The organism is Candidatus Latescibacter sp. IFSED24, assembly GCF_058273205.1.
Genome location: NZ_CM177850.1, coordinates 4,375,166 through 4,831,043, shown reverse-complemented (window position 1 = coordinate 4,831,043; position 455,878 = coordinate 4,375,166). Strand labels below are relative to the sequence as shown.

The 455,878-nt window shown below is 68.8% G+C and carries 392 protein-coding genes and 2 pseudogenes (2 of these 394 cut by a window edge); 158 read left to right on the top strand and 236 right to left on the bottom strand.

Annotated features, from left to right (window positions below):
- Positions 1 to 552, top strand: the 3' portion of a protein-coding gene (locus IFSED24_RS19410) for a beta/alpha barrel domain-containing protein (protein ID WP_491333147.1). Its footprint begins 216 nt before the window's first position; the window shows 552 of its 768 coding nt (coding positions 217-768); its start codon lies beyond the left edge, outside the window; it ends in the stop codon at positions 550 to 552.
- A gap of 10 nt (positions 553 to 562) precedes the next feature.
- Here the strand turns inward: IFSED24_RS19410 and IFSED24_RS19405 are convergent, their stop codons facing one another.
- Positions 563 to 1,636 (bottom strand): hypothetical protein, encoded by a 1,074-nt coding sequence (locus IFSED24_RS19405; RefSeq protein ID WP_491333146.1) that lies wholly within the window; start codon positions 1,634 to 1,636, stop codon positions 563 to 565.
- Positions 1,637 to 1,832: 196 nt separating this feature from the next.
- Here IFSED24_RS19405 and IFSED24_RS19400 point away from each other — a divergent pair, with 196 nt between their 5' ends.
- From IFSED24_RS19400 to IFSED24_RS19390, 3 genes are all read left to right on the top strand, one after another.
- Positions 1,833 to 3,092, top strand: coding sequence for a serine hydrolase domain-containing protein (locus tag IFSED24_RS19400; protein WP_491333145.1), 1,260 nt, complete (start codon positions 1,833 to 1,835; stop codon positions 3,090 to 3,092).
- 80 nt (positions 3,093 to 3,172) lie between these two features.
- Positions 3,173 to 3,652: a VirK family protein gene (locus tag IFSED24_RS19395; protein ID WP_491333144.1), complete on the top strand. Its 480-nt coding sequence runs from the start codon at positions 3,173 to 3,175 to the stop codon at positions 3,650 to 3,652.
- A gap of 98 nt (positions 3,653 to 3,750) precedes the next feature.
- Positions 3,751 to 4,092, top strand: coding sequence for an STAS domain-containing protein (locus tag IFSED24_RS19390; protein ID WP_491333143.1), 342 nt, complete (start codon positions 3,751 to 3,753; stop codon positions 4,090 to 4,092).
- Positions 4,093 to 4,232: 140 nt separating this feature from the next.
- On the opposite strand, the gene IFSED24_RS19385 is transcribed toward IFSED24_RS19390, so the two are convergent.
- A complete protein-coding gene (locus tag IFSED24_RS19385; protein WP_491333142.1) occupies positions 4,233 to 5,558 on the bottom strand; it encodes a peptide-N-glycosidase F-related protein in 1,326 nt (441 codons plus the stop codon).
- Between the two features lie 244 nt (positions 5,559 to 5,802).
- Here IFSED24_RS19385 and hcp point away from each other — a divergent pair, with 244 nt between their 5' ends.
- Positions 5,803 to 7,374 (top strand): hydroxylamine reductase, encoded by a 1,572-nt coding sequence (gene hcp, locus IFSED24_RS19380; RefSeq protein ID WP_491333141.1) that lies wholly within the window; start codon positions 5,803 to 5,805, stop codon positions 7,372 to 7,374.
- A 73-nt stretch (positions 7,375 to 7,447) separates the two neighbouring features.
- Here the strand turns inward: hcp and IFSED24_RS19375 are convergent, their stop codons facing one another.
- Together IFSED24_RS19375 and lepB are read right to left on the bottom strand one after the other, a co-directional pair.
- Complete coding sequence (locus tag IFSED24_RS19375; RefSeq protein ID WP_491333140.1) at positions 7,448 to 9,688, bottom strand: patatin-like phospholipase family protein; 2,241 nt, start codon at positions 9,686 to 9,688, stop codon at positions 7,448 to 7,450.
- Positions 9,689 to 9,802: 114 nt separating this feature from the next.
- Entirely contained in the window at positions 9,803 to 10,486 is a 684-nt protein-coding gene (gene lepB / locus IFSED24_RS19370; RefSeq protein ID WP_491333139.1) for a signal peptidase I, read from the bottom strand.
- A 182-nt stretch (positions 10,487 to 10,668) separates the two neighbouring features.
- Between lepB and IFSED24_RS19365 the strand changes: the two genes are divergently transcribed.
- Positions 10,669 to 11,976, top strand: a complete 1,308-nt coding sequence (locus tag IFSED24_RS19365; protein ID WP_491333138.1) for a radical SAM protein — start codon at positions 10,669 to 10,671, stop codon at positions 11,974 to 11,976.
- The gene (locus IFSED24_RS19360) at positions 11,973 to 12,785 is read left to right on the top strand and encodes a nitroreductase family protein (RefSeq protein WP_491333137.1); all 813 of its coding nucleotides are present in this window, start codon (positions 11,973 to 11,975) and stop codon (positions 12,783 to 12,785) included. Before IFSED24_RS19365 ends, IFSED24_RS19360 begins: the two co-directional genes overlap by 4 nt.
- Here IFSED24_RS19360 and IFSED24_RS19355 read toward each other — a convergent pair.
- A complete protein-coding gene (locus tag IFSED24_RS19355) occupies positions 12,776 to 13,084 on the bottom strand; it encodes a hypothetical protein (RefSeq protein WP_491333136.1) in 309 nt (102 codons plus the stop codon). The two genes, IFSED24_RS19360 and IFSED24_RS19355, sit on opposite strands and share 10 nt — an antisense overlap.
- 193 nt (positions 13,085 to 13,277) lie before the next feature.
- On the opposite strand from IFSED24_RS19355, the gene IFSED24_RS19350 reads away from it, so the two are divergent.
- From IFSED24_RS19350 to IFSED24_RS19325, 6 genes are all read left to right on the top strand, one after another.
- Complete coding sequence (locus IFSED24_RS19350; protein WP_491333135.1) at positions 13,278 to 13,994, top strand: TetR/AcrR family transcriptional regulator; 717 nt, start codon at positions 13,278 to 13,280, stop codon at positions 13,992 to 13,994.
- The gene (locus IFSED24_RS19345; protein ID WP_491333134.1) at positions 13,991 to 15,484 is read left to right on the top strand and encodes an efflux transporter outer membrane subunit; all 1,494 of its coding nucleotides are present in this window, start codon (positions 13,991 to 13,993) and stop codon (positions 15,482 to 15,484) included. The genes IFSED24_RS19350 and IFSED24_RS19345 overlap by 4 nt, the downstream gene beginning before the upstream one ends.
- A complete protein-coding gene (locus IFSED24_RS19340; RefSeq protein WP_491333133.1) occupies positions 15,481 to 16,698 on the top strand; it encodes an efflux RND transporter periplasmic adaptor subunit in 1,218 nt (405 codons plus the stop codon). The genes IFSED24_RS19345 and IFSED24_RS19340 overlap by 4 nt, the downstream gene beginning before the upstream one ends.
- Positions 16,695 to 19,943 carry an efflux RND transporter permease subunit gene (locus IFSED24_RS19335; protein ID WP_491333132.1) on the top strand — a complete coding sequence of 1,083 codons (3,249 nt, stop codon included), beginning with the start codon at positions 16,695 to 16,697 and terminating at the stop codon, positions 19,941 to 19,943. The genes IFSED24_RS19340 and IFSED24_RS19335 overlap by 4 nt, the downstream gene beginning before the upstream one ends.
- Positions 19,944 to 20,290: 347 nt before the next feature.
- The gene (locus IFSED24_RS19330) at positions 20,291 to 20,506 is read left to right on the top strand and encodes a hypothetical protein (RefSeq protein ID WP_491333131.1); all 216 of its coding nucleotides are present in this window, start codon (positions 20,291 to 20,293) and stop codon (positions 20,504 to 20,506) included.
- Between the two features lie 154 nt (positions 20,507 to 20,660).
- On the top strand, positions 20,661 to 22,022 hold the full coding sequence (locus IFSED24_RS19325) for a hypothetical protein (protein WP_491333130.1): 1,362 nt from the start codon (positions 20,661 to 20,663) through the stop codon (positions 22,020 to 22,022).
- Here the strand turns inward: IFSED24_RS19325 and IFSED24_RS19320 are convergent.
- From IFSED24_RS19320 to IFSED24_RS19305, 4 genes are all read right to left on the bottom strand, one after another.
- Positions 22,016 to 22,291 carry a hypothetical protein gene (locus IFSED24_RS19320; RefSeq protein ID WP_491333129.1) on the bottom strand — a complete coding sequence of 92 codons (276 nt, stop codon included), beginning with the start codon at positions 22,289 to 22,291 and terminating at the stop codon, positions 22,016 to 22,018. The genes IFSED24_RS19325 and IFSED24_RS19320 overlap by 7 nt on opposite strands.
- Before the next feature lie 19 nt (positions 22,292 to 22,310).
- Complete coding sequence (locus IFSED24_RS19315; protein ID WP_491333128.1) at positions 22,311 to 23,978, bottom strand: alanine/glycine:cation symporter family protein; 1,668 nt, start codon at positions 23,976 to 23,978, stop codon at positions 22,311 to 22,313.
- Between the two features lie 111 nt (positions 23,979 to 24,089).
- Entirely contained in the window at positions 24,090 to 25,613 is a 1,524-nt protein-coding gene (locus tag IFSED24_RS19310; RefSeq protein ID WP_491333127.1) for a flippase, read from the bottom strand.
- Between the two features lie 69 nt (positions 25,614 to 25,682).
- Positions 25,683 to 27,377 (bottom strand): hypothetical protein, encoded by a 1,695-nt coding sequence (locus IFSED24_RS19305; RefSeq protein WP_491333126.1) that lies wholly within the window; start codon positions 27,375 to 27,377, stop codon positions 25,683 to 25,685.
- A gap of 255 nt (positions 27,378 to 27,632) precedes the next feature.
- On the opposite strand from IFSED24_RS19305, the gene IFSED24_RS19300 reads away from it, so the two are divergent.
- The 7 genes from IFSED24_RS19300 to IFSED24_RS19270 all read left to right on the top strand — a co-directional run bounded on the left by IFSED24_RS19300 (position 27,633) and on the right by IFSED24_RS19270 (position 33,947).
- Entirely contained in the window at positions 27,633 to 28,031 is a 399-nt protein-coding gene (locus IFSED24_RS19300; protein WP_491333125.1) for an Hsp20/alpha crystallin family protein, read from the top strand.
- Positions 28,032 to 28,141: 110 nt separating this feature from the next.
- The gene (locus tag IFSED24_RS19295; protein ID WP_491333124.1) at positions 28,142 to 29,032 is read left to right on the top strand and encodes a fumarylacetoacetate hydrolase family protein; all 891 of its coding nucleotides are present in this window, start codon (positions 28,142 to 28,144) and stop codon (positions 29,030 to 29,032) included.
- A gap of 265 nt (positions 29,033 to 29,297) precedes the next feature.
- Positions 29,298 to 29,822: a hypothetical protein gene (locus IFSED24_RS19290; protein WP_491333123.1), complete on the top strand. Its 525-nt coding sequence runs from the start codon at positions 29,298 to 29,300 to the stop codon at positions 29,820 to 29,822.
- A 3-nt stretch (positions 29,823 to 29,825) separates the two neighbouring features.
- Complete coding sequence (locus IFSED24_RS19285) at positions 29,826 to 30,527, top strand: hypothetical protein (protein ID WP_491333122.1); 702 nt, start codon at positions 29,826 to 29,828, stop codon at positions 30,525 to 30,527.
- A gap of 94 nt (positions 30,528 to 30,621) precedes the next feature.
- A complete protein-coding gene (locus IFSED24_RS19280) occupies positions 30,622 to 31,875 on the top strand; it encodes a BamA/TamA family outer membrane protein (protein WP_491333121.1) in 1,254 nt (417 codons plus the stop codon).
- Positions 31,875 to 32,651, top strand: a complete 777-nt coding sequence (locus IFSED24_RS19275; protein ID WP_491333120.1) for a purine nucleoside phosphorylase YfiH/LACC1 family protein — start codon at positions 31,875 to 31,877, stop codon at positions 32,649 to 32,651. The genes IFSED24_RS19280 and IFSED24_RS19275 overlap by 1 nt, the downstream gene beginning before the upstream one ends.
- Before the next feature lie 45 nt (positions 32,652 to 32,696).
- Positions 32,697 to 33,947, top strand: coding sequence for a dicarboxylate/amino acid:cation symporter (locus IFSED24_RS19270; protein ID WP_491333119.1), 1,251 nt, complete (start codon positions 32,697 to 32,699; stop codon positions 33,945 to 33,947).
- A gap of 24 nt (positions 33,948 to 33,971) precedes the next feature.
- Here the strand turns inward: IFSED24_RS19270 and IFSED24_RS19265 are convergent, their stop codons facing one another.
- Together IFSED24_RS19265 and IFSED24_RS19260 are read right to left on the bottom strand one after the other, a co-directional pair.
- Positions 33,972 to 37,085 carry a phospholipase D-like domain-containing protein gene (locus IFSED24_RS19265; protein ID WP_491333118.1) on the bottom strand — a complete coding sequence of 1,038 codons (3,114 nt, stop codon included), beginning with the start codon at positions 37,083 to 37,085 and terminating at the stop codon, positions 33,972 to 33,974.
- A 50-nt stretch (positions 37,086 to 37,135) separates the two neighbouring features.
- Positions 37,136 to 38,044 (bottom strand): transporter, encoded by a 909-nt coding sequence (locus IFSED24_RS19260; RefSeq protein WP_491333117.1) that lies wholly within the window; start codon positions 38,042 to 38,044, stop codon positions 37,136 to 37,138.
- A 263-nt stretch (positions 38,045 to 38,307) separates the two neighbouring features.
- Between IFSED24_RS19260 and IFSED24_RS19255 the strand changes: the two genes are divergently transcribed.
- From IFSED24_RS19255 to IFSED24_RS19245, 3 genes are all read left to right on the top strand, one after another.
- Positions 38,308 to 40,029, top strand: coding sequence for a glutamine--tRNA ligase/YqeY domain fusion protein (locus IFSED24_RS19255; protein ID WP_491333116.1), 1,722 nt, complete (start codon positions 38,308 to 38,310; stop codon positions 40,027 to 40,029).
- Positions 40,030 to 40,128: 99 nt separating this feature from the next.
- Positions 40,129 to 40,557, top strand: coding sequence for an arsenate reductase ArsC (locus tag IFSED24_RS19250; protein ID WP_491333115.1), 429 nt, complete (start codon positions 40,129 to 40,131; stop codon positions 40,555 to 40,557).
- 24 nt (positions 40,558 to 40,581) lie between these two features.
- Entirely contained in the window at positions 40,582 to 40,833 is a 252-nt protein-coding gene (locus tag IFSED24_RS19245; protein WP_491333114.1) for a CBU_0592 family membrane protein, read from the top strand.
- On the opposite strand, the gene IFSED24_RS19240 is transcribed toward IFSED24_RS19245, so the two are convergent.
- From IFSED24_RS19240 to IFSED24_RS19210, 7 genes are all read right to left on the bottom strand, one after another.
- Positions 40,799 to 41,491, bottom strand: coding sequence for a copper homeostasis protein CutC (locus tag IFSED24_RS19240; RefSeq protein ID WP_491333113.1), 693 nt, complete (start codon positions 41,489 to 41,491; stop codon positions 40,799 to 40,801). The two genes, IFSED24_RS19245 and IFSED24_RS19240, sit on opposite strands and share 35 nt — an antisense overlap.
- Positions 41,488 to 42,171 (bottom strand): aromatic aminobenezylarsenical efflux permease ArsG family transporter, encoded by a 684-nt coding sequence (locus tag IFSED24_RS19235; RefSeq protein WP_491333112.1) that lies wholly within the window; start codon positions 42,169 to 42,171, stop codon positions 41,488 to 41,490. Before IFSED24_RS19235 ends, IFSED24_RS19240 begins: the two co-directional genes overlap by 4 nt.
- Positions 42,171 to 42,725 (bottom strand): nitrophenyl compound nitroreductase subunit ArsF family protein, encoded by a 555-nt coding sequence (locus tag IFSED24_RS19230; protein ID WP_491333111.1) that lies wholly within the window; start codon positions 42,723 to 42,725, stop codon positions 42,171 to 42,173. The genes IFSED24_RS19235 and IFSED24_RS19230 overlap by 1 nt, the downstream gene beginning before the upstream one ends.
- Before the next feature lie 31 nt (positions 42,726 to 42,756).
- On the bottom strand, positions 42,757 to 42,987 hold the full coding sequence (locus IFSED24_RS19225; protein ID WP_491333110.1) for a thioredoxin family protein: 231 nt from the start codon (positions 42,985 to 42,987) through the stop codon (positions 42,757 to 42,759).
- 12 nt (positions 42,988 to 42,999) lie between these two features.
- Positions 43,000 to 44,292 (bottom strand): permease, encoded by a 1,293-nt coding sequence (locus IFSED24_RS19220; protein ID WP_491333109.1) that lies wholly within the window; start codon positions 44,290 to 44,292, stop codon positions 43,000 to 43,002.
- Positions 44,289 to 44,624, bottom strand: coding sequence for an ArsR/SmtB family transcription factor (locus tag IFSED24_RS19215; protein ID WP_491333108.1), 336 nt, complete (start codon positions 44,622 to 44,624; stop codon positions 44,289 to 44,291). The genes IFSED24_RS19220 and IFSED24_RS19215 overlap by 4 nt, the downstream gene beginning before the upstream one ends.
- Before the next feature lie 88 nt (positions 44,625 to 44,712).
- The gene (locus tag IFSED24_RS19210; RefSeq protein WP_491333107.1) at positions 44,713 to 45,171 is read right to left on the bottom strand and encodes a DUF5658 family protein; all 459 of its coding nucleotides are present in this window, start codon (positions 45,169 to 45,171) and stop codon (positions 44,713 to 44,715) included.
- Positions 45,172 to 45,411: 240 nt separating this feature from the next.
- Here IFSED24_RS19210 and selD point away from each other — a divergent pair.
- The 4 genes and pseudogenes from selD to IFSED24_RS19190 form a co-directional block, all read left to right on the top strand.
- Positions 45,412 to 46,410, top strand: a pseudogene (selD, locus tag IFSED24_RS19205) (selenide, water dikinase SelD); the annotation flags it as partial.
- An 83-nt stretch (positions 46,411 to 46,493) separates the two neighbouring features.
- Positions 46,494 to 47,381 carry an HDOD domain-containing protein gene (locus IFSED24_RS19200; RefSeq protein WP_491333106.1) on the top strand — a complete coding sequence of 296 codons (888 nt, stop codon included), beginning with the start codon at positions 46,494 to 46,496 and terminating at the stop codon, positions 47,379 to 47,381.
- A gap of 186 nt (positions 47,382 to 47,567) precedes the next feature.
- Entirely contained in the window at positions 47,568 to 48,839 is a 1,272-nt protein-coding gene (locus tag IFSED24_RS19195; protein WP_491333105.1) for a metallophosphoesterase family protein, read from the top strand.
- Complete coding sequence (locus IFSED24_RS19190) at positions 48,826 to 52,248, top strand: hypothetical protein (protein WP_491333104.1); 3,423 nt, start codon at positions 48,826 to 48,828, stop codon at positions 52,246 to 52,248. The genes IFSED24_RS19195 and IFSED24_RS19190 overlap by 14 nt, the downstream gene beginning before the upstream one ends.
- 1 nt (position 52,249) lies before the next feature.
- Here the strand turns inward: IFSED24_RS19190 and IFSED24_RS19185 are convergent, their stop codons facing one another.
- Entirely contained in the window at positions 52,250 to 52,573 is a 324-nt protein-coding gene (locus tag IFSED24_RS19185) for an ArsR/SmtB family transcription factor (RefSeq protein ID WP_491333103.1), read from the bottom strand.
- Between the two features lie 115 nt (positions 52,574 to 52,688).
- Positions 52,689 to 53,636, bottom strand: a complete 948-nt coding sequence (gene ispH, locus IFSED24_RS19180) for a 4-hydroxy-3-methylbut-2-enyl diphosphate reductase (protein ID WP_491333102.1) — start codon at positions 53,634 to 53,636, stop codon at positions 52,689 to 52,691.
- 172 nt (positions 53,637 to 53,808) lie between these two features.
- On the opposite strand from ispH, the gene IFSED24_RS19175 reads away from it, so the two are divergent.
- The 4 genes from IFSED24_RS19175 to IFSED24_RS19160 are packed head-to-tail and all read left to right on the top strand — an operon-like array spanning position 53,809 to position 59,818.
- A complete protein-coding gene (locus tag IFSED24_RS19175; protein WP_491333101.1) occupies positions 53,809 to 54,021 on the top strand; it encodes a YgaP family membrane protein in 213 nt (70 codons plus the stop codon).
- A gap of 10 nt (positions 54,022 to 54,031) precedes the next feature.
- Positions 54,032 to 55,438, top strand: a complete 1,407-nt coding sequence (locus tag IFSED24_RS19170; RefSeq protein WP_491333100.1) for a TolC family protein — start codon at positions 54,032 to 54,034, stop codon at positions 55,436 to 55,438.
- Entirely contained in the window at positions 55,435 to 56,526 is a 1,092-nt protein-coding gene (locus IFSED24_RS19165; protein WP_491333099.1) for an efflux RND transporter periplasmic adaptor subunit, read from the top strand. The genes IFSED24_RS19170 and IFSED24_RS19165 overlap by 4 nt, the downstream gene beginning before the upstream one ends.
- Before the next feature lies 1 nt (position 56,527).
- The gene (locus IFSED24_RS19160) at positions 56,528 to 59,818 is read left to right on the top strand and encodes an efflux RND transporter permease subunit (protein WP_491333098.1); all 3,291 of its coding nucleotides are present in this window, start codon (positions 56,528 to 56,530) and stop codon (positions 59,816 to 59,818) included.
- Positions 59,819 to 60,147: 329 nt separating this feature from the next.
- Here the strand turns inward: IFSED24_RS19160 and IFSED24_RS19155 are convergent, their stop codons facing one another.
- Positions 60,148 to 61,206 (bottom strand): thioredoxin fold domain-containing protein, encoded by a 1,059-nt coding sequence (locus IFSED24_RS19155; RefSeq protein ID WP_491333097.1) that lies wholly within the window; start codon positions 61,204 to 61,206, stop codon positions 60,148 to 60,150.
- Positions 61,203 to 61,997, bottom strand: coding sequence for a hypothetical protein (locus IFSED24_RS19150; RefSeq protein ID WP_491333096.1), 795 nt, complete (start codon positions 61,995 to 61,997; stop codon positions 61,203 to 61,205). The genes IFSED24_RS19155 and IFSED24_RS19150 overlap by 4 nt, the downstream gene beginning before the upstream one ends.
- 131 nt (positions 61,998 to 62,128) lie before the next feature.
- On the opposite strand from IFSED24_RS19150, the gene IFSED24_RS19145 reads away from it, so the two are divergent.
- Genes IFSED24_RS19145 through IFSED24_RS19135 form a run of 3 tightly spaced genes read left to right on the top strand, consistent with a single transcriptional unit; the run spans position 62,129 to position 65,964 of the window.
- Positions 62,129 to 63,649, top strand: coding sequence for a glycosyltransferase family 39 protein (locus tag IFSED24_RS19145; RefSeq protein WP_491333095.1), 1,521 nt, complete (start codon positions 62,129 to 62,131; stop codon positions 63,647 to 63,649).
- Positions 63,646 to 65,016 carry an MATE family efflux transporter gene (locus IFSED24_RS19140; protein WP_491333094.1) on the top strand — a complete coding sequence of 457 codons (1,371 nt, stop codon included), beginning with the start codon at positions 63,646 to 63,648 and terminating at the stop codon, positions 65,014 to 65,016. Before IFSED24_RS19145 ends, IFSED24_RS19140 begins: the two co-directional genes overlap by 4 nt.
- Positions 65,017 to 65,076: 60 nt before the next feature.
- Positions 65,077 to 65,964: a Ca2+-dependent phosphoinositide-specific phospholipase C gene (locus tag IFSED24_RS19135; RefSeq protein WP_491333093.1), complete on the top strand. Its 888-nt coding sequence runs from the start codon at positions 65,077 to 65,079 to the stop codon at positions 65,962 to 65,964.
- Positions 65,965 to 65,972: 8 nt separating this feature from the next.
- On the opposite strand, the gene IFSED24_RS19130 is transcribed toward IFSED24_RS19135, so the two are convergent.
- The 9 genes from IFSED24_RS19130 to IFSED24_RS19090 all read right to left on the bottom strand — a co-directional run bounded on the left by IFSED24_RS19130 (position 65,973) and on the right by IFSED24_RS19090 (position 73,337).
- Entirely contained in the window at positions 65,973 to 66,464 is a 492-nt protein-coding gene (locus IFSED24_RS19130; RefSeq protein WP_491333092.1) for a type III secretion system chaperone family protein, read from the bottom strand.
- Positions 66,461 to 67,072 carry an inorganic pyrophosphatase gene (locus IFSED24_RS19125; protein WP_491333091.1) on the bottom strand — a complete coding sequence of 204 codons (612 nt, stop codon included), beginning with the start codon at positions 67,070 to 67,072 and terminating at the stop codon, positions 66,461 to 66,463. Before IFSED24_RS19125 ends, IFSED24_RS19130 begins: the two co-directional genes overlap by 4 nt.
- A gap of 78 nt (positions 67,073 to 67,150) precedes the next feature.
- Complete coding sequence (locus IFSED24_RS19120) at positions 67,151 to 68,533, bottom strand: proton-conducting transporter transmembrane domain-containing protein (RefSeq protein ID WP_491333090.1); 1,383 nt, start codon at positions 68,531 to 68,533, stop codon at positions 67,151 to 67,153.
- 33 nt (positions 68,534 to 68,566) lie between these two features.
- Positions 68,567 to 70,069 carry a complex I subunit 4 family protein gene (locus IFSED24_RS19115; RefSeq protein WP_491333089.1) on the bottom strand — a complete coding sequence of 501 codons (1,503 nt, stop codon included), beginning with the start codon at positions 70,067 to 70,069 and terminating at the stop codon, positions 68,567 to 68,569.
- Between the two features lie 33 nt (positions 70,070 to 70,102).
- Positions 70,103 to 71,359, bottom strand: a complete 1,257-nt coding sequence (locus IFSED24_RS19110) for a proton-conducting transporter transmembrane domain-containing protein (RefSeq protein WP_491333088.1) — start codon at positions 71,357 to 71,359, stop codon at positions 70,103 to 70,105.
- Entirely contained in the window at positions 71,356 to 71,625 is a 270-nt protein-coding gene (locus tag IFSED24_RS19105) for a hypothetical protein (RefSeq protein WP_491333087.1), read from the bottom strand. The genes IFSED24_RS19110 and IFSED24_RS19105 overlap by 4 nt, the downstream gene beginning before the upstream one ends.
- The gene (locus tag IFSED24_RS19100) at positions 71,622 to 72,089 is read right to left on the bottom strand and encodes a hypothetical protein (RefSeq protein ID WP_491333086.1); all 468 of its coding nucleotides are present in this window, start codon (positions 72,087 to 72,089) and stop codon (positions 71,622 to 71,624) included. Before IFSED24_RS19100 ends, IFSED24_RS19105 begins: the two co-directional genes overlap by 4 nt.
- A gap of 25 nt (positions 72,090 to 72,114) precedes the next feature.
- Positions 72,115 to 72,999, bottom strand: a complete 885-nt coding sequence (locus tag IFSED24_RS19095) for a hypothetical protein (protein WP_491333085.1) — start codon at positions 72,997 to 72,999, stop codon at positions 72,115 to 72,117.
- Entirely contained in the window at positions 72,951 to 73,337 is a 387-nt protein-coding gene (locus tag IFSED24_RS19090) for a hypothetical protein (RefSeq protein ID WP_491333084.1), read from the bottom strand. Before IFSED24_RS19090 ends, IFSED24_RS19095 begins: the two co-directional genes overlap by 49 nt.
- Before the next feature lie 142 nt (positions 73,338 to 73,479).
- Here IFSED24_RS19090 and IFSED24_RS19085 point away from each other — a divergent pair, with 142 nt between their 5' ends.
- From IFSED24_RS19085 to IFSED24_RS19075, 3 genes are all read left to right on the top strand, one after another.
- Entirely contained in the window at positions 73,480 to 73,914 is a 435-nt protein-coding gene (locus IFSED24_RS19085) for a 23S rRNA (pseudouridine(1915)-N(3))-methyltransferase RlmH (RefSeq protein WP_491333083.1), read from the top strand.
- Between the two features lie 111 nt (positions 73,915 to 74,025).
- Positions 74,026 to 74,766 (top strand): PEGA domain-containing protein, encoded by a 741-nt coding sequence (locus IFSED24_RS19080; protein ID WP_491333082.1) that lies wholly within the window; start codon positions 74,026 to 74,028, stop codon positions 74,764 to 74,766.
- Positions 74,767 to 74,789: 23 nt separating this feature from the next.
- The gene (locus tag IFSED24_RS19075; RefSeq protein ID WP_491333081.1) at positions 74,790 to 76,670 is read left to right on the top strand and encodes a hypothetical protein; all 1,881 of its coding nucleotides are present in this window, start codon (positions 74,790 to 74,792) and stop codon (positions 76,668 to 76,670) included.
- A 37-nt stretch (positions 76,671 to 76,707) separates the two neighbouring features.
- Here the strand turns inward: IFSED24_RS19075 and IFSED24_RS19070 are convergent, their stop codons facing one another.
- From IFSED24_RS19070 to IFSED24_RS19055, 4 genes are all read right to left on the bottom strand, one after another.
- Positions 76,708 to 77,556: a hypothetical protein gene (locus tag IFSED24_RS19070; RefSeq protein ID WP_491333080.1), complete on the bottom strand. Its 849-nt coding sequence runs from the start codon at positions 77,554 to 77,556 to the stop codon at positions 76,708 to 76,710.
- A gap of 93 nt (positions 77,557 to 77,649) precedes the next feature.
- A complete protein-coding gene (locus tag IFSED24_RS19065) occupies positions 77,650 to 80,709 on the bottom strand; it encodes a S8 family serine peptidase (RefSeq protein ID WP_491333079.1) in 3,060 nt (1,019 codons plus the stop codon).
- Positions 80,710 to 80,879: 170 nt separating this feature from the next.
- The gene (locus IFSED24_RS19060; protein ID WP_491333078.1) at positions 80,880 to 81,302 is read right to left on the bottom strand and encodes an OsmC family protein; all 423 of its coding nucleotides are present in this window, start codon (positions 81,300 to 81,302) and stop codon (positions 80,880 to 80,882) included.
- Positions 81,303 to 81,318: 16 nt separating this feature from the next.
- Positions 81,319 to 82,191 (bottom strand): YihY/virulence factor BrkB family protein, encoded by an 873-nt coding sequence (locus IFSED24_RS19055; protein WP_491333077.1) that lies wholly within the window; start codon positions 82,189 to 82,191, stop codon positions 81,319 to 81,321.
- 118 nt (positions 82,192 to 82,309) lie between these two features.
- On the opposite strand from IFSED24_RS19055, the gene IFSED24_RS19050 reads away from it, so the two are divergent.
- On the top strand, positions 82,310 to 84,904 hold the full coding sequence (locus IFSED24_RS19050; protein WP_491333076.1) for a prolyl oligopeptidase family serine peptidase: 2,595 nt from the start codon (positions 82,310 to 82,312) through the stop codon (positions 84,902 to 84,904).
- A 78-nt stretch (positions 84,905 to 84,982) separates the two neighbouring features.
- Here IFSED24_RS19050 and IFSED24_RS19045 read toward each other — a convergent pair whose 3' ends face one another.
- Positions 84,983 to 85,207 carry a hypothetical protein gene (locus tag IFSED24_RS19045; RefSeq protein ID WP_491333075.1) on the bottom strand — a complete coding sequence of 75 codons (225 nt, stop codon included), beginning with the start codon at positions 85,205 to 85,207 and terminating at the stop codon, positions 84,983 to 84,985.
- 203 nt (positions 85,208 to 85,410) lie between these two features.
- Here IFSED24_RS19045 and IFSED24_RS19040 point away from each other — a divergent pair, with 203 nt between their 5' ends.
- Both IFSED24_RS19040 and IFSED24_RS19035 read left to right on the top strand, forming a co-directional pair.
- Positions 85,411 to 86,757, top strand: a complete 1,347-nt coding sequence (locus IFSED24_RS19040) for a BamA/TamA family outer membrane protein (protein ID WP_491333074.1) — start codon at positions 85,411 to 85,413, stop codon at positions 86,755 to 86,757.
- Between the two features lie 87 nt (positions 86,758 to 86,844).
- Positions 86,845 to 88,014 (top strand): adenylate kinase, encoded by a 1,170-nt coding sequence (locus IFSED24_RS19035; RefSeq protein WP_491333073.1) that lies wholly within the window; start codon positions 86,845 to 86,847, stop codon positions 88,012 to 88,014.
- 322 nt (positions 88,015 to 88,336) lie between these two features.
- Here the strand turns inward: IFSED24_RS19035 and IFSED24_RS19030 are convergent, their stop codons facing one another.
- The 13 genes from IFSED24_RS19030 to IFSED24_RS18970 all read right to left on the bottom strand — a co-directional run bounded on the left by IFSED24_RS19030 (position 88,337) and on the right by IFSED24_RS18970 (position 102,484).
- Entirely contained in the window at positions 88,337 to 90,511 is a 2,175-nt protein-coding gene (locus IFSED24_RS19030; protein WP_491333072.1) for a FlgD immunoglobulin-like domain containing protein, read from the bottom strand.
- A gap of 206 nt (positions 90,512 to 90,717) precedes the next feature.
- Positions 90,718 to 91,626, bottom strand: coding sequence for a CoB--CoM heterodisulfide reductase iron-sulfur subunit B family protein (locus tag IFSED24_RS19025; protein WP_491333071.1), 909 nt, complete (start codon positions 91,624 to 91,626; stop codon positions 90,718 to 90,720).
- Positions 91,623 to 92,138, bottom strand: coding sequence for a 4Fe-4S dicluster domain-containing protein (locus IFSED24_RS19020; RefSeq protein ID WP_491333070.1), 516 nt, complete (start codon positions 92,136 to 92,138; stop codon positions 91,623 to 91,625). The genes IFSED24_RS19025 and IFSED24_RS19020 overlap by 4 nt, the downstream gene beginning before the upstream one ends.
- An 11-nt stretch (positions 92,139 to 92,149) precedes the next feature.
- Positions 92,150 to 92,290, bottom strand: a complete 141-nt coding sequence (locus tag IFSED24_RS19015; protein ID WP_491333069.1) for a hypothetical protein — start codon at positions 92,288 to 92,290, stop codon at positions 92,150 to 92,152.
- A 1-nt stretch (position 92,291) separates the two neighbouring features.
- A complete protein-coding gene (gene hdrA2, locus IFSED24_RS19010; protein ID WP_491333068.1) occupies positions 92,292 to 94,760 on the bottom strand; it encodes a CoB-CoM heterodisulfide reductase HdrA2 in 2,469 nt (822 codons plus the stop codon).
- A gap of 5 nt (positions 94,761 to 94,765) precedes the next feature.
- Positions 94,766 to 95,926 (bottom strand): (Fe-S)-binding protein, encoded by a 1,161-nt coding sequence (locus IFSED24_RS19005; protein WP_491333067.1) that lies wholly within the window; start codon positions 95,924 to 95,926, stop codon positions 94,766 to 94,768.
- Entirely contained in the window at positions 95,926 to 96,390 is a 465-nt protein-coding gene (locus tag IFSED24_RS19000; RefSeq protein ID WP_491333066.1) for a hydrogenase iron-sulfur subunit, read from the bottom strand. The genes IFSED24_RS19005 and IFSED24_RS19000 overlap by 1 nt, the downstream gene beginning before the upstream one ends.
- Positions 96,387 to 99,278: an FAD-dependent oxidoreductase gene (locus IFSED24_RS18995; RefSeq protein ID WP_491335081.1), complete on the bottom strand. Its 2,892-nt coding sequence runs from the start codon at positions 99,276 to 99,278 to the stop codon at positions 96,387 to 96,389. Before IFSED24_RS18995 ends, IFSED24_RS19000 begins: the two co-directional genes overlap by 4 nt.
- A gap of 15 nt (positions 99,279 to 99,293) precedes the next feature.
- Positions 99,294 to 99,476: an FAD-dependent oxidoreductase gene (locus IFSED24_RS18990; RefSeq protein WP_491333065.1), complete on the bottom strand. Its 183-nt coding sequence runs from the start codon at positions 99,474 to 99,476 to the stop codon at positions 99,294 to 99,296.
- Positions 99,454 to 99,993 (bottom strand): 2-oxoacid:acceptor oxidoreductase family protein, encoded by a 540-nt coding sequence (locus tag IFSED24_RS18985; RefSeq protein WP_491333064.1) that lies wholly within the window; start codon positions 99,991 to 99,993, stop codon positions 99,454 to 99,456. Before IFSED24_RS18985 ends, IFSED24_RS18990 begins: the two co-directional genes overlap by 23 nt.
- Entirely contained in the window at positions 99,980 to 100,933 is a 954-nt protein-coding gene (locus tag IFSED24_RS18980; RefSeq protein WP_491333063.1) for a thiamine pyrophosphate-dependent enzyme, read from the bottom strand. Before IFSED24_RS18980 ends, IFSED24_RS18985 begins: the two co-directional genes overlap by 14 nt.
- Positions 100,930 to 102,090: a 2-oxoacid:acceptor oxidoreductase subunit alpha gene (locus tag IFSED24_RS18975; RefSeq protein ID WP_491333062.1), complete on the bottom strand. Its 1,161-nt coding sequence runs from the start codon at positions 102,088 to 102,090 to the stop codon at positions 100,930 to 100,932. The genes IFSED24_RS18980 and IFSED24_RS18975 overlap by 4 nt, the downstream gene beginning before the upstream one ends.
- A complete protein-coding gene (locus tag IFSED24_RS18970) occupies positions 102,077 to 102,484 on the bottom strand; it encodes a 4Fe-4S dicluster domain-containing protein (RefSeq protein WP_491333061.1) in 408 nt (135 codons plus the stop codon). The genes IFSED24_RS18975 and IFSED24_RS18970 overlap by 14 nt, the downstream gene beginning before the upstream one ends.
- A gap of 454 nt (positions 102,485 to 102,938) precedes the next feature.
- On the opposite strand from IFSED24_RS18970, the gene IFSED24_RS18965 reads away from it, so the two are divergent.
- Positions 102,939 to 103,820, top strand: coding sequence for an NmrA family NAD(P)-binding protein (locus IFSED24_RS18965; protein WP_491333060.1), 882 nt, complete (start codon positions 102,939 to 102,941; stop codon positions 103,818 to 103,820).
- 1 nt (position 103,821) lies between these two features.
- Here IFSED24_RS18965 and IFSED24_RS18960 read toward each other — a convergent pair whose 3' ends face one another.
- Together IFSED24_RS18960 and IFSED24_RS18955 are read right to left on the bottom strand one after the other, a co-directional pair.
- A complete protein-coding gene (locus IFSED24_RS18960) occupies positions 103,822 to 104,130 on the bottom strand; it encodes an HNH endonuclease (protein WP_491333059.1) in 309 nt (102 codons plus the stop codon).
- A gap of 185 nt (positions 104,131 to 104,315) precedes the next feature.
- Entirely contained in the window at positions 104,316 to 104,714 is a 399-nt protein-coding gene (locus tag IFSED24_RS18955; RefSeq protein ID WP_491333058.1) for a hypothetical protein, read from the bottom strand.
- A gap of 256 nt (positions 104,715 to 104,970) precedes the next feature.
- On the opposite strand from IFSED24_RS18955, the gene IFSED24_RS18950 reads away from it, so the two are divergent.
- From IFSED24_RS18950 to IFSED24_RS18935, 4 genes are all read left to right on the top strand, one after another.
- Entirely contained in the window at positions 104,971 to 105,165 is a 195-nt protein-coding gene (locus tag IFSED24_RS18950; RefSeq protein WP_491333057.1) for a hypothetical protein, read from the top strand.
- 100 nt (positions 105,166 to 105,265) lie between these two features.
- The gene (locus tag IFSED24_RS18945; protein WP_491333056.1) at positions 105,266 to 105,859 is read left to right on the top strand and encodes a hypothetical protein; all 594 of its coding nucleotides are present in this window, start codon (positions 105,266 to 105,268) and stop codon (positions 105,857 to 105,859) included.
- A gap of 40 nt (positions 105,860 to 105,899) precedes the next feature.
- Positions 105,900 to 107,321 (top strand): flotillin family protein, encoded by a 1,422-nt coding sequence (locus IFSED24_RS18940; protein WP_491333055.1) that lies wholly within the window; start codon positions 105,900 to 105,902, stop codon positions 107,319 to 107,321.
- Positions 107,322 to 107,491: 170 nt separating this feature from the next.
- Positions 107,492 to 108,580: an agmatine deiminase family protein gene (locus IFSED24_RS18935; protein WP_491333054.1), complete on the top strand. Its 1,089-nt coding sequence runs from the start codon at positions 107,492 to 107,494 to the stop codon at positions 108,578 to 108,580.
- A 9-nt stretch (positions 108,581 to 108,589) separates the two neighbouring features.
- Here IFSED24_RS18935 and IFSED24_RS18930 read toward each other — a convergent pair whose 3' ends face one another.
- Positions 108,590 to 110,698: a S9 family peptidase gene (locus IFSED24_RS18930; protein WP_491333053.1), complete on the bottom strand. Its 2,109-nt coding sequence runs from the start codon at positions 110,696 to 110,698 to the stop codon at positions 108,590 to 108,592.
- Between the two features lie 237 nt (positions 110,699 to 110,935).
- Between IFSED24_RS18930 and IFSED24_RS18925 the strand changes: the two genes are divergently transcribed.
- From IFSED24_RS18925 to IFSED24_RS18915, 3 genes are read left to right on the top strand one after another with little or no spacing between them, the layout of a single operon-like run.
- Positions 110,936 to 111,922 carry a TAXI family TRAP transporter solute-binding subunit gene (locus IFSED24_RS18925; protein WP_491333052.1) on the top strand — a complete coding sequence of 329 codons (987 nt, stop codon included), beginning with the start codon at positions 110,936 to 110,938 and terminating at the stop codon, positions 111,920 to 111,922.
- A 59-nt stretch (positions 111,923 to 111,981) separates the two neighbouring features.
- On the top strand, positions 111,982 to 114,402 hold the full coding sequence (locus IFSED24_RS18920; protein WP_491333051.1) for a TRAP transporter fused permease subunit: 2,421 nt from the start codon (positions 111,982 to 111,984) through the stop codon (positions 114,400 to 114,402).
- 10 nt (positions 114,403 to 114,412) lie between these two features.
- Positions 114,413 to 114,925, top strand: coding sequence for a universal stress protein (locus IFSED24_RS18915; RefSeq protein ID WP_491333050.1), 513 nt, complete (start codon positions 114,413 to 114,415; stop codon positions 114,923 to 114,925).
- Here IFSED24_RS18915 and IFSED24_RS18910 read toward each other — a convergent pair.
- The gene (locus tag IFSED24_RS18910) at positions 114,922 to 115,449 is read right to left on the bottom strand and encodes an LA_2272 family surface repeat-containing protein (RefSeq protein WP_491333049.1); all 528 of its coding nucleotides are present in this window, start codon (positions 115,447 to 115,449) and stop codon (positions 114,922 to 114,924) included. The genes IFSED24_RS18915 and IFSED24_RS18910 overlap by 4 nt on opposite strands.
- A 123-nt stretch (positions 115,450 to 115,572) precedes the next feature.
- Here IFSED24_RS18910 and IFSED24_RS18905 point away from each other — a divergent pair, with 123 nt between their 5' ends.
- From IFSED24_RS18905 to arsM, 4 genes are all read left to right on the top strand, one after another.
- On the top strand, positions 115,573 to 116,598 hold the full coding sequence (locus tag IFSED24_RS18905) for a hypothetical protein (RefSeq protein WP_491333048.1): 1,026 nt from the start codon (positions 115,573 to 115,575) through the stop codon (positions 116,596 to 116,598).
- A gap of 53 nt (positions 116,599 to 116,651) precedes the next feature.
- Positions 116,652 to 117,260 carry a glutathione-regulated potassium-efflux system oxidoreductase KefF gene (gene kefF, locus IFSED24_RS18900; RefSeq protein ID WP_491335080.1) on the top strand — a complete coding sequence of 203 codons (609 nt, stop codon included), beginning with the start codon at positions 116,652 to 116,654 and terminating at the stop codon, positions 117,258 to 117,260.
- A gap of 3 nt (positions 117,261 to 117,263) precedes the next feature.
- Positions 117,264 to 119,141 carry a monovalent cation:proton antiporter-2 (CPA2) family protein gene (locus IFSED24_RS18895; protein ID WP_491333047.1) on the top strand — a complete coding sequence of 626 codons (1,878 nt, stop codon included), beginning with the start codon at positions 117,264 to 117,266 and terminating at the stop codon, positions 119,139 to 119,141.
- A gap of 67 nt (positions 119,142 to 119,208) precedes the next feature.
- The gene (arsM, locus tag IFSED24_RS18890; protein ID WP_491333046.1) at positions 119,209 to 120,003 is read left to right on the top strand and encodes an arsenite methyltransferase; all 795 of its coding nucleotides are present in this window, start codon (positions 119,209 to 119,211) and stop codon (positions 120,001 to 120,003) included.
- Positions 120,004 to 120,026: 23 nt separating this feature from the next.
- Here arsM and IFSED24_RS18885 read toward each other — a convergent pair whose 3' ends face one another.
- From IFSED24_RS18885 to IFSED24_RS18815, 15 genes are all read right to left on the bottom strand, one after another.
- Positions 120,027 to 120,431 carry a co-chaperone GroES gene (locus IFSED24_RS18885; RefSeq protein WP_491333045.1) on the bottom strand — a complete coding sequence of 135 codons (405 nt, stop codon included), beginning with the start codon at positions 120,429 to 120,431 and terminating at the stop codon, positions 120,027 to 120,029.
- 42 nt (positions 120,432 to 120,473) lie between these two features.
- Entirely contained in the window at positions 120,474 to 120,992 is a 519-nt protein-coding gene (folK, locus tag IFSED24_RS18880; RefSeq protein WP_491333044.1) for a 2-amino-4-hydroxy-6-hydroxymethyldihydropteridine diphosphokinase, read from the bottom strand.
- Positions 120,993 to 120,996: 4 nt separating this feature from the next.
- Positions 120,997 to 121,365 carry a dihydroneopterin aldolase gene (locus IFSED24_RS18875; protein ID WP_491333043.1) on the bottom strand — a complete coding sequence of 123 codons (369 nt, stop codon included), beginning with the start codon at positions 121,363 to 121,365 and terminating at the stop codon, positions 120,997 to 120,999.
- Between the two features lie 14 nt (positions 121,366 to 121,379).
- Entirely contained in the window at positions 121,380 to 122,129 is a 750-nt protein-coding gene (locus tag IFSED24_RS18870; protein WP_491333042.1) for an SDR family oxidoreductase, read from the bottom strand.
- 14 nt (positions 122,130 to 122,143) lie between these two features.
- Positions 122,144 to 122,491, bottom strand: a complete 348-nt coding sequence (locus IFSED24_RS18865; RefSeq protein ID WP_491333041.1) for a Smr/MutS family protein — start codon at positions 122,489 to 122,491, stop codon at positions 122,144 to 122,146.
- 1 nt (position 122,492) lies between these two features.
- The gene (locus IFSED24_RS18860; RefSeq protein WP_491333040.1) at positions 122,493 to 122,777 is read right to left on the bottom strand and encodes a Smr/MutS family protein; all 285 of its coding nucleotides are present in this window, start codon (positions 122,775 to 122,777) and stop codon (positions 122,493 to 122,495) included.
- A 152-nt stretch (positions 122,778 to 122,929) separates the two neighbouring features.
- Positions 122,930 to 123,928: a hypothetical protein gene (locus IFSED24_RS18855; RefSeq protein ID WP_491333039.1), complete on the bottom strand. Its 999-nt coding sequence runs from the start codon at positions 123,926 to 123,928 to the stop codon at positions 122,930 to 122,932.
- On the bottom strand, positions 123,915 to 125,027 hold the full coding sequence (locus IFSED24_RS18850; protein WP_491333038.1) for a lysophospholipid acyltransferase family protein: 1,113 nt from the start codon (positions 125,025 to 125,027) through the stop codon (positions 123,915 to 123,917). Before IFSED24_RS18850 ends, IFSED24_RS18855 begins: the two co-directional genes overlap by 14 nt.
- Before the next feature lie 84 nt (positions 125,028 to 125,111).
- Entirely contained in the window at positions 125,112 to 125,306 is a 195-nt protein-coding gene (locus IFSED24_RS18845) for a hypothetical protein (protein WP_491333037.1), read from the bottom strand.
- A 199-nt stretch (positions 125,307 to 125,505) separates the two neighbouring features.
- Entirely contained in the window at positions 125,506 to 126,966 is a 1,461-nt protein-coding gene (locus IFSED24_RS18840; RefSeq protein ID WP_491333036.1) for a lipopolysaccharide biosynthesis protein, read from the bottom strand.
- Positions 126,967 to 126,975: 9 nt separating this feature from the next.
- Positions 126,976 to 127,983, bottom strand: coding sequence for an alanine racemase (locus tag IFSED24_RS18835; RefSeq protein ID WP_491333035.1), 1,008 nt, complete (start codon positions 127,981 to 127,983; stop codon positions 126,976 to 126,978).
- Positions 127,980 to 129,869, bottom strand: coding sequence for an asparagine synthase (glutamine-hydrolyzing) (locus IFSED24_RS18830; protein WP_491333034.1), 1,890 nt, complete (start codon positions 129,867 to 129,869; stop codon positions 127,980 to 127,982). The genes IFSED24_RS18835 and IFSED24_RS18830 overlap by 4 nt, the downstream gene beginning before the upstream one ends.
- Positions 129,870 to 129,978: 109 nt before the next feature.
- Positions 129,979 to 130,821 (bottom strand): DUF2797 domain-containing protein, encoded by an 843-nt coding sequence (locus IFSED24_RS18825; protein WP_491333033.1) that lies wholly within the window; start codon positions 130,819 to 130,821, stop codon positions 129,979 to 129,981.
- A gap of 87 nt (positions 130,822 to 130,908) precedes the next feature.
- The gene (locus tag IFSED24_RS18820) at positions 130,909 to 131,577 is read right to left on the bottom strand and encodes a head GIN domain-containing protein (protein ID WP_491333032.1); all 669 of its coding nucleotides are present in this window, start codon (positions 131,575 to 131,577) and stop codon (positions 130,909 to 130,911) included.
- A gap of 99 nt (positions 131,578 to 131,676) precedes the next feature.
- On the bottom strand, positions 131,677 to 133,047 hold the full coding sequence (locus tag IFSED24_RS18815; protein WP_491333031.1) for an arylsulfotransferase family protein: 1,371 nt from the start codon (positions 133,045 to 133,047) through the stop codon (positions 131,677 to 131,679).
- Positions 133,048 to 133,202: 155 nt separating this feature from the next.
- Between IFSED24_RS18815 and IFSED24_RS18810 the strand changes: the two genes are divergently transcribed.
- The 4 genes from IFSED24_RS18810 (at position 133,203) to IFSED24_RS18795 (ending at position 140,434) form a co-directional block, all read left to right on the top strand.
- A complete protein-coding gene (locus IFSED24_RS18810) occupies positions 133,203 to 134,432 on the top strand; it encodes a nucleoside recognition domain-containing protein (protein WP_491333030.1) in 1,230 nt (409 codons plus the stop codon).
- A gap of 183 nt (positions 134,433 to 134,615) precedes the next feature.
- Entirely contained in the window at positions 134,616 to 135,968 is a 1,353-nt protein-coding gene (locus IFSED24_RS18805) for an efflux RND transporter periplasmic adaptor subunit (protein ID WP_491333029.1), read from the top strand.
- On the top strand, positions 135,860 to 139,033 hold the full coding sequence (locus tag IFSED24_RS18800) for an efflux RND transporter permease subunit (RefSeq protein ID WP_491333028.1): 3,174 nt from the start codon (positions 135,860 to 135,862) through the stop codon (positions 139,031 to 139,033). Before IFSED24_RS18805 ends, IFSED24_RS18800 begins: the two co-directional genes overlap by 109 nt.
- 261 nt (positions 139,034 to 139,294) lie before the next feature.
- Positions 139,295 to 140,434: a glycosyltransferase family 2 protein gene (locus IFSED24_RS18795; RefSeq protein WP_491333027.1), complete on the top strand. Its 1,140-nt coding sequence runs from the start codon at positions 139,295 to 139,297 to the stop codon at positions 140,432 to 140,434.
- A 5-nt stretch (positions 140,435 to 140,439) separates the two neighbouring features.
- On the opposite strand, the gene IFSED24_RS18790 is transcribed toward IFSED24_RS18795, so the two are convergent.
- The 4 genes from IFSED24_RS18790 to IFSED24_RS18775 form a co-directional block, all read right to left on the bottom strand.
- A complete protein-coding gene (locus IFSED24_RS18790) occupies positions 140,440 to 142,080 on the bottom strand; it encodes a response regulator (RefSeq protein WP_491333026.1) in 1,641 nt (546 codons plus the stop codon).
- 186 nt (positions 142,081 to 142,266) lie between these two features.
- The gene (locus tag IFSED24_RS18785; RefSeq protein ID WP_491333025.1) at positions 142,267 to 143,172 is read right to left on the bottom strand and encodes a proline dehydrogenase family protein; all 906 of its coding nucleotides are present in this window, start codon (positions 143,170 to 143,172) and stop codon (positions 142,267 to 142,269) included.
- 188 nt (positions 143,173 to 143,360) lie between these two features.
- Positions 143,361 to 144,299, bottom strand: coding sequence for a radical SAM/SPASM domain-containing protein (locus IFSED24_RS18780; protein WP_491333024.1), 939 nt, complete (start codon positions 144,297 to 144,299; stop codon positions 143,361 to 143,363).
- Between the two features lie 16 nt (positions 144,300 to 144,315).
- Positions 144,316 to 145,467, bottom strand: a complete 1,152-nt coding sequence (locus tag IFSED24_RS18775; protein WP_491333023.1) for a N(5)-(carboxyethyl)ornithine synthase — start codon at positions 145,465 to 145,467, stop codon at positions 144,316 to 144,318.
- 166 nt (positions 145,468 to 145,633) lie between these two features.
- Between IFSED24_RS18775 and galK the strand changes: the two genes are divergently transcribed.
- Both galK and IFSED24_RS18765 read left to right on the top strand, forming a co-directional pair.
- Positions 145,634 to 146,797, top strand: coding sequence for a galactokinase (gene galK, locus IFSED24_RS18770; RefSeq protein ID WP_491333022.1), 1,164 nt, complete (start codon positions 145,634 to 145,636; stop codon positions 146,795 to 146,797).
- On the top strand, positions 146,794 to 147,693 hold the full coding sequence (locus IFSED24_RS18765; RefSeq protein ID WP_491333021.1) for a nucleotidyltransferase family protein: 900 nt from the start codon (positions 146,794 to 146,796) through the stop codon (positions 147,691 to 147,693). The genes galK and IFSED24_RS18765 overlap by 4 nt, the downstream gene beginning before the upstream one ends.
- 55 nt (positions 147,694 to 147,748) lie before the next feature.
- On the opposite strand, the gene sat is transcribed toward IFSED24_RS18765, so the two are convergent.
- The 12 genes from sat to rsxC form a co-directional block, all read right to left on the bottom strand.
- Positions 147,749 to 148,981, bottom strand: coding sequence for a sulfate adenylyltransferase (sat, locus tag IFSED24_RS18760; RefSeq protein ID WP_491333020.1), 1,233 nt, complete (start codon positions 148,979 to 148,981; stop codon positions 147,749 to 147,751).
- Between the two features lie 98 nt (positions 148,982 to 149,079).
- Positions 149,080 to 149,682: a hypothetical protein gene (locus IFSED24_RS18755; protein ID WP_491333019.1), complete on the bottom strand. Its 603-nt coding sequence runs from the start codon at positions 149,680 to 149,682 to the stop codon at positions 149,080 to 149,082.
- Positions 149,682 to 150,341 (bottom strand): DUF4136 domain-containing protein, encoded by a 660-nt coding sequence (locus tag IFSED24_RS18750; protein ID WP_491333018.1) that lies wholly within the window; start codon positions 150,339 to 150,341, stop codon positions 149,682 to 149,684. The genes IFSED24_RS18755 and IFSED24_RS18750 overlap by 1 nt, the downstream gene beginning before the upstream one ends.
- 302 nt (positions 150,342 to 150,643) lie before the next feature.
- Positions 150,644 to 151,144, bottom strand: a complete 501-nt coding sequence (locus IFSED24_RS18745; RefSeq protein WP_491333017.1) for a SoxR reducing system RseC family protein — start codon at positions 151,142 to 151,144, stop codon at positions 150,644 to 150,646.
- Between the two features lie 75 nt (positions 151,145 to 151,219).
- Positions 151,220 to 152,065 carry an RnfABCDGE type electron transport complex subunit B gene (locus tag IFSED24_RS18740; RefSeq protein WP_491333016.1) on the bottom strand — a complete coding sequence of 282 codons (846 nt, stop codon included), beginning with the start codon at positions 152,063 to 152,065 and terminating at the stop codon, positions 151,220 to 151,222.
- 26 nt (positions 152,066 to 152,091) lie between these two features.
- Positions 152,092 to 153,108, bottom strand: coding sequence for an FAD:protein FMN transferase (locus tag IFSED24_RS18735; protein ID WP_491333015.1), 1,017 nt, complete (start codon positions 153,106 to 153,108; stop codon positions 152,092 to 152,094).
- Positions 153,109 to 153,111: 3 nt separating this feature from the next.
- The gene (locus IFSED24_RS18730) at positions 153,112 to 153,843 is read right to left on the bottom strand and encodes a NusG domain II-containing protein (protein ID WP_491333014.1); all 732 of its coding nucleotides are present in this window, start codon (positions 153,841 to 153,843) and stop codon (positions 153,112 to 153,114) included.
- Between the two features lie 43 nt (positions 153,844 to 153,886).
- Entirely contained in the window at positions 153,887 to 154,462 is a 576-nt protein-coding gene (locus IFSED24_RS18725) for an electron transport complex protein RnfA (protein ID WP_491333013.1), read from the bottom strand.
- A gap of 1 nt (position 154,463) precedes the next feature.
- A complete protein-coding gene (rsxE, locus tag IFSED24_RS18720; protein WP_491333012.1) occupies positions 154,464 to 155,117 on the bottom strand; it encodes an electron transport complex subunit RsxE in 654 nt (217 codons plus the stop codon).
- Positions 155,114 to 155,773 carry an RnfABCDGE type electron transport complex subunit G gene (locus IFSED24_RS18715; RefSeq protein ID WP_491333011.1) on the bottom strand — a complete coding sequence of 220 codons (660 nt, stop codon included), beginning with the start codon at positions 155,771 to 155,773 and terminating at the stop codon, positions 155,114 to 155,116. Before IFSED24_RS18715 ends, rsxE begins: the two co-directional genes overlap by 4 nt.
- On the bottom strand, positions 155,770 to 156,765 hold the full coding sequence (locus tag IFSED24_RS18710) for an RnfABCDGE type electron transport complex subunit D (RefSeq protein WP_491333010.1): 996 nt from the start codon (positions 156,763 to 156,765) through the stop codon (positions 155,770 to 155,772). The genes IFSED24_RS18715 and IFSED24_RS18710 overlap by 4 nt, the downstream gene beginning before the upstream one ends.
- Positions 156,766 to 156,768: 3 nt before the next feature.
- The gene (gene rsxC, locus IFSED24_RS18705; protein WP_491333009.1) at positions 156,769 to 158,133 is read right to left on the bottom strand and encodes an electron transport complex subunit RsxC; all 1,365 of its coding nucleotides are present in this window, start codon (positions 158,131 to 158,133) and stop codon (positions 156,769 to 156,771) included.
- A gap of 348 nt (positions 158,134 to 158,481) precedes the next feature.
- Between rsxC and IFSED24_RS18700 the strand changes: the two genes are divergently transcribed.
- The 3 genes from IFSED24_RS18700 (at position 158,482) to IFSED24_RS18690 (ending at position 160,641) form a co-directional block, all read left to right on the top strand.
- Positions 158,482 to 159,276, top strand: coding sequence for a DUF3108 domain-containing protein (locus IFSED24_RS18700; protein ID WP_491333008.1), 795 nt, complete (start codon positions 158,482 to 158,484; stop codon positions 159,274 to 159,276).
- An 86-nt stretch (positions 159,277 to 159,362) separates the two neighbouring features.
- Positions 159,363 to 159,962 (top strand): hypothetical protein, encoded by a 600-nt coding sequence (locus IFSED24_RS18695; protein WP_491333007.1) that lies wholly within the window; start codon positions 159,363 to 159,365, stop codon positions 159,960 to 159,962.
- Between the two features lie 121 nt (positions 159,963 to 160,083).
- A complete protein-coding gene (locus IFSED24_RS18690) occupies positions 160,084 to 160,641 on the top strand; it encodes a hypothetical protein (protein WP_491333006.1) in 558 nt (185 codons plus the stop codon).
- Between the two features lie 8 nt (positions 160,642 to 160,649).
- Here IFSED24_RS18690 and IFSED24_RS18685 read toward each other — a convergent pair whose 3' ends face one another.
- The 6 genes from IFSED24_RS18685 to IFSED24_RS18660 all read right to left on the bottom strand — a co-directional run bounded on the left by IFSED24_RS18685 (position 160,650) and on the right by IFSED24_RS18660 (position 169,334).
- Positions 160,650 to 162,209, bottom strand: coding sequence for an SLC5 family protein (locus tag IFSED24_RS18685; protein ID WP_491333005.1), 1,560 nt, complete (start codon positions 162,207 to 162,209; stop codon positions 160,650 to 160,652).
- Between the two features lie 9 nt (positions 162,210 to 162,218).
- Positions 162,219 to 163,115, bottom strand: a complete 897-nt coding sequence (locus IFSED24_RS18680) for a hypothetical protein (protein WP_491333004.1) — start codon at positions 163,113 to 163,115, stop codon at positions 162,219 to 162,221.
- Positions 163,116 to 163,257: 142 nt separating this feature from the next.
- Positions 163,258 to 165,042 (bottom strand): NADH-dependent [FeFe] hydrogenase, group A6, encoded by a 1,785-nt coding sequence (locus IFSED24_RS18675; RefSeq protein WP_491333003.1) that lies wholly within the window; start codon positions 165,040 to 165,042, stop codon positions 163,258 to 163,260.
- A 12-nt stretch (positions 165,043 to 165,054) separates the two neighbouring features.
- Positions 165,055 to 168,210 (bottom strand): NADH-ubiquinone oxidoreductase-F iron-sulfur binding region domain-containing protein, encoded by a 3,156-nt coding sequence (locus tag IFSED24_RS18670; protein WP_491333002.1) that lies wholly within the window; start codon positions 168,208 to 168,210, stop codon positions 165,055 to 165,057.
- Positions 168,210 to 168,758, bottom strand: coding sequence for an NADH-quinone oxidoreductase subunit NuoE (gene nuoE, locus IFSED24_RS18665; protein ID WP_491333001.1), 549 nt, complete (start codon positions 168,756 to 168,758; stop codon positions 168,210 to 168,212). Before nuoE ends, IFSED24_RS18670 begins: the two co-directional genes overlap by 1 nt.
- Before the next feature lie 411 nt (positions 168,759 to 169,169).
- Complete coding sequence (locus IFSED24_RS18660; RefSeq protein ID WP_491333000.1) at positions 169,170 to 169,334, bottom strand: hypothetical protein; 165 nt, start codon at positions 169,332 to 169,334, stop codon at positions 169,170 to 169,172.
- Between the two features lie 152 nt (positions 169,335 to 169,486).
- On the opposite strand from IFSED24_RS18660, the gene ppk1 reads away from it, so the two are divergent.
- Positions 169,487 to 171,658 carry a polyphosphate kinase 1 gene (gene ppk1 / locus IFSED24_RS18655; RefSeq protein WP_491332999.1) on the top strand — a complete coding sequence of 724 codons (2,172 nt, stop codon included), beginning with the start codon at positions 169,487 to 169,489 and terminating at the stop codon, positions 171,656 to 171,658.
- Positions 171,658 to 172,191 carry a SixA phosphatase family protein gene (locus IFSED24_RS18650; protein WP_491332998.1) on the top strand — a complete coding sequence of 178 codons (534 nt, stop codon included), beginning with the start codon at positions 171,658 to 171,660 and terminating at the stop codon, positions 172,189 to 172,191. Before ppk1 ends, IFSED24_RS18650 begins: the two co-directional genes overlap by 1 nt.
- On the opposite strand, the gene IFSED24_RS18645 is transcribed toward IFSED24_RS18650, so the two are convergent.
- From IFSED24_RS18645 to IFSED24_RS18635, 3 genes are read right to left on the bottom strand one after another with little or no spacing between them, the layout of a single operon-like run.
- Positions 172,142 to 172,897: a metallophosphoesterase family protein gene (locus IFSED24_RS18645; protein ID WP_491332997.1), complete on the bottom strand. Its 756-nt coding sequence runs from the start codon at positions 172,895 to 172,897 to the stop codon at positions 172,142 to 172,144. The two genes, IFSED24_RS18650 and IFSED24_RS18645, sit on opposite strands and share 50 nt — an antisense overlap.
- Before the next feature lie 42 nt (positions 172,898 to 172,939).
- Positions 172,940 to 173,767, bottom strand: a complete 828-nt coding sequence (locus IFSED24_RS18640; protein WP_491332996.1) for a class I SAM-dependent methyltransferase — start codon at positions 173,765 to 173,767, stop codon at positions 172,940 to 172,942.
- A gap of 21 nt (positions 173,768 to 173,788) precedes the next feature.
- Entirely contained in the window at positions 173,789 to 174,967 is a 1,179-nt protein-coding gene (locus tag IFSED24_RS18635) for a 6-phosphofructokinase (protein ID WP_491332995.1), read from the bottom strand.
- A gap of 196 nt (positions 174,968 to 175,163) precedes the next feature.
- Between IFSED24_RS18635 and IFSED24_RS18630 the strand changes: the two genes are divergently transcribed.
- Positions 175,164 to 176,684 (top strand): CHAD domain-containing protein, encoded by a 1,521-nt coding sequence (locus IFSED24_RS18630; protein ID WP_491332994.1) that lies wholly within the window; start codon positions 175,164 to 175,166, stop codon positions 176,682 to 176,684.
- A 50-nt stretch (positions 176,685 to 176,734) separates the two neighbouring features.
- Here IFSED24_RS18630 and IFSED24_RS18625 read toward each other — a convergent pair whose 3' ends face one another.
- Positions 176,735 to 177,769: a DUF3078 domain-containing protein gene (locus IFSED24_RS18625; RefSeq protein ID WP_491332993.1), complete on the bottom strand. Its 1,035-nt coding sequence runs from the start codon at positions 177,767 to 177,769 to the stop codon at positions 176,735 to 176,737.
- A gap of 69 nt (positions 177,770 to 177,838) precedes the next feature.
- Positions 177,839 to 178,708, bottom strand: coding sequence for a mechanosensitive ion channel family protein (locus IFSED24_RS18620; RefSeq protein ID WP_491332992.1), 870 nt, complete (start codon positions 178,706 to 178,708; stop codon positions 177,839 to 177,841).
- Positions 178,709 to 179,240: 532 nt separating this feature from the next.
- On the opposite strand from IFSED24_RS18620, the gene IFSED24_RS18615 reads away from it, so the two are divergent.
- Positions 179,241 to 180,677 (top strand): OmpA family protein, encoded by a 1,437-nt coding sequence (locus IFSED24_RS18615; protein ID WP_491332991.1) that lies wholly within the window; start codon positions 179,241 to 179,243, stop codon positions 180,675 to 180,677.
- 24 nt (positions 180,678 to 180,701) lie between these two features.
- Positions 180,702 to 182,105, top strand: coding sequence for a hypothetical protein (locus tag IFSED24_RS18610; protein WP_491332990.1), 1,404 nt, complete (start codon positions 180,702 to 180,704; stop codon positions 182,103 to 182,105).
- A gap of 38 nt (positions 182,106 to 182,143) precedes the next feature.
- Here the strand turns inward: IFSED24_RS18610 and IFSED24_RS18605 are convergent, their stop codons facing one another.
- The 3 genes from IFSED24_RS18605 to IFSED24_RS18595 form a co-directional block, all read right to left on the bottom strand.
- A complete protein-coding gene (locus IFSED24_RS18605; RefSeq protein WP_491332989.1) occupies positions 182,144 to 183,448 on the bottom strand; it encodes a PilZ domain-containing protein in 1,305 nt (434 codons plus the stop codon).
- A 116-nt stretch (positions 183,449 to 183,564) separates the two neighbouring features.
- Complete coding sequence (locus IFSED24_RS18600) at positions 183,565 to 184,341, bottom strand: uroporphyrinogen-III synthase (RefSeq protein WP_491332988.1); 777 nt, start codon at positions 184,339 to 184,341, stop codon at positions 183,565 to 183,567.
- Complete coding sequence (locus tag IFSED24_RS18595; RefSeq protein ID WP_491332987.1) at positions 184,338 to 186,416, bottom strand: S9 family peptidase; 2,079 nt, start codon at positions 186,414 to 186,416, stop codon at positions 184,338 to 184,340. The genes IFSED24_RS18600 and IFSED24_RS18595 overlap by 4 nt, the downstream gene beginning before the upstream one ends.
- A gap of 162 nt (positions 186,417 to 186,578) precedes the next feature.
- Between IFSED24_RS18595 and IFSED24_RS18590 the strand changes: the two genes are divergently transcribed.
- The 3 genes from IFSED24_RS18590 to IFSED24_RS18580 all read left to right on the top strand — a co-directional run bounded on the left by IFSED24_RS18590 (position 186,579) and on the right by IFSED24_RS18580 (position 189,119).
- Positions 186,579 to 187,337, top strand: a complete 759-nt coding sequence (locus IFSED24_RS18590) for a DUF4412 domain-containing protein (RefSeq protein ID WP_491332986.1) — start codon at positions 186,579 to 186,581, stop codon at positions 187,335 to 187,337.
- A 117-nt stretch (positions 187,338 to 187,454) separates the two neighbouring features.
- Complete coding sequence (locus tag IFSED24_RS18585) at positions 187,455 to 187,817, top strand: hypothetical protein (protein WP_491332985.1); 363 nt, start codon at positions 187,455 to 187,457, stop codon at positions 187,815 to 187,817.
- Between the two features lie 33 nt (positions 187,818 to 187,850).
- Positions 187,851 to 189,119 carry an outer membrane protein assembly factor BamB family protein gene (locus IFSED24_RS18580; RefSeq protein ID WP_491332984.1) on the top strand — a complete coding sequence of 423 codons (1,269 nt, stop codon included), beginning with the start codon at positions 187,851 to 187,853 and terminating at the stop codon, positions 189,117 to 189,119.
- A gap of 72 nt (positions 189,120 to 189,191) precedes the next feature.
- Here IFSED24_RS18580 and IFSED24_RS18575 read toward each other — a convergent pair whose 3' ends face one another.
- Both IFSED24_RS18575 and IFSED24_RS18570 read right to left on the bottom strand, forming a co-directional pair.
- Positions 189,192 to 189,752 carry a hypothetical protein gene (locus IFSED24_RS18575; RefSeq protein WP_491332983.1) on the bottom strand — a complete coding sequence of 187 codons (561 nt, stop codon included), beginning with the start codon at positions 189,750 to 189,752 and terminating at the stop codon, positions 189,192 to 189,194.
- 159 nt (positions 189,753 to 189,911) lie between these two features.
- Positions 189,912 to 191,012 (bottom strand): right-handed parallel beta-helix repeat-containing protein, encoded by a 1,101-nt coding sequence (locus IFSED24_RS18570; protein WP_491332982.1) that lies wholly within the window; start codon positions 191,010 to 191,012, stop codon positions 189,912 to 189,914.
- Positions 191,013 to 191,225: 213 nt separating this feature from the next.
- On the opposite strand from IFSED24_RS18570, the gene ettA reads away from it, so the two are divergent.
- From ettA to IFSED24_RS18555, 3 genes are read left to right on the top strand one after another with little or no spacing between them, the layout of a single operon-like run.
- Positions 191,226 to 192,905, top strand: a complete 1,680-nt coding sequence (ettA, locus tag IFSED24_RS18565) for an energy-dependent translational throttle protein EttA (protein WP_491332981.1) — start codon at positions 191,226 to 191,228, stop codon at positions 192,903 to 192,905.
- Positions 192,906 to 192,931: 26 nt separating this feature from the next.
- Positions 192,932 to 194,512: a Na+/H+ antiporter NhaC family protein gene (locus IFSED24_RS18560; RefSeq protein ID WP_491332980.1), complete on the top strand. Its 1,581-nt coding sequence runs from the start codon at positions 192,932 to 192,934 to the stop codon at positions 194,510 to 194,512.
- Positions 194,513 to 194,555: 43 nt separating this feature from the next.
- Positions 194,556 to 195,524, top strand: coding sequence for a hypothetical protein (locus IFSED24_RS18555; protein ID WP_491332979.1), 969 nt, complete (start codon positions 194,556 to 194,558; stop codon positions 195,522 to 195,524).
- A gap of 83 nt (positions 195,525 to 195,607) precedes the next feature.
- Here IFSED24_RS18555 and pstB read toward each other — a convergent pair whose 3' ends face one another.
- The 5 genes from pstB to IFSED24_RS18530 all read right to left on the bottom strand — a co-directional run bounded on the left by pstB (position 195,608) and on the right by IFSED24_RS18530 (position 203,951).
- Positions 195,608 to 196,525: a phosphate ABC transporter ATP-binding protein PstB gene (gene pstB, locus IFSED24_RS18550; protein WP_491332978.1), complete on the bottom strand. Its 918-nt coding sequence runs from the start codon at positions 196,523 to 196,525 to the stop codon at positions 195,608 to 195,610.
- A 22-nt stretch (positions 196,526 to 196,547) separates the two neighbouring features.
- Complete coding sequence (gene pstA / locus IFSED24_RS18545) at positions 196,548 to 198,326, bottom strand: phosphate ABC transporter permease PstA (RefSeq protein ID WP_491332977.1); 1,779 nt, start codon at positions 198,324 to 198,326, stop codon at positions 196,548 to 196,550.
- Positions 198,323 to 200,941 carry an ABC transporter permease subunit gene (locus tag IFSED24_RS18540; protein ID WP_491332976.1) on the bottom strand — a complete coding sequence of 873 codons (2,619 nt, stop codon included), beginning with the start codon at positions 200,939 to 200,941 and terminating at the stop codon, positions 198,323 to 198,325. The genes pstA and IFSED24_RS18540 overlap by 4 nt, the downstream gene beginning before the upstream one ends.
- Before the next feature lie 96 nt (positions 200,942 to 201,037).
- Positions 201,038 to 202,039 (bottom strand): PstS family phosphate ABC transporter substrate-binding protein, encoded by a 1,002-nt coding sequence (locus IFSED24_RS18535; RefSeq protein WP_491332975.1) that lies wholly within the window; start codon positions 202,037 to 202,039, stop codon positions 201,038 to 201,040.
- A 160-nt stretch (positions 202,040 to 202,199) separates the two neighbouring features.
- Entirely contained in the window at positions 202,200 to 203,951 is a 1,752-nt protein-coding gene (locus IFSED24_RS18530) for a M14 family metallopeptidase (RefSeq protein WP_491332974.1), read from the bottom strand.
- 178 nt (positions 203,952 to 204,129) lie between these two features.
- Here IFSED24_RS18530 and IFSED24_RS18525 point away from each other — a divergent pair, with 178 nt between their 5' ends.
- The 7 genes from IFSED24_RS18525 (at position 204,130) to IFSED24_RS18495 (ending at position 210,156) form a co-directional block, all read left to right on the top strand.
- Positions 204,130 to 204,816, top strand: coding sequence for a response regulator (locus IFSED24_RS18525; protein ID WP_491332973.1), 687 nt, complete (start codon positions 204,130 to 204,132; stop codon positions 204,814 to 204,816).
- Position 204,817: 1 nt separating this feature from the next.
- Positions 204,818 to 206,614 (top strand): ATP-binding protein, encoded by a 1,797-nt coding sequence (locus IFSED24_RS18520; RefSeq protein WP_491332972.1) that lies wholly within the window; start codon positions 204,818 to 204,820, stop codon positions 206,612 to 206,614.
- 105 nt (positions 206,615 to 206,719) lie between these two features.
- Positions 206,720 to 207,394 (top strand): phosphate signaling complex protein PhoU, encoded by a 675-nt coding sequence (phoU, locus tag IFSED24_RS18515; RefSeq protein WP_491332971.1) that lies wholly within the window; start codon positions 206,720 to 206,722, stop codon positions 207,392 to 207,394.
- A gap of 104 nt (positions 207,395 to 207,498) precedes the next feature.
- Positions 207,499 to 208,629: a porin gene (locus IFSED24_RS18510; RefSeq protein ID WP_491332970.1), complete on the top strand. Its 1,131-nt coding sequence runs from the start codon at positions 207,499 to 207,501 to the stop codon at positions 208,627 to 208,629.
- Positions 208,630 to 208,773: 144 nt separating this feature from the next.
- A complete protein-coding gene (locus IFSED24_RS18505; RefSeq protein WP_491332969.1) occupies positions 208,774 to 209,166 on the top strand; it encodes a Fur family transcriptional regulator in 393 nt (130 codons plus the stop codon).
- Between the two features lie 112 nt (positions 209,167 to 209,278).
- Entirely contained in the window at positions 209,279 to 209,869 is a 591-nt protein-coding gene (locus IFSED24_RS18500; protein ID WP_491332968.1) for a peroxiredoxin, read from the top strand.
- 125 nt (positions 209,870 to 209,994) lie between these two features.
- Positions 209,995 to 210,156 (top strand): hypothetical protein, encoded by a 162-nt coding sequence (locus IFSED24_RS18495; protein WP_491332967.1) that lies wholly within the window; start codon positions 209,995 to 209,997, stop codon positions 210,154 to 210,156.
- A gap of 82 nt (positions 210,157 to 210,238) precedes the next feature.
- Here IFSED24_RS18495 and IFSED24_RS18490 read toward each other — a convergent pair whose 3' ends face one another.
- On the bottom strand, positions 210,239 to 212,845 hold the full coding sequence (locus IFSED24_RS18490; RefSeq protein ID WP_491332966.1) for a S49 family peptidase: 2,607 nt from the start codon (positions 212,843 to 212,845) through the stop codon (positions 210,239 to 210,241).
- A gap of 113 nt (positions 212,846 to 212,958) precedes the next feature.
- Here IFSED24_RS18490 and IFSED24_RS18485 point away from each other — a divergent pair, with 113 nt between their 5' ends.
- Positions 212,959 to 213,744, top strand: a complete 786-nt coding sequence (locus tag IFSED24_RS18485) for an alpha/beta fold hydrolase (protein WP_491332965.1) — start codon at positions 212,959 to 212,961, stop codon at positions 213,742 to 213,744.
- Positions 213,745 to 213,832: 88 nt separating this feature from the next.
- On the opposite strand, the gene IFSED24_RS18480 is transcribed toward IFSED24_RS18485, so the two are convergent.
- Positions 213,833 to 215,458 (bottom strand): hypothetical protein, encoded by a 1,626-nt coding sequence (locus IFSED24_RS18480; protein WP_491332964.1) that lies wholly within the window; start codon positions 215,456 to 215,458, stop codon positions 213,833 to 213,835.
- A gap of 250 nt (positions 215,459 to 215,708) precedes the next feature.
- On the opposite strand from IFSED24_RS18480, the gene IFSED24_RS18475 reads away from it, so the two are divergent.
- Together IFSED24_RS18475 and IFSED24_RS18470 are read left to right on the top strand one after the other, a co-directional pair.
- Positions 215,709 to 217,874, top strand: coding sequence for a FlgD immunoglobulin-like domain containing protein (locus IFSED24_RS18475; protein ID WP_491332963.1), 2,166 nt, complete (start codon positions 215,709 to 215,711; stop codon positions 217,872 to 217,874).
- A 41-nt stretch (positions 217,875 to 217,915) separates the two neighbouring features.
- The gene (locus IFSED24_RS18470) at positions 217,916 to 218,266 is read left to right on the top strand and encodes a hypothetical protein (protein ID WP_491332962.1); all 351 of its coding nucleotides are present in this window, start codon (positions 217,916 to 217,918) and stop codon (positions 218,264 to 218,266) included.
- A gap of 49 nt (positions 218,267 to 218,315) precedes the next feature.
- Here the strand turns inward: IFSED24_RS18470 and IFSED24_RS18465 are convergent, their stop codons facing one another.
- From IFSED24_RS18465 to IFSED24_RS18450, 4 genes are all read right to left on the bottom strand, one after another.
- Positions 218,316 to 219,131 carry an MBL fold metallo-hydrolase gene (locus IFSED24_RS18465; protein ID WP_491332961.1) on the bottom strand — a complete coding sequence of 272 codons (816 nt, stop codon included), beginning with the start codon at positions 219,129 to 219,131 and terminating at the stop codon, positions 218,316 to 218,318.
- Positions 219,132 to 219,254: 123 nt separating this feature from the next.
- Entirely contained in the window at positions 219,255 to 219,602 is a 348-nt protein-coding gene (locus IFSED24_RS18460) for a Spx/MgsR family RNA polymerase-binding regulatory protein (protein WP_491332960.1), read from the bottom strand.
- 44 nt (positions 219,603 to 219,646) lie between these two features.
- On the bottom strand, positions 219,647 to 220,501 hold the full coding sequence (locus IFSED24_RS18455) for an NAD(P)-dependent oxidoreductase (protein WP_491332959.1): 855 nt from the start codon (positions 220,499 to 220,501) through the stop codon (positions 219,647 to 219,649).
- Positions 220,502 to 220,660: 159 nt separating this feature from the next.
- On the bottom strand, positions 220,661 to 222,127 hold the full coding sequence (locus tag IFSED24_RS18450) for an OmpA family protein (RefSeq protein WP_491332958.1): 1,467 nt from the start codon (positions 222,125 to 222,127) through the stop codon (positions 220,661 to 220,663).
- A gap of 275 nt (positions 222,128 to 222,402) precedes the next feature.
- Between IFSED24_RS18450 and IFSED24_RS18445 the strand changes: the two genes are divergently transcribed.
- Positions 222,403 to 223,989 (top strand): hypothetical protein, encoded by a 1,587-nt coding sequence (locus tag IFSED24_RS18445; protein WP_491332957.1) that lies wholly within the window; start codon positions 222,403 to 222,405, stop codon positions 223,987 to 223,989.
- Between the two features lie 9 nt (positions 223,990 to 223,998).
- Here the strand turns inward: IFSED24_RS18445 and IFSED24_RS18440 are convergent, their stop codons facing one another.
- The 9 genes from IFSED24_RS18440 to IFSED24_RS18400 form a co-directional block, all read right to left on the bottom strand.
- Entirely contained in the window at positions 223,999 to 225,237 is a 1,239-nt protein-coding gene (locus tag IFSED24_RS18440; protein ID WP_491332956.1) for a BamA/TamA family outer membrane protein, read from the bottom strand.
- Between the two features lie 16 nt (positions 225,238 to 225,253).
- Positions 225,254 to 226,834, bottom strand: coding sequence for an FG-GAP repeat domain-containing protein (locus IFSED24_RS18435; protein WP_491335079.1), 1,581 nt, complete (start codon positions 226,832 to 226,834; stop codon positions 225,254 to 225,256).
- 5 nt (positions 226,835 to 226,839) lie between these two features.
- The gene (locus IFSED24_RS18430) at positions 226,840 to 227,661 is read right to left on the bottom strand and encodes an ABC transporter permease subunit (RefSeq protein WP_491332955.1); all 822 of its coding nucleotides are present in this window, start codon (positions 227,659 to 227,661) and stop codon (positions 226,840 to 226,842) included.
- Entirely contained in the window at positions 227,652 to 228,362 is a 711-nt protein-coding gene (locus IFSED24_RS18425) for an ABC transporter ATP-binding protein (protein ID WP_491332954.1), read from the bottom strand. Before IFSED24_RS18425 ends, IFSED24_RS18430 begins: the two co-directional genes overlap by 10 nt.
- 234 nt (positions 228,363 to 228,596) lie before the next feature.
- Complete coding sequence (locus IFSED24_RS18420) at positions 228,597 to 229,226, bottom strand: hypothetical protein (RefSeq protein WP_491332953.1); 630 nt, start codon at positions 229,224 to 229,226, stop codon at positions 228,597 to 228,599.
- Positions 229,223 to 230,611: a sigma-54-dependent transcriptional regulator gene (locus IFSED24_RS18415; protein ID WP_491332952.1), complete on the bottom strand. Its 1,389-nt coding sequence runs from the start codon at positions 230,609 to 230,611 to the stop codon at positions 229,223 to 229,225. Before IFSED24_RS18415 ends, IFSED24_RS18420 begins: the two co-directional genes overlap by 4 nt.
- The gene (locus IFSED24_RS18410) at positions 230,601 to 232,097 is read right to left on the bottom strand and encodes a sensor histidine kinase (RefSeq protein ID WP_491332951.1); all 1,497 of its coding nucleotides are present in this window, start codon (positions 232,095 to 232,097) and stop codon (positions 230,601 to 230,603) included. Before IFSED24_RS18410 ends, IFSED24_RS18415 begins: the two co-directional genes overlap by 11 nt.
- Complete coding sequence (locus IFSED24_RS18405; protein ID WP_491332950.1) at positions 232,094 to 232,735, bottom strand: hypothetical protein; 642 nt, start codon at positions 232,733 to 232,735, stop codon at positions 232,094 to 232,096. The genes IFSED24_RS18410 and IFSED24_RS18405 overlap by 4 nt, the downstream gene beginning before the upstream one ends.
- 2 nt (positions 232,736 to 232,737) lie before the next feature.
- The gene (locus tag IFSED24_RS18400) at positions 232,738 to 234,108 is read right to left on the bottom strand and encodes a BamA/TamA family outer membrane protein (RefSeq protein WP_491332949.1); all 1,371 of its coding nucleotides are present in this window, start codon (positions 234,106 to 234,108) and stop codon (positions 232,738 to 232,740) included.
- Positions 234,109 to 234,338: 230 nt separating this feature from the next.
- On the opposite strand from IFSED24_RS18400, the gene thiI reads away from it, so the two are divergent.
- The 4 genes from thiI to IFSED24_RS18380 all read left to right on the top strand — a co-directional run bounded on the left by thiI (position 234,339) and on the right by IFSED24_RS18380 (position 237,670).
- Positions 234,339 to 235,580: a tRNA uracil 4-sulfurtransferase ThiI gene (gene thiI / locus IFSED24_RS18395; RefSeq protein WP_491332948.1), complete on the top strand. Its 1,242-nt coding sequence runs from the start codon at positions 234,339 to 234,341 to the stop codon at positions 235,578 to 235,580.
- Positions 235,581 to 235,761: 181 nt separating this feature from the next.
- Entirely contained in the window at positions 235,762 to 236,124 is a 363-nt protein-coding gene (locus IFSED24_RS18390) for a response regulator (protein WP_491332947.1), read from the top strand.
- Positions 236,121 to 237,185, top strand: coding sequence for a chemotaxis protein CheX (locus IFSED24_RS18385; protein WP_491332946.1), 1,065 nt, complete (start codon positions 236,121 to 236,123; stop codon positions 237,183 to 237,185). The genes IFSED24_RS18390 and IFSED24_RS18385 overlap by 4 nt, the downstream gene beginning before the upstream one ends.
- Positions 237,186 to 237,187: 2 nt before the next feature.
- Positions 237,188 to 237,670, top strand: a complete 483-nt coding sequence (locus tag IFSED24_RS18380) for a hypothetical protein (RefSeq protein WP_491332945.1) — start codon at positions 237,188 to 237,190, stop codon at positions 237,668 to 237,670.
- Between the two features lie 87 nt (positions 237,671 to 237,757).
- Here the strand turns inward: IFSED24_RS18380 and IFSED24_RS18375 are convergent, their stop codons facing one another.
- The 10 genes from IFSED24_RS18375 to IFSED24_RS18330 form a co-directional block, all read right to left on the bottom strand.
- Positions 237,758 to 238,807 carry a protein-glutamate methylesterase/protein-glutamine glutaminase gene (locus tag IFSED24_RS18375; protein WP_491332944.1) on the bottom strand — a complete coding sequence of 350 codons (1,050 nt, stop codon included), beginning with the start codon at positions 238,805 to 238,807 and terminating at the stop codon, positions 237,758 to 237,760.
- An 8-nt stretch (positions 238,808 to 238,815) separates the two neighbouring features.
- On the bottom strand, positions 238,816 to 239,274 hold the full coding sequence (locus IFSED24_RS18370; RefSeq protein ID WP_491332943.1) for a chemotaxis protein CheX: 459 nt from the start codon (positions 239,272 to 239,274) through the stop codon (positions 238,816 to 238,818).
- Positions 239,267 to 239,656, bottom strand: a complete 390-nt coding sequence (locus tag IFSED24_RS18365; RefSeq protein ID WP_491332942.1) for a response regulator — start codon at positions 239,654 to 239,656, stop codon at positions 239,267 to 239,269. Before IFSED24_RS18365 ends, IFSED24_RS18370 begins: the two co-directional genes overlap by 8 nt.
- Positions 239,631 to 240,521 carry an HDOD domain-containing protein gene (locus IFSED24_RS18360; protein WP_491332941.1) on the bottom strand — a complete coding sequence of 297 codons (891 nt, stop codon included), beginning with the start codon at positions 240,519 to 240,521 and terminating at the stop codon, positions 239,631 to 239,633. The genes IFSED24_RS18365 and IFSED24_RS18360 overlap by 26 nt, the downstream gene beginning before the upstream one ends.
- Positions 240,518 to 241,039, bottom strand: coding sequence for a chemotaxis protein CheD (locus IFSED24_RS18355; protein WP_491332940.1), 522 nt, complete (start codon positions 241,037 to 241,039; stop codon positions 240,518 to 240,520). Before IFSED24_RS18355 ends, IFSED24_RS18360 begins: the two co-directional genes overlap by 4 nt.
- A gap of 52 nt (positions 241,040 to 241,091) precedes the next feature.
- Entirely contained in the window at positions 241,092 to 241,592 is a 501-nt protein-coding gene (locus IFSED24_RS18350) for a chemotaxis protein CheW (protein WP_491332939.1), read from the bottom strand.
- A 63-nt stretch (positions 241,593 to 241,655) separates the two neighbouring features.
- Positions 241,656 to 244,508 (bottom strand): chemotaxis protein CheA, encoded by a 2,853-nt coding sequence (locus tag IFSED24_RS18345; protein ID WP_491332938.1) that lies wholly within the window; start codon positions 244,506 to 244,508, stop codon positions 241,656 to 241,658.
- Positions 244,509 to 244,771: 263 nt separating this feature from the next.
- Positions 244,772 to 246,460 (bottom strand): hypothetical protein, encoded by a 1,689-nt coding sequence (locus IFSED24_RS18340; protein WP_491332937.1) that lies wholly within the window; start codon positions 246,458 to 246,460, stop codon positions 244,772 to 244,774.
- Positions 246,426 to 247,826, bottom strand: coding sequence for a hypothetical protein (locus IFSED24_RS18335; protein WP_491332936.1), 1,401 nt, complete (start codon positions 247,824 to 247,826; stop codon positions 246,426 to 246,428). Before IFSED24_RS18335 ends, IFSED24_RS18340 begins: the two co-directional genes overlap by 35 nt.
- Before the next feature lie 72 nt (positions 247,827 to 247,898).
- Positions 247,899 to 248,501 carry a C40 family peptidase gene (locus IFSED24_RS18330; protein WP_491332935.1) on the bottom strand — a complete coding sequence of 201 codons (603 nt, stop codon included), beginning with the start codon at positions 248,499 to 248,501 and terminating at the stop codon, positions 247,899 to 247,901.
- A 78-nt stretch (positions 248,502 to 248,579) separates the two neighbouring features.
- On the opposite strand from IFSED24_RS18330, the gene IFSED24_RS18325 reads away from it, so the two are divergent.
- The 4 genes from IFSED24_RS18325 (at position 248,580) to IFSED24_RS18310 (ending at position 253,464) form a co-directional block, all read left to right on the top strand.
- Positions 248,580 to 249,881 carry a class I SAM-dependent RNA methyltransferase gene (locus IFSED24_RS18325; protein WP_491332934.1) on the top strand — a complete coding sequence of 434 codons (1,302 nt, stop codon included), beginning with the start codon at positions 248,580 to 248,582 and terminating at the stop codon, positions 249,879 to 249,881.
- Between the two features lie 80 nt (positions 249,882 to 249,961).
- Positions 249,962 to 251,632 (top strand): hypothetical protein, encoded by a 1,671-nt coding sequence (locus IFSED24_RS18320; protein WP_491332933.1) that lies wholly within the window; start codon positions 249,962 to 249,964, stop codon positions 251,630 to 251,632.
- Positions 251,633 to 251,769: 137 nt separating this feature from the next.
- The gene (locus IFSED24_RS18315) at positions 251,770 to 252,654 is read left to right on the top strand and encodes an RNA methyltransferase (protein ID WP_491332932.1); all 885 of its coding nucleotides are present in this window, start codon (positions 251,770 to 251,772) and stop codon (positions 252,652 to 252,654) included.
- A gap of 33 nt (positions 252,655 to 252,687) precedes the next feature.
- Entirely contained in the window at positions 252,688 to 253,464 is a 777-nt protein-coding gene (locus IFSED24_RS18310) for a peptidylprolyl isomerase (RefSeq protein ID WP_491332931.1), read from the top strand.
- A gap of 159 nt (positions 253,465 to 253,623) precedes the next feature.
- Here the strand turns inward: IFSED24_RS18310 and IFSED24_RS18305 are convergent, their stop codons facing one another.
- The 6 genes from IFSED24_RS18305 to IFSED24_RS18280 form a co-directional block, all read right to left on the bottom strand.
- Positions 253,624 to 254,400 (bottom strand): ubiquinone/menaquinone biosynthesis methyltransferase, encoded by a 777-nt coding sequence (locus tag IFSED24_RS18305; RefSeq protein WP_491332930.1) that lies wholly within the window; start codon positions 254,398 to 254,400, stop codon positions 253,624 to 253,626.
- A gap of 66 nt (positions 254,401 to 254,466) precedes the next feature.
- Positions 254,467 to 255,354 (bottom strand): hypothetical protein, encoded by an 888-nt coding sequence (locus IFSED24_RS18300; protein WP_491332929.1) that lies wholly within the window; start codon positions 255,352 to 255,354, stop codon positions 254,467 to 254,469.
- 3 nt (positions 255,355 to 255,357) lie between these two features.
- On the bottom strand, positions 255,358 to 255,924 hold the full coding sequence (locus IFSED24_RS18295; protein WP_491332928.1) for a hypothetical protein: 567 nt from the start codon (positions 255,922 to 255,924) through the stop codon (positions 255,358 to 255,360).
- Complete coding sequence (locus tag IFSED24_RS18290) at positions 255,921 to 256,481, bottom strand: RNA polymerase sigma factor (RefSeq protein ID WP_491332927.1); 561 nt, start codon at positions 256,479 to 256,481, stop codon at positions 255,921 to 255,923. The genes IFSED24_RS18295 and IFSED24_RS18290 overlap by 4 nt, the downstream gene beginning before the upstream one ends.
- Before the next feature lie 87 nt (positions 256,482 to 256,568).
- Entirely contained in the window at positions 256,569 to 257,048 is a 480-nt protein-coding gene (locus IFSED24_RS18285) for a hypothetical protein (RefSeq protein ID WP_491332926.1), read from the bottom strand.
- Positions 257,049 to 257,338: 290 nt separating this feature from the next.
- Positions 257,339 to 258,490, bottom strand: coding sequence for an endonuclease (locus tag IFSED24_RS18280; protein WP_491332925.1), 1,152 nt, complete (start codon positions 258,488 to 258,490; stop codon positions 257,339 to 257,341).
- A gap of 290 nt (positions 258,491 to 258,780) precedes the next feature.
- Between IFSED24_RS18280 and IFSED24_RS18275 the strand changes: the two genes are divergently transcribed.
- The 3 genes from IFSED24_RS18275 (at position 258,781) to IFSED24_RS18265 (ending at position 261,898) form a co-directional block, all read left to right on the top strand.
- Positions 258,781 to 260,034, top strand: a complete 1,254-nt coding sequence (locus tag IFSED24_RS18275; protein WP_491332924.1) for a hypothetical protein — start codon at positions 258,781 to 258,783, stop codon at positions 260,032 to 260,034.
- A 75-nt stretch (positions 260,035 to 260,109) separates the two neighbouring features.
- A complete protein-coding gene (locus IFSED24_RS18270) occupies positions 260,110 to 261,399 on the top strand; it encodes a 3-isopropylmalate dehydratase large subunit (RefSeq protein ID WP_491332923.1) in 1,290 nt (429 codons plus the stop codon).
- Between the two features lies 1 nt (position 261,400).
- On the top strand, positions 261,401 to 261,898 hold the full coding sequence (locus tag IFSED24_RS18265) for a LeuD/DmdB family oxidoreductase small subunit (protein ID WP_491332922.1): 498 nt from the start codon (positions 261,401 to 261,403) through the stop codon (positions 261,896 to 261,898).
- A gap of 74 nt (positions 261,899 to 261,972) precedes the next feature.
- On the opposite strand, the gene IFSED24_RS18260 is transcribed toward IFSED24_RS18265, so the two are convergent.
- The 7 genes from IFSED24_RS18260 to IFSED24_RS18230 form a co-directional block, all read right to left on the bottom strand.
- Positions 261,973 to 262,650, bottom strand: coding sequence for a Crp/Fnr family transcriptional regulator (locus IFSED24_RS18260; protein ID WP_491332921.1), 678 nt, complete (start codon positions 262,648 to 262,650; stop codon positions 261,973 to 261,975).
- Positions 262,651 to 262,844: 194 nt separating this feature from the next.
- Positions 262,845 to 263,708 carry a choice-of-anchor V domain-containing protein gene (locus tag IFSED24_RS18255; RefSeq protein WP_491332920.1) on the bottom strand — a complete coding sequence of 288 codons (864 nt, stop codon included), beginning with the start codon at positions 263,706 to 263,708 and terminating at the stop codon, positions 262,845 to 262,847.
- Positions 263,709 to 263,752: 44 nt separating this feature from the next.
- On the bottom strand, positions 263,753 to 264,178 hold the full coding sequence (locus IFSED24_RS18250) for a hypothetical protein (protein WP_491332919.1): 426 nt from the start codon (positions 264,176 to 264,178) through the stop codon (positions 263,753 to 263,755).
- Positions 264,175 to 264,756, bottom strand: a complete 582-nt coding sequence (locus IFSED24_RS18245) for a YceI family protein (RefSeq protein WP_491332918.1) — start codon at positions 264,754 to 264,756, stop codon at positions 264,175 to 264,177. The genes IFSED24_RS18250 and IFSED24_RS18245 overlap by 4 nt, the downstream gene beginning before the upstream one ends.
- An 11-nt stretch (positions 264,757 to 264,767) precedes the next feature.
- On the bottom strand, positions 264,768 to 265,850 hold the full coding sequence (locus IFSED24_RS18240; protein ID WP_491332917.1) for a hypothetical protein: 1,083 nt from the start codon (positions 265,848 to 265,850) through the stop codon (positions 264,768 to 264,770).
- A 140-nt stretch (positions 265,851 to 265,990) separates the two neighbouring features.
- Positions 265,991 to 267,199, bottom strand: a complete 1,209-nt coding sequence (locus IFSED24_RS18235; protein WP_491332916.1) for a glycosyltransferase — start codon at positions 267,197 to 267,199, stop codon at positions 265,991 to 265,993.
- Positions 267,196 to 268,344 (bottom strand): glycosyltransferase family 4 protein, encoded by a 1,149-nt coding sequence (locus IFSED24_RS18230; RefSeq protein WP_491332915.1) that lies wholly within the window; start codon positions 268,342 to 268,344, stop codon positions 267,196 to 267,198. Before IFSED24_RS18230 ends, IFSED24_RS18235 begins: the two co-directional genes overlap by 4 nt.
- Positions 268,345 to 268,506: 162 nt before the next feature.
- Between IFSED24_RS18230 and IFSED24_RS18225 the strand changes: the two genes are divergently transcribed.
- The gene (locus IFSED24_RS18225) at positions 268,507 to 269,109 is read left to right on the top strand and encodes a hypothetical protein (protein ID WP_491332914.1); all 603 of its coding nucleotides are present in this window, start codon (positions 268,507 to 268,509) and stop codon (positions 269,107 to 269,109) included.
- 60 nt (positions 269,110 to 269,169) lie between these two features.
- Here the strand turns inward: IFSED24_RS18225 and IFSED24_RS18220 are convergent, their stop codons facing one another.
- A complete protein-coding gene (locus IFSED24_RS18220; protein WP_491332913.1) occupies positions 269,170 to 269,673 on the bottom strand; it encodes a hypothetical protein in 504 nt (167 codons plus the stop codon).
- Between the two features lie 376 nt (positions 269,674 to 270,049).
- On the opposite strand from IFSED24_RS18220, the gene IFSED24_RS18215 reads away from it, so the two are divergent.
- Together IFSED24_RS18215 and IFSED24_RS18210 are read left to right on the top strand one after the other, a co-directional pair.
- The gene (locus IFSED24_RS18215) at positions 270,050 to 271,171 is read left to right on the top strand and encodes an isocitrate/isopropylmalate dehydrogenase family protein (protein WP_491332912.1); all 1,122 of its coding nucleotides are present in this window, start codon (positions 270,050 to 270,052) and stop codon (positions 271,169 to 271,171) included.
- A gap of 309 nt (positions 271,172 to 271,480) precedes the next feature.
- Positions 271,481 to 273,535, top strand: coding sequence for a hybrid sensor histidine kinase/response regulator (locus IFSED24_RS18210; RefSeq protein ID WP_491332911.1), 2,055 nt, complete (start codon positions 271,481 to 271,483; stop codon positions 273,533 to 273,535).
- Positions 273,536 to 273,840: 305 nt separating this feature from the next.
- Here the strand turns inward: IFSED24_RS18210 and IFSED24_RS18205 are convergent, their stop codons facing one another.
- A complete protein-coding gene (locus IFSED24_RS18205) occupies positions 273,841 to 274,536 on the bottom strand; it encodes a TetR/AcrR family transcriptional regulator (protein WP_491332910.1) in 696 nt (231 codons plus the stop codon).
- Positions 274,537 to 274,688: 152 nt separating this feature from the next.
- Here IFSED24_RS18205 and IFSED24_RS18200 point away from each other — a divergent pair, with 152 nt between their 5' ends.
- Complete coding sequence (locus IFSED24_RS18200) at positions 274,689 to 275,300, top strand: class I SAM-dependent methyltransferase (protein WP_491332909.1); 612 nt, start codon at positions 274,689 to 274,691, stop codon at positions 275,298 to 275,300.
- 93 nt (positions 275,301 to 275,393) lie between these two features.
- The gene (locus IFSED24_RS18195) at positions 275,394 to 276,236 is read left to right on the top strand and encodes a class I SAM-dependent methyltransferase (protein WP_491332908.1); all 843 of its coding nucleotides are present in this window, start codon (positions 275,394 to 275,396) and stop codon (positions 276,234 to 276,236) included.
- Here IFSED24_RS18195 and IFSED24_RS18190 read toward each other — a convergent pair.
- On the bottom strand, positions 276,233 to 277,273 hold the full coding sequence (locus IFSED24_RS18190; RefSeq protein ID WP_491332907.1) for an NAD(P)-binding domain-containing protein: 1,041 nt from the start codon (positions 277,271 to 277,273) through the stop codon (positions 276,233 to 276,235). The two genes, IFSED24_RS18195 and IFSED24_RS18190, sit on opposite strands and share 4 nt — an antisense overlap.
- 120 nt (positions 277,274 to 277,393) lie before the next feature.
- Between IFSED24_RS18190 and IFSED24_RS18185 the strand changes: the two genes are divergently transcribed.
- Together IFSED24_RS18185 and IFSED24_RS18180 are read left to right on the top strand one after the other, a co-directional pair.
- Positions 277,394 to 278,353 carry a bifunctional helix-turn-helix transcriptional regulator/GNAT family N-acetyltransferase gene (locus IFSED24_RS18185; RefSeq protein WP_491332906.1) on the top strand — a complete coding sequence of 320 codons (960 nt, stop codon included), beginning with the start codon at positions 277,394 to 277,396 and terminating at the stop codon, positions 278,351 to 278,353.
- A gap of 14 nt (positions 278,354 to 278,367) precedes the next feature.
- Positions 278,368 to 279,690: a S41 family peptidase gene (locus IFSED24_RS18180; RefSeq protein ID WP_491332905.1), complete on the top strand. Its 1,323-nt coding sequence runs from the start codon at positions 278,368 to 278,370 to the stop codon at positions 279,688 to 279,690.
- 78 nt (positions 279,691 to 279,768) lie between these two features.
- Here the strand turns inward: IFSED24_RS18180 and IFSED24_RS18175 are convergent, their stop codons facing one another.
- The gene (locus IFSED24_RS18175) at positions 279,769 to 280,266 is read right to left on the bottom strand and encodes a bacterioferritin (RefSeq protein WP_491332904.1); all 498 of its coding nucleotides are present in this window, start codon (positions 280,264 to 280,266) and stop codon (positions 279,769 to 279,771) included.
- A 159-nt stretch (positions 280,267 to 280,425) separates the two neighbouring features.
- Between IFSED24_RS18175 and IFSED24_RS18170 the strand changes: the two genes are divergently transcribed.
- Positions 280,426 to 281,217, top strand: a complete 792-nt coding sequence (locus IFSED24_RS18170) for a HEAT repeat domain-containing protein (RefSeq protein WP_491332903.1) — start codon at positions 280,426 to 280,428, stop codon at positions 281,215 to 281,217.
- A gap of 15 nt (positions 281,218 to 281,232) precedes the next feature.
- On the opposite strand, the gene IFSED24_RS18165 is transcribed toward IFSED24_RS18170, so the two are convergent.
- From IFSED24_RS18165 to IFSED24_RS18150, 4 genes are all read right to left on the bottom strand, one after another.
- Complete coding sequence (locus IFSED24_RS18165; protein ID WP_491332902.1) at positions 281,233 to 282,033, bottom strand: M48 family metallopeptidase; 801 nt, start codon at positions 282,031 to 282,033, stop codon at positions 281,233 to 281,235.
- A gap of 90 nt (positions 282,034 to 282,123) precedes the next feature.
- Entirely contained in the window at positions 282,124 to 282,423 is a 300-nt protein-coding gene (locus tag IFSED24_RS18160; protein WP_491332901.1) for a hypothetical protein, read from the bottom strand.
- Between the two features lie 17 nt (positions 282,424 to 282,440).
- A complete protein-coding gene (locus tag IFSED24_RS18155) occupies positions 282,441 to 283,073 on the bottom strand; it encodes a LysE family translocator (RefSeq protein WP_491332900.1) in 633 nt (210 codons plus the stop codon).
- Positions 283,063 to 283,605, bottom strand: a complete 543-nt coding sequence (locus tag IFSED24_RS18150) for an HD domain-containing protein (protein ID WP_491332899.1) — start codon at positions 283,603 to 283,605, stop codon at positions 283,063 to 283,065. Before IFSED24_RS18150 ends, IFSED24_RS18155 begins: the two co-directional genes overlap by 11 nt.
- Before the next feature lie 660 nt (positions 283,606 to 284,265).
- Between IFSED24_RS18150 and trpB the strand changes: the two genes are divergently transcribed.
- From trpB to IFSED24_RS18135, 3 genes are all read left to right on the top strand, one after another.
- Entirely contained in the window at positions 284,266 to 285,468 is a 1,203-nt protein-coding gene (trpB, locus tag IFSED24_RS18145) for a tryptophan synthase subunit beta (RefSeq protein ID WP_491332898.1), read from the top strand.
- A 111-nt stretch (positions 285,469 to 285,579) separates the two neighbouring features.
- Positions 285,580 to 286,194, top strand: coding sequence for a trimeric intracellular cation channel family protein (locus IFSED24_RS18140; protein WP_491332897.1), 615 nt, complete (start codon positions 285,580 to 285,582; stop codon positions 286,192 to 286,194).
- A 213-nt stretch (positions 286,195 to 286,407) separates the two neighbouring features.
- Positions 286,408 to 286,587, top strand: a complete 180-nt coding sequence (locus IFSED24_RS18135; RefSeq protein WP_491332896.1) for a hypothetical protein — start codon at positions 286,408 to 286,410, stop codon at positions 286,585 to 286,587.
- 81 nt (positions 286,588 to 286,668) lie between these two features.
- Here the strand turns inward: IFSED24_RS18135 and IFSED24_RS18130 are convergent, their stop codons facing one another.
- The 3 genes from IFSED24_RS18130 to IFSED24_RS18120 all read right to left on the bottom strand — a co-directional run bounded on the left by IFSED24_RS18130 (position 286,669) and on the right by IFSED24_RS18120 (position 289,347).
- A complete protein-coding gene (locus IFSED24_RS18130; protein WP_491332895.1) occupies positions 286,669 to 287,124 on the bottom strand; it encodes a YbjN domain-containing protein in 456 nt (151 codons plus the stop codon).
- 111 nt (positions 287,125 to 287,235) lie between these two features.
- On the bottom strand, positions 287,236 to 288,852 hold the full coding sequence (locus IFSED24_RS18125) for a hypothetical protein (RefSeq protein WP_491332894.1): 1,617 nt from the start codon (positions 288,850 to 288,852) through the stop codon (positions 287,236 to 287,238).
- A 102-nt stretch (positions 288,853 to 288,954) separates the two neighbouring features.
- Positions 288,955 to 289,347, bottom strand: a complete 393-nt coding sequence (locus IFSED24_RS18120; protein WP_491332893.1) for a DUF2237 family protein — start codon at positions 289,345 to 289,347, stop codon at positions 288,955 to 288,957.
- Between the two features lie 158 nt (positions 289,348 to 289,505).
- On the opposite strand from IFSED24_RS18120, the gene IFSED24_RS18115 reads away from it, so the two are divergent.
- Positions 289,506 to 291,329, top strand: a complete 1,824-nt coding sequence (locus tag IFSED24_RS18115; protein WP_491332892.1) for an SLC13 family permease — start codon at positions 289,506 to 289,508, stop codon at positions 291,327 to 291,329.
- 268 nt (positions 291,330 to 291,597) lie between these two features.
- On the opposite strand, the gene IFSED24_RS18110 is transcribed toward IFSED24_RS18115, so the two are convergent.
- On the bottom strand, positions 291,598 to 292,839 hold the full coding sequence (locus IFSED24_RS18110; protein WP_491332891.1) for a hypothetical protein: 1,242 nt from the start codon (positions 292,837 to 292,839) through the stop codon (positions 291,598 to 291,600).
- A gap of 97 nt (positions 292,840 to 292,936) precedes the next feature.
- On the opposite strand from IFSED24_RS18110, the gene IFSED24_RS18105 reads away from it, so the two are divergent.
- Positions 292,937 to 295,834 (top strand): M16 family metallopeptidase, encoded by a 2,898-nt coding sequence (locus IFSED24_RS18105; RefSeq protein ID WP_491332890.1) that lies wholly within the window; start codon positions 292,937 to 292,939, stop codon positions 295,832 to 295,834.
- A gap of 315 nt (positions 295,835 to 296,149) precedes the next feature.
- A complete protein-coding gene (locus tag IFSED24_RS18100) occupies positions 296,150 to 296,794 on the top strand; it encodes a FlgD immunoglobulin-like domain containing protein (RefSeq protein ID WP_491332889.1) in 645 nt (214 codons plus the stop codon).
- 10 nt (positions 296,795 to 296,804) lie between these two features.
- On the opposite strand, the gene IFSED24_RS18095 is transcribed toward IFSED24_RS18100, so the two are convergent.
- Both IFSED24_RS18095 and IFSED24_RS18090 read right to left on the bottom strand, forming a co-directional pair.
- The gene (locus tag IFSED24_RS18095) at positions 296,805 to 298,403 is read right to left on the bottom strand and encodes a B12-binding domain-containing radical SAM protein (protein WP_491332888.1); all 1,599 of its coding nucleotides are present in this window, start codon (positions 298,401 to 298,403) and stop codon (positions 296,805 to 296,807) included.
- A 138-nt stretch (positions 298,404 to 298,541) separates the two neighbouring features.
- Positions 298,542 to 299,861, bottom strand: coding sequence for a GTPase (locus IFSED24_RS18090; RefSeq protein ID WP_491332887.1), 1,320 nt, complete (start codon positions 299,859 to 299,861; stop codon positions 298,542 to 298,544).
- 178 nt (positions 299,862 to 300,039) lie between these two features.
- Here IFSED24_RS18090 and IFSED24_RS18085 point away from each other — a divergent pair, with 178 nt between their 5' ends.
- The 3 genes from IFSED24_RS18085 (at position 300,040) to IFSED24_RS18075 (ending at position 303,251) form a co-directional block, all read left to right on the top strand.
- Positions 300,040 to 300,804, top strand: coding sequence for a hypothetical protein (locus IFSED24_RS18085; protein ID WP_491332886.1), 765 nt, complete (start codon positions 300,040 to 300,042; stop codon positions 300,802 to 300,804).
- Between the two features lie 81 nt (positions 300,805 to 300,885).
- Positions 300,886 to 302,523 (top strand): SpoIIE family protein phosphatase, encoded by a 1,638-nt coding sequence (locus IFSED24_RS18080; RefSeq protein ID WP_491332885.1) that lies wholly within the window; start codon positions 300,886 to 300,888, stop codon positions 302,521 to 302,523.
- The gene (locus IFSED24_RS18075) at positions 302,520 to 303,251 is read left to right on the top strand and encodes a metallophosphoesterase family protein (protein WP_491332884.1); all 732 of its coding nucleotides are present in this window, start codon (positions 302,520 to 302,522) and stop codon (positions 303,249 to 303,251) included. The genes IFSED24_RS18080 and IFSED24_RS18075 overlap by 4 nt, the downstream gene beginning before the upstream one ends.
- On the opposite strand, the gene IFSED24_RS18070 is transcribed toward IFSED24_RS18075, so the two are convergent.
- Complete coding sequence (locus tag IFSED24_RS18070; RefSeq protein ID WP_491332883.1) at positions 303,248 to 303,970, bottom strand: uracil-DNA glycosylase family protein; 723 nt, start codon at positions 303,968 to 303,970, stop codon at positions 303,248 to 303,250. The genes IFSED24_RS18075 and IFSED24_RS18070 overlap by 4 nt on opposite strands.
- Positions 303,971 to 304,107: 137 nt before the next feature.
- Between IFSED24_RS18070 and IFSED24_RS18065 the strand changes: the two genes are divergently transcribed.
- The 3 genes from IFSED24_RS18065 to IFSED24_RS18055 all read left to right on the top strand — a co-directional run bounded on the left by IFSED24_RS18065 (position 304,108) and on the right by IFSED24_RS18055 (position 307,346).
- Complete coding sequence (locus IFSED24_RS18065) at positions 304,108 to 305,004, top strand: DUF1684 domain-containing protein (protein ID WP_491332882.1); 897 nt, start codon at positions 304,108 to 304,110, stop codon at positions 305,002 to 305,004.
- Positions 305,005 to 305,168: 164 nt separating this feature from the next.
- Complete coding sequence (locus tag IFSED24_RS18060; RefSeq protein WP_491332881.1) at positions 305,169 to 306,404, top strand: glycosyltransferase family 4 protein; 1,236 nt, start codon at positions 305,169 to 305,171, stop codon at positions 306,402 to 306,404.
- A 45-nt stretch (positions 306,405 to 306,449) separates the two neighbouring features.
- Positions 306,450 to 307,346 (top strand): prenyltransferase, encoded by an 897-nt coding sequence (locus IFSED24_RS18055; RefSeq protein WP_491332880.1) that lies wholly within the window; start codon positions 306,450 to 306,452, stop codon positions 307,344 to 307,346.
- Here IFSED24_RS18055 and IFSED24_RS18050 read toward each other — a convergent pair.
- The 3 genes from IFSED24_RS18050 to IFSED24_RS18040 form a co-directional block, all read right to left on the bottom strand.
- Positions 307,332 to 307,736: a SpoIIAA family protein gene (locus tag IFSED24_RS18050; RefSeq protein ID WP_491332879.1), complete on the bottom strand. Its 405-nt coding sequence runs from the start codon at positions 307,734 to 307,736 to the stop codon at positions 307,332 to 307,334. The genes IFSED24_RS18055 and IFSED24_RS18050 overlap by 15 nt on opposite strands.
- A gap of 122 nt (positions 307,737 to 307,858) precedes the next feature.
- The gene (locus IFSED24_RS18045; RefSeq protein ID WP_491332878.1) at positions 307,859 to 308,119 is read right to left on the bottom strand and encodes a hypothetical protein; all 261 of its coding nucleotides are present in this window, start codon (positions 308,117 to 308,119) and stop codon (positions 307,859 to 307,861) included.
- A gap of 2 nt (positions 308,120 to 308,121) precedes the next feature.
- A complete protein-coding gene (locus IFSED24_RS18040) occupies positions 308,122 to 308,721 on the bottom strand; it encodes a sigma-70 family RNA polymerase sigma factor (RefSeq protein WP_491332877.1) in 600 nt (199 codons plus the stop codon).
- A gap of 653 nt (positions 308,722 to 309,374) precedes the next feature.
- On the opposite strand from IFSED24_RS18040, the gene IFSED24_RS18035 reads away from it, so the two are divergent.
- Genes IFSED24_RS18035 through hypF form a run of 4 tightly spaced genes read left to right on the top strand, consistent with a single transcriptional unit; the run spans position 309,375 to position 313,518 of the window.
- Entirely contained in the window at positions 309,375 to 310,088 is a 714-nt protein-coding gene (locus IFSED24_RS18035) for a sulfite exporter TauE/SafE family protein (protein ID WP_491332876.1), read from the top strand.
- A gap of 2 nt (positions 310,089 to 310,090) precedes the next feature.
- Positions 310,091 to 310,429: a hydrogenase maturation nickel metallochaperone HypA/HybF gene (locus IFSED24_RS18030; protein WP_491332875.1), complete on the top strand. Its 339-nt coding sequence runs from the start codon at positions 310,091 to 310,093 to the stop codon at positions 310,427 to 310,429.
- A 39-nt stretch (positions 310,430 to 310,468) separates the two neighbouring features.
- Positions 310,469 to 311,176: a hydrogenase nickel incorporation protein HypB gene (gene hypB / locus IFSED24_RS18025; protein ID WP_491332874.1), complete on the top strand. Its 708-nt coding sequence runs from the start codon at positions 310,469 to 310,471 to the stop codon at positions 311,174 to 311,176.
- Positions 311,173 to 313,518, top strand: a complete 2,346-nt coding sequence (gene hypF / locus IFSED24_RS18020) for a carbamoyltransferase HypF (protein WP_491332873.1) — start codon at positions 311,173 to 311,175, stop codon at positions 313,516 to 313,518. Before hypB ends, hypF begins: the two co-directional genes overlap by 4 nt.
- Here the strand turns inward: hypF and IFSED24_RS18015 are convergent.
- Positions 313,515 to 314,084: a GNAT family N-acetyltransferase gene (locus IFSED24_RS18015; protein WP_491332872.1), complete on the bottom strand. Its 570-nt coding sequence runs from the start codon at positions 314,082 to 314,084 to the stop codon at positions 313,515 to 313,517. The two genes, hypF and IFSED24_RS18015, sit on opposite strands and share 4 nt — an antisense overlap.
- 63 nt (positions 314,085 to 314,147) lie before the next feature.
- Here IFSED24_RS18015 and IFSED24_RS18010 point away from each other — a divergent pair, with 63 nt between their 5' ends.
- Positions 314,148 to 314,312 carry a hypothetical protein gene (locus IFSED24_RS18010; RefSeq protein ID WP_491332871.1) on the top strand — a complete coding sequence of 55 codons (165 nt, stop codon included), beginning with the start codon at positions 314,148 to 314,150 and terminating at the stop codon, positions 314,310 to 314,312.
- Here IFSED24_RS18010 and IFSED24_RS18005 read toward each other — a convergent pair.
- The 7 genes from IFSED24_RS18005 to IFSED24_RS17975 are packed head-to-tail and all read right to left on the bottom strand — an operon-like array spanning position 314,269 to position 322,469.
- Entirely contained in the window at positions 314,269 to 314,802 is a 534-nt protein-coding gene (locus IFSED24_RS18005) for a hydrogenase maturation protease (RefSeq protein WP_491332870.1), read from the bottom strand. The two genes, IFSED24_RS18010 and IFSED24_RS18005, sit on opposite strands and share 44 nt — an antisense overlap.
- A 28-nt stretch (positions 314,803 to 314,830) precedes the next feature.
- Positions 314,831 to 316,300, bottom strand: coding sequence for a Ni/Fe hydrogenase subunit alpha (locus IFSED24_RS18000; protein ID WP_491332869.1), 1,470 nt, complete (start codon positions 316,298 to 316,300; stop codon positions 314,831 to 314,833).
- 1 nt (position 316,301) lies between these two features.
- A complete protein-coding gene (locus IFSED24_RS17995) occupies positions 316,302 to 317,270 on the bottom strand; it encodes an NADH-quinone oxidoreductase subunit B family protein (protein ID WP_491332868.1) in 969 nt (322 codons plus the stop codon).
- Positions 317,263 to 317,760 (bottom strand): hydrogenase iron-sulfur subunit, encoded by a 498-nt coding sequence (locus IFSED24_RS17990; protein ID WP_491332867.1) that lies wholly within the window; start codon positions 317,758 to 317,760, stop codon positions 317,263 to 317,265. The genes IFSED24_RS17995 and IFSED24_RS17990 overlap by 8 nt, the downstream gene beginning before the upstream one ends.
- Entirely contained in the window at positions 317,736 to 319,472 is a 1,737-nt protein-coding gene (locus IFSED24_RS17985; protein ID WP_491332866.1) for a CoB--CoM heterodisulfide reductase iron-sulfur subunit A family protein, read from the bottom strand. The genes IFSED24_RS17990 and IFSED24_RS17985 overlap by 25 nt, the downstream gene beginning before the upstream one ends.
- Positions 319,473 to 319,482: 10 nt before the next feature.
- On the bottom strand, positions 319,483 to 320,631 hold the full coding sequence (locus tag IFSED24_RS17980) for a 4Fe-4S dicluster domain-containing protein (RefSeq protein ID WP_491332865.1): 1,149 nt from the start codon (positions 320,629 to 320,631) through the stop codon (positions 319,483 to 319,485).
- Between the two features lie 8 nt (positions 320,632 to 320,639).
- A complete protein-coding gene (locus IFSED24_RS17975) occupies positions 320,640 to 322,469 on the bottom strand; it encodes a 4Fe-4S binding protein (protein ID WP_491332864.1) in 1,830 nt (609 codons plus the stop codon).
- A 471-nt stretch (positions 322,470 to 322,940) separates the two neighbouring features.
- Here IFSED24_RS17975 and IFSED24_RS17970 point away from each other — a divergent pair, with 471 nt between their 5' ends.
- Genes IFSED24_RS17970 through hypE form a run of 3 tightly spaced genes read left to right on the top strand, consistent with a single transcriptional unit; the run spans position 322,941 to position 325,353 of the window.
- Entirely contained in the window at positions 322,941 to 323,195 is a 255-nt protein-coding gene (locus tag IFSED24_RS17970; RefSeq protein ID WP_491332863.1) for a HypC/HybG/HupF family hydrogenase formation chaperone, read from the top strand.
- Positions 323,192 to 324,298 (top strand): hydrogenase formation protein HypD, encoded by a 1,107-nt coding sequence (hypD, locus tag IFSED24_RS17965; RefSeq protein ID WP_491332862.1) that lies wholly within the window; start codon positions 323,192 to 323,194, stop codon positions 324,296 to 324,298. The genes IFSED24_RS17970 and hypD overlap by 4 nt, the downstream gene beginning before the upstream one ends.
- Positions 324,295 to 325,353 (top strand): hydrogenase expression/formation protein HypE, encoded by a 1,059-nt coding sequence (gene hypE / locus IFSED24_RS17960; RefSeq protein ID WP_491332861.1) that lies wholly within the window; start codon positions 324,295 to 324,297, stop codon positions 325,351 to 325,353. Before hypD ends, hypE begins: the two co-directional genes overlap by 4 nt.
- Positions 325,354 to 325,449: 96 nt before the next feature.
- Here hypE and IFSED24_RS17955 read toward each other — a convergent pair whose 3' ends face one another.
- The 21 genes from IFSED24_RS17955 to IFSED24_RS17855 all read right to left on the bottom strand — a co-directional run bounded on the left by IFSED24_RS17955 (position 325,450) and on the right by IFSED24_RS17855 (position 351,932).
- Positions 325,450 to 326,556 (bottom strand): vWA domain-containing protein, encoded by a 1,107-nt coding sequence (locus IFSED24_RS17955; RefSeq protein ID WP_491332860.1) that lies wholly within the window; start codon positions 326,554 to 326,556, stop codon positions 325,450 to 325,452.
- 199 nt (positions 326,557 to 326,755) lie between these two features.
- The gene (locus IFSED24_RS17950; protein ID WP_491332859.1) at positions 326,756 to 327,250 is read right to left on the bottom strand and encodes a hypothetical protein; all 495 of its coding nucleotides are present in this window, start codon (positions 327,248 to 327,250) and stop codon (positions 326,756 to 326,758) included.
- 18 nt (positions 327,251 to 327,268) lie between these two features.
- Positions 327,269 to 330,457 carry a DUF6519 domain-containing protein gene (locus tag IFSED24_RS17945; RefSeq protein ID WP_491332858.1) on the bottom strand — a complete coding sequence of 1,063 codons (3,189 nt, stop codon included), beginning with the start codon at positions 330,455 to 330,457 and terminating at the stop codon, positions 327,269 to 327,271.
- A gap of 13 nt (positions 330,458 to 330,470) precedes the next feature.
- A complete protein-coding gene (locus IFSED24_RS17940) occupies positions 330,471 to 332,549 on the bottom strand; it encodes a hypothetical protein (protein WP_491332857.1) in 2,079 nt (692 codons plus the stop codon).
- Entirely contained in the window at positions 332,546 to 335,332 is a 2,787-nt protein-coding gene (locus IFSED24_RS17935; RefSeq protein ID WP_491332856.1) for a putative baseplate assembly protein, read from the bottom strand. Before IFSED24_RS17935 ends, IFSED24_RS17940 begins: the two co-directional genes overlap by 4 nt.
- Positions 335,332 to 337,923 (bottom strand): putative baseplate assembly protein, encoded by a 2,592-nt coding sequence (locus tag IFSED24_RS17930; protein ID WP_491332855.1) that lies wholly within the window; start codon positions 337,921 to 337,923, stop codon positions 335,332 to 335,334. Before IFSED24_RS17930 ends, IFSED24_RS17935 begins: the two co-directional genes overlap by 1 nt.
- Positions 337,920 to 338,282, bottom strand: coding sequence for a GPW/gp25 family protein (locus tag IFSED24_RS17925; RefSeq protein WP_491332854.1), 363 nt, complete (start codon positions 338,280 to 338,282; stop codon positions 337,920 to 337,922). Before IFSED24_RS17925 ends, IFSED24_RS17930 begins: the two co-directional genes overlap by 4 nt.
- 2 nt (positions 338,283 to 338,284) lie before the next feature.
- Positions 338,285 to 338,605 (bottom strand): hypothetical protein, encoded by a 321-nt coding sequence (locus tag IFSED24_RS17920; RefSeq protein ID WP_491332853.1) that lies wholly within the window; start codon positions 338,603 to 338,605, stop codon positions 338,285 to 338,287.
- A 1-nt stretch (position 338,606) separates the two neighbouring features.
- A complete protein-coding gene (locus IFSED24_RS17915; RefSeq protein WP_491332852.1) occupies positions 338,607 to 339,122 on the bottom strand; it encodes a phage baseplate assembly protein V in 516 nt (171 codons plus the stop codon).
- Entirely contained in the window at positions 339,119 to 340,258 is a 1,140-nt protein-coding gene (locus IFSED24_RS17910; RefSeq protein ID WP_491332851.1) for a hypothetical protein, read from the bottom strand. Before IFSED24_RS17910 ends, IFSED24_RS17915 begins: the two co-directional genes overlap by 4 nt.
- Positions 340,251 to 340,613 carry a LysM domain-containing protein gene (locus IFSED24_RS17905; RefSeq protein ID WP_491332850.1) on the bottom strand — a complete coding sequence of 121 codons (363 nt, stop codon included), beginning with the start codon at positions 340,611 to 340,613 and terminating at the stop codon, positions 340,251 to 340,253. Before IFSED24_RS17905 ends, IFSED24_RS17910 begins: the two co-directional genes overlap by 8 nt.
- Positions 340,610 to 341,266 (bottom strand): hypothetical protein, encoded by a 657-nt coding sequence (locus IFSED24_RS17900; protein ID WP_491332849.1) that lies wholly within the window; start codon positions 341,264 to 341,266, stop codon positions 340,610 to 340,612. Before IFSED24_RS17900 ends, IFSED24_RS17905 begins: the two co-directional genes overlap by 4 nt.
- Positions 341,266 to 343,401 (bottom strand): eCIS core domain-containing protein, encoded by a 2,136-nt coding sequence (locus tag IFSED24_RS17895; protein WP_491332848.1) that lies wholly within the window; start codon positions 343,399 to 343,401, stop codon positions 341,266 to 341,268. Before IFSED24_RS17895 ends, IFSED24_RS17900 begins: the two co-directional genes overlap by 1 nt.
- Positions 343,398 to 343,652 carry a hypothetical protein gene (locus IFSED24_RS17890; RefSeq protein ID WP_491332847.1) on the bottom strand — a complete coding sequence of 85 codons (255 nt, stop codon included), beginning with the start codon at positions 343,650 to 343,652 and terminating at the stop codon, positions 343,398 to 343,400. The genes IFSED24_RS17895 and IFSED24_RS17890 overlap by 4 nt, the downstream gene beginning before the upstream one ends.
- A complete protein-coding gene (locus IFSED24_RS17885; protein ID WP_491332846.1) occupies positions 343,649 to 345,562 on the bottom strand; it encodes an AAA family ATPase in 1,914 nt (637 codons plus the stop codon). Before IFSED24_RS17885 ends, IFSED24_RS17890 begins: the two co-directional genes overlap by 4 nt.
- Positions 345,559 to 346,869, bottom strand: coding sequence for a Pvc16 family protein (locus tag IFSED24_RS17880; protein WP_491332845.1), 1,311 nt, complete (start codon positions 346,867 to 346,869; stop codon positions 345,559 to 345,561). The genes IFSED24_RS17885 and IFSED24_RS17880 overlap by 4 nt, the downstream gene beginning before the upstream one ends.
- Positions 346,866 to 347,633, bottom strand: a complete 768-nt coding sequence (locus IFSED24_RS17875) for a hypothetical protein (RefSeq protein ID WP_491332844.1) — start codon at positions 347,631 to 347,633, stop codon at positions 346,866 to 346,868. Before IFSED24_RS17875 ends, IFSED24_RS17880 begins: the two co-directional genes overlap by 4 nt.
- A complete protein-coding gene (locus IFSED24_RS17870) occupies positions 347,630 to 348,328 on the bottom strand; it encodes a hypothetical protein (protein WP_491332843.1) in 699 nt (232 codons plus the stop codon). Before IFSED24_RS17870 ends, IFSED24_RS17875 begins: the two co-directional genes overlap by 4 nt.
- A 5-nt stretch (positions 348,329 to 348,333) precedes the next feature.
- A complete protein-coding gene (locus tag IFSED24_RS17865) occupies positions 348,334 to 348,858 on the bottom strand; it encodes a phage tail protein (RefSeq protein ID WP_491332842.1) in 525 nt (174 codons plus the stop codon).
- Positions 348,859 to 348,869: 11 nt separating this feature from the next.
- Positions 348,870 to 350,435: a phage tail sheath family protein gene (locus IFSED24_RS17860; RefSeq protein ID WP_491332841.1), complete on the bottom strand. Its 1,566-nt coding sequence runs from the start codon at positions 350,433 to 350,435 to the stop codon at positions 348,870 to 348,872.
- Between the two features lie 234 nt (positions 350,436 to 350,669).
- Entirely contained in the window at positions 350,670 to 351,932 is a 1,263-nt protein-coding gene (locus IFSED24_RS17855; protein ID WP_491332840.1) for a FlgD immunoglobulin-like domain containing protein, read from the bottom strand.
- Positions 351,933 to 352,112: 180 nt separating this feature from the next.
- Here IFSED24_RS17855 and IFSED24_RS17850 point away from each other — a divergent pair, with 180 nt between their 5' ends.
- The 4 genes from IFSED24_RS17850 (at position 352,113) to IFSED24_RS17835 (ending at position 356,000) form a co-directional block, all read left to right on the top strand.
- Positions 352,113 to 353,096: a metalloregulator ArsR/SmtB family transcription factor gene (locus IFSED24_RS17850; protein WP_491332839.1), complete on the top strand. Its 984-nt coding sequence runs from the start codon at positions 352,113 to 352,115 to the stop codon at positions 353,094 to 353,096.
- A 284-nt stretch (positions 353,097 to 353,380) separates the two neighbouring features.
- On the top strand, positions 353,381 to 354,442 hold the full coding sequence (locus IFSED24_RS17845; protein ID WP_491332838.1) for a hydroxymethylglutaryl-CoA synthase: 1,062 nt from the start codon (positions 353,381 to 353,383) through the stop codon (positions 354,440 to 354,442).
- Positions 354,443 to 354,453: 11 nt separating this feature from the next.
- Positions 354,454 to 355,608 carry a thiolase family protein gene (locus IFSED24_RS17840; RefSeq protein WP_491332837.1) on the top strand — a complete coding sequence of 385 codons (1,155 nt, stop codon included), beginning with the start codon at positions 354,454 to 354,456 and terminating at the stop codon, positions 355,606 to 355,608.
- Positions 355,608 to 356,000 (top strand): Zn-ribbon domain-containing OB-fold protein, encoded by a 393-nt coding sequence (locus tag IFSED24_RS17835; RefSeq protein ID WP_491332836.1) that lies wholly within the window; start codon positions 355,608 to 355,610, stop codon positions 355,998 to 356,000. Before IFSED24_RS17840 ends, IFSED24_RS17835 begins: the two co-directional genes overlap by 1 nt.
- A 60-nt stretch (positions 356,001 to 356,060) precedes the next feature.
- Here IFSED24_RS17835 and IFSED24_RS17830 read toward each other — a convergent pair whose 3' ends face one another.
- Together IFSED24_RS17830 and IFSED24_RS17825 are read right to left on the bottom strand one after the other, a co-directional pair.
- Complete coding sequence (locus IFSED24_RS17830; protein WP_491332835.1) at positions 356,061 to 358,499, bottom strand: protein kinase domain-containing protein; 2,439 nt, start codon at positions 358,497 to 358,499, stop codon at positions 356,061 to 356,063.
- Entirely contained in the window at positions 358,486 to 358,992 is a 507-nt protein-coding gene (locus IFSED24_RS17825; RefSeq protein WP_491332834.1) for an RNA polymerase sigma factor, read from the bottom strand. Before IFSED24_RS17825 ends, IFSED24_RS17830 begins: the two co-directional genes overlap by 14 nt.
- Before the next feature lie 368 nt (positions 358,993 to 359,360).
- Here IFSED24_RS17825 and IFSED24_RS17820 point away from each other — a divergent pair, with 368 nt between their 5' ends.
- Positions 359,361 to 360,326, top strand: a complete 966-nt coding sequence (locus tag IFSED24_RS17820) for a hypothetical protein (protein WP_491332833.1) — start codon at positions 359,361 to 359,363, stop codon at positions 360,324 to 360,326.
- A gap of 96 nt (positions 360,327 to 360,422) precedes the next feature.
- Here the strand turns inward: IFSED24_RS17820 and IFSED24_RS17815 are convergent, their stop codons facing one another.
- The 3 genes from IFSED24_RS17815 to IFSED24_RS17805 are packed head-to-tail and all read right to left on the bottom strand — an operon-like array spanning position 360,423 to position 362,916.
- Positions 360,423 to 361,475, bottom strand: a complete 1,053-nt coding sequence (locus IFSED24_RS17815; protein ID WP_491332832.1) for a type III polyketide synthase — start codon at positions 361,473 to 361,475, stop codon at positions 360,423 to 360,425.
- Positions 361,476 to 361,522: 47 nt separating this feature from the next.
- The gene (locus IFSED24_RS17810) at positions 361,523 to 362,137 is read right to left on the bottom strand and encodes a class I SAM-dependent methyltransferase (RefSeq protein WP_491332831.1); all 615 of its coding nucleotides are present in this window, start codon (positions 362,135 to 362,137) and stop codon (positions 361,523 to 361,525) included.
- Between the two features lie 56 nt (positions 362,138 to 362,193).
- Positions 362,194 to 362,916 (bottom strand): hypothetical protein, encoded by a 723-nt coding sequence (locus IFSED24_RS17805; RefSeq protein ID WP_491332830.1) that lies wholly within the window; start codon positions 362,914 to 362,916, stop codon positions 362,194 to 362,196.
- Positions 362,917 to 362,967: 51 nt separating this feature from the next.
- On the opposite strand from IFSED24_RS17805, the gene IFSED24_RS17800 reads away from it, so the two are divergent.
- A complete protein-coding gene (locus IFSED24_RS17800; protein WP_491332829.1) occupies positions 362,968 to 364,743 on the top strand; it encodes a sodium:proton antiporter in 1,776 nt (591 codons plus the stop codon).
- Positions 364,744 to 364,770: 27 nt separating this feature from the next.
- Here IFSED24_RS17800 and IFSED24_RS17795 read toward each other — a convergent pair whose 3' ends face one another.
- The 4 genes from IFSED24_RS17795 to IFSED24_RS17780 all read right to left on the bottom strand — a co-directional run bounded on the left by IFSED24_RS17795 (position 364,771) and on the right by IFSED24_RS17780 (position 370,973).
- Positions 364,771 to 366,957 carry a hypothetical protein gene (locus IFSED24_RS17795; protein WP_491332828.1) on the bottom strand — a complete coding sequence of 729 codons (2,187 nt, stop codon included), beginning with the start codon at positions 366,955 to 366,957 and terminating at the stop codon, positions 364,771 to 364,773.
- 117 nt (positions 366,958 to 367,074) lie between these two features.
- On the bottom strand, positions 367,075 to 368,868 hold the full coding sequence (locus IFSED24_RS17790) for an acyclic terpene utilization AtuA family protein (protein ID WP_491332827.1): 1,794 nt from the start codon (positions 368,866 to 368,868) through the stop codon (positions 367,075 to 367,077).
- A 31-nt stretch (positions 368,869 to 368,899) separates the two neighbouring features.
- Positions 368,900 to 369,571, bottom strand: a complete 672-nt coding sequence (locus IFSED24_RS17785; RefSeq protein WP_491332826.1) for an outer membrane protein — start codon at positions 369,569 to 369,571, stop codon at positions 368,900 to 368,902.
- A 124-nt stretch (positions 369,572 to 369,695) separates the two neighbouring features.
- A complete protein-coding gene (locus IFSED24_RS17780) occupies positions 369,696 to 370,973 on the bottom strand; it encodes a T9SS type A sorting domain-containing protein (protein WP_491332825.1) in 1,278 nt (425 codons plus the stop codon).
- Between the two features lie 132 nt (positions 370,974 to 371,105).
- On the opposite strand from IFSED24_RS17780, the gene IFSED24_RS17775 reads away from it, so the two are divergent.
- Positions 371,106 to 372,722, top strand: a complete 1,617-nt coding sequence (locus IFSED24_RS17775; RefSeq protein ID WP_491332824.1) for a S8/S53 family peptidase — start codon at positions 371,106 to 371,108, stop codon at positions 372,720 to 372,722.
- A 13-nt stretch (positions 372,723 to 372,735) separates the two neighbouring features.
- Here the strand turns inward: IFSED24_RS17775 and IFSED24_RS17770 are convergent, their stop codons facing one another.
- Together IFSED24_RS17770 and IFSED24_RS17765 are read right to left on the bottom strand one after the other, a co-directional pair.
- Positions 372,736 to 373,782 carry a hypothetical protein gene (locus tag IFSED24_RS17770; RefSeq protein WP_491332823.1) on the bottom strand — a complete coding sequence of 349 codons (1,047 nt, stop codon included), beginning with the start codon at positions 373,780 to 373,782 and terminating at the stop codon, positions 372,736 to 372,738.
- A gap of 16 nt (positions 373,783 to 373,798) precedes the next feature.
- On the bottom strand, positions 373,799 to 374,845 hold the full coding sequence (locus IFSED24_RS17765; RefSeq protein WP_491332822.1) for a hypothetical protein: 1,047 nt from the start codon (positions 374,843 to 374,845) through the stop codon (positions 373,799 to 373,801).
- Positions 374,846 to 375,018: 173 nt separating this feature from the next.
- On the opposite strand from IFSED24_RS17765, the gene IFSED24_RS17760 reads away from it, so the two are divergent.
- The 6 genes from IFSED24_RS17760 (at position 375,019) to arsB (ending at position 381,845) form a co-directional block, all read left to right on the top strand.
- The gene (locus tag IFSED24_RS17760; protein ID WP_491332821.1) at positions 375,019 to 377,172 is read left to right on the top strand and encodes a serine/threonine protein kinase; all 2,154 of its coding nucleotides are present in this window, start codon (positions 375,019 to 375,021) and stop codon (positions 377,170 to 377,172) included.
- 86 nt (positions 377,173 to 377,258) lie between these two features.
- Positions 377,259 to 378,905 carry an ABC-F family ATP-binding cassette domain-containing protein gene (locus IFSED24_RS17755; RefSeq protein ID WP_491332820.1) on the top strand — a complete coding sequence of 549 codons (1,647 nt, stop codon included), beginning with the start codon at positions 377,259 to 377,261 and terminating at the stop codon, positions 378,903 to 378,905.
- 32 nt (positions 378,906 to 378,937) lie between these two features.
- Positions 378,938 to 379,192, top strand: coding sequence for a putative signal transducing protein (locus IFSED24_RS17750; RefSeq protein WP_491332819.1), 255 nt, complete (start codon positions 378,938 to 378,940; stop codon positions 379,190 to 379,192).
- A gap of 193 nt (positions 379,193 to 379,385) precedes the next feature.
- Positions 379,386 to 380,153: a ParA family protein gene (locus IFSED24_RS17745; RefSeq protein ID WP_491332818.1), complete on the top strand. Its 768-nt coding sequence runs from the start codon at positions 379,386 to 379,388 to the stop codon at positions 380,151 to 380,153.
- A 133-nt stretch (positions 380,154 to 380,286) separates the two neighbouring features.
- Entirely contained in the window at positions 380,287 to 380,676 is a 390-nt protein-coding gene (locus tag IFSED24_RS17740) for an ArsR/SmtB family transcription factor (RefSeq protein ID WP_491332817.1), read from the top strand.
- On the top strand, positions 380,673 to 381,845 hold the full coding sequence (gene arsB, locus IFSED24_RS17735; RefSeq protein ID WP_491332816.1) for an ACR3 family arsenite efflux transporter: 1,173 nt from the start codon (positions 380,673 to 380,675) through the stop codon (positions 381,843 to 381,845). The genes IFSED24_RS17740 and arsB overlap by 4 nt, the downstream gene beginning before the upstream one ends.
- A gap of 96 nt (positions 381,846 to 381,941) precedes the next feature.
- Here the strand turns inward: arsB and IFSED24_RS17730 are convergent, their stop codons facing one another.
- Both IFSED24_RS17730 and IFSED24_RS17725 read right to left on the bottom strand, forming a co-directional pair.
- Positions 381,942 to 383,369 carry a DUF4397 domain-containing protein gene (locus IFSED24_RS17730; RefSeq protein WP_491332815.1) on the bottom strand — a complete coding sequence of 476 codons (1,428 nt, stop codon included), beginning with the start codon at positions 383,367 to 383,369 and terminating at the stop codon, positions 381,942 to 381,944.
- A gap of 212 nt (positions 383,370 to 383,581) precedes the next feature.
- A complete protein-coding gene (locus tag IFSED24_RS17725; protein WP_491335078.1) occupies positions 383,582 to 384,001 on the bottom strand; it encodes a fasciclin domain-containing protein in 420 nt (139 codons plus the stop codon).
- Positions 384,002 to 384,480: 479 nt separating this feature from the next.
- Between IFSED24_RS17725 and IFSED24_RS17720 the strand changes: the two genes are divergently transcribed.
- Positions 384,481 to 384,723, top strand: coding sequence for a DUF378 domain-containing protein (locus IFSED24_RS17720; protein WP_491332814.1), 243 nt, complete (start codon positions 384,481 to 384,483; stop codon positions 384,721 to 384,723).
- Positions 384,724 to 384,804: 81 nt separating this feature from the next.
- On the opposite strand, the gene IFSED24_RS17715 is transcribed toward IFSED24_RS17720, so the two are convergent.
- Positions 384,805 to 385,038, bottom strand: coding sequence for a hypothetical protein (locus IFSED24_RS17715; protein ID WP_491332813.1), 234 nt, complete (start codon positions 385,036 to 385,038; stop codon positions 384,805 to 384,807).
- 27 nt (positions 385,039 to 385,065) lie between these two features.
- Positions 385,066 to 386,307 carry a DEAD/DEAH box helicase gene (locus tag IFSED24_RS17710; protein WP_491332812.1) on the bottom strand — a complete coding sequence of 414 codons (1,242 nt, stop codon included), beginning with the start codon at positions 386,305 to 386,307 and terminating at the stop codon, positions 385,066 to 385,068.
- 321 nt (positions 386,308 to 386,628) lie between these two features.
- Between IFSED24_RS17710 and IFSED24_RS17705 the strand changes: the two genes are divergently transcribed.
- The 5 genes from IFSED24_RS17705 (at position 386,629) to IFSED24_RS17685 (ending at position 390,042) form a co-directional block, all read left to right on the top strand.
- A complete protein-coding gene (locus tag IFSED24_RS17705) occupies positions 386,629 to 387,060 on the top strand; it encodes a YbaN family protein (protein ID WP_491332811.1) in 432 nt (143 codons plus the stop codon).
- A 109-nt stretch (positions 387,061 to 387,169) separates the two neighbouring features.
- A complete protein-coding gene (locus tag IFSED24_RS17700; protein ID WP_491332810.1) occupies positions 387,170 to 387,685 on the top strand; it encodes a TlpA disulfide reductase family protein in 516 nt (171 codons plus the stop codon).
- The gene (locus tag IFSED24_RS17695) at positions 387,675 to 387,908 is read left to right on the top strand and encodes a DUF4266 domain-containing protein (RefSeq protein WP_491332809.1); all 234 of its coding nucleotides are present in this window, start codon (positions 387,675 to 387,677) and stop codon (positions 387,906 to 387,908) included. Before IFSED24_RS17700 ends, IFSED24_RS17695 begins: the two co-directional genes overlap by 11 nt.
- Positions 387,895 to 389,154, top strand: coding sequence for a DUF3570 domain-containing protein (locus tag IFSED24_RS17690; RefSeq protein ID WP_491332808.1), 1,260 nt, complete (start codon positions 387,895 to 387,897; stop codon positions 389,152 to 389,154). Before IFSED24_RS17695 ends, IFSED24_RS17690 begins: the two co-directional genes overlap by 14 nt.
- A 3-nt stretch (positions 389,155 to 389,157) precedes the next feature.
- Entirely contained in the window at positions 389,158 to 390,042 is an 885-nt protein-coding gene (locus IFSED24_RS17685) for an FAD:protein FMN transferase (RefSeq protein ID WP_491332807.1), read from the top strand.
- Positions 390,043 to 390,049: 7 nt separating this feature from the next.
- Here the strand turns inward: IFSED24_RS17685 and IFSED24_RS17680 are convergent, their stop codons facing one another.
- Entirely contained in the window at positions 390,050 to 391,396 is a 1,347-nt protein-coding gene (locus IFSED24_RS17680; RefSeq protein WP_491332806.1) for an NAD(P)/FAD-dependent oxidoreductase, read from the bottom strand.
- A gap of 111 nt (positions 391,397 to 391,507) precedes the next feature.
- Between IFSED24_RS17680 and IFSED24_RS17675 the strand changes: the two genes are divergently transcribed.
- On the top strand, positions 391,508 to 392,338 hold the full coding sequence (locus IFSED24_RS17675; RefSeq protein ID WP_491332805.1) for an ion transporter: 831 nt from the start codon (positions 391,508 to 391,510) through the stop codon (positions 392,336 to 392,338).
- Positions 392,339 to 392,461: 123 nt separating this feature from the next.
- Entirely contained in the window at positions 392,462 to 394,690 is a 2,229-nt protein-coding gene (locus IFSED24_RS17670) for an NADP-dependent isocitrate dehydrogenase (protein ID WP_491332804.1), read from the top strand.
- A gap of 128 nt (positions 394,691 to 394,818) precedes the next feature.
- Here the strand turns inward: IFSED24_RS17670 and IFSED24_RS17665 are convergent, their stop codons facing one another.
- Entirely contained in the window at positions 394,819 to 396,117 is a 1,299-nt protein-coding gene (locus IFSED24_RS17665) for an NCS2 family permease (RefSeq protein ID WP_491332803.1), read from the bottom strand.
- 178 nt (positions 396,118 to 396,295) lie between these two features.
- On the opposite strand from IFSED24_RS17665, the gene IFSED24_RS17660 reads away from it, so the two are divergent.
- Positions 396,296 to 396,808: a DUF4833 domain-containing protein gene (locus IFSED24_RS17660; RefSeq protein ID WP_491335077.1), complete on the top strand. Its 513-nt coding sequence runs from the start codon at positions 396,296 to 396,298 to the stop codon at positions 396,806 to 396,808.
- A 55-nt stretch (positions 396,809 to 396,863) separates the two neighbouring features.
- Entirely contained in the window at positions 396,864 to 398,549 is a 1,686-nt protein-coding gene (locus IFSED24_RS17655) for an agmatine deiminase family protein (RefSeq protein WP_491332802.1), read from the top strand.
- Between the two features lie 106 nt (positions 398,550 to 398,655).
- Here the strand turns inward: IFSED24_RS17655 and IFSED24_RS17650 are convergent, their stop codons facing one another.
- Together IFSED24_RS17650 and IFSED24_RS17645 are read right to left on the bottom strand one after the other, a co-directional pair.
- Positions 398,656 to 399,858 carry an NHL repeat-containing protein gene (locus IFSED24_RS17650; protein WP_491332801.1) on the bottom strand — a complete coding sequence of 401 codons (1,203 nt, stop codon included), beginning with the start codon at positions 399,856 to 399,858 and terminating at the stop codon, positions 398,656 to 398,658.
- A 68-nt stretch (positions 399,859 to 399,926) separates the two neighbouring features.
- Positions 399,927 to 402,320, bottom strand: coding sequence for a FlgD immunoglobulin-like domain containing protein (locus IFSED24_RS17645; RefSeq protein WP_491332800.1), 2,394 nt, complete (start codon positions 402,318 to 402,320; stop codon positions 399,927 to 399,929).
- A 199-nt stretch (positions 402,321 to 402,519) separates the two neighbouring features.
- Here IFSED24_RS17645 and IFSED24_RS17640 point away from each other — a divergent pair.
- The 7 genes and pseudogenes from IFSED24_RS17640 to IFSED24_RS17610 form a co-directional block, all read left to right on the top strand.
- Positions 402,520 to 402,816 (top strand): annotated as a pseudogene (locus IFSED24_RS17640) (PAAR domain-containing protein); the annotation flags it as partial.
- An 857-nt stretch (positions 402,817 to 403,673) separates the two neighbouring features.
- The gene (locus IFSED24_RS17635; protein ID WP_491332799.1) at positions 403,674 to 407,144 is read left to right on the top strand and encodes an OmpA family protein; all 3,471 of its coding nucleotides are present in this window, start codon (positions 403,674 to 403,676) and stop codon (positions 407,142 to 407,144) included.
- Positions 407,145 to 407,152: 8 nt separating this feature from the next.
- Positions 407,153 to 408,361, top strand: a complete 1,209-nt coding sequence (locus IFSED24_RS17630) for a hypothetical protein (protein ID WP_491332798.1) — start codon at positions 407,153 to 407,155, stop codon at positions 408,359 to 408,361.
- 22 nt (positions 408,362 to 408,383) lie between these two features.
- Positions 408,384 to 408,806 carry a DcrB-related protein gene (locus IFSED24_RS17625; RefSeq protein WP_491332797.1) on the top strand — a complete coding sequence of 141 codons (423 nt, stop codon included), beginning with the start codon at positions 408,384 to 408,386 and terminating at the stop codon, positions 408,804 to 408,806.
- 5 nt (positions 408,807 to 408,811) lie between these two features.
- Positions 408,812 to 409,690 carry a hypothetical protein gene (locus IFSED24_RS17620; protein WP_491332796.1) on the top strand — a complete coding sequence of 293 codons (879 nt, stop codon included), beginning with the start codon at positions 408,812 to 408,814 and terminating at the stop codon, positions 409,688 to 409,690.
- A gap of 17 nt (positions 409,691 to 409,707) precedes the next feature.
- Entirely contained in the window at positions 409,708 to 411,255 is a 1,548-nt protein-coding gene (locus tag IFSED24_RS17615; protein WP_491332795.1) for a hypothetical protein, read from the top strand.
- Positions 411,256 to 411,369: 114 nt separating this feature from the next.
- Positions 411,370 to 415,110 (top strand): right-handed parallel beta-helix repeat-containing protein, encoded by a 3,741-nt coding sequence (locus IFSED24_RS17610; RefSeq protein WP_491332794.1) that lies wholly within the window; start codon positions 411,370 to 411,372, stop codon positions 415,108 to 415,110.
- A gap of 133 nt (positions 415,111 to 415,243) precedes the next feature.
- On the opposite strand, the gene IFSED24_RS17605 is transcribed toward IFSED24_RS17610, so the two are convergent.
- The 7 genes from IFSED24_RS17605 to tssK form a co-directional block, all read right to left on the bottom strand.
- Positions 415,244 to 416,467: a hypothetical protein gene (locus IFSED24_RS17605; protein WP_491332793.1), complete on the bottom strand. Its 1,224-nt coding sequence runs from the start codon at positions 416,465 to 416,467 to the stop codon at positions 415,244 to 415,246.
- 32 nt (positions 416,468 to 416,499) lie between these two features.
- Positions 416,500 to 418,158 carry a hypothetical protein gene (locus IFSED24_RS17600; protein ID WP_491332792.1) on the bottom strand — a complete coding sequence of 553 codons (1,659 nt, stop codon included), beginning with the start codon at positions 418,156 to 418,158 and terminating at the stop codon, positions 416,500 to 416,502.
- Entirely contained in the window at positions 418,155 to 418,703 is a 549-nt protein-coding gene (locus tag IFSED24_RS17595; protein WP_491332791.1) for a hypothetical protein, read from the bottom strand. Before IFSED24_RS17595 ends, IFSED24_RS17600 begins: the two co-directional genes overlap by 4 nt.
- 58 nt (positions 418,704 to 418,761) lie before the next feature.
- A complete protein-coding gene (locus IFSED24_RS17590) occupies positions 418,762 to 421,827 on the bottom strand; it encodes a GAP1-N2 domain-containing protein (protein WP_491332790.1) in 3,066 nt (1,021 codons plus the stop codon).
- Positions 421,828 to 421,861: 34 nt separating this feature from the next.
- On the bottom strand, positions 421,862 to 424,354 hold the full coding sequence (locus IFSED24_RS17585; RefSeq protein WP_491332789.1) for a hypothetical protein: 2,493 nt from the start codon (positions 424,352 to 424,354) through the stop codon (positions 421,862 to 421,864).
- Between the two features lie 3 nt (positions 424,355 to 424,357).
- Entirely contained in the window at positions 424,358 to 425,389 is a 1,032-nt protein-coding gene (locus IFSED24_RS17580; protein WP_491332788.1) for a hypothetical protein, read from the bottom strand.
- A 96-nt stretch (positions 425,390 to 425,485) separates the two neighbouring features.
- Complete coding sequence (gene tssK, locus IFSED24_RS17575; RefSeq protein ID WP_491332787.1) at positions 425,486 to 426,973, bottom strand: type VI secretion system baseplate subunit TssK; 1,488 nt, start codon at positions 426,971 to 426,973, stop codon at positions 425,486 to 425,488.
- A gap of 366 nt (positions 426,974 to 427,339) precedes the next feature.
- On the opposite strand from tssK, the gene IFSED24_RS17570 reads away from it, so the two are divergent.
- Genes IFSED24_RS17570 through IFSED24_RS17555 form a run of 4 tightly spaced genes read left to right on the top strand, consistent with a single transcriptional unit; the run spans position 427,340 to position 431,681 of the window.
- Positions 427,340 to 428,596 (top strand): tetratricopeptide repeat protein, encoded by a 1,257-nt coding sequence (locus IFSED24_RS17570; RefSeq protein WP_491332786.1) that lies wholly within the window; start codon positions 427,340 to 427,342, stop codon positions 428,594 to 428,596.
- Positions 428,593 to 429,741, top strand: a complete 1,149-nt coding sequence (locus IFSED24_RS17565; protein ID WP_491332785.1) for a hypothetical protein — start codon at positions 428,593 to 428,595, stop codon at positions 429,739 to 429,741. The genes IFSED24_RS17570 and IFSED24_RS17565 overlap by 4 nt, the downstream gene beginning before the upstream one ends.
- 21 nt (positions 429,742 to 429,762) lie before the next feature.
- Positions 429,763 to 430,704, top strand: coding sequence for a hypothetical protein (locus tag IFSED24_RS17560; RefSeq protein ID WP_491332784.1), 942 nt, complete (start codon positions 429,763 to 429,765; stop codon positions 430,702 to 430,704).
- A gap of 23 nt (positions 430,705 to 430,727) precedes the next feature.
- Complete coding sequence (locus tag IFSED24_RS17555) at positions 430,728 to 431,681, top strand: hypothetical protein (protein WP_491332783.1); 954 nt, start codon at positions 430,728 to 430,730, stop codon at positions 431,679 to 431,681.
- Here the strand turns inward: IFSED24_RS17555 and IFSED24_RS17550 are convergent.
- From IFSED24_RS17550 to IFSED24_RS17515, 8 genes are all read right to left on the bottom strand, one after another.
- Positions 431,678 to 432,628, bottom strand: a complete 951-nt coding sequence (locus tag IFSED24_RS17550) for a type VI secretion system baseplate subunit TssG (protein ID WP_491332782.1) — start codon at positions 432,626 to 432,628, stop codon at positions 431,678 to 431,680. The genes IFSED24_RS17555 and IFSED24_RS17550 overlap by 4 nt on opposite strands.
- Positions 432,629 to 432,641: 13 nt before the next feature.
- The gene (locus IFSED24_RS17545; protein WP_491332781.1) at positions 432,642 to 434,351 is read right to left on the bottom strand and encodes a hypothetical protein; all 1,710 of its coding nucleotides are present in this window, start codon (positions 434,349 to 434,351) and stop codon (positions 432,642 to 432,644) included.
- Positions 434,338 to 434,727, bottom strand: a complete 390-nt coding sequence (locus IFSED24_RS17540) for a GPW/gp25 family protein (RefSeq protein ID WP_491332780.1) — start codon at positions 434,725 to 434,727, stop codon at positions 434,338 to 434,340. Before IFSED24_RS17540 ends, IFSED24_RS17545 begins: the two co-directional genes overlap by 14 nt.
- Positions 434,728 to 434,772: 45 nt before the next feature.
- Complete coding sequence (locus IFSED24_RS17535; RefSeq protein ID WP_491332779.1) at positions 434,773 to 436,596, bottom strand: type VI secretion system Vgr family protein; 1,824 nt, start codon at positions 436,594 to 436,596, stop codon at positions 434,773 to 434,775.
- Between the two features lie 105 nt (positions 436,597 to 436,701).
- Positions 436,702 to 437,118, bottom strand: coding sequence for a type VI secretion system tube protein TssD (gene tssD, locus IFSED24_RS17530; RefSeq protein ID WP_491332778.1), 417 nt, complete (start codon positions 437,116 to 437,118; stop codon positions 436,702 to 436,704).
- A 64-nt stretch (positions 437,119 to 437,182) separates the two neighbouring features.
- On the bottom strand, positions 437,183 to 437,578 hold the full coding sequence (gene tssD / locus IFSED24_RS17525; protein WP_491332777.1) for a type VI secretion system tube protein TssD: 396 nt from the start codon (positions 437,576 to 437,578) through the stop codon (positions 437,183 to 437,185).
- Positions 437,579 to 437,616: 38 nt separating this feature from the next.
- Positions 437,617 to 439,047 carry a hypothetical protein gene (locus IFSED24_RS17520; RefSeq protein ID WP_491332776.1) on the bottom strand — a complete coding sequence of 477 codons (1,431 nt, stop codon included), beginning with the start codon at positions 439,045 to 439,047 and terminating at the stop codon, positions 437,617 to 437,619.
- A 14-nt stretch (positions 439,048 to 439,061) separates the two neighbouring features.
- Positions 439,062 to 439,514 carry a type VI secretion system contractile sheath small subunit gene (locus IFSED24_RS17515; RefSeq protein WP_491332775.1) on the bottom strand — a complete coding sequence of 151 codons (453 nt, stop codon included), beginning with the start codon at positions 439,512 to 439,514 and terminating at the stop codon, positions 439,062 to 439,064.
- A 253-nt stretch (positions 439,515 to 439,767) separates the two neighbouring features.
- Here IFSED24_RS17515 and IFSED24_RS17510 point away from each other — a divergent pair, with 253 nt between their 5' ends.
- Complete coding sequence (locus tag IFSED24_RS17510; protein WP_491332774.1) at positions 439,768 to 442,200, top strand: ATP-dependent Clp protease ATP-binding subunit; 2,433 nt, start codon at positions 439,768 to 439,770, stop codon at positions 442,198 to 442,200.
- Between the two features lie 14 nt (positions 442,201 to 442,214).
- On the opposite strand, the gene IFSED24_RS17505 is transcribed toward IFSED24_RS17510, so the two are convergent.
- From IFSED24_RS17505 to trhA, 10 genes are all read right to left on the bottom strand, one after another.
- Positions 442,215 to 442,835, bottom strand: a complete 621-nt coding sequence (locus IFSED24_RS17505) for a hypothetical protein (protein WP_491332773.1) — start codon at positions 442,833 to 442,835, stop codon at positions 442,215 to 442,217.
- Positions 442,836 to 442,942: 107 nt separating this feature from the next.
- A complete protein-coding gene (locus IFSED24_RS17500) occupies positions 442,943 to 444,160 on the bottom strand; it encodes a poly(ethylene terephthalate) hydrolase family protein (protein ID WP_491332772.1) in 1,218 nt (405 codons plus the stop codon).
- A gap of 125 nt (positions 444,161 to 444,285) precedes the next feature.
- Positions 444,286 to 444,798: a GNAT family N-acetyltransferase gene (locus tag IFSED24_RS17495; RefSeq protein WP_491332771.1), complete on the bottom strand. Its 513-nt coding sequence runs from the start codon at positions 444,796 to 444,798 to the stop codon at positions 444,286 to 444,288.
- Positions 444,795 to 446,534, bottom strand: a complete 1,740-nt coding sequence (locus IFSED24_RS17490) for an acetylpolyamine amidohydrolase (RefSeq protein ID WP_491332770.1) — start codon at positions 446,532 to 446,534, stop codon at positions 444,795 to 444,797. The genes IFSED24_RS17495 and IFSED24_RS17490 overlap by 4 nt, the downstream gene beginning before the upstream one ends.
- 4 nt (positions 446,535 to 446,538) lie before the next feature.
- Positions 446,539 to 447,552 carry a D-alanine--D-alanine ligase family protein gene (locus tag IFSED24_RS17485; protein WP_491332769.1) on the bottom strand — a complete coding sequence of 338 codons (1,014 nt, stop codon included), beginning with the start codon at positions 447,550 to 447,552 and terminating at the stop codon, positions 446,539 to 446,541.
- Complete coding sequence (locus IFSED24_RS17480) at positions 447,503 to 448,543, bottom strand: D-alanine--D-alanine ligase family protein (protein WP_491332768.1); 1,041 nt, start codon at positions 448,541 to 448,543, stop codon at positions 447,503 to 447,505. Before IFSED24_RS17480 ends, IFSED24_RS17485 begins: the two co-directional genes overlap by 50 nt.
- Positions 448,540 to 449,748 (bottom strand): KamA family radical SAM protein, encoded by a 1,209-nt coding sequence (locus IFSED24_RS17475; RefSeq protein WP_491332767.1) that lies wholly within the window; start codon positions 449,746 to 449,748, stop codon positions 448,540 to 448,542. Before IFSED24_RS17475 ends, IFSED24_RS17480 begins: the two co-directional genes overlap by 4 nt.
- Positions 449,749 to 450,247: 499 nt before the next feature.
- Entirely contained in the window at positions 450,248 to 451,528 is a 1,281-nt protein-coding gene (locus IFSED24_RS17470) for a rhodanese-like domain-containing protein (protein ID WP_491332766.1), read from the bottom strand.
- Positions 451,529 to 451,586: 58 nt separating this feature from the next.
- Positions 451,587 to 451,790 (bottom strand): hypothetical protein, encoded by a 204-nt coding sequence (locus IFSED24_RS17465; protein ID WP_491332765.1) that lies wholly within the window; start codon positions 451,788 to 451,790, stop codon positions 451,587 to 451,589.
- 80 nt (positions 451,791 to 451,870) lie between these two features.
- The gene (gene trhA / locus IFSED24_RS17460) at positions 451,871 to 452,527 is read right to left on the bottom strand and encodes a PAQR family membrane homeostasis protein TrhA (protein WP_491332764.1); all 657 of its coding nucleotides are present in this window, start codon (positions 452,525 to 452,527) and stop codon (positions 451,871 to 451,873) included.
- 217 nt (positions 452,528 to 452,744) lie between these two features.
- On the opposite strand from trhA, the gene IFSED24_RS17455 reads away from it, so the two are divergent.
- A complete protein-coding gene (locus tag IFSED24_RS17455; RefSeq protein ID WP_491332763.1) occupies positions 452,745 to 453,113 on the top strand; it encodes a DUF2784 domain-containing protein in 369 nt (122 codons plus the stop codon).
- Between the two features lie 87 nt (positions 453,114 to 453,200).
- Here IFSED24_RS17455 and IFSED24_RS17450 read toward each other — a convergent pair whose 3' ends face one another.
- Complete coding sequence (locus tag IFSED24_RS17450; protein WP_491332762.1) at positions 453,201 to 453,812, bottom strand: hypothetical protein; 612 nt, start codon at positions 453,810 to 453,812, stop codon at positions 453,201 to 453,203.
- Between the two features lie 183 nt (positions 453,813 to 453,995).
- Positions 453,996 to 455,878, bottom strand: the 3' portion of a protein-coding gene (locus tag IFSED24_RS17445; protein WP_491332761.1) for a WD40/YVTN/BNR-like repeat-containing protein. It continues 1,420 nt past the right edge of the window; the window shows 1,883 of its 3,303 coding nt (coding positions 1,421-3,303); its start codon lies beyond the right edge, outside the window — the gene reads right to left on this strand; it ends in the stop codon at positions 453,996 to 453,998.

Here is a 455,878-nt window from a genome sequence, read left to right as displayed (position 1 = left end):
CTCGAGGGCAGCCTCGCCGCCGGCGCCACGGAGATCCTGCTGCCGGCCAGCGGCAGCGAGGCCGACGCCCACCGCCGCTGGGGGCGATCGGTGGAGGACCAGCTCCGCAGCCTCGAGCCCCTGGCGCGGCTGGCCGCCGAACATGCCGTCCGCCTGCGCGGTCGACTGACCGGAACCGACTCGGCGAGCGCGTCCGCGGAGACCTGCGGCGAGTTGCGCAACCTCGGCTGCTTCGAGGTGAGCCTCACGGCCACGGCCAACCACGGGGCCCATGTCCCGCGCCTCTGGCAGGCCTGTGCCGACCGCATCGGCCCCGATCGGCTGGCGCTGCGCCTCCAGGGAAACGGGGAGGCATCGCTGGCGACGATCCGGTCGCTGCTGCCGCTGGGATTGCAGACCATCGACACGGCGCTCGGCGGCCTCGATGGCATGACGGTGCCCACCGAGGATGTGGTCCAGCTCCTGGCCGCTCAGGAGATCGTCACCTGGGTGGATCCGGACCGGCTCGTGGAGACCACCTGGTGGCTGAGCGCCCACCTGGCCCGATCCTAGCTACCGTCCTCTACCAGGGCAGTGCCCAGGCATGCATGTATTCCACCACGCCTTCGGCGGTGAACGTCTGGGGCCAGAGCATCTGGATCGCGAGCAGACCGGCTAGGATCCGGCGGAACCTCTGGCCGCCGTGGTCAAGGCCGTCCTCCAGGGCTGGCAGCAGGCAGGGGAATGCCAGTGCGGCCATGCGCGACCAGTCGTAGGCCAGGACCATGGCCGCCATGGCAGCCAGGATGGGCAACCCGACCAGCGTGCCCACCTGCGACCAGCGACGCCGGCGCAGCTGGCCGATGGTCCACGCCAGCGGCAGTATCCAGAGCCACTGCAGCGCGGTGTAGAATCCCACCACTGGACGCAGGTAGCCGTAGAGTTCGAAGTACCGGAGCGGGTGGCTGAGCAGCGGGATCAGGTAGCTGGCGGTGTCGTGCACCGCCGGGCGGCGGGACTCCAGGAGCAGGTGGACCGCGAACCAGATCAGCGCGGCGGTGGGCGGACCTAGCCAGGCCCAGCGACGGCGGCCGGGTTCGGGACCGACGTTGCCTGCGAGCAGGGCCACGACCCAGGGCAGCAGCAACAGCGCGCGTTCGTGGTCGAGCAGGGTGAGCAGCCAGATCAGCACGGCCAGCCGGGTCCGCCGGCGCAGCGCCCAGATCCCGAACAGGCCGAGGTAGGTCACCACGTCTGGGTAGGCGCCGCAGTGCACCGAAGTGCGCACCAGGAGAGTCAAGCCCAGGGTTCCGGCGGCGAGGAGGGCGCCGGTCCGCCCGTAGCCACGCGCCAGGGCCCAGCGGGCGACCAGCGTGGGCAGGAGGAGACAGAAGGCCAGGACGGTCCAGACCACGAGATCGCCGCGCAGGCCCAGCAGCCAGCTAACCAGAGGTGTGAGCAGACGCGCCGGGATGGGATTGGGCGAGGTGCCGAAGGGGTCGGCGGCGAGGGCGGCGAAGGCCTGGCCGAGGCCACCCAGTGGCGTGATGGAGGGGGTGGTCGCCAGCGAGGCGGCCCCGAGGACCACGCTCCCGATGCCCAGGGAGTAGGCCCAGGGTGCGAGGCGGGCGAGGCGAGGCGGGCAGGCATCGTTCATGGTCGACCGATGATACCGTCGATGGGGGCGATCGCCAAGACGAAGCCAGGCCACGGAATCGTGACAAGGATCACTGAAAAAGAATCATGATTTCTTGGAACATTGGCGGTGGATCTCCGTAATTTCAGTTCAGCCGGTCCGCCTGTGCGAGTTGCCACCCCCCAGCCATGGCGCCCGCAACCCGGAAGATGCCATCGTGCTTCAGTCCATGTCCCGTGGTCGCCTGCTGGTCGGCCTCGTCATCGTCCTGGCGGCGACCACCACACGACCCCCCGTGCCGCACGCCGCGACCCTGACGGACGCCGTCCCGCGCCTGATGGAGCTGGGTGACATCCCAGGCCTGTCGATGGCCGTGATCCACGGTGATTCTCTCTCCTGGAGCGGCGCTTTCGGGATCCGGGATGCCCGGACTGGCGGGCCGGTCGATCAAGAGACCGTGTTCGAGGCCGCCTCGCTGAGCAAGACCCTCTTCGCCTACCTGACCCTGCGGCTCGCCGACCGCGGCGTCATCGACCTCGACACGCCCCTGGTCCAGTACGCGTCCTATCCGCGGCTGGCCGCCGATCCCCGCCACCGCCTGGTCACCGCGCGCATGTGCCTGACCCACACCAGCGGCCTGCCCAACTGGGGCATCCGCTTCGCCGCCGAGCCGGGCACGCGCTTCATCTACTCTGGCGAGGGCATCCGTTTCCTGCGCAAGACGCTCGAGGCCATCACCGGACTGACCCTCGAGGAGATGGCACAACGCGAGGTCTTCGCACCGCTGGGCATGTCCCACAGCAGCTATCTGTGGCGGGCGGACTTCGCCGGCAACCGCGCCCAGGGCCACGATGCCCAGGGCCACCCACAGCCGCGTCGCGAGTGCCCCGACGGCAGCGCCGCCGCCAGCCTGCACACCACCGCCCGGGACTACGCCCGTTTCCTGCAGGCCTGTCTGCGCGGAGAAGGCCTTTCGCCCGCTCTGCACGCCGAGATGATCCAGACCCAGACCGCATGCAGCCTGGCCGGATCGCCGGCGGGCAGCCCGCACGTGGGGTGGGGCCTGGGCTGGGGCACCATGGACGGCCAGGACGGTGAGGTCATCTGGCAGTGGGGCGACAACGGCGACACGGTGGCCCTGGTGGCCGGCTGCCCCGCCACGGGCGATGGGCTGGTCTACCTGGCCAACAGCGCCACGGGCCTCTCGGTGGCCTACGACCTGCTGGCCGCCGTCCTGCCCGGCCATCCCTGGTGTCTCGACGCCCTGGGCTATCAGCGCTACGACGATCCCCAGCGCATCCGCTGGTTCGAGACCCAGGCGCGCGACGCCCTGCAGCACGGACAATGGGCACGGGCCGGCCTGAGCCTGCAGACCCTCCTCGAACTGCGGCCCGACCACCCCTGGGCCGCCGTCCAGTTGCGGGAGGTCCAGCTGCGGCAGGCCGGCCATCGTCAGCGAGGCGCCGACCGCAGCTGACCCGCGACCAGGGTTTACAGTCCCCGTACGGTGCAGTATATCTTGGCAGCTCGTCCTGCCTTCAACCGGGAGACTGCACCTTGATCCGCTATCGCTTGTGGCCGCTACTGGCCTGTCTGCTCGTGTGCCTGAGCACCTCGGCCCTCGCCGTTTCCCAGCCGCTGACCGACTTCGACCATCTCCTGTCCACCCTGCGCCAGGGTACCCCGGTGCGTGTGGTGGTGGAATACGGTCGCTGCGAACTCATCGCCGACAACGAGCCCAGCGAGGCCCCCGAGGCCATCGGGGGCATGGTCGTCGACACGTGGGAGTACTTCGCGGCCGGGTCGGTACGCAACGATCAGGCATTCCTGGTCTTCAGCCACGCCAGCCTCATCGAGCATCCCCGGCGCGGCATGACCACCAATCACGTCAAGTTCAAGGTCTTCGCCGACGGCGAGGTGGTGATCAGCGCGCGGTACCTCGATCCGCAGACCGGCCAGGAGACCATGTTCGAGAAATTCTTCACCCGGATCGCCAGCGGCGACCAGGGCGCCGCCGCTTTCTACGGGCTCGACTGAGAACTGCTGCTTGCGCCGCGCCCGTTCGGCCCGAAATTATAGGTTCACATGTACAATGCTCCGCGGGGCTGCCCCCCGCGATTCAGGAAGGGGTTCCGGTGAAGATCAACCGCAACGCGCAGGAAACGGCCATGGTCCTGCAGCTGTCCGGCGATATCATGGGCGGCAAGGACTACGAGCTCTTCACCAACGAGATCAAGAAGCTGGTGGACGACGGGCACGTGGACATCGTCCTGGATCTCGGCAAGGTGCGCTACATCAACTCCACCGGCCTGGGGATCCTCGTCAGCGGCTTGACCAGCCTCAAGAAGAACATGGGGCAGATGAAGATCTGCAACCTGAGCGAACGCATCGACCGTCTGTTCTCGGTGACGAGCCTGACGACCATCTTCCCGACCTTCGAGTCGGTGGATGAAGCGCTCGCCTCGTTCAAAGAGTAGCGAACAGGCCGGTCGGCATCTCGCGAGCCGTCCACGCGGCCATCCGGCACGCTCCGCTAGCGTCCAGGGACAGCTAAGCAGCCCGGTCGTCCCATCCTGATGGATGCGTCGACCGGGCTGCTGGTCCGTCCGATGGCGTTCTACTTCAACAGGAGCATCTTCCCGCCGACCCGCTCGTTCCCGTGGCGCACCTCGTATAGGTACATCCCCGACGGCGCCGTCCGGCCAGCATCATCGCGTCCCTGCCAGGTCCAGTTCTGCATGCCGCCCGCAGCGTGGTCGCGCTGCACGCTCCGGATCAGCGTGCCCTCGGCATCGTAGATGTTCACGACGACCCGTCCCGGCGTGGCCAGATGGTACTGGATGGTGGTCTGCGGGTTGAAGGGATTGGGGTGGTTGCCCACCAGGTGCAGCACGGCGTCCTGGGGCCGGCCGTCGCCCACCTCGGTGGTGGCCTGCCGGTAGAACACCACCTGGCCCATGATGTGGTAGCTGGCGTGGCCGGCGCATTCGCAGCTGGCCGTGTTGACGCAGTCCGGGTTGTTGGGGCGGCACCAGTTCTCGTAGGGCTGCAGTTCGAGGACCATGTCGTGGGTCCCGCCGGCGGTGATCCAGTCGCTGAGGTCGACGGTCCACGGCTCGGCCTTGTCGCCGGGGCACCAGCCGGCGCGGTCGTACTGCCAGGTGCCCTGCTGGGGGGAGCATTCGTTGTACTCGCAGTCGGGGCGCCAGAGGTAGTGCTGCTGGGTGTTGCCATCGAGGCGCAGGCGCTGCCACTTGTAGCTGAACTCGGCGGCGTTGTCGGTGTTGAGGAAGCCGTGACCGGTGGCGTAGATCTTGGCGGCAGCCCAGGTGGCCTCGGCCGGGACGGTCACCGGGACCACGGGCAGGTTGTCGGCCACCGGCATTTCAGGATCGCCGTAACGCACGTTGCGCCCCGAATAGAGCTGCGCGATGGCGAAGGGCTCACGCTCGGGGACGCCCTGGACCATCTCGAACGACACGTTCAGGAGCCAGCCGTTGTCGTTGCCCATCCAGGTCTCGATATAGGCCTTCAGCGTCACCGCGCCGTGGAGCAGGAACTGGTAGTCGGTGACGTCGATGTCCCAGGCGCAGGTCTGCGGGCCGCTCGGGTAGGTGATGTCGTAGGGCGTGATGAAGCGGACCAGCTCGTAATCCTCGAAGACCCCGGGTTCCACCTCGTGCTTCAGGCGCAACCAGCCGAGTCGGTCCCAGGGGTCGCAGTCGGCGGGCGAGCCCGGGCAGCTGATCACCATGTGGCAGATCACCTGGGAATAGAGCTGCTGCTCGGGGAAGGCGAAGGTCTGCTCGTGGACGTTGGCCCAGTTGAAGAACTCGCGATTGAAGGTGGTGACGTTGATCGTATCGGCACCGGCGGGCACGGCCAGGGCGATCAGCAGGGTCGCCAGGGCGAGGCCGGGCAGGAGGCGGGGGTTGCGACGCATGGCAAGGCTCCTGGGGTCGGGTGGTCCAGTCCAAGGAATCCTGCGAATCCTAGCACATCGATGAGGTTGGAGGGAAGTGTCTGCGGGACAGGGGCCGTGGCCGGGAGCCGTACGGCCCCGATGGGCTGTTGTTCTCCATCCTTGATCCCGGTCAAGACATGAGCGCTCCGGTTGGACGATCTTATCGCCATCGACGCGAGGAGCCCCGGCGCCGCGGCGCCATACCCTGACGGAGGACGAGTCAATGGAGACCTTCCCCATGTTCTGCAACCAGTGCCAGGAAGCGGCCCACGGGACCGGTTGCGACGAGAGCGGAGTCTGCGGCAAGACGCCAGAGTGCGCCGCCGAACTCGACGGGCTCATCGCCCGCCTGGTCCGCCTGGCGCGCGGCGCGGTGGCGCGCGACGCGGTCGAGGCCGGTACGGCGCGGCTGATCGCCGACGGCCTGTTCGTCACGGTGACCAACGTGAACTTCGATCCCGAGGACATCCGCAGCTGGGAAGAGCGCGTCGACCGTGCCGCCGACCTCATCGAGGCTCCCGCCCTCGCGGTCGGCCGCAGCGGCCTGCCCGCCTGCGACCACGAGGACGTGCAATCGCTCCGCGAGCTGATCCTGTTCGGTCTGAAGGGCATGGCCGCCTACGACCACCACGCCGCCGCCCTGGGCCAGACCAATCCCGAGACCGACCAGTTCCTGGTGCGGACCCTGGCGGCCATCGCCACCGAGAGCGACCCGGGCGTGCTCACCGCGCTGGCCCTGAAGACCGGCGAGGTCTCGGTGGAGGTCATGGCCCGCCTCGACGGCGCCCACACCGGCCGCTACGGCAAGCAAGAGGCCACCGAGGTCACCCTCGAGGTGCGCGACAAGCCCGCCATCCTGGTCTCCGGCCACGACCTCCGCGACCTCGAGGACCTGCTCGAGCAGACCCGCGGCACCGGCGTCGACGTCTACACCCACGGCGAGATGCTCCCCGCCCACGCCTACCCCTTCTTCAAGCAGTACGACAATCTGGTGGGCAACTACGGCGGGGCCTGGTTCGAGCAGCGCACCGAATTCGCCTCGTTCAACGGCCCCATCCTCATGACCACCAACTGCATCAAGAAGCCCACGGCAGCCTACGCCGACCGCATCTGGACCACCGGCGTGGTAGCTTTCCCGGGCCTGCCGCACGTGGGCGACCGCCCCGAGGGTGGCCACAAGGATTTCTCGGCGCTCATCGAGCAGGCCAAGCGCTGTCCGGCGCCCACGGAGATCGAGAGCGGCAGCGTGATGTGCGGCTTCGGCCACGACCAGGTCCTGGCCGTGGCCGACAAGGTCGTCGACGCGGTCAAGAGCGGTGCCATCAAGCGCTTCGTGGTCATGGCCGGCTGCGACGGGCACCACAAGGAGCGGCAGTACTTCACCGACGTGGCCGAGGCGCTCCCCCGGGACGCCGTGATCCTGACCGCCGGCTGCGCCAAGTTCCGCTACAACAAGCTGGACCTGGGTGACATCGGCGGCATCCCCCGCGTGCTCGACGCCGGCCAGTGCAACGACTGCTACTCGCTGGCCGTGATCGCGCTCAAGCTCACCGAGGTCTTCGGCGCCGAGAGCGTCAACGACCTGCCGCTGAGCTTCGACATCGGCTGGTACGAGCAGAAAGCGGTCACCGTGCTGCTGGCGCTCCTGCACCTGGGTGTCAAGGGCATCCGCCTCGGGCCCACGCTGCCGGCGTTCCTGTCGCCTGGCGTGGCGAAGGTGCTGGTCGAGAACTTCGACATCAAGGGCATCGGCGGCGTGCAGGAGGACGTGCAGGCGATCATGGCCGGGGCGTGACCCCGACAACCGTCACGAACCAGGAGGGCCGACCCCACGGGGTCGGCCCTCTGTCCATCGCCGGCGTGTTCGCTCAGTTGAGCGGCGACCCGAGGTGGATCCCGAAATCCAAGTGCACCGCGTCGTTGCCCACGGTGCTGCGCCCATAGCCGATGTGCAGCGGTCCCAGCGCGGTCTCGAGCAGGAGCGAGATGGCGCCGTTGTAGAGGAGGTCGTCGAACGACGCGTCGCGCGAATCCAACCAGATGTTCCCGGCATCGGCCCACACGCCCAGGTAGTACTTGCTGGCGAAGGGCATGTCGCTGCCGCCGATCCGGTGCAGCCAGCCGATGCTCGCCACGCCGAAGGCCGATCCGCGCAGGTGCATGACCTTGTAGCCCGACAGGGTGCGCAGCCCGCCCAGGTGGAAATCCTCGTAGTAGGGCATGCCGCTGCCCATGCTGGTGCCGCCCTGGAAATCCACCAGGATGCTGTTGTCAACGGTGCCGGCGGCGACGCTGAAATGGCCCCAGAGCCGGTCGTACTCGAGACCGGTGTCGAGCCAGCCCTGGGGCGAGTGGAAGGTCACGCCGGCATTGAGGCCGCGGTGGGGAACACGGTGGTCGTCGAGGGTGTCGATCATGAACTGGGCGCTCAGCCCGACCACGCCGTCGATCGCCTTGGGAACCGGCAGCAGGCCGCTCGACCAGTCGGTGCGCAGGTTGCCGCCGAACACGCCGACACGCACCTCGAAGGTCCGCCCGATGGCGCGTCCGAGGTCGCAACCGGCCAGCAGCCTGGTGTACTGGTAGTCGAGGAGTTGCTTGCCGTCCAGGAAGAACGCGTCGGTCTGCGTGCTCACCACGCCGTGCGGCACCACGAACCAGCGCCGTTCGAAGTCGAGCGGCTGGTAGAACTCGGTGGCCAGGCCGAACTGCGCGCCGATGCTGGCGTCGGTCCGCCACTCGGCGCCGCGGCGGTTGACCTCCAGCTTGTTGATGCGCATGTGCAGGACGAAGCGGCTGAGCCCCGAGTAGTTCAGGCGGTAGGCGCCGCCGAAGTTGACCAGGTAGGGCGCGTAGGGTTTCTCGTGGACGTAGACGCGCAGCACGTTCTCGTCGTGCCGGCGGACGAGGTCGAAATCGCTCGACTCGACCAGGCCCAGCTCGTAGACCTCCTCGAGGCTGGCCTGCAGGCGATCGGTGTCGAGGGGCTCGCCCAGAGGCACGTCGAGACGCGAAAGGATGACCGCGTCGTCGATGCGGGTCTCGTTGGTCAGCTCGATGCGGTCGATGACGGGAATGAGGCCCGGATGGGACCCGACCTCGCGGCGCCAGGCCGCGTACTCGTCGTCCGGCACGCCCAGCGCGGCGAGATCCGCCAGATGCCGGCGCGCCGCGACCTCGCCCGGCCCGATGATGCGGGCGAGCTGGTCGTACTCGGTGCCGCTCCATGCCTCGAGCTCGGGGCGGATCACGATGTCGGCCCGTGACAGCTCGTCCTGCAGCGCGAGCTGCGACTGGATCCGCATGGCCTGGGTCTCGATCCCGCCCAGCGTGTTCAGGTCCTCGCGGGTGAGTCCGTCGAGGCGCCGGCCGACCTCGACCGCGATGATGATATCGGCACCCATCTCGAGCGCGGCATCCACGGGCACGTTGCTGACCAGGAAGCCGTCGACCAGGATCCGGTCGTTCATCTCCACCGGGGGGAAGACGCCGGGAATGGACATGGAGGAGCGCACGGCACGAATGAGGTTGCCGCGGTTCAGGACCACCTTCTCACCGGTCTCCAGATCGGTGGCCACGGCGCGGAAGGGAATGGGCAGATCGTCGAAGCTGGCGTGGCCCTGGGTGTACAGCCCCGGGTTGGCGAAGGCGAAGGCGAACTTCTGGCCGGCGATGAGTCCCCGGGGCGTGGCCAGCTTGCCCCGGCGCAGCCCCAGCTCGATGGGGAAGAAGGTCTTCTCGTCGTCTTCCTTGCGGCGCATGGTCCGCGAGCGCCTGGGTTGGCGGTCGTCGAAGAGCTCGCCCCAGTTCACGGTCAGGAGCTCCTGCTCGATCTCGTCGGCGGTCAGCCCCAGCGCGTAGAGCGCACCCACGATGGAGCCCATGCTGGTGCCGGTGATGTAGTCGACGCGGACGTTCTGTTCCTCGAGGACCTTCAGCACGCCCACGTGCGCCGCGCCGCGGGCGCCGCCACCGCCGAGGACCAGGCCGATGCGCGGGCGCTCGTCCAGCGACGGTTCGGCGGTCAACGCCGGCGTCGAGAGCAGTAGCAGGGCCAGGCACAGAGCCTCTGACGCTCGCAGGGGGGAAAGGAGCCGAGTCGGTTTCATGCCGCCAGATTGCCTGACCGTCCTGACCAGAGCAAGACCAAAACTGGCCAACGGCAGGCATGCTCACCACCGGACCGAGCGCGCGGCACTGTCGACGGGATCGCGCGGAAAGATCTAGAGTCCGGTCCCGAAGCGGCTCCACCGCGGCCGCCACCAGCGGTCGCGGTCGAGGCTGAAGGCCACTCCTTCCACACGGCCTTCGAGCGTGGTCATGGGAACGAAGCCGAACACCCGCCCATCGGCGCTGTTGTCGCGATTGTCGCCGAGGACGAGCACGTGGCCCGCGGGAACCCGGATCGGCCCCCAGTCACGCAGACGAGGCTGGCGATCGGTGGTCATGACGGGATGGTCACAGCCAGCCAGCTCCTCGGTGAAATAGGCGTGGTCGTATGGATCGTCGGGGCGCAGCGGCCAGTCCGGATGCGCGGCGGGTCGGTAATCGAGTGTCTGCCCGTCGATCATCAACCGACCACCACGCATGGCCACCACGTCACCGGCCACCGCCACCACCCGCTTGACCAGGCGCTGGCCGTCCACCGGCGAGGGGAAGGTGACCACGTCGCCGCGCTCGGGATCGGCCCAGCTGGTCACCCGGAGGCGCGTGAAGGGCACCTTCAGGCCGTAGGCCAGCTTGTTGACCACCACGCGTTCGCCCACCAGGATGGTGGGCTGCATCGAACCGCTGGGCACGTCGTACCAGTCGGCCAGCGACGAACGGAAGGTGAAGAGCAGTCCGACCATGAGCAGGGTGGCGGACCATTCGCGGGCGCGGTGCTTGAGACGGGTCGACATGGCCATGGTCTACTCCTGGTTCGGGCTCACCTGCTGCATACGCCGGCAACCTTCCCGGGGTTCCCGCTTGTCACCGGCAGTGGTCTCGCCATACACTCTGCGGACCATCCATTGTCAAGACTCCGCGCTGGCCCAGACCGCTGATCCCGATCGCCCCCGCCTCATCAGGCGGCGGGTCGGAGGTTGCCATGCCCGCATCCACTCTCGACACCACCGACCTCTACCGCCTGCCCTGGACCCTCGCCGACAACGGGATCTCCTGGCTCGAGCCCACCGTGCTCTGCAACCTGCGCTGCGACGGCTGCTACCGGCGCCAGGAAGAGGACCCGCACAAGCCATGGGACGAAGTGTTGCAGGAGCTGGACACGTTCCAGAGCCTCCGCCGCAGCGATTGCATCTCCATCGCCGGCGGCGACCCGCTGCTCTATCCCCGCATCGTGGATCTGGTGGCGGAGATCAAGCGCCGCGGTCTCAAGCCCATCGTCAACACCAACGGCGTCGCGCTCAGCCCCGAGATGCTCGTGGCACTCAAGCGTGCCGGTATCTACGGCTTCACCTTCCACGTGGACAGCCGCCAGGGCCGCCCGGGCCGCTGGGCCGGCAAGAACGACTTGGAGCTGAACGAGTTGCGGCGCGAGTACGCCGAGCTGGTGGCCCGCGCCGGCGACATCGCCTGCAGCTTCAACGCCACGGTCTACGCCGAGAACCTCCATCTGGTGCCCGCCATGCTGGACTGGGCCCACCGGCACATCGACATCGTCCAGACCATGGTCTTCATCTGCTTCCGACACGTGGTCCCCGACATGCCGTTCGACTGGTACGCCGGCGCCCGGAAGGTGGACTGGGATCAGATCTGGTACAGCAGCGACGAACAGCGCGAGGTCGAGATCGACGCGCGCACCCTGGTGGACCAGGCCCGCCGCCAAGATCCGCGTTTCCAGCCCGCCGCCTTTCTCAACGGCACCCACGACCCCCAGGCCTGCAAGTGGCTGCTGACCCAGCGCGCCGGCGACCACCGCACCATCCACGGCTACCTCGGCCCCCGCTTCGTGGAAGCCGCCATGGGCACGTACCACCTGCGCAAGGGGCGCTACCTGAGCTACGTCTCCCCCGCCGAGACTCGCCGCGGCAAGCTGGCCATGTTCCTCGCCAGCTTCCTCGACCACGATGCCCGGGCCGCCTGGCGCACCTACCTCGGCGCCGCCCTGCGCGATCCGCGCAAGCTCTTCCGCCCGGTGCATCTGCAATCGCTGATGTTCATCCAGCCGGTGGACTTCATGGCCGACGGCGAGCAGAGCATGTGTGACGGCTGCCCCGACATCACCGTCCACGAGGGCAAGCTGGTGTGGTCCTGCCGCCTGGACGAGCTGAAGCAGTACGGTACGTTCCTGCGCACGGTGCCGCGCGGGGCGGCCGCCTGCGACGGCGGCGCCTGCCACCGCCAGCACTGCGACGAGCACCAGGCGGGGCCGCCGGCCGCCGGGGCGGAGGCATGAGCGGACAGACCTTCGGCAGCTTCGTGCGGAACCTGGTGCGGCTGCTCGCCGGCCGGCCGCGCCTCCCGCAGGGGCTCGCGGACAACGCCATGCTCCGCACCATCCTCGAGCGGCGCAGCATCCGCAGATTCCACCAGCGCGATCTGCCCGCAGACCACTGGGCGGCCATCCTCGAGGCCGGCCGGCTGGCCCCCTCCACGGTGAATCTGCAGACCTGGTCGTTCGCCTGCTTCACCGCGGACCAGTGGCGGGCGACCTTCGGCCGGACGCTCCCCTACGGCGCGCCGCGCGCGGTGATCGTCCTGGCCGACACCCACCGCGCCCGCCGCGTGGTCGAGGGATTCCCCGCGGTGCCGCTCTGCGACCACACGGTGGGCGTGATGAACGCCTCGCTGGCGGCCATGGCCATGACCCTGGCCGCAGAGGCCCTGGGCGTCGGCTCGGTGATGCTCTCGGAGACCGGCAAGACCGGCTTCTACGACGCCCGCGAACTGAGCGGGATCCTGGCCCTGCCGCCGGGCGTGGTGCCGCTGACCACCATCGTCTTCGGCTGGCCGGCCCAGGCGCCGGTGATGCCGCCCAAGCTGCCGCTGGAAGCCGTGGCCTTCACCGGTCCGTATCGCGAGGCGCCGCAGCCGATCCTGGAGGATTGGTACGCCCAGATGCAGGCCGGCTACCGCGCCAGCACCGGCCAGGCCTTCGCGCGGCAGATCGACCACTACAACCGGCGCCTCGCCGAGGCCGAGGCCGATCTGCGTGACCTGGTCCTGCGCGACGCTCACCGCCAGAACGACCCGGCTCAAGACTGAATCCGCTCGACCTCGCTGGTGAGTTCGAAGCCCAGCCGGTGGATCCCCTCGTCCAGGATGCGGTGGTGCCGCAGCGTCAGCCCCGTTCGGATGACCTCGTTCTCCTGGAACCAGAAGCGTTCCTTCTGCCGAGGTGGTTCGCCCACCACCACGAGGCAGAGGCCGCCGTGGCATTGATCGACCACCAGGGCCGGCAGGATCCGTTCGTCGGATCCGGACTGACGCACGAGGCGGATCAGCAGCTGGCCGGGATCACGGTAGCGGATGTGGCGGCGGTCCGGATGCTTGGTCCTGGTCATGATTCCCCCTGTCGAGTCCCCCCCTGTTCCCGGTCGATCATGCCTGCCAGACGCTGTTTTTGCAACCCCGTGTTCATCCATGCCCCGCGAACCGGTCGCGGACAACGATTGAATCCTTGCTTTGTTTGAAACAGACGTTTAAACTAGTCGCTTGAATCACTTGATTGAATCAATCGCTTCAAACGAGGCCATCATGACCGTGGAACCAAGGGACACGCGCGAACGGTTGCTCGAGGCTGCCGAGAACCTCTTCGCCGACCGGGGCTTCGCCGCCGTCTCGGTGCGGGACATCGCCGCCGAGGCCGATGTGAACGTGGCCGCGGTCAACTACCACTTCCAGGGCAAGGACAACCTCTACCACGAGGTCCTGCGACGCGTCATGCTGCGCAAACAGGAGCGCTACCTGGCCGCGGTGCAGAAACAACTGGATCGCGGCCCCATGGCCCTCGACGACATCGTCCGCATCTTCTTCCAGACCCATTTCCAGGACACGCTCAAGCACCGCAGCGGCAGCAACTTCCTCAAACTGCTGGTCCGCGAGATCCACCACGGCACGAGCGAGAGCGCCCCCCACCTCCAGCAGATCCTGCAGCCCATGTGGGACCAGATCGCCACGGCGTTGCAGGCGGCCGAACCACGCATCCACGAGGAGCAGATCGGCTGGATCATGGGCAGCCTGCACGGACAGCTGGTCCATTTCACCATGCGCTGGCACCAGTCCCACGCGCCGTGCGTGGGAGAGGGCGCCGCCCGGGCGATCCAGGCCATGTTCCCGCCGCTGGCCGACGATGTCGATGCGTACATCGCACTGGCCGTGGACCACATCACCCGCTTCTCCATCGCCGGGATCCAGGCGGTCGTGAGCACCCGACCGGACACCGGCCAGACGTCCCAGGAGGCCAAGCAGTGAGCACAAGGAATCGCAAGCGCTCGGCCGCGGCCGCCGTGTCGGCGGTCCTGCTGCTGGCACTAGCGGGCTGCGCGGTGGGTCCCGACTACGTCCGGCCCGATCTGGCCACGGACGTGCCCGGGGCCTTCGTCGCCAGCACCGCCACCGACAGCATCCCTCCCGACCTCGACCACTGGTGGGCCGCCTTCGGCGACACCACCCTGAACCGGTTGGTGGATCAGGCCCTGCGCGACAACCAGGACCTGAAGCTGGCCTCGGCGCGCGTGCTCGAGGCCCGCGCCGCGCTGGGCGGGGCGCAGAGCGACCGCTGGCCGAGCATCGAGGTGGGCGGTACCGCCAGCCGCTCCAAGTCGAGTCTGGCGGCCTTCGGCGGCCAGGGATCGGCCTACCGCAACTACTTCGACGCCAACCTCGCCGCGAGCTACGAGCTGGACCTCTGGGGTCGGCTGAGCCGCGCCGAGGAGTCGGCCCGCGCCACGCTGCTGCAGAGCGAGATGAATCGGCGCACCGTGACCCAGACCCTGGTGGCCGACGTGGTCCGCACCTGGCTGCAAGTGCGCGAGCTGCAGTGCCAGCTCGGCCTCACGCTGCGGACCATCGACAGCTTCCGCAGCACGCTGACCACCGTGGAGGACCGCTACGCCCGCGGCGTGGTGCCGGCCCTGGACGTGCGCCTGGCCAGGCAGAACCTGCTGGTCGCCCTGGCCGCCGAGCCCGAGTTCCGTCGCCAGCTCGGCGAGAGCATGCGACGGCTCGAGATCCTGCTCGGCCGCTACCCCGCCGGCGTGGCCGCCACCCTGGCCGACGATGTGCTGGCACAGGCGGTCATGCCCGACCCGCTGCCCGCGGTTCCCGCTGGCCTGCCCAGCAGCCTGCTCGAGCGGCGACCCGATCTGATGGCCGCCGAGGCCGGCCTGCACGCCAGCGTGGCCAACGTGGGGTCGGCCAAGGCGCGGCTCTACCCCACCATCGCGCTCACCGCCGGTGCCGGCTACACTAGCGGCGATCTCGACACCTGGTTCGACAGCATGTCCGATGTGTGGTCGCTGGGCGCCAACCTGTTCATGCCGCTCGTCAACCGCGGCGCGACCACCGCCCAGATCAAGGCCGCCGAGGCGCGTGCCGACCAGGCCGTGGCCCAGTACCAGTCGGCGATCCTCGCCGCGTTCGGCGAGGTGGAGAACGCCCTCGATTCCGAACGCTATCAGGGCGAACGCGAACGCCTGCTCGAGGCCACCGTGCGCGAGGCCGAGCGCTCGCTGCAGCTGGCGCGGCAGCGTTACTCCGCCGGCCTGGACAACCTCCTGTCGACCCTCGAGACCCAGCGGCGCTACTTCAACGCCGAGAGCGACCTGCTGTCGACCCAGCGCGCCTATCGCACCGCGCGCGTCAACCTGATCCTCGCCCTCGGAGGTCCCTGGGACGCCGAGCTCACCGAGCCCCTGCTGGCTGCCGAGCGCAGCGGCAACCAGGAAGGAGACCAGGAATGAGCAACCAGATCCTCGTCCGACGGACCGTCGCCGGGCTCGTCGTCCTGCTCGCGGTGATCATCGCCGTGGTCCTGATCGCGCTGCGGCCACGGCCCCAGCGCCAAAAACCCCAGGCCCCCGTCCCCATGGTGAGCGTGCACACGGTGACCGCCGAACAACCGCCGGTGATGACCACCGGCTGGGGCACGGTCGAACCCAAGCGGTCGATCAGCCTGGTGCCGCAGGTGAGCGGCCTCGTGACCCGGGTTTCGGAGAACCTGCTCGCCGGGGCGTTCTTCACCGAGGGCGAGGTCCTGGTGGAGATCGAGGACACCGACTATCGCCTCGCGCTGGAGCAGGCCCGCAGCCAGGTGGCCCAGGCCGAGTACAACCAGGCCACGGCCCAGGAGGAGGCGCGGGTGGCCCGTGAGGAATGGGAACGCATCCAGAGCGATGCGCTCGAGGGCAGCGGTCTGGGCGACGCCACCCCGAACCCGCTGGTCTACCGCGAGCCGCAACTGCGCCAGGCCGCGGCCGGACTCGAGGCCGCCCGGGCGGCGCTGGCCCAGGCCGAACTGAACCTCGCCCGCTGCCGGCTGACCGCGCCGTTCACCGGACGGGTCCTCGAGGAGTCGGTGGACCGGGGACAGTACATCCGCGCCGGCGAGGTCGTGGGACGGATCTACGACACCGGCGTGGCCGAGATCATCGTCAACGTGGCCGACCGCGACCTGGCCTGGATCCGGGTGCCCCAGACACAGGGCGATCAGGTGACCGGCTCCGTCGCCTCCATCCGCGGCGAATTCGCCGGCGGCACACACGTCTGGACCGGACGCGCGGTGCGGATCGGCGGCGCCATGGACCAGGCCAGCCGGACCGTGCCCGTGGTGGTGGAGGTGAACGACCCCTACCGGCGCGAGGGTGAGCGGCCCCCGCTCTTGAGCGGCATGTTCGTGGCCGTGACCTTCGCCAGCGAACCGCCGGCCGGATCGGTGACCATCCCGCGCCGCGGCCTACGTCCCGGCGACCAGGTGTGGTTGCTCGACGACGACAGCACCCTGCGCATCCGGCCGGTGACCGTGGCCCAGGTCGGGGTGGAGGAAGCGGTGGTCACCGACGGGCTTGTTCCGGGCGACCGACTGATCACCAGCAACCTGCAGCTCGTGGTGGAGGGCATGCCGCTGCGGGCGAACAACGGCGGCGGCGCCGTGGCCGCAGGGGGGGAGCGGCCATGAAGTCCACGCTGACCTGGTTCGCCGAGAACCACGTGGCCGCCAACCTGCTGATGTTCGTGATCCTGGTGGCCGGGACGATCTCCATCGCCACCATCGTCCAGGAGGTGTTCCCCGAGACCGAGCTCGACATCATCACCGCATCGGTGGTCTTCCTGGGTGGCACGCCCGGCGAGGTCGAGGAGAGCATCTGCATCAAGATCGAGGAACAGATCCAGGGCGTCGACGGCATCAAGAAGGTCACCAGCGCGGCCAGCGAGGGCATCGGCACCGTGACCATCGAGCTCGAGACCGGCACCGACCGCCAGAAGGCTTACGACGACATCAAGAGCGAGATCGACCGCATCATCACCTTCCCCGAGGAGACCGAGAAGCCCGTGGTCACCCTGGTCGACGCGAAGCGGCCGGTCCTGGACGTGATCATCTTCGGCGACACCGACGAGCGCTCGCTCAAGGTGCTGGCCGACAACGTGCGCGACGACCTGATGGCCATGCCGAGCATCACCTACGCCGAGGTCAAGGGCACCCGCCCGTACGAGATCTCCATCGAGGTGAGCGAGGAGGCGCTGCGCGCCCACGGCCTGAGCCTGGGCCAGGTCGCGGCGGCCGTGCGGCAGAACAGCCTCGATCTGCCCGGCGGCAGCGTCAAGACCGACGGCGGCGAGATCCTCATCCGCACCAAGGGCCAGCGCTACACCGGCCGCGAGTTCGCCGCCATCGTGGCGATCAGCAAGCCCGACGGCTCGCAGGTGCGGCTCGACGAGATCGCCACGGTCCGCGACGGCTTCGAGGACCTCGACCTGCGCACCCGCATGGAGGGCAAGCCGGCGGCGCTGGTCTCGGTCTACCGCTCGGGTGACGAGAACGTGCTCGAGGTGGCCAGCGCGGTGAAGGAGTACATCGCCGCGCAGAAGGAGCTGCTGCACGAGGGCATCGGCCTGGAGGTCTGGCGGGATCGTTCGATCATCTATCGCCAGCGCATGAACCTGCTGCTGAGGAACGGCCTGATGGGCCTGGTGCTGGTGTTCGGCGTGCTCGCCATGACCATGCAGTTCCGGCTCGCGTTCTGGGTCGCCCTGGGCATCGGCATCAGCTTCCTCGGCGCGTTCTGGGTGCTGCCCTGGTTCGGCGTCACCCTGAACATGATCTCGCTCTTCGCGTTCATCCTCTCGCTGGGCATCGTGGTGGACGACGCCATCGTGGTCGGCGAGAACGTCTTCGCCCGCCGCGAGCGCGGCGAGGACCCGCAGACCGCCGCCACGCGCGGCGTGCTCGAGGTGGGCGGCCCGGTGATCTTCGCCGTGCTGACCACGGTCACCGCCTTCACCCCGCTGATCGGGGTCGAGGGCATGATGGGCAAGTTCATGTACCCCATGGCCATCGTGGTGATCGCGGTCCTGACGTTCTCGCTGGTGGAGTCGCTGCTGATCCTGCCGGCGCACCTGTCGACGATCAAGGAGGTCCGCGCCCACGGCTCCGAGGTGCCCGACGAGCTACGCAACGCCGCCGGCATCAAGGGCTTCTACCACCGCAGCAAGCACGTGGTGAGCGAGCGCCTCGAGTGGTTCGTGGCGAACGTCTACCGGAAGCACCTGACCTGGTCGCTCAGCAACCGGGCGCTGGTCATGGCCCTCGCCTCCGCGGTGATGCTGATCACCATCGGCTTCGCCGCCGGCGGACACATCCGCTTCACCTTCATGCCGCGCATAGAGTCGGACACCGTGACCTGCGCCCTGACCCTGCCCCAGGGCACCACCATGACCGAGTCCCTCGCCGCGGTGCACCAGCTCGAGGACGCGCTGGAGACCGTGCGCCGCGACGTGCTGGCCGACCTGCCCGACGGCACGCCCGACCAGGTCAAGCTGGTCCAGACCACCGTGGGCAGCCAGCCGCGCGCCTCGGGCGGCGCCGGACCGTTCGGCGGCTCGAGCACCGGCAGCGGCGCCCACCTGCTGGAGATCTCGGTGGAGCTGCTCTCTGCCGACGAGCGCCTGGTCACCGCCAACGACATGGCCCGCCGCTGGCGCGAGGCGGCCGGGGCCATCCCCGATGCGGTGGAGCTGTCCTTCAGCGCCAACCTCTTCTCGGCGGGCAAACCGATCCAGGTCCAGCTCTCCAGCCCCATCACCGCCGACCTCACCCACGCGGCGCAGGAACTGAAGGACGAGCTGGCCACTTACCCCGGCGTCATCGACATCTCCGACAGCTTCCGCGAGGGCAAGCTCGAGCTGAAGCTGAACCTCAAGCCCGAGGCCCGCACCCTGGGCCTCACGCTCGACGACCTCGCCCGCCAGGTCCGCAGCGGCTTCTACGGCAACGAGGTCATGCGCATCCAGCGCGGCCGCGACGAGGTCAAGGTCATGGTGCGCTATCCCGAGAACGAACGCACCAGCCTCGGCTACATCGAGGACATGCGCGTGCGCACCCCCGCCGGCGCCGAGGTGCCGTTCTCGCGGGTGGCCCAGGTGGAGATCGGCCGCGGCTATTCCACCATCGAGCGCAGCGACCGCCAGCGCATCGTCAACGTCTACGGCGACATCGACCAGGACTCCGCCAACGCCGGCGAGATCCTCAAGGAGCTGGAGGCCGGCTACCTGCCCGACCTCCTCGCCCGCTACCCCGGCCTGCGCTACGACCTCGAGGGCGAGGAACAGGAACGGGCCGAATCCATGCAGAGCCTGGCGCGTGGGTTCGTGCTGGCGATCTTCATCATCTTCTCGCTGCTGGCGGTCCAGTTCCGCAGCTACCTGCAGCCGCTGATCGTCATGAGCGCCATTCCCTACGGCATCGTCGGCGCCATCTGGGGCCACGTGCTCATGGGCTGGGACCTGACGCTGCTCTCCATGTTCGGCGTGGTGGCGCTGGCGGGCGTGGTGGTCAACGACTCGCTGCTGATGATCGACTTCATCAACCGCGCCCGCCGCAGCGGCCTGCCCGTGGAACGGGCGATCCTCGAGAGCGGCCAGCGCCGCTTCCGGCCGATCCTGCTGACCTCGGTGACCACGTTCCTGGGCCTGACCCCCCTGCTGCTGGAAACCAGCCTGCAGGCCCAGTTCCTCATCCCCATGGCCATCAGCCTGGGCTTCGGCGTGCTCTTCGCCACGGCGATCACCCTGATCCTGGTGCCGGTGAGCTACAGTCTGCTGCACTCGTTCAAGATGTTCTTCGGCCTGAAGGACGAGGTTTGGGTGTCCGAGGGCGAGGCGGAGCTGGGACTCGGCGGAGGGGAGTTCGGCGAGCAGAGCTGAGATCGTCGATCTGGCGAACGACCGGCCGTCCGACCTGGCTTGGTATAATGATTATTCTTAGCGCCTGTCTTCGTGCGGCTAGGCCCGGCCTGCGACAATTCAACCTCAACAATAGTTGCGATACCTCGAAACAAGTACGATCTTGACCCCTTGACAGGACCCTACCGCCCCGGATTACAATGGCGGCGACACACCAACTGGAGAGCATGACCGTGAGCGATTCCCAGCTGATCCAGGTGACCGAATCTGCGGACACCGCCCTGGGCGCCTTCGATTTCTCGGCCCATCAGGGCAAGGGCGTCCGCGTGTTCATCCAGGGCTTCGGCTGAAGCGGCCCCGCCCTGGGCATGGCTCTGGACGAGCCCAACGACAAGGACGAAGTGATCAGCCAGGGTGACTATGCCATCCTGGTGGACCCCCAGACGAAAGACATCGTAGACCAGAGCGGCGGGCTGACCATCGACTATGTCGACGAGGCCCACCAGAAGGGATACCTGCTGCGGCTGAACAAGGCTAGCGGCGGCTGCGGCAGCGACGGCGGCGGCTGCTCCGGGTGCGGTTAGAGGACGAGCCGGCCACGGACCAGCACCCCGACGCCAGGGGGATCGAGGCCGGGACCCACGAGGTCCCGGCCTTCACTCTATCCACACCTGGACACCTCCGACGGCAGCTGCCAGTATCCGACCGTGCCTGGAACCGGACCACCTGGAGCCCGCCATGACCCTGACCCAGCGCCGCCTCCTGCATCTCGGCCTCGCCCTCGCGCTGGCTGCCGCCACGCTGACGGTCTTCCACCGCCTCTTCGGTCACACCTTCTTCCACGACGACTGGACGCTCCTGGCCCGGGCCGCCGACATCCTGCCGGCCCTCTCTCCTCCGGTGCGCATCCTCTCCTTCGACCTCTACTGGCGCCTGCTCGCCGTCGTGACCGATCTCGACCCCGACATCTACCTGGCCAGCCGATTGCTGCTGCATCTGGCCAGCGGCGCCATGCTCGGCCTGATCGTCCGGCAGCTCGGCGGTCGCACCGCGGGCATGGGGCTCGCCGCCGCGCTCTATCTCCTGAGTCCCCTGGTCTTCGAGGCGCTCTTCTGGGCTGCGGGCGTCACCGAGCTGCTGGCCAACCTGGGCCTGCTGCTGGCGGTGCTGGGCGCCCTGCGCGGCGGGCGGTCGGGTGTGACGCTGCTGATCGTGGGCGGTCTGGTCTGCCTGACGAGCAAGGAGACCGGCTGGTGGCTCGCATTGCTCGCCGTGGCGGCCGGGCGCCGGCATGGGCAGCGCGCCTATCTCGGAGCGGGAGTCGTCCTGCTGGTCGTGGCCGCGATCAGCCTCATGAGCACGGCCCGGGGCCTTGCCCACGACTACACCTGGACGCCGGTCGCCGTGCCCTGGAACCTGCTGCGCTCCGGATCCTGGCTCCTCCCCCGGGCCTGGGACCTGACCCGGGTCTGGGAAGCCGGCACACCGACCCTGGTGACAGGCGGCATGGCGTGGCTGGCGTGGCTGGCCTGGGCAGGATGGCGCCTCAAGCGGCACGACCCCGTACCAGCGGTGGCGCTGGGCTGCGGCTTGCTGGCGCTGGCCCCGGTGGTGGGGCTGGAAGGCCACATGGTGCCGCGGTATCTCTTGCCGGCCCAGGCGAGCCTCGCGGCGTCTCTGGCCCTGGCGCTGCCGGAGCGGACCCGCTGGCCCAACCTGCTCGTCCCGGCGGCGGCCGTGGCGCTGGCTCTGTACACGAGCTGGTGCGTGGATCAGTTCCTCGACCGCACCTTCGCCAAGGGTCGCCCCTGCCATCGGCTGGTGGCCAAGGAGATGATGGTGCGCATCGCCTGGCGCAAGCTGGCCACGAGCGGGGTGGATGCGGGAACCGGAATCGCCTTCCTGGAGCGACCCGAAGACGATGTCAAGGGACGCGAATACATCCTCGATGTCATCGGCCGCGAATGGGGGCCCCGGCTGTTGCTGGGGCCGGAGACGCCGGTCATGATCACCGATCGTCCCGCCGACATCCCGCCGCAGACCCTGACGTTCGGCTTCGGGTCCTGGTCCCTCGAGTACCTGGGCGTCCGGCGTCAGTAGTCCTCGTCGTCGTCATCGGCGAGGAGGTCGTCGTCGAGATCGTCGTCCAGGTCATCGTCGAGATCGTCGTCATCCAGATCGACATCATCCAGGAATTCATCGTCCTCGAGATCGTCGCCCTCGAGGTCCACGAGGTCCGGCACACCCTTGTCGAGGAATTCGTCCTCCCAGGTCTCGCAGCACTCGTCGCTGCAGAAGATCTGGCGGCGGAACTTGATCCCCTGGTCCGTGATCTCGGCGCCGCAATAGGTGCAGACTTTCGGTTCCATGGCGTCACCCTTCGACGAATCAGCGGTAAGGCACATGCTCCCGCGAGAAGTACTCGCTGGTCAGGGCCCGAACCTTCCTGTTGAGCAGGACAAGGGCGATGAGGTTTGGCAGCGACATGAGACCCAGGGCGCTGTCGCCGAAGTTCCAGACGATCTCCAGCGAGAAGATGGCCCCCAGGAAGTTCATGACGCAGAACAGGATCTTGTAGGGCAGCACCCACTGTGGCCCGAACAAGTAGACCACGGCGCGGTCGCCGTAGTAGCTCCAGCTGATGGCGGTGGAGATGCCGAAGAGCACCACGCCGATGGTCACGATGAGGTAGCCCCACCGGCCGAGGATGGGCGCCAGCCCGCGCTGGAAGCCCCAGGCGGTCAGTGGCGATCCGTTGAGCGTCAGGTCGCCCTCGAGCGTGAGGGCGGGGATGGCGGCGAAATCCATGACCCCATCGTTCACCGGGATCATCCCGCGCCACGGCCGGCCGGCGTCCAGGAAGACCGGTCGCCCGATGGTCGAGTGATTGTAGACGAGCTGTCTGGCCACGGGCTCGCCGTGCTCGACCTGCAGGTCGCCGGTGAAGCGGTCGGTGGCTGCCACCCGACCGTTGGTGCCCACGCTCGCGGCGTCGATCATCACCGTGATGTCCGACTGGGCGTTGACCGGGATCTCGCCGCGGTTCTTCTCGGTCCAGACACCGGTGGAGAGGATGACCAGGCCGGTGATGGTGCAGATGATCAAGGTGTCGATCAAGGGCCCCATCATGGCGACCACGCCCTCGCGCACCGGCTCGTCGGTCTTGGCCGCCGCGTGGGCGATGGGCGCCGAGCCCTGGCCGGACTCGTTACTGAACAGTCCGCGCTTGACACCCCAGGTCAGCATGAAGATGAACGTGCCCCCGGCGAAGCCGCCGAGTTGTGCCGCGGGCTGGAAGGCGCTCTTGAAGATGAGGACCAGCATGCCGGGAATCACCTGGAAGTTCAGCAGCAGCACGAGCAGGCCGCCCGTCACGTAGATCACCGCCATGTAGGGCACCAGTTTGCTCGTCACCGCACCGATGCGCTTGATGCCGCCGAGGATCACCGCCGCGATGAGCGAGGCCGACACGAGGCCGGTGATCCAGGTGGGCACGCCAATGTCGGCGCGCATCTGGTCGGCCACGGTGAACGCCTGGATGCTGTTGCCCGAGCCGAAGCTCGAGATCACCGTGCACACGGCGAAGGCCACTGCCAGCGGTTTCCAGCTCTTGCCGAGCCCGTGCTCGATGTAGTACATGGGTCCGCCGGCGGCCGAACCGTCGGGCAGGATCTGGCGATACTTCATGCTCAGCGTGCACTCGGCGTACTTGAGCGCCATGCCGAAGACCGCGGTCACCCACATCCAGAACAGCGCGCCGGGACCGCCGTAGTGCAGCGCGGTGGCCACGCCGGCGATGTTGCCGATGCCGACGGTGGCCGACAGCGCCGTGGTCAGGGCCTGGAAATGCGAGAGGTCGCCATCGTGGGACGGGTCGTCGTACTTGCCGCGGATGACATCGAGGCTGTGCTTGAGCTTGCGCAGCTGCAGGAAGCGCAGGCTGACCGTGGTGAACAGTCCGGTCAGGAGCAGGGCGGCCACCATGACGGGGAACGCTTCGGGCCAGCCCCAGACGGTTCCCGAGAGGTCGGCGGCGAACTGGCGGATGACTTCCATGCGGCGTCCTTCGGTTGGTTCGATGGCCGACCCCGGGGCAGGCCCTTTCCTTGCGTTTAACGGATTAAGCCGCGCGGCTCAAGTGGGAAATCACGACCGGTAGTCCGGTTTTCAATTCCGCCGGCGCACGAGCTGGGGCAGGAGGCGCAGATCCTCCCGGTCGAGAACGCGCAGGCCCAGGACCACGACCGCGTAGATCAGCACCCAGAGCAACACTCCGCCCAGGAAAGGCACCCAGCCGGCGGTGGTGGTCAGGCCGAACCACCCGGCGCACCAGTCGGGCGCCGCCAGGTGCAGGATGCCGGACGCCGCCGCCCAGCTCGACACCAGGGCCAGCCAGGTTCCGGGCAGCGCCCGCAAGATCGAGAAGCGGTACGCGGTGCGCCGCAGGTAGTAGAGGTGCAGGACCATGCTCTGGAACAGCGTGAAGACCGTGGCGGCCCCCGCGCCGTAGTAGCCGTAGCGCGGGATCAGCAACGAGTTGAGCGTCACGTTCACCACCAGCGCGGCGCTGCCGATGAGTACGAAGACGCTCTCGCGTCCGGCGGCGATGAGCGTGCGGTTCAGCACATGGTTGGCCGACTGGAACGGCAGTCCCCAGATCACGATCTGCAGCACCAGGATCGACGGCGTGAACTGGCTGGGATCGGCGCCGCTATTGCCGCGGGCGAACCACTCGATCAGAGGCCGGGCGCTCAGGCTGACCAGCCAGGCCAGCGGCAGCATGAACACCAGCATGAAGCGGAGCGACCGCTCGGAGAAGCGGGTGGTGTCCTCGTTCGACTGCTGCGAGTAGCGGGCCAGCGCGGGGAACATGGCGGTGGCGAAGATGTTGGGTGCGATCAGGAGGATGTCCAGCGCGCGATGTCCCAGGCCGTAGATGCCGGTGGCCGCCTTGCCCACCATCTCGTTGAGCATGACGGTGTCGACCTTGAAGCTGATGATGCCGAAGGTGGTGGCGGCGAACATGGGCAGTCCCAGACGCAGCATCCAGCGCAGGTCGGGCACGTCCTCGCCGGGCAGGGCGCGCCGCCAGGGACCAGCCTTCCAGAACATGAGCGGGGCCATGACCAGGAGGCGCACCGCACGGCTGGCGAAGTTGGCCCAGATCACGCCCATGAGGCCCCAGCCCAGATCGAGCCACCAGTAGGCGAGCACGAAGTAGGCCACCGCCGACACCACCTGCCCCACGCTCTGGTACTGGACCTTCTCCCGGGCCTGGAGGACCGAATCGCAGGCCATGGCCGTGGTCTCGAGGAACAGGCCGGCCGCGGTGACCAGGACCGCGGCGGTGGCCAGCTCCGATTCGCCCGTCACGTGCAAGTAGACCACCAGCGCCAGGTAGCAGAGCGCGCCCAGGCCCCAGCGCAGCCGCAGCGCACCCCACATGAGCGGCCACGAGAGGCCGGGCTGCTTGGTGACCTCGCGGGTCAGCAGCACCCCCAGGCCGAAGTTGGCCAGGGTCAGCAGGATGACCGTGAGGTCGTTGGCCAGGAACCAGATGCCCATGCCCTCGGGACCGAGCAGCGGGGTCATCTTCTTGGTGATCAGCAGCGCGAGCAGGCGCCCGAGCATGAGCCCCGTGGTCAACAGGAAGGTGTTCTTGGCGACGCTGCGCGTGGCGGTGGGGGGCACGGGGGCTCCTTGACGAGGCGAGGGACGTGGGTGGAACGATCTTGGCATCGGAGTCACCGGCGCTGCAAGCTAGAAGTAGCCGCGGGAGACGGTGGTGATGACGATCCCCTGGGTCCCGGTCAGGTCGTAGGTCAGATCGACGCGCGCCAGATCGCTGGTCCCCGAACGCGTGCCGCCCAGACGCAGGCCGACGCCGATCTCGTGGCGGGCGTCCTCGAGCCGGCGGGTCTCGTCGGGGAAACGGGCGATACCGCCGGTGTAGAAGAGGCCCCAGCCGGTCTGGACGATATCCAGCGGAACCCAGGTGAGCACACGCCCCAGTTCGCAGCTCCAGCGCAGGAGGCGTTCGCCGGCCATGCCGTCGACATCGAGGGTGCGCAGGCCGCGGTCGAGCCCCAGCACCGCCACCTCGTCGCCGCGCTGACCGTCGGCATGGTACGCCTCGACGAAGGTCTTGACGGTGTAGGGCCGCTCGGGCGGGCCGAAGCGCGCGTACGACCCCAGCACCACGTCCACGGAGTGGTTGCGGTTCTCCGGGTGACCGAGATCGGCATCTGCGGAGATGGACTGGAACCAGAAGTGGCGGCCGGTGCGATCGTAGTTGGAAGCCCCCAGATATACGCTCCAGCGTTCCCCATAACCGGTGTCTGAACCGACCGCATGGCCGGAGGGACCCGCGCGCAGTTCCAGGATCGCGTCGAGGGGGATGTCCTCGCGGTTGCCGTAGCGCCGGAGGTAGCGGGTCTCGGCCCAGCGCCGGCCGTGGGTCCGCAGCCAGAGGTAGGGATACACCCGCGTGCCGATGTCGCGCGCCAGGGGCTGGCCGGGTTCGGCGAGGAAGGAGAGGTCGGCGGTGCGGCCGTCGGAGAGCGTGAAGACAGGTTGATCGAGGTCGTACGACCGTTTGGTGATCTGCGCGCCAGGGCCCACACGCCAGACCCGACCGCGCCCCTCGGGGCTCAGCCGCAGCGCCGACTCGACCCGTAGCCCTTCGTACTGCCGAGGCAGCCTGGCATAGAGGCTCTGCTCGCGCGTGGGATCCGCTCCCGCCGGGCCTGCGTTGCTGAGGTACCAGCGGGTCTCGTAGCTCTGGCTCCAGCCCTCCAGGCTCAGGGCCCAGCGCTGGTCGTCGGCACGGAAGGGCACCGCGATGGCGAACCAGCGGTCGTAGCCGTCGGTACGCTGGTCGAGGTTGAGCTCGAGGGTGACCGGACTGCGCAGGAACCGGTTCTGGCGGAAGTAGAGACGGCCGTAGCCCGCATTCAGGTCGTGTCCCACCGAGCCGCGCACCAGCAGGCCCGTACCCAGGAAGTTCTTCTCGGTGAGCGCCAGGTTCCAGCGGATCTTGCCGCTGGAGGCCAGGGCGAAGTTCAGGCCCAGACCCAGGGTCCAGGTCTCGCGGGTGCGGACACGCACCCCGACCCGGCCGTCCGCGGTGGTGTCGACGGCCGCCACGCGGACCCGGTTGAGGATCCCGAGCGAGCGCAGGTTCCGGGTCGATTCCTCGAGCAGTTCGGCCCGGAAGGGATCCCCCTCCTCGAAGAGCAGCTCCTGGCGCACCACCCAGGGTCGCGTGTCGAAATGCAGGCCGTTCATCACCTTGCGCAGGGTGTGGTTGAGCCCCCGCGCCGAATCCACCTCGGCGTCGGTGAAGATCCGGTCCATCTGCAGCTCGATGGCGCCCACGCGCAAGGTGGTATCCGCCGGCGCCGGGACCTCGGCCTCGGCCAGCCCTGCCGAGGTCAGCAGACAGAGTGTCACCACCAGGCTGACAGCACGACCGCATACTCTGTCACGATGACAGTATCGACCTGACAAGAAGGGACTGGAATCGGTCAAGGGCACGGAGAGCTCCCATGGCGGCACAGCATTATCTCTTTGATGTCATTAGTCTTACAAAAACGACCGATTCTTGGCAAGTGCTGGCACGGCAGTTGTATTAGAGAGGGCAAATGGTCAACACGGGAGGCCCACCTCCCTGGAACTGTAGACAGAGGACACGAAACAGGAGGAAGCAACATGTATCCCATCGCTCAGCTGATCAACGCCGCTCTCGAGAACAACCCCAGCACCTGCAGCCCGCGCTACGCCGCGGCGCACACGCCCCGGGCCAACATCCTCGAGGGCGAACAGGATTACCGCATCGTGATGGATCTGGCCGGTGTTCGCAACGAGGATCTGGACATCAGCCTCGAGGACGACAGCCTGACCATCAAGGCCGAGCGGAGCCTGGAGGTTCCCGAGGGCTATACCAGCCGCCGCAGCGAGATGGTCGGCAAGGCCAGCATCCAGCGCAGCTTCAACCTGGGTCACCAGGTGGACGCCGAGAAGATCAGCGCCAAGCTCGACCACGGCGTGCTGACGTTGACCCTGCCCAAGAGCGCCAAGGCGGTGGCGCGGCGCATCCAGGTCAAGTGACCCGAGATATCCCCGGACAGTGACACGACCGGTAGGCCCGCCCCGCAGTTCCGCGGGGCGGGCCATCTGCGTCGGTGACAAGACCCGCAGGCTGGTCCATAATCCCGCCCATGAGACTCATCACCTACACGCAGGGGGCGGATCCGCGCTGCGGGCTGGCCCTGAGCGACACGGTCGGGCTGGACCTGCTGGCCGCCGACCCCACGCTGCCGGGCACCTGGCATGCTTTGTTCAGCGAGATGCGCCGCCTGCGGCGCCTCCACGACGATCATCTGCCCCGACTGGACGGTGTGGGCGAGGAGGGCGAGCTGCCGGCGCCGTTCTTCCGCCTCGCCGAGGCCCAGCTGCTGGCGCCGGTCCTGCTGCCGTCGAAGATCATCGGCGTGGGGTTGAATTATCGCGACCATGCCGCCGAGCAGAACAAACCGCTACCCGAGTTGCCCATGCTCTTCGGCAAGGCTCCCAGCTGCCTGCAGAGCCACGACGGCCCCATCGGTTTGACCGAGGATCTCACCCAGGTGGACGCCGAGGCCGAGCTGGCGGTGGTCATCGGCCGGCCGGCGCGGTCGGTCACGCGCGAGGAGGCCGGCCAATACATCGCGGGCTACACCTGCTTCAACGACGTGAGCAACCGCGAGGCGCAGCGCCGCGATCGCCAGTTCTTCCGGGGCAAGAGTATCGACACCGGCGGCCCCTGCGGCCCCTGGATCATGACCCCCGACGAGCTGCCGCCCGAGGGCCTGGGCCTACGCATCCGCTGCCTCTGGAACGACACCGTGATGCAGGACAGCAACACCGAGCAGCTGGCCTTCACGCCGCACGCGCTGGTGGAGCACGCCAGCCGCCACATGACCCTTTTCCCCGGCGACATCATCGCCACCGGCACCCCCGGCGGCGTGGGCGAGTTCCGGGACCCGCCGGTCTTCCTCGCACCCGGAGACGTGATCACGGTGGAGATCGAGGGCCTGGGCCGCCTCGTCAACCCGGTGGTGCGCTGGTAATTGCGACCTAGCACCACTTTTTTGCAAATCGCGCCCCGGGGTGCCCGGAAGTTGCAAAGCGCACCTTCCCGCGCCCCGGGGCGTTTCCATGGTCCTCGCGCCATCACGCCGTAACCCGCCGTTTCAGGCGCGTTCCCACCCCACCCCACGATCCTTCCCCCCTCCGGAACGCTCCTTGATGTTCCCTGCCGTGGATGCTGCAACACCGGGCAGTCCGCAAGCAGGATCGCCCTCGCTCGGCCAACCCACATCCCTGGAGCGCACCATGCCGGCCGCAAGCGTGAGTCACAACGAGATGACCACCCTCATGGAGCACCTGCCGCGCTACGACGGTTACCACTCGGGCCGTCGCGCGGTGGCCGAGGAGCGCGAATTCCGCCGCTCGCTGGGCCAGCTGCTCAAGGACTGCGGCGATCACCTGCTCGGGGTGGCCGAACGCCGCAGCCAGCTGCTCAGCGGGGAGCAGGAAGAGATCATCGACCTGCTGGTCGACCACATCAGCTCGATCTTCCGCAGGCTCGACCGCGAGGGCAAGGTGGTGATCGCCGGCGATCCCGGCGAGGTCGTGCCCGAGCTCGAGGAGCTGGACAACCGGCTGCTGCAGCTCGCCGAGGAATCGCTCAGGCTCACCCGCGACCTCGACGGGGAAACCCCATCGGAGACCTGGTTCCGCAATCAGGCCATCCAGCTCAGCCAGGATCTGGCGGATCTGAGCCGCACCACCGAGGAGCGCAACTTCCTCCTCGGCCTGGGCTGGGAGTCGGAATTCGCCCGCATGCGCCGGAGGTAGGTCATGAACCGCGAACAGCAGCCCTGGCAGGAGCACGAACCCTCCAGCGTGGTCGAGTGGCAGCCCGCGGCGCCGCCGCTGGCGGTGGAGGGACCGCTCGAACTGGCCTGCTTCGCCGACCAGACCCTGGTCCTGGACCTGGCCGACGACCAGGTCGCCTTCTGCGAGCTGGCGGGGCAGCTGAAACGCGTCTTCCTCGGCGGCCTGCATCGCGTGAGGGTGGGTCATGGCAGCGGCCAGACCTCGCCCGAGGGACGCCTGCTCTTCGTCCGTACCGCTGCTCCGCTGTCCTGGCGCTGGCAAGATCAAGCGTCGCTGTGCATGAACACGTCCGGGTGCGAGGTCCAGCGTCTCGCCCTGCGTGGCGTCTGCGGCGTGGTCGTGGAGGATCCCGTGGTCTTTCACACGACCGTGCTGCAGGGGCTGGAGAGCATCTCGCTGCCGGTCATCCAGGGCGTGCTCGACACCATGGTGCGCGCGCTGATCGAATCGCGGCTCCGGAGCCTCGAAGAGCCCCACCGCCTGGATCCCCTGCGGGCCCAGGTCCTGCTGGGCGACCTCAAGGCCGAGGATCTGGCCGAGGACCTGGCCGAGCTGGGGCTCGGTTGTTGCCAGCTGGCGGCCTACACGCCCCTGCCCCGCGAGGAGTCCCTCCCGGAAGTGGTCGAAAGCCAGCCGGTCTTCTCCTACGACGACGTCCTCTAGTCGCGCCGCTGGACAATTCCCCGAAGACGTCGATAATAGCCGGGTAGGGGTCGTCACGCCGGCGATCCACACCGTTGCCTTTCAGGGGGGACCCATGCGCCGCCTGCTCCTGCTCACCTGCCTCGCCCTTATCGCCGCCATCAGTGCCTGGCCGGCCGCCGCGCAGGAACCGGTCCTCGCCGAGGTGGTCGTCGCGGGCAACACCAAGACCGACCGCGCCGTGGTCGACCGCGTCATCGGCCTCGCGCCTGGCGACCCATTCCCGCTCGAGGCCTTCGACTCGGTCTGGGACCGCCTGGAAGATTGCGGCTACTTCGCCTTCGTCGACCTCGACAGCGAGGAGGACGACCAGGGTCGCGTGACCCTTTACGTCACCGTGGAAGAGGAGCGGACCGCGCGCTTCACTCCCTACGTCCGCTACAGCCGCCGGCACAAGTACCTGCTCGGCGCGGCCATGCGCGACGTGAACGTGGGCGGTCGGGGCGAGATCCTCGAGCTGCAGGCCATCGTCTACCGCATCCAGCGCGCCCAGGCCAGCTTCACCAAGCCCTGGTTCCTCGGCCGCGACGGCCTGAGCCTCCTGGCCGACGCCGGCTGGGAGCAGGGCGGCTTCGTCTGGCGTCCCTTCGATTACGACCAGTGGCAGGCACACCTCGGCTTGCGCCAGACCATCGCGGGGCCGTTCTACGTCGAGGGTGGCGGCGGCTACGAGAGTTTCCAGCAGAAGGACGACTACTCCTGGACGATCCAGGACGCCTCGGTGTTCTTTCCCGCCGAGCGGCGCAGCACCTGGCAGGTGCAGGGCCTCCTGGGCGTCGACACCCGCGACAGCCGCTTCTACCCCACCCGGGGCATGTTCCACACCTACGCGCTGTCGTATCGCTTCGGCGGCGACGTCGCCGACCAGACGACCAACGAGCTGGACCTGCGCGGCTTCGTTCCCTTGCCCGGCAAGACCATCCTCGCCCTGCACGCCTACGGCCGCAACGTGAACCAGGCGCTCAGCGACGAGTACGTCATGCGCTGGGGCGGTCCGGAGACGGTGCGCGGCGCCCCGTATGCCAGCCGCGAGGGCTCGCGAGCCTACCTCGCCACGGCCGAGTTGCGCTACCCGCTGTTCCTGATGCCGGTGGCGGTCACGGGCGAGACCGTGGGCCTGGGACTGCACGCCTTCACCGACGTGGGCGATGCGTTCTTCCCGGTCGACGGTCAGAGCGATCCGCGCGCCATGGTGAGCTTCGGCGGCGGCCTGCACGTCAGCCTGCTCAGCTGGCAGCTCCGCTTCGAGGCCGCCAAGGAGCGCGACCACGACTGGACCTTCGAGTTCATGGACGTCTTCAACTTCTGATGACCACGTTCGCCATCCACGAGAGCGGCCGGTTTCCACTCGGCACGTTCGCGGGGCTGGCCGCCCTCGCACGCGTGCGCCACGGCGTGACCACCCGCGACGGACCGGCCTTCGGCACCGAGGCGGTGGCGCCGATTTGCGCCGAGGCCGCCGCCACCGCCGCCGACCAGCTCGGCCTGGCCGGGGTGGCCTTCGTCCGTCAGGTCCACGGCGGCACCGTGCTACGCGTGCGCACCCCGGGACTGGTGGGCGAGGCCGACGGCCTGATCACCGACGTGCCCGGCCTCGCGGTCCTGGGCCGCAGCGCCGACTGCCCCCTGATCCTGGTGGCCGGCCGGCGCCCCGACGACTCCCCCGCGGTGGGCTTCGCCCACGCCTCGTGGCGCGCCACCGTCCGCGGCATCACCGCCACCCTGATCGCCAGGCTCACGGGCGAATTGCAGGTTGTCCCGGCCACCATCCACGCCGCCATCGCCCCCTCGGCCGGCCCCTGCTGCTACGAGGTGGGCCCGGAGGTCCGCCAGCAGGCGCTCGCCGCGCTGGGCGAGGACGCCGCCGCCTTCTTCATCCCCGCCGCGGACCGCTGGCACCTCGACCTCTGGGCCGCGAACCGCGCGCAGCTCACCGCCGGCGGCGTCCCTGCCGATCAGATCGAGCAGAGCCGGATCTGCACCATCTGCCAGGGCGATCGCTTCTGGAGCTGGCGCGCCCAGGGCGAACGGGCCGGTCGGTTCGCGGGCCTGATCGGGGTGGTCTCGCGGCGTGATCCAGGCTAGAGTCAGCGCGAATACCGCCATGCTCCGAGCCAAGGGAAGGGCGACATGACCTGGCGCAAGATCAACCTCACCGGCTGGATCCTCATCGGCCTGGCGGCGGGCATCGTCTGCGGCCTGCTCCAGTACTGGTTGCTGCCCGACGCGGTCAACCAGGCCACCGTGCGCTGGTTCCACGATCCCATCGGCCGCGTCTTCCTCAACGGCATCCGGCTGCTGGTGGTGCCGCTGGTGCTGGTCTCGCTCACCCTGGGCACCGCCGCCATCGGCGACCTGGGCAAGCTGGGCCGCATCGGCGGCAAGACCATGGGGATCTACCTCGCGACCACCGCCGTCGCCATCTCCATCGGGTTCCTGCTGGCCAGCGTGGTGCACCCCGGCAGCGGCCTCTCCATTCCCCTCGACGCCTCGTTCGAGGGCGCCCAGGCGCCACCCATCACCGACATCCTGGTGGACATCGTGCCCACCAACCCGTTCGCCGCCATGGTGTCGGGCAAGATGCTGCAGGTGATCTTCGTGGCGCTGCTGGCGGGCCTGGCCCTGGCCGCCGTGCGCGAGCGCGCCGAGCCGCTGGTGCGCGTGCTCGAGAGCGCCGACCACGTGATCCAGCGCATGGTCGTGATGATCATGTGGTTCGCGCCCGTCGGCGTGTTCGCGCTGATCGCCAAGGTGATCGTGGGCGAGGGCCTGGCGGTGTTCGTACCGCTCTTGAAGTACATGGGCTGCGTGATCGGGGCGCTGGCCATCCACGCGCTGGTGGTCTACCCGCTGTTCCTGACCCTGCTGGGTCGGCTCAATCCCTGGCAGTTCTACCGCAACATCTACCCCGCCATGATCGTGGCCTTCTCCACCTCGTCGTCCAACGCCACCCTGCCGGTCACCATGGAGGTGGCCGAGACGCGGCTCGGCACCCACGAATCGATCCACGCCTTCACGCTGCCGCTGGGCGCCACCATCAACATGGACGGCACGGCGATCATGCAGGGCGTGGCCACGGTCTTCATCGCCGGGGTCTACGGCATCGACCTGACCGTGGGCGACTTCCTGCGCGTGGTGATGATGGCGACGCTGGCGTCCATCGGCACGGCGGGCGTCCCCGGCGTGGGTCTGATCATGCTGTCCATGGTGCTGGTGGAGATCGGCCTGCCCGTGGAGGGGATCGGCATCATCCTGGGCGTGGACCGGCTGCTGGACATGTCGCGAACCGCGGTCAACGTGGCCGGCGACATGATGTGCACCACCGTGGTGGCGCGCAGCGAGGGCGAATTCGAGCCTGCGGTGTACGGGGCGGAGAACTGACGCGTCCCCCGCCCTGGCCGCGATCTAGAGCGAGAGCTTCATCAGGCCGGCCAGGCTGCGCGTCACGCCGCCCGGCGGTGGCAGCAGGGCATCGAGCTCCTCGGTGGTGTCCAGCCACTCGCAGAGGCCCGGCAACAGGATGAAGTCGAGGAAGCCGAAGAGGCTCTGCCAGCCGCCGAGCAACACCATGACCTCGCCGTCCATGACCATGCTGCGGTAGTCCATGTTGGTGCTGCCGACGGTGAAGTAGTAGATCAAGTCCTCGCGCTGCGCGGGCGTCAGATCGCGCAACAGGTTCTCGATCAGGTCATACCACGCCGCGGCGAGACGCTCGGGGATGTCCCGTACGTCGGGCTGGTCGCCACCCTCGCCGCCCTCGCCCGCTTGACGGGCCAGGTAGGCGATGTACTCGCGCACGACCCCGGCCAGCTCGGGTCGTGCGTGCAACTTGTTCCAGGCCGTGGCCGAGGTGAAGTAGTTGGCCTTGAGATGGATCTTGGGCCGTTTGGCCGATTCCTCGGCCGATTCCTCGGTCGATTCCTCGGTCGATTCCTCGGTCGATTCCTCGGTCGACAGGTATTTCACCTGGTAGCCCAGCGAATCGAGGATCGCCGGAGCGCTGGCGACCACGGCGTCCAGCTCCGGGTTCCGCGGAAAGGTCCCCCGAGCCCATTCCAGCTCGGCTTCCTCGGCCTGACGGAAGCGGTCCGCGATATCGCCGACTCCCTGCTGCGGCGCGTAGAGGCCCACCTTCAACAGCCCGTCCTGGGCGGCGATCTCGTCCTCGAGATCGTTGGCGAAGACGATGAGCCGACCCATGAGCCCGTGGGCCCGGGCCAGGGTGGGTGCCGCATTGCTGGGTGCGGTGTCCTTGGTCGGCGCGATCACCAGCACACGGCAACCGCGCAGCGCGCTGCCCGAGAGCAGCGAGGCATAGAGGTAGCTCTGCCATAGCGAGTCCGGAACATTGAGCACCGAGCCCTGTGGCATGAGCGAGTAGAGTACGCCCTTCGCCACGTTGATGGGCTTGTCGTGGAAACCCGTCTCGTTGTGCAACTGGAGCACCTTGCCCCGATCATCGAGCCAGTCCGGGGTCCTCGTCGCGTGCTCCTCCGCGAGCCGCTGCTCGTAGGCCGCGGGCCGGTCCTGGGCACGCAGCGGATAGGGGATCTCCTCCGGTTCGTAGCCCTGGGCCTCGAGCAGGCCACGGGCGGCGATCTTCACCGCCAGGGCGCCGGGGCCCTGGACCATGATGGCCCGATCCTCCCAGCCGGCGCCCACATAGTGCTCTCCGATCCCCATACCGGTGAACATGGCGATCCCGCGGTAAGGGTCGGCCTCGGTGATGTCGTAGAAGGCGATCTTGCGGTGGTCGCGCATCATGTTGTCGGGGATGGGAATGATCCCGGCGATGTGCCAGGACCAGAACGAGGGGTCGGCGGGGTTGGTGATGTTGACGTGGACCTTGAGAAGATTCTTGAGCCACTTGTCGCCGTACTGGCTGGCGCCGACCCGCAGGAGGAAGGACTGGGCCACGGCCTCGCGCAGGCGATCCTGGGTCTCGCGGATCCGCTGTTCCCAGTCGGCGTGCTCCCCGGGAAGGTCCAGCTCGTAATCGAGGGGTTCGCGCAGCAGGCGCAGCCAGAGGCGGGCCTTGTTGATCTCGAAGTAGTGCTGGTCCAGGAGCAGGAAGTACTGTGGCAGCTTGCCGGTCTCGTCGTAGGCCTGGACACGTTCGATCATGGCCTCGAGGTAGTTGAGCGTGTGCGCGTAGGCGATGGCGTCGGGTTCGCCCTGGCCGTTCTTGCCGCGGAAGTCGTGGATCCAGAGCACGTGGTAGTCCTCAGCCTCGCGCACCGAACGGGCCATCTCCCACTGGAACTCCTCGTTGATCACGTACCAGACCCGGTTCTCGCATGTGAACTCCTGGCGTGTCGCCCTGGCGATGATGGCGTCGAGTTCGCGCTGGCTGTCGTGCTGATCCGGCCGGAGCGCGTACTGCAGCGGCAGCCACACGAAGCGGGAATCCTCCCAGCGCTCGCGCAACGCCCGGCGATTTTCCTCCATGATGTCGCAGAGCGTCTGGAAGACGTACAAGACCCGGCGCGAGCGGTCCCTGGACAGCTCCAGTTCCGTGAGCACCCAGCTGGAAAACTCGGTCTGGCCGATGGCGATCATGCCGACGAGCGAGTCGTCGGTCTTGCGCTGGCCGATCAGGTGGTTATAGGGCAGGAGGACCTCGTCGAGCAGGTTCGTGCAGGCCTGGTCGCGGATAAGGCACCCCTCGGCGGCGCTGACGCCGGCGGCCAGGGTGAAGGCGTGGCCGAGCGCCTGGTGGTAGCCGTCGACCTCCGCTGGCAGGGTGTGTCCTTGCGGAAAACGAGCGTCGCTCAGGGCCAGGTGCTCCCGCAGCTCGGACAGGACCGGCGCCATGGCCTGATGCGGATCGGCGCCGGAGTGCTCGGCGAAGGGCTGGCTGAGGCGCATGATCCAGTGGGCCCGCAGACGCAGGTCGTCGAGGGTGCGCTCCAGCTCCTCGCCGGCCAGGTCCAGCTCCAACCGTTCCGGGTCGTGCTTGACCAGCCGCACATGGTCGCGCTTGGGACGGGTCGCCCCGATGTTGCGGCCCCAGAGCGGAACGTTGACCCCCAGGCTGAACGATTGTTCGCGCGAAGGCAGCCAGCGCAGCGCCAGGGTGGTGCCGCGGCCGAAGATCCCGCCGCGGTGGATCGGCAGATCGAGCGCGTAGAGGACATCGACGACCTCGTCGGAACCGTTGTAGTCCACGCCGACTCCGACATGGAAGCTGGGCACCTCGAACAGCGCCCGGCCGCCGCCGTCGAATTCCTGACTCGTCACGCCGAGGTAGCCCTCCAGTCGGAGCGCGGCGATGCCGACCACGGGGCTGCCCAGGCTCTTGCTCACGCCGAGGTTGTAGAAGCCCGAGAGTTCGCTGAGGCCGCTGGGACGGTACCAGCCGAGCTCGAATCCGGAGCGGCCCTTGTAGACCGGCGGCATGCCGAGCGCGTAGGTCAGGCCACCCTTTTCGGGGGGAAGGTCGCGCTGGGCCGGAGCGAGGTCAGCCGCGAGGATCGCCACCAGTCCCAGAACGACACCGACGGCTGTTCGTGCCGGCATCTTGCCTTCTATGCGCGCATCTCGGTTGCCCACGGGTTCCTCCTCGGTGCTCAGATCCCTCCGCCCCAGCGGACTTGCCAGGCGAGGCTCCATCTGTCGAAGTCGGCGCCGACCACGGTGCTGAGGCTGTTGAAATAGATGAGCTTCAAGCTCTGCCTGGCGTCCAGCGGATAGACGAGCGTGGCGCCGAAGCGTTTGTTGATCTGCCGGGTGTCCTTCGCGACCCCGCTGACGGTGGTCTGCCCGCCCTCGCCGTAGCCGACCCCGGCACCGATCCAGAAGCCGCGCCGGAACTGGCGGATGGCATTGAACTGGACCGCCAGGAGGGGGTCCTGGCTGATGCTCACACCGCCGAAAGCCTCGGGGTTGCGGGTGAAGGCCCATAGCTCGCCCATAAGTTCCAGGCTCCATGGCCCCAGCCGGTGCGACGCGCCGATCCTGCCGCGAATGGCCCAGCGGTTGGAACCGAGGTTGATGAGCTTCGACGCGTCGTACTGCCCGAGCGGCACGCTGGCCAGCAGAGAGGCGCCGACAATGGTCCCCTCGCGGTAGGCCGCCAGTTCCTGCAAGGTCCTCGCTGGCGCCCCCACGAAGTTCACAGCGAAGCTCAACAGAGGATCGGCGAAGCCTCTTCGCGAGGCACTGGCCGGCTGGTCGAGCCAGAGTCCCTTGTAGTCGCCCCAGGCGAAGGGGACCGCCGCGCCCAGCTTGGCGGTGGCGCCGAAGAAGTCCAGCGTGCGCAGGTAACCCATGGTCGCACTGTGCAGCGTGCCGGTGGCGTCCTCCACCGGCAACGACTGGTCGAAGAAGACGTTGCCCTCGCCATAGCCATAACCCAGGAGCCCGAAGTTCATGCTCACCGGTGCCGGGGAGAAGGCACGCGGCTCCAGATCCTGCGCGCTGGACGCCGGAACCAGGGCCAGCATGGACAGGATGACGATCAACAGCAGGAGGCGCATGGTCAGGTCTCTTTCGTGTCGAGGCACGGCACCGGCTCGGGCCCACCCGGCCCATCATACCCATCACCGGCGGATCTCCACAGCGGAATCGAGACCGCCAGCGCCACCAGATCCGCTCGCGGTCAGCTTGGCTCGGGATGTCGCCACCGGGACGGAGGGGGCATCATCGGACACCGCGAAGCCGCCCACCCTTTGACTCCAGCCTCTCTTGCCATTAGCCTTTCCCCATTCCCGATCCCCGACCCCTACCAGCGAGGCGCCCCATGACCGGTCCCGAGAACACCACGCCCCCGGGCGAGCACGTAGCCGACGGCGACAGCGCCGAACCCCGCAACTTCCTGCGCGAGATCGTCCACCAGGACGTCCGGAGCGGCAAGCACGGCGGCCGCGTCCATACCCGCTTCCCGCCCGAGCCCAACGGCTATCTGCACATCGGGCACGCCAAGGCCATCCTCATCGCCTGGGGCCTGGCGCAGGAATTCGGCGGCAAGTTCAACCTGCGCTTCGACGACACGAACCCGGAGAAGGAGGAGACCGAGTTCGTCGACTCGATCCAGCAGGACGTGCGCTGGCTCGGCGCCGACTGGGAGGACCGCCTCTTCCACGCCAGCGACTACTTCGACACGCTCTACGAATGGGCCCAGCACCTGATCCGCGAGGGCAAGGCCTACGTCTGCTCGCTCACCGAGGACGAGGTCCGCGAGTACCGCGGCACCGTCACCACCGCCGGGCGCCCCAGTCCCGACCGTGACCGGCCCGCCGCGGAGTCCCTCGACCTGCTCGAGCGCATGAAGAACGGCGAGTTCGAGGAGGGCAAGTACACCCTGCGCGCCAGGATCGACATGGGCCACGCCAACATGAAGATGCGCGACCCCTTGCTCTACCGCATCAAGCACAAGGCGCATCATCGCACCGGCAACAGGTGGCACATCTACCCGATGTACGACTACACCCACGGCCAGAGCGACGCCATCGAGGGCATCACCCATTCCACCTGCTCGCTGGAATTCCAGGTCAACCGGCCGCTCTACGACTGGTTCATCCAGAACCTGCCCGTGCCCCACGAACCCCATCAGTACGAGTTCGCACGCCTGAACCTGACCTACACCGTGATGAGCAAGCGCAAGCTGCGGCTGCTGGTGGAGGACGGCCACGTCACCGGCTGGGACGACCCCCGCATGCCCACCCTGACCGCCATGCGCCGCCGCGGCTACACTCCCGAGGCGATCCGTGAGTTCTGCGACCGCATCGGCGTGGCCAAGGCCGACAGCACGGTCGATTTCTCGCTCCTGGAGTGGGCGGTGCGCGAGCACCTGAACCGCGTGGCGCCGCGGGTGATGGCGGTGCTGCGGCCTTTGAAGGTCGTGATCACCAACTATCCCGAGCACCAGGTCGAGCAGATCGAGTGCGTGAACAACCCCGAGGACCCCGCCGCGGGCACGCGTCAGGTGCCGTTCAGCCGCGAGCTGTGGATCGAGCGCGAGGACTTCCGCGAGGAGGCGCCGCGCAAGTTCTTCCGGCTCAAACCCGGCAGCGAAGTGCGGCTCAAGCACGCCTACTACATCACCTGCGACGAGGTGATCAAGGACGACAAGGGCGAGATCACCGAGCTGCACTGCTCCTACGACCCCGAGTCGCGCGGCGGCGATACTCCCGACGGGCGCAAGGTCAAGGGCACCCTGCACTGGGTGAGCTGCCAGCACGCCGTGGACGCCGAGGTCCGGCTCTACGACCACCTCTTCGCCCAGCCGTTTCCCGAGGAAGGCTCCGGGTTCCTGGACAACCTCAATCCCGGGTCACTGGAGGTGCTCGCCGGCTGCAAGCTCGAGCCCGCGCTGGCCGTCGCCCAGCCCGGCGACCGGATGCAGTTCATGCGCAACGGCTACTTCTGCGTCGACATCAAGGACTCCCGGCCCGCGCACCTGGTGTTCAACCGGACAGCGACGCTGAAGGACAGCTGGGCCAAGCTCGAGGCGAAGAAGTAATCGCTCCCTGTCTTGATCGAGAGGGCGGCCCTTGGCAGGACCGCCCTCTTTGTGTATCCGTGGTCTCAATCGTCGATCACCGCGGCAGAAAGGACACCCATGCCCGCGAAGCTCCGCATCCTCTTCCTCTGCACCGGCAACAGCTGCCGTAGCCAGATGGCCGAGGGCTGGGCCAACCACCTCAAGGGCGATCTCCTCGAGGCCTGCTCCGCCGGCATCGAGGTCCACGGCCTCAACGAGCGCGCCGTGCAGGTCATGGCCGAGGCGGGCGTCGACATCAGCGACCACCGTTCGCAGCACGTCGACGAGTTCCTGGACCAGCACTTCGACGTCGTGGTGACCGTCTGCGGCCACGCCCACGAGAGCTGCCCCGTCTTCCCCGGCGACACCAGGATCGTCCACCACGGCTTCGGCGACCCGCCGCGGCTGTCGGCCGGGCTCGAGGACGAGGAGCGTATCCTCGACGTCTACCGGCTGATCCGCGACCGGATCCGCGACTGGGTGGCCGAACTGCCCGACAATCTCTGACCGCGAACGTGAAGGTGGCTGGACATGGCGGCGCACGACATCGTCGGCAGTGTGGGTGTGGCGCTGATCCTCGGCGCCTACGTGCTACTGCAGACCGACCGGCTCACGGTCCGCGACGTGCGGTACTCGGCGCTCAACGCGCTGGGCGCCGGACTGGTGCTCTTCTCGCTGTGCTTCGAGTTCAACGTATCGGCCTTCGTGGTCGAGGCGTTCTGGCTGGTGATCTCGGTGGTGGGGATGATCACGTCGTGGCGGCGAGCGCGGTCGCGAGCTTAGCTCGATCGAGCCTCAGGTGACGGCCGTAGGGACCGTCGTCCTCCACCCAGGTCGTGAACGAGCCATGCACCTCGTGGCTGCCCGTGAGGCGGCGCAGCTCGGTCAGGCTGGCCGGCGTCACGCCACCACCCGGCAGGATGGCGACATCGCAGCTGCGGTCGATCAGAGCCCTGATCGTCGCGGCTCCCGCCAGCGCCGAGGGTGCCCCACCCGCCGTCAGCACCCGGCTGACGCCCAGTTCGCCGAGCTGGTCGAGGCTGGCCAGGAGATCCGGCGTCTCGTCGAAGGCGCGGTGGAAGACGACCTGGCGGCCGGCAGCCAGCGCCACCAGTTCACGAACCCGCTGGCGGTCGATGGTGCGGTCGTGGCAGAGGCAGCCGCAAGCCACTCCCTGCGCCCCTGCCGCCAGCGCAGCCGCCGCGTCCGCGAGGACGGTCCGCCACTCGTCCGCGGTGTAGACGAAGCCGCCGGGCCGCGGTCGGATCATCACCACCACGGGCACGGCCACCGCCGCGAGCGTGCGCTGCAAGCTGGCCGGCGACGGTGTCAGCCCACCCACTTCCAGCCCCGTGTTCAGCTCGAGGCGCTGGGCGCCGAGAGCCGCGGCGGCCACGGCATCCTCGACCCCACCCGCGCAGACCTCGATCAGGATGCTCATAGAAGCCGCAGCGAGTAGCGGACCGTGAACACCAGCCCCACTCCCAGGAACACCGCGCCGGTGGCCCAGCGCGCCCACTTCTCCACGACGGAGACGCGGTCGAAGATCTGCCCCACGCGTCCGGCGGCGAACGCCAGCACCAGCCCGAACGCCAGCACCGGCAGCGCGGTCCCGATCCCGTAGACCAGCGGCAGCCAGAATCCCGACCCGGTCTCCAGGCAGACCGGCAGGAGGCTCCCGAAGAACATCGCCGCCGACACCGGGCAGAACGCCAGCGCGAACATCACGCCAAGAAACAGGGCCGCGCCCAGACCCATGGCCGACGCCCGACGCTGCACCCAACCGGTGAAGCGCCCCCCTCCTCCGCGCGGCAACGCCAGCCACTCCACCAGCACCAGGCCGGTCACCAGTAGGACCGGTCCCAGAAGGCGGATCATGTTCTCCTGCAACCAGGCCGACACCGCGGGCACTGCGAGTAGGCCGCCCACCAGCACCATGCCGAGACCGACGTAAGCGAGGGCGCGACCGGCCGTGTAGAGCAGGCCGGTCCAGAGCGCCCCGCGCGCGCTGTCGGTCCGGCGGCCGATGAATCCCATGGCCGCCACGTTGGTGGCCAGCGGGCAGGGGCTCAGACTGGTGAGGATACCGAGCCAGAGCGCGGTGCCGACCGCCGCGAACATCAGGCGCCGCCCAGGCCGATGTCCTGCAGGCAGGCCGCGAGATTCTCGGCGATGTAGGCCTTGTAATCGTCCTCGTCGCCCACCTTCTCCCATACCAGGTCGAGCCGGCGCCAGCCATGGTCCTGGCCATCCTTACGCTCCACCATCACCACCACCTTGGTGGCCAGCTCGAAGTCGTCGATGAAGTGGCGGGTGGCATCGGTCTCCACGTTCACCACCTTGAACACCACCAAGCCGTCGCGCTGTTGCGCGGCGAAGCGTTCGTCGATCACCAGCGAGGCCAGGGCCTCCATGCGGTTGCACGTATAGCACCGCTTGGTGCCGTGGAAGTAGTAAACCACCACGCCATCGGCCGGCAGTGCATCGGCTCCAGGCACGGCAGCCGTCGCACCGGGATCACCCGTGCATCCGGGGGGGCAGGCTCCCGTCGTATCGCACGACTGGGCGGACTGACTCGAGTCAACGCCGATGCCGTCCCCGCCGGCGACGACATAGATCACGCCGCCCACGGCCAGGAGTAACAACAGTCCCGTCACGATGGTCTTGATGTTCATGGTCCCTCTGTCCTTGTTCCAGGGTCCTCGTTCAGCCGAGCAATGCCTTGACCTCGTCGAGGCCCGGCACCTTGCCCACCACCTTGACCTCGCCGTCGATCGCCAGCGCCGGGGTCATCATGACGCCGAAAGCCATGATCTCCTGGATGCCCGAGACCTTCTCCAGCTCGGCATCGAGGCCGAGCTCGGCGATGGCCTGCTCGGCGGTCTCGTACAGCTTGGTACACTTGGCACAACCCGTGCCCAGGATCGACACCTTCATGGGGCATTCCTTTCAGGCGAGGGCTCCGTAGAGGAGCCCGGTCAGGGTGGCCATCGCCACCACCAGGGCCACGAACACCGCCGTCTTCCGTCCCCCGATGACGCTGCGGATCACCAGCATGTTGGGCAGGCTCAGCGCCGGCCCGGCCAGCAGCAGCGCCAGCGCCGGACCCTGGCCCATGCCGCTGCCCAGCAGGCCCTGCAGGATGGGCACCTCGGTCAGGGTGGCGAAGTACATGAATGCGCCCACCAGCGACGCGAAGAGGTTGGCGCCCAAGCCGTTGCCCCCCACGGCGTCCGAGACCCAGCGCGCCGGGATCATCCCCTCCTCGCCGGGTCGACCCAGCAGGAATCCCGCCACCAGCACGCCCCCCAGGAGTAGCGGCATGATCTGCTTCGTGAACTGCCACGATTGGTCGAACCAATCACCCAGTTCGCCGTCACGACCCGCGGTCACGAAGCCCAGGCCGAGCACCCCGGCGAGGAACGGCGCCTCGGGACGACGCAGAACCAACGCCAATCCCGCCACCACGAGGCCGGTGGCGACGAGTCGCCGGCGCGCGGCACCCAGCCAGGCCCCCAGCTCCACCGCCAGGGCCAGGGCCAGCCCTGCCGCCAGCCACCACTTCACGCCGAAGACGGCGGCCTGCATCCCGGTGCCGTCGCCGGGACCCCAGGTGGCGGAAATCAGGATCAGGATCAGCGTGGCCAGGAAGACCACGTTCTGCCAGAGCGGGCGTACCGGCTCCTCGCACGGCATCTGCAGCGCCGCGGCCTGCCGCAGGCCTTCGCTGCGCCGGAAGATCCCGGCCATGGCGAGCCCGATCACCACCGCGAAGATCACCGCGCCCAGGGCTCGCGCCAGACCGAGGTGAGGGCCCAGCACGGTGGCCGTCAGGATGACCGCCAGCACGTTGATGGCCGGTCCGCTGTAAAGGAAGGCGCTCGCCGGGCCGAGCCCCGCGCCCATGGCGTAGATCCCGGCGAACAGCGGCAGCACCGTGCACGAGCACACCGCAAGCACGGTTCCCGACACGGCCGCCACGCCGTAGGCCACGGGCTTGGGCGCCGTGGGACCGAGATAGCGCATGACCGATTGCTGGCTGAGGAAGGTCCCGATGGCGCCGGCGATCCAGAACGCCGGCAAGAGGCAGAAGATGACGTGCTCGCGGGCATACCAGCGCACCAGGTGCAGCGCCTCGCCCAGGGCATGGTCGAAACGGAATTCGCCCACCGGCAACCACCAGCAGGCGGCGAAGGCGGCGGCGAGTCCGACGAAGGACTTCCACTGGCCACGCAGGCTCATGCCCCGGCCTCCCGGGCCGGCGCCGCTTGAATGGTCTGCGGACGGTTGCCGGCCAGGCTCTCCACGCAGCTCATGAACTCGAGGACACAGGGTGCGGCGAGGCTGTAGAAGATCTGGTTGCCCCGGCGCTCGTCGCGCACGAGGCCGGCCTCGCGCAGCACCGCGAGATGCTTGCTGACGGTGGAGATGTCGGCGCCCACCAGGACCTGCAGGTCGCAGACGCAGCGCTCGCCGCGGCCCAGCTCCTGGACCAGGAAGAGTCGCGTGGCGTGGCCGAGGGCCTTGAAGACCCGGGCATGGTGGCGGCAGCGGTCGAGTTCGGTCTGAGGCATGGTGGAACCTCCACTGGCAAAGTTTGGCTATTTTGCCAAATAGTCAAATAGAATTCGCCACCGGAGTCGACGCCGGGCCCTTGCCGGGTCAGTGGATCTTCAGCAACAGGGTGAAGTGATAGAACGCCAGGCCCCCGTAGACCACCACGAGGATCAGCAGTGCGGTCCGCACCCAGCTGAAGTAGCGGTGGATCGACAGCAGCAGGAACGCGATGGGCAACGGCCCCAGCTTGATCATCAGGAACCAGCCCACCCCGCGATTCAGGGCGTTGACCATGATGGGATTCACCTCGGTGCCGCCGTTGTCGAGGATGTAGAGCGTGGAGGCGGCATCCAGGGTGATGAAGATCATCAGGAGGAGGATCAACACCAGGTGGCGACCGGTGGAGCGGTCGACATAGCGGCCGCGCAGCAGGTCCGTGTCGCGGCGGATGCGGGTGCGCCGGCCGCGCAGGGTGAAGCCGGAGAACATGGGCGTCGGGCGCAGGCGACGATCGCCGCCATGACGGCGGTTGCTGCTCTGGGACTGCTCGGGTCGTGGGGCCAAGGAAACCTCCGGCGGGGCCAATCCATCGATCTGCAGAAGGTGCCGTCAACCGGGCTCATTGGCAAGTCCCGGTGTTCCGGTATCGGCCGTCCGAGCCGGATGTTGACACCGGTGTCCGGCGCCCTGACATTGACCGGAGTCCGCGCCCGACCGGGGCGCCGCGTCGCCGCCACGAGGAGATCTCGCATGTCCGCAGCCGAGCAATTCCAGCTCACCAAGTTCGCCAAGAGCGCCGGCTGAGCAGCCAAGCTGAGTCCAGGGGACCTGGACGGCCTGCTCGCCAAGCTCGCGGGAACCGCCTCGCCCGACCTCCTGGTCGGCTTCGACACCGCCGACGACGCCGGGGTCTATCGTCTCGACGCCGAGCGAGCGCTGGTGGTGACGGCGGACTTCATCACACCCGTGGTGGACGACGCGTTCACCTTCGGCCGCGTGGCGGCGGCCAACTCGCTCAGCGACGTCTACGCCATGGGTGGGCGCCCCCTGATCGCCATCAACCTCACCGGCTACCCTCAGAACGAGGTGCCGGGCACGGTGCTGGGCGAGATCCTGGCCGGCGCCGCCGCAGTCTGCGCCGAGGCCGGGTGCGTGGTCGCCGGCGGACACACCGTCCGTGACAGCGAGGTCAAGTTCGGCCTGTCGGTCACCGGCCTGGTCCACCCCGACCGCATCCTGCGCAACAGCACCGCCCGCCCCGGCGACCGCCTGGTGCTGACCAAGCCCCTGGGCACGGGTGCCCTGGTCGCGGCCAACCGCGCCGCGGCCCTCAGGGCCGAGGAGTACGACGCCCTGGTCGCCTGCATGACCACCCTGAACCGCCAGGGCCTCTTCCTGGCCGACCTGGGCGCGAGCGCCTGCACCGACGTCACCGGCTTCGGCCTCACCGGCCACGGACTCGAGATGGCCCGCGGCGCGGGCGTCCAGCTCGCGCTGGAAACCGCCGCCATCCCCCAGCTGCCCCGGGCCGCCGAGCTCTGCGCCAGCGGCTTCACCTGTGGAGGGACGAAGGCCAACGCGTCGTTCACCGAGGCACTGATCCGCTTCTCCCCCGAGCTCGACGCGGGCCAGATCGGCCTCCTCCACGATCCCCAGACCAGCGGCGGCCTGCTGGTGGCCGTGCCCGCCCAGCGCTGCGACGAGCTCTGCGCCGCGCTGAGCGCGGACGGCGCGCTGTGCAGCGTGGTCGTGGGCGAGGTCCGCGAGCGGTCGGGTCAGGACCCGTATCTGGTGTTCTCCTAGGCCGTTTTACCGCTCAAGCCCCCGGAACGCGGGTCGATGAGGATCCTAAGGAATCCTTATCGACCCGTTTCGGGAGGACCCCCTTGTCCGCGCCCACCCAGCACCAGTCCCTGATGGACATTCACCCGCGCGAACTGCGCGAGTTCGTGAAGGATCTGCCCACGCTCCCGGTGGTGTTCCAGGAGCTCTTCTCGCGCATGCAGGATCCCGACACCCAGGTCAGCGAGCTGGCCGAGGTGATCACCCGCGATCCGGCGCTCACCGCCAAGATCCTCAAGCTGGTCAACAGCGCGTTCTACGGCCGGCCGTCGCAGATCACCACCATCAGCCGCGCCGTGATCATCATGGGGTTCCAGGCGGTGCGGTCGGCGGCGCTGGCGGTGTCGGTCTTCGAGCGGTTCAAGGGCCTCACCTCGTCGGCGGCCTCGTTCTCCATGGAGGGCTTCTGGCGCCATGCGGTCGGCGTGTCGTGCCTGGCCAAGCAGCTCAGCATGGTGCTGCATGTGGGCGAGCCCGAGGACGCGTTCGTGGCCGGACTGCTCCACGACGTGGGCAAGCTTGTCATGCTCCAGCACTTCCCCGAGGACGTGGAAGACCTCACCCGCGCGGCCGCCGAGCAGCAGCTCACCTGGCGTGCGTGCGAGGAGGTGCTCTTCCCCATCCACCACGCCGCCATCGGTCGCGCGCTGTTCCGCGCCTGGGACTTCCCCGCCCCGGTGATCGAGGCCGTGGCTTGCCACCACGCGCCCGAGACCGCCAGCCGCCACGCCGAACTGGCCTGTCTCGTGCATCTGGCCGACTACTTCAGCTACCACATGGAGAGCGGCTGCCCGGGCGCCGCCACGCCCCGCCAGCACTCGCACGACGCCGCCAAGCTCGTGAACCTGACACCCGATCTGGCCAGCCAGGTCCTGGAGCGCGCGCGCGAGGAGTTCGACGAATCGCTGGAGATCCTCAAGCTTCTGGACTGACCCGCGCCACTTCGGGCAGTCATGGGGCGGCGGTCCTGGAAGGGGCCGCCGTCCTTCTGGTGGCGCCCGGGCCATGGTCGACCATGCCGGACAGCGGTTTCCCTGGCCATCGTCGATCCTCCAGGCACAACTCTTTACGTCGTTCCCGGCGAGTTGCATACTGCGAGGATCGGAAGGAATCCTCTCGTGCCCACCCGCCTGCTCGCCATCGGCGACATCCACCTCGGCCGCGCCAGCGGTCGCCTGCCCGGTTCGCTGGATCCGTCCCGCCTGGGTCCGGCGGCTGCGCTGCGCCTGGCGGTGCAGACGGCGCTGAACCTGGAGGTGTCGGCAGTCCTGCTGGCCGGCGACGTGGCCGACGACACCCGCGACCTCTACCACGCGCTGGGCGTGCTCACCGACGTATGCCGGCCGCTGGCCGAGCACCGGATCCCCATCCTGGCGGTGGCCGGGAACCACGACCACGACGTGCTGCCCCGCCTGGCCGCCCTGCTGCCCAACGTCCATCTGCTCGGGGCAGGCGGCGTCTGGGAGACCCGCGAGGTGACCGGTCCCGGCGGGCCGGTCCGGGTGCTCGGCTGGTCGTTCCCCGGGGCGCATCACACCACCAGTCCGGCGCGCACGCTCCCCTCGCTGACGCCTGGCCCGCCCACCATCGGCCTCCTGCACGCCGACCTCGACGCCGCCGTGAGCCGCTACGCGCCGGTGTCCCGTCGCGAGCTGTCGGCCGCCCGCGAGGTCCGCTGGCTGCTGGGCCACCTGCATCAGCCCACGCTCGCGGCCGAGACCACCGACCCCGGCTACCTCGGCTCGCTCCTGGGGCTCGACCCCACCGAGACCGGTCCCCACGGGCCCTGGCTCCTCACCGTGGCAGGTCCGCGGCTGACGCTGGAACACCTGCCCCAGGCGCCCTTGCGCTGGGAACGGCTCGACGTGGCGGTGGACGACCTGGCCGACCCAGCCCGCGAACTCTCCACCCGGGTCGCCGCCGCGTTGCAGGAGTTCGCCGCCGCCGAAGAGGTCGACCTCTCCCACGCCAGAGTCCTCGGCGTGCGCGTGCGGCTGGTGGGTCGCACCGCCGAGTTCGCCGCGCTCGAGACGGCCTGCCAGCGGCTGGCCGACAAGGAGCTCGCTCTGCGCCAGGGCGAGCAGCTCGTCTTCCTCGACGCCGTGACCAGCGTGGTCGCCCCGCTGCACGACCTCGCCGTCCTCGCCGAACAGGACGATCCACCGGGACTCCTCGCCCGCGAGCTGCTGGCGTTGCAGGCCGGCGAGGGCGACGACCTGCTGCGCGAGGCGCGGGACGCAGTCCAGGCTGTCGACCATCAGGCCAATTTCCAGCCGCTGGCCGACCTCCCCCTAGCGGAAGACGACCTGCGCGCGCGGCTCCTTCACGAGGGCTACCAGGTGCTCGACGCGCTCCTGGCCGCGAGGGAGGCGCCGCATGGATCTGCGTGAACTGCGCATCGGGCGCCTGCCCGGCCTGCCACGACCGTTCACCGTGGTCGCCGAGCCAGGCTTCAACCTGATCCTCGGGCCCAACGGTTCGGGTAAGAGTTCGCTCTGCCGGGCCGCCCTGGGCCTGCTCTGGCCGCAGACCGCGCCGGCCGGCGAGCTGAGCGCCACCTGGCACGAAGGCGACACCGTCTGGCACGCGTCCCGCGCCGGCGGGACCGTGGTCGGCTGGCAACGCGATGGCCAGCCGAGCGAGCCCCCCATGGTCCCCGCACTCGCCCAGGCCAGCGCCTTCCGCCTCGGCCTGCTCGACCTGCTCAAGCTCGAGGCCGACGCCACCGACCAGGACCTGGCCCGCGCCATCCGCAACCAGATGGCCGGCGGCTACGACCTCAGCGCCATGCTGGACCAGGAGGCGGTCAGCGGCCTGGAGGGCAAGAAGGCCGCCGCCGACCTCGCCGCCGCCGAGCAGCACGTGGCCGCTCTGCGCCAGCTCCGCGCCGAGCTGGCAGACCAGGAAGCCAGCTTGCAACGGCTGCACGACGAGCTGGATGGCGCGCGCAGCGCCGCCGGCCGTCAGGAAGCACTGCGCGTCGCTCTGGCCGTGGTGCAGGCCAGGGCCGAGGCGGAGGACGCCGCGCAGCAGCTGGCCCAGCGCTATCCCGCCGTCATGGCGAACCTGGCCGAGAACGCCGCCGAGCGCCTCCAGACCCTGCGCGACCGTCACCAGAACGCCACCACCGAGGCGGAGCATGCGCACCGGGACCAGGCCGTCGCCGCGGCCATGATCGCCGAGGCCGGACTGCCCGATGGAGGACCTGACCCGGTCACGCTGGCCACCGCGCGCCGTCGCCTGGACGAGGCACGCCACCTGGCCGCCCAGCGCGCCACCGCTGCCGAGGACCTGGCCGCCGCGGTCGCCGCCGAGCGGACCGCCCGCGAGCAGCTGGCCCCGTGGGGCGAGCCCGCGCCCGACAGCGAGGTTGACGATGCCAGGCTGCGCGAGGTCGCCGCCGGCCTCCACGAACAGCTCAGGCTCGGCGCCGAGCGCCAGGGCCTCGAGCAGCTGCTCGGCGACGACGGTCTGCAGCCGCCCGATCCCCCGTTGCTCGCGATCGAATCGCTGGCCGCCGCGCGAGCGAGCCTCGTCGCCTGGCTCCTGGCCGCCCCCGAGCGCACCCTGCAGTGGCTCCCGCTGGCGGTGGGCCTGTCGCTGGTGGCGGTGGGCGTGTGGCGGCGTCCCGACCCCGTCTGGCTCGTCCCGGGCCTGGGTCTCGCGGTGCTGGTCGCCGCGCTGGTGCCGTTCATCTGGCGGCCGCGGAGCCGGCGGGCCCGCCGGGCGTTCGCCGCCAGCGAACTGCCGGCGCTGGTGTCCTGGACCCGCGCCGCGGTGGACGCGCGGCTCGCCACCCTGGACAGCGATCTGGTCGCCGCCCATCACCAGGTCCTCCTGCAGGCCCTCCGCCAGCAGCTCCGCCAGCGTCGCGACCGCGTCACCGGCGACCTGACCGCGCTCGCTGCCGCGCACGAGGAGCCTGCCGCGGCCCTGAGCGCGGTCGAATGGCTCCACCGGTCGGCCGCATATCACCGGGCTCGCCGCGAACAAGCTGCCGCCGAGGCTCGCGTGGCCCAACTCGCCGCGGAGCTGGTAGAGTGCCTCGAGGCCGCGGCCGCCGACCTTGCGCCCTGGCTCCAGTCTCCGATCGATGACCTAGTCGCCCTCGCCGCTGGCGTCGAGGATCTGGAGCAACGGAGCCAGCGACACCAGCACGCCACGCGCGACCACGCCGAGGCCGAACGCCGACAGGCCGACAAGGCCGAGGTGGCCACCGTGGCCGCGGACGAGATCGCCGAGCTGCTCGCCGCCCAGGAGCTGGGTCCCGACGACGACGCCGTGCTCCGCGCCCGTGTCGCCCAGCTCGCCACCTTCCGGCAGCGGCAGGCCAGCGCCGCGAGCAAGGCCACCGAGCTGGAGCTGCGCCAGCGGGCCCTCGACGCGCTGCCCGCCGACCTGCGGGAGATCGCCGGGACCGCCGTCGGTCGCCCTGCCGGCGAGCTGGCGATGGACCTGGCCGCCGCCGAGGCCAAGGCCGCCAGCGCCGAAACGCTCCAGCAGAGCATCACCGCCATCGAGACCCGCCTCGATCAGGCGCGCCACGACAGCGCGCTCGACGCCGCCATGACCCGGCGCGACACCATGGCGGCCGACCTGGCCCAGGAGCGCGATCGCGTCCGCCGCACTCACCTCCGCCGCCTGCTCCTCGAGCGCCTGCAACGTCAGCACCGCCGGCTCAGCGAACCGCCGGTCCTGGCCCGCGCTCGCGACCTCTTCCTCGACTTCACCACTGGCCAGTTCGAGCTCACCATCCCCGACCAGGACGCCGAGAGCTTCCGCGCCCGCGACACGCGCACCGGCGAGGGCCTGGCCCTCGGCCAGCTCAGCGACGGCACTCGGGCCCAGCTGCTGCTCGCCGCCCGCCTCGCCTTCGTGCGCGAGGCCGAGCGCGGGGTGCGGATCCCCTTGTTCCTCGACGAGTCGCTCACCGCCAGCGACCCCGCCCGCTTCACCGCCGTGGGCCGCGCCGTGCTGCGCCTGGTGGCCGAGGAGGGGCGACAGGTCTTCTACCTCACCTGCGACCCCGCCGACATCCGCGCCTGGCAGGACCTCCTGGCCGAGGCCGGGATGCCACCCGCACCCGTGGTCGACCTCGCCGCCCTGCGCCATCGGGATGCCGCCGCGCCCGCCGCCCGCCTGGAGCCCCGGCCGCGACCCGAGGTCCCCGGACCCCGGCCCGACGAGGACCCCACCACCTATGCCCAGCGCCTCCAGGTACCCGCGCTGGACGGCCACGCGCCGGCCACGGCCGCCCATCTCTTCCATCTCCTGCGCGACGACCTGCCGCTGCTCCACGGCCTGCTCGCGCACGGCGTGGTGGCGCTGGGGCAGGTCGAACCGCTGGCGGCGGTGCTGGCCGCCGAGGAGGTCCTGCCGGCGTCGGCCTGGGCCCGCCTGCAAGCCCGCGGCCAGGCCCTGTCCCGGTTCCTCGACCGCTTCGTCGTGGGCCGCGGCCGCCCGGTTCCGGCCGGTGCCATCGCCCAGCAGAGCGGCATCAGCAGCACCAAGCTGGACGAGGTGGAGGGCGTCCTGGCCAGGGAAGGCCACGACGCCGCACGCCTGCTGGCGGCTCTCGCCGCGCGCGAGGTGGCGCGTTTCAATCAGGAAAAGCAGGGAGAACTGGCGGCGTGGTTGCGGGCTCAGGGATATCTCGACGAGCGCGATCCGTTGCCCCTGGCGGAGATCCGGTCCCAGGTCCTCGGCGCCGCCCAGCCGGACCTGGCAGCGGGCCTGGTGACGCTGGCAGAGCTCGAGGGCCTGCTGGCGGCCTGGTGGACCGCCGCCGGCGGTACCTGAGCTACTGTCCCTTCATCATGGCCATCTGGTCCTCGAGCCGCTCGACGAGGATCTGCCGGGTCAGGGCGCAGGCCTCGCTGATGCGGTCGGAACGCAGGCTGTAGAACACGTTGATCCCGTCGCGCCGCGTGTTGACCACGCCCGCCTGGCGCAGTACCGCCAGGTGCTGGCTCGTGTTGGCCTTGGGGATCTCCAGATGCTCGGCCAGGCTGTTGACCGTGATCTCGCCCTCCTGCTTGAGGATGTCGAGGATCTCCAGCCGCTTGGGGTTGGAGAGGGTCTTGCAGAGCTGGGCCTGCATCTCGTAGAGCTTGCGATCCATCATCCCGTCCTTCCGGTTTCCAGGCACGGTGGGCCCGACGCCCACGCCACCAAGATACCACGATGATGCATAATGTCAAAGCTCTACAATTGCAAATATGAGAAACTGGTAGGGCATCTCATTCGAATCCAGCGAGTTCCCGGGGCATCTTGAAGGTCACGTTCTCCTCGGCCCCGGTCACCTCGCGCGGTTGCCAGCCGGCGGCGCGCAGCTTCTCCGCCACGGCCTGCACCAGCCGTTCGGGCGCCGACGCCCCCGCGGTCAGCCCCAGCACCGAGTGCCCGGACAGTGCGGCGGGATCCACCTCGGCGGGTCCGTCGATGAGGGTCGCCCCCGCACCACCCTGACGCGCCACCTCGCAGAGCCGCACGCTGTTGCTGCTGTTGGCCGAGCCCACCACCAGCACATGTTCGGCGCCGCGCGTCACCAGGTCCTTCACGGCGGCCTGCCGGTTGGTGGTCGCGTAGCAGATGTCGTCCTTGTCCGGTCGCACCGCGTGGGGGAAGCGGTCCTGCAGGGCGGCCACGATGCCGGCGGTCTCGTCGACGCTGAGGGTGGTCTGGGTGACGTAGGCGACCTCGGCGTCCTCGGCGAGGTCGAGCCGCGCCACGTCCGCCACCGTCTCCACCAGGTGCACCTGGCCCGGCGCCTCGCCCATGGTGCCGACCACCTCGTCGTGGCCCGCGTGGCCGATCAGGACGATGGGCCGCCCCTTCTCGGCGTGCCGGAGCACGCTGCGATGCACCCGGGTGACCAGCGGGCAGGTGGCGTCCACGGTGCGCAGACCGCGGCGCGCCGCCTCCTCGCGCACCGCCGGCGCGATCCCGTGGGCGCTGAACACCACCACCGCCCCGTCGGGGGCCTCCGCTAATTCCTCTATGAAAATGACACCGCGATTGCGAAAATCCTCGACCACGGCTTGGTTGTGCACGATCTCCTTGCGCACATAGAGAGGGGTGCCATGGATCTCCAGCAGGCGTTCGACCACGCCCACGGCTCGCTGGACCCCGGCGCAGAATCCACGCGGACTGGCAATCAACAGTTGCCGCTGCTTAGCGTTGCTCACGTTTGCTCCTTGCTGCTGGGCGGCGTCGCTCGCTCCCGCCAAGAAAACCCCGATGGACCGGTCTCACAAGTCCCGCCCGGCGGGGCTTTTTTTCTTGCGCCCTCACGAAATAAGTGTAGAATAGCAATAGTTTAGAAACTTCGAAACTAACACTCTTCGAAAGGATGCCATCATGACCGTCGACCGCTGGCTCCGCGCCATCGCAGGCGCTCTGCTCATGATCAGCGTGGCCCTGGCCGTATTCGTCAGCCCGAAATGGCTCTATTTCACCGCCTTCATCGGCCTGAACCTCTTCCAGAGCGCCTTCACCTGCTGGTGCCCCATGATGACCATCCTGCGCAAGCTCGGTGTCCCGGACCAGGCCCCCTCCGGCCAGAGCTCCTGAGGTGAACCCCATGATGCGATCCATGCCCCTGTCGCTGTTGACCGTGGTCGTCGTGTCCGCCCTGGGGACCGGCGTCCTGGCCACAGAGAACAGCGACCCCGGCCCGGCCGACCCCTCGCGCCTGGGCACGATCCGCGGCGACACCCTCTTCATCGACCAGCAACGCCTGGTGGCCACCGCCCTCGAGCGCAACGAGATGCTGCTGGCCAGCGGTGCGCTGGTCGAGGCCGCGGGCGCCGAGGCCGCCGGCGCCTGGTCCGGCTTCCTGCCCCGGGTCTCGGTGAGCGAGTTCTTCCTCCGCTCCGACGACGCCCTGATGGCCTTCGGCTACAAGCTCCAGAATCGGGGCGTGGCCGCCGCCGACTTCGACCCCACCCGCCTCAACGACCCGGGCGAGACCAACAACTGGGTCACCCGCCTGCAACTCATGCAGCCGATCTTCAACGGCGGCATGGGCTGGAACGGCAAGGCCGCCGCCGATGCCGCGGCCCAGGCCGCCCATTTCGACCACGTGCGTGCCCGCGACACCGTGGTGCTGCAGGCCGTGGAGGTGTACGAGGCGCTCAACCTGGCCAGCGCCTTCGAGGAGGTGGTCGAGGCGGCCATCGTCTCGGCCGAGGCGCACGCGCGCCAGGCGCGATCGCTGCTCGACGCGGAGATGGCCACCGAGGCCGACATGCTGCAGGCCGAGGTCTTCCTCAGCCGGCTCCGCCAGCAGCTGATCACCGTCCAGAACCAGCGCGCCATGGCCGGCGAGATGGTGCGACTGCTCACCGCCATCGAGACGCCCCTGGAGATCGCCACCGGCCAGACCGACCACAGCATGTTCGCCACCGACGCCCCCGACACGGCGGCCACCCGCCAGCGCGCCGACATCCTGGCCCGCGAGCAAGAGGCCATCGCCGCCGGCAAGATGGTGGGCGTGGCCACCGGCGCCATGCTGCCGCACATCAACCTGAGCCTGCAGCGCGATTACTACAGCCACGACGACATCTTCGGCAGCGACGCCAAGAGCTGGGGCCTCGGCGTCTACGCCACCTGGGACCTCTTCAAGGGGCTCGAGAACGTCTCGAGCCTCCGCCAGGCCAAGGCCGAGCGCCGGGCCGCCGACCATCGTTACCAGTTCGAGCTGCGCCGCGCGCGCCACGAGGCCCAGCAGGCGTGGCGCGACGCCGAGGCCGCCCGGGCCCGGGTCACGGTGGCCGAGAGCGCGGTCGACGCCGCACGCGCCTCGCTGCGCATCGTCTCCAACCAGTACCGCGAGGGTCTGGCCAGCATGATCGATCTGCTCGACGTGCAGGCCGCCGCCACCCGGGCCGAGGGCGATCTCGTCCAGGCCCGTCACGACTACCGGGTCGACCTGGCCCGGCTGGCCCACGCCGCGGGCAGCGGCGGCGCCCAAGGAGGGAACCAGTGACCTACCCGACCAATCACCACGGTGTCCGCCTCACGGCCGGCAGCCTGCTGCTGGCCCTGGTGGTGGCGGTCGCCGGCTGCGGCGGCGGCGACGAGCCCGCCTCCTACGAGCCCAAGACCGTCCGCGCCGATCTGGTCGAGGCCGTGCGCACCACCATTCCGCGCACGGTCATGGCCACCGGCACGCTCGAGGCCCAGAACTCAGTGGAGGTCTCCACCCGGATAATGGGGCACGTGCGCGAGGTCCTGGTGCGTGAGGGCGAGACCGTGACCACGGGCCAGTGCCTCGTAAGGATCGACGAGACCGACATGCTCGCGCGCAAGCGCCAGGCCGAGGCCGCCATCGCCGAGGCCCAGGCCGTGCTCGACAACGCCGAGACCAACCTGGCGCGCTTCGAACGCCTCTTCGCCGAGAAGTCGGTCTCGCGTGCCCAGCTCGACGACGTGCGCACCGGCCGGGCCCGCGCCCTGGCCGGATTGCAAGGAGCCCAGGCCGCGCTTTCCGAGGTCGAGGTCCAGCTCGACTACCTGCGCATCAAGGCGCCCAGCCCCGGCACCGTCACCCACCGCCTGGTCGACCCCGGCGACATGGCCAGCCCCGGCCAGCCGCTGGTGATGCTCGAACAGACCGGGGTGATGAAGGTCGTGGCCGGACTCGGCGAACGCGACGTCGACCTTGTGGACGTGGGCGCCGAGGTGCGCGTCAAGGTGACCTCGCTCGACCAGGCCGTCTTCACGGTGCCCGTGGCGCGCATCCTGCCCGCCGCCAATCCCATGAGCCGCACCTACGACCTCGAGGCCTACCTGCCCAACCAGGGCGGTCGGCTCAAGAGCGGCATGTTCGCCCGGGTCGAGGTCGCCGTGGGCTCGCGCGACGCGGTGCTGGTGCCGACTGCGGCGCTGCACACCCGCGGCCAGCTCACCGGGGTCTGGATCGTGGACGACGAGCGGACTGCGCACCTGCGCTGGATCCGCACCGGCCGCGAGATCGGCGACGAGGTCGAGGTCCTGTCCGGCCTGCAGGGCGGCGAGACCCTGGTGCTGCGCGCCGATCTGCCTCTGGTCGAGGGCGACAAGGTGGTGAACTGACATGAGCGACTTCATCGACAAGGAGACGCAGTTCCTGCACGAAGGCCCCGATCCCGACCTGCCTCCCGACGCCGGGCCCATGACCCGGCTCGCTCACACCTTCATCAACAGCAAGCTCACGCCGCTCCTGGCGCTGAGCATGCTGCTCATCGGCCTGTTCGCCATCTCGCTCACGCCGCGCGAGGAGGAGCCCCAGATCGTCGTGCCCATGATCGACGTCATGGTGATGCTGCCAGGCGCGACGCCGGCCGAGATCGAGAACATCATCACCAAGCCGCTCGAGCAGAAGGTCTGGGAGGTGGAGGATGTGGAGTACGTCTACAGCTCCTCCTATCCCGGCTTCTCGCTGGTCACCGCGCGCTACGTGGTGGGCACCGACATGGAGAAGGCCATCACCCGGCTCTGGAACAAGATCCAGGGCAACATGGACCTGGCGCCCATGGGCATCATGCAGCCCATCGTCAAGGTCCGCTCCATCGACGACGTGCCCATCATGTCGCTGACCCTGTGGAGCGAGACGTACGACCTCTACGACCTGCGCCAGATCGCCGGCGAGCTGCGCGCCGAGATCGCCGCCATCGACAACGTGTCGGTGGTGGACATCCACGGCGGCCGGCGGCGCACGGTGCGCGTCGAGCTTGACCCGCAGCGCATGGCCGCCCTCGGTGTGACCACGCTCTCGGTGCTGCCGGCGCTGCAGATGCAGAACCAGAGCCTGCCCGCGGGATCGTTCAGCATGGCGGGCGAGGAATTCTCGGTGGAGACCGGCGCCTTCCTGCGCGACGCCGACGACGTGGGCAACCTGGTGGTCGGCGTGCATCAGGAACGGCCGGTGCGGCTGCTCGACATCGCCTCCATCACCGACGGCCCCGCCGAGATCGACAGCTATGCGTTCTACGGCGTGGGCCCCCGCGCCGCCGACGTCGGCGTGGACCCGGCCACCCTGCCCGTGGGCAGCGAGTACCCCGCGGTCACCCTCTCGGTGGCCAAGCGCAAGGGCAGCGACGCCACCCGGGTCTCGCACGCTGTGCGCGAGAAGATCGAGAAGCTCGAGGGCCGCCTCATCCCCGGCGACGTCCAGCTCTCGGTGACCCGCGACTACGGCGAGACCGCCAACGAGAAGGCCAAGCACCTGATCGAGAGCCTGGGCCACGCCATCCTGCTCGCCATGCTCGTGGTGTTCCTGGCCATGGGCTGGCGCGGTTCGCTGATCATCTTCGTCTCCATCCCCACCACCTTCGCGCTCACCCTGTTCGTGTACTACATGTTCGGGTACACGCTGAACCGGGTCACGCTCTTCGCGCTGATCCTGGTGACGGGACTGGTGGTGGACGACACGATCATCGTGGTCGAGAACATCCACCGCCACTTCCAGGAGAAGGGCAAGCGTTCGGTCAAGATCGCGCTGAAGGCCATCGAGGAGATCGGCAACCCCACGATCCTCGCGACCCTGACGGTGATCGCCTCGCTCTTCCCCATGGCCTTCGTGCGCGGGCTCATGGGCCCCTACATGCGACCCATGCCCATCGGCGCCTCGCTGGCCATGGTGTTCTCGCTGTTCGTGGCGTTCGTCATCGCCCCCTGGCTGGCCATGCGCCTGATCAAGCCGCACACCGGCAAGGACGGCCAGGCCAGCGAGGGTCGTCCCCTCGAGGACACCAGGATCTACAAGCTCTACGCCCGGACCATGCGGCCGCTGATCTCCAAGCCGGCCCGCGGCGTGCTGGCGCTGGTCGTGGTGGCCGTCCTGACCGTGGCCAGCACCGTGCTCTTCTTCACCCGCACCGTGCAGGTGAAGATGCTGCCCTTCGACAACAAGAGCGAGTTCCAGGTCGTGGTCGACATGCCCGAGGGCACGACACTCGAGGAGACCACCACCGTGGCGCGGGAGATCGGCGACTACCTGGCCACCGTGCCCGAGGTCACCGACTACCAGCTCTACTCGGGAACCGCGGCGCCCATCAACTTCAACGGACTGGTGCGTCACTACATGATGCGGCGCGGCCCCAACGTGGCCGACCTGCAGGTCAACCTGGTGGACAAGAGCAAGCGCAGCGACCAGAGCCACGCCATCGCCGTGCGCGTCCGCGGCCCGATCCAGGAGATCGCCACCCGGTACGGCGCCGCGGTGAAGGTGGTGGAGGTGCCGCCCGGTCCGCCGGTGCTGTCGACGCTGGTGGCCGAGATCTACGGCCCCGACCACGCCGGCCGGATCGAGGTGGCGCGTCAGGTGAAGGAGATCTTCGAGACCACACCGGGCGTGGTCGACGTGGACTGGTACGTGGAGGCGGACCAGACGCGCTACCGTTTCATGGTGGACAAGGAGCGCGCCGCGGTGCGCGGGGTCAGCTCGCAGCAGGTCGCCCAGACCCTGGCCGTGGCCCTGGCCGGCCTGGACGGCGGCCTGGTCCACGTGGAGGACGCCGCCGAGCCGGTGCCGGTGAACGTGCGCCTGCCGCTGGTCGACCGCAGCAGTCCCGAGGCCCTGGGCCAGCTCTACGTGGGCAGCCGCGACGGGGGGCTCGTGCCGCTGTCCGACGTGGTCCGCGTCGAGGCCACCTCCATTCCCAAGAGCCGTCACCGCCGCAACCTCAAGCCCACGGTCTACGTGACCGGCGACGTGGCGGGCGCGCTGGAGTCGCCGATCTACGCCATCCTCGACATGAAGCCGCGCATCGCGGCGATCCCCATCCCCAGCGGCGTGGAACTGGCCCAGCACTTCAAGGCCCAGCCCGAACTCACCGAGAAGTACAGCCTGAAGTGGGACGGCGAATGGCACATCACCTACGAGGTCTTCCGCGACCTGGGCGTGGCCTTCGCCGTGGTGATGGTGATCATCTACCTGCTCATCGTGGGCATGTTCCAGAACTTCACGATTCCGCTGCTGATGATGATCCCGGTCCCGCTGACCCTGATCGGCATCATCCCGGGCCACCTCATGTTCGACGCCTTCTTCACCGCCACCAGCATGATCGGCCTCATCGCACTGGCGGGGATCATGGTCCGCAACAGCGTGCTCTTGATTGACTTCATCCTGGCCCGCCAGAAGCACGGACTCGCGCTGGAGGAGGCGGTGATCGAGGCGGGCGCCGTGCGCTTCCTGCCCATCGCCCTGACCGCGGGGACCGTGGTCGCCGGCAGCTTCGTCATGGTCTTCGACCCCATCTTCCAGGGGCTGGCCATCTCGCTGATGATGGGCGCCGCCATGTCCACGATCCTCACCATCGTGGTGATTCCGCTGGCATACTACCTCTACGCGCGTAACCGCGGGGGGTCATCTCGAGATGACTAGCTTTCCAGGAGGGTTCTGAACACGGTATTCCGGCCCGCCCGATCCCGGGTGGGCCGGGGTGCCGGCTAGAGAAGAGAATGGCCAGAGAGCCCGGATTCCGAGCAAAAACAATGTTTTTATGAAAGGAATCAGACAGGGAGGAATCCTGTCGTGACAAGGGTGCCACCGTGATGCGAAAAAGGCGTTGATCGACACGATCGGTTTGGGTATATTGACGGCAGCTACGGGTGATCATTAAAGAAGCACGGCCTGTCGGTTTCTCCCTCCAATCCCCCACCGGCAAGCCGTCCCGGCCGAGACTCTGTCTCGGCCGGTCTTTTTTCATGTGCTCAATCTCCCCTGATGGCGGCGGCCAGGATGACCTCGCGCTCCCGCTGGAACCGCATGTCGTCCGGCGCCGCCGCCATGGCCCGCTTGATCCAGACCATGGCCTCGGGATACTCCTGGCGCCGGCGCAACACATCGGCCAGAGCGGCCAGGGATTCGGGATCCTGCCGTTCGGTGAGCTCGACGGCCCGGCGGGCGGCTGTCTCGGCATCGTCCAGACGCCAGCCGGCCGCCGCGGCCGCCCGGGCGAAGGCGGCCAGGGGCTCGGCGCGGATCGGCTCGATCCTGGCGGCCTCCTGCATGGCGGCCGCCGCGCCCTGCAGATCTCCCGACTCGCGTCGGCACCGGGCCAGGAGCTGCCAGCTGACTCGTGGATAGGCATGGTCGGGCCGTTGCACGAGCAAGCGCTCGAGCACCAGTGCACCGGCCTGCGGGTCGCCCTGACGCAGTTGCAACTCGGCCAGGGCGCGACCGCCGTCGGCGGCCAGGGTGTCGGGCAGGAGCGCCGGGTTGCGGATACCGGCGGTGAGCAGCTCGTCGGCGCGCAGGAGGTCGAGGTGTTCGTAGTAGCGCAGGCCCAGCGCGACCTGCAGCGACGCGTCGCCGGGGTGCGCGATCAATTCGGTCCGCAGCGCCTGGAGGGTGCCTTCGCCGGCACGAAACCGTGCGAGGTCGCGCAGGAGGATCCGGCGCGTGCGGTAACCCCGGATGCGCTCGATCTCCACGCCGTCGGGAGCGAGCATGACGAAGGTCGGAACGGTGCCCACGCGGAGGCTGTCGGCTAGCAAGCGCCCTTCGGGATGGTCCAGGTCGAGGCGGACGAGTTCATAATTCGCCAGCTCGGCCTGGCCCAGGTCGTTCGCGAAGACCTCGCGTTCGAGCAGGCGGCAGGGACCGCACCACGGTGCCGTGAAGTAGAGCAGCACCGGGTCGGCCGAGCCCGTGGCCAGGACCTCGTCCAGACGCGGGTTGTCTCGCCAGCGGAGTTCGCTGGCCGCGGGGGTGGCCACGGCCAGGAGCAGCAGGAGGGCCAGGAGGCCGCGCGCGCGTGGGGTGTTCATGGTCCGGGCAGGCGGCCCACGAGCTCGCCGAGGGCGGTTTCCAGCAGCTGGACCAGATCGGGAAGCTTGAGCGCCCCGCCCTCGCGCTCGATGAAGCGGACCTCGCCGGCGGCCGCCAGGCGTTCCTGCAGATCGGCTGCCCCGGTGGTGGGAGCCTCGTACTCGTAGCGCATGCGGCCGCGCGAGCGGGCCTCGGCGCGCCAGACCGAAACTCCACGGGCGAGGTCGAAGATCTCCAGGGAGACGGTCACCGCGCGCTCGGTGGTGACCGTGGTCTCCCAGACGGTCTCGTGCTCGGCCCGGCCCTCGATGCGAGCCTCGGGATCCTGCGGGTCGGTCTTCAGGCTGGTGGACTTGATCTCGTCCTCGAGCAGGCGGGCCAGCGCGAGGTAGCGGCTGCCCTCGAGATCGGCGGCCAGGGGCTCCAGCTGGTCGGCGCGCAGGCGGCCGAAGCGGCCATACTGGTCCTGCAGGACGAGGAGGTCCTCCCCGGCGGCGAGGTCGGCCACGGTGGGCACCGACCACGTCTGCAGGTCGGGTCGGCCACCGAGGAAGGCGCGATAGAGGGCCTCGTCGGCGTCGGCGGCGTCGGCTGGCGCCAGGACGGCATCCACCGGCGGCGCCACCGTGACGCCGGCCAGAGCCACGGTCCCGGTGGCGGCGAACTCCGCTGCGAATTGGGGGTCGAGGTCCTTGTCCGCCATTTTCACCCTGGTGGCGCAACCACCGAGGATCAGGGCCAGCAAGGGCAGGGTCACCAACCGGATCCAGCTCCATCGAGTACCTGTCATGTCCGCTCCCGATCCGGGCGGCGGTTGCCAAAGCCCGGAGCTTGCAGGAATATTGAATGCTGACTTCGGACCAAGGCTAACATAGGTCCTGGCGCTGCCGCTGTCACCGACCACTGTCCAACGGAGAGTCCATGCCCCGCCGCCGCCTGTTCCTGCTGCTGTTCCTGGGCGTGGCCCTGCACCTGGCGGTGGCGGGCTGGTTCGCCTGGCAACGGCCCATCGACGGCGACGAGGGCTACTACGGCCTCGCGGCGCGGCTCGTTGCCACGGGCCAGGCACCGTACGCCGACTTCTTCTATCCCCAGGCTCCGTTGCTGCCCTACCTGTACGCTCCCGCCGCCAAGCTCGCGGGCGCCCCCCAGCTGCCCGGCCTGCGCCTGATGTCCGTGGTGCTGAGCGGACTCGCCCTGGCGCTGGCCGCCGGCTGGCTCGGCCGGGTCCACGCGGGACGGCCCACGGCCGCGCTGGTGGCGATCCTGCTCCTGGCCCTGTCGCCGGAGCTGCTCACCTGGAACACCACGGTCAAGACCTTCGCCGCCGCCAACCTCGGCGTCCTGGCCGGCCTGCTGGCGCTGGACCGGGCCGGCACAGGCAGCCGTCGCCATCGCTGGCTCCTGGTTGGCGGCCTCGTCCTGGGCCTGACCACGGCCACGCGCCTGCTCTACGCGCCGGTGGCACTGGTCCCGGCAGCGTGGCTGGCCTGGCGGCGCCGCGACCTGGCCGGCGGGGCCAGCTGGCTGGGCGGGCTGGCGGTGGGTCTGATCCCGATCTGGATCGCTCTTCTGGCGGATCCGGCGACGTTCTGGTTCAACAACGTGGGCTACCACCAGCTGCGCTTCAGCCCGCTCGAGCAAGCGCCGCTCTTGGTGCGGGTCCAGGCCGCCGGCGAGGTGCTGGCCACGTCGCTGCTGGCCAATCCCGGGCTGCTGGTCGCCCTGATGCTGGCGCTCTGGGGCGCCGCGACCTGGCGCCAGGCCGGACCCGAACGGCGCTCCCCGCTCGAGCCGGTCTCGCTGGCCGCCGCGGGCACGCTCCTGGTGACCGGTCTGCTGCCCGATCCGGTCCACATGCAGTACTTCACCGGCGGCCTAACCGTGCTCCTGCTGCCCGCCCTGGCCGGCGGACTGGCGCGCCTGCCGGCTCCCCATGGCGGGCGCTGGCGTCTGGCCGTTGCCCTGGCCGCCCCGCTGCTCTGCTGGTTGGGCCTGGGCGTGATCCGCCACGACCTGTCCAGCCAGCCCGAATGGCGGTTGGATCACTACCACCGGGTGAGCCATCGGCTCGCCGAACTCACCGGTCCGGATCAGCTCGTCTTCTGCTACTGGTCGGGCTACGCCGCGGGCGCCGGTCGCCAGCCATACCCCGGCACCGAGAACCACTTCGCCGTGGGCGTGAGCGAGCGTCTCCCGTTCGAGGACCGCCGGCGCTTCAAGGTGATCGGGCGGCATGAGATGGCCACGGCGTTCCGCTACGAGGTGCCGGCCACGGCGGTCATCGGCGCCTGGATGTACGATGTCGACACGGCCCTCGACGACGACCAGATGCTCGACCTGCTGGCCGAGTTCAACCAGCATTACCGTCTCGTCGCCGAATTCGAAGGGGTCGGCATCTGCCAGCGTCTCCGCGACCTCCCCGACGCAGGAATGCCATGACCGGGCGCCAGGACGCCGTGCTGACCCACGGCCGCATCGGTCGCGCCATCTGGACCATGACCCTGGGCATGCTGGTGGGCCAGGTGGCCATGACCATCTTCAACCTCACCGACACGCTCTTCGTGGCGCGGCTGGGCACCGTGCCCCTGGCCGCCATCAGCTACACGTTCCCCGTGGTCCTGATCACCAACGGCGTGATGTTCGGCCTCGGCGTGGGCGTGAGCGCGGTGGTGGCCCGAGCCATCGGTCAGGGCGACCGCGACCAGGTATGCCGCCTGACCACCCACGCGCTCTACCTGACGGTGACCGTGGGCCTGGTCATCGCCGGTTTCAGCCTGGCGCTGTACCGGCCGCTCTTCGCCGCGCTGGGCGCCTCGGGCGAGACCCTCGAGCTGACGCTCTCGTACATGCGGATCTGGTACCTGGGCTTCCCCATCGGCGGCATTCCCATGGTGATGAACAACGCCATCCGCGCCACCGGCGACGCCCGCACACCCGGAGTGATCATGGCCACGGTGGCCATGGTGAACCTGGCCCTCGACCCGGTCTTCATCTTCGGCCTCGGCCCCGTCCCCGCGCTGGGCCTGGAAGGTGCCGCACTGGCCACCGTGATCGGCCGGGTGATCAGCACGGCCTGGGCCCTGCACTACATCCACCGCAACCTGCACCTGCTCTACTGGCGTTGGCCACGGTTCGCCCTGCTCCGCGATTCGTGGCGCCGATTCCTGGCCGTGGGCCTGCCCGCCACCGGCACCATGATCGTGCTGCCGCTGTCAGGGGCGCTCTTGACGCGGATCCTCGCCGGCTTCGGCGACCCTGCGGTGGCGGCCTGGGGCTCGGGCGGCCGCATCGACATGTTCGCCTTCATGATCCTCATGGCCATGGGCTCGGTGCTGTTGCCCTTCGTGAGCCAGAACGAGGGCGCCGGCCGGCACGACCGCTCGCGCCGCGGCGTGAACTGGGCGCTGCGCTTCGGCCTGATCTACGCCGCCCTGATCGGCGCCACGGTGGTGGTCGCCGCCCCCCACCTCGCCCGCATCTTCTCCGAGGATCCCGCGGTGCTGCGCCCCCTCACCAGCTACCTGCGCATCATCGGCGCCTGCTACCCCGGGGTGGCCGTGGCCATCATGTGCTACAACGGCCTGATGGGGTTGAACCGGCCCCTGGTCGCCATGTGGCTCACCGTGTTGCGGAACCTGGGCATCTACGTGCCCCTGGCATGGTTCGGCAGCCTCTGGCTCGGCGTCCCCGGAGTGATCTGGGGCGTGTTCGCCGGAGCCTGGCTCTCCGCGCTCATGGCCTGGCTGATCTACCGCCATTTCGAGCATCGCGCCCGGCCCAGTGCCGGAAAGCCTTCGCCAGCATAACGGATCTTTACTATCTTGCTTTGCAGCCGGCAGGGGGCCGCCAGCGAAACGGGGATCACCATGCCCGGATGCGACCATCTGCCCTACAACGAGGTCTGCTTCAAGGCCACCCACAACTCCTACGACCGCGACGGCCTCGACCTCGGCACCCAGTTGGCCCACGACGCCGCCACCCCGCATCGCTGTGGCTGCCGCGGCCTCGAGCTGGACCTCTACCAGGACGGCGAGATCACCGAATTCTGGGTGAGCCACGAGTCGCCGCTCTTCTCCTCGCACTGGACTCCGCTGCGCCATTTCCTAGGGCAGCTCACGACGTGGTCGGACCGGCAGGATCGCGGCCACGAGCCCGTGACCGTGACGGTGGACCTGAAGAAGATGCGCGGCGAGGACGACCGCTGGGTCGACCTCTTCGACGGCTACCTGCGCGACCACTTCCCCACCGACCGCCTGTTCAGCCCCGGCGCCTTCCTCGCCGACGACACCAGCCTGGTCCGGGCGGTGCACCAGCAGGGCTGGCCCACCATCGGCGACCTGCGCGGCAAGTTCCTCTTCGTGCTCTCGGGCACCGAGAAGCGCAAGCAGGTCTACGCCCGCGACCCGGCCCGCAGGCTCTGCTTCGCCGACCGCCTGCTGAAGCCCTTCGACCCCGAGCCCGCCACCACGCAGGGCAACCGCATCTTCTTGAACTTTGCCATGAGCGATCTCGACGAGGTCGAGGACCTCTCCCTCGACCCCGAGTTCGACGCGCAGAAGTACAACCGCGTGTTCGCACGGATCGTCAACGAGACCAGGTACGTCACCAGGGGCTTCGGGCTGAACAACCGGGAGCGATGGCGGCGCAGCGGCCTGCTGGGCGTGAACATCCGGGCGACCAACGAGGCAGCCGGCGCAGCCTGGGCCAGGGTGGCCGCCACGCCCCTCGCCCCCCGATCGTTCGCGGGGATCTGAGCAGCCTTCTACTCGTCGTAAGGCTCGGTGGGTGGACCGGTACCCGGCCAGACCTCGGCCACGAACACCGGCGCCATGGCCAGCACCAGTTCGACCCAGGCCGTCACCGCCGCCGGCCCGACGCCGGCGCCGAGGAGCAGGTCGCTGGCCAGCGTTGGTCCGCCGTCGTCGTCGAGATAGGCCCGACCATACCGCCGGGAGGCGTTCCAGCGGGCCACCGCCGCGGTCGAGCCGCGTCGCGACCCACCGGTGTAGGGGAAGATCGCCTGGAGCGAGGTGCCGCCGTCCTCCTGGAAGACCAGTACCTGGCGCACGCCGTCCTTGACGAGCACCGTGTGGCCATCGAACGGCACGGCGTTCAGGCCGGCGCTCGCCAGGATGGAGGCCAGCGTACCCGAGTCCAGCGCCAGCACCGGATCGGTGACCGGCGGCGGTGTCTGGTCGGCACAGCCCAGGAAGCCCAGCCACGCCACGAGGACCGGCACGGCCAGCCGCTTCATCCGCCGAACTCCTCGTCGTAGTCCTCGGCGGCGGCGCGGATCACCTTGAAGGCCTCCTCATGGCCATAGGTGTCCTCGACGAGGAGCGCGGACGGCTCGCCGGGCACCATCTTGTAGGTGGCGAAATAGTGCCGCAGCCGCTCGACCAGCGCCGGCGGCAGCTCGGTGATGTCGTTGACCTCGCCCCATACGTTATCGTTCTCGAGCACCGCCACGATCTTGTCGTCGGCCTCGTCCTGGTCGATGCAGCGCAGGCCGCCCACCACACGCGCGCGCAGCACCACCTCGGACTTGTCGATGGGTCGCTCGCTGATCACGCAGATGTCGAGCGGGTCGCCGTCGCCGCGGGTGGCGGCCGGGGTCAGCGCACCCACCCGCGGACCGCAGAAGGTCCGCGGGATGAAGCCGTAGAGCGCCGGCGGCTGGCTGCTGGTGCGCTGGGGACGATCCACCACCAGGTAGCCGGTCTTCTTGTCCACCTCGTACTTCACGCGGTCGTAGGGGGTGATCTCGATGTAGGCGGTCACGGTGCGGGGCGGGTCGTCGCCCACTTCGAGTCCGTGCCAGGGATGGGGTCGCCAGCGGTAGAAGGACTGGGGGAAGGCCATGATCACTCCTTGCAGGTCGGTCGTGGTGCACGTCGCGCACGACAGGATAGGGCAAAACTGGCGCCTGGCCGCGACGAATCAACCCGCCGGAGCCAGAAGGTCGATCATCCCCAGGCCCCAGGCCACCGTCAGGGCCAGGAGCGCCGCCGACACCAGGAGGGCGACCGCCGCGGGCGGGTGATCCCGATCACCATCGCTGTCGGTCTCGGCCGACGGCTGGCGCCAGATCCGGACCAGCGGCAGCAGGTAGACCACCAGGCCGAGGATCGTGCCAAGCGCCACCACCGTCCCCAGCAGGTAGCGGTCGTCGGCCAGCAGGGCGGTGAAGAGGCCGAGGCGGGGTCGCCAGCCCGCCAGCGGCGGTACGGCGGCCAGCGAGAGCAGCAGGCCGGTGAGCAGGAGCGCCGCCAGGTCGCCACGGCGGCCGCGGCGGCCACCGGAGACCAGCTCCCCGGCCAGCAGGACGGCACCGATCTGGGCGACGGCGAAGGCCAGCAACTGGCCCATGGCGGCCTCGGCCCCGCTGGGCCGGGTCAGGAATCCGAAGCCGAGCAGGGCCAGGCCCACCTGGCCGGCCGCGGCCCAGGCCAGGCGGCGTACCAGCTCGCGCTGCACGGCGGCGGCGGCGAAACCGCCGAGGACGAGCAAGGCGGCGGCGGCGGTGAGAGTCGCGCCGAGCGGGGCGAAGGCGGGCAGCTCGCCCCGGGCCAGCAGAAGACGGGGCAGCAGGACCACCAGCCCCAGCGGCGGCGCCGCGGTTAGCCAGGCCGTGAGCGCGGGCGGCACGGTCGCCGCGAGCTCGTCGCGAGCGAAGCGCCCGGGCTCGAGGAGCAAGGCCAGCGCCAGGCCGCTCAGCAGGAGGGACAGGACCGCGGGCACCGCCAGCGGCGGCAACGAGGGGCGGGCGACCAGGCCGGCCAGCGCACGGTCGAACTCCAGCGATCCGGTCAGGCCGCTCCAGAAGGTCAGGCCCACGAAGACGAGGGCGAAGCCCAGCGACGCCGTGAGGTGCCAGCGGCGGACGACCGGCAAACCGGGCCCTGGGGCGGCCGCGTGCGCCGCCAGGCTGCCACCCAGCACGGTGGTGGCCACCGCGAGCAGGAGGGCGCCCGCCGTGGCCGCTTCGGCGATCAGGATCACCCCCAGGGCGGACAGGACCAGGAAGGGCGACGCTGTCCGGACGGGCACCGGCATCGCCAGGAGGGTCAGCAGGGCCGCGGCACAGAGAGCGAGGCGCACCAGCTGCGCCGCCTCGTCGACGACCAGGTGAGCCCCCAGTGGGAGAACGGCCTCGGCCCCCAGAGTGGTGGCGGTCAGGCCTGTGGCCAGTGCCAGGCCAGCCAGCGCGATCAGGTGGCCCGGCAGACGCGGGACCAGCCGGGCCAGCAGGCCGCACAGTACCGTGGCCACGAGGGCGAGCTCGGGACGCCAGATCGCCAGGTCGAGAATCGGAACGGACAAGTCACCTCTCCTGAAGGTTCGGCCAGGGCGATCCTAGCCGCCGCCGACCACGCGGACCAGCGATTCCAGCGCCGCGCTGGTGCGGTCGGCCAGCAGCCTGGGATAGATGCCCAGCGCCAGCAGCAGCAGGGCCAGTGGCAGCAGCACGCCCAGTTCGCGGCCACGCACGGCCGGCACGTCGCCCAGATCGGGCGAAGGGTCGCCGAGGCAGATGCGCAGGATGACCCGGCTGGTCCAGGCGGCCGCCAGCAGCAAGCCGGCCGCCGCCGCCACCGCCGCCGCGGGGTGGTCGGCCAGGGCGCCCGCCAGGACCAGCGCCGCGCCGGGATAGATGGCCAGGCCAGGCAGGCCCCAAGCGGCCAGGAGCGCCAGACTCAGGAGCATGCCGAGCATGGGTGCGCGGACGTAGAGTCCGCCCCAGCGTTCGATGTCCAGATGACCCTTGCGGTCGCGCAGACCGCCGGCGGCCGAGAAGAGCATGGCGTACACCAGCCCGTGGGTCACCAGGAGCTGGCCGGAGCCCTGCAGCCCGGCCAGGGTGAAGGAGCCCAGACCGACCAGCGCCAGTCCGAGCAGGCTGAAGCTGCCGTAACCGAGGATCACCGCGAGGTCGCGACGGCCGAGAGCGGCCAGGCCGCCGTGCACCGCGGCGATGGCACCCAGGGTCATCAGCACCGGTCGGGCCCAGGCCGCGGCGTCGGGCAGCACGGGCCAGGCGATCCGCAGGAGCCCATAGAAGCCCAGCTTGGCCACCACGGCCGCCGCCAACAGCGGCACCGCCATGGGAGCCGACCGGTGCAGGCGCGGTTGCCAGACGTGGAGCGGGAACACCGGGATCAGCACCCCGCAGCCCAGGGCCAGGCCGCCGAAGATCCAGTGGCGGACACCGGTGTTGCTGAGCCAGAGATCGTGGTTGGCCTGGTCCATCTGCAGGAGGAGGTTGAAGGTCGGCCCGCCGCTGACGGGGTCCACCGTGTGCTGGCGCAGCGCCAGGATCGCCAGCAGCAGCGCCAGGGCCCCGGTCTGCCCGAGGATCAGGAACTGGCGGCCGGCGCGGCGCCCCTCCCGGCCTCCCCAGAGCGAGACCAGGAAGAACATGGCCGCCAGAACCATCTCCCAGAAGACCCAGAGCAGGCCGGTATCCAGGGCGCACAGCACACCGAGCAGGCCGCACTCCAGGACGAGGGTGAGGGCGAAGAAGCCCTTCACACGCTCCTCCACGCTCCAGGCGGTGAGCAGCGCCAGGAAGCAGACCAGGGTGGTGAGGGCGAGCAGGGGCAGCGACAGGCCATCGAGGCCCACGAAGTACTCGAGGCCGTACACCGGCACCCAGGTGTAATGCTCGATGAACTGGAACGCGGTCTCGGCGGTGTCGAACCGTAGCAGGAGCACCAGCGCCTGGGCCACCGGCAGCGCCGCCGTGCACAGCGCCACGGTCTTGATGGCCTCGCGCCGCTCGGGGGGCAGCCAGAAGATGGCCAGGGCGCCGCCCAGGGGCAGGAAGATGATCCAGGAGAGGCTGTGTGCAGCCGCCACGTCAGGGCTCCTTGTCGTCGGCCAGGCTGTCGGTCATGCGCGAACCAGCAGCGCCAGTAGCAGGATGGCCACCATGGCCAGGGTCACCAGATGCGCCGGCTCGCCGCCGGCGGCGCGAGCACAGCCACGACCCACGCGCGCGGTCACGGCGCCGGCGCCGTGGCCCAGGGCGTCGAGGCCCCGGCGGTCGAGCCACGCCACGAGCCAGCCCGCGCCCAGGCTCAGCCAGCCCAGACCCTCGACCACACCGTCGAGCACCACGCGGTCGATGGCGGCGGCGAGGCGGGCCAGGGTCGCGGTGGTGCGTTCGAGCAGCTGGATGACGGGTCCCGGTTCGCGGCCGAGACGGGTCGACCAGCCCAGCAGCGGGGATCCGGATCCGGGGGTGCTCGGGCCGATCACCGGCCCCCGTTCCCGATCGAGCTGCGGGACCCAGCGCCCCAGCAGGCCCATGGCCAGCAGCCCCGAGCCACCCAGCAACGCCAGCAGCGGCGAGGCTGGCGGTCGACCCACCAGGCTCGAGAGTCCGGGCCCGAGCACCAGCACGCCGCCGAGCGAGAGCAGGGTGCGCCGCCACGCCAGCGGCCAGCGCGGGGTGGCTGCCACCAGGTGGACCAGGCCGGCGCCGGTGGCCAGCAGCCAGGGGTCGGCAGCCGCGAGATGTCCGTGGCTGGCCGCAGCCAGCAGGGCCGCCCAGCGACTGGAGACGAGGAAGGCGGCTCGTCGGGCGCCATGGCGCTCTCCGATCGCGGCCAGGATGAGCAGGAGCGCCCCACCGGCGCCGCACCAGAGCGCGGCGGTCCGGTGCCAGGGCAGCAGCCAGTCGCCCAGACGCTGCCACAACAGGATGGCGGTGATCGGGTGCAGGCCCGCCTGCAGGAACACGCGCACCACGGCCGGCGCCGCCGTCACCCACGGCGTCCACCAGGGCAGGGGCGCCAGTCCCAGCCGGGCCAGCACCGCCAGGAGCACGCCGAGGCCGGCCCAGGGCAGCGCCTCGCGGCCGAGGTCGAGGATGACGAGGCGCAACGGCAGCAGTTCGAGGTCCGCCGTGCCGGCCGAAAGCACCAGCAGCAGGCCGCCCAGGCCCAGGGCCCAGGCGCCGAAGATCTCCACCAGGAACGCGTGGCGGGCGGCGTTGGCCGCCCGGCGTCCCCTGCCCGCCGCGGCGAGGCCCGCCTGCAGGACCGCGCCCAGGGTCCAGCAACCGAGCAGTAGCCGGAAGCTGTCGGCCAGGACGAGCCCGGCGGCAGCCATGCCGGCCAGCAGCAGGCCGATGACGAGGATCACGGCCCCTCCTCCCGCTGCTTCAGGGCGACGGCCACGAGCACCAGCAGCAGACCCAGGACCAGCCCCACGAGCAGGGTCGACAGACCCGCCATGGGGAGCACCGCGTGGCGCACCAGCGCCGCCAGCGATATGGTTGCGGCTCCGAGCGTCAGCACGACGGCGGTCAGGGCGCCGCGGGCATCGCGACGCAGCACCGCGGCCAGCAGTCCCCAGACCAGGAACGCGGCACCCAGTGCCAACCAGGCGGGCAAGGCGAGCAGGTTCATGGCCGTTCCTCCGGTCGCGCCGCGGCGGTCAGCGCCACCGTCAGCAGCAGGGCGGCACCCAGCCAGAGCACCAGATCGGACGTCTGGAGCAGGCCACCCACCTCGGCCGTCTGGGCCCGGAACGGACCCGCGGGCAGGCCGACCCAGTCCACGCGCAGGATCACCTGGTAGAAGAGCGCGAACAGCGCCACGGCCAGGGTGCCGGCCAGGGCGTAGCGGCCAGCGCGGTGTGACGAGGGCGGCTCATCGTCGGAACCATCGCGCAGGATCAGCGCGGCGGCTCCGGCCGTGATCAGCCAGGAAGCAGCCACGAGGTCCGCGCCGAGCAGCACGAGCAGACCGCCCAGTGCGAGCGTGGCCAGGGCCAGGCCAGCGGCACGGCGCCCGGGCACGGCCGACAGCGCGGCCAGGCCGGCGCCGAGCATGGCCCCCGTGACCAGCAGCGTCCAGATCAGGACCGCCATGTTCTGCTCCCTTGCGTGGTGCGGCTCACCAGGCCGCCCCCGAGAAACCGAGCCAGGCGGCGGCTCCGACGGCGCCGACAAGGGCGGCCAGCGGCAGACGCCAGGCCAGATTCTCCGGATCGACCAGCGCCGGGCGGCGGCGTAGGCCCGCCTGGGTCGCCAGGACGACCAGGGTCTTGAGCGCGGTGTTCAGCCAGGGCGCTCCGTCGAGGAAGGTGGCGAACGCCCACCAGCCGCCGAGGTAGACCACCACGAAAAGATGCGCCAAGGCCAGCGGCAGTCCGGCGGCCACCGCCAGCGTCAGCAGGCCCTGGGGCCCGGCCGGGTGCCGGGGCACGGGCGGCCACAGCGCCGCCGCCGTCAGCAGGTGGATCGCGCCGCAGACCAGCAGCAGCGGGTCACGCACCACGAACCAGTTGCCCGCACCGCCCTGCTGGGCGACGGCGATGTCGCTGAGGTTCAGGGTGGCCGTGCGCAGGATCACCGGGACCATGCTCAGCGTCAGCGCCACCAGCGCGCCCGCAACGCGGCCTGGCACCACCTCGGTTCCCAGCACCAGGGCCGACAGCGCCAGCGCCGCCAGCCAGAGTAGGCCGCCATCGAGATCGGCTCCGACCCAGCGGTCACTGACAGGCAGGATGGCCAGGGCGGCCAGGAGTGCGAGCCAGGCAGCCGAGGTGACGACCGTGGGCTGACCGTCGCGACGGCACGCTGCGCCGAGGCTGGACCATGGTGCAGCGGGCATGTCCGCCAGCCGATCCGGCCACCATTTCCGGGCCAGGCTCAACAGCCAGGGCCAGGCCAGGAGCAGGGCCCCGGCCCAGCAGGCGGCCAGGACGGCCACCAGTGGCGCGCCCCCGGTCAACGGTCCGTCCTTGCGCGCGAGGTCCGCCAGGCCAGCAGCAGCCACGCCGCGCCGGGCACGAGGCACACCGCGAGCCAGGTCCAGAGCAGCCGTCCGCCGAGGGCGGGATGCGGCCAGAGCTGGCGAACGACCACGGCCGTGGGCACGACCAGGACCAGCAGCAGGGCGGCGCCCAGGAACGGGACACCGCCACGGTCGTGGTCGACCTGGATGCGGGCGGGCTGTGGGCCGGCCGGTTCGGCTGCTCCCTGCCGCCGGCGCCAGAGCACGAGACCGCCCACCAGGACGGCCAGCAGCAGCAACCCGGTGCCCAGGGCCAGGCCCAGTGCCAGCAGCTGGACGGCAGCGCCGGGGGCGATGACGGGGGCGGGATCCTGGGGCATGCTTCCTCGCTACCGGTGGGGGCCGGGTCGGATGGCGTCTTCCTACCATTACAGCGACTCGACCCGGGTTCGGCAAGGTTCTTCTGCGACCAGGCTTTACCGCACACGCGGCAGCGCTTACCCTCGACGAAGGAGGATCAGCATGATTCGCGTCATCGCCGTGGGCAAGCTCAAGGACCGCCGCCTGGCCGACCTCGCCGCCGACTACCAGCGCCGCATCCGTCCGCTGGCGTCGCTCGCGGTGCTGGAGCTGAAGGACCAGTCACCGGACAAGGAAGCCCGCCAGTTCACCGACAGCCTCGGTTCGCCCGACGGCAGCGAGCTGGTGATCGCCCTGGACGAACGGGGCGAGAGCCTGGATTCGCGCGAGCTGGCCGACCTCCTCGGCCGACACGGCAGCCTGGCCTTCCTCATCGGTGGCGCCGACGGCCTCACCGACGCGGTGCGCGCCCGGGCCGACCGCGTGGTGCGCCTGTCGCGGCTCACGTTCACCCACGAGATGGCGCGCATGATCCTGCTGGAACAAATCTACCGCGGGCTGAGTATCCTGCGGGGCATGCCGTACCATCGGGGCTGAGCGGCCCGCTTCGGCGCTTTCCCGACCGCTGGGATTGGCCTATACTTCCCGGGTCCTGCCGGCCCGCGCGGCCGGAGCGCCGCGTCCCTCGACCGACAGGTGCCACACGCGATGACCCCATCTTCACCGCCTCGCACGAACCGGGTCCTGCTCCTCTTGCTCGGCCTGCTCCTCGTGGCCGCGGTCGCCCCCGCGGCCACGCTCCAGCTCTCCGGCCCTCCGGGCGCCACGGTCCAGCTGAACGACCGCGCCCTGGGCCTGCTGCCGCTGGCCCGACCGCTGCAGCTCGCGCCCGGCGTGTACCGTCTCGAGTGCAAGGCGCGCGGCTACAAGGACCTCACCCAGGTGGTGATCCTCAGCGAGCCCGACACCTGGCTGCACGTGCGCCTGCGCCCGGTGCGGCTGAAGCGCAGCCACGCGGTCACCGGCAGCCTGGTCTACGCCGGCATGGGCCAGTGGTATAGCGGCGCCGACGTCCGCGGCTGGATCTACTTCCTGGGCGAAACCGGCGGGCTGCTCACCGCTCTGGGCGCCGAGCTGCAGCGTTCGAACGAGCGGGACAACTACCTCGACTACAAGGCGCGCTACGACCAGGCGGTCGACCCCGAGGACCTCGCCGGCTGGCGCGCCAAGTCTGAGAAGTCGTACCAGGACATGGAGGACTGGGAAGACCTGCGCAACACCGGGCTCTACGTGGCCCTGGGTTCGTACGCGCTCAGCCTGCTCGACGCCTGGCTGCTGTTCCCCAGCGTCGACGTGGGCCCCGGCACCGTGCCCCCGCACACCACGCTGGGCGAAGCCCCCGCGTTCCCGTCCGCCGGCATGCACGCCGCCATCACCCTGGGCTTCTGACCATGACCGGGAGAGAGACCGCCATGACGCCGAACCGACTCCTCCGCTGGCTGCCCCTGCTGGTGATGCTGGCGCTGCTCGCCGCCGCCCTGCTGCCCGGCTGCGCCTCCAAGCCCGACGAGCCCCAGTTCGACAACCCGTTCGACCCGGAGAATCCGGACAGTGCCGATCCGCTGGGCCTGCAGGCCAACTATATCCACGGTACGGGCGAGGTCTTCCTCAACTGGGATAACCGCGTCGACCTCGGGATCACAAGTTATCAGCTCTTCCACAGCACCGATGCCGACCTCATCCACACCGTGCCGGCCTTCGCCGACACCAACGCCAAGACCGATGGCTCGGGCATGGCCTATGCCTTCAAGACCCCGGTGCCCAGCGCCACCAATTATTTCATGGTGAAGGCCCTCCGCGTGCTCGACGACGGCACCGTCGAGGAGCCCGCCACCTCGCAGATCGTGCCCGCCGCGGCCGCCGTGCCCGCCATCATGGCCAACGCCACGGGCAACTACAACGTCCCCACCCGATTCCAGCAGATGACCCTGGCCGCCTCGTGGGGCGACTCGGCGGAGATCCAGCTCGTCTACGATCCCACCATCAGCTGGCTGGCGCCGCTGGACGGCGACGGGGTGGCGCAGTTCGACCTCATCGACCTGCAGCCCGCCGCCGACAACACCAAGCTCAAGGTCTTCGGCCGGGCGTTCCTGAACACGGGCAGCAGCCGGTTCTACACCGACGGTGACACCGTCGCCTACACGGTCGATTTCGGACCCATCATCAAGCTTCCCGGCAATGCTTCCACCACCGGCACACGCATCGTCGACGTGCAGGTGACCCAGCACTGGCAAGGCATCGATTCCATGCGCATCGCCAACAGCCGGGCCGGGCTGGCCACGGCCGCATGGGTGCCCGGCGACACCATGTTCTTCGACCACGAACTGCCCGACCAGATCTCCCTCATGACCATGTTCGCCGAGTTCGCCGGCGATTTCGGCTTCGCCACGGTCGACACGCAGAACATCAGCCCCGACACCCTCGAGAACGCCGATTTCACCCTGCCCGACGGCTACAGCACCAACGACCCCCTCGTGTTGATCCGCCACTCCGCCAAGGCCACCCACATGAAGGTCGCGCTGAGCGACGACTTCGCCGACGCCGAGTGGATTCCCTACGAACGCGAGATGTACCTGGAGATCGAGGGCGAGCCTGGGATCTACCTGATCCAGGCGCAGTACCGCAACGACTGGACCGAATCGCCGCTCCGCGCGCACCTGCTGGTCTACGGCGGCGGCGACATCCAGATCAACTTCACCAATCCCAGCAACGACGGCGTGGTCGAGGGCGGGAGCGTCTTCGACGTGTCCGGCTTCACGAGCCAGGGCCTCCCCGACGAACCGGTGACCGAGGTCTACTTCGAGGCGTTCGGCGAATGGACGCTGGTGGAGGGCACCGAGTTCTGGGAATACCCCTGGGACGTGCCCCGGGTGACCGAAGACACCAGCCTGTTCGTGCGGGCCCGCGCCTTTGCCGAGCGGACGCAGGGCAACAACACCGTGGTGGTCGACAGCGCCACCGCCATCATCAACGTGACCATCAGCAACCTGGCCGTGGAGATCACCAAGCCCGCCCTGGGCGACACGCTCTTCCTGGGCAGCCGGGTCTCGGTCAGGGGAACCGCCCAGCCCTATCTCCTCGGCGCGCCGCTGGATTCGCTGAAGATCCTCACCGGCACCGGCGAGGTGCTCCACCCCGCCTTGCCCGCCGACCGCGCCTGGACCATCACCTGGAACACCCCCAGCGAGTACGCGAACACCTCCCCCACCATGACCGCCTGGGTCTATGCCGGTGGCGACAGCACCTCGCACCAGGTCCTGTACCGGTTGCTGGTGAATCCAGAAGAGGAATGAGCGGCGCACGGGCCGGCGTGGGCCGGTCCGTCTCCCGTCAGCGGTTCTGCGGAAATCGTGTGACCACCACACCTGCATAGCGCTCGACCCGCGTGAGGTACTCAAGCAGCGGCACCCGGACGATGCCGGCCTCGGCGTACCAGGGCGCAAGCGGTCGGCTGGCGGCATGAACCAGCCAGGGCTGACCATCATCCATGATCACCACCCCCACGTGGCCGATCACCAGACCATGGTCCCGGCGCAGGGCGGATGCTCGCGGCTCCACGGCATCGAGGACCAGCCAGACCAGGTCCCCCTCCTGCAGCTGGCCGCTTGCCAGCGCCGCCTCGGGAACGTAACGAAAGCTGCGTGGCTCGAGCCGGGCGCTGCCCAGGGTGTCGAACACCGCACCGCTGAAGGTGCCGGTGATGTCTTGACCCCAGTGTCCGCTGCGGATCATGTCCAGCGAGTAGTCCAGATGCTCGGGCCGCTCGTAATCGACCGTGCCATCGGCGGCGACCACGCTCTCGGGCGGCGCCCCGGCGAAGCGCACGGCCACTGCCAGCGCCACGGCGTGCCGAGCATCGCGGGCACGGGCCAGTTCGGTGGTGCGGTAGAGCAAGCTGATGCAGTCCTGCCGGGGCCCGGGCACCAGCAGACCGCGCGTCACGTAGCCGCCTTCGGCCAGGCCGAAGCAATACTCCGCCTGGCCCCAGGCCAGGTACCGCCGCGCCCACAGTCCGACCCGCTGGGCGGTGGGCCGCGCCTGTTCGTCGGCGAGCAGGCTGTCGAGCGCCGCCTCGCTGGCCACGCTGGGCACGGTGAGGTTGAGCGCCACCGCCCGCTCGATTGCGTCGGAGGGGGCGCCGGCGGCGAGCAACGAGGCCAGCAGCAACGATCCGACCATGCCTCCTCCTGGTGCCTCGATGCGAAAGGGCCCCGGCCAGAGACGGCCGGGGCCAAGGTGTCGGGTTGCCTCTACGCGACTAGCCGCTCCATATCACTTCACCAGCATCATCTTCCTCGTCAAGGTCCGGGTCTCGGTGACCAGCTTGTAGAGGTAGATGCCGCTGGCGGCCTGGTTGCCCGCATCGTCGCGCCCGTCCCAGAGCACGGTGTGCTGGCCGGCGGCGAGCGCCTCGCTCACCAGCGTGCGCACCCGGCGGCCGGCCACGTCGAAGACCGCCAGCTCCACCGGCCCACCCGCGGGCAGCGCGAAGGCGATGGCGGTGCTCGGGTTGAACGGGTTGGGGTGGTTCTGGCCGAGCATCAAGGTGGGCGCAGGCAGCTCGTCCGCGGGATGCTCCACGACCGAGACCGGCCCGCCGCCGCCACCGGCGGCCACCACGTTGGCCAGGAAATCCTCGACGTCTTCGCCGTAGGTCATGATGAAGGTCGCCCTCGCCACCTCGCCCGGCTCGAGCGAGAAGGGGCCCGCGGCGCAGAGCGCCGACAGGTCGGTGGGCTCGGTGGCCTCGGCCTGGTTGATCTGACCGCTCAGCAGCCGGAACTTGTCGCTGTCGGTGACGTGGCTGAGCGGATACACGTAGGCGAGGTTGTCCACCAGCGTGATGTTGGCGGCCGGCGTGTCGCCCGCCACCGCCATGCCGAAGACCGGACCGTCGGGCATGCCGATCCAGACCGAACGCGTGCCCATGTCCACCGCCCCGACGTTGCTCATCAGGTCGACCACGTCCCAGTCGACGAAGAGCCCGGCGTAGTAGTGCGCGTGGGGCTGGTTGCCACGGTTGCGGATCACGTACTCCAGGACCACCGCGTCCTCGCGGTCGGTGGTGGCGTAGGCGTGGCTGACCAGGGTGACCTCGATGTCGTGGGGACTGGCATGGCCGCTGTCGGTGAACGCCATGGCGAAGATCTGCTCGGGACCGCCGTCCTGGAGGATCGCGACGTTGCCCACGGGATCGCGGCGCGGCTCCCATTCGGCGGGGTCGGCGCCGCTGGCCGTGAGGTCGTTGTTGCAGACGTAGGTCGCGCTGTCACCGCCCCAGAGCGAACTGACGAAGAGCGAGCTGGGGCCGCCGATGAGCCCCATGCCGTCACCGTTGAGCTGGGCGTCGGTGAGGTAGCCGAGGCTGCCGCGCGCGGTCACGGTCAGGAAGACCTGGCCCGCATCGTGGGTGCGGAACTCGGGCAGTCCGACGTAGCCCTTGAGGTCGAAGGTCCGCTCGAAGCCCTCTTCGGTGCTGAGGGTGAGGTTCATGACGAAGGTGAAGCCCTGGGGCGCCACCGGCGAAATGGCCAGGCGGAACGGGTCGGTGTCGTTGCCGCGGGTCTCGCCCGGCGCCAGGTCCGGGAACTGGGCGTTCTCGACCAGCACGCTCACGTGGGGGTTGTTCTCCACGACGAGCCGGCCCGTGACGCCCTCGGCCAGCACGATGCCCACGTTGGTCACGTCGAAGGCCAGCGGCATGAGCTCGCCCGGATCGACCACGCCGTTGCCCGCGGGATCGGGACGATAGACCACCTTGTCCAGGTTCGGCAGGTAGTCCGTGGGCACCGACGTCACCGCGGCGTAGGCATCGACCAGCCCCGCCCCGAAGACCACGTCCTTGCCGGCGTTGCCGAGGTCGCGGGCCGAGAGCTGGATGAGGCTGTCGATCCCCACCGGCGAGAGCGTGGGGTTCTTCTGGAGCATGAGCGCCGCCACGCCCGCCAGGTGCGGGCAGGCCATGGAGGTGCCCGACCAGGTCTCGCCGCTGTAGAGGCTCGGCGGCAGGGTCGAACGGATGCCAACGGCCGGCGCCACGACATCGGGCTTGAGCAGGCCGGGGCCGGGCACGTACGGCCAGTCGAACCAGGGATCGATCTGGCCCCAGGTCACCGGACCGCGGCTGCCCTCGGCGTAGGGATCGTCGTTCTGGTAGCCGGTGCCGCCCACGGTGACCACGCCGCCGGTGCTGCTGTGGGGAACGGTGAGCGCATTCCAGGGCGAAGGGATCCGCGCGGTCATGCCGGGTTCGATGGGCGGGTCGTACTCGTTGGCGTAGTTGCCCGCCGAGTTGAAGAGGATCGTGCCCGTGGCACGGATGGCCTCGGCGTTGAAGCGGTCGTTGCGCAGGAAGGCCGAGGGGATCTCGCCCTTGATGCCCAGCGACATGGTGATGACGCGGGCGCCGTTCTCCACGCAGTACTGCTGCGCCGCCCAGATCCGGCCCAGCGTGCTGGTGCCGGCGCTGGTGAAGACCTTGGCCGGCAGCAGGCGCGCGCCGGGGGCCACGCCGGTCTGGATGCCGCCCGAACCGTCGCCCACGGCGGTGCCGGCGGTGTGCGTGCCGTGTCCGGAGTTGGCGCCGTCATCGGCAGGATCGTTGTCGTCGTCGCCGAAGTCCCAGCCGTAGACGTCGTCGATGAACCCGTTCTCGTCGTCATCCACGCCGTTGCCGGCGACCTCGCCAGGGTTGACCCAGATGCGGTTGCGCAGGTCGGGATGCTCGGAGGCGACCCCGGTGTCGAGATGACCGATGAGGATGCCCTCGCCGGTGAAGCCCAGCTCGTTCCAGACCCGATCGGCCTGGATGTACTGCACGTTCCAGACCGTGTCGCTGCGGGCGGACTTCATGCCCTCGGCGGCGCCGCGCGCGGCCAGGCCCGTGAGCATCTCGTAATCCTTGTCGTGGAACAGGATCGCCTGATCGGCGGACTTGTCCTCCTGGCCGGCCACCGCGAGGATGAGTTCGGTATCGCCGCCGAAGGCGATGGCGTTGCCGAAGTAGAGCATGTCGGCGTAGACCAGCGTGCCCGGATGGTCGGGATCGTCCAGGATCTCCCAGGCCTCGGACTGCGCCTTGCGGATCTGTCGCTTGATCGCGGCGATCGCCGATTTCCGCCGCTTCTTCGGGGTGGCGCGTTCGAGAATCATCTCGAGGTCGTCGATGTCGGGCTGGTCGGGGAAGACCATCAACACGGGGATGACTTCGTAGCGACTCTTCTCGTCGAGCAGCCGCTTGAGTTCGGGATCGATCTGGGCCGCCGAGGCCGACAGTGCCCAGCTTGCCAGTATCAGGCAAAGAGCGGCGGCGATCCTGGAACGACGACCCATGAAAACTCCTTACAGCCAAACCACGCCCGGACGGCGACAGCGACGGCGCCATCGTTCCCGGGTCGCAGCGCGGTCCCGAAAAGGACAATCGTTCCTTAATGATACCAAAACGGGAGGACTGATACAAGGAATGCTGGATTATTGTCGGATCCTGATGATTTGCCGTTTCGTTAGACCTGCTCGTCGAGGACTTCCCCGGAATAGGTGAGCTGGGCCGTGCTCCGGAGCATGGCCGCCACCGAGCAGAAGTCCTCCACGCTCAGCTTCAGGGCGCGTTCCAGCTTCCTGGGCGCGATCTCGCCCCGCGCGACCACGTGCAGATGGATGGCGGTATAGACCTTGGGATGGCTGTCGGCGCGCTCGCCGGTGACGGTGATCTCCAGGGCCGTGAACGGCTGTCGCATCTTGTTCAGGATCAGCGCCAGATCCACCCCCGTACAGCCCGCCAACGCGTGCAGCACGAGTTCCATGGGCGTGGGCGCCGAGTTCTGGCCGCCCACGGTCTCGGGCGCATCGGTGACCAGGGCATGCCCGGTCTCGGATGTATGGAGATAGCGGACCCCGTCGGTCCAGACGGCCTTGCAGGTGGGCATGTCGACACTCCCGGTCTCAGCGCAGGGGTCGGAAGAGCGGGTGTCCGTCCTCGCCCTCCATGCGCTTCATGAGCGCGTTGATCTCGGCGCCGAGCAGGAAGATGAAACCGGTCAGCCAGAAGTAGACCAGCAGGATCACCACCGCTGCCAGCGAGCCGTAGGTCGCGTTGTAGTTGCCGAAGTTGCGGACGAAGAGCCGGAACGCCGAGGCGGCCACCAGCCAGAGCACCGAGGCGGCCACGGTCCCGGGCAGGATGTGCACGAAGCGCTGGCGGGCTTCCGGAGCGTAGAAATAGAGGACCGCCAGCGCGATGAAGGCGAGCATGCCCGCCAGGGGCAGGCGGATGGAGGTCCAGAAGGTGTTGCTCTCGTCGGCAAGATGCAGGAACTCGAAGACCCGCTGCGTGACCTGGGGGCCGAAGAGCAGGATCAGCATGGCCATCAGCAGGATCGCCGAGAGCACCAGCACCAGGGTGAGCGCCAGGAGCTTCTGGATGACCATGTTGCGGCGCGGGCGCAAATTGTAGGCGCGGTTGATGGTGGTGATCAGCGCGCCCACGGCCATGCTCGAGCCCCACAGCGCCACGAAGAACGACACGAACGTGGTCTCGCTGCTGCGCGAGGGCAGTCCCCGCAGGACGATGTCGGTGATGAAGTTGGCCGCGTCGATGGGCATCTGCTCGCGGAGCGTGTCCAGCAGCACCGGCTCGAGCGACGCGCCGATCTCGAACTGGCCCATGACCGACAGCACGAAGATCAGGAACGGGATCAACGACAGCATCATGTAGTAGGCGATCTGGGCCGCCATGCCCATGCAGTCGTCATAGGCGATCTCTCGCCGCAGCCGTTCCAGGAAGATCAGCGCGCGTTTCCAGGTTCGTTTCGACATGACGCCATAGAATGCTCTGCGGCGACGGCAAAGGCAACCCCGCTTTGAACCGCGGCGTATGGCGTGCCATTATGGAGGGCGACCTCGCCTCCATGCGCACCTCAGCCCGGGAGCCGTCATGAGCCACCGCCTGCCCGCCCTGCTCCTCGCCGTCCTGCTGCTGGCCGCCGCCGCGCCGGCCCAGGACGACGCCGCCTCCACCGAGACCGTGACCGTCGCCGTGGACCAAGCCCTGCGCCTGGGCCCGGTGCCGCTGCCGCTGCCCGCATTCCATGATGCCGCCCGCCGAGGAGTCGACCTGGACGGGCTTTTGAAGAGCCCGAGCCTCGACCTCGCCGGACAGCGTCCCCGCTCCGGCCGGACGGTCCCGCTGCCCGGCGGCAGCGAATTGACCTGGCGGGAGATGGCGGCCCCGTTCGCCGGCGACACCCAGGCGGACGTGACCAGCGAGGTCTGGTTCGCCTTCTACCTGCGCAGCGACCGCTGGCAGGAGGCGTCGCTCCTGGTCGACGTCCCCGAAGAGGTCCGGCTGCAGGCCTGGCTCGATGGAGGGACGGTGGAACTCGCCGAGGTCTTCGCCGATGGCGGCGCCAAGGAGCGCAAGGGGACCCTGGCACTGGAGATCGGCACCCGGCTGGTGGCGCTCCACGCTGTGGTGGCCGCCGAAGTCGCGGACGGCTGGACCCTGACGCCGCGCCTCGAGCTGGCCGACGGGGTGCCCGCCGAGTCCTTGACGGTCACCACCGACAGCCGCCGCGCCGCCGACATCCACCTGATCCTCGACGCGCCCCGGGTCGGCAGCGCGCGCATCTCCCCCGACGGCGAGCTGGTGGCGCTCACTCTCTCCGCCTACGCCCCGGACGGGCAGCGCCAGAGCTGGCTCGAGATCCGCCGCGTGAAGGACGGCTCGCTGGTGACCACCTGGCGCGGCAGCGACGCCGGCAACCTGGCCTGGGCCCCCGACGGTCGGCGGCTGAGCTTCACCTTGCGCCACGAGAAGAAGACCGACCTCTTCCTCTTCGATGTCTCGACCGGCGCCGTCGAGCCGCTCCTGCGCGGCGTGGCGGACATGGGCCGCTACCGCTGGGCGCCCGACGGCACGTTCGTGGTCTACGCGGTGAACGTGGAGGCCGAGCCGGACGAGCGCAAGGTCAAGCGGGTCGCGAACCCGGCCGACCGCCAGGGCTGGTGGCGCGACCGCAGCTACCTGATGCTCGCCGCGGTCCCCGGCGGACTGACCCGGCGCCTCACCGCCGGCCCCCTCAGCCCCGGTAGCTGGTCCATCAGCCCCGACAGCCGGAAGCTCCTCTTCTTCCTCGAGGACCAGGACCTGGCCGCCGGCCGCCCCTTCTTCTCCAGCGAACTGTGGGAGCTGGACCTGGCCACGCTGCAGGCCGAGAAGATCCTCGCCGACCGCTGGATCGGCGGCGCCGAGTACGGCTCCGACACCGGCACGCTCCTGCTCCAGGGCTCGCCCTCGGCGTTCGACGGCCTGGGCCGGAACCTCCCCGCCGGCGTCCAGGCCAACGACTACGGCGGCCAGCTCTACCTCTACGACCGCCAGCACGGCGTCGCCAAGCCCCTGACCAGGGACCTGGTCCCCGACGTGGGCGGTTTCTGGTGGTCGCGCGACGACGAGCGCATCTATGCGCTCTGCACCGACACCCAGTTCCGCACCGTCTGGCACTGCGACCCCGGGAAACTCGACTGGCAGCGGCTCGACACGGGGATCGAGTACACCGATCAGTTCGACCTCGCCCGCGAGGGCCGCGTGGCCGTGAGCCGCGGCAGCGGCGCCGCCACGCCGAACCAGGTCCACGCCGTGGACCTGAAGAAGGGCCGGCCGCGGCTGCTGCTCGACCCCGGCCGCGACGACTACGCCGACGTGGCCTTCGGCGCGGTCGAGTTCTGGCAGGCGCCGCTGCCCGACGGCGAGCTGCTCGACGGCCGGATCTACTGGCCTGTCGATTACGACCCCGACCAGCAGTACCCGGTGATCGTCTACTACTACGGCGGCACCTCGCCGGTGACGGTGGACTTCGGCGGCCGCTACCCCAAGAACGTGTGGTCGGGCCAGGGCTACATCGTGTACGTACCCCAGCCCAGCGGCGCCACCGGCTACGGCCAGGAATTCGCCGCCCGCCACGTCAACGACTGGGGCAAGCGCACCGCCTGGGAGGTGATCGAATCCACCAAGGCGTTCCTGGCCGCACACCCGTCGGGCGACCCCGCGCGCGTGGGCTGCATCGGCGCCTCGTACGGCGGCTTCCTCACGGAGTACGTCATCACGCAGACCGACCTCTTCGCCGCCGCCGTGAGCCACGCGGGCATCTCGTCGATCGCGAGCTACTGGGGCGAGGGTCTCTGGGGCTACGTCTACGGCGCGCGGGCGCTGGCCAACGCCTTCCCCTGGCAGGACCGCGACCTCTACATCGAGCAGAGCGCGCTCTTCCACGCCGACAAGATCACCACCCCGCTTCTGCTGGTCCACGGCGACAGCGACACCAACGTGCCCGTGGGCGAGAGCGACCAGCTGTTCACCGCGCTCAAGGTCCTCGGCCGCGAGGTGGAGTACGTGCAGATCCAGGGGCAGGACCATCACATCCTGGACCACGACCAGCGGATCGTCTGGAACGACACGATCCTGGCGTTCTTCGCCAAGTTCTTGAAGGACCGGCCAGGCTGGTGGGAAGCGCTCTATCCGGAAGAGTAGCCGCAGGCGACCGGACACTGACGGCCCGCCCCTCGCTGGAGCGGGCCGTTCTGCTGCCGCTCGGCTCCGCGGGCACCGTCAGATGGGCGGGTTGCCGCCACCGCCGCCGCCGGACTGGTTGGGCACGTTGCCCTCGCCGCCACAGACCGCGCAGGCGGGTTCCAGGTGTGCGTAAGACCCATCCAGGTTGCACGCGGGACAGAGATAGGCCACCCCGTCGCCGCCGCAGGTCGGGCAGGCGGGGTCGGGTTCGGCGCCCGGCCCCTGCAGGCAGGCCGGGCAGGGGATCGACAGATCGGCCATCGCCACTCCCTCCGGTTGGCGCCGCCGGCCGGCGCCGGTGATGGGCACTCCGGACAGTGAGACAGCCGCCGTGGCACGAAAATCACAGGCGCACCTGCACGGCCAGCGAGTACCGGCGGCCGATGCCCGCTAGCCAACCGGTTCGGATCTGGCGTAGACTGTCCCCATCGACATGGTCCCGGTGCCCACACGAGGGAGCCCCGATGTCCGGATCGCTGCTGCGCCTCTGCGTCCTGGTTTCCATCCTGCACGGCGTCCTTGGCAGTGTCAGTGGAGCCTCGCTCATCCAGGTCGAGGAGATCGAACGCGTCTTCGCCGACGAGAGCGCCTACGGCCAGGTCGTGCGCACGATCCGCCTCGAGGGCAACGGCTACACCCGCAACAGCATCATCTACCGCGCCCTGGCCACTAAGGTCGGCGCCACCTACACGCAGACTCTGGCCCAGAAGGACCTGCTCTCACTGCTGCGCCTCGGCAGCTTCACCAGCGTCCACTTCGATGCCGAACCGCTGGACGACGGCATCCTGCTCGTGGTAACCGTCGCCGAGGCGACCCCCTACATCCCCAGCCTCAGCTTCGCGCTGACCCAGGAGAACGGGATCGAGATCGGGCCCGCGGTCTCCTCGAGCAATCTGTTCGGCTACGCCGCCCGGGCCTCGGTCTACGCGCGCTTCGGCGGCGCCACCAACATCGGCCTGCGCTACGCCGATCCCCAGCTACGCGGCCAGTACTGGGACCTGGGCTGGCGCTTCGAGTACTTCCACCGCGAACGCAGCAACGAGATCCTCGACTTCAAGGAAGGCACCGACGAGGTCTTCGTCGAGTTCAAGCGCAACATGACCGACGACTTCCGGCTCGGCCCCCGCTTCCGCTACATGACCCTGCGCAGCGATCAGGACGGGATCACGCTCGCCACCGACAACCGCGACAATGTGCCCTCGCTGGGCGTGTTCATCGAGTACGACACGCGCAACGGCGTCTACCCCACCAGCGGCTGGTACCTGGACTGCGAGGGGGCCAGGTACGGGATGTTCGGCACCGACACCGATTTCTGGCGCTGGGACGTCGACATCCGTCGCTACGTCCCGCTCTCGTTCCTGGGCGACCAGCACTCGCTGGCGCTCTATTCCTACCTGACCATCGCCGACGGGACGGTCGGCGAGACCCTGCCGGTGCACCAGCTCTTCTACATCGGCGGCACCAACTCGGTCCGCGGCTGGTCGCTGAACTCGCGCAGCGGCCAGCGACAGTGGCTCGGCACCGCCGAGTACTGGTTCCGGCTCATGGAACAGCGGCGCTGGAAGATCTGGTTCCTCAAGCTGCGGCTGGGCTTCTCGCTCGGAGCCTTCGCCGACCTGGGGTCGGCCTGGAACGGTTCGGAGGATTTTTCCAGCAACATGATCGGCGGCGGCGGCGTGGGCTTCCGGATCACCATGCCGGTGATCACGGTGATCCGCTTCGACGTGGCCGCGGGCGAGGACGGGCTGGGCGTACGGATGTTCATCGGCGGCAACGAGAAGGCCGTGGCCCAGAAGTACCGCGTGCGTTGAGCTCCGCTCCGGACGGTAATGACTGGCAAGGTTCGACGCCGGAACGTATTCTACCCGGATGCAACCCCATCCCCACGAGGTCTGTCGATGCTGAACATCGCGCTGTTCGGAGCCCCCGGAGCCGGCAAGGGCACCCAGTCCAAGCTCCTGATGGAGAAGCACAACCTGGTCTACATCGCCACCGGCGACATCCTCCGCAAGGAGATCGACGAGGGCACCGAGCTGGGCCGCGAGGCCCAGGCGATCATCGACAAGGGCGGGCTCGTCTCCGACGAGATGATCGTCCAGATCATCGAGAAGACCATCGACAGCCACCCTGACGCCGCCGGCTTCCTCTTCGACGGCTTCCCGCGCACCCTGGTCCAGGCCTACATCCTCGAGGGTCTGCTCCTGAAGATGCACACCTCGCTGACCTGTCTGCTCAGCCTCGAGGTGTCCCACGAGGAGGTCACCAAGCGCCTGCTCGAACGCGCCAAGACCTCGGGCCGCGCCGACGACACCGAGGACGTGATCAAGTTCCGGCTCCAGGAATACGAGAACAAGACCGCGCCGGTGGCCGAGTTCTACAAGGAGAAGGGCATCTACGTGCCGATCCAGGGCCACGGCCCCATCGAGAAGATCAATCAGAAGCTGGAAGAGGCCATCGCGGTGGAGCTGCGCAAGGTGCTCTTCAACGTGGTTTTGCTGGGCTATCCCGGCGCCGGCTGCGGCACCCAGGCCCGGCTGCTGGCCAAGAAGTACAACCTGGTCTACGTGTCGACCCGCGAGCTGATCCGCACCGAGATCGAGAAGAACACGCTGACCGGCCAGGCCGTCAAACCGATCTTCGACCGCGGCGGCCTGGTGCCCGACGAGATCGTCATCCAGCTCATCGAGCGGAAGATGGCCAAGCACCCCGAGGCCAACGGCTTCATCTTCAAGGGCTTCCCCCGCACCATCGTGCAGGGCTACATCCTCGACGGCATGCTGCGGAAGATCGAATCCTCGGTCTCCTGCATCGTGGACATCCAGCTCTCCACCCTGGACCTGATCAAGCGCCTCGACGCCCGCGGCAAGACCGACCGGCGCATGAGCTACGACCTGGAGACCGCCACCATCGTCAAGCGCCTCGAGGAGCACGAACAGAAGTGCCTGCCGCTGGTGGGCTACTATCAGCGCACCGCCGAGGTCACCGCCATCGACGGCACGGGCTCGCCCGAACAGGTGTTCGCGCGGATCGAGGGGCCGGTGGAGCGGGCGTGGCGCAAGGCGCGGTGAGTCGGCCGGCGGCGAACCGACCATTGCGACCGGCAGGCCCAGGTTTGCGACCGGGGCGTTAGCGCGCCTCGGTCCGTCCGGGCTATCATTCCTGCGGCCACCGACGACCGCCGGCCGGCACCGATTCGTCTGGGACGGTCGCGACGAGCAGGGCAGCGGGGTCGGCAGCGGGGTCTATCTGGCGCACAGCGTGGATGGACAGGGACGCGCGCAGAGCCGGCTGATGGTTCTCATCAAGTAATCCATATCCTGGCAGAGCATTGCCCGGTCGTCCAGCCTATGCGGGCGCGACGACCGGGCTTCTGAACGCTGGAGTGACGGCCTACCTCAGGAGCATCACCTTCCTGGACTCGACAGCCCGTCCCGTCTGCAGGCGAACGATGTAGGTCCCAGAGGGCAGTTCGCGCCCGGCGGCATCCGTCCCCTGCCAGGCGACGGCGTGATCACCCTCGCCGTATGGACCGCTCGCGAGAACATCGACCCGATGTCCCTTCAGGTCATAGACGGCCAATGTGACCTCCTGCGGCTGCTGCACCGAGAACGTGACCGTCACCCGCGGGTTGAACGGATTGGGCCACACACTCAGCGCCCGCACTGATTCGGGTACGGGGTGACCGAGGTCCTCGACCGCTACGGTCTCGCCGCACTGCACCAAGCTGACCTGAAGGCCATCGCTGCCGGTGGCCACGCAGACCAGTTCTCCATCGATCGCCAGTCCCTTGGCGTTATTGGTCGTCGCGATGGCGCCGACCAGGACGGGGGCCGCGGGGTCCAGGACGTCGATGACGTGGACGGTCTGGGCGCCATCGGCGACATAGATCCAGTGATCGGCGAAGGCGACGCCCACGGCGCTCGTCGGGGTGACCAGCGATCCGACGAGGGCTGGCGATGACGGGTCGGTGATGTCGATCACCTCCAGGCCGCCGGCGCCAGCCGCCACGTAGGCAAGATCCCCGGCGATGGCGATGCCGCTGGCGGGACCCGAGGTGAGGAGGCTGCCCACGACGGTCGGGACCGTGGGATCAGCCAGGTCGACGATCTGGAGGCCACCATCGCCATCGGCGACGTAGGCGTGATCACCGGCGGCCGCGACACCCTTCGCCGTACCCGGAGTTTCGACCGCGCCCACGATGGCCGGTGCCGAGGGATCGGTGACGTCGACGACCTGGAGACCGCCGGCCTGGTCCGCGACACAGGCGAGAGCCCCCACCAGATCCACACCGACCGCGGCACCGGGCGTATCGGCCGCACCCACGATGACCGGACTGTCGGGCATGGTCACGTCCACGATCTGCAAGCCACTGGCGCCGTCGGCCACGTAGGCGAAATCACCTGCCACGGCGACCCCCAGGGCGAAGTTCGGGGTGTCCGCGGTGCCGACAACCTCCGGAAGCGCCGGATCCGAGAGGTCGACGACCTGGAGGCCGGCCGTGAAGCCGGCGACGTAGGCATAGCCCTCCGCGGCCGCCACGCCGGAGGCGTTGCCGGCCGTATCCACCGAACCGACGAAGGCCGGTAGCCCTTCAGTCCCCAAGGCCAGGATCACGAAGCTCGCGCCGGTGATGTAAGCAATGGATTCGTTAACCACCATCCCGTAGCTCTGAGTAACAGGCAGCGTGCCATTGATGAAGGGATTGACCGGATCGGAGATGTCGACGACCGTGAAGGCACCTCCTTCCTGCGTGAGATAGGCGAGTTCTCCGGAGACATGGATATGCCACGACTCCCCGGTGGCGAGTTCACTCACCAGAGCGGGCGCCGTGGGGTCGGCGATATCGACCACCGCGAATCCCCCGCTCCCACTGGCCACGTACGCCAGATCTCCGACGACATCGAAATATCCCGTGCCCAAAGGCATGGCAAGCGAGCCGATGATATGAGCGGACAAGGGGTCGGAGATGTCCACGATCTGGAGACTGGTGTAATCACCCAGCAACAGGAGGTCGCCGAAGATGTTGAGCCCGGCGGCCAGGTTCGGGGTGGGCACCGTGAGCATGCGGACCGGGTCGGCGGGGTCGGAGATGTCGACGACCTGCAGGCCGGCCAGCCGGTCGGCAAGATAGGCGTAGTTGCCTGCGACCTTGACGTCGAGAGTATAGTCTAGCGGCGCCAGCGAGCCGATCACCATCGGCGCCGTTGGATCAGAGATATCGTAGATCTGCAGCCCGCCATCATGAGCCGCCACGAAGGCGTGGTCCCCAACGACCCCAATACTCCAGGGAAAGCTGCCGGCGATGGCGGTGCTGGCAATCTGGACAGGCGCAGATGGATCGGCGATATCCAGGACACGGAGAGACATATCATCATGAATGACAAAGGCGTAGCTACCCTCGATGTCGACATCCACGGTGAATCCCTCGGTGTTCAGTCCACCGATCAGGTGTGCATACTGTTCATAGTAGAGACAGTCCTGGCCGACGCAGACGGACGCGGCCACCGCGAACACCGTGAGAACGAGAATGGTGGATGGAAATCTGGGCATCATAGCGCATTTCATGTCCTTCCCCTTCGCTCTTGTTAATTCCTACATATCGGGAAACCGGGCATCCTGACGGCGGTATCGATCCTCCTTATAGTCCCCCGGGTTGATAACAAGACATTCTGCGTGCCTGTTTGCACCTCCTCCGGATTGGTCACCTGGGAGGGACGAGATCACACTGATCCATGGTCGCCGAGCTGGTTGGCGGCCGGCAGACTATCCTTCTAGCCTTGCGGCTCAGACACGCCTTCGTTCTCGAGAACGCCGCCGCTCGTCATCAGCAACCTCTCCGCCTTCAACTTGTGCCTGTCCAGTCCCACCTCCGCCGCCGCCAGCCCCTGCGCCAGCGCCAGCAGCTGGAAGTAGTAGACCGGCGGCACCACGAACTCGAGCCCGTACCGCCTGGCCACCTTGATCTGCCCCACGTCGAAGCTGTCGAAGCAGCTCGGACAGATCACCCCCATCACCTCCGCCCCGCTGGCATGCACCGACTCCAGCACCGTCCGCGTCATCTCCGCCGGCAGGTCGCACTCGAGGCAACTCTTGCCGCAGCAGATGATCCGCTCGTCGTGGGTCACGGGTTCGGCACCGATGGCGGCCAGCAGGTCCTCGAAGATGGTGGGATGGTCGGGGTCGTCCACCTGCATGACCGCCCGCGGCTTGAGCAGGTGGCAGCCGTAGTGCACGGCCACCTTCAGGCCGGTGAGCGGTCGCGTGACCGAAGCCGAGACCGCGGCCATGCCCACTTCGTCGCGCAGCACGGTCAACAGGTGCCGGGCCCGGACGCCGCCGTCGTAGCGCAGGCCGATCCGGTCGAGCCTCTCGTTGACCTGGGCCCGCAACGCGGCGTCCTCGTTCAGCAGGTGTGCCGCCTCGCACAGCGTCTCGGTGCAGCCGCTGCAGATGGTGACGTAATCGAGGCCCGCCTGCTCGGCGATGGCCAGGTTGCGCGCGGCGAGGGACAGCCAGTCGAGCTTGCGCGCCGCCTTGAAGAACACCGGATCGGGGCAGCAGCCCAGGCCGTCGAGGTCCACGAGCTCGATGCCCAGCGCCGGCACCGTCTTGCGCACGGCGGCCTCCATCTGCGGATACCGCACCTGGATCATGCAGCCGGGGAAGAACGCGTACCTCATGACGACGCCTCCTCGTCAGCGTCGGCGCCGGACACCAGCGCGCGCAGTATCGTCGAGTCCAGGTCGCCCAGCTGCGGCAGGCCCAGCTCCTCGCGCCGCCGGGTGGTGAATGAGGTCACCACCGCGCTGCGTCCGGTCTCGAGGATCCGCTCGGCTGCTTCCACCACGCCGTCGGGAGCCAGTCCGCGCTGTGTCATGAGGTTCTTGAGCGCGATGATCACCTCGATGGGTTTGACGTCCTGGGGACAGCGATCGAAGCAGGTGAAACAGTTGGAGCACTGCCAGATCACCGAGTCCGGGCCGATCAGCTCCTCCTCCATGCCATAGAGCACCTGCATCATGATGGTGCGGGGATTGAAGTCCTCGCTGAAGCGCGCCGAGGGGCAATCGCCCACGCAGGCGCCGCACTGGTAGCAGTAGTTCACGCCGTCGCCCTCGAGCACCTCGCCGAGGCGTTCGCGGAACGACGGGTCCAGCGCAACGGGCTGGCCGTCCTTCTTGCGGGCCATCATGCTGCCCCTTCCTACTTCGCGGCCTCCAGCGGCCGCACGCTGTTGCTGCGGCACTCGGGGCACGAGCGTTCGCGGAGCGGCGCCTTGGGGTCGTACTCCTCCTGGTAGTCGTGCCCGCAACGCAGGCATTTCCACTGCCACGTATCGGCCACGTCACACCTCCGCCGGGGTCTGGGCCTGGACGCGGCGCCGGGCGGCCTTGGCCTGCCGCGCGCGCCGTTTCTCCTCCTCCTCGGTGAGCACCTTCACCGTGTGCGCGATCTCCTCCGCGGTCACGGTCCGGCGCAGCTCCTCCATCTGGTTCATGGTCTTCTGGAACTTGGGCCCCTCCGCCGCGCTGATCCATTCGAGTTGCAGCCGCTCGGGACGGATGCCCTGCTTCTCGAGGAACTTCCAGAGGCGGTACATGCGCTTGACGGTCTGGCGGTTGGCGTCGATGTAGTGGCAGTCGGCGAAGTGGCAGCCCGACACCAGCACCACCGGCGCGCCCTTGCGCAGCGCGCGCAGCACGAAGTCCTCGTCGACGCGGCCGCTGCACATGGTGCGGATCAGCCGGCACGAGGCTGCGTACTGCATGCGGCTGATGCCCGCCGTATCGCCGCCCGCGTAGCTGCACCAGTTGCAGGCGAAGACGATGACCTTCTCCTCGCCCCTCTCCACCAGCAGCGAATCGACCTGGGCCAGGATCTGGGCGTCGGTGAAATGCCGCATGGTGATGGCGCCCTGGGGACAGGCCGCGCCGCAGGTGCCGCAGCCGGCGCACGCCGCCGCCACCACCGCCGCCTTCTTGCCCGCCGCCTTGTCGGCGCTGAGCGCCCCGTACGGGCACACGCCGACGCAGAGACCGCAGGCGTTGCAGAGGTCGGTGTCGATGGCGCAGGTGATGGCCTCGACGGTGACCTTGCCGGCGTTCAGGAGCGCCCCCGCCCGCGCCGCCGCCGCGCCCGCCTGAGTCACCGAATCCTTCACGTCCTTGGGCGACTCCACGCAGCCGGCGAAGTACACCCCACGCGTGGGTGCGTCCACCGGCTTGAGCTTGGGGTGCGATTCCATGAGCCAGCCCTCGGACGTGGTCGACAGCGTGAGCAGCCGGCGTAGCGATTCGCCGTCCGCGCGCGGCCGCACGCCCACCGAGAGTACGACCAGGTCGAACTCGTGCTCCTCCACCTGCTGGGCCGTGGTGTTCTCCACCAGGAGGCGCAGATGGCCCTCGGCGGTCTCGGTGATCTCGCCGGGGATGCCGCGCACGTACTTCACCCCCGCCTCGCGGCTCTTGTCGTAGAGGTCCTCGAAGCCCTTGCCGAACGCGCGGATGTCGAGGTAGAAGACCGTGCACTCGGAGTCGGGGTAATGGTCGCGGATCAGGAGCGTGTCCTTGACCGTGTTCATGCAGCAGATGTTGCTGCAATAACCCGCGCCGTCGCGCAGCGAGCGCGAACCGACGCACTGGATGAAGCCGATCCGCCGCGGCGTCCGCCGGTCGCCCGGGCGCACCAGGTGGCCCACGGTGGGGCCGCCGGCGCAGATCAGGCGCTCGAACTCCATGCTGGTGATCACGTTCTGGTAGCGGGTGTAGCCGTACTCGTCGAGGGCGGTGGGATCGTAGACGTCCATGCCCGTGGCGACCACGATGGCGCCCACGTCGAGGACCACCAGCTCGTCCTTCATGTCGTAGTCGATGGCCTCCTTCTCGCACACCTCGGCGCACTTGCCGCAGGCGATGGGGTTGGTGCCGAGACAGCTCTCCATGTCGATGAGGTAGGCGGACGGGACGGCCTGCGGGAACGGCAGGTGGATGGCGCGGCGGCTCGAGAATCCCATCTGGAACTCGTCCGGACCAGCCACCGGGCAGACCTTCTCGCACTCCCCGCAGCTGTTGCACACCGCGGGGTCGACGTAGCGAGCCTTCTTGCGAACCGTGACCTTGAAGTTGCCGACGTAACCCTGGACGTCGTCGACCTCGCTAAAGGCCAGGAGCTTGATGCGGGGATGCCGACCGGCATCCATCATCTTGGGTCCAAGTATTCATATCGAACAGTCCATGGTCGGGTACGTCTTGTCGAGCTGCGCCATGAGACCGCCGATGCTCGGCTCTTTCTCGATCAGGTACACCAGGTGGCCCTGGTCCGCGAGGTCCATGGCCGCCTGGATGCCGGCCACGCCGCCGCCGATCACGGCCGCGGCCCTGGTCACCGGGAACGTCATCTCGTCCTGGGGCTGCAGCCGGGCCGCGCGCGCCACCGCGCTCGCCACCAGATCCTGCGCCTTGGCGGTGGCCCCCCGGGGGTCGTCGCCGTGCACCCATGAGCAATGCTCGCGCAGGTTGGCCATCTCCATCAGGTAGGGGTTCAGCCCCACGTCCCACACGCAGCCGCGGAACGTCGGCTCGTGCATGCGGGGCGAGCAGCTCGCCACCACCACCCGTTCGAGCCGGTGTTCGACGATGGCGTGCTTGATCTCCTGCTGTCCCGGTTCGGCGCAGGTGTACTTGTTGCGGACGGCGCAGACCACGCCGGGCAACGTCGCCGCGTGGTCGGTCACCGCCTGGGTGTCGACCGCGCCCGCGATGTTGCTGCCGCAATCGCACACGAAGACGCCGATGCGAGGGAGTTGTTCGGTCATTCGGTTCACCTCCTTTCCTCGACACTGGAACCGGCCGCCGCCTCGCGGTCGGTTCGTTGGAGCGCTCCCGCCACCACCGAGGCGAGATCCCGGATCGCTAGATCCGGGGCCCCCTCCTCCTGGCCGCGCTGGGCGCAGGTAAGATGGATGAGGCACTTGGGGCAGGCGGTCACCAGCGTCTCGGCGCCGGTGGTCGCCGCGTCGTGCAAGAGGTCGGTCTGGATGCGCTTGGTGGCCTGGTTGCACCCCTGCCAGTTGCCGGCGCAGCACACCGCGCGGCGTCCCGAACGCGCCAGTTCGCGGCGTTCGAGGCCGGGGACCGCGTCCAGCGCGGCGCGGGGTTCGGCGTAGAAGCCGCGGTGACGGCCGAGGCGGCAGGGGTCGGCGAAGGCCACCGTCTGCGTCATCTCGGTCAGCGGCAACTCGTCCCGCCGCTCGGCGAGGAACTGGGCCAGGTGCTGCACCTCGCCCGCCGGCACCCCGAATCGCTCGCGATACTCGCGGTCGAGCATCAGCGCGCATTCGGGGCAGGCGGTGATGATCAGGTCGGGCGCCGCCTCGGTGAGCCGGTCCACGTTCCGCGCGGCCAGCTGCTCGAACAGGTCCTCCTGGCCGCCCCAGAGCTGGTCGTGGCCGCAGCAGCGTTCGTCCCCGAGGATGGCCGGTTCGATGCCCAGGGCGTTGAGGATGCGGATCGTGTCGCTCGCGGCGTCGGTGGCGCGCACACCCTTGTCGTCGTGCAGGGCGTCGAGGTACGGGGCGCAACCGACCCAGAGCAGGGTCTTGCTCGCCGGGTCGGTGCGCACATCGTCGGGGAGCCAGTCGAGGCGGTTCTGCGACCGCTCGGTCCGCGCCTGCAGGTCGACCACCGTGTCGAGAGTGCCGCAACGGGTGGCCGGCGGCTGGCCGCCGTTCCGCCGGGCCTGTTCGCGCAGTCGGGGCATCAGGCGGCTGATGGTAACCTCCTGCGGGCAGACCGCATCGCAGTGCATGCAGGTCAGGCAGGCCCACACCGCCTCACGATCGCCGTCGAGGCGTCCGGCCAGGGCGCGGCGCACCAGACGGCGCGGCGAGAGCACCTGATTGTAGCGGGCCACGGGACAGACCGCGGTGCATTTGCCGCAGTCGAGGCAACGCAGGAGCTTGATGCCCTGGAGGTCGATCATCAGCTCGACACCTCCAGCTCGGGGGCGATGTCGCCGTCCAGATCCACCGGCGCCGTCTGACGCCAGGGGCTGGGTCCCAGCGCGGTGATCTGGGCCACGAACTCGTCGATCAGGGCCGCCCACCGCGGACCCTCGGCCGCCGACACCCACTCGAGCCGCACACGCCCGGGTTCCAGCCCCAGCGTGTGCAGGAGCCGCTCGGTCACCGCGAACTGCTCCACCGCGCGGTGGTTGCCGAAGATGTAGTGGCAATCGCCGAAGTGGCAGCCGGAGACGAGCACGCCATCGGCGCCGAGCTGGAACGCGCGCAGCACGTGCGCGGTGCTCACGCGGCCCGAGCACATGGTGCGGATCACCCGGAACCGTGGCGAGTGCTCGAGACGGCTGGCGCCGGCGGTGTCGGCTCCGGCATAGCTGCACCAGTTGCAGGCGAAGACCACGATGCGCGGCTCGAACTCGCTCATGGCGCCTCCTCCCACTGCAGCATGCTGGTGAGCATGGCGTCGATCTGCTCGTCGGTGAAGTGGCGCGCCGACAGCGCCCCGCTGGGGCACCAGGCCACGCACGTGCCGCAGCCCTTGCACGCCGCCTCGTTGATCCGGGCCACCGGAGTGCCCAGTTCGCCGGTGACCAGCTCGGGCGCGTGGAACTCGCACATGGACACGCATACCCCGCAGCCGCGGCAAAGCCAGGGGTCGACCGCCGCCACCGTGGGCTCAAGGTCGAGAGTGTCGCGGACCAGGAGCTGGGCCGCCTTGCCGGCGGCCGCCCCGGCCTCCGCCAGCGCCTCCTGCAGCCCCTTGGCCCCCACGGCGGTGCCGCACACCAGCACGCCGTCGACCACGGTCTCCACCGGCGCCAGCTCGGGATGCCGCTCGAGGAAGAACCCGTCGGGGCCCACGGGCACCTTGAGGACCTCGCGCAGGTGCGCCACCACCTCGGTGTCGGGCACCAGGCCCACGGCCAGCACCACCAGGTCGGCCTGCGCCACCACGGGCCGTCCGAGCACCGCGTCCTCGACCACGACCTTCTTGGCCCGCTTCGCGGTGCCCAGCACCTCGGGCGCCGTGTCCTCCGCCATGCGCACGAAGAGCACGCCGGCGCCGCGCGCCCGCCGGTAGAGCTCCTCGCGACCGGTGCCCGCGGCGCGGATGTCGCGGTGGAAGACCGTCACCCGCACGCCATGCTCGGCCAGGGCCAGCGCCTGACGCAGGGTGGCCACGCAGCAGTAGCGCGAGCAGCCGGGATTGCAGCCGTCGGTGTCGCAGCGAGAGCCCACGCACTGGACGAAGACGGCGCTGGCTGGCAGGTCGCCGTCCTGGCCGAACCAGCGGTCGTCCGGGTCGTGGAGCCGCTGTTCCAGGTCCACGCTGCTCAGGACGTTGCGCTTCTCGCCGTAGCCGAGCTGGCCCGTCGGATCGAACGGTCGCGCCCCGGTGGCCAGCACGATGGCCCCGACCTTCTCCAGCTCCCCGCCCGCAGGTCCCCGGAGTTCCACCTCGTAATTGCCGACGGTGCCACGGACCGCCGTGAGCTGGGTCGCCGGTCGGACCGACACCCGCGAACGGGTGAGCTGGCGGTAGAGGCGGTCGCGCAGCGAATCGGCCTCGGTGTCGCTGTCGGCGAGCCGGTGCAGGCCCGGGTCGGCCAGCAAGCCGCCCAGGTTCTCGTCGCGCTCGACGAGCACCACGTCGTAGCCGTGGGCCTCGAGCTGCAGCGCGGCGTAGAGCCCCGCGGGACCGCTGCCCAGGACCATCACCCGGCGGTTCACGTCGATCACGATGGGGTCGAGGGACTGCAGGCGGGCCGCACGGGCCACCCCCATGCGGATCTGGTCGCGGGCGCGCTTCTGGGCGCCGGGCCGGTCGTGAGCGTGGACCCAGGTGCCCTGGTCGCGGATGTTGACCATCTCGAGCAGGAACGGGTTCAGGCCGCTGCGGGCGAGGACCTCGCGGAAAACCGGCTCGTGCGTGCGCGGGGTGCAGGCCGCCACCACCAGGCGGTTGAGGTCGTGCTCGGCGATGGCGTCCTCCAGGGCGCGCTGGGCCACGTCGGCGCAGGCGAAGCTGACATCGGTGACGTGGACCACGTGGGGCAGTTCGGCCGCTTCCCGGGCCAGCGTGGCCACATCCACGACCCCGGCGATGTTGGCGCCGCAATGGCACACCACCACCCCGACGCGCGGCGGCCCCGCGGCGTCGCGCGGGTCGACCTCGTGGCGTAGCGGGGCCGCGTCGCGGGACGCCAGGACATGGGCCCCCGCGGCCATGGCCGCCGCCCCGCCCTGCGCCACGCACTCGGGGATGATGGCCGGCGCCCCGGCGCTGCCGGCCACGTAGACGCCGGGCCGCGTGGTCGCCGCGGGCGCTCCCTCGGGATCGGGTCGCCTGATGAAACCGCCAGGCTCGATCTCGACGCCCAGCGCCGCCGCCAGATCGGCCATGCCCGCCGTGGGCGTGGCCGCCACCGACAGGACCACCAGGTCGGCTGTCAGCCGTTGCGGCCGTCCGGTGGCCTGGTCCTCCACCCAGAGCAGCAGATCGCCGGTGGCCGGATCCTCCTGGATCTTGGCCGGCCGACCGCGCAGCACCCGCACGTCGTCGCGAGCCAGGACGCGGGCGACGAAGGCGTCGTGGCCTCGTCCCATGGCGCGCATCTCCGTGCCCAGCAGCACGCACTCCTCGATCCCGGGCTCGTGGTCGTGGGCCACCTGCACCGCCTTGACCGCGTTGAGGCAGCAGTAGCGCGAGCACCACCCGCGGCCGCCCTCGCCCCGCGAGCCCACGCACTGCACGAAGACGATGCGCCGCGGCACCTGGCCGTCGGTGGGCCGGACCACGTGGCCACGGGTGGGGCCGGTGGCGCAGAGCAGCCGCTCGAACTCCAGGCCGGTCATCACGTTCTCGGCGCGGCCGTAGCCCAGGGGCAGCAGCTCGCGCGGATCGAGTTCGTCGAAGCCCGTGGCCACCACCACGGCGCCGACCTCGAGATCCTGTTCCGCAGGCTCGCGGTCGAAATTGATGGCCCGGGGCTCGCAGGCGTCGACGCAACGCTGGCAACGCAGGATCTGGTCGTTGAGGCACGCTTCGCGGTCGAGATGGTAGACAGCCGGCACCGCCTGGGGGAACGGACGGTCGATGGCCTTGGCGGTCTTCAGGCCGAGATCGAAGGGATTCGGACGCACGGCGGGACAGGCCTCGGCGCAGAGGCCGCAGCCCACGCAGAGGTCGGGGTCGACGTACCGGGGCGCGGTGCGGATCCGCGCACGGAAGCGGCCGGGGCGACCGTCGAGGCCGATCACCTCGGACTGGGTGTGGAGGGTGATGCGGGGATGCCGACCGGCATCCATCATCAAGGGACCGAGGATTCAGATCGAGCAATCCACGGTGGGGAACACCTTGTCGAGCTGGCTCATGCGGCCGCCAAGCGAAGGCTCGCGTTCGACCAGATGGACGGGGAACCCCGAGCGGGCCAGATCCAGAGCCGTCTGGATGCCGGCGATGCCGCCCCCGATGACCAGCACCCCTCTAGTGCCGTTGGAAGTACTCATAACCCTTCTCGAACGCCTTCAGGTTGAGGTCGATCAGCGCTTCGGGCACCGATGTCTCGATGGCCCGTTGCGCCGCCTCCTTGCCGACGATCTCCGTCGCCGCGGTGGCGAATCCCACCACCACGATGTTCTGGACGATGCGCTTGCCCAGCTCCTCGGCGATGCGCGCCGCCGGGATCCCGCAGGCCCGGATGGTGGCACGCTCCAGATCTGGTTCGACGAGATCGGCATCGTAGATCAGCACACCGGTGTCCTTGAGCTCGGCCGCGTACGTCTCGTAGCCCTCGCGCGAGAGCGCGATGAGCAGATCGGTGCGGCGCAGGTACGGATAGGCGATCACCTCCTCGTCGAGGACCAGGGCCGCGGCGCAGGCGCTACCGCGGGCCTCTGGTCCGAAGCTCTGCGTCAGGGTGGAGTGGCGGCCGTCGTAGAGCGCGGCGGCGCGCCCGAAGACGTAGCCGGTCATGATGACCCCCTGCCCCCCGTATCCGGTGACCCGGATCTCACGCCTCGCCATGTCCCACCTCCTCTGCACAGCACGCCTCGTCCTTGCGCGCGGCCGCCTGGGCCGCCAGCTCTTCGTGGCGGAAGTACTTCTCGCCGAGGACCTTGTCGTGCTGGGCATCGGTCAGGTCCTGCCAGGTGGGCCGCTCGCGGTCGACGAACTTGCCCACGATGATCTTGTCCTGGTAGCCGATGCCCACGTCACGGACGTCGGCGCCGTGCCGGATCTCGCTGTTGTCGTGGTAGAACTTCATGAGGTCGAAGCCCGAACCGAGGCGGTTGCGCCGGGCGTAGAGCGTGGAGCACGGCGCGATGGCCTCGACGAACGAGAACCCCCGCTTCCGCAGCGCCTCGGTGAGCGAGGTGGTGAGCCGGCGCACGTGCAGCGCGGTCCAGCGGGCGATGTAGCAGGCCCCGCACGCCTCCAGGAGCAGCGGCAGGTTGAACGGCGGCTCGTAGGCTCCCCACGGAGTGGTGGAAGTGTTGGCGGTGCCCGGCGTGGTGGGCGCCGCCTGGCCGCCGGTCATGCCATAGATGAAGTTGTTCACGCAGATCACGGTGAGGTCCATGTTGCGCCGGGCGGCGTGCATGAGGTGGTTGCCGCCGATGGCAGACAGGTCGCCATCGCCGCTGATGACCACCACCTTGAGGTCGCGGTTGGCCAGCTTCAGACCGGTGGCGAAGGGGATGGGCCGGCCGTGGGTCGTGTGATAGGAGTCGAGCTTCACGTAACCCGCGGCGCGTCCGGTGCAGCCGATGCCCGAGACCACCACCACCTTGTCGAGGTCGAGGTCGGCGCACATGAGCGCCTCGGTGAAGCACTTGACCACCGTGCCGATGCCGCAAGTGGCACACCAGATGTGGGGCAGGCGGTCGGTGCGCAGGAGATGGTCCATGGGGTGGCCGGAAGCGGCCGGTGCGTCGCTCTTGGATGTGATCCTGGTCACGCTCATGACGCTGCCTCCACGATGGCGCTCTGGATATCGGCCGGGTCGTGAACGCCGCCGCCCATGTGGCTGACGGGCACGACGCGCGCCTGCCCGGCGGCGCAGCGCTCGACCTCCAGGACGATCTGACCGTAGTTGATCTCGGGCACCACGAAGGCCTTCACGCGACCAGCCAGGTCGCGGATCCGACGCTCGGGGAAGGGCCACAAGGTGACCAGCCGCAGGCCGCCCACGTCGAGATGCTGCTTGCGCGCCCCCTCGATGGCCGCCCGCGCCACCCGCGAGGTGATGCCGTAGGAAATCACCACCACTGCCGCCTCGTCGACCTCGTCCTCCTCGAGGATCGCGATCTCGTCGGCGTGGTCGCGGATCTTGTCGCAAAGCCTCCGGACGAGTCGATCCTGGGCCGCGGCGCTCATCACGGGATAGCCCCGCTCGTCGTGGGTCAGGCCGGTGACGTGGTAGCGGTGCCCGCTGCCGGCGTGAGCCATGTCCGGGATCTGGCCACCGTTGCACGCGAACGGCAGGTACTCGCCCGGCGGCTTGTCGGTGAGGCGCCGGGGCCTGATCTCGATGGTCTCGGCGCCGGGGATGGTGACCTTCTCGGTCATGTGCCCGACGCATTCGTCGAGCATGAGCATCACCGGGCAGCGGTACTGCTCGGCCAGGTTGAAGGCGGTGATGGTGAGCGTGTACGCCTCCTGCGGCGACTGGGGCGAGAGCGCGATGATCTCGTAATCGCCGTGGGAGCCCCAGCGCGCCTGCATGACATCGGCCTGGCCGACCATGGTCGGCAGCCCGGTGGACGGTCCGCCCCGCTGGACGTTGACCACGACGCACGGCGTCTCGAGCATGGCCCCCAGCCCGATGTTCTCCATCATCAGACTGAAGCCGGGCCCGCTGGTGACGGTCATGGCCTTGGCCCCGCCCCACACCGCACCCAGCACCGCGGTGATCGAGGCGATCTCGTCCTCCATCTGGATGAAGGTCCCGCCGACGGTGGGGATGCGCCGCGCGTAACGCTCGACCACCTCGGTGGACGGCGTGATGGGGTAGCCGGCCACGAAGTTGCAGCCCGCCGAGAGCGCGCCCTCGGTGCAGGCATGGTCGCCGTCGAGGTAGTGGTCGCCAACGAGGACGTGGCCGGGATCAGCCTGTGCCATGCCGCACCTCCCGTTCGACCAGGGACAGCGCGGGCCCCGGGTCGTTATCATCGCTGGAATCGGGGGCTTGTTCCTCGCTTACAGCCGGCGGTGGGTCGGGATCCGCCGTCGCCACCAGCGTCTTCTGACACGCCTGAGCCTCGACCGGCTCGCAGTAGATGGCGAAATCGGGGCAGATCACCTGACAGAGGTCGCAATCGACGCACTGGCCCGGTTCGGCCACCACGGGATAGTGATATCCCTTGGCATTGTAGTCGTCGGACATGGCCAGGACCCCGCGCGGACAGAACTCCACGCAGAAGGCGCAGCCCTTGCAACGCTCGATGATCAGGTGGATTTCGCCCCGGGGGATCTGGACCTCGTGGGCATCGAGGGGGACTCGCCAGAAACGCATGGACCCGCCCTCCCGGATGGAGCCGGGCCAGGCAGGTGACCGCCAGACCCGACAAACGCGGGCCACGGTCCGGTGAAGTCCATGCTCTCCCTGGCGGTGCGGTGCCCTGGCAGGGTGCTGGTCCTCTGGGTCGTTTGCAGTGCCGATCGGACTCCCCCGACCCATGGCCAGGGTTGCTCGACTAGTGGGGACCTTAGCACGTTCGCGACGGTGAAAACAAGGGGTCAACAAGATTATTGTTAGCGATTTTAGCGGATTTTACACTCATCCCGGCGAAAATAGGGTATGCTTTGAGAAGGCCTTATCAAGAGTGCAACGATCTTATTTTGCGCGGTGAAACCGCGCGGAGGCTCCGGGGCGCCGTGGCGCTCGGCCCCAACCATCGACCTGACTCCTCGGAAGCCGAGACATTCGAGCTGGCCACCGCCACCGGGACAGAACGGAGGTGTCCGGCATGTTCATCGTCATCAACACCCCCAACGGCAACATCGGTCGCGTGGTCACCGACATGCTCCTATCCGCCGGCGAGTATGTCGCGCTGCTGACCCGCCATCGCGATCGGGTCGCCGACTTCGCCACGCGCGGCGCCACGGTCTGGGACGGCGACCTCGAGGACTGGAACTTCGTCAGAGAGGCCACGGTCGGCTGCCAGCGGCTGCTTTGGGCCTCGCCGCAGGCCTACACCCACCCCGACCTGATTGAGTTCCAGGTCCGGCTCGGCCGCAACATCACCCGGGCCATCGTCGAGAACGAGATCCCCTACGTGCTGAACATCTCGAGCATCGGCGCGCAGCACGACCACGGCACCGGGGCGATCCAGGGTCTGCGCGAGGTCGAGAAGCTGCTCGACGACTCGCCGGCCAACGTCATGCACCTGCGCGCCGGCTACTTCATGGAGAACTTCGCCTTCTCCGAGCGCGCCATCCGCGAGGACAACGCCATCAACCTGCCCATCGACGGCGCGGTGGAACTGCCCATGATCGCCAGCCGCGATGTCGCCGTGCTCGCGGCCAACCTGCTCTGCGAGCCCGACTGGGAGGGCAACGTGGTGCGCGAGATCGTGGGCCCCAAGTGCCGCAGCTTCGACGACGCGGCCCGGGTCTTCAGCGAGGTCCTCGGCCGCGAGATCCGCCACGTGAAGGTCAGCCCCGAGCGCGCCCGCGCGGGCATGCTGCGGCGGGGCTGGAGCCCGCGCTCGGCCGATCTGATCGTCGAGATGTACGAGGGGTTGGCTGCGGGATTGCTCGTACCCGAGGACACGCCACAGGTGGCCATGACGACGCTGCGTTGCTTCGTGCGGACGAAGATACTCAAGCAGCAGGAGGCTCAGGCCTGATCTAGCGCGGCTTCCGCACCACGATCCGCTTGTCCGGCCGCTGCCGGCGGGCATAGGCCACGAAGCGGGCGATTCCGGGATGGGCCCGCAATGCCGCCAGGGTGTGGTAGCGGTCGGCCAGTTCGCGATGGGTGAGTTCGGCGTGGACCGTGCGATGGCAGGCCGGGCAGAGGGTGATCGTGCCGTTGCGCGCCGCCTCCAGATCGAAGCCGGGCGTTCCGCGCAGCCGGGAGTGCTCCCGCCTGGGAACGAGATGATGTGCGGTCAGGTCCGGCGCGGGACGCCGGCAGAGTTCGCAGGTCTCGGGCATGCCGTCATGATAGGATCACGAGGTAACCGCCGCCGGGGAATACCCGTCGGTGTGGGGCGAATAATGCCGCGTCGAGACCGCGGACGTCGGCACGATAGCCCTCGGCTCACCACATTCCTCCTGGCAAGCCGAGCACTGCTTTCGGCCCAGGACTTGGTGCTCGGATCAGGCGCTGCGTGCTTCCGTCACCGGAGGTACTTCAACTGCGCCCAGAGCGGATCGTAATGGACCGTGTCCGTACCGTGCGCCTCCTCGACCCGATCCTCGCGCACGACAAACGTCGCCTGCTGGCCGGCGATCCGCGAGAAGAGCAGCCGCGACTCCTGACCGTCGGACCTCAGCACCAGCCGGCAGAGGTCGGGATCCTCCTCCGACGTCAGGCTCACCTGGCAGACGGGACAGGAGAAGTCCCACCGGGAGCCCGGCACCGCGTGGAAGCCTGGCGGCAGGTAGACCTCGTAGTTGCCGGGTTCGGGGTGGAAGCCGATGAGGATGTGCGTGTCGTCGAACGACGCGGTGAGGATGATCGACCGATCCGGATTGAGCACGGCCCCGCAGTTCGGGCAGCAATAGTCCTTGCTCATGGCGACCTCCTTGGTGAGGTGCGTGGAAGAAGCAGGACAATCACAGGATAACGAGTGATGGCGGGGGACGGCTACCCGAACAGACGGATCGCCGGGCATCCGTTCGCTGGTCGTAGGATTTCGACTCGACCCAGATACGGCCATGGGCAGGCCTGGCAACAGCGATCGACCGCGGCGATCCCGTCGAATACACTCTCCCTGACCGGTGTACCAATCCCGTCCACCCGTCGCCACCTTCACCCGGAGTCCGACCACCATGAACGTCCTCCTCTGGCTCATCCTCTTCATCCTGTGCTGGCCCCTGGCCATCCTCTTCCTCGTGCTCTATCCCCTGGTCTGGCTCCTGCTGCTACCCTTCCGGCTGCTCGGCATCGCGGTCTCCGGCGTCCTGGAGCTCTTCAAGGCCATCATCTTCCTGCCGGCCAGGCTGCTGGGGCAGCGGCCGAAATAGCCCGAGAGTCCCGGGTGGGCACGGGATTCCTGCTGCACGGACCCCACGACTCGGCTAGAGTCGCGGGCAGGCGGACCCAACCCGAAACGAGGTGAACTCCATGGCGGAATGGTTCAACGCCCTGACCCTCGACCTGCAGATCTTCTACGGCCTCGGCTGCCTCGCCACGCTGCTGCTCGTGATCCAGCTCATCATGACCGTGCTCGGCCTCGGCGACGACGTGGCCGGCGACGCGGTGACCGTCGATGACGGGATGCTCGACGTCGGCGGCGACATGGAACACGGCGACGGCCTGGGCCTCGTCTCCACCCGCACCATCGTGGCCTTCCTCGCCGGTTTCGGCTGGACCGGCGCCATCGCGCTCAACAGCGGCCTCGGGCTGCCGGTGGCGGTGATCGTGGCGCTGGTGATGGGATTCGTGCTCATGCTCATGGTCTTCTGGCTCATGCGTGGGCTCTACTCGCTGCGCCAGAGCGGGTCGCTGGACTACCGCAACGCCGTCGGCCAGAGCGGCACGGTGTACATCAAGATCCCGGCGGCCGGTAGCGGCTCGGGACAGATCCAGGTCGTCGTACAGGGCCGGCTCGCCACGGTCGCGGCCCAGACCGCATCGCCCGAAGAGATCCCCAGCGGACAGCAGGTCAAGGTGACCAAGGTCCTGGCCGGCAACACCCTGCAGGTCGAGACAATCTGATTGGTGGTGCCGCCCCGGCGCCGCTCGAGAGGGAGAGAACATGGCTGGATTCGAATTCCTGATCCTCATCGCCACCATCGTCCTGATCTTCTTCGTCACCCTCATCGGCTTCGCCACGCGCTACAAGCGCTGCCCGTCGGACAAGATCCTGGTGGTCTACGGCAAGATCGCCGGCAAGGGCCCCGCCCAGTCGGCCAAATGCATCCACGGCGGCGCCACCTTCGTCTGGCCGGTGATGCAGGACCATGCGTTCCTGGACCTGACCCCCATCCCCATCGAGATCAAGCTCGAGGGCGCCCTCTCGCTGCAGAACATCCGCGTCAACACCCCGTCGACCTTCACCGTGGGCATCTCCACCGAGCCGGGCGTGATGCAGAACGCCGCCGAACGTCTGCTGGGCCAGACCATGCAGGCGGTGCAGGAGCTGGCGCGCGACATCATCTTCGGCCAGATGCGTGTGGTCATCGCCACCATGTCCATCGAGGACATCAACGCCGACCGCGAGCAGCTCATCGACAACATCACCAAGGGCGTGGAGTCCGAGCTGCAGAAGGTCGGCCTGCGGCTGATCAACGTGAACATCCAGGACATCACCGACGAGTCGGGCTACATCGACGCCCTGGGACGCGAGGCCGCCGCGCGCGCCATCAACGAGGCCAAGAAGAAGGTGGCCGAGCAGGAGCGCGATGGCGAGATCGGCAAGGCCCAGGCCGAGCGCGAGCAGCGGATCCAGGTGGCCGCCGCCCACGCCACCGCGGTCGAGGGCGAGAACCGCGCCAAGATCACCATCGCCAACTCGGACGCCGAGCGGCGCGAGCGCGAGGCCGAGGCCGAGCGCCAGGCCGTGGCCGCCGAGAAGGTGCAGTCGGCCCAGGCGCTCCAGGAAGCCTACACCGCCGAGGAGCAGGCCGAGCGCGAGCGCGCCCGGCGCGAGGAGGCCACCCAGGTGGCCAACATCGTGATCCCGGCGGAGATCGAGAAGCGGCGCGTGGAGACCATCGCCGAGGCCGAGGCCGAGCGGATCCGCCGCACCAAGCGCGGCGAGGCCGACGGCGTCCTGGCCATGATGACCGCCGAGGCCGACGGTCTGAAGGCCATCCTCTCGCGCAAGGCCGAGGGCTTCGCGCGCATGGTCGCGGCCGCCGAGGACAAGGCCGAGCTGGCCTCGCTGCTGTTGATCACCGAGCAGATGCCCAAGCTGATCGAGGAGCAGGTCAAGGCCATCAGCAACCTGAAGATCGATCAGATCACCGTCTGGGAAGGCGGGCGCAAGGGCGACGGCAAGACGTCCACGGCCGACTTCCTCTCGGGCCTGGTGGGTTCGCTGCCGCCGTTGCACGAGCTGACCAAGAACGTGGGCATCGAGCTGCCCCAGTACCTGGGCAAGATCGACGAGATGAAGGAAGGCGCCGAGGCGGATCCCGCCGCCCCGGACGAGACGCCGCCAGGCGGCGCGGCCTAGGACCGCCGCAGCGGGCCCCGGCCACCCGGCCGGGGCCCTTCTCATGTCCACAGCCCGACCACGCGCTCGATCTCCCGGGCTTGCCTCGCACCGCACAGGAACTTACCCTCGACCAGGTCGGTTGGAGCGCGGAGGCGCCGGTCACCCAGCCAAGGTCGGAGAATGTGCTGATGCCACCTCGAGAACGACGTCTCTGCGCCTGCGTGGCCGCGCTGGTCGTGCTCGCGCTGCACGGCGGGGTCCCGACGGCCAGAGCCGCGGACCTGCCGGAGGCGCCGCGCATGCCGGGGGAGTTCGAGCCGCAGGAAGCCCTCGCCATCAGCTCGGCCCAGATGCTCCAGTTCCACCCCGAGACGCTGGTCGATCTGGTGACCGCCCTGCACGAGGAGACCCGCGTGGTCTGCCTCGTGGGTTCGGTCGAAGAACGCCGCGCCGTGGGCGAGCTGCTCCTGGGCAGCGGCCTGCCCGCCGGCTGCGTGTTCTTCGTCTACACGCCGGTGATGACCATGTGGGTCCGCGACTTCGGCCCCTTCACGGTGCTCGACGCGGCCGGCGCGCCCTGGTTCCTCGACCCCCATTACGGCACCCAGCGCGCCAACAAGGTGGACGATGGCGTTCCCGGGCATCTGGGCAAGGCGCTCGGGGTCCCGGTGGCGGCGCTGCCGTTGACCCTGGAGGGCGGCGACCTGCTGAGCAACGGCCGGGGCTTCTGCATCAGCTCGCAGCACATCCTCTCGCGCAACGAACGCGAGCGGGGTTACGATCTGGCCACCACCTGGGGCATCCTGCAGCGGTACCTGGGGTTCCGCGACTGGTTCCCCTCGCTGTCACTGGAGGGCGAGCCCACCGGGCACGTCGACATGTTCCTGACCTTCACCGCCCCCGACGTGGTGGTGGTGGGCCGCTACGATCCCGCGGTGGACGCCGACAACGCCAGGCGCCTCGACTGGGTCGCGCGCGCGCTGCGCGACAAGCGCTGGAACGACCAGCAGCTCCAGGTCGAACGCATCCCCATGCCGCCCCACGACGACGGCCGCTGGCGCACCTACACCAACGTGGTCTACGCCAACGGAACCCTGCTGGTCCCGACCTACCCCGGGTTCTGTCCCGAACTGGACGCCGAGGCGCTGGCCGTGTACCGGCGGCTGCTGCCCGACTGGCAGGTGGTCGGGGTGGACGCCTCGAGCCTCATCGAGCGCAACGGGGCGCTGCACTGCGTGACCGCGAGCTTGCCCGTGGTGGGCGACGGGCTGCGCTGACCGCTCGGGTCACTCGGCCAACCCGGCCAGTTGCAGCAGGAAGGCACACTCCAGCGCCGTCTCCCGGTGCCGCCGGAACCGACCCGACGCCCCGCCGTGCCCGGCCTCCATGTTGGTGTGCATCAGGAGCAGGTTCTGGTCGGTCTTGCGCGCCCGCAGCCTCGCCACCCACTTGGCCGGCTCCCAGTACTGGACCTGGGAATCGTGCAGCCCGGTCATGACCAGCAGGTGAGGATAGTCCTGGGCGGCGACCTGGTCGTAGGGCGAATACGACAGCATGTAGTCGTAGTAGGTCTTCTGGTTGGGATCGCCCCACTCGTCGTACTCGCCGGTGGTCAGCGGGATGCTCTCGTCGAGCATGGTGGTGACCACGTCGACGAACGGCACCTGCGCCACCACGCCGTGCCACCGCCCGGGAGCCATGTTCAAGACCGCCCCCATCAAGAGGCCGCCGGCGCTGCCGCCCATGGCGTACAGCCGTCCGGGATCGGCGTAGCCCGCGGCAGCGAGGTGCTCGCCGCAGGCGATGAAGTCGGTGAAGGTGTTCCGCTTGCGGAGGAGCTTGCCGTCCTCGTACCAGCGGCGTCCCAGCTCCTCGCCGCCGCGCACATGGGCGATGGCGAACACGAATCCGCGGTCGAGCAGGCTGAGGCGCCAGCTCCGGAAACCGGCCTCCATGCTCAGGCCGTACGAGCCGTAGCCGTAGAGCAGGCAGGGATTCTGGCCGCGGACATACCGATCCTTGCGGTAGACCAGCGAGATGGGCACCGCGGTGCCGTCGGCGGCGACGGCGTGGATGTACTCGGCCTGGTACCAGGCCGGGTCGAACTCGCCCAGGACCTCGTCCCGCTTGCGCAGGATCTTCTTCCGGGTCCGCATGTCGTAGTCGAAGACCGAGCGCGGCGTGGTCAACGAGCTGTACCCGTAGCGCAGCTGGTCGGTGTCCAGCTCGGGCGAGCCGATGATCCAGGCGCTGTAGGTGGGCTCGCCGAAATCGAGGTCGTGACCCGCGCCGGGCGACCAGGAGCGGACATGCAGGCGGGTCAACCCGTCCCGCCGCTCCTCCACCACCAGGAAATCACGGTACAGCTCGAAACCCTCCACGAGGACGTCGGCGCGGTGCGGCACCAGATCCTGCCAGTGTTCCAGACCGGTCCCGGCGGGGTCGCAGGTCACGAGCCTGAAGTTCTCGGCGTCCAGATTGGTGCGCACCACGAAGCGGCCGTCGGCGTGGTCGACCGAGTATTCCAGGCCGCGTTGCCGGGGCTGGAAGATGCGCCAGGGGCCCGTAGGCTGGTCCGCGGCGAGGAAGCGGACCTCGTCGGAAACGGTCTGGCCCGCATGGATCAGCAGGTACTCCCGCGACTTGGTCTTGGTCACGCTCACCGAGAAGGTCTCGTCGTCCTCCTGGTAGACGAGTGCGGCCGTGGCCGGATCCGCCCCCAGCTCGTGGCGCCAGACCTGATAGCTGCGCAGGGTCTGCGGATCCTTGCCGGCGTAGAAGAACGTGCGCCCGTCCTCGGCCCAGACACCGTTGGCGGTGACCATGGCGATGGTGTCGGCGAGGTCCTGGCCGGTCGTGAGGTCGCGGAACCGCCAGGTGTACTGGCGGCGACCCACGGTGTCGACCGCATAGGCCAGGATGCGGTTGTCGCTGCTGACCGTCAGGGCGCCCAGGGCGAAGAAGTCGTGTCCCTTTGCCAGCGCGTTGCCGTCGAGCATCACCTGCTCGGGCGCCTCCATGGTGCCCTTCCGCCGGCAATGGAGGGCGTACTCGCCACTCGCGACGAAGCGCGTGTAGTACCAGTAGCCGCGAGCGAAGGTCGGCACCGAGGCGTCGTCCTTCTTCAGACGCCCGACGATCTCCTGGAAGAGGGTCTCCTGGAGGCCCTCGGTGGGGGCCATCACCTGCTTCAGATACGCGTTCTCCGCCTCGAGATGAGCGATCACCTCGGGATTCTCGCGTTCGCGCAGCCAGAAGTACTCGTCGGTTCGCTCGTGGCCGTGCGCGGTGAGCGTGTGGGGAATCTGCTTGGCGACGGGAGGATCGAGTTCCCCCGTACAGCCGCTCAGGGAAAGGATCACCATGGTCACCACCATCGTTTGCAGGGTTCGCATCGGAGTGCCTTGTCTGGCTCTGGCTCGGGCTCGGGCTCGGAACGTGGATGGCAATATAGCCATCGGCTTGGCGAGAGCGAGAAGGACCTTCAGCCGAGGCCGGAACTCGCCGTGAATCGTGGCGAAGTTGTTAGAGCTTTATCATAATGAGAGTGATTTCAGCCTTTTAATTCTTCGCGCTTTCTTTAATAATCGGGGACCGTGATTCCAGGACCCCACCTCTGAAGGAGAGTTCCCATGACACGACGTTGGATCCTGACTGCCGGACTGTTGCTGGTCGGCGCCCTCATGCTCCTGCCCACCACCGGCCTGGCCAAGGATCGCCTGGCCTTCTCCGGCGGACCCGAGGGTGGGACGTTCCAGTACTTCTCCAACGGCATTGCCATCCGTCTCTCCAAGACCATCCCGAACCTCGAGGTCTCGAACATGGCCTCGGCCGGTTCGTTGGAGAACCTGCGCCGGGTGAATTCCGGCGAGGCCGACTTCGGGATCGTCTACTCGGGCGACACCTACCTCGGACGCAACGGCCGCTTGACCAAGGACGAGAACAAGTACGAGAACGTCATGGCCATGGCGTATCTCTACGGCGCCCCCGCGCACCTCATCGTCCTCGACGGAGGCGGCATCAAGACCATGGACGACCTCAAGGGCAAGCGCGTGGCCGTGGGCGGCGCGGGTTCGGGCGCCGCCGGGGCGGCCCAGCGCTACTTCACCGCCCTGGGCCTCTGGGACGAGATGAAGGTGGAATTCCTGGGTTACAGCAAGGCCGCCGCCGCCCTGGGTGACGGTCTGATCGACGCCTTCTGGGTCTTCGCCGGCTTCCCCAACTCGTCGGTAATCCAGGCCGCGGCCAGCAATCCCATCAAGATCCTCAACGTGGTCGAGGCGGGCGAGAAGGCCGGCTTCTTCGAGCAGTATCCGTTCTACACCAAGCTGACCATCCCCGCCGGAACCTACAGCGGCATCGACTACGACGTCCTGTCGTTCCAGGATTCCGCCCTCTGGGTTGCCGGCAAGCACGTGCCCACCACCATGGTCGCCCAGGCGCTGGAGCAGATCTTCTCCAAGGATGGGCTGGCCTACATGGTGAAGGTCAAGAGCACGGCCAAGGCCATGTCGGTCGCTGGTGCCCTCAACGGCATCGTGACGCCTGTCCATCCTGGCGCCGCAGCGTTCTGGAAGGATCAGGGCCTGACGCTCACGCCCGATCAGACTGCACCCTGACCGTCTGCTGGGGAGCGGGCCCGACCCGCTCCCAGACCAGTCATCTCCCGGGAGACGCCATGGCCAGCACCGACCTGCCCCCCCCGCCCCCCGGCGGCGACGCGAAGAAGCTCGAACAGATCATCGAAAAGGATGCCCGCTCCACCCGGACCCCCACGGGACTCTGGCATCTGACCATCTCCGCGCTCGCCGCGGCCATGGTGCTCTTCTACTTCTACGCGGCAGGCGTGGCATCCGTGGCCACCCAGTATCACCGCGGCGTCTACGTCTTCATCACTTTCGTGCTGATCTTCCTGCTCTATCCCGTGGGCAAGAGCTGGGTGCGGTACCCGCTCGACCTCTTCGTGGGCATGGTGGTCTCCAGCGCCGCGGTGGCCTGGATCTTCTACCCGGATGCCACGACCTTCCATGATCGGGTCACCCAGATCGGCGCCATCTGGTCGGAGTCCGGCGCCGGCGCCGGGCTCGCCAACGCCCTCGGCCTCTGGTGGCTGGCGCTGCTGGCGATCCTCGTGACGGTGGGCCTGCAGTTCGCCAACCGCTGGACCGAGCGGCGCTGGCCCGAGCACCCCAGCTTCTCCGACCTGCTGCTGGCGGTGATCTCGGCCGGCGTGGTCGGGTACTGGATCTTCGAGTTCGAGAACCTCAACTACCGCGCCGGTGCCGAGACCCCGCTCGACGCTTTGGTGAGCGTCGTGGGCATCGTGCTCAGCCTCGAGATCTGCCGCCGGGTGCTGGGCTGGGCCATGACCCTCATCGGCGTCTCCATGCTCTGCTACGCCTATTTCGGCCCTTATTTCCCCGACGTCATCGCGCACCGCGGTTTCGGCATCGAGCGGCTCTGCACCTCGCTCTACCTCACCACCAACGGCGTCTTCGGGGTGATGGCCAACGTCCTGGCCACGTACGTGATCCTGTTCATCTTCTTCGGCGCCTTCCTGCACAAGTCGGGGGCCGGCAAGTTCTTCATCGATCTGCCCATGGCGCTGGCCGGCCGCTCCACCGGCGGCCCCGCCAAGGTGGCCGTCATGGCCTCGGCGCTCTTCGGGTCGGTCTCCGGGTCGGCCATCGCCAACACCGTCTCCACCGGCGCCTTCACCATCCCGCTCATGAAGCGGGCGGGATTCCGGCCCCACGTGGCCGGCGCCATCGAGCCCGCTGCCTCCATCGGCGGCATGTTCATGCCCCCGATCATGGGCGCCGGCGGCTTCCTCATGGCCGAGCTGACCGAGACGCCCTACGCCCACATCATGCTCATCGCCATCGGGCCGGCGCTGCTCTACTTCTTCTCGGTGTTCTGCATGATCCACTTCGAGGCCAAGAAGCACGACATCCAGGGCATCCAGGACCCGAACATGGAGCACTGGACCACGGTGCTGAAGCGCGAGTGGTACTTCGCGCTGCCGCTGGTGATCATCACCGTCCTGATGGTCCTGGGCAGGTCGCCCGGCTACAGCGCGTTCTGGGCCACGATCTCGTGTATCGGCGTGAGCTGGGTCCGCAAGGAGACCCGCATGGGCCCGCGTGAGATCTGGGAAGCGATCCAGACCGGCGCCCGCAACACCCTGATCATCGGCGCCACCCTCGGCGTGATCGGCATCATCGTGGGCACCATCTCGCTCACCGGCATCGGGCTCAAGTTCTCCGACATCATCATCTCGCTGGCCAGCGGCAACCTCCTGCTGGCGATCCTCCTGGTGGGTCTGGCCTCGCTGGTCCTGGGCATGGGCGTGCCGGTGACCGCCGCTTATCTGATCACCGCCGTGCTCGCGGTGCCGCCGCTCATGGAGATGGGCGTGGTGCTGATCGCCGCGCACATGATCGTCTACTGGTTCAGCCAGGACTCCAACATCACGCCGCCCGTGTGCGTCGCCGCCTACGCCGGCGCCGCCATCGCCGGCTCGGATCCCTGGAAGACCGGCTGGACCTCGTTCAAGTTCGCCAAGCTGCTGTACGTGATGCCGCTGCTGTTCGCCTTCACCCCGTCGATCCTCTTCGAGGGCAAGCCGCTGCTGGCCCCCACCTTCCAGGACGAGATCATGGGCGCCATGGTCACCGAGGTGCGCGTGGCGCCCGGCGACGCGGTCAACCGTGGCGACATCATCGCCACCGTGCTCGACGGCGACGCCATCGTCGAGATCACCGCCCACCGCACCGGCGTCGTGAAGGAGCTGACCGTACGCGGGGGCGAGTTCATCGATTCGGGTCGAGTGCTCGCGGAGATGCGCGCCAAGCCGACCCAGATCTTCTCCTCGCTATTCTCGGCCTTCCTCGGCACCATGGCCTTCTCGGCCTTGACCATGTTCTACCTGATCAGGCACACGAACATCGGCGAGTGGCTGCTGCTCGCCGCGGCGACGTTCTTGCTCTTCTGGCCCGGCTTCGTCACCGATGGCGCGGGGCTGCTCCTGGTGGCCCTGGTCTTCATCCTGCAGCGCGCTCGTAACCGGCGCGACCAGCAACGTCTGGCCGCCGCCTGAGGTCACTGTCATGCTACCGACCTTCGAACGGATCCTCTACTGCACGCAGCTCGGCCCCAACACGGCCTACGTGTTCCGCTACGCGTACGCGCTGGCCAAGGGCTTCGGCGCCGAGCTGCACGTCCTGCACGTGGTGGAGACCCTGACCGCCGAGCAGCGCGCCGTGGTCGACGGTTATGCGGGCGAAGGCGCCATCGAGGAGCTCGTCGAGGCGCAGGAGGATGAGCAGATGGCGCGCATCCCGCGGCGGATCGGCGAGTTCTGCACACGCGAGATGGGCGAGGAGGACTGGCAGCAGGTGGTCACCAAGATCATCGTCGCCGAGGGCAAGGCCCACCAGCAGATCCTCGACCATGCCCGGGACCTCAAGTCCGACCTCGTGGTCCTCGGCGCACACGCGGAGTCGTCGCTGCTGGACCGCCTGGTGGGCAATACCGCCCAGCGTGTGGTCCAGCGGTCGCCGGTGCCGGTGCTGATCTGCCAGGTGCCCGACGGCAAGCAGGGTCTGAGTCTGGACCTCTAGAAGCTCCAGTTCACCAGCGGCAGGATGGGCAGCTTGTCCTTGCTCTTGATGATGTTCACCAGACCGATCTGCAATCCGTTCATCTTCTCGGCGAAGTTCACGAACCCGAGCTGGAAGCCGCTGAAATCCTCGGTGATGTTGACCAGGCCCCACTGGAAGCCTTCACCACCCACCGCATGATTGACCACGCCCGACTGGAAGCCCTGGAAGGTGCCGCGGGTGCTGGAGTAGAGACCGGTCTGCCAGCCGGTGAAGTCGCCCGCCACCATGCCGACGCCGGCCCACTGCACCCCCACGCCCTTGCCCGTGTTCATGCCGACCAGTCCGATATCCAGCCCGGTGACGTCGTGGTTGCGGCCGTAGAGCAGCGAGAAGCGGAAGACCGTCACGGAGGTCTCCTCCGCAGTGATCTGGAGCGGATGGAAGAGAGCCAGATTGACCGGGCTGGTGCCCTGCTCGGCCTGGGCGGTCCCGGCTACCAGGATCATGGCCAACAGGAGCGAATAGTGGCGTGAGGAGAACATGCAACAGACTCCAGGTGCGAGGAGGTTCTGGCCGCCACGACCAAATCTGACTGGCGACCTCGAAGCTGGAATGCTAATACCATTGCTGAGGAGACGCACTCCCTGCCGCAGGAGGAGCTGATCATGATCACCCGCCGCGTAGCCCTGATCCTCGTGCTGGTCTGCCTGCTGGCCGCCCTGGCCGGATGCTCCAAGTTCAAGTCCAGGAAGCGGCTGAACCTGGGCCCCTTCGCCGAGGACATGATCGCCCTGGCCGGCGACATCCAGTACGGCCTGGGCATGCACCAGCCCGTCTATCTGCAGGGTTATACCGACGTCCCGGAGGCCGAAAAACTCGACATCCTCGGGCACAAGATCCGCGCCGTGATGCGCGCGGTGATCGGCTACTCCATCCAGGTGGTCACGCTCGGCGAATCCGAGCTGTCCGGGCCCGAGCGGACGGATGCCCTGGCCGAGTACCTCGACGGACTGCTCCGCCCCGTCCTCGCCAAGCCGGTGCCACCGATGATGATGACCCTGGCCGACCTGGACACCGTCCTGGCCGACATCCGCAGTCGCTCCGATCTGCTCGGCGGCCTGCACGCCTCCCAGCCCGTGGTGGACGAGATCGCGCGCGTGGCGGGAGAGTTCTTCGACGAGACCGCCACCGAGCTCGAAAACACGCGCCAGGCCATCCAGGACCGCATCGATGGCGATTTCTTGGACGTCCGGATCACCGACCGCGGGTTGCGGAACGCGCAGCTCAGGACCGTCGCCGATATCGCCCTCCTGCCGATGATACGCAGCGGCGACCTGGCCGCCGTCGACACCTTGCGCGCCCGTCAGCCCAGTCTGCGTCCACTTCTACGCTCCGGCGTCGTCCCCGACGAGGAGGCCATGCGCCAGGTGGATGAGCGGCTGCTCTACATCCTGACGGGCTTGAGCGACGTGCGTCGTCAGCTGGAACCGGACCTGGTCACCTTCCGCGAGGCCCGCCGAGAACTCGGGCTCATGCATGCCACCTACAGCGCCGCGCTGCGCCAGGGACGCGTGGCCATCTTGGCCTGGGCCAGGGCCCACAACCGTCTCGCTTCGGGAGTAACCGACCCGGCCGCCATCGACGTGCTGGGAATCGCCCGCAAGGCTGCCGGCGCCGCGGTGCCGTTCTAGTCCGGCGGCCTTACCTTGAAGCCTCGAATACCAACCCGGCGAAGGACCTGGTGATGCCCCGTTCCCTGCTCGTGATCCACGCCCACCCGGCCCTGCAGAAGTCGCGGGTCGGCCGCGTCATGGTCCAGGCCATCGCCGACATCCCCGGCGTGCGGATCCATGACCTCTACGAGGCCTACCCCGAATTCGACATCGACATCGACCGCGAACAGGACCTACTCCAGACGCACGACACCATCGTCCTGCAGCACCCCTTCTACTGGTACAGCGTACCCGCGCTGGTGAAGGAATGGTTCGACCTGGTCCTGCAGTACGGCTGGGCCTACGGCCAGGGCGGCGACCGGCTGGCCGGCAAGCAGTACCTGGCGGCCATCACCTGCGGCGGTCCCCTGGAGGCCTACAGCGCCAAGGGGCGCAACCGGTACACGATCCGTCAGCTGCTGGCGCCCGTGGAACAGACCGCCCGTCTCTGCGGCATGGAATGGCTCGGCCCCTTCGTGGTCCACGGCACTCACCAGCTCACCCAGACCCAGATCCAGCAGTATGCCGTGGACTACCGCCGCCTGCTCGAAGCGGTGCGCGACGACCGGCTCGATCGGAAGCAAGCCGACAAATGCACCCACGTCAACGCAGACCTCGCCGCGGTCATCCGGGAGGGTTGAGCGATGCACGGGCAGGACTTCTTCGGCATGGCCTTCATCATCCTCCTGGCCGCGGTGATCGCCGTGCCCCTGGCCAAGCGGCTGGGGCTGGGCTCGGTCCTGGGCTACCTGCTGGCCGGGGTGGTCATCGGCCCCTTCGTGCTGGAACTGTTGGGCGACGAGGGCGAGGACATCCTGCACTTCGCCGAGTTCGGCGTGGTGCTCATGCTCTTCCTGATCGGCCTCGAACTGCGTCCCGCCAAGCTCTGGCGGTTGCGGCGACCGATCCTGGGACTGGGCGGCCTGCAAGTGGTGGTGACCACGTTGGCGCTGGGTGGCGTGGCGCTGGCCGCCGGCCTCGCCTGGCGTCCGGCCGTGGCCATCGGGCTCTCGCTGGCGCTCTCCTCCACGGCCATCGTGCTGCAGACCCTGGCCGAGAAGGGCTGGCTGAAGATCGACGCCGGCCAGAACGCATTCGCGGTCCTGCTCTTCCAGGACATCGCCGTGATCCCCATCCTGGCGATCATGCCGTTGCTGGCCGACCCCGCGCTCAACGTCGCCATCGCGGCGGACCCGACGCCCCTGGCGGGTCTGCCGGCCTGGCTGAGGCCGCTCTCGGTCCTGGCGGCCATGTCGCTGATCGTCGTGCTCGGACGCTTCCTGGTCGACCCCGTGCTGCGGGTCATCACCCGGACCAGGCTGCACGAGCTGTCCCTGGCCGCCGCCCTGGTCCTGGTCATCGGCATCGCCCTGCTGATGGATCGCGTGGGCCTGAGCCCCGCCCTCGGCACCTTCCTCGCCGGCGTGGTCCTCGCCGGCAGCGAGTACCGGCATGAACTCGAGGCCAACATCGAGCCCTTCAAGGGATTGCTGCTCGGGGTGTTCTTCGTGGCCGTGGGTGCCAGTCTCGACCTGGGTCTGATTTTCGAGACGCCCCTACGCATCGCGATCATCGTGGTCGTCCTCATCGTGGTGAAGCTGGTGATCCTGGCCCTCCTGGGCAGGATCTTCGGACTGCGTCGCGATCAGGGACTGCTGTTCACCCTGACCCTCGCCCAGGGCGGCGAGTTCGCGTTCGTGCTCCTGGGTTTCGCCATGAAACAGGGGGTCCTGACCGGCAACGAAGTCGCCCCCCTGATCGTGGCCGTCACCCTCTCCATGGCGCTCACTCCCCTCATGCTGCTGTTCTATGAACGCGTCCTCCAGCCCCGGGTCGGGACCTGCCGGCAGGCCAGCCGCGAGCCCGACCGGGTCGAGTCGCACGAGGACGTGATCATCGTGGGCTTCGGACACTTCGGCAGCACTCTCGGCCGGCTGCTGCGCACCGCCGGGCACAGCCCCACCGTGCTCGAGAACGATTCGGATCGGGTCGAGACGCTGCGCAAGATCGGCCTGACCGTGTTCTTCGGCGACGCCACCAGGCTGGAGGTGCTACGCGCCGCCGGCGCCGAATCGGCCCGGATCCTGCTCCTGGCCCTGGACAACCCCGAGGCGCAGCTCGACATCGTGCGCCTGGCCCGGGAACACTTCCCCCAGGCCACCATCGTGGCCCGCGCCAAGGGTTGGCCCCAGGCGCACGACCTCATGGATGCCGGCGTCGAACATGTCTTCCGCGAGAATCTCGACTCGGCGCTGCGCATGGGCGCGGAAACGCTGCGGCTGCTCGGACAGCGCGGTCACCAGTCCTACCGCCTGGCCCGTGGATTCCGCCAGCGGGACGAGGCCATGGTCCGGGACCTCCTCAGTCATCGCCACGACCAGGGAGAATTCCTGACCCGGGCCCGCGAACGCATCCACGATCTCGAACAGCTCATGCGCACGGAGCAGGCCGAAGACCGCAGCGAAGACGCCGGCTGGGACGTCAGCGAACTGCGCCAGCCGAGCGATGAGACCGGGGCGTGAACCAGGCAGCACGCAGGGCGGCTCCAGGCGAATGGAACCGTCACCACACCAGCGCTGGGGGCTCGGCATGAACGACCATCAGGATCCCGAGAAGCAGCTCCAGATCGTCCGTGAGCGTTACGCCGAGATCGCCACCGGCAAGACCGAGTCGTGCTGCGGCGACGAGGGATGTGGTCTCACGAGCAGCCCGCTGAGCCTGCGCGAGGCCGCCCTGGCGCTGGGCTATGCCGAGGACCAGCTTGCCGCCCTGCCCCCGGGCGAGAGCCTTTCGCTCGGCTGCGGCAACCCGCTCGCCGTCGCCATGCTCGAGCCGGGCCAGACGGTGCTGGACCTGGGCGCCGGAGCAGGCTTCGACTGCTTCATCGCCGCCAGTCAGGTGGGCGAGACCGGCCGCGTCATCGGCGTGGACATGACTCCCGCGATGATCGCCCGCGCCCGGGCGGCGGCCGCCGGCAAACCCAACGTCGAATTCCGCCTCGGCGAGCTGGGTCACCTGCCGGTGGCCGACGGCGTCGTCGATGTGATCCTCTCGAACTGCGTGGTGAACCTGGCTCCCGACAAGGCCCAGGTCTTCCGTGAGACCTGGCGCGTGCTCAAGCCCGGCGGCCGGCTGGCCATCAGCGACGTGGTGCGCGTGGCCGAATTCCCCGCCGAGATCCTGGCGCGCCCCGGATCGCTCAGCGCCTGCATCAGCGGCGCCGCCTCGGAAGCGGAGCTCAACGATCACCTGCGGGCTGCCGGATTCGCAGAGGTGCGGATCGTGCTCAACGACCGCAGCGGCGAGTTCATCAAGGACTGGGATCCCGGGTCGGGGGCCGAGCAGTTCGTCCGCGCAGCCTTGATCGAGGCGCGCAAGGCCTGAGCTGCTGGCTGCCGGAAGGGGCTTCAGTTCGTGGTGCCGTTCGACCAGTCGCTGCTCTCGGCCGAGCTGTCCCACTCCTCGCGGATGATCACCAGGATCGCGGCGTTGGGCACGATGAGGTACTGCTTCTTCTCGAAGGTGATCTCGATCGCCGCCTTCTTCAGGAACAGCACGTAGTCGCTCTCCTGGGCCTGCAGAGGGAGATAACGGGGCTCGTGGTGCTCGTCGAAATCGTCGTCGTCGAGGTCCATGGGCTCGGGGATGGGGATGCCCGGGCCCACCGACACCACCCAGCCGCCCTGGGCCTGGCGCGCAGAGACCGCGGTCTGGGGCAGGTAGAGGCCGGCGCCGGTGCGCTCCTCGCCCTGCTCGGGGCGGACCAGGATCCGGTCGCCGACGACGATGAGTTTCTTCTTCAGATCAGCCATGCTGCCCCTTCCTGATGACCGCGGGCGGTGCCCGACAGCCGCTCAACGGCCAGGGAACAACATAACATCGGGACGCAGCCGGGGGAAGGAACCAGGGTCGACGGCGGCTTCGAGATCGCGGACGACCTGCCCCAGCGAGCGGCCGTCGCCCGGCAGGACGAGCGCAGCCGCCAGATCGGCCAGCGGACGGGCGGCGTGCAGATACCTGGCGATATCCGGGTCGGGAACCGGCGTCCCGAGAATGGTGAAGACCCGGTCATCCCAGAGCGCCACGTCCAGGTCGATGGTCCGCGGCGCGAACTTGTCCCGTGGGTCGCGGACACGACCCAGCTCCCTCTCGATGGTGGCGCACACCGTCTGCTTGAAGGCCTCGGGAGCGAGATCGGTTTCCAGCATCGCGGCGGCGTTCAGGAAGGGTTCGGGATGGTCCGTGCCCACCGGGGGCGTCTCGTAGGCCGGGCTCACCGCCTGCAACCCGTGCGGACGCAGCAAGGATACCGCCGCGGGCAGGTTGCGCTCCTTGTCCACGTTCGAGCCCAGCAGGAGATAGACCCGGCTCATGAGGCTAGTCCGCGAAATCGGACGGCTGGCGGGTCAGCGTCACCCCCACCGACTCGGCGAAGCGCAGCGCGCCCGGCTTCTCCAGCCGGACCGTGGCCGCCGACACGGCATGGCGCGTGACGCAGAGGCGCGCGATCTCGGTGGCCAGCTTCTCCACGGTGTGGTAGGAAGACGTCTCCACCAGCTTGACGATCTCCTTGGTCACCGATCGGTAGTTCACCGCGTCGGCAATGTTGTCGCTCGCGCCGGCCGCCCGCAGGTCCGCCGTCAGGACGAGGTTGATCAGGATGTCCTGTCGCTTCTCGCGCTCCTCGGGCTTGATGCCGATGATGCCGCGCAGGAGCAGGTTCTTGATCACGATCTGATCGCTCATGTTCGCTCCAGGGTTCAGACCTGGTGACGGCCGCCATCGAGATGGATGGTCTCACCGTTGACCGCCGGGGTCTGCAGGATGAAGTGCAGCGCCGCTGCCACGTCGTCGAGGGTGGGGAAGCGCCGCGTGGGGATCTCCTCGCGCAGGGTGTGGAGATAGCCGTCCTCGCCGCCCTCGGGCGGCAGCACCGCGCCCAGCGCCAGCTCGTTCACCCGCACCCCATGCGACCCGAGCGCCTGCGCCAGGCTGCGGGTCAGGCCGTGCAGCGTGACCTTGCTCATGGTGTAGGCGAAGTGGTCGGGGCCCGGCCGACCGGCCCGCCAGTCGTTCATGTTGACGATGACGCCGTCGCGTCCCGGGGGCAACTGGTGGGTGAACTCGCGGCTCAACAGGAAGGGCGCGTCGGCGTGGATGGCCTGGTAGCGCCGCCACTCCTCGAGGGTGGTGTTCAGGACATCGCCCGCCGCGAAGATCGAGGCGTTGTTGATCAGCACGTCGAGCGGACCGAAGTGGGCCGCGGCGTCGCCGACCAGGCCGAGCGCCACGTCGGGATCGGCGAGGTCGCCCTTCAGCAGCCCCACGCGTCCGCCTTGTCCGGTGATGGCCGCGGCAAGCGAGCGGGCATCGTCCTCGCTCTGGTTGTAGTGCACCACTACAGCGGCGCCCGCGGCGGCCAGCGACAACGCGAGGTGACGGCCCACGCGTCGGGCTGCGCCGGTGATCAGGACGATGCGGTCGGCCAGGTCCGTGATGGGTTCGCTCAATGGCATGCTCCTGGTCAGACGTTCAGGGTCAGGACCACCGCGCCGTCGCCACCCCAGCTCGGAGGGGCCGGCCGCCAGTCCAGCACCAGGTCGGGGTGGTCGTTGCACCAGGCGCGGACCGCCGGGCCGAGGATCCCGCGGCCGTCGGGCGAACCGCGGCCCTTGCCGTGCACCACCACGATCTCGCCACGACCTTGCCGGGCATGGGCGCGCACCTGCTGGTCGAGGCGGCGCAGGGCTTCGTCAAAGGGGACCATGCGCAGGTGGATCTCCGGCGGCCGGGCCGGTCGCGACGCGGGCTGGGTGTCGGTTTCCGGCGGGTGCTGCTCCCTGGCGCCTCGTCGAGATTTATGGCGACCCATGTCAATCCTCCGCAGCCAGCGGTCGCAGCTGGACCACGGTGGCGCCCCACGAGCCTCCATCGCCGGGATGGCCGAAATCGATCACGGCCGGATGGCGGCGCAGAAGGGCATGCACCATCTCGCGCTGCACGCCGATGCCCTTGCCATGGATGATCCGCACCTGGAGGATGCCCCGTTCACGGCAGAGGTCGAGGTACTCGGGGACCAGCTCGCGCGTCTCGGCGGGCTGGAACATGTGCAGGTCGAGGGTGCCGTCGATGGGCATGTCCACCGGCTGGTCACACACGGTCGTCTCCGTTCATGGTGGTCGCTGGACACGATAGCGCCAGGCACCGCTCGCGTCACCAGCCGGTTGACGACCGCACCGGCGAAGGCGGTGGATCGGCACCGGTCCCGGCCGTCATGGTAGCCAGGTCCGGTGGCACGGACAACGCCCGATCAGCCCGAAGACGGGCAGCGGGCGTCCCGGCAGGCAGCGCTGAGGAGACGCCGGATCCGGCCCAGGGCCCGCCAGGCTCCGAGCGTCAGGATGCCGCAGAGCACCAGCTGCACCGGCAGCCTGGCAGGCCCAGCAGTCGGCCACACTCGGTCGAGCCAGGCGAACAATCGCCAGGGCAGGCCCACGACCATGGCGAGCAGAGTCGCTACGGTCAGCAGTCGCCATAGCGCCAACAACCAGCGGCGCTCACGGCTCCACCAGGGTGGCGGTGCCGACTGCAAGCTGGGCAGGCCCAGCAGGTCGCAGATCAGCCAGTGGCCATCGGTCCGGGCGATCGGCAGACAGTTCCAGATCACCGCCGCCAGGGTGGAGCGGACCGCCAGGATCGCCCAGGGTGCCTCGCCGAGGGTGGCGATGATGGTCAGCAGACCCGCTGCTCCGAGCTGCCAGCACACCCCCGCCAGATCCACCCGCACCCGACCCCGCCGGGGCAGAGCCCCCACCGCGCTGACGTCGCACCAGCACACTGGCAGGACCCAGAGCATCCCCAGGCCCACGGCCCCGGGCGACCAGCCCTCGCGATGGAGCGCCGCCGCGTGGCCGAGTTCGTGGATCAGCGTCGTAGCCAGGAGCAGCCCGTAACCGGCGAGGATCTGGCCGAGCGTCAACGACGCGAGCGGTCGCCACCAGCCCAAGGTCGCCAGCAGACCGCCGAGGCTGAACGACAGGAGCGCCGGCCACGAGGCCAATCTCCGCAGGAGCCAGGCTAGCCGGGCCACCACGGTCGGTGACATCAGGGTCACGCGCAGCCAGATTCCCCGCCGGCAGCGAACCGCGGGCGTGGCCCCGCCAGAGGCCGCCAGCAATTCCCGCCAGCGCTGGGCGCCGTCGGCGCCGGCCAGACGCCGGGCGAGGTCGCCAGGCACCAGATATCGCCGGCCCTGGTGGATCACCAGCCCCCGACCCCCGGCTCCCGTGCGGACTTCAAAACGCGGCATGGAGCGCATCGCCACGCAACCGCGCCACACCCAGCAGACAGAGGCGCAGGACATGGTAGGTGACCCAGGTCCGACCATGTCGCTCGAGCAGGGTCGCCAGGGTCAGCGGTCGGAGGCGCAAGGGAACGAGGTCAACGTCGCGGAGCCCCTCGGCGGAATAGAAGCGGTCATGGGTGAGATCGGCCAGCACGTCGCCGGGCCAGACCGCCAGCTCGACCTCCAGTTCGAGGAGCGTGGTTTCCGGCGCCCGGGCCAGGCAGAGCAGGAAGGCACGGCGGTAGTCGGGGTACAGGCTCCGGGCGCTGGGACCGGGCGTCAGGCCCGAGGCCGTCCCGGCCAGCATGTCCCAGTAGCTCCACTGCTGCGGCGTCCGTTGCACCTCGCTGAAGACCCAGTCGAACAGGTGCTGGGTCACCATCCCCGGATCATCGCGCTGGCTCCATCGCTGGGTCGGCTGCCGATGCCAGCCGACGCTGCCCGCATCGGTCCAGCGCACACAGAGCGGGTGCACCGCGCAACCGGTCCGGCAGACCATCCGGGCCAACCCGGTCCGGACTCGAATCTCGCGCCCGGGCAGGCGGTAGGGCATCCCGTGGCGCCGGGTGCCCGCCAATCCGCCGTGGCCCTGGTTGCCGTCGGCGAAGGCGAGCAGCAGGCCGCCGCTGCGCAGGGTGCGCAGGAGGCTCCGCCCACATCCCGGGTCCTCCACCCGAAGCCAGCGCAGCCGCCCCCGGTGGCCCAGGCGGCGGCTGAGTTCTTCCGCCGGCCCGCGTAGACGGCGTTCGGCCGGGGTATTGAGCAGCACGGTGAGGTCGTGGCCCGCGGCCAGGAATGGCTCGAGCGTGAACTGGTAGGGTCCCAGGTGGATGGTCAGCACCAGCCCCGAGGTCAGCTGCGAGTTGGACGCCAGCAATCTTCGCCCTGGCTGCAATGCACCGTATTCGCCAGCCAGCAGGCGCTGGTAGAGCGCCTGTTCCCAGACGGCCTGCTGTCGCCGAGCAGCTCGCAGGGCGTGGACAGCCGTCTCGTCGGCCGAGGGATCGAGGGCCCGCAGAACCCAGAGGTCCCACGGCGAGACCGGGCAACGGTTGGAGGACATGACGGGCTCCACGACTGGGGAGGCGGTCGAAGGGATGGGACGGGCGCCGAGCCGGAGCCCGGCGCCGCTGATCCACGGGGACGATCAACCGTCACCATCGCCCGGGCTGTCCGGCTGGTCGGGGCGCGGCGGGATCTTGCAGGAACAGCAGTTCTCGATCTCCTGGTCGCACACCCCGTCGTCGGCGAGGATCGGGCTGATCTCCAGCCGTTCCTGGAGTTCCTCGATGCCCAGGCTGGCGAGCGTTTCGGGTAGCGGGCGTGGTTGGCGGTGGTCCATGGCGGTCTCCTTTCGCGTGAGAGCCGGGCCGTCCGTGACGCCGGCGTCGAGCAGGTGCAGGACCGATGCCCGGATGGCGAGGCGGGAGAACTGCCGGGATGCAGGAGGTTGACGCCGTGGGGAGGAATCCGGTAGGACGCCAGCGGTGGACACCGCGACCGGCGCTGTCGCTGGCAGTCACCCACGCAGCCGCAGGCACTCAGCTCCGGTTGCCCGGTTTCAGGAGCTTGAGGAGTCCCAGGGTTTCCGGCCAGAAGCGTGGTTCGATGGCCAGGACCAAGATGACGTAGATCAGGCCGCCGCTGGCCACGCAGCCACCGAACCGATACCAGAGGTTCCAGTCGGCCAGCCAGTGGTTCTTGAGGAACCAGACCGCGAGGCCCATGCCCAGGGTCGCCAAAATGGGGGTGCGTATGGCCAGGAAGAAACCGCGCCAGGCGAAGGCGTCGAATCGCCTGAGGATCAGGGGCTCGAGCGGGAAAAGCACCCAGGCACGGATTGTGAAGACCAGCGACATGGCCAGAACGCCATGACGGATCACGAGCAGGAAACCGACGATGTTGCATACGGTATGGGCAATGTTGGCGTACAGCCGGTAATCGGCTCGCCCGAGCGCCAGCATGGCCGCGTGCATCATGTACTGGACCACGATGACGACTCCCGCCAGGGCGAAGACCCGTAGCAGCGGGGCAGCGGTGGCCCACTTGGCGCCGAGAACCACGAGGACGAATTCCTCCGCCATGACGCTCATGCCCAGGAAGAGCGGGAACGCCAGCAATGCAGTGAAGCGGCACGCCTGGTTGAGCACGCGACGGAACTTGGGCAGGTCGAGCTTCAACTGGGCCAGGCCGGGCATGAGGGTCATGGAATTGGCGCCGACGATCATGCCGACGATCTGATCCATGAGCCGATAGGTGACGCTGTAGAAGCCGAGCTGGACGTTGCCCAGGACGCGGCTGATGAGAATTCGGTCGAATTGCCGGGAGAAGACCTCCAGGATGCGATGGCCCATGACCGAGAGTCCGAACGGCAGCAACTCACGCAGGTGGGGCCAGGAGAAACGGCGCCTGGGTCGCCAGGGACTGGTTCGCCAGAGATAGATGACCGACACGACACGCTGCATGAGTTGCTGTCCGACCAGGCTCCAGACCCCGAATCCGGTGAATGCCATGCTGATGCCGACGGCGCCGCCACAGACGATCGACAGCAGGTTCGAGACGGCCAGGGGTCTGATCTTGAGCTCCCGCCGCAACAACGAGGCCTGCAGACCCCGGCCGATGAGCAGCAAGTAGCCAGGGGACAGGGCCCTGATGACCGCGGTGAGCTCGGGCTCCCGGAAATAGCGCGCGATCACGGGCGCCAGCAGGAACGTGCTGCCCGTCAGCAGGATGCCCAGACCGACGAAGGGCCAGAAGAGCGAGTCCAGATGCTCGGGCTCCAGGTCCTGCTTCTGCTCGATGACCGTGGTGAAGGTCTGGTCGGCGAAGATCTCGAGGAAGGCGATATAGATGAATGCCGTGGCAATGAGCCCGTATTCCTCGGGCCCCAGGAGGTGGGCCAGGATGGGCATGATGAGGAAGCCGATGACCCGTCGCCCCCAGCCCTGGATGGCGTTCCAGCCGGCACCGCGCACGAGCTTGGCCTTGAGGGTGTCGGTCATCGTGAACGCCTATCGGATGTAGGTATGCCGGACCCAGGGCGAGTGCATCAGCTTCGTCAGCGCATAGTAGCCGAGCTGGAAGCGCAGGGTGTCGCCGGCTGCCAGTCCGGGGTCGGCTTCCTCGAGGTCGACCAGTGTGTGGTCGCTGAAGGCCTTGAGCACCTTGACCCCGGGGTCCAGGGGATAGAGGTAGTCCGGGTCGGTGTCGGTGTGCCCCATGGCCAGCAGACCCAGGCGGCGCCCGCGGGTCTTGACCTCGTTCAACTCGACATTCAGCTCGAAGGTGTCCTGGTGGAAGCCAGGGATCTTGAGCGGACCGATCGAGGAGGCGATCCCGAGCAGGATCGCCGTGCCCAGGCGCAGATTGTTGATGTCGGCCGGCTGGCGACCGTTCATAAGCTGGGTGCGTACGATGCTCGTCGAGCCACCGGAGATGACGGGGATCTTGCAACCGATCTGGTGTTCCGTGTCCGCGACGAGATCGCAGAGCTGGCGGAGCGTCGCGGCCTGCTCGTCGGGATCGCCCTTGCTCTCGAAGTATAGACCCAGACCGCGCAGGTCGAGATGACTGTGGTCGTGGGCGACATTGCAGATCGTCGCGATCTCCTCGGGCAGGAAACCCTCGCGCCCGGTCTTCATGTCCACCATGACCACGATGCCGTGGCGCCTCCTGGTGCGCTTGGCTTCAGCCTGGAGCAGGTCCATGACCTTGCGGTCAGAGACAAGGCTGCCGTCGGTCATGGCGACGCATTCGGGGATCTCGCAGTAGGCTGGCGAGCGAAGCAGCCAGTATGGCCCCGGCAGCCCGCTCTCGCTGAGGCGGTTGACGGCGATGATCCGTGTCTCGGCAAGGGCGGAAACTCCGCCCTCGAGCATGGCCCGGGCGATGCCAGGCTGGGCGGCCACCGCCTTGGTGACCCCCCAGACCTCGATCCCGTAGGGTTTGCAGAGTGCACAGGCGGTGGCCGCATTCTCGGTGATGTGCGGCAGGTTGACCTTGACGGAGACGGGGATCATCGTCGCTCCTCATCGCGGGTGTCGAGCCATTGCCGGGCGAACAGCTCCAGCGTGACGGCATCCCATAACTCGCCGAGCAGCATGTTGGTTCCGCGGATACAACCGTCGAAGTCCGCGGCGATGGTCCGGGCGTGCCACCAGGGACGGGACTGGAACGAGCTGCTGCCGATGAGGTCGCCGCAGAAATCGCGGATGTCCGGCACGAGCAGCCAGCGGACCGGGGCGAGTCCGGTCGATCCCTGTTGCCGTCGCTTGACGAGCCGCCGCAGCATCTTGGCCGCGATCAGCTTGTTGCCATGGTAGTTCGCCGGCAGGCCGCTGTTGGCATAGGTCACCCGGGACAGTTCGGGCAGCAGCCGTTCCAGGACGTCGGCGTAAGCCCGGTTGCCGCGGCGATCGCCGGGCGCGATGGCGAAACAGCGGTCGCGGACGTCGTAATCGTAGAACACGCTGGCATCGGCGTAGAAATGCCGGTCGGCAAAGATCGAGGGCAGGGTGAGATGGCGCCCGCCGCCGAATTCCTCGGTCCACTGCTCGATCCGGTACTCGCGCGGGGTCGCCGCCAATGGACCTGCGAGCGCCGCCGCGAACATCTCGCTCAGCGGCGGCTCGGGGACCACGGTCCAGTCACCGATGCGAGGATCGGCGGCATGGCTGAGCGCCTGGTAGAAGGCCGACATCTGCGCATCGCTACGGGCGTCCTCCAGGTTCGGCGACACGCTGGTCGGGCCCAGCCCCAGACGTCCTCGCCACCAGCGGAGACGGGGCTTGAAACCGAGGTCGACGATGGCGTTGCCGAGCAGCACTCCTCCCCGGTAGCCATTGAGAATGCGATCGGTCTTGCCGCGGAGCGCATGGCAGCGGGCCAGGCCGTAGGCGTTATGCAGGGGACCGCTGCCGTTGAGGATCGTGGTGTAGGCCTGGACGTTCGCGAGGACATCGCCGGAATCGCCGCCAAATGTGTGGTGCGGCATCCCCTTGATCTGACAGATCCGACCGGCGATCTGCATGTCCAGCGCATCCGGCTCGCCGAAGGTCCAGGCCTCGAGCCGGGCTCCCTGTCGCAGGGCCAGCCCCGTCATCAGGCGGGAATCCAGGCCTCCGGACAGGCTGGTGAACTGGCGGCCCGGAAGCTTCAGCAGACGGTCCGTGGCATCGATCAGCGTGTCGCAGAGATCATCGATCCGCCGGCCATAGGGAGTCTCGTCGCGCGGAAGGTCGCGGCCGTAGTGCCAGTACTTGGCCACCTGACAGCTCGGCTCCTGCGCCGTGGAGGCGGCCACCGCCGCGGCATCCTGCAACTCGACTTCCGCCAGCAGGGACTGGCGGTAGAAGAGATGATGATGACCGAGATGGGTCGCCGCCGAGGCCGGGTCGATCCTGGCCGGGAACAGACCGCTGCGGGCCATGGGGCCGAGCATGGAGCAGAACACGAGGCCTTCGTCGCCGTCGTATCGGTAGAGCGGGGTGAGACCATGCCGCTCGGTGGCGCCGAGCAGCCGGCCGGTACGGTGGTCGAAGAGGATCAGGCTGAACGGGCCCTCCAGACGCTCGACGAAGGTCTCGCCAAAGGTCCGGTAAGCCAGGGCCGCCGCCTCGGCATGCCGGCAATCGGCCAGGGCCGCGGCGGCGCCGCAGTCCTCCCGTGTGCGCACGAGGTAGCCGTCGAGAACACACGAGACGTCAGGCGCGGCGAAGTGCGAGGCGCCGCGGGCAGCGGGGCTGAGGTCGTTCCAGGCCACCCCGAGGTAGGCAGCTTCAGGCGTGGCTTCCAGCGAGATCGCCTGCTGCCAAGGGAAGAGGCAGAGGTCCTCACCGAGGCGCTGGGCGATCCGACCCGCATCCGACCTGGGCCGACGCAGGACAAACCCGAAGATACCAGGCATAGGAGAAGCTCCGGAATGTCTAAAATTATCTCCATGGATCAAGCGAAGACATTATCAGAGATCTTGACCCAAAGCACAAGACCCATGTATCGGCTTTTACGTTCCTGACTTAAACCGACACGGCGACCCGGTACCCCGTGTACTTCCGCAGATTGATCACTCCGTCCGCGAAGATCAGGTACTGGCCCTTGATCCCCTGCAGGAGGCCGCCGGCATGCGGATCCTTGTCGAGGTTGAAGCTCTTGACCTTGGTGGGGTAGGTCCGCACGGGGTAGCGGCAGGTGAATTCCCGGCGGTCCGCCGCCGGCAGCGGCGGCACGTTCATCTCCATCAGCAGCGAGAGGACCCGTTCGGCGTAGGCCGCCAGGTCCCCCTCGCCCTGCTCGAGCTTGAGCAGCTTCGTCCAGTGGGTCTTGTCGGCGAGGCCCGCCAGGTCCCGCAGCCTGGCCTCCAACAGCCCCACGCTCCGTCGATCGGGGAGTTCGGCCAGCGGCACGGCCGCCGTGGCGCCCTGATCGAGCCAGCGCGTGGGGATGTTCTCGCGGCGCGTGATGCCCACCTTCAGGCCCGAAGTCAGCGCGGCATAGAGGACGTGCGGCTGAAAGCAGTGCGACCGGGCGAAGCCTTCGTCGCGGCAGGGATCGTCGGGCTCGTGGTAGTGGCAGAGTTCGGGTTTGACGATGCAGATGTCGGCCTCGGCACGTGCCTGGAAGCAGGGATAGCAGAAGCCCTGGCCGAAACTCTTTTTGGTGGCGCGACCGCAGTAGACGCAGTTGATCTGGCCCAGGTGCTCGAGGTGCAGTTCCCGGCCGAGCAGGTCGGCGAGCGGCAGATCCGCTACACGCTCGGCGGGATTCCAGAAGCCATCGGCGAGGGCATATCGGGCCGGTTCGGCGCCTTCGCCGGGCTGAACGCGCATCTTGCGCAGGGTGCCTTGCCAGATCTGGGTCACGGGTGCCACCTCCTGGGCAGAGGATAGCACCCGCGGCGGCGGTTGCCCAGCACCCCGACCGGGCAACCGACGGGCTCGGGATCGCCGCTACTTGCGGTCGATGTCGCCGATGCCGTGGACCGACTTGGCGAAGTGTTCGGGCTTGCCGTACACGTCGACGTCGCCCACGCCGTTGATGGTCACGTCGGCGCTCTCGCTGGCATGGACCGACACGTCGCCGGCTCCGTTGACGGTGACCTCGACCTCGCGCGCCGTGAGCCGACGGGCGTCGATGTCGCCGGCGCCGTTGACCCGGACGTCCAGCACGTCCACCTGGCCATCGACTTCCACGTCGCCCGCCCCGTCGACCACCAGATCTAAGGTGTCGCCCGCGAAGTCGTTGATCTCGATATCGCCGGCGCCATCGATCTTCAGTTCCTTCAGCTGCTTCAGGGTGACCTCGAGGTGGGCCCGCTTGTGCGGCCGCGTGTTCTTCTCGGAGTCGATGACCAGCGTACCCCCGCGCTCCGCGATCTCGAAGTACTCGACCAGGTTCTCGTCCATGACGAGCGCGATCTCCTGGCGCGGGCCGAAGCCGATGGTCACGTCGAGGCCGCACTCGAGAAGGATGGCGTCGCAATCGTCGAGGTCGTAGGTGACGGTGGTCAGCTCGCCGTTGCCCTTGATCCCGCGGTCGAAGAAGCCGGCGCTGGCGGGGGTGGCGAGGCACGCGACGATAGCGAGGAACAGGCAGAGCTTGAGCGAATGGCGGATCATGGAAAGACCTCCCGGGGTGTCAACGAAACGTCCGGACAGGTCTATGACGTACGGGAGGGCGGTTTGGTTTGCCGGAAAATGCCCGCGAGGCCAGAAAAGTCACCGGACCTCGCCGAGCCAGTCGGTCGGGAAATCCGGCGGCAGGCGCAACATCTCGAAGAGCGTGGCGATGAATTCCCCGTCCGCCCCGGCACGGTGGGGGTTGTAGAACTCCCAGACCGTCTCGCCGGCGGAGTCGACCTCGAAGGCGCGTCCGTTGTCCGACTCGGTGATCAGGATGTTGCCGTCGGGCAGCGGCTGGCTGGTGCCGCAGGTGTTGGAATAGAAGGGGCGCTCGGGGGTGCCCGCGAATTCCCGGAGCTGTTCGCCGGTGGCCGGGTCGAGGACCAGCACGGCGGAGACGCCGGGCGCGTGGTGGTTGTCGAAGAGCATGAGGTTGCCATCGGGCGCGATGGTGGCGTCGTGCTGGCGCGTGAAGCGGTTCTGCAGCGCCCAGACCACCTCGACCTGTTCGAGGTCCACCACCGCGACGGTGTTGAAGCTGAGGATGGAGACCAGGACGCGGCCGGCGGCGAACTCGGGAGCGCGGTCGGCGATCCGGCCGTCGAGCAGTTCGAGGCTGTTGGTGTGGAAGATGTCGCCCACCTTCTTGGCGCGCTTCCGCCAGATGTACCCATAGGGCGCGGAGTTCTCGAAGCACTCGAGCAGCGAGACGCGGCTCTTCTCGCGGCCGTCCGGGTCGAGGCGCACCACGAAATCCTCGAGGATGGGAGTCTGGGGATGGACCCGCCGCAGCACGTGGGCCTCGCGGCAGAGCACGAGGATGTCGCCGTCGGGCAGGACCTCGAGATCGTGGTGGGCGTGGCAGTGGTTGGCCCAGATCAGGTTCGATTCGCGGTCGAGTCGGGCCAGGCCGAGGCCCTCGAACACCACCAGCAGATCGCCGCCGGGCAGCAGGCGGGCGCGGCGCCAGTTCTGGGCGCCGCGGTGATCTCGCGCGGTGTCCTGATCGGGGAAGACCTCCCAGTAGCTGCGGGCCCAGCGGTGGACAACTCGACCCTCCATGTCGATGAGCAGGGCCTCGGGGGCGTGGCCCGAGGTGTAGAGGTTCAGGCCGGCGACGACGCGCGCGGGATCGTGGACCGTGACGCTCTGCTGCGCCGGCGCCGGCCGGGAGCCGCTCACGTAGCCCAGGGATTCGAGACGCTTGATCTGGTGGCGCTGGGCCGCGGTGAGATCTCCGGTGGACGTGCCGGGACGCACGCGGGTCCAGCGGCCGACCTGGTCGTCGTGGTGGAAGACCTGCTGGAGGTCGGCGATCTCCTCGGCGGTGGGGGGCGCGACGGCGGTGGTGTCGGCCCGCGACTCCGCCTCCTCACCCGCTCCCGTGCAGGCGGGCAGCAGCGGCAGGCCGGCCATGATCGTGAGGGCCACGAAGCAGGAACGGCGGATGGATCGGATCGCGCGCAAGCTGGCCTCTCCGGTTCGGGTCGCTGGACCGACGGACGCCCTGCAATAAAGCACCGGAGGCACCGGAGCGTCAATCGCGGCGCGGTCGCACGTGATAATCCATGACATCACCGGACCGGTCGCCTAATCTCGCCCGGAAAGCGAGAGGATGCCCCGTGCTCAACCGAATCTGGACCGCCTTCTTCTTCGTCGCCTTCGCCGCCGCCCTGATCCAGTGGCTGGTGCTGGGCAACCCCGGTGTCTGGCAGGACATCGTCGGCAGCACCTTCGACATGGCCCGGACCGCTTTCGAGATCGCGCTGGGCCTGACCGGCGTGATGACGCTCTGGCTCGGGATCATGCGGATCGGCGAGCAGGGCGGCGCGGTGGAATGGCTCGCGCGCGCCTTCGGCCCCCTGTTCCGCCGGCTCTTCCCCGGAGTCCCCGCCGGCCATCCGGCCGAGGGAGCGGTGGTCATGAACATGGCCGCCAACATGCTCGGGCTCGACAACGCCGCCACCCCCCTGGGCCTGAAGGCCATGCGCGAGCTGCAGACCCTCAATCCTTCCGACGACACGGCCAGCAACGACCAGATCCTCTTCCTGGTGATCAACACCTCGGCGGTGACCATCGTGCCGGTCACCATCTTCACCTACCGCGCCCAGCTCGGCGCCGCCGACCCCACCGACATCTTCCTGCCCATCCTCATCGCCACCTTCTGCTCGACCCTGGTCGGACTGATCATCACCGCCGCCGTGCAGCGGCTCCGCCTCTGGCAGCCGGTGGTGCTGGCGTATCTCGGCGGCCTGACCGCGCTGGTGGTCGGCCTGGTGGCCTACTTCGCGCGGCTGCCCCGCGAGGCCATGGAGACCCAGTCGGCACTCCTGGCCAACCTGCTGATCTTCACCCTGATCGTGGCGTTCTTCGCGCTGGCGGTGCGACGGCGGGTGAATCTCTACGAGGCGTTCGTCGAGGGCGCCAAGGACGGCTTCACCACCGCGGTCACCATCATCCCCTACCTCGTGGCCATGCTCGTGGCCATCGGGGTCCTGCGCGCCAGCGGCGCCCTGGACCTGGTGCTCGACGGCCTGCGCGCCGGCGTCACGGGTCTCGGCCTGGATGCCCGGTGGGTGGACGGACTGCCCACCGCGCTCATGAAGCCGCTGTCGGGCAGCGGGGCGCGGGGCCTGCTCATCGAGACCATGAACCAGCACGGCGCCGACAGCTTCGCCGGCCGCCTCGCCTCGGTCGTCCAGGGCTCCACCGAGACCACGTTCTACGTGCTGGCGGTGTATTTCGGCGCGGTGAAGATCAAGCACACCCGGCACGCCCTGGCCTGCGGACTGGCGGCCGACGCGGCGGGGATCGTGGCGGCGATCCTGGTGAGCTATCTGTTCTTCGGCTAGTCGAGAACTCGCAAGCAGGAAATGGATACGAGATTCCGTTGTCGGGTGATCGTGATCACCCGACACTCGCCCCCGGCGGGGCCGTTCGAATCCGCTCGCTGCCCGAGCGAGATCATAGTATCCTCACGAGCCTGATCACGTTGCCATTGCTGGCCCTAACCAGAAGAAAGACAACGGGTTGCCATGAGCAGACCCTCTCCGGTGCTCCGCCCCACCCCTGCCATCGTCCCGCTTGCGGTGTGCGGCCACATCCTGCTGGCCGCCAGCCTCGTTCTGGTCGCCGGCTGCGGCCGCGGTCCCGGCGAGGAATCCAGCGTCGGCAATCTGATCCCCGCCGTCGAGGCGGTGCAGGCCCGTCACGGCTCCCTGCCGCTGATCCAGCGGGTCAGCGGCGTGGTCGAGGCGCGCGGGCAGGTGGAGATCCATCCGGAGATCTCCGCGGTGGTGACCGAGGTGCTGGTCTCCGACGGCGACAGCGTCGAGCGGGGCCAGGCGCTGGTGAAGCTCCGCGCGACCGAGTTCGAGAAGCGCCTCAGCCAGGCGAACGCCAACCTGCGCATCGCCGCGGCGCAGCTCAAGCGCGCCGAAGCCCAGGCCCGCGAGGCTCGCGCCGAATACGAGCGGCTGCGGACTCTGGCCGCCGAATCGCTGGCCAGCGACGCGGAGCTGGATTCCGGCCTTGCCCGCACCGAGACCGCCGACGCCGAGGTCGAACTGGCCGCCGCCCGTGTCGACCAGGCCCGCGCCGTGGCCGAGGAGGAGGAGGAGAATCTCGCCCGCACCGTGGTGCGGTCCCCGATCCGTGGCAATGTCGGCAGCCGCGACGTTGAACCGGGCATGCTGGCCAGCTCGGCCACCCGCCTGCTGACCCTGGGCCAGCTCGACAGCGTCCGCGTCCAGATCATCCTGACCGACCGCATGCTCGCCGACATCGAGGAGGGGCAGCGCACCGAGATCGTGCTGCCCGGGGGTATGTTCTCCGGGTCCATCCACGCGCCCCTGACACGGATCTCCCCCTTCCTCAACCCCATTTCCCACACCACCGAGGCGGAGATCGAGCTGCCCAATCCGGATCGCCACCTCAAGCCCGGCATGTTCGTCACCGTCGACATCTTCTACGGCGAGAGCGAGGAGGCCACCCTCGTACCCATCAGCGCGGTATACGAGCACCCGCTGCTGGCGCAGACCGGCATCTACGTGGCCACCGATCCGATTCCCACCGAGAGCGGACCCGAGACGCAGAGCGATCAGTCGGCGTATCTCACCCCGCCGGTCGTCTTCCGCTTCGTGCCGGTCGAGGTGATCGCCGAGGGGCGCATGCAGGCCGCCGTCCGGCCCGTCACGCCGGGATCGTGGGTCGTCAGCCTGGGCCAGAATCTGCTGGCGGGGCAGGAAGCCCAGGCCCGTGTGCGGCCGGTCGATTGGCAATGGGTCGAACGCTTGCAGAACCTGCAACGCGAGGACCTGATGCGGGCGCTGAACGAGAAGCGCGGCGAAGCACAGGACCGGCCGGCGAACGGGTCGGGGGCGCCATGAGGATCACCGAAGTCGCCGTCGAGCGTCCCATCGCGACATCGATGGTCTTCCTGATCATCATCACCGTCGGCGTGATGGCCTTCCGCTTCCTGCCGGTGGACCTGCTGCCGCCGATCGAGTGGCCGCAGCTGACCGTGCGCACGAACTATCCCAACGTGGGCCCCGAGGAGATCGAGCGCATCGTCACCGACCGCGTGGAGAATGCCCTGGCTGGCGTGCCGAACGTCGAGAAGATCACATCGCGTTCCGAGGAGGGGCAGAGCCGCGTCACCCTCGAATTCGCCCAGGGGACGAACATCGACGAGGCGGCCAACGACGTGCGCGCCGCCCTGGACCGGATCCGCGACGACTTCCCCCCCGAGGTCGAGTCGCCCCGGCTGTGGAAATTCGATCCGGACAACTTCCCCGTGGTGATTCTCGGCGCGCGCTCGCAGCTGGGCATGGAGGAGATGACACGCATCCTCGAGCGTGAGGTGTCCCAGCGTTTCGAGCAGATTCCCGGCGCCGGCTCGGTCGACGTCTGGGGTGGCGTATACCGCGAGATCCAGGTGCAGCTGCGGCGCGACCGGCTGGCCAGCAGCCGCCTCTCCGCCCTCGACGTGCAGCGCGCCTTGCTGCGCGAGAACGTCACCCTTCCCGGCGGCGACATGCGCGAGGGCACCCGCGACATGTACGTCCGCACCGAGGGCGAGTACCGCTCGCTGGCCGAGATCGCCGCCACCGTGATCACCATGGTCGACGGCCACCCGATCCGCGTGGGCGACGTGGCCGCGGTCGTCGACGGGGTCCAGGACGTCCATCGCCTCGTCCAGGTCGACGGCATGCCGATGGTGCGCATGGGCGTGCGCAAGCAGTCCGGCGCCAACACCGTTCAGGTCGCCGCCGCCGCCCGCCGCGTGATGGAACGCATCAACGCCGAGCGCGACGACATCGAACTGATGATGATCATCGACCAGAGCACCTTCATCCAGAACTCGATCGACAACGTCCAGCAGTCCGCGGTCTGGGGCGGACTCCTGGCGGTGCTGATCCTCTATCTCTTCCTGCGCAACGGCTCGACCACGTTCATCATCGCCCTGTCGATCCCCATCTCGCTGATCGCCACCTTCGGCCTGCTTTTCTTCAACGGCTTCACCCTGAACCAGATGAGCTTCGGAGGGCTGGCCCTGGGCATCGGACTGATCGTCGACAACGCGATCGTGGTCCTGGACAACGTGGTGCGCCTGCGCGAGAACGGAAAGCCGCTGCGCGAGGCCGCGCTGACGGGTACCTCCCAGGTGGGCGGCGCGATCATCGCCTCGACCCTCACCACCAGCGTGATCTTCCTGCCGGTGGTCTTCATGCGCACGATCTCGGGCATGCTCTTCAAGGAGCTGGCCCTGGTGGTGGTCTTCGCGCTGATGTGCTCGCTGCTGGTCGCGCTCACCCTGGTGCCGATGCTCGCCAGCCGCTACCTGCATCTGGGCCGGGGCGAAACGGTCGGCCTGGGCGGCCCTCTCGCTCGCTTCGGAACCTGGTTCCGCAACATCGAAGAGGGCTACGCCCGCCGGCTGGAGGACGTACTGCGCCACCGCACGACGGTCTTCCTGGTGACCGGCGTCCTGCTGGCGGGCGCGATCCTGGCCTGGCCGCTGCTGCCGGTCGAGCTGGCCCCGCAGACCGACGCCGACGAGATCGGGGTCGACCTGGAGATGGCCCAGGGCACGAATATCGCCGTGGTGAACGAGTACCTGCACGACCTGGAGCGGATCGTGCGCGAAGTCGCGCCGATGGAAGACGTCAAGCACGTATCGGTCGAGATCCGCAACGGCGACGCCGAGATCGAGCTCGCGCTGCGCGAGGCCGGCCAGCGCCGGATGGAGAGCATGGCGATCGCCGACCACGTGCGCGCGATGACCGCCGGCAAGATACCCGGCGCCCAGATCCGCGTCACCGCCCAGTCTGGCCTCTGGATGCTGCGACGACTGTTCGGCTCCGGCAGCGGCTCGGCCGTGCAGATCGAACTGCGCGGCTACGACCTCGCCCTGGCCGACCGCGTCGCCCAGGATCTCAAGACAGTGATGGAGCAGATCCCCACCATCGCCGACGTGAACGTCAGCCGCCGCGAGGGCCGCCCCGAGCAGAACCTCCACATCGACCGCGAGAAGATCGCCAACCTGGGCCTGACCGTCAGCGAGGTTGCCGAGACCATCCAGGCCAATGTGGGCGGCGTGCGCGCGGGCGTCTTCCGCGAGGGCGGCGACGAATTCCCCATCATCGTGCGCCTGCAACCCGAGGACCGCTTGACCGCCCTGGACCTGGGCTCGGCCTCGGTACGCACACCCGACGGTCAAGTGCTACCCGTCTCGGCGATCGTCGACGTCGATCGCCGCCGCAGCCCCACCACCATCGAACGCGTCGATGGACAGCGGGTGACCTACATCTCCGCTAACCTCGCCGCAGGCGCCGCCCTGGGCGACGTGATCAGCGATCTGCAGGGCCGCCTGCGAAGCTTCCCCCTGCCGGCGGACTTCTCGCTGCTGTTCGGCGGCGAATTCGAGGAGCAGCAGAAGGCCCAGCGCGATTTCGTGCTCTCGATCATCATGGCCGTCGTGCTGATCTACATGGTGATGGCCGCCCAGTTCGAACGTTTCCTCGACCCGATGATCGTGATGTTCTCGGTGCCGCTGGCGCTGATCGGTGTGGTACCCACGTTGCTGCTGACGGGCACCTCGCTCAACGTGCAGAGCCTGATGGGAATCGTGATGCTGATCGGCATCGTGGTGAACAACGCGATCGTGCTGGTGGACTATATCAACCTGAAGCGCCGCGAGGACAACATGGCCGTGCACGACGCGGTGATCGCCACCGCGCGGCTGCGCCTGCGGCCCATCCTGATGACCGCCTCGACGACAGTGCTGGGCATGCTGCCTCTGGCCATCGGCGCCGGGGCGGGAGGCGAGATCCAGGCCGCGCTCGCGCGCTCGGTGATCGGCGGGCTGACTGTCTCCACCCTGATCACCCTGGTGGTGATTCCGGCGGCCTACACGGGGATCCATGATTTCCGGGCCAAGAAGCGGCGCTGATTCGATTGCAGCCCCAACGACCTGCTCGCGTTCTGGAGTACGCCGGCTCATTAGGGGCGGCACCGTTTTGATGACTTTGAAGGCCGTGGGAAGCCTGCCGCGGCCACCGACCGTTCCTCCGACACCATGCCCGGCGATCCAGCCTCCAGACAACACCCGGGTTGGCATCTCCCCCGCGAAGCCCTACCCTCTGCTACGATCGTCCCGACCGCCCGGCCCCGCGCTGGCTCGAGTACCTGACCCCCGACCGGAGACTGCACGGTGACCGTACTCTTCGCCCTCTGCCTCCTGCTCCTCGTCTACATCTACCTGGGCTACCCCGTCCTGGTCTGGCTGCTGGCCCGACTCGACCCGCGCCCCGTCCAGCGGCCCGCCGGCGAATATCTGCCCACCGTGACCGTCCTGATCGCCGCCTACAACGAGGCCGCCGTGATCGAGCGCACCGTCCGCAACAAGCTGGAGCAGGACTACCCGCCCGAGAAGCTCGACGTCATCGTGGTCAGCGACGAGAGCGACGACGGCACCGACGAGATCGTCCGCGGCATCGGCGACCCCCGCGTCCGTCTGGTCCGCCAGCAACCCCGCGCCGGCAAGACCAGCGGCCTGAACATCATCGCGCCACAGGCCACCGGCGCGATCCTGGTCACCAGCGACGCCAATTCCTTCTACGCCCCGGACACGGTGCGCGAGCTGGTCAAGCCCCTGGCCGACCCCACGGTCGGGTACGTCACCGGACGCATGCTCTATCGCGCCCCCGACGGGTCGGCCAGTGGCGAGGGTTGCTCGACATACATGCGCTACGAGAACCAGCTTCGCGCCTGGGAAACGGCCATCGGCTCGATCGTGGGAGTGGACGGCGGCGTGGACGCCATCCGCAAGGACATCTGGGAGCCCATGCGGCCCGACCAGCTCCCCGACTTCGTCGAGCCCCTGACCGTGCGCGAGAAGGGCTACCGCGTGGTCTACCAGCCCTCCGCGCGACTCTACGAGGACGCCCTGGCCGACACCGGTGACGAGTTCCGCATGCGCGTGCGCGTCTCCTTGCGGGCCTGGTGGGCGCTGAAGGACAAGGCCGCGCTGCTGAACTTCGGTCGCTTCGGCCGGTTCGCCTGGCAGCTCTGGTCGCACAAGGTCCTGCGCTACCTGGCGCCGTTCTTCCAGCTCGGTCTCCTGCTCACCAACCTGGCCCTGGCCACGACTTCCCCTCTGTTCGCCAGCCTGCTCGGCTTCCAGGCCGTCTTCTACGCGCTGGTCGTCGTGGCGCATCTGAAGCGGGAGGGGACGCTGCCGGCTCCCGTGACCGCGGCCTACTACCTCTGCGTCGTGAACCTCGCCAGCGGCGTGGCGTTCAGCCAGTTCCTGCTGGGCAAGAAGAAGGTGATGTGGAAGCCACGGACCTGAACGGATCACTCGGCGTGCCGCTGTTCCAGTAGCGGAGTCGACGCAAGCAGCTTGCGCACGCGCTGGTTGAGGTCGCGCGGACGGTAGGGTTTCTGCAGGAATTCCTGGCCCGGCAACCCCATCTGGTACTCGGTTTCGAGCAGGGTCGGGCTGTAACCGCTGCAGAAGATGACCTGTAGATCTGGCTGGCGCTCACGGGCCTGGCGGTAGACCGACCAGCCGTTCAGCCCCGGCAGCATGACATCCATGATCACCAGTTCGAAACGCCGGGTCCCGTCGCGCAACAGCTCGAGTGCGTCCTGGCCATCGGTGGCCACGGAGACCTGGTGCCCCTCGCGCTCGAGGATTGATACGGCCAGGCGGCGCACCGCGGGATCGTCCTCGACCACCAGGATCGAGGCCGGCCTCACGGCGGGCGAGGTGGCGGTGGACTGCTCCCGGGCAGCCGCCATGATCTCGCCCGTGGGCCAGCCGATCCGGAAGATCGCGCCCCGGTTCTCGGCGCTCTCCAGCTCGACGAAGCCATGGTGCGCCCGGACGATGCCATAGACCGTGGCCAGCCCCAGGCCCGTGCCGCGATCGAGGCTCTTGGTGGTGTAGAAGGGGTCGAAGATGCGATCGTGCAAGCTGGGCGGCACCCCCACGCCCTCGTCGGCGACGCTCATGACGACGTAGGCGCCGGCCGCCGGCGCCCCGTGCTGGCGCGCCCCGACCGCGTCCAGCTCCACCAGCTCCAGCGTGATGTCCAGGCGCCCGCCGGCCGGCATGGCATCGCGAGCGTTGAGGCAGAGGTTCAGGAGCACCTGCTCGACCTGCGACGGATCCGCGGTCACCAGCGGCAGGTTGGGCGCCGCGGTCACATGGACATCGACCTGGACGCCGACCAGGCGCCGGAGCACATCGATCTGACGGATTACGCGTTCGGTCAGGTCGAGGGTCTCGACCCGGGGCTCCTGCTTGCGGCTGAAGGTCAGCAACTGCCGCACCACGTCGCGCGCCTGCTCGCCGGCGCGCAGCACGGGCTCCAGGTAGCGACGCGCCTGACTGCCCTCCGGAAGCTCCCCGGCCAGCAACTCGCCGTAACCCAGGATCACCTGCAACCCGTTGTTGAAATCGTGGGCGACGCCGGCCGCGAGCTGGCCAACCGCTTCCATCTTCTGGGACTGCTGCAGGCGCTCGGCGAGGTGCCGCTTCTCGGTGATGTCTCGTGCTGTCTGGACCACGCCCACCAGCTCTCCCTGCTCGTTCCGCACCGGCGACGCCGCCAGGCGCAGGATCGAGCCGTCACGGCAGTTCACGACCCCCTCGGACGCCACGCCCGTGCGCAGGACTTCCGGCACCGGGCATCCCGCACAGGGGGCGATCTCGCCAGCGATGGCCTGGTAGCAGAATGCTCCCGGCACCACCGGCAACTCGGTGCGCTGGTCCTCCCGCTCGGCCCAGTTGGTCCAGACGATGTGCAGGTCGCGGTCGAGGTAGGTGACGCGGTCGGAGATGCTCTGCAGGATGAGGGTCTTCTCGCGGCTGGCGGAGCGGAGTTCGGCCCGGTGGCTCGTCAGGCGTCGGCGCAGGAGAACGACGAACGCGGCCAGCGCCAGGACTGCGATCACGAGGACGGCCAGGAGGATGGCAGTGGCTTGTTGCACGACGCCCACGGCTTCCAGGATACCAGGCATATACAGGGAACAGCATTGATATTCTACGCCAAAAACCGAATAACAGTAAAGACAAAATTATCACAGAATGGCGTAAATCTTTAAATGGATGCTCAACATGGAACAAGGGCCGCACCTTCGATGGCGCGGCCCCGATCTCCGGCTCCTCTGCCCGATTCACTGCCCTAGCAGCACCGCCTTGGCGATCATGCCCGCCATGTCGGGGTTCTCCTTGAGCCGCCGGGTGGAATAGCCGTACCAGTCCTCGCCGAACGGGACGTAGACCCGCAGGTGGTGCCCTTGCTGCAGCAACTCGCGGCGGGTGCGCTCCTTGACACCCAGCAGCATCTGGAACTCGTACTGGTCGGAAGTCAGCCCGTTGGCCCTGATGACCTCGCGCGCGTCGTCGATCAGGGGATCGTCGTGGGTGGCGATGCCGCAGTAGAGGCCGTTCTCGAGGATCAGCCGGAGCAGCCGCTTGAAGCTGTCGCGGATCTCCTCGCGACCGGTCCAGGCCACCTCGCGCGGCTCCTTGTAGATACCCTTGCAGAGGCGGATGGAGGGGCGGTACTCGAGGAGGTCGCGCACATCCTGCTCGGTGCGGCGGAGCATGGACTGCAGCACGACGCCCACGTTGTCCACACCCTCGTCGCGCAACCGGCGGTACACCTTGAGGGTCTTGTCGGTATAGGGCGTGTTCTCCATGTCGATGCGCATGAAGATGCCGAGATCGCGGGCCTTGAGCGCCAGCTCGCGGATGTTGTCGTAGGCGAAATCCTCATCGAGGCTCAGGCCCAGGCTGGTGGGCTTGATCGAGAGCCCGGCCACGCCGCGCAGGTTGTTGGCGGCGATGGCGTCGAGGACGCTGGCGCTGTCGGCCTTCTCCTTCAGGGCGCGGCTGCGGTCGCCGACGAACTCGCCAAGCACGTCGATGGTGGTCCAGGCCCCCTCCTCGCCGTTGAGCTGGCGGGTGGTGGCGATGGCGTCGGCCAGGTGATCACCGGCGATGTAGCGCATGCTGATCTTGTGGATGATGGGCCGGGGGACCAGGGGCATGCAGGCAACGATGAGCTTGTTGAACATGGACGTCACCAGTCTCTTCGGGGTCCGCTAGGGGCGGTCCGGATCGCCGGGATGGCGGGCCGACCGGGCCGGACAACGCCCGAAATATGGCCATTGAGGGGGACCGGGGCAAATGGTGTGATGGGCTCGAATCAGGACGGGACCGATCGACGTTAACCCCGGCGCCGCAGGAGGTTCGCGATCCTGGCTCAGCGCTGCAACCGGGCCCACGTCGACCGATGCTGGAAGATGAACGCGTTGCAATCCTTGCAGACCGACAGCTGGTCGTAACGACCCTCGAGCATCCGCTGGCGGTAGCGCTGTAGCCGTTCACCGTTCCAGATCTCGGCGATGCTGGCGTCGCGGACGTTGCCGAGCGGGGCGCGGAGATCGAAATCGAGGCAGCAGAGGCCCGCGGTGCCGTCGGCGGCGATCACCAGCTCGTCCCAGGGGTGTCGGCAGGCGAAGTCGAAACGCCCCTGCTGGCTACGCACGGCGACCTCGCCCAGGTTGCGGTCCTCCTGCGAGCCGAGCCAGGTGTTGTAGTCGTTGACCTCGACCCGGTCGACCCGCGGTCGCCAGTAGGCGACGAAGCGGTCGATCTCGGTCTCGGTCTCGGGCATGCGGATGATGGTGACCCGGGTCTGGGGACGGCGCCGCCGTTGCTGGCGCTTGTAATCGAGGAAGTAGCCGACGTTGCGCATCACCACGTCGAAATCGACCCGGCGGCGGACGCCCTGGTAGGTCTCCTTGGTCATCCCGTCGATGTCGAAGTTGATCACGTCGAGAAGGTCCTCGTCGATGATGGCGCGGCTGTTGGCCTCATCCAGGAGGCCCGCGTTGGTCGAGATGTAGAGGCGCACGTCCGGCAGGTCGCGGCGGGCCAGGCGCAGGGCATCGAGGATCCGGCGGTGGCAGAACGATTCGCCCATCCAGAACAGGTTGAGCTTCTGCAGCGGCTGGCCCTGGCAGTCGTGGACGATCCGGGTGAGCAGGTCGAGCGGCATGGGTTGCTTCGGGCGCTGCATCTGGTCGTGGGGGCACATGATGCAGCTAGCGTTGCACATGCTGCACAGCTCGATGGAGAGCAGGCGGGGAAAGCGCTCGCGGCGGCGGCGGAGGCGGTTGAACAGGAAGCGCTTGAACATGACGGTGACCCTCGGCCTACTCTCGCCTGGGATGCGGATACTCGGCGCTGCGATTTTGGAACGAGAGGATCCGCGGGTTGATCACCACACCATCGCGCACCTCGACAGCATCGGCAATGACCCGGTTCCGGGACCAGGCCTCTGGTCCGCCCATCACCGTGGCCAGGTGCGGCAGCAGTGCCTCGGAGATCACCCAGGAGGCCGCATTCCAGAGGTGGCTCGGGGTGTGGTCCACCGCGTAGTAGGTGGCCGGTCCCAGCGGGTAGGTCGGCTTGGCGAAGGTGGTGGGCGTGGCGCCGGGGAAACCCATGCCGTGGTCGCAACTGATGTCGATGATCAGGCAGCCGGGCCTGAGCCGCTGCACATCGGCCTCGGTCATGAACATGAGCGGCCGTTCGGTGTCCTGCAGGATCCCGTTGACGATGACGTCGCAACGGGCGAGCTCGTCGCTCAGGGATCGCCGTGTGCCGTCGGGCTCGACGATGACCGTGGGTGCCTCGCCGGGTTCGCCAGCGGCGATCTGGCGATAACGGCAGGCGAAGATCTGGTCGACGATGCGATGCGGCGGTCGCAAGGTGAAGACCGTGACATCGTTGAAGCCACAGCCCACGAGCGCGTTGGCCGCGCCACGGCTCACCGAGCCGAAGCTCAGGATCACGGCCCTGCGCGGCGGTCCGTAGTGGCCGTCGATGCCCAGCAGCTGCAGCGCGTGCAAGACCCCGGTGTAGCCGGCCAGCTCGTTCTGGCGATAGAAGTTCTTCACGCGCTGGGCCCGGCGCCCGTCGCGCGACCCCTGATACATCTCCTCCCAGGCAATGAGCGTCAAGCGCCGGTCGATGGCGGCCTGGGTGACGTCGCTGTTCTGCACGCAGTGCGGGAAGCCCCAGAAGACGGTCCCCTCGCGCAACTCGCGCAGGTCGGCCGCCACCGGTTTCATGAGGATGATCGCCTCGCAGCGCGTCAGGACCTCGGATCGGTCCACCACCGTGACCCCGGCCGCGGCGAGCGTCTCGTCCGAGACGCCGAATTCCCGGCCGTAGCCGCGCTCGAAGACGAGGTGGCGGCGCAGGTCGGTGTCGATCCAGGCGAGGTGTTCGGGATGGATGGGAACGCGCTTCTCGTTCTCCTTGCGCGCGCTGGTGAGGACGCCGGTCTCTAGCCAGGACATGCTGAACTCCTTGTTCGAGGGACGACGATTCTAGCAGGACCCGGTCCCGGATTGAACCCGGATGATGGCCGGCGCGCTGCCCTGGCAACCGGCGGCTTGCACGAGCCAGGCCGTGGTGTACGCTTGCCTCCGTGAACGGACCCCCACACCTGGAGCCAACCCACGCATGAAGGCGATCACCGCCAACACCCTCCGCCAACGCTTCGGTCCGGGCGCCCCGATGGTGACCGCGCGGGCTCCCGGCCGGGTCAACCTCATCGGCGAGCACACCGACTACAACGACGGCTTCGTGCTGCCCACCATCATCGACCGCTGGGTCGAGGTCACGGTCCGGCGACGCCCGGACGACCTGCTCCGGCTGCTCGCCATCGATCCGGACGAGACCCTAGAGCATCGCCTCGGCCAGACTCCGGCCGCCGCCTGGCCCGGCTGGGCTCCCTACGTCTGTGGCCTGGCCGAGGAGATGCGCGCGCGGGACCTGCTCACCGGCGGCGTCGACCTCGCCTTGCATGGCACCGTACCCCAGGGCGCTGGTCTCAGCTCCTCGGCCGCGCTGGAGATCGCCGCCGCCCTGGCCTTGACGCGGGCCTTCGCCTCCCCGCTCGAGCCGCTGACCATGGTCCAGCTCTGCCACGACGTGGAGCACCGGTGGGCCGGCGTCCGCTGCGGGATCATGGATCAGATGGCCTGCCGGTTGGGCCAGCCGGCCAGCGCCCTGCTCATCGATTGCCGCCGGCTCGATCACCGCCCGGTCCCCCTGGATCTGCCCGGTCACGCCATGGTCATCACCGACAGCGGTGTGCGACGGCGCCTCGGCGACTCGGCCTACAACCGGCGGCGCCAGGAATGCGAGCAAGGCGTGGCCCTCCTGCGTCGCCACGACCCCGCCATCGGTGCGCTACGCGACGTTGCCCCGGCCTTCCTCGCCGCCCACCGGGCCGATTTGCCTGGCGACGTCGCCGACCGCTGCCGCCACGTGGTCGAGGAGAACGACCGCGTGCTCGCCGCCGCCGCGGCCCTGGAGCGCGGCGACCTCCCCCACCTCGGCGCGCTGATGACCGCCTCCCACGCCAGCCTGCGCGACCTCTACGCCGCCAGCCATCCCGTGCTCGACCAGCTCGTCGCGGTAGCCTGCACGGTGCCCGGCGTCCTGGGCTCCCGCCTGACCGGGGCCGGCTTCGGCGGCTGCACCGTGACGCTCTGCACCGCCGACGCCGTGGCGCCGCTCTGCCGGCTGATGGAGGAGGTGTGCGGCGAACTCGGAGTCCCCGGCTCGTGCCGACCGTTGGGAACCCCCGCGGCCGCGGCCGTGCTAAAGGACACATCATGAGCGGCCCCTCGCTGGTCATTCTCGCGGCCGGGGCCGGACGTCGCTTCGGCGGCCTGAAGCAACTGACCCCGGTGGGCCCGGGCGGTGAGACTCTCATGGACTACACCGTCCACGACGCGCGGCGCGCCGGCTTCGGCGAGGTGGTGCTCGTGATCAGGCGCGAGATCGCTGACGAGGTGCGTGCCCACGTCGATCCGGGCTTCGGGCAGGTCGTCCCCGTGCATTACGTGTACCAGGAGCCGGGCCCCCTGCCTGCCGGAAGCCCGGTCCCGGCCGGGCGCCACAAGCCCTGGGGCACGGGCCAGGCCGTCCTCGCCGCCGCCTCCCGGCTGAGCGGCCCCTTCGCCGTGGCCAACGCCGACGACCACTACGGTACCGAGGCCATCGCCACCCTCGGCGCTTTCCTCGCCCGGCCCGCCACCAACCCACCCACCTGGTCCATGGTCGGCTTCCCGGTGGCCGAGACCCTGCCCGCTGCGGGCCCGGTCTCGCGCGGTCTCGTGCGCGCCCGGCAGGGCTGGCTCAAGGCCATCGACGAGGTCCACACCGTGCGCCGCCATGCCGACGGCGCCTGCTGGGACGCGCCCGAGGGCCCGCGGATCCTGGCGGCCTCGGCGCTGGTCTCCATGAACCTGTGGGGATTCGGTCCCGAGATCCTGGAAGACCTGGCGCGCCGGTTCCAGAGCTTCCTCGCCGCCCGGCCGGGACCGGAGGACGAGTTCTACCTGCCGCTCGCGGTGGGCGCGGCGGTGGCCGAGGGCAAAGCAAGGGTTCGGGTGCTGCCGGCCCGCAGCCGCTGGTGCGGCATGACGTCGGCCACCGACCTCGCCGGCGTGAAGCGCACCCTGGCCGACCTGGTGGCCCGGGGCGTCTATCCCTCGCGGCTCTGGCCATGAAAAAGGCCCGCGGTCCCCGTGAACCGCAGGCCTTCCCCTCTCGAACCGAACCGGACTATTTCTTGTCGGTCTCGCCCTTGGCCGCCCGGTGCAGCTTCACCTCGACGTTCGCCTCGTCGCTCAGACCGGCGTAGTACGTCTGCAGGATCGCCAGCACCTCGGGGCGCGAGAACTCGGCCGGCACCTCGCCGCCCTCCGAGAGCGCCTTGCGCAGCGCGGTGCCGCTGAGGAACAGGCGGTCCTCCTTGCCGTGGGGGCAGGTCTTCATGGAGACCATGCCGCCGCACTTGTAGCACCAGAAGGTCCAGTCGATGGGCAGCATCTGGATCTCCAGCGCGCCGGCGGGGATCTCCGACCAGATCCGCTGGGCGTCGAAGGGGCCGTAGTAGTCGCCCACGCCGGCGTGGTCGCGGCCGATGATCATGTGCGAGCAGCCGAAGTTCTGCCGGAACACGCCGTGGAGCAGGCCCTCGCGCGGGCCGGCATAGCGCATGTCCAGCGGATAGCCGCCGCAGAGCACGCTCTCCTTGATGAAGTAGTTCTCCACCAGGGTGTCGATGCAGTCGACGCGGACGTCGGCGGGGATGTCGCCGGGCTTGAGCTTGCCCACCAGCTGGTGGATGAACAGGCCGTCGGAGACCTCGAGGGCGATCTTGGCCAGGTACTCGTGACTGCGGTGCATGGGATTGCGCAGCTGCAGCGCGGCCACCCGCGACCAGCCCCGCTCGGCGAAGATCTGGCGGCTCTCCTCGGGGCGCATGTATAGCCCGGGGAACTCGGCGGGGAAGTAGGACTCCGACAGCACCTTCACCGGGCCGCCCATGTTCACCGCGGGCTGGGCCATGACCATGGCCACGCCGGGGTGGTTCTCGTCGGTGGTGGTGAACACGTGCTCGCACTCGAAGGCCTTGTCGATCTCGTAGCGGTCCTCGATCCGCATGGTGGCCATGATCTCGCCGGTGTCGGCGCTCTTGAGCGCGATCTCGGCGCCGTCGGGCAGTTCGAGCGCGAACTCCTGACTCACCGACAGGGTGACCGGGATGGGCCAGAACACGCCCGACGCGGTCTTCATCTCGCGGCAGACGCCGTCCCAGTCGGCCTGGGTCATGAAGCCCGCGAGCGGGGTGAAGCCGCCGATGCCGAGCATGATCACGTCGCCGGTCTCGCGGCTGGACATGGTCCACTGGGGCAGGTCGGCGGCGCGGGCCAGCTCGGCCTCGCGGTCGGCGCCCACGAGCAGGAGGGGCTGGAGTTCATCGCTGCCGTGGGGGCGGATGAGAGCGGCCATGGGATGGGTCCTTTCACTGGGCAGACAGAAAACCGTGCCGGGGAAAACTAGCCCCCGGCACGGGTCGAAGCAAACGCGGTGACTCTGGACCGACCGTCCTAGCGCAGGCCGATGCCGATGCGCAGGCTCAGATAGCTGGTCTCGCCCACGTCGCCGGCCTCGAACGCGTAGTTCCAGCGCAGCGCGACGTAGCCCAGGAGCCGGTCGTACGGGAACTGGACGCCGAACTCGGGGGCGAAGGCGAAGTGCCAGTTGCTCTGCTTGAAGGTGTACATGCCCATGTCCAGGCGGCGCTCGGTGTACATGGTGCCGGCGTTCATGCCGATGAACGGGCGCCACTGGTAGGTGTCGCCCCAGTAGCGATGCGCGTTGACGAAGATGGGCACGGCGTTGATGTCGCGGGACTGGTCGCCGGTGATGTCCCGGCCCGGATCGCTGATGGTGTCCCAGTCGCGCTCCTCGTGGAAGACGTTCCAGCTCACCGCGAAGCCGGCCGAGAGGTCGGGATTGAGCCAGTTGCGGCCCTCGAAGCCGACACCGCGCCAGCTGAACGAGTCGTCGGCGAAGTCCTTGGCGTCGCCCATGGGGATCGACGGCTCGTAGGTCAGGCCCCAGAACCAGCCGGTCTGGGCGACCGCGGGCAGCGCCACGGCCACGAGACCGAGGATGGTCAAGCAGAGGATCAGGCGGTGCTTGGTCATCACTGGACCTCCCAGTTGCGGAAGGACTTGCCCTCGGCCGTGGTCTTCAGATAGGGCGACTGGGCGAACACCTGGTTCAGCCCGCGCTCGATGCGCTCGCGCGTGGCGGTGGCGCTGCTCTCCAGCACACCGGCGATGCTGCCGGTCCAGATGGGGTCGACCTCTTCGTTCTCGGGATCGCGGTTGACCCAGTCGGCCATGAAGATGAAGACCGAGCCCGCGGTGAAGTCCACCGACCCCCAGGCGGGATACCAGTAGCCGGGATTGTATCCCCACCAGGGGTAGTACGTGTAGAAGAGCTCGCCCTCGCGGGTGAGCGCCCCCATGCCCACGCGGAGATCCGGATCGTCGTCCATGGCGACCCGCTGGTAGCCTCGATTGGCCAGTTCGGTCTGCACGTGCTCGAGCATCACGGCATCGAAGCGGCGGTCGAGGTCGCTCTCGTAACCGGGATCCTCGCCGGAGATCTCATCGAGATCGTAGATGGTGTCTTCCATGGCGTAGGTCAGGTAGGCGCCGAAATCGACGTCCTGGGCGTAGAAGGTGGCCGCCACGTCCAGCTCCGACACCTCCTCGATGCTGCCCGGATGGCAGCCGGTCCCCAGAATCAGGATCCCGCCGAGCAGGAACAGCAGGATGGCCAGCGGTCGCTTGGTCATGTCGTCATCCTCCCTCGTGCCGGCATCCCCGTTGACGCCGGACGGTCGACGGCAAGGGTAGCCGAAAGTGCCCGCCCTGCCAAGCGCCGCCGGACCGCCGGGCAAAAAACCACACCGGGCCCAGCTGGTGGGCCCGGCGTGGCTCGCAAGGCAGGTCCGGGAGGATCGGACCCGGGCGGGAATGCTGTCGGGAATAGGTGGTCGTTCCACTTCCGCCCGGGTCTTGGTGCCCCTCCCTGTGGTGACGAAAGGGAAATGGTCGAGCGGGGTCAAGACCGGGGACGGGACGAGCCGGAGCCCGCTCAATCCTCCGCCTGCAGCACCCCCACCGTCACCATGCCCACCACCATGGGCTCGAGCATCTGGCCGCCGCCGGCCTCGGCCCGCTGCACGACCCGCCGCACCCACGGCACCGCCGCCGCCGCCAGCCCGGCCCCCAGCAGGAACGACCACAGATCGCGCATGGCGTTCTCCGCCGACCAGATCTTGGTGCCCAGCCACACCCCGACCAGCAGCAGCAAAAGCGGCAGCCCGTAGACCAGGAACGACGCCTTCAGCACCGCGCCGCCCGGTACGGCCACCTTCACGCGGTCGCCCACCGCCACGCCCACGGGGTCGGTCACGTCCATGGTGCGGCGATCGCCCTCGCCGGGCTGGCACATGATCTTGGCGGGACAGCCCTCGCAGTGGTCGCCGGCGATCAGCCGGACGCGGACGCGGGCGGGGTGGTCATCCTCGTGGGGCAGGACCGCCAGCACCTCGCCTTCCTCGTAAAGGACCTCGCCCTGGGGCTCGTGGGTCATGGGATTCCTCCCGGCATGGAGACGGCCCGTCGCCGGGCCGCTCCACCGATTCGTCGCTGCGCGGGGCGGCCCGGCCTAGGCTTCCTCGCCGGTCTTGCCGTCGGCCATCAGCTCCTGGAGGTGCTGCTGCGGGTGGAGCCAGCCGATGGCGTTGGTCTTGCACTTCTCGATGGGGATGATGTCCGGGTTCAGCTTGTCATAGTCGATGACCGCCAGGCCGTCCACCATGCTGATGGCGCCCTCGCTGTTGCGGGCGCAGATGCTGCAGCCGGTGCACGCCGCGTCGCAGACCGCCTTGCTGGTCTTGGGGTCGTCGTGGCTCTTGCAGAAGACGAAGAACTCGCGATCGATGGGGTGCAGCTCGAAGAGATCGCGCGGACAGGCGGTGACGCAGGCGGCGCAGGCGGTGCAGAGGTCGTCGTAGACCACGGGCAGGCCGTCGGGGCCCATCTCCAGCGCACCGAAGTCGCAGACCTCGACGCAGTCGCCGCCGCCGAGGCAGCCCCACTGGCAGGCCTTGGAGCCGCCCGAGACCAGGTCCTGGACCGCGCAGTTGGTGGGCCCCTCGTAGCTGGCCTTGTCCTTGGCCAGACTGGCGGTGCCGCGGCACATCAGGCGCGCCACGTGCTTGACCGCGGCGCCGGCCTCCACGCCCATGATCAGGGCCAGCGAGTCGATGACGTCCTGGCCGCCGACGGGGCACTTGGTGATGGCCAGGCCCTCGGTGACCACGGCCTCGGCGTAGGCGTTGCAGCCGGCGCAGCCGCAGGCGCCGCAGTTGGCGCCGGGCAGGGCGTCGGCCACCAGGCCGATGCGCGGATCCTCTTCCACCCGCAGCTTCTTGTCGGCGATGGCCAGGGCGGCGGCGAAGAAGGCGCCGAGTCCTCCCATGGCCAGGAGCGAGTACGCGAGGGCGGTCATGCTGCGGTCCTCCAGGCTCGTCCGACTCAGCCGTCGGACAGGTACGCGTCCATTCCCGAACTGTCGTGGCGCTCGCCCGCGGCGTCGATGATCAGGCACTCGATGCCGTCCAGGCGCTCCACCAATTCCATGCCTCGTTGCGGCCCCAGCACGAACACCGCCGTGGCCAGGGCGTCGGCGCGGGCGCAGCTGGGCGCCAGCACCGTCACGCTGCGGCAGCCGTCGGCCGGCCGGCCGCTGCGCGGGTCGAGCAGGTGGCAGTAGCGCACGCCGTCCTGCTCGAAGAATTGCTCGTAGTCGCCGCTGGTGGCGACGGCCAGCTCACCCGGCTCGACCACGGCCAGCACCGCTCCCGGCAACCGGGGATGCTGGATCCCCACCTTCCAGGGGCGACCGTAGCCGCGGATCTCGCCGCCGGCGTTGACCAGGGCGGCGTCCTGTCCGGCCTGCCGGAGCACGTCCAGCGCCCGGTCCACCGCGTAGCCCTTGGCCCAGGCTCCAAAATGGAGAACATCGGGCCGAGATTCAAGTTCCGTCGCGTCGGCGGGCTGACCAAGCTCTTTCAGGCGAGCGACTTCCGCGGCCAGCGCTGCCGCGTCGGGCACGGCCGGCTCGCCGCCGTCGAAGCCCCAGAGGTCGACCAGAGGGCGCAGGCGTGGATCGAACGCGCCGTCGCTCTCGCGGATCACCGCCAGCGCCACCTCCAGCACCGCGCGCTGCTCGCGGGCGAGGGCGGCGGGGTCGGCGCCCCGCGGGACGGGCAGTCGCCAGGAGAAGAGCGAGTCAACCCGCGCGGCCTCGGCGAGCGCCCGTCCGGCGGCCACCGCCGCGGCCTGGCGCGCCTGCTGGTCGTCCGTACCGGGCAACGTCACCGTCACCAGGGTGCCCATGGCCGGCCGGTTGAAGACCAGCGGTTCGGGTTCGGGCGTCCGGTCGCGCAGGCGATGCACCGCGAAGCCGGCGGCCAGGCAGACCAGCAGCACCAGCAGTCCCTGCCGGAGCGACCCGATCCGGTTCTCCGGATGCCCCTCGCGGTGCGCCACCGGCTAGGCCGTCTCGACCCGCAGCACGAGGCGGTTCGGGGCGCAGGCGATCAGCTCGCCCGGCCGCGCGATGGCGCCCTGCAGGCGGCACGTGGCGTGGCGGCAGCTGGCGCCCGTGACGCGCACGCCGTTCTCGTCAGCCTGGACCCGGGTCAGGCCCGCGGGGCCGGCCAGGGCGAGGTCGCGGCGGACGTTGTCCAGGGCGATGCGGTCCTGCACGCCGTTCTCGGTCTCCACCACCAGCACCCGACCGGCGGCCAGGGCCTCGGGGCGATCCTCGAGGCGGCAGCTCACGGCCAGGCCGGCGCGGCGGCCCTGCAACTCCTCGCGCAGCGCGAGCAGGCGGCGGCCGAAGCTGCTCGCCGGGTCGAGGACCCGGCCCTGCTGTTGCAGCATCAGGTCGGCGGGCAGCGCGCGGTCCAGCTCGGTGACCTGGACGGTGAGCACCTGGCGGCCGCCGCGGTCGTAGCGGTCGGCGCCGGTGCGCAGCGCGCTCGCCACGGCGGCGCGCCAGTTCGCCGGCACGGTCACCGCCGGTGCCGGCAGGCGACCGCCGGCGAGGCCGAGGAACGCGGTCAGGGTCTCGGCCACGGCGGCCTCGTCGGCGGGCACGAAGCCGTGCAGCACGGTGCGGCCCGCGGTGGTGGGGTCGAGGACTCCGCTCAGCTTGTAGCCGGCAGCGAAGGCCCCGCCACCGAGGAGCGCGGTCTTGAGGAAGGAACGCCGGTCGATCATCGGACTGTCTCCTTTGCTCGTCACGTTCGCCGGAGTGCGGCGGCTAGAACTTCATGCCCGCGAAACCCATGAAGCCGAGGGCCAGGATGCCCGCGACCACCATGGTGATGCCCGCGCCCTGCAGGGTCCGCGGGACGTTGGCCAGCTCCAGCTCCTCACGGATGCCGGCCATGAGAGTCAGCGCCAGCGTGAAGCCGACGCCCGCGCCCAGCGCGTAGATCAACGCCTGGATGAAGGTGTATTCCTTCATGGCGGCGAAGAGGCAGAGGCCCATGATGGCGCAGTTGGTGGTGATCAGCGGCAGGAAGATGCCGAGCGCCCGGTACAGCGGGGTCGACACCTTCTTGATGACCATCTCCACGAACTGGACCAGCGAGGCGATGACCAGGATGAAGGCCACCGTCTGCAGGAAGCCCAGGCCCAGAGGGATCAGGATGTAGTGCTGGATCAGGAAGGTCACCATGCCCGCCATGACCATGACGAAGGTGGTGGCCATGCCCATGCTAGTGGCCGAGCTGAGCTTGCCCGACACGCCCACGAACGGGCAGATGCCGAGGAACTGGCTCAGCACGAAGTTGTTGATCAGCGCGGCGGTGATGAAGATGCCGAAGAGTTCCACGTCACGCCCCCTTCGCCGCGGCCCGCAGGCGGGCGGTCTTCAGCGCCGCATCTTCGCGCCGGTGGGTGATGATGTTCGCCAGGCCCAGCATCAGCCCCAGCGTGAGGAACGCGCCGGCGGGCAGGATCATCACGATCCAGGGCTCGAACGCGTCGGGCAGCAGCTGGAACCCGAACAGGGTGCGGTTGCCCAGGATCTCGCGCACGCCGCCGAGGACGGTCAGGGTCAGCGTGAAGCCGAGGCCCATGCCCACGGCGTCGACGATGGCGCGGAAGGGGCTGTTCTTCGAGGCGAAGGCCTCCTGCCGGCCGAGGATCACGCAGTTCACCACGATCAGCGGGATGAACGCGCCCAGGCTCTTGCTCATGGCCGGGAACTGCGCCTTCATCGTCAGGTCGACGATGGTCACGAAGGTGGCGATCACCACGATATAGCTGGCGATGCGCACCTGGGTGGGGATCGCCTTGCGCACCAGCGAGATCAGCAGGCTGGCGCAGACCAGCACGAAGGTGGTGGCCACGCCCATGCCCACGCCGTTCATGGCCGAGGTGGTCACTGCCAGCGTCGGGCACAGGCCCAGGAGCTGGCGCAGGACCGGGTTCTGGTCCCAGAGGCCCTTCACGAACTCGCCGGAGATGCTCGTCTGCTTGCTCACGAGGCTCCTCCCTGCTTGGCCAGGATGGCATCGAGCTTGACGACCGCGGCATTGACGATATCGGTCACCGCGTTCGAGCTGATGGTGGCCGCGGTGATGGCCTGGACCTCGGAGGGACCGAGTTGCCGGCGCGTCTTGCCCTTGACCACCTTGAGGTCGCCGGCGGCCGACAGGTGCTTGCCGCCGCCGTAGCCGAAGAACTGCAGCGGGAAGTTCTGCGCCACGTCGACCTCGTCGCCGAGGTCGCGGTCGGTCGCAGTGGCCAGCGCCTGTTCGTGCTGGGGCTGCAGGCGGATCCAGGTGCCCAGGCCAGGAGTCTCGGAATCCTGCAGGACCTTCAGGCCGCGGATCTCGGTGCGGTCAGGGTCGAGGGCGATCATGACGTCGATCTTGTCCTGGAAACCGGTCAGCGCGTAGCGCACCACCCAGCCGGCGAGCTCGCCGTCGCGCCGGACCTGCCACGCGGCCAGACCGTCCTCGTCGACCACCTGCTCGGGAGCGCCGCCGGGCACCAGGAAGCCGATGGCCTCGTCGCGGATGCGCCGCTGGTTCTCCTGGATGAGCGGGTCGGCCCAGTCGTTGACCAGCGACAACGCCCCGCCGGACAGCATTCCCACCACGATCAGCGTGGCCAGCATGTGCAGCGTCGTCTTCATGATTGTGCTCCGTAGATCCGGGGTCGGGTGTATCGGTCGATCAGGGGCACCGCGGCGTTCATCAGGAGGATGGAGTACATCACGCCCTCGGGCAGGCCGCCGAACAGGCGGATCAGGATGGTCAACAGCGCGATGCCGCCGCCGAAGATCCACTGGCCGCGGCCGGTGGTCGGGCTGGTCACGTAATCGGTGGCCATGAAGACCGCGCCGAAGAGGAAGCCGCCAGAGAGGATGTGGAAGAGCGGGCTCGGCCCCACGCCCAGCAGGTTGAAGATCCCGCCGAAGACCACCCCGCCCAGCAGCATGCTGAGCATGATCCGCCAGTGCGCGACCCGCGTCAGCAGGAGGATGGCCCCCCCGACGAGGATGGCCAGCGAACTGGTCTCGCCGATGCACCCGCCGACGTTGCCGAGCAGGAGCTTCTGCGTGGCCACATCGCCGGCGAACTGGCTCGGATCGCCGAACTTGAACAGGCCCAGCGGTGTGGCCTGGCTCATGGCATCGACCCGCGAGACGGCGTGCGACCAGTCGGTCATGCCCGCCGGGAAGCTGGCCTGCAGGAACGCGCGGCCCACCAGCGCCGGATTGAAGATGTTGTCGCCCAGGCCGCCGAACACCGACTTGCCGATGCCGATGGCCACGACCCCACCCAGCGCCGCATGCAGCGGCGAGAACCCGGGCGGCACCACCAGGCCGAGCAAGAGCCCCGTCAGGAACGCGCTGCCGTCGGGGATGGTCTCGGCCTTGCGGTTGATCCGTCCGACGACCCATTCGCAGACCACCGCGCCCAGCACCGCCCCGGCCACCGGAGCGAGCACCCCGAAGCCGAAGAAATAGACGGCGCTGCCGAGGCAGGGCACCAGCGCGAGGGTCACCGTCCACATGATCCGGGCGGTGCTCCAGCCGAAATGCGAGTGGGGCGAGGTCACCAGGTTGAGGTTGCCCTCGCTGACACCCTGGACGACCGAGCCCTTGCTGCTCTCGTTGGCCATGGGTCAGGCTTCCTTCCGGGGCAGGTTGCGGACGTTCTTCTTACCGAGCCGGAGGTACTGGACCAGCGGGATGTGGGCCGGGCAGGTGAAGGCGCAGGTCCCGCACTCCATGCACACCTCGATGCCCAGGTCGCGGGCCTCCTCGAAGCGCTTCAGCTGCGACAGCCGCGCCAGGCGTGTGGGCAGCAGGTTGATGGGGCAGGCCGCGGCGCACTTGCCGCAGTTGAGGCACGCGGTCTCGGGCGGCGCCTTCAGCTCGGCCTCGGTGAGCACCAGGATCCCGCTGGTGGCCTTGACCACCGGCGCGTCGAGGCTGAAGGCGGCGAAGCCCATCATCGGCCCGCCCACCACCACGCGCTGGGCGCTCTGGTGCACGCCCCCGCAGTACTCGATCACGTCGCGCAGCGGCGTGCCGATGGTCACCTGCAGGTTCTTGGGTTCCTTGACCCCCAGGCCGCTCACGGTGAGCGTGGCGGTCCGCGGCACTTCGCCCGCCAGCACCGCGTCGCGGATGGCCAGCGCGGTGCCCACGTTCTGGATCACGCAGCCCACCTCCATGGGCAGCGCACCCGGCGGCACCTTGCGACCGACCGCGGCGTCGATGAGCATCTTCTCGCCGCCCTGCGGGTACTTGGTCCGCAGCTCGAAGACCTCGATCTTCACCCCGCGCTTGACGATGGCCTCGCGCATGGTGGCGATGGCCTCGGGCTTGTTGTTCTCGATCCCGATCCCCAGGTTCACGTTCTCGCCCAGGGCCTTGCCGATCAGCAGGATGCCGTCGATGAGCGCGTCGGTCCGCTCGAGCATCAGACGATAATCGCGCGTGAGGTAGGGCTCGCACTCGGCGCCGTTGATGATCATCCAGTCGATGGGCTTGTCGGGCGGCGGACTCAGCTTGACCGCCGTGGGGAACGCCGCCCCGCCCTGGCCGACGATGCCGGCCTCACGGACGCGGTCGATGATCTGCTCGCGGGTCACCGATCCCAGGTCGTAGGCCGCCAGCAGCAGCGGGCTGCTATCGACCGGCGGGGCTTCCTCGCCCTCCTTGGGCGGATCGGGCTCGCCGGGCTTGATCTGGAGCATGTCGGCGGTGGTTCCGCCCACCACCGGCCCCTTGATCATCTTGATCACCTTGCCGCTGACGGGGGCATGCACCGGCGCCGAGATGAACCCGGAACTCTCGGCCAGCACTTGCCCCTGGCGGACGTAGTCGCCCTTCTTGACCAGGGGATTGGCCGGCTTGCCGAGATGCTGGCCCAGGGGCACGAAGATCTCCGCACTGGGCGGCATCACCTCGAGGGCCTTGTCCTCGGTGAGTTCCTTATGCTCGGGGGGGTGCACACCGCCCCGGAAGCTCCTCAAAGCCATACCGGGTAGCTCCTAAATTGAGGCCGGATGCGGGTTTTTGGCGGTCCTGGCGAAACGTAGAACGAATCCCCACCGGAGTCAAAGAAACTTGCTTGTGCCATGGAGATTGTGCCCGGGGTGAAGGAGACGCTGATCTGGACACAGGAGCCCGGTTATCCGACACAGACATGGGGTTTAAAATATTGAATTGATATAAGTTAACATTCTCAGGAATGGATCCCAATCCCAATTGGATCGACCACGCAGGCCCGGACACACTCTCGTTGGCACAAGGGCGGGGCGCACATCCTGCAACGGTTGGGACAGGTTGCATCTTCCTCCCCATCCCCGTCAACGAGGGTGGCCACCATGCCCCACCGGTGTCTCCAGTACCTGCTGATCACCCTGCTCGCCGCCCCGACAGCCGTGTTCGCGGAGGCCCACCTGCCGCCATTGCTACGCCAGCGGCCCTTCGCCGCGGGCGAGACTCTCCACTACAGGATCAAGCTGGGACCGCTCATCGTGGGAACCGCCACGCTGGAGATCGCGGGTCCCCGGCCGGTGGCTGATCGGGCGGCCTTCGAGGTTCGCGCCCTCACCCGCTCGAATGCCCTGCTCTCCAGCCTCTATCCCGTCCGGGACCGCATCGTGAGCTGGACCGACACGGAAGACTATCGCTGCCATCGGCTGACCAGGCGCATCAGGGAGGGGTCATATCGCGAAACCGGGGACTGGAAAGTGGACCACGCCCTCGGGGTGGCCGACGATGGTCGGGGGACTCGGGTCGCGCTCCCGGCCGGCAGTCATGATGTCTTCTCGGCGCTCCTGCGGCTGAGGGCCTCGAGTCTGGCCACCGGCGATCATGTCAGCGTGCCGGTGCTGCTCGGGGGAGCGGCGAGCTGGCTCCATGTCGACGTGATTGCCAGCCGCGAGGTCGAGGTGCCGGCCGGACGGTTCCGCTGCCTCACCCTGCGACCGGCCCTGGGCGGGGCGGGGCCCTTCCATCATGAGGGCGACGTGGAGGTGGACATGGCGGCTGGCGAGGCTCGCTGGCCGGTCCGGGTGCGGGTGCGGGTGCCCGTGCTGGGTGGTCTGATCGTGGAACTCGATGCGGTCGGTGGGCCACCGGATTCCAAGTTGGAGCAATCGAGTCTCTGTTATTGAAAATCCACGAGCAATCGTGGTAGAATTGGCTCCAGACCATGAAATACTGTCTGAATTCCATCCCCCGACCACAGAGGAGTAAGGCCATGAAGAATGTTATCGCCCTGATCGCCGTGATCCTGGTGGCCGGCCTCGCCCTGGCCGCCGACGACAAGCCACTCGACATCCGCGATGGATCGATCGCCGCTCCCAGCCGCATCCAGATCACCGGGACGTTCACCGAGAGCACCCCGGTCTGGGACCGCGGCTATGGCAGCGGCGCTCCCGATCCGGCCTGTGCCTTCGCCCTGAGCCCGGCCTTCTACACCGGCCAGTTCCTCGAAGCGCACTGCTTCGTGGTGGCCGACCAGAATCCGGTGGAGTTCGAGGTCATGCTCGACGGAACCACCCTCCACGACACGACGCTGCACATCTTCTGCGACAACTTCGATCCGGCCATGCCGCTCGATGCCTGCGTCTACTTCGATGACGACGGCGGCGAAGGCCTGCTGAGCGCCATCCTGGCCGCGGACAACGTGGTTCTCGACCCCAGCGCCGAGTACTACCTGGTCATCAGCAACTACGGCTCGGGCGACCCCGACGACCTGGGCGACTACGTGATCAACACCAGCGAAAACGTCGCCCTGTGCGGCGGAGTCGCGGCCGAGAGCCAGACCTGGAGCAGCGTGAAGGGGCTGTTCGAGTAGCAAGGTTCCGATGACGCCTCCGGAAACAGCAGCGGCCCCCGGCTTGAGTCGGGGGTCGCCGTTATTCCGGGAACGCCTCATCTAGCGGGAACCCGGTGCTGAATCTGGCGTATCAGGGCCCATGATACCAAGACGCCACGCGTTCCTTTCCGGCTTGCTCGCCCTGGTCCTGGTCGCCACCGGCGCCGGGCCCGCCAGGGCCGCGGACCAGGTGCCCAACCCCAACACCCCCACCCGTTCGCTCTTCGTCGGCCTGGGCGCCGGCACCGTGGGATTCCTGGCGGGTTTCATCATCGGCGCCAGTGCCGCCGACGACGGCAGCGGAGAGTTCGACAGCCTCGCGGAGGGCCTGGTCCTGGGTTCGGTCACCGGGGGCCTCCTGCTGCCCGTGGGCGTCCACGCCGGCAATGGATCACGAGGCAACGGGCTCGCCGTCGTGGCGACGTCGGTGGGGATCGGCCTCGCGGGCTGGGCGCTGACGCTGGAGACCGAGAACGGGATCTACCTGCCTCTGACCGTCATGGCGCAACTCGCCGCCTGCACCACGGTGGAATACCAGACCGCGCGGGCCAGGCAAAAGGCCGAAACGCGAACCCAGACTCCTCCGCAGCCAACGATATCCGTCGGCCCGAGCCTGATCGAGGGCCGGCCGGGCCTGCTGGTGGTGGGCACCTTCTGAGCGAACGCTCAGTGGAAGATCACGTGAATGGAGGCCAGCAGGAGCAACAGCGTCGCTCCCAGCCAGCCCACCCGCCGATCCGCCACCGTCACCAGCGCCGGACCGGAGAGCCGCCAGCCCTGACGGATCAGCGTGGGCACGGCCACGACCAGGATCCCCGCCATGATCACCATGCCGGTCACGATGAGGTAGGGCACGTCGCCGTACACCCGATCGGCCAGGATCGACAGCGGGATCGTCCCCACCATGGCCGCCAGGACCAGCCTGCGCGACGGGCGGGCCAGGAAGACCGCCGCGACCACCAGCACCACCAGCCCGTTCTTCACGTAGAAGCTGGCCTGCTTGAACACGGGATCGAGTGGGAATCCTGGATTCTTGAGCTTGGTGTAGGCGAAGACGAATCCGAAGCAGATACCCACCGCCAGGGTCACCAGGATGGCGCGGCGGCCGGTGGCCACCACCTGCCGGTCGGTGGCCCGGGGGTTCAGGTGGCGTTGATAGATGTCCACCGACCACAGCGTGCTGAGCGAGTTGAAGATCGAGTCGACGCTGCTCATGAGCGAGGCGAAGAGGCCACAGAGCACGAGGCCGCGCACGCCGGGCGAGAGCAACAGGTCGACGATGGTCAGGTAGGCCTGATCGGGATCGGTGAGCCGGCGATCCTCGCCCAGGATCCCGATCAGCGCGATCCCGGGCAGGACCAGCATGGCCGCGGTCACGAACTTGACGAACCCGCCCACCAGCAGGCCGACCTGGGCGTCGCGCAGGCTGCGGGCGGCCAGCGCGCGCTGCAGGATCACCTGGTTGCAGCCCCAGTACTGCAGGTTCAGCAGGTTCATGGTGACGATACCCAGCCACGGCAATTGCGCATGGGAATTGGGCAAGTGCAAGTGCATGAAGTCGCCGGTCCGGGTATGGAACTGATCGAAGCCGCCGAGAGCATGGACGGCCAGACCGGTCACCGTGAGGCCGCCGCCCAGCAGCAGCACGAACTGCACCAGATCCGTGCGCACCACGGCGCCAAGACCACCGAAGTAGGTATAGACCGCCGAGAACGCGCCGAGCAGCACGATCATGGTGCAGATCCTGACCGCCGGGTTCCCGCCTACCAGTTGCTGCAGGCCGTCGCCGAAGAGCACCTCCAGCGAGTAACCGCCCCAGAACAACGCCGCGCCCAGGTAGAGCGTCCCGTAGAGGAACATGATCATGATCGAGTAGGCCAGAGCCACCCGCGTGCCGAAGCGCTGCTCGAAGAACTGGGTGATGGTGACCACACGGGCGCGCAGGTACATCGGCACGAACACGAAGGCCGCCAGCACCAGGCCGAAGATGGCGTTGAGCTCGAAGTTGGCCTGGGCCAGGCCGAACGCGTAGGCCGAGCCGATGACCGCCAGGAAGTGGCCGGCGTGCAGGTTGGTGGCGATGGTGGAGGCGGCGATGGAATACCAGCGCAGGCGGCGGCCCGAGACGAAATACTCCTCCGCCGACACCCCCGGCTGCAGGCGGGAGCGGATGGCCACCACCATGATCACGGCGAAATAGCCGAGGATGATCAGGCCGTCGAGCACCGCCGGCGCCTAACGCCGCATGACCTCGACCTCGCCGCGCTTCGCCCTGGTCTTCAGGCGCAGCACGGGGATCGGGGTCTCCTGGTCGGCCAGGCGCAGCTCGCCGCCGGTGACGGTGACGCCCTGGACCTCCACATCGTCGGGGACGGTCACCGCCAGGCCACCCATGTTGATGGAGAGATCGGCATCGCAGTCGTTGAGCCACCGGCCGCGCAGGTCGATGTCGGCGCCGCCCATGGCGCAGTCGACCGTGAGCACGGCCGGGCTGGCGTTGCCGAGACCGGCCGCCTCGATCCCACCCATGCTGCCGTGCAGGTACAGGTGCTCCATGGGCTGATGCAGGGGCTCGCTGATGCTCAGGGCCAGCCCGCCCTTGCTGAACTCGATGTCGGCGGCGGTGAGCCAGAGTCCGCCCAGCTCGGCCTCGGCGCCGCCCTGCTGGATGTTCGCCTCCAGGACGATGGGGGCGTCGGGTGCGATGGTGATCTCGACGCGGGAGTCGTTGCCGCCGCCGATGATGGCGCGTGCGAAGGCCTGCAGGCCGGAGATGGTGCGGAAGTAGCGCACGGTGTAGACCCAGGTCGAGTCTGGCAGGATCTGCAGGTCGTCCTCCAGGTGGTACGCCTCGAGGTCGTAGCGGGCACGCACCTGGACGCCGGTGCCCGGGGCGCCGGGGCTGATCTCGAACTCGCCGTGGGCCAGGTCCAGGACCAGGCGGCCAGCCGGGCCCGCCGGCAGCTCGATCGGCGTCACGGCCACCGGGGCGAGTTCCTGCGTCTCGATGCGCTGGCCCCTGAGGCCGCGCCAGGCGGAGAAGCTGGTGATCGCCGTCAGCAGGACCAACAGGGCGATCAGGCCGAGGCAGCCGAAGAGGGCGGGCTTGAGGCAACCGTTCTTGAAGCTCATGGGATGCTCCGTTGGGCAGGTAACGGGTTGGCGACGACCGGTCCAGCCTAGCCCAATTCGCCCATGGCGGAAACCCGGAACCTGCGGCGAGGGCCGACCCCCGTTGGGGATCGGCCCTCCGGTCGCGCCAAGACGCCGCGCGTCAGACCTTCTCGCGCGGCGTGTAGTGCGTGTGCAGCAGCTCGTGCGCCTTGTGGCTGTTGGGCTGCCCCAGGAAATCCTCGTAGATCCTGGTGATGTAGGGGTTCTCGTGCGACTTGCGCAGCTCCTTGCCCTCGTCCTCGGCTAGGATCGCCTGGAAGCGGGCCTGGCGGACCGCATCGGTGGTCAGGCGCGGCTGGCCGCCGCCGCCGATGCAGCCCCCGGGACACGCCATGACCTCGATGAAGTGATAGGGGCTCTCGCCCGCCTGGACCTGATCCATGAGCTTGCGCGCGTTGCCCAGGCCGCTGGTGGCCGCGACGCGCGCGGTGACGCCGTCCAGCCACTTGAACTCGTCCTTGCAGCCGGTGAACGTGAGCGCGATCTCGCGGATGCCCTCGATGTCCATGAGGTCCGTCACGTGCAGGTTCTGCACGGGGATCTCCTTGCCCGTGACCACCTCGTGGATCGTGCGCAGCGCCGCCTCGGTCACGCCGCCGCTGTTGGCGAAGATGTCGGCGGCTCCCGAACCGAGGCCCAGGGGATCGTCGAAGGTCCCCTTGGGCAAGTTCTGGAAATCGACGCCGTACTTCTTGATCAGCCGCCCGAGTTCGCGGGTGGTCAGGACATGATCCACGTCCACCGTACCGCTGTCCTTCATCTCGGGACGACCGGCCTCGTACTTCTTCGCCGTGCACGGCATCACCGACACCACCACCACGTCCTCCGGCGCGAGGCCCTTGTTCTTGGCGTAGTACGACTTGATGACCGCTCCCATCATCTGCTGCGGGCTCTTGGCCGTGGACACGTTGGGAATCAGCTCGGGGAAGAAGTGCTCGAGGAACTTCACCCAGCCCGGCGAACAGCTGGTGGTCATGGGCAGGGCAACCTTGTCGTCCTTGTCCACCAGCGCGCGCTTGAGCCGGCCCAGCAGTTCCATGCCCTCCTCGAGGATGGTCAGGTCGGCCGACCAATCGGTATCGAAGACCGCATCGAAGCCGAGGATCTTCAGTGCCGTGACCATCTCGCCGGTGACCAGGCTACCGGGGGCCAGGCCCTGGGTCTCGCCGATGGCGGCGCGGATCGCGGGCGCGGTCTGCACCACCACGTGCTTGGCGGGATCGAGGAGCGCCCGCTCGACCGGCGCGATGTGGTCGACCTCGTAGATGGCGTTGACCGGGCAGACCGCCGCGCACTGGCCGCAGTTCACACAGACGGCATCGCCCAGGCCGGTGAAGGCCGGCGCGATCATGGACGCGATGCCGCGACCCTGGATGCCGATGGTGTTGACGGTCTGCACGTCCTCGCACACCGAGATGCAGCGGCGGCAGAGGATGCACTTGCCCGAGTCGCGCACCAGCGAGGCGCTACTGTCGTCGATGACGCGCTCGGAGCCCAGATTCTGGCCGAACCGGCCGCAGTCCACGCCCAGATCGTGGGCCAGGGTCTGCAGCTCGCAGTCCTGGCTGCGGTCGCAGCTCAGACAATCCTGCACGTGGTCGGAGAGCATGAGCTCCACGGCCGTGCGGCGCGCCCGCTGCACCTTGGGCGTGTTGGTCCGGATCTTCATGCCGTCGCCGGCGGCGAGCATGCAGCTGGCGAGCAGGTTGCCCCGCCCCTCCTGCTCCACCACGCAGACACGGCAGACGCCCACCTTGTTCACGCCGTCGAGATGGCAGAGCGTCGGGATCCGGATGCCGATCTGCTTGGCGGCCTCGAGGACCGTGGCCCCCTGGGGAACCTCGACCTCGATGTTGTCGATCGTCAGTTTCACGGTGTCACTCATGGTCGCCCTCCGCTAGTTGCACGCTTCTTCGCGATAGTCACAACGCAGGCAGCGCTCGGCTTCCTTGCGGATCGCCTCGTCCCAGTTCACGCCGCGGTTGACCAGCAGGAAGTTGCTGATCCGCTCCGCCACCGAGGAGTACTCGGTCTGGACGCGCGGCCGTTCCACCGGTTCGCTGTCGGGATCGTAGGCCACGTCCGGCGACCGCATGACCCGCCAGGGGAAGCTCGCGGTCTGCTCGGGGTTCAGGGCCCGTTCGATGCTCACGGCCACCTGCTCGCCATGGCCGATGGCCACGGCCAGGTTGGCCAGGCTGAGCACGTCGCCCGACCCCCACACCTGCGGATCGCTGGTGCGGAAGGTCAGGGGATCGCACTTGAGCGTGCCGTTGCGGTGGGTCTCCAGTTCCTCGGCGAAACCGAGGTCGATGCGCTGGCTGATCGCAGTGATGAGGTGCTCGCACTCGAACACGACCTCGCTCTCGGCGCCCTCCTTGGGCCGCGGCCGGCGCCGGCCCGAGCTGTCGAAGGGGCCCAGCTCCTGCAGCCGCGCCCGGATGCCGCGCACGCAGCCCCGGTCGTCGAGCAGGATCTCGTCGATGTCGGTGAGCTCCTCGATGCGGATGCCTTCCTCGAGCAGCTCGGCGATCTCCTCCTCCTCGGCCGGCATCTGGTCGATGGTCCGCCGGTAGGCCACCATGACCTCGGTGGCGCCCAGGCGCAGCGCGCTGCGCGCCGCGTCGATGGCGGTGTTGCCGCCGCCGATGACGATGACCGAGCCGCGAACCCGCTTGAGATCCCCGTGAGCCACGAGCCAGAGGAAATCGATGCCGGCCTGGACGCCGTCGGCGTCCTCGTTGGCCAGGCCGAGGTCCACGGCCTTCCAGCCACCGGTGGCCACCACCACGGCGTCGTGCTGCTTCTTCAGCTCGGCCATGGTGACGTCCTCGCCGATCCGGCAGTTCAGGCGGTAGCCCACGCCCATGTCCAGGATGTTGCGGATCTCGTGGTCGAGGACCGCCTTGGGATAGCGGTACTCGGGGATGCCGTAGCGCATCATGCCGCCCAGCTTGTCCTGGCCCTCGTAGATCATGACCCGGTGGCCCATGCGCCGCAGGAAGTAGGCGGCGGTCAGGCCGCTGGGGCCGCCGCCGATGATCCCGACGCTCTTGACCTCATCGCCCGGGCGCGACAGGACCGACGGCATGGGATAGGTCCCGTTGTGCCCGCCGATCTCGGCCATGAAGCGCTTGATCTCGCGCACCGCCACCGGCGCGTCCATGCTGACCCGCCGGCACTTGTCCTCGCACGGGTGGGTGCAGGTCATGCCGCAGGCCATGGGGAACGGGTTGCGGTCGAGGTGCGCCTCGAGAGCCTCGCGGTATCGACCCTCCTTCGCCAGGTTGACGAAGGCGGGCACGTTGACGCCGGCCGGGCAGGCGTTCTGGCAAGGTGCGAAGACGAGGTCGCCGCAGACGCCCGCCCGGCAACGCTTCAGATGGATGTGCTCCTCGTATTCCTCGCGGAAGTTCTGGATCGTGGAGATCACCGGGTTGGGCGCGGTCTGGCCCAGACCGCAGATCGCCGTGGCCTTGATGTCCTCGCCGAGCCGGATCAGCTCCTCGATGTCGCCCTCTTCGCCGTGGCCCGACGTGATCCGCTCGAGGATCTCGAGCATCCGCTTGGTGCCCACGCGGCACGGCGGACACTTGCCGCAGCTCTCCTCCTGGATGAACTCGAGGAAGAACTTGGCGAGGTCGACCATGCAGGTGTCCTCGTTCATGACGATCAGACCGCCCGACCCCATCATGGCGCCCACGTCGCGGAGACTCTCGTAGTCGACCTTGACGTTGAGGTTGTGGCGCGGGATGCAGCCGCCCGACGGCCCGCCGATCTGCGCCGCCTTGAATTCCTTGTCGTTGAGGATGCCGCCGCCGATGTCGTAGATGATCTCGCCCAGCGAGATGCCCATGGGCACCTCCACCAGGCCGACGTTCTTCACCGCGCCGGCCAGCGCGAACACCTTGGTGCCCTTGCTCTTCTCGGTGCCCAGCTTGGCGAAGTTCTCGGCGCCCTCCTCGAGGATGCGCGGCACGTTGCCGTAGGTCTCGACGTTGCAGACCACGGTGGGGCTGTGCCACACGCCGTCCTGGGCGGGAAACGGCGGCTTGGGCATGGGCTCGCCGCGGCAGCCCTCGATGGAGGCGATGAGCGCGGTCTCCTCGCCGCAGACGAAGGCGCCGGCGCCCATGCGCACCTCGATGTCGAACGAGAAGTCGGTACCGCCGATGTTCTGGCCCAGCAGCCCGTACTCGCGCGCCTGGGCGATGGCCTTCTCCAGGCGGTCGATGGCCATGGGGTACTCGGCGCGGCAGTAGATGTAGCCGAAGTCGGCGCCCACGGCGTAGGCGCAGATGGCCATGCCCTCGAGCACGCTGTGCGGCAGACCCTCGAGCTGCGAGCGGTCCATGAACGCGCCCGGGTCGCCTTCGTCGGCGTTGCAGACCACGAACTTGTGGCCGGTGGTGCTCTCCTCGCGGGCGGTGAGCTCCCACTTGATGCCGGCGGGGAAGCCGCCGCCGCCGCGACCGCGCAGGCCGCTGGCCTTGATCTGGTCGATGACGTGTGCGGGCGTATCGCCGGTGACGGCCTCCAGCAGCGACCGGTAGCCGCCCACGGCGATGTATTCGTCGAGGCTCTCGGGGTCGATGATGCCCGCCCACTTGCGCGTGAACTTGAGCTGGCGCTTGAAGAACGGGATGTTCTCGATCACCGGGATCTTCTCGCCGGTATCCTGGTCGGTGTAGACGTGGTCCAGGACCGGCTGGCCGCCGATGAGATGCTCCTCGACGATGCGCGGCACGAACTCCGGCTCGAGGCGCGTGTAGAGCACGCCCTCGGGGTAGAGCACCGCCACGGGTCCCAGTTCGCAGCTACCGATGCAACCGGTGACCACGATGTCGAGCGTGCCCTTCAGCTCCTTGCGGGCAGCGATCTCGGCCTCGAACGCGGCCTTGACCTGCTGGCAGCCCGACGACACGCACCCGGTCTCGCCGCAGATCAACAGCTGCATCTTCCTGGCGCTGGCGCCCACCGAGCGCGCGACCACGTCGGGCGCGGTGGCTTCACGGATCCTGGTCAGGTCGGCGACCGTCTTGATGCGGGCCATCAGCGGACCTCCTGCACGGCGGGAGTGGCGGCACGGTAGGCGTCCAGCAGCTCGGCCAGCTTGGCCGGGCGGACACGACGGTGGGTGTCCTCGTCGACGAGAACCACGGGAGCCAGGGCGCAGGCCCCCACACACCGGACCACCTCGAGGGTGAAGAGGCCATCCTCGGTTGTCTCGCCGGCCTTGATCCCCAGATCCTTGACCATGGCTTCCATGATCTGCTTGCCGCCACGCACGTAGCACGCCGTGCCCAGGCAGACCTTGATGGTGTGCTTGCCGCGCGGGAAGCGATTGAAGAACGAGTAGAAGCTGGCGACCCCCAGGACCTTGGACGCTGGCATGTCCAGGGTCTCGGCGACGTGCTTGAGCACGTGGTCCGGCAGGTAGCCGAAGATGGTCTGGGCCACGTAGAGGCAGTTGATCAGGCTGCCGGACTGATCCTTGTAGAGCGCGAGGATCTCGTCGAGCCGTGCGAATCTTTGCTCCTCGGTCAATTCCTCGCAGTTGCACCCTGCCGCTGCGATCTTCAGTGGGTTCTCCAGTGCCATGGCGTCCTCCGCAGCCGGTGATACTTATGACTGATTCCGGCAAAATTTTAACAGGATACTCGAATAAAAAAATCGAGATTGTCCCGCTTGTCGAAATCAAGACCTCCCGAACGAGCGTAAGTCTAATATGGGCGCGCAGGGGTTCCAAAAAATAATTCAAATTGCTTTGGTACAACGATTTAGTCCGAATTGTCCCGTCGTCTGGCTGGCAATGTAACGCCATTTATGGCAACGGCTTATCGATCGGCTGCCTGCTGATCAATCATTAATAATCGTGTTAGCATAAATTGCTGGCGAGTCAAAAATGTGCCATGGGGCGGGCTATCAGGTTTGCAACCTGACAATTCTAAAACAATTCAGGGGCGGTATTGTTGGACATTGCAGGATCGTCAAGAATCCTGGTATGGAGGGCTATTCGAGGGTTTGAGGCTTGCAGAGCCACTTCTTCTTGTCCGCCACCCGCCCGCATTTCTCGCAGGCATACCGGGGCGCCGACACGATGGCCTTGAGCTGCTGGAACTCCTTGGCGTAGTTGTCGCGCTTCCACTTGCACAGTTCCTTGAGCTTGTCTGCCAACGCGCGCTCCCTGTCCGGACGGAATGGTCAGTCGCTTCACGAAGAATTAATATGCATTGGCGAATCCCGCCCGCGTAATCTGTACCTTCGCGAGGGATTTCTCCCAGGAGGGGTCCCGCCGGTCTCGAGACAATCTTCAGGAGGACGATCGTTTGGCCGAAGCCAAGAAAAGCCCGCGCGATGCCAGCGTCGCGGACGCCTCGCCCGACAACGGCCCGATCGTCGCCGAGCCCGGCCCCGAGCACTACTTCGTCAACCGGGAATGGAGCCTGCTGCAGTTCCAGAGCCGCGTGCTCGAGGAAGCCATGGACCCCACCACGCCGTTGCTCGAGCGGGTGAAGTTCCTGGCGATCCTGGGCTCGAACCTCGACGAGATGGTGATGGTCCGGATGGCCGGACTGGTCGCCCAGAAACGGGCCGGCGTCTCCGAGCTGTCGCTCGACGGCTCCACCCCCGCCGAGCAGCTCGCCATGGTCCGCAAGCAGATCTCCAATCTGCAGCACCAGTCACGGAAGCACTGGCGGGAGGAACTGGCGCCGGCCCTCGAGAACGCCGGGATCCACATCCTCGATCACGAGCAGCTCACCGAGAAGCAGCAGAACCAGGCCGCGCTGATCTTCCAGGAAGAGATCTTCCCCGTGCTCACCCCGCAGGCCTTCGATCCGGGGCACCCCTTCCCCCATATCTCCAATCGAAGCCTCAACCTCGCCGTGGCGATCCGCGACCAGCAGGGCCTAGACCACTTCGCCCGCCTCAAGGTCCCCTCGCTCCTGCCGCGCCTGGTCCCGTTGAAGCGGTCCTCGGGTGGCGAGCGCCGCGACGGCACGATCCCGCATCACCACTGGTTCGTCTGGATCGAGCAACTCATCGCCGCGCATCTCGATGCTCTCTTCCCCGGCATGAGCATCGTGTCGTCGGCACCGTTCCGGGTGATCCGCGACGCGGACATCGAGATCCAGGAGCTCGAGGCCGGCGACCTGCTCGAGACCATGAGCGAGCGCGTCTACGAACGGCAGTTCGGCGCCGCGGTGCGGCTGGAAACCGCGGTGAGCATGAACGACACCAGCCGCCGCATCCTGGTCTCCAACCTCGGGCTCGACCCCATGAACGAGATCAGCCTGGACGGCCCGCTGGGACTCGCGAGCCTGATGCAGCTCCACGGCATCGAACGGCTCGACCTCAAGGAGCCCTCCTTCACGCCCGCCCTGCCGCGGCGCCTGCGGCCCGAGACCCGCGAGGGCAGGAGCCTGTTCCACACCATCCGCCAGGGCGACATCCTGCTCCACCATCCCTACGAGAGCTTCGACCCGGTGGTCGACCTCATCCGCGCCGCGGCCCGCGACCAGCGGGTCCTGGCCATCAAGCAGACCCTCTACCGCGTGGGCCGCAACTCGCCCGTGGTGCAGGCCCTGCTCGAGGCCCGGCGCGAGTACCGCAAGCAGATCACGGTGCTGGTCGAGCTGAAGGCCCGCTTCGACGAGGAGAGCAACATCGGCTGGGCGCGGATGCTCGAGCGCGAGGGCGTGCACGTGATCTACGGCATGGTCGGGCTGAAGACCCACGCCAAGACCTTGCTCATCGTCCGCCGCGATCACGACCGCGTCCGCCGCTACATGCACCTGGGCACGGGGAATTACAACGCGCTCACGGCGCGCGTGTACGAGGACCTGGGCATGATGACCTGCGACGACGCCGTGGCCGAAGACATCAGCGACCTCTTCAACTACCTCACGGGCTACTCGGCCATCGAGAGCTTCCAGCGTCTGCTCGTGGCGCCCATCAACATGCGCCAGCGTCTGACCGAGCTGATCCGGCGCGAGGTCGCCCACCAGCAGGCCGGCCGCAAGGGCAGGATGATCCTCAAGTGCAATGCGCTGGTGGACGAACCGCTGATCCGCGAGCTCTATGCCGCCAGCGCGGCGGGCGTCCAGATCGAACTCATCGTGCGCGGCATCTGCTGCCTGCGCCCCGGCGTGCCGGGACTGAGCGAGAACATCAGGGTCCGCAGCCTCGTGGGCCGGTTCCTCGAGCACAGCCGCATCTACTGGTTCGCCAACGACGGCGATCCCGAGGTCTTCCTCGGCAGCGCCGACCTCATGTACCGGAATCTCGACCGCCGCGTCGAGGTGGTCTTCCCGGTGACCGACCCCGATCTCATCCGCCGGGTCCAGAAGGACATCCTGGCGATCTACATCCGCGACAACCAGAAGGTCCGCCTCATGGCCGCCGACGGCACGTACCACCGGGCGCGTCGCAGCGGGCGCACGAAACTCGTCGACGGCCAGGAATGGCTGCTGGCGGCCGCGACCAAGGAGGGCGCCTGATGGCCACCGGTCTGCGCTTGTACTTCCTGCGGCACGGGCTGGCGGACCGGGACCAGTTCGACGGGCCCGACGACGCCATGCGGCCCCTGGTCGCCGAGGGGCGCCGGCGCATGCAGGTGACCGCCGAGTTCCTCTGCCAGCTCGATCTCCGGATCGACGTGGTCGTCACCAGTCCGCTGATCCGCGCGCTCCAGACCGCCGAGATCGTGGCCGCCCGCCTCGGGCTGAGCGAGGCCATGCTCGTCGATGACCGGCTCGGCCTCGATTTCGACCTGTCGGCCCTGGCCGCCATCCTGGCCGGCCTGCCGGACGACCCCCGGCGCATGGTGCTGGTGGGTCACGAACCCAGCTTCAGCGCGGTCGTCGCCGATCTCACCGGATGCGTCGTGCCCCTGAAGAAGGGCGCCCTCGCGCGGGTCGACCTGCAGCCGGGGCACGAGCCGCGGGGGCAACTCGTCTGGCTGCTGCAGCCCCGCGTGATGCTCAGCGGCGATCAACGCCCGGCAGCAGACGCCGGGCGCGGGGAAGATTGATCCCTCGTTCGACCATGATCGCGAAGACGGGCGGCAGGCCGCGGCGACGGATCTCCCGTCCCACCAGGTCCGTGTCGTAGGCCACGCGCTGCAGCCGGATCGCGGGGCGCCTGTCCGCGAAATCCACCAGCACGTAGGCCGCCCGCGGGTCCCCGTCCTCGCTACGGCCGCAGGCGCCGGGATTGACGAAGAGGGTGGTCCCCTCGTAACGCGTGTGCGGCAGGTGGGTATGGCCGTACAGCACCAGGCTGGCCTCGGCGGCCGCCGCCAGTTCCTGCCAGCGGACCGGCGGCGTGGCCGGGCCCAGCGGCTCCTGGCGCGAGGCTGGCGAGCCATGGCAAACCAGCACCGACAGCCCCAGTCGCCTGGGGCGGGCCTGATCCGGGCGTGCCGCCAGCAGCTCGCGGGCCTTTGCATCGAGCTGCTCGAAGGCCCAGATCAAGGCCTCTGCCTTCAGCGGGTCCTTGCGCCGGCGCCAGCGCTCGAGCCGCAGAGGCGCCTTGAGGACCTTGCGGTCGTAGTTGCCCCTGATCGTCACCGCGCAGGCCTCGGCCAGCAGGTGCACGCATTCGTTGGGCCACGGGTGATAGCCCACGGCGTCGCCCCCGTCCCAGACCAGGTCGGCGCCCTGCTGGCGGGCATGTCGCAGGACCGCCTCCAGGGCGGGTAGATTCCCGTGGACGTCGGTCAAGAACGCGACGCGCAAGCGGATCCTCCGGTCGGTCGGTCGCCGCGCCGGCGCGGCCCCTCAGACCACGCCGACGATGTAGGCCAGCCAGCCGGGCTGGTTCTCCGCCGAGATGGCCGGGCGGTAACGGTCGACCTCGGGATCGGGGGACTTGTCCCAGTAGATGATGCACTCCTTGAAGCCGGCGTCCAGCAGCGCCTCCTTGGCCTCCACCGGGGTGTAGAGCCGCCAATCGTAGCGGAACGACTTCTTCAGCTTGCGGCCGCCCGCCAGCTCGAAGTGGATATAGCAGAGCGCCGTGTTGTCGATGGGATCGAAGCCCGCCTGTTCCCAGGTGTAGGTGAACAACCCCTCGGGGCTCTCCACCAGCCGCGGCTCGGCCATGACCTGCTGGGCCTCCCAGCCGCCGTAGCAATCCAGGAAGATCAGGCCGTCCTCCACCAGGCTCTCGCGGACCGTGCGGAAGTACTCCACCAGCTCGTGCCTCTGCTTGAGCAGGAACCACGAGAAGTTGTAGGCGCAGGCCACGTCGGCCAGCGGCTCGGTGGCCGAGCGCACGTCGGCCAGACGAAGGTCGACCCGGTCGGCGGCCTTGCCCAGCGGCTCGATGTTGTGCTCGCGGCCCCACTCCAGGGTCTCTTCATCCAGGTCTAGGCCCACCGCCTCGCGGAGCTTGTGGCTGCGGACCCACTGGCCGCAGAGCAGGCTCGTGCCGCAGAAATCCTCGCGCAGGCGCATGGGCCGGCGCTGGCGGAGCTTGAGGAAGACCTCGTCCATGAAGTCCACCTCGAACTCGGGAACCTGGACGGACCACTGGTACAGGAGGTGCCGGTCGGTAAAGGTGTCCGGCAAGGTGTTGGCGGAATCGCCCTTGTGCTTCTTACCCATCAGGCCCTTCCCAGGGTCGCCTCACGACCCCATGAGAGTGAGGAGTTCATCGTCGGGAATGCCCAGGCACGTGCCCAGGCGGCGAGCGGAATCGATCCAGTCGTGGTCCAGCGGGACCAGCTTCTTCTGGCCGACCACATCGGCCAGGGGCACCGCCACCACCTGGTCGCCCTGCAGCGCGACCATCACGTTGTAGGTGCCGGCAGCCAGAAGTTCGGCGGTCCGGGTCCCGAGCCTGGCGGTAAGCAGACGGTCGGCGGCCGAGGGCACCCCGCCGCGTTGCACGTGGCCCAGGCTGGTGACCCGGGCCTCGGTGCTGGTGCGCTGCTGGAGGTTGCGCGCGAGGCGGCTGGCCAGGCTCTCCTTGACCAGGCGGTAGCCGCTGCGACCCGGTTCCGGCGGCGCATCCTCGACCGCGGGCTCGGCCTGCTGCTTCTTGGCGGCCTTCTTGTCCCGGGCGGCGGCCTCCTCGCGCGTCAGTGCGCCCTCCGCCACGCAGACGATGGAGAAGCGCTTGCCATAGCGGCGCTGGCGCTCCCTGAGGTAGTCGGTGACCGCCTCGAGCTGGTAGGGGATCTCGGGGATGAGGATCACGTCGGCGCCGCCAGCGATGCCCGCGCCCAGCGCCAGCCAGCCGGCGTTGTGCCCCATGACCTCGACCACGATGATGCGGTCGTGGCTGGTGGCCGTGGTGTGCAGGCGGTCGATGGCCTCGGTGCAGATCTGCAGCGCCGTGTCGAAGCCGAAGGTGACGTCGGTGCCCGCCACGTCGTTGTCGATGGTCTTGGGCAGCGTCATCACGTCGAGCCCGCCGGCCTTGTGCAGGTGGTAGGCGTTCTTCTGGGTGCCGCCGCCGCCGAGGCAGACGATGCAGTCGAAGCCCTGCTTGCGGGCGTTGTCCACCGCGGCCTGGGTCATGTCCATGACCTTGCCGCCCATGAGCATCTTACGCGGCTTGTCGCGCGAGGTGCCGAGGATGGTCCCGCCGCGGGTGAGCACGCCGCTGGTGGTGCCGTACTCCAGCGGGATCGTGCGGTTCTCCACCAGCCCGCGGAAGCCGTCGAGGATCCCCACCACCTTGATGCCGTAGTCCTGGATGGCGGCCTTGGTGATGCCGCGCAGGGCGGAGTTCAGCCCGGGGCAATCGCCGCCCGAGGTCAGCACGCCGATGCATCGGGTCTGGGAAGGAAAGCGGCTCATCAGCGGACTCCAGTCGAACAGGATCGGCCGCCGGCCGGGCCGGACGATCCGACGAACTTGCGGGTGCCAGTCTAACAGCGCGACCCGCGGCATCCTAATCCTAATAACACGCCATTCTTCGCGGCCATGCTAAATTGTCCATGTTGCGTGTCGCGCGGGCGTTCAGCCGGTCGCGCCAGTGCAAGGAAGAGCCGTCGTGCCCAGCGTCAGTCTGATCATCCCCGCGCTTCTCGATATCGACCAGCTGGTCGCCGACCTCGCCGGCGGTGCCCCCGTGGCGGCAGATCCGAGGCGGCCCGTGCGCCAGTCCTACTTCGACACCTTCGATTGGCGCCTGCACGCCGCCGGGCTGACCCTCCTGCGCGAGGCGGGAGCCTGGCGGCTTCAAGACCTGACATCCGGAAAGATCCGGGCCGTGGAGCCGACCTGGTCGGGCCCCTGGCCCCGCTTCGCCGCGGATTTCCCGTCCGGTGACCTGCGTGACCGCTTGCATAAGCTCCTGAAGGTCCGGGCCCTGCTCCACCTCCTGACCGTCGCCGGCGAGGAGCGGCTCTGGCGCGTGCGCAGCCAACGCCGCAAGGTCGCCCTGCGGATCACCGTCGCCAGGCTCCAGCCCACGAGGCCCGCACGCGACACCGAACTACGCCTGCTCCGGCTACAGTCACGCCGCGGCCACGCGAAGCGGACCGCCGCCGCCCTGGCGGCGGCCGCCGCCCTCGGCCTCGAGCCCGCACGCGACCCGTTCCCGGATCGGCTCCTGGTGTCCGCGGGCCTGGATCCCGAGGGCTATCGCCCCGGCTTCCGGGCCGAGCTCTCGCCCGAGCAGACCGCCCTGGCCGCTGCGGCCGTGATCTGCCGCACCCTGCATCGATCCTGGCGGTGCAACGAAGAGGGCCTGAAGGCCGACCTCGATACCGAGTTCCTCCACGATTTCCGCGTGGCGATTCGCCGCACCCGCTCGGCCCTGACCCTGCTGCGGGGAAGCTTCGCGGCGACCCCGACCGCCCGCTTCAAGCGCGAGTTCGCCGCCCTCGGGCGGCTCACCGGCCCCCTGCGCGATCTCGATGTCTACCTGCTGAACGAGCCCCGCTACCGCGGCCTGCTCCCCGCGGGCCTGCATGGCGGTCTCGAGGACCTGTTCGACGAGTTGCGGCAGCGACGTCGGGCCGAATTGCAAGCGGTGCGACGGGCGCTCTCCACCGCCGCCTACCGTCAACTATGCCGCGACTGGGAGGCGTTCCTCGCCGATCCTCCGGCCGGTCCCGCGGCCGACACCGGCATCCTCGACCTCGTCCAGCACCCGCTGGCCCGGCGCCAACGCCGGGTCTTGCGCCGTGGCCGGGCCCTCGGCCCCGAGAGCCCGGCCAGGGCCTGGCACCGCCTCCGCCTCGAATGCAAGAAGCTGCGCTACCTGCTCGAATTCGGCGCCTCGCTGCTGCCGGCCGGGGAGGCGGCCAGGCTCATCAAGCCCCTCAAGCGGTTGCAGGACAACCTGGGCGAGTTCAACGATCTCGGCATCCAGCAGGACGACCTCGGACGGAGGCTGGCCGCGTTGCGCGGCCGCGGCCGCCGGACGCTGGACGAGGCCGCGGCGCTCGGCGGCCTGATCACCGCCCTGGCCCGTCGGCAGGACGAGGTCCGGGGCGAGTTCACCGCCGCCTTCGCCGCCTTCGACAGACCCGCGGTGAACCGCCGCTTCCAGCGGCTACAACGCTGAGGGGCGGCCCGGCGGACCGCCCCTTCGCGATGCATGCCGTCCAGGTCAGGCTAGAACGTGTAGCCCAGCCCGATGGACATGGTCTGCTTGAGCTGACCCTTCTTCCGGATCGAGCCGTCGACCGAGGCCACGTTGTGCATCTCGCCGTCGACGACCACCGGCTTGACCGAGTTGTCGTACTTGTCGTAGATCCAGCGCACCTGGAGCTGCACGTTGATCACGCTGGTGATGTTGGCCTTGAAGGTGTTGTCGAAGTCGATGTCCAGCGTCGTGGTGTAGTCGGCCAGATCCGTGGGCAGCCCGACGCTCTCCAGGTAGTCGCCACCCAGATCCTCGACCGCGCTCTTCCCGCTGTAGTAGACCGGCTGGTAGAACCGCAGCTGGCCGGCGTACTCGATGCGCTCGGCGATGACCTTGTCGGTGTAGTTCAGGGTCAGCTCCAGGCCGCCGTCCCCCGACTTCTCGTTGACCGGATCCTGGCTGAAGGCCGGGTCCAGGTAGAGGTCGCGGATCATCTGGTGGAAGGTGAAGCCGAAGCGGGCGAGGAACTTGCGCTCCTCGGTGTCGACCAGCATGCGGCTGATGCCCAGGGTCTCGAAGAACTCGAGGGGATTCAGGGTGAAGTCGCCGCGCGGATCGGTCTGGTCGAGGAACTGGCTCTCGAAGCGCAAGCCGGCGAAGGGATCCCAGCCGGACTTGGTGTAGCGCAGCAGCGACTCGGCCTTGAACTGGTCGGTGGTCTTGTCGGGCTTGGGCCAGTAGAGATCGCCGTTGTCGTCACGGGCCTGCTGGTGATTCTGGCCGAAGGCCAGGTTCAGGGTGTTGAACCAGTGCCAGGTGGGCGAGAGCTGCTTCTGGGCCACGGCGTCGAGGGTGGCGTTCCAGACGATGGAGCCCTTGTCGCCGCCGTTCCAGTTCTCGGTGTAGTAGCTCTGCAGCATGTTCAGGCCGATGGTGGCCTGGGTTCCCCAGTTGCCGGCCTCGAATTCGGCGTCCACGTCCTCGGCCGCCACGGCCAGCGGCGCGGCCAGGACGACCGCCAGCACGATCATCATCGCGCCGTTCACTTTGTGCCAGGTGCTCATGAATTCTCCTTCCAGGGCAAGTGGCCCCCCAGAGAGAGGGGCCACTGGTTGGATCCACGCGAGTGGAGATTAAGCGTCCTTGACCATGGTGACAACCCGCTGCGGGAACGGGATCTCGATGCCGTTCTCGTCCAGGGCGTTCTTGATGCGCTGGGTGAGGTCGAACTTGGTGGGCCAGTAGTCAGAACCCTTGGTCCAGGGGCGCACGATCAGGTTCACGCTGCTGTCGCCAAGCTCGGCCACGGCCACCTGGACGGCCGGCTCGGCGAGCACGCGCTCGTCGGCTTCCACAATGCCCTTGATGACCTGGATGGCCTTGCCCATGTCGTCGCCGTAGCCGATGCCCACCACCATGTCGATGCGCCGTGTTTCGTAGCCGGCGTAGTTCTTGATGATGTCGCCGTAGATCTTGCCGTTGGGCACCTCGATGCGGACGTTGTCGGGTGTGGCCAGGGTGGTGGAGAAGATGGCGATGTTCTTGATGGACCCCGCCACTCCGCCGACCTCGACGTAGTCGCCCACCTTGAACGGCCGGAAGAGCAGGATCATGACGCCCGCGGCGAAGTTGCTGAGGCTGCCCTGCAGCGCGAGGCCGACGGCGAAGGTGGCGGCACCGAGGACGGCCACGATCGACGCGGTCTGCACCCCGAAGCTGCCAAGGACGGCCACGACCACGAAGGCCATCACGAAGAAGTAGATTAGGCTCGAGAGGAACCCGGTGAGGCTCGGATCCCACTGGCGCGCGTCGCCGAGCTTGTTGACGCCCTTGCGCACCTGGCCGGCGATGATCCGACCGATGATCAGGATCAGGATGGCGCCGATGACCTTCAGCCCGTAGGAGGAGGCGAAGTTCACGAGCGTCGAATAGATCTGCTGGAGGTACTCGGGCGAGGCAGCGATGGCATCGGTGGCCTGCTGCACGGCGGCATTGTCGTTCATGGCAATCCCTTCGGAATCGGTTCAAGGCGAGGGCCGTCACTGATGAGCGGCTAGCGTTCTGATGCCAGACAATTCGAGGCATGAAAAGCTCACAATCAACCCGCGCAACCTACAAAGAAAATGAAAACCGTCAAACACCAATCGACCGGCATGCATCCGCTCGCCGTCGGCTCACAGGCCTATCCGCGGAACCAGCGTTGTAGCGACAATTGGCATGTGCTATATCTTGACGCCGTCGTATCAAGGTTGCGACGGGACTGGGGCCGCCACGAGCCTTTCAGGCCTGCGCCCCCGGGGAGGCGCCTTCTTTTTCGGATTGCCGGTTTGCATCATTGCCCCTACATCGTAGCCTTCGCGACCATACGATTCCGTGGTGTCACATTGGCCACGCATCGTGTCAACTAGCTCGGAAGTGCATCCTGCCCAACGTCAGCGAAGCGATGTGACCCTCAGGCCAGACGGTGGTTCTGGCCGGATGAACGGTACGATCCCGAGCCTGCCGGGATCCTCACCCCGACGAGGAGATTCTAGAATGCGACGCATGCTATTGATCATGGCCCTGCTTTGCTTCGCCGCTGGCGGCGCCATGGCTGGCCACAAGGAAGATCGCTGGGGCTTGGGCCTGGAGGGCGGTGTCTGGAAACAACTGGGCGGCGACCATGACTATAGCAACCTGGACCAGTTCGGGGCGATCAAGCTCCGTCACGGACTCACCGACATGTGGACCCTCGACCTGAACTTCAAGTACGGCTGGACCCGCCCCGGCGTCGCCTACCCCGGCGAGGACGCCGGCTGGTCCTTCGACTCGGGCGCCGGTCTTTATACGCGCATCTGGCAGCCCAACCTCACGGGCACCTACAGCTTCCTGCCCGACGGCACCGTCCATCCCTGGCTCAGCGTGGGCGCCGGTCTGACGCGCTGGGACGTGCGCGACCTGCGCAACGGCGAGAGCCCGGGCATCTGGCCCGATGGCAACAGCCTCCAAGTCTACAACAAGGACGGCGAGCTGGTCGAGGGCCACGGGGTCAACTTCACCGCGCTGTTCGGCGCGGGCGTGACCTTCGACGCCGGCGACAACTGGACCTTCGACCTCGGCGTCCGCTACGACCTGCTCTTCGGCCAGAACAAGGACTCCGTGGGCATGAGTGCGTTCTGGGGACCCGACGACGTCGACGCCAACAGCGGCATCTTCCAGGGCCAGGTGGGCGTGAGCTACTGGTTCGGCAGCAGCGATAGCGACGGCGACGGGATCCCCAACTCGCGCGATGCCGCGCCCGATGACCCCGAGGACATCGACGGCTATCGCGACGAGGACGGCGTGCCCGATCCCGACAACGACAACGACGGCGTGCTCGACGTGGACGATCAGGCCCCCATGGATCCCGAGGACATCGACGGCTTCCAGGACGAGGACGGCGTGCCCGACCCCGACAACGACGGTGACGGCATCATGGACGTCGACGATCAGTGCCCCGACGAGGCCGAGGACATGGACGGCTTCCAGGACGAGGACGGCTGCCCCGATCCCGACAACGACGGCGACGGCGTCCTCGACGCCGACGACCAGTGCGAAGGCACGCCCGCCGGAGTCGCGGTCGACGCCACGGGTTGCCCCGTTGCCGCCGAGATCCGCGCCGACCTGGTGCTCGAGGACGTGACCTTCGATTCGGGCAGCAGCGATCTGACCGTCGGCTCGCTCGCCACCCTCGACAAGGTGGCCGACAGCCTCATCGCCTGGCCCGAGGTCAAGGTCGAGGTGGGCGGTCACACCGACAGCAGCGGCTCGGCCGAACTGAACCGCGACCTCTCGCAGCAGCGCGCCGAGAGCGTGCGTCAGTACCTGATCGACCGCGGGGTCGATCCGGCGCAGGTCACGGCCGTGGGCTACGGCGAGGACTATCCGCGGGACGACAACAGCACCCGCGATGGCCGCGCCAACAACCGCCGCGTGGAGCTGAAGCGGCTCTAGGACCATGGATGACGGATGGGGTCGATGCGCATCTCCCCCTCCCCCAACTGCCATCGACCCAAGTCGGCCGCGGGTGGACAACCCGCGGCCGGCGTCTATCTTGCGGGGATGCAGACCGCACCCATCAGCTTCAGGCGTCTGGCCGGGTTCTGGTTCCCGCTCCAGGCCACCTGGGCCTTCATGGCGCTGGAAGGGCCGTTCCTGACCGCGGTCATCGCCCGCCTGCCCGACCCGGTCTACAACCTGGCGGCCTACGGCGTGGCCTTCGCCTTCGCCATCATCGTCGAGGCGCCGGTGATCATGATGCTCTCGGCCGCCACCGCGCTCGTGGACGCCCGGCCGGGCTATCTCGCGCTGCGCCGCTTCGCCCAGATTCTCAACGGACTGATCACCCTGGTCATGGTGCTGCTGCTGGCCACCCCCGCCATGCACTGGATCCTCGGCGGCCTGCTCCGCCTGGAACCCGAGGTGGCGCGGCTCACCCATCAGGCGCTCTGGATCCTGCTGCCCTGGCCCGCGGCCATCGGCTACCGCCGCTTCTACCAGGGCATCCTGATCCGGGCCGGCCTCACGCACCTGGTGACCGCGGGCACAGCGATCCGCCTGGTCAGCATGGCCGGCGCCGGCCTGCTGGCTGCCCGCGCGGGACTCGACGGCGCCCGGGTGGGCGCCGTGGCGCTCAGCTTCGCGGTCTGCGTGGAGGCTCTGGCGAGCCGTCTGATGGCCCGGCGCACCGTGCGCTCCCTGCCGGCAACCACCAGTCCCGAATCACCCGCCTTCGATCTCGGCTGGCGCGGCCTCACGGCGTTCTACTGGCCCCTGGCCCTGACGAGCACCATCTCGCTGGCCGTCCATCCGCTGGTCACGTTCTTCATGGGGTTCGCCCGGGCCTCGCTCGAATCGCTGGCCGTGCTGCCCGTGCTCAACGCCCTGGTCTTCCTCTTCCGCACCCCCGGCCTCAGCTTCCAGGAAACCGCCGTGGCCATGCTCGGCCGCAGTGGACACAACCAGCGTCCCGTCCTGCGTTTCGCCGCCATGCTGGGTCTGGGCGCCTCGGCCATCCTGACGGTGGTGGCCTGGACCCCGCTGTGGCGCGCCTGGTTCGAGGGCGTGTCGGGCCTGGAACCCGCCCTGGCCGCCTACGCGCTGGTGCCCCTGCGGATCCTGGCCCCCATGCCGGCGCTGTCGGTCCTGCTCAACCTCCAACGAGCGATCCTGGTCCACGGCCGCCGGACTGGTCCCGTGACCATGGCCAGCATCCTGGAGGTGGGGGGCATCGCGGGCATCCTCGCGCTCGCCATCCTGGGCTGCGACCTGCTGGGAGTGACCGCCGCGGCCCTGGCATTCCTGGGCGGGCGTCTGGCCGGCAACCTGCGGCTCTGGCGACCGGCTCGCCACGTCCTGCAAAGGACAGCGCCGCGGGCCTGAGGCCCACGGCGCCTGGCGATCGGCCGGCCTGGGGAGAATCAGCCGATCTCGAGTTCCGCGCTGCCATGCGACAGGCGACTGGTGTGGTTGTCCTGGATGAACTTGCGCAGCTTCTGCAGGTCGGGCGACTCGCCGGTGGCCGTGAATTCGACCCCGAGCGAGGCGCCGCGCCGGGTCGGGTCCTCGAGATTGAGGTGCAACCGCCGCACGATGCCGGGCAGGGTGACGGTACCGTATTTCGGCGGCAGCTCGAACACGCACTCCACCAGCGAGCCGCCCTTGAATCCCGAGATGATGGTGTTGGCACCGAGCAGGAGCTTGGCGCCGGTGTAGCTGATGTCCTGCACCTTCGTGGGAATGCGGCTGAAGACCAGCACCTCGCCCTGTCCCTCGGGTGTCTGGCGCTGGACCGTGCCGAGGATGCGCTCGGACGGTTCGAGACGGAAGGCACCACGACGCTGGCCATAGGTCACCGAGCCCGGATAGCCCAGCTCCAGGCAGGGCAGCGAGATGTCGTCGTCGAGCCAGACCTGGTCGTGACCCAGCACCGGACAGCCGCACTGCAACAACTTGTCCTGCAACACGAACACGATGGTCAGCTTGTCCGGGATGTCCTCGGCGCTCTCGAGCGAGGTGCGGCGGGCGCAGGTCAGCGCCAGGCGCTCGCCCTTGGCCTCGTAGTGGCGCGCCAGGAAGGTGGCCTGCAGGAGCTCGAGCCGGTCGCCCGCCACGGGCAGCTTCACCTGCACGTCGGCGCCGGACTCGGCCAGGTAGTGCATGATGCGGTGGACGACCTCGGGGTCGTCGATGGATTCCTCACCTCCGCCGACCCGCAATTCGCGGCCCGCGTCGATGGCCTCGATCAGCCACTCACAGCCCAGCACGCGCGGGGCCAGGTCGATGACGAGGTCGAGCCGGCCCTCGGCCACCGCGGCGCGGAAGAGGAAATTCCGGACACCGTCGCAGTGGACCTTGAACTGGTCGCGTTCGTGGACGAGGAAGTCCTGGTCGCCCGCCCAGGGCAGGCCGCTCTCGGCCAGCGCGAGGCGGACGCGCTGGCAGAACGCCGCCAGTCCCGACTTGATCTCGCTGGGATCATCGGTGGCGCTCGGTTCGACCAGCGCCTCGACGAAGTGCTCGGCCAGCCGCTCTTCGCAACCCAGGAGCAGGCGCCGCACCGGACCGCCGGGGAAATGGGCGGCCGCCACCGACTGGAAGTTGAATTCGCGGTGGTCGATCTGGACCAGATCGCAGGCGAGAATCTCACCGGGAACCGCCGTTTCGAGGGCAGAAAGCACCGATCGACAGATGGCGTGCAGGTTCTCGGTCATTGGCCTCTGCATGCTCAGGCTTCCCTTCCGTAGCCAGCCCGACGCAGTCCACGACCCGCAGGCAGGTCGGAACTCCACGTTCGTCCGGGTTATCGGCTGGGAGCCAGGGAGGTTGAGCGGGAATCCGTTCAGCGCGGCAGGGCGGCGGCGAGCGCGGCGGCCAGGTCCTCCACGGTGGGCCTGGCGGCCATCACCACCCGACTCCAGCCCGCCCGGCGTGCCGCGTCCGCGGTGACCGTCCCGATGCACGCCGCCACGGCACTGTCCTGCAGACCGTGCGACGGCAGGCCCTCGTCCAGGCCGTCCACTGCCGAGGGCGATAGGAAGGTCACCGCGTCCACCTCGCCGCGGGCCACCACCGCGGCCACGGCATCCGGTGGCGGCACCGTGACCGTGCGATAGACCGTCACCACCTGGACGCTGGCTCCTGCCTCGCGCAGGGTGTCCTCCACCAGGGATGGCGCGCGGTCGCCACGCACACGCACGACTCGATCACCGGCGTTCAGGCCCATCCGCGTGAACGCCGCGGCCAGACCCGCGCCGGTGGCCGGTTCGGGAACCAGATCCACCGTGAATCCACGTTCGGTGAGGGCGGCAGCGGTACCCGGACCCACCGCTGCCAGGCGCAGGCCCGCCGGCAGGAGCGGGTCCCGCCCGGCCGTCGCCAGCAGGGTCAGCAGCTCGCGCACGCCGTTGCGGCTGGTGACCACGAGCCAGGCCGCGCGCTCGAGATCGGGCAGCTCGGCCGGCGTAACCGCGGGTTCGATGCGCAGGACCGGGCAGGCGAGGGTCGTGGCGCCGCGCGCGACCAGGGCCTCGCGCAGCGCCTTGGACTGGGCCTCGGGGCGGGTCAGCAGGACCAGCCGCCCCGCCAGCGAGGAAGCGTTGTCGGCCGTGGGTGTCACGGGCGCTCCGTGGGTTCCACCGGCACCGGCGGTTCGGCCCCCGCGGCGTCCGCGTCGTCCATCAGGTAGTGGCGGAACCAGGCGAGCTCGCGGGTCTGGTAGTCGAGCATGTGGCTCGGCCGGTTGATGCCGTGGCCCTCGTCGGGATAGAGCACCAGGCGGCTGGGGACCGCGTTGAGCTGCAGGTAGCTGAACAGCTCGATGGACTGCCGCGGGTCCACCGGTTCGTCGTCCAGGCCGTGCATCACCAGGGTCGGGGTGGTGATCCGGTCGGCCCGTGACGCCGGGCTGTGCTCCCACATGCGCTGCAGGTCGCCGGCCCACGGCTGGCGGTAGCTGTCGATGAAGAGCTGCGGGTTGTTCTGGCCCATGGCCGAGGTGTAGTTCCAGATACCGGCGATGGACACGGCGCAGCGGAAGCGGTCGGTACGGCTGATCACCACGTTGGTCATCAGGCCGCCGTAGCTGTAGCCGGTGAAGCCCAGGCGCGCGCCATCCATGACGCCGCGCTCGACCAGGGCGTCCACGGCACTCATGAGGTCGTCGAAGTCGTCGGTGCCGAAGTTGCGGTAGACCCCGCGCTGGAACTCCTCGCCGTAACCCGTGCCGCCGCGCGGGTTGGCGATGAAGACCGCGAAGCCCGCCTGGCTGAGCACCTGCCAGGGATAGCGGGTGGTCCAGGCGTTGCCGTAGCGCGCGAAGGGGCCGCCGTGCATCTCGATGATGCCGGGGAGGCGGTCGCTGTCGCCGGCGCCGGGGGGCAGGAACAGGAAGCCCTCCACCACCACGCCGTCCTTGCCGGGGAGCTGGAGTTTCCGGGGCGGTTGCAGCGCGAAGTCCGCCACCCGCTCGTTGACCGAGGCCAGCAGGCGCGGCCGGTCCTTCTTGACGGGGCGGACGTAAAGCGCGCCCGGTTCGTGGAGCGCCGACTCCACGTAGGCCAGGGTCTCGCCGCGCAACGACCAGCTGCTCAGGTCGCCCGCGAGGCGGGTCACCGGTTCGAGCTCCTTGCGCTTCAGCTCGACGCGGTGGAGGTCGTGGGTGGTGCCCTGGGCGGCGCTGAGATAGAGAGCCTTGCCGTCGGGGCTCCAGAGCGGGTCGTGGCTCGGCGTGGAACCGGTGCCGCCGATGGTCAGCTGATGGCCGGGCGTGACCACCTCGGTGGCGCCGCTGGTGAGGTCGTGGACCACCAGATCCTTCAGGTTGAGGTAGGCGCGGTAGTCGGCCTCACGGTCGGTGAAGTAGGCCACCTTCGTGCCGTCGGGGCTGAAGGCGGCGTGGGAGCTGTGGCGCGCGGGGTCGCTGATGTCGCGCCACTCGCCGCTGGCCACGTCCACCAGCGCCACCCGCTGCTCCTCGTCGACCAGACTCGAGAAGAGCGGGTTGTAGGTCACCGCGAGGGTCGTGCCGTCGGGCGACCAGGACACCGCATACACGTGGAAGGGAGGGTCGCTGAGGCGGCGGGCCTCACGCTCGTCGTCGGGTGTGGTGGCGGCGCCCGCGGGGACGAGCCAGAGCTGGGGGTACTCGTCGGGCTGTTCGAGGCGATCGTGGACGATCCAGTCGGCCCGGTCGTCATCCTCCGCATCGTCGTCCTCGTCGGTGTCCGGCGTCTCCTCTGCGTCCTCGCCGGCCGGCGCCAGCACGGCGAGCCACTGGCCGTCGGGGGACCACCAGTAGGCCTGCACGCCCTCGGCGAAGGCGGTCACCGGCCGCGGCTCGGCGCCGTCGAGGGTGTTGATCCAGACCTGGCTCGCGTCGTCCTGGGTGCGCAGGAAGCTGAGGGCGCCGCCGGGTCGCCAGGCCAGGCCGCCGGTCCGCTCGTTCTCCCAGGTCAGCCGGCGGATCCGGTCGCCGTCCTTGTCGGCGATCCAGAGCTGGCTGAGGCGCTCGTCGCTCTCGAGATCGCGGCGCGATTCGATCCAGGCGACGTGCTCGCCATCGGGAGAGACGCTGACGGAACCCAGGGTGGGCACCTGCAGGAAATCCTCGAGGGTGAAGGGGAGCGGGCCCTCCTGGGCCAGCACCGACGAGGCCAGCAGCAGGGTCAAGAGGAATGGCAGGCAGCGGCGCATGGGAACAGCCTCCTGGCAAGGGTCGCTGGTCGTGATGTTGCAACCGGGTCATGAAAGCAGGCTCGGGCCAGGGAGACAAGGGGGAAGGAGGTCGGCCCCGACCCTTGTCATTCGCCGGCCTGGGGCCTATCGTCGACCCATCGCCAGAGGAGAGCCCGACCGATGCGCCCACGCCAATCTTGCCTGTTGATGCTGATCGCGCTGCTCGCGGCATGCTCGGGCGAGCCCGCCGGCGAGCGGATCGCCGCCCACAAGCTCGTGACCGAGACCCGCACCGACGCCATGTCGCTGCCGGGCCAGTTCCGCGAGGCCGCGGTCGAGACGACCACGCTCTGGCTCGGCCCCGCCGGCCAGGCGCGGCGGGACAGCCGCGAGGGCAGTTTCCTCATCGACGCCGCCCGAAGCCGCCTCACCACCCTGGATCATGCACAGCGCACCTGGACCACCCTGACCACCGACCAGGTCGCCGCCCAGCTGGCGCTGCTGGCCGCCGACACCACCGGCCGTGCCGGCCTGCCCACCAGCCGTCTGCACAGCATGCTGGAGGTGATGGCCCAGGTCACCGACACCGGCGAGAACGCCACGGTGGATGGCTTCCGTTGCCGCCGCTGGATCGTCGAGCTCCATCTCGGCAACCAGATCACCACCAGCGAGATCTGGCTCACTCGCGAGATCCCCGTGGATTACGCGCTGCTGCACCAGGCCACGCAGCCCGCCCTGGCCGCCCTGCCCGGCGGCCAGCAGGCCCTGGCCGAACTGGAGCGCCTCGAGGGAGTGCCAGTGCGCTCGGCCAGCAACCTGCGCATCCTGAGCCGCAAGGGGCATAGCGAGAGCAGGCTGCTGTCCTCCGCCGCGGTCACCGTGCCCCGGGACTGGTTCGAGATCCCTGCCGACTACGCTCCCGCGGAATTGTCCAACTAGAACGCTCTGCTTTCCAAACCGCACGATCCGTGGTAAAATAGGACCTGAAGACGATCCCAAGATGACGGTGCGCGCCCGGAGATCCCGGGCGTCCCTGCACCCTGGCAAGGAGCCACCATGAAGATTCTCCGCATCGCCGGCGCCACGCTGGGGCTGCTGGCCCTGCTGACCGCGGCCGCCGGTGCCCAGGAGCCGACGCTGGGCTGGTCGGATATCCACGACGGCGGCGCCGGACTGCTCGATGACGGCGTGGCCGTGTTGACCGAAAGCGACGGCAGCGTCCTGGTCGGCGGCATGCGCACCGACCCGGGCGGGCCCGCCGACATCCTCATCCGCAAGCTGGACAGCACCGACGGCTCGGTGCTCTGGACCTACGAATACATCGACCCCGACGGCAACGACATGGAACTGACCGACATGGTCCTCGACCATCGTGGCGACCTGCTGGTGGCCGGCTACCTGTCGTCCTGCGACAGCTGAGGCACCGGCGGCGACGACATCATCGTCCTGCGAGTGGACGGTGAGACCGGACAGTTGGTCTGGTTCGAAACCTACTCGACGCAGTACAACGAACGGGCCGTGGCGGCGGCGGTCGATCAGGACAACAACCTGTACGTGGTGGGCCGCGCCTTCGGCACCGGTTTCTACGACATCATCGTGCAGAAGTACGCCAGCGAGACCGGCACCCAGCAGTGGTCGCAGACCATCGCCAGCGAGGACATGCTCGACGACGTGGGCTGGGACATCGCGGTGGACAGCCAGGGCCGGCCGGTGATCTGCGGCATGCTCGGGGTCTCGCTCGACGCCTCGGACATGATCGTGGTGGCCTTCGACCCGGCCTTCGGCGAGGTCGACTGGCGCGTCCAGCGCCCCGGCGCGGTGGCCAACTTCGAGGCGCTCTCGGGCTGGCTCGCCATCGCCGAGAACGACGACGTGATCCTCGGCTCACGGACCTGGGAAGCAACCACTGGTTACGACCTGGTGCTCTACCGCTTCGCGGCGGCCGACGGCAACGAGGTCTGGGCCCAGCGCTGGAACAGCGGCGGCACCGGCGCCGACGATCCCCGCGGCATGTCCATGGACGCCAATGGCGACATCGTCATGGCCGGCGTCTCCGGCGCCGACTACCTCGTGGCCAAGTTCTCCAGCCTGGATGGCGCCCCGCTCTGGCAGGGCAGCTACGCCGGCCCCCCGGACTGGTACGACGTGGCCACCTGCGTCACCGTGGCGCCCGATGGCACCGTGGTGGCCAGCGGCTTCAGCGACGGCTCGGGCACCGGCTGGGACGTGGCCACCGTGGGCTTCGACCCCGCCGACGGCAGCCAGCTCTGGGCGGTGCGCTTCGACGGGTTCGGCCAGAGCGACGAGGCCCGCGACGTGGCCGTGGGCCCGGGCGGCGACATCATCGTCACCGGCTACTGCTACAGCTACGACACCAACAACGATGCCCTCACCGTGTGCTACGCCAGCAGCGTGACCGCCGCTCCCGGTGACGAGGTCCCGTTGATCGCCGGCCTCACCCGGGCCTGGCCCAATCCGTTCAACCCCCGGGTCACCCTGGCCTTCTCTCTCCTGCGCGGCGGTCCGGTGCACCTGGCGGTGCACGACCTGCGCGGTCGGGAGGTGGCGGTGCTGGCCACGGGCCGCCGGCCGGCCGGCGCCCACGAAGCGGTCTGGGACGGCCGTGACCAGGCGGGACGGGCGTTGCCCTCGGGCCTCTACCTCGCGGTCCTGAAGACCGCCGAGGGCGTCAGCAACCAGAAGCTGGTCCTGACCAAGTAGCCAGCCGCCGCCCTGACACGCCGAGGCCCCGGATCGCTGATCCGGGGCCTCGCTGCAAGGCGCGACGGTCTCTCAGCGATAGACCGCCTTGAGCGCGCTGAAGGTGGTCCTCGTCGTGCTGGCCGTGCGCTGGAGCGAGACCTCGACCTCGCCGCACTCGCCGGTGGTATCGACGAACAGGTAGAGATCGCCACCGCCGACCACAGTATGCTCCAGTACGCCCGCCGCGGACGTGGCCGCCGCCAGGCAGCTGCTCTCGGGATCCTCGCAGTCCGTGGCCAGGTAGACGCGCACATCGGGATCGCCCGACAGCACGGAGGTCTGGACCCGCAGCAGCTCGCCGGGCTGGGTGTCGAGCGCGGCCACCACCTCGGGGCCGGGCAGGGCACAGGGTGAACAGCCGAAGGCGCCGGGGTCGTAATCGTTCCAGGCCTGGCAGAGATCCAGCTGGCGCGATTCGCCGTGAGACAGGGCGAAGGCCGTGACGCAGAGGTCGCCCTCGATGGTCCGTCGAGCGCGCGGTGGGGGCAGGGAACGCTGGAACGAGGGGTCGGCCGCTGGCTCCCGGGCCGTGCCATCGCTGAAGACCAGGATCGACAGGAGCAGCAGGGCGACGATGAGGTGGGGTCTCATGATGCCTCTCCGATCAACGTGTTCATGGATGCGAGTCTAGCATATCGCCCGTGGAGGTGGCAAAAAAAAGAACCAGGCGGCAAACCAGCGCAGATGAGCGGGTTGAAATGCAGGGATTTGTCAACAAGCCCGCTGGAGTCTCGATTCCACGGGGAAGCCTCAATAGGGGCTCTGTTCAGGGGTGCGGCTCAGCGGATCGCCGCCACGCTCGTCGCAGCCCACGCCCAGGGCGCCCAGCCAGGCATCGCCGTCCGGTCGCCACGCCGGCGATCGCGGGCTGAGGTGCAGGTCGTCCCGGAGGTGGTCGCAGTAGAGCGGGTCGGCCACGATCTCCGAAGCATGCAGAGCGTCACCCAGGATCGCGCCCCCGGCGTTGCCAAAATAAAGGTTGTCCTCGTGGCGACCGGTCGCATCGAGGAACACGAGCCCGGCCCCGTCCCAGTCCCCGGTGATGATGCAGCTCCGGATCACCACGTCATCGGTCTGGTGGACCAGGATGGTGCCGTGATCCAGCGAATCGTTGTTGTGGAACGTGCAGCCGATGATCTCGGCCGAGGCCCCCTCGATGACCACCGTGGCAGCATCGGCGGCGTTGCGCAGGAAGATCGAGTTCCGGATCAGGAGCCGGCCCCCGCGCCAGGTCGACAGCGCCGCCCCGATCCGATCCGAGGTGTTCTCCACGAAGAGGCAATCCTCCACGCGCAGCACGGCATCCCAGATGACGCCCGCCGCCCCCGCGCTGTGCACCGCCTGGTTGCGTAGGAACGTGCAGCCGGAGAGGGTCACCTCGGTCCCGGCGTGGCGGACATGGACCGCGCCGCTGTCCCAGCCCACGGCGTTGTCGGCGAAGACGCAGTCCCGGACCGCCACCTGGGCCCCGTTGCGCACGTACATCACCGCGCCCTCGCCCCCCTCGCTGCCGATCCAGCCGTGGACGAAGGACAGGCCAGCCAGGGTCACCCGGCACGGTCCCTCGATCTCCATGAGCCGCGACTGGTCGCGTCCATCGAGGATCGTCGCCTCGGGGCCCTCCAGCGAGCGCAGCGTGACGTCGGCCTCGAGGCAGAGGTCGGCCGCCGTGTAGGTTCCCGGACCGATGAGGATCTCGTCGCCGGGGGCCGCCGCCGCCAGAGCCTGCGCCAGGTCGCGGTAGGGCGCCGATCCTTCGGTGCCCAGCAGGAGCGTGGCCCCCTGGGCGGCGGACACGCCAACCACCAGCAGCGCCGCCACCTGGCTCCATCGACCCTGAAATCGCCGCATGGACCTCTCCGTCGCGAAACCAAAAAAGACACCGAAGCGTTGGACGCTCCGGGCCTTCCATCCCTCGCCTTCATTGTACCGGATCCACGCCGCCCGGTCCAGAAACGAGGCCGCCCCCTGGCCATCCCACCGGATCCGGCTTGCTTGTGGGCACGGCGACCGCCAGTATGGTCCCCGCCGCGAGCGACGACCCCCAACCCGGAGAACCGACCCATGGCCCAGCAGTACATCTTCACCATGCAGGGACTGCGCAAGACCGTGCCGCCCAACCGCGTGATCCTCGACGGGATCTGGCTCAGCTTCTTCCCCGGCGCCAAGATCGGCGTCATCGGTCTGAACGGATCGGGCAAGAGCACCCTGCTGAAGATCATGGCCGGCGTGGAGACCGAGTTCGAGGGCGAGGCCTATCCCGACCCCTCGGTCAAGGTGGGCTGGCTCCCCCAGGAGCCCGAGCTGAATCCCGACCTCGACGTCAAGGGCAACGTCATGGAGGCGGTCCGCGAGGTCCAGGACATGGTCGACCGCTTCAACGAGATCTCCCAGGCCATGTGCGATCCCGACATCGACCCCGACCAGATGACCGCCCTGATGACCGAGATGGGCGAACTGCAGGACCGGATCGACGCGGTGGAGGGCTGGGAGCTGGACCGCCGCCTCGAGGTGGCCATGGACGCGCTGCGCTGCCCCCCCGGCGACCAGGCGGTGGCTACGCTCTCCGGCGGCGAGAAGCGCCGCGTGGCGCTCTGCCGCCTGCTGCTGGAGAAGCCCGACCTCCTGCTCCTGGACGAGCCCACCAACCACCTCGACGCCGAGTCGGTGGCCTGGCTCGAAAAGCACCTGCGCGAGTACCACGGCACCGTGGTCCTGGTCACCCACGACCGCTACTTCCTGGACAACGTCACCGGCTGGATCCTCGAGCTGGACCGCGGCAAGGGCGTGCCCTGGGAGGGCAACTACTCGAGCTGGCTCGAGCAGAAACAGGCCAAGCTGCTGCAGGCCGAGAAGCAGGATCAGAAGCGGCTCAAGACCCTCGAGCGCGAGCTCGAGTGGGTGCGCACTTCACCCAAGGCCCGCCACAAGAAGAGCAAGGCGCGCCTCTCGCGGTACGACGAGCTGGTGGAGCAGGACCGCGCCATGCAGCAGCGCGCGGCGCAGATCCGCATCCCCGCCGGCCCGCGCCTGGGCGACCTCGTGGTCGAGGGCGCCGGCCTCAAGAAGTCCTTCGGCGACAAGCTCCTCTTCGACGGCCTCGATTTCCACCTGCCCAAGGGCGGCATCGTGGGCGTCATCGGTCCCAACGGCGCCGGCAAGACCACGCTCATGCGGATGATCACCGGCGAGGAAGAGCCCGACGCCGGCACGCTGCGCATCGGCGAGACCGTGCAGCTGGCCTACGTCGACCAGGCCCGCGACGACCTCGACGACGAGCAGTCGGTCTACGACAACATCAGCCGCGGGGCCGAGGAGCTCGACCTCGGCGGCCGCCTCGTCAACGCCCGCGCCTACTGCGCCGGCTTCAACTTCAAGGGCGCCGACCAGCAGAAGAAGGTGGGCACGCTCTCGGGCGGCGAGCGCAACCGGGTCCACCTGGCCAACCTGCTCAAGTCGGGCGCCAACGTGATCCTGCTGGACGAGCCCACCAACGACCTCGACGTGGACACGCTCCGCGCGCTCGAGGACGCGCTCCTGGACTTCGGCGGCTGCCTCGTGGTGGTCAGCCACGACCGCTGGTTCCTCGACCGCATCTGCACCCACATCCTGGCCTTCGAGGGCAACAGCGAGGTGCGCTGGTTCGAGGGCAACTTCTCCGACTACCTCGAGGACAAGCGCCGGCGCCTCGGCGAGGAGGCGGATCGGCCGCACCGCATCGTGTACCGGCGGCTGGAGGCCTGAACCGAGCATCCGGGGAGCACGGGCCGATGAACCATCTCCGCGTCGGGGTCGCCATCGCCATCGTGGCGGTCACCGCCTACCTGGCGGTCGACCCCGGCCGGTCCGCCGCGCTCTGGCCGCCGCTGGCCGCGCTGCTGGTGATCCTGCTCACGCGCCGCGCCCTCGCGGGTCTCTTGATCGGCGGTTTCCTGGGTTCGGTCCTGCTCTGCGGCGGCGACCCCTGGCAGGCCTATCTCGCCGTGTTCCGCGACCACCTCGCGCCGAGCCTCGTCAGCCCCTGGAAGACCGGCGCCATCGCCTTCACCCTGGTCCTCGGCGGCTTCGCCGCGGTGCTCGAGGCCGGCGGCGGTTTCACCACCCTGCTGCGACGGCTCGCCCCCCCGGGACGCGACGCCGCCCGACGCTTCCAGCTGGCCGCCATGGGCCTGGGCCTGCTCTGCTTCTTCGACGGTCTGGCCAACAGCATGATGGTCGGCCGCGTGGGTCGCGACCTGGCCGACCGCTGCGGCGTGGCCCGGGTCAAGCTCGCCTACATCGTCGACTCCACCTCCTCGGCGGTGGCCTGCGTGGCGCTCGTCTCCACCTGGATCGCCTTCCAGCTGACCATGATCGAGGAAGGATTCCGGCTGGCCGGGCTCGCGGTGAACCCGTACGCCGAGTTCCTGCGCTCGCTGCCCTACAACTTCCACTGCTGGTTCACGCTGATCCTGCTGGTCGCCGCCATCGTCTGGCGATTCGCGCCTGGTCCCATGGCGGCGTTCGAACGTGCCGCCAGGGGAACTGCGACGGACCCGCCCCCCGACGCGTCAACCGTGGCGGGCAGCCCCAGGGCAGCCCTGGTGCCCCTGGCCGCCCTGCTGGTGGCGTTCGTCCTGGGTTTCCTGGTCCTCGGCAGTCCCGGGCCTCTCTGGCCGCCGAGTCGCGACCGGCTGGTGGCGGCCTTCGGATCGGACGCCGGACCCCTGGTGATGGTCCTGGCCGGCGTGGTGGCCACCCTGGTCGCCACCGCGTTCATACCCGGTCGCCCGACGGATCGCGTGAGCCGGGCGAACCGCGCGTTCGCGCATGGCCTGCGCACCATGGTCGCGCCGGTGTTCGTGCTGATCGCGGCCTGGATCCTGGGCAGCGTGGTGCAGGCCCTGGGCACGGCCGACCTCATCGCCGGACTCGTCCGCCAGGCCCAGTCCCCCGCCCTGGTGCCGCTGGCCACCTTCGTCACCGGCGCCCTGATCTCCTTCGCCACCGGCACCTCCTGGGGCACCATGGGCCTCCTCTTCCCCCTGGCGATCCCGGCCGCCGCGACCGCGGGCGGCGGCGACCCCCAGCTCCTGCACGCCACCGTGGCGGCGGTGTTCAGCGGAGCGGTCTTCGGCGACCACTGCTCTCCCTTCAGCGACACCACCATCGTGACGTCCATCGCCTGCGAGGTCGAGCCTCATGACCACGTGCGCACCCAGCTGCCATACGCGCTGATCACCGCCGCGGTGGCCGCGCTACTGGGCTTCCTGCCGGCGGGATTCGGCCTGGCGCCGGGATGGTCGTTGCTGGCGGGGACGGGGACCCTGCTGGCCCTGGCCTGGTTGATTGACAGACGGCACGGATCTTGATAGTGCTCCCTCAATCAACCACCCCTCGCTGGAGGAGAAGCCCATGCGCCTCGCCCTATCCGCTCTCTGCGTGATCGTCCTGAGCACCCTCCCCGCCGCCGCCGACCCCCTCGAATTCTCCCAGGCCGCCGAGATTCCCGGTTTCGAGGCCTTCTATGGCGAGATGGACGCTGTCTGGCAAGACGGCGCCCTGCACGCGGTGTCCTGCACCAGCGGCAAGGATATCATCCACGCGCGCCTCGTCGACGGCCAGTGGACCGCACCGGTTCACCTCGCACACCACCGCAGCGGCATGTCCCCCTCGCTGGCGGTGTGCGACGGAGTCCTGCACATGGTGGCCACGCCCGGAAGTTTCGTCCTGGCGCACAGCGTCTGGGACGGCCGCGCCTGGCAAGAGCCCGTGGAGATCCCCGACATACGGTCGTCGCGCCGGGCGAGCCTCGCCGGCTTCGACGGCGCGCTGCACCTGGCCCACGGCGGCAAGAACAACGACAGCAAGCCGATCTATTACGTGGCCGAGGCGGGCTGGGGCTGGGGCCACAACGTGAGGCTGCCCGATCAGCGTTCGCGCTCGAACGTGGCCATGTCCGGGCTCGGCGGGACCCTGCACATGGTCTACGTCGCCAAGAATTCGCCCACCCTGTGGCACACCCAGCGCGATCGCTGGGGCGAGTGGGCGCCGCCGGTCCAGGTACCCGGAGTGACCACCGCACGCATTCCCGATCTGGTCACCGCCTTCGGCCGCCTCTTCGCCTTCTTCACCGCGGGCGACAGCCGCATCGGCCAGCAGGCTCCCGTGGCGTACAGCGTGTTCGAGGACGGGCTGTGGCAGCCGCCCGTCGCCATCGAGGGCTATGTCTGCTACGGCAACCCCACCGCCGCGGTGGAGCCGGGCCTGCCGCAGAAGATCCACGTGATGATGCCCACGCCCCAGGGCGTGCTCCATCTGCACACCGAGGGTGAGGCCACCATCGCGCCACTGCCCATGAAACAGGTGCAAATGGTCCGCTGAAGCGCCATGCCTGACAGCATTACGGGGCCGGCATGACGCCGGCCCCGAACCCACCAAGAACAGATTTTCGGGATACCCCGGCCCTACCCGAACCGCCCCGTGATGTAGTCCTCGGTCTCCTTGAGGTGCGGATTGGTGAAGATCTCCGCCGTCGGTCCGTACTCGATGAGCTGGCCCAGGTACATGAAGGCGGTGTAGTCGCTCACGCGCGACGCCTGCTGCATGTTGTGGGTCACGATGAGGATCGAGTACTCGCCGCGGAGCTGGTTGATCAGCTCCTCGATCTTGCTGGTGGCGATGGGGTCGAGCGCCGAGCAGGGCTCGTCCATGAGCAGGACCTCGGGCTCGGCGGCGATGGCGCGCGCGATGCACAGGCGCTGCTGCTGGCCGCCGGACATGCCCAGGGCCGACTCGCCCAGCCGGTCGTGCACCTCATCCCAGAGCGCGGCGCCCTTGAGCGTGCGCTCGCAGACGTCCTTGAGCACGTTGCGATTGCGCTCGCCGTCGATGCGCAACGGGTAGACCACGTTCTCGAAGATCGACATGGGGAACGGGTTGCTCTTCTGGAAGACCATGCCCATGCGGCGGCGCAGCTCGATGACGTCCACCGAGCGGCCGTAGATCGAGTCGCCGTTCAGGAGCATGTCGCCCTCGTGGCGCACCGTGCCGATGAGGTCGTTGAGCCGGTTCACCGACCGCAGCAACGTGGACTTGCCGCAGCCCGAGGGACCGATCAGCGCGGTCACCTTGCCGCGCGGCACCGGCATGGTGATGTCGAAGAGCGCCTGCTTCTGCCCGTACCAGAGGTTGAACTTCTGGACCTCGAGCACCGCCTCTTCGTGCTTCAGCTCGTCGTGGATATCGCTCTCGACGGTGGCGCCGGCGGCGATGGCCTCGAGCCGGCTCTCACCGGTCCGGCCCCGTTTCTGAGCGCCTGGCTTCACGGTGGCGGGGACCTCGGTCTCCGACGTCTGGGCTTCCATATCTCTCTCCTCGCTCATGTCGACCTCGAGCAAGTCATGCCTAGAATTGCGACGCCACGAACTTGCGGCGCAGGCGGGTCCGCAGCCAGATGGCCGCCAGGTTCAGGGCGGTGATGATCAGGATCAAGAGCAGCGTCGTGGTGAACACCATGGGCTTGGCGGCCTCCGAGTTCTGGCTCTGGAAGCCGAGGTCGTAGATGTGGAAACCCAGGTGCATGAAGCTGCGCTCGGGGTGGAGGTAAGGCGCGATGCCGTCGATGGGCAGCTCGGGGGCGAGCTTCACCGCGCCAACCAGCATCAGCGGCGCCACCTCGCCGGCGCCGCGGGCCATGGCCAGGATGGCGCCGGTCATGATGCCCGGCATGGCGCGCGGCAGCACGATGCGCTGGATGGTCTGCCACTTGGAGGCGCCGCAGGCGTAGCTGCCCTCGCGCATGGAGCCGGGAACTGCGGCCAGCGCCTCCTCGGTGGCCACGATGACCACCGGCAGCGTCAGGAGCGCCAGCGTGAGCGAGGCCCACATCACGCCGCCAGTGCCGAACGTCGGGCTGGGCAGCTTGGCGGCGAAGAACGCCTGGTCCATGGCGCCGCCGATGATGTAGCTGAAGAAGCCCAGCCCGAACACGCCGAAGACGATGCTGGGCACGCCGGCCAGGTTGTTGATGGAGATGCGCACCGCCGAGACCACGGCGCCGGCCTTGGCGTACTCGCGCAGGTATAGCGCCGCCAGCACGCCGAACGGCACCACCAGGATCGACATGATCAGCGTCATGACCACGGTGCCGAAGATGGCCGGATAGACCCCGCCCTCGCTGTTGGCCTCGCGCGGCTCGTCGACGAGGAATTCGCGCCAGCGCGAGGCATAGAGACCGATCTTCTCGCCCAGCGAGAGCTGGTTCGCGGGATAGGCCCGCACGATGTCGCCGAGGGCGAGCTCGGTCTCCTGTCCATCGCCGGTGCGCAGACGCAGGACAAAGCGCCGGTTCTCCGCGCGTAGCTCCTCGATCTGGCGCGAGAGGTCGGCGAACTGCTGGCGGGTCTGCTCCTCGACCTGACGCGAGGCCGCGTCGCGGGCCCGCCACTCGGGCGAATCGAGCCCGTGATCGAGCTCGGCCTGGCGCGCGGCGAGGCGGGCCTGCTCGAGGCGATGGTTCAGCCGGGCGACGGCGTGGGTCTCCAGGTGGCGCTGCTCGCGGTAGCGCTCGCGGACCTCGGCGTGCTCGGCCTGGAAGGCGGCCCAGATCGCCGCCGGCTCCTCGGCGCGGACCTCGCCGTCGACCACGTAAGCGGTCGGCTCGCCGTAGAACCGGCCCCACGACAGGCGTTCGAACACCAGCGCCCACTCGGGCCGTGTCTCGCCGCCCGGAACGATCTCGTAATCGCTGACCCAGTTGAAGTGCTCGCCCGAGAGCTCGAAGTTGCCCGACCGCACCAGCCGTCGGGCGAGCCAGCCTTCGCTGGCGACCAGCTCGGCCTCGGCCTCGGCACGCTCCCTGGGCGCCAGGCCGTCCAGGAGCGAGGGCTCGGGCTGGAAGCTGTCGTGGCGGGTGACCTCGCCCCAGACGGTCTGGCCGTCGCTGGTGGTCAGGCTCACCACCGGCTGCGGCCAGAAGGTCCCGAAGCCCTGGTAGAAGACCAGCGCGAGCAGGCCAACGATCATCACGCAGCTGAGCACCAGGCCGCCGCCGGTGAACCAGAGCAGCGGTTCGCCCTGGGCCAGCATGCTGGTGACCACCCGTGACTGGCGGCTGCGCCGGCGGGCCGGACGCACCGGCGCCGGCGTCGGCGGGGGCTGGGTCTTGAGGGCGTCGGTGCTCATAGCTCCAGCGACTTCTTGCGGAAGCGGATCCGCACCGCCTCGGCCGCAGTGTTGAGGATGAACGTCATCACGAACAGCGTCAGGGCGGCCAGGAACAGCGTCCGGTAGTGCGTGCTGTTCTGGACCGCCTCGGGCAGCTCGACGGCGATGTTGGCCGACAGCGTGCGGAAGCCGTTGAAGATGTTCCACTCCATGACCGGCGTGTTGCCCGCGGCCATCAGGACGATCATGGTCTCGCCCACCGCGCGGCCCAGGCCGATCATCATGGCGGAGAAGAGCCCGCTGATGGCCGGCGGGATGATCACCCGCACCGCGGTCTGCCAGGGCGTGGCGCCGGCGCCCAGCGAGGCGGCACGCAAGTGGTTGGGCACCGCCGAGAGCGCATCCTCGCTGATGGTGTAGATGATGGGGATGATGGCGAAGCCCATGACCACCCCCACCACGAGGGCGTTCCGCTGGACGTAGGTGTCGACGTAGCTGCCGCGGGGGTCGAGCCCCATGGCTGCCAGCAGGCCGGAGCAGCCCCAGGCCAGGATCAGGACCGCCGCCGAGCTGATGGCGAACCGCGCCAGGTCGACCAGGCCGAACTGCAGCCGCGACCAGTCGCGGTTGCTCTGGCGCAGCCAGCCGTCCACCACCTGCGTGTTGAAGACGAAGAGGGCCAGGGCGCTCAGGGGCAGCAGCAGGAACATCCAGGCGCCGGTGCCCGAGCCGATCTGTCCGTCGAGCCAGGCCACGATGTCGCCGGCGAAGAGCGTGCGCTCGACTCCCGGGCCGAGGGCGCCGGCCAGCAGCAGCCCTGCGGGCAACCCGACGAACATCAGCGCGAACTTGTACCTCTCCCAGAGCAGCGCCTTCTGCTGGGGCAGCAGCTGCCAGAGGTAAGCGCCGGCCAGGAAACAGAAGGGCACCGTCAGCATGGCGGTCAGGGTCTCCGGTACCAGCTTCTCGAGGAACGGGGCGAAGACCAACGCGGCCAGGAAGCCCAGCACCACCGACGGCAGGCTCGCCATCAGCTCGATCACCGGCTTGATGCGGGCCTTGGCCTGCGGGTGCAGGAACTCCGAGGTGTAGAGCGCGGCGAACCAGGCCAACGGCAAGCCGAACAGCAGGCTGTAGAAGGTGGCCTTGATGGTGCCGAAGATCAGCGGCATCAGGCTGTACTTGGGCTCGAAGCTGTCGGTGGCCGCCGAGGACTGCCAGACCCAGGTCGGTTCGTTGTAGCCCTCGTACCAGACCTTGCCCATGAGCGAGGTCCAGTTGGTCTCCGGATGCGGCGCGTCGATGCGCCAGACCCTTGTGACGTCGGCCGCACGGGCCAGGATCACGTCGTCGCGCGGGCCCAGGGTCACGAAGTCCAGGGGCTCGTCGTCCTCGGTGGCGTCCACCTGGGCGGTGAGCTGGTTGCTGGTGATGTGGTAGAGCGCCACGGTCCCGTCGGCGAAACCGGCCACCACGCTGCGCATCCGGGCCGACGGCGAAAGCGCCGTGGCCACGGCCGCCATGCCGGGCAGCTCGTGGGCCAGGACCAGCGAGGTCCCGTCGTGGTTCTCGGCGTCGGGATCCTTGACGCGGAACCAGACGCGGATCCGACCCAGATCGTCGCCGGTCACCAGCGAGGCCTTGCCGATCTGGAAGCAGATGGCGGTCAGGCGGTGTCCGTCCTCGGGCACCAGGTCGACCTCGCCCGTGGGCTGCAGATCCTCGGGGTCGGCGGTGTCGATCCGGATCAGGCGGCCGTCCGACCAGGCCAGCATAGCGTTGTCACCGAGGCCGGTCAGGAGCAGCTGCGCGGGGGCGATGCCGCTCTCGCCGAGCAGCCCCGCCGCCCGCAGGTCGAGGCTGCCGCCGGTGGTGGTGACGGTGACCTCGCCGGTGAGCAGGTTGCGTCGCTCGCGGAGGCTGCTCATGTGCAGCACGCCGGCGCCGTCGAGGGCGGCGAGCATGGGCCCGGAGTTGCCGAGGCTCTGATCGATCCTGACCAGCGGGCTCGTGGCCAGCGGCACCGGGTCGCCGATGGCGAGGTCGAGTTCCTGGAAGCGGAACTGATTCTCGGGCGTGCGCTCCACCACGCCCCGCTGCCAGGGCGCCGCCGAGCCGACGGCGATGTTCCGGATGTCCGCGGGGACCTCATCGGCCTCGAGATAGCGGGTGGAGAAACCGATGGTCCCGACCCGCGCCGAACCGTCGCTGTAGCCGAACGCGCAGCGGTCGCCCTCGATGCTGAACGACCAGCAGGTCAGCAGCTCGGCGTCCGGGATCGCCGCCTGCTCGAGGATCCGGCCGTCCGCGAGGCTCCGCACCTCCAGCGAACCGTCGCGGTGCAGGGTCCAGGTGATGGTGGCGTACTCGTTGATGCCCACGTACACCACGCGCGCCGGCAGGTCGCCGGCCGCGAGGGTGTTCTGCTCCTCGAGGCCGGGAGCGAGGAAGAGCGGCAGAACCACGTAGAAGAGGAAGAGGCCGACCATGGAGACGGCCAGGATGCTGCCGATGCCGCCGAGGGAGATGATCCAGCGGGCCAGGCGGTCCTTCACTAGGACCGACTTCTTGGGCCGCCGCTGCCGCGTCCGGCCGGAGAACACCTGTCCTGTGGCCTGCTGCTTCTTGTCCATGGCGTCCCTTTCCGGGGCCGGCGTCGCTCTCCGGCAATCCTGGAGGTCGGCCCGTCCACCGGACCGACCCCCAGAATGCCGGATCGTCGAGCGATCCTAGAAGCCGGGCTCGATCCCCAGCTTCTGCAGTTCTTCGCGGGCGATGGCGGCGGTCACGGGATAGTAGCCGTCCTTCACCACGTTCAGCTGGCCGTCCTTCGAGAAGAGGTACTTCACGAACTCGCGGCGCAGGGGATCGAGCTGGCTGCCCGGCTTGTGGTTCACGGTCAGGTACAGGAACCGCGCCAGGGGGTACTCGCCAGTGTAAGCGTTGTCGGCCACGGCGCCCACGAACTGGGGGTGGCGACCGGTGTCGGCGCTCAGAGCCACCGCGCGCACGTCGGCGGTCTTGTAGCCGATGCCGCTGTAGCCGATGGCGTACTTGTCGCTGGCCACGCCCTGGACCACGCTCGAGCTGCCGGCCTGCTCCTTGACGCTGTCCTTGTAGTCGCCCTTGAACAGCGCGTGCTCCTTGAAGTAGCCGTAGGTGCCGCTGGCGCTGTTACGACCGTAGAGGCTGATGGGCTTGTTCGCCCATTCGCCGGTCAGGCCCAGGTCGCCCCAGGTCCTGATGTCCTTGTCATAGCCGCCCTTGCGGGTCTTGGCGAAGATGGCGTCGAGCTGCTGCAGGGTCAGGCCCTCGATGGGGTTGTCCTTGTGGACGAAGACCGCAAGCATGTCGATGCTCGTGCGCAGCTGGGTGGCCTTGTAGCCGAACTTGCCCTCGAACTCGTCCATCTCCTTGGACTTCATGGCGCGGCTCATGGGGCCGAAGTTGCTGGTCCCGTTGATCAGGGCCGGCGGGGCGGTGCTGGAGCCCTTGCCCTCGATCTCGACCTGCACGCTGGGGTACATGCCGCGGAAGTCCTCGGACCACAGGGCCATGAGGTTGTTCATGGTGTCCGAGCCGATGCTCTTGATGGAGCCCGAGACGCCCTTGGTCTTCTGGTAGTGGGGAAGCTTGGCGTCCACGGCGACAGCCGCGGCGACCACGCCGGTCAGCAGGCACACGGCGCCGACAGCGACGAGGGCCTTGACCATCAGCTTGCTCTTGTTCATCACACGCATCCCTTGTTGGGGTGACAACAGAACCGTTCCGCCCATCCGGGCGACGGCGAAAGGGTAGGTGTGGCGTGTGTTGCCAATGCAAAGGAAACGTTAAAAATGCGTTAACCGTCAGGGTTGCGTGAAGATGCCGTTAGGCAGCGATCATCGAATTTCACCGCAACAGCAATGTTTCCAGAACATTACGATCATCGAGGCACCCGACGGGATAGACGTAGGCACGCTGGTCGTAATACGCGGTCCGCGCATAGAACCAGTAGCGGATGGCCCAGGGGTCGGCGGCCAGCTCGGGATCTGCAGCCTTGGCCGCCTCCAGTTCCGCCAGCAGGCCGGGATCCGCCGCCACCATCTCGGCCATCAGTTTCTCGATGACGTAGCTCTCCACGTACTCGACGCGGGTCATGGCGGCGTCGAAGAAGCCCCAGCGCAGGAAGGCGTCGGGGGCCGCCGGCTCCAGGCCGTGGGCGGCGGCGCGGGCCGCGGACTGCGCCAGGTCGATCACCGCGGTGCCCGCGGGAAACACGCGCCGCTCGAGCAGCGGCTCGAGTTCGCAGGTGAGCGGGTGGCGTCCCTCGTAGGGTTCCGGCCGCCAGCGGGGATCCCGCACCCGCCAGCCGCGCACGGCGAGTTCGACCGGCTCGCCCAGCCGGCGCAGCGCCACCCCGTGCAGCGCCAGGCGCTCCAGGACCTCGCCCCATTCCGGCGGCACCAGGTACGCCTCGGGCAGGGTGGCGCTCACCGAGACCTGCGGCTGGTCGAAGAACGGGACCGTGAAGGTGGCCGGCCGGTCGCCGTGGTAGATGAAGTAGTCGCCGCCACTCAGCTCGCTGGTCACCCTCTCGTACTCCACGCCCTGGAACTGGAATTCGGTGCGGGCCTCCGACGGCCCCCAGTCCAGGGCCAGCGGCGCGGCCCTGAACGAAGGCGAGGCCGTGTGGCGGTCGGCGGCCGCGACCAGGGCGAGCAGTTCGCCACGCGTGTCCGCCAGGTGCGCTAGCGTGTGCTCGAGCATGGCCCGCGTGGCCCGCACCCGCTCGGGATAGGGCTTGAGCATGTGGGTCTCGATGAGCAACGCGGGCCGGTTACGGATCGCGGCGTAGCCCTGGCTGTACCGCGGTCCGGCCACCCAGCTGTCCAGACCGCTGCGCGGATCGTGCCAGGCCCGGAAGCTCACGTAGGGCGCGATGGCGAGCCCCGACGCGCCCATGCGCGCCTCCATGTCAGCGATGTACCGGTCGAGCCAGGCCGTGAGTCCCGCCTCCAGGTTGCCGTGGCGCTCGAGGCCGTAGGTCAGGACATACTGGTAGTCGGCCCCGTCCGTGGCATGGACATCCACCAGGAAATCCGGTCGCCAGGCGTTCCAGAGCCGGAGCCAGGCCTGCATCTCGGGACAGTCGGCCTTGTAGAAGTCGCGGTTGAGGTTCAGGTTCTGGGCGGTCACCCGCCAGCCCATCTCGCGCGGACCGTTCTGGTTGATCCGGCCGTACGGCGAGAAGCGCTCGTGGCCGTCGACGTTGAAGATGGGGATGAAGAGCACGGTGATCCCCGCCGGGCCCTGGTCGCAGAGGTCCCGCAGCCAGCCCATGCCCGCATCCTTGCCGCAGCTCTCCCCGGCGTGGATGCAGGCCTGCACCAGCAGCACCAGCCGCCCGGCCTCGCGGCAGGCCGCCGGGTCCGCCAGCCCGTCCCGGTCCCAGATCACGAGCGGCAGGTCGCGTCCCTGAGGACTGACCCCGAAGGTGGCGTAGGCGACCTGGTCGCGCGCGGCCGCCAGCTGCCGGCACCAGTCCACGGTTTCCGCATAGCGCGGCGTGGCCTCGGGATCGCGTTCCCAGGGCGTGGGCAGCGGCGCGGCGTGGGCGGCCTGGGCGACCAGCAGCAGGGAGGTCACGAGCAGGATACGCATGGCCGTCTCCTCGGCGATTCCGGTCCTCGATCAGCGTCATTTACAATTCGTTGACGAGATTCTAACCTGAAGTCCGCAATCTCTTCATATACTGCCGATTCCAGATGAAGGAAAGCACCCGTTCAGCTGGAGCCCCGGGCGATCCGCGAGGAACGCACCCAGCAAGGAGAAGGTTGCCATGGCCGACGAGTTGATTCTGGTGGTCGAGGATGAAGAGGACATCCAGGAACTCCTGGAGTACACTCTGCTCAACTCCGGGTACCGTGTCGACGTGACCGATCGTGGCGAGGAAGCGCTGGAGCTGGTCGCCGAGAACGGTCCGGACCTGATGGTCCTGGATCTCATGCTCCCGGGCCTGGACGGGCTCGAGGTGTGTCGCCGGCTCAAGCAGAACGAGCACACCAGCACGTTGCCGGTGATCATCCTCACCGCCAAGGGCGAGGAGGAGGACGTGGTCGCCGGGTTCGCGGCCGGCGCCGACGACTACATCACCAAGCCGTTCAGTCCCAAGGTGCTCTCCGCCAGGGTCGCCGCGGTCCTGCGCCGCAGCGCCGACGGTCGCCCCGACGCCGACGGCGCACTCAACTACGCCGAGATCAGGATTCACCCGGGGCGGTACGAGGTCCATGTCAACGACGAGCCGGTGGCCCTGACGCACACCGAGTTCCGCATCCTGCACTTCCTGGCGTCCCGCCCCGGCTGGGTGTTCAGCCGGTCGCAGATCGTGCGGGCCGTCCATGGCGAGGATTATCCCGTGACCGGCCGCTCGGTCGACGTCCAGGTGGCCAGCCTGCGCAAGAAGCTGGGACCAGCGGCCAATTACATCACCACGGTGCGCGGCGTGGGATACAAGCTCGGCGAGTGATATGCACCGCAGAAGCCTGCTCTGGCACATCTTCCTTCCGTTCCTGGCGGTGATCGTCCTCTCGCTGGTGCTGATCACGGGGTACACGTCCCGGTCGCTCCGCGAATTCTTCTACGACCAGACGCGCCAGGATCTCACCGACCGTGGCCTCCTGCTGATCACCGAGGCGCAACCGCAACTCCTGGCCGGCCGGCACCAGGAGGTCCAGCGATTCTGCCGCGAGAAGGGACGGGCCGCCAACACGCGGATCACGGTGGTCCTCCCCGATGGCCAGGTCGTCGGCGACACCAGCGAAGATCCCCAGCGGATGGACAACCATGCCGACCGTCCCGAGATCGCCACGGCGCTGCGGGGCCAGCCCGGTCGCGCGGTCCGTTATAGCGCCACCCTCGGCCACCAGCGCATGTACGTGGCGCTGCCCATCCAGCAGGGGGAGACGCTGATCGGTGTGCTGCGGACCTCCCACTCGTTGGAATCCATCGACCAGGCGCTGGTGGTCGTCCAGCAGCGCATCGCCCTGGGCGGCCTTTTGCTGGCGCTGTGCGCCGCCCTGATCAGCTACGGTCTGGCCCGCCGCATCAGCACCCCCCTGCGCGAGATGAAGGCCAGCGCCGAACGCTTCGCCCAGGGGCAGTTCGGCGGGCGCCTGACCACCGACGCCGACAGCGAGGAGATCGGCGCCCTGGCCGAGGCGCTCAACGCCATGGCGGAGCAGCTCGAGGACCGGATCCGCACCATCGAGAACCAGCGCAACGAGCAGGAAGCCGTGCTGGCGAGCATGGTCGAGAGCGTGCTGGCCATCGACCGCGAGGAGATCGTCATCGGCGTCAATCAGGCGAGCTGCGACCTGCTCGGCATCGTCGCCCGCCAGGCCAAGGGCCGCACGCTCCAGGAAGTGACCCGGAACCCCGACCTCATCGCCCTGGCCAAGACCGCGCTGTCCGGCAGCGAGCCCGTGGAGGGCGAGATCGTGCTGCGCCGCGACGGCGAGCGCTACCTCCAGGTCCACGCCACGGGCCTGCAGGGTCGCGATGGCCAGCGGCTCGGCGCGCTCCTCGTGCTCAACGACGTCACCCGCATGCGGCGACTCGAATCGCTGCGCCGCGACTTCGTGGCCAACGTCTCCCACGAACTGCGCACGCCCATCACCTCGATCAAGGGGTTCGTGGAGACCCTCCAGACCACGCCACCCGACGAGCCCGCCGCGCGCGAGCGCTTCCTGGACATCATCAACCGCCAGGCCGACCGCCTCCAGGCCATCATCAACGACTTGCTCTCGTTGTCACGACTCGAACAGGACAGCGGCCCCGGGGCGCTGGGCAAGGAAAGCGTCCGGGTCGCCGAGGTGCTCATGGACGCCGTGAACCTCTGCACCGCCCGCGCCACCGAGCCCCAGCCCGCCGTCAAGATCAGCTGCCCTGCCGACCTTCACCTGTCGGCCAATCCGGCCCTGCTCGAACAGGCGGTGGTCAACCTGGTGGACAACGCGCTGAAATACAGCGGCAGCGAGAGCGCCGTGGAGGTCTCAGCAAGGCAGGATCGGGATCGAGTGCTGATCACCGTTCGCGACCAGGGCCACGGCATCGCGTCCGAACATCTGCCGCGCCTCTTTGAACGATTCTACCGGGTAGATCGGGCCCGCAGCCGCAAACTGGGGGGCACCGGTCTCGGTCTGGCCATCGTCAAGCACATCGCCCAGGCCCATGGCGGCGAGGCCTCTGTCTCCAGCGTCGTGGGCCAAGGCAGCACGTTCACCATCGCCCTACCCGATCGCGCATTGTCAAACCGGAACGGCTGATTCAGCCAATGGTTGGTTGCAGCCATACCGCTTGTCGATTACATTCCGGCGCCGTGAGCGCAGGGAAGGCGCCGCGGCCGCTGCGGCCAGAGAAGGAGCATGGTCATGCACGCCCATCTCGGAACCTCCTTTCGCAAGCTGAAGAAAGCCCTCTTCACGCTGAGTGCCGCGGTTGAAGAAAACCTGCACCTGGCCGTGAAGATCGTTTCTACCGGTGAGACGGCCCTGGTGGATCAGGTCCGTTCTCGCGACCTGGAGATCGACCTCATGGAGGTGGATTTCGAGGAGGAATGCCTCAAGATCCTGGCGCTCTATCAACCCGTGGCCATCGATCTGCGGTTCGTGGTCGCGGTGCTGAAGATCAACAACGATCTCGAGCGGATCGGCGACCTGGCGGTGAATATCGCCGAGGCGGCGCCGGCCGTGGCTGGTAAAGAGATTGTTGACACGGCCCGGACTCTGCCCAAAATAGCGGAGAAGGCCCAGGCCATGGTGAGCAAGAGTCTCGACGCCGTGGTCAACATGGATGCCGCGCTGGCCCGGGAGGTCCTGGCGGCCGACGACGAGGTGGATCGGGAGTACCACGAACTGGTAAGCCGGATTCAGCAGGAAATGACTGAGGGTGGATCCAGGGTTGACGTACTGGTCTCCCTCATGGTCGTATCCAAGCATATCGAGCGGATCGCGGACCACGCGACCAACATCGCCGAGGATGCCATCTACATGGTGGATGGCGAGATCGTGCGTCACGGGCGACACCACGGGACGCACGGGAGTTGAGGATCGATTGAAGAGATGCCCCCCCTTCACAGGGGGCCAAGAGGTTTCCGGTAACAAGGTGGTAACCGGGAACGAACCCATGAGGACTGCAAGGAGGTCCCACATTGAGTAAGAAGTTGTTCACTACCGTCATGGTCATGACCCTGATGCTGACCGGCGCCGCGATGGCGGGCGAGATGCACTACAAGGTCTACGGCAAGGCTCATGTCTCCATGGAGTCGCTGAATAACGGCGAGGACTCGAGCTTCTTCGTCTCGTCCAACAGCACCCGCCTGGGCGTGAAGGGCAAGTACGAGACCGAGGTCGAGGCCCTCACCGTCATCTTCCAGTACGAAAGCTTCGCCGACTTCAACGGTGAGCAGGGCAACACCCTGTCCAGCCGCAACAGCTACGTCGGCGTCATGGGCAACTGGGGCTCGGTCATCTGGGGCCGCCACGACACGCCCATCAAGAGCCTGGGCCGCTCGGTCGACTTCTTCGGCGACCGCATCGGCGACACCCGTAACGTCACGCGCTTCGACATCAACTACATGGACGACAGCGATCGTCCCAAGGGCTTCGACGAGCGCGTCACCAACATGATCATGTACAAGACGCCCAAGCTGGCCGAGTCCGTGGTCGTGGCGCTGCAGTACGTGCCCGAAGAGGGTAAGGACAGCTACATGTCCCTGTTCAGCGGCTCGGCCGTGTACGACAAGGACGCCTTCATGGTGGGCGTCGGCTACGAGATGCACGACAAGGGCTACTTCGGCTACGACCCGACTGACGAGGACGACGAGACCGAGAGCAGCAGCATCTTCCGCGCCGTGGCCGGCTACACCGCCGAGAAGTTCGCGGTCAAGGGCCTGTTCCAGACCGTCAGCAACATCGGCGGCGACAAGGACATCAGCGGCACCGCCTACGGCCTGGGCGCCAGCTTCATGGCCACTCCCGTCTGGGAGCTCAAGGGCCAGTACTACATGATGGACTACTCCGTCGACAACGTGGACCCCGAGCCCAAGGACCTGGGCAACGCCCTGCTGGCCCTGGGCGTGGACTTCCACCTGAACAAGAGCGCCCTGCTGTACGTGGCCTACGCCATGAGCATGAACCAGGACAACGCCTACAACACGCCGTTCCGCGGCGGCCATGGCCAGGACTACCGCATGGCCGTGGCGACCGGCGACGATGGCATGATCACGCGCAACGGCGAGAGCCCCTACGGCATCGCCATCGGCATGATCGCCAAGTGGTAATGTCGTTCGATCGGATCGTCTGACGATCCCGACGGGCCCCCCAACCGGGGGGCCCGTTTTCATTCGAGCGTTGACGCCATCCCCCCGCTTTCCGATAATGAACACGGATACTTGACGGACGACTTTCTTTCAGGGGGAGAGATCATGACCGTCTACCAGCGGCGCAATACCCGCCAGCGCCAGGTGGTCCTCGAGGAGTTGCAGGCCAGCGTCAGCCATCCCACCGCCGGCGAGCTCTACCGGACCGTTCGCGAACGACTGCCGCGCATCAGCCTCGGCACCGTGTACCGCAACCTGGAGATCCTGCAGGAGACCGGTGAGGCCGTGCGCCTCGCGGGCCTCGCCGGCCAGGAGGCCCGCTACGACGGGCACACGCAGCCCCACCTCCACTTCCAGTGCCGCCACTGCAACCGGATCCTCGACCTCGAGACGGTCATGCCCGTGCTCGACGACCTGGTCGGCTCCACGGTCGAGGGACACGAGATCAGCGGTTACAACGTGATCCTGCAGGGCTCCTGCCGCGAGTGTCTCGGCTGAGGCGGACCTCTTGATCGATAATATCGGAATGGTTGCGGTTTATCAGAACCGCCCTTTCATGTCTCCCCGAGTTTTTGATATCCCTGACATCAACCCCGGAGGACCGACACCCATGAGCTTCCTCGTCACCAAGCCCGCCCCCGATTTCACCGCCACCGCCGTCATGCCCGACAACAGCTTCAAGGAGGACTTCAAGCTCTCTGATTACCGCGGCAAGTACGTGGTGCTGTTCTTCTACCCCCTGGATTTCACTTTCGTCTGCCCCAGCGAGATCATCGCCTTCGACAAGGCGCTGGCGCGGTTCCAGGCCAAGGGCTGCGAGATCATCGGCGCGAGCATCGACTCGCACTTCTCGCACTTCGCGTGGAAGACGACCCCGGTGGACCAGGGCGGCATCGGCAACATCCAGTTCCCCCTGGTGGCCGACCTCAAGAAGCAGATCAGCCGTGACTACGGCGTGCTCTTCGACGACGAGGTGGCGCTGCGCGGCCTGTTCCTCATCGACAGGGACGGCGTCGTCCGCCACGCCACCATCAACGACCTGCCCCTGGGCCGCAACGTCGAGGAAGCCATGCGCGTGCTCGACGCCCTGCAGTTCGTGGAGAAGCACGGCGAGGTGTGCCCGGCCAACTGGGTCGAGGGCGAGGAGGGCATGACCCCCACCGCCGACGGAGTGGCCCGCTACCTGGCGAAGAACGCCTAGCGCCGCCTCCGGTCTGGCAGCCACGGCCCCTCGCCTCTCCTGGCGAGGGGCCGTTTTCGTGATGGGATCCGCAGACTGGCCCGCTTCCTGCGATATTGGCGGCATCATCGTCTGGAGGATTCGCCATGCAACACATCCTCGGCTACCTGATCGCGGCCATGGCCAGCGCCATCGGCTGGAAGCTGGGCTGTCTCGTCAGCCCCTTCTTCGGCTTCTTCGTGTCCCTGGTCTTCGCCGCGCTCGGCCTGTGGACGTCACGCCGCTGGCTCCGCGAACTGCTGGGCTGAGCGGCGCCCTGCCGCTGGCCGCCGTGCAAAAAGCCCGCCGTACCGTGAGGTACGACGGGCTCGGTGCGGCCACCGCCGGGGGCTAGTCGGGCAGATCCCAGCCGGTCGGCAAGGACTCCGGAGGCAGCACGACCCGCGGCTTGCCGTTCTGCTGGCCCAGCGACTCCAGGAACCACAGGGCGTAATCGAATCGCCCGGAATCCGGACCCGCCAGCGCATCCTCCGGCGTACCGGCCCAGGGTGCGGCTGCCGCGATCCGCTCGAGGACCTGTTCGGCCGGCTGCGTCAGGCCGAACGGGAAGCCCAGCAAGCCGCCCCGGCTGCCGAAGATCGCCGACCAGTCGATGAGCGGTCGCGGCGGGTATTCCAGCAGCGTCACCTCGCGGTCGGTGTCGAGGCCGGCCTTCTCGCGCGCCAGGGCGATGGCCTCGCCGAGGCCGCCAACCTGGTCGCAGAGCCCGCGCTCGATGGCGTCCTCGCCCATCCAGACCCGGCCCTGGCCCAGCTCGCGCACGCGATCCTCGGGCAGGTCGCGGCTCTCGGCCACCTGGGACACGAATCCGTCGTAGGCCTTGAGGATGAAGGTGCGCGCCATGTCCAGTTCCTTCTCGTCCAGCGCCCGTTGCGGCAGCTGGAGGCCGAGGCCGGGCACGGTGAGGCTGCGCAGCAGATCGGCGTGGTCACCGCGGCGCAGGCCGTCGTAGTGCAGGCCCAGCTTCTCGTCGAGGCCATCGACGTAGATCCAGGCGCCGATCACCCCGATGCTGCCGGTGATGGTCAGCGGCGTGGTGAGGATCTCGTCGCCGTCCATGCTGATCCAGTACCCGCCCGAGGCCGCCACGTCGCCCTGGCTGACGATGACCGGCTTGCCCGCCGCGCGCAGACGGCGCACCGCGCCGGCGACCAGATCGCTGGGCAGGGGGTCGCCGCCGGGGGAATCGGCGCGCAGGACCACCGCGGCGACGGAGGGGTCGTTCACCAGCCCGTTGAGGAAGCGGCCGGTGGCGCGACCCCTGATCCCCTCGTCCATCATGCAGCCGCCCACGGCGTAGACCACGGCGATGCGCTCGGGCTCGCCCCAGTGCTCCTCGGGATAGGCGCCGGGCAGGTAGGCGTAATGCGGCCCGGCCAAGGTGGCATGGCGCTCGCTGCGCAGCCACTGCATGAGTTCGGCCTGCCTGCCGACAGCGTCGATCAGACCCGCGGCCTCGGCCTCGTCCGGCAGCAGCGCCAGCTCGTCGTCGACCAGCGCGTCGTACTGGTCATGGGTGAGATGGCGCGCGGCGCACGTGCCGGCCCGCATCTCCTCGTAGATCACGTCGACCATGCGCTGCCGCTGCTCGCGCTCGCCCTCGGACATGTCCATGCGCGCGCCGACCTCGGCCGCCGACTTGTACTTGAAGTACCGCAGCTCCTGGTAGCCGACACCGATCTTCTCGAGCATGTCCTGAAAGTAGGTGCGTCCGCTGGCGATGCCCTGCAGCACGATGACGCCCTCGGGGTCGAGCATCAGGTGGTCGGCCACCGAGGCGATGTAGTAGCCCACCATGTCCAGGCGGTTGGCCAGGACGATCACCTGCTTGCCCTGGGCCTGCAGGTCGAGCAGGCGCTGGCGGAATTCCCAGACGAGCGATGGCCGTGCCTGGAAGTCGCTGAGGTTGATCAGCAGCCCGCCGAGCTGGTCGTCCTGCGCCACGGCGTCGAGGAATTGGGACAGCTCGAGCCAGGCCACCCGGCGCTCGTCGAAGTACTGGTAGCGCTGGTAGGTGAGGTACTTGTTCTCGAGGTTCAACGTCGCCAGGCGCAGCTTCTGCTTCTCGGTGGGCAGCCGCAACTCGTTGGTCAGGTTGCGCACCGGCGGGTTGCTGCGGACCAGGAACGAGCTGCGGGCCAGGTCGCCGTCGGTGTTCCAGCGCGGTAGCCAGTGGAAGCCCAGATCCTCCAGGGTCACGCCCACGTTGGCCACCCAGTCGACCTTGCTCGATCCCGGCGCGTCGCGGGCCGTCACGCCCAGGTGCAGCCCCGGCACCGGCCGCACCGTGACGCCGGCGCCCCAGAGCCCGTCGTCCCAGCGGTCGGTGGTGGCCAGGGTGTAGTCGGCGTAGAGCGTGACCTTGTCGTCGCCCAGGGGTCGCAGGCCCAGGTCGAACACGCCCTGACGCGCCCGCGACTGCATGGACCAGGTCCCGGACATGCCCACCGAGAGCAGGCGATGCGGGCGACTCAACAGGCCCGCGACCAGGGCATCCTCGCGTCCCAGTTCCTGGTCGTCGCCCGTGGCCCAGCGGTAGGCCAGACCGAGGCGGCTGCGGCGGTCGCCGCCCGAGAGGCCGAGCTGCCAGTCGGTCACGCGGTAGGTCTCGCCGCCCAGGGCGTAGACCTGGCTGTTGGCGCCGAAACCGAGCCAGCCGCTGGTGGAGAAGCCCCAGTTGTCGAGGGAATTGCGGCGGACCGAGCGGTCGTTCCACCAGAAGGCGAATTCGGGCCGGCCCATCTGGAGGGTGGACCACGTGGCGGGGTTGATGAACCCGCCCACGGCGCCGCTGGTCACGCCAGGCGTCTCGGGAAGCCAGTCGGTCATGGTGTGGTAGTCGAGGAGGCGGGGCTCGCGCACCGGCGCCGGATCCTGGGACCAGGCGATACCGGCGAGCACGCTCGCGAGCACGAGCAGCAGGAAGAATCTGCGCATGGGACGAACCTCGGGGATGTCGGCCGCGGCCGGGCTGGCGCCGGGGGTCCGGGGCGCCTATCGTTCGCAGCACCTTACCAGTGTTCGCGGCGCCCTGCAACGAGGAGGCGACCATGCGCCACGGCCTGCATCACGGCGTCTTCCTGCGCCAGTCCGGCAGCGACCGGCGCGACCGCACCCTGCTCTGGATCCACGGTCTGGGCGAGTCGGGCCTCTGCTTCGAGGACGTGCTCGACCGACCCGAGCTGTCCGGCTGGCACCACCTCGTCCCCGACCTGCCCGGCTACGGCCGCACCGCCTGGCAGACCTCCCCGCTCTCGCTGGCCGACCACGCCGACCTGCTCGCCGACCTCTGCAGCGACCTCGCCCAGGGCCCGGTCGCGGTGGCCGGTCACAGCATGGGCGGCGTGGTGGCGCTGCTGCTCGCCGAACGGCACCGCGCGCTGGTGCGCGGCGTGGTCGACATCGACGGCAACAAGAGTCCCGACGACTGCACTTTCAGCGGCCAGGCCGCCGCCCAGGATCTGGTGACCTTCGCTACCGGCGGCTTCACCGAACTCCGCGAGCGCGTCTATCAGGCCGGCCTGGACGACCCCGCCCAGCGCGGCTACTACGCCAGCCTGTGCCAGGCCGACCCCGCCGCCTACCACCTCAACAGCCGCGAACTGGTGGAGCGGTCGGCGCGCACCGGCGACCTGGCCGAGCGCCTGGCCCGCCTCGCCTGTCCGCGGGTCTACGTGGCCGGAGCACCGGGGGGCGCCAGTCCCGAATCGCGGCGGCAGCTCGCCGAGTCGCGGGTGCCGGTGCTGGAGATCGCACCCAGCGGGCACTGGCCGTTCATCGACCAGCCGGCGGCGTTCACGGCGGCGCTGGGGAGCTTCCTGGACGAGGTGAGTTGAACCCGCTCCTGACGGCGGCAGCGGCCGGAACCCGGAGGTTTCGGCCGCCGCTTCGTTCCCGGGGAGTTGCAGGCCCCGAGATGAACCGTCAGCGGTGCGTCCGGAAGGACGTCTCGTCCAGCGGCTTGGCGTCGACCCAACCCGGCGGCGGGGTCTGCTCCTCGATGCTCGAGCCGTCCGGGCGGTGCATCACGATCCGGAAGGGCTTGACCAGGGGGAGGCCGTCGTTGCTCGGCGCCGCGAAGTTATCGAGCTCGATGCCGTTCAGCTCGCGGATCTCCTCCGAATCGTAGAACCCTTCCTCGCAGATCCGGCCGTTTGGCGTGGGGATGCGCGTCCCGTCGTAATAGTGGTACATGCTGCTGCGGGGCTGCTCGTCGCAGGCGGCCTGGTCCCAGGCCACGGCCTGGACCGCGCCGGCGCCGAACACCAGGGTGGTCAGGTCCCAGCACGTCCGGGCGTCGCGGACCGCGGGGTCCTGCTGCCAGGCGGGCCACTCGTCGGGATCGGCCGGGCGCTCGGGAGCGCCGTTCAGGCTGAGTAGATAATACCAGTACCCCTCCTCCCCGATCATCATCAGGATGGTCGGCACCTTCACCTCGAACGCCAGGCCCCAGACGCCCTCCTCGGTGAGGAAGCCCTCGCCGAAGGGCGGCACGGAGATATCCTCGTCGGGATCGAGGCTGAAGCGCAGGTCGATGTCGTCCTGCCCCGGACCCTCGCGCAGCAGGTTCTCGGGATCAGCCTCGTGGTCGATCTGGTAGCTCCAGGCCTTGATCCGCTCGACCATCCGCTGCGCCGGCGGGAACTCCTGGAGATGGTCCCGGCCGTGGAGGTAGAGCACCATCCGGTAAGGCAGGGCCAGGATCTCGACCCAGCCGGGCTGCGGCGGCTCGTCGTAGCGGATGCGCCGGCCGGCGGGGTCGACCCAGAGCGTGGGTTCGGAGATCCACGTGTCGTAGCTGAACTGCCCGGGATCGTTGTCGGGGTCATAGCCGTCGTCGAGGTCGCTGTAGATCTCCAGCAACGCCTCCTCCGCCAGATCGCCCTGCCCGGTGCAGTCGGCCGTAGCCGGGATCGCGGCGGGATCGTGGGAGAGGTTGACCAGCTCGATGTCCTGGATGCACGGCGGGAAGTTCGCATCGAACTCCAGGACGTCCGGTGTCTGATCGCGGATACCGTCACCCGGACCCTGATCCAGGAGCCCGCGCATGGAGACCGCGTAGTGGAACGGACCGACCTCGAAACCGAGGGTGTCGGCGGCCAGGCTCCGGTACGGAGCGTACCAGCCGGGCTTGAGGTCGGCGCGGCTGTAGGTGCTCTGGAACTGGTAGTGGACCCCGCCCAGGATCCAGGCATCGGCCTGGAAGACCCCCTGGACGTGGAATGCCTGCGGCGCGGGCTCCTCGCTCCAGGTCAGGGCCTTGAGGACGACGTAGGCGCCGTCGGGCACCGTATCGCCGGACGTGAAGGGGTAAATACCCGCCTCCGGTCCGTGGTGGACGATGTAGTAGGGGTAGACCTGGGGATCGTCGGGGAACTCGGGATCGGCCTCGCCGTCGAGGATGTGGGTGTCGATCAGCTCCAGGGGATCGAGGATGTCGCCGGTGGACACCTTGTCCGGGGCGGCGGGGCCGGAAGCCGGGTCGTCGGCGCAGCCGGCGAACCAGAGCATCGCGGTGATGGCCAGCAGGATCAGGATAGAGCGGTACATGGTGGACCTCCCTCCAGAGTCCGGGGTCGTGTCGGGTTGGGGCTCATCATCACCAAAGGGAAACGGAGGTGGGTTGTCAATGCGGCGGAGAGACTGGATCCGGGAGCAAATAGTTCGTCATTCTGGCTTGAGTCCTGACCGCTTCCCCGGGTTGTCCGGCGAATGACGATAGCGTAGAATCATCTCAGGCCCACCCAGTTCGGAACGACAAGAACCGGCCACCATGCACCTGGCTCATGGGGGATGAACCATGCTGAACCACACGATCCGCCCGCTGGCGGGGTTGCTGCTGACCCTGCTGATCTTGCCCATGTCGATCCAGGCCCAGGAATGCCTCCATTACCGCGATTACCTCTCCTGGCAGACCAGGGCGTTCCAGCCGCCCGAGATGGCCTTCGACGTCGCGCTGGCCGGGGACCTCGCCTACGTCGCCGACCTTTCGGGCGACCTGCACGTGGTGGCCTTCGCTGCCGACGGCACGGCGCAGGTTGCGGGCTCGGTGACCCTGCACGACTACCCGCATCATGTGCTGGTCCTGGGCGACCAGGTCATCGCCGCCGCCGGCAGCGCTGGTCTCGAGGTGGTCGACGTGAGCGATCCCGAGGCGCCCACCATCACCGCCACCATCCCCACTCCGGGGTATGCCCACGACCTCGCCGCCACCGGGAGCCACATCTATGTCGCCGACAGCAACGGCCTGCAGATCTTCGCGAAGCCCCTCGCCGACACTTCGCTGCCGGTGGGATCGCTCGCCTTGCCCCCCAACGTCGTCCGCATCGACGTGGCTCACGAACACGCCTACGTGCTCCTATCTGACAGCGGCCTGGCGGTGGTGTCGGTGGCCGACCCCGGCGCGCCGTCCCTGGTGACCACCCTGCCCATCTCCGGTGGTGTGTACGACATCCTGGTCCAGGGCGATCGGGCCTTCGTGGCCGACGACCAGGTCGGCGTGAGGATCTACGACCTCACCGAGCCCTCGGCGCCGGTCGAGCGCGCCTCCGTCCCCATGGCCAGTCAGACCCTGGACCTGGCCCTGGAGGATGATCTGCTCTTCGTCGCCGACGGGGCCACGGGCCTGGTCATCGTCGACGTGGCCGATGCCGACCAGCCCGTGGTGGTCGGCCAGTACCCCACGGCCGACTGGGCGATGGGCGTGGCGGTGGCGGGTCCGCGGGTCTGCGTGGCGGACTTCCAGTGGGGCCTGCAGATCTTCGATGCGACCCATCTCGCGCCGGCGCCCCTGGCCTCGTCGTTCGCTCTCGCCGCGCCCGCGGCCGACGTGGCCCTCGCCGGGGACCGCGCCTGCATCGCCGCGGGACTGGCCGGCCTGCAGATCGTGGACCTCGCCGACCCGGAGGAGCCCACGCCGCTGGCCGTCGTCGATACTCCGGGCAGCGCGCGAGGGGTCGCCGTGAACGGCACGCACGCCTTCGTCGCCGACTTTGACGGCGTGCGGATCGTGTCCCTGGACGGACCGGGCGCGCCCCGGATCGTGGGATCGGTGGACCTCGACCACGGGGCGGTCAACGACATCGCGCTGGCGGGGTCCCTGGCTTTCGCCGCCTGTGGCGGCGGCCTGGTCGTCCTGGACGTGGCCGAGCCCACCGAGCCCACCGAGGTGGCCGCGCTGGACGTGTCGAATCATCTGACCGATGTGGTCGCCGCCGGCGACCATCTCTACCTCGTCGGGACCGGTACGCAGCTCCACGTGGTCAGTGTGGCGGAGCCCACGGCGCCGATCCAGCAGGGAACCGTGGATCTGTCCGGCCAAGCGTTCAGCCTCGCGGTGAGGGGCGATTACGTCTATGCCGGCACCGTCTTCGAGGGCTTGCGGATCGTGGATGTGAGCGATCCGACCGCTCCGGTCCTCAGCCGCGTGCTCGACCCCATGGGCGATGCCGCGAGCGTGGCCGTGGCCGGCGACCTGCTCTGGCTCGGCGGTGGCTCCGGGGTCCTGGAGGCCTATGGCCTGGTCGACGGCATGCCCGACCAATACCTGGGCGGGACCGTGCTGCTGGCCGACGCCGCCAGCATCGCCATCAAGGACGGGCTGGCCATCGCCGTGGGCACCGCCTCGACCCTGGCCGTGGCCTGGCCACCCTGCGAAGCAGTCACCGCGGTGGCGGAACAGACGCCGCCGACACCCGCGGTCCTCACGGCCTACCCCAACCCCTTCAACCCCCAGACCACCCTGCGATACCGCCTGACGACCGCCGGCCCGGTGCAGGTCACCATCCACGATGTCGGCGGCCGCCGCATCCGCATGCTCGTGGCGGGAGTCCAGGGCGCCGGCGACCATGCGGTGACCTGGCGGGGACAGGACGATCTGGGACGCGGGATGCCGTCGGGCGTGTACCTCGCCCGCCTCGCCACGCCAGGCGGACAGGACACCACCAAGCTCGTTCTCGTGCGATGAAGAGTCGCTGGAGACTCCGCGTCCGAGGCCATCCCGCCGTCGTGGCCGTGATCGTCCTGGCCCTCGCCTGGCTCGCCCTGGAGGCGGTGGTGGGCCTCGACTTCCTGACCGACCGGTACGGCGCCTATGCGGGGACGGTCCGCGACATCAAGACCACCTGGATCGACCGGCTCACCCTGGATTTCACCCCGGTGGAGCATCTGATCATCGAGACCGATGATGGCCGGATCATCGACAAGCTGGTGTCCGTGGAGAACCGCGCCTTCTTCCGGATCGCGGTGGGCGACCGCGTGGAGAAGGCGCGCGGCTTCGGCAACCACGCGCGGGTGCCGGGCAAACCCTCGGTGGCGGAATTGCTGGAGGCCGCCTCCGGCGCCGAAAGCGGCCACTGACCTCGGGAGGCCAGGCGTCCTCGTGGGCCTGGGCCACGGCTCTTCGTGGCTAGACCAGCTGTCCCACCCGTCCGGGGATCACCATCTTTCCCAGCTCGGCAGCCAGGAAGGCCGTCGCCGCGTCGCCGGTGCAATGGCACGGCACGATCCGGCGCGGACCGAGTGTTCGCAGCGCCGCAACCGTGGCCTGCAGGCGCGCCTCGTTCGCGGCCGCCAGGTGCATCCCGCCCACGATCGTGTCCACCTGATCGCGGCCGGTGACTTGCCGGATATGCGTCAGGATGTTCACGACTCCCGCATGCGCGCAACCGAGGCAGACGACCAGCCCATCGGGCGTGTCGATCCAGAGCGAGAGGTCGTCGGTGATGGGATCGGACTCGAGACCGTCGGGGTCCAGGAAGAACGGGCCGCCGGTGTCCTCGAACGCGCTCATTCGCGGCACCGGTCCGGTCAGGCCGATCCCCGGCGCCAGTTCGCAGGGCGCCAGGACGTGCTGCACCCTCGCGGCCGGCCAGGCCGCCAGTGCCGCCAGCGCCGCCGCCGGCATGCCGATGGGTCGCACGGTTCCCTCGTGGATGCTGAACCGCGCACCGGTGGCCTGCGGATGCAGGTGCACGATCGCCCGCGGCGCCCGCTCCAGGACGAACGGCAACGCGCCGGTGTGGTCGTAGTGACCGTGGCTGAGGACCACATGGTCAGCGGCCGAGAGGTCGATGCCCAGCGCGTCGACGTTGGCCGGCAGCGCGTCGCCCTGACCGGTGTCGAAGAGGATGTTGCCGCGGTCGGTCTCGATCCAGAAGGCCAGTCCGTGTTCCGCGGTCAGGTCCTGCCCGGGGTGGTTGTCGACGAGGATCGTGATGGTCATGAGTGGAACTCCCGCGTGTCTCGTGCGCGGACCAGGACTTGGCTGCCGATGGCTCCTCAGGAGCCGCATGGCAGAGATGGCCGGTGGCTGGGCGACCATGATCCTCGAGACGGTCCGGCCGGCCTAGCCCCACGTCGCCGCGAACACGTCCTCCTGGAAACCCACCGTGGCCCGCGCACCGTCGGTCACCATGGGCCGCTTACAGAGCCTGCCGTTGTCGGCCAGCAGGTCGACCGCCGCCGCATCGGTCAGGCCCGGCAACCGGTCCTTGATGCCGAGCTCGCGGTACTGGACACCCGAGGTATTGAAGAGCGCCTTGCGGTCATACACCTTCAGCAGCCGCCTCAGCAGGGCCTTCGGTGGCGGGGTCTCGGTGATGTCGACGAACTGGTAGACGAGACCGCGCGCGTCCAGCCACTTCCGGGCCTTACGGCAGGTTCCGCACTTGTCGTAGCCGTAGAACTTGAGCAAGGGGGCCTCCTGGATATGGGTACGCGCCTGCGGACAGGGTGAACCTATCCCGACCTGAAGACATCGAAGATGGCTGCCAGGTCCTCGTCGCCTCGCCCCTTCATCAGGAGCCGCGCATACTGCTCCTTCACCACGCCGGCCAGGTGCTGCGGCACGCCCAGTTCACGCGCCAGGTCCTGCAGGCAGTGCAGGTCCTTGTGGATCATGGCCGCCGAGAAGTGTGGCGACCAATCGCGGTCCAGCAGCTTCTGGCGCTTGGCGTCGAGGACCTGCGACTTGCCGCCGCCTTCGCCGAGGACCCGGAGCGCCTGCTCGGGATCCAGCCCCGCCGCCTCCGCGGTGGCCAGCGCCTCGGCCAGCACCGCCATGATGGTGCCCAGGCAGAGGTTGTTGATCAGCTTCATGCGCGTGGCCTGGCCCGGCGCGCCCAGTTCGTGGATCGAGACCGTGAGCAGCTCGAGCAAGGGCCGCGCCGCATGGACGTCGCGGGGTTCGCCGCTGGCCATGGCCACCAGCTTGCCCGTGCTCGCCGGGATGACGCTGCCCGCCACCGGCGCCTCGACGTACCGCGCGTCCTTCTGGCGGCAGAGCTGGTGGAAGAGCAGGACCGGCGCGTGGTGGTTGGTGGTGGTGTCGATGATCAGCTTGCCCGCGCAATCGCCCGCGAGCAGGCCGTCCTTGCCGCGCAGGACCACCTCCACCGCGTCGCTGTCGGCGAGGCAAAGCAGCACCGCGGGCACGTCGCCGACGAGCGCGGCCGGGCTGTCGGCCAGCGGCAGGCCGAGGGCATGGGCCTTCTCCGGCGTGCGGTTCCAGACCGTCAGCTCCACCCCCTGTTCGCGCAGGCGGCCGGCCATGGCGCGGCCCAGATTTCCCATCCCGATGAATCCGGCTCGCATGGCGATCTCCTCAGCGTGTGGTGGATGTAGCATACCGGCAGGCAGATTGTCCGCGACACGTGTCACCGAGTCAACCGGCTCGGTGTACACCATGGGCCCGACAGGGCACAAGAACGGGCCGGCCCCGAAAGGCCGGCCCGTCGACACCGAGAACAGGCGTCACTTGGCGGGGGTGATGACGATGTCGATCCGCCGGTTCTTCGCCCGGCCCTCCGCTGTCTCGTTGTTGGCAATGGGTTTGGTCTCACCGTAGCCCACGGCATCCAGATGACTCGCCACCAGGTTCGAGTTGGCCAGCAGGTACTGTGCGACCGCGTCGGCGCGCTTCTGGGACAGCTTGAGATTCGCCTCATCGGTGCCGTAGGCGTCGGTGTGGCCTTCGATGATGATCGAGGCGTCCGGATACATGGCGATGGCCTCCTTCACCTTGGTCAACAAGGTGAAGTTATCCGGCCGGATCACGGCCTGCCCCGATGCGAAGTTCATGCCCACCAGACGGATGACCACGTTGCCGCTCTCGCGCAGGACACGGGCCTCGTCACGCGTGAACGCCTGCTCGACCTGAGCGAAATGACGGTTGGCCATCTCCTGGCTTTCCATCTGGGCCTGCAAGGCCTTCTGGGCCTCGGAGGCTCCACCCAGCTGGGCCTCCAGCTGGACCACCTGTGCGGTCAGAATGTTGACTCGCTCATCGCGATCACGCACCTCGCTTGCCAGCCGATCCTGCTCCGTCTCGCGGTGCTCGATGGTCTCCACGATCATCTCGGTGGGCTTGGCGAAACCCTCCTCGAACCCGATCCGCAGATCGAGGGTACCGGCGATGCGGGCCAGCGGCTTCTCGGTCTCGAGCATGAGTTCTTCCCGACTCATGACCTTGTCCTCGGTCAGCTTCACCAGCTTGGCCAGATGCATGGCATGCAGGGCCTCGTACCGGGCCTCCATGGCCAGGGAGCGGGGACGATCGGTATCATAGCGGCTCTCGTTCAGCGCCGCTTCGGCCTCGGCCAGCAGCGACCGCGAGCGCGCCAGGGTCAGCGGCGCGTATTTCGTCATCTTCTCCTGCTCAGCCTGGGCCAGCAGCTTGCGGGTCTCGTCGAAGAACGAGGTCTTGATGGCCGACAGCTCGGCGTCGCGGAACAAGGACTCGGCTTCGGCTCCCTTCTTGCGGGCATCGTTGACATCGCCTTCCTCGAGCTTGCGACCGGCCTCGACGAACTTGGCTTCCGCCGCGAGCCATAACTCGGTGGCGGCGCGGGCCGCATCGACGCTCATGGCATCGTCGCGGGCCTTCAAGGGAGTCGCCAGGGTGACCATGGCCAGCTCGGTAGCCTGGATGGCATCCTTGAAATGACCGGTGGCCTGGTTCAGATCCTTGCGAATGTCGTCGAGGTTCTTGCCGTCGGCGAGCTTGCGCTCGGCAGCGACGTAGCGTTCCATCGCCTTGCCCCAGCTCTTGGGCGCCAGCACGTCGGCGCGGACCTCCTCGCCCTGCGCGATCAGGCCGTCCACTTCGGTGAAGAGAGTCGCCCGGAGTTCCTGGCACGTAGCGGTCACGGGCACCAGGGTGGTCGCGATGAATATCAGCAATAGAGCAACCCGTATTGGTGCGGCAGTAATCGTAGGCATTGCGAACCTCCGCAATCTTGGTATTCGATTGACCATCATTGTGATGGCCTCATCGGCTCAGGCACCAAGGATGCCAGGAGCGGCCGGTACATAGACCGGATCAGTCTCGTTGGCAAGGGGTGGTGACGTCACGCAGGCCTGGCCCGGCCGCCACCACACCGATCATGCCGCGGCCCGGAAGGTTGTGGTTTTTCCTGACCGAACGGCTACGATGAGCTGGATCCGTCGCGCCGCATGCCGGCACACGGCCGTAATGCCATATGAGAGCGTGGTTAATGAGCCTCAAGAGTGATCACGAGCAAGAGTCCGGTCCGGCCGCGGCGGCCGCCAGGATGCCCCGACCAGGCCTGCTGCTGGCCGCCGGCTGCCTGCTGATCCTGCTGGTCTGGCTCAAAAATGCCTGGGTCTGCGACGACGCCTACATCAACTTCCGCGTCCTCGACCAGCTCCGCGCGGGCCACGGTCCGGTCTGGAACCCCGGCGAGCGGGTGCAGGTCTACACCAGCGTGCTCTGGTTCTGGCTGCAGGCGCCGCTGCGCCTGGTCTCGTCCGACCCCTACGCCAACGTCCTCGTCCTCTCGCTGGCCTGTCTCGCGGCGCTGCTGGTGGTCCTGCGCCGTGCCGTCGGCTCGGATCGCGCCTGGCTGCTGGGAGTGCTCCTGATGGTCGGCGCCAACGGCTTCCTCGACTGGACCGCCTCGGGGCTGGAGAATCCCCTCGTCTTCCTGGCCTGCGGGCTGCTCCTGATCCAGTACCAGGCCGCCATGGCCGCCGACGCTGCCGCAGGCGCGGCCACGGCGCCCGTGCGCCGTCTCTTCCTGCTGGCCGGCTGGGCACTGCTCGTCCGGCACGACCTCCTGCTGCTCTGGCTGCCGCCGCTCCTGCACGCCGGGATCCGGCATCGCCGGCTCTGGCCCCGCCGCGCCTGGCTGCGACTGCTCGCAACAGCCGCGGCGCCGCTGGCGATCTGGTCGGCCTGGGCGCTCTTCTACTACGGCTCGCCCTGGCCCAACGCGGCACTGGCCAAGCTCGCCACCGGCCTGCCCCGCGACCTCCTCGTCCAGCAGGGGCTCGCCTACCTCGGCTGCCACCGGCAGGACCCGGTGCTCCTGGCCGTCCTGGCCGGCGGACTGGGCGTCATGCTCGCGCGCGGGAGCACCCGGAGCCTGGCCGCGGGCCTCGCCCTGCACCTGGGTTACCTGGTCTGGACCGGCGCCGACTTCATGCTCGGCCGCTTCCTCGCCGCGCCCTTCCTGATCGCCGTGGCGCTGCTGGCCCGCGAGGCCGACCGGTTGCCCGGGAGCGTCTGGCGCTGGACGCCGCATCTGGCCGCACTCCTGGCCGCGGCGCTGCTGCCGCACACGCCGCTCAACAGCCCGCTCTCCTTCGCCGACGAGGAATTCTGCCACGGCGTGGCCGACGAGCGCGGCTATTACTTCCCGACCACCTCGCTCTGGGCCCGCCTGCACACTCCCGCCGACAAGTTCCCCGACCACGAATGGGCGCGCGAGGGCCGCCACCAAAGCAACCGCGACCGCGAGCTGGTGGGGTTCGTCAACGTGGGGTTCTACGGCTACTTCGTCGGCCTAGACAAGCGGATCACCGACCGCCTGGCCATCACCGAGCCGTTCCTGGCCCGCATCCCCTACAAGGGCATCCCCGAGCAGTGGCGGCCGGGGCACATCAAGCGCGATCTGCCCCCGGGCTACAACCGGACCCTCCAGACCGGCCGCAACGGCCTCGCGGACGGCCACCTCTCCGCGCTCTACGACGACCTGCAGCTGGCCATCTCCGGGCCGCTGCTGGCCCGCGGCCGACTGGCGGCGATCTGGCGGCTCAACTCCGGCCGTTACCGGCGCTGAATCGACGCATCAGAAGCTCGCCAACTGGCTGAAGGTCCACTGCGACTCGTGGCGATCGTTCTGCGACCATTCCAGGCGCATGGTACCCTGGCCGAGCACCAGGTGCAGCCCCGCCCCTAATCCCTTGCCGAACCGCGTGTCGCCCACGTGCTGTCCCGCGTTCCAGGCGCCACCGAGATCGCCGAAACCATGGACGCCGAGGACCATGGCGTTCTCGCGGTCGAATACCAGGTCGAGGATGGGCCGGCGCACCTCCAGCGAGAACAGCAGGCTCGCATCACCGCGGATCTGGCCGCCCGTGTAACCGCGCAGGTCGGTGGGGTCACCCAGATACGACCGCTCGTAATAGGGCAGCGCCTCGCCACCCGCCTGCCACTGCACGCGCTGGCCCAGGATGCCCAGGTATGGAATGCTAACGAAGCCGAGGCCGCTGGCCCGGGCGAGGTCGTAGCGGTCGCCGTGGCCCAGGCGGCCGAGTCGGTACTCGGCCTGGAGGTGGCAGCCGCGTCGAGGATAGGCACGGACGTCGCGGCTGTCGTAGCCGAGGCCCACGCGCAAGGTGGGGTCGGTCACCGCGCCGGCCATTGGGGACGCGGCTGCGGCCTGGTCGGTGCGCAGCCAGCGGTGGTTGAAGCCGACCTCGCCGAGCCAGCGCTGGCCGAAACGGCGCCACAGGCCCAACTCGTAGCCGCGGTCCAAGGTGCGCACGTGCTCATAGCTGAAGTCGAAGCGGTGCCAGTAGCCCTCGACGTAGATCCCCGAGTCGCGACGGCCGAAGAGCCAGGGGATGGTCCAGTGCAGCGAGGCGGCCTCGTTCAGCGGCAGGCCCGTCTTCACGGCGAGCGTCTCGCCGCGACCACGCCAGTTGCGCACCGTGGCGCCCGGGCCAAAAAAGCCCTCGGTCCAGCGCGGCAGACGGTCGTAGGTGTCGATGAGGTCGACCTGCAGGCGCCGGCCCTCCTCGAGCTGGACGAGAAGCACGGCGGTGCCATCGGCGCCGGGTCGGAGCTGGAGATCGGCGTACTCGATGAAGTCCAGGGACTCGACACGCGCCCGGGCGGCGGCGAGGTCGGCGGCGGTACAGCGGTCGCCTTCTTGGAGCTGCAGTTCGCGCCGCAGGTAGCACTCGCGGGTAGCCTGGTTCCCGTAGAAGACGATGCGGCCGAGCACCGGGGCGGCCGGCTGGGCAGCGACGCGCACGGCGGCAGCGGCGAGCACGATGACGAGCACTGCGAGCGGTTTGCGCATGAGCGACGTCATCCTCTCAGCGGCTCTGGTGAAAAGCAGAGACCGTGGGGTGTGGGCGGCTGAGGACCACGTTGATCCAGCTGGTGGCGAAGGGTTCGCGGTCGGCAAAGCGGTCGAAGGCCAGATCGGTCAGGCCGTCCTGGTTGAAGTCGCGAGCCGTCAGATGGGGCGAACCCGGCGTCTCGAGCTCGAACGAGGGCTTGCGCGCGTAGAGCTCGCCCTTGTCGGCGCGGCGGCCGGCGGCGAGGAAGATGGCCACCTTGCGGTCGTCGGTCTGCAGCAGGAAGTCCTTGCGGCCGTCGCCGTCGTAGTCGCCGGAGATGTCCACCGCCGGGGTGAAGTTCTCGTCCATGTTGGCCAGCGAGATGCGGATGTCGAAGGTGCGTTCCTCCTGCGGCTGGTCGGGGTAGCCGTCGGGTTCGCGCAGGAAGAAGGCGAGGTCGATGCCGACGCGTTTGGTCAGCAGCGCCTTGACGATGTTGCCCAGGCTCAGCTCGAAATAGCCGGTGGCCAGGTCGAGGCGGCCGTCGCCGTCGAGGTCGAGCAGCTCGGGCTCGTCGAGATTGCGCAGCACGAAGGCCTCGTCGGGCAACGCGTCGAACGTGCCTCCGCCGCGGTTGAGATAGAACTGGTATTGCTGCTTGTCGTGGACCACGGCCTTCTCCTGGACCACCACCTTGCCCGCCATGAGATCGGCCAGGCCGTCGCCGTCCACGTCCATCAGGCGCAGGCCCACCAGCTCGTCCACGGGCTCGGGACTCTGGAAATCCATGGGGGCGAGGATGGCCAGGTCGCGCACGAACCACGGCCGGTGGCCGAAGCGACCGCCATCGCGACGGTGCACCACCAGGCGGTCGAGGAACGAGAAGCCCAGGTCCTGCCGACCGTCGCCGTCGAGATCGGCCAGATGGATGGCGGCCGGCACCACGGTGTACTCGCCGTCGACGAGCCGGTGGACGTGTTCGGCGGCGAGGTCCTGGCCCGCGGCGTAATTTTCGTCGGGGTAGAAGAGGCGGTAGCCCGTGGTGACGGGGATCAGCAGGGTGGCCTGCTCGGCACCGTCCAGGCACTGCGCAAAGTCCACGGTCATCAGCGCGTTCCACTGGGCGTGGGCGTAGATCGAATCCACGGCCACCAGCGGCTTGCCCGCCGCGGCCAGGCGGTGCTCCCCGGCGCGCTCCGTGGGTGGTGGCAGCGCGAGCCACGAGATACCCGCACCATCGAGCAGCAGGAGTTCGCGGCCCGGGGATGCGAGCGTCACCTCGCCGACATCGATGACCGCCACGATGTCCGGCAACGTCACCAGCAAGTCGGCCCGCGCGGCAAAACCGTCGGCCCGCTGGAAGAACACCGCCAGGTCGCGGGCCGGCAGCCGCGGGTCGGCCGGACCGTACACCGCCAGCACGTCGACCAGACCGTCAGCATCGAGGTCCTCGTACATGGTGAGCTGGACCGGTCCCGGCACCTCGAGCAGATGATCCTGGAACCGCCGTCCTTGTTCCGTGGCCGCGGCTGCGGAATTGGCGGCCCAGATCACGAGCACCAGCAGGAGCAGACCCGCCGCCAGCCGACACCGCCAGCCGTTCAAAGGGAGCATGAGATTCACGCCAGATCCTTTCGCCGACACGCCGCCACGGCCGTCACCAGGCTGCCGGCGATCCAGAGGAGGTTGACCAGGATGTGCTGCCAGAGCAGGTCGCCGAAGGTGAGGGTGCGCAGGCCCGCCGCAAGGTTGGCGGCCACCTGGAACGGCCAGGTCGCCGTGGCCAGGAAGGACATCGCGCCCACGCCCGGCAACGAGGCCGCCGCCGTCAGCGCGAGCACCAGGCCCACTGTGACCGCCTGGGCCACCGCCGAGGAGCGCGCCAGCGACGACACCGCTACCGCCACCGCCAGCAACGAACAGAGGGGCAGCACGGTCAGCAGGGTCGCCGCGCACCCGGCGCCGTACAACTCGCCACGCGAGACCAGGGTCACCGATCCCGCCTGGATCGCGGTCAACGAGAAGGTGCTGTGGCCCACCACGAGAGCGACCCCCAGCAACGCCAGGGCGATCACCAGGATGATCACCCCGTAGAACATCGCCTTGCCCAGGGGCAGGGCTGCCCGCGGCGCACGCAAGGCCAGCAGGCGCAACGTGCCGCGGTCGCGTTCGCCGGCCACCGCGTCCGCGCCCCATTGCACCAGCAGCAGGCCCATCACCAGCAACAGGTCGCGCTCGATGCGGAAGGCGAGGTGGAAGCCCGCACGTTCGAGCCCGGCGAGGTCCATGAGGCCGACGCCGAGTCCCCGGGTCTGCAGGAGCGCGCCCAGCAACCAGCCATAGAGCCCCGCCCCCACCAGCAGGACCCAGCCTGCGACCAGCCCGTCGCCACGCCGCCGCCACTGGCGCCATTCGCTGCCCAGGATGCCGATCACGCCCATGTCCGGTGCTCCTGTCCGCCGGTATGCGCGAAGTAGCACTCGCGCAATTCGTGCTCACTGCCGACAGATCCCTCATGGACCAGCCTCCCCCGTGACAGCATGCCTACCCGATCACAGAGCGCCGCCACCTCGGCGAAGACATGGCTGGTCAGGAGCACGGTGAACGAACGTTCGGCGGCGACCCGGTGGATCAGTCCCAGGAATGATTCGCGACCCTGGGGATCGAGGCCCGTGGCCGGTTCGTCCAGCACCAGCAGGTCGGGCTCGCCGAGCAGCGCCGCCGCCAGGCCCAGACGCTGCCGCATACCCGTGGAGGCCTCGCGGAACCGGCGGCGAGAACGGTCCTGGAGGTCGACCGTGTGCAGCAGGTCGTCGACCTGACCCACCGGCCCGCCCTGGAGCCGAGCCAGCAGCTGCAGGTTCTCGCGCAGCGAGAGGAAACCCCAGAACGCCGGCTGGTCGATCTGGGCGCCCACGAGACGCCTGGCCAGCGCGGGCTGGAGCCGTCGGTCGACCCCTTCGATCCACACCGTGCCGCGGTCCGGCCGCACCAGGCCCGTGCAGATCTTCAGCGCGGTGGACTTGCCCGCGCCGTTGGGGCCGAGCAGACCGTAGATCTCGCCGCGGTCGAGGCGTAGCGAGAGGCCGTCGAGCACCGTGAGACGGCCGTAGCGTTTGTGGATGTCGGCCAGGTGCAGCATGGATGACCTCCGGTCTCGGGCGGCGGATGTCGCCGTCACGAGACCGGTACTGCACCGGGCATGCCACTCTGAACGGGCGTGTCAGCCTCACCGAGACAATTCTCAAATTGCTCCACTGCAATGTCTTGCGAGATCAAGCGCGGGAATGGGCGGGCAGCCTGGAACCTGCCGCCCCACGCGGCCGTGTCCCGAGGCCACGGCGCGCCGGCACACCGTGACGAAACGGCACGGCCCCTAGAGATCGATGTGCAGGAGGAGCCGGAAGGTCTGGCTCCGGGCGGTGGGATGGACGCTGATCGCATCCCCGTCGGGAAGCTCGAAGGTGGTGCGTGCGAATCGTCCCACCAGGAGACGGTAGCCGGCCTCCAGGCCGAGCGGCCCCAGGAACGCGATCCGGGCGGTCAGGCCGAAACCCGCTTCGTACCCACCGATGAACTCCGCCTCGGGCAGACCATCGTAGGCCAGGCCGAGGGTGCCCACGGTGGCGGTGGCCTCGAGTGCGGCGAGGCGGTTCTCGAGCAGCGCCACGTGCAGGTCGGCCAGGGCGCGCACGACGTAGCCGTCCACCTCGGTGCGGTCCAGGTCCGCCTCACAGGCGCTGACCGCCAGATCCAGGCGCAACGGTGCGGCGAAGATCCAGCCCACGCCCAGCACCACCGAGGCCGTGTCCACGGTGGGGTCGAGGCCCGCGGTCACGAACTCCTCGCTGCCGCGTGGGTCGAGGTCCAGCTTCAGGTGCTCGATGCCGGCGAACAGATGGAAGTTGCTGCCCTCGCCCTCGACGGGTCGCTGGGGTTGCACCGCCAGGGCCGCGCCGGCGACCAGGAGTACGATCAGCACCAGAACGGGGTCCCGTCGCGTCACGATCCATCCTCCCCGTCGTCGTCTCGCAAGCCCAGAGCTCGGATGCGCTTGTGCAGATTGGTCCGTTCGAGGCCGAGATCGCGGGCCGCCCGGGTCACGTTGCCCTCGTGACGCGCGAGCGCCTCGCCGATCAGATCGCGCTCGAGCGCCTCCTTGGCCTCGCGCAGCGGCAGGTTGGCGTACCGCAACGTGGCTTCGCCGCCCGTGGCGCGGGCGTTGCAAGCCGCGGGGTCGCGGACCTCGTCGGGCAGATCCTCACGGGTCACCTCCAGGCCGTGGCGCAGGATCACCAGGCGCTCGGCCACGTTCATCAGCTGGCGGATGTTGCCCGGCCAGGCGTGGGCCGCCAGGAGCTTGGCCGCCGCGGCGTGGATGGTGGGCGCGGTCACGCCGTGCTGGGTGGCGAAGCGCTGGAGGAAGAAGTCGAGTAAAAGCGGCACGTCGCCGGGCCGGTCGCGCAGCGGCGGCACCGTCACCGGCACCACTTCCAGTCGGTAATAGAGGTCCTCGCGGAACCAGCCCTCCTCCACCCCCAGACGCAGGTCCTTGTGGGTGGCGGCCAGCACGCGCACATCGACCGTGCGGGTCTGGGTCGACCCCACTGGTTCGAATTCGCCCTCCTGCAAGACGCGCAGCACCTTTGCCTGGGCGGCCTGGCTCATGTCGCCGATCTCGTCGAGGAACAGGGTGCCGCCGTTGGCGGCGGCGAAGCGGCCCTCGCGCGCGGCGCTGGCCCCGGTGTAGGCGCCCTTGACCGCGCCGAAGAGCTCGGTCTCGATGAGCTCGTGCGGGATGGCGGCGCAGTTGAGCTTGATGAACGGCCGGTCCGCGCGTGGGCTCAGGTCGTGGAGCGCCCGGGCCACCAGCTCCTTGCCGGTGCCGCTCTCGCCGCGGATGAGCACACGGGCCTCGGTGGGGCCGATGCGCGCCACCTCCTCGCGGAGGCGCAGCATGGCCGGGCTGCGGCCGAGGAGGTTGCCGAGCGGGTCGCCCTTCAGGCGCATGTTCTCCTGACGCAGGCGTTGCAGCTCCAGCATGTTGCGCGCCACCAGCAGCACGCGGTCGCGCGAGAAGGGCTTCTCCATGAAATCCAGCGCGCCCAGGCGGGTGGCCTCCACCGCGCGTTCGATGGTGGCGTGACCGGAGACCATCACCACCGGCAGGACGGGATGGTCCTTGCGCAGCCGGCGCAGCACCTCGATGCCGTCGAGCCCCGGCAGGTTGATGTCCAGGAGGACCGCGTCGTACTCCTGTGCGGCCAGGGTCGCCAGCGCGTCCTCGCCCGAGCCGACCCCGGTGACCTGGATGCCCTCGCCGCCCAGGATCAGCTCGATGCTGCGGATGATGTTGGTCTCGTCGTCGACGACCAGGATTCTAGCGGGCATGGTCTTGCTCCAGGGTCTCCGCCGTGCGACGGCGGGGAAGTCGGATGGTGAAACGGGCGCCTCCCCAGCGGCCCGCATCCACGGTGATGGTGCCGCCGTGCGCCAGGATGATCCCCTTGACCAGCGCCAGCCCCAGCCCCAGGCCGCCGGCCTTGCCGCTGCGGTAGGGCTCGAAGATACGCTCGCGCTCGTTGGGTGGCACGCCGGGGCCGTTGTCCTCGATGGTGACGACCAGCTGGTCGGCCTCGGCCGCGACGGACAGGTCGAGACGCGGTTCGCTGGCCTGGCGCGTGGCCTCGCGGGCGTTGACGGCCAGGTTCATGAGGATCTGGCGCAGGCGGTCGGGGTCGGCCAGCACGGGCTCCAGCCCCTCGGCCACCGTCACGGTGACCGTGAGGTCGCGCTGCAGGGTGGCCACGTCGCGCACCAGCTGGCCGAGGTCGGTGGGCACGGGCTCCAGTTCCACCGGGCGCGAGAACTCGCGGAACCGGGCCACCACCGTGCGCAGGCTCTCCACCTCCTCCACCACGATGCGCGTGCATTCCTCGAGCAGCGCCGCATACTCGGCGTCGCCGCCGGGGTAGCGCGCGCGAATCTCCTCCACCGTGAGCTGGATCGGGGTCAGCGGGTTCTTGACCTCGTGGGCCAGGGCCCGCGCCATCTCACGCCAGCCGGCCATCTTCTCCAGGTCCACCAGGCGGCGGCTCTGCAGGTTCAGGGTGCGCACCATGGTGTTGAAGCCCGCGGTCAGCCGGCCCAGCTCGTCCTCGCGCGCCACCGGCACCTGGACGTTCCAGCGGCCGGACGCCACCTCCTCGGTCCCCGCCAGCAGGCGATGCACCGGCTCGGTGATGCCCTGGCCCAGACGCCAGGCCGCCACCAGCCCCACCGCCAGCGCGAGCAGGAAGAGCGCGAGGAAGGGGAGCCAGTACATGCGCTCGAGCTGGCCCTGCTGCAACCGCAGGCCGCGCACCACCTGGAGCGTCTCCGCCAGCAGGAAGGCGTCGTCCTGCCATTCGGTGCCCACCGGGGCGGCCAGCTGCAGGCGCCAGCCCTCGCCCAGCGCCATCTCCAGGTCCACTGCCCGCGGTGGCGCGTCGGGGGCGCGCTGGAGATCGTCGACCGTGACCTGCCCCGCCTGCAGCAGGCTCTGCTCACCGGTGTGGGAGATCAGCACCACCCGCTCGCTCCCGTCGAGCCGTGTGCCAAGGGCGCGGGCCAGGGCCTCCCGCCGGGCGCCGGGTTCGGCGCCACCCGCGGCCCAGATCGCCGCGAGCGCCTCGCCCTGGTCGGCGAGGTCGCGCCGCTGCCAGCGATAGGCCTCGCGCGCCTGGCGTACGCCGGCCTCCAGGGCGGCGTCGAGTTGCGGACTGAGGCCCACCTCCAGCACCTCGCGCACCAGCTGCCGTGTCACCAGCACGCCGGTCAGGACGGGCACCACCGTGGCGAAGAGAACGAGCAGGGTCAACCGCCAGCGCACGCTCATGGCGACACCTCCAGGCTGCGCGGCCGGAACGGCGGGCCCTCGTAGGCCAACGAGGTGCGCCCGGCGCGCCCGCCGGTGAAGAGGCGACCGAAGAGCGAACCCAGGTCGAGGTCGAGCTCCTCGCGGTTGCCACCGCCCCGGCGGCTGATGTAGTGCGAGAGGCGGTCCTGGTCCTCGGCCGCCAGCGGCAGGACCTCCATGACCAGGCTCAGACGGTATTCGGTGTCGGGATCGAGACGATCCAGCGGCAGCAGGCGGAGATCCTGGATCCGCGAGCAGAGCGAGTCCATGGCCGCCAGGCTCGGCAGATCGTGGGTGCCCCCGTCGCCGCGCACGAGGTAGCGGTCCTCCCAGAGGTCGTGCTCGAGGTGCAGCGTCCAGGTGCGGCGGCCCAGGGCCGCGTCGCCCGGGCCGAGCAAGGTGACCTCGTAGGCGCAGATTCCCGACAGCCCGCTGTCGATGGTGCTGGCGGTGCGCATGTCCAGGACGTCGCGGAGCTGGATGTCGGCGTACAGCCAGCCGCCAGCCACCCGCAGGTCGGTGTCGACCACCGCCGCCTGGTCGGCCCGGTCGGCAGCCGCAGCGACAGTCGTCCAGGCCATCGCAAGGAGCAGGATGATGCCGCCCGCGCGCCGCATGATCAGTAGGACCATCCGAGCGCGATGTTGACCACCACGGGCGAGATATCGTCGAGCTTGACCAGCGGATAGCCCACTTCCAGGCCGATGCTCTGGACCCAGGGCAGGCGCACCCGGATGCCGAAGCCGCCGCCGAGGACCCAGCCGTAGGAGTCGCCCTCGGCGTCCCAGGCCTGGCCGGTGTCCAGGAAGAACACCCCGGTCACGCGCGGCAGCGGGGCGCGCCGGTCCAGGAGCGCCGTGCGCAGCTCGAGATTCGCCTGCACCAGGTCGCTGGCCCCCAGCGGGCCGCTGAGGTAGGCGAAATCGTAGCCGCGCACCGAGTAGATGCCGCCGAACTGGAAGCGCTGATGGTAGGGCGTGTCCGCGCCGGCGTGGGCGCCGCGCAGCCGGCCGGCCAGCGAGGTCGTCTCGCCCAGGGGCAGGGTCCGGCGACCGTCCAGCTCGACGGTGTAGAAGCCCGTGCCGGCAAGATCATGGCTCAGGCGCAGCCGGCCGCCCAGCCACGTGCCGCGCCACCAGGGCCGCACCGGATCACGATTGGACCAGTCGCCCTCGAGCCAGAGGTTCAGGTACTCGGCGTCCGTGAGGTCGGCCGCGATCAGGTCGCTGGCGGGCCGCTTCTGATCCTCCTCGTCGAAGTAGGTTTCGATCTCCTCGTCGGGATCGATCTTGTCGTAGCCGAGCCAGGCTGCCAGCCGGCTGCGGTCGCCCAGCGGGACCTCCCGTCCCAGCCGCAGCACGTGCGAGATCACGTTCTGGGACCACGATTCACGCTGCTCGTAGGCGAACCAGAGCTTCTGCTGGACGTGGAAGTCGAAGAGCCAGGCCTGGCGAGGGCGTCGCGCCACCGGCACCCGGCCCTCCAGATAGACGCCGCCGATGTTGTAGCCGTCGCGCCAGGCCAGGCGCACCTCGCTGCCCGCGCGCGGCCGATTCAGGAGGCTGGCGCCCAGGAAATTGAGATACCAGCCGTCCATGGGGTCGTAGCCGAAACCGGTGAGGAAGCGGATCCGCCGGTCCAGCTCGACCTCGACGTGCAGGACGACCTGGCCGGGGGATCGGCCCCGCGAGGTGTAGAGGATCACCTCGCTGAAGTAGCCGGTCTCCTCGAGGGATTGCCGGGCCAGCGACAGCACCGTGACGTCCAGGGGTTGCCCGGGAGCCAGCGGCAGGTGACGACGGACCAGGGCCTGGGTGCCCGGATCGTCCGGCAGGATGGCGATGTCCGACAGGCGCAGGGTGCGGTCGGGCGGGGCCTGCTGGTCGGCGAAGGCGGGGTCGACCAACCAGAGCAGCAGGGCCGCCAGGACCACCAGGATGACGGGGAGAGGGCCGCGCAGCCGTCCACCCCCGGCGATGCAGATGCTCATGGCTGGCAATACTAACGCAACGAGGGCCTCGAGGAAACCACTGGTTCGCTCAGGCGCCGGGCGTCCTGGGCGGCCGGAGCCCGCGCGTCGAGGCCGGAGGCGAGCCGGGTACGGCTTGCGCCGCGCGCCGCCCGGCGTTACATCTCGAACCTGACTACTCCGCGCAAAGGATACATCAGTGGCCCGCCGGATCGACCACGACCAGGCGGCCACCACGGAAAGGGGCCCGCGTGGCCACCCTGGTCGTCACCTACTCCGAGATCGCGCTCAAGGGCAAGAACCGGCCCGTCTTCCAGCGCCGCCTGCTCAACAACATGCGCAAGGCGCTGGCGGGCGAACCCGTGGCGACCATGAACCACGTCGAGAGCCGCTACCTCATCCGGCTCGACGACCCCGCCCGCGCCGAGGCCTGTGCCGAGAAGCTGCAGCGGGTCTTCGGCATCCGCTGGGTCTCGCCGACGGTGGCCGTCCCGCGCCGGCCCGATCGCAGCGAACTCGCTGCCGTCTGTGCGGAAGCCGTGGAACTGGCCCGCCGCGACGTGGGCGAGGCCCGCACCTTCAAGGTCGACACCCGCCGCAGCGACCGCGACTACCCGCTGATCTCCCAGGAGATCAACAAGATCGTGGGCGACGCGGTGGGCGAAGAGATCAGGCTGCCCGCCAGGATGTCCCATCCCGATTTCTCGGTCCACGTGCTGGTTCTGCGCCAGGAGATCCTGGTGTTCACCAGCAAGCTTGCCGGCCCCGGCGGCCTGCCCGCCGGCACCGGCGGCCGGATCTGCTGCCTGCTCTCGGGCGGCATCGATTCGCCGGTGGCGGTTTGGCTGCTCATGCGACGCGGTTGCCGCCCGGTCTGTGTCCACTTCTTCTCCGGCCGCACCTTCGCCGAGGCCGAAACCGCCAAGATCGCCGAGCTGACGCGGATCCTGGCAGCCTGGTCGCCGGTGCCCCTGACGGTGTGGATGGTGCCGGTGGTGCCCTACGAGATGCGCGCCCTCGAGCACGTGGACGACTCCTACGACATGGTCATGTTCCGGCGCTTCATGATGAAGGCCGCCACCGCCATCGCGCGGCGCGAGAACTGCCTGGCGCTGGTCACCGGCGACAGCCTGGGCCAGGTAGCCAGCCAGACCCTGCACAACCTCGCCGCCATCGCCCCGGACATCTCGCTGCCCGTCTTCCGGCCGCTGATCGGCATGGACAAGGAGCAGATCACCGGCCTCTCCAAGCAGATCGGCGCGTTTCCCGTCTCGATCCAGCCCTACCGCGACTGCTGTTCCATCCGCTCGCCACGGCCCGTGCTCAACGCCCGCGCCGAGACCCTCCAGAACCTGTCGGCGGCCATGGATCTCGACCGCGCGGTGCAGGAGGCCCTGGGCAGCGCCGCCAAGCTGGTGATCGATGCGGCAGGAACTGTCCGGGTGAAGGACCTGGCCGGATACTCCGGCCCCGCTCCAGACCCTGCCTCCTGACCCTCCGACACCACCATCATTGCCGGTTTTGCTCGCTCCGGAGGCGAAACCCGGGCCGCGGCCTGGATTTTGCTTAATTGCCGCCGGAATGCGTCGATGCATTGGGAAATCGAGACGGCCGCCGCAGCGCTTCCCGGCGATGGGCACGCCGTGCATCGCATCCGACACGGAGGAACCGAACATGAAGATTCTGGTCGTGGACGACAGCCGGGCCATGCGCCGCATCGTCTCGCGTACGATCCGTCAGGCCGGATACGAGGGTCACGACATCGTCGAGGCGGAGAACGGCCGCGAGGCCCTCGAGGTGGCCAAGGCCGAGAAGCCGGACCTGATCCTTTCCGACTGGCACATGCCGGAGATGACGGGAATCGAGTTCTTGCGCGGCCTCAACGCCGAGGGCATCGAGATCCCCTTCGGCTTCGTGACATCCGAAAGCACCGCCGAGATGGTGGAAGCCGCCACCGAGGCCGGCGCCCTGTTCCTGCTGGCCAAGCCCTTCACGGCCGAGGACATGGGCCAGGTCCTGGGGGCATTCATTTCGTGAGTGATGCCGTCTACACCATCACCCCGGATCAGCAGCAGGATCTGGTGGTCAAGCTGGAAGCGCTCAGCGATGCGGTCAACGCCGCCCGCGAGACCTTCCGCCGCCAGCTGGGCGAAGAATTCGAACTGGTGGGCACGCCGCGGTCGCCCGACAGCGAGGACGTCTGCTACGGCAGCACCATCGCCCTGACCGGCAGCCTGGCCAACTTCACCTACGCCGTGGTCTGCGACGAGCAGACGGCGGCCTGGCTAGCCCGACGCTTCTTCGACATGGACGCGGGGGAGGAACCACCGCTGGCCGACCTGGCCGATGCGCTCAACGAGGTCCCCAACGTGGCCGCCGGCATGTGGAAGGCGAAGCGAAGCGAACAGGGCGAGAAATATCAGCTGGGATTGCCGCTCTTCATGCGTGGCAGCAGCTGGCTACGATTCTTTTCCAAGGGAGTCAACGCGATCAGCCAGCATCTGGCCGGCCCGGAGGATACCCGCCTCCAGGTCGTCCTCATCTGGCAGAGCGGCGTCCAACCGGGAGGCGTTCCACCCATGACGACCAAGACGACCGAGCACGTCGATGCCTCGGCCCACTTGCCCATCAACGTGTTGCAGGAGGCCACCGAAGCCGTGGTCAACACCTGCGACGTGCAGATGGGTCTGAAACTCGAGATCGACGAGAATCCCGGCGACCCGCGCGAGGCCGCCGTGGATTTCGGCAGCAGCATCGCCTTGACCACCGAGGAAGGTGGCGGCTGGAACCTCGCCGTCATGGCCGACAAGGCCAGCAGCGAGAAATTGACGCGCATCCTCTTCGCCATGGATGAGGACGAGACGCCCGCCATGGAGGACCAGGCCGACGGCATCGGCGAGATCGCCAACGTGGCGGCCGGCGTCTTCAAGGCCAGCCGACTCGCGGCGGGCCAGCGCGTGCAGATCGGCCTGCCGTTGTTCATGGAGGGCCGCGGCTGCATCGAGTTCTTCGCCAACGGTTTGCAGGGGCTCTCGCAGAGCCTCCACGGTCCCGACGGGATCGTGGTTCACGTGATCATCATCTGGCAGGAGGGTTAACCGTGACCCTGACTCTACCCGAACACAAGGACGTCCTGGACCTGCTCGGCATGTTCCTCGGCAACCGTCCGCCCATGGCCCCGGGCTCGGGGCCGGATCTCAAGCAGCCGGCCTACGGCACCTACGTGACCTGGCTCAAGGCCGCCGACGGCACCATCGAGGGCGCCATCCTCACCGACCTGCCCGCCTCGCTGTACATCGGCGGCGGACTGATCATGATGCCCGAGGCCGCGCTGCGCGAGATGCTCAGCCAGGGTTCGGTGTCCGACGCGGTCCTCGACGGGCTGAGCGAGATCTTCAACAACCTGCGCGGTCAGCTCAACCGGATCAACATGAACCCCCATGTGTCGCCCACCGATCCGGTGCCGTACATCCCCCCCGCGGCCGACAGCCCCGAGGGCTGGATCTACGACGCGCCCAAACGGATCGACCTGCAGGGTCCCACCGCCTTCGGGCTGGCCACGCTGACCCTGGTGGGCCGCTAGCTCCACCCGTTCGCCGACACGCGGAAGCTCTCCTCGACCAGGAGAGTGCTTCCGCGCGTCTGGCGTTCGATCGATTCCGGAGGCGGGCTAGACCACCGCGGTCGGCCGGCGGCCGAGAGCCTTCAGGATGTGGCGGGGGATGTCGTCCAGCGAGACCACCTCGTCCACGCCGCCCTGGGCCACGGCCTCGCGCGGCATGCCGTAGACCACGCAGCTGGCCTCGTCCTGGGCGATGGTCCAGGCCCCGGCGTCGTGCATCTCCTTCATGCCCTTGGCACCGTCGGCGCCCATGCCGGTGAGGATCACGCCCATGGCGTCGGCGCCGGCGCACTTGGCCACCGACCGGAACAGCACCTCGACCGCAGGCTTGTGCAGACCCACCCGCGGGCCGTCGCGCAGTTCCACCCGGTAACGGCCGGGGCGGCCCTGGACCAGCAGGTGGCGGTCTCCGGGAGCGATGAGCGCCACACCGGGTCCCAGCACGTCGCCGTCGCGCGCCTCGCGCACGTTCAGGGCGCACTGACGATCGAGACGGTCGGCCAGCGAGGCGGTGAACATGGGCGGCATGTGCTGCACGATGACGATGCCCGGGGTCTGTGCGGGCAGCGGGGTCAGGGTCCGTGAGAGCGCCTCGGGCCCGCCGGTGCTCGAGCCGATGGCGATGATGCCACGACTCGTGGCGCCGGACGACACGCTGAGGTTGCGGACCTGCTGCGGCTCCCGCTGGGCGAGGCTCGGCGCCTTTCCCGGGATCCGCGACGCGGCGGCGGCCTTCACCTTCCGGACCAGTTCATTCACCATGGCCTTGCCCGCTTCCTGGTTCTTGCTCATGACCTCCACCGCACCGCGGCTCAGGGCCTCCATGGCCTTCTCGCTGCCCCCGCGGGTGAGCGAGGAGCAGACCACCACTGGCAGCGGCAGATGCTTCATGAGCTTGCCGAGAAATGTCAGCCCGTCCATGCGCGGCATCTCGATGTCGAGGGTCAGCACGTCGGGCTTGAGCTGGACGATGAGATCGCGCGCGGCATAGGGGTCGGGCGCCTCGCCCACCACCTCGATGTCGGGGTCGCTGTTCAGCCCCGCCTTGAAGAGGTTCCGCACCACCGGCGAATCATCCACCACGAGCACGCGGATCATGAGCGCCCCTATTCGGTCTTGAGGTTCAAGAGCACGGGTTCGTCGTCGAGCAGGAAGCCGGACGTGCCCGGATCGACCCAGATCGCCTCGAGTTCCTCCTCGGACAGGACCTCGTTGCTGGGTGCCTGCAGATCGAAATTGGTATCGCTGCCGTTGATGGCCATGATCACGTGGCCGCAGACCACGTTGAGCATCTCGCGCAGCGCGTCGTCGAGCACGGCCTGGGTGTCGATGCCGTCGGCGTCGAGTCCCAGGATGTTGGCGGCGATCTCGGGCTGCAGCGACTGCTGGACGATGACCGAAAGGCTGCCGCAGAGGTCGCCGGTGAAGTGCATCCGGGCCTCGACCCAGGGCTCGTCGCCGCGCTCGATCTCGTCGAGCTCGGTTTCTTCGCCGAACATGAAGGTGAGCTTCTCCACCACCTCGAGGAACGTGGCGTTCATGGCCTGGGTGTTGGTCTCACTCATGACTGGTCACTCCCATCACCTTGTCCACGACCTCGCGAATCTGCTCGGGAGTGAACGGCTTGTGGATGTAGTCGCGGACGCCCAGCTCCTTGAGGCGCTGGATGCGACCATCGCTACCTGCCGACGAGACCACCACCACCGGCAGGTCCTTGATGGCGCCGGTCTCGTTGAGCCTGGTCACGAACTGTTCGCCGTCCATGACCGGCATGCTGATGTCGGCGAAGACGAGGTCGACCCATTCCTTGTCCAGGACCTCCAGGGCCTCGGCCCCGTTGCCGGCCTCGAAGAGCTGGCCGATCTCCACCTCCGCCAGCTTGAGGGCCTTCGCGATCACTGCCCTGACGGTCAGCGAATCGTCAACGAGCAGGATGTTGAACGCCATGACGTTCTGCCTCCGGATTGGGGGTGAAGACCTGGAGCAGTTCCTCTAGGCCGATCATGACCTGGGCCGCAGCGGCATCCGCGTCCCCGGATTTCAGGTTCAGGCGCGCCGCGGCGTCCTCGTCGAGCCGATATTGCAGGCCGTCGGCCCCCAGCCCCCAGCCGCAGTCCAGGCAAATCACGTCGGCCACGTGGATCAGGTCCACCATGTCGCGCTGGCCCTCGGGAACCTGGGCGGGTTCGTGGTGCCAGCGCGTGACCACCGCCACGTCGCCGGGCAGGTTCCACTTCTCGAGCAGATGCGCGCCGACCTCGGCGTGATCCACGCCCAGCACCATGCGCTCGGCCTCGTTGAAGGTGAGGCCGTCGAGTTCCACCAGCTCCTTGATGGGCCGGTCGTCCACGTCGACGAACGTGCCCAGCAGGACCTTGCCCACGTCGTGCAGCAGCCCGGCGGTGAACGCGTGCGGCTGGCACTCGGGACGCCGCTTGGCCGCCACCTTCTCGGCACAGATGGCCACGGCCACGCTGTGCTCCCAGAGCTTGTCGGCCTCGAGGTCGTAGCCACGGATGGGCTTGCGGACCATGGGCGCCACCGACATGCAGAGGACCATCTGGAAGATGCGCTTGGTGCCGAGACGGCTGATGGCGTCGCGGACCGAGCCGATGCCGCCCTGCCAGCCGAAGTAGGCCGAGTTGGCCAGCTGCAGCACGTTGGCGGTCAGGCCGGGGTCGCATTCGATGACCCGCGACAGCTGGCTGAAGTTGACCTCGGGATCATCGAGGAATTCCTGCAGCTGGCAGACGACCGCGGGTAGCGATGGCACCGAGGTCACCTGGGCCAGGATCTCGTCGCGCCGGCTCATAGCGGCACCTCCTTACCCTCGCTCTTGACGGTCACCAGACCGTCGGACATGTAGAGGAACATGGTGCGGGCCTTCGAGCCCCCGATGTCCTCCGATTCGATGAGGATATTGTTCTTCCACAGCAGCTTGCGCGTGATGGTGTAGTTGCGCTGGCCGATGCGGAAGGTCTCTTCCTTGCCCAGCGGCGACCCCGCCCCGGCGACCTTGGCCACCAGGTTCTGACGCTGCGCCCCCATCTGGAAGAGCTTGGTGAGCAGCTTGGTCACCCCGGTGTCGACGAACATGTAGGGCTTCAGCTTGGCCTTCTCGACATCGATCTTCGAGAGGGGCAGCATGCAATGGATCAGGCCACCGACTCCGGCCACCGGATCATGCAGCGCCAGGCCCACGCAGGAACCCAGCGAATAGGTGACCAGGATCTCGTCGGGATCGCTGGAGACCTGCATGTCGGAGATGTCGACGGTGACCGTCCTGACCCCCGGTTGGGCTTGTTTCCGCTCGAGCAATACACTTGCCACGAGAGACTCCATTCACGGTGCCGCAACAGCGCTTGCGGCGGACGAGTGACCGTTACTGTGCAGCCTGGGCCACGGCTTCGAGTTCCTCCCCCTTCAGCACGCGATCGGCATCCAGAAGGATGACCACCTTCTTGCCGAGCTTGCCCATCCCCGTGATGAATTCCGCCTCGTCCATCCCGCCACCGAACGCCGGCGCCGGCTCGATCTGCTCCTGCGCGAAGCTGAGCACCTCGGACACCTCGTCCACGATCACGCCCATGGTCACGGTGAGGTCGCCCTGGGTGACCTGGACCACGATGACGCAGGTCTTCTCGGTGTCCTCGATGGATGGCATCTGGAACTTGGAGCGCAGGTCGACCACCGGAATGACGCGGCCGCGCAGGTTGATGACGCCCCGGACGTAGGGCGGTGTGCGCGGGACCCGGGTCACATCCATGATCCCGATGATCTCCTGCACCTTGAGGATCTCCAGGCCGTACTCCTCCCGTCCCAGGATGAAGGACAGGTACTTGCCTGGCTTGGCGAGCGTGGCCGCCATGGTATCGGTGGACATTTCCGACAACCTCCAGTGTTGAGCGGGACGGCCCGCCACGGCGGGGCCCCGGATGCGCCGGGTCTACGTGGACGCCGGCTCGGGTGACCCCTCCACCTCGGCGGGGAGGGCCGTATCGGATGCGTGCGCGACCCTGATCAGGCCGGCCACGTCCAGGATCAAGGCGACGTTGCCGTTGGACATGATGGCGCCGCCGGCGACGCCCTCGGTATCCTGCATGGACTGACCGAGGCTCTTGATGACGATGGATTGCTGGCCGAGCAGATCGTCGGCCAAGAGGCCGATCTTGCGGCCCTCCTCCTCCACGACCACCACCACGGCCTCGGCCGGGTTCTGCTTCCTCGGCTCGACGTTGAAGAGCTTGCCCAGGCGGAACAGGGGCAGGTGCTCGTCCTCGAAGGCCAGCATCTCGCCGCGGTCGAAGACCAGCGAGATGTCGTCGGCCGTGGGCCGCACCAGCCGCACCACCGACAGGGTGGGCACGATGTAGTGCTCGGTGCCGCAGCTGATGACCATGCCCTCGATGATGGCCAGGGTCAGCGGCAGCTTGATGCTGAAGACCGAACCCTTGCCGGGTTCGGACTGGATCTCGCAGGTGCCGCGCAGCTCCTCGATGTTCCGGCGCACCACGTCCATGCCGACGCCGCGGCCGGAGATGTCGGTGACCTGCTTGGCGGTGGAGAAGCCGGGCTCGAAGATCAGGTTGTTGATCTCGCGGTCGCTGAGGACCTCGCCCTCGCGGATCAGGCCGCGCTCGATGGCCTTGGCCAGGATCTTGTCGCGGGGCAGGCCGCGCCCATCGTCCTCGATCTCGATGCAGATGTTGCCGCCCTTGTGGAACGCGCGCAGCTCGACGCGGCCGCTCTCGGGCTTGCCAGCCGCCACCCGGTCCTCGCCCGTGGGCTCGAGGCCGTGATCGATGGCGTTGCGCACCATGTGCACCAGGGGATCGCCGATCTTGTCGACCACGTTCTTGTCCAGCTCGGTGTCCTCGCCGGCCATGACGAAGTTGACCTTGCGTCCGGTCTTCTTGGCGAGGTCGCGCACCAGCCGCGCCATCTTCTGGAACACCGGGCGGACCGGGACCATGCGCAGCGACATGCCGATCTCCTGCAGTTCGCGGGAGATCTTGTCGAGGTGGTCGAGGTCCTTGGCCAGCTTCACCGAGAGGTTCTCGCGCATCTCGGGACTCTGGCTGACCATGGACTCGGCGATGACCAGCTCGCCGATGGTCTCGATGAGGCGGTCGAGGCGCTCGGCGTCGACCCGCACGGCCTCCTTGACCTTCACCGCGCCGACGGCGTTGGGGCTCTTGGGTCCGGCCGGCTTGGCGGTCGCCGGAGCGGTGGCCGCCTCGGCTGGTTCGGATCGGGCGGTCGCTGGTTCGACGACCGCCTCGGTCTTCTTCTTCATGTTGGCCAGGGGCACGAAGCCGCTCTTGCCGGCCACCGACCCGGCCTCGCCAGCGGGCGGAGCCTCGGTCTTCTTCTTCATGTTGGCCAGAGGCACGAAGCCGCTCTTGCCGGCCACGGCCTGGGGCTCGGGGGCCGGCGCTGGCGCGGGCTTGGGAGCGTGAGCCGCGGCGCCACCCTCGGTGGCCACCATCAGCCGCCCCACGAGCGACGGCAGCTCGGCCACCTCGTCGGGGTAGCCCGAGTGGGCGAGAGCATCCACCACTCCCGCCACCAGTCGCTTCATCATGTCCACCGACTCGAAGACCAGATCCATGGAGCCGCCGCGCAGGTCGATCTCACCCTTGCGCGCCATATCCAGCAGGTTCTCGGCCTTGTGGGCCAGTTCCTGGATGTGGTCGAGCTCCGCGAAACCCGCCAGGCCCTTGATGGTGTGAAAACCCCGGAACACGGCGTTCAGGGCCTCCATCTCGTGGGGGTCCGCCTCGATGGTGAGCAAGTGGCCCTCGGCGGCGTCCAGATGTTCGTTGGCCTCGCCGATGAAGTCCTGCAGCAGGCCCACATCGCCTTCGAGCAGGTTCTTGTCGGCATAGGGGGGCAACTCGACCGTGGGCAGGGGCGCGCTCGGCGCCGGCGCCGCTTCGGCGATATCGTCCTCGGCAGCAGGCGATCCGTTCTCCACCGTCACCTCCGGTTCGGCCACCGCCATGGCCGCGTCCACGGCCGGGTCAGGTTCCGCCACTGCCGCGAGCGGGGTCCGTAGCTGGGTCAGCAGATCATCGGTGGCGGGGGGAAGCGGCCCCTGTTCGCAGAGATAGTCGAAGCACGAGCGGAGCCAGTCCATGACCTCGAGCAGGCGATCGACGCAGGCCGTCGCGGGCTCGGCCTGGATCATGTCCTCGGAGGCATGGCAGAGTTCGGCCAGCGCGGTCAGGCCGAGCAGGCCGGACTCGCCCTTGAGCGTGTGGAACCAGCGCTTGAACTCCTCCTCGGCCTCCTGGTCCACCTCGCCAGACTCGAACGAGAGGATGAGCTTCTCCACGTCGCCGATGGCGTCGGTCTGCCGGCTGAGGAACTCCGAAACGATGGCCTCGTCCACCAGGGGCGAGAGCGCCAGGCCGGCGAGGGCGGCATCGCTATCGGCATCCTCGGCGACATCCTCGGTCTCCGCATCCGCCTGGGCCTCTTCCGGCACGGTCGACGGCTCGTCCGCCGGGAGCTCGACAGCGGGCTGCTCGAGGCATTCCTGCACCGCCTCGATGGCCTTGGTCAGCGAATCGAGCACCGCGGCTGGGATCGTCCCCTCGGCGGCGCAACCATCGGCGATGGCAGCCGCGTTGTTCGCGGCCACGGCCTCGGTCTCCCGCCCCGTCTCCTGTAGCATCCCGCCCAGTTCGCGGAGCTGGCTGGCGATCACCGCCACGGCTCCAGGGTCATTCGCGTCCAGCATGACCAAAGCCTGGGCAATTTCTTCCACCTGGGTCTGCACGTCCGTGATCGTCATGCGTCACCTCTGGATCCGTGATTTTCTGACGTCTGGCGCCGCCACCGCCTGTGCGCCGGGTCCGTGCTCGTCCCGTGGAGGCGGCTGATGTTCGCTCAATCTCCGCAAACGACGTGCCATCGCCCTTCTCGCGGCGGAAGCCCGCCCGGGAAACCTTTAAGCGCTATTTCATAATGAGTTAGAACAAGAAAGCCCGCTGGCAAAGGAGCCAGGAACGCGGTCGGCGGGGTGAAGAAACTGCCGGTCCGACCAGGACCCGGGCGTTATGGCCGGTCCACGGCGACCACCCGGCCGCTGGCGGCAGCCACGTAGACCACAACCGGTCCTTGCCAGTCCTGGTCGCGCGAAACCTCCCAGGCCACGGCCAGGAACGGCCGTTCCGGGGAGCAGGCCGGCAGACCGGCGGTGGTCAGGCTCGCGTGCGGACCGGCCGCCGGCATCCAGCCGCTCCAGTCGCCCCCCTCGCGATCGGCCCCCACCGGTCGGCTGCGCCAGCGATAGCGCGATGTTGTTCCGGGGTAGACACCCCGTTCGGCGCCCAGATCGCGGCCGCGCAGGGTGTCGCCGTCGCTGACGAAGAAGTCCAGGGGCGCCACGCGGTCGAACCAGGTGCGGGCGATGATGTCGCGCCGCCGGGCCAGATGCAGGACTAGCCAGTCCACCGCGCGCGGGTCCTGGTAGCGGCCTTGCTCGACCAGGACGCGCAGGTCGAGGTCGGTGAAGGCGGAGACGATCTTGGCGGCCCAGTAGCCGTCGTGATCGTCGAGGTCGGCGAAGGCGGAGTGAGGGCTGATGGATCGCCACTGCTCGGGCTGGAAGTACTCGGACGACCAGTAGCCCACCTCCGGCAGGTGCTCGGGCCAGGCGATCTCCTGCCAGCGGTCGTGGCCGAGGCCGAAGGTGAAGAGACGGCGCAGGGTGGCCGGCGCGTCCACTCCGTGCTCGAAGCCGAACTTGGCGAAGCTCTCGGCGCCGCTGGTGCCCAGGGTGCTGGCGAAGTCGAGGAGATGGTGCCGGACATGGCCCTGGCCGGGCCGCCCCACGTACATGTCCAGGCTGTTCTGGATCTTCATGTCGATGTGGCCGATCCACGCGCAGATCACCCGCAGGCCGCGCCATTCGCGACGTCGCTCGTGGTCGATGGTGTCGTTGGGATCGTCGGGGCGGCGGCCCTTGGCGCGGATCGGACCCAGGGGGATGCCCTCGAGGTACTTGCTGACCAGGGCGTGGTAGCGGCCAGCGAAGACCGACTTCGTGGCCTGGAGCACCGAATCGAGGTTGGCCTCGGTGAGGGCGAGGTCGCCGCCCTGGCCGCGGATGGTGCGCAGGCTGGCGCCCTCGCCCACGCGCAGCTGGGCGCGGTCGAAGATCACCAGCCGGTCCTCGGGCACGTTGTAGCCGCAGGCGTGGACGATGAGATTGCTGACCGCTCCCGCGCGGATCGATTGCCCGGGATGGTCGGGAGGGTCGAACTTCATGAGCCAGACCTGGCCCCGGGCATCACGGATGCGGAAGCCCATGGTCACGCCCTCGCTCTTGGCGCCGATGATGGTCCAGGGAGCCGAAAGGTCGGGGCCCGTCACCGCGCCGGGACCGGCGGCCAGCTCGGTCGCCGAGAGCGGGCGCAGCCCCATGCGGTTGGTGAACCAGCTCGAGTTGGGCACCTCGCCCAGGCTGTTGACCCCGGCGGCCGGCCCGCCGCCGGCGAGCCAGCGCACGGGATTCAGCGCGCGCGCGATGGGACGCGAGACGGTCTCGGTGATCTCGGTGGCCAGCAGCTCGGGATCGTATTCTGCGGGCACGGGGATGGGACGCCGGTCGTCGGCGTACCAGACCACCGGCGCGTCGCGCAACGGCGCCGGCGCAGCCACGGCCGCGGCCGCCGCCAGCAACACCGCCGCGAGCGCCGCCAGGCGCTCAGCGCATGAACGGAATGGGCTCGCTCCCACCATGGAATCCCGCCTTGATGTACTGGAAGAGCTGGCTGGTGGTCAGTCGGACCTGCAGGCCCTCACGACCGCCGGCGAGCTCGAGACGCAACGTGAGATCACGCTGGCTGTTGATGACCCGCAGGCCGCCGCCGGCGCTCCAGAAGAGGTTGTGCGTGGCCAGTTCGTCGAGATCGTCGAAGGGCTGGCCGAGGTCACCGAAGACGTAGGCGTCCACCCCGCTGTTCTCCGGTTCGTTGAGCATCCACACCGGCCAGCGGTACTCCACCGTGGCGCCGGTCGACCCGGTGGCGTGGAAGCGGGTGGAGTTGTATCCCCGCAGCTGATAGGGACCGCGATTGCGGAGCAGGCGCGTGAAGGGGATGGGGTTCTCGCCAAGGCCATGCTGGCGCAGCCACCAGGCTTTGACGGCCAGGGTGCGCTGGGGACGCCCCAGTCCGAAGAACTGCTCCGCCGACAGGCCATGGGTCCAGTAGCCCTCCTCGTTGCCGTCGGTGGAGAGGTAGTACTGGAAGAATCCCAGGAGGCGTGCGCCGCGCGCCGGGCGGGCGGACTCCCGGGTCGAATCGTAGCCGAGCTGCAGCCCCGGCGTGATCCCGGAGCTGGCCTGCCCGTAGCCGTAGGGCAAGTCGCCGGCGAAGACCGTCTCGATATCGTCCTCCACCTCGTACCGGCTCCGCCGCGCGTCCGCCACCGAGTAATGGCCGATCATGACCACTTCCAGACCGCTGGTCAGTTCCTGCCGCCAGCCGACACCGAACCAGTCCACGTCGCGCCGGTAGACCGCGCGGTCGTCCTTCATGGTGCCCACGCCGGTGCCGTAGAAGTTCGCCTGTGCCACCTGGCGCGAACCGCCGCCCAGCTCGAACCAGCTCTCCCGGCCGAGCTCGGTGATGGCGCCCAGCGACCAGGTGGTGGCTCGCTTGGTCGAGGTCGAAACGGCTCCCTTGGTGCGCCAGCCGGGTAGCGGGAAGTCGGGCCGCTGCCCGATGATCCCGAACTCCAACCCCTTGGCGTCGCCGATGGAGCCGTCGGGCAGCCAGTAGTTGCCGAGCGGGTCGGGGATGCCGCGCACGACCGCGGTAGTGGTGGCGAACACCCCCAGCTTCTGCAACCCGACCAGGGTGCCCTTGGTGATCCCGTCGACCATGGTCAGCGGCACGCCCACGATGTGGTACGGCACCAGCAGGGCGGTCTGCCAGGCCGGTGGCGCGGGCTGCTCGGGGCGGGCGGTGGTGGAGTCGTCAGCGGCGGGCAGCGGGCCCCAGTAAGTGACGCTCGTGTCCGCCGGCGCCGGCACGATCTCCTGCCCCAGCGCGGCGAGGGGCAACAGGAGGCAGAGCAGCAGGCTGGATCGCGACAGTTTCAACGGGATCCCTCGGCCGGAAGCAGGTGCGTGGACTCGCGGCATGATAAACGACCCGCACCGCCTGCGAAAGGATCATCGCTCCGCGGCTACCCGCCGCGACCCCCGCCACCGCCGGCGCCAGTAAGGATCCTCCAGCGAATCGGTCCGGACCGGATTGCCTGAGCTGGGCGCGTGCACGAACTCGCCGTCACCCAGGTAGAGCCCCACGTGGGAGACGCGGTCGCCACGCATGGAGAAGAAGACCAGGTCGCCGACCTGCAGCTTATCGCCCTGGACCTGCTCGCCGCGCTGGCGCTGGTCGCGCACCACCCGCGGCAGGTTGATCCCGACGCAGCCGTAGCTCCACTGCACCAGGCCGCTGCAGTCGAAGCCGCGTGCGGGATCGGTACCGCCCCAGCGATAGGGACGGCCCACCTGATCGCGGGCCAGCCCGGCCGCCTGCACCGCGACCTGCAAGGCCTCGGCGGGTTCGCGCGGCTTCAGCGGGGACCGCGAAGGAGCCGTTCGCGGAGTCGGCGTGGTCGCGGCCGGTCCGGATTCCACGCCGTCCACGGGATCGACGGCAGGTTGCCGGTAGACGCGTTTGGGCGCGCAGGCGCTCAGCAGCAGCACTGCCGACAGCAGGAGCAGCCCGGGCAGGATCAACGGGAATCGCGGGATCGGCCGCCGCGTCATGACCACCTCGAAACGAATAATACCATCGCCATGCGCTTGTTATTGGCTCTGGAGCAATTCCGATGCTAAGGTTGGTCCATGAGCGACACAACCCACGAATTCATCGAGCTCGACATCGAGAAGCTCGTCACCGGCGGTCGCGGCCTCGGGCGCCACGAGGGCCAGGCTGTCTTCGTGCCCCTGACCGCCCCGGGCGACCGGGTGCGCGTCAAGACCTCCCCCAGCAAGAAGAGCTTCCGCGAGGCCGAACTCGAGACCGTCCTCGAACCGGGTCCTGGCCGCCGCGAGGCGCCGTGCCCCCACTTCGGCGCGTGCGGAGGCTGCGACCTGCAGCACCTCGACGAGTCCGCCCAGCAGCAGGCCCGGCGCGAGATCCTCCTCGACTGCTTCCAGCGCCTCGGCGGCCTCGAGGTCGCCGACCTCCTGGAATGCGCCGAGGACGCGGCCAGCCTGGGCTATCGCAACCGCCTGCGCCTGAGCGCCCACCCCACCGGCCAGTACGGCCTCAAGCGCCGGGGCACCCACGACGTGGTGCTGCTGGAACAGTGTCCGGTGATGGGCGAGCCCTTCGCCGAGACCATCCTGCCCTGGCTGCGCATGCTGCCCCCGGTGGACCAGATCGTGGTGCGTCTGGATGGCCGCGGTGGCTGGCTGCTCTCGCTCTACGGCCAGCCCCAGCGCCAGAAGGTGCTCAAGAAGATGCTGGCCAGCACCCCCGAGGACGGCGCCCCGGCGCCGGGTCTGCAGGGCCTGCTCCTCAACAACCGGCCCATGTGGGGCCACAGCTACCTGGTCTACCACGTGGCCGGCCACAAGTACCGCGTCTCGAACCAGAGCTTCTTCCAGGGCAACCTGGCCGCCGCCGAGGACGCGGTGGCCACGGTCCGGTCCTGGCTCGATGCCGACCACCCCGGTGGCGGCGATCTGGCCGATCTCTACGGCGGCGTCGGCCTGTTCACCCTGGCCCTGGCCGATCGCTTCGACCGGATCCTGCTCGTGGACTCCGACCCCGCCGCGGTGCTCGACGCCCGCGAGAACATCCGGCGCGAGGCCGACGTCCGTCGCAAGGCCATCGTCCGCCAGGACGAGGTCCACACCGCACTCGCGGACCCGGAATTACGAGATTCCCTGGCCTGGGACACTGCTTGCGTCGTGGTCGATCCGCCCCGGACCGGCCTGGGCAAGCCCGTGCTCGCCGCGCTCACCGAGTTGCTCCCCCGGCAACTGATCTACATGAGCTGCGACCCGGCAACTCTGGCCCGCGACTGCGCGGCCCTGGCCGCCGTCGGCTACGAACTCAAGCGCGTGCGTTTGCTCGGAATGTTCCCCCAGACCTCACATCTGGAAACTGTTGTTCAACTGGCACGGGTCTCGCTATAGTTGCTTGACCGTGGACGATCGTTTTCACAGGATGCGCCGGCCCACGGCGTATCCTCTTCGCCCGTTCGGGAGGACGTTTCATGCGCAAGCTGATGATTCTCATGCTGTTGGTTCCGGCGCTGCTGCTCTGGGGCTGCAGCGACAGCGATGACGACAACGACAACGGCAATGGCAACCCGGCCGATCCGGTGACCCCCGAGGAAATGGCCGCCGCCGATTCCACGGCCACAGCGGCCATCGGCGACATGATGGACGGCATGGAGGAAATCGTGGGCGAGGATATCGACCCCGACGACCTCGAAGCCCTCATGGACATGGACATGGAGCCCATCCAGGAGGATCTCCAGGACGCCCTGGACCTCGATCCCGACTGCGCGGCGGCCCACTTCGGCCTGGCGTTCATCGAGATGATGCTGATGGCCCAGGACCAGGGCCTGCAGGACATCATGGACGACATGGAGGAGGAATTCGGCGGCGCCGAGGTGCCCATCGGCATGGCCAGCAGCGCCATGTCCACCCGCACGCTGCTCGAGGGCGGCATCCTCGGCCGCAGCTTCGAGATCCTGCACCGCGCCCCGCTGGCCATGTCGCCGCAGGAGCTGAACCTGGCCGGACCCGGCGCCGACAAGGCCGACGGTCCGCTGATCCGCGGACTGCAGACCTACATCCACGACACCATGCTGCCGGCCACCCAGAGCATCGTCAGCCACCTGGCCGTGGTGGAGGCCAACCCCAACTTCCAGATCCTGATCATCGGCGGCGAGGTCGAGCCCGACACCACCGAGATCGATCTCGGCGAGGTCTACGTGCTGGACGCGGTGGTGCGCGCGCTGCGCACCGGCCTGATCCTGGCCACCGCCTACGACGTGGAGATCGCCCCCGACGGCGACTACAGCTGGATCACCGGCGCCTTCTCGGGCGGCGGCTACACCAGCGCCGAGGTGGTCGAGGGCACCGCCGCCGGCGACACCCTCTACCTCTACGACGACGAGTACGTGGACGTGCAGCAGGCCGCCGCGGTCTACGGCGAGATCGCGGGCCTGCTCGCCCCCGGCAGCGATTTCCTCACGCTGTGGACCGACCCCTGGTCTGGCGAGGACGCCATGCAGGCGGCGTACGACGAGGGCTTCCTGCTGCTCGGCAAGCTCGAGGCCGCCTACGAGTTCATCCAGGACGAGACCGACCCCCAGGACAACGACGTCATCGAGCAGCTGCTCATCGCCGAGCTCGACGAGGCCATCCTGGAGATGGGTGCCGACCTGCCCGAGTGGATCGGCACCTTCGAGACCCTGCCCGACGTGATCGCCTGGATCGAGGAGATCTTCTCCGGCCCCTACACCATCCCGGTGCCCATGGGCGAGGACACGACCTTCGACCTGACCGTGGACATCTCGGCGCTGTTCATCGACCCGGTGGACGACTGGAAGACCAAGCTGCCTTACATGGCCTGGCTTTCGGTCGAGGAATGGGCCGTGTTCGACGAGCACTACGTGGGCGGTCCGTACTCCTGGAATCCGGCCGTGCCGTACAACGCCTACGTCGACGGCGAGGACGTGGCCTACACCAACATCGTGAGCTACTACTCCGTCGAGGACGACTGGGACATGGACATGCCCTTCGTGTTCCTCGACGGCCCCGGCGGCGATCCCATCGACGGCGCCTTCCCCCACTTCCCCGATTACACCATGGGCGGGCTGTTCCCCGACATGGAACGGGTGGACTGGCTGACGCTGCTGGGCATCACGGAATAGCACCCGCCAGCGGGCGGATCGACCGGGCGGGCGTCGCAGCAGCGGCGCCCGCTCTCGTCGACGGAAACGTGACAACCCGGCCAGTTTGCGCCATCTTGGGGCCACGGCACCGGACACCAACCAACCGTCGAGGACCCATGGACGAGAAGCTGCCCGACTCCATCTTCGAGGACGAGACCTCCCCCACCATCGAGATCGGCACCGACGCGGCGCCCGATCCCGACAACATCGTCATCGTGCTGAGCCGGACCACCGAACCGGGCAACATCGGCGCCACCTGCCGCGCCATGAAGACCATGGGCCTGCGCCAGCTCCGGCTCATCGACCCCCTGAATCCCAAGGGCCGCACCGCCCAGTCGCTGGCCCACGGCGCCCAGGACATCCTCGCCCAAGCCGTGGTGGTGGACACGCTCGAGGAGGCCATCGCCGACTGCGTTGTGGTCTGCGGCACCACGGCGCGGCGACGCCAACTGCGCAAGGCCAACCTGATGCCGCCGCACCACCTGGCGCGGCGGGTGGTCGAGCACGCCCGCGAGGGCAAGGTGGCCATCCTCTTCGGCACCGAACGCACCGGCCTGACCAACGACGAGGTCGACATCTGCCGCTACCTGAGCATGGTGCCCACCGACGAGAAGCAACCGTCGCTGAACCTCTCCCAGGCAGTGATGCTCTACGCCTGGGAGGTGCGCAAGGCGTGGCTCACGGTGCAGGGCAAGGAGGACTGGGTGGGCACCGGCGCCGGTGCCGGCGCGCCGCCGCCGCGCCCGGAGATGGCGGTGCGCCACCCGCACCGCTCGACGCGCCTGCCCTCGCAGCACGAGCTGGACACCATGTACGCCCATCTGGCCGAGGCCATGGCGGCCGTGGGCTACAGCGAGTTCGAGCTCCGCAAGTTCCTGACCTACCTGCGCCAGCTCCACGGCCGGGCGGGCATGGTCAACTGGGAACTGCAGATCTTCCACATCCTGGCCAAGCGGATCCTGGAACTCGCGGGGCAGCCGAAGTTTAAAGGTCTTGATTGACGCTTCGGACCCCTGACCCACGGATGCCGCACCATGATGCTCTCGACTCCGCCTCACCGCCGCCGGCTGGTCGCCGCCGGACTTCTGCTGGCCGGCTCCGCGGTGCTCTTCGCCGGTTGCCGGCAGCAGGACCCCGTCGACGTCGGCGAGGAACGTCAGCCCGAGATCGCCGCCAGCCAGATCCTGGTCGCCTGGTCGGGCGCCCGTGATTGCCCCGCCGGCGTGGTCCGCACGCACGCCGAAGCCGAGGAACGCGCCCGCCGCATCGCGGTGCTCCTGCGCACCGGCCGCGGCGACCTTCCCGACATCGCACGCCGCTACAGCGACGACGCCACCGTCGAGCGCAACGGCGGCTATCTGGGCAACTTCCGCTGCGGCGACCTCGAACCCGCCTTCGAGGACCTCGTGCTCTCGCTGGACGAGGGCCAGGTGGGGGGGCCGGTGGAGACCCCGTACGGTTTCCACATCGTGCGCCGCGAACCGGTGCGCCGGGTGCGGGTCCACCACCTGCTGATCGCCCATCGCGACGCGGTCCATGCCCCGCCCAGCGTCACCCGCGACCGCGCCGAGGCGGCCCAGATCGCCATGGCGCTGCAGCTGAAGATCTCACGCCACGAAGCCGACCTCTGTACCCTGGCCGAGCAGTTCTCCGATGACCCGCGCAACCGAAGCCAGTGCGGCGACCTCGGCTGGGTCGAGCCGGGCCTCCTGAAACCCGAGGTCGAGAAGAAGGTGTTCGCCCTGGCGCCCGGCGAGGTCTCGCCGGTGGTGGAATCGGAGTACGGGTTCCACCTGTTCTGGCGCGATTAGGCTCTGTCCGAGAACCCTCGGATCGAACGATGTGCGCCCGCACGGACCGCTAGTGAGGCGCGGACCGCAGCCGTAGCCATCGCTGCGGCGAGGATCCGCAACGAAGCGAGCGGGTCGCGCGGGCATGCAGCGCCACGGGATAGGGTTTGCAGACGGAGTCTAGCCCGTCCCGACCGCCGGACGTCGGCCACCCACCACATGAGCGATCCCCAGGGTCATGCGTTCGGCGAAGACCTCGGCACATCCCTCGGCGCGCAGAAGGTCCTGGTAGCCGGCCACGGTGAGGAAGCGGTCCATGCTGCCGGGCAGATAGTCGTAGGCCGCGTGGTCCCGCGCCACCAAGCGGCCGACCAGCGGCACGAGCGTGCCCAGGGCCCAGCGGACCGGTGCGGCCGGTCCGCACGCCGTGCCGCGAGCCCGGGTGTCGGCGCGGAAGAACTCGAGCACCAGGATGCGGCCCCCCGGGCGCACCACGCGGAGCATCTCGCGGACGCCGGCGGCGGGGTCGGCCAGGTTGCGCACGCCGAACCCGGCCACCACCGCGTCGACCGCGGCGTCGGACAGCGGCAGGCGGAGGCCGTCGCCCGCGATGGGGCGCACGTGCTCGGCGCCGCGCTTGCCGGCGATCCCTGCGAGCATCTCGGGGACGAAATCCACCGCAATCACGCGGGCCGCGCGTCCGGAGTCGAGGCAGGCCAGGCCGAGGTCGCCGGTGCCGGCGCAGAGGTCGAGGAGGGTGTCGGTCCCTCGATCCAGGTGGCCGGCGAGCCGGCGGCGCCAGCGGCGATCCAGATTCAGCGAGAGCAGGTGGTTCATCGGGTCGTAGACGCCGCTGATGCGCGCGAACATGCCGCGGACCGCGCGGGCATGGGCCTCGGGGTCCCGGACCCGGCCGGTCTGCTCATCGCGGTGGTGGATCTCGGGGAGGTCGTTCATGGCAAGCCATGGTAGCGGCTGGGCGGGGCGGGCGCCAGGGCCGGATGCCCCGGCGCCCGGGCCGGATCAGGACTCGCTGACCACCTCCAGGACCACCGGGCCCGCGAGGGTCTCCGCCAGGTCGACCCGGAACGTGGCCACGTTGCCCTCCACGGTGTCGGCATTGCCGCCGACCACGGCGCCGGGCATGGTCACCGTCAGGACCAGGCTCGACTCCAGGCAGTGGTCCAGTCCGGGGATGGCCTCCTCCAGTCCGCCGAAATAGTCCCAGTCGGCCGTCGCGCGCACCACCGCCTGGGCCAGGTCCGGCGCAACGCCGGCGCGCAGCAGGCGCAGGACGAGGTGCTGGTTGAAGCGCTCGCCCAGCTCCTGCTCGGGCGTGCTCTCCTCGTCGCCCGCCACGAGCTCGCGCCAGCTCAGCGCGATGGTCGCCGCCATGGCGCCGCGCGCCTCGTGGACCAGGCTGTCGGGCAGGGCCGGAAAGTCGTGCCGCAGGAAGGCGGCGTAGCCGCGGGCCACCAGGTCGGCCACCTCCTCGCGGAGTTCGGCCCAGCCCAGGGACTCGCGGTAGACGTGGCGCATGCCCGCGGCGCCAAGGACCTGCTCCACCTGCACCTCGGAGATGAGGCGGACCCGGCCGTCGAGAGTGCCGCGGAGCAGTGTGCCGCTGGTCTGGCGCCAGCGGTCGAGACGATCGACACGGCGCTGGCTGCGGTAACGCCAGGACCCTTCGCCATCCTGATCGGAAGGCCCGGTGGCGGACCAGCGATCGCCATCCAGACCCCAGAGACGGCGCTCGTCGCGCGGCAACTCGCGCTTGGTTTCCAGCGTGGTGCTGCGGACGCCGGTACCGTCAGCAGCCACGTCCACGGTGACCTGGTACTCGTGGCAACCGGCCAGGAGGCTCATCCCCAAGGCGAGCAGCAGACCCAGACTGAGGTGGCGGATACTCATGATCTAACTCCTGCGGACGGCGGCGCCGCCCAGATGGATGGGGGTGTCGGCAGCGAGGCGACCGAGCACGGTCAGGGCCTCGGCGGCGGTCACGCCATCGCGGGTGATGGCGTCGAGTCGGGGCCCGCGGACCAGCGCATAGAGCAGCGGCTGGCCGTGACGCAGCAGCTGCTCGGCCTCGACGGCGGTGAGCACCGGGGTCTCGGGAGGCAGCAGCGCGAGCCGGCGGGTCAACTCGCCGGCGGTGATGGTGTGAGATCCAGCCGGCACTATCACGCGCGTGGCGACCGACGAATGTTCGCAGGCGAGGTCCTGGCGGAGTTGACGGTTCTCCAGGGCGAGCCAGCCACTGACCGTGACCAGCGCGGCCAGCGTGGCGGCCAGTGCCAGCGAGAGCCAGCGCTGGCGTCGCCGGCGCACCGGCCGCGCCGCCAGTTCGGCGGCGAGCCGCGGCCAGGCGCCGGCCACCAGATCGTCGGGAACCATGGCTTCCAGATCCGGTTCGGTCGCGAAGGCCTGGCGGAGCTGCGGATCGGCCTCGTGATGCTGGTCGGGGTGACGGTCGGTCATGTCCTTGCCTCCCTTTGCAGGCGTTCCGCCAGCGCCCGTCGAGCGCGGTGCAGAATCACCCGGAAGCTGGCCGGGGTCAGGTCGAGCGCCGTGGCGGCCTCGGCGTGGCTGCGCTCCTCGAGGTCCACCATGACGAGCGCCTCGCGCTGCGAGGCGGGCAGGGTGGCCAGGTGCCGCGCCAGCCGGCGGCGCAGGTCGGCCAGCTGGGTCGCGTGGTCGGCCTGGTCGGCGGGGTGCTCGCTGGCCGGATCGCCGGCCACGGCCAGGGACACGGGGACCGGACGGGCGGCGTGGCGGGCGAGGTGCTGGAGGCAGCGGTTACGCAGGATGGTGCGGATCCACGGCAGGAACGGGCGCGCCGGGTCATAGCGCTCGATGGCCTCGGTGGCGCGGAGCCAGGTCTCCTGGACCAGGTCGGCCGCCAGATCCCAGTCGTGGATGAAGCGATAGGCCTGGGCCAGGAGCGTCCGGGCCAGGCCGCCGACCAGGGGCGGCAGGGCGTCGGGTCGACCCGCTCGATAGGCGGCGGCGAGACAGTCGGCGGTGGTGTGGTCCATGACTCCTCCTGCGGCCGGTCCATACCGTCCGTTCGTCATGGAATACCACCGCGACGCCGAATCGTTAACGAGGAATTCGAGTTTCGACTAGGCGTTGGCCTTGAACCGCCGGTGCTGCTTGAGCTGGAAATCGACCCAGCGCTGCAGCCCCTGGTCCACGCCGAGCACCTTGAGGGCCTGTTCGTAGTCCTCGGGCTGGACGTGCAAGATGTAGCGGTAGCGGCCGCGACCGTCGGTCAGGCCGGTGCTGCTGGCCACGTTGATCTCGGCGGCGCACAGCTTCTCGTGGATGTCCACCAGCGCGCCCAGCTCGTCGTCGCCCTGGACCAGGAACGCATGGTGCGGCCCATGGAGGGTCAACCCCTGGCGGCGGGCGATCTCGCCGAGCCAGGTGGCGTTCTGCGGGTAGATCACCAGCTGGGTCCGATCCGCGCTCACGGGGAAGGCGTTGAAGGCCAGGAGATTGACCTCGTTGGCGCCGAGCAGTTTGAGGAACCGGCACCCCTGCCCCGGATTGTCCGCCACGGTGGTGTAGTAGTAGTCGACACTGAAGATCCTGGCTGACATCTTGGCTCCTCCTTGCGGGACGGCCACCGGCGGACCGGGACTCGCTGTCGGAGCGAGGACCCCAGGGGCGGCCGGAGGAGCATGATCAAGGCTGTCATCTCGGGAGCCGTCCCCGTCGGTGGGGTGGCGACGGCTTCCAGGCGTCCAGGGTCCGCGCGAGAGTGCGGACTATTCCTACGCTGGGCGATCGATCCTGTTGCAGACAGGATAGCACAGTTTCGCGAAGACCAGCAAGGAATCGCACCGCTACTGAGATCCGTCTTGGCGACGGCTAACTTCCAGACGTGCAACTACTTCAGAAGAAGCACCTTCCGACCGTCCTCCACGCCACCGCCCTGCAGGCGGACCAGATAGGCGCCGCTGGCCACCTCGCCACCGAGGTCGTTGCGGCCGTTCCACAGGACCCGGTGCTCCCCTGCGGCGCGGTGCTCGGCCACCAGCGTCCGCACCCGGTGGCCGTCCAGCGCGAAGATCTCCAGCCGGACCTCGCCGGGCTCCGCCAGCGAGAAGACCACGTTGGTCAGGGGGTTGAACGGGTTGGGATGCACGCCGGCGATGTAGGCCGCGGCGGGGACGGTCGCTCCGTCCGGGGTCGCCGAGACGGGGTCGCCCCACAGCAGGTTCACCCATTCGGGATGGTCGATGAACGGGTTGCGGTTGTGCTGGTACTGGTAGACCACATCGTTGCGCGAGCGCTCCTTGTCATCCACCGGATCCTGCTCGTGCCACTCGAGGAGCACCGTGAGCAGACCCATGTACCCGACCGGTTCGTTGTCACCGGTCTGGCAGGAGACGATCAGATCGACATCGTCGGTGGCGATGAGGTCGGGCTCGCCGGCGGTGCCCTCGTAACGCACGTCCATGTAAAGGATCGCCCGGGCCACGTCGCCGCGCCGGCCCTGCCAGGTCTCCCAGACGCCGACGGGCGAATCGTCGCGCGTGTAGTTGACGCCGCTCGTGCCGTCGTGCTCGTCGGTGGGTCGTGCCGTGCAGCCCGACGGGCAGTCGTCGAACACGCGGCTGCCACGGTATCCGTTGTAGCTGATGTCGCAGAGGAAGAGGTGGTGGCAGTCGGAGTAGGGCTTGTTCGTGGAACCGTCGTCGGGGAAGCCGTAGCTGTTGGGCCACGAGTGCTCGCGGTTGTAGTAGTTGTTGCCGCCGCCGTACTTGATCAGGTCGCGGTTGCGGTAGAGGTCGAGGATGCGGTTGCTGTCGAGGGGATCCTCGTCGGCCTGCTCGAGGACGTCCCAGGTGTCGGTGGACGACGAGGTGTAGGGGATCTTGGTGTGGCCGTCGATGACCGCGTGCAGCGTGGCCCGCATGGCCTCGGGCGTGGACGTGTCCACACTATCGTAATAGCCCGGCGGTGGGTCGGCCTGCACCGGCAAGGAGCCCAGGATCAGGGCGGTCAGGATCGTGGCCGAGAGCTGACGGAAACGCACGGGGATACTCCTACACTGGAGGATAGAATTGCTCGCGCTGACGCCTCCAAGTAATTATATCGCAATTCAACGCGCAAATCATCATTTCAGTTGGCGGCATGTCGAGCTGGATGCCATCTGGCTCTCAATCTCCGACCCGGACCGGTCGATGACAAGATAGAGGCGATCCTGTGCTGGACGCACCGCGATCGGCGTGGCAACATCCTGGCAGGATCCATTCAGGTAGCGAGGATATCACCATCAAGACGCTGCTGTCTGCAACCTGGCGATCGATCAGGATCCATGGCCCCGTGCTGGCCATCCTGCTCGCCGTGGTGTATCTGGCGTTCGGCAGGCTGGCCACCACCAGCTTCTGGTATCCCCTCGACTTCGAGATTCTCAGCGACGCCCACGGGCTCTCGCCCGAACCCTGGCTCATGTTCCGGCATGTCGGGGCCTGGTTCAGCCAGCCGCTGCTCCAGCTGGCCTTCCTCTTCGAGTATCGCGCGTTCGGGCTGGAATATGGCGCCTACATCCTGGTCAGCCTCTTCCTGCACGCGATCAATGCCTTCATCGTCTACATGCTGGTGAACATGCTGTTCTTCCGCGAGCGGATGGCGCTGCTCGCCGCCCTGCTCTTCGCCCTCGGCGTGGGCAGCTACAACCGCAACCTGCTGAGCATCGCCAGCCAGGAGAGCCTGCTGCTCGCGCTGTTCCACCTCCTGGTCCTCTACCTCTTCATCCGCAACGACTTCCGCCGCGAGGGCAAGCTGCTCTCACCGTTCTTCGTGGCCGGCCTGATCATCTACAGCCTCACCGGGCTGACCAAGGCCTCCACCCTCTCGCTGCTCGGCTGCCTGGTGGCCTACAAGGCGTTCTTCTACGAGCGGCGCGACCGGCGACCGATCTTCTCCAACGACCTGCTGGTCTTCCTGGTGGTCGGCCTGGTCTTCCAGTATGGCCAGAACCGCTGGGGCTTCCGCACGCCCACGGTGGTCACCGAGACCGAGGGCCCGCTGGTCTACACCTGGCTCTCGGTGGTCAATCTGTTCCGTTACATCAACCTCATGGTGTTCCCGCTGCAGGAGAGCACGCTGCTGCGCGAATCCGGCGTCGTGGTGCAGGCCCTTTTCCAGATCCGCGTGGCCATTCGGGCGCTCCTGACCCTGGCGGTCATCAGCTACAGCTTCTTCGGGTTCATCTTCGGCAGCCGACCGTTGCGCTTCTTCATCGCCTGGACCTTCATCACCCTGGTGCCGTTCAGCGCCCAGGCGCCCGGCGCCGAGTGGCTCAACCTCACGCACCTCTACCTGGCGAGCACCGGTTTCTGCGTGGTCCTGGCCGCCGCCACCACCGGCTGCGCGGGCCTGCTGGCGGGCAAACGCTGGCACCAGGCGTTGCCCTTCGCGCTGCCGCTGGCCTTCGTCATCACCGCCATGTCGCTGACCTACCGCCTCGATGCCCGCAACCGCGCCACCGCCGAGACCCCCGAGATCCGCCGGCTCCAGGCCGAGACCCTCGAGCGCATGCAGGAGCGCCCCATCCGTTTGCAGCAGACCCGCTGATTCTGGCTGGATTTTCCCGCTTCCGCCGCCCAATTTTCCGGAACCCGGTGATATTCACCCTTCGAAGGAGCCATGATGAGCGGCTTGACCTTCAGCCAGAAGATCCTCGGCGCCAAGGCCAGCAAGAGCGTGGTGCCCGGCGAGATCGTGGACGTGACGCCCGACGTGGCCATGAGCCACGACAACACCGCCGCGATCAGCAAGACCTTCAAGCAGATCGGCGTCGACAAGCTGTTCGACCCCGACCTGCACGTCATCGTCCTCGACCACTGCGCCCCGGCGGCGAACGAGAAGTTCGCCACCAACCACAAGGAGATCCGCGCCTTCGTGGAGGAGCAGGGGATCGAGAACTTCTACGACGTGGCCACCGGCGTCTGCCACCAGGTCCTGGTGGAGCAGGGCTTCGTGCTGCCGGGCCGCCTCATGGTGGGCAGCGACTCGCACACCACGAGCTACGGCGCGCTGGGCGCGTTCTCCACCGGCATCGGCCGCAGCGAGATGGCCGTGATCATGGCCACCGGCAAGATCTGGCTGCGCGTGCCCGAGACCATGAAGATCGACGCCCGCGGCCGCTTCGTGCCGGGCGTCTACCCCAAGGACCTCATCCTGAAGATCATCGGCGACATCGGCGCCGACGGCGCGCTCTACCGCGCGGTGGAGTTCGGCGGCCAGGCCATCGAGGACATGTCCATCAGCGGCCGCCTGACGCTCTGCAACATGACCATCGAGATGGGCGGCAAGAACGGCTACGTGCATCCCGACCAGAAGACCCTCGACTTCCTCAACGGCATCGCCCGCGAGAACTTCGAGGTTGTCACCAGCGACCCCGACTGCGCCTACGTCCAGGAGCTGCGTTACGACGTCACCGACCTCGAGCCGCAGATCGCCAAGCCCCACACCGTGGACAACGTCTGCGACGTGAGCGAGGTCGCCGGCACCAGGATCGACCAGGTGGTCATCGGCTCGTGCACCAACGGCCGCCTCGACGACCTGCGCCAGGCCGCCGCCATCCTCGAGGGCAAGAAGGTCAAGAACGGCGTGCGCTGCCTGATCCTGCCCGCGAGCAGCGAGGTGCTCAAGGAGGCGACCCGCGAGGGCACCATCTTCAAGCTGATGGACGCCGGCTGCATCATCCTCAACGCCAACTGCGGCCCCTGCATGGGCAACCACGAGGGCGCCCTGGCCCCCGGCGAGAAGGCGCTCAGCTCGGCCAACCGCAACTTCAAGGGCCGCATGGGCTGCAAGGAGTCGGAGATCTTCCTCGGCTCGCCCGCCAGCTGCGCCGCCGCCGCCATCACCGGCGAGATCTGCGACGTGCGCGAGCTCGCCAGCCCCGAGACCCTCAACGCCGGCCAGGAGGTCTGACATGGAACCCATCACCGGCAAGGTCTGGAAGTACGGCGACGACGTGAACACCGACGTCATCTTCGCGGGCAAGTACACCTACACCCTGACCGACCCCGTCGAGATGGCCAAGGTCGCCCTCGAGGACCTCGACCCCGAGTTCGCGCCCAACGTCCAGAAGAACGACGTCATCGTGGCCGGTCGGAACTTCGGCTGCGGATCGAGTCGCGAACAGGGCGCCACCGTCCTGGTCTACGCCGGCGTGGGCGCCGTGGTGGCGCGGTCGTTCTCGCGGCTCTTCTTCCGCAACGCCATCAACGCCGGGCTGCCGCTGGTGCAGTCCGACGAGGCGGTGGCGGCGCTGGAGAAGGGCCAGGAGGTCACCGTGGACGTGGAGGCGGGCAAGGTGATCACGCCCGGCGGCACCTTCGACTTCCCCCCGCTGCCCGCCGCGGTGATCGGGATCTTCGAGGACGGCGGGCTGATTCCCCATACGCGGAAGTCGCTGGGGATCGACTGAGCCGCCGCCGGTTCGACCTGGAGACGACGACGGGGCGCCCCGCGGCGCCCCGTCGTCTTTGTTCGCCGACAGCTTCAGCGCCCCGGATCCCCGTCCACTCCCGAGAGCTGGCGCAGGAAATCGGCATTCCGCACCTGGACTCGCCCCCGTGACAGCGACAGCGCCTCCTGCCGCTCGAACGACTTGAGCAGCCGGCTGACAACCTCGCGCGCCGTGCCCAGATCGGCGGCGATGGCTTCATGGGTCAACTCGATGACCTGGCCTCCGGAAGCCTTGCCCAGCAGATAGCCGGCAAGCCGGCAATCAAGCCGCTGGAACGCCACCTCCTCCACCAGGGTCATCATGCTGGCCACCCGGCTGGCCATGATGCCGAAGACGAACCGGCGCAGATCCTCCCGCTGCTCGATCCAATCCAGGAAGATCCGGCGCGGGTAGACCACCGCCGTGACCGGGGCCTCGGCCACCGCGGTGGCAGGGCTGGCGGTTCCCGAGATCAGGCTGAGCACGTTGACCATGCAGCACTCGCCCGGCTCGACGCAGTAGAGCGTGATCTCGCGGCCGTTGGCGCCCATGGTGAACACGCGGAGCGAGCCGGTCTCCAGCACGGCGAAATGCTCGAGGTGATGGCCGGCATGGAAGAAGAACTGGCCCGGCTCCAGTGTCACCCGCTGACCGGAGCGGTGGCGTTCCCGATCCAGGAATTCGGGCAGGGTTGGCACGGTGTTCGTCTGCGGCATCGCGGAGGGTTTCATGTCGCATTCCTTGGCGGAGTCGAGGTGTCGATGAACAGCGACAAAACAGAGTCAAATGAGCCGAAACGCAAGGGAACGCTGACGACCTCAGGTGCCAGGGGAAGGCCGGCGGGGGTGCCTCCGTACCCTCGGCAGCCCGGCCGTCTCGCCCTCGCGGGATCGACGACCGGGCTGCGGTCCGGACGCGAGCGCTTCTACTTCAGCAGGGTCATCCGCCCGTAAGCGCGCTGCCCCGCGGCCTCGACCACGAACATGTAGGTGCCCGAGCCCATCGGACGGCCGCCGTGGTCCCGGCCGTCCCAGGCCACCGCCTGCGGACCGCCGCTCCGCGGGCCGTCGACGAGCGTGGCCACCCGGCGGCCGTCGACCGTCAGGACGGTCACGCGGACATGCCCGGCCTGCGGCAGATCGAAGCGGATCTGCGTGCTGGGGTTGAACGGGTTGGGCACTGCGCCGTGGAGCGCCAGCGCGCCCGGCGTGTCGAACACCGGCACGCCGGTGTCTTCCTCGGCTGCGAAGCTGGTGGCGTAGATGCGATCGCCGCTGCTGCCGCCGTTGTTGTTGGCTCCGTTGCCGGCGGCGTACAGGTTCATGTTGCCAGCGCCCGCCGGCGGTGCGGTCCAGCGGAAGGACCAGCTGGCCGACCCGCTTGTGCCGGGGTAGGTGCCGCTCGAGTTCTGCTTGAGGTAATCGCGCCCGCTGGACGAGGAGAGCTGCGTGCCGCCGTCGGTGGCGACGAGGGTTCCGAGCGCGTCGCCGGCATCGTCGAGCACGGTCAGTTCGAAGCCCCAGCGGCTGGCGTCGGGGTCCTCGACGGTCAACGTCAGGTCGTAGCTCTCACCGGGCGCGTAGGCGGTCGGCAGGCCGGCGAGGGAGATCATGCCGCTGCCGCTGTTGAGGGGGAAGGTGCTGTGGCACATCACGCAGGTGCCTTCACCGGGCGCACCGGTGCGCCCGTCGGGCGGACCGCCGGAATAGGCGAGGGCCGAGCCGGCCACGAGCATCAGGGCTCCGGCGGCCAGCAGGCGCAGGACACGGGAACGGTTAGCCTTGGACATGGAACACTCCTCCAGTCGGTTGTGCGCCCGGGGGCGCTCAGGGGTCAATTGTCGAGGGCCCCCTCCTCGATCCAGGTCTGGACGAGGCCCAGGGTGGCAGAGTCGAGCGGGGCGCCGGGCGGCATCTCGGTGCCGACGGTCTGCTGCCCGGTGAGCTTGAGATGGAGCCAGGACTGGTCCGGTTGCTCGGGTTGGACCCGGAAGAGCGCCGACTGGGTAGCCGCGACCTCGACCAGGTTGCCGTGGCTGACGCCGGCACGCAGATCGAGACCCGCGTTGCCTCCGTCACCGTGGCAGCCGACGCAGTGAGTGGTGAAGATCGGCTGGATATCGGCCGCGAAGCTCACCGTGGCTGGAGGCGGCTCGAGGGGTCCGCCGCCGTCGTCGGGGTTGTCGGGATCGTCGCCGAAGTCGCTGCAGCCGCAGAGCGCCAGCAGCAGGATCGTCAAAAGCCACAGCGATCGTTTCATGGGCTCTCCTTGCGGGCGGTGAGCGTCACCTTCACCTGCTGCTCGTCCGCCAGCTTCATCACCAGGAACTTGGGTCGGTCGATGTCGTGATCGCTCAGCTTCACCTGGAATTCACACGCCACGGTGAGCGTGCCGTCGGCGGCGAGATTCACGTTGGCCGGGATCTCCAGGGGGCGCGTCACCCCGTGCAGGTCGAACTGGCCGCTGACCAGCAGCACGACGGGCTCGCCGACGGTCAGTTCGGGCAGGGACATGGTGCGGATCTCGCCGGCGGTGAAGACCGCCTCGGGATACTGGTCGGTCTCCAGATGACGTTCGCGCATGTGGGTGTTGCGCATCCCGATCCCGGTGTCGAGGCTCGCCAGATCCACGGCGATGCGCAGATCCAGGGGCGAGGAGAGGTCGCCGGGGTCGATGGCGATGTGGCCCTGGACCTGGTCGGTGCGGCCGTCGAAGCTCTCCATGGGAGCCTTGGAGGTGAAAACCACCTCGCTGCCTCCGGTCACGGTCCACGTGTCTGCCGAGGCCGCGGCCGCCAGGATCAGGACCAGGATCGCCATGCTGAGTGCGCGTGTCATGTCGCCTCCCGTCAGTAGAGGAAGTGCAGGACCAGTTCACCCTGCCAGTAGTCGGATTCCGCCACCAGCTCGCCGCGCCGGAAGTGGTAGTAGTTGGCCATGACCTGGGCGCCGAAGAACGGGTTGAGCAACGAGTCCACGCCCACGCCCCAGCGGTTGCGTGTGCCCGACTTCTCGCGATGGTCGGGATCATGGTAGCTGTAGGTTCCCCGGGCGCTGATGCCCCGGACCAGGCGGTAGGTCAGTTCCTGGGAGACGAGGATGCCGTTGCGCAGCGCGTTGCCGGTCTCGTCGACCTGGAACACCCAGGCTGCAGGGCCCGCCGCCACGTAACCGAAACCGCCCCAGGCGCGGACATGGTCCGTGGTTAACTCGCGGCGCAGGATCGACGCGCCCAGGGCCAGGTTCACCGGACCGGCGCTCCGCCGCAGCGCCAGCCGGCCGGCATAGCTGTCCCCGTTGTCGGCGGCCCCTTGCAGGAGCGATCCCGTGGCCTCCCACCATTGCCCATGCATCCCCAGTTCGACCCCTGCTTCGGTGAGCGCGCCGGGCGAAGGACTGCCGTTCTCGTCGAGGAGGTACTCCCGCGAGGCCATCTTGTGGTCGGCCCACTGCCAGCCGTAGTCCGGCGTGAACCGCCCTGCCTTGAGGTAGCCCCCCAGTGGCAGCACGTAGGCCAGGCCGGCGTATTCGTGGGTGCCGCCCTTGCCCATCTCGACGTAGGCGGCGAACTGCGGGCTCATCTGCAGACCGGCGTAGACATCGCCCTGCATGTCGAGCTGGCTGCTGCGCCCCTGTTCGCCCTGATAGATCAACGAGCGCAGATCCAGGCCGACCGTGACCGCCGGGCTCAGGTCGGGTCGGATCTGTTCGAGCTCTTCAGGCTCCATCTGCAAGAAGCTGAGCTCCTCGGGGATCAGCGCCATGGTGGCGTACTGGGTGCGCATTCCGCCGCCGGTAGGCTCGACGTGGCAGAGGGCGCACCGCTGGCCGTACTGGGCCGAGTAGCGCGGCAAGGCCTGGGTCGGATCCGCGGCCAGGAACTGACCGGCGACCACAAGAATCAGCAAGCAGGCTCGATCAAGATTCTTCATGAACCCTCCTCCATGAGTCGCGAACGGCGTGCCGCAAAATACTCATACCATATTAGTCTTTATTTTGGAGGGTGTATGTGACCGTAGTCACCGATCGGCGACGGTCTGTTTCCGGATCCCTTGCTCTAGGAATCGGCCGGCTACCCCGAGGCCGCCGTTCGCAGCAGGTCGCCGAGCAGCGCGGTATTGGCATCGAGGTCGTACTCGGCCACCACGGTGCGGCGGGCCTGTTCACCCAGCCGCTGCCGCAGGCCGCCGTCGACCAGCAGCCGCGCCAGGGCTCCCGCCAGGGCCTCGGCGCTCTCCGGCGCCACCAGCAGACCGTTCTCGCCGTCGCGGACCAGCTCCGGGATGCCCGTCAGCCGGGTGGAAGCCACCGGCAGCCCCCGCGCCATGGCCTCCATCATGGCCACCGGGATCCCGTCCATCTCGCCTCCCTGCCCCACGCAGCAGGGCAGCACGAAGACCGCGGCGCGGGCGAACTCGCCGGCCATCTCGCCGTGGGGCACCACCCCGGCCAGCTCGACCACGCCGTCGAGGTCCAGCTCGGCGTGCAGGTGGCGCAGCGCGGTTTCCTCCGGGCCCGAACCGATGATGCGGCAGCGGAAGGCGAGGCCCCGCTCGCGCAGCGTGTGGCACGCGCGCAGCAAGAAGCGGAATCCCTTGTAATCCACCAGCCGCCCCACGGCCAGCAGCAGCGGCGGTTCTGCGGGCGAGGGTCCCGTGGCCGTGAACCGCTCGGGATCGACCCCGCAGCGGATCACCTCGCAGCGGTCCGGGGCGATGCCGAGATTTTCGGCGAGCCAGCTGCGGTTGAACTCGCTGATCACGCGGATCGCCCTGGCCTCGCCGATCCGCCGCCGCGACAGCGCGCGCGGGAAGCGGCGCATGAAGATGTCGTGGGCATGGACGGCCACGGTATAGGGGATCCCGAACACGCGGTGCACCGCGCAGGCGTAGGTGGCGGCGCTGTCGGCGAACTGGACGTGCACCAGCGCGCAGCCCTCGCCGTCCAGGAGCTCGCCCCAGGCCACGGCCTCCAGGACGTGGAGCTTGGTCTTGGCCATCTCCACGGGGTTGGGTCCCGCGGCGAGCACCAGGTCGATCATGGTCCGCCACCAGCGGCCGGCCCGGCGCCCGCAGGCCGCGCGCAGGTTGGCCGAGATCACGCGTCCCCAGCCGAGCGGCCGCACGTAGCGGGTGGCGGCGAGATCGGCCTCCAGCTCGTCGGTCATGAAGGCGGCCGGCGGCGTCCGGAGCGACCAGGCCTGCACCGGCAGCCGTTCCACCTCGGCCCGGGTGAAGGTGGTGCTGTAGTTGGGATAGGTGTGGGTCAGGTAGGCGATCATACGCGCACCACCTCCTCGTAGACCGCCCAGGTATCGCGGGCGCAGCGCTCCCAGCTGTAGGTGGTGGCGGCGGCCTCACGGCCCTGCTCGCCGTGGCGGCGGGCCAGGTCAGGATCGGCGAGCAGGCCGGCGAGAGCATCGGCCAGCGCGGCCTCGTCGCCCACGGGAACCACCAATCCGCAGCCCGATTCGCGGACGGTGTGGCCGAGGGCGCCGGTGTCGGTGGCCACCACGGCGCGGCCGGCGGTCATGGCCTGCAGGACCACGCCGCTCTGGGTGATGTCGCGATAGGGCAGCGCGACCACGTCGGCGGCGGCGAAGTGGGCATCGACGTGGGCGTCGTCGACATAGACCGGCCGGAAGTCCACCGCGTCACGCAGGCCCAGACGATCGATCTCGCCGGTGATCTCGGCGGGATCCAGATGCCGCAGCTTGCCGGCCACGAGCAGGTGGGCGTCCGGCACGCGCCGGCGGACCTGTGCCATGGCGCGCACCAGACCGTCGACGTTCTTCTCGCGCCGGAGCTCGCCGAACAGGAGCACCAGCGGCGCGTCGTGCGACAGGCCCAGCAGGCGACGGGCGGCGGCCCGGTCCACCGGCGTGGTGCGGAAGGCGTCGTAGCTGCCGTGCGGCACAACGCGGATGCGGTCGAGCGGGATCTGGAAGCGCTCGGCCAGGCGCGGTCGGTTGGCCTGGTGATGGACGATGAGCCGGGCGGCCGCCTGGAAGGTCTGGCGCAGCAGGGCGGACGAGCCGCCCTGGACCGCGTCCCAGGCGTCGATGTCGTGGACCGTGGTGACCAGCCGGCGCCGGAGCGGGCCCAGGGCCCGGGCCGTGAAGGTCTCCAGCGGCGGGAAGACGTTGAAATGCTGCCAGTGGATCACATCGTAGCCGCCGCGGCGGACGGCCGCGAGCATGCGCAGGGTGGCGGCGGAATAACGGAGCCCCTTGACCAGCTGGTTCGGCTGGTGGCGCAGGTCGGGAAAGCCGCGCCACACGCCCCCGGCACAATCCTCGCCGGCGGGGAAGCAGGCCGCCGAATAGATGGTGACCCGGCCGCCCAGCGCCTCGAGGGCGCGGGCGAGGCCGAGGTCGTACTTCCACATGCCCGGCAGGGCATGGGTTTCGAGGAGCGCGATCTTCATGGAGGCCATTGTAACTCGAAGAAGCCTTTGGGAATAGCGCGGAGTGCCCATTGGTGGACCCACCGGTGCTGCCTGGTCACCCGGCGTGATCATTGTCACGGAATCCGAATTGATATATGATGTTTTTCGTTACAAATCACTCCCAACACCGGAGGTCGCCCCATGCGCCCATTGCGAACGCCCCTGATCTTCAGCTTGCTGACCCTGGCGGCCCTGCCGGCCTTCGCCGACTGCATCATCACCGGCCACATCACCGCCACGGAGGCCGACGAGGGCGCCCCGGGCGAGTGGTGCTACACCCTCGTGGTCGACTGGGACACCGGCACGGTGCACGCCCTCAGCCACCTCGACCTGATCGTCGACCTGCCCGGCGGCACCTGCCTGTGCAGCGACTTCGCCCAGAACATCATCTTCGCCGAGCCCGGTGGCTCGTCCGACGGCTACCCCGACGGCTGCACGGTGGAGTACGACGCCTACCTCGAGTGCAACGGCGATCCGTCGATTCCTGGCATCGAGGGCATCCTGTTCAAGTGGGAGCCCATCGAGGACATGGGCTGCGAGCCCGGCCCCACCGGCCAGGGCACCTTCGTGTTCTACAGCGACCTCGATCCGGTGCCGGTGGACGAGGAATTGCCCCTGGTGGTCCAGAAGGCCAGCGGCGACTACTGCGAGGGCAGCATCGGCGGCGTGTTCCCCAGCCTGCCCTGTGATCCGGTGGCCGGCGACGACGCGAGCTGGAGCCGCGTCAAGGGCCTGTACCGCTAGTCGACATCCCGCCATCCCTGTCGGAGACGGCGCGGCCCCCGGGTCGCGCCGTCCGACGTTTCAATGCGCCACCGTCACGCTGTCGAGGATCTCGTCGGCCACCGGCTGCCAGTCTTCCAGGGGCCGGCGAGGACCCCAGATCAGGATCACCAGCAACCGCAGGTGATCGGGGAGGTCGGGCGAGGGGCCATCCGACTTCACCACCATGGTCTCGATCACGTCCTGGCCGAACTCGCGGCCCGGGGCGGTGACCTGCCAGGCCTCGCCACCGGCCACCGTGATCGAACGGGGTTCCCCGGGGCCCTCGACGTCGCGCATGCCGCTCATCTTCCAGCAGTACTTCCGGGCCGACTGCTGGGTGTCGGTCTGCCAGAGGACCACGTGGATGGTCCCGTCGCTGAGGTGATGGATCGAGCGATCCTCCGGGCGCGCGACCTGATGGAATTCCCGCGGCGACGAGAAGGCCAGACCATTGGTGGGATGGCGATAGACGTGGCGGTCGCCGGCTTGGCCCGCCAGCGGCAGAAGCAGGGTCAGGGTCAGGGCGAGGTTCTTGGCGTTCATGGGAGACCTCCGGGTTCGGGTTCACCGATCTGGATGCAAGATCGGGGACGTTGGCCCAGGTTCCTGCCCTCCTGCCTCAAGTGATTATCAGGCATAAGTTTGCGCCATCATCATGATGGCCCGACCAGCCAGCCAAACCGGGCACTGTGTCCGTGCTGACACGTCGTTCCGACCCCTCCCCGTGTCCAGGAGGCCACCAGCGCTCCGTTCCGGACGACGGCCCGGTCACCCGTCCGGGGCGATGCCGCGAAGTTTCCCTGGCAGATTCCCTTGTCCTCGCATCCGCACGTCCTATCTTTCCGCCAATACCCGCAACCGCGGTTGCCTGACGCCCCGCGGACCCGAACCAACGAGCCCCTGGCGGAGGACACCGAACATGGCGAAGTACAAGATCGGCTGGATGCCCGGCGACGGCGTGGGCGTGGACGTGATGGAGGCCACCAAGGTGGTGCTCGACAAGCTCGGCTTCGACGCCGAGTACATCCACGGCGACATCGGCTGGGAGATCTGGCGCACCGAGGCCAACCCCCTGCCCGACCGCACCATCGAGATGCTCCAGTCGGTGGACGCCGCGCTCTTCGGCGCCATCACCTCCAAGCCCAAGGAGGAGGCCGAGAACGAGCTGATGCCCGAGCTGCAGGGCAAGGGTCACGTCTATCGCAGTCCCATCGTGCGCCTGCGCCAGACCTTCGACCTGCAGACCAATCTCCGTCCGTGCAAGGCCTACGCGGGCAACCCCCTGAACTTCCGCGACGACCTCGACCTGGTGGTCTTCCGCCAGAACACCGAGGGCCTGTACATGGGCGTGGAATACCATCCGCTGCCCCAGGACGTGCGCGACAAGCTCACCGAGACCCACCCGGCGCAGATGTCGCGCATGGACGGCGTGGACAACGACGACATCGCCATCTCGTGCCGCATCTTCACGCGCGAGGGCTGCCAGAACATCGTGCGCGCCGCCTTCGAGTACGCCAAGAAGTTCGGCTACAAGTCGGTGACCGTGGTGGAGAAGCCCAACGTGATCCGCGAGACCAGCGGCCTGATGGTGCGCGAGGCGCGCAAGATCGCCAAGGACTACCCCGGCATCGAGCTCTGGGAGACCAACATCGACGCCATGTGCATGTGGCTGGTGAAGAACCCCCAGGACTACGGCGTGCTCGTGGCGAGCAACATGTTCGGCGACATCGTCAGCGACCTCTGCGCCCAGCTCGTGGGCGGCCTGGGCTTCGCCTGCTCCGGCAACATCGGCAAGGACGTGGCCATCTTCGAGCCGAGCCACGGCTCGGCGCCCAAGTACGTCGGCATGAACAAGGTCAACCCCATCGCCATGATGCTGTCGGCCAAGATGATGCTCGACTACCTGGGCGAGACCGCCATGGCGGACAAGCTGGAGAAGGCCATCGCCGACGTCATCGCCGAAGGCCAGCACCGCACCTACGACATGGGCGGCACCACGACGACGACCGAGATGGCGGCGGCCGTGGCTGCCAAGCTGTAGCCTCCAGCGGCCAACGGAACGCCCGCGACGATCCGCTCCGGATGCCGTCGCGGGCGTTCCTCTCGTCTGCCCCGCCGACACTGTGCGTTGATCCTCCCTTTGCCATGGGGCGGCCATAAGCTAGGATCCCGTCGCGCTTCTCGATATCCTTCGCCCTGTCTCGAGGAGGGACCTGATGACACGCGACTACAACGCCCGCCTGCCCGGCCCGAGACGGTGATCGTGCCGACCAAAGCCGAGACACGGACCGACCGGCCCGATATCCTCGCCGTAGCTCGCAGGGACCTGGCGCGACGGCAGCTGAGAGCGATGCTGCTGTTCTTCACCGCAGCGGTCATGGTCCTGCTGCTCACCAGCCTTCTGCTGGGCGACACCGAGGCGATCATCATCACCATCAGCAACCTGGCGGTGCTCCTGGTCATTGGCTGGCTCCGCCACCGGGATCACCTGAGCAGCGCGGTGATGCTGGCCAGTATGTCCATGCTCGCCACGGCGGCCTGGGGCACCTGGACCACGAGCTGGGGATTACTCGATTCGACCCTGCTCATCTTCGCCACCACGGTCGTATTTGGCGCCCTGGTCCTGCGCCCACGCCTGTTCTATTCGCTGATGCTTCTGACCTTCACGGCCGTGCTGATCATCGGTTTCCGCGCGCGGCTCGGCCTCGCCATTGGCCTCGACGACGGCCACACCCGGCTCATCGACGTGGTCGTGGTCGTGACCGCACTGGCCATGCTGGCGTTCCTCGCGCGCCGACAGAGCGAGATGCTCTGGCACACGCTGGAGCGTGCGGTCACCAATGAACAGAACGTACGTGAAGCCAATGTCGCCCTGGAGCAGCAGCGCGAACAGCTCGCGATCTCGGAGCGGCGCTGGCGTTCGCTCGTGACCGCCGCGCCGGACTGGATCGTACAGCTCGACCACGCCGGCCGGGTGGTTTACGCCAACTGTGACGGCTTCTTCGCCGGCTCACCCCAGGGCCGTCACCTGGATGAGATCCTCGCTTCCGGTGACCGGGCCCAGCTGCGCGAGGCCATCGCCACCGTCGTGGCCGAGGGAACGCCCGCGACACTGGAGCTGTCGGTACCCCAGGCCGACGGCCCCCGTCACTGCGTCTTCCACTGCGGCCCCCTGCGCGACGATGATGTGATCGAGGGCGTGATCGTCCTGGTGAACGACGCCACCGACCGCTGGCATCTCCAGCAACAGCTGCAGCAGACCCAGAAGCTGGAATCGCTCGGCCAGCTCGCCGGCGGCATCGCCCACGATTTCAACAACTTGCTGACGGTCATCGGTGGCCATGTCGACCTCGCCCGTGACCATGTCGCCGCCGATCACCCGATCCAGAACGACCTCGAGGTCATCGACACGGCCATCAGCCAGGCCTCGACGCTGACCCACCAGATCCTCGCCTTCTCGCGCCAGCAGACGCTCCACCCGCGTCCGATCTCGCTGGCGGCCACCGTGGATACCATGGGGCGCATGCTCGAACGCATCATCGGGGAGGACACGAGCCTGTCCATCTCGATCGAAACGGATCTGCCCCCGGTGATGGCCGACCCCGGCTCGCTCGAACAGGTGATCATGAACCTGGTGGTCAACGCCCGTGACGCCATCCGCGAACATCCCGCCCCTGGCGAGCGGAAGATCGAGCTGGCGGCCGGCTCCCGCGAACTGACGGACGCCGACGCCGAGGCCCACGGCGGCCTCGCGCCGGGCCGCTACGTGGCCTTCTCGGTCCGCGACACCGGTCCGGGCATCCCGCCCGAGATCCAGCCGCGGATCTTCGACCCCTTCTTCACCACCAAGGCGCCGGGCCAGGGCACCGGTCTCGGGCTGGCCACCGTCTTCGGCATCGTGACCCAGAGCGCCGGCGCCATCGAGCTGCAATCCGAACCTGGCGCCGGCACGTGCCTGACCATCCTCCTGCCCACCGTCGACGCCACGCCGGACGTGACCCCTGAGGCGACCGCGCCGGCCGTCCCCCGTGGCGACGGCGAACACATCCTGCTGGTGGAGGACGATCCCGCGGTCCTCGAACTGGCCCGGGCCTGCCTCCTCAACCAGGGCTACCGGGTCACCGAAGCCGTCGATGGACGCCAGGCCCTGGGCGCCTTCACCGCGGCGGGAGACATCGATCTCGTGGTCACCGACGTAGTGATGCCGGAGCTCGACGGCTACCAGCTTCAGCAAGCCCTGCCGGCCGGCACGCCCATCCTCTTCACCTCGGGCCATACGAATACCGACCGCATCACGGGCCGCCCCCTGCCCCAGTTGCACCCCTTCCTCCCCAAACCTTATTCCCCGGACGAGTTGTTCCGTCTGGTCCACGGGATCCTGCGCGACGGGACACCCGGCCCCTGACGTTCATCGCCGGTGTGCCGGATCTTCACACCTGTGAAACGCCACCACGCCGGGCGGCCCACGAGTGGATCCAGCCCTGAGTCTGTAGTAGTTTAATCCATTTAAAAACAACGACTTGAAGTACCAGTCCGCCCAGGCATGCCACCTGCATCGGGGAGCTCAAGCCCGCAGCAGCAGGTGGATCCCGGGATCCGGCGCGGGGTCGTCCCGCAATTCCGCGGGGACATGTCGATCCCGGATCCGCCTGCTCCTGCGGGCCTGAAGAGGGAGAGCCAGCCATGACCCACGCTTGCCGACCGCGCCGCTCAGTCGGCCCCGTGAAAGCCCGCGGCCAGGGCGCAGGTCGCGACCGTCTCGTCCAGATAGGTCGCGGCCTCCACCCCGGCCGGCGCGTTGTGCAGCAACCACTTGGTCACACCCTGGCAAAGCGTCAGCACGAGGCGGGCCGCCACGGTCGGATCGGTCGGCTGGCAATCGCGGCGCCGGGCGAGGATCGCGGCGATCTCGGTCACCAGCTCGTCGTCCTCCGCCTTGCTGCCCCGCCACTGGGGAAAGACCTGACTCAGCTCGCGCTCCATGGCACGCATGAGGTCGTCATCGTGAGTATGGGCCTGCACCATGCCGTCGAGGACCCGGCGCAGGCCGGTGGGAAAGTCGTGACGCTCGTCGGCCATGGTCACCATGGCCTGCTGCGCCTGGCTGCGCATCTCCTCGATGTGCTCCTCCAGGATCGCGGCGTAGATGGTCTCCTTGTTGGGAAAATACTGGTAGAGCGAACCCACCGAGACCCCGGCCCGCCGGGCGATGAGGTTGGTGGAGACCCGGGCGTACCCCACGGCCACCAGCAGCTGGGCCGCCGCCTCGGTGATGGCGGCCACCGTGGCGCGCGCCCGTTCCTGACGCGGCTGGCGGCGCAGCCGGCGGTCGTCCTCGGCGGATTGCCGACCAGCCAGAATCCGAGCCTTGTCGGTACCGGCAGCTCTGGAATCACGACTGCTCACATCTCACTCCGTTCTCTCGCAACACGTTATGGACGCCGCGGTCCAGCTGCTCGCATCCGGTCAAAGCGAGTCAACAATCCGAGCGATCACTCGTATCTTAACTGTACGCGAGCGATCACTCAAGTTTGAATCCCGATCCGAGGAGAACGATCATGCCTGCCAGCCCAGCCTTCGCCCTGCCCGAGGATCAGCGACCGCAGCCGCATGTCGCCCCCTGGTGGGTCGGCTATCTCCTGCTGCTGCCGATCCGTCGCTGGTACCAGAACCCCGACCGCCTGCTCGCCCCTCATGTCGCGCCCGGCCAGACCGTCCTCGATGTAGGACCCGGCATGGGCTACTTCACCCTGCCCCTGGCCCGCCTGGTGGGACCGACCGGACGGGTCCTGGGCGTGGATTGCCAGGAGCGCATGCTCGAGCAACTGGATCGGCGCGCCGCCGGCCAGGGGCTCGCCGATCGCATCGAGACCCGCCGCTGCAGTCAGGAGTCGCTGCAGGTCGGCGACCTGCGCGAGCAAGTCGACCTGGTCCTCGCCTTCAACGTGGTCCACGAGGCCAGCGATCCCGAGCGCATGATCGGCGAGATGGCGCGCAGCCTGCGCCCGGGCGGTCGGCTCTTCCTCAGCGAGCCCCGCGGCCACGTCGACCGCGACGTGTTCCTCTGGGAATACGGTCTGGCTCGCGAGGCCGGTCTGCAGGCCGTGGCGTGGCCCAAGCACGTGCGCCAGATGACCGTGGTGATGGAGAAGCCCGTGGCCGGCGCATAGATCGCCGGCCACTGTGGCCTTGCATCCCGGCCGTCAGCATCGATATTGATCCGACGACATCGACCCGGATCCCGCAACCCGAGACGCTGCACCATGGTCACCAGGCACGCCACACCGGTCCGCCCTCGTTGCGAGGGCATGGTCACCCGCGGCAAGACCGCACGCAACCGGCTGCGCGGCAGCGACCACTTCCTCCTGCACTACGATCCCGGCCTGTTCTCCCGCACCCAGGGTGCCTGGGACGGTGCCTTCTGCGTGGACCTCGGCTACGGCGCCGAGCCTTTCACCACCCTGGAGTGGGCCCAGCGGCTGCGCAACCACGTGCCCGGACTGCCCGTCCTGGGCGTGGAGATCGATCCGGACCGGGTGGAGCGCGCGCGGCCCTTCGCCGATGCGGCCACCCGGTTCCGGCTGGGTGATTTCGACCTGCCGCTGCACGGAACCGAGCGCGTGCGTCTGATCCGCGCCTTCAACGTGCTACGCCAGTACGACGAGGAGGCCGTGGGTCCGGCCTGGACCCGGCTCACCGCCCAGCTCCTGCCCGGCGGGCTGCTCGTCGAGGGCACCAGCTGCCCGCACGGCCGCGTCTGGAGCGCCTGCCTGGTCCGGCGCACCGCCGAGGCGGCCCAGCCCTGGCGGCTCGAGGCGCTGGTCCTCGGGGCCAACCTGCGCACCGGCTTCGATCCCGAGGTCTTCCAGACGCGCCTGCCCAAGGCGTTCATCCACCGCATGGTCCCCGGCGAACCGATCCATGACCTCCTCGCGGGACTGAAGCGCGCCGCCGACGAGACCCGCGCCATGGCCACCTGGGGCACGCGCCAGTGGTTCGCCGCCGCGGCCGCCCACCTGGCGGGCCAGGGCTTCGCGGTGGAGTTGCGGCCCCGCTGGCTGAAGCAGGGCTGGCTGGTGTGGCGGCAGCCGCCGCTGCCGGACTAGCTCTCCGGACGATCGAAGCCGACCGGACCCGCCGGCGCCGCATGGCCGGTGATGTGCGCCACGATCCTCTCGGCGTGCACGTGGCAGTTCTCGATGAAGACCATGAAGCTGCTCTGGGTCCCCGCGGTGGCCGTGCCGGCGATGTAAAGCCCGGGCACCGGGGTCTGCATGGTGTCCGGGTCGAAGACCGGAATGTCCTCGGGTCCCTCGAGCGGCACCCCCGCCTGGCGCAGCAGGGTGGTGTCCGCCACGTAGCCGGTGAGCAGGAGGACATCGTCCGCCGGCACGACGCGGGGTTCGCCGCCGGCCGTCGGCTGCAGGGTCACCGTGTCGGGTCCGATCGCCACCGGCACCGTGCTCCGGTGGTCCCCGATCTCGCCGCGCTTCAGCCGGCTCTTCAGCTCGGGCAAGAGCCAGTACTTCACCGACGCCGCGTTGAAGTCCTCCCGCCGGTAACTCAGCGCGACCCGGGCGCCGGCGTGGTGGCAACGCAGTGCTGCCTCCACCGCCGAGTTCTTCCCCCCGACCACGAGCAAGCGCCGGCCGAAATAGCGATGGGGTTCGTCGAAGTAATGCGAGACGTGGGGCAGGTCTTCACCCGGCAAGCCCAGCCGCCGCGGAGCATCCATGTCTCCCACCGCCAGCACCACGTGCCGGGCCTGGAACCGCCGCGGGCCGCCGGCCGGCTCGGCGGTGACGACGAATCCCGACCCGGCAGCGACGACGCCGGTGACCGGCGTGAAGGTCCGCACGGCGATGCCGTGGATCCGCACCACCTGGCGCAGGTATGCCAGGTACTCCTCGCGGGTCGCCTTCTGCTGGTCGAGGGTCTGGATGGGCACGCCCGCGATGGCGATGCGGTCGTTGCTCGAGAAGAAGTGCATCTGCCGCGGGAACCAGGTGATGGTCTGGCCCACGGCCCCCTTCTCCAGGACCGTCACCGTCAGGCCGGCGGCGCCCAGGCATGCGGCGCACTCCAGGCCGATGGGGCCGGCGCCCACGATGATCACGTCGTATTCCTGGTGCGATTCGGTCAAGCGTCCACTCCCGGCTCGGGTCGAACTGGCAATATAGGTCCAGGTCGCCGGGGCATCATCCTCGAGTTTTATGCAACCAGTTGCGCGTTTTTTCGTATACCGCCTCACCGGAGGTGATCCGTGGATCTGATCGATCAACTGGGCGAACTGGCGCTGGCCTCGCGGTTGCACCGCCTGGCCGACACCCTGCAGAAAGACGTCACCCGCATCTACGCCGAGCTGGGACTCGACTTCGAGGCCCGCTGGTTTCCGGTGCTGGCCGCGCTGCGCGACGGTCGGTCACGGTCGGTGACCGAGCTGGCCGTCGAGCTGGGGTTGACGCACCAGGCCGTGTCCAAGACCGCCAGGCTCCTAGTCGATCGCGGTCTCCTGGCCGAGACGAGCGACCCCGCCGACAATCGCCGCAAGCTCCTGGTGCTGGCCCCGCCGGGCCGTCGTCTGTGCCGTCGGCTGGCGCCGATCTGGCAGGAGATCAAGACCGCCAACCGCGAGTTGCTGAGCGAGACGGGGACCGACCTGCTGGCCGATCTCCAGCGTCTCGAAGCAGCCCTGAGCGCCGATTCCATGGCCGCCCGCGTGCGCCGGCGCCTCGACCTCGCCCAGGTCGATCCGGTCCGCATCGAGGACTACCGCCCCGGCTACAAGAAGCATTTCCGCCGGCTCAACGAGCTCTGGCTCGAGGACGGCTTCGCCATCGAGCCCGGCGACCGCCGCCTGCTCGACGACCCCAACGGCCACATCGTCCGCCGCGGCGGCGCGGTGCTCTTCGCCGTGGTCGACTCCACGGTGGCCGGCACCTGCGCGCTCCTGCGGCACGACGGCCGGGAATGGGAGCTGGCCAAGATGGCGGTGGACCCGGCCTATCGCCGCCGCGGACTGGGCCGTCGTCTGAGCGAGACCGCCATCGCCCGCGTCCGCCAGGCCGGCGCCTCGCGTCTCTGGCTGCGCACCAGTCCCCGCCTGCGTGCCGCCGGGCGGCTCTATCGGAGCCTCGGCTTCCGCCGCACCCGCCGGCACCCCTTCCCCTCGGACGACTACGCGCGCGAAACCTTCACCATGGTCCTGGACCTGGGGCCCTGACAGGAGATCCCGTCATGAAACGTCTACTCCCCCTCGCTATGATCCTCGCGGCGGCCATCCCGGTCCTGGGCCAGCCCCAGCCACCGAGCTTCCCCGACCTCGACGCCGCCCGCCGCGCCGCCATCGTCGACAGCCTCACCGCGGCGCTGGACACGGTCTACGTCTTCCCCGACGTGGCGCGCCAGATGGTCGACGACGTCCGCGGCCGTCTCGCCCGCGGCGAATACGACGACATCACCGCAGTGCCCGAGTTCACCGACCGCCTCACCGAGGACTTCCGCGCCATCAGCCACGACCTGCACCTGCGCGTGGGCGTGACGCCGCCCCCGCCGCCCGGCGAGGCCGAGGACCCGGCTGTGGCCCGCCGGCGCGAGCAGGAGCGGAACCGCTTCTACAACTACTCGTTCGAGAAGGTCGAACGCCTGAACGGCAACGTGGGCTACCTCAAGCTCAACGGCTTCAGCGGCGACCCGGAGGCTGGCCCCACCGCGGTGGCCGCCATGAACTTCCTCGGCCACTGCGACGCCCTGATCGTCGACCTCACCGACAACGGCGGCGGCTCGCCGACCATGATCCAGCTCTTGACCAGCTACCTGGTGGACGGCCCCACGCACCTCAACAGCTTCTACATCCGGACCACCGACACGACCAAGCAGTTCTGGACCCTGCCCTGGGTCCCGGGACCGCGGCTGTTCGAGATCCCGATCTTCGTCCTGACCAGCCGGTACACCTTCTCCGGAGCCGAGGAGTTCACCTACAACCTGAAGAACCTCGAGCGCGCCACCATCGTCGGCGAGACCACCGGCGGCGGCGCCCACCCGGTCAACGGACACTTCTTCGATTTCGGCGACTACCACGTCACCATGTCGCTGCCCTTCGGGCGCGCGGTCAACCCCATCACCGGCACCAACTGGGAAGGCACGGGCATCGAGCCGCACGTGGCCTGTGCCCGGGACGCGGCGTTCGACACCGCCTACATCCAGGCGCTGCAGACCCTCGAGGAAGCGTGCGAGGATCCCCAGCGCAGGTTCAGCCTCGCCTGGGCCCGCGAGGATCTGTCCGCCAAGCTGGCGGCGGTGTCGCTGTCCGCCGAAGAGATGCGCCAGTACGCGGGGAGCTACGGCCCGCGCCAGGTGCGCCTGGAAGACGGAACCCTCCTCTATCAGCGTCAGGACAACGACCCCATGGTCATGATCCCCATGGGCGACGACACCTTCCGTTTCGAGGAGATCGACTGGTTCCGCGCCCGCTTCGAGCGCGATGAAGACGGCCGCGTGGTCCGGTTGAAGGGCCTGTACCGGAACGGCCGCACCGACATCACCGAGCGCGACGGCTGATCCGGAGTCCCGGAGCCACGAACGAGGCCGGGCTCCCGACGGAGCCCGGCCTCGAGTGTACGGTCGGCGGCGAGAAGATCAGTCGGCCGGCATCTGCGCCCCGCGGCTGCGGCTGCGCTCGATGCTCTGCAGCGCCAGGTAGTCCTTGCCGAACCGCGCCAGGTTGTCGAGCTCGGTGTCGTACTGGTCGAAGTGGCGTTCCTCGTCGGCCACCAGCTCCTCGAAGAGCTGCTTGCTCATGGCGTCGGCGTTCTGCGCGCACTCGTTGGCCCAGGTGTTGTAGTCCTTGGCGCTCTGCGCCTCCATGGCCGCGGCGGTCTCGAGCATCTTCTGGACGTCGGTCTCCTTCTTGACCGGGTCGGTCACGTCCATCTCCACCTCGCCCTTGAGGAAGAGGATGCGCTCGGCCAGCTTCTCGACGTGGAGCATCTCCTCGATGGCCGTGCGCTTGAAGAGCTGCGCCAGCAGGTCGAAGCCCTGATCGTCGCAATGGAAGTGCCAGTACATGTACTGATGGACGGCGCTCAGCTCGTCGCCGACAGCCTTGTTCAGCAACACGATACTCTTCTCGTGCATGGCAATCCTCCCGGGTGGGAAAGGGGTCCTGGACTAAGTCTGCCAGGTCTACTGCGTTCCCCGGCATGCTACCGATGTCCTCTCCCGACTGCAACCGGCGAGTAGCCTCGCCTCAAGCAGGAGCGAAAATGGCCGACATGAACCAGAAAGGAGGGCACCATGCCCAAGATTCGCCCGCACTTCAGCGCGGGGCTCCTGATCGCCCTGCTCGCAGCGTCCGGCTGTGGCAGCCAGGATCAGGCCACGTCCCAGCGGGAAGGCTTCGACAAGCAGGCCGCCATCGCCCAGGCCCGCACGCAGCTGCAGTCCCCCGACCCCGGCACGCGCGCCAGCGGCTGCCGCGAGCTGGGCAATCCCCTCAAGATCGACCCCGCCAGCTGCCAGCTCCTGCGCCGGACGCTGCGCCACGACCCCGAGACCGTGGTCCGGCGGGCCGCCGCCAGCGCCCTCGCCGTGGACGAATACGTGACCGCACTGCCGGACCTGCGCACGGCGGCCACCGACGACCCGGACATGTTCGTGCGCCGCGACGCCATCGCGACGCTGGCCTACCATCGCGACGCCGGCAGCACCGAGCTGATGGATCGGATCATCCGCCATTCGCGCGAGGACTCGTACACCAAGGCCGAGGCCATCGAGGCGCTGGGAGCCATCGACACGCCCGAGGCCGGACGCATCCTCTGCGATCTCCTCCGCGGCCGGGACCTTTCCCGTGATCTCGACCTCAAGGTCCTCGACGCCCTGGCCGGCATGAGTCCCGCCAGCGCCTACGACGAGCTGCTGCGGGTCATGGACCGGCGGGGCATCGGCGTGGACGCCATGAGCGCGCGCAAGCTCCGCGAGAAGCACACCGACCAGACCATGGCGCAGCTGGTCAAGTGCTACCGGCAGCGGGACCAGATGCTGGCCGATGGTTTCCGGCTCACCGGCAACGCGTTCCTGGACCTCTGATCCCGCCCCGCCTGCTCAGGGTCGATAGTACCGGAGGGCCTCGGGCATGTGCTCGTTCAACTGGCGCACGCGGGTCTCGTCCGCCGGGTGGGTGCTCATGAACTCGGGCGGCTTCTCGCCGCCGAGCGCCGCCATGCGCTGCCAGAACACCGGCGCCTCGCGGGGATCGTAGTCGGCCATGGCCATGAAGATCAGGCCCATGTGGTCGGCCTCGCTCTCGTGGAGACGGCTGAACGGCAACATGGCGCCGTACTGGGTGCCCACCGCGAAGGCCGCCATGTAGATCGCGCGCGTCTGCTCGGGCTCGGTCTTGACCGCCTCGCCCAGGGCCATGCCGCCCAGCTGGGCCGCCAGGCCCTGGCTCATGCGCTCACCGCCGTGCTCGGCGATGGCGTGGGCGATCTCGTGGCCCATGACCACCGCCACCCCCGTCTCGTCCCGACAGAGGGGCAGGATCCCGGTATAGAACGCCACCTTGCCGCCTGGCATGCACCAGGCGTTGACCTGGTCGCTCTCGATGAGGTTGAACTCCCACTGGTAGCCGTCGAGGTGACTGCTCAGCCCCTGCTCGGCCAGGTACTGTTCCACCGCAGCCTGGATCCGCTGCCCCACGCGCCGGACCATGGCGGTCTGTTCGGAATCGCGGCTGAGCTGGCTGCCCTGGATGACCTCGTCGTATTGCTGATAGCTCATGGCCTGCATCTCGGCATCGGAGACGAGGCTGAGCTGCTTGCGACCGGTGACGGGCACGGTGGCGCAGCTGGCCAGGAGAGCCAGCAAGAGCACCGCGGCGAGGACGGGGACACGGCGAGTCATGGTCGTTGAACCTCCAGAAAAGCGAGGGCGAATCGGGTCGTCATGCGGGCACGATAACGGTGGCTGCCGGCTCCGGCCAGCCGCCGGATTTCAAGGCGATGGTCGCTGGTACTGGCGGTACGCGCCGCCCAGCCACTGCCCCAGCGCGAACGACCCGGCCAGCACCGGCACCGTGCGCCAGGAGAGGCCCACTCCCAGCCAGAGCCTCAGCCCGATGGCCAGGACCACCGGCGCATGGACCGCCACGAACCAGCGCCCCGACAGCTTGCGCAGGCCGGCGCGCCAGTAGCCGAACGGCAGGTTGATGGCGACAATGGCCGCGGCCAGGCAGGCCAGGGTGGTGCGGGCAGTGATGTCGGGACCTCCGGGGTTTGAGCCGCGATGATGCATCAGGGCGTGTCGGACAGCTACCAGCCTACCGCCAGGGCGATCGCCAGCGCCAGGAAGATCCCCGCGGTCAGCCAATCGAAGAGCCGCTGGATCCATGGCCGACGTGCGATCAGCTCGCCCAGGACGCCAGCGAACAGCCCGAACGCCGTGAAGATCACGAAGGCCTGGGCCATGAACAAGAGGCCCAGGACGATCATCTGCAGCCAGACCGGCACGGCGAGGTCGCGGCGGACGAACTGGGGCAGGAAAGCCAGGAAGAAGAGCGCCACCTTGGGATTGAGCACGTTCATGAGGAAGCCGCGGCGGTACAGCGCCCAGGCCCCGACGGGAGCGTGGTCGGCCGTGGCCTGGGGGCCGCCTCCGCGCTCGCGGACGATCCGCCAGGCGAGGTAGGCCAGGTAGGCGGCGCCCGCGTACTGGACCGCCCGGAACGCCAGTTCGCTGGCGGCGAGCACCGCGCTGATGCCCAGCGCCGCCGCCGTGGTGTGGACCAGGACTCCCGAGACCATGCCCCAGGCGGCAAGGACCGCGGGGCGTCGGCCGCGCGCCAGGCCCAGCGACACCACCAGCACGTTGTCCGGACCGGGCGCCACGGTCAAGAGCACGCAGGCCGCCAGATAGGGGCCGAGGGTCGTGGGGTCAACGGCCATGGCGGCCCTCGTCGCCCACCTCGAGCAGTGGCAGCCATACCTCGGGGACGAGATCGGGGACGGTGCGTTCGCGGGCACGGGAGTCGGCCCAGGCCAGCAGGACGGGATCGCGCGCGGCGTCGGTGGCCAGACGGTCGGGGTCGGGAGTGATGGCGACGCGGCTCAGGTCGAGGCGGTCCGCATCCCAGCAGGTGCGGACGGTGACCTCGCCGTCGACCGCGCCATCGGTGTGCCGCTCGCACGCGTCCAGCAACAGCACGAAGGCCGCATCATCGAGATCGAACGCCACGCCGCGCAGGGCGCGCGCCAGTTTGGCGCCCCGGTCGCCGTGCCCCGGATCGATGCTCTCGTTCTGGCGACGCGCGTCGTGGAAGACCGCGAAGAGTTCCACCACCCTGATATCGGCGCCCGTGCGCGCGGCCAGGAGGCGTCCGTTCTCGAACACGCGCGCCCAGTGGCCAATGCCGTGGACCCCCTCGAGGGACAACAGATAGCCGGAAACAATGGCGTCGAGCAGTGCGGCCGTGATCACGAGGGGCTCCTTCCGCGCTGCATTCTAAACGCATCGCGCGTCGACGTCCACGGCGCGGCCGTCCGGGGGATCAGCGGAGACCCGCCGACCGACCGCCGCTCGGTGCGCATGAGCGGACGGCCGGCGGCGGGTCAACTGCACCAGGGCCTCGGGGAGGGATCACGCTGCGGACACTTCGAAGACCGGCATGACCTCGGAACGGTCCGTTCCCCGGTGCAGCGAGGCGAGAGGGAGCCAGGGGTTCGAGCTGGGTCGGAGAGGGGCCGCGGGCGGTGCATGGACACTCCTGGATTAGGCAGGCCGTGGCACCATGAAGCCGCATCGGCCACCATATGCCATCACGTGAACGGCACGACAGGCCTCGTATTATATCAAACATGATTGATTCATATCAATAATAACATGTTAAAAATACAACGAGAAACCGCGATTCCGACGGTTGCCTCCGCGACCTGCATGACGTATCATCATTTCACGAGGTTCAAGCGATGACGACCCTGATGCAGACCTGTAACGTCCTGTTCTGGTGGTGGCCCACCGCCGGACGGATGGGTCTGCCCTGATGTAGGGCCTCTCGCGAGAGACAACGACCTGACCGCCGGCTTCCCCAGCGAAGCCGGCGGTTTTCTTTATCCAGGACCAACCGACGGAGGAACGACCATGGCCGCCAACGCCCCGAAACTCAGCACCATCCCCGACGAGAACGGCTTCTTCGGCCCCTATGGCGGACGCTTCGTACCGCCGCCGCTGGAGGCGCCGCTGCAAGCGCTCACCGAGGCCTTCCTCGCGGTCCGCCAAGACGAGGTCTTCCAGGCCGAGCTGGCGCGCGAACTGCGCGACTACTCGGGCCGCCCCACGCCGCTTTACCTGGCCCGCCGCCTCGGCGAGGACCTGGGCTTCACCGTGCTGCTCAAGCGCGAGGACCTCAACCACCTCGGTGCGCACAAGCTGAACAACTGCCTCGGCCAGGCCTTGCTCGCCCGGCGCATGGGCAAGACCAAGATCATCGCCGAGACCGGCGCCGGTCAGCACGGCACCGCCACGGCCGCGGTGGCGGCCCGCCTCGGGCTGGCGTGCGAGATCCACATGGGCGCCGAGGACATGCGCCGCCAGCGGTCCAACGTGCTGCGCATGGAGCTACTCGGCGCCAGGGTGGTCCCCGCCGAGGCCGGCGACAAGACCCTCAGCGAGGCCGTGGACCAGGCCATCGGCGCCTGGGTCGGCGAGAGCGAGACCGCGTTCTACCTGCTGGGCTCGGCGGTCGGACCGCACCCCTATCCGCTGATGGTCCGCGAGTTCCAGTCGGTGATCGGCCGCGAGACGCGCCAGCAATGCCTGGACCAGCACGGCCGTCTGCCCGACCTGCTGGTGGCCTGCGCCGGCGGCGGCAGCAACGCCATCGGCCTCTTCCACGCCATGCTCGAGGACGACCAGGTCTGCATGGTGGGCGTCGAGGCCGCCGGCAGCGGGGTCCACACCGACCGCCATGCCGCCACCCTGACCTGCGGCTCCCCCATGGTGATCCACGGCATGAACACCTACTGCGTCCCCGAGGGCGAGGTGGCCAGCGGCGACAACCATTGCCTCGCCGCCGGCCTCGACTATCCCGGCATCGGGCCCGAGCACAGCTACCTCAAGGATCTGGGTCGCGTCCGCTACGAGGCCGTCACCGACGCCGAGGTCCTGGCCGCGTTCGCCAAGCTGAGCCAGCTCGAGGGCATCGTGCCCGCGTTCGAGAGCAGCCACGCGCTGGCGTACCTCGAGCATCTGCGCGGTCGGATCGCTCCCGAGACCATGGTGGTGGTCAACGTCTCGGGCCGCGGCGACAAGGACATGGAGGAATACTTCCGGCGGATCACTTGAGGCGCCGCCGGGGCGGAGGCTGCATCCCCCCCAGCCTCCGCCCCGCGGCCGACCCCATGCCCTGCCCACATTGGTCTTCTCACGGGAACCTGACATGCTACGCTCCACGCCATGACCTACTGGCTCGACCTCTTCGGCGTCGCCGTCTTCGCGGTGACCGGCGCCCTGGCCGCCGGCCGCAAGCGCATGGACCTCTTCGGGGTCCTGGTGCTCGCCATGGTCACCGCCGTGGGCGGCGGCACCACCCGCGACCTGCTGCTCGGGGTGCGCCCCGTGTTCTGGGTCGCCCAGCCCGAGTACCTCGGCGTGATCGGCGGCACGGCGCTGGGCACCGTCGTCCTGCAGCGCCGGCTGGGGTTCCTCCTCGACAAGCCCCTGATCTACTTCGACGCCTTCGGCCTCGCCCTCTTCGCGGTCCTCGGCGCCCAGAAGGCCCTCGGCCTGGGCGCGGCCCCCGCGGTCTGCGTGGTCATGGGGGTCCTGACCGGCGTCTTCGGCGGCGTGATCCGCGACACCATCAGCGACAAGTTCCCCCTCATCTTCCGCAGCGACCTCTACGCCACCTGCGCCGTGCTCGGGGCCACGGTCTACGTGGTGCTGGCGCGCCTCGGCGCCGGCGAACAGCTGGCCACCGCCGCGGGACTGCTGGCCGGGCTGGGGCTCCGGCTGCTGGCGATCCGCCGGCACCTGCACCTGCCGGTGTTCTCGCTGGACAGATCCCGGTAGCCCGCCTGATCGCCCCGGCGCCTCCGTGGTAGAATCGCCAGACCAAGAGGGATGCAGTCCGACCGCTTGCTAAAGCCCGACATCGCCAGCGCACCATCGTTGCCCAGGGCATCGGTGCATCCGTCCACCCCCCAGGAGGCCCATCACTCCTTGCCAAGGCGTTCCCGTCCCTCGCTCCACCCATGAACGCCCGACGAGGAGGTCCCCGTCACCGTGGAGGTGGCCGGCGAGGAGATCCTGGAGGGAGAGGTCGTCCATGCTGTCCGGTACTCGGTCACCGGCCTGAGCACGTCCCAACCCGCGGCCTGGCTCCAGCTGCCGCTGGTGGCGAGCAACCTGGTGGTGCCGGCCAGCGGGACCAGCTGGACCGACCTGAAGGACCGCTTCCGCTGAGACGGACCACCACGGCAGGACACGGCCCCGGTCCGACACTGTCGGCGGACCGGGGCCGGTGATGTCTGCTTCGCCGGTGGGTCAGGACGCTTCGATTTCCTGGATGCACGCCGCGGCGCTCTGGTCGCCGTAGATCAGCTTCATGAGGCCGGGGTAGTAGCGGTGCATCATGCCCACGCCCACGCCCACCAGATTCTTGACCATGATCGGGCTGAGCTGGCTGCCTTCCACGTCGACGCTGGTCTTGTAGCGCACCTCGCCATCGCTCATGTCGAGCTCGAAGTTCCCGATCTTCAGCGCATAGTTGGCGCGGCAGACGAACTCGGCCGCGGCCAGGCGCTTCTCCTCGGGGACCTGGGTGGGGCTGTAGATGTAGACGAGGAGCTGGTCGACATCGTCGTGGGCGTCGATGAAGACGCGGAAGCTCACGCCGTCGCCGGTGATGCCGGTCTTCAGGAGCCCCTTCTCGTCGTCGCGTTCGAACGGCCAGTCGTCGGCGGTGAGGAACTCTTGGGCGATGTCCAGGAACTTCGACATGGAACCTTCCCCTTTTCGGGTCTCCGGCCAGGCCGGGATGATGGCGCCGCAGCCGGCGCGTGGGCGCGGACGATTGAACGGACTAATGCAAAAAAGGGGCCAGCCTGACGCTCAGGGCTGTCCCGTCTCGATCACGACCTCGGAGATCCCGTCGCCAGGCATCTCCATATGCCCGGCGACCTGGAGCGATCGCAGCCGCTGCGCCAGCGCCGGCGGCAGCTCGGCCATCTCGTCGTCGATGTCGATCTCCAGGGTGGCGAGCATGGCGCCGACATCGAGATAACCCCAGCTGCAACCACGAGCGGTGAGCTGGCGCCGTCCGTGCTCGGGTGCGGCGTCCGCCAGGGAGGTTCCGCCGGTCCCGGCAGCGAAGGCCAGCAAGGCCTCGGGATCCTCCACCATGAAGACCAGCATCACGGTATCGCCGCGATGGCCGAGGACATGGCTGCGGCCCTCGGGATCCATGGGCCAGAGGAAGCTGCGCAGGGTCACGTCCCCGGCGGTCAGAGGCTCGCCCTCCGTAAGCATCGCCAGCGCCGGGCTGGCCGCGAACATGTCCTCGACCTGTACGGCTCCGGCCTCGTCGCGCGCCCGCATGAGCAGCGCGTAGCCCAGACCGTCGGCGCCGGCCACGGTCCACTCGTCCAGCAGCGCGGCCAGATCGGGCAGCGAGAAGCCCAGCAGGCCCTCGGCGGCGGCGAATGGATCGCGCTGCATCGGCGCCAGCGTCTGGCCCGAGGCCTCGGCGGCCGCCGCCATCATGTCCACCACGAATTGCTGGATCAGCTCCATCTTGGCCCGACCCTCGTGGACCAGCGCCCCCTCGTACAGGAAGGTGCCGGCGGGAAGCCAGGCCTGCAGTTCGCTCGGACCGACCGGATTCTCGTAGAGTGGAGCCAGGGCGCTGCCCTCGGTGAGGGCCTGGCGCGAGATGAGCCGGGTCAGGAGATAGTCGGCGCCCAGGTAACCGTACTGCGAGCCGTACTTCTCCATGAGCGGCCCCATGCTGGCGGGATCGAAGCCCGGAGGCGTGGGCCCGAAGCCGCGGAATTCGGACTGGAATTCGGGCGTGATATAGATTGTGGCCTGATGGGTCCGGCCGTCGCTGACCCGGGCATAGGCGGGCGTGTCCATGAGGCCGCTGGCGGGCGGGTCCAGCAGGGCGGCCATGGCCTCGCCCCAGCGCTCGCCCTCGCTGGCCATCATCACATGGGCGCCGGTGCGACCCACGAAGAGCTGCACCTCGTCCGCGGTGTCCAGGACCAGGGCCGGGATGCCCGCGATGTCCTGGGTCTGGCCACCCTGGCGCTGCACCATGGCGAGGACGCGTTCAGCCGCGGGCTCGTCGGCGCATTGCAGATGGACCAGCAGGACGGGGTCCTCGGCGCCCTCGTGCAGGGGCGGGTGGATGGAGACGTCGGCGCGGCTCAGATCCTGCAACAGCGCATGGACGTCCTCGCGCGGATCGGCCGCCAGCTCCAGGCCCAGCTCCTCGCGCAGGGCATCGCGGGTTTCTTCCTTGTCGAGTTCCGTCACCACGAGTTCGAGCAGCCCCGAGGCCTCGAGTGCGGGTTCCAGGGCAGGCAGCTCCTCGAGGTGGAGCCAGAGGAGGGTGTCAACGGGCAGCAGATGGCCCAGATTGTCCTGCTTGTCACCGGTGGCGCAACCGTACAGCAGGATCGCCAGCGCGAGGGCGATCGAGAGGGCAACGAGACGGCGGGCGATCATGGCGCGGTCCTTTCTCTTCGGACATGACGAAGCGGCCACCGCCATCCCCGGGCAGCGACCGCTTCACCGTAAGCGACCCGTCATGATCCTGTCAACGCGCGCTCAGGCGCGACCCTCGGCCCGGCCCGCCGGATCGATGGCATGCTCGAGCAGGTCCACGAACGACACCACCTCCAGGGCGCTCTCGTTGGTGGCCGCCAGGATCACCGGCGGTGCCATGTCGGCTTCGAGCGCCTCCTGCCAGCGCGCGGCGCACAAGCACCAGCGGTCGCCAGGCTTCAGGCCGGCGAAGCCCCAGGCCTCGTTGGGTGTGCTGAGATCGTTGCCCACCAGGCGGCTGTAGTTCAGGAAGTCCGCGGTCACCACCACGCACACCGCGTGCACACCGATGTCGTCGGGACCGGTATCGCAGCAGCCTGTGCGGTAGAAACCGGTGACGGGGTCCGTACTGCAGCTCTCGAGCGGTCCGCCGAGGACGTTCTTCTGCCGGCTCATGACTGAGGACCTCGCTGGTCTGATCTGTTCATGGTACGGGCTCGTCGAGCCCTGGGACAAGTTTCTGGACCATTATAGTCAATATTTGCGGTTCCGCCCTACTCTTGCCAGCACGCCCTGGTCGGGTAAAATGACGACTTGCCTCGCGAAGGAGACCCGTGAACGGCGACATCCTCATCCAGCTGATCCTGCTCACCGCGACCGTCGGGCTCTTCGCCAGCGACCGGGTCCGGCCCGATGCCGTGGCCCTGGGACTCATCCTCGCCCTCACGCTGACTCGCCAGCTCACGCCGGGAGAAGCCGTTGCTGGCTTCGGCGACCCCCTTGTCCTGATGATCGCCGGCCTCTTCATCGTGGGTGAAGGCCTGGCCAGCACTGGCGTGGCCCAGGCGCTGGGCGGCATGCTCGTCCGGCGTGCCGGGGCCAGCGAGGTGAAACTCCTCGCCGGCATGATGGTCACGGTGGCGGTGCTCTCGGCCTTCATGAGCAGCACCGGTGCGGTGGCAGTCTTCATCCCGGTGGCCCTGACTTTGGCCAGGCGCACGGGCATTCCCGGCTCCCGTCTCCTGCTCCCGGTGGCCTCGGCCTCGCTCCTGGGCGGCATGCTGACCCTGATCGGCACCCCTCCCAATCTGGTGGTGAGCGAGGAGCTGGAACGCCAGGGCCTCAGCGCCTTCGGCTTCTTCGATTTTCTGCCCATCGGAGTCACGGTGCTGCTGCTTGGCATCGCCTACTTCGCCCTCATCGGTCGGCACCAGCTTGGCCACGCCAGTACGACCTCGTCCGCAGCTCCAGATCCCACGCTCCGCGACCTGGTGGAACGCTACGATATTGTCGGCCAGAGCCGTGCCCTGCAGGTCACGGTCGACTCACCGGTCCGTGGACGCAGCCTTGCCGAACTGGGCCTGCGTGAACACTTCGGCCTGACGCTGATCGGCCTCGACCGTCGCCATGGCCTGGGAAGGGAGGCGGTGGTGGCGCGCGCGGATCTGATGCTCCGCGAGGGCGACACGCTGCACGTCCTCGGCACCGACGAGGCCGCCGACGCCTTCGCCTCGACCCATCAGCTGCGCCCGGTGGGCCGATTCCGCCATCATCAGGCCGCGATGCTCCGCGAAATCGGCCTGGCCGAGGTGCTTATCCCGCCCGGCTCGACCCTGATCGGCGCCTGTGCCAGGGATGTCCAGCTGCGCAGCCGCCGGGGTCTGACCGTGCTCGCCGTGGCCCGGCGCGGCGAGTCCCTGGATGGGGATCCTGGCGAGATCGTGTTCGCTGCCGGGGACACGGTCCTGGTGCTGGCCGGCTGGCGGGAGATCCGCGAATTGCCTCGCCCGTCGCGTGAGCTGCTCGCCCTGACGATCCCTCGCGAACTCGAGGATTTCGCACCCACCCGGCTGCAAGCCCCCCAGGCCCTGGGGATCGTCCTGGCCATGCTGCTGGTCATGACCTTCAAGGTCCTGCCCGGGGTGACCGCGGTACTGCTGGCGGCCCTGGCCATGGTCGCGCTGCGTTGCGTGCCGGCCAACCGCGTCTATGGCAGCATCAACTGGCCGAGCCTGGTCCTCATCGCCGGCATGCTGCCCATGGCCACGGCACTGGAGCGTTCGGGGGCCTTGTCCCTGGTGGTCGACGGTCTGGTCGACTTGCTGGGCGGAGTCGGTCCGGTGGCCATGATGGCGGGGCTGTTCCTGCTGACGGCGTTCTTCAGCCAGTTCATCTCCAACACCGCCACCTCGGTGCTGGTGGCCCCCATGGCCGCGCTGGCCGCCGAGCAGCTCGGCGTCTCGCCGCGCCCCTTCCTGATGGTGGTGGCGCTGGCTGCGTCGGCCGCCTTCCTGACCCCGGTGGCCTCGCCGGTCAACACGCTGGTGATGGGACCGGGCGGGTACGGATTCCGTGATTTCCTGCGCGCCGGGGCCCCGCTCTTCCTGATCACCATGGTGGTCGCCCTGCTGCTGGTCCCGCTGGTCTTTCCGCTCTGAGTCGGATCCGGCTCATGACGTCCTTGGAGCATCAAGCCGCCTAACCACCACTGTATCTTCTCCTGGTGCCGGCGGTAGTCGGCGATCAGCGAGTCGACGAGAGCGGCCTCGGCCCGGCAGCGGCCACCAGCGACGAGAGGCTGGGCAGGAGGGCAAGACAAGGGGCGACGCGGCGCGCGCTCATGCAGGCGTTCCTTTCCAAGGGTGGCAATTCGGTATCGGCGGCCGGTTCTCTCCCGACCTGTTGTATGCGACCTGGACGACGGCTTCAATGGCCGTGATCGACCGGCCCCCATAGCTCCCGCACGGCAGCCTGCTGGCCGGCAGCGCACGCGACCGACCCCGCGGCGTGGACCAGGTAGTGCTCGCAGGCGGTGCCGAGCAGCGATTGCAGCGGTCGGACTCCCGGCACCTGGAATCGGCCCACGGGGTCGAGCTGGGGCACGCGGACCCAGAAGCGGTGCAGCAATTCGTCGCGACGCAGACTCGGCTGGCGGGCGAACCAGGTGATCTCGTCGCTGCCCCAGACGCACTCGGGCAGCTCGCACCCGCCGGAGGTGGGCCCCGCATATCCGTTGTCCAGCTCGACCAGGAAGCGCTGGTGCGCCACCACCTGGCCGCCGGGGGTCACGCCACCCCGGCTGCGGCCGTAGATGCTGTCCTGGAAGCCCAGTTCCAGCACCACGTCCTCGAACTCCGGATCGCCGATCTCGCGTGGGCGCAAGGGCCAGGAGTGGAAATCGAGGAGCAGGCGGCCCTGCCGGACCAGGCCGTGGGTGTGGGCGTCGAGCAGGACCCAGCCACGACGGGCGTGGAGCACGGCATAATCGCGGATCCGCCGCAGCAGCTGGTCGGTGGCCGCGAGATCCTGGTCGTGGACCGTCATGCGTTCGAGGGCGCCGAGATGAATGGCCTCGAGACCGGCGTCGATGTAGAGCGTGGCCAGGTGGTAGAACCAGAGCTGGGTCTCGAGACGGGTGAGGTCGGGCACCGCGGCCTGTTCGTCCCAGCCGGGCCAGTAATCGGGCTCGGCTTCGCGCGGTAGCATGGACGCGAAGTCGTAGGTCCGCTCTGTCGGGGGGAGGCCGAAGGCGGCCAGCACGTGGGCGGGCACCGGGACCCGCTGGATATCGGCGCTGACGAACTCGAAGATGCATCCCTGGACCACGGCCCCGGGGACCCGGTCATGGATGCGATCCACGCGGGAGTTCAGGCCCGAGAGGCTGCGCAGCATGAGGTGCTCCCAGCCCCAGACCAGCGCGGCGCGGCCCACGAGCGACGGCTGGAGATCCTCCAGCAGGTCGAGGTTGGCCGACCACTGGCGCGCCGCCCAGGGATAGCGATGGAGCACCGAGGCCATGGTGATGGCCCGGTCCAGACAGCGTTCGACCTGATCCGGTGGCGGTGCGCCGTCCACCGGGATCGGCGGGGCCACGGCCCGACCGCCGCAACCGGCCAGACCCAGTCCGCAAACGACGATGACGATCCGCATCATGGCTCTGCTAGTCATGCCGGCATGGTAGCCGGGTCGTCGACAGTTGTCACCGTCGGGATCACGCGATAGGATCGCCAGAACCACCTCGCGACCGCCCTGAAGGGGGAACTCCATGTCCAGAGCGCAACGTCTCCTCTGCCTGGCCGCGCTGCTCGGCCTGGCTGCCTGCGGCTCCACTCGCACCGACACGCCACCGGCCCCGGCGGCTCCCGCCGGTCCGGCCCCGGTTGGCACGACGGCCGCCGCCCCCGTCCTGCCGGGGCAGATCGACCCGACCGCGCCGATCCCCTCCGACCCGGCGGTGCAGACCGGCCAGCTCGCCAACGGACTGACCTGGTACGTCCGCGAGAACCACAAGCCCGAGGGACGCGCCTCGCTCTTCCTGGTGGTGGGAGCCGGCTCGGTGGACGAGGACGACGACCAGAAGGGACTGGCCCACATGGTCGAGCACATGGCGTTCAACGGGACCGAACACTTCCCCCGCCAGGAACTCGTGGACTACCTCGAATCGGTGGGCATGGCCTTCGGCCCCGAGGTCAACGCCTTCACGAGCCTCGACCAGACGGTCTACATGCTGCAGGTGCCCACCGACGACCCGGAGTTGCTGGACACGGGCCTGCGCATCCTCGACGACTGGGCGCATCGCGTCGCCTTCGAGGACGAGGAGATCGACAAGGAACGCGGAGTGATCGTGGAGGAATGGCGCAGCGGCCTCGGTGCTCGCGACCGCATCTTCGACGCCCAGATGCCCATCCTGTTCCACGATTCGAAGTACGCCGAGCGCCGGACCATCGGCGACATGGACGTGATCCAGCACCACGAGCACGACGTGATCCGCCGCTACTACCGCGACTGGTACCGCCCCGACCTGCAGGCCGTGATCGCGGTGGGCGACTTCGCGAACGAGGCCATGATCGCGCGCATCGCGGAGCTCTTCGGCGCCATCGCCGAGCCTGCCGACGCTCGGCCGCGTGCCCTGCCCCCGGTGCCCGGGCACGAGCAGACGCTCTACTCGGTGGTCACCGACCCCGAGGCCCAGCGCACCGCGATCCGGGTGCTCTGGAAGCACGATCCGCAGCCGGTCCGGACCATCATGGACTGGCGCCGGCGGCTCGCCCTGGACCTGGGCACCCAGATGCTACGCGACCGCTTCGACGAGCTGAGCCAGCAGGCCGACCCGCCGTTCGCCATGGCCTTCGCCGGCTACCGGCGCCAGGTTCGCACCATGAGCGGGTTCAGCTTCTTCGCCCAGGCGCCGGAAGATCACGCGGTGCGCGCCCTGGAGGCGCTGGCCATCGAGGCCGAGCGCCTGCGCCGATACGGCTTCACCCAGGGTGAGCTGGAGCGCGCGCGTGCCAGCTACCTGCGGCGGCTGGAGAGCCGCGCCGAGGAGGTCGACAAGACGCCGTCGCGACGCTGGTCGTTCCAGTACGTCCAGCACTTCCTCTACGGGCAGCCGATCCCCGGCCCCGACAACATGCTGCAACTGGCCCGGCAGCTCGCGCCGGGTCTGACCGTGGACGAGGTCACCCGGGCGGTGGTCGACCTGATGACCGACACGAACCGGGTCGTCCTGATCTCGGGCCCCGAGAAGGACGGCCTCGCGTGGCCCGACGAGGCCGCGCTGGCCGCGATCCTGGCCGAAGTCGCCGCAGCCGACATCGCGCCCTACGTGGACGACGTGGTGGAGCGACCACTGGTCCAGGACGTGCCGGCGCCCGGGGCCATCGTCACCCGAACCGAGGACGCCGAACTCGGCACCACCACCTGGACCCTGGCCAACGGCGTGACCGTGGTCCTCAAGCCCACGGACTTCAAGAACGACGAGGTCCTCATGTCCGCCTACGGCTGGGGCGGCACCTCGGTCATCGCCGACCTCGACGATTACCGTCGCCAGCGCTGGGCGGACCGGGTGGTGAGCGCCGGCGGCGTGGGCGCCTTCGACCGGATCGCGCTGGAGAAGGCGCTCGCGGGCAAGATCGTCTCGTGCACCCCGTTGATCGAAACGCACTTCGAGGGTTTCCGCGGCCAGGCCTCGCCGCAGGATCTGGAGTCCCTCTGTCAGCTCACTTACCTCTACGCCACGGCGCCGCGTCACGACGAGGACGCCTTCTCCGCCTGGCGGCAGCGCCTGGAGACCTGGCTCGCCAACCGCGACACCGACCCCATGAACGCGCTGCGGGACACGGTCCAGGTGCGGATCAGCGGCGGCGACCCGCGGCTCGCCCCCCTCTCCATGGTCGACCTCGCCGCCGCCGACCTCGACGCCAGCCTGGCCTTCTACCGCGAGCGCTTCGCCGGCTGCGGCGACTTCACCTTCTTCTTCGTGGGCAACGTCGACCCCGCGAGTTTCGAGCCCCTGGCCCGGACCTGGCTCGGCAATCTGCCGGCCAACGGCCGCCAGGACCGCTGGGTCGACCGGTATCCAGAGCCGCCGCGCGGCGTCATCGAGGCCACGGTGGTCAAGGGCCTCGACCCCAAGGGCTACGTCCAGATGGAATTCGTGGGCGAGGCCCCCTGGTTCGAGGAGCAGGCCTACGCCCTCGAGTCGCTGGTGGCAGCGCTCCGTATCCGGCTCCGCCAGGTGGTGCGCGAGGAGAAGAGCGGCACCTACGGGGTGCGGCTCCGCGGTCGGCTCGGCGATGTCCCGCGTCCGGGCTACACCCTGAGCCTGGGCTGGGGCTGCGACCCCGAGCGGACCGGCGAGCTCACCGCGGCGGTGTGGTCGGTGATCGAGGAATTCCGGCGGGACGGGCCCGACCCGGAGACCCTGGACAAGGTCCGCCAGACCCAGCTTCGCGAGGACCAGACCGACCTGCTGGAGAACCGTTTCTGGCTCGGCCAGCTCGCGGAGCACCACCGTCACGGCACCGACCCGCGGGGCATCCTGACCCGGTCGGATCAGGTCCGTCGCCTCGACGCCGCCATGGTGCACGAGGCCGCCCGGCGCTACCTGGACCCCGACAACGTGGTCAAGGTCGTGCTGTATCCCGAGGGGTGGCAGGACTGATCCGAGCATCGAGCGGGGCCGTCAGCTTCCTCGTGGAGGTGGCGGCCCCGCGCTTTCCATGCCGGGGTTGCAATAAAGCACACCCTTAGTCGATCCGGCTGGCAAAGTACCGGATGCCGCTCCCCTGAACCGAGACTGACCACCACCCTCAACCACCCGCGTGATGGCACGTGGCATCCCCACGTCTGCCAGCTCTCCTCACGAATTCTCGCCATTTACACCCGGATCAAGCCTGTAAACCCCAGGCGTCCCCCTTGCATGTCCCCGCGCCGGAGGGAACCGCCAATGGAACCAGACGGCCCAGGAGGATGCGTCATGAACTACAGGCTACTTTACACCGTTATCGTCACTCTTCTCCTCTTCGGCGGCGTGATCATGGCCTCCGAGCCATCGCTCGACTACACCTTCTGCTGGTCGCCAGGTCCGCTGGAGGCCGAGGACGGGACACCCCTGGCCGCCGCGGTGGCCTACGAGGTCTGGCTCCAGGAGGATGTGGGGGATGCGTACCTGGCGGAGACCGTGGTGGGCGACACCACTTATGTCCTGCAGCCCGAGTACGACGTCGTCTACCGGCTCCGGGTCTGCGGGATCGATGCGGAGGGCCGCTGCTCGGTGCCCAGCGAATGGTCGGACCCCATCCAGGCGTTCCTGACCACCGACGTGCCCACCGTGGATGCTGCCGAACTGCGTCCGGCCCAGCCCAACCCGTTCAATCCGCTGACCACCCTGTCATACGCGGTGCCGGCAAGCGGCCAGGCCACCGGCCGTGTGCGGCTGCAGATCTTCGATGTCCGGGGCAAGCTGATCCGCGACCTCGACACCGACACCGCTCCTGGCTGGCACGAAGCCCGCTGGAACGGCACCGACAACGCCGGCAAGCAGGTGGCTACCGGGACCTACCTGGCGCTCTACGCCTGCGGCCAGGCCGTGCAGACCACGAAGCTGACACTGGTCAAATGATATGGAGAGGCTAGGAGCCTGCGTCGGCCAGCCCCGGGTTGGGCAGCGCCTCGGCCACCGAGGTCGGCAACGGCGACACGCCGCCTCGCGAGGCGTCCAGATACGCGTGTGGGTTATGCTCCAGCGCTCCGGCGGGCAACCATGGCCATAGCGGTCCCAGGTCGCGGCGAACGATCGCGGCGTCGTGGGTGGGCACCTGGTCGCTCTCGCGGTCGAGGAACGCGCGAAGCTCCGGGTCGGTGTCGAGCCGCCGACGCAGCTGGCGGAACTGCTTCAACCGTCCGAACCCCTCCGACGACACGCCGCGGACGAGGTTGAGCCAGCGCGGGAGCGCCTCGCCATTGGCACGGAAGCGCCGGCCCATGGTGCGCCAGGAGAAGGTGTAGCTGGTGAGGTCGATCACGTGGTCATAGAACTCGGCCCACTCGTAGTGGAGCGGCTGGACATTCATGGCGTGGTTGTTGTCCAGGAAATGGAACGGGAAGGGGATCACCCGGTTGCTCAGCTGCAGCTCCAGGTTCAGCGGCGCGGCGCGACCGAAGGCGGTCAGGAGCGAGTAGCCGGGAAACACGCCCGGGGTCAGGTCGATGAAGCGCTTGGTCAGCGCGAAGGGCTCGGCGCCCTTGTCGGAGTCCAGACCCAGCACGAAGTTGGCCTGCACGTAGGGCACGTGCCGCAGGATCATGTTGATCTGTTCGGATACGAGCTGGACCCGCTCCTCGGCGTTGCGCTTCCCGCAGCGCGACTTGTTGCCCAGGTCATACCAGGATTCGACCCCGGGCAAGAGGGCCTTGAAGCCATTGTGCCGCAGGCGCTTGACGTGATCCTCGGTCAGGAGGGACAGGGAGCTCTCGGCGGCGAACTCGATGCTGCCGGGCGGCACCGCGTCCTCGATGGCGTCGAGGCAGTCGTCGAACCGGACCCCGAAGTTCGGGTCGTGCCAGCCCACCCGTGGTCGCGCCAGATGCTCGCGCAGGAAGCGAAGATCCTGCTTGAGGGTGTCGAAGCACAGCGGTTGGTACGGAACCGTCGAGTCGATGCAGAACGAACAGGTATAAGGACAGCCGAGGCTGCCGATCATCGGCACCAGCTTCAATAGCGGCGCCTTGCGGAGCGCATGTTCGACGAAGGGCCAGCGCGCCGCCAAATCGGGCAGAGCGACGGGGTGGCGCTCCGCCGAGAGGGCCAGACCGAGGGGTCGGTGCCGCGCGCAATCCTGCAGGACGTCCTGGATCAGGGAGCGGTCCGTGAAACCCAGCACGTAGTCGAAGTACAGCTGCGCGTCTTCGGGGTAGCAGCGGGCGTGGGGCCCGCCCAGGACCGTGACGGCCCCCTGGGCGCGGAAGAGATTGCTGAGAGCATAGGCGAGCTGGGCGGACTCGGTGAAGCCGCAGATGAACACCAGGTCGCAATCCTGCGGCAGCTCGCGACTCAGGTGCTCGAGTCCGGTGTAACAGACGAAAGCGACCCGGTGTCCCATCTCCTGACACCAGGCCGCCACGACCTGCGGCATGATGGCCGCGAGATTGGCGTGCATGACGCGTGCGTACAGAGCGCGTGTCGGCGCCTTGTGCACCAGGTCGATGACGCCGACGCGGAGCTTGCGCACCTGAATTCTCGATTCCGTTGACCTTGGTGGCAGCCACCCCGTGTCGGCACGCCCGGCGCGCCTCTTGACTGTGATTGTCGACAGGATAGCACTGCCGGCTCCGAAGCGCGAACCGCCGCGGCCCTGATCAGGAGGCTCTCAGGCCTTCGTCGAGAGCCAGGGCGCCAGGACCCGGCCGAGGGTCTGCTGCCCCTCGTACCAGCTCAGCGCCAGGCCGTAGTTGGTCACCGGGATGCCGGCCGCGCAGAGCCGCTGCACCCGCGCGGCCAGCTTCTGCGGCCGGATCATGCAGCCGCCGCAGTGGATGGCCAGGGCATATTGCCGGAGTTCGTCGGGCTCGGGGAACTCGCGCCCGAAGGCGTGGTCGACCAGGATGCCCGGTACCGCCTGGGCGAGCTTGCGCGGTAGCTGCACCGTGCCGATGTCCTCGGCGATGCGGTCGTGGTTGCAGGCCTCGGCGATCAGGACCCGGTCACCGGCCTGGAGACGGTCGAGGGCCTGCGCGCCCTCGACGAACACCGCCATGTCGCCGCAGGCGGTCTGGTTGACCATCATGATCGAGAAGGTGGTCAGCGGGATGTCGGCGGGCACCCACGGGTCCATGATGTCGATGGCCTGCGAATCGGTGAGGACCAGCTGGACGCCGCCGCTCGCGACGAACGAGCCCAGGAAGTCGAGGAAGCCCTGCTTTTGCTGCGCGACCACCGCCGCGTTGCCGCAGCGCGCGAGCCCCAGGTCCACCCGGTAGAGCCCCACCGGCACGCCGGCGCGCAACAGCGCCTCCATGGCCATCTCCTGCGGTCGGAGCAGGCGGCCCGAAGGGGTCTCCTCGTCCATGGGGATGTGCATGACCACCACGCCGTGCCGGTGCACCATGGGCAAGAGCGGTGTCTCGTCCGCGGTGTGGCCGCCGGCGGCGGCGAGGAACGCGGCCAGCTCGCCGCTGCGGTCGGGATCACTCAGATCGAGGTCGAGGATGGGCGTGCCGACAGGGTCCGGGAGCACCGCGAGGCAGAAGCGGCGGGCCTGCTCCATGGTGGCGCCGCTCCCGGCCAGTCGCTTCTCGGCGTCGGCATGACGGTTGAGGACCACGCAGAGGCGGCGGCCCAGCTTGCGCGCCAGGGTGGCCACCGAGTCCTCGACGCTCAGCTCCTCGGCCAGCAGCGCCTGCACCGGGTCGATCACCAGCACCGCCAGGTCCACCTCCTCGAGCGCCGCCAGCGTCTTCTGGCGCTTCTTCTCGCCCAGGCGCGACTCCTCGTCGAGGCCGGCGGTGTCGAGGATCTTGGCTGGCCCGATGGCGTGGATCTCCATGAGCGCGCTCTTGATGTCGGCGGTGGTGCCGGGCTGGGCGTCCACCAGCGAGGTCTCCTGCTGGGTGAGCAGATTCATGCAGGTGGATTTGCCGGCGTTGATCCGGCCGAAGATACCGATGATCTTGCGTTGGAGGCGGGCCATGCGCAGACTCCCTGGAGCGGTGCGTGCCGTGGTGCGGACTGGCCACCAAGATAGCCGACCGCCGGCGCCTGGACCAGGACAGGCCGCCAGCGAACCGGACCATGGCGCTGGACCTTTTTTCCCTTATTCATGATAGGCTGGCGCGTGGATCCTCCACCGGTCGTCGAAAGGTCGTAGTGTGACACCATTCTCCCGTACGGGCGCCCGGGCGCTGCCGTGCCTGCTGCTGTCGCTGGCCTGGATCGCCACGTCGGCGGTGGCCTCGTCCTCCTGGACCATCGACTTCGAGGCGGCCATGGTGACCGCCGGCAAGAACGACGTCGCCATTCCCGGCGATACCGGGACGCGGTTCTCCCTGACCGATGACCTGAAGACCGCCGAGGACGTGGCGTTCCGGATCCAGCTCGATCGCCGCCTTGGCCAGCGCAACCACCTCACGGCTCTCTACGCGCCACTGACCCTCCACGCCTCGGGCGAGCCCGGATTCGCCATCGACTTCAACGGCGAGAATTTCGCGGCCGACGCCGACCTCAGGGCCGTCTACAAGTTCAACAGCTACCGGCTGACCTGGCGCTATGATCTGGCGCAGAAACCGTCGTTCACCTTCGGCCTCGGCCTGACCGGCAAGATCCGGGACGCCTACATCGAGCTCAGCGACGGCACAACCACCACGCGCAAGGACAACGTGGGCTTCGTGCCCCTGGTCAACATCCACCTCGACTGGCGTTTCAGCCGGAAGCTGGGCCTGCTTCTGGCCGGTGACGCCGCCGCCGCCCCGCAGGGCCGCGCCGAGGATGTGCTGCTGGCCATGGCCGTGCGGCCGTGGAACCAGGGGGCCCTGCACCTGGGCTATCGCGTGCTCGAAGGCGGCGCCGACGTGGACGAGGTCTACAGTTTCGCCCTCATCCACTACTACGTTTTCGGCTGGAGTCAGCAATTCTGACGGTGAGCGGCTGGGCGGCCGCGCAATACTGTCGTTATTTTGTCCAGTCTAAATCATTGCTCCAGCCCGATGAGGTCCAGCATGTCTCAGCCACGCCTCACCCTGCACGGCCGCCTCGCCGGCCAGGCTCTCCAGTTCGGTCTCGACGAGGGTGACCACGTCCTCGGTCGCGCCTCCACCTGTGACGTGCGGCTCGACGAGCCGTCGGTGAGCCGGCAACATGCTCGCCTGCGCATCCGGGGAGCCACCATCGAGCTCGAGGACCTGGGCAGTTCCAACGGCACCCGCCACAACGGCCTGCCCCTCTCGGGACCGGTCATGCTGAACCACGGCGACCAGGTCGACCTGGGCAACGTGATCCTCACCGTCGACGGTGGTCGCTCCACCACCCAGATGTTCCGCGACCAGACCAACATCAAGGCGGGCATCGAGGTCTCGGTGGACGAAGTGCGGCGGACGCGCCCCGATGTCGGCGACAAGAAGGCCTACCTGTTCCGGATCCTCGCCGAGGCGGGCGAGCTGCTCACGCGCCCCCTCAAACCCGAGGAGCTCTTCGACCCACTGCTCGAGCTGGTGGAACAGGCCCTGGAGCCCGAACGCATCTTCCTCCTCCTGAAGGAAAACGGCGGGGAGGAATTGAAGGTGATGGCGTCCCGGGTGCGCACCGGCGGTCCCGGCGGCATGATCCTCAGCCAGACCCTGGTCTCCCAGGTCATGGACCAGCGCAAGGCCTTCCTGACCGAGGACGCCAGCAACGACCAGCGCCTGCTCGGCGGCGAGAGCATCGTCAGCTCGGGAACCCATTCGGCCATGGCCGCGCCGCTCTTCGACAACGAGCAGGTCATCGGCCTGCTCTACGCCGACACCAGCGATCTCACCGTCCGCTACACTCGCGACGAATTGAGGGCCTTCGTGCTGCTGGCCAACGTGGTGGCGGTGGCCATCACCCACGCCCGCATGCACGCCCTCGAGGAGGAACGCCGCCGGCTGAGGACCGAGCTCGACGCAGCCCGCCTGATCATGAGCCGCCTGTTGCCCCGCCACATGCCCCTGGTCCCGGGCCTGAACATCAGCGCATACCTGGATGCCTGCGAGGAGGTTGCCGGCGACCTCTACGACGCCCGCTCGCTACCCGACGGCCGCGTCCTGCTGGTGGTGGGCGACGTCTCGGGCAAGGGCCTGCCCGCCGCCCTGCTGGTGGCCGCCTTGCTGCCCGCCATCCGCGTGGTGGCCGAGGAATGCAACGACCTCGGTCGGCTCGCCACCCGGATCAACACCGAGCTGTATGCCTCCACCGACGCGCTCCGGTTCGCCACCCTCTTCATCGGCCTGCTCGACCCCGCCACCGGCCAGATGGAGTTCGTCAACGCCGGGCACAACCCGCCGATGCTCGTCCACAAGGGCAACCTCGAGATGCTGAATGCGGTGGGGCCGCCGGTGGGCATGATGCCCGATTTCGTCTACCCCATCACCCAGTGCGTCCTGCCCCAGGACAGTCGCCTGGTGTTCTACAGCGACGGCCTGACCGAGGCCATGAACCACGACGAGGACATGTACGGGGACGAGCGGCTGCAGACGCTCCTGGCCCACTGCCCCGGCTGTTCGCTGGACGACCTGCAGACCCGCCTGCTCGAGGACCTGGCCGAATTCACCGGCGGCGCCCCTCAGAGCGACGACATAACCCTCCTGTTGGTGGAACGGAAGGCCGAAGCATCGTGAAACTCGCCCTGATCAGTGACATCCACGCCAACCTCGAGGCGTTCAACGCGGTGATCGCCGACGCCCGCGCGCGCGAGGTCGACGCCTTCGCCTGCCTCGGCGACATCGTGGGCTACGCCGCCGACCCGTCGGCCTGCCTCGAGTTGCTGCGCTCGCTCGAGCCGGTGGCCATCATCCAGGGCAACCACGATGCCTACTGCGCGGACGACCGCGACCTTTCGGGATTCAACCCGCTGGCCCGCGAGGCCACGCGCTGGACCCGCAAGCAGCTCTCCGAGGGCCAGCGCCGCTGGTTGGCCTCGCTGCCGCTGGAAGCCCGCCTCGAGCCCGACCTCTGCCTCGTCCACGCCACCCCGAGCGAGCCGGAGACCTGGAACTACATCCGCTTCTTCGGCGAGGGGGCGCTGGCCATCGAGGAGCAGACCACCCGGATCTGCTGCTACGGGCATACCCACGTGCCCATGGCGTTCCGGCTGGCGGGCGACGAGGTCCTGCAGCTCGAGGAGGGGGACTACGACCTCGCCTCCGGCGACCGCTGGCTGATCAACGTGGGCAGCGTCGGCCAGCCCCGCGACGGCGATTGGCGCGCCGCCTGGTCGCTGCTCGACACCGAGGCACAGCGCCTCACGTTGCACCGCGTGGACTACGAGATCGAGACCTGCATGACCAAGATCCTCGATGCGGGCCTGCCGCCGCGCCTCGCCGAACGCCTGACCGAGGGGCGCTAGGCTTTCCAGATGCCCTGCGCCACCAACTGCTGCGCGGCCTGGGGCGCCCAGCCGCGGTTGGCCACGGGGCTGGCAGGGCTCGGATGCAGCACCCGACCCACCCGCATGCCGTCGCGCGCGAGCCTCTGCAGGCGTTGCTCGGCGAAGCCCCCCACGCCGATGGCCCACTCCGGAGCGTAGAGATCGACCAGCCGCGCCAGCGCCTCGTCGCAGACGGCCAGGAGCGGCTCGCGTTCGGTCGCCGGCAGCTTGTCGGGCGTGCGGTTGCGCCCCGACTCCTCCATGAAGACCAGCGGGCAGTGGTTCAGGACGAGGTGGTCGGCGAAGAACCGCCGGGCGGTCCCGAAACGCTCGGCGAAGAGTCCCCAGAGCCGCCGCCCCGAGACCTCGCTGCGCTGGCAGGCCAGCCCGTACACCGGACGTTTGGGATGTTCCACCGGCGGCTTGCCCACCGTGGCGTCCAGCCCCATCCAGTCGCGGACCGCCGTCACCTCGCCGAAGGGTACGCCGGTCTGGGCCATGCCCCAGGGGCCGGGATTCATGCCGAGCAGGAGCACGCGCTTGGGTGTGTCGCCGAACCGCTCGAGGTACTGGCGGAGCGCCGGTTCGGCGTAGCCCAGGGGGTTGTAGACATGGGTGACGGGCGCGTCGAACCGGAGCCGGTCGACCGCGCGACGCAGGTCGGCGCAGATGGCGAGGGCCTGGGCGGCAAGGGACATGCGGGGCCTCGGGTGTTGGCGTGAGAGGCGAGTCGAGCCCCCAATATAGCCCCTGGCGCCATTTCTGGGGATGGCTGATCGGGCGCGCCGGGCTAGACTGTCGGGACCGTCCCGCAGCTCCAGCGAAAGGTCCCCCCATGCCGCCCATGCGTCCCCCGCTCCTGGTCCTGGCGTTCCTGCTCCTGATGGCCGCCTGCGGGCAACGTGTCGACCCCGCCTACGTGGCCGAGGTCGACCAGTGGCATGCCGAGCGCCTCGACCGCCTCACGGCCGAGGATGGCTGGCTCACCCTGGTCGGACTCCACCCGCTGCACCCTGGCGAGAACAGCCTCGGCTCGGGCGCCGATCACGATATCCGCCTGGACGCGGCCGCTCCTGCCGACGTCGGTGTGCTCACCATCGCCGACGACGGGATCAGCTTCACCGCCGCCCCCAGCCTCGATGTCCGGATCGACGGCGCACCCGTGACCACCGCCGCCCTCGCCACCGACGCCGACCCACCTGCCACCGTGGTCCGTTTCGGCTCCCTCAACGTCCAGGTGATCCGGCGCGGCGACACCTTCTACCTGCGGGTCAAGGACAACACGAGCGCGGTCCGGCGCGCCTTCGCGGGGATCGACCGCTTCCCCGTGCACGACCGCTGGCTGGTGACCGCCCGGCTCGACACCACCGGCACCCCGCGCACCGTGGCCATCACCAACGTCCTCGATCAGACCGACCAGTCGCCATCGCCCGGCATCCTGGTGTTCGAACTCGCCGGCCAGACCTGCCGGCTCACGCCCGTGGGCGCGGCGGGCCAGCCACTCTTCCTGGTCTTCGGCGACGCCACCAACGGGCAGACCACGTACGGCGGCGGCCGCTTCCTCACCACCGAGCCAGTGGGCCCCGACGGCACCGTGGTGCTCGATTTCAACCGCGCCACCAACCCGCCCTGCGTCTTCACGCCCCACGCCACCTGCCCCTTGCCACCGCCGCAGAACGTGCTGCCGGTGGCGGTGGCGGCCGGCGAGCGGATGTGGGGGACGCCTCACTAGCGTCCGCAGGAAATCCGTGCTCCGGGCGTGCGGGCTGCCGGGTCCGCCTGCGCGGCGCCCGCCCCGGGCGTGGTGATCCTCCCCGACCTCCGGATCCCGGCCCGCATCGGTCCCCGACCAGCCGCCTCTTTCCCGCCCACCGCCGGCCTGCTACATTCCAGCCCATGCGGATCCTCTTCGTCCTCAGCCAGCGCCCCGAACTCACCGGCAGCGGCATCACGCTGGACGCCCTGGTGCGCGAGGCGACCGACGCCGGTCACGAGCCCTGGGTGCTCTGTGGGGTCCCGGTGGACGAGCCGGTGCCGTCGGTCGGCGGCCTGCCCGCACGGCGTGTCCGGACCGTCACCTTCGGTCCCGGCGGCGACCTCTCGTTCGCGGTGCCCGGCATGAGCGACGTCATGCCCTACCCGAGCACGGTCTGGTCGACCATGACCGCCGACATGCTCGCGGCGTACGGCACGGTCTGGCGCCATGCCCTCGCCGCGACGGCCACAGCCTGCCGGCCCGACCTGGTCCACTGCAACCACCTCTGGCTCGTCTCGTCCCTGGCGCCCGCGACACTCGCCGGCGTCCCCTCCCTGGCCCACTGCCACGCCACGGGCCTGCGCCAGATGGCCCTCTGCCCACATCTGCGCCCGGAAATCGTCGGCGGCCTGCGGGGGCACCGCGCCTTCGCTGTCCTGCACGACGACCACGCCCAGCAGGTTCAAGAGACGCTCGCGGTCCCGGCCGACCGCGTCTTCACAGTGGGCGCCGGCTATCGCGAGGACCTCTTCCATACCCGGGGCGCCGCCGCCGATTCCACGCGTCGCGATCACCTGCTCTACGTCGGCAAGTTCGCTGCCGCCAAGGGCGTGCCCTGGCTGCTCGACGCCTGCGACGCACTCTGGGAACGCGGTCGGCCCTTCACGCTGCACGTCGCCGGCGATGGCGCCGGCGCCGAGGCCGAGGAGTTGCGCCGCCGCATGACGGCCCTGGCCCCCAACCTGGTCCTGCACGGTCGGCTAGGGCAGCCCGCGCTGGCCGATCTGATGCGACGCTGCAGCGCCCTGGTCCTGCCGTCGTTCTACGAGGGCCTGCCGCTGGTCCTGGCCGAGGCCCGGGCGTGCGGCTGCCGGCTGGTGAGCACCGCGCTGCCCGGAGTGGTGAGCGAACTGGCGCCGGCGTTGGGCTCCGACCTGCTGCTCGTGGACCCACCGCGCCTGATCGGACCCGACACGCCCGAGCCCGCCGACCTGCCGCCTTTTTCCGCACGCCTCGCCCACGCCCTCGAGACGACCCTCGAGGCCGGCCCCCGTGCACCGGCACCCGGCCAGCTCGACCCGTTCACCTGGCGTGCGGTCTTCGACCGGGTCGCACGGATCTGGGGCGAACTGGCGCCCACTGTGACATCACGCTAACCTGTTGGCCACGAATCCACTGGACCCCCAATCGGAGGCTTCGATTTGAGCAGCACCCGCGCCGCCATCGTGGGCCCCATGCGCCCAAACTTCCTCCTGCTGACCCCCGCCTGCGTGGTCCTCGGCCTGGCCGTGGCCCACTGGCGCGGTTTCGCCCTGGACTGGCCCCAGTTCCTGCTGGTGCTGGCCGGCGCGGTGGCCTCGCACATCGCGGTCAACGCGCTCAACGAATACGCCGACTTCAAGAGCGGCCTCGACCTCGCCACCATCAAGACTCCCTTCTCTGGCGGCACCGGCACGCTGCCCGCCAACCCCGACAAGGCGCACTTCGCGCTGATCACCGGCCTGGTGGCGCTGGGCGTGACCGCGGCCATCGGGGTCTACTTCGTGATCCTGCGCGGCTGGCTCCTGCTGCCGCTGGGCGTTCTCGGCCTGGTGAACATCGTGGCCTACACCCCGAGCATCACCCGCAACTGGCTGCTCTGCCTGCTCGCTCCGGGCCTGGGCTTCGGGCCGATGATGGTCATGGGCACCGAGTTCTGCCTCACCGGCAGCTACTCCTGGACCGGTTTCGTGGCGTCGCTGACCCCGTTCTTCCTGGTCAGCGATCTGTTGCTGCTGAACCAGTTCCCCGACCAGGAGCCCGACCGCGCCGTGGGCCGCAATCACCTCATCATCACCGCGAACCTGCGCCGGGGCGTCGCGGTCTACGGCCTGTTCCTGCTGGGCGCCTTCCTGGCCCCCGTGGTCGGCTGGATCCTGGGCGTGCTGCCGGTGGGCGCTCTGCTGGGCTTGCTGGTGGTTCCGCTGGCGGCGCAGACGTTCCGCGGCGTGCGGCAGGATTTCGAGAGCCTGCCGCAGCTGTTGCCGAGCATGGGCAAGAACGTGGTCCTGAACCTGGTCACGCCGGTGCTGATGGCGGTGGGGCTATTCGTGCTCTGAGGCGAGCCAGCGCCGGGCTTCTGCCATGTCGGTGAAGACCCGGTGATCCATGGTCAGGCCGCTGTTCTCCATGAGGGCCTCCCACATGCGGGTCAGGCCGAAGTGGAGCTGCGAACCGCAGACCGAGGCGATCCGCCGTCGCGCCAGGGCATCCTTGAAGTCGACGAGATGTCTGGCGTAGCCCTGGACGTCGGCCGAGGTGATGGCGCTGAAATCGGCGCTCAGCTCGCGATGATCGGAGAGGATGCAGGCGTGGTCCCGACCCAGCAGGCGCTGGTGGAGATCGTTGGAGTAGGCCATGAATCCTGCGATGTCGGGCACGCCTCGCGTGCGCACGATGACGAATCCCGTGGCGTCCTCGATCTCGATCTCGTATTCCATCCTGGTCATGGGCTTGCTGATTCCTCACGCGGCAGAACAGGCACGGAACCTTCCCGGATCATATCAGGACCTTAGCACAAAGAAACAGGAATCATCCCGCCCACAAGGCCTGCGCAGGCCCGCCGGCGGGATCAATGGTCGTGGCCCTCGCAGTGGGCCATGACCCGGTCCTCGAGCTGCTGGCAGTGCTCGGGATCGGGCAGACGACCCAGCAAACGCCTGACCTGCTCGCCCAGCGTCCGGAGCTGGGCCACGTAGCGGGCGCAGTGCACGCACATCATGACATGCAGCCGGAGCTTGAGACGCGCCATGGCGCCGAGGTCCTCGTGGTCGCCCGTGGCGACGAGCTGGTGCACCTCGCGACAGCTGAACATTCCCGGCATCTTCATCATCGTCATCGCTCCTCGAATCCCCGACCCTCGAGACATTCCCTCAGCCGGTTGCGCGCACGGTAGAGGATCACTCCCAGGTTGGTGCTCGTCACCTCGAGGGCATTACAGATCTCCGCACCAGACAGGCCCTCCACCTCCTTCAGGACGAAGGCCAGGCGGTGACGCTCGGGCACGGTCTCGAGGCACTCCTCGAGATGGCGGCGGATCTGCTGGTCCCACATCTCGTCGTCGGCCTGGCGCGGCGGCGACTGCCACATGCCGCGGTCGTCGAAACGGCTCTCGAGCACGTCGTCGATGTCGTCATGCCGGCCCTGCTTCTGGAAGCCGCGGCGCGCCTCGCGGAGCTTGTGGTAGAGGATACCGAAGAGCCAGGTGCGCACCTGGCTGCGGCCCTCGAACCGCGGCAGGGTCTCGATGAAGGTCAGGAAGGTCTGCTGGGTGACGTCGTCGGCCTCGGCCTCCTGCAGGCCGGCGCCACGAGCCGCGCGCAGGATCTGGGGCAGGTACTCGTGCACCACCTGCTGGATGGCGGCGCGGTCCTGTCGCTGCAGGCGGGCGAGGAACTCGGGGGTGCCGAACTCGGGCGGCGGTGTGTAGGCCATGCTCGGATCGCTCCGGGAATGGGTCGGCAATCAGCGGCTCCGTTCAGGGTAAGGCCAATCCACGCACCCGTCGACATCGCTGTCATGATCGCGGCGGCGGCGGCACTGACTTCACGACAACGATCGGCGGGTGGCCCGGACGGGAGGGGCCGGGTTCACCGCCGGGAGCCATAGAATGCAGGCAGGCGGATGGGTGGTTTCACGACGAGGACGATTCTTGCTTGAGCGGTCTGCTGGATGGGCGGTGTTCGGGATGCTGATGGCGAAGATGGGCATGCTGCCCATGATCGGCAAGATGGTCGGCGCGCCCACCGTGGCGGCCGGCTGATCACGGGACGGATCAGCGGCCTGGTGATGGGCCTGGTTTACGACCTGGTGCTGCGGCGACTCGCCAGCGGGCGGTCGACTGCGGTCCAGGCGCCAAGGGAGGCGGAGGTCGTGGCCTAGCAGGGATTGGCCACGGCCGGCGGGCCGACGGGACACCGGTCCGCCGCCTCCGCTTGCACGGCAGGCCGGCTCCACTGCTGGAGCCGGCCTGCACCGTGGTTGCCCGGGCGGGACGGCCCGAGAATATCCTGAAAATACCCGTGCAATTCTGGTATATTGATCGGGTTGGCGACGCCCCCCTCATCGCCCAATGCGGAGGTCGCCTGGTGGAGCCTGATCTCGGCATCCTGCTGGCCACGGCAGCAACCATCGGCCTGGTGCACACCCTCACCGGACCCGATCACTACGTGCCGTTCGTCGTGGTCGGGCGCGCTCGTGGCTGGTCCCTGCCCCGGACCCTGGCCGTGACCCTGGTCTGCGGCGTCGGGCACGTGCTCGGTTCGGTGGTCCTGGGACTGGTGGGCATCGCCCTCGGGCTGGCGGTCCACCGGCTCGAGATGATCGAGGGGGTGCGTGGCGACATCGCCGGCTGGCTGCTCATCTCCTTCGGCCTGGTCTACACGGCCTGGGGACTGCGTCGAGCGCAGCGACGGCGACCGCACCTCCACGAGCACGTCCACTCCGACGGCACGCGCCACACCCATCGCCATGTCCATGTCCACGAGCACTCCCATGTCCACGACCGGGCGGGCGCACGCGAACTCACTCCCTGGATCCTGTTCGTCATCTTCGTCCTCGGTCCCTGCGAGCCCTTGATCCCGATCCTCATGTTCCCGGCAGCCAGGGCGAGCACGGTCGGCCTGATCCTGGTCACCGTGGTCTTCGGAATCGTCACCATCGGCACCATGCTGGCGGTGGTGGCGCTGACCGCCCACGGCATCCGGTTGGTGTCGCTGCAGCCGATCGAACGCTACACCCACGCCCTGGCCGGCACGACCATCCTGGCCAGCGGGCTGGCCATCCGCTTCCTGGGGTGGTGACCATGCACGAACTGGCCCTGGCAGTGAACATTTTGGAGATCGCCACCGAGCAGGCACGAGCGGCGACAGCCACGGTGATCCGGCGCATCGAGGTGGAGGTCGGAGAGCTGGCCGGCGTCGAGACCGAGGCGCTGGCTTTCGGTTTCGAACTCGCCCGGCAGGGCACCCCCGCCGCCGAGGCTCGGCTGGAGATCAAGGAGATCCCCGGGCGCGGCCGATGTGCACGGTGCGGCCGGGAGGGACCGGTGAGCTTGCCCGTGTCCGGCTGCGCGGCCTGCCGGTGCGGGGTGGAGATCATCCAGGGTCGCGAGCTGCGCGTCCTCTGCATCGATGTCGACTGAACCGGCCGGGCGGATCCGGCCTCGAGAACTGGAGAGACCATGTGCGACACCTGCGGCTGCGGCCAGACCACCGAAACCGGGAGCCGGACCCTGCGCGTCCAGCAGGATGTCCTCGCGCGCAACGACGAGCTGGCCCGCCATAATCGCGAACACTTCGCCGCGCGGGGCATCCTCGCCGTGAACCTGGTCTCGTCGCCGGGAGCCGGCAAGACGACGCTGCTCGAGAAGACACTCGACTCCCTGCGCGGCCAGGCCCCGACCGCGGTGATCGTCGGCGATCCGCAGACCACCAATGACGCCGACCGCATGGCCCGCACCGGCGCCCCCGCGATCCAGATCAACACCGGCCAGGGCTGCCACCTCGACGCGGGCCAGGTGCACCGGGCCTGCCACCGCCTCGATCCAGCGCCGGGCACCGTCCTCTTCGTGGAGAACGTGGGCAACCTGGTCTGCCCCGCGCTCTTCGACCTGGGCGAGGCGGTCCGGGTGGTCCTGGTCAGCGTCACCGAGGGTGACGACAAGCCACTCAAGTACCCCACCATGTTCGCCGGCAGCGACCTCTGCCTGATCACCAAGATCGACCTGTTGCCCCACGTGGACTTCACGGTGGCGCGCTGCCAGGAGCACGCGCGGGCGGCCAATCCTGGGCTGTCGTGCCTGACACTGTCGGCCAGGACCGGCGAGGGAATGGCGGCGTGGTACGAATGGCTCGCCGCGCTCCAGGCTCGCGTGGCGAAGTCGCCATGACAGCCCGCCGCCAGCGCCTGCTGGTCGACGGCGTGGTCCAGGGCGTTGGTTTCCGTCCATTCGTCTACCAGCTGGCCCGAGACGAGGCCCTCACCGGATTCGTGTCCAACACCAGCGACGGCGTGGTGATCGAGGTCGAGGGCCACCCGGCCAACCTGGAACGCTTCATCCGACGCCTCGAGGCCGAAGCGCCGGCCCTGGCCCGATTGCTCTCCCTCACCGTGGAGGACGCGCCCCTCGCCGGAGACCGCGACTTCGTCATCCGTCCGTCGCGCCATACTCCCGGCACCCGCACCCTGATCCCCCCCGACGTGGCCACCTGCGGCGAATGTCGAGCCGAGATCCTCGACCCCGACGACCGTCGGCACGGCTACGCCTTCACGAATTGCACCAACTGCGGACCGCGCTGGACCATCGTCGGTCGCATCCCCTACGACCGACCCTGGACCTCCATGGCGGTCTTCCCCATGTGTGACGCCTGCCAGCGGGAATACGACGACCCCGCCGACCGCCGCTTTCACGCCCAGCCCAACGCCTGTCCGGCCTGCGGCCCGCGCCTCTGGCTGATCGACCCCGCGGCGCCCGAACGCGACCGCGGCCAGCCCATCGCCGACGCCGCGCAGGTCCTGGCCGACGGCCGCATCCTCGCGGTCAAGGGCCTCGGCGGCTTCCACCTCGCCGTCCGCGCCGATCAGGAAGCCGCGGTCGTCCGGCTGCGCCAGCGCAAACACCGCGAGGCCAAACCGCTGGCGGTGATGGTCGCCGACCTCGCGGTGGCCCGCCGGCTCGCCATCCTCACGCCTGCCGAGGCAGAGCTCCTCACCGCTCCCCAGTCACCCATCGTGCTGGTGACGGCGCGGACCGCGGCGAGGTCGGCCATCGCCGCGGCCGTGGCGCCAGGACACCGGCGACTGGGCTGCCTGCTGCCGTACACTCCGCTGCACCATCTGCTCATGGCAGCGCTGGGCAAGCTGGGCATCGAGGCCGTGGTCCTGACCAGCGGCAATGCCGGCCAGGAACCCATCTGCCTCGACAATCGCGAGGCCCGGTCGCGCCTCGAGGACATCGCCGACGCCTGGCTGATGCACGACCGCGACATCCTGCGCCGGGCCGACGACAGCGTGGTCCAGGTCGTGGGAGACCACCCGCTGCTGCACCGCCGCAGCCGTGGCCATGCGCCGTTGCCCATCGCGGTGGCCGACGGGACCGGGACCTGCGTGCTCGCCCTGGGCGGCGATCTCAAGAACGTGGTGGGCGTGCTGAAGGACAGCCGCGTCTTCCTGAGCCCCCACGTGGGGGATCTCGAGAACCGCCAGGCCCACGACTTCTTCCTGGCGACCATCACGAACCTGCAGCAGCTCCTCGAGTGCAAGCCCGCGGTCATCGCCCACGATCTGCACCCCGGCTACTTCGGCACACGCTGGGCCCATGGCCCCATCAACCGCGATCGACAGCGGATCCCGGTCCAGCATCATCACGCCCACCTCGTGGCGGTGCTGGCCGAACATCAGCACCCCGGCCCCGCCATCGGCCTGATCCTCGACGGCACGGGCTACGGACCAGACGGCACCATCTGGGGCGGCGAGATCCTGGTGGGCGACGCCGCAGGCTACCGGCGCGCCGGCCATCTGGAGACCGTGCCGCTGCCCGGCGGAGACGCCGCCATCCGGGCGCCCTGGCGAACCGCCGTGGCCTACCTCCGCCACGCCTACGGCGACGAACCGAGCCGCTGGCCGCGCCTGTCCTGGCTGGCCAGGCAGCCCGTCGGACCGGTCCTGGAGATGTTGCGGCAACGGATCAACTCGCCGCTGACCAGCAGTTGCGGCCGGCTCTTCGACGCCGTGGCGGCGCTGACCGGACGCTGGGCCGACAGCGAATACGAGGCGCAGGCGGCCATGGAGTTCATGGCCCTGGCCGACACCGCGGACCTGGCGGCAGCCGTCGCCTGGCCGGGCATGATGGCGGAGTCCGATCTGGACCAGGAGCCCCTGGTGATCCCAGTGATCGGCCTCGTACGGGCCGCGACCGAAGCCGTGGCCGCCAGGGTCGCCCCCTCGCTGATCAGCGCCCAGTTCCACCGGACCCTGGCCGACGTGCTGGTGGCGGCGGTGTCCCGGATCAGTCAGGCGACCGGCCTGCGGGACGTGGTCCTGGCCGGCGGCGTGTTCCAGAACGAGCTGTTGCTGGTCGCCGTGGAAGACGCGCTGACGGCGGCGGCGTTGCGACCGCTCCGGCCGCGTCTGGTACCTCCCGGCGATGGTGCGCTCGCGCTGGGGCAGGCCATGGTGGCGGCCCGGTCGGCCGGCCGGAACGGTTCGACCGCGAGCCGGCCTCGTGCCTAATCGCCGCGAGCCTCCTCGCGCGCGAGCTCCTCGCAGAGGATCGAGAGGTTGCACCGCATGACCACCAGATCCTGCATCTCCCCCTGCATGTCCTGCACGTGATCGGGGAGCAGGAACTCCTCGCGGAAACCCAGCTTGCGGAAGATCTCGCGCGCGGCCCTCTGTGGGCGGAGCATGCGGACGTTGATTCGCGCAATGTCGTGCTGGTTGGCGATGACGAAGAGCTGTCGCGCCAGGCAGAGGCCGAGGCCCACGCGGCGGAACTCCGGCGCCACGATGAGCCGGATCTGCGCGCTCTTGACGCCCCAGCCGTAGCGTTCGTGCTCGAACGAGCCATCGGCCACGATCTCGCCATCGTGATCCGCCACCACGCGCTCGACCAGCGGCGAAGCGGCCTCCAGGATCCGCTCGGCCACCACCGCCCGCTGGGTCACGTCGCGGCGCAGATACCGGCGTTCGGCGGGGTCGAGACGATTGAAGAAGCTGTACGACCGCTCCAGATCCGTCTCCTGCAACGGGCGCAGAACCACCGAGCGGCCATCCTTCAGAATGATCGTGCGTTCCATGGGCGACCTCCTGGTTGCTCCCGTGTATACTGGTTCCTGTCTTGAGACCGAGGAGGTCGTGGCGTGGAAATCATGAAGTGTCCTCAGTGTGGTCACGAGAATCCGGTGGCGACGGTCGAGGACGAGGTCCGCAAGTTCCTCTGTCGCCACTGCGGCATGGCCTACTATGGCCCCGACGGCTGCATCACCGATCCGGACCGACCGCGGCCGCGCACCGACGGGTCCTGAGCGGGGCGGGTGCCAGCAGCCGCCGGACGGCCGCCAGGGCGAGCCGCCGACACCCGGGGTAGCGCCGCGCCAGGACCGGCGTCAGTTCGCTGCCGAACGTCGTGTCGTCCACCACCTCCACGGCGAACACGTGGATCCGGTCGTCGGCGGGCAGGTCGTGGCCGAGCAGGCGGCCCAGCGCCAGCGCGGTGGCGAAGTTGGCGTCGTGGATGTTGCTCAGATGGGCCGTGGGGCGCAGGTCGGCCGCCGTGAAGCGGTAACAATCGCCGGGGCGCCCCGACCGGGTCCGGATCGCGTCGAACACCATGACGCGCTGATGGCCTTCCAGATATTCGAGCAGGTTGAGGCCGCCGACACTGCATTCGGGCACCACGGTCACGTCCGGCCGTCCGCCCAGCGCCGCACCGACGTCGGTGGCCAGACGTACGCCCACGGCATCGTCGGTGAGGATGGGGTTGCCCATGCCCAGGATCAACGTGCGGGCCGGCATGCCTGGCCTCTCGTCTTGACGCGGCGCCTCAGCTGGCGTCGCGTCGGAAGGTGCGCACCACCGCGCCGCCCTGGACCAGGTCGATCTTCAGCGGCATGCGGCCCGGCAGGCTATGGGTGGCGCAGCTATAACAGGGGTCGAAGGCGCGGAACGCCATCTCCACCAGGTTGAGGATGCCCTGGTCGGGGTCGACGCCGGGCTTGATCATGGTCGCGGCGACCTTGCGGGTCACCATGTGGATGGCAGCGTTGTTGTTGGTGGTGCCGACGATGAGGTTGGCGCTGGTGCAGAGGCCGTCCTCGTCGCAGGTGTAGTGGTGGGTCAGGGTGCCGCGCATGGCCTCGACGATGCCCACGCCCTCGCCGGTGATCCGGTCGGGGACGACGCGGTATTCGGGGCCGGTGATCTCGGGATCGTCGCAGTAACGCTCGAGCATCTCGGTGTTCTGGACCATCTCCACCAGCCGCGCCCAGTGGGCCGCCAGCAGCGCCTTGCACGGCCGGCCGCCCAGGGTGTCGAACATCTCCTCGTAGGCCTCCTGCGCGCGCGGCGTCGCCATGCGCTCGGCCACGTTCAGGCGGCTCAGCGGCGTGGCGGTGTAGAGGCTGGTTTCCCGACCCTCCACGAAGCCCTGCCAGCCGCGTTGCTTGAGGTAGGGGAACTTGAGGTAGGTCCAGGGCTCGACGTGCTCGGCCACGTATTCGGCGTACTCCTCGGGCGCGTACTTGCAGATCTCGTAGCCCTCGAAGTCCACCACCCGGACCTGGCCGTCGTAGAAGTTGGGAGCGTTGTTCTCGTCCACCAGGCCCATGTTGTGGACATCGAGGGTGTAGGGTCCGTTGAGGATGAGGTCGACATACTCGGGATTGCCCAGGACCACGTCGCGGAACAACTGCAGCGAGAACTGCACGAACGAGGTGAGATTTTCCACGAGGGGCCTGATCTCGGCCAGCTCGTCGACGGACAGCCCCTTGGACACCCCGCCGGGCAGGCACCAGACCGGATGGGTGGAGCGGCCGCCGAGGATGGTCTGGATCCGCTGGGCCTGTGACCGCGCGGTGATGACCTGTTCGCCGATCTCGCGCCCCACCGTGGCCACCACCCCGAGGATGTTGCGCACGGCGGGGTCGGCCCCCGGACCGACCACGAAGTCGGGCGCCGCCAGCGCGTAGAAGTGGGCGATGTGGCTGTGGATGTAATGGGCGTGGTAGTACATGTCGCGGAGCTTGGTGGCCAGCGGCGGGATCTGACCGCCGAAGCAGCCGTCCACCGCCTTGGCGCTGGCCATGTGATGGCTGGCCGGGCAGACGCCGCAGATCCGGGTCACGATGCGCGGCAGCTCCTCGATGGGGCGCCCCTCCACGAAGCGCTCGAATCCGCGCAGCTCGGGGATCTGGAAATAGCAGTCCTCCACCGCGCCATCGTCGTCGAGGAAGATCTGGATCTTGCCGTGGCCTTCGAGCCGCGTGATCGGGTCGATGGTGATCTGACGTGTCATCTCACAGACTCCTCAGGCTCTGCTCCAGGGTGCCGGACGGCAGCCCGAACCGGTAGGCGTAACCCATGATGTCGGGGATCTCGTCGATGATCGCGGTGATCTCCTCGGGGTCCTGGCTGTCGATGATCGAGGCCACGGCGCTGATCAGCTTGGCGCCCTGGTCGCGGACGTTGGGCGCCGGGCCGTAGCAGCCCCGGCACGGCATGCCGCTGTCGGGACAGCGGACGCCGCAGCCCGAGCGGGTCACCGAACCGGCGCAGACGATGCCCTGCTCGAGCAGGCAGCGCTCGGGGTCCTGGATCACCTGCCACGGCCGCCGGAAACGCTGGACCTTCTTCTCTTCCTTGCGCCGCTGGCAGTCGTCGCAGAGCGTGCGCTCGCCCGCGCCCACCACCGACCCCGCCGGTGGCAGCGCTCCCTGCGCCACCGCCAGCAGCACCGCCTCCACCTGGGCGGGCGCCGGCGGACAGCCCGGGACGAAGTAGTCCACCGCGACCACGTCGGACAGCCGGTGGACCCGCCGGTAGAAACGGGGGATCTCGAGGGTGCCGGCCGCCACCTTCTTCTCCACGACCGGCAAGGTCACGTTGTCTTCTTCCAGCGAGGGGTTGTCGAGATAGGCCCGGTGGAAGATCTCCTCGCGGCTGGCATCGTTGGCCAGGCCGGGGATGCCGCCGAGATGGGCGCACGAACCCAGGGCCACCAGCACCTTGGCCTTGCGCCGCAGGAGCTCGGCGACGTGATGGTTCTCGCTGTTGCGGACCGCTCCGTTGAACAGGGCCAGGTCGAGCTCGCCGTCGGCCATGGCCTCCAGATCGGCATACTTGCCGTCGACCGCGATGGGCCAGAAGCGGATGTCGGCCACCTCGGCCAGGGTCAGGATGAACGCGTCGGTGTCGAGGACGGCGACGTCGCAGCCGCCGCACGCGGCGCCCCAGTAGAGCGCCACCTGGAGCTTCCGATCAGCCATGGCTCACCTCCGGCGCGATGCGGTCGTGGGCCCTTGCGGGCTGGGGGAACGTCTCGAGGTCGAAGCCCACCTCGCGCCGGAGATGGGGTCCGAGTTCGAAACGGCCGAGGGGGCGCACCTGCTCGATCATCTCGTCGACGATGCGGGCGAAGCGCTCGCCCTCGCTGGCCGAGACCCAGTCGAGCCGGAGCCGGCGCTCGTCGATGCCATAGTCGAGCAGGAGCCGCTTGAGCAGCAGGAAGCGGCGCAACGCCTTGTAGTTGCCCTCGAGATAGTGGCAATCCCCGGGGTGGCAGCCGCAGATCAGCACCCCGTCGGCCCCGGACGCGAAGGCCTGGACCACGAAAGTGGGATCGACCCGGCCCGAGCACATGACGCGGATGACGCGCAGGTTCGGCTGGTGCTTGATCCGCGCGGTGCCCGCCAGATCGGCGCCGGTGTACGAGCACCAGTTGCACAGAAAGCCTACGATGGTTGGTTCGAAGCCCATGCCAGCACTCCTTCGATCTGCTCGAGAATCTGCTCGTCGGTGAAATGACGCGCCGTGATGGCCCCCGAGGGGCACGCCGCCACGCAGGTGCCGCACGCCTTGCAGAGCGCGCTCTGCACCGAGCTGCGGCTCTTCTCCTCGTCGTAATGGATGGCGGTGTAGGGGCACAGCTCGTTGCACATGCGGCAGCCCGAGCACAGCTCCTCGTCCACCTCGGCGAAACGCGCGTCCACCTCCACCCGGCCCTGCGCGACGTAGGCCAGGATCATGGCCGCCGCGGCGCGGGCCTGGGCCACGGTGTCGGGGATGTCCTTGGGCGACTGGCAGGCGCCGGCGATGAACACGCCGTCGGTGGCGGTGGAGACAGGCGCCAGCTTGGGATGGCTCTCGATGAACCAGCCCGCGGCGTCCTGGCTGATGCCCACCGTGCGCGCCACCTCGCCGCTGTCGCGCCGCGCCTCCATGCCCACCATGAGGACCACCAGATCGGCGGGCACGTCGATGGTCTCGCCCGACAGCTTCTCGCGCACCTGCAGCAGCAGGCCGCAATCGTCACCGGCATCGGCCGGCCGCACCTGGGGAATCTCGTCCTTCTCGTACATGAGGAACATGGTCTTCAGCTCGCTCGTGCGGCGGTAGAGGTCCTCGCCGCCCTTGCCGAACGAGAGCATGTCCACGTAGACGTCGGTGACCATGGCCTCGGGGATGGCCGACTTGATCTCGTGGCCGTACTTGAGCGCGGTCATGCAGCAGACCCGCGAGCAATAGCCGTGGTACCTGGCGCTGCGCGAGCCCACGCAGTGGACGATGGACACGTAGCGCGGCACCCGGCCGTCGGCGGTCTCCAGCTTGCCGCTGCGCAGCCGCTGCTCCAGCTCGAACGACGTGATCACGTCGGGCAGCTTGCCGTAGCCCAGGCTCTCCACGCGGCAGGCGTCGAACTCGCGATAACCGGTGCAGACCACTACCCCGCCCACCAGCCGGTGCTGACGCTGCCCCTGGCCGCTCAATACCGTGGCGGTGAAGTTGCCGACGAAGCCGACCAGCTCCTCCAGCCGCGTGTCCAGCAGCACCTCGATCCGCGGACTCTTCTGCACCGCGGCGATCTTCTCGGCCAGGATGTCCCGGGCCGAGTCCAGGTACGGCGCGGTCAGGTCCACGCGCCCCACGTTGCCGCCCAGCCGGGTCTCCTTCTCCACCAGGTGCACCTGCTGTCCCGCCTCGGCCAGCTCCAGCGCCACCGTCAGGCCGGCGATGCCGCCGCCCAGGACCAGGGTGGCCGGGTTGTACGGCGCCTCCTCCTTCTCCAGCGGCTGGTGATGGCGGACCCGGTTGATGGCGGCGTGGGTCAGGTCGGCGGCCTTGCGCGTGGCGGCCACCGGATCCTCGTGGACCCAGCTGCACTGTTCGCGGATGTTGGCCATCTCGAGCATGTACGGGTTCAGCCCCCCCGCCTCCAGCGCCTTGCGGAAAGTGGGCTCGTGCATGCGCGGGCTGCAGGCGGCCACCACCACCCGGTCGAGCATCATCTCCTTGATGTCGTGGACGATCATCTCCTGGCCCGGATTGGAGCACATGTACTTGTAGGTCCGCGCGCACACCACTCCGGGCAGGTCGCGCACCTGGGCGCACACCTGGTCGCAATCGACGACCTTGGCGATGTTCGTCCCGCAGTTGCAGATGTAGACGCCGATACGGCAATCGTCGTTCATCTCAGCCTCCTCAGGCGATCTGCGGCGCCACCGCCGGTGGTTGCTCGCTGTCTACAGCCTCCCGAACCGCCGCCTCGCGCACGGCCGACAGGTACATGGCCAGCGGCCGGTATGCCATGTGCGACCACTTGCTGAACGGGACCTCGAGCATGAGCATGGGCACCACGCCCATCATGTGCGCGATGTAGACCACGTTGGCGGCCAGTTCCAGTCCGCTGCGGTGCAGCACGTGCTGGGCGATCCCCGTCACCGTCACCACCAGCAGCAGGATCAGGAAGATCCAGTCGGTCTCGTGCGAGTGCTTGTAATGGGTCTCGGTCCGGCGCAGGCGACCACGCAACGCGAAGATCGTGGTCGTGACCAGGCCCAGGGCCGCGACGTAGCCGAAGCCGTGGACCCACCAGTCGATGGCCGGACCGTGCTGGACGCGGTGCAGGAAGAACATGATCAGGATCAGCATGGTGATGTAGCTCAGCATGAGCGCCAGGTGGATGGCCCAGGGCCGCTTGCGGTCGCACTCGCGGTACCGCTTCTGGGTGAAGAAGTGCAGCGGGATCAGGAACAGCTGTTTCAGGTAGACCAGCGGCGACACGGAGACGCTGCGATCGCTGCCGAGCGTGAACCACCACATGCGCACGCAGTTGATTCCCAGCAGGACCACCAGCAGACTTGCCATGGCCCAGTCGAAGAGGTGGATCTTCTCGGCGGGCAGGAACGCTCCCTCTCCCGAATAGACCGCGAGATCGCCCTGGGCCAGGCCGAACAGCACGAGACCCAGTCCCGTAAGGAGCGCCAGGACCACGATGGCCAGCAACTCCGCACGTGGCGAGCGGTAGAAGAGCGCCGAGATCCCGGTGAAGTCGTAGCGTGAGGTCAGCCAGCGGCGCATGCTCATCATGGTCTCCCCCGGCTCGGCCTCGCGGGGGCATTCGTCGGAGCATTCGCCGCAGTAGTAGCAGAGCCAGGGTTCCAGGGTGCCGCGCAGGCGCGTCTCCAGACCGAGCTGGAGGTAGCGCATGGATTTGCGGGGAAAGAGATAGGGCTCGCGCGAGAATGGGCAGGTGGCGCTGCAGTTGCCGCAGTGGTAGCACTTGACCACGTCCTGGGCCCCGTAGAGCTCGAGTTCGTCGATCAGGTGCGGATTCGCTCTGATGGCCATGGCTCCTCCTACGTACGGGCTGCGGCCAGCCGGGTCGCGCACTGGCCGATATCCGCCGCCGATGGGGCGGCCGGACTGGTCTGGATCGAGCCGCTGATCACACCGCCCAGGACGCGCGCCGCCACCGCCGAGGCCTGGGCCACGGTGTCGGGAATATCCTTGGGTCCCTGGCAGACCCCGGCCACGTGGATCCCGGCACGGTTGGTGGCCGTGGGATCGCTGTTGTAGTTGAGCTCGGTGAACCAGCCGTCCGGTCCCGGCCTGATGCCCAGGATCTCGGCCAGGCGCCGCGTGCCGCGTGCCGGCTCCAGCCCCACGGCCAGCAGCACCATGTCCACCGGGAATTCCATGATGCGGTCGTGGACGATGTCCTCGCCCTTGATGATCATCCGCCCGTCGCGCAGGTCGATCTTGGCCGAGCGGCCACGGATGACGAACACGCCCTCGTCCTTGATCCGCTCGAAGAACTCCTCGTAACCCTTCCCGAAGGCGCGCATGTCGATGTAGAACTGGTAGCAGGTGGCGTCGGGCAGCTTCTCCTTCACCAGATGCGCGAACTTGAGCGAATACATGCAGCAGACGCGCGAGCAGTACGGGTTGTAGTTCTGATCGCGCGACCCCACGCAGTGGATGATGGCCACCGACCGCGGTGCCGGCGCCTCCTCGTCGAACACCCACTCCTCCCGTTTCAGACGCTTGTTCAGGCGTTTGACCCGGGTGACGATCCGACCGCCGGTGGGCCCCGACGCGTTGGTCAGACGCTCGAACTCGAGCGAGGTCAGCACGTTGGGCAACGTCCCGTAGCCATAGCGTTCGATCCGCCCGGCGTCGAAGGTGTCGAAGCCTGTGGCCACGACGATGTTGCCCACACGCCGGTCCTCGGTGCGCGCCTCCTCGTCGAGGTCGATGGCGTCCTTGGGACACTTCTTCACGCAGGCCCCGCACTTCTGGCCCTCGGTCTGGACGTACAGGCAGTGCTCGCCGTCGACCACGTAGGAGTTGGGGATGGCCTGCGGAAACGGCATGTAGATGGCCTTGCGGTCGACGATGCCCTCGTCGAACTCGCTGGGCACCCGGGTGGGGCAGACCTCCATGCAGGCGTGGCAGGCGATGCAGGCCTCGGGATCGACCCGCCGCGCATGGCGCAGGACCTGGACCCGATAGTCGCCGGCCGAGCCGGAGACCGACAGGACCTCGGCGCAGTTCAGGATGTCGATGTTCTCGTGCTGCCCCACGGCCACCATCTTGGGCGTGAGGATGCAGGCGGCGCAGTCCAGCGTGGGGAAGGTCTTGTCGAACATGGCCATGTGGCCGCCGATGGTGGCGGTACGCTCCACCAGGTCGACATGGTAGCCGGCGCTGGCGATGCGCAGCGCGGTCTCGATCCCGGCCACACCGCCACCGATGACCAGCGTGTTGGGATTGACCGGCACGCGCTCGGACGTCGCCGCCAGACCGAAGGGGATGCCGTGGACCGCACAGGCGGTGATGGCCTTGGCCATGGCCAGCAACTCGGAACTGTCGTTGGCCTGGATCTCGCCGAAGGAGGCGAGACGGACCTCGTCGGGATCGCGGTCGGCCGCGGCCATGGCACGGGTGAAGATGGGCTTGAAGTGACCGGGGGATCCCCCACCGAGGACGATCCGCTCGAGGTCGTGCTGCTGGATGAGGGCGACCAGATCCTGCGCGGCGAGCACCGGCCGCTCGCCCAGATCCGCCACCGTCACCACCGCGGGCAAACCCTCGGCGTAGGCCGCGATCTTGGCGATGTCGATCTCCGGCTGGCGCCCCGCACCGGCGCGGCAGAAGAATACCCCGACCCTCTTGATGGACGTCATCAGACCGATCCTTTCTCGACCGCTGCGCAGCGTTGGGCTGCGTGAGCCGGTTGGCCAGAAAGGAGTCGGGCGATGCGTCCTGCGGTGTCTGGTGTTCCTGCAGCGGTGTCGAGGCTTCCTGGCTGGCTTGTTGGCCAACTGGGCGATTTAGGACCCTCATGATCCGCCCGGAGATCCTATCATTGCGCTGTCATCCCATCAAGCGATTTTATCAAATATTTAACAGGACAAATGCACATAAACGGCCTTTATTGGCCCCGCAGGGCTGTATCGCTCAATCAAGCCACCGATATTCACGATATATATGTTAAAGATATCACAATAACTGTCCACCCAACCCGCTGAAAATAGATAATTTACAGTGAAATAGTATTGCTTTCATCAATTTCAATTCGAACGACCCTCTTGCCCTGACATCCATTCCGGGGCATGCTCGTGGCCAAGACCACGCTCGCAGCCGAAGGAGTCGCCATGTGCCTGGCCATCCCCGGCAAGATCCTCGAGCGCTTCCTGGACCAGGACCTGCCCATGGGTCTGCTCGATGTCTCCGGCGCCAGGGTCCGCACCTGCCTGGCGCTGACTCCCGATGCCCGGGAAGGAGACTGGGTCATCGTCCATGCCGGGTTCGCCCTGCAGATGCTCGACGAGGCCGAGGCCCGGGCCACCCTGGACGAGATCGCACGCCTCGCAGCGGTGGCCGATCCGGACACCGTGCCCCCGCCATGAAGTATCTCGACGAGTTCCGCGACCCGGCCCTGGCGCGCCGCCTCCTCGCCGCCATCGCCGACACGGTCACCCGGCCCTGGGTGATCATGGAGGTCTGCGGAGGTCAGACCCACGCGATCCTGCGCCACGGTCTCGATCAGCTCCTGCCGTCAGGCATCAGCCTGGTCCATGGTCCCGGCTGCCCGGTATGCGTCACTCCGCTGGAGACGCTGGATCGAGCCCTGGCGCTGGCCGGACGACCCGAGGTGATCCTGACCTCGTTCGGCGACATGCTGCGCGTCCCGGGCAGCCGCGGCAGCCTGCTCGACGCGCGTGCGCGGGGCGGGGATGTGCGGGTGGTGGATTCGCCCCTGGCGGCGCTCCAGCTCGCCCGCCAGGACCACGGACGCGAGGTCGTCTTCCTGGCCGTGGGGTTCGAGACCACGGCACCGGCCACGGCGCTGGTGGTCAGGACGGTCGCCGCCGCGGGCCTGACCAACTTCAGCGTGCTCTGCTCCCATGTCCTGGTGATCCCGGCCATGGCCGCCATCCTCGCCGCGCCGGACAACCGGGTGCAGGGATTCCTGGCCGCGGGCCACGCCTGCACGGTCACGGGCTGGCAGCCCTACAGCGAACTGTCCCGCACCTTCGGCGTGCCCATCGTCGCCACCGGATTCGAACCGCTGGACATCCTCTCGGGAATCCTCGGTGTGGTGCGGCGGCTCGAGACCCGCCGGCCGGACGTGGAGAACCGTTACCAGCGCGTCGTGCAACGCGACGGCAACCCCACCGCCCGGGCGCTGATCGACGAGGTCTTCACCGTCTGCGATCGCCGGTGGCGCGGGATCGGCAACATCCCCGCCAGCGGGCTGTGCCTTCGTGATGAATTCGCCGCCTACGATGCGGAGCGGAAGTTCTCCGTGGCGGCGATCCGCCCGCAGGAGGCCGCGACCTGCCTCAGCGGTCAGATCCTCCAGGGCCTGCGGCGTCCCGACCAGTGTCCGGCCTTCGGCCGTGAGTGCACTCCCACCACGCCGCTGGGCGCCACCATGGTCTCGAGCGAGGGCGCCTGCGCCGCATACTGGCAACACGCCCGACCCGACCGGAGGAGCGGGGAACCATGAACGACCGGCGCGAGATCACGCCCCACGGGTACCCCGTCACGGGCCTGGATCGAGTCACGATCCAGCTCGCCCACGGCGCGGGTGGTCGCCAGAGCAACGACCTGGTCGCGCAGGTGATCCTCCCCCGCTTCCAGTGCGCCGAACTGGCTCGTCTCGAAGACCAGGCGGTACTCGCCCGACCACCGGGCCGGCTGGCCATCTCCACCGACACCTTCGTGGTGGACCCGATCTTCTTTCCCGGCGGCGACATCGGCGACCTGGCGGTCAACGGGACCGTCAACGACGTGGCCATGTGCGGCGCCGTGCCCCAGGTCCTGACCGTGGGCCTGGTGCTGGAGGAAGGCCTGCCCCTGGCGGATCTCGAGCGGATCCTCGACTCCATGGCCGCGGCGGCGCGGCGGGCCGGCGTGCGCGTGGTGGCCGGCGACACCAAGGTGGTCCCCCGCGGCGCCTGCGATCGGATCTTCATCAACACCACCGGACTGGGCCTGGTCCCCGACGGCGTCGACCTGGGCGCCGACAACCTGGCAGCCGGCGACGCCCTCCTGCTCTCGGGCACCCTCGCCGATCACGGCATGGCGGTGCTGACACGGCGTGAAGGCCTCAGTTTCGCCAGCGACATCCACAGCGACACCGCCGCCCTCTCGGGACTGGTGGCCGAACTGCTGGCCGCCTGTCCCGGCCTGAAGGCCCTGCGCGACCCCACCCGCGGCGGCCTCGCCACGACCCTGAACGAATTCGCCGCCGCCAGCGGCGTGGGCATCCGGTTCGACGAGGGTGCGCTGCCGGTGCGCCCCGCGGTCCGGGGGGCGTGCGAGCTGCTGGGGCTCGACCCCCTGCATGTGGCCAACGAGGGCAAGCTGGTGGCCGTGGTGCCCGGGGACCAGGTCGAGCGAGCGCTGGCGGCCATGCGCGCCCATGAGCACGGTCGCGAGGCCGTGATGATCGGCACCGTGACCGCCGACCACCCGGGCACCGTCGTCGCCTGCACCAGCCTGGGCGCCGAACGGATCATTCCCATGCCGCTGGGCGAGCTGCTGCCCCGGATCTGCTGAAACGGCTGCGAGCTGGTGCGCAATTATTCAACAGCCCACGAAGTGAGGGCCCGGGCAACCGCCCGGGCCCTCACTTCATAACCGCGAACCGGATAGTCAGCGCAGCAGACCCGCGTCACCGTCCCCGGCGTGGAACTGGAAGGTGACCTCGTCGCTGGCGCGTCGCTCGTCGGCCAGGACTCGCAGCTTGAAGGTGTAGTCGCCGGGCGGCAGCGGGATGGTGGCGCCCTGGGTCTGGAGCGTGGCGAACTCGCGGGTCACCAGGTCGAAGACCGTGCCCACCTCGCTGCTCGAGGGGTTCTTGAAGTAGCGGCCACCGCCGGCGTCGGCCAGCGCCTGGAGCTGGTCGTCGCGCACCGCGGAACCCAGGCCGATGACGTGGGTGATCAGATCCGGATGGCTGGTGATGGCAGCGACCGCGGTATCCTGGTCCGTGGTGGCGAAGCCGGTCCGCACGTAGGGCGCGAAGCTCGAGGTCTCGCCCTGGGCGACCTGGTCGGCGTTGTCCCAGTAGCTGTAGTTGTCGGCGCCGTCGGAGAAGACCACCAGGACGTGGTGGTCGTTGGGACCGTTGGCCACCGACTCGTGGGCCGCGGTCATCTTGCGCGCCTGGTGCGTCACCGCTGCGAAGAGCTTGGTGGCGGTGCCGGATTCGGGCGCGGGGATCGTGACGATGTCGCCGGGCGTCCAGGCGCGCCCCTCGGGATCGGGATAGAAGATGTACTCGTGGAACCAGGCCAGGTCCCAGCTGAAGGTGCCGGGGCGGCCGACGTAGAGGTCGAGCCCTTGCTGGATCGCGTCGCGCGCGGCCTCGAGCATGGGCGTGAACGCCGGGGGCTCGTGCAGCAGCATGCTGTAGCTGGCGTCGAGCACCAGGCCCAGATGGATGCTGGCGCTGAGTTCCTCGGACCCCTCCTGCAGGATCGACTCGTTGTCCACCGGTTCGTCGTCGAGGATGAACTCCACGGCGATGTCTTCCGGCGCCAGGGCGTACCCGTCCTGGTCGCGGGCGATGAACTGCATGATGACGCTGGTCTTGCCGGTGCCCTCGGCGAAGGTGATGGCGGGCTCGCCGGTCATCTCGATGTCGACCGAGTTCTGGGAGCCGGGCGCGGTGGGGGGTTCGTCCTCGCCGTCACAGCCGATCATGGCGAACGCGATGGTGACAGCGAGCAAGAGAGACAGGAATCGACGGCCGTCCATGGCACCATCCTCCAGGTCGGGGAACCTGGCCGCCGGCGCGCGTCATCCCTGACGGCGGGGCGGCATCACTTTCTGGACTCAACAAGTACACGATCGAATGGCCGCAGCGCAAGGGCGCAACGACGTCGGGTCTGAACAGCGGTGTTCGCCCTACACCCCGCCAGCACCTTGAAGGCCTGACCGGGCGGCGGGTTCCCGGCTAGTCCCCGGCCAGGTCGGCCGCGAGCTTTTCGAGGGCCTTCGCGAGACTCTGGCCGCTGGCGGCGGCCACCTTCGCCTCGGTGCGCAGCTTCGCCGCGGCGGCGGCGGACAGCTCCTGCAGCGCCGGATCCTCGCCGATGGCCTTCTTGAGCTGGCGATCCTTCAGCAGACCCAGCTGCTCCTTCAGGTCCGCCTGATGTGCCTCGTGACGCTTGGCCATCCGTTCGCCATAGGCTGCCAGCTGCTCGCTCAGGACGGCCCGGATCTCGTCGTCGGGACCCTCCTGACCCTTGCGTGGCCGGACCCGGGCTCCCGGCACCTCGGGGATGGTGAGCACCGTGCCCGACTTCAATCCCGCCAGCCGCTTCAGCTGGGGATTGGCCTTCAGCAGCGCGGCCTCGGCGGCCTTGCGCTGGGTGGGCGTGAGGTCGACGAAGGCCTTGTCCACCAGGTCGGCGACCTTCTTCTCGCCTCGATACGCGATGATTCTCATGACGCCGTACTCCTAAGGTCAGGTCCCGATGATGTTCAGACCGTGCCAGGGCGTGTCGGGCAGGGACGTGCCGTCGATCCTGATGTTGCCGGTGCTGATGTTGCCGATGACGATGCCCCGCTTGCCGAGGTTGAAGACGTGCAGCGTGTCCTGTTCGCCGGAGCCGATGAGCCGGTTGTTGCTGGCATTGACCACGTTGCCACGGAGCAGACCGATGGCCGCGGTCTGCACCCCGCCCTCGCCGAGGACCTGGCCGTGGTTCTCGGCGAACAGGCAGGTTTCCACGGCGTCGATCTGCACCAGCGGTCGATTGGTGAGCCGCGCGCGCAGGCGGTTGCCGCGCACCGAGACCGCAGGGGTGGCGACCGCCATGGCGTGGATGCGTCCCACGGTGAAGACCACCGCGCGGGCCACCAGCCCGACCACCGCGAAGGAGCCCGATGGCTCGGCCACGCGCCGCTCGTCACCGCGGCCACCGGTGTCGATGCGCAGCGCCTGCCAGGCCGCCGGCTGCAGCTGCTCGGCGCCGGCGGCGCGGGCGATGGTGTTGTCGTCCACCGCCAGGTGATGCAGGGGAACCAGGACACGCACCCCGGTCACGGCGCCCGCGCTGCGCTCGGGCCCGACGCCGTGCAGACGGTTGCCCGCCACCCGCAGCTCGCCCACGCCGCCGGCGAGGATCCCCGCCACGTCGGGCGCGCTGGTCGCGCCGCGGGCCACGCCGGCGAAGACGTTGTTCAGCACGTCGGCCCGCGTCACGGCCACCAGTTGCAGGCCGGCGAAGCCCACGTTGTCGGTGTCGAAACCACGGCCCAGATCGAGGAAGTGGTTGTTCTCGATGGTCAGATAGCCGGCGCTCCCCTCGCCCTCGATCACGAGCCCGCCCAGACCCGTCTCCGCCACGGTGTTCTGCTTGATCATGCCGGTCTCGACCCGGTGCCGGATCGCGATCCCGTGGCCGTCCATGGCGCGGATCCGATTGCCCACGATGCGCACCTGGTCCAGGGCCACCGGATCGAGCCCGCGCCCCAGTTCGATGCCGTCGGCCGAGCGTTCGCCGTAGCCCGCGATCTCGTTGTCCTGGATGCGCAGACCGTCCACGCCGGCGCGCACGCCGACCCCCTCGACGTAGAGCACGTTGTCGCGCACGGTGAAACTGGAACCGGGCAGCACGCCGCCGGTGGCGATGACGCCGGCGTGACGACAGCCCAGGACCAGGTTGTCCGCCAGCACCGTGGCGCCATAGTGCACGCTCATGTCCACGAAACCGAAGCCGCGCTGGCTGCAGAACACCAGGTTGCGGCGCGCGGTGAGGTGCGCGGTGAGGAGTCGGTCCTGCTTGCCACTGCCGCTGGCGACGCCCTGTTCGGCCACCAGGACGCAATCGTCGATCAATCCGCCGAGCACCAGACCCGACAGCTCGATCGCAGTGCTGGTGGCATCGCCGGGCGACACGCCGACGACGTTGACATGCTCGAGGCGGAGATCGAAGGCGTTGGTCACGGTCACCATGCCCGTGCGGCGACTGCCGGCGGCCGAGCCGAGGATCGACAGGTTCTCCAGGGCCACACCCAGACTGCCCGTGATCGACAGCACCGTGCCCGGCGCTTCGCCCAGCAGGACCGTGCGCCAGCCCTGGCCGCGAACCCGCAGCGACTGGGCGCCGGCGATGCGCAGCGGTTCGCGGATCCGGTAGGTGCCGGCGCCCAGGCACACGGTGCCTCCGGTGGCGCGGACCTCGTCGAGCGCTTGCTGGATGGTGGCCGTGCCCTCGTTGTGGGCATCGGCGGTGACGCACACGGTGCAGTCGCAGCTCTCGCCCGTACCCTCGCAGCGTGGCGGCCAGAGGATGCGCCAGTCGTCCTCCTGGTCGGGGAAGGTGACCAGGGCGAGCCGTGCATGATGGTGGTGGATGCCCAGCGGCGGCGCCTGGTCCAGGATCTCCACCGAGGCATCGACGCTGCGCGCGGCGAACACCCAGTAGTCGCCGGCATGGAACTCACCGCCGGCCGGGTCGAGGGTGAAATCCACCAGGATGCCGTGCTCGAGGAAGAGCCTCGTGCCCGCTGGCGGCACCGTGATCTCGCCGTCGCTGCCGGTGGCGTCCAGATCGAGGTAGCTGGTCCCGTCCTCGCGACGCACCTGGCCCGACTGATCCCAGCGGCGGATGCGGGTATGACGGCGAGGGTCGGTCTGCCCCTGGCCGTCGACGGGGAAGGCGCCGTCGGGCAGGGGTGTCTCCAGGTCGATGGTCCGGCTGGTGTCGTCCACGCCCTGGTCCACCTTGATGCGCCGCAGCTCGCCCGGCTCGCCGTGCAGCTCGCGCCAGTCGTCGGTGATCTCGACCCAGTCGCCGTTGTGGAAGCGCAACACGTCGTCGCGGCCCACGCTCTCCACGGTGAGCTTGTTGCGCGCCGGGTTGATCTGGCTGACCCGGGTGGCCACCGTGGCATTGTCCCGCGACCACTTGAAGGAGGCCTCGCCGGGTGGGCCGGGCCGGTGGATCTCGACGCGGTAGAGCTGGTTCTCGAGGCCGCGATAACCCGCCGACGGCGGCACGTGGCAGGGGTCGGGGTCCTCGGTGGGCTCGCCGGTGCCGGTGGAGAGCCGGCCCGCCGACGGGGCCGTGGCCTCGTCCCAGCCGGGAATGTCCTCGGGCGGCGTGTCGCGGGTGATGGCGCCCACGTCGGGCAGGACCTTGACCTGCCACACGGTCTGCCGGCGTCCGGTGGAATCCACGCCCACGGCCTGCTCCACCAGGTCGGGCGCCTGCAGGTGGGTGACCGCGCGCTGCCAGACGTCGAGGTAGACCAGGTGCGGGCCAGCACCGGCGGGCAACGCCGGCGGGTCGGGCAGGTAGGGCTGGGCGGCGTAATCCACGGCCGCGGTGCCCGTCTCCTCGGCCAGGTGCCGGTTCCAGACCTCGGGCGCCGCGCCGTGGTTCTCCGCCAGCAGCCCATCGACGTAGATCCGCCCCGGTCCGATGGTCAGGCCGCCGCCGTCGGCCGCGATGAGGAACCCGTCCGCGGTCTCGCGCGGCACCACCGCCTGCCCCACCGTGTCGAGCGTTCCGGCCTGGATGCGACGGGCGAGCTGGGCGACCCACTCGTTCCAGTCGCTATCCAGCTGCACCCGACCCTGCTGCATGATGACGCCCAGGAAGTCGCGGCGATGGTCGAAGCGGATACGGCTCAGATCGAAACTCATGACGAGCGCTCCTTCATGATTCGTAGAAGATGCCGGCGCGCAGGCCCACCCGGAGGTATTCCCGCAGGCGAATGCGCAGGTTCGTCTCGCGCAGGGCTCCGTAGAGGTGATGTAACGCGCCCATCTCGCCCTCGTCCTCGGCGCCCCGGCGGATGGCGTCGCTGGTGGTGGCCGCGAGCTGGCCGTAGGCCGGGGTGCCGAAATGCAGCGAGGTGAAGCGGGGTGCGAGGCGGCGGGCCGCGGCGGCCGAGTCGGGCTGGCAGCGATAGCGGCGCGGCACGATGGCGTCGATAGGCACGTAACTGAAACGCAGGCAGCCGGTCTGCTTGCGTTCGGCGCGCACCGGCGCCGGCCAGGTATCGGCCTCGGCGAGGGCCGCCAGCAGGATCGAGTCGGACACCACGCCGAACTCGCGCACGTGGATCTTGCCGACCACGGTACAGCCGGCGAGCGAGAGCGCCGCTCCCGGCGCCTCGCCGTCGAGCGCCGCGAACGCCGTCCGCTCGCGGGACGTGGCGTCGACGAAGCTGTCGCGCGCGGTGAACGTCGCCCGCTCATGGGTGCGCACGGCGCCGAGGATGCTGCGCTCCACGGTCACCGCGAGGTCGGCGAGGGCGGCCACCAGGCTGGGCGTGTCGGGCTGCTTTGGTCGGCCGTCGGGCTCGAGGGCCAGCCCGGGAATGAGGGTGGCATGACGCAGGTCCAGGGTGGCCAGCGCGTTGCCGGGATCGTCGACGACCTGCAGCGGACCGCCGGTGATCAGCAGGCCGTCGAGGACGCAGCGGCCGCCCTCGCCCCCGCTAACAACCAGCGGCTCGGTGAGCACCACGGTGGGCCGGCGACCGTTCACGGCGCGGACCTCCACGCTGCCACCGGCCGCCACGGCAATCACGAAGTCCTCCTCGTAACGACCGCTGTCGGTGATCTCCACCACGCCGTTGCCGGCGAGGTCGGCCAGCGCCTGGCCGATGGTGGCACGATCGTCGGGCACCCGGACCACCGCCACGCCCTCGGCCGGGACCGACAGGCTCGCGCCGCGCTCGTACTCGCCGCCGCCGAGGTCGGCGCTGAAGCCCTCGTGCCAGGTCACGTGGACCACGGCGGGGTCGGCGGCCTCCGGCGGCAGCGCCACGCGCCCCAGCACCGGGTCCACCGCGTAGCGACCCGCAGGGGGGATGTGCGCCCAGGCCGGGCCGTCGTCGCTCAGGTTGCAGACCAGGAGCTGGTCGCGCTCGACCGTCACCCCGTCGACGCGGAGGACCAGGCTCGGCGCGGGGTTGTCGACCGCGGCACCGGCGGTGGGCCGCTCGCCGTAGAGCCGCGCGAGGTCGCGGCACAGCCGCCGGCGCGACAGCGGCCAGGGCACGTTGCCGGGTTCGGCCAGGTGCGTGATGTCCTCCTCGGCCTCGGGCCGGTTGTACAGCGGCAGATCGTGGTTCAGGGGACTGATACGGTAGCGGCGCGCTCCGGCCCGGACCGCCGGACTCTCACGGTGCCGGTAAGCGCCGATGCGCCAGAGGAACAGACCCACGTTGGGGATGTTGTGCCGGCCACGCGCGGTCTCGATCCGGCGCACGTCGACGCTGCGGCTGGCGCTCTCGAACGCCGTGCCGAGCCACTCCAGCGCCTCGCCGTCGCGCAGATCGGGACAGCGACGGTTGTGGAGTCGCGGGTGATTCATGTACTGGGTCGTCGCCAGCAGCTCGAAGAACTCGACCGCGCGGGCGTGCCAGCCGGTGACGTCGCGCGCGAGCTGCTCGAGCACCAGCGCCGTGCCCTTGCGCCGGCGCAGGGCGATGGTGTGCGCCACCTCGGCGCGCGGGCTCGCCACCCGCGGCACCACGCCGTGCAGGCTCTCGTAGCCGATCAGATCGCCGATGTAGGGAATGACCCAGTCGGCGCAGGTCTCGATGAACAGGTCGTCGTGGAGCTGTTCGAGGTTCTCCTCCACCACGGCGACCTGTTCGGCGAAGACCGCCAGCAGCTCGGCCAGGGGGCCACGCTCGGTACCGTTCTGCCGGGCCAGCTCGGCGTCGCGGATCCGGTGGATGGCCGGCAGGAGCTCGTAGAGGGTCCGGGCATCGAAGCTCATGGCAGCACCTCCAGCGCCAGCGGCTCGTCGGCCAGGGTCAGCAGCTCGGCCGCCACCGGCATGCCGGTCAACGAGGCCAGGGGCAGTTCGGCAACAAGGCGTGGCTTTACCGCGGGCACCACCCCGGAGTCGGGCCGGTAGAGCGCGCGCACGTGCGCCGCCACCACCCCCGCGACGCCGTGGGTCGCAGCGAGCACCTCGTCGAGCGAGACGCCCTGGCCGAAGCCCCGGCTGGCGAAGCCGAAGCGCTGGCGCAGCGCAGCCTCCACCGCCGCCAGCACCGCCTCGCTGTCGTGGTCGTCCGCCACCTTGATGGCCAGGCCGAGGCGGAAGGTCGCGGGCCGGTGGTCCACCAGGTGCAGCGGCACCAGTGGGTCGCCGTAGGTCCTGAGCGCGGCGGCCAGGTTGCGGTAGGTGTCGCTGTCGTCGGGCACCGCGGCGCCGTCGATCCCCGCCACCGTGAGGAAGACGCCGCGGGCCGGCCCGGCGGGCACCCAGAGCGCGTGCGCCTTGTCGATGCCGGCGAAGGCACGGGCGAAGTCGGCGTAGTCCTTCACCGACACCGCCCGGTCCAGAGTCAAGACGGTCAGGGGCGCATTCTCGCGCGCTCGGTCGAGGGGCTCGGGATCCTCACCGCCGGTGGCCGGCACGGGGTTGGTGGCGCCCTCGAGGCCCAGCGGGCGGCTGAGCAGGTTGGTGAGGCGACCGCTGGCCACGTTGCCGCCCACACCCAGGCCCTTGCGGTACGAGGCGCGCACGTTGTTCTCGCCGCTGGGTAGCCGGGCACCCTCCTGGCCGTCGCCGAAGCGCAACGCGGTGGCCTCCTCGCCCACGTCCAGGGTGTACGCGCGCTCCGTGGCGGCGCGCCGGTAGAGGGTGGGCACGCCGGTCCACTCGAGGTCGTTGACCCGCACGCTCAGCGTGGAGGCGCGACCGCTGGGCGTGTCGGCGCTCACGAAGGTCAGCGGCGTCTGGCGCAGGGCGAAGGCCTGGTCGGTGAGCCTGGCGTCGCCGCCGCCCAGGATCTCATCCACCGTCTCGCCGTGGGTGGCCCGGGCCACGTTGGCGTTGACCCGGACCGTCCGGCGCGCGAGGCAGTGCGGCAGCGAGGTCGCGAGCGCGAGGGCCGTCCGCTCGCCGCCGACGGTGATCGCCGCATCGCCGCCGGCGATGGACACCACCGCCGAGACCACGGGGTCGGAATCACGCGCGGCGTCCAGGAACAGTTCGTCGGCCCGCGCGGTGAGACTGCCCCGCCGGCCGTCGCCATCCTGGAGTTGCAGGCGGAGGCGGTCGCGCGTGCGGCCGATCAGCGCCCCGAACGCCGGCGGGTCCAGGCGAACGGGAGAGGCGCCCGCCAGCCGCGCGGGATTCGCCATCAGGACCAGGCTGTCGCCTTCCTGCAGAGGCACCGAGCCGCCCTCGTCCAGGATCAGGACCAGGTCGTTGACACCCGGCGCCACGGCCAGGCGCTGGCGCTGTCCCGTGACCGCGAGGGCCTGCCCCGGGACCAGACCTTCGCGGGCCGCGCCGAGGGTCAGCCGATCGCCATAGACCGGGTAGTGGAGCGGGCGGGCCACCGGGGTCAGGGCCTCGCTCTGGGCCAGGACCATGGTCTCGCGCAGGCCGTAGCGCGTGGCGGTCAGGTGCTCGTCGGTGTCGGGAACCAGGCGGGTGATCCTGGCGCTGAGGCCGAACTCGGACCGGCTGATCTGCGACACCCGTTCGACCCGGTAGAGCTCGACGTAGCCCGGCAGCGTCGGACTGCCCTGGCCCTCCTCGCCCGACGCCAGCGCGAACCAGCTGCCGGCGGTGATCCGGGGATAGACTGCGTCGAGATCCAGCCGCTCGGGATCGAGTTGGTAGTCCGGCCAGTCGGCGCCAGTGCCGCCCACATCATCGGGAAAGAGACGCGCATCCGGAGCGTTGTGGCCGAAGAGCGCCGCGCGCTGGCGGAAGACGAAGACCTCCACCGCCTCGGCCGCCGGTGCGATGTAAGGCGCCACGTGGCCCAGCGGATCGGTCCAGGCGACGCGTGTGCGGTCGTTGTCGGGATCGGGCTCCACCGTATCCAGCACCCGCACGTCCCAGCGTTCGCTCCCCGCGTCCTGGACGCTGCGCTCGGCGCCGACGATGAGGATGGCGTCCCCTGGCTCGAGGCGATTCGCCACCCCGGCGAGCCAGAGATCGGTATCGCCGTGGCGCGGTCGCCACGGCTCGCTCACCTGCGCGGCCATGGCGTTCCACTCGACCCGGGCCGCCGCCGCGGCCACGGTCTCGAAGGTCTGGGGCCGCTCGTCCTGGCCCGGCACGCTCTGCACGCGAGTGCCCACCGGGATGGTGATGGGCGCCGGGGCGGCGGCGGCGTCACCCGGCGACTCCTTCAGCGTGAAGGCCAGCCAGGTGGCGGCGGCCACGCCCGGCGCCGGCTCGTAGCCGATGAGCCGCGCCATCTCCAGCACCGACCGCCGTTCGGTGGCGGTGCGCAGGTAATGCTCGTTGGCCAGTCGCTCCTGGTAGAAGGTCAGCACGTCGAGCGTGGTGGCGACCGCGTCGCAGAGCGCGATGGTCAGGTCGCCGTCGTCGCGCGTACCCAGACCCGCCAGGGCGGGATGGGCCGTTCCGGAGAGTCGCGCCAGGAGCGCCTCCTTGAACCGGGCATGCTGTCCGGTGCGGTAGGCGATGGCCGGCAGGCCGGGGGCGTTGTGCAGCCGCCCGGGAGTCTGCTGATCGGTGCCGGCGCAACACCCGCAATCGCGGGTGCGGGGATCGCGGGGGTCCATCACTTGCCTCCGAACAGGTCGAGCCGGAGCACGCCGTGCTCCGGGAAGTTCGGGTCGTTGTCCAGACGCGGGATCTCCAGGCGACCCAGGGGCAGGAAACCGTCGGCCAGGGGCCGCGCGTCCTCCTGGCCCTGGCGGTGGAAACGGGTGACCTGCACCGAGGCCACGCCGGGAACCCGGCGCGCCGCGGCGTACAGCGGACTCAGGTAGACCGTCTGGCCGAAGCTCAGGTTGTCCGGATGGAAGAGGCCGCGGCGACCGTCGGGCAGGTTGGCGCTGCCCAGCTCGCGCAGGAGGCCGGTGCGGACATCGCTGCGGAAATGGTCGGCGGCCACGCAGACTTGCAGGTCGATCTCCAGCGAGACGTGGACCGGGTCGCGGAAGCGCAGGTCGTGTCCGGCCATGCGATAGCGGTCCACGTGCTCGCGCAGCGAGGCGGTGAATCCGGGATCGAGTGGGGCGCCGCCGAGGCGGTCGACCGTGTCGAAAACGGTGTGCCAGCTGCCGGTCCAGCGCAGCGAGGCCGCGGCGCGCTGGACGCCGGCGTGGCGCTCGGTGACCTCGGCGTAATCGGCGGGCGTCACCGCGCGCTCCTGGGTGCGGAACGCCTGGGGAGCGCGGCGGCGCACCTGGGCGGCGGTCTCGGGATCGGTCCCGCCGCTGGCCGCCAGCGGGTTGACGACCGCCGCGAGGCGGGCGTCGTCGCTGACCACGTGGGCGATGGCCTCGGCGCCCACGTTCCCGGCGCGGCCGTTGCCCACGCGGTAGGCGGCGGTGAACGCTGTGCCGGTGTCGGGGCGCTGGCCGTGCCGGTCGTCGCCGAAGCGCAGGGTGGCCGAGCCGTCGTGCTCGGACTCCACCACGAAGTGGGTGTCGGTGGCATCGCTGTCGAGCAGATCGCGGCGGGCGGTCCAGGTGGACGTCACTTCGCCGCTGGTGGCGGTCAGGCGGATATCCGGCACCACGTCGGCGAGGCGCCAGCGGAGCGCCGCGGTGGCCGCGGCCTCCGGATCGAAGGGCACCCTCACGGTCACCCGCACGCCGCCGATCTCGGTGGACTTCAGCACCGTGCCCGTGCGGGTCAGCGGTCCCCGGGCCAGCAGCGGCCGGAAACGCGGCGGCAAGGGCTCGGGGGCGGACCGGTCGCAGTGGTCGGTCTCGCGCGGGGTGGGATAGTGCAGGTGCGGGGCGGGAACCGTGCCCAGATCGCGAGCGGCGGGGTCGGTCACCGTCCGGCCGTGGTCGACCAGGACGATGTTGCCCAGGGCCTGGCTCACGTCGGGGATCAGCGCGCCGCCGTGGTCGTCGTCGGTCAGGGCGGAGAGGCAGAGCGCGAAGGGCAGCGCGTCGTCCCGATGCCACCAGATCTCAGTGATGGGCTGCTCGTCGAGGGGATCGGTGAGCGGATCGCTGCCGGCGAAGGCGCGGACCGCGGTCAGGCGCACGGGGTGGCGGCGCGCCGGATCGCGGTCGGCGGCCTCGCCTGTGAGCGGGCCCTTCATTTCCTGGAGGACCAGGACGTGGCCGGCGGCCAGGTCGGGATGATGGCCGCGCAGCGTGGCCCGGACCGCGCCGCGGGGCAGGCAGCAGCGTTCGTCGCCCCAGGTGTGGAAGAAGAGGTCGTTGTGATCCTCGAACAGCATGGCGTCGTGCAGCGCCTCGAAGACCAGCGGCGACGCCTGGAGCGCCTCGGCCAGCTCGGGCGAGGCCGGCGCGAGCCGCGGGGCGGCTTCGGCGACGCGGGTCAGGAAGGAGACGCTGTCGCGTGGCAGGGCCACCGGCCCGCCCTCGACCCGGACCTGCAGCCAGGCGCGCGCGTTGCAGCCGTCGTGCATGACGTAGTCCACCAGCCGGGCGTGGCGGCGCAGCGACGAGCGGCGGCGGGCGGTGGCGAGATAGGCCTCGGTGGCCACGGCGTCCTGCCAGTAGCTGAGATGGTCGCCGACGTAGGCCAGGAGCTCGGTGAGCGTCACCCCCAGGTCGGCGGCGCTGCGCTCTCCCCAGCCGGGGACGAGTTGACTGAGCCGGTCGAGCAGGAGACGGCGGAAGCTCGCGTAGTCCTTGGCCAGGTAGTCGATGTCGAGGGCGGGATCGGGCTCCGCCGGGCAGCTGCGCACGGGTTTGCAATCGAAATCGCTGGGGCACTCGACCTTGAACGAGAAGGCGACCTCCACCAGGCGCGGATCGAAGTCCACCGGCGGCTCGGTGTCATCGGTTCCGCGCACCAGGCGCAGGACGTAGGTCGAGTGATCGCCGTGGCTGTCGGTGCGCACCAGCAGCACCTGGTCGGCCTCGTCCAGCGACGTGAAGAGATCACGCTCGGCCGCGGAGGTCTCGGCCAGCGGCGGCGCCGAAGCCGGCGCCACCCAGACGACCCCGACGTCCCGGACCCGTTCACCCCCCTCGAGGCGCACCTGGTCGCGGCCCAGGCCGGCGGGCACCGGTTTGAGCAGCCGCACCAGGAGCGTGCGCTGGCGCGGGCTGCCGGCCGGCGCGTCATGGTCCAGGACCTCGAGCCAGTCGATGCCGTTGAGCGTGGGGTGGGCGGCCACGGCCGCCCGGCGATGCCGGTCGCAGCAGGTGTAGATCACGGGCCACCTCCCTGGACGAAGGTCTCGGTCCGGCGCGACTCGCTGCGGCGGATGACGTAGGTCACGGTGACCGTGAGGGTGGCGTCCACGAACTCGACGGATACCTCCTCCAGGGCGATGAGGTCGCCGAGCCATTGCTGCAGCGCGCCCTGCACCAGGAATTCGGTGGTGGCGGCCATCTCGGGGCTGCCGGGGGCGAACACGAGCTGGCGCAGGCCGCTGCCGAATTCCGGCCGCATGACCCGTTCGCCCGGCGCCGTCAACAGGACCTGCTCCACCAGACCGCGGATCCAGGCGGCCTCGTCGGCGGTCCGCGTGCGGCCGCTGCCATCGAGCTGATAGGGATGATGCAGGTTCATGACTAGCTCCCGATCACTCTGGTCTGCGCGACCAGCGGCATGAGCGGCGTCCCGTTGGGGGCGCACACCGCCTGGCTGTCCATCAGGACGAGCGGTTGACCGTTGGAGGTGATCCGCGTGGCCCCGGTCACCCACTGGCCCGTGACGCAGGGCACCGGCGAACCGCTCACGTTGAAGGGGCAACCCGCCACCACGTACGGCGCGGTGAGCAACACCGTGGGTTGGCCGCTGACCAGCACCCGCGGATTGGGCGCGGTCGGTGTGGCCGATCCCCCGTGGGCGCAGAGCACGGTGGCCCCGAGATGCAAGAGTGGTCCAGGCATGTCACACCACCACCAGGGCGCCGTTGTTGATGGTGACCGTCGGTCCCACCAGCGTGATCATGGCGCCCCGTCCGTTCTGGATGTAGATCCCCGTGTCGTTGACGATGAGCGTGGCCCCCGTGGCGCTCTTGAGCATGATGCCGCCGGTGGGGCCCTGCATGTCCGAGATGGTCACGCCGTTCTGCAACGGCGTCTGGAAGGTGATGGCCGGCAGGCCGGGCGGCGTGGCCAGCGCCAGCGCCGGCACCTCGGCCGCGCTGCCCCAGAAACAGCCGACCCAGATGGGATGGTCCGGATCGCCCTGCTCGAACTCCACCCACACCCCCGAGCCGATGATCGGCAGCGCCATCATGCCGTTCTGCAGGCCGGCGAGCGGCACGCAGGGCATGGCCCAGCTCGCCGGCGCCAGCCCGGAGACGTCGGGCACCTGCACCTGCAGGCGTCCCTGCTGCAGGGGGTCGACGTTGTTCATCACCACGCCGCGGTACTTGCCGTAATATCTCTGACCGTTGCTCATGCGGGCACCCTCGGGGTTATGGAGATCAGACCGTTGCGCGTGAGCGCGAAGCTCTGCTTGAACTCGCCTCGCTTCAGCGTGCTGGTCACGCTCTGGACGTAGTAGAGCCCGTCGTGGGCCAGCCCGACGCCGCGCACGCCCACCAGTCCGCGCGCCTTGAGCATCCGACCGTAGCGCAGCACGTCGAGGGTGCCGCTGGCCGTGACCGCATCCTGCGACTCCTTCGCCCGCGAGAGGCCGCGCGAGATGGCCTGCATGGGATTCAGCTTGGCGGTGTCCTTGAGGATCTCGAGGTTGGCCAGCGGCGCCGGCAACGCGCCCAGCGGCGGCTGCAGCGGGTTCAGGTTCGGGATCGGGATGGGGATGGGCACCCGGGTCAGCTGGTTCTGGATGAAGACCACGGGCAACACGCCCTTGGTGGGGTCGAAGCCGAAGCTCAGGGACTCCACGTTGGTGTGCGCGTCCATGTCGACGTTGAGCGCGGGCTGCGGCACCCCCACCTTGATCTCGGGTCCGAAGTAGGCCACGTTCGTTCCCGGCGCCGGGCCGGTCTCCACGTAGAAGACGTAACCCACGTCGCGGGCGAGCTGCCGCAGATACGCCAGGTCGGTGCCCTGGTGCGCCGGAATGCGCTCGATGGGGATGGGCACGTCGGGGAACATCACCGGCACCGGCAGCGGCACGATCCCGAACGCCGCGTACTTGGCGCAGATCAGCGCCACCCGCGCCTCGATGGGCATGGCGGGGTACGGAAGGCCGCTGAAATCGATCAGATCCATGACCCGGGTCAGATCCTCGCCAGTGACCGTCAGCGATCCCGGCGATCCGTTCTGCCCGGGCTGTACCTCCACGTTGGTCATGACCCCGTCGAAGAGCGGCTGCGGCCGACCGTTCATGGTGACCACCAGCAGCACGCGCAGGGGCGGCGTGCCGACACTGGTGTTCTGGCCGGCGATGATCAGGAAGATGGTGTTCAGCTCGGACTTGCTGTGAAAGCGGAACGAGAGCTGGAAGCCGCTGGCCTGGCCGGCGGCGGTGGTCACGGTGACGCTGTCGAGGGCCTCGAGCACGAGCCGCGGCACGGGCACCGGCACCACCGGTCCCATGAGCAGCGTGAGCTTGATCCCCTCATGCATCGCGTTCTCCCGGAATGCCCTCGGGCAGGGTGATGCGCAGCTCGCAGCCCACGGTCTCGATCAGCGCGTCGGGGCGCAGTGCGCCGTTGGCGTCGCAGAGCCGCCAGTACTGCTGCGCATCGCCCAGGTAGCGGGCCGCCAGGTTGTCGAGCCGATCGCCTTCGGCCACCGTGTGCCGCTGCAGCAGCGCGAAGCGGTCGGGCTGCGGCACGAAGCGGCGCCGGACGTAAGACACCGGCCGGCCGTCGGGCCGGAGCCACTGGCCCGTATCCAGACCGTGGTAGCGGCTGGTGGGCGGAAACGCGGTGGGCACCAGGGCGTTGGCCTGCAGGAAGGCCTGGATGGGATCGGTCATGAGATGCCTCCGATGCCGAGGATGCCCAGGCCCGCGCCCGGAGCGCTGCCCGCCAGGCGTTCCTTGGTCTGCAGGTAGGCCATGAACAGGCCGCCCCCCTTGTGATCGAAGCCAAGGTCGTCCACCGACAGGACCTGCAGGCTCAGGCTCACCTTGGCGCGCAGCGGGTTGAGCGCCGGGTCGAAGGCCTCCTCGGTGATGGTGAACTCGGTCACACGCACCGGGACGATGCGGTTCTTGCTCCAGACGAAGAGCGCGAGCGGCGACTCCATGGGCGCGATCTCCAGCGTGCCGGCCGCAGCCAGGGCATGGTTGGCCAGGAGCTGGCCGCTGGTCGGGTGGACCAGCGACTCGAGCGCCGCGAGCTGGGGCTGGATCCCGTGCTCGACCGTGTCGCGATGCTGGTCGGGATGCTCGAGCTGGTCGGCGGCGTCGATCTCGGCGTCGAGCCGATAGGTCTCCACCGCCGGTCCCTTCAGGCGCAGCGCCTCGGCCCGGTCGCTCCCGGCGCCCATGCCCTGGGGCTGCAGGGTGCGGGTGAGGGTGTCGGGGTTGTACTGCAGCGAGACCACGCGCTGGACCTGGGCGGTGGCTGCGTCGACGAGGACGAGGCCGCCCTTGAGCAATCGCGGAGATCCGGGGAACGACGTCATCACGGGAACTCCTGCTGCATGAAGGCGAAGACGTGGGGCCGGAGGCGCTGGAGCAGGTCCGGCGACGTCTGGAAGAGCATGAACGATTCGGCGAAGTACTCCTGCCAGAACGAATCGGGGTTCGGGTAGGTCGTCGGGAAGCCCCGCTGGCCGGCGCGGGCGCCGTCGCGGATGGCCGCCTGACGGAAGGCCGGCTGGCGGGCGCCCCGGGCGAGGGTGTCGGTGACCTCGGCGGTCTGCCCCTGGCTCCAGCGCGCCCCCGACCGCGAGCGGGCGCTGCGTTCGGCGGTCTCGGCCGCGGTGACCGCGCCGCGCAGCTCCTGGAAACGGGCGTGCTCGGGATCGTCACGGGCCGGGATCCGGAAGTTGCGGTCACCGGTGCCGAACTCGGCGAGCAGCGCGTCCTGCGCGGTCTCGGTGGCCGCCGCCGTGGTGCGCAGGGAGCTCAGATCGAGGGCGTGGCCCACCTCGTGGACCACCGCCTGGGCGGCGTTGCGCAGCGGGCGGCCGCCGGTGCCGAGCCGGGTCAGACCGCCGGTGTAGGCGCGATCGAACATGCGCACGGTGTGGGCGGACTGGTCGTAGTGGGCCGCGGCGTCGGGACGCTCGGCGTCGGCCCGGTCGCGGACGAAGCGCAGGTTGCCCAGCGAGGAGAGCCGGGCCTCGGGGATCTCGGACAGGCCGATGAGCACCTGGTCGAACTCGTCCTGGCTGAAGCCCGAGGCGCGCCGGAATCCCAGGCGGTCGAAGCGCTCGCGCAGCTGGCGGCGCTGGTCGGTGCGCAGGCCCTCGACCCCGACCGTGCCCTGCCGCTCGATGAGGACCTCGGTGCCGAAGGTGCCGCCCAGGTCGAGGCGCGTGAAGCGGTAGGTGGCGAAGCCGCCGCCGAAGCGGGTCAGGTCCAGGGCCAGCATCACGGTGGTGTCGGCGCTCAGGGCGCTGCCCATGAGCCGGGCCGCCAGGCTGCGCAGGCCGTGCTGCAGGCCGGCGGGCACGTTGCCGGCGAAGCGGGCCGTGGTGTTCGCCGGCAGCGGCACGGTCATCCGTGCGCCCTGGGTGTCGAAGAACGGATCGATATCCATGTCGATGGCCGTGGTCACCACACGCAGCCGCTGGCGCGACCGGGCGACGGCGGCGTGGCGCGTGCGCTGGTCGCGGCTCGCCTCGGCGGGCAGTGGCGCGGTGAGCTCGGCGCTCAGCTCGGCGGCGCCGGGGTCGGCCTGGGCCTGGGGCAGCGCGAAGGGCAGGATCTCGTCGCGGTGCTCCTCGTACAGCTCGCGGAGCGTCGGCGGCGTGCGGATGGCGTCGGGTTCGGCGCGGGTGCGCGACACGAGCACCGTGCGCACCGCCTCGGTGTACGCCGTGCGAACCTCCTCGGCCACGGCCGCGGCGCCGGCCACCCCATCGATGGCCGTCAGACCGCTCTCGGCGGAGGTGCGCAGGAGCCCGAGGATCTCGCTCAGCGAACGGGTCGGCTGGTAGGTGAAGAAGTCGCCCTGGCCGCGCAGGAAATCGGCGGCCATGCGGGCGAACTCGCGGCGATCGGCCGGGCTGGCGGGCTGCACACGGCCCGAGGTGGGCATGGTGGCGGCGCCGCGCTCGGGCCGGCGCTGCACCAGACGGCTGGCCGGCGATTGCTGCACCACGTGGGCGAGTTCGTGCGCCACCAGCCGGCGGCCGGCGGGGGTCCCGGGGGCGAAGCGTCCGGCGCCGAACACCACGTCGCGGCCGACCGTGTAGGCCTCGGCGCTCAGCTCGCGCGCCGACGCGACGGCGGCCGGGCCGGCGTGCACGCGGACCGCGGCGAAGTCGTGGCCGAAACGGCGCTCCATGTCGCAGCGCAGGGCGGGCTGCAACGGACGGCCGCCTCCGGCGAGCGCACGCTCCACGCTGGCGGGTGCTGCGGCACCAGGCGCGGCGGCACCGGTGGCCACGCGCTGGGCCTGCACGGGAGCGGCGGTCACGGCACCACGCTCCTCACCGGCCAGCACCCGGTCGGCCACACGGTCGGCCTCGGCTTCGAGGACGCTGTCAGGAGCGGCGACCTGGAACCGCGAGGGAGCCAGGAAGACGCTGGCCGGGTCGCGGTGCGCCCTGGTGGCGGAGTCGTCGCGAGACCGCTGGACGGATTTCATGACCGACCACCTCCCACGATCCGGCGTGCCGTGATCCGCCCGATGGCGTCGGCGGCGCCGCCGACGGGGCGCGGGACCGTGCCCAGGTCCAGACGGGTAAGCGAACCCCGGGCCACCGTCCGCTGGATCACCTGCGGGTCGGCCAGCAGCCGCGCCAGCTCGTCCTGGAGGCCCGCGACGAGCGCGCGCTGCTCCGCGGGAGCGAAGCCCCGCAACACGAGACGATCGACATGGACGATCACCTGCGTCATGTCCACCCCCTCGTCTCGGCGGGCGACAGGGATCGCTCGCGTCTGGCCGCATCGCTGCGCGCCGCCCTCAGCAGATGCGACATGCTCACCGGGCGTCCTTCCTCGGCGGCGAGGAAGGCGGCATCGAGGGCGATGTTGCGGATGTTGCCGCCGGCCACGTCGAGGCGGGCCAGCCTGGCGAAGTCGAGCCCAGCGAGGGGCGTATCGGGGGGAAAGATCCCGCGCCAGATCGCCTCGCGCTGTGCGGCGTCGGGGTGCGGGAACGTCACCACGAAGCGCAGCCGGCGCTGGAACGCCGTATCGAGGGCGCCCTTCAGGTTGGTGGTCAGGATGGCCAGGCCGCGGTAGGCCTCCATGCGTTGCAGGAGATAGCTGACCTCGATGTTGGCGTAGCGGTCGTGGCTGTCCTTGACCTCGCTGCGCTTGCCGAAGAGCGCGTCGGCCTCGTCGAAGAGCAGGATGGCGCCGCTCTCCTCGGCGGCGTCGAACACGCGGCGCAGGTTCTTCTCGGTCTCCCCGATGTACTTGCTGACCACCGCCGACAGGTCGATGCGGTAGAGCGCGAGGTCGAGTTCGCGCGCGAGCACCTCGGCGGCCATGGTCTTGCCGGTGCCGCTCTCGCCGGTGAACAGCGCGCTGAGGCCGAGCCCGCGCTGGCTGCGGGCGGCGAAGCCCCAGTCGTGGTGCACGCGGAGCCGGTGGCGGACCCCGGCGGCGATGCGGCGCAGGCTGGCGAGCTGGGCCTCGGGCAGGACCAGCTCGTCCCAGCCGGCGGTGGGCGCGAGACGCTGGGCCAGCGCATCGAGGCGCGCCACCTCCACCTCGCGGCACGCACGCCAGAGCGCCGGTTCGGGATCCGCGTCGGCGGCCAGCAGCGCGCCGACACGGTCGGCCGCCACGGCGATGGTCCGCGCGCTCAGCCGGTACTGGCTGGCCACCGCATCCACGGCGGCGCCCAGCCGCTCGTTCTGGTGGCCAAGGCGCTCGCGCCAGAGCTGTCGTTGCTCGGGCGCTGACGGTTTGTCGACCGCAACCCGCAGTCCCGGCCCGTCGAAGCGGAAGGGGTCGCGTGCGGCCACCAGCACGGGCGATCCCGCCTGCTCCGCGAAACGCCGCACCGTGTCGAGGGTCGCGGCGGCACGCTGGATCACGAGCAGCGCGCCACCGGAGAGCGCGGCCTCGCGGCGCCACAGCGTGGCCAGCGCGGCCAGCGCGTGCGCCTCGGCGGGCAGGTCCTCGGCCGCCACGGCGAAGAGCGGCGTTCCCAGCCGACCGGCGATGGCGGCGGCCACGTCCCGCTGGCCCTCGGGATCGTCACCGGTGAGCTGCACCAGCGGCGTCACCGCGGCGGCGGTCAGCGCCCGGGCCGTCTCCTCCGCCAGCCGCCGGTGTCCGTCGGCCAGGAGATCCGGTGCCGGCAAGGGGCGCAGCAGCGGCTGCAGTCGCGGATCGAGATAGTCCACGCCGGCCAGGTGGTGCAGGATCCGCTCGTCGATCCGCAGCCGTGCCTCGGTCAGCCCGGCCGTGTCGTCCACCTCCACCAGTCGCCAGCGGCGCAGCGCGCCCACCGGGGCCAGCGCGCTCCAGTGCGGATCCGTCAGAGCCGCCAGCGCCAGGCCGAAGGTGGCCCAGGGCTGCTGCGGCCGCCCCCGCGCCTCGCCGCACAGCACGGCGAGCCGGGCGTCCATCTCGACCCCGGCGACCAGCAGCAGCACCCCACGCTCGAAGGCGCTGAGGCCGAACGTCGTGGTCAGCGTGTCGATGGCCCCCTCGCCGGCGAGGGCGGCCCGGGCCGACGCGAGTTCCTCAGTGGAGCCGTCCTCGCCCAGCCGTCGCCGCAGCGCGGAGAATTCCGCCGCCAGCAGTCGCTGGTTCGCCTCGGTCCAGGTGAGTTGCTGCGGTGCGCTCATGTAATCTCGATACGTTGGTCGAGGAACACGGGCGGGCTGGCCGCCCGATCGATGATGGGGCTGTCGATGCCGTCGATGCGCAGGCGGGCCAGATGCTCGCCCACCGGCGCGTCGGGAATCGCGAAATCGAGGCTGTCCACCGGCGCGGTGAACGCGGTCGGTGCGAACTCCTGCTGCCCCAGCACCAGCCGGACGGACTGCTCGGCCTGCAGCCGGGGTCGGAAGGTCAGCGTGAAGCTCGCCGTGCCCTCGCCGTCGCGGGCCACGGTCTGGGGCAGGTTGGTGATCTCGGGGGCCAGGACCAGCGCCAGGCTGTTGGTCCAGCGCGGGTCGGCCTCGCCGGGGCGAACCAGCGCGGCGGCCACGCGGTAGGCGCCCACCGGGAAGAGGTCGGCGCTGGCGATGGGCACCACGAATTGCAGCCGCGTGGCCTCGCTCGTGCCGGTGGCGGCCAGCACCTCGTCCCGATCGAACCGATCGCTGGTCAGGCGCACCTCGCGATCGTTGCCGTCGAGATGGTGTCCCAGGATGTCGATGGTCTCGCCCAGGCGCGCGACCGGCTGACCGCCGGGCGGAACCACCGCCTCGATGGTGGGGACCGGTGGGACGAGGTCGGGCTGCACGGCCACGCCGCGGTCGCGGCCGCTCACCGTGTCCACGGGTCCACGGCTGAGCACCGGCAGCGGCGACCGCACCGGCCGGGTGGACTCGATGAGGACCACCGTCACCTGGTAGGCCGCGGTGGGACGGTAGTGCGCCTGGGTGGCCGCCCACAGCTTGGACATGGACTCGGCGTCGAGGATCTCCTGCGTGATGCGGAGCTGCTCGACCTGGTCGGCCAGTCCGCATTCGGCGAGGGCGCGCAGCGCGGGCGGCAGGTCGGTCCCGACGTCGGGCGACGGGATCAACGCGGTCCGGATGGCCTCGCGCGAGAGCACCGGGTGCTCGTGCAGGAGCTGCATGGCGTAGCCCAGCAGGATCTCGCCGTGCAGGTCGGCGGCGCTGTAGGCCGAGAGCAGGTAGTGGAGGTCGAGGGCCAGCGGCGGGTTGGCCAGACGCTGGCGGCCCGTGTGGTCGCGCGAGGGCAGATCCAGGTTGCGGTAGCCGGGATTGGGCGTGACCTGGTGCAGGAAGAGGTTGAGCTGGCTCGTCTCGGTGCCGTCGCTGGGCACCACGCGGTCGGGCGGCGAGACGCTCACGGTGACCGTGCTACCGAGCACGCCGCTGATGTTGTGGTTGACCAGCCCGTCGTTGAGCAGATCGCGCAGGACGGCGGTCACGCCGGCGATGGCCAGGGCGGTGCTCATCCGGTCCTCCCCTCGCGTCGGGCCAGGTAATCCTCGAGCGACATGGGCTTGCGTTCGGGCTGACGGGGGCGACGGCGCGGCGGCGTCTCGGCCGCCATGGCGACCTCGATGCGGCCGATGTGGATGTGGACCGCGGGCGGCTCGCCCGGGCCCGCACTCTCCGGCGCGGCCTGGTTCTCGAGGTCGCCGGACGAGCCCGCCCTGGCCGCCGTCGCAGGCGGCTCCTGCCGGGCCAGCAGGGGCTCCGGCAACGCCGGCTGGTTCGGTTCGGGAACCCCGGTCGTGACCACCGACGCCCGTGGGGCGTCGGGGCGGTGGGGATCCTCGTTGCGGTCGGCGACGACAGGCTCCGGCAATGCGCCTTCACGGTGACCAGGCCGGGCCGTCACGCTGTCGTGCGCCAACGTGGTCTCCGCGGCACCGGCAGCGGCATCGGGCTGGTACGGACCGGGCGGCGGGGTGGCCTCGGCAGGTGACGTCGGGAGCACGGGGCGCGGCGGATCGAAGGTCGTGGCTTCGGTCGCGGGACGAGGCGACGCGGCGGTGACGGGATCCGGCACGGTTGCCAGCGGCCTGGTCGACGGCGCCGGAGAACGGGACGACGGCTCCTCCTGGCGTCGTGGGTCCTCCCGCGGCACCACCTCGGTCACGGCCTCGACCGGCAGCGATGGCGACGACTGGAACGGCAGCCGCGATCGGGCATGGACGACAGGCTCCTCGCCAGCCACGATCCGTCGGGCCAGGTTGCGCAGCAGCCCGCTCATGACGTCACCCGCGCCAGGTAAGCCGAGCGACGCGCCGGCGAGAGCGCCAGGATCTCGGACTCGGACCAGCCGTAGGCGCTGGCCAGCCGGTGCACCTCGTCGAGCAGCCGGCGCGCGTGGGCGTCGACCTCCTCCCACAGGAAACCCGCGATGTCGAACGGTGCAGACCAGGTGTGGCCGCAGGCCTCGCAGGCCACGTCGAGCGCGAGGTCGGCCAGGGGATCGGCATCCTCCATGGCGGTCTCCACGCGCTCGAGGAGCGCCGGACCGGCGGCGGCCCCGTCCGGATCCACCAGACACGATCGCAGGAGGTACTGCGACGCCGCGCCGGCGTCGGCCTCGCCCGCGATCCCGGCCAGGTCGCGGCTGGTGGGCAGGCGGAAGCGGTGGCCGTCCACCGCGAGCGGCTCGGGTCCAGGATCCACGTGGCGCAGCAGCGTCGCCACGTCGAGGTCGAACTCCAGCCTCTCCTGGCACCGTGGACAATCGAGATATGCCTGCAGCATGCGGCCGTACGTCGCCCGGCGCAGCGTCAGGAGCGCCTCGTTGCGCCGCCCCAGCGGCTGGTCGGCCAGGGTGTCGGGCGGCACGTCGGGAGCCGCCAGGGCGTACAGCACCAGCGCCCGATCGAGGGGATGTCGATCGCGCGCCGTCTCCCAGGCGCGGAGCACCGTGTGGACGGTCAGCGGCTGCATGGCGCTCAGGACGGCTCGGCGAAGCTGGGTTCGCTGGGCTCGCTGACGTCATAATCGCGTTCCCAGCCCTCGTTCTCCAGCTTGATGGTCTGGATGGCCACCGCGTTGGCGTTGGCGTCGAGGTCGGGCAGCGCCTGGAATTCCGAGACCCAGCAACGGTAGACCTTGTAGGCCAGGACGAGCTGGCCGGCCTCGTTGTAGACCTCGATGATGATGTCCTTGCGGAAGTCCTTGAGCGAGACCTCGGCGCCCAGACCCGAGCCGAAGTTCCAGACCTTGTTGGCCCAGGCCTCGAACTCGGGATCGTGGGTGACGCCGCGCTCGAGGGTGATGGCCTCGTACTTGGTACGCCCCGGCGATTTGCGCGAGGTCGAGGGGTCGCCGCCCTCGCGGTGCTCCACCATCTCGGTGGTGCGCTTGAGCGCGCCGACCTTGCTGACCCCCGCCACGTACCGGCCGTCCCACTTCACCCGGAACTTGAAGTTCTTGTAGGGGTCGAACCGCTGCGTGTTCACGCTGAACTGTGCCATGAGCTCACTCCTTAGGCTTCGACCTGACCGGCCAGCTGCTGGATCTTGAGGATCACGAACTCCGCGGGTTTCAGCGGCGCGAAGCCCACGACGATGTTCACGATGCCCAGATCGATGTCGTTCTGGGTCGTGGTTTCACGGTCGCACTTGACGAGGTAGGCCTCCTTGGGACTGCGGCCCTGGAAGGCGCCCTGGCGGAACAGGTTGTTCATGAACGCGCCGACGTTGAGGCGGATCTGCGCCCAGAGCGGCTCGTCGTTGGGTTCGAAGACCACCCACTGGGTGCCGCGGTACAGGCTCTCCTCGAGGAAGAGCGCGAGCCGGCGCACCGGCAGGTACTTCCATTCCGAGGCGAGCAGGTCGGCCCCCGCCAGGGTGCGGGCGCCCCACACCACGTTGCCGGTGACCGGGAAGGTGCGCAGGCCGTTGAGCGCCACCGGATTGAGCACGCCGTTCTGGGCGTCGGTCATGGTGTAAGTGAAGCCGGGCACGCCGGAGAACGACGCCTCCTGGCCGGCCGGCGCCTTCCACACGCCGCGGCGGGCGTCGGTGCGGGCGATGATGCCGGCCACCGCGCCGCCGGGCGCGAAGTCGGCCAGGCGGTTCTCGCTCAGGGGATCGGGCATGCGCAGTCTGGGGAAATAGGCCACGGCGTTGCGCGCGTCGTCGGTGCCGACGGCCGTGCGCAGCGTGTTCACCCCGGCCTCGGCGGTGGCGATGGCGGTGGCGGGATTGGCCGTCCACGACGCGGGCGGGTCGATCACCAGCATGGCGCGGCGCTCCTGGCAGTAGCTCGCCGCCGCGGCCCAGGTGGCGTCGGCCAGATCGGTGGCACGATCCAGCGGCGGGATGACCAGGAGGTTGAAGAGGTCGGCCGCCTCCAGCGCGAAGATGCCGGTGCGCGCGTCGCGGTCGCCGGTGATCTGGCCGTCGCCGAGGACCGCGCCGTCGTCGCCGTCGTTGTTGAAGAGGGTGGAGCCAGGGTCGCCGGACATGGGATCGACGCCCGGCACCGCGGCGGGATGCGGCGCCGGCCGCGTGCCCGGAGCGGCCCCGTTCAGACGGACCAGGCTCGAACCCTCGGTGAGGACCGTGCCGACGTAGCGCTGGTGATCGGTGAGCACGGACACGTTGCGGAACAGCTCGGTGGCGCCGGTGGCCGTATCGCGGATGGTGAGGTTGAACAGCTCCTCGGCGCCCACCATGGGCCGCGTGTCGTGGTCCACGCGCACGCGGAGCGCCTCGCCCCACAACCCCTCGCTGGCCGCGACCAGGTTCAGCGAATCGGCCGCGCCGGTGGCGGCCGTGGCGCCGTTGTGGACCCGCACCACCAGGGCGTCGCCGCCCCCGTGCTGGAAGAAGTGGCTGACCGCATAGCCCATGGTGCTGAGCTGCCAGAGACCCCCGAAGACACGCGTGTACTCGGCCAGGCTCTGGATACGGACCGGCACGTTCACCGGCCCGCGACGCGCCCGCCCCACGAAGGCGGTGATGGAGGTGGCCACACCCGTGATGGTGCGGACGCCACTGGGAATCTCCTCGATGTAGACTCCGGGATAGGTGTATGAAGACGGCATGTTGGGCGCTCCTCGTTGGGAACGGACAGGGCGTCGCAGGTGGTGCGACGGTGGACATTGCCGGGGCGGCGCGAACGGAACGAGCCCTTGGGAAAACGTCGGTTGGGCGAATCCGGAGCCTACTGCCGGAAAGAGCAGTGGTCAAGTCGCCTATTTCTTTAGTCGTTGCAATAGAAAAACTTACAAAAACGGTGTTTCAAAGTAAGGTATACGGAATACGGTAGAGGTAACCGATTATCTGACAAGGATGAGGCGGTGGGAGTCGACGGCCGACCCGGCCCGGAGGCGACACACATAGCATCCCGTGGCCATCACCCGACCGGCCTCGTCCCGACCGTCCCACACCGCCTCGTGACGACCGGCCGCCGCGAGCGCGTCGATCCGGAGCGTGCGCACGAGACGGCCGCCGAGATCGTGGATCCAAAGTGCGACCGGTCCGGATGCGGCCAGTTCGTAGACGATGGTCGTGGTCGGGTTGAACGGGTTGGGATAGCTGGCCAGGATCCCGGCCAGGGGCGGCGCGGGCGGCGAGGCCGCGATGGGGCAGGCGATGGTGTCGGCCACCGTGCCCGCGGAGACGAAGGCCTGCCAGGCCTGGGCCAGATCGCGTGTGGGCAGCCAGGATGCCGAATCGGGCGCCGCATCGTAGCATTGCCAGGAGCCGATCAGGAATTGCTGACGGTCGCCGAGCCAGCCGCTGGATTCGGGGATGATCTGCAGGACGGGCGGCTGGTCGATTGGTAGGACGGTGGGCAGGCGCAGGCTGGTCACGGTGTGGAAGAAGGGGTCGAGCAGGTCGCGGTCGGTGATCCGCTCGTGGCCGGCACCGGGCTGGACGGCGAGGGCCCAGCGGGCGCCCAGGGGACGGTGGGCCTCGAAGATCCCGGTGAGGTTCTCGATGCGGTAGGGCAGATCCTCGGCGCCGATGAAGAGGTAGCCGGGCACGAGGATGGCCTCGCCGGCGGGGTCGGTGCGGTGGTAGCCGCCCTTCTGGGTGATAAAGCCCAGGACGCGGTCGGGACGCCAGACCGTGAAGTGATAGCCGAACTGACCGCCCCAGGAGTAGCCCTCGAGGAAGAGCGGGGCGTGGGCCAGTTCGGGGTGATCGCTTGCCGCCGCGAAGACCGCCAGGGCGCGCAGGACCGCGTCGCCGATGCCGGTCTCCATGCCCACGTCGGCGAGGCGGGCGCCCAGGATGGCGAAGTCCGCCCCGGTGCAGAGCTGCTGCAGGACGGCATCGCTGACCTGCGGGCGCGAGTCCGAGAGGCGCGGGAAGATGGTGAAGTAGACGCCGCGGATCGGCGGGGCGAACTCGGGCAGCCAGAGGCTGAAATCCGCCAGGGTGAAGGTCTCGCCGGGCAAGGGCTCGACGGTGTGGTTGAAGATCGCCGCCGGGGCCGGGGACACGAGGACCAGGAGGCAGACCAGGGCGGCGAGGCTGCGCGTGGTCCTGGATCCCGTCGGTCGGGCCTTCTCTGATCCGTGAGCGCTCATCATGATGTCGCCATGATACCACGCCGGGGTTCGCTGCAGCGCATTTCATTCCAGCACGACCGCGTTCGGCCTGGCCCGACAACTGGCTGACCATTTCCATTTCGTCCTGGATCGAATTACCTTGACGGCATCGAGGTCCAGGCACTATTCTATTTCGACCCAAGCCGAACTGGAGTGTGCATCATGGAAACGAGTCCACCCCTCGATATCTTGAAGGCCATGGCCGACGAATCGCGTCTGAGCATCCTGGCGAGCCTGCTGGCGGGCCCCCGTTACGTGGAAGAACTGGCCCAGCGGCTCAACCTGGCCGCCTCCACGGTCTCCCACCACCTCAAGAAGCTCGAGCAGGCCGGGCTGGTGTCCAAGCGCAAGGAGCAGTACTACGTGGTGTATCGCGCCCGCGACGAGGTCCTGGCCCAGCCGCTGCGCCACCTGGTGGAGCAGGCCGCCAGCCCGGTCGACGCGGAGCAACAGCGACTCCAGCGCTACCACCGCAAGGTCCTGGACACCTTCTTCGAGGATGGTCGACTACGCCAGATTCCCAGCCAGCACAAGAAGCGGCTGGTGATCCTGGCAGCCATGGCGCGGGATTTCGACCTGGACCGCGACTATCCCGAGACCGAGGTCAACGCCATCATCATGCGCCGCCATGAGGATTACTGCCTGATCAGGCGCGAGATGGTCATGGCGGGGCTCATGGCGCGTGCCGAGGGGATCTACCGGCGGATCAGGAACGAGAACGACGGGAGCTTGCCGGCGCTGCCCATGCCGGGCGAGTCGACGCCGGATCAGCCTTCCGAGCGCCAGCAGCTCAAGCAAGCCTACAAGCAGTCCCACAAGACCGCAGGCCTCTACTGTGTCCGTAACCTGAAGACAGGCAAGATCTTGCTAGGCAGCAGCCTGAACCTCGAGGGCCCCTTGAATCGTCATCGCGCCGAACTCCGTTTCGGCACTCATCGATGCAAATTTCTCCAGGATGATTGGAACGAGCTGGGCGAGGAATCGTTCGCCTTCGAGGTGGTGGACACCGTGCCTCCCGGCATCGCGCCGGGCCCGTACCGCAATACCGCCCTCAAGACACTGGAGCGCCGCTGGCTCGAGAAGCTGCGGCCCCTCGACGAGAACACCTACAACACCAGCGAGCGGATCCGGACGCGGCCGTACTGAACGGCCCGCCCGGACCCTACCGCAGCAGTCGAGCAATATTCTCCTTTGGTGATCTTCTTGATCCTGCTTTGTCGTTGACGCCAACCGCCGGACAGGGTAATCTGCTGAAATTCCAATCAGTTGTCCGCCGGACCGGCCCCTCCGCGGCCCTCCGTCGCTGATGATCCAGGATCCCGCCGCCGCACCACCGCGAGCGCGATGCTCGCCCGAGCCGACACCGAGGATCCGCTTACTGGCCACCGTTCTCCGTCCATCCTGGCCGGAGCAAGTCCGAGGAGGCGAGCATGTCCGTCGGGATTGTCGGGTATGGAGCGCACCTGCCCAGGCGACGCATCAAAGTCGAGGAGATCGCCAAGGTCTGGGGAGCCGACGCGCCGAGCTACAAGAAGGGCCTGGAACTCTTGCAGAAATCGGTGCCGGCCCTCGACGAGGACACCATCACCCTCTCGGTGGAGGCCACCCGCAACGCCCTGGCGCGCGCCGGCGATCTGGACCCCGCCGCCATCGGCGCGCTGTACATCGGCAGCGAATCGCACCCCTACGCCGTCAAGCCCTCGGGCACCATCGTGGCCGAGGCCATCGGCGCCACGCCGGACTGCCACACCGCCGACTTCGAGTTCGCCTGCAAGGCCGGGTCGGAGGCCATGTTCGTGGCCCACGGCCTGGTGAAGGCCGGGCTCGTCACCTACGCCGTGGGGATCGGCGGTGACACCTCGCAGGGCGCGCCCGGCGACGCCCTGGAGTACTCCGCCGCCGCCGGCGCCGCCGCCTTCATCATGGGCAGCGACCCCGACCGGATGCTCGCCACCGTGGACGACACCTACGCCTTCATGACCGACACCCCCGACTTCTGGCGCCGCGAGCACCAGTTCTACCCCTCGCACGGCGGACGGTTCACCGGCGAACCGGCCTACTTCCGCACCACCCTGGGCGCGGTCAACGGCCTGCTGGAGAAGGCGAATCTTAAGCCCACGGACTTCCGCTGGGCGGTCTTCCACCAGCCCAACGGCAAGTTCCCCGCCCGCGTGGCCAAGATGGCCGGCTTCACCCCCGAGCAGTACGACGTGGGCCGGCTGGTGCCGCTTTTGGGCAACACCTATTCGGGCGCTTCGCCCCTGGGCCTGACGGCGATCCTCGACGTGGCCCGGCCGGGCGACCGCATCTTCATGTGCTCGTACGGCTCGGGCGCCGGCAGCGACGCCTTCGTCTTCACCGTCCAGGAGCGGATCACCGCGGTCCAGGACCTGGCGCCCCGGACGCGCTGGCTGCTGGAAGAGAACACCATCGACGTCGAGTACGGCGAGTACGCCAAGCTGCGACGCAAGATCCGCCTGGCCGGCGAGTAGGAGGTCTGCCCATGAGAGACGTGGCCGTGATCGGTGTCGGCATGCAGAGGTGGGGCGAGCTGTGGTCGCAGTCGCTGCGCGAGATCTTCGTCGAATCCGCCCTGCTCGCCATGGACGACGCCGGCCTCGACAGGATCGAGGCGATGTACGTGGGGAGCATGAGCCCCGGCCTGTTCGCCGCCCAGGAGCACCTGGGCTCGCTGCTCGCCGACCACCTCGGCCAGGCTCCCATTCCCGCCACCCGCGTGGAGTCGGCCTGCGCCTCGGGTGGTCTGGCGTTCCGCCAGGCCTACCTCGACGTGGCCTCCGGCCTGCACGACATCGTGCTCGCCGGCGGCGTGGAGAAGATGACCGACATCTCGGGCGGCGAGGCCACCTTCGCGCTGGCCACCGCCGCGGACATGAAGTGGGAGGGCACCTGCGGCGTGACCTTCCCCGGCCTCTACGCCATGATGGCCGTGGCGCACATGGCGCGATACGGCACCACGCGCGAGCAGCTGGCCGCGGTCGCCGTCAAGAACCACGACAACGGTAGCAAGAACCCGCGCGCCCAGTTCCCCATGCAGGTGACCGCCGAGCAGGTCATGACCTCGGTGAAGGTGGCCGACCCCCTCAACATCCTCGACTGCTCCCCCATCACCGACGGCGCCGCGGCGGTGATCCTGGTGCCGGCGGACATGGTGAAGGACTTCGCGCAACCGGGCGTGAAGGTGATCGGCACCGGCCACGCCACCGACACCATCGCGCTGCACGATCGGGAGGACCTGACCGCCATCGAATCGGCGCGGCGCGCGGGCGAGCAGGCCTACCGGATGGCCGGCAAGACGCCCGGGGACATCGACCTGGTCGAGGTCCACGACTGCTTCACCATCGCCGAGATCATGGTGACCGAGGCGCTGGGCTTCTGCGAGGCGGGCGGCGGCGGCCCCGCGGTCGCGGCCGGTCACACCGCCCTCGGCGGCCGGATCCCCGTGAACACCTCGGGAGGTCTCAAATCGAAGGGACACCCCGTGGGCGCCACGGGCATCGCCCAGATCATCGAGGTGACCGAGCAGCTACGCGGCCAGTCGGGTCCGCGGCAGGTGAAGGATGCCAAGGTCGGCATGACGCAGAACATGGGCGGCAGCGGCGGCAGTTCCGTCGTGCATATCCTGGAGGTGATGTGATGCCATCGGCGAGATCATGGCGCGCTTATCCGCAGACCTACCGCCTCGAGGCCGCACGCTGCACCGGGTGCCAGAAGACGTTCTTCCCCCCGCGGCTGATCTGCAACGCGTGCGGTGGCCGCGAATTCACCACGTTCAAGATGGCCCGGACCGGGACCGTGCTCACCCACACGGTCATCCGCACGCCGGGCGACCAGTATCAGGGCGAGGCCCCGTTCGCGGTGGGCATCATCGCCATGGACGACGGGCCGCGCCTCACCACCCAGATCGTGGACGTGCCCCTGGCGGAGATCGCCATCGGCATGAAGGTGAAGCTGGAATTCCGGCGGATGTATGCCGAGGGTCACGACGGGATCATCGAGTACGGACACAAGGCGGTGCCGGCGCGGTAGCGCCAGCGACGCCCCTGGCCGCAGCGACGTGGAGCGGGGCCCCGGATCCGGGGTCCCGCTTCAGGCCAGCCCCATTCTGCACAGCAGGTCGGTGAACCGCCGGTCCCGGCGCAGGTTCTCGATGGTCGCATCGCTCTTCATCATGATCACCAGCGGATCGCGCTCGGCGACCGACCGCTCCAGCCACGTGAACGCCTGGTCCACCTCTCCGATGCCGGCGCAGACCTTGGCCAGCAGGAACGGTCGGATGCGCTCTTTATCCCGCTCCTGCTGCAGCATCGCCAGGATCCGCAGGGCATCCTCGTGTCGTCCAGCCTTGCCGTAGGCCCAGCCCAGCGAAGCCTGGAGGATCGGATTCTCCAGTTCTTCCCGGAGACCCGCCTCGAGCGTGGCGATCCCCTGTTCGGGATCGCCCTCGAGCACGTAGCTCTGGCCGGCGATGATCCGGGCGAGCGGCGGACTCAGCCGCTTGCCCATGACGAGGTCGGGCTCGCTGCGCGCCTGGGCGAGCCGGCCCGAGCGCAGCCGGAAGAACGCGAGCCAGCCGTGGGTGAAGTGCGAGACGGGATCGAGCTCGGCGCTGCGTTCCTGGGCCGCCCGTGCCTCATCCAGCCGTCCCATGGCCTGCAGGTAGTGCGCCTGGTAGTGATGGGCGGTGGGGAGATTGGGATTCAGGGCGAGCGCCCGATCCAGCACCACGCGCGCCTGCTCCCATTCCCAGTCCAGGAGATGGATGAAGCCACGGATGGCGTGCGCCTCGGCCAGGCCCGGGGCCAGCGCCACGGCCCTGATCGCGGACTCCCGTGCCTGATCGAGACAGGATCGGCAATTGCAGTAGTGATAGGCGTAATGGTAGCAGCCCGCCTCGGCCAAGCCGATGTGCGCCAGGGCGTAGTCGGGATCGCGGGTCAGGGCATCCTGGAACCGCTGCCTCGCCAGAGCGAGTTCGTCACGCGATCCCTGATTGAAGAGGTAGCGCCCCAGCAAGTAGAGGTGGACCGCCTCCATATCCCGCGAATGGTGCGCATGGATGGCCCGCGGCGAGGTTTCGACCAGGCAGACCCTCAGGCTCTCCACGATGGCGCGCGAGATCTCGTCCTGCACATAGAGCGCATCCTCCACCACGCATTCGTATTGCTCGGACCAGATCTGGCTCGCGTCGGCCACCTTGATGAGATGGGCCGAGATACGGACCCGGTCGCCCGCCTGGCGCACACTGCCGTCCAGGACCGTGGACACCGCCAGCGAACGTCCGATCTCGCGGACATCCTTCCCCTGTTCCGAGAAGGCGAACGAGGAAGGACGGGCCAGGACCCGCAGGTCGCTGAGATGCGACAGGGCGTGGATGATCTGCTCGGCCAGCCCCTCGGTGAAATACGCCTGATCCTGACGCGGGCTCAGATCACGGAACGGCAGGACGGCGATGGAGGGACGGTCGGCAGGCAGACTGGGCTGTGGGCGCGGTCGTTCCGCCAGCGCATCGACCAGATCCTGGACGAGCTCGCCGGCCGATCCGTGGCGGGAAAGCGGATCGGGCGCCAGCGTCCGCTCGACGATGCGCACGAAATGTTCGGACAGGTCGGGGCGGAGGTCCCGGAGCTGCCGCGTCCGGTGTTCCCGATGCGCCGCCACCACCTCCGCCAGGGAACGGCCACTCACCGGATAGTCCCCGGTGACCAGGTGAAAGAGAAGGACGCCCACCGCGTAAAGATCGCTCTTGATGCTGGTCTTGTTCTCGAGCAGGATCTCCGGCGCCGCATAGAGCGGGGTGCCGACCTGATCGGCGATTTGCCGGCTGGCGGCATCACAGCCGACCCCGAGGTCCATCAGGACGATCCGGCCACCGGACTCTCGCATGACGTTGCGCGACTTGACATCGCGGTGCAGGATCCCGGCCGCGTGCAGGGCCGCCAGCGCCCGGCTGACGTCGCGGGCAATGACCAGTGCTTCCTCGGCGCTCCGCGGCCCCCGCTCGGCGAGCATTTCGGCGAGGGAGGTTCCCTCGATATACTCCATCACGATCCCCACACGCCCGGCCCTCTCCTCGACGCCGAAGACCGTGACGATGTTGTGGTGCCGGACCCTGGCGAGCAGCCGCCCTTCCTCGAGCAGGCCAGCCGTGGTTTCCGGCGTGCCGAAGCGTCGAGGATGCAGCAGTTTCAGGGCGACATCCCGGTTCAGGCGGGGATCGTGGGCACGGTAGACGTCGCCGAAGGCGCCGGAGCCGAGCCAGCTCTCGAGCTGCAGGGGGCCCCAGCGTTCCGGCATGTGGTCCGCGGGCAGGTCGATGGCGCCGCCGGCCGCAGCGGCCATGGCTCGCTGGACCTCCACATGCTTGGCGACGATGCTGGACAGGGCCCGGAACTGGGCCAGCAACCCTCGCCGCGCGGGTGGGATCGCCCAGATAGCGGCATTCCAATCGACCTGCTGCCCGTTCAGCAGCTCATCGGCGATCCTGTCGATTGCGTCCACTTCGTCCGGCTGCTCATCGGACGGCATGGTCCATCTCCTCGGCCAGGCGGATCACCGCGCGCCGCGCAGCCATCCGCGCCGCATCGGGGCTCGACCGTTCCGTGACCACGGCGATGTCCTCGTAGCTCATATCCATCTCGATCTTGAGGAACAGCAGGGCCTGATCGTTCTCGGGCAGCCTCTGGAACGCCTTCTCGTAGCGCTCGAACAGGTCCTGGCCGACCGCATCGTCGAGGGGCGACGGAGCAGAGGCGATCTCGTCGCCCTTCAGCGGCGTCAGCTCCGGCCGGGTCCGCAGCTTGCGGACCTCGTCCCGGATCAGGTTGAGCACGGTCTTGCGAAGGTAGGCGGGAAAGGCGCCGCCATGGCGTGGCTCGAAGGTGGTGATACGACGAATCGTGTTCAGCACCGAGGCCTGGACCAGGTCCCCCGTCTCCAGGCTGCTGCGGGCCTGAGGCGGCAGGCGCCCAGACGCCCATTGGAGCATCCTCGGCAGATACCGTCGGTATAGCTCCGCCACGGCCCCATCGTCGCCTCCCTGGGCACGGGAGATGAGGCTGGGCGTGCTCTCCGCGAGATGTCGAGGTGGCGGGCTGATGATGTTGCGACCCGGTGACCGCCGGCATGGCTTCGAGGGGACAGACATGAGAGGACCTCCCCTGGCTACTCCAGATCCGTTCTCAGGCTAACATGACTGAAAGACGATGTAAAGCACTTATTTTTAACAGTTTACACTTAAAGGATTATTGAACTCTTGGATAATTTGTTCGCTATGTCCGCCGAGATCGTTGTTCTGATCAGAGGGCCCATATCGACGCGAGTGCCCTCCGGGAGGCCGGCCGCCCGCGCTGCCTTCCTCACTGACCGGATCAACGGAAGGAGAGATCCATGAACAGGTCGAAATTCTGTCTGCTGGCTCTCAGCCTGCTGGCGTGCGCCTTGATGGTCACCGCCGTGCAGGCGCGTACCTGGTACGTGCCGAGCCAGGTCCAATCGGTGACCAAGGCCATCGCCCTGGCCAGCGCCGGTGACGTGATCGAGGTCGCCGTGGGTGTCCACAAGATCGACGGCTACGGCCACCGGCTGACCCCGGGGATCACCATCCGCTCCGACACCGGCATGCCCGGCGCCGTGGTGTTCGAGGAATCCACCTCGCACTGGGCCCACTGGCGCGACGCCCCGGTGTTCGTCCTGGACCCGACCTTGAGTCCCACCGATGAGGTCGTGTTCGAGAACATCATCTTCCGGAACTTCACCCTCACCTTCGGACCGGATGCCATCGCCAGCGAACCCATCTTCAACATCCTCGGTGGCAAGATCGTCATGACCAACTGCCGGTTCAACGAATTCTACGGCACCGCCCTCAAGTTCGACGGTGGGTCGGGCGAGTTCAACAATTGCGCGTTCGTCCGCGGTAACGCCAACCCCGTGGCGATGGAGTTCGCCGGACAGTCGCTCGCCCTGAACGACTGCCGCTTCAGCCAGAACAGCTACCAGCATACCGACTACTGGCCGGATAAGGCGGGTCGGATCCCTGGCAGCATCATCAAGCTGCACTCGGGAGAGCTTCTCTGCAACTGCAGCCAGTTCTACAAGAACGGCCCACTCAACTACCTGCTGGATGTCGGGCCCGAAGCTCGGATGTACGGTTGCACGAGTTGCATGCAGGACAACGACAAGACCCTCTTCCAGGGTCGCGTGGCCGGAGTCGTCCAGCTCGACTGCTGCACCATCCTGCCCACGATGTGGCAAGTGCTGCCTGGTGGTTCCTTCCTGATCGTCGAGGATGGGAGCCCCACACCCTTGAGTGTCCAGGAGACCAGCTGGACCCAGGTGAAGGCGCTGTTCCAATGATCGGACTGCAGAGGGGCGACGCTTCCAGGAGGTGACGTCGCCCCCACCATGATCGACGGATCTCGGGACCAAACTTGCCTCGACACTCGTCCGTGCTCACAAACCCACCAGGATCGATTCCGAGCAGAACCCGGGCCCCAGCGCCGTGATCAATCCATGACCGCCCCGTCCGAGACCGCGCTCGGCCAGGTACCGCTCCACCACGAACAGCACCGTCGTCGACGACATGTTCCCGTAGTCCCGCAGCACGCCGCGGGTCCAGTCCATCGCGGTAGGGCCGAGTCCCAGCGCCTCCTCGTAGGCTTCGATCACCTTGGCCCCGCCGGGATGGAAGAGGAACGCCCCCACATCTGCGAACCCCAGGCCGTGCGGCGCCAGCATTCCCCCCAGATCCTCCGCCGCATTCTCCTGCACGATGTCGGGAATCCGCCGCGCGAAGACCACCTGCAATCCCTGCTGCAGCACGGTCCAGCCCATCACGTCCAGCGAGTCCGGATAGAATCGGCTCTGGGTGTCCAGGACCTCCAGACCGGGCCCTGGCACCTGGTCGCCCGTGATCACGGCCGCCGCGGACCCATCGGCGAACAGGGCGGTCGCCACCAGGTTCGACTTGGAGGGGTCGTCGGGCATGAAGGTGAGGCCGCACAGCTCGGTCGCCACCAGCAGGATCCGTGCGGTCGGGCTACCCAGCGCCAGGTGATGCGCGTGGGCCAGCCCCGCCACGCCACCGGCGCAGCCCAGGCCCCAGAGCGGCAGCCGGCGCACGTCGTGCCGCAGGCCCAGCACGTTCACCAGCCGGGCGTCGATGGATGGTGTCGCCAGGCCCGTGGTGTTCACGTAGAGGATGGTGTCCACATCCTCGGGTCCGAGGTTCGCCCGCGCGAGCGCCTCGCGGGCCGCCCGGGCCGAGAGCTCGGTGGCCGCCGTCACGTACAGGGCGCTGCGCTCGGCCAGGTCGTGCGGCTCGCGATACCAGGACGGCGGCGCCACGAAGTAGCGGTGCTCGATCCCGGCGTTGGCGAAGAGGGGCAGCAGGCGGTCGAGGCTCGCGATGCGATCCCGGAAGACCTCACGAGCGAAATCCTGCACGAAATCCTGATCGACCTTGTACTCGGGCAAGGCCGTGGCGACACTCTGGATCCTGGGCATGATGGTCCTGTTGCTGGTGGCGGCGGGTCGCGAAGCGAACTCACAATCTAAGGCGACGATCCGCGTCGGCAACGACCACCCCACGACACCAGACGGTACGTTCCCCGGAAATCCATTTCGACGCGACACTCCCGGTCCTTGGCATCCACACCCAGCAACGCGGCCAGTTCCCTTCCGTGGAAACCGGCCCGGATGCTGGTCCGACCATCGCTCCAGGAAACGTCATGGAGTCCGAACGGCCGCAGCAGGGCCAACCCCGCCAGGGCGCGTCGCGAGCGATGGGGTTCGCAGAAGATCCAGATCGGGATCTGCCGGATGGCCTCCCCGAGGCGCTGGAGCTCGTGATCCTGGAATTGATGCAGCAGGAAGTTGATCAGCAGCACGCGGGGCGGGGGAACGAACTCCTGCTCGAGCAGGTCGCCCTGGTGCCAGCTCCACCCGGCGGGCCAGTCGCCGGGTCGGCGGTTCAGATCCAGTCCGGTATAGCCGCCGGCGCGCAACCCCGGCACGTGGCGGCACAGGTAGCGGCCCAGATCGCCCTCGCCCGCTCCCGCCTCGAGCACCTGGTCGCCTGGCCGCCACCATCGCCTCAGCATCCGCGCGGACCAGCGCCAGTTGCCCAGGAGTCGATTGAGGACGCGCAGATCGCGCCGGTTCGCCATCGCCCGAGGATCGTCCGGGGACAGTGTCGCGAGGATCTCCGGACGGACGACGCGCTTCATCGGGAACCAGGAACCTGATCGGGGCCCACGGCGCCATCCTGTCGAAGATCCGCCAGCAGCCCCTGGCGCAGCGACGCACCCGGCGCCACGAAGCTGCCCAGCAGCGCCCGCCGGTGGTCCGGGCCGACATCGGTCTGGTCGATGACCACCGTGCCATCTCGGCGCTGGACGACCGTGCGCAGCGTGTCGCCGCGGACGCGGTACAGGAACCGGTCGCCCTTCTCCAGACCCTGCTGCCGCAACGGCGCCAGCCACACCGGCAGTCCGTCCGCCACGTGCTGGAATCCGTCCGCGGACAGCAGACCAGACTCCTGCGCTCGCCACATGTCCGCCAGGATCCCGTCGAGGAAACGGTCGAGCCCCACCCCCCGCGCGAAGCTGATCTGGGCCCAGGCATCGCGGCTGTCGGCGATGGCCCGGGCGAGGGAGTCCGCCGCCGCAGGCCCTTCCGCCGTGTGTCGCCAGGGCTCGATGGTGCGCGCGGTCGCCGGCCCGAGCCATAGCTCGAGTGTCAGGACGTCCACCTGGAAGATCGTTCTCTCGAGAAGAGCATGGAGCTGGAGATGGGGATCGACGGCTGGTCGCGGTAGCGCCGGAGGGAGCGCCACGGTATCATGCTGCGCAGCCGTGGCGGTGGACCAGATCGCCCCCGAGCTCACGACGAAGACCAGCAGCATCGCCGACATGGCGCTCGAACAGGTGAGAGTTCGTCGTTTCATCAAGACAAGGTAACGGCCCCGCCCAGTCCGGCAACGGAGGGACGACCGACCGTGGACATCATCATCGTCTCGCTCATCCTCGTGATCGCGGTGGCACTGCTGATCAGCGAACGATTGCCGGTGGACCTGACGGCCATCGGCATCATGGTGGCGTTGATGATCACCGGCCTGCTGACCCCGCGTCAGGCCGTGGCCGGCTTCGCCAACCCCGCGCCGCTGACCGTCGGCGCGCTGTTCGTGGTGACCAAGGGGCTGACCCGCACGGGCTCGCTCAACTTCCTGACCCGCCTGATCGCCGACTCCACTCAAGGCCACCCGCGCAAGATCCTGCTCCTGACCCTCGTCCTGACCGGCCTGTTCTCCGCCTTCATCAACAACACGCCGGTGGTGGTGATGCTGCTGACGGTGGTGCTGGCGGTATGCGGCCGGTTCGACCTCTCGCCGGCACGGCTGCTGATGCCCATCTCGTTCGTGTCGATCCTCGCGGGCACGAGCACCCTCATCGGCACCTCGACCAACATCATCGTCAGCGATCTGGCCGCCCAGGCCGGACTCGAGCCCATCGGCATGTTCGAGCTCACCCGGGTGGGCCTGCCCATCGTCCTGATCGGCGGCCTGCTGCTGTTCTGGCTCTCGGACCGGCTGCTGCCCGAGACCCACACGCCCATCTACCACCATGGACAGGGCGACAAGCACAAGTACATCTCGGAACTCGCCATCCCCCCCGAGAGCGCCTATCTGGGCGAGGACGCGGTGACCGCGCTGCGCAGCCGGTTCCCCGAGGTCGAGGTCTACGAGGTCCTGCGCGGCGAGCAGGTCTGCTACCCCGAAACCGACGATTGCACCCTGGGGAGCGGCGACATCGTCCTGGTGGGCGCCACGGCCGCCGACCTGGTGAACATCCTCAGCGGCGAGGACGCCTTCCTGCCATTGATCGCGGGCCGCCCCCTCACCAACCCGTACGACCACGACGCCCAGATCGTCGAGGCCATCATCCCGCCCGAATCACCGCTGCTCGGCCGGCCCGTCGCCGACACCTTCCTCGGCGCCGCCGACGACCTGACCCTCCTCGGTGTACAGCGCCGCCGCATCCATTATTCCGAGCGCAAGATGAGCCGCCTGTGGCTGGACGTGGGCGACATCCTGCTCATCCAGTGCGGCCCGCGCCGGCTCGAACGCCTGCGTACCGAGGGCGACGTGATCATCGTGGAAGACGTGGTGCGCACGCTGGAGAACCGGCGCAAGGCGCCCATCGCGCTCGGGCTGTTCGCGGCCATGGTCGCCACGGCCTCGTTCGGCCTGCTCGACATCCTCACGGCCTCGCTGGCCGCCGGGTTCCTGATGCTCCTCACCGGCTGTTTGCGACCACGCGAGGCCTACGACGCCATCGACGTGCCGATCCTGGTGCTGATCATCGGCACCATCGCCCTCGGAGCGGCCCTCACCGCCACCGGCGCGGCCGACCTCTACGCCCGCGGCTTCCTCTCGGTCTTCCAGGATGCCGGCCCCCACGTCGTGCTCACGGCGTTCATCGTGCTGACCAGCGTGCTGTCGCACTTCCTGTCCAACAACTCGAGCGCGGTCCTGCTGGTCCCCATCGGCATGGCCTCGGCGGCGGCGCTGGGCGTGGATCCGCGGCCGTTCATCGTGGGCATCTGCTTCGGCGCCTCGGCGTGCTTCGCCACGCCCATCGGCTACCAGACCAACCTGCTGGTCTACGGTCCGGGCGGCTACCGCTTCACCGACTTCCTGCGGCTGGGCATGGTGCTCAACGTGGTGGTGTGGGTCACGGCCGCGGCGCTGATTCCGCGGTACTGGGCGTTCTGAGCGGCCGTTCACGGCATCGCCGCACCGTCAGCGTACCAGCTGGATCTTCTCGCTCAGCACCTGCGAGGAGGTGACGAGCCGGAGAATGTAGGTTCCCGAGGGCACGCTGCGGCCCCGGGCATCGCGCCCCTCCCAGGCGATCTCGCTCGGTCCCGCCCCGCGCCAGCCGCTGCACAGCACGGCGAGGCGGCGGCCAGCCAGGTCGAACACCGACAGATCCACCGCCTGCGCGTGAGCCTGCGTGAACGACACCACGGTGCGTGGGTTGAACGGATTGGGGCAAGCTCTCAGCTGGCTGGCGGCCGCGGGCAGCGCTGGATCGAGAGCAGCCACGAGCGCGTCGTGGGCGAGGATCCAGAGGCCGTTGTCCGGCACTGTCATGAGCACCCTGGGGCCCGTGAGCGAAAGATCGGTGGCGGCGCCCTGGCTGGCGAAGCTGGCGACCGCGATCGGCTCGCCGGGATCGGTGACGTCGACCACCACCAGGCCCCCATCCTGGCGGCCGGCGTAGAGGAACTCGCCCTGGAGCGCCAGGCAGCCGGCGTCGAGATCAGCAAGCTGCGAGACCTGGACCGGTGCGGCCGGATCGTCGAGGTCGTAGATCCGGAGCTCACCTGTCCAGCGTTCGGACATGTACAGATGGCCGTCCCCGACGGCCAGGCACCGCGCACTCCCGGCGATCGAGCCGACGATCTCGGGCGCGCCAGGATCGCCCACGGCGACGATGACCAGGAACGTCGGGCCATCGGTATAGGTGGCGACATATGCATGATCGCCGTGGACCTGAACGCCCTGGAGCGAGAAGGGCGGTGGTGATCCCGGCACCTGGCAACGGCCCAGTTCCAGGGGTGCGAGGGAGTCGGTGACGTCGACGATGACCAGATCGTTGCTGCCGGTGATCACGTAAGCGCGATCGCCGACGAGGTCCAGGTAGCGGGCCGTCTCCAGAACGCACCAGCCCAAGATCGCCGGCTCGTGCGATGCGGCGAGGTCGACTATCAGAAGGTCGCCGTCGACCACGTAGGCGAGTCCATCACGGGCGGCGACATCGGTGACGGTAGAGCCCGTGTCCAGGCGTCTCACTTCCTGCGGAAGGGAGGGGTCGGCCAGATCCAGTACCGGCATGCCCGTGCTCCCGGCGGCCACCACGGCCAACTCGCCGGTCACGGCCACCCGCCCGGCCAGTCCGCCCGGCTCGTAGCGCCCCACCAGCGCGGGCGCTTGAGGATTCGTGGTGTCCAGCGCGAACAACCCGTGGGAACGGCCGATCAGGTAGGCCCGGTCGATCCCGGCGGCGACGTTGCTGACCGATTCACCGATGGCGTGGCCGCCTCGCACCACGGGTGCGGCAGGATCGCTCACGTCGGCAATCCCCAGCTTGCAGGTGGTCATGTCCACGTTGCCGCTCATGTAGACCAGCTCCGCGTCGGCCGCGATCCGGGTAGGGTAGAAGTCGAGCGGGCCGGTGGTGCCGACCGGCACGGGTGCCGTGGGGGCGGAGACGTCGATGGTCACGAGGCCCTGGGTGCCCGCGGCGATCGCCACGTGGTCGCCTAGGATCGTGGCGTCGTCATAGTGGATCATGGTGGGCGGATCGTAGGCTCCGCTCACTGCGGGCAGCGTCGGATCGGTGAGGTCGACGATCAGCAGTCCGTCGAACCCCACCGTCAGCGCCACCAGGTCGTCGCGGGCATCCAGCCCGAAGATGGTGGACGGGGCGGTGAGCTCGCCGCACATGGAAGGGGCGGCGGGGTCGCTCACGTCGATGACCACCAGGGACGGGCCGCTGGCGGCACAGACGAGGGAACCGGTCAGGACGAGGTCGCGCACGTCGGTCAGCGGCAGGGTGGCCAGGGTGTGTGGCGCCGCCGGATCGGTGGCGTCGATGAAGAGCAACCCGGTGTCCTCGACCGCGGCCACGACCAGGCCGTCCCGCACGGCGACCGCCTTGACGGGAGCGGACACGGGCGTCCGTCCGAGGACCACGGGGGCGGTCGGATCGGTCAGATCGATGCTGGTGAGGAAGCCTCCATCGCTCACATGGACGCGGTGTCCCTCCACGGCCGCGGCCAGGCACGGTCCGGCATGCCAGCGGCCGAGCAGGGAAAGATCCCCGCCCGCGCAGGCGCCGGGTGCAATGACGAGGAGCAGGGCGAACCCGCAGAGACAACGACTGATCACACGGGTGGAGAACCGGGTACTCTTGTTCGTCATGTGGTTGCTCACGTTGGGCTGGAGTCCAATCCCTACTTCGCGCGAGCCGGCGTCAGACCGATCCGGTCTCGACATTGTAGCACGGATCGGGTCGGCGAAGCAGGGGGCTTGCCCCGCTCAACCCTCCCGCCTGGGCACGATGGCCACCGGCGCATCCACCACCATCTCCAGCAGCGCGTGGGAGAGCGTCTTGCCCTGGGGGTCGAGCATCAGCGACACGGTGCCGCCGCCGCCCAGCGCCTGCTCGAGCAGGAAGTTCAGGCCGAGCAGATTGTCCAGCTCGAAGCGCACGACCTCGCCCTTGACGATGTCGCCGAAGAACCGCTTGACCACCGCGGGCGTGAGCGTCTCGCGGAGCCAGTCGTAGATCTCGGGCGAGCGCGCGAGCACGCCGACGTTGCAGGTGTCGCCCTTGTCGCCCGAACGGGCGTAGGCCAGGGTGCGGAGCTGGGTGCGGCGGGTCCGTCCCGACCACTCGTGGACGCGCGGGCGCGGCACGGGCGCCGCCGCGGTGTCCGCCGCGGTCAGCACGTCGTCGGTGAAGGCGATGGTGCGCGCCTCCTCGCCGCCGTCGGGCGCCAGCGCCACCATGCGCGCGGGCACGCTGCTGCGCTTCATCAGCGCCGGCCAGTAGGCCACCACCTGGCGCGGCTTGGGCCGGCCGGCGGTGACGGCCATGCCGCTGGGACCGGAGAGGATGAGCGCGGGCAGCTGCACGCCGAAGGCCTCGATGCGGGTGCGGTCGTGATCGCGCACGCCGAGGCGCAGCAGCACCTCGTCGGGCTCGCCGATGCTCAGGGTCCGCGACCAGATCGAGCCGGTGCCGACGATGGAGGTGTGGGTCTCCTCGTAGGTGTGTCCGAGGCGCTTCCAGAAGATGTCGGCCGCCGCCTGGCACTTGGCCACCGCCTCGGGGCCGCAGACCAGGAGGTGCCCATGCGCCTTCCAGCCGTCGTCGTACGCCATGGAGACCTTGAACATGGGCGGCCGGGGCAGGCCGCGCGACCCCGTGACGCGCACGCGGTTCTCGCCGACCTGCTCGAGCTGGAGCGTGTCGAAGCGCGCGATGACGTCGGGCGAGATGTATTCGGCCGGATCGCCCATCTCGTAGACCAGCTGCTCCTTGACCGTCTTGAGGTTCACCAGGCCGCCGGTGCCCTCGTGCTTGGTCACCTCGAAGACGCCGTCCTCGCCCATCTCGATGATGGGGAAGCCGATCTCGGCCAGGTCGGGCACTTCCTCCCAGTCGGTGAGGTTGCCGCCGGTGGACTGGGTGCCGCACTCGATGATGTGGCCGGCCACGATGCCCGCGGCCAGGCGGTCCCAGTCGTCGGCGGCCCAGCCGAACTCGTGGAGCATGGGCGCCAGCGTGATGCCGGTGTCGGTGACGCGGCCGGTGACGATGACCTGGCAGCCCGCGTCGAGCGCGGCGACCACGGGTTCGGCACCGAAGTAGATGTTGGCCGCGGTGACCCGGTTCTGCACGCTGTCCAGGCTCTCGCCGGTCTCCATGTTGGTGAACCGCTCGCCCGCCGTGCGCAGCGCGTCGAGCTGGCCCACGATGTCGTCGCCGTCGACCACGCCCACCTTCACCGTGAGGCCCAGCTCGCCGGCCAGTTCGCGGATCTTGCGGCCCAGCCCGAGGGGGTTGATGCCGCCGGCGTTGGTGATCACCCGGACCCCGCGCTCGACCATCAGCGGCAGGCACTCGCGGAGCTGGTCGAGGAAGTCGGTGGCGTAGCCCAGTTCGGGGTTGCGCACGCGCTGGCTCTGCAGGATCGACATGGTGATCTCGGCCAGGTAGTCGATGGTCACGTAGTCGAGGGGGCCGCCCTCGATCTGCCGGCGCAGCGCGCCGGGGTCGTCTCCCCAGTAGCCGCCGGCGTTGCCGATGCGGATGGTGCGTCTCATCGGGATCTCCTCGGGGTCGTGGGCCCGGTCTCTAGTTCATGAAGCCGATGTCCAGGCGGAACAGGTGGTTGCTGTCGATGGCGTCGATGTCGGTCCAGGCGTGCTCGTAACCGGCGCGCAGGAAGAACGACTCCGACACCTCGAAGCGGCCGCCCACGCCGAGCAGGAACGAGGCGGTGTTCTTGCCGTAGGTCGTGGCGTAGTCGCCGCAGATATAGCCCCACAAGGGATCCCACCAGCAACCGGTGACGGAGCCGGCATAGATGTTGGTGTCGATCAAGGTCCAACCCACGGCTCCGGAAACGTAGGGCGTGATCTTGCCCGGCAGGACGTTCCAGTCGCCGGCCAGCGCCATGGTCGAGATGGACATGGAGCCGTTGTATCGCCGCGAGGACCCGTCGTCGCCATCGATGGCGACGGCGTTATAGGGCAGCGACCGCCACGAGATGAGCAAGCCCAGATCGAACCGCTGATTGAAGTGGTAGTTGAAGCCGAATCCCCAGCCCAGATCGTCCTGGAACTCCAACGACGAGCCTCCAGCGCCAGCGAAGTCCTGCGCGCCCGTGTAACGCGTCTGCAGGCTGAACTCCCAGCGTCCCTCCCGCGTGGCCTGGGGGCGCAGGGGCTGGAAACCGGGCTGGGCGGGTGCGAGGCCGGCGAGCATGACCAGCAGGGACGACAGGATCAGGGCGCGACGCATCATGATGGCAATCCTCCAGGGTATGACGACTCTTGACGGCCGGTGAAAACCGGCTGACAAACAGCCACAGCCTAGGCGAGGAGCGGTCCGGCCGCCATGCGCGAAGGATGGACTCGCCGCGGCCCGGTCAGCGGACCAGCACCAGACGCGTGGCCACCGTGCCGAGGTCGGTCTCCAGCCTGGCCAGGTAGACCCCGCTGGCCTGGCCGGCGGCGTCCCAGGTGCTCGTGTGCATCCCGGCGGGGAACGACCCCTCCTCGAGGACCGTCACCAGACGGCCGGCGAGATCGTAGATCGCCAGGCGGCCCACCGCGGTACGCGGGAGCTCGGAGCGCAGATTCACCCGCGGGTTGAAGGGATTGGGCCAGGACTCGAGTCGGGGCCCGTCGGCCACGGGCACGTCCCCGGCCGCGGAGATCACGGGCCGGAAACGGTAGACGCCGGCGCTGGCGGTGCAGACGTAGAGGTACTCGTCCTGCCAGACGAACTGGAGGTCCCGGGCCTGGCCGGGCAGTTCGCCGGTCTCGTCCTGCCAGGCGGCGAGGTAGCGGTCGGCCACGAGCACGCGGCCGTCCGTGGTGACCACGGCCGGCCGGTTGATGCGGGACAGGGGCCAGGGTGCGGGGCCCGACATCATGGTGGCCGCGCGGCAGGATTCTCCGGCGAGGATCTGCTCCCAGGAGTCGAACGGCGTGAAACCTTGCCAGAGGCCGTTCTCGCCGCCGGCCAGAGCGCCGGTGAAGATCACGTCCCCGCTCGGCGTGAAGGTCGTCAGGCAGCGGATCAGCCCGTCTCCCAGATCGGTGCCCACATCCTCCCAGGTCTCGCCGGCATCGTAGGAGATGGCGACCTGGTTGTCGCCGGCCGCCAGGAGGTCTCCCATGTGGCCCACGCCGAGGGCCGTGATGGCCGTGTGGCCGTGGCCGAAGAGCGGATACCAGGGCGCCTCGCCGGTGGCCGAGCGAAGGAGTTCGCCCGGGGTGATGTCGCTGATGTTGCCGGCGTAGAAGTACTGGCCGTCGTGGTCGAGAGCCCAGAACGCGCCGCCCTCGGACATGTGGACCGGGTCGCCGGTGGCGCCGCCGTCGGTGCTGAGCTCGACGTAGCCCTTGAAGAACGCGTTCTGGCGGCCGGTGAGGATGCGGTCGGGATCGGTCGGGTGGCCCTGGACGGCGTGGACCTGGCGGCCGATCCAGCCCTCGTCGTCGAACTCGGCCCAGGCGCCGGTGGCCAGGTCGTAGGTCCAGAAGCCCTCGTGGGTGCCCACGAAGAGGCGGGCGTGGTGTTCGTCCAGCTCGATGCACGTGGTGCCGACACCGTCCATGCCCACGTATTCCCACTCGTAAGCCATGGCCAGCGGGGCGGCGAGGACGCCGAGCGTGATCAGGATCGTCAGGATTCGCATCGGTCTCTCCTTGGGCAGGGGGCGATAGAAACCGGCGTACCCGATGATTATACCCTACCTGGATGGTCGAGGAAAGCAGCGCCGGGAGCCCCGCCGCGGTGTGCTATAATCCACCGACCAGGGAGGTGACTCATGAGATCCCTTTTCCTCGCCCTGCTCCTGAGTGCCGGCATCCTGACCGTCCCCGCCACCGCCGCATCCTCCGACCCGGCCAACGGGCAGCGCATCGTCGTCCTCACCGCACCCGGCGTCGCCCCGCTGGGCACCGGGACCTTCGCCGCGAGCGGCACCGTCACCGGCGTCCCGTCACTCGACCGCCTCTGCCGCCGCCACGGCGTGACCGCCGTCGCCCCCTACTATCCCGGAACGTTGCGCCACCCCGTGCTGGCGGCGATCGCCCAACGGCTGCGCCTGCTGCACCTGGCGCCCGGATTCGACGCCCGGGCCGCGGCCGCCGACATGGCCGCCGACCCGCACCTCGCCGCCGCCGAGATCCCCGTCCCCGCGCGCCTCTTCTACACACCGAACGACCCCTACTACTCCGAGCAGTGGCACCTGACCCACATCGGCGCTCCGGCCGCGTGGGACCATATCCGCGGCGAGGCTGCGCGCGCCGCGGTCGTGGGCGTGATCGACACCGGGCTCGACCTCGACGAACCCGACCTGATCCCCAACCTGTGGATCAACGGTCCCGAGGACCTCAACCAGAACGGCCGGCTCGACCCCGAGGACATCGACGGCGTGGACCAGGACGGGAACGGCTTCGTCGACGACGTGGCGGGCTGGGATTTCGCCCACGACGACCACCTGCCCCAGGACACCCACTCCCACGGCACGGGCGTGGCGGCGTGCATCTCGGCGGCCACCGACAACGGCCTGCGCATCGCCAGCATCGGCTTCGGCGTGCGGCTGATGGCGCTGCAGGGCATCACCGAGAACGGCTACCTGGCCGACGGCTACCTCCCCATGCTCTACGCCGCGGACAACGGCGCCACGGTGGTCAACTGCTCGTGGGGCATCCCGGTGCATCAGGAATTCGAGCAGGCCATCGTCGACGCCGTCTGGGCGGCGGGCGTGGTGCTGGTGGCCGCCGGCGGCGAGGGCGACCAGCCCGTCTATCCCGCGGCCTACGACCACGTCCTGGCCGTCTCGGCCACCGATCCCTTCGACCACCGCGCGCCGTTCGGCCCGTTCGGCGCCTACATCGACGTCTGCGCCCCCGGCGTCGACATCCTGATGATCTGGGACGGCGAGCTCTCGGTGCTCTCGGGCACCTCGTTCGCGGCGGGACTGGTCTCGGGCCTGGCCGGCCTCGTGCGCGCCTGGCGCCCCGACGCCGACCCGCTCGCGGTGACCCAGCTCATCAAGCAGTCGGCGGTGGACATCGACGCGCTGAACCCCGGTTACGCCGGGTTGCTGGGGGCCGGCCGCATCGACGCCGAGGCCGCCATCCTCCTCGACGTCACCGGCGTGGCCGGCGGCACCGGCAGCGCCCCGGCGCTGGCCTGCCAGCCCAACCCATTCAACGGCGCGACCACCCTGAGCTTCTCGCTGGCCCGGGGCGGCCAGGCGGAGCTGTCGGTGTTCGATGCCCGCGGTCGTCTGGTGGAGTGCCTCGTGAAGGGCGAACTGGCCGCCGGCGCCCATGCGGTGCGCTGGGACGCCCGCGGCCTGGCCTCGGGCACCTACCTGGTGCGACTGACCAGCGGTGACCGGACGACCACCGGCAAGCTCGTGCTCGTGCAATAGGAGCCGACCGCGGTCACTGGTGGAACAGCGCCTTCACCTCGCTCCAGCTCCTCGTCCGGACGGGCACGGCCGCCTGCAGGCCGCTGAGCTCCAGGATGTAGGGCCACTCCTGCGGCGTGTAGCCGCCACAGACCGGCTCGATGTCCATGGTCGTCAATCGCAGCCAGACCGTACCGCCCGCCGGGCCGCTGATCGCGACCGGATTGCCGATGAACGGGGCGGCCTCGATGGTCTGCTGGATCTCGAGGTCGTCGCAGGTGCTGGGCGTGACGACCTCGATGGTGGCGCCCAGACACCCGAGGAACATCCCCTCCACCGTGCCGGAGGCGCCGATCACCAGGCTGAACCAGTCATGGTCCCGCCGGGGTTCGCCGCCGATGGCGCGCCAGCCCATGCTGCCGCAGAGGTCGAGGGTGCCGGCCGCGGTGGCGGCCAGCGCCTGGATCGCCGGGGCGGATGGGTTGCCGTCGCAGCCGCTGTTGTAAGTGTCGGGGACGCCATCCTGCAGCGGTGGTTCGCCCTCGTCCCAGTAGTCGGGCGGGCAGGTGAAGAACGGCATGCTGTACTCGTAGCTTTGCAGGGTGTAGTCGCCGTGATCGCCCCCGTAGCCGTCGACCACGATGTAGTAGGTCTCGGCCTCGAACAGGCCCACCATGTCGATCCGGGACGTGTAGTCGGGGTAGTAATCGTCGTTGCAGGCCACGAGGGCTCCCTGGCTGTCGTAGAGGTAGACCTTGGTGTCGTAGAGCGAGCCGTAGAGGTCGATCTCGACGTACTGGCAGGGGATCGCCATGTCGCCCGGCGCGTAGACGTAGACCACGTCGGGCGAGGTGCTGCCCTGGTAGGGGCAGACCTCGTCGTAATCGTTGGCGTAGCCGGTGGTGGTGCCGTTCGTCGACAGGGGCAAGTGGTCGACCATCACCGCCGACTCGATGGTGTCGCCGCCCTGACGCGGCAGGGGCACGTTGGGCGGACAGCTCGGCGCGGGTTTGTCCGCGGCCATGGCCGCCGGGAATGCACACAGGAGCACCAGGCAGGTCAGGCAGGCCCAGGAACGCATGAACAGACCTCCGGATCTAGCGGTGGAACAGCGCCTTCACCTCGCTCCAGCTGCGTGTCGCGACCGGGACGGGCGCCTGCAGTCCCTGGAGCTCCAGGGTGTATTCCCACTCCTGGGGGGTGTAGCCGCCGCAGCCGGGCTCCCCTTCGCGGGTCGCGATCCGCAGCCAGACCTCGGTGCCCGGTACGCCGGTGATCGAGAACTCGTTCTGGTAACAGGGAGACATCTCGAGAGTCTGCTGCACCTCGAGGTCGCCGCATTCGCCGGGGGTGACGACCTGGACGGTGCCGCCGAGGTTGTCGTCGTAGATCCCCGTCACGGTGCCGGAGGCGCCGATCACCAGGCTGTACCAGTCCGTGTCGCGGCGCACCTCGCCGGCGACCATGTACCAGCCCATGAGGCCGCAGAGCTCCACCGTGCCGTCCTCCGCCACGGGCAACGGGACCACCGCCGGGGCGCCGGCATCGCCGTCGCAGCCGCTGTTGTAGGTGTCGGGCACGTCGTTCTGGAGCGGAGGCTCGCCCTCGCCGGAAAAGCCGGGCGGACAGTAGACATAGCAGGTCATGTACTCATGGATCGCCAGCGAGTACTCGCCGTGATCGCCGCCGTAGCCGTCGATCACGATGTAGTACGTCTCGTCCTCGAAGAAGAAGATGTTCTCGATCCTGGACGTGTAGTCGGCGTAGAAATCGTCGTTGCAGGCGATGAGGTTCAGCTGGCTGTCGTAGACGTAGACCTTGGTGTCGTAGAGCGAGCCGTGGAGGTCGATGTCGGCGTTCTCGCAGGTGGGAGCGATCTCGCCGGGTAGGTAGGCGTAGACCACGTCGGGCGAGGTGCTGCCCTGGTAGGGGCAGACCTCGTCGTAATCGTTGGCGTAGCCGGTGGTGGTGCCGGTGCTGATGAAGGGGAGATTCTCGAAGACGACGGCGTTTCCCATGGTCTCGCCGCCCTGGCGTGGTCCCGGTACGTTGGGCGGAGCGTCCGGGACGGGCTTGTCGGCGGCCACGGCCGCGAGGGGAATGGTCAGGACGAGGGTGTGCAGCAGGCCAGACAGGGAGCGCATGATCAAGCCTCCGGCTGGGCGGGTCCGGGGTCGTCGGATATCCAGGTTCATTCTAGCACCGATGGCGCCCGAGCGGGGCATGGCCTTGTCCTTGGCCGTCTGGACCACCTGGCTCTATCTTGGATATTATTTGTCTATTTTATTATTACAGGATCACCCTGGAGCAGTCGCCCATGACCGACCACGACCTGCCCACCCAGCCGTCCACCCCGGCCGGCGGCGCGCCGCGGCCCGACCGGTTGCATCCCGGCGACCGCATCGGTCCCTACCGCCTCCGGCAGCGCCTGGGCGAGGGCGGCATGGGCGTGGTCTGGCTCGCCGAGCAGGACGAGCCCATCCGCCGCCGCGTGGCCCTGAAGATCATCAAGCAGGGCATGGACACCCACGAGGTCGTCTCGCGGTTCGAGACTGAACGCCAGGTGCTCGCGCGCCTCGACCACCCCCACATCGCCCACGTCTACGACGCCGGCGCCACCGACCGCGGTCGGCCCTACTTCGTCATGGAGTACGTGCCCGGTCTGCCCATCACCACGTACTGCGACCGCCACAAGCTGAGCACACGCGAGCGCATCGAGCTCTTTCTGCAGGTCTGCGAGGGCGTGCAGCACGCGCACCGCAACGCCATCATCCACCGCGACCTCAAGCCCCACAACGTGCTGGTCGCGGTGCAGGAGGACCGCGCCGTCCCCAAGATCATCGACTTCGGCATCGCCAAGGCCACCGACCAGCGCCTCACCGAGCGCTCGGTGTTCACCGAGCTGGGCCAGCTCATCGGCACGCCCGAGTACATGAGCCCCGAGCAGGCCGAGATGTCGGGCCTGGACATCGACACGCGCACCGACATCTACTCGCTCGGCGTCCTGCTCTACGAGCTGCTCACCGGCAAGCTCCCCGTGGAATCCCAGGAGCTGCGCAAGCTGGGCATCGACGAGATCCGCCGCTGTATCCGCGAAGACGACCCACCGCCGCCCAGCTCGCGCGTGAGCACCCTCGGCGACGAGACGCTCCTGCTCGCCCGCAGCCACCGCACCAGCCCCGGCAAGCTGGCGAGCGAGCTGCGCGGCGACCTCGACTGGATCACCATGAAGGCGCTGGAGAAGGACCGGATCCGGCGCTACGGCTCGCCCACCGAGCTGGCCGACGACCTGCGCCGCCACCTGAACGACGAGCCGGTGCTCGCCAGCCCTCCCAGCCTGCTCTACCGCTCGCGCAAGTTCGTGCGCCGCCATACGGTGGGGGTGGCGTTCACCGCCATCGTCTCGTTCCTGGTGGTCGCGCTGGCGGTGACCAGCACGGTGCAGGCCGGGCGGATCGCCCGCGAGCGCGACCGCGCCAACCTGGAGGCCGCCACCGCCCGCCAGGTCTCCGAGTTCCTGGTCGACCTCTTCGACGTCTCCGACCCGAGCGAGTCGCGGGGCAACTCGGTCACCGCCCGCGAGATCCTCGACACCGGCGCCCAGCACGTGCGGCGCGACCTGGCCGGCCAGCCCGCCACCCAGGCCACCATGATGCGCACCATGGGCCGGGTGTACACCGAGCTCAGCCTCTTCGCAGCCGCCGAATCGCTGGTCCAGGAGGCCGTGGCCCTGGCCGAGACCGACCCCGCCGTGGACGATCTGGAACTGGCCGCCGGCCTCTACGAGCTGGCCAAGCTCTACTCCTGGACCGATCGCGACGCCGCGGCGGAAGACCTGGCCCGCCGCAGCCTCGCCATCCGCGAACGCCGTCTCGGCCCCGATCACCCCGACGTGGCCCAGAGCCTCAACGCCCTCGGCAACGTCCTGCAACATCTGGACCGCCTGGACGAGGCCGCCGTGGTCCACGAACGCACCCTCGCCATCCGCGAACGCCGCCCCGCGGACGAAGCGCTGGCCACCACCATCCACAACCTCGCCATTGTCCACTACTTCCGGGGCGACCTCGCCGCGGCCGAGCGCCTCTACAAGCGGTCGGCCGAGATCGAGCTGGCGCTCGGCGGCCGCGAGAACCACAACTACGCCACCAGCCTGCACACCCTGGCCATCGTCTACCTCGACCAGGGCCGCTACGAGGAGGCGCTCGAGCTGGAACGCGAGGCGCTGGCCATCCGCGAGCGCGTCCTCGGTCCCGACCACTTCCACGTGGCGCTGAGCCTCTGTACCCTGGGCGAACTGTACCGCGAGCTGGGGCGGCCCGCCGAGGGCGAGGCCCCGGGACGACGGGCGCTGGCCGTGGCCGAGGCCACCGCGGGTCCCGACCACCCCGAGACCGTGTGGATGCGCGACAACCTGATCCAGACGCTGCGGGCGCAAGGCAAGGTGGCCGAGGCCGATTCGCTGGCCCGCTGACCAGAGCCGGTTGGCGTCGCCCCGCCCCCGGCACCTATATTCCCGCGACCTCGCAGCGCGCGTCTTCAACCTCCGGCGGCTCCGGCGTGATCAACCTGACCAACATTTCCAAGAGCTACGGCCGGCAGCTGCTCTTCGTCGAGACATCGCTGCAGCTCAATCCTGGCGAGAAGGTCGGCCTGGTCGGCCCCAACGGCGCGGGCAAGACCACGCTCTTCCGGTTGATCACCGGCGAGGAGCTCCCCGACGACGGCCAGGTCACCGTCCCCCGGCGCACCACCATCGGCTACTTCCGCCAGGACATCGGCGAGATGGCGGGCCGCTCGGTGCTCGACGAGGCCATCGCCGGCAGCGGCGACCTCGGCGACCTGCACCACGAGCTGGCAGACCTCGAACAGGCCCTGGCCGACCCCGACCGCGCCCACGAGATGGACACGATCCTCGCGCGCTACGCCGTGGTCCAGGACCGGTACCAGTCCCACGGCGGCTACGAGCTCGAGGCCCGCGCCCGCGAGGTGCTGGCGGGACTGGGCTTCGCCGCCGACCAGATCGACGGCGACGTGGGTGCGCTCTCGGGCGGCTGGAAGATGCGCGTCGGCATGGCCCGGGTGCTGCTCGGCAAGCCCGATGTGCTGCTCATGGACGAGCCTACCAACCACCTCGATATCGAGTCCATCCTCTGGCTCGAATCCTTCCTCAGGAACTACCCCGGCGCCGTGCTCCTGACCTGCCACGACAAGGACTTCATGAACCGCGTGGTCGTCCGCATCGTCGATATCGACGCCGGCGAGTTCGTCTCCTACACCGGCGATTACGACAACTACCTGCGCCAGCGCGCCGTCATCGCCGCCAACCAGGAGGCGGCCTACGCGCGCCAGCAGGCCATGCTCGCCAAGGAGAGGCGGTTCATCGAGCGCTTCCAGGCCCAGGTTGCCAAGGCGGCGCAGGTGCAGAGCCGGATGAAGAAGCTCGACAAGATCGAGACCCTCGAACCACCGCGCCGGCGCAAGATCGTGGAATTCCAGTTCCGCCAGCCGCCGCGCTCGGGCGACGACGTGGTCGAGCTCCGCGGCGTGAGCAAGGCCTACGGGCCGCGGTCGATCTACCACGACTTCAGCCTCAAGATCCGGCGCACCGAGCGCTGGTGCGTCATGGGCCGCAACGGCGCGGGCAAGACCACGCTGCTCAAGCTCGTGGCCGGGGTGCTGCCGCCGGATGCGGGCACCGTGCGGCTGGGCGCGTCGTTGAAGGTGGGCTACTTCGCCCAGCAGTCGCTGGAGCAGCTCGACCCCGACCGCACGGTCTTCGCGCAGCTCCAGCAGGCCTTCCCGGCCACCGGCCAGGGCGTGCTGCGCAGCCTGCTCGGCGCGTTCCAGTTCCCGGGCGACGACGTCGACAAGCCCATCCGCGTCCTGTCGGGCGGCGAGCGTTCGCGGCTGGTCCTGGCGCAGATGCTCTTCGATCCGCCCAACTTCCTGATCCTCGACGAGCCCACCAACCACCTCGACCTGGAGACCAAGGAGATGCTCGTGGCGGCGTTGCGCGACTTCGAGGGTACCATGCTCTTCGTGAGCCACGACCGCACCTTCTTGCGCGGCCTCAGCACCCGCGTGCTGGAATTGCGGCCAGGAGACGGCGACGGGGTACCCGCCGCCCCGCCCCTAGTGTATGATGGGACCTACGACGAGTGGGTGACGAGCACGGGCGGCGAGGCCGCCGGCGTGCACGGCTAGGACGGCCACGGACCAACCCGGGGAGCGGCGCCATGAGCGAGAACACACACGACCTCGACCTCAGGACCGTGCTGGAGACCAGCGATCTCGGACTCATCGCCATGGCCGAGGGCATCCTCGAGGGCGCGGGGATCGAGTACCTGGCCCGCGGCGAGGGCATCCAGGACCTGTTCGGCATCGGACGGCTGGTTCCGGTCAATCCGGTGTCGGGGCCGGTGGAGATCCAGGTCGCGCCGGAGAACGAGGCCGCCGCCAGGGATCTGCTGAACGACCTCATCGCGGACTGACGCGGCACCGCCTGCGTTCCGGACCTGGCATGGCCAGCGCAGTTCGCCTCCTGACGGGCGTGCCATGTGCAACAGACCGTGGCCGGCCGGTCCGGCGAGCACCGCCCCATCCCCATGTCCTGCAATCCCCTAGGCGATTCTTCCCTCGCTGGCACGATCGTTTCTACGAGGCGTGGCAACGTAAGGAGTCGCCATGCGCATCATCGCCGTCGCCATGACCAAGGGCGGGGTCGGCAAGACCACCACCGCCGTGAACCTCTCTCACGGGCTGGCCCTGCGCGGCCGGCGCGTGCTGCTGGTGGACACCGACACGCAGGGGCAATGCGCCAAGGCGCTGGGCGTGGCGCCCGACCTGACCCTGACCGAGGTGCTCACGGGCGAGGCGGAGATCCTCCAGGCCGTCACCCACGCCCGACCGGGCCTCGATCTGGTGGCCAGCGACCATCACCTCACCCGCGCGGCCCTGGCCATCGCACGGCGCGAGCACGACGGTCACCGCGCGCTGGCCGAGGCCCTCGCCCCGGTGGCCGACCGCTACGACGAGGTGGTCCTCGATGCCGCGCCCGGCGTGGACGCCATCGCGGTCAACGTGCTGGCGTGCGCCGACGACGTCCTGGCCCCGGTCATGCTCAGCCCGGCTGCGCTGGCCGGCGTGTTCGATTTCGTGCGGCACGTCGAGCGCGTCAGCAAGCACGCCGACCAGCTCTGCCTGCGCCACGTCCTGCCCACCTTCCACGACCTGCGGACCCGCCAGTCCGGCGACTCGCTCGAGCTGTTGCGCGAGAATTTCGGCCGCCTGGTCTGCCGGCCGATCCGGGTCAACGTGGAGCTGGCCGAGGCGTTCGGCTGGCGGAAGACGATCTTCGAACATGCGCCGCGTTCGCGCGGGGCGGCGGACTACACCGCGCTGGTGGAGACGATCGTCGCCACCCGAAGCGCCGGATTGGCCACGCTCACCTGATCCGAACGGCGGGACCGGCCCGGGCAAGCTCATGCCCGGGCCGACATCGCGCTCGAGAATCTTGTGCCTCGGAGTGGTGGATTCGCGCCATTTCTCTTATTTAGTCTTTTGGCTAAATGAAATGGGCAACACCATGGACTCCGCCCTCAGCACGCTCAAGGCCCTGGCCGACCGGAACCGCCTGCGTACCGTGGTCGCCCTCGCCAGTGAAAGCGAACTCTGCGCCTGCCAGATCACCGAACTGCTCCGGGTCTCGGGCGCCACCGTCTCCCGGCACCTGGCCCAGCTCGTGCGCGCCGGCTTGCTGGCGAGCCGCCAGGACGGCCGCTGGGTCTTCTACCGGCTAGCTGACGGCGTGCAGGACAGCCCGCCTCTCGCCTGGCTCCGCGCCGACCTCGCCAACGACCCCGACCTCGCCAGCGACCGTGCCGCGCTGCGGCGCATCCTGGCCGAGGATCCCACCGTTCTCTGCCGTCGTCAGCGCGGCGAAACCTGCTGCCCCCCACCGGAGGATTCCCGATGAGCGAAGCTCGCCGGATGACCAGCATCTTCGAACGCTACCTCTCCGTCTGGGTGGGGCTCTGCATCCTCGCCGGCATCGCCCTGGGCCGTCTCGCCCCCGGCATCGCCCGCACCCTCGATGGCTGGACCATCGACGTCGCCGGGGCGCCGGTGGTGTCGATCCCCATCGCGGTCTGCCTCTTCTTCATGATGTACCCCATCATGGTGAAGATCGACTTCGGCCGCGTGGCACGGGCGAGCCGCAATACCCGGCCCGTGCTGCTGACGCTGTTCGTCAACTGGGCGGTCAAGCCGTTCACCATGGTGGGGATCGCCGCGCTCTTCCTGGGCGTCGTCTTCCGTGGCCTCATCGGGCCGGACGCCGTCGACCTGGTGAAGATGCCCTTCGGGCTCGACCTGCCCGTCGGCGCCAGCCACGGCGCCGGCACCGTGGTGCTGACCGACGGCGTGAAGATGCTCGAGGTGCCGCTCTGGCGCAGCTATCTCGCGGGCTGCATCCTGCTCGGCATCGCGCCCTGCACGGCCATGGTGCTGGTCTGGGGTTACCTCGCCCGAGGCAACGACGGGCTGACGCTGGTGATGGTGGCCCTCAACTCGCTCACCATGCTGGTGCTGTACGGGGTGCTCGGCGGCTTCCTGCTCGGGGTCGGCCGCCTGCCGGTGCCCTGGCAGGCGCTGCTGCTGTCCATCGGGGTCTACGTGGCGTTGCCGCTGGTGGCGGGTTACCTGTCGCGACGCTGGCTCCTCGCGGCACGCGGCGAGGCGTGGTTCCAGGCGAACTTCCTGCCCTTCCTCACCCCCATCACCATCGCGGCCCTGCTCAGCACGCTGGTCCTGCTGTTCAGCTTCAAGGGCGACGTGATCGTGGCCAATCCGCTGACCATCGTCTGGATCGCGGTGCCGCTCTTCCTGCAGACCATGTTGATCTTCGGACTCGGCTTCTGGGCGGCGAGGCGCCTGAAGCTGCGGTACGAGGACGCCGCGCCGGCGGCGCTGATCGGAGCCTCGAATCATTTCGAGGTGGCCATCGCCACCGCCGTGATGCTGTTCGGACTCGGCTCGGGCGCCGCCCTGGCGACGGTGGTCGGGGTGCTGATCGAGGTGCCGGTCATGCTCTGGCTCGTTCAGATCTGCCTGCGGCAGGAGCGAGGATTCACTCGCGAGGGTTGACCCGGACCGCCAGTCCCGTCTCGACGCGACGAACAGGAGCCCGACCACCGTGGTGGTCGGGCTCCTTCTTCAATCTCCGACAGCGACAGGCTTTGCTCACATGTTCGGCATCACCTCGGCCGCGGTCCAGGTGGCGCCCTCGGTCAGGACCAGCACCAGACGGAAGGCCTCTCCGGTGCCGCCGAGGCTGCCGCAGGCCACGGCGAAACCGCGCAGGCCGACATAGGTCGTGATGTCGAAGGTCGCGGCCGGATCATCGGTCCCGGTCGCGGCCACGCCCACGGTGAGCGCCCCGACGGGAAGCTCCGTGCCCATGGCGGGGCTCGACTCGGTGAAGTCGAGATCGGTGAAGTCGGTGATGGCCGCCACCTTGTCGTCGACGATGGGGCCCACGTCCACGGGCGGAGCGTCGGGGCTAGCGTGCACAACCCGCACCAGCGCCTCGGCGGTGCCCATGAATTCGTCAGCCACGGGCAAGAGCTGGAACGCCGGGGTGTCGCCACCCAGGAAGCCGGTGGCGATGGCCAGGTAGGTCATGCCGGGCTCGAGGTACGGGGTCATGTCGCTGGCCGCGACATCGGTGGAGCCGGCCCCACGGAAGTCGAGATCATAAGCGCCTGGCCACACCTCGAGCATGTCGCTCAACGACCCGAAGGCCAGATTGGTGACCACCTCGGTGCCATCGGCATCGATGTCCACCGGCGGCGCATCGGGGCTGCCGTGCAGGGCGTAGACCATGGCCTTGGCGTCCTGGCGAATGAAGCCGATCGCACCGTCCGGACCCACGGCCAGCAAGCTGAAGCCGTCATCCAGCGGATCGCCGGCGAGCAGACCGGTGGCGATGACGAAGAGGTTGGCGCCGGCCGGCAACTGCGGCGTGGTGAAGACCGAAGCCCGCGCCAGCGGATCGCCGGCCCAGACGCCTATGCGGATCGCGGAGCCGGCGGGCAGCGGGACCCCGGCCTCGCCGGTCTCGGCGAAGCGCATGAACTCACTGACCTCCGGAGTACCGTCGTTGTTGACATCCAGCGCCACGGTGGGCGCATCTGCCGAGGCATGGACGATGCGCACCGCGGCATTGCCGGAGCCAGGATTCTCGAAGTTCTCGGTGTAGGGCAGGACGCGGAAGCGATCAGCCTCGTCGGCGCTGCCCAGGAGCCCGGCCGCCACGGCCGTCATGACCTGACCCTCGGCCAGCATCACACCTTCCACCTCGAACACAGGATCCGTGCTGGGGTCCGCGCCGTGAGCCCGGATCTGCACGTCGTAGGTGCCCGCCGCAACTTCCAGGTAGGCGGAGGCGGCGCCATAGCCGAGCGCCGTGATGACGGGATCGGAGCCATCATTGACATAGATGTCGACTTCGGGAGCATCCGGAGAGGCATGCACCACACGCAACGACGCCATGTCGTTCTGGGGCGGATCCATGGGATTATCGTCGTCGTCATCGCTGCAGCCGGTCAGGCCCAGCGTCATCATGGCCAGCAGCGCCATGAGCAGAGTCAGTTCACGAGAGCGCTTCATCGGTCTTCCTTTCGCAAACCCGCTTCGTCGGGCTGAAGTGTTTCCAGGTTGTCTGTCAGGATCTATCTACCAGGTTCCGTTTCGGCTGAGGCGGGACGGAGACCCTCTCTCCTCCATCCCGCCCCGAATCGGGGTGGGGAGGCCGGCCTAACTCGCTCCGGCCATCCCTCACCCATCCGGACGGCGCCACCTTCCCGTCCGGAATCACATCGCTACAGATTGCTCGGGATCAGGACCGTGTCGATGACGTGGATGACGCCGTTCTGAGCGCGCACGTCGGCCTTGACCACGTTGGCATCGTTGATTGTCACGCCGTTCTCCACGCCGATCTTCACCTTCTCGCCGTTCAGGGTCTGGGCCGCGCGCAGGTCGACCACCTCGGCGGCCATGACCTCGCCGCTGGTCACGTGGTAAAGCAGCACCTTGGTCAGGGCTTCCTTGTCCGCCAGCAAGGACTCCAGCGTGCCCGCGGGCAGCTTGGCGAAGGCCTCGTTGGTGGGCGCGAACACGGTGAACGGACCATCGCTGTTGAGGGTCTCGCTGAGACCCGCGGCGTCGATGGCGGCGGTCAGGGTGGAGAAACCGGCTTCACCGGCGAGGTCGTAGATCGCCGGGACGGACTCGGTGACCATGGCGTGGGTCGCCTTGGCCTTCGTTGCGCTGGCCCCGCAGTCGCCGGCCACGGCCTGGGACGCGGTCAAGGTCATGCTCATGGTCAGCACCATGGCCATCACGGAAAGGTTTCGCTTGGTGTTCATCGGTCATCCATCCTTGCTCGGGTTTATGTGCTGCACGCGATGGTCGCGTCGCTTTCAGATCCATTGGCTACGGGATACATGATAGCCCGTGTCTTGTTAATGTCAAGGTATAATCTATAAATTTCTGGACATAAATACTAGAGCCACATCGCTGCCCTTGCTTTGAAAAACCGCCATTACTCTGCCTTTACACCACTATATAGCCAATAGAGAGAATTAGCGGAAGAATTACAAGCAGGGCGCGTCCCTTGACAAACACTCTATTGTCCATATTTTGTCCATGTTCCTGGCATGCAAAAGACCGACCCGGTCGCTCAGCATCCGACCGGGCCATCCATAGAGGAGAACGAGACATGAAGACCATCGACGTGATCGTTGCCGTGCTGCTGGTCGTCGGCGGCCTGAACTGGGGCCTCGTCGGCCTGTTCAATTTCGACCTCGTGGCCACCATCTTCGGTGACTGGTCGGCGCTTTCGCGGATCGTCTACGTCGCCGTCGGCATCTGCGCCGTCTACCAGATCCTGGGCTGGAAGGCCATCCAGGGTCGCTGGCAGAACGAGATCATGGCCGAACCGGTCCGCGTGAACGCGCGCTGATCCACACGGCAGACGACACACGAAGAGCCCGGCCATCGCACGACGGCCGGGCTCCTGTCATTCCTGAATCTGGTGCGCCGCTCAGCGCTCGGAACTGGCCGGCTCCTCGGTCTGCTCGGCCTCGGCCTCGGCTTCGGCGTCCTGCGGTTCGGCTGGCTCCTCGATGACCTCGCCGAACTCGTTCACCTTGGCGAGCACCACCTCGTCGGTGCCATCCTGCTTGCGCTCCTGCCGGCGGGCCAGCTTCTCTTCGCGCTTCTTCTTCTTGGCCAGTTCCTTCTGGCGCTTCTGGAAGTTGAAATTATTGCGAGCCATGTGTCCTCCTCGGCTGGTTCGCGCGTGCTAGGCGAATCGTGACGTGCGGCGGCGCGAACGCCCACCGCTACCGGCCCGACGACTTCCCAATCCCCGCGATCCACGGGTGGAGCTCTTGCGCGGCACGACCAGCAGGCGCGGCGTGAAAGTGCCGTAATCGAACCCGGGCATCACGCGTTGCTCGAGCGGCGAGCCCAGCTGTTCCTGGATGTCGCGCACCACCGGCGTGTCCGCCGGCGAGACCAGGTTCACGGCTTCGCCCGTGCAGAGCGCGCGACCGGTGCGGCCCACGCGATGGGTATAGGCGTCGAGAGAATCGGGCATGTCGTAATTGACGACCTTTTCGATGCCGGTGACGTCGATGCCGCGCGCGGCGATGTCGGTGGCCACCAGGACGTCGTAGCGACCCTGACGGAACCCGTCGATGGCCGCCTGCCGCTTGCTCTGGGTCATGTTCCCCTGCAGCGCCGCCACGCGGTGTCCCTGTCGCCCCAGCACCACGGCCAGATTCCGGGCGCGGTACTTGGTGCGGGTGAAGATGAGGGTCCGCTCGCGACCGTTCTGCTTGAGGATCGCCGCGAGCAGCGTGCCCTTCAGCGCCTCGGTGACCGGATAGAGCGACTGCGACACCGTGGCCGCAGGCGCCACCGTGCCGATGGTCACCGAAGCCGGATCCACCAGCATGCCGTCGGCCAGGGTCCGGATCTCGTAGGGCATGGTGGCCGAGAAGAAGAGGTTCTGGCGGCGGACCGGCAGTTCGGCCAGGATGCGGCGGATGTCGGGCAGGAAACCCATGTCGCACATGCGGTCGGCCTCGTCGAGGACCAGGGTCTCCACGTGGGTGAGGTCGAGATCGCCATCGCCGTGCAGGTCGAGTAGACGGCCGGGGCAGGCCACCACGATCTCCACGCCGCGCTGCAGCTTCTCGGCCTGGGGCCGCTTGCCCACGCCGCCGTAGATGGCCGTGGTGCGGATCCGTGTCTGCTTGCTGAAGCCGAGCGTGGCCTGGTAGATCTGCTCCGCGAGCTCGCGGGTGGGCGCCAGGACCAGGACCCGCACCTTGCCCCGCGGACCATCGAGCAGGTTCTGCAGAATGGGTAGCATGAACGCGGCGGTCTTGCCGGTGCCGGTCTGGGCCACGCCCAGCACGTCACGGCCGGCGAGGACCTCGGGAATGGCGGCTTGCTGGATGGGAGTGGGCTGGGTATAGCCCACGGCGTCGATCCCAGCCTGGAGGCGGGGATCGAAATCGAACTGGGAGAAGGTCAAAATATATGACTCCTTGGCTCTATGGAGCCAAGGCACTCTCAGCTCGACAGATCCCGCGGGTGATTCCGCGAAACCGGCCCGGACTGGGTGTCCGAGCCGGCCTTGGGTTTCAAGGTAGCTGAAACCGGGCCCGAGCGCCAGGATTATCGCGTTCGGTCAGGAGGCGGGATGCCGCCGGCCGCCCGGCCGGACCGGACCGGCGCCCGGAGATCCGGAAATTGCAGGCTCGCCATTTCTTCGCGACGGGTCCAGATTGTGGCCGGCGGATCGCCATGAAGCCGCCGCCTTCGCCTCGTCAGCCGACAGGTCCCGGGAGCCGTCATGCCACGCCGTGCCGCCGACATCGCCATCTCGCCACAGGCCCCCCGCGCCGACTCGCTGCGCCGGTGGTTGCTCGCCGCGCTCGGGGTGCTGTGCGTCGGCCTGGCGGCGGTGGGCGTGGTCGTGCCCGGGCTGCCCACCACGGTGTTCCTCATCGCGGCGGCCTGGTGCTTCACCCGGAGTTGCCCGTGGCTCGAGGAGAAGCTGGTGCGCAGCCGCTTCTTCGCCCCGTTCCAGGCGTACCTCGAACCCGGAGCGCGCATGCCCCGACGGGCGCGGATCGCAGCGTTGGTGATGATGTGGGCGGCCATCGGCGTCAGTCTGATGACGCTCGGGCGCGGACTGGACGGCGGCGGGCTCTGGACCCTGCGCGCCGCCGTGGTCCTGGCCGGGGCGATCGGCACCGGGGTGCTGGTGCGAATCCGGCGCTGACCCGGGTCCGGAACTTCCGTTGTTGCGCCGCGTTCGATTCAGGACGAAAATGAGCCAGCTCGCGTTGACCATCCTGCGGGCGCGATAATCACCAGCGAACGGATGCACCATGCCCTTCGAGTGCCCGCCGACGATCCGCGGCCTGGTCCTGGTACTGGGACTCGCGGCGATCGTCCTGACCACGCCCGTTCTCGCCGACGAACCCGCCGCACCGATCCTCGCTCCCGACGCTTTCCACCTCGAGGATCATGCCGGCCAGGTCGTCCTGATCGACTTCTGGGCGTCCTGGTGCAAGCCGTGCGCGGTCTCCCTGCCATGGCTGTCGAAGCTCGCCGCCAACCATGCCGACGCTGGCCTCGTGGTGGTGGCGGTGAACCTGGACAAGCAGCTCGCCACGGCCGAGAAGATGCTCGCCCAGCTCGACCCGCACATCGTGGTGGTCCACGATCCCGAGGGTGTGCTGGCCCGTCAGTACGACCTGGCCGGCATGCCCAGCTCCTTCCTGTACGATCGGCAAGGACAGCTCCACGAACAGCACGTGGGCTTCCTCACCGCCGAGGCCGACGCCCGCGAGCGGGCCGTCGCCAACCTTTTGAGCCAGGAGGCCATTCCCCATGCGCACTAGGGTCCTGTCCGGACTGGCGCTGCTGCTGGTTCTCGGCGTCATCGCGCTATCCGGCTGCGCCAGCATGGGCGTCGAGCCCTGGGAGCGCGACATCCTCGCCGAGCCCGGCATGCAGGTCGACCCCGCTCCTCTGGTGACCGCGCTCGACGAGCACATCTACTTCAGCAAGGAAGCGACCACCGGCGGTCTGGCCGGCGGCGGAGGTGGCTGTGGCTGCAACTAACAAGACCCGGGGCAAGCTCCGTGGCGCGCTGATCTCCGCCTGCGCCGTGCTCGGCGTCTCGGGACCCGCCGCCAAGGCCGTGGAAGTGGATGCCGCGATCCTAGGCTACACCGAACCCGACCGCGTCTCGGCGCTCGAGGCCGTCACCGACCTGCAGCACACCTTCGCCGACGGCAAGGCCACCAGCTTCCGGCTGGTGTTCGACGCGCTCACGGGCGCCTCGGCCAACGGCGCCACGCCGTCCTCACGACCGCAGACCTTCACCCGACCATCGGGCGCCGGCTCGTTCCAGACCGCGCCCGGCGCCACCCCGCTCGACGACACCTTCCGCGACACGCGGGTCGCGCTGAGCGGCAACTACAGCATGCCCCTCGGCCGGGTCACCACCTGGGGCGTGGGCCTCTACGGCTCCACCGAGCACGACTACGCCTCGCTCGGCGCCAATACCAGCCTCACCCGCGACTTCAACAAGCGCAACACCACCCTGACCGCGCGCGCCGGCTACTTCGACGACTCCATCAATCCCGAAGGCGGCCGCCCCGAACCCTTCGCGCCCATGGCCCCGGCCGGCGGCGAGCAGCCGCGCCTGGCCGGCGACGGTTCCAAGCAGGTGCTCGATCTGGGCGTCGGCCTCACCCAGGTCCTGGACCGCAAGACGGTCTGCCACCTCAACTACACCTACAGCCAGGTCGACGGCTACCAGACCGACCCGTACAAGGTGCTCAGCCAGGTCGACCCCACCACCGGCGACCCCGACGAGTACCTCTTCGAGCATCGCCCCGACGCGCGCAACAAGCACATCCTCTACGGGCGCCTGGTGCGGCGCCTCGGCAACAACGACGTGCGCCTCTCCTACCGCTTCATGAACGACGACTGGAACATCACCTCGCACACCGTCGAGCTGCACTACCGCTGGAACCTGGGCCGCGGCCAGTACCTCGAACCGCACGGACGCCTCTACACGCAGACCGCCGCGGAGTTCTACCGGCGCTATCTCGTCAGCGGCGAGGCCCTGCCCGCCCATGCCTCGGCCGACTACCGGCTGGGCGACATGAACGGCTACACCGTCGGCCTCACCTACGGACGCCCCGTGGGCGGCGGCCAGCAGTTCATGGCGCGGATCGAGTACTACGCCCAGACCGGCGAGAGCCACCCCGGCAACGCCATCGGCGTGCTCCGGGACTACGACCTGTTCCCCACGGTGGACGCGTTCATCGTCCAGGTGGGGTACTCGCTGGGAATCTGACCCGTGCCCCTCGACCTCGTGCGCAAGGGCGACCACTGGCAGGCCACCTTCACCGCCATGGCCAGCCCTTGCGAAATCCTCCTCGACCTCGACCGGGCCGAGCACGCCCGCCTCTGCAGCGAGGAAGCCGCGGCGGAGACGCACCGCATCGAGCACAAGTTCAGCCGCTACCGCGACGACAACATCGTCCACGCCATCAACGGCGCCGCCGGCCAGCCGGTGACCGTGGACGACGAGACCGCCGACCTCCTCGACTTCGCCGACCAGTGCTTCGCCCTGAGCGAGGGACGTTTCGACATCACCTCGGGCGTCCTGCGCCGTCTCTGGCGCTTCGACGGCAGCGACCGCGTCCCCTCGCGCAAGCAGGTCAAGGCGCTGCTGCCGCTCATCGGCTGGGACAAGGTGTCCTGGCAGCGCCCGGTCGTGACCCTGCCGCCGGGCATGGAGGTCGACCTCGGCGGGATCGGCAAGGAGTACGCCGTCGACCGCGTGATCACGCGCCTCGCCGACCGGGCGGCGGGCGCCGTCCTGGTGAACTTCGGGGGCGACCTGCGCGCCTGGGGCACGCGGCGCGACGGCCAGCCGTGGGAGGTGGGCGTCGAGCGGCCGGGAGCCCCCGACGAGGCGGTGCTCCGGCTCCAGCTCACCACCGGCGCCATCGCCACCAGCGGCGACGCCCGGCGATTCCTCCAGCGCGGAAACGTGCGTTATCCCCACATCCTCAACCCGCGCACCGGTTGGCCGTTGCTGCGCGCCCCACGCTCGGTCACCGTCCTCGGCGACACCTGCACCGAGGCCGGGCTGCTGGCCACGCTGGCCATGCTGCACGGCGACCGGGCCGAGACCTTCCTCGCCGACGAAGGCGTGCGCCACTGGATCCTGCGCTGACCTGGGCCTAGCGCCGCCCGGCCAGCGCCGCCACCTCGTCGTCGCTGAGCGTCCGCTTGACCTTCAGCCGCGGCGAGCCGGTGATCAGGCGCGCGCCCGAGTCGAAGGAGAGGTAGTTCCAGAGCCAGTCCCACATCACCGCCACCTTGGCCCGGAACCCGATGAGGAACATGATGTGCACCAGGCCCCAGGCCACCCAAGCCAGCCAGCCGGTGAGCTGGCGGCCGGCGATCTCGGCCACGGCGTGCCGACGACCGATGGTGGCCATGGTGCCCTTGTCGCGGTAGCGGAAGGCCGGCCGGGGCTCCGCGGCCTTCTCCGCGCGCACCTCGCGAGCGATGATCCGTGCCACGTGACGGCCGCCCTGGATCGCCACCTGGGCCACGCCCGGCAGACCGTCCCGGTAGCGCTCGTCGCGCACGTGGGCCAGGTCGCCCACCACGAAGACCTCGGGATGGCCGGGCAGCGAGAGGTCGGCGTCCACCACGACCCGACCGCGCGGATCGAGGTCCACGTCCAGGCTGCGCGCCAGCGGCGACGCCGCCACCCCGGCCGCCCAGAGCACGTTGGCCGCCGCCACGAACTCGTCGCCGATGGCCACGCCCTCGCCGTCGACACCGGTCACCATGGTGCCGGTGCGCACCTCCACGCCGAGGCGCTCGAGGTCGCGCTGGGCCTGGGCCGAGAGCGGGGGATCCATGCCCGGCAGGACACGGTCGGCGCCCTCGAGGAGGATCACCCGCGCGGTGGTGGTGTCGATGTTGCGGAAGTCGCGGGGAATGGTGCGCGCGGCGATCTCCTTGAGCGCTCCCGCCAGCTCCACCCCGGTGGGGCCCGCGCCCACCACCACGAAGGTCAGCTTGGCGCGTCGGGCGGCGGGGTCGGCCTCCTGCTCGGCCTCCTCGTAGGCCAGCAGCACGCGGCGGCGGATCTCGAGGGCGTCGTCGATGGTCTTCAGGCCGGGGGCGTGCTCCTCCCAGTGGTCGTTGCCGAAGTAGCTGTGCGTGGCGCCGGTGGCCAGGATCAGGTAGTCGTAGCCGGTCTCGCCGCCCTCGTGGCGCACCACGCGGCGCGCCAGGTCCACCGCCTCGATCCGGTTGAGGTAGACGCGGCAGTGGCGCTGGCGGCGGAGGATCTTGCGGATGGGCTCGGCGATCTCCGCGGGCGACAGCACCGCCGCGGCCACCTGGTAGAGCAGAGGCTGGAAGAGGTGGTAGTTGTTGCGGTCGAAGAGCGCCACGTCCACCGAGGCCCGCCGCAGGCCCTTGGCCGCGTTCAGGCCGCCGAAACCGCCGCCGACGATGACGACGCGGGGGCGGCGCGGCGGCGTCTCTCCATGATCCGAACCAGGCACGGCATGCCTCCCGTTTATAAATGACAGTTATGGTCAAGATATGGCAGCCTCCCCCATCTGGCGACCGTTCCGCCGTCGACGCCACCGCGACAGTGCCCTATCATGCCGCACATGGCACCCATACCCGCACGCAAGAAACCCGACAGCCATCTGCGCGCCCGTCTGCACGAGATCATCTTCGAGGCGGACACCCGCGCCGGCCGGTTCTTCGACCTGGCGCTGATCTGGGCCATCCTGGCCAGCGTGCTCGCGGTGATGCTCGAGAGCGTGCGCACGATCCGTGAGGCCTACGGCCCGCAGCTGACCACCGTCGAGTGGATCTTCACGATCCTTTTCAGCATCGAGTACCTGCTGCGGCTCTCGTGCATCGGCCAGCCCCGCCGCTACGCCACCAGCTTCTTCGGGGTGGTCGACCTGCTGGCCATCCTGCCCACCTACCTGAGCCTGGTCTTCCCGGGCAGCCAGTACCTGCTGGTGATCCGCATCCTGCGCGTGCTGCGCATCTTCCGCGTGCTGAAGCTGGTGCAGTTCCTCGACGAGGCCAACATCATGGCGCGGGCCCTGCGCGCCAGCAGCCGCAAGATCGTCGTCTTCTTCTCCACCGTGCTGACCATGGTGGTGGTGTTCGGCTCGGTGATGTACCTCATCGAGGGCGAGGCCCACGGCTTCACCAGCATCCCGCGCAGCATCTACTGGGCCATCGTGACCATGACCACCGTGGGCTACGGCGACATCTCGCCCGGCACGGCCCTGGGCCAGGCGGTGGCGGCGGTGGTCATGGTGCTGGGCTTCGCCATCATCGCCGTGCCGACGGGCATCGTGGCCTCGGAGATGTCGCGGGCGGACAACCGGCGCGTCAGCACCCAGGTGTGCCCCCAGTGCGCCAGCGAGGGGCACGACCACGGCGCCCGGTTCTGCAAGGATTGCGGGTCGCCGCTCTGAATCTCCACGCCCTGAACACTGGTGATCATCGTTTTTGCATATATTCTTGACTGTTCGGGATCGGACCCTGGCCGGGCGCGCAGGCCGCGCTGGATCGTGTACAACGCAGAGGGGAAATGAACCATGTCTTCCGCCAAGATCACCTGGACGCAGATCGACGAGGCGCCGGCCCTGGCCACCCACGCCCTGCTGCCCATCGTGCAGGCCTTCACCCGGGGGACCGGCGTCGCCATCGAGACCGCCGACATCTCCCTCGCCGGCCGCATCCTGGCGAACTTCCCCGAGCGCCTCACCGACGCCCAGAAGATCCCCGACGAACTCGCGCGCCTGGGCGACCTCGTCAAGTCGCCCGACGCCAACATCATCAAGCTGCCCAACATCAGCGCCTCCATCCCCCAGCTCCAGGAGGCGATCAGGGAGCTGCAGGCCCAGGGCCACGACATCCCCGACTTCCCCGAGGAGCCCCGGACCGACGAGGAGAAGGCGCTGCGCGCGCGCTTCGCCGTGGTCCTCGGCTCGGCCGTCAACCCGGTGCTGCGCGAAGGCAACGCCGACCGCCGGGCCGCCGCCTCGGTGAAGGCCTTCGCCCGCAAGCATCCGCACCGGATGATGAAGCCCTGGCCCGAGTCGGGCTCGAAGACCCGCGTGGCCCACATGACCGAGAAGGACTTCTACGGCAGCGAGCGCTCCGTAACCGTGGCCGCGCCCACCAGCGTACGCATCGAGCACGTCGACCCCGCCGGCGCGGTGACCGTGCTCAAGGAGAAGCTCGCGCTGCTTGCCGGCGAGGTGATCGACACCGCGGTGATGAACGTGGCCGCGCTGCGCGCGTTCTACGCGGCGCAGATGGACGCGGCCAGGGCCGACGGCGCGCTCCTCTCGCTCCACCTCAAGGCCACCATGATGAAGGTCTCCGACCCGGTCATGTTCGGCCACTGCGTCGCCGTGTACTTCGCCGACGCCCTCGAGCCCCACGCCGAGGCGCTCGCCGCGGTCGGGGTCGACGTGAACAACGGACTCGCCGACGTGCTCGACAAGCTCGACCGCCTGCCCGCCGCCGAGAAGGCCGCCGTCGAGGCCGACATCGCGGCCTGCTACGAGTCGGGCCCCGCCCTGGCCATGGTCGACTCGCGCCACGGCATCACCAACCTCCACGTGCCCAACAACGTGATCGTGGACGCGTCCATGCCCGTGGTGATCCGCGACGGCGGCCGCATGTGGAACCGGAACGACGAGCTCCAGGACACCGTGGCCATGGTGCCCGACCGCTGCTACGCCACCATGTACCAGACCGTGGTGGAGGACTGCCAGCAACGCGGCCAGTTCGACCCCGCCACCATGGGCGGCGTCGCCAACGTGGGCCTGATGGCCAAGAAGGCGGAGGAGTACGGCTCCCACGACAAGACCTTCATGGCGTCCGGCCCCGGCGTGATCCGCGTGGTCGCCGAGGACGGCACCGTGCTGCTTTCCCAGGACGTCGAGACCGGCGACATCTTCCGCATGTGCCAGGCCAAGGACGAGGCCATCCGCGACTGGGTGAAGCTGGGCGTGGCGCGCGCCCGCGCCACCGGCGCGCCGGCGGTCTTCTGGCTCGACTCCGCCCGCGGTCACGACGCCGAGATGATCAAGAAAGTGGAGGCCTACCTGCCCGAGCACGACACCGCGGGCCTCGACATCCGCATCCTCGCGCCGGTCGAGGCCATGGCGTTCACCCTCGCCCGCGTCCGCAACGGCGAGGACACCATCGCCGTCACCGGCAACGTGCTCCGCGACTACCTCACCGACCTCTTCCCCATCCTCGAGCTGGGCACCTCGGCCCGCATGCTGTCCATCGTGCCTCTGTTGAACGGCGGCGGGCTGTTCGAGACCGGCGCCGGCGGCTCGGCGCCCAAACACGTGCAGCAGTTCCTCGCCGAGGGCCACCTGCGCTGGGATTCGCTCGGCGAGTACTGCGCGCTGGTGCCGTCGCTGGAGAAGGTCGCCGAGCAGACCGGCAACCCGACCGCCGCGCTGCTGGCGCGGACCCTGGACGAGGCCATCGGCCAGTACCTCGAGCACGCGCGTTACCCGTCGCGCAAGGTGCACGAGATCGACAACCGGGGCGCGACGTTCTACCTGGCGCTCTACTGGGCGCAGGTGCTGGCGGCGCAGGACGAGGACGCCGGACTCAAGGCCCGGTTCGCGCCGGTGGCCGCGGCGCTGAGCGAGAACGAGGAGACGATCGCCGCCGAGCTGCTGGCGGCGCAGGGCGAGGCGGTGGATCTGGGCGGGTACTTCCATCCGGATCCGTCGCGCTGCGACCGCGCCATGCGGCCGTCGGCGACGTTCAACGCGATCATCGACGCGCTGTAGGGGTCCGACGCCATCCGGGGGTTCTTTCAGGAATGAATCCATTCATCCGGGAAGAACCCCCGGGGGACGACGGAGGCATATCTTATTTTACCACAGATACTTGAAGGATTTCAGGTTCCCCGCCCACCTCACGCCACCGCCGTCAGCACGATATCCAGCACCGCCAGCGCCCCGATGGCCCACATCAGGGGATGCACCGCCCGCCCCTTGCCGGCGGCCAGCATGGCGACGATGTGCGTCAGGAACCCGAACGCCAGCCCCATGCTGATGCTGTAGGTGAGCGGCATCAGGACGATGGTCACGAACGCGGGGATCCCGCTCTCGAGCCGCGAGAAGTCGATGCGCGCCACGTTCCGGAACATGTAGACCCCGACGATGATCAACGCCGGCGCCGTGGCGAAGGCCGGCACGATCCCCACGAGAGGGGTGAAAAAGAGCGCCGCGAGGAAGAGCACGCCCGTGGCCACCGAGGCCAGGCCCGTGCGCCCGCCCTCGGCGATGCCGGCGCCCGACTCGATGTAGGTTGTGGTGGTGCTGGTGCCGAGCATGGCGCCGATCACGGTGGCCACCGCGTCGGCCTCCAGCACGCGGTCGATCCGCTCGATGCTGCCGTCCTCGCGCACCAGGTCCGCCTCGTAGGAGCAGGCCACCACGGTGCCCACCGAGTCGAAGAGGTCGACGAACATGAACGAGAACACGGCGCCCCACATGCCCAGCTTCAGCGCCGCCAGCACGTCCATCTGCAGGAAGATGGGCGCCAGGCTCGGCGGCGTGCCGACCACCCCCGCGGGCAGGTCCACCTCGCCGAACACCATGCCCAGCACGGTGACCGCCACGATGCCCATGAGGATCGACCCCTTCACCCTGCGGATCTCCAGGACCGCGATGAGCAGCAGGCCGACCAGCCCCAGCACCACCGGCGTGTCGAGGCGGCCGAGCGCGACCAGGGTGGCGGGGTCGTCCACGATCAGGCCCAGGCTCTGCGCCCCGATGAAGGTGATGAACAGGCCGATGCCCGCCGCGATGGCCAGGCGCAGCTCGAGCGGGATGGCCGTGATCACGTACTTGCGCACCCCCGCGATGGTGAGCACGAGGAAGATCACGCCCGAGACGAACACCACCCCGAGCGCGGTCTGCCAGCTCACGCCCTGCCCGATCACCAGCGAGAACGCGAAGAAGGCGTTCAGCCCCATGCCGGGCGCCATGGCAAACGGCACGTTGCCCCAGAGGCCGGCGAGCAGGGTGCCGATGGCGCTGGCGAGGATGGTGGCGGTGATCAGGGCGCCGCGGTCCATGCCCGTCTCGGCCAGGATGTTGGGGTTGACGAAGATGATGTAGGCCATGGTCAGGAAGGTGGTGACCCCGGCGGCGATCTCGCGGGACGGCCTGGTCCCCGAGGCCTCGAGCTTGAAGAGTCGCTCCAGCATGCGGCCGCTCCTCTCGTTCCCCGCGGCTGCGGTCCGGGCCGCCGCCACGGCAACGGGTCAGGACTCATGGTGGCCACGCGGCGCCGAAGTGTAAAGCGGAGATGCAGGGTGGGCCCGACCAGTGGTATGTTGTCGGCTGCACCGAAAACACCCTCTGCAGCCCGAGGTCACCGTCTTGATGAAACCTGCCGCCCGTCTCCTGCTGACCGCTGCGCTACTGTCGCTGGCGCCCTCGCCGGTCCCCGCCGCCGAGGCCGCCGCCCAGCGCCTCTTCCACATCGAGCGCAACACCAACGCCAACATCGTGGTCTACGACGCCCTCGTTCAACCCGACGGCAACCTGCAGCCGAAGGACCCGGTGGAGGTCTACTGGCTGCGGCTGGCCGAGGATGGCGCGCGCAAGGACCTGAAGGGCATCGAGAAGAGGATGGCCTACGGCTTCAAGGTCCGCGAGCGCGACGGCAACCGTCTCGTGCTGGAGATGAAGGCCGACATCGGACGGGACGTGGTGGTGGATGCGGTGGCCGACACCTTCCGGGCGATGATCGAGATCGATGGTCGTCAGGCGATCCTGGAGAGGATCTACATCTTCGCCGAGGAGGGCGGGATGCTGCCCTCGGTGGAGTACCTCGAGCTGTTCGGGAACGACATCGAGACCGGGGAAGCACGATACGAGAAGTACCTGCCCTGAGTCTCGGCGTGGTATCATTCCACGCGTACCGTCAACACCGGCCGCGAGGAACTTCATGCTGCGCTACCTGCTCGTCATCGCCATCCTCCTGTCCTGCCACCCCTGCTTGGCCCAGCCGTCTCCGGGTCCCCGCATGGTCGCCGAGTGGGAGCCGGCCCTGGGTACGCTCGTCCGCTGGCCGCTCGGCATCCCCATGGAACTGGTCCGCGCCCTGGCCAGCAACCACGTCCTCTACACCCTGGTGGAGACCGCCAGCGCCGAGAACCAGGCCAGGTCGGCGTTCGATGCGGCCGGGGTGGATCTGGACCAGGTGGAGTTCATCCGCGGCAACCTCTGGAGCATGTGGACCCGCGACTGGGGCCCGCAGGCGGTATTCGACGCCGCAGGAGTCATGGCCTACGCCGACCCCTGGTTCGCCGGCTACCCTTGGGTGCCGGGCTGTCAGGACGGTACGCCGCGCGCCCTTCCCGGGCGTTCGAGCCGGAGCCGCGGCTACGAGGAGGACGACGCCCTGCCCGCCGTGGTGGCCGCCCACCTCGGCGTGCCGCTGGCCCCGCTCTTCGCCTACCTCACCGGCGGCAACATCATGACCGACGGCCTGGGCATCGCCTGGTCCACCAGCCAGATGCTAGACGAGAACGCGCCGGCCATGGACGAGCACACGTTCCGTCAGCGCACCGCCACGGTCATGGGCACCGGCGATTACCGCTTCACCCTCGAACCCGAGATCTACGGCATCCAGCACATCGACTGCTACGCCAAGCTCCTCGACGAGGAGACCGTGCTGGTGAAGGAGGTGCCGTCGTGGCACCCGGAGTCGGGCTGCTGCGACGACGTGGCGGCCACCTTCGCCAGCGCGCTCACGTGTTACGGTCGACCCTACCGTGTGCTCCGCATCTTCTGCGACGTCTACGAGGGCAACGCCACGGCCGCCTACACCAACGCGCTCATCCTCGACCGCCAGGTCCTGGTGCCGCTGTTCGGTATCGCAGCCGACGACGATGCGCTGGCCACGTACGAGGCGGCCATGCCCGGCTACGAGGTCCTGGGCTTCCACTCGTCGGGCTGGTACGACTACGACGCACTGCACTGCCGCACCATGGGCATCTTCGACCCTGGCATGTTGCGTCTGCTCCACGCTCCGGTGGACTCGCCGCAGCCGGCAGGAGTCGAGGTGCGCATCGCAGCCTGGATCGACGACCGCAGCGGGGCGGGGCTGCCGGCTGCGAGTCAGCGATTACGCTGGCGCGCGACGGGTACGGTGGACTGGCAGGAGACGGTGCTGGCCCCGGTCGGCGCCGACTCGTTCGTGGCATACATCCCGGCGCCGGCGCCGGGAGCCACGGTGGAGTACCGGCTGGAGGCAGCCGACGCCAGCGGTCGGCTGGCCTCACTGCCGCGAGGTGCGGATCCGGCGGCCTACCGATTCACCGCAGGATCGACGGTGGGGGCAATCGCACCGGCGCCCGCCTTGTCGATACGAGCCTGGCCCAATCCCTTCAATCCCCGCACCGGGCTACGCGTGCGCGGGGCGGAGGGACGGCCGTGCAGCCTGACGCTCTATGACGTGCGGGGGCGGCGCGTGCGGTCCTTGCATTCGGGGGTGTTGCCGGAGGGACCGGTAACCCTGGAATGGAATGGGCAGGACGACGGCGGACAGGCGGTGGCTTCGGGAGTGTATCTGGCGGTGTTGCGCCTGGGCGAAGAGCAGGCCACCGCAAGGGTGCTGCTGCAGCGCTGACTCGCGTCCGGTCCAGTCTTCATCAGGCGAGCGAAGGCGAGGATCCGCAACGAAGGGAGCGGGTCGTGCCGGTGTGCAGCGCGATGAGAGGGCTTTCAGACAGAGCCTAGCGCCAGCCGCACACCACCAGCTCGGGCACCACCTCGTCCTCCCCCTCCCAGTACACCGCCGCATCGCGCCATTGCTCCAGCTCGACCAGGACCCCGCCGCGCAGCACGGCCACGCGGCCGTCGCCGAGCCAGGCGAGCGTGTCCATGAGCGGATCGCCCACGCCGCGCACCAGCACCTCGCGGCGCCAGGCGCCGTCGGGGGTGAACTCGTCGAGGCGCAGGAAGACGCCGTCGGGCAGGTCGCGGGCGCTGGCCGCGTGGCGGACGAAGAGGTGGCCGCGGTCGTCGACGAAGAGGTCCTGGATGACCATCTCGTGGTCCTCCAGCTCCACCTGGAGATCGAGGCCGGCGTTGCGGCGCCAGCTGTCGACGAGGGCCTCGAGGCGGGCCCGCTCGCGGTCGTTGCGGGGAGGTGCGGTGAAGTCGGGCCGGGTGATCCGGAGGACCTGTTCGCCGTCGGCCGTGTAGACGTCGATGGCGTAGCGGTCGCGCGCCTGGGGCACGTAGATGCGGCCGTCCGGGCCCACGGCGTGGACCATGAGGAACTGGCGCAGGATCTCCTTCTCCTTGAGCGGCCTCGCGCCCGTGAAGTCCATCTCGAACTCGGCGGCCACGACGTGGCCGCGCAGCGCGCCGTCCAGCCCGTAGGTGTCCAGGTTCTGGACGCGGTTCATGGTGCCGGTGGCCTGGTCGAAGGCGCTGGTGGCCGAGGCCACCAGGAAGGTGCCGCCACGGAAGTCGGCGCCGTAGAGCACGAGGAAGCCCGACTGGGGGCCGTCGGGGCCGAGGTGGAGCGTGCCGCGGGGCGTGCCGTCGACGGCCAGGCGCTCGAAGCGGCCGCCCATCTGGCTGCCGCCCGCGATCGTGCCGTCCGGCAGCGCCACCACGCCGATGGGGCGCTGGAATTCGCCGGGCCCCTCGCCCTCGCCGCCGAACGCACCGAGGAACGCGCCGTCGCGGTCGAAGGCGTGGATCTGGGCGAGCTGGTTGTCCACCACGTAGACGTTGCCGGCGGCGTCGACGGCCAGGTCCACGGGGATCCCGAAGAGCACCTCGGCGTCGTCCTCGCCCCCGCGCGACCAGAACGGCTCCAGGGTGATCTCGCCGGGGTCCTCCCGCGGCGCGGTGGACGGGACGAGCAGGGGCGCCGCGGTGGCGGCGGCGGACACGAGCAGCATCAGCACGACGAGGAAGCGCATGGACCATCCTTCCGGAAAGGGACCGCAGGTCTACGCCTCCCCGGCGGATCGAGTTGCACTCCCGTCGCTCAGCGGACCAGGCAGACCCGTCCGCTCGCACTGCCGTTCGCGGTCTTCAGCCGCACCAGGTAGACGCCGGCCGCCACCTCGCGATCGCCCTCGTCGCGCCCGTCCCAGCTCACCGCGTGCTCGCCGGCGGCGGCCACGTCCAGGCGCCATTGCCGCACCAGGCGGCCGCGCAGGTCGTACACCGCCAGGTCGACCGCTCCCGGCGCCGCGGTGGCGAAGGAGAGGACGGTCTGCGGGTTGAACGGGTTGGGCACGGCGCGCACCGATCGGCTCACCGGACCCGGCAACGTGATCGGCGCCGCGGTGAGGTCGAGGACCGCCGGCTGCAGGAGCGCGCCGTAGGTGCGGACGTAGTCGCCGCAGAAGCCGACCCCGCGGGCGGTGAGGCCGCCGCCGCCCACCAGTTCCAGCGTGCCGTCCGGAGCGGCGGTCACGAGCTGGACCCCGAGCAGGTCGCAGTCCACGTACGCGGCCGGCGCATCGGGCGCGGGCACGAGGCCGCCGAGCGAGCCCGGCAGCGCCACCGGTTCGCTCACGAGGGCGGGCTGGGTGGGGTCGGCGAGGTCCACCAGCGCCACGCCGGCCTGGCTCCAGCAGATCCAGATGCGCTCGGCGGTCGCGGCCAGCGAGACCACGCGGCCGGAATCCGCGCGCTGCAGCGTGCCGAGCAGGGTCATGGTGGTGTGGTCGATGACGAGAACGTCGCCGTTGTAGTCGCCCACCAGCACGAGGTCGCCGCGGACCGTCTGGGCGGTCACGTTCTGGTTCATCTCGATGTAGCCGGTGAGCTGAGGGTCGGCGGGGTCGTCCAGATCGAGGCGCTGGAGGTGGCGCGGACCGGTGCCGATCCGGCACTCGACCAGGGCCCGGGTGCCGGTCAGACGGCGGACGGCGCGCTGGCCCTCGATGGCCAGGGAGGACATCTCGACTGGCACGGCGGGATCGGCGATGTCGAACACGTCGAGATCCTCCTCGCCGTAGCCGTCGCTCAGGTAGGTGAGCAACAGACCGTCCAGGAAGACCGCGACCCGGTGCATGTTGTCGAAGCCGGCCGTGGTGGGCGGATCCTGGCCGAAGTCCTCGAGGGAGAGGTAGGTCGCGCCGGGGCCGCTCGTGCGGAAGATCACCAGGTCGCCGCGGGCGGTGATGGCGCGGTGGTCGTAGAAGAACTCGAAGCCGTAGGAGCAGGACGCGCTGTCGCGCCTGGTCGGGTGCAGCGGGTCGGCCAGGTCCCAGAGGTAGGACTTGTAGCCGGGATGGTAGTAGAGGTCGCCCCGGGTGATGGACCAGGCCCAGCGCGACGAGAGGCACCCGCCGAACTGGCCGCGGCCGAACCGCGACACCGCCGGCACGCCCACCGCCTCGGCGGCCGGCAGCGTGGCCAGCGCCGGCGCGGCGAGGGCGGCGACCACCGAGCTCTGGCCACCCGCGAGATCGTTGATCGCGGCGGGGGTCTCGAGCGCCAGGACCGGCTCGAGGGCGTGCACGTTGGCGGGCTGGACGGCGGCGTCGAAGATGACGAGGGTCTCGTCCACGCTGGCGTAGACCAGGTCGCCGACCGCGGCGTGCAGCCGCAGATCGGCGTTCCAGTTGGTCTCCCAGTAGGCGACCAGCCCGTCGTCGTCCGGCTGCAGCAGGTCGACCATGTAGACGAGGTACGGCAGCTGGCGGTCGCCGTCCTTGGCGCCCACCGGCATGGGCTGCTCGGCGGTGAGGAAGATGAGGTCGCCGGCCACGACCACGTCGAAGTACATCGGGCCATACGGGTAGTAGCACGGCATGAGAGTGTCGACCACCACCGGGTCGGCGGGGTCGGCGAGGTCCACCAGCCGGATGCTCTCGTTCCCGGTCACCACGACCTGGCCGGACGGCAGGGTGGCGATGCCGCGGAACTCGAGGTCGGTGAGGCCCGAGCCGGCGAGGACGGGCGCGGTGGGATCGCTCACGTCGGCGCACTTCAGGCCGGTGGCGCCCAGCACCACCAGCAGCGGGCCGGCGAGGGTGGCGCGCCCGGCGGCGAGGTTCAGGTCGACGAAACCCACGGGCGCGGGCGCCTCGGGAGCGGACACGTCGTAGATGCGGAGCCAGCCGGTGGCGCCGACCAGCGCGACGTGGGTGTCGTCGAGGAAGGTCACGTCGCGGATGGCGCCGTCGTGGGCGATCTGGCCCACCGCGCGCGGCTCGCCGGGATCGGACACGTCGAGGCAGACCAGGTCGAGGAGGTCGGCGACGCAGGCCAGGTCGCCGCGCACGTCGAGGCGCACGGGCTCGCTGCCGAGGGCGGTCGTGCCGGTCAGGCGCGTGGTGGTGGCGTAGTCGAAGGGTTCCTGGGCGGAGAGGTCGGCCGATAGGACGAGGATGACGCAGGCTACGAGGAGGGCGATTCCACGCATGACGATCCCCCTGTCGTGGTGGGTCAGACAGAATTGCTCAGGGATTATACCACGGATCCCGCCGCGACGGAGCGCTCATCGGAATGCGCGCGCCGGCCCCGCGCCCGCCGCTCCAGATTTTCACTGAATCCGGCCCCGATATGGTGGTATATTCTCGTCCCCGGTCACGAGATGGCGCGAGTCTGGAGGGACGATTCGCATGGGCAAACCTGCGGCCAGAATGGGCGATAGCACCGCGCACGGCGGCGTGATCACCGCGGGCGCGCCGACGGTCCTGATCGGCGGCAAGCCCGCGGCGCGCCTGGGCGACATGACCTCGTGCCCCATGGCCGTGCCGGCCCCCACGCCCATTCCCCACGTCGGCGGCCCCATCACCCTGGGCAGCGCCGGGGTCCTCATCTGCGGCATGCCCGCCGCCCGCATGGGCGACCAGGCGCTGTGCCCGCCCATGGGCCCGGCGCCCATCGTCATGGGCGAGCCCACCGTGCTCATCGGCGAGACCGGCGGCGGCGCCGGCGGCGGAGCGGGCGGCGGTGGCGGCGGCGGCGCCGGCGGGAGCGGCGACGAGGCCGGTCCGGGCGAGTCCGCTGAGGCGGGCGCCGCAGAAGGCGCCGGCGGCGACGCACAGAGCGGCGAGGACGAGGGCCAGGAAGGCCACACCCTCGACGTGGCGTTCACCGACAAGGGCGGCCACCCCATCACCGGCATCCTCTACGACATGTCCGGGCCCGAGAACACCGCCGAACGCGGCCAGCTCATGGGCGGCATCCAGAAGACCGGCCTCGCCGCGGGCGACTACGAGATCAAGCTGCGCGCCATCACGGCGGCGAGCTGGTCGGCCGCGCGCCACAAGGTCGGCGAGGACGTGACGCTGAAGGTGGCAACGGCCGGCTTTGCCGCGGGCACGCCGGCCGTGCTGGAGATTTTCCGCCGCGACACCAACCGTCCCGACGAGCTGGTGCACACCATCGAGTCCAGCGTGGAGGGCGACGCGGTCGAGGAGACCTGGCGGCCCGAGGTCACCGACGAGCTCCTGGCCTATCAGGACGAGTGTCACGAGCGCGGCCGCTATTCCAATCCGTTCTACGTCTTCAAGGCGAGCATCGGCTCGCTCAAAACCTACTCGTCGCTGCTGCAGTTGCGGGACAAGCTCGAGGTCACCGTGAAGGACGACGAGGGCGCGGCCCTGGCCCGGCGCGAGCTCCGCATCTTCTTCCCCAACGGGGAGATCCGCGTGGCCAAGACCGACGACGCCGGCAAGGTCGTGGCCGACGACGTCCCCTGCGGCCGGTTCAGGATCTCGCTGGACGTGCGCGCCTGACTGCAACCAGCCGCCCCCAGAAGGAGCGCACGGTGTCCAAGCTGCTGGCCACCTTCAAGCAACTGCTCGGCCTGGCGCCCGTCCGCACGGGCGACCCCGCCGAGGTGCAGCTGCGGCGCATCGAGCTGGGCATCCTGGAGATGGAGGACGTCCTCTTCCACCTGAACAGCTGCGTGATGATGCCCGAGGCCCCCGAGGGTCCCAGCAGCGGCCAGGGCGACCAGGGCACCAGCCAGGCCGAAGCCGAGCGCGACGGCAGCCAGATCACCTTCACCGGGATCCGGGCGCTGGCCACGGTCTTCCGCCAGCTCGAGGCCCACCCGCAGCAGTCGATCCTCATCGCCGGCCACACCGACACCTCGGGCGGCTTCGAGCTGAACTACGCCCTCGCCCGCCAGCGCGGCCTCGACGTGCGCTACCTGCTCGAGGGCGAGCGCGACCTCTGGGCCGGGGTCTGCGTGCAGCGCCAGAAGGTGGAGGACCACCAGCAGATCCTCAAGTTCTTCGCCACCAACCCGCGCTGGGACTGGCCCTGCGACCCGGGCGACATCGACGACGTCTACGGCGACAGGACCGAGGGCGCGCTCTCCCGTTTCATCGAGCGCTACAACGAGCATTACGCCATGACCTTCGCCAACGCGCGCGACCTCGGTCCCCAGGGCTGGCCGACCCCGCTCGACCCCGCGCTCACCGGCACCGTGAAGCGCAACTCCCGGCACCTGTGGCCCGAGGAGCTCTGGCGCGCGGTCTTCGACCTCTACCTGGAGGAGATGGCCGACGCCCTCGACCTCACCGTCACCGAGCTGCCGGCCGAACGCGAGCGCCACCTGCGCTGGGCCGACGAGCGCAACCGCCTGGTGGCCTGCGGCGAGTCGTTCCCCATCGACGAGGCCCAGCGCGACCGCTACCGCTCGCAGAAGAACCGCCGCGTGGAGGTGCTCTTCTTCGACCAGGGCGAGGTGCCGGTCATCGACTGTCCGCTTGTCCTGGACCGCGCCCACACCGCGGCCGAGTGCCCCATCTGGCACCAGGCGCACTTCACCCCGGTCTACATCGACCCCTACGAGCTCGAGACCGTCCCCTACTTCCTGAAGTTCATCTACTTCGACCGCGTCCACGGCACGTTCCGCGACGTGCCCCGGGGCCTGCAGCTCAAGGCCTACGGCAAGAACGCCGGCGAGCTGCGCACCCGGAACCGCTACCACGCCGGCGTCTACCAGGTGCAGGTCTACCGGCCCGACGTCGAGCAGGACACCGACCACGATCTGCACTTCGGCTTCGAGGCCGCCGACCGGTACGTCTACACCGCCGACACCGAGACCGACTCGGAGATCCGCACCGTCGACGCCGAGGCCTGGGCCCGGCTGAGCGACGTCGAGAAGCACAAGCACCACGACCTGCCCGCGGCCTGGTTCTCCACCAACTACTGGGCCCGCGACGCCAGCGACCTCGGCAGCGGCGACACCTTCCAGCGCATCCTCGAGCGCGACGGCATCAAGCCCTATGGCGACGCGACCATGACCAGCGACAGCCCACTCGTCTTCAGCCTCGACGACGTCGTGCTGCTCGACCGGGCGGGCGGCACCCAGGCCATCCAGGACGCCGACGGGAGCAACACCCCCAAGGCGCTGGCGGCGGGGTCGCGGGTCAAGGTCCTGCGGGTCGATCCCGAGACGTCGGCGCTGCGCCTTTACCGCACCGACGAGAACGACCCCAAGTCGGCGCGCATCCCCTTAGAACGAAACTGCATCACCGCCCTGGTCCCCCACGCCAAGATCGTGGCCTTCCGCGAGGGGTTCTACACCATCGGCCGCAAGCGCACCGCGGCGGCGCCCAACTGGCGCGCCGGCACCCACGTGGTGGGCGCCCGCGCCGCCGTGCGCAACGACGCCGACCACCACGCGCACTGGGAGATGGACCACTACAACCACGAGTTCGGCTACACCGGCGACCACGAGGCGCACTACTTCCACCAGCTCCACATGGACGGCGAGCACCCCACGTCGTTCTACCTCTACAACGTCTCCATCAACTTCATCCGCGACTCGCGGCGGGCCGACCGGGGCAATCCCCTGCCCAGCGCCGCCGACGTCCTGCGCTTCGTGGACGAGGGCGTCTACAACGCCATGGAGCACTGGAACCACAAGAACTACTGGCTCGAGGAGGTCCGCGCGGACGCCGTGCCCGCCCTGCGCATCCGGCCGTTCTGGTTCTTCGAGGAGAAGGAGACCTTCACCGTCGACATCGCCGACCTGCCCAGCCCCGGCTACGGCGTGGCCAGCCCGGCCGGCGAGACCGCGGCGCAGCGGAAGACCCGCGACGCCGCCGCCGACGACGCCCGCGACGCCGTGGCCGGCATCCTCAACCACGCCTGCGTCACCGACGCCCGCCGCGCGGCCTTCGGCGGGCAGGCGCGCTTCCTGGCCACCGTCGCCCGCGACGACTTCCCCGCCGCCAAGACCGGCGGCTCCTACTGCTGGTCCAACCGCAACGGCGGCGACCGCCCGTTCTCCATCCTCAAGCTGGCCAAGTCGACCTGGGAACGGAACCTGGACGGCGTACTGGGCACCGGCGCCGCCCACCGCGAGTACGGCTTCCGCTGGGGCAAGTTCACCTTCGCCCACGAGCTGGGGCACGCCACCGGCCAGTCGGACGAGTACATCAAGCGGGCGGGCGGGCTGCCGGCCTTCGAGCAGTTCTACGAGTGCTACACCATGGCGCGCAACGGCAACGCCATGATGTACACCAACGGGTCGCCGCGGCTGCACTACCTCGCCTACGCCATCCGTTACCTCCAGCGGCGCGGCGGCACCGCCCCGCTGCGCGACCTGGTGGGCGAGCGCCGCTACGTGGCCCGCTTCGAGCACGACGACACCAGCCTCACCTACACCCGCAACCCGAGCCATGTCGCGCTGGCCGCCAAGCTCCAGGACCCCGACTTCCACGAACGGCAGTACCGGATCGCCGAGACGCCGCGCACCCAGGTCTACCTCTCGCTCCACTGGGTCGGCGAGGACGAGGCCTCGATCCAGCGATTCCACGCCGGCCAGGACCGCACCTACCAGGCGGTCCTCTGCGTGCGCCCCAAGCTGTGGATCGAGTTCGTCGACGAGGCCGGCCTCGTCTGGACCGCCGGCGCCAAGGAGACCCGGCGCGACCTGCTCGACCGCTCGCTGCGGCAGCTCACCGGCCGTTACCGGCTGGTCGGCGGCACCAAGGACGTCCAGAACATCTTCGTCAACGTCCTGGGCGGCTTCGCCGCGGCCGAGACCAGCCACTGGAACTTCCACCTCCGTTACCGCCGGGATCCCGACATCCTGAACCACGGCACCGAGCTCGAGAGCGACGCCCGGGTGATCCAGATCGGACGCACCGTGGGCGCCGACACCGTGCGCGACGCCCTGTTCAATCGCACCGGCGGCACCATGCTCGCCGCGCTACGTTTCCTGAAGGACTTCGCCGACGACAAGCTCGACGACACGTTCACCCTCGAGGAGATATGAGCATTCCCATGCCTGGAAAGCACCGAGCCCGCGGGTTCCTCCTTGTCCTCATGGCCGCCGTGGCGGCCACCGCCCTGGCCGGCAACGGATGCCGGCCGCAGGAGACCGACATGACCTCGATCCAGATGCTCAACACCGACCGCTTCGGCGATGGCCAGGCCCGCTCGTACCTGCCGGTGACCGGACGACTCGGCGGCGAGATCGCCTGGACCCGCGATTCGGCCGACACCATGCACGGGCAACCGCCGGGCCACCTGGCGCTGCACCGGGACCAGCTCCTCGTGCACTACCCCGAGCGGCTCGAAGCGCGGCTGGCCGCGACGGGAGAGGTCCAGTGGACCCGGCCGGTCACCCCCGATTTCGAGTTCCAGATGACCGACCGGGGCCTGGCCACCATGGACGCCCTCGGCCTGCGCACCGTCTACGGTTTCGACGGCCGCACCCTCGCCAGCGAGACCCTGCCGCTGCTGGCCGAGCTCGTGCACCTCTTCTACAGCGCCGACGCCCCCGGAGAGATCCGCTATGCCTTCGGCATCGCCACCGTGCCCGAGAGCGACCCCGCCGAGATGGACGAGCCCGAAGCCGCCGCCTACCACCGCTACGATCCCGCCGAGATGGACTACCGCTGGCGATTCAAGGTGGAGGACACGCTGCTCCAGGTCCTGCGCGACGAGTCCGGCGCCTTGGTGCGGCTGGTGACCTCGCGCGGCATCCACACGTTCGCTGCCGACGCCGCCGACGACGCGGACGTCGCCACCTATGACGCCGAGTTCATCGAGGCGGCGTCCCTCGACTTCGCCGGCGATCTGCTGGTGGTGCTGCAAGAAGAGGGTCGGCGCCTGCTCCGCTGCCTCGACTCCGCGGGGGCGACGGCCTGGGAAGTGGCGGTCGGTGAGGGCCCCCTCGTCCAGCCCCCGGCCAGCGCCCCCGACGGGCACGCGTACCTCCTCGTGGGCTCGCAGCTCCTGCACTACGAGGGCGACCAGCTCCGCTGGGCCTACGAGATCCCCTTCAGCGGCGAGTACCGCCCGCTGTTCACCGTGCTGGCCGACCGCACCATCCTCCTGACCGCCGGCACGCACTGCATCCAGCTGCGCGAGGACGGCGAGGAACTGGTCCGCCTCGACACCGGCAGCCAGCTCGCCTGCCGTCCGCTCATGGACCCCGCCGGCCGCGTCTACCTGGGGGCGGGCCCCTGGATCCGGTGCTATCACTGAGAGGGAACCCGGGAGCGTGATCATGGGAACCAACCGCCGCATCTCCATCGACCTGCCCCCCGGCTGGACCGACGAGTCGATCTACTTCTTCCGCGGCCCCCAGAAGGCCGGCGTCCAGCACAGCCTCAGCGTGCTGGTGGACGACGACCCTGGTGACAAGACCCTCGAGGACTACGCCAGGGACCGCATCGCCATGCTCCAGGCGAGCCAGGCGGGCATGGAGATCCTCAAGGAAGGGTCGCTGGAGCTGGACGACGGCTCGCCGGCCTACGAGCTGGTCTACAAGTGGAATCCGGGCCAGGAGCAGCCCGAGTTCGGCCGCCAGGTCTTCGTCTTCCGCGGCGGCACCGCCTTCACCTTCCAGGGCAAGTACAGCAAGCTCACCGCGCGCACGCTCGGGGCGGCCATCGACATGATGATCCGCTCGTTCCAGGTCGAGGGGTAGGAACCATGGCGCTCGAGTTCACCAAGAGCACCGACCAGAAGCACGAGGTCAAGCTGGATTCGTCGGTGATCGCCGCCACCTGGGTGCAGAACCGGGTGGTGGCCGGCGGCACGGCCGAGCTGGAAGTGCGCACCGCGTTCGTGGGCGGCGGCGCGCCCATCGAGATCACCGCCCGCACCGAGGGCGGCGAGGAGGGCGGCAAGCTCACCGACAAGATCCGCTACAACCAGTACCGCGGCGCCATCGAACTGAAGGACGATCTGCCCGCCGGCGCGCTCCTCTACTTCGAGGTCAAGCTGCCGGGGTCGGGCAACGCCACGGGCAAGTCCAACAGCGTGCCGGTGCTGCTGCCGCCCAAGATCACCAAGCTGAAGTGGAGCGCGGCGGAGGCCCGCCGCGGCGATATCCTCACCCTCAGCGCCAGCGTCCGCGACGTCCCGGTCCGCACCCCCTGCACCATCGACATCTTCGAGTACGACGAGGACGGCGCCCACGATCTGGTCACCACGCTGAGCGGCGAGGTGCTCGAGGACAAGCTCGAGGTGCGCTGGCAGTACGAGTACGCCGAGGACACCGACGAGATCCCGGGCAAGGACGACCTCGACCCCTACGGCAAGGAGTACCGGCATCCCGAGTACTTCTTCGTGGTGGACATCTACGGGTTCCGGGCCGGGGAGGCGCTGGAGTCGGGGATCTTGCGGTTCAAGGATTTCGTTGAGTTCCGGTTCGAGGGGACGCCGTCGCAGGCGGCCAAGTACGAGGTCGTGTTGACGCTGCCGGACGGGGTCGAGCGGACGTCGGATTTCGACGACAACGGTTATGCGCGTTTCGACGACATCCCGGCGGGACGTTGCAAGCTGAAAGTCAGAGAGAAGGATGACTGAGGCGAACGGAGCTCGTCTTGGATCATGAGTTCGCAGTAGGCACGGGCCACACCTTCGCTGTCGGCCCAACCATTCCCCCCTGCGCCTACCTCAACGTTGGCTGCTGGTGCAACGGTCGGACCGATTTCGCCATCGTCCACAAGGGCGAGATCGCTCTCTGTTCGTGGATGAATTTCACGGGCGAGAAGGATCTCGGGATCGAAAGCATCGATTCGCAGACAATCAGGGACATCCTGAATGGCGCCGACAAGGCGAAGCCCAAGGGACAGCCATGCGTGCTCCAGCACATCATCCTTCCCGGCGAACCGCTGACCGGCGATGAGCCTCTGGTCTTCATCGGCGACCTGCACATGAGTCTTTTCCGGGAAACTCCGCTCGATGACTTCACCGTGTCGGATCGACAGTTGCGATGGCATTCGGATATCGAACCCGACGGCAAACGCTGCTCGCTCGGCAAGTACTTCTTCAGCCTCGTCAACTATCTCGCCAAAGAGCATGGCCTGCCTCCGGCCAATATCATCCAGTGCGGCGATTGCTTCGAGATCTGGCACGTCCAGATCATCTTCGATCTGGCCTATGACTTCATCTGTCGGCACCACGATAGGGAAGAGATCGAGCTCTACACGGCCTATGAAAAGACTACGCGTACGATCAAGACCAGGACCGACCGCTACACCGTCCCCTCCCTCGCTTTCAAGGCGGAGACTTTCCCCGGCATTCAGGCTTTTCTGGGCAAGGAGCGCACTTACAATGCCTGTCCCAACTGGTGGCAAGACGGCACCATCGCCCAGGCTCTCCTGCTCGCCATCAACGACAAGCCCGCCAAGAACTCCTTCATGGCGGAATTCATCGACTGGTTGCAGCAAGCCCGAGATCAAGCGGCCGGCTCACCCTGCTGGCTGGACCAGCATCTCGACGTTCTGGTTACGAATGAGAGAGAAAATGATATCGCGGCGATCGAGAAGGCCATCAAGGCCCGCTATCAGCCAGAGAACGAGAGTGAACCCTTCTGGAGGAAGCTGACGGTGATCCGCGGCAATCACGACACACTGGCGAAGAACAAGTACTTGCAGTTGCGCCAGGACAAGGATGTGGACCTCGTCTTCAATGACAAGGACGTCGCGCTGGAGTGGACGGCCAAGGACGAGATCGTGGGCCCGCTGGAGCGCCGCGGCCTAAATGACGTGATCGCCTTTGAACACGGTCACCGCCACGATATCTACAACAACGACAAGAACTATTACCGCCGGCCGATGAAGTTCACCCACTACGCCAACCGCGAGATCAATTGGCCCTGGAGGTATGACGCCGGCTTCGCTAAGACCAGTACCTACATCCAGAACGATGTGCTCAAGGGCAGCCTGATCAAGGATCTGAAAGTGCTCTTATCCGAAATGTCGCTGGAATCCCAAGCCCGGCAACTGATGAGCAAGCTGTTCGCCTGCAGCAAGAAGAAGAACGGCCAGCCCTCGATCCGCCTGGTCGTGCTTGGCCATACCCACGTTCCGGAGCTGACCCAGATCGAGCTGGGTTTGATTCCCCAGCCCTTCCCCGGCAAGGTCTAGTTCCGGGGGTTCCTCCTGTGCTACACTCCGCTATATAACATCTCGCCAAGAGCGACAGGTATTCATCTCACGATTTCATGACCCGTGGCCCGTTCATATTGAGGGAGGATCGGCATGCACCGAATGTTCACACCTCCAGGCCGTTCCGTCGTCCTCGCCGCCCTGCTAATCGCCATGATCTTCATCGGTTGCGAACTCGGCGAACCGGAGTCACCACCTCCATCCCGAGATGGCTCCCTCGGGCTGCAGTTGCTCTATCCACCCGCCTCGGCCCGAACCGGACTCAAGGATTCCCCCCCGGACTCCTTCCGGATCCAGCTCTACAGCCTGGGCCCCGATAGCGCGAGCGCCTACACCTGCCGGCCCGCTCTCGACGATCCCGAGCTCCTCCCGACGGTGGCCCTACAGGTTGCCAGTGGAGAGCCTACAGTCCTCGAAATCGCGGTGGAATCCGAGTGGTCCTTCTGGCGCTTGTTCGTGTCGACCGGTTCGCTGCTCGGGCAGACAACCTTCCCGGTCCAGGTCGACGATGGCGACCGGACCGTCCGCGTCGTCATGACCGAGACGAATCCAGAGCATCAAACAGCCCTGGTCATCTACCCCGGAATCGCCGCTCAGGCCTTGTCGGAAAGGGCCGGCGAGGACACACCAAACCCACGGGTGATCTACCCGATCGGCCTGGTCAATTCCGAATTGCTCACTGGAGTGGACCTCCGGTTCGTCCTCGCCGCAGCGGACAGTGTGAGCCTTCTCATCGATCCAGGCAGCCGCATTCATCATTGGGCCGGATCCGGTTTGCCTCCTGCACTGCACTGGGACCTAGTAGAGCTCGACTTCGTGACCGGCATGCAAGCCTATCGACTCAAGTTTTGGAGCGAGGACCTGGACGGGCCCGGCTCTGGCCTGATCCCGGGCAGCGACATCGCGTTCTACCTCGTCGCTCACGGCTCCGAAGCGAGCGAGCCCTTCTGCATCCACCCCGAGAGCGCCTTCTTCATCGCCGGCCCCGACACCATGCAGCCCGTTCTACTCGGCGATGATCTTGAAGACTGCTCCTTCCCACCCCTGGCCGAGGTAACAGTAACCGAACTCGACACGGACGTGCTTGATCCCGGTGAGATCATCGCGATCAATTGGAGCGTCACCCATGGCTGGGGCGAACAGGTGACGATCGAGTTGGTCGATGTGCTCACCGGCGAAGCCTGCCGGTATATCGTGGAAGAGACAGCCAACGATGGGCATCACGGATGGGCAGTCGAAGCCTGTGATGATGCCGCGGTCGGATATCGGATCCGGGTGACAGACGTCGCGAGCGGGGCGAGTGACGAGAGCGACATGCCCTTCACCATCGGGACGTTTTGCGCCCTCGCGATCACCAGCCCCGATGGCGGGGAAGAACTGGTCATCGGTGCCCCGGAGACCATCACCTGGACCTCTTCTGGAGCCTGCGGAAACATTGTCCGCCTCGAACTGGTCAATGGCGGGATGGTCTGCCGCGTGATTACCGAGGCCACGCCCAATACCGGACTTTACACCTGGGATGCCGTCGATCAGTGTGACGGACTTGTGAGTGGTTATCGCCTCCGCATCACAGACCCCCTGACCGGGACATCCGACGAGAGCGACGGCCCATTCAGCATCGCTGCGAACTGCCGACTCCTGGTCCTGACCCCCAATGGCGGCGAGAACTGGCGCGTCCACACGAAGGAGACTATCACCTGGACGACCTTCGGTGGCTGTGGCGAGGACGTCCGCATCGAATTGCTGCATCAAGGCAGCGTTTGCCACGAGATCGTGGCGGTGACACCGAACATCGGGGAGTTTGACTGGGAGGATGTGGTGGCGTGCGGTGACGCAGTATCCGACTATCGCATCCGCGTCACCGACCTGACCACCGGAACGAGCGACGATAGCGACGAGCCGTTCGGCATCGACGCGAGCTGCAGCCTTGCGCTCACCAGCCCCAACGGGGGCGAGATCTGGGCCATCGGTTCCTCGTATCCGATCACCTGGTCCACCGCAGGGGACTGCGGGGACGATGTCCGGATCGAGCTACTCTGGTACGACACCGTATGCCTGGAACTCGCGGCCGCGACCCAGAACGACGGTGAATTCGTCTGGGACGAGATCGCACAATGCGACGGCATGGATTCGGGTTACCGGATCCGCATCACCGACCTCGAGACCGGCACGAGCGACGAGAGCGAGGGGACGTTCAGGATAGACGTAGATTGCGAGATTGTCGTCACGGGACCGGAAGATGGCGCTAACTGGTTTATAGGCTCTGACCAAACGTTGACCTGGCAACATTCTGGCGCTTGCGGGGAGTATGTCCGTATCGAACTGCTCAATCTAGGTGAGCCATGCTTCGTTATCTCCGCCGAAACGCGCAACGATGGCTCTTTCACCTGGTCAGGAGTAGTCCAATGCTCTGAGCAGACCTCAGACTACCAGATCAGGATCACCGACACCGCCAGCCTGATACACGGGACAAGCCCCGGATCATTCTCGATCATTGATCCAATCATCACGGTCAATGCAGACGGAACCGGTGATTATCCGACGATACAGGCCGCCGTCGACGCCGCGATCGACGGGATGATCATCGAACTGCTCGACGGCGAGTATCGTGGAGCGGGCAATCGAGACGTCGATTTCGGAGACCAGCTCCTCACGATTAGATCGGCGAGTAACGATCCGGAGCTGTGCATCATCAACTGCGAGGGCTCGGCTGCGAATCCACATCGTGGCTTCAAACTCACAGACCGTGAAGGTCCCGTATACCATGGGGTGCTCAGGGGGGTTTCGGTCATCAATGGATACGCGAGTGATAACGAATACGGCCTTGGAGGCGCCATTTACTGCTACTGGGCAAACCTGAGAATCGTAAATTGCATCTTCCACGACAACTATGGCGATGGAGGTGGGGCACTTGCCTGTATCAGCGGTGCCTATCCATTAATCGAGAACTGCCGATTCTCTGGCAATCGTGCCCAGCGCGGAGGTGCGATATATTGCTACCACAGTTCCGTCGCAACGATAAGAAACTGCACGATATACGGCAATGTTGCTACTATCGAAGGAGGTGGGATGTTTACCTATTCCTACTCCTTCCCACTGCTGAACAACTGCTGGTTCGAAGCGAACTCAGCACAATGGGGTGGCGGCGCTTGGCTTGGCGGGGCCCATGAGATCGTAACCGGAAGCGGCCTGATGAATTGCGTATTTGTCAGCAATGAAGCACAGGAAGGGGGCGCTGGCCTTTACTGCTATGAGGAGCTAGGTGGCATGCCTGATGGAACGTTCGCGATCTCATACTGCACCTTCGCTGCCAACTGGTGTGGACTGAGCGGCGGTGGGATCTATAGCCATATCACTGACGAAACTATCTTTGAACTAGACCATTGTACATTCTGGCTCAACTCGGCGAACGACGGGGCCTCCGGCCTGTTCTGCGGCGGAGCTACGTTGGCAATGATATCAAATTCGATCTTTGTGTTTGGTTATGGCGAGGCCATCGGTTGCGACACCGGCGCTTACATTGGAGCGGCGGAATTGAGCTGTTCGAACGTATTTGGAAATAGCGATGGTAACTGGGATGGGTGTATCGACGGTCAGTATCAGATCAATGATAATATGGCAGCGGACCCCTTGTTCTGCGACCCAGATGGACAGGACTTTCACTTACTGCCGGACTCACCATGCATCAACGATGAGTGCGGCGTGATCGGTGCATTCGGAGAGGGTTGCACGGGGGTTCGATCTTGGCAGTCTGGTGATTCGAGGCGAACAGGAGATGGGCCATCACAAGTCGCGCAAAAGCGTCTGGTTAATCGAGCTGGAAAGGTCCGTTGACCAGCATCCTGCAGTCAGGATATTGGCACCGGAGAACTCCATACCCATGTGGTCCGGTCGAGGAGTGTACTTCCGGTTTGCCTCTTGGACGTAGAACCTGAAATCGACCGTCCCAACCACAACCGTACGGCTATCAGAAACTCCCCAACCGCGGCGACGGCAAATCCACTCCCTCGCTCATGGCCATCTTCTCCTGCGCATACCGCAGATCCCCCACCAGCCGCGCGAACTCGGGCACCCCCGGCCGCATGCTCGCCGCGGCCTGGGCATGGGTCATGGCCTGCTCGTAGTCGCCCTCTTCCTGCAACGCCAGCGCCTCGTGGAACTCGGTGAGCGACGCCACCGCGCGCTGCATGGGCCCCAGCTGCTCCAGGCCCGAGCCGCCCGGCAGGACGGCCTGGCCCGTGGCGCACTCCAGGCAGGCCGACAGCGCGTCGCGCATCACCGCGGCCCAGTCGTCGATCTTGCCCGCGCGGGTCACGCCGCAGGTCTGGTCGCCGGTCTCCACGCGGGTGATGTAGAACGCGATGTTGATGTCGTCGTGCAGGCGCGTGATCGACCCCTGCAGGAACGCCTGCACCGCCTTCATCCGGCCTGCCTGGGCCAGGGTCGAGCGGTCCACCAGGTCGGCGGTGATGGCCTGCGCCGAGCTCTGGCCGTCCTGGGTCGCCAGTTCGGCCATGAGCTGGGTGCGCTCGCGGTAGGAGACGACCTGCAGCGGCGCGGGCCCCTGGCCGGGCTGCTCGCGCAGCGCCTCCTGGAGGTAGGCGGTGATGTAGTCGGCGAACGCCTTCTCGGCCGCCTGGAGGCTCAGCTCGTCGGGGGTCAGGTCGCCCACCACGAAGTCGAGCAGCGCCAGGTTCTGATAGCCGCCCCGGCGGCCAGGCAGGTAGTCGCGGTCGTGGTAGGCGGCGATGATGGGCTCGCGCCAGGTGGTGGGATAGGCGTCGAACTCCTCGGGGAGCCAGTAGCGATCGAGGGTGAGGATCTCCGTGTAGCAGGCCTTGGCTTCCTCGAAGTTCTCGGTGATGCAGTAGATCTTGCCCATCTGCTGGAGCAGCTGGACCTTGCCGCGCACGCTCATGTCCGCGCCGTGGTCGTTCCACAGCTCCTGGCAGCAGTCGAGCGACTCGCGCCACAGAGTCTGGTCGTAGAGCCGCTCGCAGGCGGTCCGCTGGTCGCCGTAGATGTCGAACTGATCGAGGCGGGTCAGCGAGGGCAGGTCCTCGATGGACTCGTCATAGCCGGCGGCCTGCTGATCGGCATCCGCGGGGCCCGGGCCGTCGGAGGTGCCGCCGCAACCCGCGAGGGTGGCCAGCAGCGCCACCGCCATCATGCGCAGCAATGTCGATTTCATGAGCGACCCTCCTGGACAGGTGTGCGGTCAATCTAGTCCCGTCGCCTCGATTCGGCACGATCGAGGCTGATGATGTCGAAATCGGGTGCGTTCTGGAAATTGTGGCGTGGCTCGACCACGAAGCTGCCCAGGTAGGCGTTCTGGTCGTGCCCCTTCCCCATGGCCAGGTAGGCGTGCTCGCCGAGGGCGAGCGGCAACCGGGCGTGGCTCCCCGTGGGCAGCAGCTGCTCTCCCGTGAGCTCGATCCCGTCGATCCAGACCCGGCCGACGCGCCAGTCCTTGTCGCCGTCGACGAAATGGAGCACCACGGTGATCTCGCGCGGAGCGGCGACGTCCAGTTGCCAGCTCGCCACGGTCGATCCGTTCTCGGCGAGCACCAGCCGGACCATGTACGCTCCGGGTGCGAGGTCGATCTGCGGCCAGGTGTAGCCGTCGAGCGCCGCCTCGACCGTGGCCAGCCGGCGCCAGGGCGCCACGCCGCCGGCGCCGGAGACCTCCACGGCCAGCGGACCGCGGACGTGGCCGTGCTGCCAGCGGAGTGCCAACGCATCGCCCTGCGCATGCTCCTGCGCGGCCAGGGGCAGCGCCTGGAGCGGGACCCGGGCCGCGGTCACGTCCAGCCGACCGCCCGAGGTCTCGTCGCAGTCCGGGCTCTCCAGGATCACCTCGTACCGGCCTGGAGCCGGCGGCGAATCGGTCCGCCACTCCAGCCGCGTGGGGGTCTTCCGGATGATGACGCCGGCCAGGTCTTGGCCCCGGCGACGGAGCAAGATCCGGCTCGTGCGGTCGAGGAACTCGCCGGAGAGGACCAGCCGGTCCGGCCAGCGGTCCTGGCGCACGCTCGCGGGCGCGAGGCCGGTGACCCAGGGACAGAGCGGGTCGACCTCGGTGACGAACTCCACGGCCAGCACGCGCGATTCGGCGGCGGTCGGCTGTCTGAAGAACCAGGCCAGGGGGACGGACAACGACAGCCGCTCGGCGGCGCGCTCATCGCTGTCCTGAACGATGTGGAACACCAGGGAGTCCGCGCCGGAGCGATGGTGCTCTAGCAGGTTGCTTACGTTCACCTGGAGTTCGTAGATGCCGGGAGAACCCTCCGCGAAGCCCTCGACCTCGCTGCGCGCCTGCCGCAGACCCGGCAGCGCGGCCCTGGTGTCGCGGTCGACGACCTTGAAGACCGTCAGGACGCTGGAGTCGTCGTAAAAATCCTGCACGGCGTTGATGGTGAGCGTCAGCATGTAGCGCGACCGATCCGTGTCGGACAGCCTGGGAAACTGCAGGGGAATCCGGAGGCCGTCCTGGCTGGATCCGCGCCAGGCCAGCACCCCCTGCAGCCGTAGGTTCTTGACGTTCCGCCGGTCGTCGCCGCGCACGCCGAACGACCAGACGTGCGGACCTTCTGCCGGGTCGAGCGTGAGCGCCGGTCCGTCAGGCGAGGGCTTGGCGCTGAAATCCATGAGGGCCAGCAGCTCGTCCGCGGAGTAGGGATATCCCGCGAGAGCCTCGACCGAATCGACATCCGCGACCACCTGGACCTCGAACCGCTCGATGCGGAACCGCTCCCAGATCCAGTAGGCCGCGACCAGCCCCACCACCACCGCCACCAGCAGCAGCGCCCGCCGGACCTGGTGGCCGAGCTTCGCCGCGGCGCTGGGCCTGGCCGGACCGTTCATGTCGTTCTGTTCGCTCAAGGTTGCTCCGCGTAGACGTAGGTGTTCTCGGCGATCTCGGCCCAGAAGACCTCCTCCGGGTCGACCCCGGGATCCTCGCCCTTGATCAGGAAGAGCGTGAAGATCTTCACGATGATCCCGCGACCCGAACCCTTGCGCGCGAGCGTCCCCGTCAGGGGAACGGACTGCCCGTCCACCGCCGTGACGGACTCGAACACCAGCTCGAACTTGCCTGGCTTGCCCGCGCGCCCGTTGTCCTCGACGGCATCGGGGACCACGGCGAAGGTCACCGGCGTCCCCGCGGTTACCATCACCACACCCGAGATGACCTTGTCCGCCGCCACCTCGGCTTTAGGCGTCTCACCCTTGGCGAGATCGCCGGCCTCGAAGGGCTCGGTGAAGCGGACCTGCAGGCTGTCGCCGGCGACCAGCGGGATCTTGACGATGCTTCCCGGCTCGGGAGCGGACTGCTGGGCCAGGGCGTCCGGCTGGTCCGTCATGGCGAGCAGCGCCAAGACTAGCAGGCAGAACACGGCCACGGTCGTGGCGCGTCGCAGGTTCATCATGTCGGCTCTCATCGGATTCACCTCTCAGGATTCGCGTCGTTGATCGGTGGCTACGAGTTCAAGGCAGATCGGGAAGGCCCTGGCCCAGCTCGGCCCAGAGGCCCGGCGCCAGGACGACCCGCAGGGTGGCCACGACGTCGCCTCCGGCCGAGGCGGGCGGCGGTGATTCCGGATCGGCGGCGAAGGCCCGCATGGCCTGCGGATTCACGGCGACACGATGCAGGCCGGCCAGCGCCGCCGCCACGTGCCCCCGGGCGGGCGGTTCGATGTACTGGTGGAACCAGATGCCGCCGTCGGACTCGAAAGCGGCCAGCAGAAGGGTATCCCGGGCGCGGAAGGGGACGGCCGTGCGCATCTGCAGCGAGACGGGCTCGAAACCGGCCCCCGCAGCGGCGGGCATCTCGGGCGTGGGCAGCTCGAAGAGCGCACGCAGCGTCGTGCCGCTAACCTTGCAGATGCGGATCGTGGGTTGCGCGGTCCGGTGGCGATCGCCGGCGTAGTCCTGGTTGCGGAGGATCTCCAGGTCGATGCGGGCGAGGCGGATCCGTTGCGGCCGGGACATCTCGAGCTTCAGCTGCCGGGCGGCGCGGGCCTCGGCCTGCAGGTCCGACCGCGCGGCCAGGGCGTCCAGATCCAGGTCCGCCATGGCGTCGACGGTCTCCTGCAGGTCGGCATACGCCGCGGGCCCCGTCTCGTCGTCGGCCGTGCGCAGCCGGGCGAGCTGGGTCTTCAGCCGGGCATACAGGCTCCGGAAGGTCGCCTGCTGGTCGGAGGCCTGCCGCTCGTTGCGGGCGAGCCAGCGGGCGCAGATCGCCTGGTACAGTCCGCCGCCGAATTCCCGCGACCGGCCCTGAACCTCGACGATCAGGGCCCGGGGAGCGGGCTCCGTCGCGGCCGCCATCTGATCCGCCAGGCGGACCATGGCGTCGGTGGCCCGCCCATCGCCGGCGGGCAGCCCGGCCTGGCCCAGGGCCGCCATGACCGGCCGGCCGGCGGCGGCGTCCGGTCCCTCGAGGGCGCGCCACGCCTCCAGCTTCCAGCGCGCCACGAGGACTCCGTAGACCTCATCCCGGCACGGCAGCGCCGGCGGCTCGGCGCAGCCCTCCGTCAATTCGGTGAGCAGCCGGGCGGCGGCATCGTCGGCGAGCGAGGCCGGGCGTTCCAGACGGGACTCCCCGGCCAGCTCGTAGAAGCGGACCACCTGGGCCAGAGTTTGCGGCAGCACGGCACCCGCCGTGACGAGGTCGACCGTGCGCGCGGTGAAGAAGCGCGCGGCATCGGCGACGGCGCCGCGACGCAGGCTGCCGGCGGTGTAGGGCATGGCGGTCGCCGCCGTGGCGACCGCGGCCTCCAGCTCGGCCTCGCGCAGGGCGACGAAGGCGTCGGCGACGGCGCTCGCCGCGCGGACCACGCGGGGCGGGTCGTCGATCCCGGCCGGCAGCGCGGCGATGGCCTCCTGCAATCGGTCCGCGGTCGCGGCCCAGGAATCGGCCTCGAGACCGGAGTCCGTGGCCATCGTCTGCAGACCCTCGGCAGCGGTCGCACAGGCCGTGGCGACCGCGGCGAGGAATTCCCCGTCCGGCAATGGGCTCGCTCCGGGCAGTCGGTCGAGCAGCACGAGCTGGGACGTGTCCACGTAGGCGGCCTGCAGGACGCCGGGATCGCCGGCGTCCAGGGCCTGCGCCAGGGCCGCCGTCCGGACCTGATCGGCGCGGACCATGGCGGCGTATTCCCGCAGCTCCGCGGCCAGGTCCGCCAGATCGCGGCGGGCGTCGCCCTCGGCCCGGCTCAGCTGGCGGTCGAGCCGCCGCGCGTCGGCGGTCACCGCCTGACGCACGCGCTGGTCCAGGGTTCGCGAGGCGGCCTGCATGGCCTCCCGCAGGTCGAGGTCGCGGACGCCCTGGGCCACGAGCTGTCCCAGGACCTGCTCGTGGCGGTCGAGCAGCGGCTCCAGGCCGTCGGCGCGCAGCGAGACCAGCTGGTCGGCCGGACCGGCCCGGTCGTCGCCGTCGACGGCGACGCCGCCACCCCGGGTGACGAACCAGCCGGCCACGCCCAGGACGACCACCAGCAGCGCGATCGGCAACCAGAGCCGGGCGCCCCGCGCCCGCGAGGACGCGGCCGCCGGCTGCCCCTGCCAGCGCGGATGATGCGCCGGCTCGGCGTTCTTGTGGCGGCGGGAGGGGGCGGCTGCAGGCTCCAGGGACGACGTCGCGCCGCCCTCGGGACCGGCTCCCGGCGGCGCCCCGGCGACGGGCAGGTCGGGACGGATCGCGCCGGGATGCGGCGGCGTGGTCTCGGGCAGACGCGTCTGCTGGATCAGGGCCAGGGCCCCGGCCCAGTCCCGGGCCTCGAGGGCGGCGAAGAGCTCACGCAGGTAGCGGTCGACCAGTGCGCCTACCGGCGGCATGGCGCCCTGCTCCAGCGCCTCCAGCGTCGCGCGCACCCGGGCGTCCCGCTGATGGAAGGCCGCCAGGCCGAAATCCTCGGGATTGCGGAAGGTGAACGTGGCGAGGCTCACGGAGGGCCGCCAGGCGACGGGCAGCAGGGTCCAGACCTGGGCGAAGATCTCCTCCAGCGCCATGCTGTCGGCGTCGACCGGGATCCGCATGGTGCCCGTCTCCAGGAGCCGGGCGAGCAGGACCTTCAGCAGCGGGTAGCGCTCGGGGAAGATGGCCTGCAGCTCGCCGGCATTGGTGACCGCGGGCGCGGGCGCGATGTCGCGCAGGGTGTCGCCCGGCGACCAGTCGGCGAGCAGATGCCCCTGCTCCAGGAAGCGGAAGGGATGATACTCCAGGCGTGCGTACTGATCGGCCGGAACCCGTACGATATGGCGCAGCACCGCGCCCAGCCGGCCCTGGGAGTCACGCCCCTTGTTGCTGATGAGCACGAGCAGGACGTGCGAGGGCGCCGCGGGAGGCCGTGCCTCGTCCCACAGGGGGATCTGCAGCAGGGCGCGCCGGAACTCGGTGCCCGGCTCGTAGACGCCCCAGCGGTGGCAGATCTCCTCGAAGCGCGCCTGAGTGGCGGCGTCGATGCCGGCCGTCCGATCCCGGGTGTGGTGGCCCGGCTTCAACCCTTCGTGCGCGAGGTTGGTATAGATCTGCTGCTGGATCGGTTCCATGGCCCCTCACGGAATAGAGTCTGGCCGGCATGGACTACTCGGGGAACGCCACGCGTAACGGATCGATGAGCTGTTCCTTGATCAGCTGCTCGAGCTCCGGGAAATGCACCTTGAGCTCGCCCGCGGTCTGCGGCGTGCAGCCGCCTTCGCGCAGGTCGAACTCCTGGTCGTGAAGCTGCAGGACGAACTTCTCCAGGCCGCCGGCCGGACAGTACACCGGCACGGCCTGGCCGGTCTGGACCACCGCGATCTTGATCCGCTGCATGGCGTGCCAGTGCACGCTGAGCGAGTGGCCCGCGATGGCCTGGCTCGGCGAGAAGGCGCGGGCCTCGGGGTCCCAGACCGTGACCGCGCACTTGTCCCGGACCTTGACCACCACCATCTCGAGCGGCACGCCGTCCTCGCGGAGGCGTTCGAGGTTGTCCAGGTAGCGCCGCCGGGCGTCTTCCCGCGCGCCGGTCAGCCAGGTGATCCCCTTGACGCGGACCTCCATGTCGGTGTCGACGAAGTGCCGCAAGTTGGGCTTGTCCTCGAGCTTGCGCGTGATGTATTTGGACATCTCCAGCTCGCGATCGGCGTGGTCGCCCGAGTCGATGTTGGACTTGAGCTCGAGCGCGTACTTCTTGAGCGCGGGGAAATCCCGGGCTTCACGGATTACCGTGTTGAGCTTGCTGCTGCGGACGCCCTTGGGCGCGTTGGGATCCGTCGCCGCGATGAACGTCCGGGTCAATTCGGCCAGCTGGACGACCTGTTCTTCCAGGACTTCGGTACCACTGGCTTCGGTCTGATCGATCTCGCCTTGTAGCGCCCGGATCTCGCCCAAGTAGGCCTGGAAGGCATCCTGGGACGGGACGGCGATGAAGATGTCGGGCTGCTTCCGCACAAGGGCGTCCCATTTCCCGAGCAACCCCTTCACGTCTTGCCTGGCAGCCAGGGTCCGCCGCACACCTTCGGCTTCCTTGACGAGATCGTCGTGGTACCGGTTCTCGTCGAAGTCGGGCAAGTTCTCCGGGATCTCCACGAACGAGGCGATGAGCGAATCGCACTCGGCCACCACTTCCGTCCCCGCGGAGACCGAGGCCGAACCGTATTCCGCGCGCAGCTCCTCCACCTCGGTGGACACCCGCAGGTTGTGGGCGGCGACCACCGTGGCCATGGTCGTCAGGACCGAGTGCTGCTGGGGGCCGCTCAGCGCGATGAACCAGGGCCGGACGTTCTCCACCTGACCGCCTTCGAAGCCCTGTAGCAGCTCGCGCAGCTCCTCGGGCGTGCGTTCCTCGGTGAACTCGTTGCGCAGGAACTGCTGGGCCTCGAAGGTGGCGTTCAGCCGGCGGGCGTCGGTCCGCACGTCCTGCGCCCTGGCGCCGGGCAGCGGGAAGAAGCTGTTGAGCGCCACGGTCCAGCGCTCGGGATAGGCGGCCAGCTCGCGGCCCATGACCTGGGCGTTCTCCCCCTGGGCGATCATGGTGCGGTAGTCCTGACGCCCCGGCAGGAGATGCAGCCCGTAGACCAGCGAGTAGACCAGCAGCACCACCAGCGCCAGCGAGAACACGCCTCGCCGCACGGCGTTGAACTTGGCGATGCGTTCGCGCTCGCGGATGGTGTCGACGACCCAGAGGAACGGCCGCTTGACCCCGATGCCGGTGGGATTCTCCGGCGGCCGGGCCAGCACCGTGCCGTCGGGCTGCTCCTCGGTGCGTACGTGTCCCACCGAGGACAGGAAGAAGACCTGGAACTCCATGCTCAGGGTCATCAGGAAGTCGAAGAAGATCGACATGGAGCCGAGCAGGTTCCGCACTTGCTCCTGGAAGACGATGTTCTGCTTGACGTGGTACTGCTCGCAGAGGCCGTCGACGAACTCGGCGAAGCTCTTGGCCTTCAGGTATTCCGCCCCGCGGCTGATGAGGACCACCTGCTTCTCGTTCTCGAAGCCCGGGATGGTGTCGGCCTTGGTGATCATCAGGCCGATGGGGATGCGCAGGCCGCGGCCGCCGGATTCGGTGACCTGGTTGATCATGGCCTGGAAGTTGAGGATCTCGCGCTCGCACTTGCGCGGGTCGGCGATCATCTCGGGCGACAGCAGGAAGAGGATGGCGTCGCAGTCGCGGAAGTAGCCGATGAGGTCGGCGCGCGACGGGCTGTCCTGCTCGAGGTCGACCAGTTCGCCCTTGTAGTCCTTGGACGAGAAGGGGAAGCTCGCCCCGCCGCGCAGCGAAGCCTTGAAGTTGAGCTCGCTCTCCTCGACCGTGCCCGACAGCCACTCCCCGCCGCGCAGCGTGTTGAGGTTGTTGAGCAGCTGCGCCCCGGTGTGCTGGTCGTCGGGTGCCAGGTTGAACTCGCGGTCGCCGCGGCACGCGTTGTAGAGCATGGTGAAGAACACGCTCTTGCCCACCGCGCTGGGCCCGTAGATCCCGATGCGCCGTTCGCCGGGCCGGCGGTCCGAGACCACCGTCTCCTTGCTCTTCCGCCCCCCCAGCAGCTTGGCGATCTTCTTGAAGATCTTGGCGAGGAACTTGATCAGGCCCACGGTCTATCCTTCCTCGGCAGCGTGCCGCTTGGCCTCGTCGAGAAGCCATTGCTGATCCTGCAGGCCTTCCTGGCGCTCCTGGCCCACCTCGTTCAGCACGGAATTGGCCTGCTCCAGATCCTTGCCGATCTCGACCCAGCGTCCATGGCTGGTGTACGACCAGCCGAAGAGGCCCAGGCCCAGGCCGACCACGATGAGCACGATCAGCAGCACCTGGACGATGTAGGCGCCCTTGCGCTTGGTGAGCTCGTAGGCCATGTACTCGCCGGCCATGCGCTGGACGATGCCCCGGAACAGGCCCGTCGCCCCGCGGCCCAGGCGCCGCCACCAGCTATCGCGGTCCTGGTATCCGTAGGTGAGGATCAGGTGGGCGAGCAACGGCGTGGATTCGCCGTACTGACCGAGCAGCTGCTGGAACGCCTGGTCCTTCTGCAGGTTCTGCTCGAGGGTGCCCATCACCTTGGTCAGCTTGTCGGCGCTGTACTTCACCTTGCGCCGCGCCAGCTGGTAGACGATGTCGCTGGCTTCCTGGTTCAGCAGTTCGGCCGCCTGGTCGTCGTCCCAGACCGGCGAGCTCTCGAGGTTCTCGAACTGCCCGAGCTGCTCGAGCAGGAACAGGCAGACGTCGAGGTTGCCGCCCATGGCCTCGGGCTTCAGGAGCAGGGGGACCAGATAGGTGTGGATGTAGCTGAGGTCGGGCAGCTGCTGCCGCCGCGACTGCTCGCACCAGCGATAGGCCTGCTCGTAGCCGCGGCCGTAGTCGGCGTGATAGCGGTGATAGATGGTCAGCGCGTGGCTGACCACCGTGCGCAGATCGGAGCGGCCGATGTCCTCGAGCGACACCGCGTTGAAGAGTGCCGAATCCAGCGCGAACGCGGCCGACCCGCTCTCGCCGCCGAGGTCGATGGCGCGGATGACGCGCTGGTAGAGGTCGCCGAAACCGGCGGCGTCGAGCGTGGTCGGATCGCTCTCGTACTCGACGATGAGCTGGTAGAGCCGGCCGATGAATTCCTGGCCCTTGGCGGCGTCGTTCACGGATGTCTCCTCGTAGCGGTTCGGCTGCCGGCCATGCCGTCAGCGGCGATCACGGTGTCCGGATCGCTCGTCCGGTCCGGTGGTCCGGCGACGCGATCAACCGGTTTCCACATAGATTCGCAGGCGGTCGTCGCTCTCCGGCCCCAGGTCGCTGAGGTCCAGCAGTCCGCTCGTGGCCACGGACACCGCGGTGACGGTGGGCTCACCGATGTGGGTGTACTGGGCCACGACCTTCCGCGGATCGCTGGTCACGTCGACCCCGACGCGGAACATCTTGGCGATGATCTTCTCGTGACGGTCCAGCATCCAGAGCCCGGCGTTGCCGCGCGGATTCTCCACCAGCAGATCGCGGTCACAGACCAGCAGCAGGCTCCTGGGCGACGGAACGTTCATGTCCCGGAAGTGGCACACGTGCCACGGTTCCGGCGTGTTGATCTGGAATTCGCGCGCCCCGCAGGTGGCCAGGCGATACTTCTTGTCATTGTAGAGGTAGACGGCGGGATCGTCCTCCTCGGCCACCGGCTGGACGTCCTGGGCCCCGAGCAGATGGGCCACCACCTGGCACGAACCCGCGAGCAGATGGCGGGCGCTGCCGAGCGCCGGTCCCAGGTCCTCGTGGTCGTAGGGTGCCTTGAGGAAGGCGTTCAGGGCCTCGAAGAAATGGGTGTCCCCCGAGGCGAGCTTACCGGGCTGGACGAGGTTGACCATGGCATGATCGAGGGCCGCGGGACGCGCCGCGAGAAGGGTACGCACCACGCGGAGCACCTTCTTGGCCACCAGAATGGCCTGGTAGGGATGGACCCGCGGATCCCGCTCGGGCAACTCGTCCTCGATGCTCGCCACGGCTGCCAGCATGGGCAGGACCACCGGACGGAGCAGCGAGGCGGCGGCTTGCTCGCCGTCGTCGGCGGCGGCGGCGCGCAGGATATCGCGCAGGCGCTGGATCTCGCCACGCAGGTCGTGCACCAGCCGGAAGAGACCGGGCCAGGCCGCCGAGGACAGGCACGGCGGGATGTAATCCTCTTCGAGCATCAGGTGGGCGCCATCCCAGGTGAACTCGGCCACCTTCAGGCCGCAGCCGCTGGAGATGGTCCCCGGCTCGATCACCAGTTCCAGAGCCATGGTGCGCAACGGCGCGCGTGGCGGCTCCTCGGCGGGATCGGGATCGCCGACCTCGAGCGCCCCCTCGGCGGTCACGCCGGAGGGGTCGATGGGACGGACCAGGACACTCAGGCGCACGGGCTCGGGAACCACGGGGGCGAGTTCGATCTGCGTCGAGAGCGCGCGCTGCAACTCGGCATAGGCCGCCTCGTCGAACACGAGCGGTGTTCCGTCCGGCGCCATGGCGGTCAGGACCTGGATGGAGACGGTCAGGTGATTCGCCGAATGCTCGTGCGACAGCTCGACGCCCTTGCCGGTACCGGAGAACGGCGGCGCCAGGCCATAGTGGCCGGCCGGATGGGCGACCGCCCGGGCCAACCAGTTCCTGGTCCGCGCGGCCATGAGATCGGCCAGTTGCAGATGCTCGGCACCCAGCAACATGGGATTCTTCCAGTTGACCGAGAACAGGCCTTCTGCGGCCATACCGGATCCTCCTCGCGTGGATGCTCGAGTTTTCGGAAACCTAAAAAAATCAACAAGTACCACGGGAGCCCCTGGCTCGCCGCCACCTCCATAGTGTCCCAATCCGGTATGGTGTTTCAACCCAAAAAAGCGTGACCGCGCAATCGACGGCAGCACGCGACCCCGGCGATCAACAACAGCCTTGCACATTCGCCGGGATCCGGGCAGAATACTGGTGGGGAAGGATCCCGCATCGCGTTCGATCGAGCACGGATCACTACCAGCGATATGGGCAACACCATGGCTATCCCCTGTCTGCATCCTCGGTCACGGCCCGGCAGCAGGTCCCTGGCGAGAGGCCTCGCCATCGGCCTGGGCTGCCTCTGGATGATCGCCGGATGTTCTCCCACGGCATACGACCTCGGCACGCGGGCGCTGCATGACGGTGAACCCGAACAGGCCATCGACCACTTCGACGCGGCGCTCGACCTCGGCGAGGACCGTTTTGAGGCTCTGCGCGAACGGGGCGCCGCCCAGCTCGAGGCCGGCCGGCCGGAAGCGGCCCTGACCGATCTCGAGGCGGCCCGGGCCCTCCAGGACGACGACGCGCGCCTCTACTGGCTCCTCGGCCGGACCAACTCGGCGCTCGCCCGCTACGACGACGCCTCCGAGGCCTATCGCCGCTACCAGATGCTCATATCGAGCCGCTCGATCCGCCGCCTGGCCGGGATGCGCCAGGCCCAGCTCCGGCAGGAGGCCGCCCGCGCCACCGCCGACCAGCTCGCCGAGGCACGCCAGCTCGGCATCCCCCCCGCGCCCAACACGGTGGCGCTCTACGCCTTCCGCCCCTACGACCAGCAGGACCCGGCGGAGGACGACCTGAAGATCTGCCGGGCCCTGAGCGTCTGGGTGATCGCCGACCTCGCCAAGGTGGAGTCCCTGCGCCCGGTGGATGCCGAGGCCCTCGAGCTGCTCTACGAGGCCCAGGGCGTGAACATCGAGAACCGCTGGCAGCTCGACCCCGCCAGCCTGGTATCGGCCGGCAACCTGCAACCAGCCCGCCACATGGTGCGCGGAGAATACGGGACCGTCGACGAGGATCACGCCGTCATGCTGGGCGTCCTCTTCGACAGCGAGGCGCAGGCCACCCGGGACTGCCCTGTGCAGGAGGACGAGCTGGCGCAGCTCTTCGACATGGAGACCCGCTTCGTGCTGGATCTGCTCGACCTCATGGGCATCGAGCCCACGCCCGAGGAACGCCTGGCCATCGGCGAGAAGCCCACGCGCAACCGCCTGGCCTTCCTGGCCTTCGCCGACGGGCTCTACCGCCTCTGGGACCTCGGCGACCTCGAGGGCGCCAGGACGAGCTTCGAACAGGCCAGCTCGCTCGACCCGGGCTTCACCATGGCCACCGAGGCCGCCGTGTCCGCCGAGGTCCTGCAGGCGCCGGGCCAGGCGACGGAGGTCCCGGCGCCGATGGTCGTCAAGACGAGCACCGAACGCGCCCTCACCAGCGCCGCCGACCTGGGCCTGGGGCTGCTGCCCGAGGACGAGGCCGGGGAGGGCACCGAGGTGGCTACCCAGAACGTGACCGCCGCCAGGGGTGCCGCCACCGTCAGGATCCACGTGGAGATCAGGCCATGAGCGGGTATCGCCTTCAACAGCCTCAACGCTGGCACGCACTCGCCTGGACGACGGTGGTCGTCCTGATGGCCCTGGTCGCAACGGCCCGCGCCGACGTCCGCTTCCCCGATGATCGCGAGCTGTTCAACCTCGGCCTCCAGCTGTCCTACCGCAGCTGGACCATCGAGGACAAGAACGCGGGCGAGAAGGCCACCGTCCGCCAGTTCGCCACCCGGGCCAAGGGCACCGTCGACGTCCATCGCCAGGTCGACCTGGTGGTCTACACCGCCGGCGGCTTCAGCCAGGACCGGCGCGAGACGGTCAGCGAGATCTCCGGACTCGCCGACACCAAGCTCAAGGCCTACGGCTACGTCTGGGACGACCAGCTCGTCCTCAGCCTCGGCGTGAACCTGCCCACCGGCATCACCGCCCTCGACGAGGAGCAGGTGCGGGCGGTCCAGGCCGTGGCGCCCAACGTGCTCGGCTTCCGCATGAAGGACTACGGCCGCGGCACCGACCTGGATCTCGCCGCCTCGCTGGGCTACGACCTCGGCCACGGCTGGACCGTTGGCGGCGGCCTGTCCTACCTCGTCCGGGGCGAGTACGACCTCGACCAGAGTTCGGTCTACGGACCGGGCAACGAGTTCGCCATCACCGCCGGCGTCGATTGGCGACACCAGGAGCTCTTGCTCTCGCTGGACACCCTGTACCGCAACTTCGGCGAGGACTCCCTCGCCGAGACCGGCTCCTTCGCCGACGGCGACCAGATCGAGACCACGGCCCGCGCCGCCTGGCGCCACGGCGCCTGGGGCGCCCAGGTGCTCCTGCGGCACATCTACAAGCAGGACAGCGAGTACACCTGGAACGTGCCGGCCAGCGACACGCGCGTGGACAACGGGCACAACTTCTGGCTCGGCCTCAGCCCCTCCTATCAATTGCACAAGAACGTGACCATCCGGGCGCTGCTGGATTACGTCTCGGTGGAGCAGGCCCTGCAGCAGTCCTCGGGCGCCTGGTCGCTCGCGTTCGGCGGCGGCCTCGAGGTGCTGCTGACCAGGCAGACCATCCTGGAGTTCCGCGCGTCCAAGCTCGTCGGGAACAACGACGACGACACCATCGATCTGTCGGGATTCGACGCCCTGACCACGATCATCTGGCAGTTCTAGCCAAGACGGGCAGGAAAGAGCATGAGACCAACAGGACGATCATGGCTCGGCTCGCTCATCGGCCTGCTCGCCGTCCTGCCGGTGCTGGTAGCGCCCGTACCAGCGCAGGCCCAGGGCGACACCGTCGAGGGCCTCATCCTCACCGTGGCCCGGGCCCAGCAGCTCGCGCGGCAGACCCTCGACGACACGGTCGCCCCGCTCGGCAGCCTGCTCAACCAGATCGGACCCTCGAGCGTCTTCGCCACGGGAGGCCAGGGATTCGGGAACTGGTCGCTGGCGCTGGGTGCGACGGCCTCCGACTTCAGCGTCACCAGCCCCGACTACACCCTCGCCGACCCAGGCGGCAGCGACCGTATCGAGGGAGCGATCGGGGCGGCGTACCTGGATCTGTCGCTGGGATTGTTCCAGGGGTACGAACCCTCGTCCAGCATCACCACCGCCGGCAGCGTCGACCTGCTGCTCCGGCTCGGCTTCAGCCTCGGCGACCAGAAGAACCTGGCCGAGGAGATCGACCTCGGCAGCTGGGCGCCCATCTACGGCGGCGGCCTGCGCATCGGCCTGCTCAAGGGGCCGCACATCCCCTCGGTGTCGTTGTCCGCCGGGGCCAATTTCTTCCAGCGACGGCTCTTCGCCGTGCAGGTGGAGGACGAGGACGCCTCCGTGGAACTGGACTTCGAACAGACCACGGCCTTCCTCCTCCTCGAGGTCGGGAAGTCGTTCCGCTGGGTCGCCCCCTATCTCGTCGGCGGCATCGCCCACCACCGGCTGCAGGCCGATTACGTGGCCGGCGTGGTCTACGGCGACGGATCCGCCACCGTCGACGATGCCGTGGACAACAAGCAGACCGTGGGCCAGTTCTACGGAGGTGTCGAGCTGGGATCAGGCCTGCTGCGTATCGACCTGGAAGCCGGAGCGGCCGATGGTGAACCGTTCGGTCGGTTCTTCTTCCGCTTCTCCGGTTGATCGCCAACGAATCAGGAGCCGCCATGTCAACGCGACCGCTCATCAACATGCTTCTGGTCTCCGGTCTGCTCGTGCTGCTCTTGGCGGGCTGCACCCTGTCACCCGACGACGCGCCACGAGAGCTGTCGTTCGCCCTGCAGATCGACGCGGTGTTCGATGATGCCGGCAAGGCGACCCGGATCGATCTGGTCGACGATGTGGCCTACCTGTCGGGTCAGGCCCGGATCTGGAGCTTGCCGGCCGAACTGCCCGAGGGCTGCCAGGACGTCTGCGACGAGGCCTGCGCCGGGACGGGCCGCCTGCTGGCCGACGGCCCCCTCACCGTGTCCGTGGACGAGGCCGCCGATCCCGTGCGCCTGATCCTTTCGGGTGACGTGGGCTTCGATCTGGACTCGCCGGGTTCGCGCTACCGGCTCGACGTCGAGCTGCTCGAGCGCGGCCGGCGCATCGAGGGCGACTACGCAGGCGACCTCCTCCTCGACTCCGGCCTGGAAGCGCTGGTCGACTCGCTCTACCTCTCCGAATTGCTCCCCGACGACTACACCATCGAGACCCTCGTGCTCTGCCTGGACACCGATCTGGTCGAGCTGGACCCCGCGGATCGCTGCGTCGACGACTCCTTCGGGATCGCCGGTACCTGGGACCAGGAACTGAACGAGCTGGTCATCGTCTACGAGCGTAGCGACGTGGAGATCGAGGGCACGGACGCCGACAGCGTCCAGGTGCGCCTGAACGCCGCACTGCAGCCCACCCCCATCTATGCCGGCTGCACCGAGCTCGAATTCCTGGCCGTGGGGGACGATCCGGTCGCGGTGACCCTGACACTGAGCGAGCTCGAGGGTTCGGGACCGGGGCTGGCGGGCGAGGTGCTGGCGGGCGATCTGGTCATCGGGCTCTACCACGAGGATGGTGTCGTGGAGATCGCCGAGCACGGCCTCCTGAGCGTCACGCGCACCGAGTCGCTGCCGGCGCGTTAGCCGCGCAGGTAGGTCGTCCGACCGAGCACGCCACCGAGGGGGTCGGCCAGACGGGCCGCACGATCGCGGTCCGCCAGGACGAGCTCGACCTCCCTGGCCAGCGCGGCCGGTCCCACCACCGCGAGCAGAGCGTCCACCTTGGCCCGCCAGTTCCGGTCGCGATCCAGGGCCACGTACTCCGCCAGCGGCAACGGTCCGATGACGACCGCCAGCGTCGGGCGGGAGTCGGAAAAGAAGGCCCCCAGGGCCAGCTGGCCGCCGAGTCGGCAACGCTCGGTGCCCAGCGGTCGTCGCTCCGCGACGGGCATCTCGAGCACGGGACCTGGCCGCTCCTGGATCGCCACCGGAACCCCGAGGAACCGTTCGAGCACCGTCGCCATGCCGCCAGTGGTCCCGACCCATTCGGGGAAGCGTTGCATCATGGTGGCCAGCAGCACCTGCTCCCGGTCGGTCAAGGGCAGCTCGGCGAGATGCAGGAGATCCAGGACCCGCTGGGCGAAGGTGGCCTCCCGGCTGAGCGCCGAGAGCGACCAGGACAGTCGGCCGATGTCGCGGTGCAGGCGATGGAGCGCCTGGTCGATGACCGTCACGAAACGGCGACCGGCGCCGTATGCCTGGACCTGCCTGGGCCAGTAATCGTCGGCCTGCCCGGGTTCGATGGCATGCTGCGCCTCGTCCTGGGCGGTGGGCAGTGGTTCGAGCAGATCGCCGGGCAGCCGTTCGCTCAGACCACCATGGCTGACGAAGAGCGTCACCTCGCCCCGCTCGGACACGGCCTGGCCCGCCGCCGGCTCCTGGCCCACGATCTCGCCACGGAACGCTTCCAGCGGCCCCACCGGGATCAGCTGCACCCGATCCCCGGGCACGCCCAGCTGGGCCAGCGCGGCCACGGCCGCGGCCACCGGGGTGCTGGGGCGATGATCGAGGAAGTCGGGCATCAGGGCCATGTGATCGCGATCCTCAGCTCGAGCCCAGTTCCACGTGAACCTGCTGCCCGGCAGGGGAGCGGGCTTCCAGATACTGCTGCAATCCCTGCACGAAGGCACTGCGTTCGGTCTGGCCGTGGAACCGATCGGGGTGGCAGTTGACCACGATACGCACACAGGACGAGACACCGTCACGGCCCCGCTTGACGCCACGACCCACCTCGACGCCGCGGATGCGCGTCGGATCGTAGGCCACGGCCAACACCTCGTAATCATGCGTCGTCACCGCCCGACCGCGCGTGGCCAGCTGGGCCCGCAGTTCGGTGGTCAGCCAGGTTTGCGAAGGCGCCGCCTGACCGCCGGCGCTGGCGGTGACGTTCACCGCATCGACGACCCCCGGTGCCAACCGTCGGTCATAGACGGTATCCACGCTGCCCGCATCCAGGCCGTTGGCCTCCAGACCCATGGTTGTGGTGTACATGACCTCGATGGAGCGGGGACGCGGCGCCATGGCCCGGCTCACCAGCCGCAGCCGCGCCAGCCCCTCGGGGCTGCGGTCGAGGTGATAGACGTCCTCGGCCTGCAACGCCTCGCTGGTCTCGGCATCGACGAACTGCGTGACGTTGGCCGCATCCCGGACCTCGTCGAGCCGGAAGAGCTGAGCGAAGGTGACGGGCAGGTCCACCATCTCGGCCCGGGCCCGCCCCACCTTGAACCTGGCCACCGCGGCCTGGAGGTTGAAGGCCACGACGCAGTTGGGGCGAAAGGACACGCCAGCCAGTGCTCCGGAATCGAGATCGGCGGCGCAGTGGATGCTGAGCCAGAGGCGCTGCGGGTCGGCGGTGATCAGGCCCGCCGCCGTGGCGGTCGCCACGGCGCCAGGTGCATGGTCACGCGCCCGACGCAGATTCGCCAGCGAGACGTGCACGAAGGAGCGGTCGTGTGGGCTGTCGGGTCGCTGGATGTCGCTGCGCGACCGCAACAGCGGTGGATCGCCGTATCCATCCCAGGGTTTCGCCGAGCCCACCATTCCGGGCACGAAGGCCGCCGCATCGCCACCCTGGCCATACTGCCAGCGCGACCAGATCAAGCCCGATACCAGGCGCTGGTCACGGGCCTGCAGGAACAACGGAATTGTCTCGACCTCGACGGAGGCCGGCACCGTCAACCCCAGGTGCAGCCAGTTCGCCGGCCCGGGATCGACCTGGCACGATCCCGCAGTTCCGCTGGTCCCGACGAGGTCCACCATGCCATCGCTGGTCTGGGAGAGCACCACCGGCGGCGCCAGCCCCAGCACGTGTTCGTCGCCGTAGGGGACGAAATGGATGTTCCGCTCCTTGAACGAGTCGCCCTCGGGAACGGCCTTCCGACCGATCACCACCAGGTTCTCGTCGACTCTGGCGCCACCATCGACCACCCCGAGTTGCAGCACCGTCGAGGCGGGCCGTGGGGCCCGCGGAAAGGTCAGCACGCTATCGAGGAGCTGGCGGCTGGCCGTGTCGATGACCTCGTCCAGCTTTCCGTAGACGTGTGTGTATTCCTTGGCGACCGCCGCCAGCAACAGCCGCACCAGGGGGTCGGTGAGCGCCGGGTCGGGCGAAAGCCCCGGAATCTGTTCGGCCGCCTCCGCGAGGAGCCGGGACAGGACCTGTTCGGAATCGGCCTCGCGGGGATCCAGCCAGTGGAAGGTCAGGGTCTCGCGGGGTGAGGCTGCGCCCGGACGCAGTTCGTCAGGCCTCGACATCGAATTCGAGCTCCAGGGTTAGGCCGGTGTCCTTGACCTTGCCGACGACACGGATGAAGCGGTATGGCAGGTAACGGCCAGGTTGATCGTTGCAGAACTCGACCTTGTCCAGGGCCAGGCGCGGTTCGTTGCGCTTGATGGTCAGTTTGACCTGACGCACCAGTTCGCTGGCGCTGCCCTGGCTGAAGCGGTGGTGGGGAAGATCGGTGCCGTATCGGGGCTCGGCGGCCACGTCGGCCGTCTTGGCCATTCCCTGCAGCGGCGAGGCGAGCAGGAGACGGATGTTCTGCCGGATGGACTCCTCCAGCGCGCAGGAGCCCAGCATGCCGCCCTGGAACGTGAGCGGGGGCTTCAGGTAGGGTGCGTTCTCGTCCATCGGGTCCGCCTCGCTGTTGCGCCCTCGGCCGGGTGCGTCGCCGGCTCAGTTGAGCCGGATCAAGGTGCCCTTGACCTCGACGCCCGCCGGGTTGCAGGTCACCTTGCCGCCGCCCTCCATCTTCACCTCCATGCCCTTGATGGAGGCCGCCATGCCCGCCTTCAGGTCGGCCTTGCCCTTGGCGTCCAGCTTCAGATCGCCGGCGCTCTTGAGCTCGATCCCCCCCTTGGCATCGAGGGTGATGTCCGCATCGCTCTTCAGGCTGATGGCGCCCTTGGCCGTGATCGAGACATCGCCCTGGCTCTCCAGCTCGATCCGGGGATCGCCGTCGAGCGTGAGCCTGATCTGGTTCTGGGCCCCCGGGCTGGTGATCTCGATGGTCTCGGCCCCCGACTGATCCTTGATCAGGATCTGGTTGCCGCTCTTGGTGACGAACACCTTGGCCAGCCCCTGGGCCATGTCCGCGGCCCCCACCGCGTCCTCGGCCACCTTGATGGGCCCCATCTTGGCGGTGCTGCTGCCGTTGGGCACCGAGCCGAGCACGACCAGGTCCTCCTGGTCGCCGTCGAGCGCGGCCACGATCACCTCGTCGCCGACCTCGGGCAGCACGAACGCACCCCAGGAATCGCCGCTGTGGATCTGCGCCACCCGCAGCCAGGGCGAGAGCATGGACCCGGCGCCGGCCGCCACGCTGTGGTGGAACTCCACCTTGACCCGCCCCAGCGATTCGGGATCGTCGGTGTCGCGGACGAGCGCCCCCCAGAGCAAGGGCGCCGGCGGACGCAGACGGTCGCAGGGCGGATAGGCGCCGTCCTCGGGAACCGCCGTGAAGGCGTTCCGGTAACCGGAGCCATCGCCCTGGATGAAGTGGGTGACGCTGGTGACGATGTAGCGGCCACCGTCGGCGGCGCTCATGCCCTCGACCTCGAGGCGGCCGCCGGTCGCGAGTCCAGGATCGTCGCTCTCCCCCTCGGCCAGGACCAGCCCGCCGACCCAGCTGTGCTTGTGCGCCTTCAACTCGGCCTCGAGCCCCGAAGCGTCGATGGGGTGCCGTTCGAGCACGATGTCGCCCTGGGCTGTGAACACGTCGTCGCTGGCGCTCACGGCGGCCTGGACGTGATCATGGAGCGCATCACCGATGCTCACCTCATCGGTGGCCTGGGACAGGGCGCTGTCCCCGGTGCGGTCCCAGGATCGCGCGTGGAACTTGCCCGGCTGGGCACCCAGCTTCACGGCGAAGCTGGTCAGGGTACCATCACCGCTGCCGCGCAGGCTCAGCTTCCGGCTGGCGCCTTCCGGAGTGGCCGCGACCTTGAACTTCTCGCCGTCGTACCAGGCCCAGAGCCGCTCGTGCTGGCAGAGTCTCAGCACGAAATCGTAGTCCGTCTCTCCATGCTGGATCGTGGTCGGATACGTCCGGGAGGTCGACGCGCTCATCTCGCAGAATTCGTTGTAGTCGGCGATGACGGACTGCACGATGTCCTTGGTGGTGGCGTCGGTCCAGATCCGATTCCGACGCACTCCATCCATCTGTACCGTCGGTGAATGCCCCTCGACCACCACGGCATAGGCGCCCAGATGGTGACGGGACGCCTTGACGGTGGTCACGATGCCGCGGAAGAGATACTTGGCACCGTCGCCCCAGCGCAGCTCCAGCTCGAGCGGCTTGCCCAGGGTCCGGCGCAACCCGTCGAGGGCCTCGCTCGCCCCACCGGCCACCGAGGCGTCCTTGGCCACCAGGCTGAGGCATTCCACGCTGAACCAGTGATGACCCCAGAGGGGCTGGGAGACGACGATGTCGCCGGTCCGGATCTTCTGCTCCGCGAGATCGTTGCCGTCGATCTTGACGGTGATGTTGGCGAAAGCCATGTCGCACCAGTCCTCGGGAGTGGACGCTCGTCTCGGGTCACGGCGAATTCACCGGCCGGGGCCAGCCCGACCGGTGAACCCGGACCATGTGCGGATTCCGCCGGCCTACAACCAGGTCTTGCCGGCCTGCCACTCCACGCCGTTGATGACGATGGTAGACGCGCTGACCTCCAGGATCTCGACCTGGGGAGCGCTCCGGTCGTCATCGATGTTGGGCACGACTTCCGTGTAGCTCTTCAGGAAGCCATTGGTCCATTCCACGGTCTTCATGACGCTCTCGGTCTTGCGCGGATCGTAGAAGGTGATGGCGCCCGACTTGAAGTCCTCCTCGTAGGGATGCAGCGCCCATTCCCAGAAATCGGTGGCTGCATCCGAGCGCCGGGTGATGATGATGCTGGCGAGGCGCGGCTTGGCGTCGACGGGCGCGCCGTTGGTGTCCTTGGCGCAGTCGAGGCCGTATTTCACGTCCAGGATGTTGGGAACGTGGTTCCCATCGATGGCGACTTCCACTTGCTTGGCCATGATCCCTCCTGACATTCAGCTAGGCGAGTTCGAGCGAACTGGCCGTCATATTCGTGTCGACCGGCTACTTGTTCTTCCAGTCGAAATCATGCTCGATGCCGCCGACCGAGATCTGCTCGGGCTCGATGAAGACGACCTCCTCGGCGTGGTCGCGGGCATCGTTGTACTCGACGTCGTACACACGCACGTAGCCGCCCTTCCACTCGAGCTCCTTCATGAGCAGGCCGTTCTCGTCGGTGAAGGTGACCTTGCCGCTCTTGCGATTGGCCTGATCGGCGCTGGACGCCCATTCCACCAGATCCACGGCGTCGTCGGCGACGCGGCGGATCATGATCCCGTCGCACTCCAGGCCGCGGGTGGGCGCACCGTCGCGGTCCAGCGAGGCGCGCACGCCGTAGCGGACCTCCACGATGTTCTTCAGTTCATTCCCGTCGACTTCTACTTTTGGTTGGCGAGCCATAATGCTCCCTCCTTCTCCAGGAACAGTGGGACGACGGACTACTCCTTCTCGGCCGAGACGGCAGTGTTGCCGGCGCTATCCTCGGTGACCTTGACGTTGAAGGTGTGGACCGACTGCTTGAATCCTAGCTTCATCTGGACATCCACCTCGTGCCGGGCCTTCTGTTCCTCGGTGGCCCGCACCTCGACCTCGAACGCGTCGAGCGCCTTGTCGTCGCCCACGATGTCGTTGAGGAACTTGCGCAGGTCCCGCTGGATTGCCGAGAGCAGCTTGGGCGTGATGTTCTTGAAGACCTGCTTGTTGAGGTAGTGGCAGACGTTCTTGACCACCCAGTCCTCGGTCCGGATACGCGAGTAGGTATCGAGACCTTCCTGGCTGCTGAGGTTCCAATCCCCCATGCAACGCACCTTGCTCTCCCAGTCCGCGACCGGCACGATGCCCAGGTCCTTGAACTTGGCGACCTTGTCGCGGTCCAGGCGGTAGCGCGCCTTGAGCGGACCCTGGATGCCGCCCTTGACGTAGCCGGCCGCCGCCTCCTGGGTCCCCATGGTCTCGTCTAGCTGGTAGACCAGGCCGGCGATGTGCGCCGCGGGCGACACGTACAGCGGGTCGTCCTCGAAGGCGTGCTTGTCGCGGCTCATGAGGTGATTGCCGGCCAGCACGACGTACTGCTTCTCGGAGACGCTGGCACGGAGCCCCTCGTAGAGGTCCATGTTGTCGAGCACCTCGTCGTAGGACTCGTACTCGTCGGTGTCGACGAACACCTGCATCTTGTACTGCTCGCCCAGCTTGCCCAGCCGGTCGATCTGCGGCACGCCGCCGGGCCAGCCCGGGATCACCAGATTGGAGTAGACGTTCTTCAGGCTGAAGAACTTGTATTCCTCGCGGATCTTCTCGGCGAGGTCCTCGAACAGCGTGGGATCGTCGGTATCGAGAAGCTGCTCGGAGGTAGCGTTGTAGAAGTAGGCATCCACCGGCGTACCGGGTTCGACCTGCGCGTTGAGGAAGAACCCGTTCACCGCGCGGTAGGTTTTCTCCAGCGGGCGGATGGTCTCGAACGCGCTCGCGAGATTCTTCTCCAGCAGCTCGCTCAGCGCGTCCACGCGTTCGGACGCCGCCTCGTGAACGTCGTCGAGATCCTCGGCCGCCTCGATGGACCGGATCCAGGCTGCCAGCCGCTGCCGGAGCAGCTTGCGCGATTCGGCGAACTCCGCCTTCTCCTGGAAGCTCTTGTACGCCGCTTCCTTGGTGGGATCCAGCAGGCTGAGCGCGGGCAGCTTGACACCCTCGCTCACACCCTTCGGCATCATCTTGCTCAGCCAGTCGAGGGCCTTCTTGGCCGGGCCGCGACCCAGGGCCTCCAGCCTGGCCTGGTAGTCTCCGGCGGTGAGGACCTCGCCGGCGGCCTCGGGAGCCGGAGCGTGCGCGGGCTGCGTTCCCTCTTCTTTCCTCTCCAGATCGTCGCTCATCCGTATCCCCTTCCTTACTCGGAAGCCCCACCGAGGGCGTCGAAGGCTGCTTTCAGACCACCGAGCAACTGCTCCCGTTGCTGCGGATCGGCCATGGCCTTGCGCAGGGTGGCGTTGGACTTGAGGTTCTTGAGGAATTCGGCCAGAACGAGCTTCTCGTTCTGCTGGGCCTCGAGGGTCGGACACTGGGCGATGACCGATTCGGGCGCGAAATCCTTCACGGCGCCGAAGCGGATGGTGGTCATCTCGGTCTCGCCCTGGTCGTTGTGGACCTCGATCTCGGCCGCGGGCTTGTAGGTCTGGAAGACCTCGGACATGGATCGGCACCGGGTCAGTTCGGGATCTTCACCGGCCTCTTCGTTCAGGGGGGCGACATAGATCGTCCGATTGCTGTCGAGAATCTCGACAGCCATGGAATCGTCGATCTCCTTGATGTGATCCGCCCCGAAGTGCTTCAGTTTCGCCATATCGGGACAAGCCTCCTTGGAGTTCCGTCAGGTGTGGTCGTGACGCTCGCGAAGCAGAAATGGGGATTGCCAGCCGACTATACCACTTCCAAGATAATATTGACCAGCCTAATCAGGACTCGCAGAATCGACTGTCGATATTGAAGTTTCGTCTGCGACTACACCCTGTTCGCCAGCTTTGACACGGCCATACCGACCCGATACAATCCTCTCACGATCCGCTGGCCATACCCGAATCCGATGGGAGCGTCTCATGAATCCTCGTCGCTGGTCCCCGACGGTTACCGAGACGGTCGATCGCGCCAACGAGATCGCCAAGGAACGCGGCCACGCCGACATCACACCGTTGCACCTCCTCTACTCGCTCCTGGTCCCCGACCACGGCGGCTGCGTCGACGTCCTGACCAGCCTCGGCCGCGAGATCGCTCCGCTCCGGGCTGCGGTGGACGCGGCGCTCGAGGACCTGGAATCCGCCAGCCGGCCGGTCTTCGAACCCCGGCCCGACAAGGCCTTCACCGGCGCACTCGAGCTGGCCGACACCGAGCGCAGCATCCTCGAGGCCGAGCAGCTGGAAGACGTCCACCTCTTGATCGCCCTGCTCTCGGTGGACGGCGGCCTCGGACGCGAGCTGCGCAAACGGATCGGGATCAAGCGCGCCATGGTGGTCAAGGCGCTGGGCGAGGGGCAGCGGATCCGCCAGCTCGCCAGCGGCGGCGATGCGGCGGCGGCGCCCGGGATGGGCACGCTGCTCACCTTCTGCACCGACCTGACAGCCCAGGCCCGCGCCGGCGAGCTCGACCCGGTGATCGGGCGCGAGTCGGAGATTGCTCAGGTCGTGGAGGTGCTCGCCAGGCGGCGCAAGAACAACGCCGTGCTCGTGGGCGAACCCGGCGTGGGCAAGACCGCGGTGGTGGAGGGGCTGGCGCTGGCCATCGCCACGGGCAAGGCGCCCTCGGTCCTCGCCGACAGCCAGGTCCTGGCCCTCGACCTGGCCGCCATGGTGGCCGGCGCCAAGTACAAGGGTGAGTTCGAGGAACGCCTCAAGAAGCTGATCACCGAGCTGGAAGCCACCGCCGGCCGGGCCCTGCTCTTCGTGGACGAGGTCCACACCCTGCTCAGCGCCGGCGGCGGCGCCGGCGGCATGGACGCGGCGAACCTCTTGAAGCCCGCGCTCGCCCGCGGCACCCTGCGGGTGATCGGCTGCACCACATCGGGCGAGTATCGCAAGTACATCGAGAAGGACAGCGCCTTCGCGCGCCGCTTCGTCAAGATCGACGTGGCCGAACCGGACGACGTGGTGTGCCTGAAGATCCTGGAGGGCGTCAAGGACCGCTACGAGGACCACCACGGGGTGAAGATCGATCCCGACGCGCTGGACGTCGCGGTGCGGCTGTCCAAGCGCTACATCCCCGACCGCTTCCTGCCGGACAAGGCCGTCGACCTCCTCGACGAGTGCGCCAGCAACACGCGGATCTTCCTGGAATACTGGAACAACCTGCGCGACACGGAGACGAAGTGGGACGCCCTGGCCGACGATCCCGAGGCCCTCGACCGGGCGCTGCGCACCCTCGACGGCGTGTTGCGCGGCCTCACCGCCCGCGGCGTCGATGTCGACACCGACCTCGTCCGGGCCGCCGCCGATTTCCCCGCGGCGCGGAACCACGTCCTGGCGGCCGGCGAAACCGTGCCCGAATTCGTCGACGGCGTACAGGTGAGCGCGCGGGTCTCGCTGCGCACCGGCATCCCCGTGCAGAAGATGATGGGCGCCGAGCGCGAGCAGCTCATGAACCTGGAGTCGCTCCTCCACCAGCGCATCATCGGCCAGGACGGGCCCGTCGCCGCGGTGGCCCAGTCGATCCGCAAGAACCGCGCGGGCCTGAAGCAGTCCAACTTGCCCATCGGCAGCTTCATGTTCATGGGCCCCACTGGCACCGGCAAGACCGAGCTGGCCAAGGCGCTGGCCGAGCTGCTGTTCGCCGACGAATCGGCCATGATCCGCTTCGACATGAGCGAGTTCATGCAGGAGCACTCGGTGCAGCGCATGACCGGCGCGCCTCCCGGCTACGTCGGCTACGAGGAGGGGGGCCAGCTCACCGAGCCGGTCCGCCGCAAGCCCTACTCGGTCCTGCTCTTCGACGAGATCGAGAAGGCCCACGCCAAGGTCCGCGACATCTTCCTGCAGGTCCTCGACGACGGTCGCCTGACCGACGGCCAGGGACGCACGGTGGACTTCGCCAACACCGTGGTCATCATGACCAGCAACCTCGAGGGGCCCTGGATCGCCGAGCAGACCCTGGCCGGCAAGGAGGTCGACATCGAGGAGCTGCGCGGCAAGCTCGTCAAGGACTGGGGCCTGCGCCCCGAGTTCGTCAACCGCTTCGACGCCCTGGTGGCGTTCCACAGCTTCACCGAGGATCAGATCGCGCAGATCGTGTCGCTGCAGCTGAAGAAGCTGACCAGGATGCTGGCCATGCAGGATCTCTCCCTCGAGGTCACCGACGCCGGGATGGCCGAACTGGCGCGCCTCAGTTACGACCCGGCCATGGGCGCCCGCCCCGTGCGGCGCACCATCGACCAGCGGATCATCAACCCGCTGGCCGACCTGCTGCTGGCCGCCGAGGGATCCGGAGACCGGACACTGAAAGTCGATGCCCGCGAGGGGGATATCGTCCTGGCCCTGGTCTGATCACGCCCGGCGGGTCAAGGACAGCCAGCACCCACGGCATAGGACATCAGCACGATGTCCGACAGGTTGAGCATCTCATCGTGATTCAGATCCCCGGCCCAGTCGTAGTCTCCGGCCAGCATCATCGCGAAGAGCACGATGTCGGTCAGGTTGACAACGACATCCCCGTTGAGGTCGGGGCTGTTGAAGTGGACCGGCAGGCCGGGTCCGATCAGGGGCGATCCGGCCACGAAAACCAGTAGCTCATTGCCGGGCGCGTTCTGATGGCCGCAGTTGAAAGGACCGCTGAAAGTCGTCTGGCCATTCACGTCGGTACTGGCGTCTGCATTCATCCCCCCCATGCAGTACGCCAGCTCGCCGGCCATGTCCTCGAGCCAGAGATCCTCGTGAGGATACAAGTACACTGGGTCGCCATTCCCATCGACGAGGGTGAGGGTGATGGTCGCGTCCACGGTAGCGCCGCCGTCGACCGTGGCCCCGGTCATCGCGGGGCCGGAGCCGTCAGGCGCAACCATGAGGTAGCGAGGGACGGGACCGTCGGGTATCTGGGCGGTGCTCAGGGCGAGGTCGGGAATATTGGCAGCGGCGGTGGCGGCCAGCAGGACGAGCGGGGCGAGGAGGGCGATGGGTCGCATGATGAGCCTCCAGCTGGATGATGATCCGTGATGGCGCATGGCGACCATGGTCGCATGCTGCCAGTACTGTCATGATACCAGCTCCGGCGGCGACAGGGAACCCGGCCCTAGCGCAGCAACACCACGGGCCGCTCCATCATCGCGGCATCCACCCGCAGCAGCAGGCGATACACGCCCGCGGCGGCCCGCCGCCCCTGTCCGTCGCGACCGTCCCAGGCCAGGTCCAGGACCCCGGCCGGCACCGCCCCCCGGCTCAGCACGCGCACGCGGCTCCCGTCGAGGGCCACGATCTCGGCCCGGACGGTGGCCGGGCGCGCCAGGTCGAGTCGCCAGCCGGTCCGCGCGAAGAACGGGTTGGGACCGGCGGCGGCCAGCTGGATCCGGGTGCCGCCGGGATCGGAGGGAACGGAGGTGGGCAGCCCGGCGCACGCGCCGTCCACCAGCGATTCCGACGCGAGCGCGGCCAGGAACCGATCGCGCGCGGCCGCCTCGCCTTGGAGAGTCCACTCCAACCAGGGTCTGATCAGCGTCAGGGCGAGGTCCTGCTGGGTGGCCTCGTCGAGGTCGGGTGGTATGCAGCCCCCCTGGGCCATCAGGCATTCGTCGTCCGGAGCCGCGAACTGGCAGTGGTCGGCGCCGAGGAGGACGGCCAGGCAGCGTTGGGGCGCGGCCAGGCTGTCGTGGATCCGCTGGGCATGGTCCGTCGGGGGAGTGACGCAATCCAGATCGCCGACCACGGTCAGCGCGGGCACCGTCACCCGGGTGGCGGCCTTCACCACGCCCGCCGAGGGCCTTGCCTGGGGACCCAGTCCGATCACCGTCGCGGCGGCGGCATGATCGGCGGCCGCCAGGACGGCGGCGCCGCCGCCGAACGAATGGCCCACGAAGGCGACACGGTCGGCGACGCGACCGGTGAAGAGGTGTCCGGGCGCAGCTCCCATGTCCCGGACCCAGTCGGCGAGGAAGCCCATGTCCGCGGCGAAGGCCAGCATGTCCGTCACGAACAGATCGGGTTCGGTCCTGGGCATGGCGACGATGTAGCCATCGGCCACCAGGGCGGCGCAGAGATAGCGGTAGCGCTCCACCTCTGCGGCGGTGGCGTGGCCGATGACGACGACGGGGCAGGGACCAGCATCCGGCGCGAAGGGCGTGGCCTCGCCGGGCTGGGTGGCGGGATAGCAGACGAGGGCGGGCACCGGCCGGTCATCCCGCGCCTCATCGACGAGTTCGAGATGGAGCTCGCCCATGGCGGCCAGCGCCAGGGACGGAGCGAGGCAAGCGAACAGGACCAGCGTCCGGACGAGGATGTCCGGACGTGCCCCCATGGACTGGCTCTGTGCGGTGTTCTGGTCCAAATCGCCCACCCCTTGATACAGGAATGTGTATCAATAAAGACCGAAAACCGCGGCCGGGCCAGTCCATGGCGGACAGGGACGAGGACCGGAGCCGCTCACCCGTCCAGCCGCTTGACGAAGACCACCTTGTCGTCGTCCAGCGCGTAGAAGTCGGCGAATACCGCCCCCTCCGCGAAACCCTGGCGACGGTAGAAGGCGCGGGTGAGGCGGTAGAGCGGCCGGCCGCTGGTCTCGGCATAGAGCGCCACCCCGCCCCGGGCCCGGATCCGCTCCTCCACCATCTTCAGGATCCGGCCACCGAGACCGGCGCCTTGCTGCTCGGGATCCACGGCGATCCAGTACAGGTCCCAGCTCACGGTGGAGCAGGGGACGAGGCCGTAGCAGGCATAGCCGAGCAGTTCGTCACGGCGGTCGACGAACACGAACTCGTAGCCGCTGGCGGGACCGCGCGCTAGGCGCTCCTGCACCAGCTCGCCGGCGATGGCCACCTCGTCGTCGCGGAAGAATCCGGTGGCGGCCACCAGGGCGCGGACCGCCGATTCGTCCTCCGGCCGCGCCTCTTCGCGGAGCACGAGGTCACCCGGCCGGAGAATGGGGGATGTGGTCATGTCTGGAACGCTCCTCTGTGCAGCCCCTCGAGGAAGCTGCGCGCGTTGGTGCCGAGAGTCCGGGTGCGGTAGCCGCCCTCCTGGACCACCAGGACCGGTAGGCCCAGGGCCCCGACTCGCCGCCCATTCTCGTGGAAATCCTTCGCCCCCAGGGACCAGGTGCCGGTGGGATCGCCGCGCCCGGTATCCAGGCCGAGACAGACCACCAGGACCGCCGGCGCGAAGCGGCGGATGCGGGACAGCGCCTGGTCCAGGGCCTGGCGGTAGCCATCGCCGTCGAGCTGCTCGGGCAGGGGCAGGTTGAGATTGTAGCCGCGGCCCGCGCCCTCGCCCTGCTCATCGGAGAAGCCGGTGAAGTAGGGGTAGGCGAAACGCGGATGGCCGTGGATCGAGATCGTCAGCACGTCGTCGCGAGCATAGAAGATGTCCTGCTGGCCGTTGCCGTGGTGGTAGTCCAGATCGAGGATCGCCACGCGGCCTAGCCGCGCCAGTTCGTGAGCGGCCACCGCCGCGTTGTTGAAGTAGCAGAAACCGCCGAACACGCGGCGTTCGGCGTGGTGGCCCGGGGGGCGCACCAGCGCGTAGGCGAGGCGGCGGCCGCGTCTGATCTCGTCGGCGCCGGCCAGGGTGCAGTCCACGGCACGCCGCGCGGCCAGGAACGCGTTGCGGCTGAGCGGGGTGAAGGTGTCGATGCAGTAGTAGCCGGCGCGCAGGACGAGGTCGGTGGGCGGCCGGGTGGCGTTGCGCACGGGGAAGACGTAAGGGTAGACGGCCTGGTCGGCGGTGAGCGCCAGGCAGGTGCGGTGCAGGTAGGTGACGAAGTCGGAGTCGTGCACCTCGCGCACCGGATCGAGCGACCGCTGCCGCGGCTGCAGACGCTCGCAGAGGTCGGTCTGTTCGATCTCGGCGAGGATCCGGCGCACGCGCACCGGCGCCTCGACGTAGCCGCGGTCGTGGACGTGGTGAATGTCGTGCTGGTCGTTCACCAGCAGGGCGATGCGCTCGCCGATGGCAGGCTTGATGGCCGGCCGCGGTTCGGTGGGCTTGGTGTAGCGCGGCGCCCGCAACTGCACCGGGTCGTCCCGGAACGAGCGGACCACCTCGTTCACGTAGGCCGGTGGACAGAGGTGGGCGTACTTCCGCTCGAGGATGGCGCGGACCACTTCGCGCACGTAGCGCCGGCGCAGATTCTCGGGCTTCTCGAGGGGATCGGCCACCAGGACGGGCATGACGCCGGCGTCGGGAGCGTAGGGAAGCGTGTAATCGTTGCCCTCGATCGGGCGGGCGCCGAAGGTCTCGTAGAAGCGCAACCGGGCACGATTGAGGGCCAGTTCGGCCTTGTCCAGTCCTGTTGTGGGATCATCGGGCATGCACTCGTAGAAGATGGCGCGGGCACCGAGCGCCAGCGATTCCTCGCGGGTGCGCTGGTAGAGCGCGCCGCCGATGCCGCGGCTGGTGAGCTTGGCGCGCGCGGCGATGTAGTCGAGATAGACCGCGTGCAGGCGCGGTTCGTGCAGCAGGAATGCGCAGCCCTGCACCACGCCGTCGCGCGGCTCGGCCACCATGAGGATGGCCTGGAACCGTCCGGTCAGGGGGTCGCGCAGCTTGCCGGCGATGCCCGCGAACTCGCCGACGGGCGCGTCGGGGAACTGCTCGCGCAGGATCTCGGTCACCTGGGCGAGGGCGTCGCGGTTGACGGGCAGGACGTCGTCGGGAACGCGTCGGACACGGAACATGGCGCTACCTCGCCACCGACGCCGGCGGCCGCGAGACCGCGACGATGCGCTCGATGGCCCGCTCGAACGGGAGTGACGCCTGCGCCAGCGCCGCGGCGTAGCCCGCGTCGGGCGAGAGGCACGGGTTGACGTTGACCTCCAGCACCCAGGGCCGGCCATGTTCGTCCACCCGCACGTCGACCCGCGCCCAGCCGCGCAGGCCCAGCAGCGTCCAGCAGTCGCGGGCCAGCCGCGAGAGCGTCGCCAGCAGCGGGGTATCCGTCAGGGGCAGGTCGAAAGTGCGCACGGTGTGGCCGTACTCGAAGGACTCGGGATCCCACTTGGCGGCGTAGCCCACGATGCGCGGCTTGTGGTCGGGATAGTCCTCGAACAGCATCTCCGCCGGGGGCAGGAGTTCCACGCTGCCGGGGGCCTCGAGCAGGCCCAGGTTGAACTCGCGGCCTTCGATGTACGCCTCGGCGAACCATGGCGCACCGGGCCGGCCGGCGCGGTCGGCGAGGTGCCGCAGCACCACGTCGGCATCGCCTTCGACCACGGCGTCGTCGCCCATGCCGAGCGAGGCGTCCTCCCAGATCGACTTGATGATCCAGCGCTCCTGGGGACGCCGCGAACCGCCGCGGGCCAGGCCCGCTGACTCGCGGCCCGTCACCAGCCAGTCGGGCGTGGCCAGGCCCGCCCGCCGCAGGATCCCCTTGGCCAGCAGCTTGTGCGACGTCAGCATGATCGCCTCGGCTGGGCAGCCGGCGTACGCGATGCCGAGCGCGTCGAGCAGGCCCGGTACCAGGTGGATGAGCCGACCATGCTCGCCGAGGCTCTCCACCAGGTTGAAGACCAGGTCGGGGCGGTCGGCGGCCAGCCGCGCGGCCAGGTCCTGCAGATCGAGATCGCAATCGGCGATACGGACCTCGTGGCCGAGCTGCCGCAGCGCCGCGGCCACCGCCTCCGCCTGCACCAGCACGTCCTGCGCGTCAGGCCCCGCTTGCGGCGAGATGCGGTTGTGCAACACCCAGGTCTTCACGGCCGGTCACCTCCTCCACGCGCTCGCTGGCCGAGGCCACGATGCGCGCCATCAGGTCGTCGTAGGCCATGCCCATCGCGGTGCAGATCATCGGCAGGTCGGAATGCTCGGGATGCAGGCCGGCCAGGGGATTGAGCTCCATGATCTGGGGTACCCCGTCCTGGTCGGCGCGCAGGTCGATGCGACCGGCGTCGCGGCAGCCCAGCAGCCTCCAGGCGGCCAGCGCCAGCGACTCCGACACCAGGACCAGCGGATCGTCGTTGGCGACCGGACGGTAGGTCACCAGGTCCTCGCAGCGTTCCTTGTTCTCGTAGCCGTAGGCGCCGGGCTCGGCCCCCTCGCGCAGCACCACCTCGAGCGTGCCGAGCACCTCCGCCCTGGCTCCGGTGCCGGCGATGCCCACGGTGAACTCGCGGCCCGAGAGGTAGCGCTCCACCAGCACCGGCTGCTGGTAGCGCTCGAGCAGCAGGGCGCAGCGCCGCTGCAGTTCGTCGGGCGTGTCGAGCACCGACCGACCGTCGATCCCCTTGCCCGTGCCCTCGGCGACCGGCTTGGCGAACAGCGGGAACGGCAGCTGGCAGTCCGCGAGGTCGGACAGGGTCTCGACCACCAGGAAGTCCGGAGTCGGCAGGCCGCCGTCGCGCAGCACCCGCTTGGTCAAGCCCTTGTGCAGGCTGAGCGCCATGACCAGGGGATCGCTGAAGGTGTAGGGGATGTGGTAGACGTCGAGGATGCACGGGATCTGCGCTTCGCGCCCGACCCCGCGCAGACCCTCGGCGATGTTGAAGACCAGGTCCCAGCGGTCGCCCGCCACCAGGCGCTGCATGAGCTGGCGCGCATGGCCGATCCGATCGGTCGTGTGGCCGAGGCGCTGCAGGGAACCCTCGATGGCCTCGATGGTGGAGAGGCGGTCGAACTCCGCGGTCTCCTCCTCGCTGTAGCCCATGGCGAGGTACTCGTCGCGCAGGTCGTAGCAGAGGCCGATCTTCATCGCGCCACCTCCAGGTCGAACTCGGGGTCGGGATAGCGGAACACCTCGCCGGTGTAGCTGCGCAGCAACAGGTCGTCGCCGTCGCGGCCGGCCAGGTAATCGGGCTGCAGCGGGATCTTGCCGCCGCCGCCGGGAGCGTCGATGACGTAGGTGGGCACGGCGTAGCCGGTGGTCCAGCCGCGCAGGCCGCGGATGATCTCCAGCCCGCGGGCCACGCTTGTCCGGAAGTGGGCCGAGCCCGAGATGGGGTCGCACTGGTAGAGGTAGTAGGGGCGCACACGCATCATGAGCAACCGGTGCATGAGCTGCTTCATGACCGCGACATCGTCGTTCACCCCGCGCAATAGCACGGTCTGCGAACCGAGCGGGATGCCCGCGTCGGCCAGACGGCGGCAGGCCCGAACCGCCTCGGGCGTGCACTCGTCCGGGTGGGTGAAGTGGATGCTGAGGAACAGCGGATGATGCTTGCGCAGCATCCGCACGAGCTCCGGCGTGATGCGCTGGGGCAGCACGCTGGGCACCTTGGTGCCCATGCGCACGAACTGGACGTGCGGGATGCGGCGCAGCTCGCCCAGGATCCAGTCGAGCTTGTCGTCAGCCAGGGTCAAGGGGTCGCCGCCCGAGAGCAGCACGTCGCGGATCTCGGGGTGGCTGCGGATGTAGTCGAGGCCCGCCTGGAGGCGTTGGCGGTCGGGGCGCAGTTCGCCCTGGCCCACCACGCGCGAGCGCGTGCAGTAGCGGCAGAAGGTGGAGCAGTAGTCGTGCACCAGGAAGAGTACGCGGTCGGGATAGCGGTGCACCACGCCCTCGACCGGACTGTGGCCGTCCTCGCCGAGGGGGTCGTCGGCCTCGCCGTAGGTGCGCAGGAACTCCGACTGTACGGGGATCACGGTGCGCCGTAGCGCCTGCTGCGCATCGTCGGGATCGACCAGGCTCATGTAGTAGGGCGTCACGGCGAACGGCAGCAGCGAGCCGCCTTGGGTCAGGGCGCGTCGCTCCTCGTCGGCGAGCGAGACCATGCGCTCGAGCTGCTCGAGGGTGCGGATCCGGTGGCGCAGCTGCCAGCGCCAGTCGTGCCACTCGGCATCGGTGGCGTCGGCGAAGTGGCGACGCCGGAAGGCCCGGGTGAGCGCACCGATCCGGGGCGGCCTGGTAGACAGGAAGTAAGGGGGTAACGGGGGTTCGGCGGGATGCGGTTCGGGCACCTCGTCAGATCGTTGGCCGGACCGGACCGGAGGTTCGTCGGCTTGATCCGACGTCACCTCCTGCGCGAAAAAAGGCGGAAGAGAACGCACCGCAACGGCACGAGCAGCGAGAGGACCCATTGGCATCGGTCCACCTCCACATCTTGAAGAACTCAGGGCCCGCCCTGCGCGAGGGCTCCGGATCTACGGCTGGCGGCTCGCGCGAGAGCGGTCCAGCGGGCCACCCCCGCCGGTGCCTGCCGACAATCGTCGAAAGCCCCGCCGCCCGGGCGAGGCCCGGCCGGGTTCTTCCGTGGTGGCGCCGTGAATCTAGGTCTAATTCCCCAGCTGTCAACTTGGAAACGAAAGGGGGCTCAGAAATTTACCCGGGCAGGAAAAGACCGGCCGAGAATCGTGGGGGGGAATCGATCCAGGTTTGAGGCCCAGGGTCCCGGGTGCGGCCCGGTCGCCGAGTCCTCGCAGACGTGACGACCGGGCCGGAATGGGGCATCAGAGCGGATTACTTCAGGAGTGTCAGGCGCCGGCACTCGGCCTGGCCACCAGCCTCCAGCCGGTAGACGTAGGTCCCCGAGGCGACCATGCGCCCCGCCAAGTTCCGTCCGTGCCAGACCGCCTCGTGCGGTCCCGCCGACTGCTCCACCCCGCCGGCCAGCTCGTAAACCAGCCGCCCCGACAGATCGTAGATCCGCAGGGTGACCCGGGCCGACCGGGTCAGGCGATAGGCGATGGTGGTGGCTGGGTTGAATGGGTTCGGGTGGTTGCCCAGGCTGGCCACGGTCGCGCGGTCGACATCAGGCACCGCCGTGGGCCCGCCGCCTGTCTCCAGCGGCCTGTCGACCACCGACTCCGGGATCCACTTATGCGCCAGGAGATCGGAGTAGAACAGGTTGTTGACGCCGTAGTTCAGGCTGTAGGCCTCGTAGCCCAGCATGGTCAGGTAGGCCGCCACCTGGGACGTGTGCTGGCCGGTCCAGCCGTAGACCACCACCGGCTGGTCGGTCGGGAGATAGCCGAGCATCTCGTCGATCCCCAGGCTCTGGTACGGCGTGAACTGGAAGGCGCCCGGGATGTGGCCGGGAACGCCGCTGGTCCCCTGGCCCAGGTAGTCGTCCTGCCCGAAGTAGTTGATGATGAAGTAGTCGTCCAGGTTGTCCTCGATGTTCGTGAAATAGGTGCCCCGGAACCCGGAGGCCAGCATCTGGGCCACGCGCTCCTCGACGATGGTCTCCGGATCACCCTCCAGGACGGGAAACTCCTGCTCCACCAGGTTCCCGTTCTGGTCCTCGACCTCGACGACGGCCAGGTTGTCCGCGCAGTGGCTGTTCCAGGGCCCGGACAGCGAGGAGTGCCACGCCGCCATGCCGAAGAGCAGGCTGTGGACCTGGTCGTAACCCATCAGCTCCATGGCGATCTTGGCGTGGCCGGAGGACTGGCCGCTGTAGCAGGCCAGGACGTAGGGCTTGTCGTTGGGGATCGTGGTGGCCAGGTCGTCGAGCAGGGTCGACAGCGAGCTGTGGTAGGCCCCCGGGATGTGGCCGGCCTCGTAGGCCATGGTGGTCCGCAGGTCGATCACGGTGTAGTCGTCGAGGTTGTCGTGGAGCGAGGCGGCGCTGACGAGGCCCGGGCACTGGGTGTTATCGTTGAGGTAGGCGCTCCCCGCCGCGGCCATGGCCACGAAGGCCTCACTGGGATCACGGTCGGCACCGGTCGCCGTGAGCGGCGCGGCCGCTGCCAGCGCCAGGCTGAGGACCAGGATCGAGAATCGTTGATGCTTCGGCATGGTGAACCCTTCTCCCTCAGGGGTGTGTGAGGACGCCGCCGGTCGGCGCCGGTCAGGATCAGCGGTAGAGCGCGCGCACGGCGCTCCAGGTCTTCAACTCCACGGTCACCGGACCGGGTTCCAGACCGTCCAACGTGAGCAGGTAGTCGGGCGCGGGGCTCGCGCTGGGGCCGAGGACGCGCGCGGGGCGGGTGGCGTCCAGGATCTGGGCGGCGGCTGGCAGCGCCAGAGCCACGATGAACAGGGCGAGCAGGATCCTCACGAGCGTCCCTCCAGGCGTTCGAGGTCCGGCATTGAACTTGGCCTTGAAGGGTACCATATCCAGGAGGCCGTGGGGAAGCCTCAGGCCGGCAGCACCACGTACCTGAGCACGCAGATGCAGTGCAGCGCCGTCCCGCCAAGGACGAAGAGGTGCCACAGCGCGTGGTGGTAAGGGAACGCCCGCCACGCGTAGAACACGGCCCCCGCGCTGTAGGACACTCCGCCGAGCAAGAGCAGCCACAACGCCGCCGCCGGCAATTCCGCCATGAGCGGCTTGACCGCGATGGCCACCAGCCAGCCCAGCGCCAGGTAGAAGATCAGCGAGAGCCGCTTCCAGGGCCGGCGCAGCACCACCTCGTAGAGGATGCCCAGGATCGCCAGGCCCCAGCCGATCCCGAACAGCGTCCAGCCCCAGCCGCCACCCAGGACGTTGAGGCATAACGGGGTGTAGGTGCCGGCGATGAGCAAGTAGATCGCGCCGTGGTCGAGCAGCTTGAACACTGTCTTGGCCCGGCCCTCGGTCAGCGCGTGGTAGAGGGTGGACGAGGCGTAGAGCGCCACCATGGTGGCGCCGAAGATGCTGACGCCCACCACCAACCGTGCCGACCCGCGCTGGGCGGCCAGGACCACCATCACCACCAGGCAGGCCACGCTGAGGAGCGTGCCCAGGCCGTGGGTGATGGCGTGGGCGATCTCCTCGCCGGTGGAGAAGCGATCGTGACGGAAGGCGCCGCGCATGTGGGGATCCTCTGAGTATGGGAACTCGTCGCTCGGTCGGCGATCATAGGAGCTGGTCGTGTCCGGCGCAACAGACGTTGCACTGACGCTTGCCTCCGCCGTCGGTCCATCGTTCAATCACCTGTATGTCCGGCCTGCTGCGACCCATCACCACCTGCCATAACTGCGGCGCCGAGGCCGGCCGCGACCTCTGCCCTGAATGCGGACAGGAATCGCCATGACCGACCGCCTCCTGGCCGACCTGCTCGTGGTCCTCCACCTGCTGTTCATCGCCTTCGTGATCTTCGGCGGCCTGACCGTGCTCTACCGGCGCTGGCTGATCTGGGTCCACCTTCCGGCCGCCCTGTGGGGCCTCCTGATCGAGGCCACGGGCTGGATCTGCCCCCTGACCCCGCTGGAGAACAGGTTGCGCCTCTCCGCAGGGCAGCAGGGCTACCATGGCGGTTTCGTGGAGCATTACATCCTGCCGGTGGTCTACCCCGGAGGCCTGACCAGGACCGGCCAGTGGGTGATCGGCGGACTCGTGCTGGCGGTCAACATCGCGATCTATGTCCTGGTCGTCCGCCGCCTCAGGACCCGCGTCTGAGACCTGCTCATCGGCGAGGGCGACCAGCCATGGCCCAGGGGCCCCGCCGGAGACCAGGCCTCGCTGGCGATCCGGCGTCCGGCGCGCTCAACGGAACAGCGTCTTGACCCGTCCCCAGCTACGGGCCTTGGTGCCAACGATGAAGTGCAGGTAGTCCAGGTCGTCGATGTAGGCCGCGCCGTCCACCCAGTCCACGATCTCGATGCGGTCGAAGGCGTCGCCGCTGATGAGACCGGCGAACTTGAAGGTGCCGCAGCCGCCGCAGTCGCTCGAGACGAACACCACCTGGTCACCCAGGTAACCGGTGATCCGCACGGCACCGGGGAAGTTCACCGCCACCGCATGGACCGGCATGGCGAAGTCGACGCGGATGCCGCCGTGGCCACAGAGCAGCATGCCGTCGTGCGAGGCCTCGTAGCGGAAGGTCTCGTCGTCGCCATCGGTGTAGATGGCCCCCAGGGCCAGGTACTGGTCGGTGACGATGGTGCCGGCGGACAGCTCGCCGTAGGCGTTCGCCACGCACTCGCCGTCGGTGGCCACCTCCCAGGCCTCCTGGCTGGTGAACTCGGTGATGGTGGGCAGGCGGACCGGGCTGGGCGTTGCGAAGACGAGGCCGCTGTTGGTCACGGGGTCGGCCAGCGACGGCCAGGGGATCAGGCCCATGGCCACGACGATCAAGACGCTCCTGAACCTTGTCATGGTGATTCTCCTCCGCTGGATCTCGATGAGATCGCCCCCCGAACCATCGGCAACCGGAAGTTCCGGAGCCGACCATGGCAGTGTAGTGCATCCAGAGAAAATTGTCTGTCATTTTGCTGCAATACAAAGGAAGCCGGCCTTTCGCGGGAAAGGCCGGCTTCCCGGATCGTTCGGGATGGTCCGCTAGAAGCGCTTCCACCGCCTGGCTTCGTCCCCGCCGTCGTCGGCCGGCACCAGGTGCTCGCCGCCGCCCGAGTAGGGCGCGCCCATGGCCTCCAGCTCGGCCACCAGCGCCGGGATGTCGGTCTCGGCGATGCGGTCGATCCGCGGCTGCACCGTGGCGAACTCCAGCGCGGCCGCGCGGATGTTGGCGCGCTGCGTGGCGGTGGGGCCCATGGTGGTGGCGCTGAGCGACCAGCGCACGCGCCCCACGCGTTCGCGCACGGCCGTGGGCGTGGCCTCGTTGCGGCTGGCGACGGTCTGGTCGCCGTCGAGGATGATGCCCACGTCCAGCAGCTCGTTCTCCAGGGCCGCGATCCGGTCCAGATGCTCGGTCGAGGCGACCGCGGCGGCCGCCACGCGCAGGTAGCCGAGCCGCTCGCGCGCCTGCCGCCACCGCCGCGTGGCGCCCTCCACCTGTCGGGTCAGCTCCTGCACCTCCAGCTCGAAGGCCAGCTTGGCCTCCTGGTCGCCGGCCAAGGGATTGAGCCCCAGGTCGCGCACCTCGAACGCCATCGGCCCGGCGAGCAGCGTCTCGGCGCCCTGCACCCGGCGGTGCAGCTCCACGGTGTAGGTGCCGGCCACCGCCAGCGGGCCGTCCGACAGCTTCTCCCACGGCGACTCCTCGGTGGCGTCGGCGCCGTCCACCGGGCCCAGGCCCGGCCAGCGCAGGTTCCAGTCGGCGCGGTGGATGCCGCCGCCGGTGGACCCGTTGACCCGGCGGACCACGTTGCCCGCGGCATCGCGGATCGTGAGCAGGATCTGCGGCATCTCCTCGCGCTCCTCGGCACGCAGGTCGTCCCAGGCTGGGTAGTAGACCGGCTCGTCGTTCTCGGCCTTCTCCTGCTCGGCCTGCTGGCGCTGCGCTTCCAGCGTCTCGAGGCCGTCCTTCAGGTACCAGGTGAAGACCGCGCCGTAGGGCGGATTCTCGGCCGACCAGTCCTGACCGCCGTCGCTGCCGGGATTCAGGCGGCTCTGGATGTACCGCAGCGCCGGCTTGACGGGGAAGAGGATGGCGTCCTGCTCGAGCTGCTTTTCGGTGAGGCCGCGCAGCGGGGTGTAGTCGTCGAGGACGTAGAAGCCGCGGCCGAAGGTGGCGATGACGATGTCGTTCTCGCGTCGCTGCAGCTCGAGATCGGGCACCTTGATGGTGGGCAGGCCGCTCGACAGCTCGAGCCAGGTCTCGCCGTCGCGGGTGAAGAACACCGAGAACTCGGTGCCCACGAACAACAGGTCGGGGTCGACGTGGTCCTGGCGGATGGAGAACGCGGTGCCGCGCTCGGGCAAATCGCCGGTGATGGACGACCACGACTTGCCGTAGTCGCGGCTCACGTAGACGTACGGCTTCAGGTCGTTCCGCTTGCGGTTGTCCAGGGTGGCGTAGACCACGCCCTTCTCGTGCAGGCTCGCGGTGAGATCGTGGACGTAGCTGCCCTTCGGGGCCTTGCCCACCTGGTCGGTGCGCGTCCAGGTCCGGCCGCCGTCGCGGGTGACCTGGACCAGGCCGTCGTCGGTGCCCACGTAGAGCACGCCCTCCTCGAGGGGCGACTCGTCCAGCGACACGATGGTGCCGTAGAACGAGGTCGATCGGTTCTTGGCCACGGTGTCGATGCTCCAGACCTTGCCCATGACCTCGAGCCGGTTGCGGTCGACCCCGGTGGTCAGATCGCCCGAGATCTTCGTCCACGAGTCGCCGCGGTCGTCGCTGCGGAAGAGCTTGTTGGCGCCGAAGTAGAGGCGCGCGGGGTCGTGAGGGCTGATCAGGAGCGCCGAGTCCCAGTTCCACTTGAGGACTTCGCCCGGTTCGGCCTGGGGCTTGATGTCGAGGCGCTCGCCGGTGGTGCGGT

What these genes read in the sequence shown, in the direction of transcription:
- IFSED24_RS19405 (WP_491333146.1), bottom strand. Translation starts at nt 1,636, where the DNA reads ATGAACGATGCCTGCCCGCCTCGCCTCGCCCGCCTCGCACCCTGGGCC.
- IFSED24_RS19385 (WP_491333142.1), bottom strand. Translation starts at nt 5,558, where the DNA reads ATGCGTCGCAACCCCCGCCTCCTGCCCGGCCTCGCCCTGGCGACCCTG.
- hcp (WP_491333141.1), top strand. Translation starts at nt 5,803, where the DNA reads ATGGAGACCTTCCCCATGTTCTGCAACCAGTGCCAGGAAGCGGCCCAC.
- IFSED24_RS19375 (WP_491333140.1), bottom strand. Translation starts at nt 9,688, where the DNA reads ATGAAACCGACTCGGCTCCTTTCCCCCCTGCGAGCGTCAGAGGCTCTG.
- lepB (WP_491333139.1), bottom strand. Translation starts at nt 10,486, where the DNA reads ATGGCCATGTCGACCCGTCTCAAGCACCGCGCCCGCGAATGGTCCGCC.
- IFSED24_RS19365 (WP_491333138.1), top strand. Translation starts at nt 10,669, where the DNA reads ATGCCCGCATCCACTCTCGACACCACCGACCTCTACCGCCTGCCCTGG.
- IFSED24_RS19360 (WP_491333137.1), top strand. Translation starts at nt 11,973, where the DNA reads ATGAGCGGACAGACCTTCGGCAGCTTCGTGCGGAACCTGGTGCGGCTG.
- IFSED24_RS19355 (WP_491333136.1), bottom strand. Translation starts at nt 13,084, where the DNA reads ATGACCAGGACCAAGCATCCGGACCGCCGCCACATCCGCTACCGTGAT.
- IFSED24_RS19350 (WP_491333135.1), top strand. Translation starts at nt 13,278, where the DNA reads ATGACCGTGGAACCAAGGGACACGCGCGAACGGTTGCTCGAGGCTGCC.
- IFSED24_RS19340 (WP_491333133.1), top strand. Translation starts at nt 15,481, where the DNA reads ATGAGCAACCAGATCCTCGTCCGACGGACCGTCGCCGGGCTCGTCGTC.
- IFSED24_RS19335 (WP_491333132.1), top strand. Translation starts at nt 16,695, where the DNA reads ATGAAGTCCACGCTGACCTGGTTCGCCGAGAACCACGTGGCCGCCAAC.
- IFSED24_RS19330 (WP_491333131.1), top strand. Translation starts at nt 20,291, where the DNA reads ATGGCTCTGGACGAGCCCAACGACAAGGACGAAGTGATCAGCCAGGGT.
- IFSED24_RS19325 (WP_491333130.1), top strand. Translation starts at nt 20,661, where the DNA reads ATGACCCTGACCCAGCGCCGCCTCCTGCATCTCGGCCTCGCCCTCGCG.
- IFSED24_RS19320 (WP_491333129.1), bottom strand. Translation starts at nt 22,291, where the DNA reads ATGGAACCGAAAGTCTGCACCTATTGCGGCGCCGAGATCACGGACCAG.
- IFSED24_RS19315 (WP_491333128.1), bottom strand. Translation starts at nt 23,978, where the DNA reads ATGGAAGTCATCCGCCAGTTCGCCGCCGACCTCTCGGGAACCGTCTGG.
- IFSED24_RS19300 (WP_491333125.1), top strand. Translation starts at nt 27,633, where the DNA reads ATGTATCCCATCGCTCAGCTGATCAACGCCGCTCTCGAGAACAACCCC.
- IFSED24_RS19295 (WP_491333124.1), top strand. Translation starts at nt 28,142, where the DNA reads ATGAGACTCATCACCTACACGCAGGGGGCGGATCCGCGCTGCGGGCTG.
- IFSED24_RS19290 (WP_491333123.1), top strand. Translation starts at nt 29,298, where the DNA reads ATGCCGGCCGCAAGCGTGAGTCACAACGAGATGACCACCCTCATGGAG.
- IFSED24_RS19285 (WP_491333122.1), top strand. Translation starts at nt 29,826, where the DNA reads ATGAACCGCGAACAGCAGCCCTGGCAGGAGCACGAACCCTCCAGCGTG.
- IFSED24_RS19280 (WP_491333121.1), top strand. Translation starts at nt 30,622, where the DNA reads ATGCGCCGCCTGCTCCTGCTCACCTGCCTCGCCCTTATCGCCGCCATC.
- IFSED24_RS19275 (WP_491333120.1), top strand. Translation starts at nt 31,875, where the DNA reads ATGACCACGTTCGCCATCCACGAGAGCGGCCGGTTTCCACTCGGCACG.
- IFSED24_RS19270 (WP_491333119.1), top strand. Translation starts at nt 32,697, where the DNA reads ATGACCTGGCGCAAGATCAACCTCACCGGCTGGATCCTCATCGGCCTG.
- IFSED24_RS19265 (WP_491333118.1), bottom strand. Translation starts at nt 37,085, where the DNA reads ATGCCGGCACGAACAGCCGTCGGTGTCGTTCTGGGACTGGTGGCGATC.
- IFSED24_RS19260 (WP_491333117.1), bottom strand. Translation starts at nt 38,044, where the DNA reads ATGCGCCTCCTGCTGTTGATCGTCATCCTGTCCATGCTGGCCCTGGTT.
- IFSED24_RS19255 (WP_491333116.1), top strand. Translation starts at nt 38,308, where the DNA reads ATGACCGGTCCCGAGAACACCACGCCCCCGGGCGAGCACGTAGCCGAC.
- IFSED24_RS19250 (WP_491333115.1), top strand. Translation starts at nt 40,129, where the DNA reads ATGCCCGCGAAGCTCCGCATCCTCTTCCTCTGCACCGGCAACAGCTGC.
- IFSED24_RS19245 (WP_491333114.1), top strand. Translation starts at nt 40,582, where the DNA reads ATGGCGGCGCACGACATCGTCGGCAGTGTGGGTGTGGCGCTGATCCTC.
- IFSED24_RS19240 (WP_491333113.1), bottom strand. Translation starts at nt 41,491, where the DNA reads ATGAGCATCCTGATCGAGGTCTGCGCGGGTGGGGTCGAGGATGCCGTG.
- IFSED24_RS19235 (WP_491333112.1), bottom strand. Translation starts at nt 42,171, where the DNA reads ATGTTCGCGGCGGTCGGCACCGCGCTCTGGCTCGGTATCCTCACCAGT.
- IFSED24_RS19230 (WP_491333111.1), bottom strand. Translation starts at nt 42,725, where the DNA reads ATGAACATCAAGACCATCGTGACGGGACTGTTGTTACTCCTGGCCGTG.
- IFSED24_RS19225 (WP_491333110.1), bottom strand. Translation starts at nt 42,987, where the DNA reads ATGAAGGTGTCGATCCTGGGCACGGGTTGTGCCAAGTGTACCAAGCTG.
- IFSED24_RS19220 (WP_491333109.1), bottom strand. Translation starts at nt 44,292, where the DNA reads ATGAGCCTGCGTGGCCAGTGGAAGTCCTTCGTCGGACTCGCCGCCGCC.
- IFSED24_RS19215 (WP_491333108.1), bottom strand. Translation starts at nt 44,624, where the DNA reads ATGCCTCAGACCGAACTCGACCGCTGCCGCCACCATGCCCGGGTCTTC.
- IFSED24_RS19190 (WP_491333104.1), top strand. Translation starts at nt 48,826, where the DNA reads ATGGATCTGCGTGAACTGCGCATCGGGCGCCTGCCCGGCCTGCCACGA.
- IFSED24_RS19185 (WP_491333103.1), bottom strand. Translation starts at nt 52,573, where the DNA reads ATGATGGATCGCAAGCTCTACGAGATGCAGGCCCAGCTCTGCAAGACC.
- IFSED24_RS19175 (WP_491333101.1), top strand. Translation starts at nt 53,809, where the DNA reads ATGACCGTCGACCGCTGGCTCCGCGCCATCGCAGGCGCTCTGCTCATG.
- IFSED24_RS19170 (WP_491333100.1), top strand. Translation starts at nt 54,032, where the DNA reads ATGATGCGATCCATGCCCCTGTCGCTGTTGACCGTGGTCGTCGTGTCC.
- IFSED24_RS19160 (WP_491333098.1), top strand. Translation starts at nt 56,528, where the DNA reads ATGAGCGACTTCATCGACAAGGAGACGCAGTTCCTGCACGAAGGCCCC.
- IFSED24_RS19155 (WP_491333097.1), bottom strand. Translation starts at nt 61,206, where the DNA reads ATGAACACCCCACGCGCGCGCGGCCTCCTGGCCCTCCTGCTGCTCCTG.
- IFSED24_RS19150 (WP_491333096.1), bottom strand. Translation starts at nt 61,997, where the DNA reads ATGACAGGTACTCGATGGAGCTGGATCCGGTTGGTGACCCTGCCCTTG.
- IFSED24_RS19145 (WP_491333095.1), top strand. Translation starts at nt 62,129, where the DNA reads ATGCCCCGCCGCCGCCTGTTCCTGCTGCTGTTCCTGGGCGTGGCCCTG.
- IFSED24_RS19140 (WP_491333094.1), top strand. Translation starts at nt 63,646, where the DNA reads ATGACCGGGCGCCAGGACGCCGTGCTGACCCACGGCCGCATCGGTCGC.
- IFSED24_RS19135 (WP_491333093.1), top strand. Translation starts at nt 65,077, where the DNA reads ATGCCCGGATGCGACCATCTGCCCTACAACGAGGTCTGCTTCAAGGCC.
- IFSED24_RS19130 (WP_491333092.1), bottom strand. Translation starts at nt 66,464, where the DNA reads ATGAAGCGGCTGGCCGTGCCGGTCCTCGTGGCGTGGCTGGGCTTCCTG.
- IFSED24_RS19125 (WP_491333091.1), bottom strand. Translation starts at nt 67,072, where the DNA reads ATGGCCTTCCCCCAGTCCTTCTACCGCTGGCGACCCCATCCCTGGCAC.
- IFSED24_RS19105 (WP_491333087.1), bottom strand. Translation starts at nt 71,625, where the DNA reads ATGAACCTGCTCGCCTTGCCCGCCTGGTTGGCACTGGGTGCCGCGTTC.
- IFSED24_RS19100 (WP_491333086.1), bottom strand. Translation starts at nt 72,089, where the DNA reads ATGGCGGTCCTGATCTGGACGCTGCTGGTCACGGGGGCCATGCTCGGC.
- IFSED24_RS19090 (WP_491333084.1), bottom strand. Translation starts at nt 73,337, where the DNA reads ATGCCCCAGGATCCCGCCCCCGTCATCGCCCCCGGCGCTGCCGTCCAG.
- IFSED24_RS19085 (WP_491333083.1), top strand. Translation starts at nt 73,480, where the DNA reads ATGATTCGCGTCATCGCCGTGGGCAAGCTCAAGGACCGCCGCCTGGCC.
- IFSED24_RS19080 (WP_491333082.1), top strand. Translation starts at nt 74,026, where the DNA reads ATGACCCCATCTTCACCGCCTCGCACGAACCGGGTCCTGCTCCTCTTG.
- IFSED24_RS19075 (WP_491333081.1), top strand. Translation starts at nt 74,790, where the DNA reads ATGACGCCGAACCGACTCCTCCGCTGGCTGCCCCTGCTGGTGATGCTG.
- IFSED24_RS19070 (WP_491333080.1), bottom strand. Translation starts at nt 77,556, where the DNA reads ATGGTCGGATCGTTGCTGCTGGCCTCGTTGCTCGCCGCCGGCGCCCCC.
- IFSED24_RS19065 (WP_491333079.1), bottom strand. Translation starts at nt 80,709, where the DNA reads ATGGGTCGTCGTTCCAGGATCGCCGCCGCTCTTTGCCTGATACTGGCA.
- IFSED24_RS19060 (WP_491333078.1), bottom strand. Translation starts at nt 81,302, where the DNA reads ATGCCCACCTGCAAGGCCGTCTGGACCGACGGGGTCCGCTATCTCCAT.
- IFSED24_RS19055 (WP_491333077.1), bottom strand. Translation starts at nt 82,191, where the DNA reads ATGTCGAAACGAACCTGGAAACGCGCGCTGATCTTCCTGGAACGGCTG.
- IFSED24_RS19050 (WP_491333076.1), top strand. Translation starts at nt 82,310, where the DNA reads ATGAGCCACCGCCTGCCCGCCCTGCTCCTCGCCGTCCTGCTGCTGGCC.
- IFSED24_RS19045 (WP_491333075.1), bottom strand. Translation starts at nt 85,207, where the DNA reads ATGGCCGATCTGTCGATCCCCTGCCCGGCCTGCCTGCAGGGGCCGGGC.
- IFSED24_RS19040 (WP_491333074.1), top strand. Translation starts at nt 85,411, where the DNA reads ATGTCCGGATCGCTGCTGCGCCTCTGCGTCCTGGTTTCCATCCTGCAC.
- IFSED24_RS19035 (WP_491333073.1), top strand. Translation starts at nt 86,845, where the DNA reads ATGCTGAACATCGCGCTGTTCGGAGCCCCCGGAGCCGGCAAGGGCACC.
- IFSED24_RS19030 (WP_491333072.1), bottom strand. Translation starts at nt 90,511, where the DNA reads ATGAAATGCGCTATGATGCCCAGATTTCCATCCACCATTCTCGTTCTC.
- IFSED24_RS19025 (WP_491333071.1), bottom strand. Translation starts at nt 91,626, where the DNA reads ATGAGGTACGCGTTCTTCCCCGGCTGCATGATCCAGGTGCGGTATCCG.
- IFSED24_RS19020 (WP_491333070.1), bottom strand. Translation starts at nt 92,138, where the DNA reads ATGATGGCCCGCAAGAAGGACGGCCAGCCCGTTGCGCTGGACCCGTCG.
- IFSED24_RS19005 (WP_491333067.1), bottom strand. Translation starts at nt 95,926, where the DNA reads ATGATCGACCTCCAGGGCATCAAGCTCCTGCGTTGCCTCGACTGCGGC.
- IFSED24_RS19000 (WP_491333066.1), bottom strand. Translation starts at nt 96,390, where the DNA reads ATGAGCGAGTTCGAGCCGCGCATCGTGGTCTTCGCCTGCAACTGGTGC.
- IFSED24_RS18995 (WP_491335081.1), bottom strand. Translation starts at nt 99,278, where the DNA reads ATGATGGATGCCGGTCGGCATCCCCGCATCACCCTCCACACCCAGTCC.
- IFSED24_RS18990 (WP_491333065.1), bottom strand. Translation starts at nt 99,476, where the DNA reads ATGAGTACTTCCAACGGCACTAGAGGGGTGCTGGTCATCGGGGGCGGC.
- IFSED24_RS18985 (WP_491333064.1), bottom strand. Translation starts at nt 99,993, where the DNA reads ATGGCGAGGCGTGAGATCCGGGTCACCGGATACGGGGGGCAGGGGGTC.
- IFSED24_RS18980 (WP_491333063.1), bottom strand. Translation starts at nt 100,933, where the DNA reads ATGAGCGTGACCAGGATCACATCCAAGAGCGACGCACCGGCCGCTTCC.
- IFSED24_RS18975 (WP_491333062.1), bottom strand. Translation starts at nt 102,090, where the DNA reads ATGGCACAGGCTGATCCCGGCCACGTCCTCGTTGGCGACCACTACCTC.
- IFSED24_RS18970 (WP_491333061.1), bottom strand. Translation starts at nt 102,484, where the DNA reads ATGCGTTTCTGGCGAGTCCCCCTCGATGCCCACGAGGTCCAGATCCCC.
- IFSED24_RS18965 (WP_491333060.1), top strand. Translation starts at nt 102,939, where the DNA reads ATGTTCATCGTCATCAACACCCCCAACGGCAACATCGGTCGCGTGGTC.
- IFSED24_RS18960 (WP_491333059.1), bottom strand. Translation starts at nt 104,130, where the DNA reads ATGCCCGAGACCTGCGAACTCTGCCGGCGTCCCGCGCCGGACCTGACC.
- IFSED24_RS18955 (WP_491333058.1), bottom strand. Translation starts at nt 104,714, where the DNA reads ATGAGCAAGGACTATTGCTGCCCGAACTGCGGGGCCGTGCTCAATCCG.
- IFSED24_RS18950 (WP_491333057.1), top strand. Translation starts at nt 104,971, where the DNA reads ATGAACGTCCTCCTCTGGCTCATCCTCTTCATCCTGTGCTGGCCCCTG.
- IFSED24_RS18945 (WP_491333056.1), top strand. Translation starts at nt 105,266, where the DNA reads ATGGCGGAATGGTTCAACGCCCTGACCCTCGACCTGCAGATCTTCTAC.
- IFSED24_RS18940 (WP_491333055.1), top strand. Translation starts at nt 105,900, where the DNA reads ATGGCTGGATTCGAATTCCTGATCCTCATCGCCACCATCGTCCTGATC.
- IFSED24_RS18935 (WP_491333054.1), top strand. Translation starts at nt 107,492, where the DNA reads ATGCCACCTCGAGAACGACGTCTCTGCGCCTGCGTGGCCGCGCTGGTC.
- IFSED24_RS18930 (WP_491333053.1), bottom strand. Translation starts at nt 110,698, where the DNA reads ATGCGAACCCTGCAAACGATGGTGGTGACCATGGTGATCCTTTCCCTG.
- IFSED24_RS18925 (WP_491333052.1), top strand. Translation starts at nt 110,936, where the DNA reads ATGACACGACGTTGGATCCTGACTGCCGGACTGTTGCTGGTCGGCGCC.
- IFSED24_RS18920 (WP_491333051.1), top strand. Translation starts at nt 111,982, where the DNA reads ATGGCCAGCACCGACCTGCCCCCCCCGCCCCCCGGCGGCGACGCGAAG.
- IFSED24_RS18915 (WP_491333050.1), top strand. Translation starts at nt 114,413, where the DNA reads ATGCTACCGACCTTCGAACGGATCCTCTACTGCACGCAGCTCGGCCCC.
- IFSED24_RS18910 (WP_491333049.1), bottom strand. Translation starts at nt 115,449, where the DNA reads ATGTTCTCCTCACGCCACTATTCGCTCCTGTTGGCCATGATCCTGGTA.
- IFSED24_RS18905 (WP_491333048.1), top strand. Translation starts at nt 115,573, where the DNA reads ATGATCACCCGCCGCGTAGCCCTGATCCTCGTGCTGGTCTGCCTGCTG.
- kefF (WP_491335080.1), top strand. Translation starts at nt 116,652, where the DNA reads ATGCCCCGTTCCCTGCTCGTGATCCACGCCCACCCGGCCCTGCAGAAG.
- IFSED24_RS18895 (WP_491333047.1), top strand. Translation starts at nt 117,264, where the DNA reads ATGCACGGGCAGGACTTCTTCGGCATGGCCTTCATCATCCTCCTGGCC.
- arsM (WP_491333046.1), top strand. Translation starts at nt 119,209, where the DNA reads ATGAACGACCATCAGGATCCCGAGAAGCAGCTCCAGATCGTCCGTGAG.
- IFSED24_RS18885 (WP_491333045.1), bottom strand. Translation starts at nt 120,431, where the DNA reads ATGGCTGATCTGAAGAAGAAACTCATCGTCGTCGGCGACCGGATCCTG.
- folK (WP_491333044.1), bottom strand. Translation starts at nt 120,992, where the DNA reads ATGAGCCGGGTCTATCTCCTGCTGGGCTCGAACGTGGACAAGGAGCGC.
- IFSED24_RS18875 (WP_491333043.1), bottom strand. Translation starts at nt 121,365, where the DNA reads ATGAGCGATCAGATCGTGATCAAGAACCTGCTCCTGCGCGGCATCATC.
- IFSED24_RS18865 (WP_491333041.1), bottom strand. Translation starts at nt 122,491, where the DNA reads ATGGGTCGCCATAAATCTCGACGAGGCGCCAGGGAGCAGCACCCGCCG.
- IFSED24_RS18855 (WP_491333039.1), bottom strand. Translation starts at nt 123,928, where the DNA reads ATGCCGCGTTTTGAAGTCCGCACGGGAGCCGGGGGTCGGGGGCTGGTG.
- IFSED24_RS18850 (WP_491333038.1), bottom strand. Translation starts at nt 125,027, where the DNA reads ATGTCCTCCAACCGTTGCCCGGTCTCGCCGTGGGACCTCTGGGTTCTG.
- IFSED24_RS18845 (WP_491333037.1), bottom strand. Translation starts at nt 125,306, where the DNA reads ATGGACCACCGCCAACCACGCCCGCTACCCGAAACGCTCGCCAGCCTG.
- IFSED24_RS18840 (WP_491333036.1), bottom strand. Translation starts at nt 126,966, where the DNA reads ATGACCGACACCCTCAAGGCCAAGCTCGTGCGCGGTGCCGGCTGGAAC.
- IFSED24_RS18835 (WP_491333035.1), bottom strand. Translation starts at nt 127,983, where the DNA reads ATGATCCCCGTCTCCGTCAAGGTCAACCTGCCGCACATCACCGAGAAT.
- IFSED24_RS18830 (WP_491333034.1), bottom strand. Translation starts at nt 129,869, where the DNA reads ATGCCTGGTATCTTCGGGTTTGTCCTGCGTCGGCCCAGGTCGGATGCG.
- IFSED24_RS18820 (WP_491333032.1), bottom strand. Translation starts at nt 131,577, where the DNA reads ATGATCCGCCATTCGCTCAAGCTCTGCCTGTTCCTCGCTATCGTCGCG.
- IFSED24_RS18805 (WP_491333029.1), top strand. Translation starts at nt 134,616, where the DNA reads ATGAGCAGACCCTCTCCGGTGCTCCGCCCCACCCCTGCCATCGTCCCG.
- IFSED24_RS18800 (WP_491333028.1), top strand. Translation starts at nt 135,860, where the DNA reads ATGGGTCGAACGCTTGCAGAACCTGCAACGCGAGGACCTGATGCGGGC.
- IFSED24_RS18785 (WP_491333025.1), bottom strand. Translation starts at nt 143,172, where the DNA reads ATGTTCAACAAGCTCATCGTTGCCTGCATGCCCCTGGTCCCCCGGCCC.
- IFSED24_RS18780 (WP_491333024.1), bottom strand. Translation starts at nt 144,299, where the DNA reads ATGTTCAAGCGCTTCCTGTTCAACCGCCTCCGCCGCCGCCGCGAGCGC.
- IFSED24_RS18775 (WP_491333023.1), bottom strand. Translation starts at nt 145,467, where the DNA reads ATGTCCTGGCTAGAGACCGGCGTCCTCACCAGCGCGCGCAAGGAGAAC.
- galK (WP_491333022.1), top strand. Translation starts at nt 145,634, where the DNA reads ATGAAGGCGATCACCGCCAACACCCTCCGCCAACGCTTCGGTCCGGGC.
- IFSED24_RS18765 (WP_491333021.1), top strand. Translation starts at nt 146,794, where the DNA reads ATGAGCGGCCCCTCGCTGGTCATTCTCGCGGCCGGGGCCGGACGTCGC.
- sat (WP_491333020.1), bottom strand. Translation starts at nt 148,981, where the DNA reads ATGGCCGCTCTCATCCGCCCCCACGGCAGCGATGAACTCCAGCCCCTC.
- IFSED24_RS18755 (WP_491333019.1), bottom strand. Translation starts at nt 149,682, where the DNA reads ATGACCAAGCACCGCCTGATCCTCTGCTTGACCATCCTCGGTCTCGTG.
- IFSED24_RS18750 (WP_491333018.1), bottom strand. Translation starts at nt 150,341, where the DNA reads ATGACCAAGCGACCGCTGGCCATCCTGCTGTTCCTGCTCGGCGGGATC.
- IFSED24_RS18745 (WP_491333017.1), bottom strand. Translation starts at nt 151,144, where the DNA reads ATGACCCACGAGCCCCAGGGCGAGGTCCTTTACGAGGAAGGCGAGGTG.
- IFSED24_RS18740 (WP_491333016.1), bottom strand. Translation starts at nt 152,065, where the DNA reads ATGACCGCCCTCGCGTACTCGCTCCTGGCCATGGGAGGACTCGGCGCC.
- IFSED24_RS18730 (WP_491333014.1), bottom strand. Translation starts at nt 153,843, where the DNA reads ATGATCGACCGGCGTTCCTTCCTCAAGACCGCGCTCCTCGGTGGCGGG.
- IFSED24_RS18715 (WP_491333011.1), bottom strand. Translation starts at nt 155,773, where the DNA reads ATGAAGACGACGCTGCACATGCTGGCCACGCTGATCGTGGTGGGAATG.
- IFSED24_RS18710 (WP_491333010.1), bottom strand. Translation starts at nt 156,765, where the DNA reads ATGGCCAACGAGAGCAGCAAGGGCTCGGTCGTCCAGGGTGTCAGCGAG.
- rsxC (WP_491333009.1), bottom strand. Translation starts at nt 158,133, where the DNA reads ATGGCTTTGAGGAGCTTCCGGGGCGGTGTGCACCCCCCCGAGCATAAG.
- IFSED24_RS18700 (WP_491333008.1), top strand. Translation starts at nt 158,482, where the DNA reads ATGCCCCACCGGTGTCTCCAGTACCTGCTGATCACCCTGCTCGCCGCC.
- IFSED24_RS18695 (WP_491333007.1), top strand. Translation starts at nt 159,363, where the DNA reads ATGAAGAATGTTATCGCCCTGATCGCCGTGATCCTGGTGGCCGGCCTC.
- IFSED24_RS18690 (WP_491333006.1), top strand. Translation starts at nt 160,084, where the DNA reads ATGATACCAAGACGCCACGCGTTCCTTTCCGGCTTGCTCGCCCTGGTC.
- IFSED24_RS18680 (WP_491333004.1), bottom strand. Translation starts at nt 163,115, where the DNA reads ATGAGCTTCAAGAACGGTTGCCTCAAGCCCGCCCTCTTCGGCTGCCTC.
- IFSED24_RS18675 (WP_491333003.1), bottom strand. Translation starts at nt 165,042, where the DNA reads ATGAGTGACACCGTGAAACTGACGATCGACAACATCGAGGTCGAGGTT.
- IFSED24_RS18670 (WP_491333002.1), bottom strand. Translation starts at nt 168,210, where the DNA reads ATGGCCCGCATCAAGACGGTCGCCGACCTGACCAGGATCCGTGAAGCC.
- nuoE (WP_491333001.1), bottom strand. Translation starts at nt 168,758, where the DNA reads ATGGCACTGGAGAACCCACTGAAGATCGCAGCGGCAGGGTGCAACTGC.
- IFSED24_RS18650 (WP_491332998.1), top strand. Translation starts at nt 171,658, where the DNA reads ATGGCCACCGGTCTGCGCTTGTACTTCCTGCGGCACGGGCTGGCGGAC.
- IFSED24_RS18640 (WP_491332996.1), bottom strand. Translation starts at nt 173,767, where the DNA reads ATGGGTAAGAAGCACAAGGGCGATTCCGCCAACACCTTGCCGGACACC.
- IFSED24_RS18635 (WP_491332995.1), bottom strand. Translation starts at nt 174,967, where the DNA reads ATGAGCCGCTTTCCTTCCCAGACCCGATGCATCGGCGTGCTGACCTCG.
- IFSED24_RS18625 (WP_491332993.1), bottom strand. Translation starts at nt 177,769, where the DNA reads ATGAGCACCTGGCACAAAGTGAACGGCGCGATGATGATCGTGCTGGCG.
- IFSED24_RS18620 (WP_491332992.1), bottom strand. Translation starts at nt 178,708, where the DNA reads ATGAACGACAATGCCGCCGTGCAGCAGGCCACCGATGCCATCGCTGCC.
- IFSED24_RS18615 (WP_491332991.1), top strand. Translation starts at nt 179,241, where the DNA reads ATGCGACGCATGCTATTGATCATGGCCCTGCTTTGCTTCGCCGCTGGC.
- IFSED24_RS18610 (WP_491332990.1), top strand. Translation starts at nt 180,702, where the DNA reads ATGCGCATCTCCCCCTCCCCCAACTGCCATCGACCCAAGTCGGCCGCG.
- IFSED24_RS18605 (WP_491332989.1), bottom strand. Translation starts at nt 183,448, where the DNA reads ATGCAGAGGCCAATGACCGAGAACCTGCACGCCATCTGTCGATCGGTG.
- IFSED24_RS18595 (WP_491332987.1), bottom strand. Translation starts at nt 186,416, where the DNA reads ATGCGCCGCTGCCTGCCATTCCTCTTGACCCTGCTGCTGGCCTCGTCG.
- IFSED24_RS18590 (WP_491332986.1), top strand. Translation starts at nt 186,579, where the DNA reads ATGCGCCCACGCCAATCTTGCCTGTTGATGCTGATCGCGCTGCTCGCG.
- IFSED24_RS18585 (WP_491332985.1), top strand. Translation starts at nt 187,455, where the DNA reads ATGAAGATTCTCCGCATCGCCGGCGCCACGCTGGGGCTGCTGGCCCTG.
- IFSED24_RS18575 (WP_491332983.1), bottom strand. Translation starts at nt 189,752, where the DNA reads ATGAGACCCCACCTCATCGTCGCCCTGCTGCTCCTGTCGATCCTGGTC.
- IFSED24_RS18570 (WP_491332982.1), bottom strand. Translation starts at nt 191,012, where the DNA reads ATGCGGCGATTTCAGGGTCGATGGAGCCAGGTGGCGGCGCTGCTGGTG.
- ettA (WP_491332981.1), top strand. Translation starts at nt 191,226, where the DNA reads ATGGCCCAGCAGTACATCTTCACCATGCAGGGACTGCGCAAGACCGTG.
- IFSED24_RS18560 (WP_491332980.1), top strand. Translation starts at nt 192,932, where the DNA reads ATGAACCATCTCCGCGTCGGGGTCGCCATCGCCATCGTGGCGGTCACC.
- IFSED24_RS18555 (WP_491332979.1), top strand. Translation starts at nt 194,556, where the DNA reads ATGCGCCTCGCCCTATCCGCTCTCTGCGTGATCGTCCTGAGCACCCTC.
- pstB (WP_491332978.1), bottom strand. Translation starts at nt 196,525, where the DNA reads ATGAGCGAGGAGAGAGATATGGAAGCCCAGACGTCGGAGACCGAGGTC.
- pstA (WP_491332977.1), bottom strand. Translation starts at nt 198,326, where the DNA reads ATGAGCACCGACGCCCTCAAGACCCAGCCCCCGCCGACGCCGGCGCCG.
- IFSED24_RS18540 (WP_491332976.1), bottom strand. Translation starts at nt 200,941, where the DNA reads ATGGACAAGAAGCAGCAGGCCACAGGACAGGTGTTCTCCGGCCGGACG.
- IFSED24_RS18535 (WP_491332975.1), bottom strand. Translation starts at nt 202,039, where the DNA reads ATGAACAAGAGCAAGCTGATGGTCAAGGCCCTCGTCGCTGTCGGCGCC.
- IFSED24_RS18530 (WP_491332974.1), bottom strand. Translation starts at nt 203,951, where the DNA reads ATGCGTATCCTGCTCGTGACCTCCCTGCTGCTGGTCGCCCAGGCCGCC.
- IFSED24_RS18525 (WP_491332973.1), top strand. Translation starts at nt 204,130, where the DNA reads ATGGCCGACGAGTTGATTCTGGTGGTCGAGGATGAAGAGGACATCCAG.
- IFSED24_RS18520 (WP_491332972.1), top strand. Translation starts at nt 204,818, where the DNA reads ATGCACCGCAGAAGCCTGCTCTGGCACATCTTCCTTCCGTTCCTGGCG.
- phoU (WP_491332971.1), top strand. Translation starts at nt 206,720, where the DNA reads ATGCACGCCCATCTCGGAACCTCCTTTCGCAAGCTGAAGAAAGCCCTC.
- IFSED24_RS18505 (WP_491332969.1), top strand. Translation starts at nt 208,774, where the DNA reads ATGACCGTCTACCAGCGGCGCAATACCCGCCAGCGCCAGGTGGTCCTC.
- IFSED24_RS18500 (WP_491332968.1), top strand. Translation starts at nt 209,279, where the DNA reads ATGAGCTTCCTCGTCACCAAGCCCGCCCCCGATTTCACCGCCACCGCC.
- IFSED24_RS18495 (WP_491332967.1), top strand. Translation starts at nt 209,995, where the DNA reads ATGCAACACATCCTCGGCTACCTGATCGCGGCCATGGCCAGCGCCATC.
- IFSED24_RS18490 (WP_491332966.1), bottom strand. Translation starts at nt 212,845, where the DNA reads ATGCGCAGATTCTTCCTGCTGCTCGTGCTCGCGAGCGTGCTCGCCGGT.
- IFSED24_RS18485 (WP_491332965.1), top strand. Translation starts at nt 212,959, where the DNA reads ATGCGCCACGGCCTGCATCACGGCGTCTTCCTGCGCCAGTCCGGCAGC.
- IFSED24_RS18480 (WP_491332964.1), bottom strand. Translation starts at nt 215,458, where the DNA reads ATGTACCGCTCTATCCTGATCCTGCTGGCCATCACCGCGATGCTCTGG.
- IFSED24_RS18475 (WP_491332963.1), top strand. Translation starts at nt 215,709, where the DNA reads ATGCTGAACCACACGATCCGCCCGCTGGCGGGGTTGCTGCTGACCCTG.
- IFSED24_RS18465 (WP_491332961.1), bottom strand. Translation starts at nt 219,131, where the DNA reads ATGACCATCACGATCCTCGTCGACAACCACCCCGGGCAGGACCTGACC.
- IFSED24_RS18455 (WP_491332959.1), bottom strand. Translation starts at nt 220,501, where the DNA reads ATGCGAGCCGGATTCATCGGGATGGGAAATCTGGGCCGCGCCATGGCC.
- IFSED24_RS18450 (WP_491332958.1), bottom strand. Translation starts at nt 222,127, where the DNA reads ATGCCTACGATTACTGCCGCACCAATACGGGTTGCTCTATTGCTGATA.
- IFSED24_RS18445 (WP_491332957.1), top strand. Translation starts at nt 222,403, where the DNA reads ATGAGCCTCAAGAGTGATCACGAGCAAGAGTCCGGTCCGGCCGCGGCG.
- IFSED24_RS18440 (WP_491332956.1), bottom strand. Translation starts at nt 225,237, where the DNA reads ATGCGCAAACCGCTCGCAGTGCTCGTCATCGTGCTCGCCGCTGCCGCC.
- IFSED24_RS18435 (WP_491335079.1), bottom strand. Translation starts at nt 226,834, where the DNA reads ATGCTCCCTTTGAACGGCTGGCGGTGTCGGCTGGCGGCGGGTCTGCTC.
- IFSED24_RS18430 (WP_491332955.1), bottom strand. Translation starts at nt 227,661, where the DNA reads ATGGGCGTGATCGGCATCCTGGGCAGCGAATGGCGCCAGTGGCGGCGG.
- IFSED24_RS18425 (WP_491332954.1), bottom strand. Translation starts at nt 228,362, where the DNA reads ATGCTGCACCTGGCCGACATCCACAAACGCTACGGCCGTCTCACGGTG.
- IFSED24_RS18415 (WP_491332952.1), bottom strand. Translation starts at nt 230,611, where the DNA reads ATGCCCGCTAGAATCCTGGTCGTCGACGACGAGACCAACATCATCCGC.
- IFSED24_RS18410 (WP_491332951.1), bottom strand. Translation starts at nt 232,097, where the DNA reads ATGAGCGTGCGCTGGCGGTTGACCCTGCTCGTTCTCTTCGCCACGGTG.
- IFSED24_RS18405 (WP_491332950.1), bottom strand. Translation starts at nt 232,735, where the DNA reads ATGCGGCGCGCGGGCGGCATCATCCTGCTCCTTGCGATGGCCTGGACG.
- IFSED24_RS18400 (WP_491332949.1), bottom strand. Translation starts at nt 234,108, where the DNA reads ATGAGCATCTGCATCGCCGGGGGTGGACGGCTGCGCGGCCCTCTCCCC.
- IFSED24_RS18390 (WP_491332947.1), top strand. Translation starts at nt 235,762, where the DNA reads ATGAAGATTCTGGTCGTGGACGACAGCCGGGCCATGCGCCGCATCGTC.
- IFSED24_RS18375 (WP_491332944.1), bottom strand. Translation starts at nt 238,807, where the DNA reads ATGATCCGCGTGCTCGTGGTGGATGATTCGCCGGTGGTGCGGAACCTC.
- IFSED24_RS18370 (WP_491332943.1), bottom strand. Translation starts at nt 239,274, where the DNA reads ATGAGTGAGACCAACACCCAGGCCATGAACGCCACGTTCCTCGAGGTG.
- IFSED24_RS18365 (WP_491332942.1), bottom strand. Translation starts at nt 239,656, where the DNA reads ATGGCGTTCAACATCCTGCTCGTTGACGATTCGCTGACCGTCAGGGCA.
- IFSED24_RS18360 (WP_491332941.1), bottom strand. Translation starts at nt 240,521, where the DNA reads ATGAGCCGGCGCGACGAGATCCTGGCCCAGGTGACCTCGGTGCCATCG.
- IFSED24_RS18350 (WP_491332939.1), bottom strand. Translation starts at nt 241,592, where the DNA reads ATGTCCACCGATACCATGGCGGCCACGCTCGCCAAGCCAGGCAAGTAC.
- IFSED24_RS18345 (WP_491332938.1), bottom strand. Translation starts at nt 244,508, where the DNA reads ATGACGATCACGGACGTGCAGACCCAGGTGGAAGAAATTGCCCAGGCT.
- IFSED24_RS18340 (WP_491332937.1), bottom strand. Translation starts at nt 246,460, where the DNA reads ATGGTGGGAGCGAGCCCATTCCGTTCATGCGCTGAGCGCCTGGCGGCG.
- IFSED24_RS18330 (WP_491332935.1), bottom strand. Translation starts at nt 248,501, where the DNA reads ATGACGCGGCGGCCGATCCCGCGATTCCCGTTGATCCTGCCCGGGCTG.
- IFSED24_RS18325 (WP_491332934.1), top strand. Translation starts at nt 248,580, where the DNA reads ATGAGCGACACAACCCACGAATTCATCGAGCTCGACATCGAGAAGCTC.
- IFSED24_RS18320 (WP_491332933.1), top strand. Translation starts at nt 249,962, where the DNA reads ATGCGCAAGCTGATGATTCTCATGCTGTTGGTTCCGGCGCTGCTGCTC.
- IFSED24_RS18315 (WP_491332932.1), top strand. Translation starts at nt 251,770, where the DNA reads ATGGACGAGAAGCTGCCCGACTCCATCTTCGAGGACGAGACCTCCCCC.
- IFSED24_RS18310 (WP_491332931.1), top strand. Translation starts at nt 252,688, where the DNA reads ATGATGCTCTCGACTCCGCCTCACCGCCGCCGGCTGGTCGCCGCCGGA.
- IFSED24_RS18305 (WP_491332930.1), bottom strand. Translation starts at nt 254,400, where the DNA reads ATGAACGACCTCCCCGAGATCCACCACCGCGATGAGCAGACCGGCCGG.
- IFSED24_RS18300 (WP_491332929.1), bottom strand. Translation starts at nt 255,354, where the DNA reads ATGAGTATCCGCCACCTCAGTCTGGGTCTGCTGCTCGCCTTGGGGATG.
- IFSED24_RS18295 (WP_491332928.1), bottom strand. Translation starts at nt 255,924, where the DNA reads ATGACCGACCGTCACCCCGACCAGCATCACGAGGCCGATCCGCAGCTC.
- IFSED24_RS18290 (WP_491332927.1), bottom strand. Translation starts at nt 256,481, where the DNA reads ATGGACCACACCACCGCCGACTGTCTCGCCGCCGCCTATCGAGCGGGT.
- IFSED24_RS18285 (WP_491332926.1), bottom strand. Translation starts at nt 257,048, where the DNA reads ATGTCAGCCAGGATCTTCAGTGTCGACTACTACTACACCACCGTGGCG.
- IFSED24_RS18270 (WP_491332923.1), top strand. Translation starts at nt 260,110, where the DNA reads ATGAGCGGCTTGACCTTCAGCCAGAAGATCCTCGGCGCCAAGGCCAGC.
- IFSED24_RS18265 (WP_491332922.1), top strand. Translation starts at nt 261,401, where the DNA reads ATGGAACCCATCACCGGCAAGGTCTGGAAGTACGGCGACGACGTGAAC.
- IFSED24_RS18260 (WP_491332921.1), bottom strand. Translation starts at nt 262,650, where the DNA reads ATGAAACCCTCCGCGATGCCGCAGACGAACACCGTGCCAACCCTGCCC.
- IFSED24_RS18255 (WP_491332920.1), bottom strand. Translation starts at nt 263,708, where the DNA reads ATGTCCAAGGCTAACCGTTCCCGTGTCCTGCGCCTGCTGGCCGCCGGA.
- IFSED24_RS18250 (WP_491332919.1), bottom strand. Translation starts at nt 264,178, where the DNA reads ATGAAACGATCGCTGTGGCTTTTGACGATCCTGCTGCTGGCGCTCTGC.
- IFSED24_RS18245 (WP_491332918.1), bottom strand. Translation starts at nt 264,756, where the DNA reads ATGACACGCGCACTCAGCATGGCGATCCTGGTCCTGATCCTGGCGGCC.
- IFSED24_RS18240 (WP_491332917.1), bottom strand. Translation starts at nt 265,850, where the DNA reads ATGAAGAATCTTGATCGAGCCTGCTTGCTGATTCTTGTGGTCGCCGGT.
- IFSED24_RS18235 (WP_491332916.1), bottom strand. Translation starts at nt 267,199, where the DNA reads ATGATCGCCTACCTGACCCACACCTATCCCAACTACAGCACCACCTTC.
- IFSED24_RS18230 (WP_491332915.1), bottom strand. Translation starts at nt 268,344, where the DNA reads ATGAAGATCGCGCTCCTCGAAACCCATGCCCTGCCGGGCATGTGGAAG.
- IFSED24_RS18225 (WP_491332914.1), top strand. Translation starts at nt 268,507, where the DNA reads ATGCGCCCATTGCGAACGCCCCTGATCTTCAGCTTGCTGACCCTGGCG.
- IFSED24_RS18220 (WP_491332913.1), bottom strand. Translation starts at nt 269,673, where the DNA reads ATGAACGCCAAGAACCTCGCCCTGACCCTGACCCTGCTTCTGCCGCTG.
- IFSED24_RS18215 (WP_491332912.1), top strand. Translation starts at nt 270,050, where the DNA reads ATGGCGAAGTACAAGATCGGCTGGATGCCCGGCGACGGCGTGGGCGTG.
- IFSED24_RS18210 (WP_491332911.1), top strand. Translation starts at nt 271,481, where the DNA reads ATGCTGCTGTTCTTCACCGCAGCGGTCATGGTCCTGCTGCTCACCAGC.
- IFSED24_RS18200 (WP_491332909.1), top strand. Translation starts at nt 274,689, where the DNA reads ATGCCTGCCAGCCCAGCCTTCGCCCTGCCCGAGGATCAGCGACCGCAG.
- IFSED24_RS18195 (WP_491332908.1), top strand. Translation starts at nt 275,394, where the DNA reads ATGGTCACCAGGCACGCCACACCGGTCCGCCCTCGTTGCGAGGGCATG.
- IFSED24_RS18180 (WP_491332905.1), top strand. Translation starts at nt 278,368, where the DNA reads ATGAAACGTCTACTCCCCCTCGCTATGATCCTCGCGGCGGCCATCCCG.
- IFSED24_RS18175 (WP_491332904.1), bottom strand. Translation starts at nt 280,266, where the DNA reads ATGCACGAGAAGAGTATCGTGTTGCTGAACAAGGCTGTCGGCGACGAG.
- IFSED24_RS18170 (WP_491332903.1), top strand. Translation starts at nt 280,426, where the DNA reads ATGCCCAAGATTCGCCCGCACTTCAGCGCGGGGCTCCTGATCGCCCTG.
- IFSED24_RS18165 (WP_491332902.1), bottom strand. Translation starts at nt 282,033, where the DNA reads ATGACTCGCCGTGTCCCCGTCCTCGCCGCGGTGCTCTTGCTGGCTCTC.
- IFSED24_RS18160 (WP_491332901.1), bottom strand. Translation starts at nt 282,423, where the DNA reads ATGCATCATCGCGGCTCAAACCCCGGAGGTCCCGACATCACTGCCCGC.
- IFSED24_RS18155 (WP_491332900.1), bottom strand. Translation starts at nt 283,073, where the DNA reads ATGGCCGTTGACCCCACGACCCTCGGCCCCTATCTGGCGGCCTGCGTG.
- trpB (WP_491332898.1), top strand. Translation starts at nt 284,266, where the DNA reads ATGGCCGCCAACGCCCCGAAACTCAGCACCATCCCCGACGAGAACGGC.
- IFSED24_RS18140 (WP_491332897.1), top strand. Translation starts at nt 285,580, where the DNA reads ATGACCTACTGGCTCGACCTCTTCGGCGTCGCCGTCTTCGCGGTGACC.
- IFSED24_RS18130 (WP_491332895.1), bottom strand. Translation starts at nt 287,124, where the DNA reads ATGTCGAAGTTCCTGGACATCGCCCAAGAGTTCCTCACCGCCGACGAC.
- IFSED24_RS18125 (WP_491332894.1), bottom strand. Translation starts at nt 288,852, where the DNA reads ATGATCGCCCGCCGTCTCGTTGCCCTCTCGATCGCCCTCGCGCTGGCG.
- IFSED24_RS18120 (WP_491332893.1), bottom strand. Translation starts at nt 289,347, where the DNA reads ATGAGCCGGCAGAAGAACGTCCTCGGCGGACCGCTCGAGAGCTGCAGT.
- IFSED24_RS18110 (WP_491332891.1), bottom strand. Translation starts at nt 292,839, where the DNA reads ATGACTAGCAGAGCCATGATGCGGATCGTCATCGTCGTTTGCGGACTG.
- IFSED24_RS18105 (WP_491332890.1), top strand. Translation starts at nt 292,937, where the DNA reads ATGTCCAGAGCGCAACGTCTCCTCTGCCTGGCCGCGCTGCTCGGCCTG.
- IFSED24_RS18100 (WP_491332889.1), top strand. Translation starts at nt 296,150, where the DNA reads ATGAACTACAGGCTACTTTACACCGTTATCGTCACTCTTCTCCTCTTC.
- IFSED24_RS18090 (WP_491332887.1), bottom strand. Translation starts at nt 299,861, where the DNA reads ATGGCCCGCCTCCAACGCAAGATCATCGGTATCTTCGGCCGGATCAAC.
- IFSED24_RS18080 (WP_491332885.1), top strand. Translation starts at nt 300,886, where the DNA reads ATGTCTCAGCCACGCCTCACCCTGCACGGCCGCCTCGCCGGCCAGGCT.
- IFSED24_RS18070 (WP_491332883.1), bottom strand. Translation starts at nt 303,970, where the DNA reads ATGTCCCTTGCCGCCCAGGCCCTCGCCATCTGCGCCGACCTGCGTCGC.
- IFSED24_RS18065 (WP_491332882.1), top strand. Translation starts at nt 304,108, where the DNA reads ATGCCGCCCATGCGTCCCCCGCTCCTGGTCCTGGCGTTCCTGCTCCTG.
- IFSED24_RS18060 (WP_491332881.1), top strand. Translation starts at nt 305,169, where the DNA reads ATGCGGATCCTCTTCGTCCTCAGCCAGCGCCCCGAACTCACCGGCAGC.
- IFSED24_RS18050 (WP_491332879.1), bottom strand. Translation starts at nt 307,736, where the DNA reads ATGACCAGGATGGAATACGAGATCGAGATCGAGGACGCCACGGGATTC.
- IFSED24_RS18045 (WP_491332878.1), bottom strand. Translation starts at nt 308,119, where the DNA reads ATGATGAAGATGCCGGGAATGTTCAGCTGTCGCGAGGTGCACCAGCTC.
- IFSED24_RS18040 (WP_491332877.1), bottom strand. Translation starts at nt 308,721, where the DNA reads ATGGCCTACACACCGCCGCCCGAGTTCGGCACCCCCGAGTTCCTCGCC.
- IFSED24_RS18030 (WP_491332875.1), top strand. Translation starts at nt 310,091, where the DNA reads ATGCACGAACTGGCCCTGGCAGTGAACATTTTGGAGATCGCCACCGAG.
- hypB (WP_491332874.1), top strand. Translation starts at nt 310,469, where the DNA reads ATGTGCGACACCTGCGGCTGCGGCCAGACCACCGAAACCGGGAGCCGG.
- hypF (WP_491332873.1), top strand. Translation starts at nt 311,173, where the DNA reads ATGACAGCCCGCCGCCAGCGCCTGCTGGTCGACGGCGTGGTCCAGGGC.
- IFSED24_RS18015 (WP_491332872.1), bottom strand. Translation starts at nt 314,084, where the DNA reads ATGGAACGCACGATCATTCTGAAGGATGGCCGCTCGGTGGTTCTGCGC.
- IFSED24_RS18005 (WP_491332870.1), bottom strand. Translation starts at nt 314,802, where the DNA reads ATGCCGGCCCGCACGTTGATCCTGGGCATGGGCAACCCCATCCTCACC.
- IFSED24_RS18000 (WP_491332869.1), bottom strand. Translation starts at nt 316,300, where the DNA reads ATGACACGTCAGATCACCATCGACCCGATCACGCGGCTCGAAGGCCAC.
- IFSED24_RS17995 (WP_491332868.1), bottom strand. Translation starts at nt 317,270, where the DNA reads ATGGCTGATCGGAAGCTCCAGGTGGCGCTCTACTGGGGCGCCGCGTGC.
- IFSED24_RS17990 (WP_491332867.1), bottom strand. Translation starts at nt 317,760, where the DNA reads ATGGGCTTCGAACCAACCATCGTAGGCTTTCTGTGCAACTGGTGCTCG.
- IFSED24_RS17985 (WP_491332866.1), bottom strand. Translation starts at nt 319,472, where the DNA reads ATGAACGACGATTGCCGTATCGGCGTCTACATCTGCAACTGCGGGACG.
- IFSED24_RS17980 (WP_491332865.1), bottom strand. Translation starts at nt 320,631, where the DNA reads ATGGCCATCAGAGCGAATCCGCACCTGATCGACGAACTCGAGCTCTAC.
- IFSED24_RS17975 (WP_491332864.1), bottom strand. Translation starts at nt 322,469, where the DNA reads ATGACGTCCATCAAGAGGGTCGGGGTATTCTTCTGCCGCGCCGGTGCG.
- IFSED24_RS17970 (WP_491332863.1), top strand. Translation starts at nt 322,941, where the DNA reads ATGTGCCTGGCCATCCCCGGCAAGATCCTCGAGCGCTTCCTGGACCAG.
- hypD (WP_491332862.1), top strand. Translation starts at nt 323,192, where the DNA reads ATGAAGTATCTCGACGAGTTCCGCGACCCGGCCCTGGCGCGCCGCCTC.
- hypE (WP_491332861.1), top strand. Translation starts at nt 324,295, where the DNA reads ATGAACGACCGGCGCGAGATCACGCCCCACGGGTACCCCGTCACGGGC.
- IFSED24_RS17955 (WP_491332860.1), bottom strand. Translation starts at nt 326,556, where the DNA reads ATGGACGGCCGTCGATTCCTGTCTCTCTTGCTCGCTGTCACCATCGCG.
- IFSED24_RS17950 (WP_491332859.1), bottom strand. Translation starts at nt 327,250, where the DNA reads ATGAGAATCATCGCGTATCGAGGCGAGAAGAAGGTCGCCGACCTGGTG.
- IFSED24_RS17945 (WP_491332858.1), bottom strand. Translation starts at nt 330,457, where the DNA reads ATGAGTTTCGATCTGAGCCGTATCCGCTTCGACCATCGCCGCGACTTC.
- IFSED24_RS17940 (WP_491332857.1), bottom strand. Translation starts at nt 332,549, where the DNA reads ATGAGCTTCGATGCCCGGACCCTCTACGAGCTCCTGCCGGCCATCCAC.
- IFSED24_RS17935 (WP_491332856.1), bottom strand. Translation starts at nt 335,332, where the DNA reads ATGGACCCCCGCGATCCCCGCACCCGCGATTGCGGGTGTTGCGCCGGC.
- IFSED24_RS17925 (WP_491332854.1), bottom strand. Translation starts at nt 338,282, where the DNA reads ATGAACCTGCATCATCCCTATCAGCTCGATGGCAGCGGCCGCACGCGG.
- IFSED24_RS17920 (WP_491332853.1), bottom strand. Translation starts at nt 338,605, where the DNA reads ATGCCTGGACCACTCTTGCATCTCGGGGCCACCGTGCTCTGCGCCCAC.
- IFSED24_RS17915 (WP_491332852.1), bottom strand. Translation starts at nt 339,122, where the DNA reads ATGAGCAACGGTCAGAGATATTACGGCAAGTACCGCGGCGTGGTGATG.
- IFSED24_RS17910 (WP_491332851.1), bottom strand. Translation starts at nt 340,258, where the DNA reads ATGCATGAGGGGATCAAGCTCACGCTGCTCATGGGACCGGTGGTGCCG.
- IFSED24_RS17905 (WP_491332850.1), bottom strand. Translation starts at nt 340,613, where the DNA reads ATGACCGATCCCATCCAGGCCTTCCTGCAGGCCAACGCCCTGGTGCCC.
- IFSED24_RS17900 (WP_491332849.1), bottom strand. Translation starts at nt 341,266, where the DNA reads ATGACGTCGTTCCCCGGATCTCCGCGATTGCTCAAGGGCGGCCTCGTC.
- IFSED24_RS17895 (WP_491332848.1), bottom strand. Translation starts at nt 343,401, where the DNA reads ATGAAATCCGTCCAGCGGTCTCGCGACGACTCCGCCACCAGGGCGCAC.
- IFSED24_RS17890 (WP_491332847.1), bottom strand. Translation starts at nt 343,652, where the DNA reads ATGACGCAGGTGATCGTCCATGTCGATCGTCTCGTGTTGCGGGGCTTC.
- IFSED24_RS17885 (WP_491332846.1), bottom strand. Translation starts at nt 345,562, where the DNA reads ATGAGCGCACCGCAGCAACTCACCTGGACCGAGGCGAACCAGCGACTG.
- IFSED24_RS17880 (WP_491332845.1), bottom strand. Translation starts at nt 346,869, where the DNA reads ATGAGCACCGCCCTGGCCATCGCCGGCGTGACCGCCGTCCTGCGCGAT.
- IFSED24_RS17875 (WP_491332844.1), bottom strand. Translation starts at nt 347,633, where the DNA reads ATGAGCGGGCTGCTGCGCAACCTGGCCCGACGGATCGTGGCTGGCGAG.
- IFSED24_RS17870 (WP_491332843.1), bottom strand. Translation starts at nt 348,328, where the DNA reads ATGCAGCCGCTGACCGTCCACACGGTGCTCCGCGCCTGGGAGACGGCG.
- IFSED24_RS17865 (WP_491332842.1), bottom strand. Translation starts at nt 348,858, where the DNA reads ATGGCACAGTTCAGCGTGAACACGCAGCGGTTCGACCCCTACAAGAAC.
- IFSED24_RS17860 (WP_491332841.1), bottom strand. Translation starts at nt 350,435, where the DNA reads ATGCCGTCTTCATACACCTATCCCGGAGTCTACATCGAGGAGATTCCC.
- IFSED24_RS17855 (WP_491332840.1), bottom strand. Translation starts at nt 351,932, where the DNA reads ATGATGAGCGCTCACGGATCAGAGAAGGCCCGACCGACGGGATCCAGG.
- IFSED24_RS17850 (WP_491332839.1), top strand. Translation starts at nt 352,113, where the DNA reads ATGGAAACGAGTCCACCCCTCGATATCTTGAAGGCCATGGCCGACGAA.
- IFSED24_RS17845 (WP_491332838.1), top strand. Translation starts at nt 353,381, where the DNA reads ATGTCCGTCGGGATTGTCGGGTATGGAGCGCACCTGCCCAGGCGACGC.
- IFSED24_RS17840 (WP_491332837.1), top strand. Translation starts at nt 354,454, where the DNA reads ATGAGAGACGTGGCCGTGATCGGTGTCGGCATGCAGAGGTGGGGCGAG.
- IFSED24_RS17835 (WP_491332836.1), top strand. Translation starts at nt 355,608, where the DNA reads ATGCCATCGGCGAGATCATGGCGCGCTTATCCGCAGACCTACCGCCTC.
- IFSED24_RS17830 (WP_491332835.1), bottom strand. Translation starts at nt 358,499, where the DNA reads ATGCCGTCCGATGAGCAGCCGGACGAAGTGGACGCAATCGACAGGATC.
- IFSED24_RS17820 (WP_491332833.1), top strand. Translation starts at nt 359,361, where the DNA reads ATGAACAGGTCGAAATTCTGTCTGCTGGCTCTCAGCCTGCTGGCGTGC.
- IFSED24_RS17815 (WP_491332832.1), bottom strand. Translation starts at nt 361,475, where the DNA reads ATGCCCAGGATCCAGAGTGTCGCCACGGCCTTGCCCGAGTACAAGGTC.
- IFSED24_RS17810 (WP_491332831.1), bottom strand. Translation starts at nt 362,137, where the DNA reads ATGGCGAACCGGCGCGATCTGCGCGTCCTCAATCGACTCCTGGGCAAC.
- IFSED24_RS17805 (WP_491332830.1), bottom strand. Translation starts at nt 362,916, where the DNA reads ATGAAACGACGAACTCTCACCTGTTCGAGCGCCATGTCGGCGATGCTG.
- IFSED24_RS17795 (WP_491332828.1), bottom strand. Translation starts at nt 366,957, where the DNA reads ATGACGAACAAGAGTACCCGGTTCTCCACCCGTGTGATCAGTCGTTGT.
- IFSED24_RS17790 (WP_491332827.1), bottom strand. Translation starts at nt 368,868, where the DNA reads ATGAGACGCACCATCCGCATCGGCAACGCCGGCGGCTACTGGGGAGAC.
- IFSED24_RS17785 (WP_491332826.1), bottom strand. Translation starts at nt 369,571, where the DNA reads ATGATGCGTCGCGCCCTGATCCTGTCGTCCCTGCTGGTCATGCTCGCC.
- IFSED24_RS17780 (WP_491332825.1), bottom strand. Translation starts at nt 370,973, where the DNA reads ATGCGAATCCTGACGATCCTGATCACGCTCGGCGTCCTCGCCGCCCCG.
- IFSED24_RS17775 (WP_491332824.1), top strand. Translation starts at nt 371,106, where the DNA reads ATGAGATCCCTTTTCCTCGCCCTGCTCCTGAGTGCCGGCATCCTGACC.
- IFSED24_RS17770 (WP_491332823.1), bottom strand. Translation starts at nt 373,782, where the DNA reads ATGCGTTCCTGGGCCTGCCTGACCTGCCTGGTGCTCCTGTGTGCATTC.
- IFSED24_RS17765 (WP_491332822.1), bottom strand. Translation starts at nt 374,845, where the DNA reads ATGCGCTCCCTGTCTGGCCTGCTGCACACCCTCGTCCTGACCATTCCC.
- IFSED24_RS17760 (WP_491332821.1), top strand. Translation starts at nt 375,019, where the DNA reads ATGACCGACCACGACCTGCCCACCCAGCCGTCCACCCCGGCCGGCGGC.
- IFSED24_RS17750 (WP_491332819.1), top strand. Translation starts at nt 378,938, where the DNA reads ATGAGCGAGAACACACACGACCTCGACCTCAGGACCGTGCTGGAGACC.
- IFSED24_RS17745 (WP_491332818.1), top strand. Translation starts at nt 379,386, where the DNA reads ATGCGCATCATCGCCGTCGCCATGACCAAGGGCGGGGTCGGCAAGACC.
- IFSED24_RS17740 (WP_491332817.1), top strand. Translation starts at nt 380,287, where the DNA reads ATGGACTCCGCCCTCAGCACGCTCAAGGCCCTGGCCGACCGGAACCGC.
- arsB (WP_491332816.1), top strand. Translation starts at nt 380,673, where the DNA reads ATGAGCGAAGCTCGCCGGATGACCAGCATCTTCGAACGCTACCTCTCC.
- IFSED24_RS17730 (WP_491332815.1), bottom strand. Translation starts at nt 383,369, where the DNA reads ATGAAGCGCTCTCGTGAACTGACTCTGCTCATGGCGCTGCTGGCCATG.
- IFSED24_RS17725 (WP_491335078.1), bottom strand. Translation starts at nt 384,001, where the DNA reads ATGGTCACCGAGTCCGTCCCGGCGATCTACGACCTCGCCGGTGAAGCC.
- IFSED24_RS17720 (WP_491332814.1), top strand. Translation starts at nt 384,481, where the DNA reads ATGAAGACCATCGACGTGATCGTTGCCGTGCTGCTGGTCGTCGGCGGC.
- IFSED24_RS17715 (WP_491332813.1), bottom strand. Translation starts at nt 385,038, where the DNA reads ATGGCTCGCAATAATTTCAACTTCCAGAAGCGCCAGAAGGAACTGGCC.
- IFSED24_RS17705 (WP_491332811.1), top strand. Translation starts at nt 386,629, where the DNA reads ATGCCACGCCGTGCCGCCGACATCGCCATCTCGCCACAGGCCCCCCGC.
- IFSED24_RS17700 (WP_491332810.1), top strand. Translation starts at nt 387,170, where the DNA reads ATGCCCTTCGAGTGCCCGCCGACGATCCGCGGCCTGGTCCTGGTACTG.
- IFSED24_RS17695 (WP_491332809.1), top strand. Translation starts at nt 387,675, where the DNA reads ATGCGCACTAGGGTCCTGTCCGGACTGGCGCTGCTGCTGGTTCTCGGC.
- IFSED24_RS17675 (WP_491332805.1), top strand. Translation starts at nt 391,508, where the DNA reads ATGGCACCCATACCCGCACGCAAGAAACCCGACAGCCATCTGCGCGCC.
- IFSED24_RS17670 (WP_491332804.1), top strand. Translation starts at nt 392,462, where the DNA reads ATGTCTTCCGCCAAGATCACCTGGACGCAGATCGACGAGGCGCCGGCC.
- IFSED24_RS17665 (WP_491332803.1), bottom strand. Translation starts at nt 396,117, where the DNA reads ATGCTGGAGCGACTCTTCAAGCTCGAGGCCTCGGGGACCAGGCCGTCC.
- IFSED24_RS17660 (WP_491335077.1), top strand. Translation starts at nt 396,296, where the DNA reads ATGAAACCTGCCGCCCGTCTCCTGCTGACCGCTGCGCTACTGTCGCTG.
- IFSED24_RS17655 (WP_491332802.1), top strand. Translation starts at nt 396,864, where the DNA reads ATGCTGCGCTACCTGCTCGTCATCGCCATCCTCCTGTCCTGCCACCCC.
- IFSED24_RS17650 (WP_491332801.1), bottom strand. Translation starts at nt 399,858, where the DNA reads ATGCGCTTCCTCGTCGTGCTGATGCTGCTCGTGTCCGCCGCCGCCACC.
- IFSED24_RS17645 (WP_491332800.1), bottom strand. Translation starts at nt 402,320, where the DNA reads ATGCGTGGAATCGCCCTCCTCGTAGCCTGCGTCATCCTCGTCCTATCG.
- IFSED24_RS17630 (WP_491332798.1), top strand. Translation starts at nt 407,153, where the DNA reads ATGCCTGGAAAGCACCGAGCCCGCGGGTTCCTCCTTGTCCTCATGGCC.
- IFSED24_RS17625 (WP_491332797.1), top strand. Translation starts at nt 408,384, where the DNA reads ATGGGAACCAACCGCCGCATCTCCATCGACCTGCCCCCCGGCTGGACC.
- IFSED24_RS17620 (WP_491332796.1), top strand. Translation starts at nt 408,812, where the DNA reads ATGGCGCTCGAGTTCACCAAGAGCACCGACCAGAAGCACGAGGTCAAG.
- IFSED24_RS17610 (WP_491332794.1), top strand. Translation starts at nt 411,370, where the DNA reads ATGCACCGAATGTTCACACCTCCAGGCCGTTCCGTCGTCCTCGCCGCC.
- IFSED24_RS17605 (WP_491332793.1), bottom strand. Translation starts at nt 416,467, where the DNA reads ATGAAATCGACATTGCTGCGCATGATGGCGGTGGCGCTGCTGGCCACC.
- IFSED24_RS17595 (WP_491332791.1), bottom strand. Translation starts at nt 418,703, where the DNA reads ATGATGAACCTGCGACGCGCCACGACCGTGGCCGTGTTCTGCCTGCTA.
- IFSED24_RS17590 (WP_491332790.1), bottom strand. Translation starts at nt 421,827, where the DNA reads ATGGAACCGATCCAGCAGCAGATCTATACCAACCTCGCGCACGAAGGG.
- tssK (WP_491332787.1), bottom strand. Translation starts at nt 426,973, where the DNA reads ATGGCCGCAGAAGGCCTGTTCTCGGTCAACTGGAAGAATCCCATGTTG.
- IFSED24_RS17570 (WP_491332786.1), top strand. Translation starts at nt 427,340, where the DNA reads ATGATCGCCGGATGTTCTCCCACGGCATACGACCTCGGCACGCGGGCG.
- IFSED24_RS17565 (WP_491332785.1), top strand. Translation starts at nt 428,593, where the DNA reads ATGAGCGGGTATCGCCTTCAACAGCCTCAACGCTGGCACGCACTCGCC.
- IFSED24_RS17560 (WP_491332784.1), top strand. Translation starts at nt 429,763, where the DNA reads ATGAGACCAACAGGACGATCATGGCTCGGCTCGCTCATCGGCCTGCTC.
- IFSED24_RS17555 (WP_491332783.1), top strand. Translation starts at nt 430,728, where the DNA reads ATGTCAACGCGACCGCTCATCAACATGCTTCTGGTCTCCGGTCTGCTC.
- IFSED24_RS17550 (WP_491332782.1), bottom strand. Translation starts at nt 432,628, where the DNA reads ATGGCCCTGATGCCCGACTTCCTCGATCATCGCCCCAGCACCCCGGTG.
- IFSED24_RS17545 (WP_491332781.1), bottom strand. Translation starts at nt 434,351, where the DNA reads ATGTCGAGGCCTGACGAACTGCGTCCGGGCGCAGCCTCACCCCGCGAG.
- IFSED24_RS17540 (WP_491332780.1), bottom strand. Translation starts at nt 434,727, where the DNA reads ATGGACGAGAACGCACCCTACCTGAAGCCCCCGCTCACGTTCCAGGGC.
- IFSED24_RS17535 (WP_491332779.1), bottom strand. Translation starts at nt 436,596, where the DNA reads ATGGCTTTCGCCAACATCACCGTCAAGATCGACGGCAACGATCTCGCG.
- tssD (WP_491332778.1), bottom strand. Translation starts at nt 437,118, where the DNA reads ATGGCCAAGCAAGTGGAAGTCGCCATCGATGGGAACCACGTTCCCAAC.
- tssD (WP_491332777.1), bottom strand. Translation starts at nt 437,578, where the DNA reads ATGGCTCGCCAACCAAAAGTAGAAGTCGACGGGAATGAACTGAAGAAC.
- IFSED24_RS17520 (WP_491332776.1), bottom strand. Translation starts at nt 439,047, where the DNA reads ATGAGCGACGATCTGGAGAGGAAAGAAGAGGGAACGCAGCCCGCGCAC.
- IFSED24_RS17515 (WP_491332775.1), bottom strand. Translation starts at nt 439,514, where the DNA reads ATGGCGAAACTGAAGCACTTCGGGGCGGATCACATCAAGGAGATCGAC.
- IFSED24_RS17510 (WP_491332774.1), top strand. Translation starts at nt 439,768, where the DNA reads ATGAATCCTCGTCGCTGGTCCCCGACGGTTACCGAGACGGTCGATCGC.
- IFSED24_RS17505 (WP_491332773.1), bottom strand. Translation starts at nt 442,835, where the DNA reads ATGCGACCCATCGCCCTCCTCGCCCCGCTCGTCCTGCTGGCCGCCACC.
- IFSED24_RS17500 (WP_491332772.1), bottom strand. Translation starts at nt 444,160, where the DNA reads ATGGGGGCACGTCCGGACATCCTCGTCCGGACGCTGGTCCTGTTCGCT.
- IFSED24_RS17495 (WP_491332771.1), bottom strand. Translation starts at nt 444,798, where the DNA reads ATGACCACATCCCCCATTCTCCGGCCGGGTGACCTCGTGCTCCGCGAA.
- IFSED24_RS17490 (WP_491332770.1), bottom strand. Translation starts at nt 446,534, where the DNA reads ATGTTCCGTGTCCGACGCGTTCCCGACGACGTCCTGCCCGTCAACCGC.
- IFSED24_RS17480 (WP_491332768.1), bottom strand. Translation starts at nt 448,543, where the DNA reads ATGAAGATCGGCCTCTGCTACGACCTGCGCGACGAGTACCTCGCCATG.
- IFSED24_RS17470 (WP_491332766.1), bottom strand. Translation starts at nt 451,528, where the DNA reads ATGCCGAAGCATCAACGATTCTCGATCCTGGTCCTCAGCCTGGCGCTG.
- trhA (WP_491332764.1), bottom strand. Translation starts at nt 452,527, where the DNA reads ATGCGCGGCGCCTTCCGTCACGATCGCTTCTCCACCGGCGAGGAGATC.
- IFSED24_RS17455 (WP_491332763.1), top strand. Translation starts at nt 452,745, where the DNA reads ATGACCGACCGCCTCCTGGCCGACCTGCTCGTGGTCCTCCACCTGCTG.
- IFSED24_RS17450 (WP_491332762.1), bottom strand. Translation starts at nt 453,812, where the DNA reads ATGACAAGGTTCAGGAGCGTCTTGATCGTCGTGGCCATGGGCCTGATC.